At 58.8% G+C, this 455,407-nt stretch carries 447 protein-coding genes, 8 tRNA genes and 1 pseudogene (1 of these 456 running past the window's edge); 205 read left to right on the top strand and 251 right to left on the bottom strand.

Annotation, left to right across the window (positions count from 1 at the left end; all coding sequences use genetic code 11):
- On the bottom strand, window positions 1-674 hold the 5' portion of the coding sequence (lpxD, locus tag GOW09_RS04220; protein ID WP_171115887.1) for a UDP-3-O-(3-hydroxymyristoyl)glucosamine N-acyltransferase. It extends 418 nt beyond the left edge of the window; 674 of the gene's 1,092 nt are visible here — the first part of the coding sequence; the start codon lies at window positions 672-674; the stop codon falls past the left edge of the window.
- A gap of 34 nt (window positions 675-708) precedes the next feature.
- The gene (locus tag GOW09_RS04215; protein ID WP_171115885.1) at window positions 709-2,316 is read right to left on the bottom strand and encodes a L,D-transpeptidase family protein; all 1,608 of its coding nucleotides are present in this window, start codon (window positions 2,314-2,316) and stop codon (window positions 709-711) included.
- A 351-nt stretch (window positions 2,317-2,667) separates the two neighbouring features.
- On the opposite strand from GOW09_RS04215, the gene GOW09_RS04210 reads away from it, so the two are divergent.
- Window positions 2,668-3,237: a DUF882 domain-containing protein gene (locus GOW09_RS04210; protein WP_152458006.1), complete on the top strand. Its 570-nt coding sequence runs from the start codon at window positions 2,668-2,670 to the stop codon at window positions 3,235-3,237.
- A 55-nt stretch (window positions 3,238-3,292) separates the two neighbouring features.
- On the opposite strand, the gene GOW09_RS04205 is transcribed toward GOW09_RS04210, so the two are convergent.
- The 11 genes from GOW09_RS04205 to GOW09_RS04155 form a co-directional block, all read right to left on the bottom strand.
- Window positions 3,293-3,625: a hypothetical protein gene (locus tag GOW09_RS04205; RefSeq protein ID WP_171115883.1), complete on the bottom strand. Its 333-nt coding sequence runs from the start codon at window positions 3,623-3,625 to the stop codon at window positions 3,293-3,295.
- Between the two features lie 465 nt (window positions 3,626-4,090).
- Window positions 4,091-4,167 (bottom strand) — tRNA-Arg (locus tag GOW09_RS04200).
- A gap of 77 nt (window positions 4,168-4,244) precedes the next feature.
- Window positions 4,245-5,465 carry a cysteine desulfurase gene (locus GOW09_RS04195; protein WP_152458008.1) on the bottom strand — a complete coding sequence of 407 codons (1,221 nt, stop codon included), beginning with the start codon at window positions 5,463-5,465 and terminating at the stop codon, window positions 4,245-4,247.
- Window positions 5,466-5,477: 12 nt separating this feature from the next.
- Complete coding sequence (locus GOW09_RS04190; RefSeq protein WP_171115881.1) at window positions 5,478-6,044, bottom strand: YIP1 family protein; 567 nt, start codon at window positions 6,042-6,044, stop codon at window positions 5,478-5,480.
- Window positions 6,041-6,526, bottom strand: a complete 486-nt coding sequence (locus GOW09_RS04185) for a YIP1 family protein (RefSeq protein WP_171115879.1) — start codon at window positions 6,524-6,526, stop codon at window positions 6,041-6,043. The genes GOW09_RS04190 and GOW09_RS04185 overlap by 4 nt, the downstream gene beginning before the upstream one ends.
- Window positions 6,526-7,806, bottom strand: a complete 1,281-nt coding sequence (locus tag GOW09_RS04180; protein WP_171115877.1) for a SufD family Fe-S cluster assembly protein — start codon at window positions 7,804-7,806, stop codon at window positions 6,526-6,528. The genes GOW09_RS04185 and GOW09_RS04180 overlap by 1 nt, the downstream gene beginning before the upstream one ends.
- Window positions 7,806-8,561: a Fe-S cluster assembly ATPase SufC gene (sufC, locus tag GOW09_RS04175; protein ID WP_152458012.1), complete on the bottom strand. Its 756-nt coding sequence runs from the start codon at window positions 8,559-8,561 to the stop codon at window positions 7,806-7,808. Before sufC ends, GOW09_RS04180 begins: the two co-directional genes overlap by 1 nt.
- A gap of 50 nt (window positions 8,562-8,611) precedes the next feature.
- On the bottom strand, window positions 8,612-8,815 hold the full coding sequence (locus GOW09_RS04170; protein WP_171115875.1) for a hypothetical protein: 204 nt from the start codon (window positions 8,813-8,815) through the stop codon (window positions 8,612-8,614).
- The gene (gene sufB / locus GOW09_RS04165; protein ID WP_171115873.1) at window positions 8,815-10,335 is read right to left on the bottom strand and encodes a Fe-S cluster assembly protein SufB; all 1,521 of its coding nucleotides are present in this window, start codon (window positions 10,333-10,335) and stop codon (window positions 8,815-8,817) included. The genes GOW09_RS04170 and sufB overlap by 1 nt, the downstream gene beginning before the upstream one ends.
- A gap of 18 nt (window positions 10,336-10,353) precedes the next feature.
- A complete protein-coding gene (locus tag GOW09_RS04160) occupies window positions 10,354-11,397 on the bottom strand; it encodes a cysteine desulfurase family protein (protein ID WP_171115870.1) in 1,044 nt (347 codons plus the stop codon).
- Between the two features lie 50 nt (window positions 11,398-11,447).
- On the bottom strand, window positions 11,448-11,906 hold the full coding sequence (locus tag GOW09_RS04155; RefSeq protein WP_171115867.1) for an Rrf2 family transcriptional regulator: 459 nt from the start codon (window positions 11,904-11,906) through the stop codon (window positions 11,448-11,450).
- A gap of 181 nt (window positions 11,907-12,087) precedes the next feature.
- Between GOW09_RS04155 and GOW09_RS04150 the strand changes: the two genes are divergently transcribed.
- The 6 genes from GOW09_RS04150 (at window position 12,088) to GOW09_RS22280 (ending at window position 17,809) form a co-directional block, all read left to right on the top strand.
- On the top strand, window positions 12,088-12,741 hold the full coding sequence (locus GOW09_RS04150) for an alpha/beta hydrolase (RefSeq protein ID WP_152458017.1): 654 nt from the start codon (window positions 12,088-12,090) through the stop codon (window positions 12,739-12,741).
- The gene (locus tag GOW09_RS04145) at window positions 12,741-12,986 is read left to right on the top strand and encodes a hypothetical protein (protein WP_152458018.1); all 246 of its coding nucleotides are present in this window, start codon (window positions 12,741-12,743) and stop codon (window positions 12,984-12,986) included. Before GOW09_RS04150 ends, GOW09_RS04145 begins: the two co-directional genes overlap by 1 nt.
- A complete protein-coding gene (locus GOW09_RS04140; RefSeq protein WP_171115865.1) occupies window positions 12,983-14,146 on the top strand; it encodes an HD domain-containing protein in 1,164 nt (387 codons plus the stop codon). Before GOW09_RS04145 ends, GOW09_RS04140 begins: the two co-directional genes overlap by 4 nt.
- 379 nt (window positions 14,147-14,525) lie before the next feature.
- Complete coding sequence (locus GOW09_RS04135) at window positions 14,526-14,861, top strand: multidrug efflux SMR transporter (protein ID WP_152458020.1); 336 nt, start codon at window positions 14,526-14,528, stop codon at window positions 14,859-14,861.
- A gap of 76 nt (window positions 14,862-14,937) precedes the next feature.
- Entirely contained in the window at window positions 14,938-16,755 is a 1,818-nt protein-coding gene (gene typA / locus GOW09_RS04130; protein ID WP_152458021.1) for a translational GTPase TypA, read from the top strand.
- A gap of 298 nt (window positions 16,756-17,053) precedes the next feature.
- Window positions 17,054-17,809, top strand: coding sequence for a hypothetical protein (locus GOW09_RS22280; protein ID WP_217360253.1), 756 nt, complete (start codon window positions 17,054-17,056; stop codon window positions 17,807-17,809).
- Window positions 17,810-17,883: 74 nt separating this feature from the next.
- Here GOW09_RS22280 and GOW09_RS04120 read toward each other — a convergent pair whose 3' ends face one another.
- The 4 genes from GOW09_RS04120 to recA form a co-directional block, all read right to left on the bottom strand.
- Window positions 17,884-18,507: a transglutaminase-like cysteine peptidase gene (locus GOW09_RS04120; RefSeq protein ID WP_253283441.1), complete on the bottom strand. Its 624-nt coding sequence runs from the start codon at window positions 18,505-18,507 to the stop codon at window positions 17,884-17,886.
- A gap of 371 nt (window positions 18,508-18,878) precedes the next feature.
- Complete coding sequence (locus GOW09_RS04115; protein ID WP_171115863.1) at window positions 18,879-19,166, bottom strand: DUF1330 domain-containing protein; 288 nt, start codon at window positions 19,164-19,166, stop codon at window positions 18,879-18,881.
- Window position 19,167: 1 nt separating this feature from the next.
- The gene (alaS, locus tag GOW09_RS04110; RefSeq protein WP_171115861.1) at window positions 19,168-21,840 is read right to left on the bottom strand and encodes an alanine--tRNA ligase; all 2,673 of its coding nucleotides are present in this window, start codon (window positions 21,838-21,840) and stop codon (window positions 19,168-19,170) included.
- Window positions 21,841-22,015: 175 nt separating this feature from the next.
- Window positions 22,016-23,083 carry a recombinase RecA gene (recA, locus tag GOW09_RS04105; RefSeq protein WP_152458025.1) on the bottom strand — a complete coding sequence of 356 codons (1,068 nt, stop codon included), beginning with the start codon at window positions 23,081-23,083 and terminating at the stop codon, window positions 22,016-22,018.
- A 192-nt stretch (window positions 23,084-23,275) separates the two neighbouring features.
- On the opposite strand from recA, the gene GOW09_RS04100 reads away from it, so the two are divergent.
- A complete protein-coding gene (locus GOW09_RS04100) occupies window positions 23,276-23,869 on the top strand; it encodes a sulfotransferase family 2 domain-containing protein (protein WP_171115859.1) in 594 nt (197 codons plus the stop codon).
- Between the two features lie 5 nt (window positions 23,870-23,874).
- Here the strand turns inward: GOW09_RS04100 and GOW09_RS04095 are convergent, their stop codons facing one another.
- The 3 genes from GOW09_RS04095 to guaB form a co-directional block, all read right to left on the bottom strand.
- Window positions 23,875-26,166: an ATP-binding protein gene (locus GOW09_RS04095; RefSeq protein WP_171115856.1), complete on the bottom strand. Its 2,292-nt coding sequence runs from the start codon at window positions 26,164-26,166 to the stop codon at window positions 23,875-23,877.
- A gap of 109 nt (window positions 26,167-26,275) precedes the next feature.
- A complete protein-coding gene (locus tag GOW09_RS04090; protein ID WP_171115855.1) occupies window positions 26,276-27,433 on the bottom strand; it encodes an RsmB/NOP family class I SAM-dependent RNA methyltransferase in 1,158 nt (385 codons plus the stop codon).
- A 92-nt stretch (window positions 27,434-27,525) separates the two neighbouring features.
- Window positions 27,526-28,974, bottom strand: coding sequence for an IMP dehydrogenase (guaB, locus tag GOW09_RS04085; RefSeq protein ID WP_170344221.1), 1,449 nt, complete (start codon window positions 28,972-28,974; stop codon window positions 27,526-27,528).
- Between the two features lie 216 nt (window positions 28,975-29,190).
- Here guaB and GOW09_RS04080 point away from each other — a divergent pair, with 216 nt between their 5' ends.
- On the top strand, window positions 29,191-31,236 hold the full coding sequence (locus tag GOW09_RS04080; RefSeq protein ID WP_171116544.1) for an ASKHA domain-containing protein: 2,046 nt from the start codon (window positions 29,191-29,193) through the stop codon (window positions 31,234-31,236).
- A 52-nt stretch (window positions 31,237-31,288) separates the two neighbouring features.
- Here GOW09_RS04080 and GOW09_RS04075 read toward each other — a convergent pair whose 3' ends face one another.
- The 11 genes from GOW09_RS04075 to GOW09_RS04025 all read right to left on the bottom strand — a co-directional run bounded on the left by GOW09_RS04075 (window position 31,289) and on the right by GOW09_RS04025 (window position 40,305).
- The gene (locus GOW09_RS04075) at window positions 31,289-32,395 is read right to left on the bottom strand and encodes an alpha-hydroxy acid oxidase (protein WP_171115853.1); all 1,107 of its coding nucleotides are present in this window, start codon (window positions 32,393-32,395) and stop codon (window positions 31,289-31,291) included.
- Entirely contained in the window at window positions 32,395-32,949 is a 555-nt protein-coding gene (gene comE, locus GOW09_RS04070; protein WP_171115851.1) for a sulfopyruvate decarboxylase subunit beta, read from the bottom strand. Before comE ends, GOW09_RS04075 begins: the two co-directional genes overlap by 1 nt.
- A complete protein-coding gene (comD, locus tag GOW09_RS04065) occupies window positions 32,946-33,452 on the bottom strand; it encodes a sulfopyruvate decarboxylase subunit alpha (protein ID WP_152458032.1) in 507 nt (168 codons plus the stop codon). The genes comE and comD overlap by 4 nt, the downstream gene beginning before the upstream one ends.
- 49 nt (window positions 33,453-33,501) lie before the next feature.
- Window positions 33,502-33,912 (bottom strand): universal stress protein, encoded by a 411-nt coding sequence (locus tag GOW09_RS04060; protein ID WP_171115849.1) that lies wholly within the window; start codon window positions 33,910-33,912, stop codon window positions 33,502-33,504.
- A gap of 23 nt (window positions 33,913-33,935) precedes the next feature.
- Window positions 33,936-34,916, bottom strand: a complete 981-nt coding sequence (locus GOW09_RS04055; protein ID WP_171115847.1) for a zinc-binding dehydrogenase — start codon at window positions 34,914-34,916, stop codon at window positions 33,936-33,938.
- Window positions 34,913-35,674 carry an SDR family NAD(P)-dependent oxidoreductase gene (locus GOW09_RS04050; protein ID WP_171115845.1) on the bottom strand — a complete coding sequence of 254 codons (762 nt, stop codon included), beginning with the start codon at window positions 35,672-35,674 and terminating at the stop codon, window positions 34,913-34,915. Before GOW09_RS04050 ends, GOW09_RS04055 begins: the two co-directional genes overlap by 4 nt.
- On the bottom strand, window positions 35,667-36,974 hold the full coding sequence (hisD, locus tag GOW09_RS04045) for a histidinol dehydrogenase (protein WP_171115843.1): 1,308 nt from the start codon (window positions 36,972-36,974) through the stop codon (window positions 35,667-35,669). Before hisD ends, GOW09_RS04050 begins: the two co-directional genes overlap by 8 nt.
- A 12-nt stretch (window positions 36,975-36,986) precedes the next feature.
- Entirely contained in the window at window positions 36,987-38,315 is a 1,329-nt protein-coding gene (locus GOW09_RS04040; protein WP_171115842.1) for a TRAP transporter large permease, read from the bottom strand.
- Window positions 38,316-38,326: 11 nt separating this feature from the next.
- A complete protein-coding gene (locus tag GOW09_RS04035; RefSeq protein WP_171115839.1) occupies window positions 38,327-38,839 on the bottom strand; it encodes a TRAP transporter small permease in 513 nt (170 codons plus the stop codon).
- Window positions 38,840-38,950: 111 nt separating this feature from the next.
- Window positions 38,951-40,096, bottom strand: coding sequence for a TRAP transporter substrate-binding protein (locus tag GOW09_RS04030; RefSeq protein ID WP_171115837.1), 1,146 nt, complete (start codon window positions 40,094-40,096; stop codon window positions 38,951-38,953).
- A 23-nt stretch (window positions 40,097-40,119) separates the two neighbouring features.
- On the bottom strand, window positions 40,120-40,305 hold the full coding sequence (locus GOW09_RS04025) for a hypothetical protein (protein ID WP_171115836.1): 186 nt from the start codon (window positions 40,303-40,305) through the stop codon (window positions 40,120-40,122).
- Between the two features lie 134 nt (window positions 40,306-40,439).
- Here GOW09_RS04025 and GOW09_RS04020 point away from each other — a divergent pair, with 134 nt between their 5' ends.
- Complete coding sequence (locus tag GOW09_RS04020) at window positions 40,440-41,462, top strand: LacI family DNA-binding transcriptional regulator (protein WP_171115834.1); 1,023 nt, start codon at window positions 40,440-40,442, stop codon at window positions 41,460-41,462.
- A 125-nt stretch (window positions 41,463-41,587) separates the two neighbouring features.
- On the opposite strand, the gene GOW09_RS04015 is transcribed toward GOW09_RS04020, so the two are convergent.
- From GOW09_RS04015 to GOW09_RS03990, 6 genes are all read right to left on the bottom strand, one after another.
- A tRNA-Gly gene (locus tag GOW09_RS04015) sits at window positions 41,588-41,661 on the bottom strand.
- A 70-nt stretch (window positions 41,662-41,731) separates the two neighbouring features.
- Window positions 41,732-42,559: a polyphosphate kinase 2 family protein gene (locus tag GOW09_RS04010; protein WP_171115832.1), complete on the bottom strand. Its 828-nt coding sequence runs from the start codon at window positions 42,557-42,559 to the stop codon at window positions 41,732-41,734.
- A gap of 126 nt (window positions 42,560-42,685) precedes the next feature.
- A complete protein-coding gene (locus tag GOW09_RS04005; protein WP_152458043.1) occupies window positions 42,686-43,747 on the bottom strand; it encodes a methyltetrahydrofolate cobalamin methyltransferase in 1,062 nt (353 codons plus the stop codon).
- A gap of 9 nt (window positions 43,748-43,756) precedes the next feature.
- A complete protein-coding gene (locus GOW09_RS04000) occupies window positions 43,757-44,683 on the bottom strand; it encodes a methylenetetrahydrofolate reductase (protein WP_171115830.1) in 927 nt (308 codons plus the stop codon).
- Window positions 44,684-44,708: 25 nt separating this feature from the next.
- Window positions 44,709-45,005, bottom strand: coding sequence for a virulence factor (locus GOW09_RS03995; protein ID WP_117868895.1), 297 nt, complete (start codon window positions 45,003-45,005; stop codon window positions 44,709-44,711).
- Window positions 45,006-45,252: 247 nt separating this feature from the next.
- A complete protein-coding gene (locus tag GOW09_RS03990) occupies window positions 45,253-47,139 on the bottom strand; it encodes a PhoX family phosphatase (RefSeq protein ID WP_171115828.1) in 1,887 nt (628 codons plus the stop codon).
- A gap of 180 nt (window positions 47,140-47,319) precedes the next feature.
- Between GOW09_RS03990 and GOW09_RS03985 the strand changes: the two genes are divergently transcribed.
- A complete protein-coding gene (locus tag GOW09_RS03985; protein WP_171115826.1) occupies window positions 47,320-48,432 on the top strand; it encodes a Ppx/GppA phosphatase family protein in 1,113 nt (370 codons plus the stop codon).
- The gene (locus GOW09_RS03980; protein ID WP_152458047.1) at window positions 48,432-49,154 is read left to right on the top strand and encodes an RlmE family RNA methyltransferase; all 723 of its coding nucleotides are present in this window, start codon (window positions 48,432-48,434) and stop codon (window positions 49,152-49,154) included. Before GOW09_RS03985 ends, GOW09_RS03980 begins: the two co-directional genes overlap by 1 nt.
- Here the strand turns inward: GOW09_RS03980 and GOW09_RS03975 are convergent.
- The 3 genes from GOW09_RS03975 to GOW09_RS03965 all read right to left on the bottom strand — a co-directional run bounded on the left by GOW09_RS03975 (window position 49,151) and on the right by GOW09_RS03965 (window position 52,194).
- Window positions 49,151-49,342 (bottom strand): hypothetical protein, encoded by a 192-nt coding sequence (locus tag GOW09_RS03975; protein ID WP_152458048.1) that lies wholly within the window; start codon window positions 49,340-49,342, stop codon window positions 49,151-49,153. The genes GOW09_RS03980 and GOW09_RS03975 overlap by 4 nt on opposite strands.
- Before the next feature lie 87 nt (window positions 49,343-49,429).
- The gene (locus tag GOW09_RS03970) at window positions 49,430-51,331 is read right to left on the bottom strand and encodes a cytochrome c3 family protein (protein ID WP_171115824.1); all 1,902 of its coding nucleotides are present in this window, start codon (window positions 51,329-51,331) and stop codon (window positions 49,430-49,432) included.
- On the bottom strand, window positions 51,328-52,194 hold the full coding sequence (locus GOW09_RS03965; protein ID WP_171115822.1) for a YihY/virulence factor BrkB family protein: 867 nt from the start codon (window positions 52,192-52,194) through the stop codon (window positions 51,328-51,330). The genes GOW09_RS03970 and GOW09_RS03965 overlap by 4 nt, the downstream gene beginning before the upstream one ends.
- Window positions 52,195-52,364: 170 nt before the next feature.
- Here GOW09_RS03965 and GOW09_RS03960 point away from each other — a divergent pair, with 170 nt between their 5' ends.
- The 8 genes from GOW09_RS03960 (at window position 52,365) to GOW09_RS03925 (ending at window position 60,803) form a co-directional block, all read left to right on the top strand.
- Window positions 52,365-53,450 carry an AI-2E family transporter gene (locus GOW09_RS03960; protein WP_171115819.1) on the top strand — a complete coding sequence of 362 codons (1,086 nt, stop codon included), beginning with the start codon at window positions 52,365-52,367 and terminating at the stop codon, window positions 53,448-53,450.
- Between the two features lie 3 nt (window positions 53,451-53,453).
- A complete protein-coding gene (locus GOW09_RS03955) occupies window positions 53,454-54,566 on the top strand; it encodes an acetoin utilization protein AcuC (RefSeq protein WP_171115817.1) in 1,113 nt (370 codons plus the stop codon).
- A 116-nt stretch (window positions 54,567-54,682) separates the two neighbouring features.
- The gene (locus GOW09_RS03950; RefSeq protein WP_171115815.1) at window positions 54,683-55,660 is read left to right on the top strand and encodes a MoxR family ATPase; all 978 of its coding nucleotides are present in this window, start codon (window positions 54,683-54,685) and stop codon (window positions 55,658-55,660) included.
- A 17-nt stretch (window positions 55,661-55,677) separates the two neighbouring features.
- Window positions 55,678-56,625 (top strand): DUF58 domain-containing protein, encoded by a 948-nt coding sequence (locus GOW09_RS03945; protein ID WP_171115813.1) that lies wholly within the window; start codon window positions 55,678-55,680, stop codon window positions 56,623-56,625.
- Complete coding sequence (locus GOW09_RS03940; RefSeq protein ID WP_171115811.1) at window positions 56,622-57,095, top strand: DUF4381 domain-containing protein; 474 nt, start codon at window positions 56,622-56,624, stop codon at window positions 57,093-57,095. Before GOW09_RS03945 ends, GOW09_RS03940 begins: the two co-directional genes overlap by 4 nt.
- Window positions 57,095-58,078, top strand: coding sequence for a VWA domain-containing protein (locus GOW09_RS03935; RefSeq protein ID WP_171115809.1), 984 nt, complete (start codon window positions 57,095-57,097; stop codon window positions 58,076-58,078). Before GOW09_RS03940 ends, GOW09_RS03935 begins: the two co-directional genes overlap by 1 nt.
- Before the next feature lie 2 nt (window positions 58,079-58,080).
- Window positions 58,081-59,577: a VWA domain-containing protein gene (locus GOW09_RS03930; protein WP_171115807.1), complete on the top strand. Its 1,497-nt coding sequence runs from the start codon at window positions 58,081-58,083 to the stop codon at window positions 59,575-59,577.
- Window positions 59,574-60,803 (top strand): BatD family protein, encoded by a 1,230-nt coding sequence (locus GOW09_RS03925; RefSeq protein WP_171115805.1) that lies wholly within the window; start codon window positions 59,574-59,576, stop codon window positions 60,801-60,803. The genes GOW09_RS03930 and GOW09_RS03925 overlap by 4 nt, the downstream gene beginning before the upstream one ends.
- 3 nt (window positions 60,804-60,806) lie before the next feature.
- On the opposite strand, the gene GOW09_RS03920 is transcribed toward GOW09_RS03925, so the two are convergent.
- Window positions 60,807-61,487 carry a Crp/Fnr family transcriptional regulator gene (locus tag GOW09_RS03920; RefSeq protein WP_171115803.1) on the bottom strand — a complete coding sequence of 227 codons (681 nt, stop codon included), beginning with the start codon at window positions 61,485-61,487 and terminating at the stop codon, window positions 60,807-60,809.
- 198 nt (window positions 61,488-61,685) lie between these two features.
- Between GOW09_RS03920 and GOW09_RS03915 the strand changes: the two genes are divergently transcribed.
- The 3 genes from GOW09_RS03915 to cls all read left to right on the top strand — a co-directional run bounded on the left by GOW09_RS03915 (window position 61,686) and on the right by cls (window position 65,782).
- Entirely contained in the window at window positions 61,686-63,296 is a 1,611-nt protein-coding gene (locus tag GOW09_RS03915; RefSeq protein WP_152458060.1) for an arylsulfatase, read from the top strand.
- A gap of 75 nt (window positions 63,297-63,371) precedes the next feature.
- On the top strand, window positions 63,372-64,346 hold the full coding sequence (locus GOW09_RS03910) for an HAD family phosphatase (RefSeq protein WP_171115801.1): 975 nt from the start codon (window positions 63,372-63,374) through the stop codon (window positions 64,344-64,346).
- A gap of 23 nt (window positions 64,347-64,369) precedes the next feature.
- On the top strand, window positions 64,370-65,782 hold the full coding sequence (gene cls, locus GOW09_RS03905) for a cardiolipin synthase (RefSeq protein WP_171115799.1): 1,413 nt from the start codon (window positions 64,370-64,372) through the stop codon (window positions 65,780-65,782).
- Here cls and GOW09_RS03900 read toward each other — a convergent pair.
- Window positions 65,779-66,213 carry an ion channel gene (locus GOW09_RS03900; RefSeq protein ID WP_171115798.1) on the bottom strand — a complete coding sequence of 145 codons (435 nt, stop codon included), beginning with the start codon at window positions 66,211-66,213 and terminating at the stop codon, window positions 65,779-65,781. The genes cls and GOW09_RS03900 overlap by 4 nt on opposite strands.
- A gap of 173 nt (window positions 66,214-66,386) precedes the next feature.
- Between GOW09_RS03900 and GOW09_RS03895 the strand changes: the two genes are divergently transcribed.
- Genes GOW09_RS03895 through GOW09_RS03885 form a run of 3 tightly spaced genes read left to right on the top strand, consistent with a single transcriptional unit; the run spans window position 66,387 to window position 70,475 of the window.
- Window positions 66,387-67,034, top strand: coding sequence for an ABC transporter ATP-binding protein (locus GOW09_RS03895; protein ID WP_171115796.1), 648 nt, complete (start codon window positions 66,387-66,389; stop codon window positions 67,032-67,034).
- On the top strand, window positions 67,031-69,445 hold the full coding sequence (locus GOW09_RS03890; RefSeq protein ID WP_171115794.1) for an FtsX-like permease family protein: 2,415 nt from the start codon (window positions 67,031-67,033) through the stop codon (window positions 69,443-69,445). The genes GOW09_RS03895 and GOW09_RS03890 overlap by 4 nt, the downstream gene beginning before the upstream one ends.
- Complete coding sequence (locus tag GOW09_RS03885; protein ID WP_171115792.1) at window positions 69,435-70,475, top strand: lipocalin-like domain-containing protein; 1,041 nt, start codon at window positions 69,435-69,437, stop codon at window positions 70,473-70,475. Before GOW09_RS03890 ends, GOW09_RS03885 begins: the two co-directional genes overlap by 11 nt.
- 78 nt (window positions 70,476-70,553) lie before the next feature.
- Here the strand turns inward: GOW09_RS03885 and GOW09_RS03880 are convergent, their stop codons facing one another.
- The 4 genes from GOW09_RS03880 to GOW09_RS03865 form a co-directional block, all read right to left on the bottom strand.
- Complete coding sequence (locus GOW09_RS03880) at window positions 70,554-70,985, bottom strand: universal stress protein (RefSeq protein ID WP_171115790.1); 432 nt, start codon at window positions 70,983-70,985, stop codon at window positions 70,554-70,556.
- Window positions 70,982-73,591, bottom strand: a complete 2,610-nt coding sequence (locus GOW09_RS03875; RefSeq protein ID WP_171115788.1) for a TRAP transporter permease — start codon at window positions 73,589-73,591, stop codon at window positions 70,982-70,984. The genes GOW09_RS03880 and GOW09_RS03875 overlap by 4 nt, the downstream gene beginning before the upstream one ends.
- A gap of 99 nt (window positions 73,592-73,690) precedes the next feature.
- Window positions 73,691-74,659, bottom strand: coding sequence for a TAXI family TRAP transporter solute-binding subunit (locus tag GOW09_RS03870; protein WP_171115786.1), 969 nt, complete (start codon window positions 74,657-74,659; stop codon window positions 73,691-73,693).
- A gap of 616 nt (window positions 74,660-75,275) precedes the next feature.
- Window positions 75,276-75,361: transfer RNA gene (locus GOW09_RS03865), tRNA-Leu, on the bottom strand.
- Between the two features lie 147 nt (window positions 75,362-75,508).
- Between GOW09_RS03865 and GOW09_RS03860 the strand changes: the two genes are divergently transcribed.
- Both GOW09_RS03860 and GOW09_RS03855 read left to right on the top strand, forming a co-directional pair.
- Entirely contained in the window at window positions 75,509-76,087 is a 579-nt protein-coding gene (locus GOW09_RS03860) for a YqaA family protein (protein WP_152458071.1), read from the top strand.
- Window positions 76,084-76,554 carry a disulfide bond formation protein B gene (locus tag GOW09_RS03855; protein WP_171115783.1) on the top strand — a complete coding sequence of 157 codons (471 nt, stop codon included), beginning with the start codon at window positions 76,084-76,086 and terminating at the stop codon, window positions 76,552-76,554. The genes GOW09_RS03860 and GOW09_RS03855 overlap by 4 nt, the downstream gene beginning before the upstream one ends.
- Here GOW09_RS03855 and GOW09_RS03850 read toward each other — a convergent pair.
- On the bottom strand, window positions 76,551-77,138 hold the full coding sequence (locus GOW09_RS03850; protein ID WP_170344171.1) for an HNH endonuclease: 588 nt from the start codon (window positions 77,136-77,138) through the stop codon (window positions 76,551-76,553). The genes GOW09_RS03855 and GOW09_RS03850 overlap by 4 nt on opposite strands.
- Before the next feature lie 213 nt (window positions 77,139-77,351).
- On the opposite strand from GOW09_RS03850, the gene GOW09_RS03845 reads away from it, so the two are divergent.
- A complete protein-coding gene (locus tag GOW09_RS03845; RefSeq protein ID WP_171116540.1) occupies window positions 77,352-77,957 on the top strand; it encodes an rRNA large subunit pseudouridine synthase E in 606 nt (201 codons plus the stop codon).
- A gap of 32 nt (window positions 77,958-77,989) precedes the next feature.
- Window positions 77,990-78,415 carry a VOC family protein gene (locus tag GOW09_RS03840; RefSeq protein WP_171115781.1) on the top strand — a complete coding sequence of 142 codons (426 nt, stop codon included), beginning with the start codon at window positions 77,990-77,992 and terminating at the stop codon, window positions 78,413-78,415.
- A gap of 40 nt (window positions 78,416-78,455) precedes the next feature.
- Here GOW09_RS03840 and GOW09_RS03835 read toward each other — a convergent pair whose 3' ends face one another.
- The gene (locus GOW09_RS03835; RefSeq protein ID WP_171115779.1) at window positions 78,456-79,121 is read right to left on the bottom strand and encodes an alpha/beta hydrolase; all 666 of its coding nucleotides are present in this window, start codon (window positions 79,119-79,121) and stop codon (window positions 78,456-78,458) included.
- On the bottom strand, window positions 79,118-79,750 hold the full coding sequence (locus GOW09_RS03830) for a DNA-3-methyladenine glycosylase (RefSeq protein WP_171115777.1): 633 nt from the start codon (window positions 79,748-79,750) through the stop codon (window positions 79,118-79,120). The genes GOW09_RS03835 and GOW09_RS03830 overlap by 4 nt, the downstream gene beginning before the upstream one ends.
- A 97-nt stretch (window positions 79,751-79,847) precedes the next feature.
- On the opposite strand from GOW09_RS03830, the gene GOW09_RS03825 reads away from it, so the two are divergent.
- A complete protein-coding gene (locus GOW09_RS03825; protein WP_171115775.1) occupies window positions 79,848-81,074 on the top strand; it encodes an MFS transporter in 1,227 nt (408 codons plus the stop codon).
- Here GOW09_RS03825 and GOW09_RS03820 read toward each other — a convergent pair whose 3' ends face one another.
- Genes GOW09_RS03820 through GOW09_RS22275 form a run of 4 tightly spaced genes read right to left on the bottom strand, consistent with a single transcriptional unit; the run spans window position 81,075 to window position 85,105 of the window.
- Window positions 81,075-81,851, bottom strand: coding sequence for a squalene/phytoene synthase family protein (locus GOW09_RS03820; protein ID WP_171116538.1), 777 nt, complete (start codon window positions 81,849-81,851; stop codon window positions 81,075-81,077).
- Between the two features lie 2 nt (window positions 81,852-81,853).
- Window positions 81,854-83,488, bottom strand: coding sequence for a citramalate synthase (gene cimA / locus GOW09_RS03815; protein ID WP_171115773.1), 1,635 nt, complete (start codon window positions 83,486-83,488; stop codon window positions 81,854-81,856).
- Entirely contained in the window at window positions 83,488-84,885 is a 1,398-nt protein-coding gene (gene cysS, locus GOW09_RS03810; RefSeq protein ID WP_171115771.1) for a cysteine--tRNA ligase, read from the bottom strand. Before cysS ends, cimA begins: the two co-directional genes overlap by 1 nt.
- Window positions 84,818-85,105 carry a hypothetical protein gene (locus GOW09_RS22275; RefSeq protein ID WP_171204815.1) on the bottom strand — a complete coding sequence of 96 codons (288 nt, stop codon included), beginning with the start codon at window positions 85,103-85,105 and terminating at the stop codon, window positions 84,818-84,820. Before GOW09_RS22275 ends, cysS begins: the two co-directional genes overlap by 68 nt.
- On the opposite strand from GOW09_RS22275, the gene GOW09_RS03805 reads away from it, so the two are divergent.
- Together GOW09_RS03805 and GOW09_RS03800 are read left to right on the top strand one after the other, a co-directional pair.
- Window positions 85,104-85,448, top strand: a complete 345-nt coding sequence (locus GOW09_RS03805; protein WP_171115769.1) for an MmcQ/YjbR family DNA-binding protein — start codon at window positions 85,104-85,106, stop codon at window positions 85,446-85,448. The genes GOW09_RS22275 and GOW09_RS03805 overlap by 2 nt on opposite strands.
- Window positions 85,449-85,504: 56 nt before the next feature.
- Entirely contained in the window at window positions 85,505-86,692 is a 1,188-nt protein-coding gene (locus GOW09_RS03800) for a pyridoxal phosphate-dependent aminotransferase (RefSeq protein WP_171115767.1), read from the top strand.
- Window positions 86,693-86,700: 8 nt separating this feature from the next.
- Here GOW09_RS03800 and GOW09_RS03795 read toward each other — a convergent pair whose 3' ends face one another.
- Window positions 86,701-87,231: an outer membrane protein gene (locus GOW09_RS03795; RefSeq protein ID WP_253284168.1), complete on the bottom strand. Its 531-nt coding sequence runs from the start codon at window positions 87,229-87,231 to the stop codon at window positions 86,701-86,703.
- Between the two features lie 401 nt (window positions 87,232-87,632).
- Between GOW09_RS03795 and GOW09_RS03790 the strand changes: the two genes are divergently transcribed.
- Entirely contained in the window at window positions 87,633-89,177 is a 1,545-nt protein-coding gene (locus tag GOW09_RS03790; RefSeq protein ID WP_171115764.1) for a trimethylamine methyltransferase family protein, read from the top strand.
- Between the two features lie 45 nt (window positions 89,178-89,222).
- Here the strand turns inward: GOW09_RS03790 and GOW09_RS03785 are convergent, their stop codons facing one another.
- A complete protein-coding gene (locus GOW09_RS03785) occupies window positions 89,223-89,468 on the bottom strand; it encodes a hypothetical protein (protein WP_117868858.1) in 246 nt (81 codons plus the stop codon).
- A gap of 540 nt (window positions 89,469-90,008) precedes the next feature.
- A complete protein-coding gene (locus GOW09_RS03780; RefSeq protein WP_171115762.1) occupies window positions 90,009-93,629 on the bottom strand; it encodes a vitamin B12-dependent ribonucleotide reductase in 3,621 nt (1,206 codons plus the stop codon).
- Between the two features lie 446 nt (window positions 93,630-94,075).
- Here GOW09_RS03780 and GOW09_RS03775 point away from each other — a divergent pair, with 446 nt between their 5' ends.
- A complete protein-coding gene (locus GOW09_RS03775) occupies window positions 94,076-94,606 on the top strand; it encodes a hypothetical protein (RefSeq protein ID WP_254442691.1) in 531 nt (176 codons plus the stop codon).
- A gap of 11 nt (window positions 94,607-94,617) precedes the next feature.
- Here GOW09_RS03775 and GOW09_RS03770 read toward each other — a convergent pair.
- From GOW09_RS03770 to pdxH, 4 genes are all read right to left on the bottom strand, one after another.
- Window positions 94,618-94,694 (bottom strand) — tRNA-Pro (locus tag GOW09_RS03770).
- A 43-nt stretch (window positions 94,695-94,737) separates the two neighbouring features.
- Window positions 94,738-95,205 (bottom strand): DUF192 domain-containing protein, encoded by a 468-nt coding sequence (locus GOW09_RS03765; protein WP_152458086.1) that lies wholly within the window; start codon window positions 95,203-95,205, stop codon window positions 94,738-94,740.
- A gap of 5 nt (window positions 95,206-95,210) precedes the next feature.
- Window positions 95,211-95,717, bottom strand: a complete 507-nt coding sequence (locus tag GOW09_RS03760) for a cold-shock protein (RefSeq protein ID WP_174829352.1) — start codon at window positions 95,715-95,717, stop codon at window positions 95,211-95,213.
- A 142-nt stretch (window positions 95,718-95,859) separates the two neighbouring features.
- A complete protein-coding gene (pdxH, locus tag GOW09_RS03755) occupies window positions 95,860-96,465 on the bottom strand; it encodes a pyridoxamine 5'-phosphate oxidase (protein ID WP_171116534.1) in 606 nt (201 codons plus the stop codon).
- Window positions 96,466-96,600: 135 nt separating this feature from the next.
- On the opposite strand from pdxH, the gene fabI reads away from it, so the two are divergent.
- From fabI to trpE, 5 genes are all read left to right on the top strand, one after another.
- Window positions 96,601-97,407 (top strand): enoyl-ACP reductase FabI, encoded by an 807-nt coding sequence (gene fabI / locus GOW09_RS03750; protein ID WP_171115757.1) that lies wholly within the window; start codon window positions 96,601-96,603, stop codon window positions 97,405-97,407.
- 4 nt (window positions 97,408-97,411) lie between these two features.
- Window positions 97,412-97,921, top strand: coding sequence for a xanthine phosphoribosyltransferase (gpt, locus tag GOW09_RS03745; protein ID WP_152458089.1), 510 nt, complete (start codon window positions 97,412-97,414; stop codon window positions 97,919-97,921).
- A gap of 21 nt (window positions 97,922-97,942) precedes the next feature.
- A complete protein-coding gene (locus GOW09_RS03740; protein WP_171115755.1) occupies window positions 97,943-99,118 on the top strand; it encodes an aminotransferase in 1,176 nt (391 codons plus the stop codon).
- An 80-nt stretch (window positions 99,119-99,198) separates the two neighbouring features.
- Complete coding sequence (locus GOW09_RS03735) at window positions 99,199-101,040, top strand: peptidylprolyl isomerase (protein WP_171115753.1); 1,842 nt, start codon at window positions 99,199-99,201, stop codon at window positions 101,038-101,040.
- A gap of 11 nt (window positions 101,041-101,051) precedes the next feature.
- On the top strand, window positions 101,052-102,563 hold the full coding sequence (trpE, locus tag GOW09_RS03730) for an anthranilate synthase component I (RefSeq protein WP_171115751.1): 1,512 nt from the start codon (window positions 101,052-101,054) through the stop codon (window positions 102,561-102,563).
- Window positions 102,564-102,621: 58 nt separating this feature from the next.
- Here trpE and GOW09_RS03725 read toward each other — a convergent pair whose 3' ends face one another.
- Window positions 102,622-104,055 carry a polysaccharide deacteylase family 2 protein gene (locus GOW09_RS03725; RefSeq protein WP_171115749.1) on the bottom strand — a complete coding sequence of 478 codons (1,434 nt, stop codon included), beginning with the start codon at window positions 104,053-104,055 and terminating at the stop codon, window positions 102,622-102,624.
- 198 nt (window positions 104,056-104,253) lie between these two features.
- Between GOW09_RS03725 and GOW09_RS03720 the strand changes: the two genes are divergently transcribed.
- From GOW09_RS03720 to lexA, 6 genes are all read left to right on the top strand, one after another.
- Window positions 104,254-104,835 (top strand): aminodeoxychorismate/anthranilate synthase component II, encoded by a 582-nt coding sequence (locus GOW09_RS03720; protein WP_171115746.1) that lies wholly within the window; start codon window positions 104,254-104,256, stop codon window positions 104,833-104,835.
- Window positions 104,832-105,851, top strand: a complete 1,020-nt coding sequence (gene trpD / locus GOW09_RS03715; protein ID WP_171115744.1) for an anthranilate phosphoribosyltransferase — start codon at window positions 104,832-104,834, stop codon at window positions 105,849-105,851. Before GOW09_RS03720 ends, trpD begins: the two co-directional genes overlap by 4 nt.
- Window positions 105,848-106,660, top strand: coding sequence for an indole-3-glycerol phosphate synthase TrpC (trpC, locus tag GOW09_RS03710; protein ID WP_152458096.1), 813 nt, complete (start codon window positions 105,848-105,850; stop codon window positions 106,658-106,660). Before trpD ends, trpC begins: the two co-directional genes overlap by 4 nt.
- A complete protein-coding gene (gene moaC / locus GOW09_RS03705) occupies window positions 106,660-107,133 on the top strand; it encodes a cyclic pyranopterin monophosphate synthase MoaC (protein ID WP_152458097.1) in 474 nt (157 codons plus the stop codon). The genes trpC and moaC overlap by 1 nt, the downstream gene beginning before the upstream one ends.
- Window positions 107,130-108,302 (top strand): gephyrin-like molybdotransferase Glp, encoded by a 1,173-nt coding sequence (gene glp, locus GOW09_RS03700; RefSeq protein ID WP_171115742.1) that lies wholly within the window; start codon window positions 107,130-107,132, stop codon window positions 108,300-108,302. Before moaC ends, glp begins: the two co-directional genes overlap by 4 nt.
- 78 nt (window positions 108,303-108,380) lie before the next feature.
- Entirely contained in the window at window positions 108,381-109,079 is a 699-nt protein-coding gene (gene lexA, locus GOW09_RS03695; protein WP_171115739.1) for a transcriptional repressor LexA, read from the top strand.
- Here the strand turns inward: lexA and GOW09_RS03690 are convergent.
- Window positions 109,073-111,121, bottom strand: a complete 2,049-nt coding sequence (locus tag GOW09_RS03690; RefSeq protein WP_171115737.1) for a ComEC/Rec2 family competence protein — start codon at window positions 111,119-111,121, stop codon at window positions 109,073-109,075. The genes lexA and GOW09_RS03690 overlap by 7 nt on opposite strands.
- Before the next feature lie 78 nt (window positions 111,122-111,199).
- Here GOW09_RS03690 and gltX point away from each other — a divergent pair, with 78 nt between their 5' ends.
- Complete coding sequence (gltX, locus tag GOW09_RS03685) at window positions 111,200-112,600, top strand: glutamate--tRNA ligase (RefSeq protein WP_171115736.1); 1,401 nt, start codon at window positions 111,200-111,202, stop codon at window positions 112,598-112,600.
- A 121-nt stretch (window positions 112,601-112,721) separates the two neighbouring features.
- Window positions 112,722-114,017, top strand: a complete 1,296-nt coding sequence (gltA, locus tag GOW09_RS03680; protein WP_171115733.1) for a citrate synthase — start codon at window positions 112,722-112,724, stop codon at window positions 114,015-114,017.
- A gap of 135 nt (window positions 114,018-114,152) precedes the next feature.
- On the opposite strand, the gene GOW09_RS03675 is transcribed toward gltA, so the two are convergent.
- A complete protein-coding gene (locus tag GOW09_RS03675; RefSeq protein ID WP_171115731.1) occupies window positions 114,153-115,220 on the bottom strand; it encodes a PA0069 family radical SAM protein in 1,068 nt (355 codons plus the stop codon).
- Between the two features lie 270 nt (window positions 115,221-115,490).
- On the opposite strand from GOW09_RS03675, the gene GOW09_RS03670 reads away from it, so the two are divergent.
- The 3 genes from GOW09_RS03670 (at window position 115,491) to GOW09_RS03660 (ending at window position 118,125) form a co-directional block, all read left to right on the top strand.
- A complete protein-coding gene (locus GOW09_RS03670; RefSeq protein WP_152458104.1) occupies window positions 115,491-116,189 on the top strand; it encodes a B12-binding domain-containing protein in 699 nt (232 codons plus the stop codon).
- A 161-nt stretch (window positions 116,190-116,350) separates the two neighbouring features.
- On the top strand, window positions 116,351-117,388 hold the full coding sequence (locus GOW09_RS22515; RefSeq protein ID WP_171115729.1) for a Hint domain-containing protein: 1,038 nt from the start codon (window positions 116,351-116,353) through the stop codon (window positions 117,386-117,388).
- 77 nt (window positions 117,389-117,465) lie between these two features.
- The gene (locus GOW09_RS03660; protein WP_171115727.1) at window positions 117,466-118,125 is read left to right on the top strand and encodes a DUF1638 domain-containing protein; all 660 of its coding nucleotides are present in this window, start codon (window positions 117,466-117,468) and stop codon (window positions 118,123-118,125) included.
- Between the two features lie 2 nt (window positions 118,126-118,127).
- Here GOW09_RS03660 and GOW09_RS03655 read toward each other — a convergent pair whose 3' ends face one another.
- The gene (locus tag GOW09_RS03655; protein ID WP_117868838.1) at window positions 118,128-118,538 is read right to left on the bottom strand and encodes a SufE family protein; all 411 of its coding nucleotides are present in this window, start codon (window positions 118,536-118,538) and stop codon (window positions 118,128-118,130) included.
- A 139-nt stretch (window positions 118,539-118,677) separates the two neighbouring features.
- On the opposite strand from GOW09_RS03655, the gene GOW09_RS03650 reads away from it, so the two are divergent.
- Window positions 118,678-119,208, top strand: a complete 531-nt coding sequence (locus GOW09_RS03650; protein WP_171115725.1) for a hypothetical protein — start codon at window positions 118,678-118,680, stop codon at window positions 119,206-119,208.
- 6 nt (window positions 119,209-119,214) lie between these two features.
- Here the strand turns inward: GOW09_RS03650 and rnd are convergent, their stop codons facing one another.
- The 3 genes from rnd to purM form a co-directional block, all read right to left on the bottom strand.
- Window positions 119,215-120,372, bottom strand: coding sequence for a ribonuclease D (gene rnd / locus GOW09_RS03645; RefSeq protein WP_171115723.1), 1,158 nt, complete (start codon window positions 120,370-120,372; stop codon window positions 119,215-119,217).
- Between the two features lie 114 nt (window positions 120,373-120,486).
- Entirely contained in the window at window positions 120,487-121,083 is a 597-nt protein-coding gene (purN, locus tag GOW09_RS03640) for a phosphoribosylglycinamide formyltransferase (protein ID WP_171115721.1), read from the bottom strand.
- Window positions 121,080-122,126, bottom strand: a complete 1,047-nt coding sequence (purM, locus tag GOW09_RS03635; protein WP_171115719.1) for a phosphoribosylformylglycinamidine cyclo-ligase — start codon at window positions 122,124-122,126, stop codon at window positions 121,080-121,082. Before purM ends, purN begins: the two co-directional genes overlap by 4 nt.
- A 106-nt stretch (window positions 122,127-122,232) precedes the next feature.
- Here purM and GOW09_RS03630 point away from each other — a divergent pair.
- Window positions 122,233-122,309: transfer RNA gene (locus tag GOW09_RS03630), tRNA-Ile, on the top strand.
- Window positions 122,310-122,362: 53 nt separating this feature from the next.
- Here the strand turns inward: GOW09_RS03630 and GOW09_RS03625 are convergent.
- Window positions 122,363-122,902: a hypothetical protein gene (locus tag GOW09_RS03625; protein ID WP_171665438.1), complete on the bottom strand. Its 540-nt coding sequence runs from the start codon at window positions 122,900-122,902 to the stop codon at window positions 122,363-122,365.
- A gap of 116 nt (window positions 122,903-123,018) precedes the next feature.
- Window positions 123,019-124,338, bottom strand: coding sequence for an ATP-binding protein (locus tag GOW09_RS03620; protein ID WP_171115715.1), 1,320 nt, complete (start codon window positions 124,336-124,338; stop codon window positions 123,019-123,021).
- A gap of 44 nt (window positions 124,339-124,382) precedes the next feature.
- Between GOW09_RS03620 and GOW09_RS03615 the strand changes: the two genes are divergently transcribed.
- The 3 genes from GOW09_RS03615 to GOW09_RS03605 all read left to right on the top strand — a co-directional run bounded on the left by GOW09_RS03615 (window position 124,383) and on the right by GOW09_RS03605 (window position 125,651).
- On the top strand, window positions 124,383-125,297 hold the full coding sequence (locus GOW09_RS03615) for an MBL fold metallo-hydrolase (protein WP_171115713.1): 915 nt from the start codon (window positions 124,383-124,385) through the stop codon (window positions 125,295-125,297).
- 76 nt (window positions 125,298-125,373) lie between these two features.
- A tRNA-Asn gene (locus GOW09_RS03610) sits at window positions 125,374-125,448 on the top strand.
- Window positions 125,449-125,576: 128 nt separating this feature from the next.
- Window positions 125,577-125,651, top strand: a tRNA-Asn gene (locus GOW09_RS03605).
- A 21-nt stretch (window positions 125,652-125,672) separates the two neighbouring features.
- Here the strand turns inward: GOW09_RS03605 and GOW09_RS03600 are convergent.
- The 4 genes from GOW09_RS03600 to zwf all read right to left on the bottom strand — a co-directional run bounded on the left by GOW09_RS03600 (window position 125,673) and on the right by zwf (window position 131,209).
- Window positions 125,673-127,292, bottom strand: a complete 1,620-nt coding sequence (locus GOW09_RS03600) for a long-chain-fatty-acid--CoA ligase (protein ID WP_171115711.1) — start codon at window positions 127,290-127,292, stop codon at window positions 125,673-125,675.
- A 185-nt stretch (window positions 127,293-127,477) separates the two neighbouring features.
- Window positions 127,478-129,082, bottom strand: a complete 1,605-nt coding sequence (gene pgi, locus GOW09_RS03595) for a glucose-6-phosphate isomerase (RefSeq protein ID WP_171115709.1) — start codon at window positions 129,080-129,082, stop codon at window positions 127,478-127,480.
- A 4-nt stretch (window positions 129,083-129,086) separates the two neighbouring features.
- On the bottom strand, window positions 129,087-129,758 hold the full coding sequence (gene pgl / locus GOW09_RS03590) for a 6-phosphogluconolactonase (protein ID WP_171115707.1): 672 nt from the start codon (window positions 129,756-129,758) through the stop codon (window positions 129,087-129,089).
- On the bottom strand, window positions 129,755-131,209 hold the full coding sequence (gene zwf, locus GOW09_RS03585) for a glucose-6-phosphate dehydrogenase (protein WP_171115705.1): 1,455 nt from the start codon (window positions 131,207-131,209) through the stop codon (window positions 129,755-129,757). The genes pgl and zwf overlap by 4 nt, the downstream gene beginning before the upstream one ends.
- Before the next feature lie 163 nt (window positions 131,210-131,372).
- On the opposite strand from zwf, the gene GOW09_RS03580 reads away from it, so the two are divergent.
- Window positions 131,373-132,326: a radical SAM protein gene (locus GOW09_RS03580; RefSeq protein ID WP_171115702.1), complete on the top strand. Its 954-nt coding sequence runs from the start codon at window positions 131,373-131,375 to the stop codon at window positions 132,324-132,326.
- Here GOW09_RS03580 and GOW09_RS03575 read toward each other — a convergent pair whose 3' ends face one another.
- Window positions 132,327-132,989 carry a hypothetical protein gene (locus tag GOW09_RS03575; protein ID WP_216603509.1) on the bottom strand — a complete coding sequence of 221 codons (663 nt, stop codon included), beginning with the start codon at window positions 132,987-132,989 and terminating at the stop codon, window positions 132,327-132,329.
- Between the two features lie 99 nt (window positions 132,990-133,088).
- On the bottom strand, window positions 133,089-133,358 hold the full coding sequence (locus tag GOW09_RS03570; RefSeq protein ID WP_152458119.1) for an usg protein: 270 nt from the start codon (window positions 133,356-133,358) through the stop codon (window positions 133,089-133,091).
- Between the two features lie 193 nt (window positions 133,359-133,551).
- Here GOW09_RS03570 and gyrA point away from each other — a divergent pair, with 193 nt between their 5' ends.
- On the top strand, window positions 133,552-136,278 hold the full coding sequence (gyrA, locus tag GOW09_RS03565; RefSeq protein ID WP_171115700.1) for a DNA gyrase subunit A: 2,727 nt from the start codon (window positions 133,552-133,554) through the stop codon (window positions 136,276-136,278).
- A gap of 131 nt (window positions 136,279-136,409) precedes the next feature.
- On the top strand, window positions 136,410-137,072 hold the full coding sequence (locus GOW09_RS03560) for a hemolysin III family protein (RefSeq protein ID WP_171115698.1): 663 nt from the start codon (window positions 136,410-136,412) through the stop codon (window positions 137,070-137,072).
- 127 nt (window positions 137,073-137,199) lie between these two features.
- Here GOW09_RS03560 and GOW09_RS22760 read toward each other — a convergent pair whose 3' ends face one another.
- From GOW09_RS22760 to GOW09_RS03545, 4 genes are all read right to left on the bottom strand, one after another.
- A complete protein-coding gene (locus tag GOW09_RS22760) occupies window positions 137,200-137,331 on the bottom strand; it encodes a hypothetical protein (RefSeq protein WP_256368121.1) in 132 nt (43 codons plus the stop codon).
- Between the two features lie 703 nt (window positions 137,332-138,034).
- On the bottom strand, window positions 138,035-139,504 hold the full coding sequence (locus tag GOW09_RS03555; RefSeq protein WP_171115696.1) for a carboxypeptidase M32: 1,470 nt from the start codon (window positions 139,502-139,504) through the stop codon (window positions 138,035-138,037).
- Window position 139,505: 1 nt separating this feature from the next.
- Window positions 139,506-140,654, bottom strand: coding sequence for a heme A synthase (gene ctaA, locus GOW09_RS03550; RefSeq protein WP_171115694.1), 1,149 nt, complete (start codon window positions 140,652-140,654; stop codon window positions 139,506-139,508).
- 59 nt (window positions 140,655-140,713) lie between these two features.
- Window positions 140,714-141,457, bottom strand: a complete 744-nt coding sequence (locus tag GOW09_RS03545; protein ID WP_170344120.1) for an RNA methyltransferase — start codon at window positions 141,455-141,457, stop codon at window positions 140,714-140,716.
- 155 nt (window positions 141,458-141,612) lie between these two features.
- Here GOW09_RS03545 and GOW09_RS03540 point away from each other — a divergent pair, with 155 nt between their 5' ends.
- Window positions 141,613-142,233 (top strand): thiamine phosphate synthase, encoded by a 621-nt coding sequence (locus GOW09_RS03540; protein WP_171115692.1) that lies wholly within the window; start codon window positions 141,613-141,615, stop codon window positions 142,231-142,233.
- Here GOW09_RS03540 and GOW09_RS03535 read toward each other — a convergent pair.
- Complete coding sequence (locus GOW09_RS03535) at window positions 142,230-143,372, bottom strand: HupE/UreJ family protein (RefSeq protein ID WP_171115690.1); 1,143 nt, start codon at window positions 143,370-143,372, stop codon at window positions 142,230-142,232. The two genes, GOW09_RS03540 and GOW09_RS03535, sit on opposite strands and share 4 nt — an antisense overlap.
- A gap of 171 nt (window positions 143,373-143,543) precedes the next feature.
- On the opposite strand from GOW09_RS03535, the gene GOW09_RS03530 reads away from it, so the two are divergent.
- The 3 genes from GOW09_RS03530 to GOW09_RS03520 all read left to right on the top strand — a co-directional run bounded on the left by GOW09_RS03530 (window position 143,544) and on the right by GOW09_RS03520 (window position 146,087).
- Window positions 143,544-144,437, top strand: a complete 894-nt coding sequence (locus tag GOW09_RS03530) for a PfkB family carbohydrate kinase (protein WP_171115688.1) — start codon at window positions 143,544-143,546, stop codon at window positions 144,435-144,437.
- Window positions 144,434-145,345 (top strand): pseudouridine-5'-phosphate glycosidase, encoded by a 912-nt coding sequence (locus tag GOW09_RS03525; protein ID WP_171115686.1) that lies wholly within the window; start codon window positions 144,434-144,436, stop codon window positions 145,343-145,345. Before GOW09_RS03530 ends, GOW09_RS03525 begins: the two co-directional genes overlap by 4 nt.
- Window positions 145,346-145,409: 64 nt before the next feature.
- On the top strand, window positions 145,410-146,087 hold the full coding sequence (locus tag GOW09_RS03520; RefSeq protein WP_152458130.1) for a DUF502 domain-containing protein: 678 nt from the start codon (window positions 145,410-145,412) through the stop codon (window positions 146,085-146,087).
- Here the strand turns inward: GOW09_RS03520 and GOW09_RS03515 are convergent, their stop codons facing one another.
- From GOW09_RS03515 to GOW09_RS22270, 3 genes are all read right to left on the bottom strand, one after another.
- Window positions 146,088-147,113 (bottom strand): patatin-like phospholipase family protein, encoded by a 1,026-nt coding sequence (locus GOW09_RS03515; protein ID WP_171115684.1) that lies wholly within the window; start codon window positions 147,111-147,113, stop codon window positions 146,088-146,090.
- 64 nt (window positions 147,114-147,177) lie between these two features.
- On the bottom strand, window positions 147,178-147,951 hold the full coding sequence (locus tag GOW09_RS03510) for a 3-hydroxybutyrate dehydrogenase (RefSeq protein WP_171115682.1): 774 nt from the start codon (window positions 147,949-147,951) through the stop codon (window positions 147,178-147,180).
- 134 nt (window positions 147,952-148,085) lie between these two features.
- Window positions 148,086-148,304 (bottom strand): hypothetical protein, encoded by a 219-nt coding sequence (locus GOW09_RS22270; RefSeq protein WP_217360255.1) that lies wholly within the window; start codon window positions 148,302-148,304, stop codon window positions 148,086-148,088.
- Between GOW09_RS22270 and GOW09_RS03505 the strand changes: the two genes are divergently transcribed.
- Window positions 148,249-150,066 (top strand): extracellular solute-binding protein, encoded by a 1,818-nt coding sequence (locus tag GOW09_RS03505; protein ID WP_171115680.1) that lies wholly within the window; start codon window positions 148,249-148,251, stop codon window positions 150,064-150,066. The two genes, GOW09_RS22270 and GOW09_RS03505, sit on opposite strands and share 56 nt — an antisense overlap.
- 559 nt (window positions 150,067-150,625) lie before the next feature.
- On the top strand, window positions 150,626-150,865 hold the full coding sequence (locus GOW09_RS03500) for a hypothetical protein (protein ID WP_171115678.1): 240 nt from the start codon (window positions 150,626-150,628) through the stop codon (window positions 150,863-150,865).
- On the opposite strand, the gene GOW09_RS03495 is transcribed toward GOW09_RS03500, so the two are convergent.
- Window positions 150,854-151,477 carry a helix-turn-helix domain-containing protein gene (locus GOW09_RS03495; protein WP_171115677.1) on the bottom strand — a complete coding sequence of 208 codons (624 nt, stop codon included), beginning with the start codon at window positions 151,475-151,477 and terminating at the stop codon, window positions 150,854-150,856. The two genes, GOW09_RS03500 and GOW09_RS03495, sit on opposite strands and share 12 nt — an antisense overlap.
- Window positions 151,478-151,541: 64 nt before the next feature.
- Between GOW09_RS03495 and GOW09_RS03490 the strand changes: the two genes are divergently transcribed.
- The 4 genes from GOW09_RS03490 (at window position 151,542) to GOW09_RS03475 (ending at window position 156,717) form a co-directional block, all read left to right on the top strand.
- Window positions 151,542-153,059 (top strand): class I adenylate-forming enzyme family protein, encoded by a 1,518-nt coding sequence (locus GOW09_RS03490; protein WP_171115675.1) that lies wholly within the window; start codon window positions 151,542-151,544, stop codon window positions 153,057-153,059.
- Window positions 153,056-153,715, top strand: a complete 660-nt coding sequence (locus GOW09_RS03485) for a DsbA family oxidoreductase (RefSeq protein ID WP_171115673.1) — start codon at window positions 153,056-153,058, stop codon at window positions 153,713-153,715. The genes GOW09_RS03490 and GOW09_RS03485 overlap by 4 nt, the downstream gene beginning before the upstream one ends.
- 76 nt (window positions 153,716-153,791) lie before the next feature.
- Window positions 153,792-155,000 carry a multidrug effflux MFS transporter gene (locus tag GOW09_RS03480; RefSeq protein WP_171115671.1) on the top strand — a complete coding sequence of 403 codons (1,209 nt, stop codon included), beginning with the start codon at window positions 153,792-153,794 and terminating at the stop codon, window positions 154,998-155,000.
- Between the two features lie 58 nt (window positions 155,001-155,058).
- Complete coding sequence (locus GOW09_RS03475; protein ID WP_171115669.1) at window positions 155,059-156,717, top strand: tetratricopeptide repeat protein; 1,659 nt, start codon at window positions 155,059-155,061, stop codon at window positions 156,715-156,717.
- A 141-nt stretch (window positions 156,718-156,858) separates the two neighbouring features.
- On the opposite strand, the gene mfd is transcribed toward GOW09_RS03475, so the two are convergent.
- Both mfd and GOW09_RS03465 read right to left on the bottom strand, forming a co-directional pair.
- Window positions 156,859-160,317, bottom strand: a complete 3,459-nt coding sequence (gene mfd / locus GOW09_RS03470; protein ID WP_171115666.1) for a transcription-repair coupling factor — start codon at window positions 160,315-160,317, stop codon at window positions 156,859-156,861.
- A 21-nt stretch (window positions 160,318-160,338) separates the two neighbouring features.
- Complete coding sequence (locus tag GOW09_RS03465; protein WP_152458141.1) at window positions 160,339-160,863, bottom strand: component of SufBCD complex; 525 nt, start codon at window positions 160,861-160,863, stop codon at window positions 160,339-160,341.
- 120 nt (window positions 160,864-160,983) lie between these two features.
- Here GOW09_RS03465 and hemB point away from each other — a divergent pair, with 120 nt between their 5' ends.
- The 4 genes from hemB to GOW09_RS03445 all read left to right on the top strand — a co-directional run bounded on the left by hemB (window position 160,984) and on the right by GOW09_RS03445 (window position 165,836).
- Window positions 160,984-161,982: a porphobilinogen synthase gene (gene hemB, locus GOW09_RS03460; RefSeq protein WP_171115665.1), complete on the top strand. Its 999-nt coding sequence runs from the start codon at window positions 160,984-160,986 to the stop codon at window positions 161,980-161,982.
- A gap of 142 nt (window positions 161,983-162,124) precedes the next feature.
- On the top strand, window positions 162,125-162,700 hold the full coding sequence (locus GOW09_RS03455; RefSeq protein ID WP_171115663.1) for a YSC84-related protein: 576 nt from the start codon (window positions 162,125-162,127) through the stop codon (window positions 162,698-162,700).
- 168 nt (window positions 162,701-162,868) lie between these two features.
- Entirely contained in the window at window positions 162,869-165,331 is a 2,463-nt protein-coding gene (locus GOW09_RS03450) for a penicillin acylase family protein (RefSeq protein ID WP_171115661.1), read from the top strand.
- Window positions 165,332-165,440: 109 nt separating this feature from the next.
- Window positions 165,441-165,836, top strand: coding sequence for a nuclear transport factor 2 family protein (locus tag GOW09_RS03445; RefSeq protein WP_171115659.1), 396 nt, complete (start codon window positions 165,441-165,443; stop codon window positions 165,834-165,836).
- A 1-nt stretch (window position 165,837) separates the two neighbouring features.
- Here GOW09_RS03445 and GOW09_RS03440 read toward each other — a convergent pair whose 3' ends face one another.
- The 5 genes from GOW09_RS03440 to trkA all read right to left on the bottom strand — a co-directional run bounded on the left by GOW09_RS03440 (window position 165,838) and on the right by trkA (window position 170,721).
- Window positions 165,838-166,143 carry a putative quinol monooxygenase gene (locus GOW09_RS03440; protein WP_152458146.1) on the bottom strand — a complete coding sequence of 102 codons (306 nt, stop codon included), beginning with the start codon at window positions 166,141-166,143 and terminating at the stop codon, window positions 165,838-165,840.
- A 20-nt stretch (window positions 166,144-166,163) separates the two neighbouring features.
- Window positions 166,164-167,435, bottom strand: a complete 1,272-nt coding sequence (hflX, locus tag GOW09_RS03435; protein WP_171115657.1) for a GTPase HflX — start codon at window positions 167,433-167,435, stop codon at window positions 166,164-166,166.
- Window positions 167,435-167,674 carry an RNA chaperone Hfq gene (gene hfq / locus GOW09_RS03430; protein ID WP_005982826.1) on the bottom strand — a complete coding sequence of 80 codons (240 nt, stop codon included), beginning with the start codon at window positions 167,672-167,674 and terminating at the stop codon, window positions 167,435-167,437. Before hfq ends, hflX begins: the two co-directional genes overlap by 1 nt.
- A gap of 132 nt (window positions 167,675-167,806) precedes the next feature.
- Entirely contained in the window at window positions 167,807-169,345 is a 1,539-nt protein-coding gene (locus GOW09_RS03425; protein ID WP_171115655.1) for a TrkH family potassium uptake protein, read from the bottom strand.
- Complete coding sequence (trkA, locus tag GOW09_RS03420; protein ID WP_152458149.1) at window positions 169,345-170,721, bottom strand: Trk system potassium transporter TrkA; 1,377 nt, start codon at window positions 170,719-170,721, stop codon at window positions 169,345-169,347. The genes GOW09_RS03425 and trkA overlap by 1 nt, the downstream gene beginning before the upstream one ends.
- 96 nt (window positions 170,722-170,817) lie before the next feature.
- On the opposite strand from trkA, the gene GOW09_RS03415 reads away from it, so the two are divergent.
- Complete coding sequence (locus GOW09_RS03415) at window positions 170,818-171,297, top strand: hypothetical protein (protein WP_171115653.1); 480 nt, start codon at window positions 170,818-170,820, stop codon at window positions 171,295-171,297.
- Window positions 171,298-171,315: 18 nt separating this feature from the next.
- Here the strand turns inward: GOW09_RS03415 and GOW09_RS03410 are convergent, their stop codons facing one another.
- The 5 genes from GOW09_RS03410 to dusB form a co-directional block, all read right to left on the bottom strand.
- Complete coding sequence (locus GOW09_RS03410; RefSeq protein ID WP_171115651.1) at window positions 171,316-172,725, bottom strand: sigma-54 dependent transcriptional regulator; 1,410 nt, start codon at window positions 172,723-172,725, stop codon at window positions 171,316-171,318.
- A complete protein-coding gene (locus GOW09_RS03405; RefSeq protein WP_171116529.1) occupies window positions 172,722-174,986 on the bottom strand; it encodes a PAS domain-containing sensor histidine kinase in 2,265 nt (754 codons plus the stop codon). The genes GOW09_RS03410 and GOW09_RS03405 overlap by 4 nt, the downstream gene beginning before the upstream one ends.
- A gap of 123 nt (window positions 174,987-175,109) precedes the next feature.
- Entirely contained in the window at window positions 175,110-176,477 is a 1,368-nt protein-coding gene (locus tag GOW09_RS03400) for a response regulator (protein ID WP_171115649.1), read from the bottom strand.
- The gene (locus GOW09_RS03395; protein WP_152458153.1) at window positions 176,477-177,565 is read right to left on the bottom strand and encodes a nitrogen regulation protein NR(II); all 1,089 of its coding nucleotides are present in this window, start codon (window positions 177,563-177,565) and stop codon (window positions 176,477-176,479) included. Before GOW09_RS03395 ends, GOW09_RS03400 begins: the two co-directional genes overlap by 1 nt.
- Window positions 177,562-178,545, bottom strand: a complete 984-nt coding sequence (gene dusB, locus GOW09_RS03390) for a tRNA dihydrouridine synthase DusB (RefSeq protein ID WP_256368119.1) — start codon at window positions 178,543-178,545, stop codon at window positions 177,562-177,564. The genes GOW09_RS03395 and dusB overlap by 4 nt, the downstream gene beginning before the upstream one ends.
- 182 nt (window positions 178,546-178,727) lie before the next feature.
- Between dusB and GOW09_RS03385 the strand changes: the two genes are divergently transcribed.
- The 7 genes from GOW09_RS03385 (at window position 178,728) to GOW09_RS03355 (ending at window position 185,912) form a co-directional block, all read left to right on the top strand.
- Window positions 178,728-179,858: a bifunctional 2-C-methyl-D-erythritol 4-phosphate cytidylyltransferase/2-C-methyl-D-erythritol 2,4-cyclodiphosphate synthase gene (locus tag GOW09_RS03385; protein ID WP_171115645.1), complete on the top strand. Its 1,131-nt coding sequence runs from the start codon at window positions 178,728-178,730 to the stop codon at window positions 179,856-179,858.
- Complete coding sequence (locus GOW09_RS03380; protein WP_171115643.1) at window positions 179,855-180,352, top strand: phosphatidylglycerophosphatase A; 498 nt, start codon at window positions 179,855-179,857, stop codon at window positions 180,350-180,352. The genes GOW09_RS03385 and GOW09_RS03380 overlap by 4 nt, the downstream gene beginning before the upstream one ends.
- Entirely contained in the window at window positions 180,349-180,825 is a 477-nt protein-coding gene (locus tag GOW09_RS03375) for a CinA family protein (protein ID WP_171115641.1), read from the top strand. Before GOW09_RS03380 ends, GOW09_RS03375 begins: the two co-directional genes overlap by 4 nt.
- 197 nt (window positions 180,826-181,022) lie before the next feature.
- A complete protein-coding gene (locus GOW09_RS03370; protein WP_171115639.1) occupies window positions 181,023-182,204 on the top strand; it encodes an ammonium transporter in 1,182 nt (393 codons plus the stop codon).
- Between the two features lie 142 nt (window positions 182,205-182,346).
- On the top strand, window positions 182,347-183,027 hold the full coding sequence (locus GOW09_RS03365; RefSeq protein WP_171115637.1) for an orotate phosphoribosyltransferase: 681 nt from the start codon (window positions 182,347-182,349) through the stop codon (window positions 183,025-183,027).
- Between the two features lie 225 nt (window positions 183,028-183,252).
- Entirely contained in the window at window positions 183,253-184,743 is a 1,491-nt protein-coding gene (locus tag GOW09_RS03360; protein ID WP_171115634.1) for a replicative DNA helicase, read from the top strand.
- Between the two features lie 122 nt (window positions 184,744-184,865).
- Window positions 184,866-185,912 carry a Hint domain-containing protein gene (locus GOW09_RS03355; protein WP_171115632.1) on the top strand — a complete coding sequence of 349 codons (1,047 nt, stop codon included), beginning with the start codon at window positions 184,866-184,868 and terminating at the stop codon, window positions 185,910-185,912.
- 46 nt (window positions 185,913-185,958) lie between these two features.
- On the opposite strand, the gene GOW09_RS03350 is transcribed toward GOW09_RS03355, so the two are convergent.
- Window positions 185,959-186,498 (bottom strand): GNAT family N-acetyltransferase, encoded by a 540-nt coding sequence (locus tag GOW09_RS03350; protein ID WP_171115630.1) that lies wholly within the window; start codon window positions 186,496-186,498, stop codon window positions 185,959-185,961.
- Window positions 186,499-186,738: 240 nt separating this feature from the next.
- Between GOW09_RS03350 and alr the strand changes: the two genes are divergently transcribed.
- The 3 genes from alr to GOW09_RS03335 are packed head-to-tail and all read left to right on the top strand — an operon-like array spanning window position 186,739 to window position 189,295.
- Entirely contained in the window at window positions 186,739-187,773 is a 1,035-nt protein-coding gene (gene alr, locus GOW09_RS03345) for an alanine racemase (RefSeq protein ID WP_171115628.1), read from the top strand.
- Entirely contained in the window at window positions 187,770-188,552 is a 783-nt protein-coding gene (locus GOW09_RS03340) for an ABC transporter permease (protein WP_171115626.1), read from the top strand. Before alr ends, GOW09_RS03340 begins: the two co-directional genes overlap by 4 nt.
- Window positions 188,549-189,295 (top strand): ABC transporter ATP-binding protein, encoded by a 747-nt coding sequence (locus GOW09_RS03335; RefSeq protein ID WP_171115625.1) that lies wholly within the window; start codon window positions 188,549-188,551, stop codon window positions 189,293-189,295. Before GOW09_RS03340 ends, GOW09_RS03335 begins: the two co-directional genes overlap by 4 nt.
- Here the strand turns inward: GOW09_RS03335 and GOW09_RS03330 are convergent.
- The gene (locus GOW09_RS03330; RefSeq protein WP_217360252.1) at window positions 189,292-189,708 is read right to left on the bottom strand and encodes a thioesterase family protein; all 417 of its coding nucleotides are present in this window, start codon (window positions 189,706-189,708) and stop codon (window positions 189,292-189,294) included. The genes GOW09_RS03335 and GOW09_RS03330 overlap by 4 nt on opposite strands.
- A 114-nt stretch (window positions 189,709-189,822) precedes the next feature.
- Between GOW09_RS03330 and GOW09_RS03325 the strand changes: the two genes are divergently transcribed.
- Complete coding sequence (locus tag GOW09_RS03325; RefSeq protein ID WP_171115621.1) at window positions 189,823-190,275, top strand: paraquat-inducible protein A; 453 nt, start codon at window positions 189,823-189,825, stop codon at window positions 190,273-190,275.
- Between the two features lie 181 nt (window positions 190,276-190,456).
- Here GOW09_RS03325 and GOW09_RS22510 read toward each other — a convergent pair whose 3' ends face one another.
- Window positions 190,457-190,606, bottom strand: coding sequence for a hypothetical protein (locus tag GOW09_RS22510; RefSeq protein ID WP_253284166.1), 150 nt, complete (start codon window positions 190,604-190,606; stop codon window positions 190,457-190,459).
- Between GOW09_RS22510 and GOW09_RS03320 the strand changes: the two genes are divergently transcribed.
- From GOW09_RS03320 to GOW09_RS03295, 6 genes are all read left to right on the top strand, one after another.
- The gene (locus GOW09_RS03320) at window positions 190,605-191,207 is read left to right on the top strand and encodes a DNA repair protein (RefSeq protein ID WP_253284165.1); all 603 of its coding nucleotides are present in this window, start codon (window positions 190,605-190,607) and stop codon (window positions 191,205-191,207) included. The two genes, GOW09_RS22510 and GOW09_RS03320, sit on opposite strands and share 2 nt — an antisense overlap.
- Window positions 191,208-191,328: 121 nt before the next feature.
- Complete coding sequence (gene radA, locus GOW09_RS03315) at window positions 191,329-192,693, top strand: DNA repair protein RadA (protein WP_171115616.1); 1,365 nt, start codon at window positions 191,329-191,331, stop codon at window positions 192,691-192,693.
- 40 nt (window positions 192,694-192,733) lie between these two features.
- Window positions 192,734-193,327: a CvpA family protein gene (locus GOW09_RS03310; protein ID WP_152458169.1), complete on the top strand. Its 594-nt coding sequence runs from the start codon at window positions 192,734-192,736 to the stop codon at window positions 193,325-193,327.
- 642 nt (window positions 193,328-193,969) lie between these two features.
- A complete protein-coding gene (gene purF, locus GOW09_RS03305; RefSeq protein WP_171115614.1) occupies window positions 193,970-195,493 on the top strand; it encodes an amidophosphoribosyltransferase in 1,524 nt (507 codons plus the stop codon).
- A 298-nt stretch (window positions 195,494-195,791) separates the two neighbouring features.
- Window positions 195,792-196,040: a hypothetical protein gene (locus GOW09_RS03300; protein ID WP_171115613.1), complete on the top strand. Its 249-nt coding sequence runs from the start codon at window positions 195,792-195,794 to the stop codon at window positions 196,038-196,040.
- A 42-nt stretch (window positions 196,041-196,082) separates the two neighbouring features.
- A complete protein-coding gene (locus GOW09_RS03295) occupies window positions 196,083-196,727 on the top strand; it encodes an SDR family oxidoreductase (protein WP_171115611.1) in 645 nt (214 codons plus the stop codon).
- A 60-nt stretch (window positions 196,728-196,787) separates the two neighbouring features.
- Here GOW09_RS03295 and GOW09_RS03290 read toward each other — a convergent pair whose 3' ends face one another.
- From GOW09_RS03290 to GOW09_RS03275, 4 genes are all read right to left on the bottom strand, one after another.
- On the bottom strand, window positions 196,788-197,630 hold the full coding sequence (locus GOW09_RS03290) for an ATP-binding protein (protein WP_170344072.1): 843 nt from the start codon (window positions 197,628-197,630) through the stop codon (window positions 196,788-196,790).
- A gap of 116 nt (window positions 197,631-197,746) precedes the next feature.
- Entirely contained in the window at window positions 197,747-198,628 is an 882-nt protein-coding gene (tatC, locus tag GOW09_RS03285; RefSeq protein ID WP_170344071.1) for a twin-arginine translocase subunit TatC, read from the bottom strand.
- The gene (gene tatB, locus GOW09_RS03280) at window positions 198,625-199,083 is read right to left on the bottom strand and encodes a Sec-independent protein translocase protein TatB (protein ID WP_152458175.1); all 459 of its coding nucleotides are present in this window, start codon (window positions 199,081-199,083) and stop codon (window positions 198,625-198,627) included. Before tatB ends, tatC begins: the two co-directional genes overlap by 4 nt.
- 6 nt (window positions 199,084-199,089) lie before the next feature.
- On the bottom strand, window positions 199,090-199,305 hold the full coding sequence (locus GOW09_RS03275; protein WP_152458176.1) for a twin-arginine translocase TatA/TatE family subunit: 216 nt from the start codon (window positions 199,303-199,305) through the stop codon (window positions 199,090-199,092).
- Between the two features lie 222 nt (window positions 199,306-199,527).
- On the opposite strand from GOW09_RS03275, the gene GOW09_RS03270 reads away from it, so the two are divergent.
- A complete protein-coding gene (locus GOW09_RS03270; protein WP_171115609.1) occupies window positions 199,528-199,833 on the top strand; it encodes a hypothetical protein in 306 nt (101 codons plus the stop codon).
- Window positions 199,834-199,854: 21 nt separating this feature from the next.
- Entirely contained in the window at window positions 199,855-200,526 is a 672-nt protein-coding gene (locus tag GOW09_RS03265; RefSeq protein WP_171115608.1) for a YafY family protein, read from the top strand.
- 63 nt (window positions 200,527-200,589) lie between these two features.
- Here the strand turns inward: GOW09_RS03265 and GOW09_RS03260 are convergent, their stop codons facing one another.
- From GOW09_RS03260 to GOW09_RS03225, 8 genes are all read right to left on the bottom strand, one after another.
- A complete protein-coding gene (locus GOW09_RS03260; protein WP_152458179.1) occupies window positions 200,590-201,756 on the bottom strand; it encodes a peptidoglycan DD-metalloendopeptidase family protein in 1,167 nt (388 codons plus the stop codon).
- 62 nt (window positions 201,757-201,818) lie between these two features.
- Window positions 201,819-202,469, bottom strand: a complete 651-nt coding sequence (locus tag GOW09_RS03255) for a protein-L-isoaspartate(D-aspartate) O-methyltransferase (protein WP_171115606.1) — start codon at window positions 202,467-202,469, stop codon at window positions 201,819-201,821.
- On the bottom strand, window positions 202,466-203,248 hold the full coding sequence (gene surE / locus GOW09_RS03250; RefSeq protein WP_171115604.1) for a 5'/3'-nucleotidase SurE: 783 nt from the start codon (window positions 203,246-203,248) through the stop codon (window positions 202,466-202,468). The genes GOW09_RS03255 and surE overlap by 4 nt, the downstream gene beginning before the upstream one ends.
- A gap of 114 nt (window positions 203,249-203,362) precedes the next feature.
- Window positions 203,363-204,457, bottom strand: coding sequence for an ABC transporter ATP-binding protein (locus GOW09_RS03245; RefSeq protein ID WP_171115602.1), 1,095 nt, complete (start codon window positions 204,455-204,457; stop codon window positions 203,363-203,365).
- 80 nt (window positions 204,458-204,537) lie between these two features.
- The gene (locus GOW09_RS03240) at window positions 204,538-205,587 is read right to left on the bottom strand and encodes a methyltransferase domain-containing protein (protein ID WP_171115600.1); all 1,050 of its coding nucleotides are present in this window, start codon (window positions 205,585-205,587) and stop codon (window positions 204,538-204,540) included.
- A gap of 106 nt (window positions 205,588-205,693) precedes the next feature.
- Window positions 205,694-206,806, bottom strand: a complete 1,113-nt coding sequence (locus tag GOW09_RS03235; RefSeq protein ID WP_171115598.1) for a hypothetical protein — start codon at window positions 206,804-206,806, stop codon at window positions 205,694-205,696.
- Between the two features lie 2 nt (window positions 206,807-206,808).
- Window positions 206,809-207,588 carry an SDR family oxidoreductase gene (locus GOW09_RS03230; RefSeq protein WP_171115596.1) on the bottom strand — a complete coding sequence of 260 codons (780 nt, stop codon included), beginning with the start codon at window positions 207,586-207,588 and terminating at the stop codon, window positions 206,809-206,811.
- 73 nt (window positions 207,589-207,661) lie between these two features.
- A complete protein-coding gene (locus GOW09_RS03225) occupies window positions 207,662-208,024 on the bottom strand; it encodes a nuclear transport factor 2 family protein (protein WP_171115594.1) in 363 nt (120 codons plus the stop codon).
- A 109-nt stretch (window positions 208,025-208,133) separates the two neighbouring features.
- Between GOW09_RS03225 and GOW09_RS03220 the strand changes: the two genes are divergently transcribed.
- The 4 genes from GOW09_RS03220 to GOW09_RS03205 all read left to right on the top strand — a co-directional run bounded on the left by GOW09_RS03220 (window position 208,134) and on the right by GOW09_RS03205 (window position 212,989).
- A complete protein-coding gene (locus GOW09_RS03220) occupies window positions 208,134-209,738 on the top strand; it encodes a peptide chain release factor 3 (RefSeq protein WP_171115592.1) in 1,605 nt (534 codons plus the stop codon).
- Window positions 209,739-209,787: 49 nt separating this feature from the next.
- Entirely contained in the window at window positions 209,788-210,531 is a 744-nt protein-coding gene (locus GOW09_RS03215; RefSeq protein ID WP_171115590.1) for a hypothetical protein, read from the top strand.
- Window positions 210,528-211,457 (top strand): glycosyltransferase family 2 protein, encoded by a 930-nt coding sequence (locus GOW09_RS03210; RefSeq protein ID WP_254442690.1) that lies wholly within the window; start codon window positions 210,528-210,530, stop codon window positions 211,455-211,457. Before GOW09_RS03215 ends, GOW09_RS03210 begins: the two co-directional genes overlap by 4 nt.
- A 185-nt stretch (window positions 211,458-211,642) precedes the next feature.
- On the top strand, window positions 211,643-212,989 hold the full coding sequence (locus tag GOW09_RS03205; RefSeq protein ID WP_152458188.1) for a DEAD/DEAH box helicase: 1,347 nt from the start codon (window positions 211,643-211,645) through the stop codon (window positions 212,987-212,989).
- Here GOW09_RS03205 and GOW09_RS03200 read toward each other — a convergent pair.
- Genes GOW09_RS03200 through GOW09_RS03190 form a run of 3 tightly spaced genes read right to left on the bottom strand, consistent with a single transcriptional unit; the run spans window position 212,986 to window position 215,008 of the window.
- Window positions 212,986-213,888, bottom strand: coding sequence for an EamA family transporter (locus GOW09_RS03200; RefSeq protein ID WP_152458189.1), 903 nt, complete (start codon window positions 213,886-213,888; stop codon window positions 212,986-212,988). The genes GOW09_RS03205 and GOW09_RS03200 overlap by 4 nt on opposite strands.
- Before the next feature lie 21 nt (window positions 213,889-213,909).
- Window positions 213,910-214,812, bottom strand: coding sequence for a fatty acid desaturase (locus tag GOW09_RS03195; RefSeq protein ID WP_171115586.1), 903 nt, complete (start codon window positions 214,810-214,812; stop codon window positions 213,910-213,912).
- The gene (locus tag GOW09_RS03190; protein ID WP_152458191.1) at window positions 214,805-215,008 is read right to left on the bottom strand and encodes a DUF2061 domain-containing protein; all 204 of its coding nucleotides are present in this window, start codon (window positions 215,006-215,008) and stop codon (window positions 214,805-214,807) included. Before GOW09_RS03190 ends, GOW09_RS03195 begins: the two co-directional genes overlap by 8 nt.
- Window positions 215,009-215,116: 108 nt before the next feature.
- Here GOW09_RS03190 and GOW09_RS03185 point away from each other — a divergent pair, with 108 nt between their 5' ends.
- Both GOW09_RS03185 and GOW09_RS03180 read left to right on the top strand, forming a co-directional pair.
- Complete coding sequence (locus tag GOW09_RS03185; protein ID WP_152458192.1) at window positions 215,117-215,986, top strand: helix-turn-helix domain-containing protein; 870 nt, start codon at window positions 215,117-215,119, stop codon at window positions 215,984-215,986.
- A 79-nt stretch (window positions 215,987-216,065) separates the two neighbouring features.
- Window positions 216,066-216,248: a hypothetical protein gene (locus GOW09_RS03180; RefSeq protein WP_117868740.1), complete on the top strand. Its 183-nt coding sequence runs from the start codon at window positions 216,066-216,068 to the stop codon at window positions 216,246-216,248.
- 1 nt (window position 216,249) lies between these two features.
- Here GOW09_RS03180 and GOW09_RS03175 read toward each other — a convergent pair whose 3' ends face one another.
- The 4 genes from GOW09_RS03175 to GOW09_RS03160 form a co-directional block, all read right to left on the bottom strand.
- Window positions 216,250-217,008, bottom strand: a complete 759-nt coding sequence (locus tag GOW09_RS03175) for an SDR family oxidoreductase (protein WP_171115584.1) — start codon at window positions 217,006-217,008, stop codon at window positions 216,250-216,252.
- Window positions 217,005-218,471, bottom strand: coding sequence for a carnitine 3-dehydrogenase (locus GOW09_RS03170; protein WP_171115582.1), 1,467 nt, complete (start codon window positions 218,469-218,471; stop codon window positions 217,005-217,007). The genes GOW09_RS03175 and GOW09_RS03170 overlap by 4 nt, the downstream gene beginning before the upstream one ends.
- A gap of 8 nt (window positions 218,472-218,479) precedes the next feature.
- On the bottom strand, window positions 218,480-218,797 hold the full coding sequence (locus GOW09_RS03165; protein WP_171115581.1) for a hypothetical protein: 318 nt from the start codon (window positions 218,795-218,797) through the stop codon (window positions 218,480-218,482).
- Between the two features lie 61 nt (window positions 218,798-218,858).
- A complete protein-coding gene (locus tag GOW09_RS03160; protein ID WP_171115578.1) occupies window positions 218,859-219,773 on the bottom strand; it encodes a 3-keto-5-aminohexanoate cleavage protein in 915 nt (304 codons plus the stop codon).
- A gap of 133 nt (window positions 219,774-219,906) precedes the next feature.
- Here GOW09_RS03160 and GOW09_RS03155 point away from each other — a divergent pair, with 133 nt between their 5' ends.
- A complete protein-coding gene (locus tag GOW09_RS03155) occupies window positions 219,907-220,893 on the top strand; it encodes a GlxA family transcriptional regulator (protein WP_171116527.1) in 987 nt (328 codons plus the stop codon).
- 76 nt (window positions 220,894-220,969) lie between these two features.
- Here the strand turns inward: GOW09_RS03155 and GOW09_RS03150 are convergent, their stop codons facing one another.
- From GOW09_RS03150 to GOW09_RS03140, 3 genes are read right to left on the bottom strand one after another with little or no spacing between them, the layout of a single operon-like run.
- On the bottom strand, window positions 220,970-222,016 hold the full coding sequence (locus tag GOW09_RS03150; RefSeq protein ID WP_171115576.1) for an aldo/keto reductase: 1,047 nt from the start codon (window positions 222,014-222,016) through the stop codon (window positions 220,970-220,972).
- Window positions 222,017-222,047: 31 nt separating this feature from the next.
- Window positions 222,048-222,506 carry a DNA polymerase III subunit chi gene (locus tag GOW09_RS03145; RefSeq protein ID WP_171115574.1) on the bottom strand — a complete coding sequence of 153 codons (459 nt, stop codon included), beginning with the start codon at window positions 222,504-222,506 and terminating at the stop codon, window positions 222,048-222,050.
- A gap of 4 nt (window positions 222,507-222,510) precedes the next feature.
- A complete protein-coding gene (locus GOW09_RS03140; protein WP_171115572.1) occupies window positions 222,511-223,977 on the bottom strand; it encodes a leucyl aminopeptidase in 1,467 nt (488 codons plus the stop codon).
- Window positions 223,978-224,206: 229 nt separating this feature from the next.
- Between GOW09_RS03140 and lptG the strand changes: the two genes are divergently transcribed.
- The 5 genes from lptG (at window position 224,207) to rsmA (ending at window position 230,602) form a co-directional block, all read left to right on the top strand.
- Window positions 224,207-225,307, top strand: a complete 1,101-nt coding sequence (lptG, locus tag GOW09_RS03135) for an LPS export ABC transporter permease LptG (RefSeq protein WP_171116526.1) — start codon at window positions 224,207-224,209, stop codon at window positions 225,305-225,307.
- Window positions 225,307-227,469: an LPS-assembly protein LptD gene (locus GOW09_RS03130; protein WP_171115570.1), complete on the top strand. Its 2,163-nt coding sequence runs from the start codon at window positions 225,307-225,309 to the stop codon at window positions 227,467-227,469. The genes lptG and GOW09_RS03130 overlap by 1 nt, the downstream gene beginning before the upstream one ends.
- Window positions 227,460-228,713 (top strand): peptidylprolyl isomerase, encoded by a 1,254-nt coding sequence (locus tag GOW09_RS03125; RefSeq protein WP_171115568.1) that lies wholly within the window; start codon window positions 227,460-227,462, stop codon window positions 228,711-228,713. Before GOW09_RS03130 ends, GOW09_RS03125 begins: the two co-directional genes overlap by 10 nt.
- Window positions 228,710-229,675, top strand: coding sequence for a 4-hydroxythreonine-4-phosphate dehydrogenase PdxA (gene pdxA, locus GOW09_RS03120; RefSeq protein WP_171115566.1), 966 nt, complete (start codon window positions 228,710-228,712; stop codon window positions 229,673-229,675). Before GOW09_RS03125 ends, pdxA begins: the two co-directional genes overlap by 4 nt.
- Before the next feature lie 84 nt (window positions 229,676-229,759).
- Entirely contained in the window at window positions 229,760-230,602 is an 843-nt protein-coding gene (gene rsmA / locus GOW09_RS03115) for a 16S rRNA (adenine(1518)-N(6)/adenine(1519)-N(6))-dimethyltransferase RsmA (RefSeq protein WP_171115563.1), read from the top strand.
- Between the two features lie 54 nt (window positions 230,603-230,656).
- On the opposite strand, the gene GOW09_RS03110 is transcribed toward rsmA, so the two are convergent.
- From GOW09_RS03110 to prfA, 3 genes are all read right to left on the bottom strand, one after another.
- Window positions 230,657-231,235 (bottom strand): DUF4167 domain-containing protein, encoded by a 579-nt coding sequence (locus tag GOW09_RS03110; protein ID WP_171115561.1) that lies wholly within the window; start codon window positions 231,233-231,235, stop codon window positions 230,657-230,659.
- 241 nt (window positions 231,236-231,476) lie between these two features.
- The gene (gene prmC, locus GOW09_RS03105; protein ID WP_171115559.1) at window positions 231,477-232,322 is read right to left on the bottom strand and encodes a peptide chain release factor N(5)-glutamine methyltransferase; all 846 of its coding nucleotides are present in this window, start codon (window positions 232,320-232,322) and stop codon (window positions 231,477-231,479) included.
- Window positions 232,319-233,374, bottom strand: a complete 1,056-nt coding sequence (gene prfA, locus GOW09_RS03100; RefSeq protein WP_171116524.1) for a peptide chain release factor 1 — start codon at window positions 233,372-233,374, stop codon at window positions 232,319-232,321. The genes prmC and prfA overlap by 4 nt, the downstream gene beginning before the upstream one ends.
- 62 nt (window positions 233,375-233,436) lie before the next feature.
- On the opposite strand from prfA, the gene GOW09_RS03095 reads away from it, so the two are divergent.
- Complete coding sequence (locus GOW09_RS03095) at window positions 233,437-233,718, top strand: hypothetical protein (RefSeq protein ID WP_171115557.1); 282 nt, start codon at window positions 233,437-233,439, stop codon at window positions 233,716-233,718.
- A gap of 15 nt (window positions 233,719-233,733) precedes the next feature.
- Here the strand turns inward: GOW09_RS03095 and GOW09_RS03090 are convergent, their stop codons facing one another.
- From GOW09_RS03090 to GOW09_RS03075, 4 genes are all read right to left on the bottom strand, one after another.
- A complete protein-coding gene (locus GOW09_RS03090; RefSeq protein WP_171115555.1) occupies window positions 233,734-234,135 on the bottom strand; it encodes a DUF1499 domain-containing protein in 402 nt (133 codons plus the stop codon).
- A 66-nt stretch (window positions 234,136-234,201) separates the two neighbouring features.
- Window positions 234,202-235,149, bottom strand: coding sequence for an agmatinase (gene speB, locus GOW09_RS03085; RefSeq protein WP_171115553.1), 948 nt, complete (start codon window positions 235,147-235,149; stop codon window positions 234,202-234,204).
- Between the two features lie 87 nt (window positions 235,150-235,236).
- Entirely contained in the window at window positions 235,237-236,205 is a 969-nt protein-coding gene (gene speB / locus GOW09_RS03080; protein ID WP_171115551.1) for an agmatinase, read from the bottom strand.
- Between the two features lie 12 nt (window positions 236,206-236,217).
- On the bottom strand, window positions 236,218-237,381 hold the full coding sequence (locus tag GOW09_RS03075; RefSeq protein ID WP_171115548.1) for a M20 aminoacylase family protein: 1,164 nt from the start codon (window positions 237,379-237,381) through the stop codon (window positions 236,218-236,220).
- Between the two features lie 66 nt (window positions 237,382-237,447).
- On the opposite strand from GOW09_RS03075, the gene mazG reads away from it, so the two are divergent.
- Genes mazG through GOW09_RS03060 form a run of 3 tightly spaced genes read left to right on the top strand, consistent with a single transcriptional unit; the run spans window position 237,448 to window position 239,756 of the window.
- The gene (gene mazG, locus GOW09_RS03070) at window positions 237,448-238,314 is read left to right on the top strand and encodes a nucleoside triphosphate pyrophosphohydrolase (RefSeq protein WP_171116523.1); all 867 of its coding nucleotides are present in this window, start codon (window positions 237,448-237,450) and stop codon (window positions 238,312-238,314) included.
- A gap of 54 nt (window positions 238,315-238,368) precedes the next feature.
- Window positions 238,369-239,310 (top strand): nucleoside hydrolase, encoded by a 942-nt coding sequence (locus GOW09_RS03065; protein WP_171115546.1) that lies wholly within the window; start codon window positions 238,369-238,371, stop codon window positions 239,308-239,310.
- Complete coding sequence (locus GOW09_RS03060; RefSeq protein WP_152458213.1) at window positions 239,307-239,756, top strand: N-acetyltransferase; 450 nt, start codon at window positions 239,307-239,309, stop codon at window positions 239,754-239,756. Before GOW09_RS03065 ends, GOW09_RS03060 begins: the two co-directional genes overlap by 4 nt.
- Here the strand turns inward: GOW09_RS03060 and GOW09_RS03055 are convergent.
- The 5 genes from GOW09_RS03055 to GOW09_RS03035 form a co-directional block, all read right to left on the bottom strand.
- A complete protein-coding gene (locus GOW09_RS03055; RefSeq protein ID WP_171115544.1) occupies window positions 239,753-239,917 on the bottom strand; it encodes a hypothetical protein in 165 nt (54 codons plus the stop codon). The two genes, GOW09_RS03060 and GOW09_RS03055, sit on opposite strands and share 4 nt — an antisense overlap.
- Window positions 239,918-240,417: 500 nt before the next feature.
- A complete protein-coding gene (gene eno / locus GOW09_RS03050) occupies window positions 240,418-241,692 on the bottom strand; it encodes a phosphopyruvate hydratase (RefSeq protein ID WP_171115541.1) in 1,275 nt (424 codons plus the stop codon).
- 136 nt (window positions 241,693-241,828) lie between these two features.
- Complete coding sequence (locus GOW09_RS03045; protein ID WP_171115539.1) at window positions 241,829-242,707, bottom strand: DMT family transporter; 879 nt, start codon at window positions 242,705-242,707, stop codon at window positions 241,829-241,831.
- Window positions 242,708-242,840: 133 nt separating this feature from the next.
- Window positions 242,841-243,254, bottom strand: coding sequence for a Fur family transcriptional regulator (locus GOW09_RS03040; protein ID WP_152458216.1), 414 nt, complete (start codon window positions 243,252-243,254; stop codon window positions 242,841-242,843).
- Between the two features lie 65 nt (window positions 243,255-243,319).
- Complete coding sequence (locus GOW09_RS03035; RefSeq protein ID WP_152458217.1) at window positions 243,320-244,042, bottom strand: endonuclease/exonuclease/phosphatase family protein; 723 nt, start codon at window positions 244,040-244,042, stop codon at window positions 243,320-243,322.
- A 166-nt stretch (window positions 244,043-244,208) separates the two neighbouring features.
- On the opposite strand from GOW09_RS03035, the gene GOW09_RS03030 reads away from it, so the two are divergent.
- Window positions 244,209-245,168, top strand: coding sequence for a DMT family transporter (locus tag GOW09_RS03030; protein ID WP_171115537.1), 960 nt, complete (start codon window positions 244,209-244,211; stop codon window positions 245,166-245,168).
- Window positions 245,169-245,182: 14 nt separating this feature from the next.
- Here the strand turns inward: GOW09_RS03030 and GOW09_RS03025 are convergent, their stop codons facing one another.
- Complete coding sequence (locus tag GOW09_RS03025; RefSeq protein WP_171116515.1) at window positions 245,183-246,601, bottom strand: YdiU family protein; 1,419 nt, start codon at window positions 246,599-246,601, stop codon at window positions 245,183-245,185.
- A gap of 85 nt (window positions 246,602-246,686) precedes the next feature.
- Between GOW09_RS03025 and GOW09_RS03020 the strand changes: the two genes are divergently transcribed.
- Window positions 246,687-247,106: a cupin domain-containing protein gene (locus tag GOW09_RS03020; protein ID WP_171115536.1), complete on the top strand. Its 420-nt coding sequence runs from the start codon at window positions 246,687-246,689 to the stop codon at window positions 247,104-247,106.
- Between the two features lie 97 nt (window positions 247,107-247,203).
- Window positions 247,204-247,971 (top strand): extensin family protein, encoded by a 768-nt coding sequence (locus GOW09_RS03015; protein ID WP_171115534.1) that lies wholly within the window; start codon window positions 247,204-247,206, stop codon window positions 247,969-247,971.
- A gap of 17 nt (window positions 247,972-247,988) precedes the next feature.
- On the opposite strand, the gene GOW09_RS03010 is transcribed toward GOW09_RS03015, so the two are convergent.
- Genes GOW09_RS03010 through GOW09_RS03000 form a run of 3 tightly spaced genes read right to left on the bottom strand, consistent with a single transcriptional unit; the run spans window position 247,989 to window position 249,903 of the window.
- On the bottom strand, window positions 247,989-248,450 hold the full coding sequence (locus GOW09_RS03010) for a hypothetical protein (protein WP_171115532.1): 462 nt from the start codon (window positions 248,448-248,450) through the stop codon (window positions 247,989-247,991).
- A 10-nt stretch (window positions 248,451-248,460) separates the two neighbouring features.
- The gene (locus GOW09_RS03005; protein WP_217360251.1) at window positions 248,461-248,793 is read right to left on the bottom strand and encodes a hypothetical protein; all 333 of its coding nucleotides are present in this window, start codon (window positions 248,791-248,793) and stop codon (window positions 248,461-248,463) included.
- A 36-nt stretch (window positions 248,794-248,829) separates the two neighbouring features.
- Window positions 248,830-249,903, bottom strand: coding sequence for an anhydro-N-acetylmuramic acid kinase (locus GOW09_RS03000; RefSeq protein WP_371808023.1), 1,074 nt, complete (start codon window positions 249,901-249,903; stop codon window positions 248,830-248,832).
- Window positions 249,904-250,208: 305 nt separating this feature from the next.
- Here GOW09_RS03000 and tyrS point away from each other — a divergent pair, with 305 nt between their 5' ends.
- On the top strand, window positions 250,209-251,462 hold the full coding sequence (gene tyrS, locus GOW09_RS02995; protein WP_171115528.1) for a tyrosine--tRNA ligase: 1,254 nt from the start codon (window positions 250,209-250,211) through the stop codon (window positions 251,460-251,462).
- A 75-nt stretch (window positions 251,463-251,537) separates the two neighbouring features.
- On the opposite strand, the gene GOW09_RS02990 is transcribed toward tyrS, so the two are convergent.
- Window positions 251,538-252,257 (bottom strand): hypothetical protein, encoded by a 720-nt coding sequence (locus GOW09_RS02990; RefSeq protein WP_171115526.1) that lies wholly within the window; start codon window positions 252,255-252,257, stop codon window positions 251,538-251,540.
- A 222-nt stretch (window positions 252,258-252,479) separates the two neighbouring features.
- Between GOW09_RS02990 and GOW09_RS02985 the strand changes: the two genes are divergently transcribed.
- Window positions 252,480-253,235: a 3-hydroxyacyl-CoA dehydrogenase gene (locus GOW09_RS02985; RefSeq protein ID WP_171115523.1), complete on the top strand. Its 756-nt coding sequence runs from the start codon at window positions 252,480-252,482 to the stop codon at window positions 253,233-253,235.
- Window positions 253,236-253,245: 10 nt separating this feature from the next.
- Window positions 253,246-253,800 carry a sugar O-acetyltransferase gene (locus tag GOW09_RS02980; RefSeq protein WP_171115520.1) on the top strand — a complete coding sequence of 185 codons (555 nt, stop codon included), beginning with the start codon at window positions 253,246-253,248 and terminating at the stop codon, window positions 253,798-253,800.
- 437 nt (window positions 253,801-254,237) lie between these two features.
- On the opposite strand, the gene GOW09_RS02975 is transcribed toward GOW09_RS02980, so the two are convergent.
- From GOW09_RS02975 to GOW09_RS02965, 3 genes are all read right to left on the bottom strand, one after another.
- Window positions 254,238-256,046 (bottom strand): ABC-F family ATP-binding cassette domain-containing protein, encoded by a 1,809-nt coding sequence (locus GOW09_RS02975; RefSeq protein ID WP_254442689.1) that lies wholly within the window; start codon window positions 256,044-256,046, stop codon window positions 254,238-254,240.
- Window positions 256,047-256,114: 68 nt separating this feature from the next.
- Window positions 256,115-256,870 (bottom strand): GNAT family N-acetyltransferase, encoded by a 756-nt coding sequence (locus tag GOW09_RS02970; RefSeq protein WP_171115518.1) that lies wholly within the window; start codon window positions 256,868-256,870, stop codon window positions 256,115-256,117.
- 84 nt (window positions 256,871-256,954) lie between these two features.
- A complete protein-coding gene (locus GOW09_RS02965; protein ID WP_152458230.1) occupies window positions 256,955-257,428 on the bottom strand; it encodes an outer membrane protein assembly factor BamE in 474 nt (157 codons plus the stop codon).
- An 85-nt stretch (window positions 257,429-257,513) separates the two neighbouring features.
- Between GOW09_RS02965 and GOW09_RS02960 the strand changes: the two genes are divergently transcribed.
- From GOW09_RS02960 to GOW09_RS02925, 8 genes are all read left to right on the top strand, one after another.
- Window positions 257,514-258,050, top strand: coding sequence for a DUF177 domain-containing protein (locus tag GOW09_RS02960; protein ID WP_171115516.1), 537 nt, complete (start codon window positions 257,514-257,516; stop codon window positions 258,048-258,050).
- A 205-nt stretch (window positions 258,051-258,255) separates the two neighbouring features.
- Window positions 258,256-258,462, top strand: coding sequence for a 50S ribosomal protein L32 (rpmF, locus tag GOW09_RS02955; RefSeq protein ID WP_008756996.1), 207 nt, complete (start codon window positions 258,256-258,258; stop codon window positions 258,460-258,462).
- Between the two features lie 24 nt (window positions 258,463-258,486).
- On the top strand, window positions 258,487-259,575 hold the full coding sequence (plsX, locus tag GOW09_RS02950; RefSeq protein WP_152458232.1) for a phosphate acyltransferase PlsX: 1,089 nt from the start codon (window positions 258,487-258,489) through the stop codon (window positions 259,573-259,575).
- A 21-nt stretch (window positions 259,576-259,596) separates the two neighbouring features.
- Complete coding sequence (locus GOW09_RS02945) at window positions 259,597-260,568, top strand: beta-ketoacyl-ACP synthase III (RefSeq protein WP_171115514.1); 972 nt, start codon at window positions 259,597-259,599, stop codon at window positions 260,566-260,568.
- A 96-nt stretch (window positions 260,569-260,664) separates the two neighbouring features.
- A complete protein-coding gene (gene ihfA, locus GOW09_RS02940; RefSeq protein WP_152458234.1) occupies window positions 260,665-260,967 on the top strand; it encodes an integration host factor subunit alpha in 303 nt (100 codons plus the stop codon).
- An 18-nt stretch (window positions 260,968-260,985) separates the two neighbouring features.
- On the top strand, window positions 260,986-261,591 hold the full coding sequence (locus tag GOW09_RS02935; RefSeq protein ID WP_171115513.1) for a MerR family transcriptional regulator: 606 nt from the start codon (window positions 260,986-260,988) through the stop codon (window positions 261,589-261,591).
- Window positions 261,592-261,652: 61 nt separating this feature from the next.
- A tRNA-Pro gene (locus GOW09_RS02930) sits at window positions 261,653-261,729 on the top strand.
- A 61-nt stretch (window positions 261,730-261,790) separates the two neighbouring features.
- A complete protein-coding gene (locus GOW09_RS02925) occupies window positions 261,791-262,870 on the top strand; it encodes a 2'-deoxycytidine 5'-triphosphate deaminase (protein ID WP_171115511.1) in 1,080 nt (359 codons plus the stop codon).
- Window positions 262,871-262,873: 3 nt separating this feature from the next.
- Here the strand turns inward: GOW09_RS02925 and GOW09_RS02920 are convergent, their stop codons facing one another.
- The 6 genes from GOW09_RS02920 to argS all read right to left on the bottom strand — a co-directional run bounded on the left by GOW09_RS02920 (window position 262,874) and on the right by argS (window position 268,484).
- Complete coding sequence (locus tag GOW09_RS02920; RefSeq protein ID WP_171115509.1) at window positions 262,874-263,089, bottom strand: hypothetical protein; 216 nt, start codon at window positions 263,087-263,089, stop codon at window positions 262,874-262,876.
- Between the two features lie 65 nt (window positions 263,090-263,154).
- Entirely contained in the window at window positions 263,155-263,805 is a 651-nt protein-coding gene (gene scpB / locus GOW09_RS02915; RefSeq protein ID WP_152458238.1) for an SMC-Scp complex subunit ScpB, read from the bottom strand.
- Window positions 263,798-264,592, bottom strand: a complete 795-nt coding sequence (locus tag GOW09_RS02910) for a ScpA family protein (RefSeq protein WP_152458239.1) — start codon at window positions 264,590-264,592, stop codon at window positions 263,798-263,800. The genes scpB and GOW09_RS02910 overlap by 8 nt, the downstream gene beginning before the upstream one ends.
- A complete protein-coding gene (gene nagZ, locus GOW09_RS02905; protein ID WP_171115507.1) occupies window positions 264,582-265,589 on the bottom strand; it encodes a beta-N-acetylhexosaminidase in 1,008 nt (335 codons plus the stop codon). Before nagZ ends, GOW09_RS02910 begins: the two co-directional genes overlap by 11 nt.
- Complete coding sequence (locus tag GOW09_RS02900; protein ID WP_171115505.1) at window positions 265,586-266,650, bottom strand: SPOR domain-containing protein; 1,065 nt, start codon at window positions 266,648-266,650, stop codon at window positions 265,586-265,588. Before GOW09_RS02900 ends, nagZ begins: the two co-directional genes overlap by 4 nt.
- An 88-nt stretch (window positions 266,651-266,738) precedes the next feature.
- Window positions 266,739-268,484, bottom strand: coding sequence for an arginine--tRNA ligase (gene argS / locus GOW09_RS02895; RefSeq protein ID WP_171115503.1), 1,746 nt, complete (start codon window positions 268,482-268,484; stop codon window positions 266,739-266,741).
- 133 nt (window positions 268,485-268,617) lie between these two features.
- Between argS and GOW09_RS02890 the strand changes: the two genes are divergently transcribed.
- Window positions 268,618-269,169, top strand: a complete 552-nt coding sequence (locus tag GOW09_RS02890; RefSeq protein ID WP_171115501.1) for a hypothetical protein — start codon at window positions 268,618-268,620, stop codon at window positions 269,167-269,169.
- On the opposite strand, the gene GOW09_RS02885 is transcribed toward GOW09_RS02890, so the two are convergent.
- Window positions 269,170-270,309 carry a deoxyguanosinetriphosphate triphosphohydrolase gene (locus tag GOW09_RS02885; protein WP_171115499.1) on the bottom strand — a complete coding sequence of 380 codons (1,140 nt, stop codon included), beginning with the start codon at window positions 270,307-270,309 and terminating at the stop codon, window positions 269,170-269,172.
- A 76-nt stretch (window positions 270,310-270,385) separates the two neighbouring features.
- Between GOW09_RS02885 and GOW09_RS02880 the strand changes: the two genes are divergently transcribed.
- Window positions 270,386-270,709, top strand: a complete 324-nt coding sequence (locus tag GOW09_RS02880) for an iron-sulfur cluster assembly accessory protein (protein WP_152458245.1) — start codon at window positions 270,386-270,388, stop codon at window positions 270,707-270,709.
- A gap of 278 nt (window positions 270,710-270,987) precedes the next feature.
- Complete coding sequence (xth, locus tag GOW09_RS02875; protein ID WP_171115497.1) at window positions 270,988-271,767, top strand: exodeoxyribonuclease III; 780 nt, start codon at window positions 270,988-270,990, stop codon at window positions 271,765-271,767.
- A gap of 4 nt (window positions 271,768-271,771) precedes the next feature.
- Here the strand turns inward: xth and GOW09_RS02870 are convergent, their stop codons facing one another.
- Together GOW09_RS02870 and dksA are read right to left on the bottom strand one after the other, a co-directional pair.
- Window positions 271,772-272,950: an FAD-dependent monooxygenase gene (locus GOW09_RS02870; RefSeq protein ID WP_371808016.1), complete on the bottom strand. Its 1,179-nt coding sequence runs from the start codon at window positions 272,948-272,950 to the stop codon at window positions 271,772-271,774.
- 39 nt (window positions 272,951-272,989) lie between these two features.
- Entirely contained in the window at window positions 272,990-273,412 is a 423-nt protein-coding gene (gene dksA, locus GOW09_RS02865; protein ID WP_170344000.1) for an RNA polymerase-binding protein DksA, read from the bottom strand.
- A 382-nt stretch (window positions 273,413-273,794) separates the two neighbouring features.
- Between dksA and GOW09_RS02860 the strand changes: the two genes are divergently transcribed.
- The 5 genes from GOW09_RS02860 to GOW09_RS02840 all read left to right on the top strand — a co-directional run bounded on the left by GOW09_RS02860 (window position 273,795) and on the right by GOW09_RS02840 (window position 277,931).
- Entirely contained in the window at window positions 273,795-274,640 is an 846-nt protein-coding gene (locus tag GOW09_RS02860; protein WP_152458249.1) for a MoxR family ATPase, read from the top strand.
- Between the two features lie 170 nt (window positions 274,641-274,810).
- Window positions 274,811-275,200, top strand: a complete 390-nt coding sequence (locus GOW09_RS02855) for an N-acetyltransferase family protein (RefSeq protein ID WP_371808022.1) — start codon at window positions 274,811-274,813, stop codon at window positions 275,198-275,200.
- Window positions 275,197-276,564: a DUF2927 domain-containing protein gene (locus GOW09_RS02850; protein WP_171115493.1), complete on the top strand. Its 1,368-nt coding sequence runs from the start codon at window positions 275,197-275,199 to the stop codon at window positions 276,562-276,564. The genes GOW09_RS02855 and GOW09_RS02850 overlap by 4 nt, the downstream gene beginning before the upstream one ends.
- A complete protein-coding gene (locus GOW09_RS02845; RefSeq protein WP_171114672.1) occupies window positions 276,545-276,742 on the top strand; it encodes a hypothetical protein in 198 nt (65 codons plus the stop codon). Before GOW09_RS02850 ends, GOW09_RS02845 begins: the two co-directional genes overlap by 20 nt.
- A gap of 4 nt (window positions 276,743-276,746) precedes the next feature.
- Complete coding sequence (locus GOW09_RS02840) at window positions 276,747-277,931, top strand: VWA domain-containing protein (RefSeq protein ID WP_171115491.1); 1,185 nt, start codon at window positions 276,747-276,749, stop codon at window positions 277,929-277,931.
- Between the two features lie 15 nt (window positions 277,932-277,946).
- Here GOW09_RS02840 and GOW09_RS02835 read toward each other — a convergent pair whose 3' ends face one another.
- A complete protein-coding gene (locus tag GOW09_RS02835; RefSeq protein WP_171115489.1) occupies window positions 277,947-279,431 on the bottom strand; it encodes an inorganic phosphate transporter in 1,485 nt (494 codons plus the stop codon).
- A gap of 209 nt (window positions 279,432-279,640) precedes the next feature.
- On the opposite strand from GOW09_RS02835, the gene GOW09_RS02830 reads away from it, so the two are divergent.
- Window positions 279,641-280,327 (top strand): M48 family metallopeptidase, encoded by a 687-nt coding sequence (locus GOW09_RS02830; RefSeq protein WP_152458255.1) that lies wholly within the window; start codon window positions 279,641-279,643, stop codon window positions 280,325-280,327.
- Between the two features lie 70 nt (window positions 280,328-280,397).
- On the opposite strand, the gene GOW09_RS02825 is transcribed toward GOW09_RS02830, so the two are convergent.
- Genes GOW09_RS02825 through GOW09_RS02805 form a run of 5 tightly spaced genes read right to left on the bottom strand, consistent with a single transcriptional unit; the run spans window position 280,398 to window position 285,662 of the window.
- Window positions 280,398-280,940 (bottom strand): RSP_2648 family PIN domain-containing protein, encoded by a 543-nt coding sequence (locus GOW09_RS02825; RefSeq protein WP_171115487.1) that lies wholly within the window; start codon window positions 280,938-280,940, stop codon window positions 280,398-280,400.
- Window positions 280,937-282,139, bottom strand: a complete 1,203-nt coding sequence (locus GOW09_RS02820; RefSeq protein ID WP_171115485.1) for an RSP_2647 family RNA methyltransferase — start codon at window positions 282,137-282,139, stop codon at window positions 280,937-280,939. The genes GOW09_RS02825 and GOW09_RS02820 overlap by 4 nt, the downstream gene beginning before the upstream one ends.
- 38 nt (window positions 282,140-282,177) lie before the next feature.
- Window positions 282,178-282,450, bottom strand: a complete 273-nt coding sequence (locus GOW09_RS02815; protein ID WP_152458258.1) for a hypothetical protein — start codon at window positions 282,448-282,450, stop codon at window positions 282,178-282,180.
- Entirely contained in the window at window positions 282,434-285,229 is a 2,796-nt protein-coding gene (locus tag GOW09_RS02810; protein WP_171115484.1) for a glutamine-synthetase adenylyltransferase, read from the bottom strand. Before GOW09_RS02810 ends, GOW09_RS02815 begins: the two co-directional genes overlap by 17 nt.
- Window positions 285,230-285,278: 49 nt before the next feature.
- Entirely contained in the window at window positions 285,279-285,662 is a 384-nt protein-coding gene (locus GOW09_RS02805) for a nuclear transport factor 2 family protein (protein ID WP_253284162.1), read from the bottom strand.
- Between the two features lie 148 nt (window positions 285,663-285,810).
- Here GOW09_RS02805 and GOW09_RS02800 point away from each other — a divergent pair, with 148 nt between their 5' ends.
- From GOW09_RS02800 to GOW09_RS02785, 4 genes are all read left to right on the top strand, one after another.
- Complete coding sequence (locus GOW09_RS02800) at window positions 285,811-286,233, top strand: DUF2852 domain-containing protein (RefSeq protein WP_171115479.1); 423 nt, start codon at window positions 285,811-285,813, stop codon at window positions 286,231-286,233.
- Window positions 286,234-286,298: 65 nt separating this feature from the next.
- Entirely contained in the window at window positions 286,299-286,730 is a 432-nt protein-coding gene (locus GOW09_RS02795; protein WP_171115477.1) for an RDD family protein, read from the top strand.
- A 75-nt stretch (window positions 286,731-286,805) separates the two neighbouring features.
- Complete coding sequence (locus GOW09_RS02790) at window positions 286,806-287,630, top strand: arginyltransferase (protein ID WP_171115475.1); 825 nt, start codon at window positions 286,806-286,808, stop codon at window positions 287,628-287,630.
- A 7-nt stretch (window positions 287,631-287,637) separates the two neighbouring features.
- Window positions 287,638-288,027 (top strand): VOC family protein, encoded by a 390-nt coding sequence (locus tag GOW09_RS02785; RefSeq protein ID WP_171115473.1) that lies wholly within the window; start codon window positions 287,638-287,640, stop codon window positions 288,025-288,027.
- Between the two features lie 132 nt (window positions 288,028-288,159).
- Here GOW09_RS02785 and GOW09_RS02780 read toward each other — a convergent pair whose 3' ends face one another.
- The 3 genes from GOW09_RS02780 to GOW09_RS02770 all read right to left on the bottom strand — a co-directional run bounded on the left by GOW09_RS02780 (window position 288,160) and on the right by GOW09_RS02770 (window position 292,661).
- Entirely contained in the window at window positions 288,160-290,514 is a 2,355-nt protein-coding gene (locus tag GOW09_RS02780) for a TRAP transporter large permease subunit (RefSeq protein WP_171115471.1), read from the bottom strand.
- Window positions 290,515-290,531: 17 nt separating this feature from the next.
- A complete protein-coding gene (locus GOW09_RS02775; RefSeq protein ID WP_152458266.1) occupies window positions 290,532-291,458 on the bottom strand; it encodes a TRAP transporter small permease subunit in 927 nt (308 codons plus the stop codon).
- Between the two features lie 120 nt (window positions 291,459-291,578).
- Window positions 291,579-292,661, bottom strand: coding sequence for a TRAP transporter substrate-binding protein (locus GOW09_RS02770; RefSeq protein WP_117868673.1), 1,083 nt, complete (start codon window positions 292,659-292,661; stop codon window positions 291,579-291,581).
- Between the two features lie 245 nt (window positions 292,662-292,906).
- Between GOW09_RS02770 and GOW09_RS02765 the strand changes: the two genes are divergently transcribed.
- A complete protein-coding gene (locus GOW09_RS02765; RefSeq protein ID WP_171115469.1) occupies window positions 292,907-294,340 on the top strand; it encodes a cache domain-containing protein in 1,434 nt (477 codons plus the stop codon).
- Window positions 294,337-294,984: a response regulator transcription factor gene (locus GOW09_RS02760; protein WP_171115467.1), complete on the top strand. Its 648-nt coding sequence runs from the start codon at window positions 294,337-294,339 to the stop codon at window positions 294,982-294,984. The genes GOW09_RS02765 and GOW09_RS02760 overlap by 4 nt, the downstream gene beginning before the upstream one ends.
- An 88-nt stretch (window positions 294,985-295,072) precedes the next feature.
- Here GOW09_RS02760 and GOW09_RS02755 read toward each other — a convergent pair whose 3' ends face one another.
- Complete coding sequence (locus GOW09_RS02755) at window positions 295,073-295,444, bottom strand: VOC family protein (RefSeq protein WP_152458269.1); 372 nt, start codon at window positions 295,442-295,444, stop codon at window positions 295,073-295,075.
- Window positions 295,445-295,491: 47 nt separating this feature from the next.
- Complete coding sequence (locus tag GOW09_RS02750; RefSeq protein ID WP_171115464.1) at window positions 295,492-296,337, bottom strand: 2OG-Fe(II) oxygenase; 846 nt, start codon at window positions 296,335-296,337, stop codon at window positions 295,492-295,494.
- A 422-nt stretch (window positions 296,338-296,759) separates the two neighbouring features.
- Between GOW09_RS02750 and GOW09_RS02745 the strand changes: the two genes are divergently transcribed.
- The 3 genes from GOW09_RS02745 (at window position 296,760) to GOW09_RS02735 (ending at window position 300,175) form a co-directional block, all read left to right on the top strand.
- Window positions 296,760-298,511, top strand: a complete 1,752-nt coding sequence (locus GOW09_RS02745) for an acetolactate synthase 3 large subunit (RefSeq protein WP_171115462.1) — start codon at window positions 296,760-296,762, stop codon at window positions 298,509-298,511.
- Between the two features lie 69 nt (window positions 298,512-298,580).
- On the top strand, window positions 298,581-299,141 hold the full coding sequence (ilvN, locus tag GOW09_RS02740) for an acetolactate synthase small subunit (RefSeq protein WP_117868667.1): 561 nt from the start codon (window positions 298,581-298,583) through the stop codon (window positions 299,139-299,141).
- A 314-nt stretch (window positions 299,142-299,455) separates the two neighbouring features.
- Complete coding sequence (locus GOW09_RS02735) at window positions 299,456-300,175, top strand: helix-turn-helix domain-containing protein (RefSeq protein ID WP_171115460.1); 720 nt, start codon at window positions 299,456-299,458, stop codon at window positions 300,173-300,175.
- A 9-nt stretch (window positions 300,176-300,184) separates the two neighbouring features.
- Here the strand turns inward: GOW09_RS02735 and GOW09_RS02730 are convergent, their stop codons facing one another.
- The 4 genes from GOW09_RS02730 to prfB all read right to left on the bottom strand — a co-directional run bounded on the left by GOW09_RS02730 (window position 300,185) and on the right by prfB (window position 304,334).
- Window positions 300,185-300,970, bottom strand: a complete 786-nt coding sequence (locus tag GOW09_RS02730; protein ID WP_171115458.1) for a DUF2189 domain-containing protein — start codon at window positions 300,968-300,970, stop codon at window positions 300,185-300,187.
- A gap of 26 nt (window positions 300,971-300,996) precedes the next feature.
- Window positions 300,997-302,397: an amidase gene (locus GOW09_RS02725; protein WP_171116511.1), complete on the bottom strand. Its 1,401-nt coding sequence runs from the start codon at window positions 302,395-302,397 to the stop codon at window positions 300,997-300,999.
- Window positions 302,398-302,500: 103 nt separating this feature from the next.
- A complete protein-coding gene (locus GOW09_RS02720) occupies window positions 302,501-303,205 on the bottom strand; it encodes a M50 family metallopeptidase (RefSeq protein ID WP_371808015.1) in 705 nt (234 codons plus the stop codon).
- Between the two features lies 1 nt (window position 303,206).
- Window positions 303,207-304,334 (bottom strand): peptide chain release factor 2, encoded by a 1,128-nt coding sequence (gene prfB / locus GOW09_RS02715; protein ID WP_152458274.1) that lies wholly within the window; start codon window positions 304,332-304,334, stop codon window positions 303,207-303,209.
- A gap of 77 nt (window positions 304,335-304,411) precedes the next feature.
- Between prfB and GOW09_RS02710 the strand changes: the two genes are divergently transcribed.
- Window positions 304,412-305,242 (top strand): aminoglycoside phosphotransferase family protein, encoded by an 831-nt coding sequence (locus GOW09_RS02710; RefSeq protein ID WP_171115456.1) that lies wholly within the window; start codon window positions 304,412-304,414, stop codon window positions 305,240-305,242.
- On the opposite strand, the gene GOW09_RS02705 is transcribed toward GOW09_RS02710, so the two are convergent.
- The 3 genes from GOW09_RS02705 to GOW09_RS02695 form a co-directional block, all read right to left on the bottom strand.
- Window positions 305,236-307,725, bottom strand: a complete 2,490-nt coding sequence (locus GOW09_RS02705; RefSeq protein ID WP_171115454.1) for a PBP1A family penicillin-binding protein — start codon at window positions 307,723-307,725, stop codon at window positions 305,236-305,238. The two genes, GOW09_RS02710 and GOW09_RS02705, sit on opposite strands and share 7 nt — an antisense overlap.
- Window positions 307,726-307,819: 94 nt before the next feature.
- Window positions 307,820-309,040, bottom strand: a complete 1,221-nt coding sequence (locus tag GOW09_RS02700; protein WP_171115451.1) for an N-acetylmuramoyl-L-alanine amidase — start codon at window positions 309,038-309,040, stop codon at window positions 307,820-307,822.
- A gap of 66 nt (window positions 309,041-309,106) precedes the next feature.
- Entirely contained in the window at window positions 309,107-310,270 is a 1,164-nt protein-coding gene (locus tag GOW09_RS02695; RefSeq protein WP_171115449.1) for a pyridoxal phosphate-dependent aminotransferase, read from the bottom strand.
- Here GOW09_RS02695 and GOW09_RS02690 point away from each other — a divergent pair.
- Genes GOW09_RS02690 through GOW09_RS02680 form a run of 3 tightly spaced genes read left to right on the top strand, consistent with a single transcriptional unit; the run spans window position 310,269 to window position 313,510 of the window.
- A complete protein-coding gene (locus tag GOW09_RS02690; RefSeq protein WP_171115447.1) occupies window positions 310,269-311,651 on the top strand; it encodes a M48 family metalloprotease in 1,383 nt (460 codons plus the stop codon). The genes GOW09_RS02695 and GOW09_RS02690 overlap by 2 nt on opposite strands.
- Window positions 311,648-312,406 carry a DsbA family protein gene (locus tag GOW09_RS02685; protein WP_152458280.1) on the top strand — a complete coding sequence of 253 codons (759 nt, stop codon included), beginning with the start codon at window positions 311,648-311,650 and terminating at the stop codon, window positions 312,404-312,406. The genes GOW09_RS02690 and GOW09_RS02685 overlap by 4 nt, the downstream gene beginning before the upstream one ends.
- A gap of 24 nt (window positions 312,407-312,430) precedes the next feature.
- A complete protein-coding gene (locus GOW09_RS02680; protein WP_171115445.1) occupies window positions 312,431-313,510 on the top strand; it encodes an agmatine deiminase family protein in 1,080 nt (359 codons plus the stop codon).
- Window positions 313,511-313,519: 9 nt separating this feature from the next.
- On the opposite strand, the gene ispG is transcribed toward GOW09_RS02680, so the two are convergent.
- The 3 genes from ispG to hemA all read right to left on the bottom strand — a co-directional run bounded on the left by ispG (window position 313,520) and on the right by hemA (window position 317,271).
- Window positions 313,520-314,641, bottom strand: a complete 1,122-nt coding sequence (gene ispG, locus GOW09_RS02675) for a flavodoxin-dependent (E)-4-hydroxy-3-methylbut-2-enyl-diphosphate synthase (protein ID WP_171115443.1) — start codon at window positions 314,639-314,641, stop codon at window positions 313,520-313,522.
- A 71-nt stretch (window positions 314,642-314,712) separates the two neighbouring features.
- Complete coding sequence (locus tag GOW09_RS02670; protein WP_152458283.1) at window positions 314,713-315,918, bottom strand: helix-turn-helix domain-containing protein; 1,206 nt, start codon at window positions 315,916-315,918, stop codon at window positions 314,713-314,715.
- A 129-nt stretch (window positions 315,919-316,047) separates the two neighbouring features.
- Window positions 316,048-317,271 carry a 5-aminolevulinate synthase gene (gene hemA / locus GOW09_RS02665; RefSeq protein WP_152458284.1) on the bottom strand — a complete coding sequence of 408 codons (1,224 nt, stop codon included), beginning with the start codon at window positions 317,269-317,271 and terminating at the stop codon, window positions 316,048-316,050.
- 325 nt (window positions 317,272-317,596) lie between these two features.
- Here hemA and GOW09_RS02660 point away from each other — a divergent pair, with 325 nt between their 5' ends.
- Window positions 317,597-318,982 carry a dipeptidase gene (locus GOW09_RS02660; protein ID WP_171115441.1) on the top strand — a complete coding sequence of 462 codons (1,386 nt, stop codon included), beginning with the start codon at window positions 317,597-317,599 and terminating at the stop codon, window positions 318,980-318,982.
- 153 nt (window positions 318,983-319,135) lie between these two features.
- Here the strand turns inward: GOW09_RS02660 and lpdA are convergent, their stop codons facing one another.
- Window positions 319,136-320,530: a dihydrolipoyl dehydrogenase gene (gene lpdA, locus GOW09_RS02655; RefSeq protein ID WP_171115439.1), complete on the bottom strand. Its 1,395-nt coding sequence runs from the start codon at window positions 320,528-320,530 to the stop codon at window positions 319,136-319,138.
- Window positions 320,531-320,743: 213 nt separating this feature from the next.
- Between lpdA and GOW09_RS02650 the strand changes: the two genes are divergently transcribed.
- On the top strand, window positions 320,744-321,178 hold the full coding sequence (locus GOW09_RS02650; RefSeq protein WP_171115437.1) for a hypothetical protein: 435 nt from the start codon (window positions 320,744-320,746) through the stop codon (window positions 321,176-321,178).
- A 43-nt stretch (window positions 321,179-321,221) separates the two neighbouring features.
- On the opposite strand, the gene GOW09_RS02645 is transcribed toward GOW09_RS02650, so the two are convergent.
- The 4 genes from GOW09_RS02645 to GOW09_RS02630 all read right to left on the bottom strand — a co-directional run bounded on the left by GOW09_RS02645 (window position 321,222) and on the right by GOW09_RS02630 (window position 327,765).
- A complete protein-coding gene (locus GOW09_RS02645; protein ID WP_152458288.1) occupies window positions 321,222-321,797 on the bottom strand; it encodes a DUF924 family protein in 576 nt (191 codons plus the stop codon).
- 109 nt (window positions 321,798-321,906) lie between these two features.
- Window positions 321,907-323,178, bottom strand: coding sequence for an MFS transporter (locus tag GOW09_RS02640; protein ID WP_171115435.1), 1,272 nt, complete (start codon window positions 323,176-323,178; stop codon window positions 321,907-321,909).
- A gap of 111 nt (window positions 323,179-323,289) precedes the next feature.
- A complete protein-coding gene (queA, locus tag GOW09_RS02635; protein ID WP_171115433.1) occupies window positions 323,290-324,336 on the bottom strand; it encodes a tRNA preQ1(34) S-adenosylmethionine ribosyltransferase-isomerase QueA in 1,047 nt (348 codons plus the stop codon).
- 42 nt (window positions 324,337-324,378) lie between these two features.
- Window positions 324,379-327,765: a DUF3971 domain-containing protein gene (locus GOW09_RS02630; RefSeq protein WP_371808014.1), complete on the bottom strand. Its 3,387-nt coding sequence runs from the start codon at window positions 327,763-327,765 to the stop codon at window positions 324,379-324,381.
- Window positions 327,766-327,833: 68 nt separating this feature from the next.
- Here GOW09_RS02630 and GOW09_RS02625 point away from each other — a divergent pair, with 68 nt between their 5' ends.
- The 6 genes from GOW09_RS02625 to aqpZ all read left to right on the top strand — a co-directional run bounded on the left by GOW09_RS02625 (window position 327,834) and on the right by aqpZ (window position 332,928).
- Window positions 327,834-328,295, top strand: a complete 462-nt coding sequence (locus tag GOW09_RS02625; RefSeq protein WP_171115431.1) for a peroxiredoxin — start codon at window positions 327,834-327,836, stop codon at window positions 328,293-328,295.
- A gap of 84 nt (window positions 328,296-328,379) precedes the next feature.
- Entirely contained in the window at window positions 328,380-329,198 is an 819-nt protein-coding gene (locus tag GOW09_RS02620) for a ferritin-like domain-containing protein (protein WP_371808021.1), read from the top strand.
- Window positions 329,199-329,372: 174 nt separating this feature from the next.
- On the top strand, window positions 329,373-330,704 hold the full coding sequence (locus GOW09_RS02615; protein ID WP_171115427.1) for a M23 family metallopeptidase: 1,332 nt from the start codon (window positions 329,373-329,375) through the stop codon (window positions 330,702-330,704).
- Complete coding sequence (locus GOW09_RS02610) at window positions 330,694-331,194, top strand: polymer-forming cytoskeletal protein (RefSeq protein ID WP_117868644.1); 501 nt, start codon at window positions 330,694-330,696, stop codon at window positions 331,192-331,194. The genes GOW09_RS02615 and GOW09_RS02610 overlap by 11 nt, the downstream gene beginning before the upstream one ends.
- 121 nt (window positions 331,195-331,315) lie before the next feature.
- Window positions 331,316-332,125, top strand: a complete 810-nt coding sequence (locus GOW09_RS02605; RefSeq protein WP_171115425.1) for a zinc-dependent peptidase — start codon at window positions 331,316-331,318, stop codon at window positions 332,123-332,125.
- Between the two features lie 113 nt (window positions 332,126-332,238).
- Complete coding sequence (aqpZ, locus tag GOW09_RS02600; protein ID WP_152458296.1) at window positions 332,239-332,928, top strand: aquaporin Z; 690 nt, start codon at window positions 332,239-332,241, stop codon at window positions 332,926-332,928.
- A 62-nt stretch (window positions 332,929-332,990) separates the two neighbouring features.
- On the opposite strand, the gene GOW09_RS02595 is transcribed toward aqpZ, so the two are convergent.
- Window positions 332,991-333,548 (bottom strand): peptidylprolyl isomerase, encoded by a 558-nt coding sequence (locus tag GOW09_RS02595; RefSeq protein ID WP_152458297.1) that lies wholly within the window; start codon window positions 333,546-333,548, stop codon window positions 332,991-332,993.
- A complete protein-coding gene (locus tag GOW09_RS02590) occupies window positions 333,541-334,047 on the bottom strand; it encodes a peptidylprolyl isomerase (RefSeq protein ID WP_152458298.1) in 507 nt (168 codons plus the stop codon). The genes GOW09_RS02595 and GOW09_RS02590 overlap by 8 nt, the downstream gene beginning before the upstream one ends.
- Window positions 334,048-334,180: 133 nt before the next feature.
- Here GOW09_RS02590 and pgk point away from each other — a divergent pair, with 133 nt between their 5' ends.
- The 7 genes from pgk (at window position 334,181) to GOW09_RS02555 (ending at window position 340,503) form a co-directional block, all read left to right on the top strand.
- Complete coding sequence (pgk, locus tag GOW09_RS02585; protein WP_171115424.1) at window positions 334,181-335,371, top strand: phosphoglycerate kinase; 1,191 nt, start codon at window positions 334,181-334,183, stop codon at window positions 335,369-335,371.
- 101 nt (window positions 335,372-335,472) lie between these two features.
- Window positions 335,473-335,787: a lysozyme inhibitor LprI family protein gene (locus GOW09_RS02580; protein WP_171167667.1), complete on the top strand. Its 315-nt coding sequence runs from the start codon at window positions 335,473-335,475 to the stop codon at window positions 335,785-335,787.
- A 140-nt stretch (window positions 335,788-335,927) separates the two neighbouring features.
- A complete protein-coding gene (locus GOW09_RS02575) occupies window positions 335,928-336,227 on the top strand; it encodes a septum formation initiator family protein (RefSeq protein WP_171115419.1) in 300 nt (99 codons plus the stop codon).
- 170 nt (window positions 336,228-336,397) lie between these two features.
- Window positions 336,398-337,387, top strand: coding sequence for a pyruvate dehydrogenase (acetyl-transferring) E1 component subunit alpha (gene pdhA / locus GOW09_RS02570; protein ID WP_171115415.1), 990 nt, complete (start codon window positions 336,398-336,400; stop codon window positions 337,385-337,387).
- A 15-nt stretch (window positions 337,388-337,402) separates the two neighbouring features.
- Window positions 337,403-338,779 carry a pyruvate dehydrogenase complex E1 component subunit beta gene (locus GOW09_RS02565; RefSeq protein WP_171115413.1) on the top strand — a complete coding sequence of 459 codons (1,377 nt, stop codon included), beginning with the start codon at window positions 337,403-337,405 and terminating at the stop codon, window positions 338,777-338,779.
- A gap of 14 nt (window positions 338,780-338,793) precedes the next feature.
- The gene (locus GOW09_RS02560; protein ID WP_171115411.1) at window positions 338,794-340,107 is read left to right on the top strand and encodes a pyruvate dehydrogenase complex dihydrolipoamide acetyltransferase; all 1,314 of its coding nucleotides are present in this window, start codon (window positions 338,794-338,796) and stop codon (window positions 340,105-340,107) included.
- Window positions 340,108-340,332: 225 nt separating this feature from the next.
- Window positions 340,333-340,503 carry a hypothetical protein gene (locus GOW09_RS02555; RefSeq protein WP_171115409.1) on the top strand — a complete coding sequence of 57 codons (171 nt, stop codon included), beginning with the start codon at window positions 340,333-340,335 and terminating at the stop codon, window positions 340,501-340,503.
- 4 nt (window positions 340,504-340,507) lie between these two features.
- On the opposite strand, the gene cysE is transcribed toward GOW09_RS02555, so the two are convergent.
- Window positions 340,508-341,317 carry a serine O-acetyltransferase gene (gene cysE / locus GOW09_RS02550; protein ID WP_171115408.1) on the bottom strand — a complete coding sequence of 270 codons (810 nt, stop codon included), beginning with the start codon at window positions 341,315-341,317 and terminating at the stop codon, window positions 340,508-340,510.
- A gap of 83 nt (window positions 341,318-341,400) precedes the next feature.
- On the opposite strand from cysE, the gene GOW09_RS02545 reads away from it, so the two are divergent.
- Window positions 341,401-341,739 carry a TraR/DksA C4-type zinc finger protein gene (locus tag GOW09_RS02545; RefSeq protein WP_171115407.1) on the top strand — a complete coding sequence of 113 codons (339 nt, stop codon included), beginning with the start codon at window positions 341,401-341,403 and terminating at the stop codon, window positions 341,737-341,739.
- Between the two features lie 136 nt (window positions 341,740-341,875).
- On the opposite strand, the gene GOW09_RS22505 is transcribed toward GOW09_RS02545, so the two are convergent.
- From GOW09_RS22505 to GOW09_RS02460, 16 genes are all read right to left on the bottom strand, one after another.
- Complete coding sequence (locus GOW09_RS22505; protein ID WP_253284160.1) at window positions 341,876-342,016, bottom strand: hypothetical protein; 141 nt, start codon at window positions 342,014-342,016, stop codon at window positions 341,876-341,878.
- Window positions 342,016-346,131 carry a glycoside hydrolase/phage tail family protein gene (locus GOW09_RS22500; RefSeq protein WP_254442687.1) on the bottom strand — a complete coding sequence of 1,372 codons (4,116 nt, stop codon included), beginning with the start codon at window positions 346,129-346,131 and terminating at the stop codon, window positions 342,016-342,018. The genes GOW09_RS22505 and GOW09_RS22500 overlap by 1 nt, the downstream gene beginning before the upstream one ends.
- Window positions 346,131-346,577 (bottom strand): NlpC/P60 family protein, encoded by a 447-nt coding sequence (locus tag GOW09_RS02525; RefSeq protein ID WP_171115406.1) that lies wholly within the window; start codon window positions 346,575-346,577, stop codon window positions 346,131-346,133. The genes GOW09_RS22500 and GOW09_RS02525 overlap by 1 nt, the downstream gene beginning before the upstream one ends.
- On the bottom strand, window positions 346,574-347,461 hold the full coding sequence (locus GOW09_RS02520; protein WP_171115405.1) for a DUF2163 domain-containing protein: 888 nt from the start codon (window positions 347,459-347,461) through the stop codon (window positions 346,574-346,576). Before GOW09_RS02520 ends, GOW09_RS02525 begins: the two co-directional genes overlap by 4 nt.
- Window positions 347,461-348,093, bottom strand: coding sequence for a DUF2460 domain-containing protein (locus GOW09_RS02515; protein ID WP_171115404.1), 633 nt, complete (start codon window positions 348,091-348,093; stop codon window positions 347,461-347,463). The genes GOW09_RS02520 and GOW09_RS02515 overlap by 1 nt, the downstream gene beginning before the upstream one ends.
- Before the next feature lie 15 nt (window positions 348,094-348,108).
- A complete protein-coding gene (locus GOW09_RS02510) occupies window positions 348,109-348,771 on the bottom strand; it encodes a phage tail tape measure protein (RefSeq protein WP_171115403.1) in 663 nt (220 codons plus the stop codon).
- Window positions 348,758-348,967: a rcc01693 family protein gene (locus GOW09_RS02505; RefSeq protein WP_171115402.1), complete on the bottom strand. Its 210-nt coding sequence runs from the start codon at window positions 348,965-348,967 to the stop codon at window positions 348,758-348,760. The genes GOW09_RS02510 and GOW09_RS02505 overlap by 14 nt, the downstream gene beginning before the upstream one ends.
- Window positions 348,964-349,284 (bottom strand): gene transfer agent family protein, encoded by a 321-nt coding sequence (locus GOW09_RS02500; RefSeq protein ID WP_171115401.1) that lies wholly within the window; start codon window positions 349,282-349,284, stop codon window positions 348,964-348,966. The genes GOW09_RS02505 and GOW09_RS02500 overlap by 4 nt, the downstream gene beginning before the upstream one ends.
- Window positions 349,285-349,288: 4 nt before the next feature.
- Complete coding sequence (locus GOW09_RS02495) at window positions 349,289-349,702, bottom strand: phage major tail protein, TP901-1 family (RefSeq protein WP_170343937.1); 414 nt, start codon at window positions 349,700-349,702, stop codon at window positions 349,289-349,291.
- Between the two features lie 20 nt (window positions 349,703-349,722).
- Window positions 349,723-350,136: a DUF3168 domain-containing protein gene (locus GOW09_RS02490; RefSeq protein ID WP_171115399.1), complete on the bottom strand. Its 414-nt coding sequence runs from the start codon at window positions 350,134-350,136 to the stop codon at window positions 349,723-349,725.
- Window positions 350,133-350,471, bottom strand: a complete 339-nt coding sequence (locus GOW09_RS02485) for a phage head closure protein (RefSeq protein WP_171115397.1) — start codon at window positions 350,469-350,471, stop codon at window positions 350,133-350,135. The genes GOW09_RS02490 and GOW09_RS02485 overlap by 4 nt, the downstream gene beginning before the upstream one ends.
- Window positions 350,468-351,067 (bottom strand): head-tail connector protein, encoded by a 600-nt coding sequence (locus tag GOW09_RS02480; RefSeq protein ID WP_171115395.1) that lies wholly within the window; start codon window positions 351,065-351,067, stop codon window positions 350,468-350,470. The genes GOW09_RS02485 and GOW09_RS02480 overlap by 4 nt, the downstream gene beginning before the upstream one ends.
- Window positions 351,068-351,237: 170 nt before the next feature.
- The gene (locus GOW09_RS02475; protein WP_171115393.1) at window positions 351,238-352,416 is read right to left on the bottom strand and encodes a phage major capsid protein; all 1,179 of its coding nucleotides are present in this window, start codon (window positions 352,414-352,416) and stop codon (window positions 351,238-351,240) included.
- A gap of 34 nt (window positions 352,417-352,450) precedes the next feature.
- Complete coding sequence (locus GOW09_RS02470; protein WP_171115391.1) at window positions 352,451-352,996, bottom strand: HK97 family phage prohead protease; 546 nt, start codon at window positions 352,994-352,996, stop codon at window positions 352,451-352,453.
- A gap of 26 nt (window positions 352,997-353,022) precedes the next feature.
- Window positions 353,023-353,241 carry a hypothetical protein gene (locus GOW09_RS02465; RefSeq protein WP_152458319.1) on the bottom strand — a complete coding sequence of 73 codons (219 nt, stop codon included), beginning with the start codon at window positions 353,239-353,241 and terminating at the stop codon, window positions 353,023-353,025.
- Complete coding sequence (locus tag GOW09_RS02460) at window positions 353,234-354,394, bottom strand: phage portal protein (RefSeq protein ID WP_171115389.1); 1,161 nt, start codon at window positions 354,392-354,394, stop codon at window positions 353,234-353,236. The genes GOW09_RS02465 and GOW09_RS02460 overlap by 8 nt, the downstream gene beginning before the upstream one ends.
- A gap of 239 nt (window positions 354,395-354,633) precedes the next feature.
- Between GOW09_RS02460 and GOW09_RS02455 the strand changes: the two genes are divergently transcribed.
- On the top strand, window positions 354,634-355,179 hold the full coding sequence (locus tag GOW09_RS02455) for a hypothetical protein (protein ID WP_171115387.1): 546 nt from the start codon (window positions 354,634-354,636) through the stop codon (window positions 355,177-355,179).
- 63 nt (window positions 355,180-355,242) lie between these two features.
- On the opposite strand, the gene GOW09_RS02450 is transcribed toward GOW09_RS02455, so the two are convergent.
- Together GOW09_RS02450 and GOW09_RS02445 are read right to left on the bottom strand one after the other, a co-directional pair.
- Window positions 355,243-356,469 (bottom strand): DNA-packaging protein, encoded by a 1,227-nt coding sequence (locus GOW09_RS02450; protein WP_171116502.1) that lies wholly within the window; start codon window positions 356,467-356,469, stop codon window positions 355,243-355,245.
- 596 nt (window positions 356,470-357,065) lie between these two features.
- A complete protein-coding gene (locus GOW09_RS02445) occupies window positions 357,066-357,443 on the bottom strand; it encodes a VOC family protein (RefSeq protein WP_171115385.1) in 378 nt (125 codons plus the stop codon).
- A 40-nt stretch (window positions 357,444-357,483) separates the two neighbouring features.
- On the opposite strand from GOW09_RS02445, the gene GOW09_RS02440 reads away from it, so the two are divergent.
- Both GOW09_RS02440 and GOW09_RS02435 read left to right on the top strand, forming a co-directional pair.
- The gene (locus GOW09_RS02440) at window positions 357,484-358,020 is read left to right on the top strand and encodes a winged helix-turn-helix transcriptional regulator (protein WP_171115383.1); all 537 of its coding nucleotides are present in this window, start codon (window positions 357,484-357,486) and stop codon (window positions 358,018-358,020) included.
- A 326-nt stretch (window positions 358,021-358,346) separates the two neighbouring features.
- A complete protein-coding gene (locus tag GOW09_RS02435; protein WP_171115381.1) occupies window positions 358,347-359,612 on the top strand; it encodes a DEAD/DEAH box helicase in 1,266 nt (421 codons plus the stop codon).
- Window positions 359,613-359,693: 81 nt separating this feature from the next.
- Here the strand turns inward: GOW09_RS02435 and mltG are convergent, their stop codons facing one another.
- The 7 genes from mltG to fabD all read right to left on the bottom strand — a co-directional run bounded on the left by mltG (window position 359,694) and on the right by fabD (window position 366,004).
- Window positions 359,694-360,851, bottom strand: a complete 1,158-nt coding sequence (mltG, locus tag GOW09_RS02430; RefSeq protein WP_171115379.1) for an endolytic transglycosylase MltG — start codon at window positions 360,849-360,851, stop codon at window positions 359,694-359,696.
- A complete protein-coding gene (gene fabF / locus GOW09_RS02425; RefSeq protein WP_171115377.1) occupies window positions 360,852-362,117 on the bottom strand; it encodes a beta-ketoacyl-ACP synthase II in 1,266 nt (421 codons plus the stop codon). It lies immediately after the preceding gene.
- Window positions 362,118-362,300: 183 nt separating this feature from the next.
- Complete coding sequence (locus tag GOW09_RS02420; RefSeq protein WP_152458328.1) at window positions 362,301-363,044, bottom strand: HisA/HisF-related TIM barrel protein; 744 nt, start codon at window positions 363,042-363,044, stop codon at window positions 362,301-362,303.
- Window positions 363,045-363,167: 123 nt separating this feature from the next.
- On the bottom strand, window positions 363,168-363,707 hold the full coding sequence (locus tag GOW09_RS02415) for a GNAT family N-acetyltransferase (RefSeq protein WP_171115375.1): 540 nt from the start codon (window positions 363,705-363,707) through the stop codon (window positions 363,168-363,170).
- A gap of 138 nt (window positions 363,708-363,845) precedes the next feature.
- Entirely contained in the window at window positions 363,846-364,079 is a 234-nt protein-coding gene (locus tag GOW09_RS02410) for an acyl carrier protein (RefSeq protein ID WP_008756330.1), read from the bottom strand.
- Between the two features lie 206 nt (window positions 364,080-364,285).
- On the bottom strand, window positions 364,286-365,023 hold the full coding sequence (fabG, locus tag GOW09_RS02405) for a 3-oxoacyl-[acyl-carrier-protein] reductase (RefSeq protein WP_171115373.1): 738 nt from the start codon (window positions 365,021-365,023) through the stop codon (window positions 364,286-364,288).
- A gap of 42 nt (window positions 365,024-365,065) precedes the next feature.
- Window positions 365,066-366,004 (bottom strand): ACP S-malonyltransferase, encoded by a 939-nt coding sequence (fabD, locus tag GOW09_RS02400; protein WP_171115371.1) that lies wholly within the window; start codon window positions 366,002-366,004, stop codon window positions 365,066-365,068.
- A 174-nt stretch (window positions 366,005-366,178) separates the two neighbouring features.
- Between fabD and GOW09_RS02395 the strand changes: the two genes are divergently transcribed.
- Entirely contained in the window at window positions 366,179-367,405 is a 1,227-nt protein-coding gene (locus tag GOW09_RS02395; RefSeq protein ID WP_171115368.1) for a cytochrome b/b6 domain-containing protein, read from the top strand.
- 60 nt (window positions 367,406-367,465) lie between these two features.
- On the opposite strand, the gene GOW09_RS02390 is transcribed toward GOW09_RS02395, so the two are convergent.
- Together GOW09_RS02390 and GOW09_RS02385 are read right to left on the bottom strand one after the other, a co-directional pair.
- Window positions 367,466-368,038, bottom strand: coding sequence for a YceI family protein (locus tag GOW09_RS02390; protein ID WP_171115366.1), 573 nt, complete (start codon window positions 368,036-368,038; stop codon window positions 367,466-367,468).
- 125 nt (window positions 368,039-368,163) lie between these two features.
- Window positions 368,164-368,682, bottom strand: a complete 519-nt coding sequence (locus tag GOW09_RS02385) for a hypothetical protein (protein ID WP_171115365.1) — start codon at window positions 368,680-368,682, stop codon at window positions 368,164-368,166.
- A 283-nt stretch (window positions 368,683-368,965) separates the two neighbouring features.
- Here GOW09_RS02385 and rpsF point away from each other — a divergent pair, with 283 nt between their 5' ends.
- The 6 genes from rpsF to GOW09_RS02355 all read left to right on the top strand — a co-directional run bounded on the left by rpsF (window position 368,966) and on the right by GOW09_RS02355 (window position 372,747).
- Entirely contained in the window at window positions 368,966-369,319 is a 354-nt protein-coding gene (gene rpsF, locus GOW09_RS02380; protein WP_152458335.1) for a 30S ribosomal protein S6, read from the top strand.
- Window positions 369,320-369,347: 28 nt separating this feature from the next.
- Complete coding sequence (gene rpsR, locus GOW09_RS02375; RefSeq protein WP_005608650.1) at window positions 369,348-369,575, top strand: 30S ribosomal protein S18; 228 nt, start codon at window positions 369,348-369,350, stop codon at window positions 369,573-369,575.
- A gap of 12 nt (window positions 369,576-369,587) precedes the next feature.
- Window positions 369,588-370,208 (top strand): 50S ribosomal protein L9, encoded by a 621-nt coding sequence (gene rplI / locus GOW09_RS02370; protein WP_171115363.1) that lies wholly within the window; start codon window positions 369,588-369,590, stop codon window positions 370,206-370,208.
- Window positions 370,209-370,361: 153 nt separating this feature from the next.
- Entirely contained in the window at window positions 370,362-370,847 is a 486-nt protein-coding gene (locus tag GOW09_RS02365; protein ID WP_171115361.1) for a lytic transglycosylase domain-containing protein, read from the top strand.
- Window positions 370,848-371,083: 236 nt separating this feature from the next.
- Complete coding sequence (locus GOW09_RS02360) at window positions 371,084-371,785, top strand: autoinducer binding domain-containing protein (protein ID WP_152458337.1); 702 nt, start codon at window positions 371,084-371,086, stop codon at window positions 371,783-371,785.
- Between the two features lie 107 nt (window positions 371,786-371,892).
- Window positions 371,893-372,747, top strand: a complete 855-nt coding sequence (locus GOW09_RS02355; protein ID WP_171115359.1) for an acyl-homoserine-lactone synthase — start codon at window positions 371,893-371,895, stop codon at window positions 372,745-372,747.
- Between the two features lie 100 nt (window positions 372,748-372,847).
- Here GOW09_RS02355 and tig read toward each other — a convergent pair whose 3' ends face one another.
- The 3 genes from tig to GOW09_RS02340 all read right to left on the bottom strand — a co-directional run bounded on the left by tig (window position 372,848) and on the right by GOW09_RS02340 (window position 377,397).
- The gene (tig, locus tag GOW09_RS02350) at window positions 372,848-374,179 is read right to left on the bottom strand and encodes a trigger factor (protein WP_171115357.1); all 1,332 of its coding nucleotides are present in this window, start codon (window positions 374,177-374,179) and stop codon (window positions 372,848-372,850) included.
- Window positions 374,180-374,363: 184 nt separating this feature from the next.
- Window positions 374,364-375,488: a porin gene (locus GOW09_RS02345; RefSeq protein WP_171115355.1), complete on the bottom strand. Its 1,125-nt coding sequence runs from the start codon at window positions 375,486-375,488 to the stop codon at window positions 374,364-374,366.
- A 307-nt stretch (window positions 375,489-375,795) separates the two neighbouring features.
- Window positions 375,796-377,397 carry an NAD(P)H-hydrate dehydratase gene (locus tag GOW09_RS02340; protein ID WP_171115354.1) on the bottom strand — a complete coding sequence of 534 codons (1,602 nt, stop codon included), beginning with the start codon at window positions 377,395-377,397 and terminating at the stop codon, window positions 375,796-375,798.
- A gap of 171 nt (window positions 377,398-377,568) precedes the next feature.
- Between GOW09_RS02340 and GOW09_RS02335 the strand changes: the two genes are divergently transcribed.
- The 5 genes from GOW09_RS02335 to GOW09_RS02315 all read left to right on the top strand — a co-directional run bounded on the left by GOW09_RS02335 (window position 377,569) and on the right by GOW09_RS02315 (window position 382,093).
- The gene (locus GOW09_RS02335) at window positions 377,569-377,907 is read left to right on the top strand and encodes a P-II family nitrogen regulator (protein WP_152458342.1); all 339 of its coding nucleotides are present in this window, start codon (window positions 377,569-377,571) and stop codon (window positions 377,905-377,907) included.
- 41 nt (window positions 377,908-377,948) lie between these two features.
- Window positions 377,949-379,355 carry a type I glutamate--ammonia ligase gene (glnA, locus tag GOW09_RS02330; protein ID WP_152458343.1) on the top strand — a complete coding sequence of 469 codons (1,407 nt, stop codon included), beginning with the start codon at window positions 377,949-377,951 and terminating at the stop codon, window positions 379,353-379,355.
- A gap of 126 nt (window positions 379,356-379,481) precedes the next feature.
- Window positions 379,482-380,129, top strand: a complete 648-nt coding sequence (locus GOW09_RS02325; protein ID WP_171115351.1) for an MSMEG_1061 family FMN-dependent PPOX-type flavoprotein — start codon at window positions 379,482-379,484, stop codon at window positions 380,127-380,129.
- A 66-nt stretch (window positions 380,130-380,195) separates the two neighbouring features.
- Entirely contained in the window at window positions 380,196-380,984 is a 789-nt protein-coding gene (locus GOW09_RS02320) for a lytic transglycosylase domain-containing protein (protein ID WP_171115349.1), read from the top strand.
- Between the two features lie 197 nt (window positions 380,985-381,181).
- Window positions 381,182-382,093 carry a hypothetical protein gene (locus tag GOW09_RS02315; RefSeq protein ID WP_171115347.1) on the top strand — a complete coding sequence of 304 codons (912 nt, stop codon included), beginning with the start codon at window positions 381,182-381,184 and terminating at the stop codon, window positions 382,091-382,093.
- A gap of 36 nt (window positions 382,094-382,129) precedes the next feature.
- On the opposite strand, the gene GOW09_RS02310 is transcribed toward GOW09_RS02315, so the two are convergent.
- Window positions 382,130-382,873 (bottom strand): DUF3445 domain-containing protein, encoded by a 744-nt coding sequence (locus GOW09_RS02310; protein ID WP_171115344.1) that lies wholly within the window; start codon window positions 382,871-382,873, stop codon window positions 382,130-382,132.
- 123 nt (window positions 382,874-382,996) lie between these two features.
- On the opposite strand from GOW09_RS02310, the gene dddP reads away from it, so the two are divergent.
- Window positions 382,997-384,340 carry a dimethylsulfonioproprionate lyase DddP gene (gene dddP / locus GOW09_RS02305; protein ID WP_171115342.1) on the top strand — a complete coding sequence of 448 codons (1,344 nt, stop codon included), beginning with the start codon at window positions 382,997-382,999 and terminating at the stop codon, window positions 384,338-384,340.
- 10 nt (window positions 384,341-384,350) lie between these two features.
- Here the strand turns inward: dddP and GOW09_RS02300 are convergent, their stop codons facing one another.
- Entirely contained in the window at window positions 384,351-384,545 is a 195-nt protein-coding gene (locus tag GOW09_RS02300) for a hypothetical protein (RefSeq protein ID WP_171115340.1), read from the bottom strand.
- Window positions 384,546-384,819: 274 nt separating this feature from the next.
- On the opposite strand from GOW09_RS02300, the gene GOW09_RS02295 reads away from it, so the two are divergent.
- Window positions 384,820-386,034, top strand: a complete 1,215-nt coding sequence (locus GOW09_RS02295) for a bifunctional alpha/beta hydrolase/OsmC family protein (protein ID WP_171115338.1) — start codon at window positions 384,820-384,822, stop codon at window positions 386,032-386,034.
- Between the two features lie 30 nt (window positions 386,035-386,064).
- Here GOW09_RS02295 and GOW09_RS02290 read toward each other — a convergent pair whose 3' ends face one another.
- The 3 genes from GOW09_RS02290 to GOW09_RS02280 all read right to left on the bottom strand — a co-directional run bounded on the left by GOW09_RS02290 (window position 386,065) and on the right by GOW09_RS02280 (window position 387,472).
- A complete protein-coding gene (locus tag GOW09_RS02290; protein WP_171115336.1) occupies window positions 386,065-386,394 on the bottom strand; it encodes a hypothetical protein in 330 nt (109 codons plus the stop codon).
- A gap of 10 nt (window positions 386,395-386,404) precedes the next feature.
- Window positions 386,405-386,965, bottom strand: a complete 561-nt coding sequence (locus GOW09_RS02285; protein ID WP_171115334.1) for a hypothetical protein — start codon at window positions 386,963-386,965, stop codon at window positions 386,405-386,407.
- 174 nt (window positions 386,966-387,139) lie between these two features.
- Window positions 387,140-387,472 (bottom strand): hypothetical protein, encoded by a 333-nt coding sequence (locus tag GOW09_RS02280; RefSeq protein ID WP_171115332.1) that lies wholly within the window; start codon window positions 387,470-387,472, stop codon window positions 387,140-387,142.
- A gap of 87 nt (window positions 387,473-387,559) precedes the next feature.
- Between GOW09_RS02280 and purB the strand changes: the two genes are divergently transcribed.
- The 4 genes from purB (at window position 387,560) to GOW09_RS02260 (ending at window position 392,013) form a co-directional block, all read left to right on the top strand.
- Window positions 387,560-388,864, top strand: a complete 1,305-nt coding sequence (purB, locus tag GOW09_RS02275; RefSeq protein WP_171115329.1) for an adenylosuccinate lyase — start codon at window positions 387,560-387,562, stop codon at window positions 388,862-388,864.
- A gap of 374 nt (window positions 388,865-389,238) precedes the next feature.
- Window positions 389,239-389,781 (top strand): tetratricopeptide repeat protein, encoded by a 543-nt coding sequence (locus GOW09_RS02270; protein ID WP_171115327.1) that lies wholly within the window; start codon window positions 389,239-389,241, stop codon window positions 389,779-389,781.
- A gap of 96 nt (window positions 389,782-389,877) precedes the next feature.
- Window positions 389,878-390,951, top strand: coding sequence for a flagellar motor switch protein FliG (locus GOW09_RS02265; protein WP_371808020.1), 1,074 nt, complete (start codon window positions 389,878-389,880; stop codon window positions 390,949-390,951).
- Between the two features lie 138 nt (window positions 390,952-391,089).
- Window positions 391,090-392,013: a lysophospholipid acyltransferase family protein gene (locus GOW09_RS02260; RefSeq protein ID WP_171115324.1), complete on the top strand. Its 924-nt coding sequence runs from the start codon at window positions 391,090-391,092 to the stop codon at window positions 392,011-392,013.
- Here the strand turns inward: GOW09_RS02260 and GOW09_RS02255 are convergent, their stop codons facing one another.
- A complete protein-coding gene (locus GOW09_RS02255) occupies window positions 392,014-392,715 on the bottom strand; it encodes a thioredoxin family protein (protein ID WP_171115322.1) in 702 nt (233 codons plus the stop codon).
- A gap of 224 nt (window positions 392,716-392,939) precedes the next feature.
- Here GOW09_RS02255 and acnA point away from each other — a divergent pair, with 224 nt between their 5' ends.
- The 3 genes from acnA (at window position 392,940) to GOW09_RS02240 (ending at window position 398,094) form a co-directional block, all read left to right on the top strand.
- Complete coding sequence (acnA, locus tag GOW09_RS02250) at window positions 392,940-395,630, top strand: aconitate hydratase AcnA (protein ID WP_171115320.1); 2,691 nt, start codon at window positions 392,940-392,942, stop codon at window positions 395,628-395,630.
- Window positions 395,631-395,750: 120 nt separating this feature from the next.
- Window positions 395,751-397,253, top strand: a complete 1,503-nt coding sequence (locus GOW09_RS02245; protein ID WP_171115318.1) for a BCCT family transporter — start codon at window positions 395,751-395,753, stop codon at window positions 397,251-397,253.
- A gap of 139 nt (window positions 397,254-397,392) precedes the next feature.
- Complete coding sequence (locus GOW09_RS02240; RefSeq protein ID WP_171115317.1) at window positions 397,393-398,094, top strand: SDR family NAD(P)-dependent oxidoreductase; 702 nt, start codon at window positions 397,393-397,395, stop codon at window positions 398,092-398,094.
- A gap of 29 nt (window positions 398,095-398,123) precedes the next feature.
- Here GOW09_RS02240 and GOW09_RS02235 read toward each other — a convergent pair whose 3' ends face one another.
- From GOW09_RS02235 to yajC, 10 genes are all read right to left on the bottom strand, one after another.
- The gene (locus GOW09_RS02235) at window positions 398,124-398,663 is read right to left on the bottom strand and encodes a DsbE family thiol:disulfide interchange protein (protein ID WP_171115314.1); all 540 of its coding nucleotides are present in this window, start codon (window positions 398,661-398,663) and stop codon (window positions 398,124-398,126) included.
- Complete coding sequence (gene ccmD, locus GOW09_RS02230; protein WP_171115312.1) at window positions 398,656-398,814, bottom strand: heme exporter protein CcmD; 159 nt, start codon at window positions 398,812-398,814, stop codon at window positions 398,656-398,658. Before ccmD ends, GOW09_RS02235 begins: the two co-directional genes overlap by 8 nt.
- Window positions 398,811-399,584: a heme ABC transporter permease gene (locus GOW09_RS02225; protein WP_171115310.1), complete on the bottom strand. Its 774-nt coding sequence runs from the start codon at window positions 399,582-399,584 to the stop codon at window positions 398,811-398,813. Before GOW09_RS02225 ends, ccmD begins: the two co-directional genes overlap by 4 nt.
- 61 nt (window positions 399,585-399,645) lie before the next feature.
- Window positions 399,646-400,302 (bottom strand): heme exporter protein CcmB, encoded by a 657-nt coding sequence (gene ccmB, locus GOW09_RS02220; RefSeq protein WP_171115308.1) that lies wholly within the window; start codon window positions 400,300-400,302, stop codon window positions 399,646-399,648.
- A complete protein-coding gene (ccmA, locus tag GOW09_RS02215) occupies window positions 400,299-400,913 on the bottom strand; it encodes a heme ABC exporter ATP-binding protein CcmA (RefSeq protein WP_152458363.1) in 615 nt (204 codons plus the stop codon). The genes ccmB and ccmA overlap by 4 nt, the downstream gene beginning before the upstream one ends.
- A 144-nt stretch (window positions 400,914-401,057) precedes the next feature.
- Window positions 401,058-401,411: an Mth938-like domain-containing protein gene (locus GOW09_RS02210; RefSeq protein WP_152458364.1), complete on the bottom strand. Its 354-nt coding sequence runs from the start codon at window positions 401,409-401,411 to the stop codon at window positions 401,058-401,060.
- 12 nt (window positions 401,412-401,423) lie between these two features.
- Window positions 401,424-402,176: a sulfite exporter TauE/SafE family protein gene (locus GOW09_RS02205; protein WP_171116500.1), complete on the bottom strand. Its 753-nt coding sequence runs from the start codon at window positions 402,174-402,176 to the stop codon at window positions 401,424-401,426.
- Entirely contained in the window at window positions 402,169-403,137 is a 969-nt protein-coding gene (gene secF, locus GOW09_RS02200; protein ID WP_171115306.1) for a protein translocase subunit SecF, read from the bottom strand. Before secF ends, GOW09_RS02205 begins: the two co-directional genes overlap by 8 nt.
- Before the next feature lies 1 nt (window position 403,138).
- Window positions 403,139-404,800, bottom strand: coding sequence for a protein translocase subunit SecD (secD, locus tag GOW09_RS02195; protein ID WP_171115304.1), 1,662 nt, complete (start codon window positions 404,798-404,800; stop codon window positions 403,139-403,141).
- 33 nt (window positions 404,801-404,833) lie between these two features.
- Entirely contained in the window at window positions 404,834-405,121 is a 288-nt protein-coding gene (gene yajC / locus GOW09_RS02190) for a preprotein translocase subunit YajC (RefSeq protein ID WP_152458368.1), read from the bottom strand.
- Between the two features lie 201 nt (window positions 405,122-405,322).
- On the opposite strand from yajC, the gene GOW09_RS02185 reads away from it, so the two are divergent.
- Complete coding sequence (locus tag GOW09_RS02185) at window positions 405,323-406,987, top strand: mechanosensitive ion channel family protein (RefSeq protein WP_171115303.1); 1,665 nt, start codon at window positions 405,323-405,325, stop codon at window positions 406,985-406,987.
- Window positions 406,988-407,059: 72 nt separating this feature from the next.
- Window positions 407,060-408,352: a serine--tRNA ligase gene (gene serS, locus GOW09_RS02180; protein ID WP_171115301.1), complete on the top strand. Its 1,293-nt coding sequence runs from the start codon at window positions 407,060-407,062 to the stop codon at window positions 408,350-408,352.
- A gap of 57 nt (window positions 408,353-408,409) precedes the next feature.
- Here serS and GOW09_RS02175 read toward each other — a convergent pair whose 3' ends face one another.
- On the bottom strand, window positions 408,410-409,051 hold the full coding sequence (locus tag GOW09_RS02175) for a helix-hairpin-helix domain-containing protein (protein WP_171115299.1): 642 nt from the start codon (window positions 409,049-409,051) through the stop codon (window positions 408,410-408,412).
- 93 nt (window positions 409,052-409,144) lie between these two features.
- On the bottom strand, window positions 409,145-410,128 hold the full coding sequence (locus GOW09_RS02170) for a fatty acid desaturase (protein ID WP_171115297.1): 984 nt from the start codon (window positions 410,126-410,128) through the stop codon (window positions 409,145-409,147).
- Window positions 410,129-410,585: 457 nt separating this feature from the next.
- Here GOW09_RS02170 and GOW09_RS02165 point away from each other — a divergent pair, with 457 nt between their 5' ends.
- Window positions 410,586-411,008, top strand: coding sequence for a hypothetical protein (locus GOW09_RS02165; protein WP_171614420.1), 423 nt, complete (start codon window positions 410,586-410,588; stop codon window positions 411,006-411,008).
- Window positions 411,009-411,052: 44 nt separating this feature from the next.
- On the opposite strand, the gene der is transcribed toward GOW09_RS02165, so the two are convergent.
- Genes der through GOW09_RS02150 form a run of 3 tightly spaced genes read right to left on the bottom strand, consistent with a single transcriptional unit; the run spans window position 411,053 to window position 414,604 of the window.
- Window positions 411,053-412,516, bottom strand: coding sequence for a ribosome biogenesis GTPase Der (der, locus tag GOW09_RS02160; protein ID WP_171115293.1), 1,464 nt, complete (start codon window positions 412,514-412,516; stop codon window positions 411,053-411,055).
- 49 nt (window positions 412,517-412,565) lie between these two features.
- On the bottom strand, window positions 412,566-413,888 hold the full coding sequence (locus GOW09_RS02155) for a PQQ-like beta-propeller repeat protein (RefSeq protein WP_171115291.1): 1,323 nt from the start codon (window positions 413,886-413,888) through the stop codon (window positions 412,566-412,568).
- Window positions 413,889-413,932: 44 nt separating this feature from the next.
- A complete protein-coding gene (locus tag GOW09_RS02150; protein ID WP_171115289.1) occupies window positions 413,933-414,604 on the bottom strand; it encodes a hypothetical protein in 672 nt (223 codons plus the stop codon).
- Between the two features lie 225 nt (window positions 414,605-414,829).
- On the opposite strand from GOW09_RS02150, the gene GOW09_RS02145 reads away from it, so the two are divergent.
- Together GOW09_RS02145 and GOW09_RS02140 are read left to right on the top strand one after the other, a co-directional pair.
- Window positions 414,830-416,056 carry an efflux RND transporter periplasmic adaptor subunit gene (locus GOW09_RS02145; RefSeq protein ID WP_171115286.1) on the top strand — a complete coding sequence of 409 codons (1,227 nt, stop codon included), beginning with the start codon at window positions 414,830-414,832 and terminating at the stop codon, window positions 416,054-416,056.
- The gene (locus tag GOW09_RS02140; protein WP_171115284.1) at window positions 416,053-419,841 is read left to right on the top strand and encodes an efflux RND transporter permease subunit; all 3,789 of its coding nucleotides are present in this window, start codon (window positions 416,053-416,055) and stop codon (window positions 419,839-419,841) included. Before GOW09_RS02145 ends, GOW09_RS02140 begins: the two co-directional genes overlap by 4 nt.
- A gap of 45 nt (window positions 419,842-419,886) precedes the next feature.
- Here the strand turns inward: GOW09_RS02140 and GOW09_RS02135 are convergent, their stop codons facing one another.
- The 3 genes from GOW09_RS02135 to GOW09_RS02125 form a co-directional block, all read right to left on the bottom strand.
- Window positions 419,887-420,285 (bottom strand): DUF2147 domain-containing protein, encoded by a 399-nt coding sequence (locus GOW09_RS02135; protein ID WP_171115282.1) that lies wholly within the window; start codon window positions 420,283-420,285, stop codon window positions 419,887-419,889.
- Window positions 420,286-420,342: 57 nt separating this feature from the next.
- A complete protein-coding gene (locus tag GOW09_RS02130; RefSeq protein ID WP_171115279.1) occupies window positions 420,343-422,148 on the bottom strand; it encodes an ABC transporter ATP-binding protein/permease in 1,806 nt (601 codons plus the stop codon).
- Between the two features lie 76 nt (window positions 422,149-422,224).
- Window positions 422,225-423,598, bottom strand: a complete 1,374-nt coding sequence (locus GOW09_RS02125; RefSeq protein ID WP_171115277.1) for a LysM peptidoglycan-binding domain-containing protein — start codon at window positions 423,596-423,598, stop codon at window positions 422,225-422,227.
- 127 nt (window positions 423,599-423,725) lie between these two features.
- Between GOW09_RS02125 and GOW09_RS02120 the strand changes: the two genes are divergently transcribed.
- Window positions 423,726-424,277 carry a TIGR00730 family Rossman fold protein gene (locus GOW09_RS02120; protein ID WP_171115275.1) on the top strand — a complete coding sequence of 184 codons (552 nt, stop codon included), beginning with the start codon at window positions 423,726-423,728 and terminating at the stop codon, window positions 424,275-424,277.
- Window positions 424,278-424,320: 43 nt separating this feature from the next.
- On the opposite strand, the gene GOW09_RS02115 is transcribed toward GOW09_RS02120, so the two are convergent.
- From GOW09_RS02115 to GOW09_RS02105, 3 genes are all read right to left on the bottom strand, one after another.
- Entirely contained in the window at window positions 424,321-424,782 is a 462-nt protein-coding gene (locus GOW09_RS02115; protein ID WP_152458383.1) for a host attachment protein, read from the bottom strand.
- Between the two features lie 218 nt (window positions 424,783-425,000).
- Window positions 425,001-425,843 carry a metallophosphoesterase gene (locus GOW09_RS02110; protein WP_371808013.1) on the bottom strand — a complete coding sequence of 281 codons (843 nt, stop codon included), beginning with the start codon at window positions 425,841-425,843 and terminating at the stop codon, window positions 425,001-425,003.
- 40 nt (window positions 425,844-425,883) lie between these two features.
- The gene (locus GOW09_RS02105; protein WP_171115270.1) at window positions 425,884-426,483 is read right to left on the bottom strand and encodes a superoxide dismutase; all 600 of its coding nucleotides are present in this window, start codon (window positions 426,481-426,483) and stop codon (window positions 425,884-425,886) included.
- A gap of 100 nt (window positions 426,484-426,583) precedes the next feature.
- On the opposite strand from GOW09_RS02105, the gene GOW09_RS02100 reads away from it, so the two are divergent.
- Complete coding sequence (locus tag GOW09_RS02100) at window positions 426,584-427,345, top strand: FkbM family methyltransferase (protein WP_171115268.1); 762 nt, start codon at window positions 426,584-426,586, stop codon at window positions 427,343-427,345.
- A 63-nt stretch (window positions 427,346-427,408) separates the two neighbouring features.
- Window positions 427,409-427,840 (top strand): hypothetical protein, encoded by a 432-nt coding sequence (locus GOW09_RS02095; protein ID WP_171115267.1) that lies wholly within the window; start codon window positions 427,409-427,411, stop codon window positions 427,838-427,840.
- A 33-nt stretch (window positions 427,841-427,873) separates the two neighbouring features.
- Here the strand turns inward: GOW09_RS02095 and GOW09_RS02090 are convergent, their stop codons facing one another.
- The 4 genes from GOW09_RS02090 to GOW09_RS02075 form a co-directional block, all read right to left on the bottom strand.
- Window positions 427,874-428,440: a sarcosine oxidase subunit gamma gene (locus GOW09_RS02090; protein WP_171115265.1), complete on the bottom strand. Its 567-nt coding sequence runs from the start codon at window positions 428,438-428,440 to the stop codon at window positions 427,874-427,876.
- Entirely contained in the window at window positions 428,433-431,447 is a 3,015-nt protein-coding gene (locus GOW09_RS02085) for a sarcosine oxidase subunit alpha family protein (RefSeq protein WP_171115262.1), read from the bottom strand. The genes GOW09_RS02090 and GOW09_RS02085 overlap by 8 nt, the downstream gene beginning before the upstream one ends.
- A gap of 67 nt (window positions 431,448-431,514) precedes the next feature.
- A complete protein-coding gene (locus GOW09_RS02080) occupies window positions 431,515-431,844 on the bottom strand; it encodes a sarcosine oxidase subunit delta (protein WP_152458389.1) in 330 nt (109 codons plus the stop codon).
- Between the two features lie 75 nt (window positions 431,845-431,919).
- On the bottom strand, window positions 431,920-433,164 hold the full coding sequence (locus GOW09_RS02075; RefSeq protein ID WP_152458390.1) for a sarcosine oxidase subunit beta family protein: 1,245 nt from the start codon (window positions 433,162-433,164) through the stop codon (window positions 431,920-431,922).
- Window positions 433,165-433,340: 176 nt separating this feature from the next.
- On the opposite strand from GOW09_RS02075, the gene ccmI reads away from it, so the two are divergent.
- Genes ccmI through GOW09_RS02060 form a run of 3 tightly spaced genes read left to right on the top strand, consistent with a single transcriptional unit; the run spans window position 433,341 to window position 435,273 of the window.
- Window positions 433,341-434,561: a c-type cytochrome biogenesis protein CcmI gene (gene ccmI, locus GOW09_RS02070; RefSeq protein WP_171115260.1), complete on the top strand. Its 1,221-nt coding sequence runs from the start codon at window positions 433,341-433,343 to the stop codon at window positions 434,559-434,561.
- Window positions 434,558-435,022 carry a Holliday junction resolvase RuvX gene (ruvX, locus tag GOW09_RS02065; protein ID WP_171115259.1) on the top strand — a complete coding sequence of 155 codons (465 nt, stop codon included), beginning with the start codon at window positions 434,558-434,560 and terminating at the stop codon, window positions 435,020-435,022. The genes ccmI and ruvX overlap by 4 nt, the downstream gene beginning before the upstream one ends.
- A 17-nt stretch (window positions 435,023-435,039) precedes the next feature.
- Window positions 435,040-435,273, top strand: a complete 234-nt coding sequence (locus GOW09_RS02060) for a DUF1289 domain-containing protein (protein WP_152458393.1) — start codon at window positions 435,040-435,042, stop codon at window positions 435,271-435,273.
- A gap of 653 nt (window positions 435,274-435,926) precedes the next feature.
- Here GOW09_RS02060 and GOW09_RS02055 read toward each other — a convergent pair.
- The 4 genes from GOW09_RS02055 to dusA are packed head-to-tail and all read right to left on the bottom strand — an operon-like array spanning window position 435,927 to window position 439,324.
- Window positions 435,927-436,655 (bottom strand): STAS/SEC14 domain-containing protein, encoded by a 729-nt coding sequence (locus GOW09_RS02055; protein WP_170343859.1) that lies wholly within the window; start codon window positions 436,653-436,655, stop codon window positions 435,927-435,929.
- A 36-nt stretch (window positions 436,656-436,691) separates the two neighbouring features.
- Window positions 436,692-437,447, bottom strand: coding sequence for a hypothetical protein (locus GOW09_RS02050; RefSeq protein ID WP_371808012.1), 756 nt, complete (start codon window positions 437,445-437,447; stop codon window positions 436,692-436,694).
- Window positions 437,448-437,470: 23 nt separating this feature from the next.
- On the bottom strand, window positions 437,471-438,295 hold the full coding sequence (locus GOW09_RS02045; protein WP_171115257.1) for a sulfite exporter TauE/SafE family protein: 825 nt from the start codon (window positions 438,293-438,295) through the stop codon (window positions 437,471-437,473).
- 15 nt (window positions 438,296-438,310) lie between these two features.
- Complete coding sequence (dusA, locus tag GOW09_RS02040) at window positions 438,311-439,324, bottom strand: tRNA dihydrouridine(20/20a) synthase DusA (protein WP_171115255.1); 1,014 nt, start codon at window positions 439,322-439,324, stop codon at window positions 438,311-438,313.
- Window positions 439,325-439,582: 258 nt separating this feature from the next.
- Between dusA and GOW09_RS02035 the strand changes: the two genes are divergently transcribed.
- On the top strand, window positions 439,583-440,845 hold the full coding sequence (locus tag GOW09_RS02035) for a site-specific integrase (RefSeq protein WP_253284156.1): 1,263 nt from the start codon (window positions 439,583-439,585) through the stop codon (window positions 440,843-440,845).
- Between the two features lie 109 nt (window positions 440,846-440,954).
- Window positions 440,955-441,116 carry a hypothetical protein gene (locus tag GOW09_RS02030; RefSeq protein WP_171115254.1) on the top strand — a complete coding sequence of 54 codons (162 nt, stop codon included), beginning with the start codon at window positions 440,955-440,957 and terminating at the stop codon, window positions 441,114-441,116.
- 39 nt (window positions 441,117-441,155) lie between these two features.
- Here the strand turns inward: GOW09_RS02030 and GOW09_RS02025 are convergent, their stop codons facing one another.
- Together GOW09_RS02025 and GOW09_RS02020 are read right to left on the bottom strand one after the other, a co-directional pair.
- On the bottom strand, window positions 441,156-441,968 hold the full coding sequence (locus GOW09_RS02025; protein WP_253282413.1) for a methyltransferase domain-containing protein: 813 nt from the start codon (window positions 441,966-441,968) through the stop codon (window positions 441,156-441,158).
- A 14-nt stretch (window positions 441,969-441,982) separates the two neighbouring features.
- Window positions 441,983-442,444 (bottom strand): annotated as a pseudogene (locus tag GOW09_RS02020) (integrase); the annotation flags it as partial.
- Between the two features lie 370 nt (window positions 442,445-442,814).
- Between GOW09_RS02020 and GOW09_RS22495 the strand changes: the two are divergent.
- The 5 genes from GOW09_RS22495 (at window position 442,815) to GOW09_RS02000 (ending at window position 446,733) form a co-directional block, all read left to right on the top strand.
- Window positions 442,815-443,117, top strand: a complete 303-nt coding sequence (locus GOW09_RS22495; protein ID WP_254442686.1) for an ATP-binding cassette domain-containing protein — start codon at window positions 442,815-442,817, stop codon at window positions 443,115-443,117.
- Between the two features lie 3 nt (window positions 443,118-443,120).
- Window positions 443,121-444,329: an ATP-binding cassette domain-containing protein gene (locus GOW09_RS02015; protein WP_371808011.1), complete on the top strand. Its 1,209-nt coding sequence runs from the start codon at window positions 443,121-443,123 to the stop codon at window positions 444,327-444,329.
- A 238-nt stretch (window positions 444,330-444,567) separates the two neighbouring features.
- Window positions 444,568-445,062: a carboxymuconolactone decarboxylase family protein gene (locus GOW09_RS02010; RefSeq protein ID WP_217360250.1), complete on the top strand. Its 495-nt coding sequence runs from the start codon at window positions 444,568-444,570 to the stop codon at window positions 445,060-445,062.
- A gap of 378 nt (window positions 445,063-445,440) precedes the next feature.
- Window positions 445,441-445,647 (top strand): cold-shock protein, encoded by a 207-nt coding sequence (locus GOW09_RS02005; protein WP_171115248.1) that lies wholly within the window; start codon window positions 445,441-445,443, stop codon window positions 445,645-445,647.
- Window positions 445,648-445,719: 72 nt separating this feature from the next.
- Window positions 445,720-446,733 carry a fatty acid desaturase gene (locus GOW09_RS02000; RefSeq protein WP_171115246.1) on the top strand — a complete coding sequence of 338 codons (1,014 nt, stop codon included), beginning with the start codon at window positions 445,720-445,722 and terminating at the stop codon, window positions 446,731-446,733.
- Here the strand turns inward: GOW09_RS02000 and GOW09_RS01995 are convergent.
- The 5 genes from GOW09_RS01995 to GOW09_RS01975 all read right to left on the bottom strand — a co-directional run bounded on the left by GOW09_RS01995 (window position 446,725) and on the right by GOW09_RS01975 (window position 452,526).
- Window positions 446,725-446,973, bottom strand: a complete 249-nt coding sequence (locus tag GOW09_RS01995) for a ParB N-terminal domain-containing protein (protein WP_039524390.1) — start codon at window positions 446,971-446,973, stop codon at window positions 446,725-446,727. The genes GOW09_RS02000 and GOW09_RS01995 overlap by 9 nt on opposite strands.
- A 74-nt stretch (window positions 446,974-447,047) precedes the next feature.
- Complete coding sequence (locus tag GOW09_RS01990; protein ID WP_171115244.1) at window positions 447,048-447,737, bottom strand: hypothetical protein; 690 nt, start codon at window positions 447,735-447,737, stop codon at window positions 447,048-447,050.
- A gap of 1,549 nt (window positions 447,738-449,286) precedes the next feature.
- Window positions 449,287-449,496 (bottom strand): cold-shock protein, encoded by a 210-nt coding sequence (locus tag GOW09_RS01985; protein WP_170329064.1) that lies wholly within the window; start codon window positions 449,494-449,496, stop codon window positions 449,287-449,289.
- A gap of 58 nt (window positions 449,497-449,554) precedes the next feature.
- On the bottom strand, window positions 449,555-450,907 hold the full coding sequence (locus GOW09_RS01980) for a DEAD/DEAH box helicase (protein WP_216603815.1): 1,353 nt from the start codon (window positions 450,905-450,907) through the stop codon (window positions 449,555-449,557).
- A 1,016-nt stretch (window positions 450,908-451,923) separates the two neighbouring features.
- Window positions 451,924-452,526 carry a TetR/AcrR family transcriptional regulator gene (locus GOW09_RS01975; protein WP_171115242.1) on the bottom strand — a complete coding sequence of 201 codons (603 nt, stop codon included), beginning with the start codon at window positions 452,524-452,526 and terminating at the stop codon, window positions 451,924-451,926.
- Window positions 452,527-452,667: 141 nt separating this feature from the next.
- Here GOW09_RS01975 and GOW09_RS01970 point away from each other — a divergent pair, with 141 nt between their 5' ends.
- Entirely contained in the window at window positions 452,668-453,132 is a 465-nt protein-coding gene (locus GOW09_RS01970) for a (2Fe-2S)-binding protein (RefSeq protein ID WP_152458467.1), read from the top strand.
- 3 nt (window positions 453,133-453,135) lie between these two features.
- Window positions 453,136-455,322, top strand: coding sequence for a xanthine dehydrogenase family protein molybdopterin-binding subunit (locus GOW09_RS01965; protein WP_171115240.1), 2,187 nt, complete (start codon window positions 453,136-453,138; stop codon window positions 455,320-455,322).
- The last annotated feature ends 85 nt before the right edge of the window (window positions 455,323-455,407 follow it).

Genomic DNA, 455,407 nt, shown 5'->3' with positions numbered 1-455,407 from the left:
TCACCGATCTCAACCGCGCCCAAAGAGTGAATACGAAGCCAGCTTTGCGCCTTGGCGTCCCCTTGATCACCCAACGTTTCGCGGGCGCGCTCAGCGCCCGAAACCTCGGGCGTTACGAAACTGAACCCGTCGCCGCCAATCCTTGCACCGGGTTGCGCGATGAACCGATCCCCGATTTGTGCGCGCGCGCCAATACTAACCATTTCGCGCAACAGGGCCTGTTCGCCAAGAATAGCGTCCATTCCCACCACGCAGAGTGCACCGATGACCGAGCCCGAACCTATTCGCGTCCGAGCACCAACAACAGTCAGAGGTCCTATTGCCACATCTGGTCCAATTTCGGCCGTTGGATCGATCACTGCGGAAGGGTGAATGCCCGGTTCAATCCCTTGCCCGCGATCCAGCATTGCGGTGATCCCCGCCATCGCCATGCGCGGACGCTTCACGAAAATGGCCGCTCGCAACCCCATTGCCTGCCAATCCGCGCCTTCCCACAGAACGGCGGCGCGCGCTTCCCCTTTCGAAAGCGCTTCGGCGTATTTCGGTGACATGGCCATGGCCAGATCTGTTGGTCCGGCATCGCCCGGCTCGGCCGCCCGCACGATCGTCAGGCCACCATCGCCTTGGCATTCGGCACCCAAAGCGTCGGCGATTTGCTGAATGGTAAACTGCATCTCGGGCTTCCTTTTGGCAGGATTTGCCCTGTGCTTAACCCTGAACGTCCGGCAGGGCCACCCCTGCCTTTTGCAGGGCCTCCCAAATCTTGCGGTCCCGGCCATAGACATCGCGGCGATACTGCACCTCGCCTTTTGGCCCGACATATGCCGTTCTATAGATCAGATGAACCGGAACTCTTTGTTCCAAATCGACCTTGGTTTCCTTTCCCGTGTTCAGAACACGATGGAAGAATGCCTTGGGATCCTCTTCCTGTTTGGCCAGCAATGCATAGGCAAATTCGAAAGGCTGTGCCAGTCGGATGCAGCCGTGCGAGAACGCCCGAACCTCACGCGCGAACAGGCTTTTCTGAGGCGTATCATGCAGATAGATATTGTACTTGTTGGGGAACATGAACTTGACCAGCCCCAAAGCATTGCTTTTGCTGGGCGGCTGGCGCATCGCAAAAGGAAAGCTTCGCGCGGTGAACTGATTGAAATCAACCGCCCCGCGATTGACCTGCCGCCCCCTGCTGTCCGTGATCTGGATATGACCGACCGCGTTGGGGTTCGCTTTCAGCTTCGGAAGGTATTCCTTGGTGATGATCGAGCGCGGAACATACCAGCTGGGGTTTATCACCATATGTTCCATCACATCCGAGAACTCCGGGCTGCGGCGATCATGCGTGTTCTTGCCGATCACCGCACGGGTTTCAAACGTGACTTGCCCGTCATCCACGATCTTTGCCGAAAAATCTGTCTGGTTGACAAGAATATGACGTGCGCCGCGATCCCGAGGCAACCAGCGCTCTCGTTCCAGAGCAACATAAACAGCCTTGAGCCGGTCCACGGCGGGGCGATTCAACTCGGCAATCGTGCCCTTGCCTGCAACACCATCGGGTTCCAATCCATGCGCGATTTGAAAGGCCCTGATCCCTTCCAGCAGCGCGGCGTCGAAAGACGGGCTGGCCGATGGTTTCATGTAGCCCATCAACACCAGCCGATTGCGAAGCTTCACGACATTGGGCCCGGTATCTCCGTATTCCAGCTTGGTTTCCGGGACAGTCGCCCCCCAACCGCCTTGATCTACCAAATCCTGAAGCGCCAGTTTCTGCTTCATCAGAGCCCGGTACTGACGGGTTTGAGGAGCCAATTGCGCAAGATACGCGGCGCCATGTGTGTTCAGGGCGTTCAGATGCTCGGCCGCGCTACGACGATCCACCGACCGAACAAGCCCGTCGTCGATGTTTCCGGGCCGAAGAAAACCCGAGTACAATGCGTCGGCAAATTCTACGAAAACCCTGCTCAGTTCAGCCTCAACGGCGCCAAGGTCGCGTGTCGAGCGTGCATCCTGCATTTTCTGAATCAAGGATGAAACAGTGGCATCAGCCTGCGGCAGACCATGCAGATGCGCATGTGACAGTGCCTGGATCAATGCGGCCCGGCGTTGCATATGCTCATCGGATTCACCCACCCAAATCGGCGAAAACCCGTTTGTCCGGTAAAACTCTGCGATCTGCGATTCCCGCGGGGTATGTTCTGCAACTGCCATCTGAAACGCCGTGTTGTGCGCAGGTTCAGAAGTGGTGTTTGCCATACTGGCAGTGGCCGCAAAACAGGCGGCAAGCAGGATACTGGTACGGGTTCGGAAAACAGAAAGCATTGGATGGCCTTAGAATCAATGGCTTGGTTGGTGATACGTGCGTCGAACAACTATGAGTTTGACTGCGCAGACTTGTCTATTCACAAATTCCTTACCGAATTGCTTCTATTGTCGCCTGATGCGCGTTTGCATCGGCCCGGTGATGCGTAGCCCACACTTGCAAATATTCTGCGCTCGGCTGTGACATTTGCGCAAAAATCTGCCGAAAATTCCCCCTTGAAAAGGTGACTATGAAACACTTCTTGGCCGTCGAATCCGATTGTGTCATAAATTCCGCATCTGGGATGGGAAAAAATTAAGACAGCGCGCGTAACATCGTGCGCAGGCAGGAACAGTACGGGACGAACCAAAATGACCAAGAGCAGTTCCTCGGGCTTGACCCGACGTGCCCTATTGGGTGCGTTTGCAGCAACAGCAGTCGCAGCAGCACCCACCTACTCCAAAGCAGCAGGCTTTTTGCGCGGCGGCGGCGATATCCGTCGCATTCGCATGTATTCCGGTCGCACGGGCGAACGGTTGGACATGATTTATTGGGTCGATGGTAAATATATCAAGGACGCTGTCAAAGAAGTGAACCATTTCATGCGCGATTGGCGTACGGATCACGTAAAATCCATTGATTTACGCACGATTGATATCATGGCGGCATCACACAACCTTTTGGATGTCAACGAACCTTACATGTTGCTGTCGGGCTATCGCTCCCCCCAGACCAACGCCATGCTCCGCGCCCGCTCTCGCGGCGTCGCCCGGAAATCGCTTCACATGAAGGGACAAGCGGCAGACCTGCGCCTGTCTTCCCGCTCCGTCTCGCAGATGGCTAAGGCTGCTATGTCATGCCGGGCCGGCGGTGTAGGTCAATATTACGGGTCCAATTTCGTGCATATGGACTGCGGTGTCGTCCGCACCTGGCGCGGCTAAGACAGCGACTTTACGATCTCGGCTTATATGACAGGGGTTTGACTGGGGCGGCCAGTTACATCCCCGCGTCTCCCCCTCCGCCGCCGGCATCACCGCCTCCGGTGTCATTGCTGGATGCTGTCGCCGCAGTGGAATTGCTGGTCTCACGAGACTTTTCATCACCGACGTCAGTGGGAACACTGGAACCGGAAGCATTGTCGCTTTCTGAATCATCATCGCTTTCGGGTTCTTCATCATCGGTCAGCTTTCCAAGGATAAACGCCAGAATTACGGCGACCACGATCCATCCTAAAACGCTTGAAGCTGAAACCCCGGTAATCGCGCTACCCAATAGTGCTACAATCACGACAACGATTATCAGCTTCTTATTTGAAGAGATGACTTTCACATTCCTTCCTCCATTTGAGCTGACGCGCGCCAGCCTCGTTCGGAAAGTGTACATCAAAAAAACCACTGCTTGAGGGGGTAAGCCTCAAAATGATTGTCAGGATTGTTAGAGTGGTGGCAAGCGGGCGAAAAACGAAGGCGTGCAGACACTATCCATGGCCCGAAAAGGTATTCGCGTTGAAAATATCCCGAGAGGGGATCAGCCAGGACACCTTTCGTAGTTTCAACAGCAGATGCGGCTTGGAACTGTTGGAAGCAAAGATGCTTCGGGCGCTGGAAACCGAGAACGCGAAAGCAGAAGAATTCCTGGCCGGTCAGATGTTGAATGACGCTATTCTGCGGCATATCCTCGGACCAGCGCAGGACCCTTGTCCTTCATTAGCGACGGCCATGTGGCCTGCGAACTTCTGCCAATTCGGCGCAGAAGTTCCTGTTTTGCCAAAAAGCCTTAGAAATATGGCGATGGTGGCGCACCTGAGAGGATTCGAACCTCTGGCCTCTGCCTTCGGAGGGCAGCGCTCTATCCAGCTGAGCTACAGGTGCCTTGGCCGTTAGCTAACCTTGTTCCAATCCGGGTGCAACTGAAAATCGTGATTGTTGCACCCTCTTTGAAACCAAAATCAGGCGAAAAGATCATGCGCCAATTCAAGCGCTTCGATCAGTGTGTCGACCTCATCCGTCGTGTTATATAGACCAAAGCTGGCACGGCAGGTCGCCGTGACGCCCAGGTGATCCATAAGCGGGCCCGCACAGTGATGCCCGGCGCGGACGGCAACCCCTTTTTTGTCCAGAATCGTGGATACATCATGGGCATGGCCGGCCCCGTCCAGCGTAAAGCTGAAGATGGCTGCCTTGTCTGGCCGCGTGCCCTGAACCTGAAGCCAGTTGAGACCGTTCAGGCGCTGCATGGCATAGTCCCGCAGGCCGGATTCATGGGCGGCAATGTTGTCCATTCCCAAATCCATCATGTATTCCAGCGCAACGCCCAGGCCAATTGTTTGGACAATGCCGGGTGTTCCGGCCTCGAACTTCATTGGCGGGTCGTTGTAGATCACCTGATCCTTGCTGACCTCTTTGATCATGTCACCGCCACCGACAAAGGGGCGCATCTCGGCCATGCGTTCGGACTTGATGTAGATCGCACCCGACCCCGACGGGCCATACAGCTTGTGGCCGGTGATGGCGTAAAAGTCGCAACCGATGTCCTGCACGTTCACCGGCATATGCACCGCGCCCTGACTGCCATCGACCAGCACCGGTACGCCCCTGGCATGTGCACCTTCGGTGATGGCTTTGACATCCACGACGGTACCCAGAACATTGGAACATTGCGTCACGGCCACAAGTTTGGTTTTCGGGCCGATCGCATCGATCACCGCCTGCGGATCCAGCCCTCCGTCCGCGTCCACATCCACCCACTTCAGAACAACGCCCTGCCGTTCCCGCAGGAAATGCCAGGGCACGATGTTGGCGTGATGCTCCATGACGCTCAGGACGATCTCATCCCCGGCTTCCAGGCGCGGCATGGCCCAGCCATAGGCAACAAGATTGATTCCTTCGGTCGTTCCGGAATTCAGAACGATCTCATCCTCGTTCGATGCCCCCAGGAAACGGGCGATGATGCCGCGAACAGCTTCGTATTTCTCGGTCGACAGATTGGACAGATAGTGCAATCCACGGTGAACATTCGAATACTCTTCGGAATAGGCACGGGTCACCGCATCGATGACGACCTGAGGCTTTTGAGCAGACGCACCGTTGTCCAGATAGGTCAACGGCTTGCCATTCACCTGACGTGACAGGATCGGAAAGTCAGAGCGAATTTTCTGCACATCATACATGATACGGTTTTCCTAGACAGGCGCGGCCGGTGTTAAATACAGGACGAAGGGAACCGCAATCAGGGCTGACAACAGAATTACGGCGATAGACTTCCAAAGGGATCCGAATTGATGCGCTTCGTTCAGGAAATGAAGCGTGATGTAAAGGCTCAGGATCGCCGTCGCGAACAGCATCATCATCATCAGAAACGGCATCGTCAGGCTTAGAATAAGGGTCATGACCAGGGCGACGATTTGCAGGAACTGCAACCACACCGTCAGGACCATCAGATCTTCAAAGCTTGCTTTGCCGCCTATCGCTTTTCCAACGACGAAGAACGCGAGGATGCTCAGCAGCATTGCTCCGGCGGATCGCAGCAAAACAACGGGGATGCTTTCGGGAGGCGGTGCGATTTGACCTTGCGGCTCGGGCACCGACAAATCGATTCCCAACTGCACGAGACAGTTCAAAACCACTGCCAGCGCAAAGGCCAGCCACAACCCTTCCCGCCCCGGTTTCAGGGACAACAGCTGGCGGGCGGCTTGGTCGGGGCTTCTGATCGTCAGAACCGCCAGAGCGCCGAGGGAATTGATAGTCATGCAGCGGACCTTTGTACTTGTCTCAGACCGGATAACCAGAACCAGACAAAAACAGCAACCCAGACGACACCCACAATTGTCAAAGCGGGCCCGGGCCCGATGAACCCGGCAACCAGACCATTGAACAAGACCAGGGGGGCGGATGCCAACAACGCCCAGAACAGGGCCAGTCGTGCGCCATAAGCAGTGCCCTGCCCGCCCGTCATCCGCGCCGCCCAATACGAAATCAGCGCCAGCGTGTAGAAAAACAACGGCAGTATGAACACCGACCCCAGCAAAGCGCCGCCCAAAAGCATGTTCAGCTCGACGCCTTCAAGATGCGCTTTGCGGGCAAGGCTGGGCATTTGCGCGACAAAAGCCACCAAGCAAAACGCCATGACAAACACCAGCGCCCTGTCTTCCCGCTGACCCATTTCAAGAAGCCGGCGCACCACGCGCCCCGGCCCCCGGTATGTAGCCAATATGTCAGACGAGACGGCCATCAGCTACGACGCGCCAGCCACCCTTCCAGACGGCTTACGATCTCTTCCGCCAAGGCGCTGTCGTCGATCTCATCCACCGCTTCGGCAAGAAAGGCCAAAGTCAGCATGTTGGTTGCGTCCTTGACCGGCACGCCACGGGACCGCAGATAAAACAGCGCGGTTTCGTCGATCGCACCCGAGGTCGAGCCGTGCGAACACGCCACGTCATCGGCATAGATCTCAAGCTCGGGCTTGGCGAGGAATTGGCTGTCATCATCCAGAAGCAGCGATTGGCTGATCTGGTAACCGTCGGTCTTCTGGGCGCCTTCCTTCACGAGGATCTTGCCCTGAAACACGCCCGTCGCCCCGTTGCGCAGCACTTTCTTGAACACCTGACGGCTTTCGCAGTTTACCGCGTCATGGGTGATGAAAACCGTGTCATCATGATGGAAGTCTCCATCGCCAACACAGGCCCCGGCCACATGGGCGACCGCGTCATCGCCTGTCAGCTCAACGACCTGCTCATTGCGGGTCAGCACGCCATTCACTGTCAAAGTGAAGGATTTATAGACAGACTCCGTACCCAGACGGGTGAACATATGGGTCGCGGCCCGGCGTTCATGGTCCCTGCCCTGCGCGCGCACATGGTGCAGCGTGCCCTTGTCGGCGATGTCGATCTCCATGCATTTGTTGAAGCGTGACGCAGCCGGGCCGGTTTCCAGTATGGTGGCCTCGGCCCCGCTTTCCACGCGAATGACGTGGTGCAGGATCGCATCCGAGGTCGGCGACGCATGGCGATAGATCAGGTTGATCGGTTTGGACGGTTTGCCGGTGACATGAATGGCCACACCATCCGACGCAAAAGCCGTGTTCAGCGCCGCCAGCGGACGCTGGACCGGAGACTGACCGCGCGTCTCTAGCACGCCATACAGGTCTTTCGCCCAATGAATGTCCTTGCAGCAGATATCCTCGAGCCGGTCGATGGTCACGCCTTCCAGCGTCAGGTCGTCCGACTCTTCGGCGCTGAATTCACCGTCCACGAAGACGATGTTCAGCCGGTCGAGTCCGCTGAACATCAACGGCTCGTCATCGGCAAACACCGCAGCCGGAGGCGCGTCTGGCGAGACCAGAGTGTCCGGTTGAGTGTATTTCCAATATTCGTCACGCCGTCCGGGCAGACCAGTTTCCAGAACACGGGCCAGCGCGTCTTCGCGCGCGGCGCGGGTGCATCCCGCGTCGGGCATGGTCAAGGCAGACAGCCGGGCCTCGGTCGCGGTTTGTTTGACTTCGGGCAAGGCCATCAGTTCACCTCGGCAAGAATGTCGGCATAACCGTTGTTTTCAACCTCAAGCGCCAGATCTGGGCCTCCGGTTTTGACAATGCGGCCATCGGCCATGATGTGCACGACGTCGGGTTTGATGTGATCCAGCAGGCGCTGGTAATGGGTGATGACCAGGAACCCGCGACCTTCATCGCGCAGCGCATTCACACCTTCGGCGACCAATTTCATCGCATCCACATCCAGACCCGAGTCGGTTTCGTCCATGATGCACATCTTGGGTTCCAGCATGGCCATTTGCAGGATTTCATTGCGCTTTTTTTCACCGCCCGAGAAGCCTACATTGACCGGACGCTTGAGCATATCCGCGTCGATCTTCAGCGTCTTGGCCTTGGCACGCACTTCCTTGAGGAAATCCGCGGCGGACAGCTCGTCCTCACCCCGCGCCTTGCGCTGTGCATTCACGGCGGTGCGCAGAAAGGTCATGTTGCCCACGCCCGGAATTTCGACCGGGTATTGGAAGGCCAGAAACACGCCGGCAGCGGCGCGCTCTTCCGGTTCCATCTCCAGCAGATCCTCGCCATCCAGCGTGGCGGAACCCTCGGTCACTTCGTACCCGTCGCGGCCCGACAGCACGTAGCTGAGTGTTGACTTGCCTGACCCGTTCGGCCCCATGATCGCGTGTACCTTGCCGGCTTCAACCGTCAGGTCCACACCCTTTAGGATCTGCTTGTCTTCTTCTTCAAGCTTCACGTGCAGATTCTTGATTTCCAGCATTTTTTATCCTTTTGCGTATCGCAGGGGGGCACCGTGGCCCCGAAACCTTTTTATCCCAGCAACTTGCGGATCAGACGCGCGACGATCCAGCCCAGGATCGCCCCTCCGCCAACCGCCCAAACCGGGTTGATGAATTCCATGTGGTTGATGTTGACGTAAGCCATACCCACCAGACCGCCAAGAACCGGAAACGCGTAACCCAGCCAGGTCAGCACGTCTTCTTTCCGGATGCCGCTTCGTGACGCCCGCGTCATCAGCCAACCGACCCTTCCAGCGAGATTGCCACCAGTTGCTGCGCTTCCATGGCGAACTCCATCGGCAGTGCTTGCAGAACGTCCTTGCAGAACCCGTTGACCACCAAAGCCACGGCCTCTTCTTCATCCATGCCGCGCTGACGGCAATAGAACAGCTGATCGTCATCCACCTTGGATGTCGTCGCCTCATGCTCAACGCGGGAGGAGTTGTTCTTGACCTCGATATACGGAACTGTATGCGCGCCGCATTTGTCGCCGATCAGCAAGCTGTCGCACTGGGTATAGTTGCGGCTGTCCTTGGCCTTCGGGTGCATCGAGACCAGACCGCGATAGGTGTTCTGCGCCTTGCCCGCACTGATGCCCTTGGACACGATGCGCGACTTTGTGTTCTTGCCCAGATGAACCATCTTGGTGCCGGTATCGGCCTGCTGATAGTTGTTGGCAATCGCGATCGAATAGAACTCACCCTGACTTTCGTTGCCGCGCAGGATGCAGGACGGGTATTTCCACGTCACGGCCGAGCCGGTTTCGACCTGCGTCCACATCACCTTGGACCGGTCGCCCCGGCAATCGGCGCGCTTGGTCACGAAGTTGTAGATCCCGCCCTTGCCGTTCTCATCCCCGGGGAACCAGTTCTGAACGGTCGAGTATTTCACTTCGGCGTCTTCTTCGACAATGATCTCGACCACGGCCGCGTGCAGCTGCGCGGTGTCGCGCTGGGGCGCGGTGCAGCCTTCCAGATAGGACACGTACGAGCCTTTGTCGGCGATGATCAGCGTGCGCTCGAACTGGCCAGTGTTTTCGGCGTTGATGCGGAAATAGGTGCTCAGCTCCATCGGGCAGCGGACACCGGGCGGAATGTAGACGAAGGACCCATCCGAAAACACGGCCGAGTTCAAAGTTGCATAAAAGTTGTCCGACACCGGAACCACAGTGCCCAGATACTTTTTGACCAGCTCAGGATGTTCCTTGATCGCTTCGGAAATCGAACAGAAAATCACACCGGCCTTTTTCAGTTCGGCCTGAAAGGTCGTGCCGACGGACACCGAGTCAAACACCGCGTCCACAGCAACCTTGCGCCCCTCGGCCGGCGCATCCTCAGCACCTTCGACGCCGGCCAGAATCATCTGTTCTTTCAGAGGGATACCAAGCTTTTCGTAAGTGGCCAGCAGCTTGGGGTCGACATCGTCCAACGATTTGGGTTTCTCTTCCATCGATTTCGGACGCGCATAGTAATACTGATCCTGAAAATCGATCTTCGGATATGTGACCATGGCCCATTTCGGTTCTTCCATCTTGGTCCAGCGTTCAAACGCGGCCAGACGCCACTCGGTCATCCATTCCGGTTCTTCATTCTTTTCCGAGATCAGACGAACGATGTCCGGGTTCACACCTTTCGGCGCGTAATCCATTTCAATGTCCGTGTCCCAGCCGTATTTATAGGTTCCGACCTCGCGCACCGCATCCACGGTTTCCTGATCGACACCCTCTTTCACCTGGGTCTGGTCCAAAGCGGCCATAACTTACCCTCCGTCAGATCACGCGGCGCGCGCGCGATGCTTTTTCTCTTTCTCAAGCCACGTTTCGGCGAAACGCAGCACATCTTCTTCCGTTGTCCGAGGTCCCAGCGATACGCGGATTGCGCTGCTGGCCGTTTCCTCGTCAAATCCCATGGCGGTAAGCACCGCGCTGGAACGAACCTTGCCGCTGGAACAGGCAGAGCCCGCACTGACCGCAAATCCCGACAGGTCCATTTGCATGACCTGGGTTTCGCCCTTCCACCCGGGCGCAGCAAAACACAGGGTGTTCGGCAGGCGTTGCCGCCCTTTCCCGACAAAAATAGGTGATTTTACAGCGGCCTCAAGAGCGTTTTCTAGAATATTTCTAAATTCTTCGATCTGCTCCCAAACGCCATTGGCCAGATCCCGCATCGCAGCTTCAGCTGCGGCCCCGAACCCCACGATACCAATGACATTTTCGGTTCCTGACCTGCGGCCCATTTCCTGGCCGCCCCCCTTGATCTGTGCTGCCAGATCGGTTCCGCGCTGCATCACAACGGCCCCGACACCCTTTGGACCGCCCAGTTTATGCGCCGAGACCAGGGCCATCTGTGCATTCATCCAGTTGAACGCGACGGGCAGCTTGCCAAAAGCCTGTGTGGCGTCTGTCACGGCTAGGCCGGACGGCAGTGTTTGAACAATCCCCGTCTCTGAGTTTGCCAATTGCAATGTCGACATTTCGGGCGCGATTACCTGCACGTCTCCGGCCTCGGAAACCGTAAGATCCTCTTTGATCCAAGCTCTTACCGCGTCATGTTCAATCGCCGCGCCGTGCAATTGGCGCCCCGACAAGGCCAGCGCCGAACCTTCGGTTGACCCAGATGTAAAGACGATATCCGCTCCATCCGCCCCAAAGGCCGATGCAACCTGGGCCCGGGCGCGCTCGATCAGAGCTTTGGCGGCCCGACCTTCCGCATGAACCGACGAGGGATTGCCGCAGACATCCATCGCCGCAATCATCGCGTCCCTCGCTTCGGGGCGCAGCGGCGTTGTTGCATTGTGATCCAGATAAACACGTTTCATGGATACATCTTTTCGCCGACAGGCTTCATTTCATATCCCGCCCGTTCAGATCATTCATCTACAACGGAAAACAGGCTCGGAACGGCCGGGCACGGGGCGAGGTCGTTCTTGATCACATCTGACAAACGGGTTTGATGCAGGAACACATAGACATGCGCACTGAGACTTTCCCAAAGCCGATTGGTCAATGATTGAGCGCGGCTGCCGGACGAGGCCCCGGACGCTCCTGCCCCTTTTTGCAGCGCATCAACGGTTTCGTCCACGGCCGCCAGAATTTCGACGACACGAATTTCGGATGCCGGGCGTGCCAGTCGATACCCGCCGCCGGGCCCCCGCACGGAAGACACCATGTCCGCCCGGCGCAGTTTGACAAAGAGCTGCTCGAGATATGGTAACGAAATGTCCTGCCTTTCGGAGATTTCCCCAAGCGTCACCAGTCGTTCCGTCGGCTGGAGCGCAATATCCGCCAGGGCGACCATTGCGTAACGCCCTTTGGTCGACAGCTTCATTCCATGCCCCCTTTCAGCAGGATTTGCGCGAAATCATTGACGCCGACGTTGCCAGTGCGTATCTCCGACTGACAGCGCTGGTATGCGCCAAGCAACATAATTAGAACCGTTCTAAGGTGCCCGACGATTATCGTCAAGTATATCCGGGCATCGGCACGAAAAAGACAGGACCAAAGCACACATGCCCGAGGTGATTTTTCCCGGACCCGAAGGCCGCCTGGAAGGCCGCTACCACCCGCAAAAGGAAAAAGACGCACCGATCGCCATCGTGCTTCACCCGCACCCTCAGTTCGGCGGGACCATGAACAACAAGGTGGTCTACAATCTGCACTATGCCTTCTACAACATGGGCTTCACCGTGTTGCGCTTTAACTTCCGCGGCGTCGGTCGCAGCCAGGGCGAGTATGATCAGGGCGTGGGCGAGCTGAGCGATGCGGCGTCGGCGCTGGACTACCTGCAGTCGATGAACAACAATTCGAAACACTGCTGGGTCGCAGGTTTCTCGTTCGGTGCGTGGATCGGTATGCAACTGCTGATGCGCCGCCCTGAAATCACGGGGTTCATCAGTGTATCGCCCCCTGCAAACATGTATGACTTTTCGTTCCTTGCCCCCTGCCCGTCTTCCGGCCTGATCATCAACGGCACCGCTGACAGGGTGGCGCCACCGGCTGACACGACCTCGCTGGTGAACAAGCTGCACGAGCAGAAGGGAATCACCATCACGCACACCGAAGTGGAAGGTGCAGATCACTTCTTTCAGGATCGTCACATGGACACGCTGATCACCAATGTCAGCGACTATGTGAAACGCCGCCTGACCGAGAACACCCGCTGATGTCCGACACCATCACATCTCTTGCCGCCAAACTGGCCGAAGATACGATGAAGGTTATGGATGAGACGGGCGAAGACAGGTTCTTTGTCGAAGTTGGTGAAGTGCTCGGGGCCGCGTCTCAGTCTCTGGAAGAGGCGTTTCTGACGGAAATTCGTGTTCGGTTGGCTGAAAGGAAAGCCAGGCAGTTCGTGATCAAACGCTTGTCTGCGCATCGTGCAAAGCAGAAGGCGATCGAAAAGCAATGACCGACCGTTTGTCGGCGCAAATCGCATTTCTGAAACGGGCCGACGAACTGAAAATGGTCGAGCGGGCAAATGTCCTGCTTGACCAGTCCAGACCCGAAAATTCGGCAGAACACAGCTGGCATCTGGCCTTGTGGGCCCTTGTCATGGCCCCGTTGGCAGGGCCGGATGTCTCGATTGATCGGGTCATACGCATGCTGTTGCTGCATGACCTTGTTGAAATCGTTGTCGGCGACCACCCAATTCACCTTGAGACTGATTGGAACTTGGTTGCCAAGGCCGAGCAAGCTGCAGCCAAAGAGCTGTTTGGGCTTTTGCCAAAGGATCAGGCCGATGCGTTTCACGCTGTCTGGCGTGAATTTGAAGAGGATCAGACCGCCGACGCCCGGTTTGCAAAGGTTCTGGATCGTTGTCAGCCTCTGTTTCAGGTTCTGTGTGCACCGAACCCCAATCCGGATCACGTGGACATAGCGCGTTCAAATCTCGAAGGCGGTCGCGCCGCCTATCTGGAACAGGTTTTTCCACTGGCCTACGAGCACGCCGCAAACCTGCTGGCTGGTGCAGATACGCAGGCCAACGCGTTTACGACACGGCTGGCGTTTCTGACCGAAGCTGATCAGCTGAAGTCTGTTCTCCGTGCCTCGCGGCTGATGGCGGGTGATCGTTTCGAAAACTCGGCAGAACACTCATGGCACATCATGCTCTACGCCTGGGTCCTGGCTGAAAATGCGCCCACAGGGATCAGTGTTGATCGGGTCCTTCAAATGCTTTTGCTGCACGATATCGTTGAAATCGACGCTGGCGACAATCCGATCCACGGGCAGGTCGATCACGCAGCGCAAGCAGCCAAGGAACAAGCGGCCGCCAAGCGCTTGTTCGGGTTGCTGCCCGACACGCAATGCAACACCTTCACGACATTGTGGCACGAGTTTGAGGCGGCAGACAGCCCCGACGCCAGGTTCGCCAAAGCTGTTGATCGTTTTCAGACACCTGTCGCGAATCTGGAAACCGGTGGCGGATCGTGGGTCGATTACAAGGTAACATATGCCCAGCTTGAGGCGCGCGTTCAGCCTGCGATTGCAGCAGGTTCTCCTGGCCTGTGGGATTGGCTGCAACCGCAACTGGCAGCACACTTCCAAAGCGCCGAGGCTGTACACCACTAGGCAGAAAAGAAAAAAGGAGCCCGACGGCTCCTTTTTCCCTGCTAAGCTCTACGTGGCGCTTAAAAAACACTACTACCATCAAACTGTTCAACCATGTTGGCTGCTTCAACTTCGACGGACCCCCCGTCAGCAAGCCACCCAATCGCCACTATCAGACCCGCAGCAAATATTACGGATTTCGAAAATGTCGTCATAACTCAAAACTCAATAACAAATCATAAAATACGTTGAGAAGACTACACCAATTCGATTCTCTGAATAGTCAGGTATACCTGACCTCAGATGGTATTCTCATATCCTCAGACCCAAAAAATCGCCTTGCCCACCCCTTCGGTTTCATGCTCAACGCGAGGGTATCTTTCCTGTTTCGAGGATCAAAATGCCCCAAGCGTATCTGTATCTGATGCTGGCTGTTGTTGCGGAAACCATTGGCACCACGGCCTTGCAGGCCAGTCAACAATTCACGCGGTTCTGGCCGTCCGTCCTTGTGGTCGTGGGGTACGGACTCGCGTTTTACCTCATGGCGCTGACGCTGAAATACATGCCTGTCGGTATCGTTTATGCGATCTGGTCCGGTCTGGGCATCTTTCTGATCGCCGTGATCGGATTCATCGTGTTCGGCCAAAGGCTGGATTGGCCTGCGATCCTAGGGTTGACGTTGATCTTGTCCGGAATCCTGATCATTCACCTCTTTTCCAAGACTGCCGGTCACTGATCCACGGTTAGGGCTGGTATATTTTGTCGCGCCGCGCTATGCGCGCGGCAACTTCCCGTTCAAAGGCTGACCTCTCATGGACCTGCGCAACATCGCAATCATCGCTCACGTGGACCACGGCAAGACGACCCTGGTGGATGAGCTGCTCAAACAATCCGGCGCGTTCCGGGAAAACCAGGCCGTGGCGGAACGCGCCATGGACAGCAACGATCTGGAGCGCGAGCGTGGCATCACCATTCTGGCCAAGGCAACTTCGGTCGAATGGAAAGACACACGCATCAACATCGTCGACACCCCCGGCCACGCCGATTTCGGTGGTGAGGTCGAGCGTATCCTCAGCATGGTCGATGGCGTTGTCCTGCTGGTTGACGCCGCCGAAGGCCCGATGCCGCAGACCAAATTCGTGACGTCGAAGGCGTTGGCGCTGGGCCTGCGCCCGATCGTGGTTCTGAACAAGGTCGACAAACCGGATGCGGAACCTGACCGCGCACTGGACGAATGCTTTGACCTGTTCGCAAACCTCGGTGCCGATGATGATCAGTTGGACTTCCCGGCCATGTATGCCTCAGGCCGTTCCGGCTGGGCGGATATGGAGCTGGACGGCCCGCGCAAGGACCTGAGCGCACTGTTTGATCTGATCGTCGATCACGTTCCTGCCCCGAAACAGATCGCGCATAAGGGCGAGCCGTTCCGGATGCTGGCCACCACTTTGGGCAGCGATCCATTCATCGGCCGCATTCTGACGGGTCGTGTGGAAAGCGGCACATTGAAAGCTGGCGACAGCCTGAAAGCCCTGAGCCGTGACGGATCGTTGATCGAAAACTTTCGCGCCTCAAAAATATTGGCATTCCGCGGGCTGGCTCAGCAACCTATCGATGTGGCCGAAGCCGGTGACATCGTCACCATCGCCGGCATGAGCAAAGCCACCGTGGCGGATTCTCTGGTTGCTCCGCAGGTCGAAGAAGCCCTGCCTGCACAGCCCATCGACCCGCCGACGATCACCGTAACTTTTGGTATCAATGATTCCCCGTTGGCCGGTCGTGACGGCAAGAAAGTTCAGTCGCGCGTCATCCGTGATCGCCTGATGAAAGAAGCCGAATCCAATGTCGCGATTCGCGTCACCGACACACCCGGCGGCGAGGCATTCGAGGTTGCGGGCCGCGGCGAATTGCAGATGGGTGTTCTGATCGAGAACATGCGCCGTGAAGGGTTCGAACTCAGCATCTCGCGCCCGCAGGTTCTGTTCCGCGAGGAAAACGGCCAGCGGCTGGAACCGATCGAGGAAGTCACCATTGACGTTGACGATGAATACTCGGGCGCCGTGATCGAAAAGATCACCGGAGCCCGCAAAGGTGAGTTGGTCGAGATGCGCCCGGCAGGTGCAGGCAAGACCCGCATCATTGCCCATGTACCGTCCCGTGGCCTGATTGGCTATCACGGCGAATTCCTGACTGACACCCGCGGCACAGGCGTTCTGAACCGCGTGTTCCATGGCTGGGCGCCGCACAAAGGCCCGATCCCGGGCCGCCGGGCGGGTGTTCTGATCTCGATGGAGAATGGCCAAGCCGTGGCCTATGCCCTGTGGAACCTGGAGGAGCGTGGCCGGATGTTTGTCGGTCCTCAAACGGATGTCTATCAAGGCATGGTGATTGGCGAGCATTCTCGTGACAATGATCTGGAAGTGAACCCGCTGAAAGGCAAGAAGCTGACAAACGTACGCGCCAGTGGCTCGGACGATGCGGTTCGTCTAACGCCGCATATTCAGTTCTCGTTGGAAGAGGCAATTGCCTATATTGACGACGATGAACTGGTCGAAGTCACCCCGAATGCGGTGCGCTTGCGCAAGCGTTATCTTGACCCGCACGAGCGCAAGCGGATGGCCAAGTCGGCCTGAATTACCCGGCGGACCGCTGCCGCAATCGGAAACAATTGCCCAAGTGTGGCAATTTTGCGTCCAAACGGACAAAAGATAAAAAACGGACAACCGGGCACTACGCCCGGTTTTCAATTGAAAAGATTAATATTTCTTCTTTAGGTGGCATTAATTCTCCATCACTCCCCCAATCCACATATTGTGATTGAGACCCGTTTAAGGTGAAAATGTGCCAGTTGTGTGACGTCGTTCATAAACACACTCGCTTCGGTGGTTCATATGAACACGTAGTAAAGTATCGAGTTTCGAGGAGTTCCACATGAGTATCCGGTCCCGCAATATCCCGCTGTATTTTGTTGCTACGACGTTTTTGTTTTCGCCCGCGGGCGAAGCTTTCGCAGCCGGAACATGTACCGTTCAAACAGCCAGACAATCCGCAGCATCCGCACAGGTGTTATGTGAGTGCGACGCTGTGACATCGGGTATGATCCGATACATTCAACGCCGGCACGATTTCGATCAAATTCTGGCGCGTGTCGGAGCTGAATGTACACCACTTGCAGACTTGCTTTCTGATTTTCCCACGGCCTCGATCGGCGCAAGTGATCAGCGATCCGGAGATGGTCCGTCCGATGAGACAGTCGACAGCAGCCCGGATTTCGGAGGAGGCGGCGGTTCAAGCGGTGGATCTGGCGGCATAAGCGGTGAAAACGGCGGCACCGGCGGCGGTGGCACTGGCCGAGGGGGCGAAGGCAGCGGCTCTGGCGGCGGCGGCGAAAACGAAGGTGGCGGCGAAAACGAAGGCGGCGGCGAAAACGAAGGCGGCGGTGAAAACGAAGGCGGCGGTGAAAACGAAGGCGGCGGCGAAAACGAAGGCGGCGGCGAAAACGAAGGCGGCGGCGAAAACGAAGGCGGCGGCGAAAACGAAGGCGGCGGCGAAAACGAAGGCGGCGGCGAAAACGAAGGCGGCGGCGAAAACGAAGGCGGCGGCGAAAACGAAGGCGGCGGTGAAAACGAAGGTGGCGGCGAAAACGAAGGTGGCGGCGAAAACGAAGGTGGCGGCGAAACGTTCTAATTGGGAAGCAATATTACCGGTGCAAGACACGATTGCACCGGTATTCAGTTTGTCAAAAAGACTTTCAGGTTTCCTCAGCTATGGCCGTACACACCAACCCAACGTCCGGGCCGGTTCGGGTCTTGCATACGAAGAAACAGATACCGCGTCGCTGTCCAGGGTTTGATACGGTTTGTGAGGTTGTCCAAAACCAAATCACCGTTTGAAGAGCGGTACACCAGCACCGCATGAGGCACCCGACGCGTGTCCAGAACCGTAGCGATTAACAGTTTACTTGGATCGACGCCGGCATGGATCAAATCCCTTTTCTTCAACAGCGCGAAGTCTTCGCAATCGCCACCCCTGGCTGTCGGAAGCGCCCAACGCTCAGTCATCTTGTACTGAGATTGATCAGTGACTTCTCGCGTCGATCTGTTCACGCGCCGATTTACCTGTTCGACAACCTTCAGTTCTTGCTGGCTGGACATGGATACGGATCGTTTTCCTGCGCAGGCCCATTTGTACTGAGCACACAGGTCGATGGCTCCTGACGGAGGCGGCGAGGACGCGACACTTGGGATAAACCCGTTCCCGGACGCATGTGCGACAGGGGCCATGGCGATGGTGCAAACGGCCAAACAACTGATGCTGAAAGCCCGCACTGAAACCGGCAGAAGTCTTGCACCAAACCGCTTGGCCAGATTTGTGAAGTGTTTCATGCCTGTACCCCAATCCGATGTTCTTCGTACGATTGCACGTCAAACAGGGTCGCATTCCGATTCGTGAAACTATCCGCGAACAACCCTGCCCAGGCAATCACCAAAAAAGTTGAAGGGGAAAAAGGGCGGAAATTCGTCCGTCAATCTGACCATTTTGCGCAAGAATTTAGGTGACGCAGCCACAATTCGGGCGCCGATCGCGCAAATCCGCGACAGCGTGGCCTGACAAGTGATTGAAATAATGAAAAAATAAACCCAGCCCCCTGTTGACGGGCTGAGTTCCCTTGGCCGTGTGGTGGTATAAGCCAATGATTGCCTATTGGCTGCCCGTTTACTTCGCAAACCGCGCTACACTTCGTGAACGCAGACGTTCACTCCGTGATTTCAACCACAACCAATTCACGTTCACTAGCGTCGCGCGCATGACTCAATGCTTCTTGATACTCAACCGAGTTGTAGCATTCCACAGCCGCTTCAAGCGACGGGAAACGGGCAACAACGTTGCGTGGCCGTTCCTTGCCTTCCAACTGAACGTAACGCGACGCACGGGCGATGAAAGTGCCCCCGTGCTTGGCAATGGCCGGCCCGGCCAATTCGGCATATTTTCCATACGCCTCAGCATCGGTCACCGTCACATGTGCAATCCAAAGTGCAGCCAACTTACCCTCCCAAAACCTGTTCTGCGGCCTTGATCGCCGAATCCGCGTTCGACGCATCCCGACCACCGCCCTGGGCCATGTCCGGGCGACCGCCGCCGCCCTTGCCGCCCAATTCCACCACGGCGGCCTTGACCAGATCGACCGCCGAAACGGTTCCTGTCAGGTCTTCGGTGACGCCAGCCGCAACCGCGGCCTTGCCGCCGGTATCCGCGATGAGCAACACCGCCCCCGACCCAAGACGCGCCTTGTGTTCGTCGATCAATGCCGGAAGATCCTTGCCGGACACCCCGCTGAGGGCCTGCGCTATGAACTTCACGCCGTTCACATCACGCGCTTCGGCACCACCGCCCTGCCCGTTCCCGCCGGCCATCGCCAGATCTCGACGCAGTTGCGCCACTTCGTTCTGCAATGACTTGCGTTCCTCCAGCAGGCTTTTCACGCGGGCCACCACATCATCCGGCTGCGCCTTCAGTTCCGACGCCACCTGCGCAAGACGATGATCCTGTGCCGAAAGGTAACGGAACGCCTCATCTCCGGTCAGTGCCTCGATGCGGCGCACGCCGGCACTGCTTGCGCTGTCGCCCAGGATAACAAAGGTGCCGATGTCACCCGTCTGGCGCACGTGGGTGCCGCCGCACAGTTCGATCGACCAGGTTTCGCCATCATGGCCCTTGCCCGTAGGTGCCTTGCCCATCGAAACAACACGCACCTCGTCACCGTATTTCTCGCCGAACAGTGCCTGCGCGCCCAGTTTGCGCGCGTCATCCGGTGTCATGACCCGTGTCTCGACAGCCGAGTTCTGGCGGACGAAATCGTTCACCTCACGTTCGATCTTCTGGATTTCCTCCAGGCTCAGCGCTTTGGAATGGCTGAAGTCGAACCGCAGACGATCCGCCGCATTCAGCGAGCCGCGTTGCGCCACATGGTCGCCCAGCGTTTCCCGCAGCGCTTCATGCAGCAAGTGCGTGGCCGAATGGTTGGCCCGGATTGCCGTGCGGCGCGCATGATCGACTTCCAGTTCGACAGAATCGCCTTTTGACACGGCACCGCTGAAGACCGTCACCTTATGTGCATAGACCTTCCCATCGGCGAATTTTCTGGTGTCCTCCACCCGGCTGAGGTGATCGCGATCTTCAAGACGCCGCAACTCGCCGGTGTCGCCCACCTGGCCACCAGCTTCGCCATAAAACGGCGTCTGGTTCACCACGACCCAGCCGCTGTTGCCCGCTTCGATCTTGTCAACCAAGGCACCGTCGACAACCAGTGCCATAACCTGAGCTTCGGCTTTCTCGGTGTCATAGCCAAGGAAGTCGGTCGCCCCGGCGCTGTCCAGAACATCGAACCATACCGCCTGATCCGCGGCTTCACCGGACCCGGCCCAGGCAGCCCGCGCTTTGGCCTTTTGTTCGGCCATCGCCGTTTCAAAGCCTTCGGTGTCAACTGTCCGGCCTTTTTCACGCAGAGCATCCTGTGTCAGGTCCAGTGGGAAACCGTAGGTGTCATACAGTTTGAATGCCGCTTCACCGGACAAAGGCGCCCCCTCGGAAAGGCCGGACACCTCATCGTCCAGCAGCCTCAACCCCCGGTCCAGCGTCTGCTTGAAACGCGTTTCTTCAAGCAACAAGGTCTCTTCGATCAATGGCTGTGCCTGGGTCAACTCGGCATAGTGACCGCCCATCTGTTGGACCAATGCCGGGACAAGCCGGTGCATGACCGGATCCTTGGCACCCAACAGATGCGCATGACGCATGGCACGACGCATGATGCGGCGAAGAACATAGCCGCGGCCGTCATTGCTGGGCATCACGCCATCAGCAATCAGGAACGAAGTCGAACGCAGGTGGTCCGCGATCACGCGGTGGTGCACGTTCTGATCCCCGTAAGGATCCACGCCAGTTGCATCGGCCGATGCCTCGATCAGTGCCTTGAACAGATCGGTGTCATAATTGTCATGGCTGCCCTGCAACAATGCACCGATCCGCTCGAGCCCCATGCCCGTATCAATCGACTGCATGTCGAGCTCGACCATCGAGCCGTCTTCGAACTGCTCGTTTTGCATGAAGACGACGTTCCAGATTTCAATGAACCGATCGCCGTCCTCTTCGGCAGAGCCCGGAGGACCACCCCAGATGTGGTCTCCGTGGTCGTAGAAGATCTCGGTACACGGGCCGCAGGGGCCGGTCGGGCCCATCTGCCAGAAATTGTCGCTGGTGGCGATGCGGATGATCCGGTCTTCGGGTACACCGACCTTTTTCCAGATTTCAAACGCCTCGTCATCGGTATGATAGACCGTTGTCAGCAGGCGGTTCTTGTCGATCCCAAATTCCCTGGTGATCAGCTCCCACGCGAATGGGATCGCTTCGTGTTTGAAGTAATCACCAAACGAGAAGTTCCCCAACATCTCGAAGAATGTATGGTGGCGCGCCGTGTAACCCACATTGTCGAGATCGTTGTGCTTGCCGCCGGCACGCACGCATTTCTGCGCCGTGGTGGCGCGCTTGTAGTCACGTGTTTCCAATCCGGTGAACAGGTTCTTGAACTGCACCATGCCCGAATTGACGAACATCAGCGTCGGGTCGTTGCGCGGCACCAGCGGGCTGGACGCCACGACCTCATGCCCCTGTTTTTCAAAGTAGTTCAGAAAGGTCGATCGGATGTCGTTCAGGGTTGGCATAGGGCTCTCTCGGCGCACAAAAAAATTGGTCCCCGCAGGTTTATCCCCCTGTCAAACGAGTGTCCACAGCAGAGGCGCGTCCGAACGAAACAAGGCGGTCCGGGGACCGCCTTGTTCATGGTGTTTTCAACACAACATGTCGGGTCGGGAACGTACCGCACCCCGTCAGCGATCGTCAGGCTTCAAGGATGTCATCATCCTCGGCTGCGCCCGGAGGCATGTCGAAATCCAGCCCGTGAGCCGCCCGAATCTTGTCTTCGATCTCAAAGGCAATGCGGCTGTTGTCGCGCAGATATTGTTTGGCATTCTCACGCCCCTGCCCGATCCGTTCGTCGCCATAGCTGAACCATGACCCTGACTTTTCGACCACACCGGCTTTGACACCCAGATCCAGCAGTTCGCCCATCTTGCTGATGCCTTCGCCGTACATGATGTCGAATTCCACCTGCTTGAAGGGGGGTGCAACCTTGTTCTTGACGACCTTGACGCGCGTCTGGTTGCCAACAACTTCGTCCCGGTCCTTGATCGCGCCGATGCGCCGGATATCCAGACGGACCGAGCTGTAGAATTTCAGTGCATTTCCGCCGGTGGTGGTTTCGGGGCTGCCGAACATCACGCCGATTTTCATCCTGATCTGGTTGATGAAGATCACCATGCAGTTCGAGCGGCTGATCGAGCCCGTCAGTTTCCGCATCGCCTGGCTCATCAGTCGGGCCTGAACGCCGACATTGCTATCACCCATGTCGCCTTCCAGTTCGGATTTCGGCGTCAGCGCCGCAACCGAATCGACCACGACCATGTTGACCGCGCCCGAGCGCACCAGCGTATCGGTGATCTCCAGCGCCTGCTCACCGGTATCGGGCTGCGAGATCAGAAGCTCATCCAGATCAACGCCCAGCTTTCGCGCATATTGCGGGTCCAGCGCGTGCTCGGCGTCAACAAAGGCGCAGACGCCGCCGCGTTTCTGCTGTTCTGCAATGCAATGCAGCGTCAGCGTCGTCTTCCCCGAGCTTTCGGGGCCGTAAATCTCAACAATGCGCCCCATGGGCAGACCGCCGATTCCCAACGCAATATCCAGCCCGAGCGAGCCTGTCGAACTTGCGTCGATGTCCTGTTTGGCGCCTTCGCCAAGCTTCATGATGGAGCCTTTGCCGAACTGCCGTTCGATCTGGGCCAGCGCGCTGTCGAGCGCCTTTTGCTTGTCTGCGTTTTTCTTGTCGCTCATTGTCAGAAGATCCGCCATTGTCCTGTCGCCTTCCCTTTTGTCACACCCTTGATCGGGCGGCAATCGCTGCTTTGTTCGCCTCTTGTTCCTTATGGGACCAAAAGAAGAACATTTCAATAAAAACTTACGGGATTTAGTCTTCAGCAATTGTATTAAGAAGTCCTTTACGACAATCTGCGCGCATAGCCGGATGACAATTGGAGCAATTAAATGCTTGTTTTCTATGAGGAACGCCTTGCCTTCCTTGCCGTTCCGAAAACCGGCAGCACGGCTTATCACACGGCGTTGCGGGATAGCGCTGATATCGTTGTCACTCATCCGCCCGAGCTCAAACATGCTCCGGTGCGCAGGTATGATCGGTTTTTCCAGAACGTTTTTCGGAAGATGTACGATACCGAGATGGAGATCCTGGCAGTTGTTCGCGAACCCGTTGACTGGCTGGGCAGCTGGTATCGATTTCGCAGCCGCGCCGATCTGGTCGGCCACGTCCATTCGACCCGAGACATGAGTTTCGATGCGTTTGTGCAAGCCTATATGACAAACCCGCGCCCGGATTTTGCCGATGTTGGCAGCCAAAGCCAGTTTTTCCGTACCCGCAGCAATGGTCGCGGCGCCACGCATATTTTCAAATACGAAAACCAGGACAAAATTCTCGACTTCCTGCAAGCGCGACTGAATATGCAGATCGACCTGCCGCAAGAGAATGTATCACCACCGGGTGATCTGACGCTGACGCCCGACACACGGCAGAAATTTCGCAAAAGACACGCAGAGGAATTCGCGCTCCACGATGCAGCCTTGTAGGGTACTCAGTTCAGCTGTTGGAAAACCGCCTCGGTCAACTGGGTGAGGGAAAACGGCTTGGGCAGGAAGGTTGAATTGGCGATCTCCGGTTCTGAATCGCCAAAGGCACCTTCCGTGTAACCCGATACGAAGACCACGCGGGCATCCGGGCGTGTTTCCCGAGCTTTGCGCACCCACGTCGGCCCATCCATGCCGGGCATGACCACATCCGTTACGAATACGTCCACGTTCAAAGACGGATCCTCCAGAAGCCGCAGGGCTTCCTCGGCCGAATCCGCTTCCAGCACGGTATAGCCCTTGAGCCGCAGGGCCCGGGTTGCAAAGGCGCGCACCGGCGCTTCGTCTTCAACCAAAAGCACGACGCCCTCTCCTTGCCGGGCGCTTTGAGCTTCGGGCTGGGCTGGAGTGTCCTGTTCAGCCACTGCCACCGTGGCGCAAACCGGTAGAAAGACGGTGAATTCGGTGCCTCGACCCACCGTACTGTCGACAAAGATGAAACCGCCCGTCTGCTTGACGATACCATACGCTGTTGAAAGCCCAAGCCCTGTCCCCTCGCCCGTACGCTTTGTCGTATAGAACGGCTCGAAAACCTTTTGCAGTTTGTCGGCAGGAATTCCCACACCGCTGTCCATGACCCTGACCGTAACGTATTCGCCGGGCTGGACGGTCGCCCTGTCCCTGCTGAGCGGTTGCGACAGGTTCAACACCTCGGTCTCGATACGGATCTCGCCCCCGTCAGGCATGGCATCGCGCGCGTTGACGACAAGGTTCATCAACACCTGTTCCAACTGCCGTTTGTCCGCCCGAACCGGCTTTAACACCGGATCATGGCTGAGGGTCAGCAGAACTTTCTCGCCCACAAGGCGGTTCAACAAGTGAATGAGATCCGAGATCGTGTCGCGCAAATCCAAGACTTCGGGCCTGAGAGTCTGTTTGCGCGAGAATGCCAGAAGCTGGCTGACCAGCGCAGCGGCCCGGTTGGCGTTCTGATTGATCTGAACCAGATCCCCATAATCCGGGTCATTCTGATCGTGACGCAACAACAGCAGATCGCAGTGCCCGGAAATGGCCGTCAGCAGGTTGTTGAAATCATGTGCGACCCCGCCGGCCAATTGACCCACAGCTTGCATTTTCTGCCCTTGGACGAATTGAGCCTCCAAAGTCTTCAACTCGGTCGCATCATTCAGAACCGCGATCAGACAGATCTTACCATCGACAACGACACGGCTCAGCGTGACCTGTACGAAGACTTCCTTGTCTTTTCGGGTCAACTGAAGAAACTCGGATCGTTGCGCGTCTTCTTGCGCGGCCGTCCGCGCCAGCCAATCCAGAATGGGGTGCCCCATACCCCGCATGATGTCGGCTATGTTCGTGCCTTCCAGGTTTTCATTTCCCAGCAGCTTATTCGCCAGCCTGTTGGCATTCAGAATGGCCCCCGCCGGAGACAGGGTGAGAACCGGAACCGGAAGATCTGCAAAAGACGTGCTGGCCCCGGGCGCCTGAGTTTCAATGAGCGGCACCAACCCAAGGCTTCGTTCCTTGCTGGATCGGGAAAGTTCCGTCACAGCGACCGAAATCATTCCGTCCTGTGACTTGATGATGTTTGAGGCTCCGATCCGGGGGTCAGCATCACCGAAGATGTCGCGAACCCGACCGGGACGCGGCCCAAGCAACTTTTTCGCCGCCGGAATCGGGCGCACCACGTCATCCGCGCATCCGATGGTCAGAACCGGCAGGTTGAAAGACTGCCAGCTTTCCTGTTCTGACTGTTGAAACCGCCAGCAAAAAATGTCGGGAGCCAATAGAAACACGGTTACACTGCTTGTGTTTCCCCCGATCACGCAGTCTTCGCGGGCCCGACCGAATGATCGGGCCTGAGATTGCAACCTCAACAAAATCACCTGAGGGGTCGAGAACGTCGAACTGAGGCAGTTTTCAAGGCTGGCTCCTTTCGCCGCACCGAACTGTTCCCGCGCTGATGCGTTGGACGCCAGAACGTCGCCATAGGTGTTTGCGATCAGGAAAGGTGACTCTTCCTGTTCTGCAAACGCGGCCATGACGGCAGTGGCTTGTTGCGCATGTCTGGCGTGGACCTGGCCCTTGATCACGACGCATAGTGCAACGATCAAAAGTGAAGTTCCCGCGACCATCATGCCCATGGTCCAATTCGGTGGCAGCAACCCGACCATGGGGGCAATGCTGATCAACAATGCCACCGCCACCAACGACCATAGACGAGATGCGGAAGGCGTGTGGACAAGAGATGGGTCGCTGAAAAATTCTGCTGTGTCAGACATAAACGGCTCGGGCGCAAAGGTATCGGCTATAACGGCCAAAATTGGTTAATTCCCGCTTAACGGCGTTCGGAAAGCAGCGATCTACCCAAGGTTGTTATTTGCCAAAAACTCAGCGCGTCAAGTGCGACGTAAAGAACCCGTCAGATTCGTGTGTAACGTGCCACGTTTTCCGGAAGGTTTCCCGCCACTGGGAAAACTGATCCAGAAAATCGTCTATGATCTTGCCGTTTTCATCGTTCAGAACCGAACAGGTTGCGTAAGCCAGCAGGCCGCCCGGATGCACCAAAGGCGCAATGTCCGATAGAATACCGGCCTGAATGGCGGTGAGGTCCCGCAAGCGATCCTCGGTCAAGGCCCATTTCCCGGCCGGCGCCCTTCGCCACGATCCGCTGCCAGAGCACGGCGCATCAACCAAAACCACATCAAACGGATCAACACCTGTAAGGTCATCGGAGTTGAGGATGGTTATCTTTGCACCTGCTCGTTCCGCCCGGGTCGGAATATCCTTCATGCGACCGGCATTCACATCATGTGCAAACACGTCGACGCCCTCGTGCGCAGCAAGCGCCAGCGCCTTGCCGCCACCACCCGCGCAATAATCCAGAACACGCATCCCCGGCCGCAGATCCAGCGCGGCCACGACCGCCTGGCTTGCAGCGTCCTGAAGCTCGACCAGACCCCGGGCATAGGCCTGGCTTTGGGCAATGCGCCGGGCCCCCTCTGTCACCTCGAGCGCGGTTTGGCATACCTGAACCGGATGGGCGATCACGCCCTCGGACTTCAAGGCATCGATGGCCCCGCCAAGATCGGTTATTCGCAAGTTGACCCGCAGTTGAACGGGCGCCCGGTTCTGCAATGACATCACGCAAGGAACCAAGGCATCCTTCAGAGAGTCAACGAACCGAGGCCACAGCCACTCCGGAATGTCATATCTTTCGGCCTCGGACGCGAAATCTCGCGCCGTTTCCGTTTCCTCAACCGGCATCGGAGCGTGACGGTCGCCGGTGAACAGGTCGGCCAGATCCCAGCCTGACGCACGGGTCGCACCGATCATCAAACCGCGCCCGGTGTCGGACCCTCCCAACGCAGCGTACGAGCGCTTACGTCGTAGCGCGTCGAATACGTGATCGCGAATGGCCGCGCGATCCTTGGATCCAGCAAAGCGACTGCGCCGCGCCCAGCCGGTGAGTGCTTTTTCGACCGGCGCGCCAGCCAGAATATCATCCAGAATTTCGATCGAGGCCTGAACACGGGCGGCGGGTGTCATGGTGGAATACCTCGGAGGAAATGGGCCCGGCTGGCCGATCCAATTGGTAAAATGGCACCCGCTCGCGAGTGCCTTGTGTCTTGCTGGATGGCTTACATGACCCGGTAGTTCGGGCTTTCGCGGGTGATCTGAACATCGTGCACGTGGCTCTCCTTCAGACCGGCGCCGGTAATTTTCACGAAATTGCAGTTCTTGCGCATCTCTTCGATGGTGGCGCAGCCGGTATACCCCATCGCCGCACGCAAGCCGCCAACCAACTGGTGGATTACGGCACTGGCCGAGCCTTTGTAGGGCACCTGCCCTTCGATGCCTTCGGGCACCAGTTTGTCATTGGCTGCATCTTTCTGGAAATAGCGGTCGGCTGATCCGCGCGCCATTGCACCCAGGCTGCCCATCCCGCGATAGGATTTGAACGAACGGCCCTGATACAGGATCACCTCGCCCGGGCTTTCGTCGGTGCCCGCAATCATCGACCCGACCATGGCACAGGATGCCCCGGCGGCAATCGCCTTTGCAAAGTCACCCGAGAACTTGATACCGCCATCCGCGATGACCGGAACGTCGCCCGCTGCTGCCGCACAATCGCTGATCGCGGTCAACTGAGGAACACCAACCCCCGCCACCATCCGTGTGGTACAGATCGACCCCGGGCCAATACCCACCTTGATCGCGTCGGCACCAGCATCGATCAGCGCTTTGGTCGCCTCGCCGGTTGCAACGTTGCCGGCAATGATTTGAACCTCGTTCGACAGGGTCTTGACCCGCCTCACAGCGTCCAGCACGCCCTGAGAATGACCATGCGCCGTATCGACGACGATGATGTCGACACCCGAATCCACCAATTGCTCGGACCGTTCGAATCCGGCATCCCCGACCGACGTCGCCGCAGCGACCCGCAGGCGACCCAGGCGGTCCTTGCAAGCGGTTGGGTTCAAAACGGCCTGTTCCGTATCCTTCAGCGTCAGAAGACCGGTCAGCTTGCCTTCACCATCCACGACCAGCAGCTTTTCGATACGGCGCGCCCGCATCAGGCTTTTGGCTTCTTCCAGATCGGCCGGTTCCTGTAGCATCGCCAGGTTTTCCGAAGTCATCATCGCGTGTACCGGCGTATCGTCCGAGTTCGCAAAGCGCATGTCGCGGTTGGTCAGGATACCCACCACGCGGCCCTGCTCGTCGACGACCGGAAAACCGGTGAAGTTGTAGCGCTGTACCAGCGCATTGGCGTCGGCCAATGTCTGATCCACCCGCAATGTCACCGGGTTATAGACAATACCGGATTCAAACCGCTTGACCCGGCGGACTTCGCGGGCCTGTTCTTCCACCGAAAGGTTCTTGTGAACCACACCGATGCCGCCCGCCTGAGCCATGGCAATGGCCATGCGCGCCTCGGTCACGGTGTCCATGGCCGAACTCAGCAATGGGATATTCATGGTGATTTCGCGCGTCACACGCGTGGTCGTATCCGCCGTTGCCGGCAGCACGGAAGATGCGCCCGGAACCAGGAGAACGTCGTCAAAGGTAAGTGCCTCACGAATCTGCATCTGAATACCCCATGCAAAAGCCCGTTTGGCGGTGACCCTATTACATGGATTGAACCAAAGGAAAAGCCCTTGGGGGCAACTCTTTGGCTCTGGTTGTCGATGCAGTGGAAGAAAACGACGCTCGTTGTGCAGATCGTGCCGCTGATGGCCTTTCCCTTTTCGCGCAAACCCATATCTTGCACGGCATACGCGCGAATATGAAAAGGTATGTCACTGATGACCACCGACCCTCTTGTCGTCTTTACCCCGTCCGGCAAACGCGGGCACTTCCCCGTCGGCACCCCAATTCTGACGGCGGCCCGTCAATTGGGGGTGGATCTGGATTCGGTCTGCGGGGGCCGCGGCATCTGTTCAAAGTGCCAGATCACACCCAGCTATGGCGAATTTCCCAAGCACGGCGTCACGGTGTCAGAGGATGCGTTGAGCGAATGGAACGCCGTCGAACAGCGTTATGACGACAAGCGCGGTCTGAAACCGGGCCGCCGTCTGGGCTGTCAGGCCTCGGTTCAGGGCAATGTGGTGATCGACGTACCGCCCGAAAGCCAGGTGCACCGGCAGGTCGTGCGCAAGGCGGCAGCCGCGCGTGCCATCACGATGGACCCGGCCACGCGCCTTTACTTCGTTGTGGTGGAAGAACCCGACATGCATTCGCCCACCGGTGATCTGGAACGGCTTGAGCGCGCGTTGCGCGAACAGTGGGACATCGAAGCCGTCACGGCGGACCTGACGCTGATGTCCAAACTTCAACCGGTTCTGCGCAAGGGCAAATGGGAAGTCACCGTGGCGCTCCACAAAGGTCACAAGGACAGCGTGGCGCGTATCGTCGAAATCTGGCCCGGCCTGCATGAAGGCGGGCTGTATGGTCTGGCCATCGACCTCGGCTCGACCACCATCGCCGCGCATCTGACCGATCTGGAAACCGGCGAGGTCAAGGCATCCTCTGGCCTCATGAATCCCCAGATCCGGTTCGGCGAAGACCTGATGAGCCGTGTTTCGTATTCCATGATGAACCCCGGCGGTGATCAGGAGATGACTAAGGCAGTGCGCGAGGCAATCAATGACCTGGTCACGTCGATTGCCGAAGAGGCAGGCATCGATGCCTCTTTGATCGTGGAAACTGTGTTCGTCTGCAACCCGGTCATGCATCACTTGCTGCTGGGTCTGGACCCGGTGGAACTGGGTCAGGCCCCGTTTGCGCTGGCAACGTCGGAAAGCATGTCCCTGCCCGCCCGCGAGATGGATCTGACAACCATGAACCCACGCGCGCAGGTCTATATCCTGCCCTGTATCGCGGGCCATGTGGGCGCGGACTGCGCGGCGGTGGCCCTGTCCGAAGAACCCGGAAAGTCGCAGGATCTGGTTCTGATCGTCGACGTGGGCACCAACGCCGAAATCCTGCTTGGCAATACCAGCCGCGTGCTCGCCTGCTCCTCGCCCACCGGGCCTGCCTTTGAAGGCGCTCAGATCAGTTCAGGCCAGCGCGCCGCACCCGGGGCGATCGAGAGAATCGAGATCGACCCTGTCACCAAGGAACCCCGGTTCCGCGTTATCGGGTCGGATAAATGGTCCGACGAAGACGGCTTTGATCAGGAAATCGCCACGACCGGGATCACAGGCATCTGCGGATCCGGTATCATCGAGGCAGTGGCCGAGATGCGTATCGCAGGCCTGCTGGACGAAGGCGGCCTGATCGGATCGGCGGAACAGACCGGCACTGCCCGCTGCGTGCCCGAAGGTCGCACACATGCCTATCTGATCCACGATGCCAGCGCCGAGGGTGGCCCCCGCATCACGGTCACGCAGGGTGACATCCGTGCCATCCAGCTTGCGAAATCAGCATTGTACGCAGGTGCACGCCTGCTGATGGACGAAATGAATGTCGAAAAGGTGGATCGCGTGGTTCTGGCCGGTGCGTTCGGCGCGCATATCTCGACCAAACACGCCATGGTGCTGGGAATGATACCCGACGCGCCACTGGATAAAGTCTCCAGCGCGGGCAACGCCGCAGGCACCGGCGCACGTATCGCGCTGTGCAATATCGGATCGCGCGCCGAGATCGAGCGCGTCGTGCGCGAGATCACCAAGATCGAAACCGCCATTGAGCCGAAGTTTCAGGATCATTTCGTGGCCGCCAATGCGATCCCGCACAAGACCGACCCGTTCCCGGAACTGGCCCAGGTTGTCACGCTGCCCAACCCAAGCTTCAACACCGGCGGCGAGACCGAAGCAGGTGGCGGACGTCGTCGCAGGCGCCGCGGTTAAACCGACAGTTCAGTGACCCGTGGGAAACCTCGGGTCATTGTCCTCACCCATATCAGGCGTTGCGTCGGACCTCGTCCAGCGACGTGACGCCTAGTTGGGCCATGGCGATGCTCATTTCTTCGCTGAGTACCGACCATAGCTGTTCAAGGCCCGCTTCGCCTTCGGCCGCTATTGCAAATTGAAGGATGCGACCGAAAAAGGCAAAGTCCGCCCCGTTCGCAAGTGCCTTGAGGACGTCTTCACCAGAACGCAGCCCGCTGTCGTAGAAAAGCGAAAAATCCGGACCGACGGCCTTGCGTATCTCGGGCAGAACCGTGATTGGCGCGGGCGCACTTTCCAACTGGCGTGCACCATGGCTTGAGACCTGAATGGCGTCCACGCCCGCTGACTTGAGCCTTTTCGCGTCGTCTGCGTCCAATACGCCTTTGACCACCAGATTTCCGGTCCACTGGTCGCGCAGACGGGCCAATGTCTCCCACGTGGCCTTGGCGCGGCTTTCAGTGCGGTCGAAATCGTAGCCATCCATCCGGAAATTCGCCATTTCCGGCTTGCCTTTCAGCAGGACCGGCAAGGACCACCGGGGGTGCAAGGCAAAATCCATCACCTGCTTTGGCCCCATTTTGAAGGGCATTTTGAACCCATGACGCAACTCGCGCGGGCGTCGGCCAACCTCGGGCACATCCACGGTCAGCACCAGTGTCTCGTACCCCGCCGCCTTGGCGCGATCGACCAGCTTGAATGTGTCGCTGCCATCGCCGCTGAAATACAGCTGGAACCAGGCATGGCCTTCCGCTTCGACGATCAGATCCTCCATCGCGGTCGAGGCCACAGTCGAAACCCCAAGTGGCACCTCGTGGCGTGCCGCGATGCGGGCCAGCATCAAGTCGGCCCCCGGCGCGGACAAATTGCACATGCCCATCGGCGCGATACCAAACGGGCGTTTCGCGGGCCGGTCGAACAGCGAACTTGCCAGAGATCTTTCACTGACGTCGCGCAGGATACGCGGGCGCAAGATCATTGCATCCAAAGCGGACCGATTGCGACCGGCACCCATCTCGGCCCCGGCGGCACCATCAATATAGTCGAACACCATCCACGGAAGACGCCGCCGCGCCAGGCGGCGGGCGTCCTCGGCGCTGTGGATGGCGCTTGCGCCCATCAGGCCTGAACGGCCTTCATGAAGCGGTCGCGGATGACCACCGGATCCATCGTGATCGGCGGCATCTTGGCATTGCCGCTTTCGCATTTGCTGACGATGATGGTCATCTGTTTGACATCCAGCGCCTCTTGCAGCACACGCCCGGTGTCTTCGGCGGCACATTCGATCACGCGCTCACACCCGGCGGCCTCGGCCATTTTGGCCAGCGAGGTCTTTTGCCCCGCATAGGTCGGCTGATCGCCGGTCGAGCCGTACGAGCCATTGTCCACGATCAGCAGGATGTAATTGTCCGCCACGTTGTTGGCGATCGTTGGCAGGGTGCCCAGATTGGTCAGGATCGAGCCGTCGCCGTCGATCACGATCACCGGCTTCGGCTGCGACAGCGCCAGCCCCAGACCGATCGAGGACGCAAGCCCCATGGTGCCAAGCATGTAGAAGTTGGTGGGCTGGTCGTCGATGGCATGCAGTTCCTGGCTGGGAATGCCGATGTTGCAGACAACCAGTTGATCACGCAGGATCGGGGCGATTTCCTTCAGAATTTCAGAACGGATCATTGGTCGCCATAGCCTCCCCAGAAATTGGCGTCGGTCAGGATGGCGACCGGCTTGTTGCACATGAATGTGTATTTCAGGATCGCGTCGAGCTCTTCGACATCGGCCTGATGGTGGAAGTGGTAGGTGGGGATGTTCAGCTGAGCCAGCAGCGCCTTGGTGTGAACCGCCATTTCAACCTGGCAGGCAATGGGTTCGCGCAATTCCCCCCGGTACGATATCAGCATCGGCAGCGGCATCCGGTAATACTGGATCAGCGTGGCCAGCGTATTGATCGTTACGCCAATGGCTGTGTTCTGCATGATGATCGCGGGCCGCTTGCCGCCCATCCAAGCCCCTGCACACAGGCCCATCCCTTCGTCTTCCTTGTTGGACGGGATGTGATAGATGCCTTCGCGCTCGTCGATTTCCGCGATGACACCTGCCAATTGCTTGCACGGGACAGTGGTGACAAACGAGATATCGTTGGCCACCAGATCGTCGGTGATCTTTTTGTCTATGTTCATGATCCAGCTTTTGGTCCTGTTTGGGGCGCTAGACGCGCGATTGAGGAATTCAGGCCCTTCGGTGCACGTGTACGGCACAGGGGGCATGGCGGACGACGCGCGAAGCGGTCGATCCAAGGAAGTAGTCGCTCAGGTCCGGCTTGTGCGAGCCGATTACGATACAGTCGACATCCTTGCTGCTGGCATAGTCGATGATGGACCGCGCGGTATGGCCTTTGACGATTTCGGCCGTCACTCCTTCAAGCCCTTCGACTTTTTGCAACAGTTGCAAACGGGCCCGTTCGAACCCTTCGGCGACAACCGATTTGTCCAGATAGGCGCTGACCGATCCCTGAGGCATCTCGTAGACATGCAGCGCAATTATTTCTGCGCCCTCTCCTGACAAGGCCCGTGCGATTTCCAGTGTGTGTTGCGATATGCCGTGATCCAAAGCTAACGGGACCAGTATTTTTGTGTACATGAAGGTCTCCAGTTCTGTCAGTTCTATCCCCAGGGTCTCAGGATAATCTTCGGTGCGGCCACGGCGCCAGACCGGATATCGCAAAACGCTTGCGCGCCGTCGGCCAGAGCGCGTTCTTCTATCCAGTCCAGAGCCCCCAGCCGCCCGTCAAAGATCGCCTGAGCCGTCTGGCGAAAGTCTTTGGCGGTGTATGTGTAAGTCCCTATGAATGTGATTTCCTGCAAGGTCATCCGGCGAACATCCAGACCACCGGTATCCTCACCCAAACCCACATGCGCGATCACGCCGCCCGGTTCGGCCATGGCCGAGGCAACCGACCGCGTCGCAGCGTACCCCACGGCATCTATGACCAACGGGTAAGTCCCTTTGGCTGACTCCACCAGCGCAAAGCTTTCGATTTTCGCCAGGTAGTTGCGACGCAGCTGGTTTGGTTCCGCGATGGTCACATCGTCAACGCCCATTGCCCGCAAGGCCAACGCCGCCGCAAGGCCTATGGCCCCACCGCCGATCACCAGTGCGCGACGGTCCATCGCAGGATGCAGAGCCTCGATCCCCAACCGGACCGTATGCCAGCTGACGGCAAGCGGTTCCGCCAGCGCGGCTTTGGCAAACGAAACATCCTCCGGGACCTCAACAAGATTGCTGGCAGGCATGGTGACGTATTGAGCAAACGCCCCTTCGCGCGGCGGCATCGAGATGATCTGGCGATCCGGGCACAGGTTTTCACGACCAGCAAGGCAGGCCGCGCATTTCCCGCAGCTTACCAGCGGATTGATCGTGACACGATCACCGGCTCGTATACCGTCAACAATCACACCGGCCGCCTCGTGCCCCAGAATCAGCGGAGCCGGACGGCGGGCATCATGGCCCAGATAGGCGTGCATGTCCGAGCCGCAGATGCCAACCGCCTCGATCCGGATCAAATGCTCGGACGGACCGGCCTCGGCATCCGGCACATCACCGAACACCATCTGTTCCACACCTTGGTAAACCAGTGCCTTCATTTGGCTGTGAACCCTCCATCAACCATAAGAACCTGCCCCGTGACATAGCCGGACGCGTTCGAGCACAAAAACAGGATCGGCCCGTCGATATCCTGCATCCGCCCATTGCGCCCTATGCAGGTTTGAGCGGCGTTGCGTTCCGCGCGCTGGGGGTCGTCAAACACGGCCTGAGTCAGCTCGGTCGGAAAGAACCCCGGACCGATTGCGTTGGCGGTAATGCCAAAGGGCGACCAGGCTTCGGCCATGGCACGGGTCAATTGCGCGATCCCCGCCTTGGTCGCGCCATAGGCAACGCCGCCCGGAAAGGCCCGCGTCGTTTGCAGCGAGGCGAAATTGACGATGCGCCCCCACCCCTTCTTTTTCATTTCGGGCACCATCGCCTGGCTGAGGAAAAACGGCGCGCTGAGGTTCAGGGCAAGCGTGGCATCCCAGCCACCAGGTGTCACTTCGTCGGCGACCTCACGCGTGTTGACCCCGGCCGCATGCACCAGAATATCCGGTGCGCCGTACTTGGAATTGATCACCTGCACCAGCCCGCCGATTCCGGCACGATCCGCAACATCAGCAACGACGGCTTCTGCATCTTCGCCGATATCGGTCTGCATCTGCGCCAACGCGTCGCTGCGACGCGCCACGCCGACAACACGCGCGCCGGCCGCGGCAAGCGTTCGCGCTACCTGCCGCCCCAGCCCCGAACTGGCGCCGGTGATGCAGGCCACCCGGCCCGTCAGGTCAAACAATGTGCGCGGGTCATCCATCAGCGGTCAGATCGAACTGCTCATCCGGGAAATACTTGGCCAGACGCACATCCGCTGCGCGAGCGTGACCTTCCATACCTTCCAGTCGGGAAATCCGTGCGGTGGCTTCGGCGATCGATTTCGATCCTTCACGTGTGGCCCGCTGCCAGGTGACGATCTTCATGTATTTGTGTACACTCAAACCGCCGGTGTAACTGGCCGCACCCGAAGTCGGCAGAACATGGTTCGTTCCGGTTGCCTTGTCCCCGTAGGACACGGTGGTTTCCTCACCCAGGAACAGCGAACCATAGCAGGTCAGGCGATCCAGCCACCAATCCAGATCCTCGGCCTGAACCGTAAGGTGCTCGGGCGCATATTCATCGGAACAGGCTGCCATCTCTTCGCGGTCGGAACAAACAATGACTTCGGCATAGTCGCGCCACGCGGCCGAGGCATTTTCGCGGTTCAGCTCTGGCAGATCGTCGATCAAAACCGGAACCAGCTCCATGACTTTCTGCGCAAGGTCGCGATCATCCGTTACCAGCCAGACGGGCGAATTGTACCCGTGCTCTGCCTGACTGACCAGATCGGTTGCCACCACGTGGGCGTCCGCGGAACTGTCGGCAAGGATCAGGCTGTCGGTCGGACCCGCGATCATGTCGATGCCAACCTTGCCGTACAGGATGCGCTTGGCTTCGGCCACGAACTGGTTGCCCGGCCCCACAAGGATATTGGCGCGCGGCAAACCGAACAAACCATAGGTCATGGCAGCCACGCCCTGTACACCGCCCATGGCCAGAATGCTGTCGGCTCCGCAGATATGCGCGGCATAGACAATCGCGGGCGCAACACCTTCGCCCGGTCGCGGAGGAGAACAGGCGGTGATATGACGGCACCCGGCGACCTTGGCCGTTGTCACCGTCATGATCGCGCTGGCGATATGGCTGTAGCGCCCACCGGGAACATAGCATCCTGCCGCATCCACCGGGATCGCCTTTTGCCCCGCAACGAAACCGGGAACGATCTCCATCTGTACGTCCGACACGGTGGCCTTCTGCGTCTCGGCAAAGCGTCGGACGTTGTCATGGGCAAAGCGTATATCGGCCTTCAGTTTTTCCGGCACCAGCGCGATGGCGGCATCAATCTCGTCCTGCGTCATCAGGACATTTCCTTCGAACTTGTCGAACTTGACGGCGTATTCCAGCGCCTTGGCATCGCCACCAGCCTCGATGTCGGCAAGGATGGTCTTGACCGTATCATGCACCTCTGAGGCATGTGATTGAGCGGTTAAAGTCGCCTTTTTCAAATATTCACGAGGCATGTTCAGCAGGTCCTATTGGTAGATTTCAGGAAGCAGTGTGGTCGACACAGCAGGCACGTAGGCGATCAGGATCACCACGATCAGCATGGTCAGTACGAAAGGAATGGCCCGGGCGGCAATCTTCAGAATGGACTCACCGGTAATGCCAGATACGACGAACAGGTTCAGACCCAGCGGCGGTGTGATGAAGCCTACACCCAACGCGGTGATCATCATGATGCAGAACTGGATTTCATTCATGCCGATATTGTCGGCCAGCGGTTTCAGGATCGGTGCCAGGATCACGATGTTCGGCGTTGTCTCCATCACGCAGCCCGCTGCGATCAGGATGCCGATCATCAGCAAGATCAACAGATACGGATCATCGGTAAGCGACGTGACCGAGGCCACGAAGCCCTGTGGCACGCCCATGATCGCCAGTGCTTCGGCCAAGGGTGCCGAGAAGGCGATGATCGGCAGGATGACTCCGTTCACCTTGGCCGAACTGACCAGCATCGATGGAAAGTCCGCCAGCGTCAGTGTGCGCAGGATGAAGCCCATGATGATGGTGACGACGACGGCGGTTGCGCCGGCTTCGGTCGGGGTCAGGCGACCTGAGAAGATGCCGTAGAAAATGATCCCCGGCACGATGAAGGCGTACCAGCCCGATTTCAGCGCCTTGCCCAGATTGGCCAGCCATTCACCCATGGTCATCATGCCGCCGCCCTCATAGGCATAAAGGCGGTTCATGATGATGTTGGTGATCAGGATCGACACTAGGATGGCCAGACCCGGGATCAAGGCTGCAAGAAACAGGGTCGAGGCGGAAATACCCAGCACGAGGCCGATGATGATATAGGCGATCGAAGGCGGGATCAGGATGCCGGTACAAGCACCAGCCGCAACCAGAGCACAGGCATAGGGGCGCGGATACCCGCTTTCCACCAACCGGCTGATGGTCATCCGACCAACCGCCGCCGCCCCGGCAGCATCCGACCCTGAAATCGCGGCAAACATACCGCAGACCAGAACCGTGGCCGACCCGAACCCGCCCTTGGCAAAGCATGTCAGCGCCTCGGCTACGTCCAGGAATTTGCGCGACAGACCGGTCCGCACCAGAACGTCTCCGGTCAGAATGAACAACGGAACAGCGGTCAGGGCGAATGCGTCGATACCTGTGAACAGGCTTTCTCCGACCAGGCTGAGAGGCAGATCACCGGACATGATCAGCATCACGATCGCCGCTGTGCCAATGGCGGCCCAAACGGGCACGGCCAAGGCGATCAGGCCTACGAACAGGATCACCGGCAGGTAAAAATCCCAGCCCAGTTCAACGGTTTGATTGAGGGAATTCCAAAGCATTCGTTTTCTCCTCAGTCAAACAGCTTGTCGCCTTCGAAGACGGGGGTGCCGTCACGAAGTGATTTCACGTCACGCAGGAAAGATTGGATCAGCCGCCATATCATCAAGGCGAATCCGGCGGGCACCGCCATAAGGAACCAGACTTTCGAGACCCGAAGCCCATCCGTGACCGAGCCGAACTTGGCCGAGACATGAACCGCCTCATACGACCAGTAGAGCGCGATGATCGCCACGCCGAACATCACGAGATCGCCGAAAATATACAGCACCGCCTTGGGGCGTGGTCCGATGTAATGCATGATCACATCGATCCGGATATGCGCCCGCTCTTTCACCGCAGCCGCGGCACCGATCCAGGCCAGGTAGATGAAGGAATACCGAACGATTTCCTCGCCCCAGATCGACGAATAAGCAAAAATCTCGCGCCGCAGCACTTCGATGGCCATGGTAATCACCAGCATCACGTAGAACACCAGCAGCAACCAGCGCTCTGCGTTCCGGTCTATGTTTTGAAGAATGGTCATCTGATCCTCCGGCGCAGATACAGCCTGACCCACGCCTAGCTTGGCGGGATGTTGTCGGGCTGACTGAATGTAAAGTTCGTGGACGCCTGTCAGGCGTCCACGGCTTGGGCCTTAGGCGTCGTGGACGTAATATTTGCCTTGAGTACCGGCGGCTTCGACCAGCTTTTCGAAGTTTTCCATCGATCCGGCCAGTTCCATCTTGAACGGATCCCAATCGGCGTTCTGATACCCGCCTGCATCCTGCCATTCCGCCAGTTGATCGTCACTGAGCGAATGGAACTGCACCCCGGCCTTGTTCAGCTCGGCCATGGCATAGGCGCGGGCCGACGGAACCTTGGACAGGTTCTGATGGCTGGTCATTTCCGACCCCCACATGATGCCTTCCTGCACATCAGCCGGCATCGAGTTGAACCATTCCAGATTACAGGAATAAACTTGGCTGTCCGGCACCGCCTGCGTGAAGGTCACATGGCTGAGGATGTCCTTGAAGCCGAAGACATAGAGTGCGCCAACCGAAGGATCGAGCGCATCCGCAACGCCCTGCTTGATGGCCGAGGGGGTCTCGCCCCAGGCAACGGGCGTCGGGTTGGCGCCGACCATCCGGTAGTATTGTTGCAGCATCTTGGATCCCGGCACGCGGAACTTGATCCCGCTCATATCACCGGGTGTGAGCACGGCATTGCCGCCCTGACGAACCGCAACGACGCGCGGGTCGATGTTCACATAGAACAGAGCCTTGAACCCTGCCGCTTCGACCTTGGGGTGAACCTCACTTTTCCACGTGTCCGAATGGACAAGGTTCGTGAAACGCTGGTTCGAGCCGCACAGGTACGGCATGTTGATCAGGTCGACTGTCGACGCGAACGGCGCGAAATTCGACAGCGAATGCTGCGCGGCCTGAATGGTGCCGCCCTGCACCTTCTGGACCAGTGCGCCACCCGCACCAAGCTGACCGCCGGGGGCCAGTTTGACATAGACCTTGCCGTTTGTGGCGTTCTGGATGTTCTCTTTCAGATCCAGTTGCATGATGGGGTAGCTGCGCGATGCGCCCAGCACGTAAGCTGTGGCTACTGTCATTACATGGTCAGCGGCCTTTTCACGCTCGCTTTCTTCCTTCGCGGTCTGCGCGGCGGCCTCGGAAGACCACAAAACGCCCCCTGCCCCAGCGACCAATGCGGCCGTAAACGCGCCACTGGCGCTCAGTTTCAGAAAATTGCGGCGCTCGGCCGATGCCATTTCGGTCTTGTCGGTTTTCATCAATTGCCCTCCCAAGCAAAAGTTCAGCTGCCGTCTTGTGCGTCCCGGTCAGCTTCCTTTTTCAGAATTGCGACAACGAACAGGATCGAAGCCGCGAACAGAACCAACATCTCTCCAACGTCGCCAAGAAACGCGCTGCTCGCAAAAGCACCCAAAGCGACATTTGCGAAATAGATCGCAAAAACGATGACTGATGCAGCGAGATACATTTCCGGGACTCCCTTCAGAATCGGCTCAAATACATTTGTAAGCGCTTACATCATAAATGCAAGCGCTTACATAAACGCTTTCATCCTTGGAAAAATGCGACTAACTTAGGCGAACCGGAATTGAGAGTTCGAGAATGTCAAAACATCGGTCCGCACCGACGCTGGATGACGTTGCCAAGGCAGCAGGCGTTTCAACTGCCACCGTGTCACGGTGCCTGAACACCCCGCAACAGGTGGTCGAGGCAACGCGGAAACGTGTTCTGTCTGCCGTAGACACCCTTGGCTACACGCCGAACTTTGCAGCCCGAGTGATGGCTGCACGGCGTTCTTTCACGATCGGCGCGATAATTCCGACGATGGAAAATGCAATCTTTGCAAGGGGGTTGCAGGCGTTCCAAGAAGAGATCCACAAACAGGGCTACACCTTGCTGGTCTCCAGCTCGGCCTATCAACCGGCCGCAGAAGAAGAACAGATCCGAACTCTGGTTGCGCGGGGCGCCGACGGGCTGTTGCTGATCGGGCATGACCGTGACGCGCAAATCTACGACTATCTCGAAAGGCGTAAAGTGCCGGCCCTTGTCGCGTGGTCCTTCCTGCCAGACGAACCAATACCGTCCGTCGGGTTTGACAACAGACGGGCGATGAAGGCTTTGACAAGCAAGATCATCGAATTAGGCCATACGCGGTTGGCAACGATTTCAGGCATCAGCAAGGGCAACGACCGTGCGCGTCTGAGGATCCAGGGGATAAAAGACGCGATGTCCCGACATGGACTGTCGCAGGACGACCTGTCGGTGATCGAAACCTCGTACGAGATTGAAAACGGCGCCGATGCGTTCAAGCATCTCATGTCGAATGACAACCCGCCGACCGCGGTGTTGTGCGGCAACGACGTTCTGGCCGTCGGTGCGGTACGCCAAGCTCAGCAGATGGGACTGCGGGTGCCCGAAGATGTATCGATCACCGGATTTGATGATATCGAGCTTGCGCGCATTGTCGCCCCTGCCCTGACAACTGTCCATGTTCCTCATCGTGACATGGGGCGCAAGGCTGCCCAGGCGTTGATTCAGATGATCGAATCCAATGCACCGGGCAAATCTGTTGAACTGCCGACGCACATCGTTGGCAGAGAGTCCTTGCTTGGCCTCAACAGCTAGAACCGGCTATACAAGCCCTTTGATCAAATCCGTGGAAACACGTGCCGATTAGATCTGCGAAGGTGGTGGCAAAGCCACGCAGCGTCACCTTTTTCAATGAAATAACAGCGCCTTGCAGTCCGATTTGGAGCGGGTAGCGGGAATCGAACCCGCGCGTTCAGCTTGGGAAGCTGACAGGCTACCATTACATCATACCCGCCTTGTCAGATGAAATAACACCAGAACATCCAGACGTTCAACCCGGATCGCAACCAACCTTTTTCGGGGTCTTACTCGGTTCGGGCTCGCAGGCTGTCGATCAGGGACTGGTCGACTGCCAAGGTCTTGCCTGCCGCTTCCAAGGTACGGCGATCCAGATGTTGGGGGTTCAGATCAACCCCTTCCGAAAACGCCTCGACAATGGCCTTCATGGCCGTAATCCTGGCATATTTCTTGTTGTTGGACGGGATCACGTGCCAAGGGGCAACTTCCGTGGACGTCCGTGCCAGCATTTCATCCACGGCCACCTCTGCGACATCCCATTTTTCGCGGTTTCTGAAATCTTCATAAGTCAGCTTCCAGCGTTTCATCGGGTTGGTCAGCCGCTCAGTAAATCGGCGCATCTGCTCTTCCTGTGAAATGTGGAAGAACAGTTTCACGATTCGAGTCCCGTCATCGACCAGCATTCGTTCGAAATCATTGATTTCCTGATACGCGGCCCGCCAGCGTGTTTCCGGGGTCAGCTTTTCGATCCGCTCAACCAAAACCCGGCCATACCAGCTGCGGTCGAAAGCGGAAATCGCACCCGAAGGCGGCAGGCGTTCCCAGAAACGCAACAGATAATGCCGGTTGAGATAGTAGTTCCGGGGTGCACCGATCGGCCAGACCTTGAAGCTGCGCGGGTCCAGGGCCTGACTGATCCGGCGAATAGTCCCCCCTTTTCCGGCAGCGTCCCACCCTTCGAAAACCAACACGCCCTTGAGCCCATGAAACAGATAAGCTTGCTGAATTCCGGCCAATCGTGTCTGCAATTCGATCAGCTGATCGAAGTAGACCTTTTTGTTCAGTTTCCGGGTCAGATCCGCATCCGAGAGTTTTGGGGGGTGATGTTTACTCATGCTGCTACCTGGTCAATGCATCCTGGATCAGGGTATTCTGAAGCCTTCTGCAAATTCGACATTGATCAGGGTCAAATGCAAAAGGCCGGGCGCTGAGCCCGGCCTTTGCAGTCTGTGTCGTTCAGATCAGGCGCGGCGCCGACGGCCACCACCGCGACGTCCACCTACGGGTCCTGCGGCACCCGCTTCGTCCGGTGCTTTGTTGAACCGGATCCACTCACCGCCATGTGGGTCGTTGTTGGTCAGCAGGTTTGCCGCGCGGATGGCTTCCATTTCCTTGCCGGCGCGCGGCTTGGTCGATCCCAGACCGAACATCTGCACGAAGGTTTCATCGTCCATGCCTTCAGGCAGGATGATACCGGCTGCCGCCACGGCCTCTTTTTTCTCGGCGATCTTCTTCTGCGTCACGGGCAACGCCACCGGGTTCATGATGGCCGAGGTCATGCCCGCACCCATCGCCATCGGCAGGAACGCGTTGTTGATGCCGTGACGGTTCGGCAGACCGAACGAGATGTTGGACGCACCGCAGGTGGTGTTCACACCCAGTTCTTCGCGCAGACGACGGACCAGCGCGAACACTTGCTGACCGGCGGTCGCCATCGCACCGATGGGCATGACCAGCGGGTCAACCACGATGTCATGTGCAGGGATGCCGAAATCGGCAGCGCGCTCGACGATCTTCTTGGCGACGTCAAAGCGCACATCGGGGTCTTCCGAAATGCCAGTGTCATCGTTCGAGATAGCCACGACCGGTACGTTGTACTTTTTGACCAGCGGCAGAACCAGTTCCAGACGTTCTTCTTCGCCGGTGACCGAGTTCAGCAGTGGGCGGCCTTCTGCGGCCTCAAGGCCGGCTTCCAGCGCGCCCGGAACCGACGAGTCGATACACAGCGGCACGTCAACCAGACCCTGCACCAGCTCGACGATCTTTCGCATCAGCGGTGGTTCGGTCTCGTTCGGGTTGGGGTTCGAGTTGTAGACAACGCCCGCATTGATATCCAGAACGGTCGCGCCAGCCGCCACCTGAGCCAAGGCGTCCTTTTCAACGGTCGAAAAGTCGCCCGCTTCCAGCTCGGCGGCCAGTTTCTTACGGCCGGTCGGGTTGATCCGCTCACCGATCACGCAGAACGGTTCGTCAAAGCCCAGGACGGCTGTTTTTGTTTTTGATTCTACGACTGTTCGGGTCATGTCCGTTCCTTAGGAGTTAACAGGCTTTGCCGAAGCGCCGCCGTTATTGATCGCCCAGTTGGCGTTGGTCTTGATCCCGCCCAGCGGGAAGAAGTGCACGTTGGTGATGTTGAAATCCGGGTTGGCCGCCTTGTGGTTGGCCAGTTCGGTCACGACATCGGTCGGCTCGTAGGGCAGCAACAGCTTGGAGACATCCATGGCGCGCTTTTGCAGAACCTTCAGAGACGGCCCAACGCCACACGCGATGGCGAATTTGATCAGGGTTTGCAGCTTGGCCGGACCCGCGATTCCGATATGGATCGGCAGATCGATGCTCGCTTCCTTCAGGCTGTCGGCCCAGGCGATGATCGGCTTGGTGTCAAAGGCGAACTGTGTTGCCAGCGCCATTTCGGCATCCGTGGTCTCGTTGAACTTCTGCTTCCAGCGCAACGCGTCATCGACGTTCTTGGTCGAACCGTCGGGGTCGATGTCCTTGTTGCCTTCGGGGTGGCCCGCCACGTGCAGGCGCTTGAAGCCCGCCTTGTCAAACAGACCGGTTTCCAGCAGCTGCATCGAGCTGTCGAACTCGCCGTGCGGGTTGGCGACACCGCCCGCCAGCAACAACGCCTGTTCAACGCCTGCTTCGCCCTGATACATGGCGATCCAGTTTTCCAACGTCGCCGCATCCTTGACGATACGTGCCGGAAAATGCGGCATGACAGGGTAACCTTCCGCCGCAATTCGCTTGGCGGTCTTGACCATGTCTTCGATGGGCGTGCCCTCGATATGGGCGATGTAAACGCGTGTCCCCTCGGGCAGCAGCGCGCGGAAATCGTCGACCTTTTCGGCGGTACGCGGCATGACCTCGATCGAATAGCCTTGCAAAAAGGCTTCGACGGTCGGATTTACTGGGCCGCTTTCGACCGCATCACGTTTCTTGAAGTTCAGCAAAGCCATTTCGGCCTCCCATAAAGTCTGGGGCTCATGCCCAACCGTCATTTGCGATCAGCGCTTTGACGCGGTCCTGATCGTATTCCGTTTCCAGACGCACAGCCTCGGCTTCGGCAATCTCGGCAGGATCGCCTTCAACCGCGAAAGGTTCGGCTTTGCGCCATTCGGCCAGATAGGCATCACTGTCCTTGGCGTTCACCTTCATTGCGGCACGGTCGATTGCTTGTTCAAACCGTTCTTCCAACTGCCGCTTTGCGCCACGACGGCCTTTGCCGACGATGACCTGAGCGGGAATGTCGCGCCAATATACGATGGTGACGTCAGGCATTGCTGTGATTCCTCCTAACCCGATGGGCCGGTTCTAAACTTCAATGTAGGCCTGCGTCGGTCGATTTTCGACACACGACGCTTTCCAAACGACGTTTTGCGCCCACTGCTGTGTAGTGGCTTTTACCCAGTTTCCGGGAAAACGCGCATATCATAATTCTCATCGTCTCTATGAAAGCGCTGCATGAAAAAGAAAAACCCCGGACGGGAAAAACCGTCCGAGGCAAGAATTGATGGGGCAAATGGCCTTAGCCGACCAAACCGCCATCTTCGCGCGTAATGGCGATAATGGCCGAGCGTGGCACCGAGTCCCCGCCTTCAGGCCAATGGCTGTTGCCATCTTCGCCCGGGTGCTGAATGCCGACAAACATCGTGCGACGGTCCGGCGACCAGCTGAGACCGGTGACCTCGCATTCGTTGGGGCCAACCAGAAAACGGCGGATTTCGCCGGTGACAGGGTCGCCTGCCAGCATCTGGTTGTTGCCCTGCCCGGCGAAGTCACCTTCGTTGCCATAATTGCCATCGGTCTGAATCCACAGCAAGCCGTTGCTGTCGAACTTCAATCCATCGGGTGAGTTGAACATATTGTCGGCGTTCACGTTCTCGGATCCGGCATAGGCGTCTTGGTGGACAGTGGGATTGCCTGCCAGAACGTACAGATCCCAGCCAAAGCCAGCCGCAGCATGATCGCCGCCATCCGGGCGCCAGCGAACGATCTGACCGTAGTTGTTCTTGTCCCTCGGGTTCGGGCCGTTGACCGAGGTATCGTCGCCCCCTGCATTCGGCTTGACGCCACGGTTCTTGTTGTTGGTCAAGCAACAGTAAACCTCGGGCGCGTTTGGATTAGCCGCAACCCACTCGGGACGATCCATGGTGGTTGCTCCAACCGCCGAACCAGCCTGACGGGTGTGGATGCTGATCTCGGCCTGCGAGGCCATGCCAGTGCTTTCCGGCGTCAGATCAAGCCACTCACCGGTTCCATCGTCGTTGAACTTGGCAACCGAAAGTGTGCCTTGTTCCAACAGTGCGTTTGTGTCCACACCAGCGGCATAAACACCTTCCGAGACAAAGCGGTAAAGAAACTCGCCGCGTTCATCATCGCCCATGTAAACGACGACGCGACCGTCATTGTTTACTATGACTTCGGCGTTTTCGTGCTTGAAGCGTCCCAGAGCGGTCAGTTTTCGCGGAGTCGAGGTTGGGTCAGTCGGATCGATCTCAACCACAAAACCAGCACGGTTCGGTTCGTTTGGGTTTTTCGAGACGTCGAACCGGTCATCAATTTTGGCCCAACCGTAACCCCAGTCTTTTGACGATACGCCATAACGTTTCAGATCAGCATTGACCTCGTGGTTTTCGTCTTCGGCCGAGAAGTAGCCATTGAAGTTTTCTTCACAAGCCAGGTAAGTGCCCCACGGCGTCACGCCATTTCCGCAATTGTTCCATGTTCCCTTGCACGTCGTTCCGGACGGATCGGCGGCCGTTTTCATCAAGTCATGACCGGCGGCCGGACCCGTAATGGACATTTCGGTCTGCGGTGTAACGCGGCGGTTATAGGGGCTGTCCTTCACGATGCCCCACTTGCCATCGGTGCTCGCGATTTCCACGATCGTGACACCATGCGCCATCATGCCCTTTGCGATGTCGTCATCGGATGCTGGCTTGGCGTCCGGATTGTTGCCCCACAGGATGTCACGATTGGTATATTCGTTGTTTACAACCAGCAGAACGTGACCGTCATGCAAGAAAATGTCCTGACCATCGGTATTGTCACCAAAGGCGCGTTCCTGGCTGGCAGCCGTACCACGGGTCGCGTGATCGAACTCTGGCGCGTCCGACCAAAGCGGATCGCCCCAGCGCACCATAACATCCGCCTTGTATCCAGCGGGAACAATGACCTCGTCCGCAGTCGACACGGGAATCGCCTCAAACGCGAAGCGGTTGGAAACCGCGTGAGCCCCTGAAGGAATCAGCGAGCCACCAACAGCTGTGAAACTACCCATCGCCAAAACGCCGCCCAAAAAACCGCGACGGGACAATGCGCGTTCGACAACGCGATGAAATTCACATTCTTCTGGGCGCGGATTTACGACTTCATCGAATTCGTCGAAGGAAAGGATGCGCTCATCTTTCATTGCGGTCTCCGTATCTGGCTGAGAGCTAATAGATAAACCCGAACGTGGGTTCGCCCATGGAGATCGCATCATTTTGTGAACGGCATGTGACACGCGCGTTAATTTCAAAATTGAAATCACTTGCACGTCAGCAATCCCCCGCCTAGGGTCGGGGTAACTCGAAAATCGGAGGGCGTAAAGATGGCGCCCAAGCGTCCCAAAGGTGCGGGCGCGTTCCCGAAAGCGGTCGAAAGCCCCGCGCCGGCAAGACCCGATCCGGATGCTCTTTATGCGGCACTGGATCTGGGGACAAATAGTTGCCGCATGTTGATAGCCCAACCCAAGGGAAGTGGGTTCCATGTGGTCGACAGTTTCTCCAAATCCGTGCAGTTGGGCGCGGGTCTGGAACGCACCGGACGACTGTCGCGGGCGTCGATGTCGCGTACCGTTCAGGCATTGCGAATCTGTCAGCAAAAGCTGAAACGCAACAAGGTCAAACGGATGCGTCTGATCGCGACCGAGGCGTGCCGCCGCGCCAAGAACTCGCGCGAATTCATCCGGCAGGTGAAGCGCGAAACCGGCCTTACGCTCGAGATCATTCAGCCCGAGGAAGAAGCCCGTCTGGCGGTGATTTCCTGTGCCCCACTGGTTTCGACCAAGACCGAGCAGTTGCTGGTCGTCGATATCGGAGGCGGCTCGACCGAATTGGTCTGGATCGACATCTCGTCCGTTCCACGCCGCGACCGACCTGCGGCCATCATGCGGCTGCATCACGGGTTTCACACTGTCGACAGCCCTTTTCCAGCGGCCAAGGTCGTTGACTGGATCAGCGTACCCTTGGGCGTCGCCACGCTGCGGGACCAGTTCAATGATGTCGAGGATGACGCGGCCCGTTTTGCGTTGATGAGTTGGTTTTTCGAGGAAAACCTTGCCGACTTTGCCCCCTACAAGGACGAACAGGCGCGCGAAGGGTTTCAGATCGTCGGCACCAGCGGCACGGTCACCACTGTTGCGGCCTCGCACCTGGGCCTCAAGCGCTACGACCGGACCAAAGTGGACGGGCTGCGCATGACCAGCGATCAGATTGACAAAGTCATACGCGGGTATTTAGAACTCGGCCCTCATGGGCGGCGCCGGGACCCTCGCATTGGTGAAGACCGGCAAGCCCTGATCATGTCCGGCTCGGCTATATTGCAGGCATTGCTCCGTTGCTGGCCCACTGACCGCCTTTCGGTGGCGGACCGGGGGCTGCGCGAAGGTCTGCTTTATGCACAGATGAGCGCGGACGGTGTATTGGAAGACGGACCGTTCTGATGGCGAAAACACCAAGTGGAAAAAACAACTCGGGCCGCGGGCAACGCGACCTGAAGGTCAAGGTCAAGACAGCACGCGGGCGCAAGCTCAGCTCGACCCGCTGGCTCGAGCGGCAACTGAACGATCCCTATGTCAAGCGTGCGCAATCCGAAGGCTATCGGGGGCGCGCAGCTTACAAGATTTTGGAACTGGACGACAAATTCCGCTTTCTCGTGCCCGGGGCGCGGGTTGTGGATCTGGGCTGTGCGCCCGGCGGCTGGTGTCAGGTGGCGGTCAAACGCGTGAACGCGCTGGGCGAAAAGTCAGGCAAACGGATCGGAACCGTGCTGGGCATCGACCTGCAAGAGGTCGAACCAATTGCCGGAGCCGAAATCCACGTACTGGATTTCATGGAAGATGACGCCGACCAGAAGGTCAAAAGCTGGCTGGGCGGCAAGGCAGACGTCGTGATGTCGGATATGGCCGCAGCATCCTCGGGGCACAAGCAGACCGATCACCTGCGCATCATGGCACTGTGCGAAACCGCCGCCTATTTCGCCTTTGACGTTCTGGAAGAAGGCGGCACTTTTGTTGCCAAGGTTCTGGCTGGGGGGGCTGAGGGCGATCTGCAAAAGTTGCTCAAGCAGAAATTCCAGAAAGTCGCCAACGTCAAACCGCCGGCGTCTCGCTCGGACAGTTCGGAAAAATTCGTTGTGGCAACCGGGTTTCGAGGCGGCTCTTAATCATCTAGCCGGATAAGATTTCCGCTCAGACGCTGTTCACGCAAGGACGTGGCAGCCATTCCCTGCAACATCAGCGTATCTCCGTGCGTCACGTATGATGGTTCCCGGTTACGCAGGTCTTCGATCCGCTGGGCTAGTGAAACCGAGCTTGAACCCGGCATCTTCCGCATTGTTGCTTCGTTGGACATGGCTCACCTCGGATCAGCACTTTGTTCTTGGCTGTAACAAGGAATTCTGCCGTCAAAATGAAAGAATTCGGGCACGGATGTGCCGGATCAACGCCCGAACTGTTGCGACAATTGCAGCAGGTTCGGATCATCAGGCAACCTGTCCAGCGCCTCTTGCAGCACTACGCGCGCAGCTTCCGGGCCACGATTGATCTGCGCCAATTGCACCAGCATCGGCCACGCCTCTGCCCTCTGCGGGTCCAGCGTCACGACCTCTCTGAACGCCTGTTCCGCCGCCTGCGCGTTGCGAAGCGTCAAAGCCATGCCCCCCAGAACAAGATGGGTTTCCGGGGCGTCCAACCTGTTCGAAATGACCTGCTGCCATTCCGACATGCCCTGCCCAAGCTTGGCCCGCTGCTCAGCCGTCAAGCCCTGCGGCGGTATGCTCAGGAACTCTTTGGCGGCGGTGATGCGCACGTTTCGCAGAGGATCAGACAGCAACGGCTCGAGCATGCGCACCTGATCTGCCGGGCTGGCCTGACGTTGCAGCGCCGCTGCATTTGCTCGTATCAGCGGGTCAACGTCCTGCAAAAGCGGCGCTGTGTCAGCGGCGATCTGTGGCGACCCAAACGGTTGCAATAGATACGCGGCGGTCGCTCTGACGATGCCCGGCTGCGACGCATCCATTGCGACCGCAAGCAAACCTTCGGGCGTGTCGAGCTGCCCTTCGGCCGCGGCTTTGAAAACTGTCCCATAATGCGGGCGTCGATTTGGCGATCCCGGAAACCAGTCCTCTATCTGGCTTGCGGCCCAGGCCTGATCCTGGTCTTGATGGCAGTCCGTGCAGGTATCAACGCCCAGCCCAAGATCCGGTCGCGGTATGCGAAAACTGTGATCGCGTCGACCGTCGACACCCATGTAGGTCCGCTCGATCATGTGGCAGCTTTTGCACTGGGCGCCTTCGCTGTCTTCCGGGTGATTGTGATGCGCAGGCGTGTCATAGTCCTTTGCGGAAAGGGTTGCGAATTCCGGATTTCCGGCAGGCGAATGGCACTGTGTGCAAACCCCGTTTCCTTCGGCTTTCAATTCTGCGCTGTGCGGTTCGTGGCAGTTCATGCATCCGACGCCCTGTGCATACATCCGGGATTGCAGGAACGAGCCGTAGACGTAGACCTCATCCAGAATTTGCCCGTCGGGATGATAGGAACCGGGGCGCAGCACGGCCAGATTATAGGCATCATGGTACGGGGTTCCCGGAACCGGGTTTCCGTTGCCATGCGCCTCGCGCCGGGAATGACATCCGGCGCATTGCTGTATTTCTTGTTCGGTCCGCCCCTTGCCCCAACTCAACAGAAAGCCGGCATTGGCCAGGCCATCTGAAGAACGCTTTTCCCGGACCCAGTCGATATGTGCGGACCCCGGCCCATGGCAGGCCTCGCACCCGACCCCGATTTCGACCTGTTGTGACGTGTAGCTTCTGGTTTGAGGGTCGTAGTTCTTCTCAAAACCCGTGGCATGACATTCGGCGCAGCGCGCGTTCCAGTTCTTGTAAGGGCCGGTCCAATGCAACCCGTCATCAGGCGGCAGGTCCTGATCAGGGTACAGGTGATACCAGCGCTTTTGTTCTGTGTCCCAAACAACGTCGAAACTTTGCAACCGTCCCGGTTCGGTCTCGAAAAGGTATTGCTGCAAGGGTTCGATTCCAACGACGGAATGTACGTCATATTCCGTCGTTGCACCGTCTTTTTCCGTTACGCGGGCGGTGAACCTACCCGCCTCATTTTTGAATTGGACGGACATGCCGTCATGATCGAACCGGGTACCGTTGAAATCCGCCACAACAGCGCCGTCAGCGGGGTCTGTCCAGGCCAGCGCATGGTGTGACGCGGCCCAGGCTTCGGCTTCTTGCTGATGACAGTCGGTACACTGGTCTGAACCCACATACTCTGCCGTCTGCGCCTGAACTTCACCAGCAATTGCAAGGCAGGCCAGTATCAGGGCAAATCTCATGCCGTATCTCCTTGGGTGGCTTTTTGCAGATCAATCAATGCACCGTTGTATTCGGCACCCAAGATCAGGATCGCCGAATAGAGATACAGGAAAATCAATGCCGCCATGGCCCCCGCCAATCCAGCATAGGTGGCGCTGTAGGTGGCGAACTGGCTGATATAAATTGAAAACGCCCACCCACCAGCCGCCCACAAGACCAAAGTCAACAAGACGCCAGGCAAAATTTGCATCAGGCTGTGCCTGCGAGTCGGCAGCACAAGATGCGCCAGAAGAACGGTGCCCGCAGGAACCGCCACGGTGAACGTCCAGCGCAGGCGATCCACGGAAAACCAGTTGGCCACGGCAACTTCCGTGTGTTCAGCCACCAGTTTCGTATAGACCGGCAAAACCACCTCGACCGCTGCAATGATCAGAATGGCCGACCCGCCCAGAATGACCAGCACCAGACAGAGCAGTCGGGTTTTCCAGAAAGGCCAACTGTCTTCGTCGTGGTAGGCTTGGTTCATGGCTGCACGTACGGCAGCCACGCCGTTGGAGGCAAAGTAAATCGCCAGAAGCCCGCCCAAGGTGATGACACCCGAGCCGGATCCTGCCAGAACGGCCCGCAGTTCGGCCACGATCGGATCTGCGACGTCCTTGGGCCACGCGCCGAAAATCAGGTCAATCAACTCATCTGTGACATAGCCTTGAGATAACGCCCCTGCCAGCGCCACGGTGAACAGCACAAAGGGAAACAGCGCCATCATCAGCGACATGGCCACGTGGCTGCTCATGACGAAACCGTTCTTTCTGCTGAATCGGCGGATCGACAGCCAAAGTGCCTGAACAGGTCGGCCAAACAAGGGATTCGCGGCAGTGTACATGCTGCAACCCTAACCTGCCGAAATAGAACACAGAACCCGTCGTGAAAATCTATTTGTAGAATGAGGGCCAACAAACGCCTGAACGCATTGCATAAACAAGACCTCGCGTGCAGGATTGGGTCACGCAGGATGGGAAATGGGCACTGCTTGTGCCGGACACAGGATACCGAATGACCCCGGATCAAAAAGACATCACGGTTAGACCCAGGCTTCGACTGTCCGTTGTCCGGGATACATGCATCATCGCGACCCTGATCGTGCTGGGTCTCTATGCCGGTGCGAACTTCCTGATCCCGCTTGCCATGGCGCTGCTGGTCAATGTTCTGATCATCGCGCTGAGCGATCGCGTCGTCGCCCTGACCCGCGCTCCGGTCTGGCTGGCCAATGTCGCCGGTGTGACAGTCGTACTGGCGGGTTTGTTCATGATCATGTACGTGCTGGGCAGTCAGGCGACGCAGTTTGCACGCTCCATCAGCACCTATGAAAACCAGTTTGACGGTGCGGTCGAGCGTGTAACGGGGCTGGTCGGCAACGACGTGACCACCTTCATTCGTGACAATCTGGTCAGTATCGACATGTCCTATGTCGCACGCGTGTTGCTGGGCAGCGCCACTTCATTGTTGAACCAGTTCTTCCTGATCAGCCTTTATGTCGCCTTTCTGATGGCCGAACGACTGGCCTTTCGGAAAAAGATCCAACTGGCCGCCGGAGATCCTGTCGCCGCAGCCGAGTTTTCCGCCATGCTCGATTCGATTTCGGTCAGCTTGCAGCGCTATGTCGGCGTCAAAACCCTGATCAGCCTGATAACGGCAACCATCAGCTATACGGTTTTCCGCTCGCTTGGTCTGGAATACGCGGAAACATGGGCCGTACTGACCTTTGCCCTGAACTTCATCCCCTCGATCGGTTCGATCATAGCGGTGTTTTTTCCGGCCATGATCGCGCTTGTTCAATTCGAAACGATCCTTCCCTTCCTGGTGATCGTGCTGGGATGTGGAACGATCCAATTCCTGATCGGCAATTTCCTTGATCCGGCCATGCTTGGCCGATCCCTGAACATGTCGACCTTTCTTGTCATTCTGGCCCTGACCTTCTGGACAACGGTCTGGGGCCTGATCGGAGCGTTTCTGAGTGTGCCTCTGACCGTATGCATCCTGATCGTTTTCAGCCACATCCCTGCACTTCGGCCGGTCGCTATACTGATGTCTCTGGATGGCAGGTTGGGCGAGGATAACAGTCGGGCCACAGCAAGCTAGGCCATGAAGCGCCCCCTGTTCATCGGATCGGATATCTACCGCAACTCGACCTACGGTTCAAAGCACCCGCTGGCCATCCCGCGGGTTTCAACTGTCATCGATCTGTGTCGCGAACTGGGATGGTTGACCTCCGAGAACTACCGCGTCAGCCCCTGCGCAAAACCCGGAGTACTGGAGACGTTTCATACGCCGGACTATATCGCCGCCCTGCAAAAGGCGGAAGCGGACCAGCATGTCACGGACGAAACACGGAAAAGATACGGTTTGGGGACGCTGTCGAACCCGGTCTTTGCCGAGATGTATCGCCGGCCGGCAACCGCCGCAGGTGGTTCCATGCTGGCCGCCGAACTGATCCGGGATGGAGGGATCGTTTTCAACCCTGCGGGCGGTACGCATCACGGCCTTGCGGACCGGGCTAACGGGTTTTGCTATCTGAACGATCCGGTTCTGGCGATACAGACCCTTTTGAACACTGGCTTGGATCGCGTGGTCTATGTCGACATCGACGCCCATCATTGCGATGGGGTTGAACTTGCCTTTCGCGGGTCGGACAGAGTTCGGATGATCTCGGTCCATGAAACGCGGCGATGGCCTTTCACGGGCCAACTTGAGGAAGACGCCGGTGGCGCGGCCTTCAACCTGCCTGTTCCAAGGCATCTGAACGACGACGAATTCACCGCCATTCTGGATCAATTGATCCTGCCAGCGACCGAGGCGTTCAAACCGCAAGCGATTGTCCTGCAATGCGGGGCAGACGCCGTGGCCGAGGACCCGCTTTCGCGTTTGACCCTGTCCAACAACGCGCATTGGCGAACGGTGGCGGCGCTGAAGCCTCTTTCGCCTCGTTTTCTGGTTCTGGGTGGCGGCGGATACAATCCCTGGTCCGTAGGGCGCTTGTGGAGCGGCGTCTGGGCCACTCTGAATGATTTCGAAATTCCTGACACACTTGACGTCGGTGCCCAGAAAATCCTGCGGGATCTGACCTGGAGCAGGGCCGCAGGACAGGCGCCTCCCCCTCACTGGCTGGACAGTTTGCGCGACGCGCCCAACACCGGGCCCATACGACAGGAACTGAGGAACGATTTACGCCACCTCACCGCCAGGCATTCACGGTAGATCGGTCCGCCAAAGCCTGTTAGCATTCCGATATTTCGGGATATTCCTGACCGGCCTACCCCCTGTTCCGTTATCAATTCGTTTCTTCCAGCTTGGCACCGATTGGACCACTACCCATGAATGCACTTAATCAGATACTTGATCTCAAAACCCGCATGGGCCAGTCCATCATCGGGCAAACCGAGGTCATCGACCGACTGCTGATCGGGATGCTGGCCAACGGAAACCTTCTGATCGAAGGTCTGCCCGGATTGGCCAAAACACGTGCAGTCAAGGCGATGGCGCGCAATCTGGATGCAGACTTCAGCAGGATCCAGTTCACACCTGACCTGCTGCCTTCAGACGTGACGGGAACCGAGGTGTTTCAACAAACAGATGAGGGCGGCACCTTTCGGTTCGAACCCGGGCCGATCTTTGCCAATATCGTTCTCGCTGACGAAATCAACAGGGCACCGGCCAAGGTTCAGGCCGCATTGCTGGAGGCGATGGAAGAACGGCAGGTCACGGTTTCCGGGACCACCCACAAGATGGAGCCGCTGTTCATCGTGATGGCAACCCAGAACCCCATTGAACAAGAAGGCACCTATCCCCTGCCCGAAGCGCAGATGGACCGGTTCCTGATGCATGTTCAGATCACCTATCCGCCGGTCGAGGACGAGGTTGAAGTGATCCGGCTGGTGCGGGGCGAAGAGATCGCCGCCGGGAAAGGCGCATCAAGCGAGCCACCACCGACAATCCCGCAGGACGCCGTTTTTGCAGCGCGTTCGGAAATTGGGCAGATCCATGTTTCGGATGCAATGGATCGCTATATGGCCGATCTGGTTCAGGCGACCCGGACGCCTGCGGCGCTCAGCGAAGAACTGGCCAACTGGATCGAAATCGGCGCCAGCCCGCGTGCCTCATTGGCATTGGACAAATGCGGTCGGACGCATGCGTGGATGAACCAGCGTGACTATGTGGACCCCGCGGATATTCGAGCCATTGCACATGACGTGTTCCGTCACCGCATCACGCTGAGCTTCGAGGCGCAGGGGAACGCCAAAACGGCAGATGACGTGATCGCGGAAATCCTGCGTCTCGTCGCGCTGCCCTGACGGTTCGGGTTGGCCGGGTGCAGCGATCCTCAGCATATCCCGATGATCCCCGCATTCACGTCAATGCGGATCACCTGTTGCGTCTGGAACTGCATTCCCGTGCCCTGAGCTTTTTGCCACGTCAGCCTGCCCGGTCGATCCTGAATGGCAGACACGCATCGCGCCTGCGCGGACGCGGCCTGAATTTCGAGGAATTACGCAACTACCAACCGGGCGACGACATCCGAACAATTGACTGGAAAGTCACGGCGCGAACCGGTGAACCCCATGTTAGGGTCTATACCGAGGAACGAGACCGCCCTGCCCTGTTGCTGGTCGATCAGCGCGTTTCGATGTTTTTCGGAACCGAAGTTTACATGAAATCGGTCATCGCCGCCGAAGCTGCTGCAATCACCGCACATCGCGTTCTTGGTCAGGGCGATCGTGTCGGTGGTCTGGTATTCAACGACACAAGCGTTGCTGAACACAGGCCGCAGCGCCGCGCGGCGGCGCTCATGCGGTTTCTGTCTTCCATCGGCGCTGCCAATTCGGCCTTGCATGCTGCCTTGAACCCGCAACCCACCGTAACTCTGAATGACATGTTGTCGGAAGCCGCGCGTATGCTCCAAACCAACGGGCTGGTTTGCCTGTTTTCCGACTGCGACGGGCTTGACGAAAGATCGGAATCCCTGCTGCGCCGTATTGCGGTCTCAAACGATATGATCGTGTTCAATATTGCTGACAAGACAGCAAAGGGGCTGGCGCCTGATCTGAAACTCACGGTCTCGGACGGGCGCGACCAGATCGAAATCGACAGCGCCGACCCCGAATTGTCCGGCAAAATTCGCAAGTCCATGGAAGACAGGTTGAACCACCTGCACTCATGGTCTCGTCGATACGGTTTTCCGGTTGTTCCATTGACGACCGCGGAACCTGCCCTGGATCAGTTGCTGTATCTGTTCGGACATCGCAGGGGGCAGAAATGAGCATCGACACGACAGGGAAATCTCTGGTTGATCTGCTGAATATGCTCGAGCCGGCACCGGAACCCACGCCTGTTTCGATGTTTCCGCAGACATGGGGGTGGTTGGCGCTGGCCATCATACTGCTTGGCCTTGCCGTACTGGTCAGTGTTCTTTTCGTCCGGCGAAGTCGGGCGAACGCGTATCGCCGCCATGCGCTGGCCGAGCTGGCAGACCCGGATATCACGTCGGCAAAAGTTGCCGAAATCCTTCGCCGCACCGCGTTGGTCGCGTATCCGCGCAGGCAGGTTGCAGGGATTCACGGGGATGACTGGTTGAATTTCCTTTCGCAAATCTCTGATGACAAGTCCTTTTTATCAAACATTGGGCAAACGCTGATCGACGCGCCGTACAAGGACCTGCCGCCAAACCGCGCCTTGACCCAGCTTGCTAGGCATTGGGTCAAGTCCCATAAACGGTATCGGGGAACGTGATGTTTTCCTTCTCTGCGCCCTGGGTGTTTCTACTTTTGCCGCTGCCGCTGCTGGTGTACGCAATTGCTCCGCCCCGGCGGGAAACAACCGTGTCCATTCGCATTCCGTTTTTTCGCCGAGTGGCCCAGGCGGCGGGCGTCGAGCCGCAATCCGGGTCAATGATCCGAACCCGGGCCCGGCTGCAAACAGTCAGCGCCGGCTTGATCTGGATACTTCTAGTTCTGGTGCTGGCGCGTCCGGAACGTCTGGGCGACCCCGTGGTGATGGAAAAATCTGCACGCGATGTGGTTTTGGCGCTGGATATCTCTGGCTCGATGGATCAGCGCGACTTCCAGACCGGATCCGGTGCCCCGATGCAACGGTTGGAGGCGGTCAAAGAGGTTCTCAAGCAGTTCATCTCTGAAAGAGATGGTGACAGGATGGCGCTGATCATCTTTGGAACACGCGCGTTCATTCAAGCGCCCTTCACGGAAGATCTGAACAGTTTGAATGGGTTCCTGGACCAAACTCAAGTTGGCATGGCGGGTCCGAACACGGCTTTGGGCGATGCGATCGGGCTTGGCATTCGAACTTTTGAATCCAGCGAGGTTGACCAGCGCCTGATGATCGTTCTCAGCGATGGCGCCGATACGTCCAGTCGCATGACACCCGTCAATGCCTCGGCCATTGCTGCGGAAAAGAACGTGGTTGTCTATACGATTGGTGTTGGAGACCCGAATGCCACGGGCGAAGACCGTGTCGATCTTCAGGCACTAAAGGACATAGCCGATCGCACGGGCGGAGAATATTTCTTTGCCGACGATGCAACGGCCCTTGAACAGACCTATGCACGCATTGATTCACTGAACCCCAGAATGGTGGAAACGCAAAGCTATCGCCCCAAGCAAAGCCTTGCCCATATTCCGTTACTCATCGCGTTGATCGTCATTTTGGTCAGCATGACCTGGTTCCATTTTTCACTGCGACACCAGGGGGCCGTCTGACAATGGATCTGGCTGATTTCCATTTTATCCGAGGCTATTACCTGCTGCTTCTCATTCCCATCCTTGTGTTGTGGTGGCGGATCAGACCCAGACCGATGGCAGACACCAAACTGCCATCAGGGATCGCCCCGCACCTTGCAGAGGCCTTGCTGCTGGGCAAGGAAGAAAACAGGCGCATCCAGCCCATTGATGTTGCGCTGATCATTGCGGCGCTTGTCACATTGGCGGCCTCGGGTCCGACATGGTCGCGCGCGCCCAACCCGTTGATCGCAGACACGGCCCCGTTGGTGATCGCTCTCAAAGTCACCGACAGCATGGAAAGCTCGGATCTTGCGCCATCGCGGCTGGATCGGGCACGGTTCAAGATTTCCGACCTGATCACCGAACGTGCCGGCGCACGAACCGCTTTGATCGCCTATGCAGGAACGCCGCACCGAGTTGCGCCTTTGACCGAAGACGCGAACATACTTCGTCCGTTGCTTGAGGGGTTGACGCCTGCGGTGATGCCGAAGGATGGCGATGCGGCAGCCGATGCGCTTGCGTTGGCTCAGTCCATTCTGGACGACAGCGACAGCCCGGGGGCGATTCTGTTTGTATTGGACGACCTTGATCCATCTCAGGTAATGGGGCTAAGCTCCTCTTCTTCTGATATTTTCTTTCTCACCATGCTGCCGGATGGTGGTCGTATCGCGCAGCTGGACAACATCCCAAACGCCTCAGTGGTCGCGTTTTCGGACGACGACAGGGACATCAATCAACTGATGCGCCGCATTCAATCGGCCTATACTGCCGCCCTGGATGACGATGATCGTCTGGACTGGCAGGACAAGGGCTGGATCCTGGCCTGGCCTGCTGCGGTGTTGTCTCTGCTGTGGTTCCGCAAGGGCTGGGTAATTCGTTGGGCGGTTCTGGTTTTGATTGCGTTGCCTTCATCCGGCGCGCGGGCAGAAGGATGGCGAGACTGGTTTTTCACCCCCGACCAACAAGGCCAGATCGCGATGAACCAAAAACGATTTGGCGACGCGGCCGAGATGTTCGAAGACCCATATCACAAGGGATATGCCTATCTCAGGGATGGTCAATATGAAAAGGCGTCGTCCGTGTTTTCCACACTGGACACACCGGAAGCTGCGTTTGCCGAAGGTATGGCCCGCATAAAAAACCGCGAGTATCGCCCAGCCATATCGGCGTTCGAGACCGCCTTGGAACGTCGCCCCGACTGGCCCGAAGCCCAGCATAATCTCGACCTGTCCAAGGCCATCCTGGACTATGTCGAAACGACGCGTGAACAGTCTGACACAGGGGAGGAGGCTGGCATCGGTGCCGATGATACGGTGTTTGACAACGATGCAGCACGTGGCAGTGACACCACGGTTCAAGCCCCCAAAGACGGGCCACAGTCACTGTCCGCCGACCAGTGGATCAGCATGATCGACACCGATATGCAGGATTTTCTGAGAAACCGTTTCCTTTTGGAAATTCAGGAGCAAACAGAATGAGATACCTTGCTGTCTTCATCCTGTTGTTGCCGTTATCCGTGTCCGCACAGGAAAACTCAGCCTATCAACCTCGGGTGTCAGTGGACGTCCCGAACGAGGCCGTCATCGTCGGCCAACCCGCCATCGTCCGCATCAAGGTTCTGGTACCGACCTTCATGCCGCAGCCGCCCGTATTCCCATCATTGGAGCAACAAAATGTCCTTGTTCGCCTGCCTGAGAGGGCTTCTGGTCCGATAAGCGAAACGGTAGACGGAGAAACGTGGTCCGGAGTACAGCGCAGTTATCGCCTGTATCCGCTGACATCAGGGCCGGTCGCGTATGATGCGCAAGAGGTTGTCGTGACATTTGCCGACCCGCAGTCCAATGACCCGGTTCAGGTTTCGGTGACGCTTCCTTCCATACAGCTGAACGCAGAGATCCCAGAGGGCGCTCAAGGTCTTGACCCGCTGATCATCGCAAGTGGTTTCTCTCTTGATCAGAATCTGGACGGTCCGACCGATATGCAGGCCGGTGATTCCATCACGCGCGAGATAAGCGCGCAGATCGCTGGCACCACGGCCCTGACAATCCCGGCGCTGACGCCGCAGGATCAAAGCCAACTGCTTCGCGCCTATCCAAAGGAGCCCCGCTTTTCGGAAACAGAGGAACGGGGCATCTTGTCCGGGCAGCGGGTCGAAGAAACCGTGTACATCGCCCAAGATGGTGGCGAAACACAGTTGTCGGCCGTTTCCATCGACTGGTTCAATCTGGACACCGGTCAGATCGAAACGGCATCACTTCCCTCGACCAAGCTGACACTGGCACCACCCAGGCGACAGCCGCCTGACGCGCAAACCATCATCAAATCAGTTCTTTACCTTGTCATTGTTGTATTCGCATTGTGGACATTGGGAAGGTTTCTGCGCCCGCGCTACTCAACCTGGAAAACGGAACGGCGCCGCAGATATCTGGCATCCGAGAAATATGCCGTCGATGCCTTGCGATCCGCTTTAATATCACGGGATTTGCCCGCGGTTTATCAGGCATTGGGTCTTTGGAAATCGCGAAGCGCGCATCCAGAGCGTTCTTTGGATCTTGAGAAGAGCCTTATGAATATCGGTGCGGCGCGGTATTCAGCGACGGCTTGCAACAGCCCGGAAGACTGGGAAGCGGCCGTGCAACACCTAGGCGCACTGAAAAGCGCAACAGAACGAAAGAGCGGGTCTTTGCCCCCGCTCAACCCTTAGACTTCAACTTTGACAGTTGCTGATCAGCTTGCGCCGGTCGATCAACCGCAGCCGGCCATACCCCAATTCCACAAGGCCCAGATCCGCCAGATGATGCAGATGTCGATGCAAGGTCGGCTGAGATACCGCAACCATTTCAGCAAGTTCTTCCTGAGACACAACAATCCATCCGTCCGAACTCAAGGCGCCTTCGTCAAGATGCAGCAGACGCAGCACAAGGCGCTTTTCAGACCCCGTAACCGCAAGATTGGCCATGATGCGCAGAGCAGTCTTCATGTTTTCATGCGTCAACGCATAGAAATCACGGATGTATTCCGGGTTCTTCTGAACCAGGCGTTCTACCCGCGAGCCGGGAAAATACAAGGTGCGGGTCTTTTGCGTTGCCACGACGCTGACCAGGCGTTTGGCTTCGGCAAACAGCGCGAGATCCCCGATCCAGAATCCTGATCCATCCTGATGCAATACGAATTCCTGTCCATCATCGGCAGGTGCCGTGATCTGAAGCGCGCCTGCGAGCACCGCATGAATACCGTTGGCGCGGTCACCGTGGTGGTACAGGGTTTCTCCGGAATCGAAGGTTCTTTGAATTGCGCACGTCATAAGATCGCTCTGAAACTTTGAATCGCGCGTGCCAAACCAGTCGGTCTTGGCCAGAATCCGCATATCGTCATCAGAATCTAACATTTGTATCTTTCAAAGTGATCATATGATAAGTTTTCGATACGTTTCATCGCGTAAAATAGCTGTGTTCACTGCTCGAACAAGAAGTTGTTTTTATTCGGGCAATCAAGAACTTGCTTGCAGCTTCAAGTTATGAGCTAGCGGCTTAAATTAAATTTCAATTTTCCGGGTCATTAAGGCTCGACTGATCAGGAGCACTTCATGTCTTCTCCACGAATGATTGCAGATAATTGGCGTAGAACACTGCGCCGGTTCGCGGTGGCGACCGTAACTGTCGCCCTTGCCGTGCCCGCCTGGGCGCAAGATCAAAAGCCCAATATTCTTGTGATATGGGGCGACGATATCGGTCAATCCAACATCTCGGCCTATACAATGGGTCTCATGGGATATCAAACACCCAATATCGACAGGGTTGCCAAAGAAGGCATGATCTTTACCGATTACTACGGTGAACAATCCTGTACCGCCGGCCGTTCGTCATACATCATGGGGCAATCCGTGTTCCGCACCGGTCTTTCCAAAGTCGGCCTGCCTGGGGCAGATCTTGGAATGCAGGTTGAAGACCCAACTATCCCGGGGCTTCTTAAAGACCACGGCTATGTGACCGGTCAATTCGGCAAAAACCACCTTGGTGACAAAGACGAACATCTTCCGACAAACCACGGTTTTGATGAGTTTTTTGGCAATCTTTACCACCTGAATGCCGAAGAAGAGCCGGAAAACGAAGACTATCCGGGTGATCGCGTTCTGGCGGATGGGCGCACCTTCCGCGAGGCCTATGGCCCGCGCGGCGTCATCAAGTCCAAAGCGGATGGCACGATCGAAGACACCGGACCCTTGACCCGCAAGCGCATGGAAACGGTAGATGACGAAACCGTGGCCGCGGCCATCGACTTCATCAAGCGGGCGCATGAGCAAGGTCAGCCCTTCTATGTCTGGTGGAACGGTACCCGCATGCACTTCCGCACCCACGTCAAAGACGAGATGCGCGCCAAGGCCAATGAGTTGTCGGGGCGGGTCGCTGATGAATACACCGCCGGTATGATCGAACACGATATGCATGTAGGTCAGCTGCTGGATCTGCTGGACGAGCTTGGCATCGCCGACAACACGATCGTCCACTATTCCACTGACAACGGTCCCCACATGAACACCTGGCCGGATGCGGCTGCCACGCCGTTCTGGGGCGAGAAGAATACCAACTGGGAAGGTGGATGGCGCGTTCCGTCGATGGTACGCTGGCCGGGCAAGATCGAGGCCGGTTCGGTCACCAACGAGATCGTGCATCACATGGACTGGCTGCCCACTTACCTCGCCGTGGCCGGCGATCCGGACATCAAGGAAAAACTGAAGGCCGGCTACAGCTCATCGGGCATGGGTCGCGACTATAAGGTGCACCTTGATGGCTACAATATTCTGCCACTGCTGACTGGTGAGACTGCCGCAAGCCCCAGGAAAGAAATCTTCTATTTCTCGGATGATGGTGACCTCACGGCGCTGCGCTTCGAAGACTGGAAGCTCATCTTCCTCGAGCAGAAAGCCTGGGCCACGTTGCGTGCCTGGATCGAGCCATGGACCGAACTGCGCATCCCGCTGATCGTCAACCTGCGCCGCGATCCGTATGAACGCGCGTACCGCACGTCCAACACTTATTACGATTGGCTGTTGGACCGGGCCTATTTCCTTGTGCCCGCCCAGCAATACGTTGGCAATTTCCTCAGTACGTTCCAGGAGTTCCCGCCACGTCAGAAAGCAGCAAGCTTCAACCTGGATCAGGTCATGGAGAAGCTGACAACGCCGACCAACAACTAGGCCCGGCGGCCCCACGCTGTAGGCCGCCCTGCGCAGGGCGGCCCTTTTTTCAACACAACAGTTATCGAGATCTTCATGAAACACGTTCTTTTAGGTGCCTTTCTGACCTGTGTTCCCGTATCCCTGCTCGCTGATCCGCTGCCCAGTTGGAACGCCACAGCGGCAAAAGAGGCGATCCTTGAATTCGTGTCCAGTGTTACCGACGCGGAAGGACCCGACTATGTCACGCCTTCAGATCGGATCGCGGTATTTGACAATGACGGCACACTCTGGGCCGAACAGCCGGTTTATTTCCAGTTTATCTTTGCCATGGATCGGCTTTCTGAACTGGCTGAACAAGATCCTTCGATCCTGTCCACACCCGCTTTGAAAGCCGCTGCCGAAGGTGATCTTGCGACGGTTCTTCAAGGGGGCCACGATGCGTTGATCGAAGTTGTCAACGAGTCACATTCCGGAACCAGCGTAGAGGCGTTTCAAGCCCAAGTTGCGCAGTGGCTGGCCGAGGCCCGACACCCGGACACCGGATTGCCCTATGACCAGATGACCTATCAGCCCATGGTCGAGCTGTTGCGCTATCTTCGGGACGAAGGGTTCAAGACCTATATTGTCTCGGGCGGCGGCATTCACTTCATGCGGGTCTTCGCGGAACAGGCCTATGGCATTCCGCCGGAACAGGTTCTGGGCACCTATGGAAACTCGACATTCGAAGATGTCGATGGCGTTCCGACTGTCATCAAGGCCCCCGGCATTGCCTTCATCGACGACAAGGAAGGCAAACCCATCAACATCGAACGCACGATCGGCAAACGCCCCATTCTGGCCGGAGGAAACTCAGACGGCGATTTCGCCATGCTGGATTGGACAACCTCGGGTAACGGACCACGGCTGGGTGTTCTGATCCACCATACGGATGCCGAACGTGAATGGGCCTATGATCGGGAAAGTCCGATTGGGCGGTTGGTTGACGGTCTGGATCAGGGGCCGGACAAAGGCTGGATCATCGTCGATATGGCGAAAGACTGGTCGCGGGTCTACACTGGAGGAAACTGAACGACCCGAAAGACTTAACGCCCATGTGGACATTGCTTGTATCCATCTTTGTTTTTGCGTTGTACGCAACCGCAGTTGTGTTTTCGGTGCGCGCGGCACAAACCGCGCGCACACCGCAAGGAGCCGTTGGCTGGGTGGTCTTTTTGGTATCGGCGCCAATCTTTGCGGTGCCGATGTACCTGTTTCTGGGGCACCACAGGTTTCGCGGCTACCGCATCTCGCGCCAACAAAGCGAACGGGTCGTCGAAGGCATCAAGACCTTTGCTGACTACTCCAGACCTGACCCATCCACGATGTCGGTCAATCCACGACCATTCGAATTTCTGGCTCATCTTCCGGTATCCAGTGGCAATGGCGCTCAGCTTCTGATCGATGGCCAGGCAACGTTTGACGCCATTTTCCAGGCGATAGACGAGGCCAGCAACTACATCCTGATCCAATTCTATATCGTCAGAGACGATACATTGGGCCGACAGCTTCAGACCAAGCTGATCGAGGCTGCGAAACGCGGGGTGCATGTCCGTTTCATGACCGATGCCGTCGGCAGCTATGGATTGGCAAACACCTATCTGGACACAATGCGCGAGGCCGGAATTGACGTGGCCGACCCGCGTGAACAACGCGGGCCGAATTTCAGGTTTCAGCTGAATTACCGGAACCATCGTAAAACCGTCATCATCGACGGTGAAACAGGCTTTATCGGCGGTCACAACGTGGGTGTTGAATATCTGGGCGAAGACCCGCATTTCGGCCATTGGCGCGACACGCATATCAAGATGACCGGCCACATCGTCCGGCAATTGCAGCTCATCTTCACCGAAGACTGGCACTGGGCCCGCGATGAAGACCTGATTGACGACCTCGACTGGGCAGGCAGCGAGGCCGAGCAAGACATGAATGCCCTATTGGTGGCCACCGGACCCGGAGACGAAACCGAAACCGGCGCCATGATGTTCTTTTCGGCCATCGCCGAGGCGAAAGAAAGACTGTGGATTGCCTCGCCCTATTTTGTGCCCGACATCGACGTCATGACCGCTCTGCAACATGCAGCGATGCGCGGTGTGGACGTGCGCATCCTTGTCCCGGATATGATTGATCATCGGCTGCCGTGGCTGGCTGCTTTTGCCTATTTCGACGAAATCCGCGATTGCGGCGTACGCGTGTTCCGATACACGGACGGTTTCATGCACCAGAAGGTTTTCGTGGTAGACGACACGCTGGCTGCGGTCGGCACGACCAATCTGGACAACCGGTCCTTCCGGCTGAACTTCGAGGCGATGGCCCTGTTTTTCGATGCCCGCGCAGCCCTGGCTGTTGATCACATGCTACGCGCGGATTTCGAGGCAAGCTATGAATTGACGCGCAGTCTGGCCCAGCAACCCGCGCATATCCGGTTTGGCGCCCCATTGGCGCGGTTGTTTGCGCCTATCCTCTAGGTAAAGAACTTCTCTTGAAAGACGCGCGTCATCATCGCCACCAGATAAGCGGTCGACAGACCAAAGGCCAGAAGACCAGCAACCGCGGCAAAAGACCCAAAGATGCGCAACCCTTCGCCCAAAACGATATCGCCATATCCCAGGGTCGTGAACGTCACCAATGAGAAATAGATGGCCGAGTTCCAATCCGGCAGAACCTCAAGCAACACCCAGACGATGGCCCAAACCCAGACCTGAATCGTGTGCGTCGCGACAATAAAGGCCAAAGATACCGCGATTGGTGTTGCCGTGCCAAAGAACACCCCCTTGGCCGACCATTTTTCATCCCACTTGATGATCGTGACGGTACACCAGGTCAACAAAAGAATCTCGACCAAGAAGCAGAGCGCCAGAAATGTACTGCCCCAAACGATCTGATGCAGCAACGTCATGTTTTTCATCCCGATTTACGACAGTGTAACGTCCGGGCAGAATGACCCTTTGAGGTACAGGGCACAACCCCGGCGATCGTGAGGAACGCCTGCGGCGAATGGAACCGAGTGCGGGTCCGCACTGGACAGTTTGGAATTCCGTCGCACATCCTTGGAAGAAAAAAGGCCAGACCATGCTGTTGACCATCGACCGTGTTCAGAAAACCTATCCCGGCGGACGCCCGGTTCTGCGCGACGTGTCGCTGACATTGGATGAAGGGCAGACACTGGCCCTGACCGGCGAAAGCGGCAGTGGCAAAAGCACTCTGCTGAACCTTGCCGCAGCGCTTGATTGTTTCGACAGCGGTGAAATCATCTTGAACCGAACGCCTCTGTCCCGTCTGGACGATGCCGGGCGGGCCGAATTGCGGCGCAGTCAGCTTTCGTTGGTGTTTCAGCAGTTCAATCTGATCCCTTCGCTGACCGTTGCGCAGAACCTTTCCTTTCACGCCCGCCTTGCCGACGCTGAGGATGCCGATTGGACCGCGCATCTGACGGAACGCTTGGGCCTGTCCGATCTTTTGGACCGATATCCCGAAAACCTGTCCGGCGGGCAACAGCAGCGGGTCGCGATTGGTCGTGCCATGGCTGCGCGTCCGAAACTGCTGCTGGCGGATGAGCCCACGGGCAATCTGGATGAAACCGCCAGCGCAAGGGTTCTGGATCTGATGTTGGCCTTGGTGGCTGATACCGGCGCAGCGCTTCTGTTGGTCACGCATTCCCAACAGATTGCGGCCCGACTGGATCGAACCGTCCAGCTCTGCGGTGGTCGTATCCAATGACACGCGCCGTCATTCAGGCTTTGATGTCCCACTGGCGGGTGCACTGGTTGCAACTGGCGACGCTTTTGACAGGAATCGCGTTGGCCACCGGTCTCTGGTCCGCGGTTCAGGCCATCAATGCCGAAGCGCGCGCCAGCTATGCCCGGGCCAACGCGCAGCTTGCCCTTGGGCAGTTCGACGAGCTGCGCGATCCTTCCGGTCTGATCCCGGTTTCTCGTTACGTCGATCTGCGTCGTGCTGGCTGGCAGGTGGCGGCCGTTCTGGAGGGCCCCTATCGAATCCGGGGCCGCACATTGCGCCTGATGGGTGTGGACATGGTCGCCTACCCGGCCCTGCCAGCCGTCACCGAAGCCGGCCAAAGCGCCGCGCCGACTGAGCCGGCGGACATGCTGACCGCTCCGGGGCGACTTCTGGTCGCGGCAGAGCTGGAGCCGCTGTTGCGCGACCAGAACAACCTTCCGCCGGTTTCGTTCACCACGGCGCTGCCACCAGACGTAATTCTGACGGATATCGGCACAGCCGAAGCCCTGCTGAACCAAACCGGTTTCATCTCGCGCCTCATTGTGTTGCCGGATCAGCCGCGTGATCGGCCACCTTTGGCCGAAGTCGCGCCCGAACTGGAGCGCGCCAGCCCATCCTCGCAAGTCGATACTGCTCGGCTGACTGACAGTTTTCACCTGAACCTGTCGGCTTTTGGCCTGCTGTCCTTTGCCGTTGGCCTGTTCATCGTGAACGGCACCGTCGGGCTGGCTTTTGCCCAACGCCGAGGCATGATCCGCACCCTGCGTGCACTGGGCGTTTCGATGCGGCGGCTGGTCTTCCTAATCCTGACCGAACTGACGGGGCTGGCCCTGATCGGTGGAACCTTGGGTCTGCTTCTTGGGTTCTTTCTGGCCGGAGCGTTGTTGCCCGATGTCGCAGCAACCCTTCGCGGCCTGTATGGTGCGCCCGTGACCGGACAGCTGACATTGCACCCCCATTGGGTGTTTGCCGGGATGGCGATGGCTGTCTGCGGCACCTTGTTTGCCAGTGGCCATGCGCTGTGGCGACTGTCTCGTATGCCCCTGCTGGCGGGGCCCGGTGTGCAAGCCTGGCAGGGCAATGCCGGCACACGTCTTGTGACAGGTTTGCTCGGCTTGTCCCTGATCGTCGGCGGTGTCATCGCCTATCTCGGCATCGGTGGTCTGGTTGCCGGTTTCGTGCTGTTGGCCGGATTGCTGACGGGTGCCGCGCTTTTGTTGCCGGCGCTTCTGACCTTTGCGCTTTCCGTCTTTGGCAACAGGTCCCGTGGCGCCGTCGCGCAGTGGGTCTGGGCCGACATGCGCGCCCAATTGCCCGGGCTGTCGCTTGCCCTGATGGCCCTGTTGCTTGCGCTTGCGGCAAATATCGGTGTGGGCACAATGGTTTCAAGTTTCCGGCTGACATTTGTCGGCTGGCTCGACCAGCGCCTGACCTCAGAGCTGTATCTGACCGTCCGTGACGAAGAACAGGGTCGCGAGATCACGGATTGGCTGCGGCCACAGGTCGACGCCATCCTTCCAATTCGCAACATGGAACTGTCGCACGAGACGGGCCCCCTGTTTCTGTACGGGGTCATTGACGATCCGGTCTATCGGCAGCACTGGCCGTTGATATCGGCAAACTCGACCGTATGGGACGACGTCATGGCCGGAGACGCGGTGCTGATCAACGAACAACTGGCACGGCGCGCGAACCTCTGGCCCGGAGATACGCTGACGCTGTCCCCGGATCGAACGCTGACCATCGCCGGGGTTTATTCGGATTATGGAAATCCAACCGGGCAAGCCATTGTGTCGATGAGCCAACTTGACCGGATCGCACCAGGGGCCGAAACCCGACGGTTTGGCGTCCGTTTGAACCCCGAACAGGCGACTGAAATGGCGCAAGCCTTGCGCGAGCGGTTTGCCCTGCCGCGTCAGGCCGTGGTCCAGCAGGCCGCCATGAAGGCGCAATCATTAGCAGTCTTCGAAAAGACCTTTGTCGTGACATCGGCGCTCAATGTTCTGACCCTCGGCGTGGCGGGATTTGCCATACTCACCAGCCTGCTGACCCTGTGGACCCAGCGCTTGCCTCAGATTGCTCCGGTATGGGCGCTGGGACTGAACCGGGCGCAACTGGCGCGGCTGGAGCTTTTGCGCAGCGTACTGCTCGCGGCTCTGACCGCGTGCCTGGCGTTGCCGCTTGGTCTGATCCTCGCCTGGGTTCTGTTGGCAGTGATCAATGTGCAAGCCTTTGGCTGGCGGTTGCCGATGTTCGTTTTTCCCTGGGATTGGTTGTGGCTGTTCTTGTTGACCCTGCTGGCCGCCCTGGTTGCAGCGGCCCTGCCCGCGCTGCGCATGTTGCGTCTGCCCCCTGCCGATTTGCTGAAGGTGTTCGCCAATGAACGTTAAAACCCTTTGGGCCGTTCTCGTGATTTTGTGCCCATCGCCTCTTTGGGCGCAGGGCTATGCAGGTCTTGGAGGGTCGGCGGAAGGCTTCGAGGTTCCGCAGGCGGGCTTTGAATTCGACTTTCCCAAAGACCACGGACCTCACCCCGCCTATCGGATCGAATGGTGGTATCTGACGGCCAACCTCAAAGGCGAGGACGGGCGTGATTATGGCATCCAATGGACCCTTTTCCGGTCGGCCCTGAAACCGTTTGAAACAGATGGATGGCACAGCCCGCAGATCTGGATGGGCCATGCGGCTGTCACCACGCCTGACACCCACTATTTTGCCGAACGCCTGTCGCGTGGGGGGATTGGGCAGGCAGGTGTTGCGGTGCAACCGTTCGAGGCCTGGATCGACGAATGGCGCATGGCCGGACCGGATATGGACACCCTGACCCTGACGGCAAACGGGGCTGATTTCGGGTACGATCTTGCGCTGAGCGCACAAGGCCCGTTGGTGTTTCATGGCCAAGCGGGCTATTCCGTGAAATCCGCCGACGGACAAGCCAGCTATTACTATTCGCAACCCTTCTATTCAGTCGAAGGCGTACTGCACCTGCCGGATGGCGATATGCGCGTCACCGGTCAGGGCTGGCTGGACCGGGAATGGTCTTCGCAACCCCTGGCCGAGGATCAAACCGGCTGGGATTGGTTTTCGCTCAGCTTCGAGGGCGGAGACAAACTGATGGCCTTTCGCCTGCGCGGTGGTCGCGGCGATTTCACGTCGGCCACATGGATCAATTCAGACGGCAGCACCGATGCCATCCCCGACGGATCCGTCAGGCTTGAGCCGCTTGCGACCGATCAGGTGGCAGGGCGCGACGTCCCGACGCAATGGCGCATCGTGCTTGCGGACCGAGGCATCGACGTCAAGGTATCCGCCCTGACGCCGGACGCCTGGATGGGGACACGTTTTGAATATTGGGAAGGTCCGGTCACGGTCACCGGCAGCCACGAGGGCGTCGGGTATCTCGAGATGACGGGCTACTGACCTGGCTGCGGGAGCCCGAACGGCGGCAGGCGACCGTCGGGGCTCCGGCAACTCTGTGCACGGCATCTGCTTTTCGCGTCAGCGCACCACGTAAACCGAGACGTTGGAATGTCGCACCACGCGTGCCGCATTCGGGCCCAGCAGGTAGTCCTTGAAATCCGGCTTGTGGGCTCCGATTACGATCAAATCAGAGCCGGCACTTTCGGCCGTCTTCAAAATCTCCTGATAAGCTGTTCCTGTCGCAACCACATGGCGGATGGTTTCGTTGCGCTCGGCCCCCAGGGCCGATACGCAAAGCGCCGTCAGCTTGGCCTGCGCTTCCTCCAACGCCTTGTCATGAAAACCGGATTCAAAAAACCCCGACACCCAGCTTTCCCCGAAATCGGGCAGCACTGTTACCACGTCAAGTTGCGCCCCTTCCATATCCGCCAGAGCGGCTGCTTTTTGCAGCACCGGTGCATCAATCTCGCCATTGCTGATATCAACGGCACACAGAACGGAACGTGTCATACGAGCACCTCTTGTCTGGCGGCACGGCCGCGTTGCAGGAAAGCGATCAGACCCAGAAGGATCAGCGCCGGGATATAGACCAGTTGCTTCGGAGGCTGGCTGGACGGCAGGCTGACCGAGCTCAGACGCACGGCCTCGTCACCGTAATAGTCAAAGTTGGCCAGATCTTCGGCAACCGGTGATCCAAACATCGGCTCGTCAAGTTTGACAAGGCCATCCTCTTCCAGCAACAGCAGCCCCATGGCATCGACGCGCGCTTCACCGCCCTCTTCGGATCCGACTGGCACCACAATCGTGGTGTCCACCATCTTGCCGGTATCAAAATCCGGCCCGCTGATCACCATGCGAACCTCGGTTCCGGGAGGAGTCTGGCCAATGGTTTCGACAAACGCTGCAGGCTCGACCGAAGTGTATGGAGGCGCGATGCGATCCATGAAGAAATCCGGCCTGAACAGGGCGAAGGCAACGGCGATCAGAGCGATACTTTCGTAGATGCGGCTGTGGGTCAGGAAGTACCCCATGGTGCCTGCCGTGAAGACAAGGATCGCTATCGTCGCAAAAATCGCCACTATGATCCCTTCGACCCATGTCACATCGATCAGCAGAAGATCGGTGTTGAAAATGAACACGAAGGGCAGCGCCACGGTACGCAGGCTGTAGAAGAACGCCGTGAAACCGGTTTTGATCGCATCACCGCCCGACACAGCCGCAGCAGCAAAACTGGCCAGCCCGACCGGAGGTGTCACGTCGGCCATGATCCCGAAATAGAACACGAACAGGTGGACAGCGATCAATGGAACAATCAGCCCGCTTTGGGCGCCCAACTCAACAACCACCCCGGCCATCAACGAGCTGACAACGATATAGTTCGCGGTTGTTGGCAGACCCATGCCCAGGATCAGGCTGAGTAGCCCGACCATGACCAGCATCAGGATCAGATTGCCGCCCGACAGGAACTCGACCAGATCGGCCATCACCTGACCAACACCCGTCAACGTGACGGTTCCCACGATCACGCCCGCGGTTGCCGTGGCAAGCGCGATGCCGATCATATTGCGTGCCCCGTCGATCAGACCTTGCCACAGGTCGGCAACACCATCGATGAAAGTGTTGTACAGGTTGCTCTGCCCGCGGAACATCGCTTTCAGCGGCTTCTGCGTCAGCAGGATGACAAACAGCAGCGATGTGGCCCAGAAGGCGGACAGGCCCGGTGACTTCTGTTCGATCATCAGGAAATAGACCAGAACGATGATCGGCAGCAGGTAATGCAGGCCAGCTTTGTAGATATCGGCGATGACCGGAAGCGTAACCTCTTTTGCGTTAGGGTCGTCCGGTTCCAGGTCAGGCACCTGTGCCGCCAGATAAAGCAGTGCGACATATACCGCGCAGATAATCAGGCTGAGCACGATCCCAGCGGCCGACGGCACCCAGCTTGTCACGGCATTCACCGGGAATTGTGACCCATAGCAAAGACCTGCGAACACCAGGAAAAAGCCGAGCATCCCCACTACGGTCCGCGCCAGATGCACATCGCGGTCGCCCAGCGTGGGCATGTTCCGCTTCACGGCCTCGAGGTGCACGATGTAAACCAGTGCGATGTAGGAAATCGCTGCTGGCAGGAAGGCATGGGTGATCACCTCGACATATGAGATGCCCACATATTCCACCATCAGGAATGCAGCGGCCCCCATCACCGGCGGCATGATCTGCCCGTTGACCGAACTGGCAACCTCGACCGAGCCCGCTTGTTCACTGCTGAACCCGACGCGCTTCATCAGCGGGATGGTGAAGGTACCGGTGGTAACAACATTGGCAATCGACGAGCCCGAGATCAGGCCGGTCGCAGCCGAGCCCACAACCGCCGCCTTGGCCGGACCACCACGCAGGTGGCCCAGGGCCCCAAAGGCCATCTTGATAAAGTAGTTCCCTGCCCCGGCTTTATCCAGCAATGCGCCAAACAGAACGAACAGGAAAACGAATTTCGTGGAAACACCCAGAGCGATACCAAACACGCCCTCGGACGTGATCCACATGTGACTCATCGCCTTTTTCAGGCTCGCGCCCTTCCAGCGGATAACTTCGGGCACCCATTCCGAGGCACCGAAGAAGACATAGGCCAAAAATATGGTCGCGATAATTGCCATGGCCGGGCCAAGCGCACGGCGCGCGGCCTCGAACAACAGCACCAGGCCAAGCAACGCAACCCATTTGTCGGTGTCGTCGGCCAAACCGCCCGCATTGACGATCTTGTCATAGAAGAAATAGCCGTACAGCGCGACGAACGCGCCCACCAATCCCATGATCCAATCCTGAACCGGAATATAGTTCCGAGGGCTGGATTTGAGTGCCGGATAAGCCGCAAAGGCCAGAAACAAAGCAAAAGCCAGATGGAATTGCCGTGCATTGTTCACGACGCTTCCGGGCAAGACATAATTCGCCAGGGGCGAGGCCAGAACAACTTGAAATATCGACCAGATCGCGGCCACGACCGCCAGGAAAACGCCCACGTTCCCGACCGGATTGCGCCCTCCTGCGTCAGAAGATGCAACCAGATCCTGAAGCTCTTCTTCGGAAAGCGGACGATTGGATTGAGTGTCGGAATTCATCAAATGTCTCCCCGTCGCGGCCATTGTTCGGCCTTCTGAAATCCCGTTTCACACGGGTTGTGTGCAGGGCGCCCTTGGGCACCCTGCGTCAGGTCTGGTTTACTGAATCCAGCCTTTTTCTTTGTAGTACTTCTCGGCACCCGGATGCAGCGGAGCCGACAGGCCATCCGCAATCATCTCTTCTGGCTTCAGGTTCGCAAACGCGGGGTGCAGCTTTTTGAAGTCATCGAAGTTTTCGAAGACCGAGCTTACAACCGCATAAACCGCGTCATCCGACACGTCTGCCGAGGTTACGAAAGTCGCGCCAACACCAAAGGTCGAGGTGTCTTCGTCAGATCCACGGTACATGCCACCGGGAATGGTTGCCTTGCGGTAGAACGAGTTTTCGTTGACCAGCTTGTCCACGGCCTCACCGCTGACGTTCACCAGAACCGAGTCACACGCGGTGGTGGCTTCCTGAATCGAACCCGAGGGGTGGCCAACGGTGTACACCATCGCGTCGATCTGGTTGTCGCACAAGGCTGCCGACTGTTCAGCCGCTTTCAGCTCGGTCGCCAGTTCGAAATCATCTGTGGTCCAGCCCATTTCGCCCAGCAGGACTTCCATGGTGCCGCGCTGACCGGAACCCGGGTTGCCGATGTTGACGCGCTTACCCTTCAGGTCTTCGAAGTTTGTGATGCCGGAATCGGCGCGGGCCACAACGGTGAAGGGTTCGGGGTGCACCGAGAACACGGCGCGCAGGCCTTCGAACGGGCCGGCTTCTTCGAATTTCGAGGTGCCGTTATAGGCGTGGTACTGCCAGTCGGACTGGGCCACACCAAACTCTAGCTCGCCTTCGCGGATGGTGTTGATGTTGTAGACTGAACCACCGGTCGATTCGACCGAGCAGCGCACGCCGTGCTCTTTCCGGCCTTTGTTGACCAGACGACAGATCGCGCCGCCGGTCGGATAGTAAACGCCGGTGACACCACCGGTACCAATCGTAATGAACTCTTCGGCATATGCCGCCGGAGCCAGAAGGGCTGCGGTGACGAAGGCGCCGACGCTCAGTTTGCTGCTGTTTTTCATCTGTTAACTCCCACTTTTTTTGTTTGGCAGTTGGAAATCAAGTTTGATCACCTGCTCAGGGAAGCGTGCCGATAATACAAAGCGGCCCGCATCGCAACGGCTACAAATCTTTGAATTTCCCAATTTCTCCCAACCCTTTCGAGGTTTCATTCAGATACCCACAATGTCAAGGCCGGCACCGGTCGGACCTGCGCCAATTCGCATATATGAGCACAAATCACGAACTTTCCCCATCAGTTCACAGCGAACAGTCTGGGGTCACACGATCAATCGAAGCCCAACACTCCGTTTCATCCTCGATGCAATGAACCGGCACGAGTCGGCGCGAAAAAGAGCGATCCGCGTTTTCGAACATGGACGCAGGGCATGTCACGTTTTTGCGTTCGGGCGAATCTGACAAAAGCCCCCCAATACCAACCCGGTTCACGATTCACACCGCCGGGGACCTGATGACCTGACTGCTTATGCAGGCCCGGAACGTTGTGGCATTTGCGGCCCGCTACAGAAGGCCTCTAACAAGACATGAAGACCAAGGTTGCGGGTCAGCACCTTGATCACGGCACCAGCACGGAACCCCGCCATAAGGACGGACGGAATTCTGAATTCGTCGGGATTGTGGTGCCCAAGGAGAGACTCGAACTCTCACGCCCGTGAAGGCGGGGGATTTTGAATCCCCTGCGTCTACCATTCCGCCACTTGGGCCACGAACACTGGATTAGCGCCCATCCGAGCGAAGGTCCAGAGGCAAAAACCATCCAATAATCCATTTGTTTCGCCCTCGGCTGTTGACGGTCCGTCAGGCGCATGGTTTGGCTTGGCTTCAGACCGGAAACTGGATTTGAGTGCTTTATGTTACGATCGCTTTATGACTGGACCATTCGTCTGGCCGAACACCCTCACGCGCTGTGGGCGCTGGCCATCGTGGCTTTCATCGAAAGTTCGTTCTTCCCGATTCCCCCCGATGTGTTGATGATTCCGATGATTCTGGCCCGCCCGTCCCGGGCATGGCTGATCGCAACCGTGGCACTGGTGGCTTCGGTTCTGGGGGGCATGTTGGGCTATGCGATTGGTGCGTTTTTCTATGAAAGCATCGGGCAGCCCATTCTGGAATCCATGGGGAAAGCCCATGCCATGGAAGAATTCAATACCCGTTTCAACGACTTCGGATTCTGGGCCGTTCTGGCCGCTGGTGTGACCCCCTTCCCTTACAAGGTCATCACTATTATGTCCGGCTGGACCGGCATGCCGCTTGGAACCTTCATTGCCACCTCGATTCTGGCTCGCGCCTTGAGGTTCTTCCTGGTGGCAGGTCTGCTCTGGGGATTCGGTGAGCCGATCCGCGACTTCATCGAAAAGCGCCTGGGGCTAATGTTCACTTTGTTCATCATCCTCCTGTTTGGCGGTTTCCTGGTGGTGAAATACTTATGACGAGACGTTCGCAACTTGTCGCGGTGGCAAGTCTAGGATCACTGGCCCTTCTTCTGGCCGCTTTTGGCTTTCAGCATCTCGGCGGGCTTGCGCCATGCAAGATGTGCATCTGGCAGCGCTATCCACATGCAGTGGCCATCGCGATCGGCGCCGTGGCTCTGGCTTTACCGAGGCTGACCTTTCTTCCTTTGCTGGGCGCAGCGGCGGCCGCGACGACTTCGGCGGTGGGTGCATTTCACGCCGGCGTTGAAAAAGGCTGGTGGGAAGGCCCAAGCAGCTGCACATCCGGCAGCATCAGCGGTCTGTCCGCAGACGATCTGTTCGATCAAATCATGTCCGCGCCTTTGGTGCGGTGCGATGATATCCCTTGGGAGATGTTCGGCATCTCGATGGCAGGCTGGAACGCTATTGCTTCTGCTGTGCTGGTCCTGATCTGGCTGGCCGCATGGAAATCCCGCGCGGCTTAGAACTGATCCAGCTCTGCATCCCAGTACAGGAAATCGATCCAGCTTTCATGCAGGTGGTTCGGCGGAAACTTCCGTCCAATATTGCGCAACGCTTCGGCATCGGGCTGACGTGGCGGCTTGCGCAAGGTCATCCGAGCCTGGCGCAGCGATTTCGACCCTTTGCGCAGATTGCACGGGCTGCACGCGGCCACCACGTTCTGCCAGCTGGTCACACCACCGGCGGCCCGCGGCACCACATGATCAAAGGTCAGGTTGTCACGGCTGCCGCAATACTGGCAGCGGAATTCATCCCGCAGAAATAAATTAAAGCGCGTGAAGGCCACGCGCTTTCTGGGTTTTACATAGTCTTTCAAAACAACGACCGAAGGTATTCGGATCTCGGTGCTCGGGCTGCGGACGACCTCGTCATATTCAGCCACGATATCGACCCGATCCAGCCAGGCGGCCTTGATCGCTTCTTGCCAGGGCCACAGTGACAGCGGGTAATAGGACAAGGGGCGATAATCGGCGTTCAAAACCAGGGCCGGGTGTTGTTTGAGCGCACCCGGCTCCCTTACAAATTCGGTCCTGAAGTCTCCGTCCATCACAGAATCGCTCCTCGCTCTCAGCTGCCCGTTTGTGACACCAGAGCGGGGAGCACCCGCCCCGGTCTTTTGATAACTATATATCGTGTTAAAACTCTGACAAGCCCTGAGTTTCCACAATATGTCGCAGACGAGGTAACGCGAATCGGTAACAGGCACGTGACAGTTATCCACAGCTTGCACCGGGGGCGCCGTTCGGGCTATGCGCAGGTCATGTCCTGGTTCATCCGCTTCAACAAACCTTATGATGTTCTGCCGCAGTTCACCGACCGCGCCAACGCGGACAGCCCACGCAGCACGCTGTCTGATTTCATTGATCTGCCCGGCGTCTATCCGGCAGGCAGGCTGGACCGTGACAGTGAAGGTTTGATGCTGCTGACGGATCATGGAAAGCTGCAATCCCAGATCTCTGACCCAAAGCACAAGATGGCCAAAACCTATTGGGTTCAAGTCGAAGGCACCCCCGACGAGGCTGCCCTGAAAACGCTTCGCAACGGGGTAGAATTGAAGGATGGTCTGACCCGCCCCGCCAAGGCCCGCCAGATCAACGAGCCCGAGGCGCTCTGGCCCCGAACCCCACCGATCCGCGAACGCAAGTCAGTCCCGGACAGTTGGCTTGAACTGACCATCCGCGAAGGCAAAAACCGGCAAGTGCGGCGGATGACGGCGGCAGTTGGCCTGCCGACCCTGCGCCTGATCCGGTACCGCATCGGAGACTGGACCCTGGATGATCTTGAGCCCGGGCACTGGGACAGTCTGCCAATGCCGACACTGAACGCGTCCCCCCAACGCAAGCGCGACCGTCGCCCGCGACGGTGACAGACCCTGCCCCGATCTGCTAAACTGGCGTCATGAAGAAAACGCCTGACATCCCGGCCCCTTCGGCCATTCTGGAAGCGGCGCTCTATGTTGATGACCTGGACGCGGCAGAACAGTTTTACGGCGAAGTTCTTGGGCTCGAACGCATACAACGTGTCGCTGACCGCCATGTTTTCTATCGCATCGGCGGATCGGTCCTGCTGATTTTCAATCCCGACCAGACCGAACAACCGCCGCTTGACCCCGACATGCCGGTTCCGCCCCACGGCGCGCGCGGCCCCGGACATGTGTGTCTTGTGCTGTCACGAGAGGACATCGCGGCGATGCGCAAACACCTTCTGGACTGGAATATTCCGGTAGATGCCGAGTTTGACTGGCCCGGAGGCGCACGGTCTTTGTATGTGCGCGACCCGGCCGGAAACTCGGTCGAGTTCGCCGAAGGTCACTTGTGGGATTGAACCGGTGCGGAACGCATGGGCGCTCCGCAGGTTCCAAACACTAAAGACTCAGCTTGTCGCGCATGAAGGCCAGCGCAACGCTCAGCCCATCCGGGGCGATACCGTGCCCGGTGCCTTTCATGACATGGGCATAGACCTCTTTGAAACCGGCAGCTTGCAATGCTTCGGCCGCTTCCGGCAGGGATTGTGGCGGGACAACGTCATCAGCGTCGCCATGCACCAGCAAGACAGGCATCCGGCTGACGGTTTCATCCGCCAGCAGATCGGGCTCCAGCAAACGGCCCGAAAAGGCTACGATCCCGGCCACGGGATCTTCCCGGCGTGGTGCGACATGCAAGCTCATCATCGTGCCCTGGCTGAAACCAAACAGAACAACCTGTTCGGGCAGAACATCTTCGTCCACCATCAGCGCGTCCAGAAAGGCGTTGAAGTCCTCGACAGCCATTTCCATGCCCCGGCGGGCTTCTTCTTCGGTAGATCCATCGATCCACGGAATCGGGAACCACTGATACCCGTTGGGCATTCCGGGGATCTGCTCGGGGGCGTCGGGGGCCACGAACAACGTGTCCGGCAGGTGTTCGCCCAGCGGATCGGCCAATCCCAGCAGATCGGCACCGTTTGCACCATAGCCATGCACGAACACCACGACCGAGCGCGTGTCGCCCGAAACAGGCTCTTTCCGGAGCGAATTCAAAACCCGTGTCATCTGATCCCTTCTCTTTGTTTTGCAACCCGGTAATAGGCCCACAGCACCCGTGCCGCAACCGAACGCCAGGGCGACCAGGCCTCGGCCATTTTGCGCAGCTCCTTGTCCGTTGGACGTTCAGGCAAGTCATAGAGGATGCGCGCCGCCTCTTGCAGGGCCAGATCACCGGGTGCGATGACATCTGCGCGACCCAGTGAGAACATGGCATAGATTTCGGCTGTCCAGACACCGATACCCGGAACTTGCGTCAATATGGCGACGACATCGGCGTCAGTTGCATCGCGCAGTGCCTTATAGTCGATACGTGCCTCGGCCAGTGCCCGCGCATATCGGATCTTCTGTCGGCTCAGCCCAACTGCCCGCAGATCATCATCCGTTGCCCACAGGATCTTGCGCGGGCCGGTCAACCTTGCATCCTGAAGCCGTTTCCAGATCGCATTGGCCGAAGCCACGCTGACTTGCTGACTGACAATTGCACTCAATAATTGCGCAAACCCATCGGGGCGGCGGCGCAGCGGCAAGGGGCCGGTCTGATCCATCGCATACGCCATGCGCGGACAGGTTTTGGCCAGCCACTCGGCCCCTTCGGCCACACAGTCCGATGTTTCGATGATGCGGCCCGCGGGCATGCGGCCTCCCTGCTCTTTTGTTTCGGGCAGGTTAGGCGCATGTGACGCAGATGCAACCCGCTTGTGCCGCAAACACTTAGCCGATAACCATTCGCCCATGACGATGATTTCAACCCTTCCGGACGACCGGCAGGCCAAACGCAATGTGGCCGTACTGGTGGCTGCCCAAGCCATTCTGGGCGCGCAGATGCCGATGATGTTCATCGTCGGCGGGCTTGCAGGTCAGTCGCTGGCCTCGAACCCCTGCCTAGCGACGCTGCCGATATCCCTGATCGTTCTGGGATCGATGCTGGCAGCCACGCCGATCTCGGCCATCATGCAAAAATGGGGCCGTCGCGTGGGGTTCCTTGTCGGGGCAACGGCCGGTGCACTGGGCGGGTTGATCGGGGCCTATGGTCTGTTTCTGGGCTCGTTCCCCACCTTTCTTGTCGGCAGCCTGCTGACCGGCATCTACATGAGCGCACACGGGTTCTATCGCTTTGCGGCAGCAGACACCGCGTCAGACGATTACCGCCCAAAAGCGATTTCATACGTGATGGCCGGCGGGCTGGCGGCCGCCATCATCGGGCCTCAGATCGTGAAGCTTACGTCTGAAGCATACGTCATCCCTTTTCTGGGAACATATATGGCCGTAATCGGCATCAACGTTCTGGGCTCGGCGCTGTTCTTCTTTCTCGACATTCCGACACCTGCGAAACCTGCGGCCGATGAACCCAAGGGGCGGTCACGGATCGAGTTGCTGAAAACACCCCGCATCGCCGTCGCGATCATCTGTGCCATGGTGTCTTATGCGTTGATGAATCTGGTCATGACCTCGACGCCGCTTGCCGTTGTCGGATGTGGATTTTCTGCCAATGACGCGGCGGATATCGTGACAAGTCACGTGCTGGCAATGTATGTCCCCAGCTTCTTTACCGGGCACCTGATCGCCCGGTTTGGCGTTGAAAAGATCGTCGCTCTGGGCTTGGCCATACTTGCCGCATCAGGGGTGGTTGCGCTGCAAGGCGTCGAATTGGGGAACTTTTTTGTCGCCCTTGTTCTTCTGGGCATTGGTTGGAATTTCGGCTTCATCGGCGCGACCACGATGCTGGCCGCGTCGCATGAACCGCAAGAGCGCGGACGGATGCAGGGCCTCAATGACCTGTTGGTGTTTGGCGGTGTGACATTGGCATCTCTGGCCTCGGGCGGGTTGATGAACTGCTCGGGCGGATCCGCGATCGAGGGGTGGAACGCCGTTAACCTTGCCATGATCCCCTTACTGACACTGGCAGGTGGCGCATTGCTGTGGCTGGTTCTGCGCCCGGCCGATCCCGAAAGGGTCTGATCACCAGCGCCCGCTGCCGACGGTCCACATCAGCGACAGTCGCTGACGCATTTCGCCTGGCTCAAGCGTTCCTGCCGCCACCCGCTCGGGTTGGGCGATGGCCTGCTTCAGAACTCGTTCCGCCAGCCAACCCGCATACAGCGCGGGACGCGCCTCAGGTGCGATGTCGCCCCGCTTTGATCGCGCCTTGCGCAATCGGTCCAAAGCGGATTGGGCCAATTGCTGAACGCCGCCCTTCGTACCATCAAGCAAAGGTACGCGACCCCGCTTTTCCAGTTCGGGAATGGCGCGGAACCAATTTGCCACACCGACCCCGTACCCGAAATCGCGCAACACGCTTTCATCCGCCACACCCAGCGCCTGCGCCGAGGCGACGAATAGAGATCCGGAACTGTGGTTGATATAGGCGTCAAAGTGCTCCTGATCCTCGAACGGATCCCGGTATATATCCCAACGTCTTACGGCAACAAATTCATCCAGTACGCCTGCCAGATGCGGCGACAGGACCCGCGACAGAGGCGTCACCACCTCGTGCCGCCGAACCGCGGACCCTTCTGCAATCTCCTGCAACGCGTCGCGCCACCATTGCAGCCGCATTTCGGCAATCATGGCCTCTTGCGTCACCCATGGCGCGCGGGCGACTTCAACATTCAACGCATAGATCGGAAACAAAACCACGCGGGCCGCGACCGGAGCAGCCATCGTCGCGCGGAACCGGTCAGGATCCGCTCGCTGAACCAGCGCGGCGCAGGCTTTGACATCATCGTCGAAGGTCACACTCACTCGGCCGCTGCCTTTTGCGGATCCCAATCACGGACCAGTTTCCACTGGATCGCATCCAGTAGCGCCTCAAAAGACGCATCAACTATGTTCGCGCTTACGCCAACGGTCGACCAGCGCCGCCCCTGGCCGTCTTCGCTGTCGATGATGACGCGGGTCACCGCTTCGGTCCCGCCCTGGGTGATACGAACCTTGAAATCGACAAGGCGCATGTCTGACAAAACCTGCGAGTATTGGCCCAAATCCTTCGCCAGCGCCTTGGCCAGCGCGTTCACAGGCCCCCTGTCATTGCCAGACTCGTCCATGGACTCGCTGACCGACAGTTTCTTTTCACCGTCCACTTTGACCACGACGACAGCCTCGGACAGGCTGACCATCTTGTTGTATTTGTTCTTCCGACGCTCAACAGTGACCTTGTAGCGCTTGACCTCGAAGAATTCAGGCAGTTGTCCCAGTTCATCCCGCGCCAACAGTTCGAAACTGGCCTGCGCGGTGTCGTAGGAATACCCTTCCGCTTCACGATCCTTGATCCGCTCTAGGATGCGGCCCAATGCGGGATCACCGGCTTTGACGCTCAGCCCCGCCTCGGTCAGGCGTTTGCGCAGGTTCGACTGACCCGCCTGGTTCGACATCGGAATGATACGTTCATTGCCTATGCTTGCCGGGTCCACATGTTCGTAAGTCGATGGGTCCTTCAGGATCGCGCTGGCGTGCAACCCCGCCTTGTGCGCAAAAGCCGACGCGCCCACGTAAGCCGCCTGCTTGCTGGGCACCCGGTTCAGGACATCGTCCAACATGCGGCTGGTTCGGGTCAGCCCGGCCAACGCATCAAGGCTGACGCCTGTTGCAAACTGCGAGGCGTAGGGTTCTTTCAGCAGCAATGTCGGGATCAGCGCCGTCAGGTTTGCGTTGCCACAACGTTCACCCAGACCATTCAGCGTTCCCTGAATTTGCCGCGCACCTGCTTCGACAGCCGCCAGAGAACAGGCTACTGCGTTCTCGGTGTCGTTATGGGTGTGGATACCCAACCGTTCACCCGGCAGGCCTGCCGCGATCACTTCGGACACGATCCGCCCGACCTCGGACGGCAACGCGCCACCGTTGGTGTCACACAGCACAACCCATCGCGCGCCCGCCTCCAGCGCGGCCCGGCAAACTTCCGTCGCGTACTCGCCGTTGTCCTTGTACCCGTCAAAGAAATGTTCGGCATCGAACAACGCCTCGCGCCCTTGCGCCACGATATGCGCCACCGAAGCACGAACGTTTTCCGTGTTCTCTTCAAGCGAAATGCCAAGCGCGTGGGTCACGTGATAATCATGCGACTTGCCAACCAGACAGACGGCCTGCGTACCCGCATTCATCACCGCAGCCAGCACATCGTCATTCTCGGCCGAGCGCCCTGCCCGTTTGGTCATGCCAAAGGCCGTCAACCGGGCCGCGGTCTTTGGCGCCGCCTCGAAAAACGCGCTGTCGGTCGGGTTCGCTCCGGGCCAGCCGCCTTCGATGTAATCCACCCCCAATGCGTCCAGCGCCCGTGCGATCTGCACTTTTTCAGCGGTCGAAAACTGCACACCCTGGGTCTGCTGCCCGTCACGCAGCGTCGTGTCGTAAAGATAGAGGCGTTCTCTGGTCATCAGACCTCCTCCAGCTTGGCGGCATCAAAACCGGCGCCCGGCACCAGTTCAACACCTTCCTTGCTCATTCGAACCTCAAGCCCTGCCGCAACATACGCCGCCTTGAGGCGGTCGACCTCCGAGAAATCCTTGTTTTCCATTGCAGATACGCGCGCCTTCGCCAAGCGATCTGCATGCGCACTCAAGTCTACGGACGCCGTGTCAGCCCACGACGGGACATCTTTGCCCAACAAGCCCAAAAATTGCAGAGAATGTCTCAACCCCACGACATCGTCAGCGATGGATAACTGGTGGAGTTCGGCGATAGCACCGGCTGTGTTCAGGTCGTCGGCCAAAAAGTTAACGATTTGAGGATGCGGCTCGCCATAACCAACCCCTTGCGCGGCCTGCGCGTAGAATTTGCGCAAGGTTCGCTCCGCCTCACGGGCTTTCTTCTCAGTCCAGTCCATCGGCTTGCGATAATGCGTCTGCAAAAAGACAAAGCGGATCACTTCGCCCGGAACGCCCTGCTCCAGAAGATCATGCACGGTAAAGAAATTGCCCAGCGATTTGGACATCTTCTTGCCTTCGACCTGCAACATCTCGTTGTGCAGCCAGACCCGCGCGAATTCACCGTGCGGGTGTGCGCATTTGCTCTGGGCGATCTCGTTCTCGTGGTGCGGGAACATCAGGTCGTTGCCGCCACCATGGATATCAAAACTCTCACCCAGCAACTCATAGCTCATGGCCGAGCATTCGATGTGCCAGCCCGGACGTCCCCGCCCCCATGGGCTGTCCCAGCCCGGCAGTTCATCGGTCGAGGGTTTCCACAAGACAAAATCCATCGGGTTCTTCTTGTAGGGCGCCACCTCGACCCGCGCGCCGGCGATCATGTCATCCACCGAGCGCCCCGACAGCTTACCGTAGCTCTCTTTCCAGCTATCCACCGCGAACAGAACATGGCCTTCGGCGGCATAGGCATGACCCTTGGCGATCAGGTCTTCGATCATCGCGATCATCTGCGCGATGAACTGGGTCGCGCGCGGCATCTCGTTCGGCTCCAACGTGCCCAAAGCGCACATATCATGCAGGTACCAGCCGATGGTCTCATCCGACCGTTCCTGCACCAATTGCTCCAGCGTGCCTTCCGCGCCCGCCTGTTTGCGGGCCAGCGCCGTGGCGTTGATCTTGTCGTCCACGTCGGTGAAATTGCGCACATAGGTCACGTGCTCTGCGCCATAGACATGGCGCAACAGACGATAAAGAACGTCGAACACGACCACCGGGCGGGCATTGCCCAGATGGGCGCGGTCATAGACCGTCGGACCACAGACATACATCCGCACGTTATCAGGGTCGATCGGTACAAAATCTTCCTTCGTCCGCGTCCGCGTGTTGTGCAGCTTGATCGTCGTCATCGGTCGGGCTCCTAGAAAACAGCAAAGGCTTGCGCGTTGGCGCGGGCTTAGCAACTTGTCTCAGGGATGAAAACGAAAGAAACCGGCCCGCTTGATAAATCAGCAGGTAATGCAGCAGATAATGATGCAGGTCACCGGGTTCATGCCCCTCGGTTAGCATGGGAACCCCGCCAAGCCAAGCGTTGAGTTTGTTCACCGGGTCCGGCAGAGTGCCCGTCATGGACCGAGACTTCATTAATTCCATCTGCAAGGAATTTCCCGGTGCAGAACTGTCAGACCCATGGGGCGGCGGTCATGACGCGTGGAAAGTAGGCGGCAAGATGTTTGCCTGTATCGGAATTGCAAATGACGGTGTTTCCGTCAAAACACCCGATGCGGAGACGGCTCAGATGCTGATTGATGCCGGTGTCGCGGTGAAAGCCCCTTATTTTCACCGCAGCTGGGTCCGCCTGCCGTTTGATGCCGAGACCGAGGAGCTGCGCCATCGTTTGACGGTTTCCTATGACCTCGTACGCGCATCGCTGACAAAAAAGCTTCAGGCGACGCTGGCGCCGCGAAGCTGATTGACAAACGGCCACTGCTCTGCCCCATTCAGCGCAAAGCAACCAGTGGCGATTTCATGAGATTGTCTGAACGCATCACGCAGATCACCGGCGGCGGCGGCGATGGCTGGGACGTGTTCTATCGCGCGCGCCGGATGTTGAGTGAAGGACAAGCCGTAACCGAACTGACGATCGGTGAACATGACACCCGAACCGACCCTTCGATTCTTCGGGCGATGGAGCTGTCGGCCCGCAACGGCCATACAGGTTACGCGATGGTGCCCGGCACGGACCTGTTGCGCGACACGGTCGCCGCACGAGTTCAGACCCGCACTGGCGTTCCGACCTTTCGGAACAACGTTCTGATCACCCCCGGCGGGCAAGCCGCCCTGTTCGCGGCACATATGGCCGTTTGCGATCCCGGTGATGTCGGATTGTATCTCGACCCGTACTACGCCACCTATCCAGGCACGATTCGGGGTGTTGGCGCCGTGGCCCGTGCGGTTCAAACCCCGGCCGATGACGCTTTCCAACCCCAGGCCGAGCGGATCGATACCGCTGCTGAAGGCGCGGTTTCGCTTTTGATCAACACGCCGAACAATCCGACCGGCGTGGTCTATTCCCGCCAATCGCTGGAGGCGGTCGCTGACGTGTGCAAACGGCGCGATCTCTGGCTGATCTCGGATGAGGTATACGACACGCAGGTCTGGGACGGTGAACATCTTTCTCCGCGTGCGCTGCCCGACATGGCAGAGCGAACGCTTGTGGTTGGATCCATGTCCAAGTCCCACGCCATGACGGGGTCGCGTTGTGGATGGGTCGTCGGCCCACAGGAGGTCATCGCCCATCTGATCAATCTGGCAACCCACACCACCTACGGCGTTCCCGGGTTCGTACAGGACGCGTCGAGTTTTGCGCTGACCGCGGGTGTTGAACTTGAAGAAAAAATCGCCGCCCCGTTCCGCCGCCGCCGATCCTTGGCCATGGATATTCTGGCGTCGCAAAACATCGTCGGCCTCGTCCCCGCGCAGGGCGCCATGTATCTGATGCTGGATATCCGCGCGACCGGGATGTCGGGCGACGCGTTTGCCAACGCGCTGCTGGACGCACACAAGATTGCCGTCATGCCCGGCGAAAGCTTCGGCAAGGCCGCTGCCGGGCACATACGGGTGGCCATGACCGTGGCCGATGAACGCTTTGCGGTTGCGCTGAAAACGCTGTGCGAATTCGCGTCGCATCTTGCGAGGAAGCACGCAGCTGAATAAGCCTGTTGTCAGAAACGAAACGTTGTACGCAGGTTGAAGACGTTGGAATCCAGACCACCGGTGGATCGGGTGACATCATCGAAGTCTTGCCGCAGCGCCTCGCCACTGATGACAAAATTGTCGCCAATCGGATAAGCGATGCCGATCCCGTAAACAGCGGCGGTATCGCTGTCGACGGATGTTTCGGCCCGTGCCGCACCAACGACGACATACCCCAGCGCGCTGCCGAAATCGTACCCACCACGCAGTTTCAATCGGGTCATGCTGTCCAGACTGCCCTGAGACTGGCTGAGGTTCAGGGAAAGGCGGTTGTATTCAAGTTCACCGCCCAGAACGAAAGCGCCGAAATCCTGATCATAGCCTACATGCGCACCAAAGGCGGTGTCGTCCCCGCTTGATCCGCCCGGTCCATCCGCATCCGCGTACCCAAAGCTGAGCCCAACGTACCCCCCTGTCCAATCCTCTGCCAAAACCGGGCTGGCGCTGGCCGTCAGAGCCACGACAATCAGGACAGAAAAAAGTTCAAAAGTCTGTTTCAAGGCGATTTCACTCGGGCTTCAGATCATATGTTAACTTATGATTCAACTGGGATCGCTTTTGTCAGAGTTCAATTCCTTGCACGCAAAGCTCAAGAGTAAGTGAATGCAGTATAACAGATTTCTGTCCTCGGGGGAGAAAATCTGCCTCAGAATTCTGCCAGAGGTTTGTTGGGCAGATATTTGCTGAAGTAAATTCCGTTGAGGTCGCAAACAGAACAGATTGCGTCGCCGTGTTTTGGAATTGTTGCGCCAAACGTTGAGAGGCGGAATGACTGACCACGACTGGAAAATCAGCCTGATCAGCCGCACCATTGGTGCGGACCGGGGGCGTGCAGCGAGAGGACGGCCGTAAGCGGCCATTTGCCAGTTCCCCAAACATCTCTCACAGATCGGAAAAAGAAATGAACGACCAATCCCGCAACACATCGCGCAGCGGCGGTCGCGCTGCGCGTCGCGCTGCCCGCGCAACCGCATTGCCTGAACATCTGCGTCCCGTGCGCCCCGGTATGGAAGGCGGTGTCCTGAATGTTCTGACCCAGGCACAGATCGAACGTATCCACGAGGCCGCCCTGACCGCATTGGAAACCATTGGTCTGGCGGACGCGCCGCAAAGCGGGATCGACTATCTGGTTGGTGCAGGCTGCACATTGGGCGACGATGGCCGCATCCGCTTTCCCCGTGTGCTTGTCGAAGACACGATCGCAAAGGCGAACCGCAATGTCACTTTGTACAGCCGTGACGGAAAAACCGATCTGGACCTTACAGGTACAAAAGTACATTACGGCACGGCTGGTGCAGCCGTTTCCATGGTCGACGTGCATGGTCGCGAGTATCGCGATTCAACCGTTCAGGATTTGCACGATGCCGCACGTATCTGCCAACAGCTTGACAATATTCACTTTGTTCAGCGCCCCATGGTCTGTCGCGACATTGCGGACAACCTGGAAATGGACCTGAACACGATCTACGCCAGCTGTTCAGGAACATTCAAACACGTCGGCACATCCTTCACGGAACCCAGCCACGTCGCCCCCGCGATGGAGATGATCTACATGATCGCGGGCGGCGAAGACAAATATCGCGAGCGGCCTTTCGTGTCGAACTCGAACTGCTTCGTCGTCCCACCGATGAAATTCGCCACTGAAAGCTGCGAAGTGATGGAGGAATGCATCAAGGCCGGAATGCCGGTTCTGTTGCTGTCAGCCGGAATGGCCGGCGCCACCGCGCCATCAACCATCGCCGGAGCAATCACCCAGGCCACGGCGGAATGCCTTGCGGGATTGATTTATGTAAACGCCGTAAGTCCCGGCGCGCCCGCAGTTTTCGGCACCTGGCCCTTTGGTCTTGATCTGCGGACCGGCGCAATGTCCATCGGTTCCGGAGAACAAGCTCTGCTGACGGCAGGCTGCGCTCAGATGCACCGTTTCTACGACTTGCCGGGGGGCTCGGCGGCCGGTGCATCAGATTCGAAGCTGCCCGACATGCAGGCCGGGTGGGAACAGATGTGCTCGAACGTGATGGCCGGGCTGTCCGGGCTGAACATGGTTTATGAAGCCGCTGGCATGCACGCTTCGCTGCTGGGGTTCTGCTTTGAAAGTCTTATCCTCAGCGACGACCTGATCGGTCAGGCGCAGCGCTGTGTGCGCGGGATCGAAGTGACCGATGAAACTCTGGCATTGGATCAGATCGCATCCGTATGCATGGGCGGCCCCGGTCATTATCTGGGCACCGATGCGACCCTCAGCCGGATGCAGGCCGACTATGTCTATCCGACCTTTGGTGACCGCTCGTCCCCCAAGGAATGGGTGGAGCTTGGCAAGCCGGATCTGGTTGAAAAGGCAGTGGCCCGAAAGAATGAGATCCTGTCCACCCCGTCGGCGGCCCGGTTCGACCCGCTTCTAGATGCTGAGATTCGGGAAAAGTTCAACATTCACTTGCCGTTATAGCATCTGAAAAAGCGGCCCGATGAGTGTCGGGCCGCCCTTTCTTCTTTACCCGTTGCTGGGTGGAAGCAAACCTGCCTCTTGTGCAACGGCCACCTCATCAGCATCCAGCGCCCCGTCGCCATTTGCGTCCATCGCCGAAAATGTATCGGCGTCAACATCGGGCAACACGGCCTGAATTTCTTCGATGGTCAGAACGCCATCGCCATTGGCGTCGGTTGAGGACTGCGCCGAGAGCACTCCCGGCAAGGTCAGTGCAGCAATGGAAATCCCAATCAAGTACTGCGGTTTCATTTTCGTGCCTCCTGGATAAGTTGATTATGTCTTCGTCCGGACAGGCCCCAGAAACACCGGATTAGCCGCAGGCGTCACCCGTTTTGCGTGATTTCCGGGAAGTCGCGCCAATCTTTGCGTGTTTGCCCGAGTCGGTGTTGCGACACACCGCCGGGCAAAACCTTGCCAGACCCGTTTCGGCAAAACTTGCCCGACAGGCATGGCCCGATCCGGCAAGACCGCGCTCATCCGGGCAACCAGTCGCAAAAAAGAAAGGGGGCCGAAGCCCCCTGTCAGTTTCGCCATCCAGGCTCATTTCGTTGACCGCCCGGTGTTTTTTTGCCTGCGGCCTGGACGTCGCATGGAACGAGCGCACCCGTTCCGTGAAAGAGTGGGAGGGAGCAAATATTCCGCCCCACCCTGTTCCCGGCCAACACGGGCATGTCGGCCGAGTGAAGAAAGGACATCTGGTAAGTCTTGTGTCCTTTCTCCGAATTCGTCGGGGTCGGTTACCTAGGGCAGCGTCCGACCCCTACGCCCCGGGTTGCCGGGGCGCTTTCCTTAGCTACACCCGCTTGTCGCGCCACAGGTGTTGCATTTCATGCAGGTGCCGTTGCGCACCAGTGTGTAGTTTCCGCATTCGCCGCAGGGATCGCCCTCGTACCCCTGCATCTTGGCCTTTGTGCGGGCGTCCATGCTTGTGGCCACCGCCGTTTCGGCTGCCGGTGCTTCAAAGGAAGCCGCCGGTTCAGCCATGCCGTTCACCTCGACCTGACCCGCGTTGAACACAGCCAGATCTTGCGGCAAACGCTTGCGCAGATAACCGGTAGAGCTGATTTGTTTCAGCACTTCCAACGACTTGGACGCGGCTGTATCGCTGATTTCCGAAACATTCGAGACACCCTCGTCCTCGCCCCGACCCAAATCGTCAAAGGTTGCGCCTTCGGGTTTCACGTGGGCCAGATCGGTACGGTCCAGATAAGACACGGCCAGTTCGCGAAAGATATAATCCAGGATTGACGTTGCGTTCTTGATCGAGTCGTTGCCCTGCACCATCCCCGCGGGTTCGAACTTGGTGAAGGTGAAGGCGTCCACGAATTCTTCCAGCGGCACACCGTATTGCAGACCAACCGACACGGCGATGGCAAAGTTGTTCATCATCGCACGGAAGCCGGCGCCTTCCTTGTGCATGTCGATGAAAATCTCGCCCAGCTGGCCGTCTTCGAACTCACCGGTGCGCAGATAGACCTTGTGGCCACCAACGATTGCCTTCTGGGTATAGCCTTTGCGGCGATGCGGCAGTTTTTCACGATGGCTGCGGATGATTTCCTTGACCACAACCTTCTCGATCACCTTTTCGGCCAGAACGACGGCCTTTTCCTGCGCCGAGCCGCTCTCCAGCACCTCTGCTGCCTCGTCGTCATCCTCGACCAGTGCTGCCGCCAGCGGTTGCGACAGTTTCGAACCGTCACGATAAAGCGCGTTGGCCTTCACACCCAGCGACCAGCTGAGTTCATAGGCTTTCTGGCAATCCTCGATCGTCGCGTCATTCGGCATATTGATCGTCTTCGAGATCGCGCCCGAGATGAAGCTCTGTGCCGCCGCCATCATGGTGATATGGCTTTCAACTCCAAGGAAACGCTTGCCTTTTTTTCCGCACGGGTTGGCGCAATCAAAAATCGAATAATGCTCTTCCTTCAGATGCGGCGCACCTTCCAGCGTCATGGTTCCGCAGACATGGTCGTTGGCCGCCTCGATATCCGCACGGGAAAAACCAAGATGGCGCAGCAGATCGAATGTCGGGTCATTCAGCTTGGTCGCCGGGATGCCCAGAACACCGGTGCAGAAATCCTCGCCGAGTGTCCACTGGTTAAAGACGAACCGGATGTCGAAGGCGCTTTCCAGCGCGGCGTCCACCTTGGCCAGTTCATTCGGGCCAAAGCCATGACCGGTCAGCGAGGTGTGGTTGATCCCTGGCGCATTGCCGATGGTGCCGTGACCAACTGCGTAGGATACGATCTCTTCGATCTGCGACGAGGAATAGCCCAGCTTTTCCAGCGCCGATGGCACCGAGCGGTTGATGATCTTGAAATACCCGCCACCGGCCAGCTTCTTGAACTTCACCAGCGCAAAGTCAGGCTCGATCCCGGTGGTGTCGCAATCCATCACCAGACCGATGGTGCCGGTGGGCGCGATCACGGTGGCCTGCGCGTTGCGATAGCCGTTCTTCTCACCAAGGCTCAGCGCCTCATCCCAGGCGGACATGGCCAGATCGACCAGGCGCTTGTCCGGGCAGTTGCCGTGATCCAGTGGCACCGGTTTGACGGCTAGTTTCTCGTAGCCTTCCGTCACACCCTGCGCCGCGCGGCGGTGGTTGCGGATGACACGCAGCATATGCTCGGCGTTGCGCTCATAACCTTTGAACGGGCCAAGCTCTCCGGCAATTTCAGCCGAAGTCGCATAGGCCACACCGGTCATGATCGCGGTCAGCGCACCGCAGATCGCCCGGCCTTCGTCCGAGTCATAGCTGTAGCCCATGTTCATCAGCAGACCGCCGATATTGGCATAACCCAGACCCAGTGTGCGGAAGTCATAAGACAGCTGCGCGATTTCCTTCGACGGGAACTGCGCCATGGTCACCGAGATTTCCAGCGTCAGGCTCCACAGGCGCGAGGCGTGCATGTAATCCGCTGCCTGGAACTCACCATCCTTGAGGAAGGTCAGCAGGTTCATCGAAGCCAGGTTACAGGCCGTGTCATCCAGGAACATGTATTCCGAGCACGGGTTCGAACCGCGGATCTCACCATCTTCGGGGCATGTGTGCCACTCGTTGACCGTGTCATGGAACTGGATGCCCGGATCGGCACAGGCCCAGGCCGCATGGCCGACCTTTTCCCACAAATCCCGCGCCTTGACCACCTTGGCCACCTTGCCGTCGGTGCGGTTGATCAGCTCCCAATCGGCATCCTTTTCAACCGCCTTGAGGAACGCATTGGTCACGCGGATGGAATTGTTCGAGTTCTGGCCCGAAACCGAGCTGTACGCCTCCGAATCCCAGTCTGTATCATAGGTCGGGAACTCGATGCTGTCGTGGCCCTGCTTAGCATAATCCAAGACACGCTTGATGTAAGTTTCTGGTATTGCGACCTTTTTCGCTTCACGAACCGCCTTTTTCAGCGCGTCGTTCTTGTTCGGATCATAGGCGTCATCGGCAGATCCATCCCAAGACCGGATGGCCTCGAAAATGCCGTTCAGCATCTTCTCGTGCATCTTCGATCCGGCAACGATCGAGGCCACCTTCTGTTCTTCGATCACCTTCCATTCGATGAATTGCTCGATGTCCGGGTGATCTGCATCGACGATCACCATCTTTGCTGCCCGACGGGTTGTTCCGCCTGATTTGATCGCGCCAGCGGCGCGGTCGCCGATCTTGAGAAAGCCCATGAGGCCCGAGGATTTGCCGCCGCCCGACAGCGCCTCGCCTTCTGCACGTAGATGGCTGAAGTTGGTGCCTGTGCCGCTCCCGTATTTGAACAGGCGCGCCTCGCGCACCCACAGGTCCATGATGCCGCCTTCGTTCACCAGATCATCATCGACCGACTGGATGAAGCACGCGTGCGGCTGAGGATGTTCATAGGCCGATTTCGACTTGGTCAGCTTGCCGGTCTTGTAGTCGACATAGTGGTGCCCCTGCGCCGGGCCATCGATTCCATAGGCCCAGTGCAGGCCGGTGTTGAACCACTGCGGCGAGTTTGGCGCCGCACGCTGGGTCGCCAGCATATAGCGCATCTCGTCGAAATAGGCGCGCGCGTCTTCCTCGGTCGAGAAATAGCCGCCCTTCCAACCCCAATAGGCCCAGGCACCGGCCAGACGGTCGAACACTTGCTTCGACGATGTTTCTCCTTCGAACTCTGCACCTTCCGCGGGAACCGATCGCCACAGAAATTCAGGAACATCCTTTTCTTTCACCTTCTTGAGCTTGGTGGGCACCCCCGCCTTGCGGAAGTATTTCTGCGCAATCACATCACTTGCAACCTGCGACCAACTGGAAGGGACTTCGATGTCATCAAGACGAAAGACAATTGTACCGTCCGGATTTCGGATTTCAGATGTTGCGGACACAAAATTCAGTTCCGCATAGGCGTCCTGATCCGGTTTGGTGAATTTTCTTTCAATCTTCATGTCCGCAGCCCTGGTTTATTCAGCTCAATTTCAGATTCCCGACACCAAATCTTGTGTTGCAGGGTGTCGCCCACAACGCCCTGAGAAGCGTGCAAAAAGGTACTGTTCGCTGCCTTGGACAGCGCAATGCCGCTAATGCGGCCGCACGTTAATCGTTTGTGCTTATCCGACCCTCGCCCGCTGCCTTTTCTGGGATATACACCAGATGTTGTGGCAATCTCGTTGGCTCATACAATTTGACGTATGTTCCCATAGTAGGTCAACGCCCTTTTTCGGTCATTTCCCAAATCTTTTTTATTGACCTGATGGTTGCATGAGGCCTTCTGCGTGCAGGCCGCGATTCCTCCACAGCTTCATCCACGGCGAATTTCCGCCGACGTTTTGCGCTCTCAAAATGAATTCCCGTTTTTACCAGCATAGTTACCTGGATTTGATCAACCAATGGCATGCTGGTTACCTTGAAAGGGAATCAATACCGTCCGGGCAAACAGACCTGCGCCATGTGCCGAACGGTTTACCCAAGAGCGAGGGAGTTCAAACGAATGAAGTTGTTTCATTTTTTCCCGGCCATGGCCTGCATCGTTGCATGCGCACCACAAGATGTGCCCATCCCGTCACGCAGCGCACAGTTTGAGTCCTTCCCGAAACGGCTGTTCGATACGTTTGAAACCAGTTGCTCGGGCCCTGGCGAGTCTTTCAAAAAAACCGGGAACGAAGTTTTTGAATGCAGTGAGTTCCTGCCCCCGAAGGCGACAGCTTTTCTGATTCTGAACTATGACGGCCATCCGCAGGAACTGCCCCAAAGCGTCATGCGTCTTACGTCAACAAAAACAAACGCAGGGTATCGCGTGGACGCGCGTGTTTTCTTCCACGTCCCGCAAAAAAACGGTGCGGCAATTGAAGTTCCGGTTGAAAGTAAGGTTTTAAATCAAGCCATCAGCGAGCTCTACCAGACAATGGGTGGCTCACCGAATTAGCTTTATGGAAGTGGTCGGGGCGGCAGGATTCGAACCTACGACCCCCTGTACCCAAAACAGGTGCGCTACCAGACTGCGCCACGCCCCGGACCGTGCGCATTCCTAACGACGCCGATCTGATTTGAAAAGCCCTAACAGGGCCAAATTGCAGGTCCTTGCGAAAAAATTTCGTGCTTCATCTGTGTCCCGGGCCCGATGGAGTAGCGCGCGGACAATCCTGCATTGATTTCCAGCACCGCATATACGGAATCGCCCCCTTCAATCGGCGTAAGATCACCCGGAATCGCCCCTTCATGCACACGCGTCACCAAACCGGTGCGATCCAGAAAAACCATATCGAGCGGGATCAGTGTGTTCTTCATCCAGAAAGCAACGGGTTGCGGCGGATCAAAGACGAACAGCATACCGGATCGAGCCGGCAACGATTCGCGAAACATCAAACCGCGGGATCGCTCTTGCGGAGTGACGGCGACTTCCACATTAAATTGCACCGTCGCACTGTCATTTCTGAGTGTGACACGATCCGATCTGCACGCAGCAGCGGCAACTCCTGCCCACAACGTTACGAATATGGTCAAGAGTATCCGAAGCCGTTTCATCCGGTTCAGCTATCCAAAGCCGCTTCCCAGGCCAGAACCTGCGCGGCCATCCGACCACGCTTGCCGTCGATCACCCTCATGGCCAGAGCTTCACCTGGTTGCAGATCGGCAAGACCCGACCGGCGCAATACCTCGATATGAAGGAATACGTCTTCATTTCGCCCAAAGACATTGGCAAATCCAAAACCCTTGCCTTTGTCGAACCATTTCACCCGTGCGGCTTCCAGCGGCGCCTTTGCGATAGCCTCCGGATCCAGCTCAGCGAAATCGGCAAGCATCATCGAGTCGGTCCGCGCCGGCGGATCAATCGCAACGACCTCGACCGCTTGAACCCCTCGGTCCGTGCGGTGAGTCATGATTTCAATGCTGGCGCCATCCGCAACCGAACTCTGGCCGTAATTGCGCAGAACATTCACGTGCAACAGAATATCCGGGCCGCCCTCTTCGGATACAACAAAGCCATAACCCTTGGCAGGGTCGAACCATTTTACGTGTCCACGGACGCGGTACATGTTGTTCAGGTCTTCTGGCACGGTTTTCCCATCGCGAATTTCAACAGTTCGTTAAGGGTTTGTTGTTTATGGGAATGGCAGGCAAATTCAAGCTGAAAAAATCGTTTATTTTCTGCCTGTTGCATTTCACGACACGTGAACGTCATGGATTCAACCTTTCAACATGCCATGCCGATCCCGGCTCAATTCGTTGCCATCTGAACCGGTCATGCAAGCGGAATGCTCCATCGGCCCAGAACTCAATCTCGGTGGGCGTCAATCTGTACCCGCCCCAAAACGGCGGACGCGGTGGATTTGGCCCAAGTTTCGCCGTCACTTTCGCGACCTCTGCCATCAAAGCTGCCCGGCTTGAAAGCGGTTGCGACTGCTTTGAAGCCCACGCGCCCAGTCGGCTTTTCAATGACCTTGATGCATAATACTCATCTGCCTGGGGCCCATTTTCACGACGTATTGTACCACGAACACGAAGTTGACGCCGCAAAGATTTCCAATGCATCACAAATGCAGCTTTTCCTGCGGTATCCAGTTCCTTGGCCTTGGCGCTTTCGTAGTTCGTATAAAAAACAAACGAGTCCGCTTCGATTTCCTTGAGCAACACCATGCGTGCATTTGGCAAGCCATCCGGATCAACGGTTGCTAGCGCAATCGCATTCGGGTCGTTCAATTCGGTTTCTTCAGCCTCGGCAAGCCACCGGGCCGCTATTTCAAACGGATCGGAGCCAGCAAAGATGCCATCACGCTCGGTCATTTCCATCCCCTGGAAAGTATTAACGTCGAACCTAAGGCGAGAACTCGCTGCGGGCAAGAGCGCACGGCCTTGATGCAACGCAACCAATGGCATAAACCAACTCAACATAACGCGAAGACAGGCGGAGAACCGAACATGTCAAATCAGTTGATGGCCGGCAAACGCGGCCTCATCATGGGACTGGCCAATGACAAATCAATCGCATGGGGAATCGCCCGCGCCTTGTCGAATGCCGGGGCCGAGCTGGCCTTTTCCTATCAGGGCGAGGCTTTGAAAAAGCGCGTCGATCCGCTGGCGGCACAATTGGGCAGCGAAATCGTTCTGCCCTGCGACGTCAGTGACGAAGCATCCATCGACGCGCTCTTTGCAGCTCTGGAAGAGAAATGGGGCAAGCTGGACTTCATCGTCCACGCCATCGGCTTTTCTGACAAGAACGAGTTGCGCGGTCGCTATGTCGACACCAGCCGCGCAAACTTCAAACTGACGATGGATGTGTCGGTATATTCCTTCACAGCCGTGATGCAGCGTGCAGAAAAGATGATGTCCGAGGGCGGCAGCGGTGTGACCCTGACCTACTACGGCGCCGAGCAGGTCATGCCGCATTATAATGTCATGGGCGTCGCCAAGGCCGCGCTGGAGGCGTCGGTCAAATACCTGGCTGAGGATCTGGGCAAGGATGGCATCCGCGTAAACTCGATCTCGGCCGGCCCGATCAAGACGCTGGCCGCCAGCGGCATCGGCGATTTCCGCTATATCATGAAGTGGAACGAATATAACTCGCCCCTGCGCCGCAACGTGACGATCGATGACGTCGGCAACTCGGCGCTGTACCTGTTGTCGGATCTGTCCAGCGGTGTCACAGGTGAGAATCTGCATGTGGATTCGGGGTATCACATTGTCGGCATGAAGGCAGTTGACGCCCCGGACGTGGAAAAAGGTTAAGAACATGAGCGCCAAGGACCGCCTGCCCCACGAAAAAGGCTTTCATATCAGCTGGGACCAGATTCATCGCGATTCGCGTGCACTGGCCTGGCGTCTTGACGGGCAAGGTCCCGATGATGGCAACTGGCGGGGTGTAGTCGCGATCACGCGCGGCGGCATGGCGCCTGCGATGATCGTCAGCCGAGAACTGGACATCCGTACGGTCGATACGATCAGCGTGCGTTCATACCACCACCAGGAACAGGGTGAAGCAGAGGTGTTGAAATCTCCGGACGCCGACCTGATGGGTGACGGAACCGGTATTCTGATCATCGACGACCTGGTCGACAGCGGAAAGACGTTGGAACTGGTTCGGGACATGTACCCAAACGCGCATTTCGCGACGGTTTACGCCAAACCCAAGGGCCGCCCGATGGTGGATACCTTCATCACCGAAGTCAGCCAGGACACATGGATCTTCTTCCCATGGGATATGGCCCTTCAATATGTCGAGCCGTATCGCGGCACCGATTGATTTCTGAACAGTAGACCGCACATGACGCTCAGCCGCACCGCCGCAACATTCGCACCTCCGGTGATGGAGGCGCGCCGATGGGTCGAGGGCATTGCCTTCCCATCCGACCGCCCGTTGATCAACGTAAGTCAGGCGGCCCCGGTCGATCCGCCGCCGCTGGCCTTGCGGCAGGCTATGGCCGAGTTTGCTGTGCGCGAAGACAGCGCGCATCTTTACGGCCCGGTATTGGGCAATGACGATCTCCGCACCGAACTGGCGGCGCAGATCAGTTCTCACTATGCGGCGCAGGTAGACGCACCTCGGATCGCCATCACCTCGGGCTGCAATCAGGCGTTTTCGGCCGTGATATCGGCGATCACCGGCGAATCGGATGAGGTCATTCTGCCAACCCCATGGTATTTCAACCACAAAATGTGGCTGGATATGGCCGGAGTACGGTCCGTGGACCTGCCGACCGGCGATGATCTTTTGCCCGATCCAGAGCGTGCGCGCGGATTGATTACCGACAAGACACGCGCCATTGCGCTGGTCACGCCCAACAATCCGGGCGGTGTCGAATACCCTGCCGAACTTGTCAGAGCCTTTTATAACCTGGCCCGTGAAACCGGGATCCGCCTGATCGTCGATGAAACCTATCGCGATTTCGACAGCCGCAGCGGCCCCCCGCATGATCTGTTTCAGCAACCCGGGTGGGACGAAACGCTTATCCATCTTTACTCTTTCTCCAAGGCTTATCGTCTGACGGGTCACAGGGTGGGTGCCATCGCAACAAGCCCGGCCTTGTTGGCCGAGGTCGAGAAATTTCTGGATACGGTCGCCATTTGCCCGGGCCAGATCGGCCAGTTCGCAGCGTTGTGGGGTATGCAAAACCTGTCGCAATGGCTGGCCGGCGAGCGTGACGAAATTCTTGACCGCCGCGCAGCCATTGCAGAAGGGATGCCGGCGCTTGAAGCACGGGGGTGGCGGCTTTTGGGGCTTGGCGCCTATTTTGCCTATCTCGAACATCCGTTCGACATGCCGTCCGACGAGCTGGCGCGCCGTCTGGTCAAGGAAGCTGGCGTGCTGCTGTTGCCCGGAACCATGTTCATGCCGGATCATGACCCGGCTGGAAAACGGCAGGTGCGCATTGCTTTTGCCAATCTGGATCGGGCCGGGCTGGGCCAATTGTTCGACCGGTTGCAGGCCCTGTCCTTCTAAGCTTGCCCCTCGGCGGTGTGCGTCGTATTCAGGGCCGCAACCGACAGGGCAGAACTCTGCCGAAAAAACAAGAGGGCATCATGGCCGCAGGCGCTAAAAGTCTTTCGAAAACCTTTGTCTGGATTCTGATGGGCCTGCTGATGCTGGGCCTTGCGGGATTTGGCGCGGTCAACCTCAGCGGTACGATCCGCACAGTTGCGACAGTCGGCGACGAAAGCATCTCGGTCGATGAGTACGTGCGCGAATTGCAGCGTGAGATCCGAGCGGTAGAGGCACAGTCTGGGCAACCTTTGCAGATGTCGCAAGCCCGCGACCTGGGTCTGGACCGAAACGCCCTTGCCCGCCTGACCGCTTTGGCGGCGCTGGACAACGAGGTCGGTCAGCTTGCGATTTCCATCGGCGATGAGAACCTTCAGCAAGAGATCATCTCGATCCCGGCATTTCAGGGTGTCAACGGAACTTTTGACCGTGAATCCTATCGCTTTCAGCTGGAACAGGTCGGCATGACCGATTCCGAATTCGAATCCGATCTGCGTAAGGAATCCGCCAGAACCATCGTACAGGGCGCAATCATGGGCGGCGTGAAAATGCCGGCCACGCTGACGGACACGATGATCGATTATATCGGCGCACGGCGCAGCTTTACGGTTGCAACTGTTGGAACGGAAGCGCTGGAAACACCTGTGGCCGAACCAACGGACGCGCAGATCCAGGCATTCTATGATGACAATGGGGAACAGTTCATGCTGCCCCGCACCAAGCAGCTGACTTACGCGATTCTGTCGCCAGCAATGTTGGTGGACACGGTCGACATCGACGAAGACGCGCTGCGCAAGCTTTATGAAGAACGAAACGACGAATACAACCAGCCCGAACGCCGTCTGGTTGAACGTCTGAACTTCCCAAGCGAACAGGCCGCCAAGGACGCTTTGGCGCAGCTCGAGGTTGGCGGCACGACCTTTGAACAGTTGGTTCGGGATCGCGATCTGGAACTGAACGACATTGATCTGGGCGACCTGACGCGTGAGGATCTGGGCGAAGCTGCGGACGCCGTTTTTGCGGCCGAGCTTGACGCTGTCGTGGGCCCGTTGCCTTCGGTGTTCGGTCCGGCCCTGTTCCGTGTCAACGGATCACTGGCCGCGAACAGTGTTCCATATGACGAGGCCGAGCCGGCACTTCGGGAAGAGTTGGCGACTGAACGCGCCCGCCGCCTGATCGAGGCGCAATCCGAAGATATCAACGACATGCTGGCGGGCGGTGCCACTCTGGAAGAACTGGCGGAAGAAACCGAAATGGAACTGGGTCAGATCGACTGGACCCGTGACAGCGACGAAGGCGTAGCGGCCTATGACGGGTTCCGAGCGGCCGCAGAAGCCGTGCAGGAAGGGGATTTCCCTGAAATCGCCTTCCTCGAAGACGGGTCGATTTTTGCCCTGCGCCTGGACGAGGTTCTGCCGCGCCGCCCGGAACCGCTGGAGAGCGCGCGCGACCGTGTCGCCGCGGCCTGGCAACAGGCCGAGACCAACAAAGCGCTGCGCGAAAAGGCGGATGCCATTCTGAACCAACTGGCCACTGACGGTGATTTTGCCGCGACCGGTCTGCCCTTCCGCGTCGAAAACGCCCTGACCCGCACCGCGTTTCTGGATGACGTTCCGGCCAATTTCATGAACGAAGTTTTCGCAATGGAACCGGGCGAGCTGCGCGTTGTTTCGGGCAATGGTGCGGCTTGGATAGTGCGTCTGGATGAAACCCTGCCGCCGGCGGATACGGATGAACTGCGTCAGTTGCGTGATGCCCTGAGCTCGCAGATGGATCAGGCTTTGGCACAAAATATCTTTAACGCCTACGTACGTGACGCCCAGACCCGGGCGCGCCCCGTGGTGGATCAACAGGCGTTGAACGCCGTGCAGGCGAGCTTTTAAACGAGACCGATATGGCCCTGACACCCGATTTCGAAACCTTCGCGCGCGCCTATGATGCGGGCGAAAACCAGGTTGTATATACGCGTCTGGCCGCCGATCTGGACACACCTGTTTCACTGATGCTCAAGCTGACGGGCGCGCAGAAAGATGCGTTCATGCTGGAATCGGTGACAGGCGGTGAGGTTCGCGGCCGCTATTCGATCATCGGCATGAAACCTGATCTGGTTTGGCGCTGTCACGGGGAAACCTCGGAACTGAACCGTTCGGCCCGTTTCGATGCCGAGGCGTTCTCGCCCCAAGATGGCAACCCGATGGACAACCTGCGGGCGCTTCTTGCCGAAAGCCGCATGGAATTGCCCGATGACCTGCCACAGGCCGCTGCCGGGCTGTTCGGGTATCTGGGTTATGACATGGTTCGGCTGGTGGAACACCTTCCGGATGTGAACCCTGATCCACTGGGTTTGCCCGATGCGATCATGCTGCGCCCGTCTGTCATCGCGGTACTGGATGGTGTCAAGGGTGAGGTGACGGTGGTTTCACCTGTCTGGGCCAGCGACGGTCAATCGGCCAAGGCGGCCTATGCCCAGGCGGCTGAGCGTGTGATGGATGCGGTCCGCGACCTGGAACGTGCCATGCCCGCGGAAACCCGCGATCTGGGCGACGCGCGCGAGGTCGCCCCGCCGGTGTCGAACTTCACCAAATCCGGCTATATGGAGGCGGTTGAAAAGGCCAAGGAATACATCCGCGCGGGTGACATCTTTCAGGTTGTCCCGGCACAGCGCTGGACGCAGGATTTTCCGCTGCCGCCTTTTGCTCTCTACCGATCCTTGCGGCGCACGAATCCGTCACCCTTCATGTTCTACTTCAACTTCGGCGGTTTTCAGGTGGTGGGCGCAAGCCCCGAAATCCTGGTGCGTGTGTTTGGCAACGAAGTCACCATACGCCCCATCGCAGGCACGCGCCCACGCGGCGCGACGCCCCAAGAAGACAAGGCGAACGAGCTGGACCTGCTGGCCGACAAGAAAGAACTGGCCGAACATCTGATGCTGCTGGATCTGGGTCGCAACGATACCGGTCGCGTGTCAAAGATCGGAACCGTGCGTCCGACCGAAGAGTTCATCATCGAACGATACAGCCACGTGATGCACATCGTATCAAACGTTGTAGGCGAACTGGCCGAAGACAAAGACGCGTTGGATGCCTTTTTTGCGGGTATGCCGGCAGGAACGGTTTCGGGCGCACCCAAAGTGCGCGCGATGGAGATCATCGACGAGCTGGAGCCTGAAAAGCGCGGCGTTTACGGTGGCGGCGTCGGCTATTTCAGCGCGGGCGGAGACATGGACATGTGTATTGCCCTGCGTACCGCCATCGTGAAAGATCAGAAACTCTATATCCAAGCTGGGGGTGGTGTTGTTTACGACAGCGACCCCGAAGCCGAGTTCATGGAAACCGTTCATAAATCCAACGCCATACGGCGCGCGGCAGCTGACGCCGCGCGGTTTACCGGCAACGGAAACGGCTAAAAAAACAGGGGCGCCCGATCAGATGATCACCGCCCCTTTTCTTTGCATTCTGCGCAGGTCACTGCACCTGTTTCATCATGACGGCCGAAATCGGAGCCATTGCCACGCGGTTGCCCCGATCTTCCAGCCCCCACAGCAACAGGGCTGAAATCGTCTCGGGACGCACGCGTCCCAGCATGACCACTGTCCCTTCCTGACCCGCACGGAACGCGGCCTGATCCAGGAATCTGCGCATTATTTTGGGATCCTGCCGTGCGCCGTCGATATCGCGGAAAACGACACTGGACGGAATTCCGTTTCGCGCCGCCAGCTTCTGCACGGTGTTGAGCCCATTGTCCTGCGTAATCAGCCCACGACCGGTTCCCGCAGCAATCGCGGCGACCTGATCGGCCAGTTTGCGATTGCCCTGAATCCCGCTGTTCACACCTTCCAGAATACCAACCGTTTCCGGCAGGGTATCCAGCCACACCGACAGCGACACCTCGGCGTCCTGTGCACTTGCCGCCTCGGGCAGATCCGCCAGTGCCAGCACCTCGAACCCGGCCTTGCGATGACGTGCCATCTTTTCTGCCGCATCAGGGTCCGATGGGTTCACGGCGAAGCTGATCGGATACGGAAAGTCCTGCAACGCTTCGGACCCGAATGAACCCTCGTCATCAATCAGAATGATCGACATCAACGGTTTGGCTTCGGGGTTTTCGAACTTTGCCCCAAAACGCTCGATCGGCTTGGTCGATTTCGGCTGTTCAGCCGAGGCCTGTTCCACGACCGGCTCATCATCCCGTTCCGTCAGCGGAACGACGCGTTTTCCGATGATCGAGCTGGCACTTGCTTTTTGCTCACCCCCGATCTGGGGCAGCGCAGCGATGCGCGGAAGTTCGCGAGGCATGGTGTCTTCATCCCCTTCCACGGCAATCGGGCTGTTTTCAAAGGGGTTCTGTTCTTCGGCCTCTGTCGACTCTGGCTCCGGCTCTGGCGCTGCCCGTGGCAGAGGGTCTGGCTCGGGTGCAAGCGCGGCCACCTCGGTGTTCTCGGGCTCTGCCGGCGGGGCCGGTGTTTCATCAATTACGGCAGGCAGCGCATCGTCTGGCTGAATCGCGGGAACCTGACTTGGCTCTGGCAAGGCGGCGGGTGCTTCGATCACGAATGACACTTCATTTGCACCTGCCGCTTCCGGTTGGTTCAGCGCATCCGTTGCCGCACCGACAACCGGCTGGGAATCGATTGACGTTTCCAGCCCCGACAGATCGGCCAGATCCTCGCCTTCGTCATCGGCGGCTTCTGGCGCACGCGGGGCAAGTTCCACCAGATCGGCGTCAGATCCGGCGTCCGCCACTTCAGCTGGAGCCTCGGGAGTTTCAGAAATCGTCGGCGCCGGTGCTTCGGTTGCAACAACCGGGGTATTCACCATCGGCGTCTTGAGTGACACAACCGCACCCAAGATCAAAACAACGATCGCGCCCGCGACCATTCCTCCGAAAAATCCGCCCATTTTCCTGCCTTTCGCCTCTTTCCTCTGCCTCGTCCAGCTCTGCGCCATCTGGTGTGGCACTCGGCCAATTGAACGCGCCAGAAACGGTATGTCCTCTTGACGCTGCCGCTCAAGCCTGAGCATGTATGTGCGGACATTATACCGTGGCCCGGGGCTGCATCGCCAGCCCGAAATGCCCAAGCGAAGATAAGTGCCCAAATGCTGCTGCTGATCGACAACTACGACTCGTTTACCTACAATTTGGTACATTATTTAGGCGAACTTGGTGCCGAAATGGTCATTCGCCGAAATGATGCGCTGGATGTGCAGGAAGCGATGGCCATGAACCCTGCCGGCATTCTGCTGAGCCCCGGCCCTTGCGATCCGGATCAGGCGGGGATTTGCCTGGCACTGACGAAAGCGGCCGCTGAAACCAAAACGCCGCTATTGGGGGTTTGCCTGGGCCATCAGACCATAGGCCAGGTGTTTGGCGGCAAGGTGGTTCGATGCCACGAGATCGTTCATGGCAAGATGGGCACGGTGAAGCACACCGGCAAGGGGTTGTTTGCCGGTCTGCCCTCACCCTTTGAGGCAACGCGCTACCATTCGCTGGTGGTCGAGCGCGAGACCCTGCCCGATTGCCTGGAGATCACGGCCGAGCTGGACGACGGCACGATCATGGGATTGCAGCACAAGGAATTGCCGATCCACGGTGTGCAGTTCCACCCGGAATCCATCGCATCCGAGCACGGTCACGCCCTACTCAAAAACTTCCTGCAAGAACTGAAAGTCCCGGCATGAGCGACGCGCTTAAACCGCTGATCGGAGCCGCTGCCGATCGTCCTTTGACACGTGCCGAGGCCGAAAAAGCCTTTGCCATACTGTTCGATGGCGAAGCCACGCCCAGCCAGATCGGCGGATTGCTGATGGCCATGCGGACACGCGGTGAGACGGTGGATGAATACGCCGCGGCAGCCGCCGTGATGCGTTCGAAATGCAATGCCGTAAACGCACCCGAGGGGGCGATGGATATCGTCGGCACCGGCGGCGACGGCAAAGGCACCCTGAACATCTCGACCGCGACCGCTTTTGTCGTGGCCGGTGCCGGAGTCACGGTCGCGAAACACGGCAATCGCAACCTGAGCTCGAAATCCGGCGCGGCAGACGCATTGAGCCAGATGGGTATCAACGTCATGGTTGGCCCGCAAGTCGTTGAAAATGCGCTGAAAGACGTTGGAATCGGCTTCATGATGGCGCCCATGCACCACCCTGCCATCGCCCATGTGATGCCGTCCCGGCAAGAACTGGGAACACGCACGATCTTCAATATTCTCGGCCCACTGACCAACCCTGCCGGCGTCAAACGGCAATTGACCGGTGCCTTCAGCCGCGACCTGATCCGTCCGATGGCCGAAACGCTTGGCCTGCTGGGCTCGGACCGGGCCTGGTTGGTGCATGGTTCGGACGGGACCGACGAGCTTACAATCACCGGCATCAGCTGGGTCGCCGCTCTGGAAGACGGGATTGTGAAAGAGGTCGAACTGCACCCCGAAGACGCAGGTCTTCCGGTGCATCCGTTCGAGGACATCATCGGTGGCTCGCCCGAGGAAAACGCCGTTGCGTTTCGGGCTTTGCTGGATGGTGCCCCGTCCGCGTATCGCGACGCGGTGTTGCTGAATTCGGCCGCCGCTCTGGTCGTCGCCGAAGCGGCAAATGATCTGCGCGAAGGCGTGGCCATGGCTGCTGAAAGCATCGACAGTGGCAATGCCAAAAACAAAATCACGGCCTTGGCCGCCAAGACACAGGAAGCCGCATGACCGAAACCGTTCTGGACAGAATCAAAGCCTACAAACTGGAAGAAGTCGCGGCGGACAAAGCGCAGAAATCCCTGGAGACACTGGAAAGTGAGGCCCGGTCCGCCTCGGAACCCCGTGGCTTTGCCAATGCGCTGCAACACGCCTCGCGGCAAGGCTATGGCCTGATCGCCGAGGTCAAGAAGGCCAGCCCGTCCAAAGGACTGATCCGGCCGGATTTCGACCCGCCCGTTCTTGCAAAGGCTTATGAAGATGGTGGCGCGACATGTTTGTCCGTCCTGACCGACACCCCCAGCTTTCAGGGCAAGAAAGAGTATCTGACGCAGGCGCGCGAGGCGACGTCCCTGCCCGCCTTGCGCAAGGATTTCATGTACGACCCGTATCAGGTGGTCGAAGCACGCGCCCTGGGGGCGGATTGCATTCTGATCATCATGGCCTCGGTCAGTGATGATCAGGCGGCTGAACTGGAAGACACTGCATTCGATTGGGGAATGGATGTTCTGATCGAAGTACACGACGAGGCAGAGCTTGAACGCGCGGCACAGCTGAAAAGCCCGCTGATCGGTATCAACAACCGCAATCTGAAGACATTCGAGACAACGCTCGACACGACGCGCCGCCTGTCCAAGCTGGTGCCCGCCGATCGCACCATCGTGTGCGAAAGCGGCCTGGGTACACCAGACGATCTGAAGGACATTGCACGCTACGGGGCCCGCTGCTTCTTGATCGGAGAAAGCCTGATGCGCCAGGACGATGTTGAAGCGGCAACGCGCCATATCCTGTCAAACCCGCTTATCCCCGGAGTGATGTGATGCCACTGACCCATTTCGATGCCCAAGGTCAGGCACATATGGTCGATGTCTCGGACAAGGAGGTGACAGATCGCGTCGCCGTTGCCGAAGGTCACATCAGGATGGCGCCGGAAACCTTTGAAATCATTTCCGAAGGTCGCGCCAAGAAAGGCGATGTTCTGGGCATTGCCCGTTTGGCCGGCATCATGGGCGCAAAGAAAACGCCGGACCTCATTCCGCTGTGTCATCCTTTGCCGGTGACCAAAGTGGCCGTCGAGCTGACTCTTGACCCGGACCTGCCAGGTGTTCGGATCCAGGCCACCGTCAAGACCTCGGGCCAGACCGGGGTTGAGATGGAAGCGCTGACCGCCGTATCGACAGCCGCCTTGACCGTATACGACATGACCAAGGCCGTCGATAAGGCGATGGAGATAGGCGGCATTCGCGTTCTGCTCAAAGATGGCGGTAAATCAGGGCGTTACGAGGCGAAATGATTACTGTCGAAGAGGCGCGCGCCCTGTTGTTCGATCTTGTGGGGCCATTGCCGACAGAAGAAGTCCCACTGGCCCAGTCCGCAGGGCGCGTTCTGTCGCGGGACGTCACGGCCACGCGGGATCAGCCGCCTTTTGCCGCCTCTTCCATGGATGGCTATGCAGTCAAATCTGACGAGGTCGAACTGCACGCCATGTTCAAAGTCGTGGGCGAGTCAGCCGCCGGGCGTCGTTTTGAGGGCGCTGTAGGCCCCGGACAGGCCGTTCGCATCTATACCGGCGCCCCTGTGCCCGACGGCGCGGATTTCGTTGTGATTCAAGAGGATACGGACCGCCGCGGTGATCTTCTGACGATCACGGACGCACCCGGCGCCAAAACGAACATCCGACCCGCTGGCGTGGATTTCAAGGCTGGCACGTCCATATCGGCCCCGCGTTTGATCCGCGCTGAAGATGTGGCCTTGATGGCCGCGATGAACATCCCTCGCGTTCCGGTTTCGCGCAAACCCGTGATCGCCCTCATCTCGACTGGTGATGAGTTGGTCATGCCCGGGGAAGAACCCGGCCCGGATCAGATCATTGCATCGAACACATTTGGCCTGAAGGCAATGCTCGAAGGATTGGGGGCTGTGGTGCGCGTGCTTCCGATCGCACGGGACACCGTATCGTCGCTTGAAACGGCCTTTGGTCTTGCGCAGGGGGCGGATCTGGTCGTGACGATCGGCGGGGCGTCGGTTGGCGATTATGACCTCGTGTCGGACGTCTCGCAGGGGTTGGGGATGAAGCAATCCTTCTACAAGATCCGAATGCGCCCTGGAAAACCCCTGATGGCCGGTCGTATCGGCAACGCGGCGATGGTCGGGTTGCCGGGCAATCCGGTCAGCGCCATGGTCTGCGGCTATCTGTTTCTGGCCCCGATGGTGCGCCGGATGCTGGGGCTTGAACAGGTGCTGCCACCCTTCCGCACGGCCCGGCTGAGTGGTCCTTTGCCCGAGAACGGGCCGCGCGAGCATTATATGCGCGCCGTGGTGACGGATGCCGGTATCGAAGCTTGCGCAGATCAGGACAGTTCCCTTCTCAGCGTATTGGCTCAGTCCAACGCGCTATTGGTCCGCGCCCCACACGATCCGGCGCGCGACATCGGGGAAATGGTCGAATACCTGCCGATCTGACCTGCCCTCAAATTCGTTGACACAAAACGTGAACATGCGTAGAACAAAAGAAAACGCATGAGCGACGAGGTGTGAGCGATGCTGACCAAGAAGCAATTGGATTTGCTGGAATTCATCCACAAACGCGTGCAGGCGGACGGTGTTCCGCCCAGTTTTGATGAAATGAAGGCTGCTCTCGACCTGCGGTCGAAATCCGGCATTCACCGGTTGATCACCGCATTGGAAGAACGTGGGTTTATCCGCCGCCTTGCCCATCGCGCTCGGGCCATTGAGATCGTGAAATTGCCCGAAAGCCTTGGCGGTGAGCCGACAGCTGGATTTACGCCACGTGTGATCGAAGGCGACCGGCCCAAGGCCCCCCGCCCTGCGAATGTGGAGCCTGTATCGGTGGACGCGCTCGAGCTGCCAGTCATGGGCCGGATCGCAGCCGGTGTTCCCATCGAAGCAATCAGCCATGTATCGCATCACGTGGCCGTCCCCGGCCCCATGGTTTCGGGACAGGGTCAGCACTATGCATTGGAAGTTCGCGGCGACTCGATGATCGACGCTGGCATCAATGACGGTGACGTGGTCGTCATCCGGGAAACCTCGGCCGCGGATAACGGCGACATCGTGGTTGCCTTGGTCGAGGATCAGGAAGCGACCCTCAAGCGGTACTTCCGCCGCGGCAACGCAATCGCGCTTGAGGCTGCAAACCCGGCTTATGAAACGCGCGTCCTGCCCGAAGAAAAGGTCAAGGTTCAGGGCCGGTTGGTCGGACTGATCCGCACCTATTGAGCCTGATTGGAATGACGGTCCCCGGCAGGTTTCGGGGACCAAAGCCGATGACCTGTCATGTCCGCGCTCGAGGTCAGCTTTCCGTTCGAAACCGACAGGCTGCCGGTTTCGTACAACCGTTCCGGATCGAACACCCCGCACGAACCGTGCAGGGCAAGCGCAACAGCAGAGATGATGATCTGGTTTTCCTGACATTCGTCAAACGCCCGCGCCGCCCGTTTTCCGGTGATATGGATGATCTCAAAACCCTTCAGCGGGTATCGTTGCACGATGTCGCTGTCCGGCCATCTGAGCGCCGCCTCGATCTGATCAACGCCGTCTCCGTCATTTTCAAGCCAGACACCGGCGACAAACCCGCTGCCTTTGTTTTTGCTGAGGGCCCGCCCCTTGTCGGTCATGACCCCTACCAATCCGCCGTTTTCAGCGATCAGGACATCCGGTCTGTGACCCGAGTTCCAAAGCAGAAATGCCAGGACAACAGGCACTGCTCCGGCCCACCGTGCATGTCCCTGCCACAAGGCCATCCACAAGGCGCCGAATGCGACCAGGGGCAGGATGTACCAAGGCGGGCTGACCACAAAACCCTGCGCGCCATCAAGGTGCGATACCCAGTCGGAAACCGTAAGAATCCAATGCAACGCCCACCCCATGACGGTCAGGGCAATTGCCTCCAGTCCAAACGGGGCCAGAAGCGCCGCAACGACGGCGGAGGGCACGACAAAAAGACCCATGAAAGGAACGGAAAGCAGGTTGGCCAGCAGACCGTAGTGGGACATCGTATTGAAATGCGCTGCACCTATGGGGGCTGTTGCAAGGCCTGCAATTGCCGATGACATCACCACGCCGGCGACGGGCTTCAGCCAGTTTGGGCCGGGCATCGGGCGCATCTCTCGCAACGCTCCGAAGACGGCGACCAAGGCTGTGGTTGCGGCGAAGGACATTTGAAATCCGGGGCTCAGCAGCGACTCGGGCCGAAGAACCAGCACGATTACGGCGGCAACAGCAACCGCGCGCAGTGAAATCGCGCGTCGGTCGATCAATACGGCCCCCAGCATGACGCTGACCATGACAAAGGCCCGTTCGGTTGCAACGTTGCCCCCGGACAGCAACAAATAAAGGGTTGCGGCACAAAGCGCGAGAACAGCAGCCACCTTCCGAACCGGAAGTCGCAACGCCACGGGGGGGCACAACGACAGCCCCAACCGACACGCGACGAATACGAAGCCTGTCAGAAGCCCCATATGAAGCCCGGAAATGGCCAGCAGATGGGCCAGATTGGACGCCCGCAAGGATGATAGCGTCTCCTGCCCCATACCGCTGCGATCTCCGGTGGTGACGGCGGCGGCAAATCCACCGATTTCACCGGGCAGAATCTGCCTGACCCGCTGCGAAATGGCCATGCGGATCGCAGTGACCCGAATGCCGTCGATCCCCTCGGTCGCTGGCGCGATGGTCATGATCGGGACGCGGGTATAGCCGACCGCGCCCAATCGTTGAAACCAGGCATGTCGGCGAAAGTCGAAACCTCCGGGCTCGACCGGGCCCTGCGGCGGCGAAAGATGACCTGTGGTCATAATACGCTGCCCCGGTGCGATTGCGCCCGTTGGAACATGAACGGAAAGACGGATGCGCTGCGGCCTGCGCTCCTGAGGTACATCCCCTATGCGTACCTGATCAAGCGTCAACCGCAACGCATCCGAGGCAGACCGATCCATGGCGACGACCCTCCCCTCGACAGGGCCATAATATCGCCACGACAGTACCGGTTCTGCCACCATATGGGCGCGAACGCCTGCCAGAATGAAACCGGCAGCGATCAGCACCCCCCCGATTGCCAACGTTCCCAACCCCGGTGGCAGCCGGCGGCGCAAGGCGACAAGAGCGATTCCAAGACAGACAAGACCGGCATAAACTGACCAATCCGGTTCGACGCGGACGCCGAAATAAAGACCAATCCCCGTCGCCAGAAAAACCGGCGTCCAAGAGAAAAGGTAGCCTGTCTGGCGCAGCAGCGCGGCCTCGACCCGTGCAAGAACACGCATGGTTGCCCCCGTCCTTCGGGCTCGTTAGACAGGCTTCAAACTATGCCAGATACGGTTACCAAAAGGTTAATCCTCACCATGACTGAACAGGTCGTCACTCGTTTTGCCCCCTCGCCCACCGGTTTCCTGCATATCGGCGGCGCGCGCACTGCATTGTTCAATTGGCTGTATGCGCGTGGTCGGGGCGGCAAATTCCTGCTGCGGATCGAAGACACCGATCGCGAACGTTCGACACCCGAGGCGACCGCCGCGATCCTTCAGGGCATGGCCTGGCTTGGCCTTGATCACGACGGTGACGTGATCAGCCAGTTCGAAGGGGCCGCCCGTCACGCCGAGGTCGCGCATCAGTTGCTGGCCGAGGGCAAGGCCTACAAGTGTTTCTCGACCCAGGAAGAAATCGCGGCTTTCCGGGACCAGGCGCGCAGCGAAGGGAAATCAACCCTGTTCCGCAGCCCATGGCGTGACGCCGATCCTGCTACACATCCGGATGCACCTTTTGCCATACGCATCAAGGCGCCTCAGGACGGGGTGACCGTGATCCACGATCAGGTTCAGGGCGATGTGAGCATCCGCAATGACCAGTTGGACGACATGATTCTTCTGCGCTCGGACGGAACACCCGTCTACATGCTGGCAGTCGTTGTCGACGATCACGACATGGGTGTCACCCATGTCATTCGCGGCGACGATCACCTCAACAATGCCGCGCGGCAAATGATGATCTACGAAGCCATGGGCTGGGACGTTCCGGTCTGGGCGCATATCCCGCTGATTCACGGGCCGGATGGCAAGAAGCTGTCCAAGCGCCATGGTGCTCTTGGGGCGCAGGAGTATCAGGCCATGGGCTATCCCGCAGCCGGGATGCGCAATTACCTGACCCGGCTGGGCTGGAGTCATGGCGACGATGAGTTTTTCACGGATGCGCAGGCAAAGGACTGGTTCGATCTGGACGGGATCGGCAAAAGCCCTGCACGGTTTGATCTGAAAAAGCTTGAAAACCTGTGTGGACAGCATATCGCAATCTCGGATGATGCTGCACTGCGGCAAGAGATCGAAGCATATCTGGCCGCAGCAGACCTTCCGCCCCTTACCGAAACACAATCCAGTGATCTGGAACGTGCGATGTATTGCCTCAAGGACCGGGCGCGCACTTTCCCGGAACTGCTTGAAAAGGCTCATTTTGCACTGACAAACCGCCCGATCGTTCCGGATGAAAAGGCGGCAAAGGCACTGGCAACTGTATCCGATGGTATACTGACGGAATTGACGCCGCATCTGCAAAATGTTAGCTGGTCGCGGAACGAACTGGAGGAGGCACTGAATTCCTTTGCCGAGTCAAAGGAGCTCAAATTCGGCAAGCTGGCCGGTCCGCTGAGGGCCGCCCTGGCGGGTCGGGCCGTTACGCCTTCGGTTTTTGACATGATGCTTGTGCTGGGACGGGAAGAAACCCTGGCGCGGCTTTCTGAAGCAGCGAAATAACCCAAGCTTCATAAAGGGGTAACGCTGCTCCGCTAACACCCGGACTGCGCGTCCACGCGCAGTCATTGCCCGTATCACCGGAGGTATCTCTGGCGTGCGCATGAATGAAGAAGGGACAACCATGACCGAAAGCAACAAAACAGCCACTCTGACCGTTCACGGCAAAGAGTATGAGTTGCCTGTTCATTCTCCGACCGCTGGTCCGGATGTCATTGATATCCGCAAGCTTTATGGTCAGGCCGGCGTCTTCACCTACGATCCCGGGTTCACTTCGACCGCAAGCTGCGACAGCACCATCACCTATATCGACGGCGAAAAAGGCGAACTGCTGCACCGGGGCTATCCGATCGACCAACTAGCCGAGAAATCGCATTTTCTCGAAGTCTGCTATCTTCTGCTGTACGGAGAACTGCCGGCGGCAAAGGATCTTGAGAAATTCGAGACCACGATCACACGCCACACCATGCTGCACGAGCAGATGCAGTATTTCTATCGCGGTTTCCGCCGCGACGCGCACCCGATGGCCATCATGGTCGGCGTTGTCGGCGCGATGTCGGCCTTCTATCACGATTCAACGGATATCTCGGACCCGCAGCAGCGTGAAATCGCATCGCATCGTCTGATCGCCAAGATGCCGACTATTGCTGCATGGGCCTACAAGTATCACACTGGTCAGCCTTTCGTGTATCCGCGCAACGATCTGGACTATGCCTCGAACTTCCTGCGCATGTGTTTCAGCGTTCCTGCCGAGGAATACGAGGTCAACCCGATCCTCAGCCGCGCCATGGACCGCATCTTTACGCTGCATGCGGATCACGAACAGAATGCCTCGACATCGACCGTGCGTCTGGCGTCGTCCTCGGGGGCAAACCCGTTTGCCTGTATCGCCGCCGGCATCGCTTGCCTTTGGGGTCCGGCACATGGTGGCGCAAATCAGGCCTGCCTGGAGATGCTGGAAGAGATCGGCACCGTTGATCGCATCCCCGAGTTTATTGCCCGCGCCAAAGACAAGAACGATCCGTTCCGCCTGATGGGCTTTGGTCACCGCGTTTACAAGAATTTCGACCCGCGCGCCAAAGTGATGAAGCAATCGGCTGACGAAGTTCTTGATCTGCTGGGCGTTGAAGACAACCCGAAATTGCAGGTTGCCAAGGAACTGGAACGCGAAGCGCTGGAAGACCCGTACTTCGCCGACAAAAAGCTGTTCCCAAATGTCGACTTCTACTCGGGCATCATTCTCGAAGCGATGGGTTTCCCGACCTCGATGTTCACGCCGATCTTCGCCCTGTCACGCACTGTTGGCTGGGTCAGCCAGTGGAAAGAGATGATCGCCGATCCGCAAAACAAAATCGGCCGCCCGCGTCAGCTGTACCTAGGCGAAACGCTGCGCGACTACGTGGATATCGAAAATCGCTGATACGCGCCTCACGTCAATCTGTTTCGAAGGCCCCGGTACTGCCGGGGTCTTTTTGTTTGGGCTGAAGCAATGAGAGCGCGAAGACCCGGTGTTTTCCCGCGCAAGACAGCACCGGGCAAGCCGGGGCGCAAGACCTCAGAACAGGCTCAGCTGATCCCCGGGCTGCTGCGGCACCGCAAACAAGTCGCAACGCAACGGGGCCGATTTTATGGACAGCCCCAGACGTTTGCAGGTCTTCACGAACCTTTGAGCGATAATCCCGGCATACTCACCCTCGCCCCGCATTCTGTGCCCCCAACGCGGATCGTAGTCCCGCCCTCCATGCATTTCCCGCAGTTTGGACATGACCTTTTCCGCCCGCGACGGCTCATGATCGGCAAGCCAGCCCTGCCAAAGCTGCGATACTTCGCGCGGCAGGCGCAACATGATCCAGCTTGCGGCATCCGCACCAGCCTCTTTCCCGGCTTCCAGAAGGCTTTCCAGTTCATGATCCGTCAGCCCCGGCACGATGGGCGACGTCATGACACGCACCGGAACGCCCGCTTCCGTCAGCGTTCGGATCACGCGCAACCGCCGAAGGGGCGACGGCGCCCGTGGTTCCATCCGGCGGGACAATTCCGCATCCAACGTTGTCAGCGAAATACCAACCCGCACCAGCCCCCGGCCTGCCATGTCGGCAAGCAACTCCAGATCCCGCTCTATCAGGGTACCCTTGGTGACGATTGCGACCGGGTGGTTGAACTCACTCAAAACCTCAAGACATGATTTTGTAATCATGTGCTTTTTCTCAATCGGCTGATACGGGTCCGTGTTCGTACCAATTGCAATCGGCGCGACTTTGTAGGATCTGGCGGACAATTCCTTGCGCAGAACACGCCCCATGTTGGGTCGAGCGATCAGGCGGGTTTCGAAATCCAATCCTGCCGATAGCCCAAGATACGCGTGGCTGGGCCGCGCAAAACAGTAAACGCAGCCATGTTCACATCCCCGGTACGAGTTGATCGACCGATCGAAAGGCAAGTCAGGGGATCGGTTATAAGTAATAGCGCTGCGCGCAACCTCTTCGCTTGTCTCGGTACGCAGCGGCGGCAATTCTTCCTCTATGTCCCACCCGTCTTCGGCGGGCGTGGTGGCAAAGCGTTCAAACCGACCAGCTTCGTTCGTCGTTGTTCCTCTTGCCTTGATCGTCCGCGCGATGTTCATGTCAGTATGTTCTTCTTTTGTTCTAGCGCAAACATAGGCCTGTCGCCGATTTGACGCAACCCCCGCCAAATCTTCGTTGGATTGAAGTTAGTTGAAGAGTCTGCAGGATAATCTTGCAGACTTTTCTATCGAGCCCCCCCATTTTTTGGCTTATAGGTCGGTCCCGAAACGACCGACGTCGCAATCGTCACAGTCACGATGCGACGTTTTGGCCAAAACGGAAAAAATGCCACCACGGGTCGATGGCCCGCCCAGCACAGGGAATACCCCATGTCCGACGAAGAAGACATCGTCCTGTCCGAACTGAATGACGACGAACTGGTCGAGCAGATGTTCGACGATCTCTACGATGGCCTGAAGGAAGAGATCGAAGAAGGTACCAACATCCTGCTGGAACGCGGATGGACACCTTATGACATCCTGACCAAGGCTCTGGTTGGCGGTATGACCATCGTGGGCCATGACTTCCGCGACGGCATCCTGTTCGTCCCCGAGGTTCTGCTGGCCGCAAACGCCATGAAAGGCGGCATGTCCATTCTCAAACCGCTGCTGGCCGAAACCGGTGCACCGCGCGTCGGCAAGATGGTCATCGGCACCGTGAAGGGCGACATCCATGACATCGGCAAGAACCTTGTTTCGATGATGATGGAAGGCGCTGGCTTCGAAGTTGTCGATCTGGGCATAAACAACCCGGTCGAAAACTACTTGGAAGCGCTGGAAAACGAACAACCCGACATTCTGGGCATGTCAGCCCTGCTGACCACTACGATGCCTTACATGAAAGTGGTCATCGACACGATGGTCGAACAGGGCGTTCGCGACGATTACATCGTTCTGGTCGGCGGCGCGCCCCTGAATGAAGAGTTCGGCAAAGCCATCGGCGCGGATGCCTATTGCCGCGACGCAGCTGTTGCAGTGGAAACCGCCAAGGAATTCGTGGGCCGCAAGCACAATCAACTGGCTGGCTAACAACTGGCTGGCTAAGACCCGAACAATACTGATTGAAAGGCCGTCCGATCCGGGCGGCCTTTTTGATTCTGAAGCGCCTCGTCACCGGAGGATCCGGATTATCCAATATTAAACCAAAGCAGGTCTAAAAGAACGAGGCATCCACATCCTCAGGGGGTCTCGTGCCGACTACATTCACGGCCATCTCGCTCGGCAAACTTGTCGATATCGACAGTTTCGAAGGCAACAACACAGCTGAAAACGCTTCGGCGCTTGTGGGGAAAACCTTTGGCGGGTCCGACGATCCGCTGGCTCACAACAGCGTCACCTGGAGCGCGGTCGGCAATCCGGGTTCGTACTACAACATGAACAACATGTCGGCCAATGATCGGTTTTCGATCGATGGCGGGCCGCCTCAGACATTCGATGGCACTTCGGTCTACAACGCCACGATCACCTATTTTGACGGATCAACTGCCAGGATTTCCGCAGTTGTGGCGCAGGATGTGGATGGCAACACCTATCTGATGCCGGAATTCTCGGACAATTCGGACCAATCCGCCTTGGAGGCTGGCCCTGTCCGCTCGATCACGCTCAACAGCCTTGCCGGAAACCGGTATTCAGGCCTGACATCCCGCCGTGAAGATTGGGATCTGGTGCCCTGCTTTACCCCCGGAACGATGATCCGCACCGAGCAAGGCGCGCGACCGATTGAAACCCTGTCCGTCGGCGACCGGATTGAAACCCATGATCATGGGCTGCAACCCCTGCGTTGGATGGGGCGGCGAACCGTCAAGGCAACGGGTCCGCATGCGCCTGTTCTTTTCAAAGCGGGCGCCATCAGAAACACGCGCGACCTTATGGTGTCACAACAGCACCGCATGCTGATTGGGGATTGGCGTCTCGAGCTGCACACCGGACATTGCGAAGCCCTGACGCCTGCCAAACATCTCGTGAACGGGTCCGACATCATAATGCGGCCCGGAGGGGTGGTGACCTACATCCACTTGCTGTTCGACCGGCATGAGCTGCTCTGGGCCGAAGATTGCCTGAGCGAGAGCTTTCATCCCGGCGCGCATATCTGGGACAGTCTCGGGTCTGCCGCACGGCAAGAAATCCTGTCGCTGTTTCCGGAACTGTCGGTGAACGGTGTTGCCGCGTACGGCCCGCTGGCCCGGCCCCTACTGACTGCGTTTGAAGCGCATGCGTCGGCGGCCTGACATGAGATGTCGGATCGGGGCTTGCCCAACGGCCTCAATCATCCTCCTATGGCTAAAGCTCCGGAGGATGCCAAGTGATGTCAAACGAATCCCTGCCAGATGATGCAAGCCTGACCTCGAAGGGCTATGACGATACAGGCAAGGGAAGCATCCTGTTGATTGCCTGTGGCGCTCTTGCGCGCGAAATACTGGACATCAAAACACGGAATGGCTGGGATCACATGGCTTTGACCTGCCTGCCGGCGATCCTGCACGTTCACCCGGAACGGATCACCCAGGCCGTGGAAGACGCCGTCGCCAAGCATCAAGGCGATTTTGACAAGATCTACATCGTCTACGCCGATTGCGGCACCGGGGGTCTGCTTCAGGCCGCCTGCGAGAAACTTGGGGTCGAAATGGTGAAGGGGCCCCATTGCTATTCCTTTTTCGAAGGAAATCAGGCCTTTCAGGACCGCGGAGAAGACGAAACAACCGCGTTCTATCTGACAGATTTCCTGGCCCGGCAATTCGACGCCTTTGTCTGGAAACCACTGGGCCTGGACCGCCACCCGGAACTGCGTGACATGTATTTCGGCAATTACACCAAACTTGTCTATCAGGCCCAGATCGACAGCCCAGAGCTGACGGAACGCGCGCGCGAATGTGCAGACCGAATGGGCCTTGAATTCGAACGCCGGTTCACCGGTTACGGCGATCTGGAAAACACGCTGTCGGACTGGGCAAACCGCCCAAGATGAGGTCAGGCGTTTTCCTGTGCGACCTGCCGGATGCGTTCGATCATCGACCGCAGGCCGTTCGAGCGCTGAGCGGACAGGTGGTCGTTCAGGCCAAGGCGTGCCAGTTCCGCCCCCGCATCGACTTTGGGAACTTCGGCCACGGGCAAACCGTTGTACAAGGACCGAAGAACAGCGATCAGCCCACGCACGATCAGTGCATCGCTGTCACCATCGAACTTGAAGACGCCGGATTCAATCATCGGATGCAGCCAGACCTGACTGGCGCATCCATGCACTTTTGTCGCCGGAACCTTGAATGCGTCGTCCAACGGCTCCATCGCCTTGCCCTGCTCGATGACATGGCGATACCGGTCTTCCCAATCCTCGAGAAACTCGAAATCCTCGACAATCTCTTCAAAGGCGGGCGTGGCCATGATGCGGTGATCCTTTGGTTGCATTCACAATTGTGACCTAAGCCGGTGACCCGCCACTGTCCAGCCCCCGCGGTGGCTTTTCAACGCGAAGAATATGCGCTAACCCATTGCCTGAACTCGTGTGAAAGTCTGTGGGTCCATGCAAAAATCTCTGTCCGTTCTCATCATCGCCACGCTGGCCCTGACTGCATGCAGCAGCTGGCGTGACTCTCGGGTGAACCCTTCAAACTGGTTCGGATCCAGCAGATCTGTCGAAGCCGAAACACCGCCCGACCCAAATGCCGCCGACGCACTGGTTCCGAAGCAAGGCGGAGGAACCGGCCTGTTTTCCCGCCCCGATGCCGAAGACACCAGCATTCCAATTGGTCAGATCGACGAGTTGCGCATCGACCCAACCCCCACCGGCGCGATCATCTATGCGTCTGGCACGGCTGTACGACAGGGGGCATTCAACGCGCGTCTGGTTCCTGTTGAAAAGGAAGAAAACCAGAAGAACGGAACTTTGGAATTCGTGTTCCGTGTGAACTACCCCAGCTATGAGACGCCGCAAGGGTCGGAACGTACCCGGATGGTATCGGACGCCATCAATGTCTCGAAGCAGGAACTGGAAGGTATTCGGCTGGTCCGCGTGGTCGGACAACAGAACGCATTGGAATCACGGCGCCGGTAAGCGCCGTTACAGGGACACGACCTTGACCGACTGCCCTTTGGCCGCCAGGGCGATCTTTCCTTCGCACAACTTGAGAGCATCCTCGCCAAAGACCTCGAACCGCCATCCCGACAAGGCTGGAACATCCCGCTCACCGGCCGCAATCTGATCCAGGTCCGCACTTGTGGCGATCAATTTCGCCGCCACACCTGAACTTTCGGTTTTGGACTTCAGCAGAACCCTCAGCAGGTCAGCCAGCGCCGGATTGACCTTGAGCTTGTCGCGCGAAGTGTCGACCTTGGGCAATTTGTCGGGCGGGCAATTCACGCCACGCTTGACCGCTGCCAGAATACCTTCGGCGATCGCCCCTTTGCGGGCTTCGCGCAGCAACAGGCGGGATCCGCCCAAATCCGAATGTGTTTTGGGTTTGGTCGATGCCAGCTCGATCAGCGCGTCGTCTTTGAATACGCGGTTCCGGGGCACGTTGTTTTCCTGCGCATAAGACTCGCGAAACTGCGCCAATTCCCGCACCACGGCCAGAAACTTGGCCGAGTTCGTGCGCGTCTTTACCCGCTTCCATGCATCTTCAGGGCGGATGTCATATGTGGCAGGCTGTGTCAGCGTCCGCAATTCTTCGGCAACCCAGTGGCTGCGCTGCGTCTTTTCAAGTTCTGCGGCCAGACGCTCGTAGATCCCGCGCAGATGCGTCACGTCTGCCAGAGCATAGTTTTTTTGAGCATCGGTCAACGGGCGCCGGGACCAGTCGGTGAACCGAGAAGTCTTATCAACGCCTTGTTTGCAGATTTTCCGGACCAGAGTTTCATAGCCGACCTGTTCGCCAAACCCGCACACCATCGCTGCGACCTGTGTGTCGAACAGCGGCTTGGGAAAAACGCCGGCTTCGACCCAGAAGATCTCAAGGTCCTGGCGGGCAGCATGGAACACTTTGACCACGCTTTCATTCCGGAAAAGATCGTAAAGCGGGTCAAGCGACAAACCATCGGCAAGCGGATCGACCAGAACCGCGCTGTCTTCATCCTCGGACGGGACAGCCAATTGCACCAGGCACAGCTTGGAGTAATACGTCCGCTCGCGCAGAAATTCGGTGTCGACCGTGATATAGGGATAGCCTTCGGCGGCCTTGCAGAAATCGGCCAGCTCTTGCGTCGTCGTCAGGGTTTTCATGCGCCGTACTAGTATCGCTCTTGTTTTTGTGCCTGCCCGTTTTTGTCCTCGTCCCGAGCGTTGTCGACGACCATAGGCCGATTATTGCACGGGTGTAAATCACCCACCGAGCGTTCACGGCAACAGGACGGGCGACCTGTTGCCTTCTGCAAAGCGCCGCAGCACTTCGGGGTAGAGTTTGTGTTCCCACACCAGCACCCGCGCAGCCAGCGATTCCGGTGTATCATCGCCTTGGATCGGCACCCGTGCCTGGCCCAGAATCGGGCCGTCATCCAGTGCCGCCGTCACCTCATGCACCGAGCAGCCGTGTTCGGAATCTCCGGCTTGAATCGCGCGGGCATGGGTGTGTAACCCTTTGTATTTTGGCAATAATGAAGGGTGGATATTCAGCATTCGTCCTTGAAACCGAGACACGAAATCCGCTGTCAGAACCCGCATGAAGCCAGCCAGACAGACAATGTCGGGGCGCGCCTCTCGCAGGGGTTTCAAAAGCTCGGCTTCAAAGGCGCTGCGGTCCCCCTTGAAAGGGCGATGATCAACCACTGCGGTCGGAATGCCACGGTCCGCAGCTTTTTTCAGCCCGCCTGCCTGCGCGTCATTGGACAACACCAAACAGGGCCGCGCCGGATGATCTTTGGTCATGCTGTCAACAAGCGACACCATGTTCGACCCGCCCCCGGAGATCAGGATCGCGACGCGCTTCTGGCTCACAGCAGTTTGCCCGAATAGGCAACGCCGGGCGTTTCCGTGACGGTACCGATCCGAGCGACGGTTTCACCGGCATCCGCCAGCAGGGCCGACAGCTCATCCGCCTTGTCCGCGGTGCACACGACAATAAGGCCGATGCCGCAATTGAAGGTCTTGAGCATTTCCGACTCAACGATACTGCCGGTCTTCGCCATCCAGCCGAAGACAGGGGGCAGTTGCCAACTGTCCAGATCGATCTGGGCCCCCAGCCCTTGGGGCAGCACGCGCGGAAGATTTTCGGTCAACCCGCCGCCGGTGATATGCGCCAGCGCGTGCACACCACCCGCACGAACCGCAGCCAAAGCCGGTTTTACGTAAAGGCGTGTGGGCGTCAGAAGTGCCTCACCCAGGTTGCCCTCTCCGAAGGGCGACGGCGAATCCCAGCCCAGACCGGACAGTTCGACCAGCTTGCGCACAAGCGAATAGCCGTTGGAATGCACCCCGTTCGAGGCCAGACCCAAAAGGACGTCGCCGGCTTGAACGCCCGCGGGCAGATCTGCGCCGCGTTCCATCGCACCGACCGCAAACCCGGCTAGATCAAAATCGCCATCGGGATACATTCCCGGCATCTCGGCGGTTTCACCACCGATCAGGGCACAGCCAGACTGCGCACAGCCTTCGGCAATCCCTTCGATGATCCGCGCCGCCGTATCGGTATCCAGCCTGCCGGTCGCGAAATAGTCGAGGAAGAACAGCGGCTCGGCCCCCTGACAGATCAGGTCATTCACGCACATGGCCACCAGATCGACGCCGACCCCGTCCACGACGCCGGTATCAATCGCAATCCGCAGCTTGGTGCCCACGCCATCCGTCGCACCGACCAGGATCGGGTCCTGGTATCCGGCAGCCTTCAGATCGAACAGCGCGCCAAATCCACCCAGGCCGCTCATCACACCGGGGCGGTCGGTCCGCTTGGCGGCGGGTTTGATCCGATCGACCAGGGCGTTGCCCGCGTCGATATCAACACCTGCATCGGCATAGGTGATTCCGTTTTTACCCGCTGTCATGTCCGGTCCCTCAAGAAAGCTTTGCGGGCGGGTTAGTCTATTGTGGCGTTTGTTGCAACGGTCAGGCTTGACGCGGCTGTTCACCGTGATACCCAAGCGCCTAGGCGGGCCTGTAGCTCAATTGGTTAGAGCAGAGCGCTCATAACGCTTTGGTTGGGGGTTCGAGTCCCTCCGGGCCTACCATTTCGCCGAAACATCCGGGTGGGTTGTTGACGTCTGGACTTTGATGCGCTGGCTTATCCGTCCGAATCTTCGAACCCAAAATAGGCGTCAAGCTCCTCTTGGGTTACTTGCCATTCATAGGAATAACCGTCGCGCCCACCAAAGCTGTAATCCTCGTGACTGCCGGACAGGCTCGGATCTTGATGCACCGCCTCCAAATAGGTCTCGAATTCATCAGGATCGACCCAGAACGACGCATCCATGATCATCATGTAATAATCATAGGCAAGAGGCTCATCGAACTTGCCGAAGTCATTCTGCAAATAGTCCAGCATTTCAGCGCAAAATATCGCCATATTGGCACGCACCTGAACCGGAAGAGGCGCCAGATCCTCGTCGCCATCCACCACGTCCTGCTGCGACGCATGCCACAACTCGGATGCCAACGACTCGATCAGGTCGGACCGCAACCATTTCAGACATGTATCGCCTGCCCCGATAAAACCGGTCAGACGTTCCACCCGCCTTTCATCGGTTTCGTCATACCACTGCCAAAGAGGCAGCAGGGCCGCAAGTGTCGCGCACCCGACAAACCCCTTTTCGGCTAATTTCACGAATCCTGCGATAACCATCCTATGCGCCCCCAAAAAAGCAAAAAACTATGGGGACAGGATGCCATGGCCAGACAAATTAACAAAATTGAACCCCAGGCGCAGACATAACAGGGGGTCTATCGCCCGATAATAATGTCCGCGCAGAGCCCTCCGAGACGTTCACTTTTCGACAGACGCAAAGCTCCACCATGCGCGCGCGCGACATCCGCCACAATCGCAAGACCAAGGCCAACGCCACTGCCCTGATTCTGATTGCGAGCCGGGTCGAGCCGCGTGAAAGGCTTTACCGCCTCTGTACGTTGGTCCGCAGGTATACCGGGGCCGTCATCCTCAACGCGGATGCGCATCGATTTTGCGTTCAGAAACAGGCTGAGCTCGGCCCGGCTGCCATAGCGCATGGAATTTCCAATTAGGTTTTCCACCGCCCGGCGTACAGCCATGGGGCGTATCATGACCGTCCCCTGCCCCTCGACCGCGATCAGCTCTGCCTGATGACCGGCCCGTTTTGCATCATCCACGATCTGGCGGAGGAATTCATCCGGTTGGACCTCTTCCGTCGATCCCTCGGCAGCCCCACGCGAAAAATCCAGAAACGCATCCAGCAAGGACTGCATTTCCGTGACATCCTTTTGCAACGGTGCGGCCTCGTCTTCCGGCAACATCGACAGTCCAAGCTTCAGACGCGTCAACGGGGTGCGCAGATCGTGGCTGACACCCGACAGCATCAACGTCCTTTGTTCGATCTGGCGTTCGAGCCGCGACCGCATATCCAGAAACGCATTTCCCGCCGCGCGCACCTCGATGGCCCCACCGGGTGAATACGGAACGATTCGCCCCCGCCCGAAGGCCTGCGCCGCATCAGCGAGGCGCGTAATGGGACGCAATTGATTCCGCATGTAAAGAAACGAGATCGTCGTCATGATGACCGCAAAGAACACCATGGTGACGATCAATTGATGCGGGGCCGCGGGCGACAACCTGCGCCGATCGAACGTCAATTGCAGCAGTCCCAGATGCGTCTTCAGATAAACCCGCGCCTCTTTGCTGCTGGGTAAAGCCACGGCGTCAAGATTGGGCAACCTGGCATACAGTTCGGATTCGACCTGCGGTGCGATGAAATCGTACCATCGCCGCGCGCCAATCTCAGGCTGTTCGTTGACGCCCAGAAACCTGGCCTTCATCTCAAGGGCCTGCAAATCGGGACGAATCGACGCCAGCGCCTGTTGTTGTGTTTCCGCGTCCTCAATCATTGTCGAAATCAGCATCACCTCGCGGGATGCCGCGCGCGTCATCTGGCCGGTGACATCCTCAAGATGCTTTTGAAGGAACGCGATTCCCACGACCAGCAACAGCACGATCACAGGTAAAACCAGGATCAGCGCTGCCCGGGCGTAAAGACTGCGAGGCATATAAGGTTTGAGCCAGTGCGAAGACATGCGCTAAACCTAACGGGCTGCCCGGACAAGAGAAAGAGCACAGAATGCAGGCACCAGATGATTTCGATCCGCCCGTCGGCCAGCCAGAGGAACTGCATCCGGGTTTGCGGCGTATTCTGGCCCCGAATCCTTCTCCGATGACCTATCGTGGCACCAACACGTATCTGTTGGGTGAACGCGACATTGCCGTCATCGATCCAGGCCCCGCAAGCGAGGCACATCTGGGCGCAATTCTGGATTCCTTGGCGCCGGATCAAAGGATCAGCCATATCATTGTCACACATACGCATGTGGACCATTCACCCCTGGCCGCTCCGCTGGCGGCGCGCACAGGGGCGACGATTTATGCTTATGGCGGGCCCGAGGCAGGACGCAGCGCCGTCATGACCGATCTTGCAGCGCAGGGGCTGACCGGCGGCGGCGAAGGCATCGACACCAAGTTTCGCCCTGATGTCGAAGTGGCGGATGGTGAGACCATCAATGGCGACGGGTGGCAGCTTGAGGTCATTCACACGCCGGGCCATCTGGGCAATCACATTGCTCTGGCCTGGCAGAACATCTGCTTCACGGCGGATCATGTCATGGGGTGGGCCAGCTCGTTGGTGTCCCCTCCGGATGGTGACCTGACCGACTTCATGACTGCCTGCCATCGGCTGCGCGCGCGCGACTGGTCGGTTTTCCATGCAGGCCATGGCGCACCGATCACCAGCCCTGCCGAACGTTTGGACTGGCTGATTACACATCGCCAGACCCGCGAGGCCCAGATTCTGAGCGCATTGGAAGAAGAAGACGGGACAGCGCGGCATCTGGCCGAGCGCATCTATACGGATACGCCAGCGGCATTGCTGCCCGCAGCCGAGCGCAACGTTTTCGCTCATCTCATTGATCTGACTGGAAAAAACAGAGTGACGCCCATTGGCCCACTGTCAGTTTCATCTGTTTTTCGGCGGGTTCGCTAAAACAGCAAAATTTTTTGATGGTTCTCGTACTTAACCTCTGGACGTCCGGAATCGGGGTTGCTATATGCGCCTCAGTTCCGGCGTAGCTCAGCGGTAGAGCAGTTGACTGTTAATCAATTGGTCGTAGGTTCGATCCCTACCGCCGGAGCCAAAATCCCCCCTTCGTTCAGACCTGCATTGCCGTCAAAAATCACATCGATTTATGCCGGTTTTTTTCGTCGAAAAACACACGCACCCTCTGGACGTCGGGAAACCGGATTGCTATACGGCGCGAACCGTTCCGGCGTAGCTCAGCGGTAGAGCAGTTGACTGTTAATCAATTGGTCGTAGGTTCGATCCCTACCGCCGGAGCCAATTCCCCAAAACACAGCAGACCTACCCTGTCAGGGCGTCGCCGAACTCGGCCCGAAGCTTGCGTTTCAATACCTTTCCGGTCGCGCTCAGCGGCAATGCGTCGACAAAGACAACCTTGTCCGGAATCTGCCACTTGGCGATGTTGCCTTCGAAAAAGGCAAGCAAATCCTCTTCGCTGGGCTCTTCACCATCGGCTTTCACGGCAACCAGCAAGGGGCGTTCATCCCATTTCGGATGCGGAACACCAACCACGGCGGCCGTTGCAAGCTGGGGGTGGGCCACGGCGATGTTTTCAAGCTCGACCGAACTGATCCATTCCCCACCGGATTTGATGATGTCCTTGGATCTGTCGCGAATGGTCATGTAGCCATCCGGGTCCAAAGTGGCCACATCCCCGGTAGCGAACCAGCCATCCTGTAAAAGTTCCTGATCCTGCAACTGGAAGTAGCTGTCCAGAACCCAGTGACCTCGCACCATCAAATCGCCTTGGGTTTCGCCGTCATGCGGCAGATCATTCCCATCTTCGTCCACGATTTTCAATTCGACCCCAAAGGGTGGTCTGCCCTGACTCAGGCGGATCTTGTGCTGTTCTTCCGGCGGCAGCTTCAGATGTTTGGCCAATGGATAATTCGTCGTGCCCAGCGGGCTCATCTCGCTCATGCCCCAGGCGTGGACCGTGTCAACGCCATAGGTTTCGCGGAACGTTTCGATCATCGACGGAGGGCACGCGGCGCCGCCGATAACCGTGCGTTCAAGGCTTTTGAGTTCGGTTCCGCATGCCGCGGCATAGGCCAGCAAGCCCTGCCAGATGGTCGGCACGCCCATGGCCAAGGTCACGCCATAGGTGTCGATCAGATTGACCAGCGCCTCGCCGTGCAAATCCGGCCCAGGCAACACAAGCCGCGATCCCGACATGGCGCAGGCGTAGGGCGACCCCCAGGCGTTGACATGGAACATCGGCACAACCGGCATGACAACATCCATCGCTGAATACCCGATCACATCCCGTGTGTTCGATGCAAAGCTGTGCAGCAGTGTTGACCGATGGGAATACAACACGCCCTTTGGGTTGCCCGTGGTTCCCGACGTATAGCACAGACCGCAGGCCGTCTTTTCATCCAGGTCGGGCCATTGGAAACCTGCATCCCCGGTCTCCAGCAACTCGTCATAGAATTTCAGATCAGGAACCTGAGCCGCAGCCTCTTCATTGCGAGGCCCCATGAGGACAAAATGCCGAACTTCGGACAGGGCATCATGCAAGGCAGCCACCAGCGGAACAAAAGTCGCATCAAAGAACAGAACCCTGTCCTGGGCATGGTTGATGATAAAGGTCAGCTGCTCGGGGAACAGGCGGGGATTGACCGTGTGACAGACATAGCCCGCGCCCGACGTGGCAAAATAGATCTCGAGATGCCGCCGATTGTTCCAGGCCAGTGTCCCGATCCTGTCCTGCGGTTCCAGCCCCAGATTGGTCAAGGCCGACGCCATCCGTCGGGCATTCACCGCAATCTCGGACCAGTTGGTTTCAGTGACCGTTCCATCCGTTTCAACCGAAACAATCTCGGTCTGACCGTGATAGCGGTCTGCGTGATCGATCAGCGACGAAACCAGCAAGGGCTGCGTCATCATCTGTCCTAGCATGGACATCCTCCCGTCCTTGGCGAGACCTTGGATGGCCTCTGCCTTATCCATCTGGCATTGACGGCTTGGGGCGTGACCCGATGCGTCAATACAGTCGTTTCCTACGGAGGAACCCTGCCAATCATTTAATTGTCTGACAATAAAAGAATGCAGCCCAACACGGCCGTGGGCGGCATTTTTCGCTCTTAGTTTCGGTGTTTCAGCGCGTAGGCGACCAATGCGGCGGTTGATCCGTCCTTACCGTCAGCACTGGCGACACCATCCACGACAGGTCCAAGCGAGTTGGCAAGCTCTTTGCCCAATTCCACACCCCACTGATCAAAGGAATTGATGCCCAGCAGAACACCTTCAACGAACACACGATGTTCGTACAGCGCGATAATCTGCCCCAGAACGAACGGCGTAAGCTTCGGATAGATCAGCGTTGTGGAAGGGCGGTTGCCCGGAAACACGCGGTGTCGCGCCTGCCGATCAAGTTCGTCGCCATCAAGGCCTTTTTCTGCCATGAGTTCACGGGCTTCATCCAAAGACCGGCCACGCATCAAAGCCTCTGACTGGGCCAGACAGTTGGCCAAAAGCAGGTGGTGATGGTGGGTCAACTCGGGTTCGTGCCCTTCGGCGGCGACCATGAATTCACAGGGAATGACATCCGTCCCCTGATGGATCAGCTGATAGAACGCATGCTGGCCATTGGTACCCGGCTCACCCCAGACCACCGGCCCGGAGGGGACAGCCAGCGAAGATCCGTCCATCGCGACAGATTTGCCATTCGATTCCATTTCCAACTGCTGGAGATAGGCTGGCAGGCGCAGCAGCCGCTGATCATAGGGCAGCACAGCGCGGCTGGTGCAACCCAGAACCTGACGGTGCCAGATGCCGACCAGCGCCAGCATCACAGGCATGTTTTCCACCCAATCCGCCGAGCGGAAATGCAGATCCATCGCCTGCCCGCCCCGCAGAAACGCATCAAATGCATTTGAACCGACGGCAATCATGACCGGCAATCCGACCGGCCCCCAGACCGAATAACGCCCGCCCACCCAATCGGCGAAACCGAATACATGCGCCTCGGGGATGCCGAAAGCCTGCGTCTTGTCCAGCGCGCTGGATACGGCGGCAAACTGGCGGGACGGATCACCTCCGCCCTCGGACATCCAGGCGCGGGCCGTGCGCGCATTGGTCATCGTTTCGATCGTGGTGAATGTCTTGGACGCGACAATCACAAGCGTCCGCGCCGGATCCAACGGGCGCAACGTGTCCGCGATGTGGGCCCCATCCACGTTCGAGACGTAATGCACCCGCGGGCCATCGTGATAAGGGGCCAGTGCGTGCGTGGCCATCACCGGGCCCAGGTCGGACCCCCCGATGCCGATATTCACCACATCGGTGAAACTGCCCCCTGCCCCCGCAATGGCGCCGCCGCGCACTTCCTCGGCAAAAACACGCATCCGATGCAGCGTGTCCAGAACCCCGGGCATGACGTCCTGACCGTCCACGTCAACCGGCCCACCATCAAGGTTGCGCAGGGCGGTGTGCAGCACTGCGCGCCCTTCGGTTTCGTTGATCTTCTTCCCGGCAAACATGGCGTCGCGCCGCGTCGCAAGCCCGGCATCTTCGCACAATTGCAACAAAGCAGCGCGCACGTCTTCATCGATCTGCGTTTTTGAATAATCGAACAGCAAATCCCCGGTCGAGGCTGAAAACGACCCGGCCCGGGTTGCATCCTTTGCAAACAGGTCGACGATACGGCGGTCAGCTGCTGCAAGCGCCTTCAAAGCATCCAACTGCATTGCCTCACTCCGCCCAATGAACCGTCATGCCGCTGAGGACCGCGGCGATCGGTGCCTCTTCCGGTGGCATCGACATGGCTTTGTCCAATACGTCTCGTTTTGCCTGCCCGTAGATGATCAGATGTTTCGACAAGGCCCCGTCCAGAACAGGGGCCGTCAAAGAAATCCGGGGCTCTGGCTGCACATCGGTCCGGGCGACGATCAAGGTCGGCGCCTGGCTGTCGAGGGCCTTGTCCAGCCCGTCCATTCCCGGGAACAGCGAGGCCGTGTGCATGTCTTCCCCCATCCCGAGGACAAGAACCGACAAAGGCAGTACCGGCGCGATCAGCGATTCAACTTCCGGCAACGCCGCTTCAGGCTCTGCGCCCGGAACATAAAGTGGAAGATACTGCGCCACTGATGCCCGGTTTGTCAGCAGTCTTTCCCGGATCAGACGTTCGTTCGAACGTTCGTGATCAGCCGACACGCAGCGTTCGTCCGTAGGCAGAACACGCACACGGTCCCACTCGAGATCGGCGGCACACAGGCTGTCAAAAACCGGCCCCGGTGTTGTCCCGCCGGGGACGGCCAATGCAACGGTGTCATTATGCAACAAAGCGGCCTCAAGCTCACCCGCCAACGCGTTTGCCACATCGATGGCCAGCATTTCCCGGTCGGCATATTCCTGAATGTTCATGGCTTTATTCCCTGCCAGCGGCGACCGTCACGTTTCATCAGCAGCTCGGCGTCGCCCGGCCCTGTGCTGCCGCTGTCATAAGGTTTCGGCACGTCCCCGCGCGCCAGCCATCCGGCGATGATCGGATCGGTCCAGGCCCAGGCGGCCTCGACCTCGTCCCCACGCATGAACAGCGTCTGGTTGCCCCGTATCACGTCCATGACGAGGCGCTCGTAAGCATCTGGCGGGTCTTGATTCTCAGGCCCCAGCGCTTCGGCGAAACTCATGTCCAATGGCACGTCGATCAGCCGCATCCCGCCCGGTCCCGGCTCCTTGATCGTCACTTTCAGCGTGATCCCTTCGTTGGGTTGCAACCGGATCGACAACGCATTGGCGTGACGCCCGGCCTCTTCCCCGAAAATCGAATGCGGCGCGTCCTTGAACATCACATTGATAACCGACGAGCGCGCCACCAGCCGTTTGCCCGTACGCAGATAAAACGGCGTGCCCGCCCATCGCCAATTGCTGACATGCGCCTTCAGCGCCACATAGCTTTCAGTGGTCGAGCGTGGATTGCCGACACATTCGCGGTATCCCACCCCTTCCGGCCCTGCCGAAAACTGGCCGCGCACGATGTGATGCGGCTCCACCGGATCAAGCGCCCGGATCACCTTGAGCTTTTCATCCCGCACCGCGTCCGGATCGAACTTCGCCGGGGGTTCCATGGCAATCAGGCACAGCAGCTGCATCAGGTGGTTTTGCACCATGTCCCGCATCGCGCCGGCGCGTTCATAGTATTCTTCGCGCCCATCGATGCCCACGGTTTCGGCAACGGTGATCTGGATGTGGTCGACATACTGGCTGTTCCACAACGGTTCGAACAGCATATTGCCAAACCGTACGGCCATCAGGTTCTGGACGGTTTCCTTGCCCAGATAATGATCGATTCGGTAGATCTGGCTTTCATCAAAATGCGCCGCCAGCGTGGCATTCAGCTCTCGCGCGCTGCCAAGATCATGCCCGAACGGCTTTTCCACCACGATGCGCGTATCTTCGGTCGCCAGATCATAGGCCCGGACCCGCTCGGCCAAGGGGCCGAACAGGCTGGGACCGACCGAGAAATAGAACGCGCGCACGCGGTTGGGTGACAGTTTTTCACCCAGAAGGTCCCATCCTTCGGCTGATACTGCATCCAGCGGGACATAATCGACCCGCTGTAGAAAACGAGACACTCTCTGGGACTCCGAAGCGCGGATCGCAGCATGCCGATGAAGCGATTCTGCGACCATCTGTCGGAAATCTTCTGCGGAATGGCCCGCACGCGCTGCCGCGATAATCCTGGCATCCTCGTGCCATTGCCCGGCGCAAAACCGACGGTAAAGCGCGGGCAGAATCTTGCGCTGCGCCAGATCGCCGGTGCCGCCGAAAATGATCAGATCAAAGGGATCAACAGGTATGACGCGTGAAACCATGAATTGTCCTTACCTCGCCCCTTCCGGCATGTCCAATGTTAGCGCAACCATTCGGCAAAAAATCACTCTGTTCAAAACTCTGTCAGAACCGCTGCGTCACCCTTACCAAATCCGCGACAAAGGGCTAGATCAGATCGATGACCTTTAAGAACCGGATGCGGGAATGAAAGACAACGCCCCTCAGCTCGCCAATATCGGCAAGTTTCAAAACAAATCGGTGACAGCTGACGGCCAGACCCGCGCAAAGGTTTCCCTGACACGGCCCGAGACCCTTTGGTTCAATACGGGCACTTTGTGCAATATCGAATGCGTGAACTGCTATATCGCCAGCAGCCCGACCAATGACGCTTTGGTTTACATCACGGCTGACGAGGTTCGTGATTTCCTGGATCAAATCGAAGCCCGCAATTGGCCCGTGCGCGAGATCGGGTTCACAGGTGGTGAGCCGTTCATGAACCCGGAAATGATCGACATGACACGCGCCGCGCTGGAACGAGGATACGAGGTTCTGATCCTGACCAACGCAATGGCTCCGATGATACGCCGCAAAATGCGCGAAGGCTTGCTGGGGTTGCAAAAGGAATTCAACCACATGTTGACTCTGCGCATTTCGGTCGACCACTTCCGCCCGGCCCTGCACGATGAAGAGCGCGGCGTAGGCAGTTTCGACAAAACCCTGGCCGGTATGGAATGGTTGCGCGACCACGGTTTCAACATGGCCATCGCCGGGCGTACGGTCTGGGGGGAGTCAGACGCGGAAAGCCGTGCTGGCTATGCTAGGTTCTTTGCCAGGCACGGATTTGATATTGACCCGCAGAACCCGGCTCAGACCGTTCTGTTTCCCGAAATGGACGAAACTGTCGAGGTTCCAGAAATCACCACCGCGTGCTGGGGAATTCTTGACAAATCCCCCAACGACGTCATGTGCGCCAGCGCCCGTATGGTGGTCAAACGCAAGGGGGCCGAAAAACCTGCTGTCCTGGCCTGCACCCTGCTGCCCTATGAGCCCGAGTTCGAGATGGGTCATACCCTGGCCGAGGCCGAGGCGGACGTGCATCTGAACCACCCTCATTGCGCCAAATTCTGCGTTTTGGGCGGGGCCAGCTGTTCTGGCTGATCAGTTCAGCTCGGGCGATTTCCAGAACTTGGTGCCAGACGCGCCGGCCGATACGCGCCAGCCCTTTTTGTTGAGAACAAAGAACGAGCGGCCATCAGTAAAACGCAGGGTTTCGCCCGTTTTGTCCTCGCCATACATGGCCCCCGTTTCTGCGGTCGCGTCATAGCCTTGGTTTATGAACTTATCCAGATCAGCGGGAGTTTCGAACAGGATCACGAATTTGGTCTCGAACCCACCGATGCCGATGGCGCCGCCAACCCCGCCCGTTCCCATGTTCATGTATGTGTGTTGCCCGGTGTCTTTCGACACCGCCACGCCCCGGCCATAGCCCGCCGACACAGGAAATACTGTAACCTTACGAGAGTCGAACACCGCATACCCGGCACTGACGTCATAAAGTGGCCGCGCATCGGGGTTTTCCGCCAAAAGCTGATCCAAAATCTCGCCTGCCATCGCGTCAAGCTTTGCGCGCGTTTCTTCAGGTGTTGCCTCGTTGGACAGCAGCTCAGAGGTGGACGTGATCGTATCGTCAACCGCTTCGGCACCTTTGTCGATCGTCTTCCCGACGCTCTCGGCACCTTTCTTGATCTTGTCCAGAACACCCTCGGCAAAAACGGGGCTGGTCATGCAAAGCGCTGCAACAAAGAGAACGGCTCTGATCATTGTTTTTTCCTGTGACGCCATCAGATTGGCAGTCACCATACGCGACTTGCCTCAAATGAGAACAGGAATTCCGACGCACAGGCGAACCTGGCCGATCACTCAGTTCACGCGAAACTCGCCAACCATGTTGCGCCACTCGCCCGGTGCGATCATCTTGCGGTGCGTGAATTTCACGGAATGCAGCGGCCCTTCTATTTCTCGTTGCCAAAACTCGATGAATTCGAAGAGTTTCGGATGATCCGGCGCAAGGTCATATTCCTGCCAGATGAAGGTATTCAGGACGTGGACGTAATCGGGCATATGATAGAAAAATTCGGCCGTTGTCAGGCCATAGCCCTTAAGCATCAATTCGGTTTCACTTGTCTTCATGCAGACCTCCGGTTTGTTGCACGATATTCTCAGGCTAGCACGAAAACCCCCTAATACTTAGATAACAATATGTTACTTGGGTGTTACCGAGGATTCGAACCTTGGGGAGCGCTGCTTGCTTGCACCTTATGTGCCGGGTCTGATAAGGTGCATCCACAAGATATAGACCCAGCACAAAATACGGGCAGTTTACGTGAGCGATACGCCAGAAATCCCCGAAAACATGGATGAAACCCCGCCCGAGCGCCCTGTCTATGACGGCCCGACGGTCTCGATCGAATCCGAGATGCGCACGTCCTATCTGGACTATGCGATGTCGGTCATCGTCAGCCGCGCGATCCCCGATCTGCGCGACGGTTTGAAACCGGTGCATCGGCGCATCCTCTATGCGATGCACGAGACCGGTAATACCCATGACAAGGCCTATCGCAAATCGGCCCGTCCGGTGGGTGACGTGATGGGTAAGTATCACCCCCACGGAGACAGCGCGATCTATGATGCGCTGGTGCGGATGGCACAGGATTTCTCGATGTCGTTGCCGCTGCTGGATGGTCAGGGCAACTTCGGCTCGATGGACGGCGACAACCCGGCGGCAATGCGGTATACCGAGGTCCGCATGGACAAGCCCGCCGCCGCCCTACTGGCGGATATCGAGAAAGAGACAGTCGATTTCCAGGACAACTACGACGGCAAGGACAAGGAACCCACCGTCCTGCCCGCGCGGTTCCCCAACATGCTGGTCAACGGCGCCGGCGGTATCGCGGTGGGCATGGCCACCAACATCCCGCCGCACAACCTGGGCGAAGTGGTTAACGCGACGCTGGCCCTGATCGACGACCCGGACCTGACGTCCGAGCAGTTGATCGAATACGTCCCCGGCCCCGATTTCCCCACCGGCGGCGTGATGCTGGGCCGTTCCGGCGCGCGCAAGGCCTATCTGGAAGGCCGCGGCAGCGTCATCATCCGCGCCAAGACCCGCGTCGAGGAGTTGCGCAAGGATCGCTATGCCATCATCGTGGATGAAATCCCCTATCAGGTGAACAAGGCTTCGATGATCGAAAAGATCGCCGAAGCCGTGCGTGAAAAGCGCATCGAAGGTGTCAGCCACGTTCAGGACGAATCCGACCGCAACGGCGTGCGGGTGGTGGTCGAGCTGAAACGCGACGCAACGCCCGAGGTGGTGCTGAACCAACTGTACCGGTTCACGCCTATGCAAACCTCGTTCGGCTGCAACATGCTTGCACTGAACGGCGGCCGCCCCGAGCAGCTGACCCTGCGCCGTTTCCTGACCAGCTTCATCGATTTCCGCGAAGATGTCGTTGCCCGCCGCACCGCCTTTGACCTGCGCAAGGCACGGGAACGCAGCCATGTCCTGTGCGGTCTGGCCGTTGCGGTCTCGAACGTGGACGAGGTCGTAGCCACGATCCGGTCCTCGGCCGACGCGGCCGAGGCGCGCGAAAAGCTGATGACCCGCCGCTGGCCGGCCGCCGACATCGCGGATTATCTGCGCCTGATCGACGATCCGCTGTCCAAGATGAACGACGACGGCACCTACAACCTGACCGAGGTTCAGGCCCGTGCCATCCTTGACCTGCGCCTGCAACGCCTGACGCAACTGGGCGTCAAAGAGGTCACGGACGAGTTGGAAGAGCTGGCCGCCAAGATCAAGGAATACTTGGATATCCTGTCCTCGCGCGAACGCATAATGGGCATCATCGCTGATGAACTGCGCAGCGTCCGCGAACAATTCGCGGTACCGCGCCGCACCGAGATCGTCGACTGGTCGGGTGACATGGAAGACGAGGACCTGATCGAGCGCGAAGACATGGTCGTGACCGTGACTTCGGGCGGCTATATCAAGCGCACGCCGCTGGCCGATTTCCGCGCGCAAAAGCGGGGTGGCAAGGGGCTGTCGGGCATGCAGACCAAGGAAGAGGACGTGGTCACCACCCTCTTCGTGGCCAATACGCACACCCAGCTTCTGTTCTTCACCACCGACGGGATGGTCTACAAACTCAAGACCTGGCGCCTGCCCCAGTCGGGGCGCACCGGCAAGGGCAAGGCGATCGTCAACATCCTGCCGATTCCCACCGGCGTTTCCATTGCGGCGATCATGCCGGTCGATGTGCCGGATGAAGAATGGGAAAACCTTCAGATCGTCTTCGCCACCAGCGCCGGCGACGTGCGCCGCAACGCGCTGAGCGACTTCACCAACGTCAAGCGCAACGGCAAGATCGCGATGGACCTGCCCGAGGGCGTGGAACTGGTCAACGCGCGAATCTGCTCGGACGATGACGATGTGATGCTGGTCACCAATTCCGGCCGAGCGATCCGCTTCTCCACAACCGGCGTGCGGGTGTTCAAGGGGCGCAAATCGACCGGCGTGCGGGGCATCCGGCTGAACGCGGGCGACCGCGTGGTCTCTATGTCGGTGATCCGTCATTTCGAGGCCACCCCGGACGAGCGCGCCGCCTATCTGAAAATGCGCCGCCTGATGGCCGGCGTGACCGACGATACCGAAGCCGACGAGGATGGCGGCAATGCCGACAGCATCCTGCCGCAGGAACGTTATGCCGAGATGTCGGCGGCCGAGAACCTGATCCTGACCATCACGGCCAAGGGGTCCGGCAAGCTCAGCTCGTCGCATGACTATCCGGTGCGCGGCCGTGGTGGCATGGGCGTGATGGCGATGGACAAGGCGATGCGGAGCGGCCCGCTGGTGGCCTCGTTCCCGGTCGAAATCGACGATCAGATCATGCTGGCCACCTCCAAAGGACAGTCGATCCGGGTTCCGGTCGACGGCATCTCGTTCCGGTCCCGCAGCGCCGGCGGGGTCAAAGTTTTCAACACCGGTAAGGGCGAAGAGGTCGTCAGCGTCGCCCGGATCGCCGATCAGGGTGATGAGGAAACCGAAGAATAATCCTCACGCTTAATTACGGATATGAAACAAAACGCTCGCTCTGCGGGCGTTTTGTCATTCTGGATCACGATATCGATAGCTCTCGGGATGATCCGCTTGCCCGAAGCCATTCTGCCGCCTAGCCTTTTCATATGTGGTCTTTTGCGCATATCCGACCAGCTTACAGTCGCACGGAACGGATCAGCGACGGTGTGGTCCATGTGCTCGGTGTCTCAAGTGCGTTGGTTGCCGTACCCCTGCTGATCACAATGACCATCTATTACCGGTATGATCAATCTGCGGTTCTGGGTGCCTCGGTTTACGGGGTGACGCTGATACTCATGCTCACGTTTTCCGCCTTGTACAACATGGTCGAAAACGAGGAATGGCGCGGGTTCCTGCAGCGCCTCGATCATTCCGGCATCTACGTCAAGATCGCAGGGACGTATACGCCGTTTCTACTGTTGTCCGGTGCTCAGCCCCCCGGGCTGCTACTCGGATTGTGGTCTTCGGCGACGCTTGGGTCGGTTCTCAAGATGCTGGACCCAAACCGGTTCCGTTGGTTCGGGCTTGCGTTATACCTATTGATGGGTTGGGCGGTGGTCTGGGCCGGGCAATCCATGTTGGCTGACCTGTCCCCCACAATCGTCACGCTGATGATTGCCGGAGGGCTCGTGTACACGGCCGGGGTCGCCTTCTACCTGCTGGATTGGCTGCCGTTCCACAATACGATCTGGCACGTATTTGTGTTGGTCGGCAGCGTTTTGTTCTTTGCAGCCGTCGCGACCCGGATTGAACTGGTGCCAGTGGTTTAGGTCAATCTGTGCATGTTTGTTCGGCAAGTGTTTGGGCAGAATGAAAGGACGCGCCACCCAAAATCAGCGTTCAGTGTGAAATCAAAAAACAATCTGACTTTCATATATCGCAGGCTCCTATCGATCTTCACGTGATCGGATTTGTGCTAGCAGCGCTCTGGCCCAAAGCATTCACCGCTTCAAACCAGTCAAGCATCACATCGCTGCAGCCATTTGGAACACCATGCCCGATTTCATAGCCGATAACCGAAATATTCAAACCGGCCTCACAGTCCCTAGGAATGCGCTGATCATAGCCTTCTTGCTCAAAAAACTTGGTCCTCTTGAAAACTCGCAGAAGCCCTGAACTTTAGCGTGGCTTCCACGGCGCCTATAAATCCTGGATCAGACCAATCAGAACCGGGTATGGCGAAGGGAACCTCTGCTGTCGTAGCCATGGCGGCAATACATGTCGAAATCTGTTGATGCGCACTTTTCCGGTTCGCCGCGGGAATGGCCGGTGGTTACGATCTGTGCCAGATCAATGGGGAATCGTGCCAACACCTCCTCAAGCGTATTTGGCAATGAATTCAGAAACATCGCGCCTATCGTGAGAGTCACTCCAAACCCAGCCTGTGCCCCGGCCATTCTGGTGCTCAATTTCCAGCGTGGTCGGAACGACGCTGGCCTACCGGCGTTCAAGTACCGGTGTGACAGGAAACACACTCTGAAGCACCCGTTGCGCCGTTCCGCGAGATCCATGAAGAAAAATCACGGTTGAACATGGTCATTCGCCCTTCGGACGCAAGACATTGGGTTGTCACCCAGAAACCATACATGAAATACCCGCGCGCCCGAATTCCTGTGCTTGTTACAGGTGTGAAAACTTTTTGCACGTCGCGCTGGTTTGAGTATTCAAGCCAAAGCCAATGTTGCAGCGTATATGGCAAGAAACCTTACCAATCGGCTACCGATTCATGACGTCACAGCCCGTACAATCCGCTGAACTTCTGTTCTAGATAGTCCAGCAAAGGTTCGGGCCCCGGCTCTACTCCACTCGCCCTCTGGATAATCTCGCGTGGCGCATAAAGCCCGCCATGTTGCTGGACGTGTTCGCGCAGCCAAGCGGTTGCGCCTGTTGTGTCACCTTCTGCCAGTTGCTCATCCAGTTCAGGAACTGCGCCGCGCAGTGCCTGATACAGACATCCTGCATAGACATTGCCCAGCGAATAGGTCGGGAAGTAACCGAACAGTCCAACCGACCAGTGCACATCCTGCAAACAGCCGTTCGACGGTTTGTCGACCGCATAACCGAAGTCGGCCTTGAACCGGTCATTCCACGCCGCTTCCAGCTCGCTGACCTGCAAGTCCCCGGCCATCAAAGCGCGCTCTAGATCGAACCGAAGCATGATGTGCAGATTATATTGCACTTCATCAGCTTCGGTGCGGATATAGCCGTTGTGAACCCGGTTGACGGTAGCGTAGAAAGCATCTGCATCGGCAATTCCGAAATCGCCGAATGCGTCTTTCATCTGATCGAACAACCATCCCGTAAACGCACGCGAACGGCCAAGCTGGTTTTCATAGATCCGGCTTTGGCTTTCATGCACACCCATGGACACGCCGCGCCCCAGCGGCGTCAGCAGGTAGTCGCGGTCGATCCCCTGTTCGTAAGCCGCGTGGCCGACCTCGTGAATGGTGGAATAAAAGCAGTTGAACGGGTCCGTTTCGCTGGTTCGCGTTGTGATACGCACATCCAGGCCCGAACCCGAGCTGAACGGGTGAACCGCCTTGTCGACACGGCCGTTGTTGAGGTCATAGCCGAAGGCGACCGCCAGTTTTTGCGTAAGCTGCATCTGGGTCAGCTCGTCAAAGCTTCCGGTCAGCGCGGCAGGTTCAGGGCGTTCCAGAACGGCCGCGCGCAAGGCCACAAGACGTGGGCGCATCTCATCGAAAATGGCCGCGATCTGAGCGCCAGTCGTACAGGGTTCATAATCCTCGACCATGGCGTCATAGACGTCTCCGCCCTGTGCCAGCACCTCGCCTTCCTGACGCTTCAGCGATACGACCTCTTCCAGTACAGGAAGGAAGGCCGAGACATCTTCGTCCGCGCGCGCCTGTGCCCATGTTCCCTGTGCGGCGGACGTGGTCCGGGCAATCGCCGTGGCCAGATCAGCGGGCACCTTGACCGCCCGATCATAGGCGCGCCGGATTTCCCGCAGCTGCGCCTTTCCGACTTCATCCTGAGGCGCGGCCTGATCCAGCCACTCTGCCACGCGCGGATCCGATCGGCGCGCGTGCAGGACGGCCTCGATCGCCGCCATTTCCTCGGCGCGTTGAGGCGAGGCCCCGCGCGGCATGACGGTTTCCTGATCCCAACCCAATCGCCCAGCGATTTGGCCCAGTGCCGAGGTTTCACGCTGAAAAGCCATCAGTTCGTCGAAAGCGGTCATGTTATTTTACTCCGCGCACAGATGTTGCGATTGGATATGCAGTCAGGAACCGCGCGCGCAGGATAAGGGTCCAGACGACGACGGCCATAAACTGGTGGAAGATGGCGATCTGCCAGGGCGCTCCGTAGACGACGGTCACAATGCCGACGACAACTTGCAACGACAGGGCCGCGAAAGCCGCGTTGAAGGCGAAGCGCGTCTGAGGATGCGCGCTGGCGCTGCCGCGGCGCCAGACGACAATAGCAAAGATGAACAACAGGTAACCTGCGCAGCGGTGAATAAACTGCACAAGCCCCGGGCTTTCGAAGAAGTTGCGCCACATCGGCTCCAACGCGGTGGCGTCCGGCGGCAGCAGCTGCCCGCCGATCAGCGGCCAATCGGTATAAGACCGTCCGGCGTCGATCCCGGCGACAAGCGCGCCAATGAGTATTTGCAAAAAGGCGAAATGCATCAGGCCGGTGGACAACGAGAACAGTTTCGCTTCCTTCATGCGACGCGCCTGCATCAGGTCACGTTCTTCCCGGCCAAGCTCGAAAATATACCAGGCGAGGAATCCGAGAATTACGAATGCCAGCCCCAGATGGGTGGCCAGGCGATAGCTGGCGACGGCGGTCATCCCCTCGCCCTGCGTCACACCCGATGCGACCATCCACCAGCCGACAGCACCCTGCACACCGCCCAAAAGGCCGGGGATCAGCAGCTTGCCGGTCCAACCCGTGGGTATCTTGCGGGCCACGAGGAAGCCCAGGAAACCGATGGCCCAGACCAGCCCTATCACGCGGCCCAGTTGGCGATGCCCCCATTCCCACCAATAGATGGTTTTGAAGTCGCTCAGCTGCATCCACTGGTTCTGAATGCGCCACTGGTCAATCTGCTTGTACTTGTCGAACTCGGCCTGCCAGTCTGCCTCGCTCAACGGTGGAACGGCTCCGGTGATTGGGCGCCATTCAGTAATCGACAGCCCGCTGTCAGTCAGCCGCGTCAGACCGCCGACAGCGATCATCACCACGACCAAAGCGAACAGGATCATCAGCCAGGCACGGATTGCCTTGCGCGCACCGCCACGCCCCCGGTCGATCATACCGGGTTGAACAGCCTGTTGTTTTTCGGTGTCCGAGACCTCTTCGAAGATGCTGCGCTTACCGCTCATGCTGTCCTCATGTCCTGATTTCGTCGCAAGCTAGGGCTTGGTGGAAGATAGGTCCAGCCTCAGCCTTTGTCTTTCCAGCGGACCATCTGCCGCATGATCCCGTGCAGCATCTGCACGTCGGCCCGCGTCATCCGCATCCGCGACCACAGGTTGCGCAGGTTGATCTTCATACCCTCGGCCTTTTCGGGAGGATAGAAGAACCCGGCCTCTTCCAGCCGGTCCTCGTAGTGTTCGACCAGTTTCTCGACCTCGATCCCCGTGGCCCAGTCCCCCTTGCCCAGATCGGTGGATTCATGAACCACGTCGCCGGTCTGGCGCATCCACTCATAAGCGGTCAGCAAGACGCATTGGCCCAGGTTCAGCGACGCGTATTCCGGGTTCACGGGCACCGAGATGATTGCGTTTGCCTTGGCGATGTCTTCGTTCTCCAACCCTGCGCGTTCGGGGCCGAACAGAACCGCAACCTTTTCACCCGCCGCGACCTTTTCGGCGGCGATCTGCATGGCACGCTCGGGGCTGTAGACGGGTTTGGTCAACCCGCGTTGCCGAGCAGTGGTGGCGAAGACAAAGGTGCTGTCGGCCAGCGATCCGGCCAGATCGTCAAACAGCTGCGCTTCGTCCAGCAACCGGCCCGCACCGCTGGACATGGCCACCGCCTTGGGGTTTGGCCAGCCGTCGCGGGGCGCCACGATGCGCATCCGGTCCAGTCCAAAGTTCCACATCGCCCGGGCCGCGGCACCGATATTCTCACCCATCTGCGGGCGAACAAGCACGAAGGAAGGCTGGGATTTGTCGCTGGGCATGGTTCACCTTGTAAAAACTTGGCCTGCTGTAATCGGCAGGCTCTTGCAGGGCAAGGCGCTGGGGCTGGAATTTGCATGGTCTCGGCCATAAAAGTTTGCTTCCCCGCCGCAATCCGCTAAACCGCGCCAAAGACCAAAAGCCGAAGGACGCGCCCATGGACACCCCCGAGCAGCCGCAGATTTACCTGATCACGCCTCCGACCATCGAGCTGAGCACGTTCCCCGCCAAACTGGCATCGGTTCTGGACGGGGCCGAGATCGCCTGCATCCGCCTGGCGCTGGCTGGCAACGACGAAGACAGCATCGCCCGTGCTGCTGATGCCTGCCGCGAGGTTGCCCACGCCCGCGAAGTGGCCATCGTTATCTCGAACCACGTGCTGCTGGCGCAACGTCTGGGGCTGGACGGGGTGCACCTGGATGACGGCGCACGTTCGGTCCGTGCCGCGCGCAAGGAGCTGGGCGCGGACGCGATCGTCGGAAGCTTCTGCGGCGCGTCCAGCCATGATGGCATGACGGCGGGCGAACATGGCGCGGATTATGTGGCCTTCGGCCCCGTAGGCACCGCCACGTTGGGCGACGGAACCCGCGCCGAAAAGGATCTGTTCCAATGGTGGTCCGAGATGATCGAAGTTCCGGTCGTGGCCGAAGGCGGCCTGACGCCCGAACTGATCGGCGATCTGGCCCCCTGCACCGATTTCTTCGGCATCGGGGACGAGATCTGGGGCGATGACGACCCGCTGGGTGCGCTGAACAGGCTGAGGGCGGCAATGTCTTAAGCCAGCAACCAGGGTTCAGCCATCCAATACACGCCGATCCCGGCGATCAGCATCGAGGCCAGAACCGAAATCCGGCCTCGTTTTCTGTGTGACCCGCCTGCAACCAAAAGCGCGCAGGCAAAGGCCACAACAGCCACAAAGACGACAGGCAGTAGATTTCCGACGCCAAACCCCAAAACAGCCGGGGCCAGATGATCGGGCGGCACCCCGATCTTTGTCAAATCCGAAGCCAGCGCCAATCCGTAAACACAGCCTGCGGCAAACACGGCCAGCAGGCGCCAGACCTGCAAGTGCCGGGCCACCAGGTTCCATAGCGCCAGAATGATGATCGAAGCCACCAAGGCCTGATCCTGCAAGCTTTCCGGCAGGTCCAACACGCCGTACATGTCCAACCCGAGCCCGACAAAACCCCCTGCTGCCAAAAACGCCACCTGAGACATCACAGGCCGCAGGCTCAGCGTCAGCATCACGAGCGTCAGAACAACGATGGTTGGCTTGAGGGGGCTTTGAACAAACCGGCTGATCCCCTGTGCCAAAAACGTCTGCAATGTCTGCTCGGTCGTCAACGACGCCCCGCCCCGCAACGGGATCAACGGGCTGATTTCTCCGGCCGCCAGAAAGCCAGTATACGGGGCCACAACCTTTTGCTGGCGAAGCACGACCGACCCGCCTTGCAACGGCCAGGTCAGGCGCAGGTTCGATGCCTGATCCGACAAATGTGCGGTCAACAACAATTTGGAAACACGCACTTTTTCCACATCCCCCACAACGGGAATGCGCACACCTTCATAAGACAGGTCTAGGCGTTCAGGCGCTTCGACCACAAGGTTCTGCTTCCAGACCTGAACGAAATTTCTGATCTGCGGTTCCAGTTCCGATGACACCATTCGCCGCAGAGATCGGTACTTTGAATTGCCGGAATAAGCGTCGGGTTGTGTCGGATCGGTACCGACCAGCATGGCCTCGGCGTTCAGTTTCACCTCGAGAAACAGAGTGTCATCCTTGACCCAGAAATCAATGACCGTCGGCGGGGCCGTTTGCGCCTTTACGGATCCCGGATGCAAGGTCAGAAGAACGATAAAACTCAGGGCGCAGGTATTGAGGGCTCGGAGGATGGCACGGAAGACAGGGCCATTCATACGAAACGCTCCAACAGGAAAATATAATCACCAATCATTGCTTTTGATTGTTCCCGCGAAGACCACGGATCGCAAGCCCAAAGGCGATATCGACCCAGGCCGGTCGGGAATCTCTTGTTGCGATGACGTTCCGGCTTGCACGGGCAACACCGCTGCGGCATGACGTCCCCTATGACTCAGAACACCAATATCCTGTGCATCGGCTCGGTCCTGTGGGACGTGATCGGCCGATCGGCCAGCGCCATGCGACAGGGCTCGGACGTGCCGGGCCGGATCACCCGCCTGCCCGGCGGCGTTGCGATGAACATTGCCATGACACTGGTTCGTTTCGGCATGACACCCACCCTGCTGACCGCCATTGGCCGCGATCCCGAAGGCGACGAACTTGTCCATGCCTGTTCGCGCCTCGGCATGGTGACGGATCACATCTATCGGTCGCAGGATTTGCCGACTGACCGCTATATGGCCGTCGAAGGTGCGAACGGGTTGATCGCGGCGATTGCCGACGCGCATTCGCTGGAGGCCGCAGGCGCTAAAATACTGCATCCGTTGATGCACGGGCCTCTGGGCTATGAGAACGCACCATTTGAGGGCCCGATCGCACTGGATGGCAATCTGACACTGGACCTGCTGGAAGAAATTGCCCAAAGCCCTGCTTTTGCGCGTGCGGATCTGCGCGTGGCCCCGGCATCGCCGGGCAAGGCCGAACGACTGCTGCCGTTCCTGAAACATGCCCGCGCCACGCTGTACGTGAACCTCGAAGAGGCCGGTATCCTGTGCCAGCGCGAGTTCACCGATTCCGAATCCGCGGCCAAAGGCCTTCTGGATCGCGGCGCGCTGCGTGTGCTGGTCACCGACGGCGGCAATTCGGCAACCATCGGCAGCTCGACAGAAATCCTGACGCAAACACCCCCTGCCGTTCTGGTCACCCGCGTGACCGGTGCCGGGGATACCTTCATGGCGGCCCATATCGCCTCAGAATCCGGCGTTGCATCCAGTGACGAGGCTCTGACCCGCGCTCTGCACGCCGCTGCAACCTACGTTTCCGGAGAAACCCCACTGTGATCGACATCCAATATTCTGCCGAGGTCCGTACCGCCAAAGATGCGGGCCTGCCCATCGTCGCGCTGGAAAGCACCATCATCACCCATGGGATGCCCTATCCGCAGAACATCGAAGTCGCGGTACAGGTCGAACAGGACGTCCGCGATGCGGGTGCGGTTCCTGCAACCATGGCCGTGATCGAAGGCAAATTGCATGTCGGGCTAGAGCAGGATCAGCTGCAATGGCTGGGTCAGGCCCAAGGCGTTGCCAAGATCTCGCGCGCGGACATGGCGGCGTGCATCTCGACCGGTGGCACCGGGGCCACCACCGTTGCCGCCACGATGATCGCCGCGCACTATGCCGGGATCGAGGTTTTTGCCACCGGCGGTATCGGCGGCGTGCATCAGGGGGCCGAGACCACCTTCGACATCTCTGCCGATCTGCACGAGCTTGGGCATACGCCCGTGACCGTCGTCGCAGCCGGGGCGAAGGCCATCCTGGACCTCGCCAAAACGCTTGAGGTTCTGGAAACCCTGGGCGTGCCTGTGATCGCACATGGCCAGGACGAGTTTCCTGCGTTCTGGTCGGCAAAGTCGCCCTTAAACGCGCCCCTGCGCATGGACAGTGCCGATGCCATCGCCAAAGCCCACACGACCCGCCGCGCGCTGGGTCTGCCCGGCGGGCAGTTGGTGGCGAACCCGATTCCAGCCGCCGATCAAATCCCGGCCGAGGAATTGGCCCCCATCATCGCCGAAGCCCAGTCAGATGCAGATGCCCATCGCATCACCGGCAAAGCCGTGACCCCCTATCTGCTGCAACGTATCTTTGAAAAGACCGAAGGCCGGTCATTGGTCGCCAACATCGCCCTTGTTCGAAACAATGCGCGTTTGGCGGCCAAGATCGCGCAAGCGCTCGTCAAACAGAGGTGACGTTAACCTATTGTACCAAGGCCGTGGATTGACTACCTAAATCCGGAAACCATTCGGAACCGCAATGAATACACCCTTCGACGAAGAGCCTCACCGCCGCCCGGGCATGCTTTCACGGCTGCGCGCGTCCTTTTTGACGGGCATCGTGGTCATTGCGCCTGTCTGGTTGACGGTCTGGCTGATCTGGTCGGTGGTCGGCTGGATAGACAGCGCGGTCCTGCCGCTGGTGCCCCAACAGTTCCAGCCCGAACAATACGTGGGCATCAACCTGCGCGGTGTGGGTGTGGTGATCTTCCTGATCTTCACCGTTCTGGTCGGCTGGATCGCCAAGGGCATTCTGGGCCGTTCCCTGATCCACTTCGCCGAAAGCGTTGTTGATCGGATGCCCGTCGTGCGCTCGGTCTATTCCGGGATCAAGCAAATCTCGGAAACGGTGTTTGCCCAGACCGAGCGTTCTTTTGAAAAAGCCTGCCTGATCCAGTACCCGCGTCGCGGGATCTGGGCCATCGGCTTTGTCTCGACCAGCGCCAAGGGTGAGGTCAGCCAACGCGCCGAAACCGGAGGCGAGCTGTTGAGCGTGTTCGTACCCACAACACCTAACCCGACATCTGGGTTTCTGCTGTTCTTCCCCGCAGAAGACGTGATCCTGCTGGACATGAGCATCGAAGACGCCGCCAAACTGGTGATTTCGGCGGGGCTTGTATACCCGAATGGAAAAGACCCGACACAGCCGCCCGAGTGATCAGCTGAACATCGCAGGCAGATCAATTGTGCTGGTCTGACCCAAATCGTCCTTATGGTTGGCAAGAAAACCGTCTGCGGCGTTCCGTCCGGCCTGTTTCAACTTATGCAGAATGACCGGATTGGGCACGGTTTTGGTGGCAACAGACAGGCTGTTCATCAACTCGTTATCTGCAATCATGTGAACCAGCACGCGGCTCATCTCTCCGGCCGTCAGCTTGCCCTCTTTCAGCAACCGTTGGACAAAGCTGATCGCCCGCAACTCGCGAAACAGGGATGAGTTGAAGCTGATCTCGTTGATCCGGTTCTGAATTTGCTGCGGTGTGACCGGAACTTCGTCGCGCTCCAGCGGATTGATGTTCACGATCACCACGTCATCCGGCAAATCATCGTTGAACAGCGGATAGAGAGCCGGATTGCCGGTATACCCTCCGTCCCAATAGGCTTCGGTCCGGTTTGTCTTCGGATCGAAAATCTCAACCGCCTTGAACAGGGTCGGCAAACAGGCCGAGGCCAGGATGGCGTCGGTGCTGATTTCGTCGCCGGTAAAGACGCGGATCTTGCCGCTGCGTACGCAAGTGGCACACACAAACAGGCGCGGGCCTTCATCTGCGCACACCTCGTCGAAATTGAACCTGTCCACCACCGGCTTCAAAGGGTTGCTGTAGAACGGCCCGTACGCATAGGGCGACACCATCCGCGACCAGGCATCCCCAATCGAAAACGGCACCGAATATTCCATCGCCTGCGCAATGGCCGCCGGTTCAAGGCCGCGAAACCAGTTAGCAAAGCGCATGTCGCCAATAGCGCCCATGCGCTTCCACAACCCGTCCAGGCGCGCCCGCGCGCCTTCGCGCCCGGAATGAACCATTCCAGACTTGTAGGCCGCACCGTTCAGCGCCCCTGCGGAAGTTCCGGTAATGGCAGCGACCTCGATGTCTTCCTCGTCCAAAAGACGGTCGAGCACACCCCAGGTGAACGCCCCATGCGCCCCACCCCCCTGCAAAGCCAGATTGATCCGCTTCATACCGCAACCCCTTCATTTTTTCCAAAATACTCTGGGGGTGTGGGGGCAGCGCCCCCGCAAAACCTCAAAGCGCGGTCCAGCCACCATCGACGGAAATTGTGGTTCCGGTGATCTGAGCGGCCGCGTCCGAACACAGGAAGATAGTCGTTCCACCCAGTTGCTCGACCGTGGCGAATTCCTTGGACGGTTGCCGTTCCAAAAGAACGTTCTTCACAACGTCCTCACGGCTCATGTTGTATTCTTTCATCGTGTCGGGAATCTGGGACTCGACCAGCGGCGTCAGCACATATCCCGGGCAGATGGCGTTGCAGGTGATCGGCTCCTGCGCTGTTTCCAGCGCTACGGTCTTGGTCATTCCCACCACACCGTGTTTGGCTGCAACATATGCCGCCTTGAAAGGGGATGCCGTCAGACCGTGGGCCGAGGCGATGTTAACTACACGTCCCCAACCCGCCTTGCGCATCATCGGCAACGCGGCCGCCGTGGTGTGAAAGGCCGAGCTCATGTTGATTGCGATAATTGCATCCCATTTATCAACCGGGAATTTGTCGATCGGTGAGACATGCTGAATCCCGGCATTGTTCACCAGAATGTCACAAGACCCCGCCTGTTCGATCAAGGATCGGCATTCCTCGCCCTTGGACATGTCGGCCTTGATGTAGCGGGCATTGGTTCCGGTCTCTTTCGCAATTTCGGCGGCCAGCGCGTGATCTTCATCGCGATCGGTAAAGGAATTCAAAACCACATCGGCACCGGCCCTGGCCAGCTCGCGCGCGACGCCGAGCCCGATGCCCGAATTTGATCCCGTGATGATTGCCGTTTTGCCGGACAGGCTCATGTCCATTCTCCCTCAAGCGTTGATCAGGCGCACCATGCCATGCTGCACCTGCAAAGAAAACGGGGAAACATGTGGGATTGGAATACCGGCCTGAGACTTCCACAGGCAAAAAAAACGCCCGCACGAAGCGGGCGTTAAGTTATTGAGGCAGGTTTCATACAGGCAAGAAACCTATCGAGCAGTGCAACCTTTATAAGCAATTCTGCGCCTTGGTCCAAGCTAAAAGTTTGATAATAAGAAAAATCATCACTACGGTGAATACCAACAAAATAAGGCCAGAGCAGGATTGTTTCCAAAATGAGCCCGGATTTTCTCCGTCCGTTTCGATCACTTGTGGCGGGAATCGCCAGCATTTTCGTGACCTCTGTCGCCCATGCAGAATCGTCTCATGGCATAGCTATGTATGGGGACCCGGCCCTACCACCGGATTTTGTGTCACTCCCATACGCCAACCCGGATGCACCCAAAGGCGGCAAAGCCGTGTTCGGAAACACGGGCGGCTTTAACAGCCTGAACCCGTTTTTGCAAAAAGGCACCTCGCCATGGCAATTGCCTTTCTGGACCCATGAAAGCCTGATGGGGCGGTCATGGGACGAACCTTTCACACTTTACGGGCTGTTAGCCGAATCAGTTGAGACCGATCCAGACCGGTCCTGGGTCGAATTCACCCTGCGGGAGGAGGCGCGGTTTTCCGACGGCAGTCCGGTCACGATCGATGATGTTATCTGGTCTTACGAAACGTTGGGCACGCAGGGGCATCTGCGCTATCGCGGTCTTTGGGGCAAGATCGACAGTATCGAACAAACCGGCCCGCGTTCGGTGCGGATCACGTTCAATGAACCCGACCGAGAGCTTGCGCTGCTGGCCGGGATGCGCCCGATCCTGAAAAAGGCGCAATGGGAGGGCAAGGATTTCGCGGATGCACAACTGCATGATGTGCCGATTGGAACCGGCCCCTATGTGATCGAAAGCTATGAAGCGGGACGCTTTGTGAATCTGCGACGCAATCCGGACTATTGGGGGAACGACATCCCGTTTCGCCGCGGCACCATGAACCTTGATGAGCTGCGGATCGAATTCTACGGCGACGGCAGCGTCTTGTTCGAAGCTTTCAAGGCCGGAGAGCTGTCAGCCGTGCGTGAATTCAACGCCGACAAATGGGACACGCAATACAACTTTCCCGCCGTGCAGCGCGGCGATGTCATCAAGACCGAAATTCCGCATGGAAAACCTTCGGGAATGACCGGATTCGTGATGAACACACGAAAGGCTCCGTTCGACGACTGGCGCGTGCGCGAAGCGCTGATGCTCGCGTTCAACTTCGATTTCATCAACGATACGGTAACCGGTGGTGCGCAACCAAGGATCACGTCTTATTTCTCGGGCTCCGACCTTGCGATGCAGCCCGGCCCGGCCCAGGGGCAGGTAAAAGACCTGTTGCTTCCTTTCGCTGACATCCTGTTGCCCGGCACGCTGGAAGGGTATGAACTGCCGAAAGGCGACGGGTCGGCCCGGAACCGGGCAAACCTCCGCAAGGCCGCCGGACTATTGGCCGAGGCGGGATGGACCGTTCAGGATGGCGTGCTGCGCAATGCAAATGGTGATGCCTTTCAGATGACTTTCCTGCTTCAACAGGGTGACAGCGAGATGGCAACCGTGGTCGAGATCTATTCCCGTGCGCTGGAACGTCTTGGCATCCGGGTCACGACGGAACAGGTCGACAATGCCCAATATGTCGGGCGCACGTCTGAACTGGACTTTGACGTCACGACGTTCCGCCGGGCGCTTTCCCTGTCTCCCGGCAATGAGCAGCGTCTTTATTGGGGCAGCGAAACTGCCGATGCCCCCGGCACTCGTAACCTGATGGGCGTATCTTCGCCCACGGTTGATGCCATGATCGATGCCATGCTGGCCTCAAAAACCCGCGAGGACTTTACCTCGGCCACCCGCGCGCTGGACCGGGTATTGACGGCAGGCCGCTATGTCATCCCGATCTGGAGCTTCGACATCGGGCGCATTGCTCATGTCAAAGACCTTAAGCACCCGGAAATTCTGCCCATCTATGGCGACGGTCCGCAGTACATGCCCGAAGTCTGGTGGTACGACGCCCGGTAAAAAGGCGCAAACCCAAGACCAGGCGTTGTACATGTGAATTCGGCTGGTCTTTCCAATTGAAGTTTCCGAAAGACGGAAGCTTGAAGTTCCAGCTGTTTCATACAAACAGAGCTCAGGAAATTTCCACCAATCGGCAAATTTCAGCACATTACCATCCCACACAAGATATCGTTTGGCCGCATTGGAAGCATCGTAATCAGCGACCAACATCGTCACATGCAAGCGATCCAGAAAGAAACACCCACAAACAGTTTTACTTATCCGGAAAATATGCATATATATTGCGCATTTAGGCTTAGTAACGAGCTGGCGATGACCTCGCCTCTCTGCCTGCCGGGACAATCTGGCGCTGCGGATTACAGAACAACCGGGCCCGCCACCACTCACACCAAATGTAGGCCCGCCGGCCCGTTGCGGAAACTTCGCAGCGGGCACTTTTCCCCCTCAAGAAGGCGAGATCCAGCGCTGCGACATTTTGTCATGTCTTACGTCACGGCACCCTATCCGTACTGTGAAGCGGGGGAGAGCAGTCCTAATCGTTGCTAAGGGAAGCTCATTGATGATAAACTGGACCGATCTTACGAACGACTGGAATGCGGCATGCGAACGCGCAAAGCGGCGTTTTCCGAACCTGCGTGACAAGGACATGATGCGCGTATTGAAGGATCGAAAAGGGTTTGAAGCCTATTTGGCCGAACGTCACCAACTTACGATGAATGAGGCGCATGAAGAGGTCGAAGACTTCCTGTTCACCGAAGGGCTGAACCGGGAATACAGCAGAACCGCTTTAGGCAAGTGATGTAACCCAAAGGATCGTCGCGTCTTCATCACTGACGGAAATCACGTTGTGGCCCATGCTGCCGTCGTAATACGCGCTGTCCCCTCTGCGCATCTCAACCGGCTCGTAAAACTCGGTGTAAAGCTTGACGACACCGGTCAGCACATACATGAATTCTTCGCCGTCATGGCGCACCCAGCCGTCAAATTCATCCATTGATCTTGCGCGGACCCGCGCACGATAGGGCAGCATCTGTTTCTTGGTCAGGGTTTCGGCTAGCAGCTCATGCTCATAGGTTGTGGTGGCATGAGCTGTGCCGTCGCCCACACGGGTGATCGCCATGCGTCCGATCACCTGTTCGCGCTGGGGCGGCGTAAACAGTTGCGGAACAGAAATCTCCAGCCCGGTCGCAAGCTTCTTGAGCGCGTCGTAAGTCGGCGACATCTGCCCGTTTTCAATCTTGCTGAGGGTCGAGCGTGCCAATCCGGCCTGACTGGCGGCCTGTTCCAATGTCCATTCCCGCGCTTTGCGCAGCTCTCGCACACGTGCGCCAAGGTCCAGCGGTTCGACTTCGGTATGGTCGCCAGAGTCGCGGGCAATTCGGATCAGAGATTTGGGGTCTTGAGTGCTCATGACCCTTCTATAGGCCCGGCCAGCCACGCTTGCAACGCGGCAGGCGGCGCGATAGCCAGAGGCCATGTTGTCAATCTTCGATCAGGGGTCGCCCGCACCCTGCCCCACGCCATTCAATCTGGCGGCCCATGTTCTGGGCCGTGCCGATCACGCGCAGGATAAAGTGGCTTTGTCGATATTGCGCCCGAACGGCGCGCAGGACTGGACCTATCGCGATCTGAAAGCGGCTGTGCTGGGCACAGGCACGGGATTGCTGCGGGCCGGGTTGAAACCCGGTGATATCGCGCTGATGCGGCTGGGAAACACGGTGGATTTCCCGATTGCTTATCTGGGGGCAATTGCCGTGGGCATCGTACCGGTGCCGACATCGTCACAACTGACGGAACCCGAAACCGCCAAAATGATCGACGAGCTTTCTCCGGCGGTGATTCTGCGTGATCCGGGCGTTGCCTGCGCCTCGCATTCCAAGCAGATCGGGCTGGACGCGCTGAAAGCGATGCGATGCCTGCCCCCGGCAGAATTTGACATGGGCGATCCGGAACGTATGGCCTATGCCGTCTATACCTCTGGAACCTCGGGCAAGCCTCGTGCCGTGGCCCATGCCCACCGGGCAATCTGGGCGCGGCAGATGATGGTTGATGGCTGGTATGGTCTGCGCGAGACCGACCGGCTTTGTCACGCCGGAGCATTCAACTGGACCTATACGCTGGGCACCGGCCTGATGGATCCATGGACCATGGGCGCAACTGCCCTGATCCCCATGCCCGGCACCGAAATCACGGCCCTGCCTGCCCTGCTGCGCCAGCATGGCGCAACGATCTTTGCAGCGGCCCCCGGGGTCTTTCGCAAGATGGTGCAAGGGCGCGATCAGATGGAGCTACCAGACCTGCGCCACGGCTTGTGCGCGGGTGAGAAACTGTCGCGCGCGCTGCACGAACAATGGCGAAAGGCCACCGGCACCGAGTTGTTCGAAGCCTATGGCATGTCCGAATGCTCTACCTTCATTTCTTCCAGCCCGGATCACCCCGCGCGCAGCGACGCATTAGGACAACCGCAACCGGGGCGTCGTGTGGCGATCCTTGGTCCGGACGGTCCGGTGCCGAAGGGGCAAGAAGGCACCATTGCCGTTCACCGCACTGACCCCGGCTTGATGCTGACCTATCTCAACGCACCCGATGAGGTTGAAACGCGGATACAGGGAGAGTGGTTTTTGACCGGCGATCAGGGCGCCATGGCCGTGGATGGTCAGATCAGCTATCTGGGCCGCGACGACGATATGATGAACGCGGGTGGCTATCGCGTGTCCCCGGTCGAGGTCGAAGCCGCCCTGTCCCGCTTTCCGGGCATCACTCAGGTCGGCGCCGCCGCGGTCGAGGTCAAACCGGACACATTTGTGATAGCGGCCTTCTATACGGGCCCGGAAAAGCTGGACGATGCGGCCTTGCGCACCTATGTCGAAGCCAACCTGGCGCGTTACAAACAACCACGCGCCTTCATCCATCTGCCCGCCCTGCCGACCGGCGGAAATGGCAAACTCCTGCGCCGGGCGCTGCCGGCCTATTTCGAGGCACCAACAAAATGACCCAGACCGTCAAGCTCGACATCCTGTCCGATCCGATCTGCCCGTGGTGCTATATCGGCAAGACTCAACTGGACAAGGCGCTGGCCAACGTACCCGACCACCCCTTTGTCATTGAATGGCATCCGTTCCAGTTGAATCCTGACATGCCGGATGCAGGAATGGATCGGCGCGATTATCTCGAGCGCAAGTTCGGCGGCAAGGACGGCGCGGTTCGCGCCTATGCGCCGGTGGTGGAACATGCCGAAAAGGCCGGTCTGAACATCAACTTCGAGGCTATGAAACGTACCCCCAACACGCTGGATGCGCATCGCCTGATCCATTGGGCTGGCATCGAAGGCAAGCAGAATGCCGTCGTCGACGCGCTGTTCGACGCCTATTTCGTGCAGGGTCGCGACATCGGCGACCACGAAGTCTTGGCCGATATCGCGGACAGCGCCGGAATGGACGCCGCCGTGGTCATGAAGCTGCTGAAATCAGACGCCGACCGCGAGGATATCCGCAGCCGCGATGCTCATTCCCGCAAAATGGGTGTGAGCTCGGTCCCGACCTTCATTGTCGCCAATCAACACGCAGTTCCCGGTGCCCAACCTCCTGAAATGTGGGAGAAAGTGATCGCTGAAATCATATCTCAACTTGAGGCTTCCCCTGCAGAATAGCACAGAGGTCTGTGCAAATTTCCAGTCTGGCCTATGCCGACCCGCCGTGATAGCGCGAACGGGTTAGGAGGTCTTCATGGCCAATCGCATGTCGAAGGCGGAATTCATTGCACTGATTGCAATGATGTTCGCCACCATAGCCTTTTCGATCGATTCAATGCTGCCTGCGCTGCCCGAGATCGGCGCGCAGCTCAGCCCCGATGACGTTAACCGTGCCCAACTGATCCTGACGTCATTTGTGTTGGGCATGGGGATCGGCACGTTTTTCACAGGCCCGCTTTCGGATGCGCTGGGACGCAAGCCGGTCATTTACGGCGGCGCGGCTTTGTACATTGCGGCGTCTGCTGTCGCATGGGCCAGTTCTTCACTGGAACTGGTCTTGATTGCACGTGTGGTTCAGGGCCTGGGCGCCGCAGGTCCGCGCGTGGTGGCCATGGCGATCATTCGCGACTTGTATTCAGGCCGCGAAATGGCGCGTATCATCTCAATCGCGATGATGATTTTCACACTGGTACCCGCAGCGGCACCGATGCTGGGCGCCGGTGTGATCGCTTTGTTCGGATGGCGCGGGATCTTTGTGTCTTTCATTCTGTTTGCGTTGATCATCATTTCCTGGATGGGCATTCGGTTGCCGGAATCTCTGGCCCGTGAAAACCGTCGTCCCTTCCGCATTCCGTTGATGTTCTCGGCCACGAAGGAAATGTTCTCGCATCCGACCGTGCGCCTTTCGATCATAGTTCAGACCCTGTGCATGGGGGTGCTGTTCACCATGCTGACAATGGTTCAGCCCGTTTATGACGTTATCCATGACCGCGCCGAAAGCTTTCCGTTCTGGTTCGGGTTCGTGGCGCTGATGTCCGGGTCGGCCAGTTTGCTGAACGCGGCATTAGTGGTGCGTGTGGGCATGCGCCGGATGGTGACATGGGCGCTGGGGGGGCAAATCCTGATTACCACCTTTGTCATGACCCTGAACGCCGCGCATCTTTCACCAGAAGCCTCATTCGCGCTGTTCGTGTTCTGGCAAACCATGGTGTTTTTCATGGCCGGCGTGACGCTGGGCAACCTGAACGCCATCGCGATGGAGCCGATGGGGCATATTGCCGGAATGGCAGCCTCGGTCATCGGATCGATATCGACGGTGCTGGCCGCTGCCATCGCCGCCCCGATCGGGTTGTTGTTCGACGGTTCGATCGCGCCTTTGACCTTCGGCATCCTGAGCATGTGCATTCTGGCCTTCGGGCTTATGCTGCACATGGGCCGCGTTGAAGAACGTCTGCCAGCCTGATCTGTGCGACTCGTCAGAAACACGCTACCCTCGACCTGAACCAAGCGGAGGGCTTCTGATGCGCGAATACTATGATCTGGGCAGCTATTCATGTCCGGTAACGACCTCCGTTCCCGAGGCTCAGCTGTGGTTCGACCGCGGCCTGAACTGGACCTATGGGTACAATCACGAAGAAGCCGTGGTTTGTTTCCAGCGCGCAGCCGAACATGACCCCCAATGCGCCATGGCATATTGGGGCGTCGCCTACGCGGCGGGACCGAATTACAACCTGCCATGGGACTTGCAGGACGAGCGGGGACGCCGCAAGGCGCTGGCGCTGGCTTATGATGCCATGCAAAACGCCCTTCGATTGGCAGACGGCTGTACCCCCGTCGAGCAAGCTCTGATCCGAGCCCTCCCTGCGCGCTATCCGCAACGAGAGCCGGCAGAGGACATGCACCGGTGGGACCAAGATTTTGCCGAAGCGATGCGCGCGGCCTTCGCCGCGCACCGCGATCATGCGGACCTGCGCACGATCTACGTCGAGGCGCTATTGAACCTGACGCCCTGGAAAATGTGGGACCTGCAAACAGGTCAACCGGCAGAAGGCGCTGCAACGCTTGAAGCACAAGAGGCGTTGGAATGGGCCATGGCCAACGATCCGGCCGCCATGTCACATCCCGGCCTGCTGCATCTTTATGTTCACCTGATGGAGATGTCGCCCACGCCGGAAAAAGCTCTGAAAGCCGGTGATGTCCTGCGCACATTGGTGCCCGATGCGGGGCACCTGGTGCATATGCCAACACATATTGACGTGCTGTGCGGCCATTATCACAATGTGGTGCAGTGGAACGAAAAAGCCTCGGATGCGGATCTGAAGTATTACGAACGCGAAGGCGCGTTCAATATCTACACCGGATACCGCCAACACAACTATCACTTCGCCATCTACGGCGCGCTGTTTCTGGGTCAGATCGAACCTGCCCTGCGCGCCAATCAGGGTTTGTGGGATACAACGCCAGAGGAGATGCTACGCATCGAAAGCCCCCCAATGGCGGACTACTTCGAAAGCTACATGTCCATGGGACCGCACATCCTGATCCGCTTTGGCCGCTGGGAAGAGGCCAAGGCGCTGGAGCTGCCCTCCGATCCGGATCTCTACCGCACCCTGACGGCCACGACCCATTACGCCCGCGCCATCGCACATGCCGCAACCGGTGACGTTGTCCATGCCGAAGCGGAAGAGAACCTGTTTCTGGCAGCCAGGGAATGCGTTCCGGAAACACGCCGGTTGCACAACAATCGTGTGATCGACCTGCTGGAAATCGCGGGGGAGATGCTGCGCGGTGAGATCGAATACCGAAAGGGCAATTTCGAGATCGCCTTTGCCCATCTGCGCCGCTCGGTCCAATTGGACGACACCTTGCCCTATGACGAGCCCTGGGGCTGGATGCAGCCCACCCGCCACGCGCTTGGCGCATTGCTGTTCGAACAAGGTCATGCGGCAGAAGCAGAGGCCGTCTATCGCGAAGATCTTGGCCTAGGCGGCTCGCTCAGCCGCGCTTCGATCCATCTCGACAACGTCTGGAGCCTGAAGGGGCTGTACGATTGTCTCAAAGCCCGCGGGGAAGATGTTGAAATCCGACAGATCAAACAACGCCTCGACTTGGCTTTGGCCCGCGCTGATCGGGCGGTTGCAGCGTCTTGCTTCTGCGCGCAGGCTGCAATGCGTGTATAGGCGGGATCGCGCTGCCGCGCGATGCCTCCGGCGGGGATATTTTCAGCCAGATGAAGCTGGGATCCGTGACTTCATCTGGCCGTAAATATCCCGGGGGAGATGCGCCGAACGCGCAGCGGGGGCAGAGCCCCATCCTGCCTATCAACCAGCCTTGGTCTTCTTCTTTTCCGCGACCACTTTTTCAGCAAGGTCGCGGGCAATCGCAAAGGCCCCTTTGATCTTGTCGCTGTCTTTCTTCCAATCCCGGCGCACGACGATCTTGTTATCCTTGACCTTGGCCATGCCGCGCTGGTTCTGAATGAATTCGACCAATCCCTGAGGGGATGCGAACTTGTCATTATGGAACTGGATCGTCGCGCCTTTCGGGCCTCCGTCCAGCTTGGCGATGCCCGCCCTTTTGCACATGGCCTTGATGCGCACGACCAGCATCAGGGTATTCACCTCTTTCGGCAATTTGCCGAAACGGTCGATCAACTCTGCGGCAAAGCCTTCCAATTCGACCTTGGTCGACAGCGACGACAAGCGGCGGTAGAGGCCGAGACGAACATCCAGATCGGGCACGTAATCATCGGGTATCAGAACCGGCACGCCCAGATTGATCTGTGGGGCCCATTGGTCGTCGGCATCTGACAGGCCCTCCATCTCGCCGGCCTTGATCTTGGCAATCGCTTCTTCCAGCATGGATTGATAAAGTTCGTAGCCCACATCGCGCATCTGGCCAGACTGCTCTTCGCCCAGCAGATTGCCAGCGCCCCGAATGTCGAGGTCCTGGCTGGCCAGAGTGAACCCGGCGCCCAGCGTATCCAGCGAGCCCAGAACCCGCAGGCGTTTCTCGGCCGTAGCCGTCAGTTTCTGCCGTGGCTTGGTGGTCAGATAGGCATAGGCACGGGTTTTGGATCGCCCCACCCGGCCCCGGATCTGGTAGAGCTGCGCAAGACCGAACATATCGGCGCGGTGCACGACCATCGTGTTCGCCGTTGGAATGTCCAAACCGCTTTCCACAATTGTCGTCGCCAGCAGCACATCATACTTACCGTCATAAAACGCGTTCATTCGGTCATCGAGTTCACCCGCCGCCATCTGGCCATGTGCAACCACATAGGTCAGTTCCGGCAGCTGGCTTTTCAGGAACTCCTCGATCTCGGGCAGGTCCGAGATGCGCGGAACCACGTAGAAACTTTGCCCGCCGCGATAGTGTTCGCGCAGCAGCGCCTCGCGGATCGTGACCGCGTCGAATTCGCTGACATAGGTTCTGATCGCCAAGCGGTCGATGGGCGGTGTGCCGATGATCGACAGATCGCGCACCCCGGTCAGCGACAATTGCAAGGTTCGCGGAATCGGGGTTGCGGTCAGAGTGAGAACATGGATGTCACTGCGCAGTTGCTTCAGCCGTTCCTTGTGTCCCACGCCGAAATGTTGTTCTTCGTCGATGACCAGTAGACCCAGATTGTGAAACCGTATGTTCTTGGCCAACAGCGCATGGGTCCCGATCACGATATCGACCGTGCCCTTGGCCAGCCCCTCACGTGTCTGCTGCGCCTCTTTGGCCGAGACGAAGCGCGACAATTGCCGCACTTCCAGAGGGAAGCCGCGAAACCGTTCCCTGAAGCTTGCCGCATGCTGTCGGGCAAGCAGTGTTGTCGGTGCCACGACCGCAACCTGCACGCCGGACATGGCGGCGACAAAGGCGGCGCGCATCGCCACCTCGGTCTTGCCAAAACCGACGTCGCCGCAGATCAGGCGATCCATGGGGGCACCAGAATGCATGTCTTCCATCACATCCGAGATGGCGCGCAACTGGTCATCGGTTTCCTGATAGGGGAAACGCGCGCTGAACTCCTCCCACGCGTGCGGCGGAGGGTCCATAACGGGGGCTTTACGCAAAGCACGTTCCGCCGCGATGCGGATCAGCTTGTCCGCCATCTCGCGAATGCGCTCTTTCAGCTTGGCCTTCTTGGCCTGCCAGGCGCCACCGCCGAGTCGATCCAAGAGCCCTTCGTCATGGCCGTATTTCGACAGCAGTTCGATGTTTTCGACCGGTAGGTACAACTTTGCCTGCTCGGCATATTCCAGCAGCAGGCATTCATGGGCGGCACCGGCGGCCGTGACGACCTCCATCCCCATGTATCGACCAATGCCGTGATCCACATGCACCACCAGATCACCGGGGCTGAGGGATTGGGTCTCGGTCAGGAAATTCTCGGCCTTGCGGCGCTTTTTGGGTTGGCGGATCAGCCTGTCGCCCAGAACATCCTGTTCGGCGATCACCGTCAGGTCGGGGGTCTCGAAACCATGTTCCAGCGCCCAGACGGCAAGGTGCAGGCCGCGCTTTCCGATGCGCGTTCCATTGGCAATGGGAATCGCCTCGGCCAGACCTTCATCCTCGATCAGGCCGGTCAGACGTTCGCGCGCACCTTCTGAATAGGACGCAATCAGCACCGGACCTTTGTCAAGCTTGGCGGTGATGTGGCTGGCCAGAGCACCGAACAGGCTGATGCTTTCCTGCTGACGTTCCGGAGCAAAGTTGCGCCCGATCCGCCCGCCCGCATCGATGACACCGGGACCCGAGGCCTGCGGCAAAGGACTGAACTGCATGACGCGCCGATCCGCAACAGCCGCCTCCCACGCGGCATCATCCAGATACAGCAGCCCCGGAGGTGTGGGTTTATAGACCGTATCCATGCGGGATCGGTTTTCCAGCGCTAGACGCCGGGTTTCGTATTGATCGGCAATCGTCTCCCATCGGGCCAATCTGGCCGGTGTAACCTGATCATCGACGGTGATCGTGGCATCCGGCAGATAATCAAACAGTGTTTCAAGCTTCTCGTGGAAGAAGGGCAGCCAATGTTCGATACCCTGATGCTTGCGACCGGCGCTTACCGCTTCGTAGAGCGGATCATCCGTACCCGCGGCACCGAATTCGATCCGATAATTCTGGCGGAACCGCGTGATGGCCGCATCATCCAGAATGACCTCGGACACCGGCGCAAGTTCAACCACGTCCAGCTTTTCGGTCGTGCGCTGAGACACGGGATCAAAACGGCGCGCGCCGTCCAGTACGTCTCCGAACAGGTCCAGACGGACGGGGCCCGATTCACCCGGCGGGAAGATGTCGATGATACCGCCGCGAATGGCGTAATCGCCCGGCTCCATCACGGTGGGGCTTTGCGTGAAGCCCATGCGCACCAGGAAGTTGCGTAGCGCGGCCTCATCTATGCGCTGATCGACACGGGCGGTGAACGCCGCTTCGCGCAGCACGTCTCGCGCCGGGACGCGTTGGGTTGCCGCATTCAATGTCGTCAACAACACGAATTTCTGCGGCATCTGGTGAACCAGCGCCGCCAGCGTGGCAACACGGGCCGCTGAAATGTCGGCATTGGGGGACACCCTGTCATAGGGCAGACAATCCCAGCCCGGAAACACGAAGACCGGCATGTCGGGGGCAAAGAAGGCCAGTGCCGCGCGCATCGCCTCCATCCGCTTGTCGTCACGTGCGACATGGGCCACCGGCCCGTTGCTGCGGGCGATTTCGTTCAGCACAAGCTGCGCGTCAAACCCTTCGGGGGCGCCGCCAACTGTCACGTGGTTCGGAGCCTTCATCGCCTCGCCTTTCAGATTTTGCTATCCCAGAACGCCAATCGAGATGTTCTGATACATGCCCCAGAACGAAGTGACCAGTATCGAGATCATGCCTATGATCTGGGTATAGAGCCGGCAGCGCGCAATGGTTTTCGAAACGGACTCGAGCGTCAGTTCCTGCCGCCGCAATCGTCGCGCGTGCACGATGTTCACCACCAGAACAAGCGTCAGTGGAAACAGAAGAAGGAACACGGCCTGCGCGAATTCGACGCCGTAATAGAACCCAAGCGTGGCCAGCCCGGTGAACAGAAAACACCCGAATGCCAACAGGATGGTGCCTGACATGTCGACGATCAACAGGATCCGGTTGGTGTGTATGCGAACGATGTCCAGTAGGTCGATCTCGACCTGCCCGCCAATGCGTCGGGCACGCACCACCAGATCGTAGGGAATGCCCATTACCCAGTGACTCGCCGAAGACCAGACAACCGCCAGCACGATCCAGAACCAGAGATTCGAAAAGCTGCGCATGTCGATGACTTCAAAGATCGAAGAGTACCAGTCCAAACCCAACCCTTTATTCAAACCACTCAGGGAGGATTGGCCACGCTGCCGCGTCCATTGATACCCTTGAGACCTTTGTGAATTCATGCCACCCAATGCACGAATGTTCAAGGAGAACGCGCCATGAAACCGACCATTGCCCCCTATCCCATGACCCGCTTTCGGCGTGCCCGTCAATCCCGGGCAATCCGCGGACTTGTGCGCGAGAACACCTTGACCACGGACGACCTGATCTGGCCCGTTTTCGTCCGCGACGGCGAAGGGGTTGAAGAACCTGTTCCCTCGATGCCGGGAGTGGTGCGCCGGTCGGTGGATCTGATTGCAAAAGCGGCCGTCGAAGCGCAAGCGCTTGGAATCCCGGCGATATGCATCTTTCCCTACACGGATTCCGCGCTCAAGACCGAAGACTGCGCCGAGGCCTGGAACCCCGACAACCTGTCGAACCGGGCGATCCGGGCGATCAAGGCGGCAGCCCCTGACATTGCGGTGATGACGGACGTGGCGCTGGACCCGTACAATATCAATGGTCATGACGGTTATGTCGTCGACGGCGAGATCGTGAATGATCAGACCATCGAAGCGTTGGTCAAGATGACCCTTGCCCAGGCCGATGCCGGCGCCGACATCATCGGACCGTCGGACATGATGGACGGCCGGATCGGGGAAATGCGCCGCGCATTGGAAGGTGCCGGGCATCGCAACGTGATGATCCTCAGCTATGCCGCGAAATACGCCAGCGCTTTTTATGGGCCCTTCCGCGACGCCGTGGGTGCCTCGGGCGCGCTGACCGGTGACAAGAAAACCTATCAGATGGACCCGGCCAACTCGAACGAAGCCCTGCGCCTGATCGAACGCGATCTGACCGAAGGCGCGGACATGGTGATGATCAAACCCGGAATGCCCTATTTGGATATCTGCCGTCGTGTGAAAGACAGCTTTGGTGCACCCACCTATGCCTACCAAGTCTCGGGCGAATACGCGATGATCCAGGCAGCCGCCCAGAATGGCTGGATCGACGCAGAAAAGGCGATGCTGGAAAGCCTGCTGGCCTTCAAGCGCGCCGGGTGCGACGGTATTCTGACCTATTTTTCGCCTCAGGTTGCCCGCATCCTGCAGGGCTAAAACCCCGAAGAGTCGCAATTTTTCGCCGACAAGCCCCCTTGAGCGGGCAGCTTTCCCGTGACACATCGCCCTAATCGGCGTATCCTTGCCGGCAAGATCGGGATGACCCGACACATCAGGCACAGTTACAGAGAAAAAAACCATGAGCAGTTCCAACTCCCCCCGACTGAACCGTCGCGGCTTTGCCTTGGGCATGGCATGCCTGTCCCTGACCGCCGCCTGCGGCAACGGCGTCGGCAATTCAAACTCGGCCATGATCGACGCCCGCGTCGATGCCACGCTGACCGAAATGTACAGCCGGTATCCCAACACCGTGGAAATCGCGAACAAAGCCAACGGCATGTTGGTTATGCCCCTGATCACCGACGCCGGATTGATCTTCTTTGGCGGTGCCTACGGCCAAGGCGCGCTGCGCATCAACGGCGCAACGGTCGATTACTATTCTGCAATTTCAGGAACCGCGGGTCTGCAAATCGGTGCGCAGCAATATGCGCATATCCTGTTCTTCATGACCGAAGATGCGCTGAACGATTTCCGCCGTTCCAGCGGATGGACAGCCGGTGCCGATATTGGATATGTAGTTGACGCAACTGGGAATTCCTTGTCCACGGACACGACAACACTGCGTTCGCCGGTGCTGGCGGTGGTCTTTGGCCAGGCCGGTCTAAAATTCGGCGCGACCGTCGAAGGTACGAAATACACCCGCATCATCCCATAACCCGGATTACCACTTCCCCCACACACGGCCCCGTCGCAGCACAACACTGCGGCGGGGCATTTGATTTCACCCCTTCCCGCGCAGGTTCTTGCCGCGTTCCTCTTTCGGTCGGACCGACCATCCTCTAGTCTCTGCGCAACATTTATCTGAACAAGAATAGGGGCAGTAATGGGTCTTGTTTTCCGCTGGCTGGTGCGCATCGCGTCGGGTTTGATCATCCTGATCCTCGCCGCCATGGGCCTTGTCTATTTTCTGGCCAGCCAATCCCTGCCGGACTATGACCAAACGCTTGAGGTCGAAGGTCTGACCGCCCCGGTCGAGATCGTACGCGACACCGCCAACGTACCGCATATTCTGGGCCAGACCGATCCCGATGTGTTCTTTGGATTGGGATATGCCCACGCACAGGATCGACTGTGGCAGATGACGGTCATGCGCCGTACCGCGCAAGGTCGTCTGTCCGAGGTCTTTGGCCCGCGCACGCTTCACATCGACAAGCTGCTGCGCAGGTTGGACCTTTACGGGCTGGCCCACCGATCAGTCGAGGTGCAGGACGATTATACCAAGGCCGCCTTGCGTGCCTATTCCGCCGGGGTCAATGCCCGCCTGACCGAGATCAACGAAGAGGCGCTGGGTCGCGGCGCACCCGAGATGTTCCTGTTCAACGCTCCGGTCTCGCCCTGGCAACCGGGTGACAGTATCGCAATAATCAAGCTGATGGCGCTGCAACTGTCAGGCCACCTGACCGATGAAGTTCTGCGCGCGCGCACGTCCTTGATGCTGAACAACCCAGAACGTCTGGCCGACATCCTGCCCGACGTTCCCGGACCCGGCATTGCCGCGCTGCCCGAATATGCCACCCTGTTCCCAGATCTTCCGCGTTATGCGGCGGGAACGGACATTCCCGAAACACCTCTTTCACCCCTTCCCAAACGTGGTCTGGCCGGAGCTTCAAACGCCTGGACCGCCGCGCCGTCACGTTCTGCAAGTGGCGGAACCCTGTTGGCCAACGACCCTCATTTGGGTTTCACTGCGCCCGGGATTTGGTACCTGGCACATCTCGGCCTAGAAAAAGGCGGTGTCATCGGGGCTTCGATCCCCGGTGTGCCCGCCATCATGACCGGACGCAGCGACCGGCTGGGATGGGGGCTGACATCCTCGTATCTTGACGATCAGGACGTTCATATCGAGCAGTTGAATCCTGACAATCCCGAGGAATACCTGACCCCGACCGGCTTCAAGGAATTCCAGACCCGCCCTTCGATCATCGAGATCAAGGGGGAAGCTCCGGTAACGCTGACCCTGCGCTGGACGGACAATGGGCCGGTGCTGCCGGGCACGGATTACAAGCTGGAAACCATCACGCCGCCGGGCCATGTGGCATCGCTGTCCTGGACGGCGCTCAGCCCGCAGGACACGTCGATGTCGGCGTCCATGGCGCTGATGAACGCCGACAACGTGGAGCAGGCCATCGCGGTCGGTGAGCAGTTCATCGCGCCTTCTCAGAACCTGTCGCTGGTCGACAAGACGACCATCGGGATGAAGCTGATCGGCGCCATGCCTCGGCGTGATCTGCTAAATCAAAGTAGGGGGCGCATCCCCTCGCCCGGCTGGATCGAGGCCAATCGCTGGCAAGGCCGCCTGCCCTATGCCGACAACCCGGAATTTGTGGCCCCCGTCGGCGGCGTTCTGGGCAACACGAACAACAAGATCATCGACCGCCCCTTCCCGGATCACGTCTCGTATGAATGGGGCGATACGCAGCGCGTGCATCGTTGGGAACGCCTGATGCAATCGCGCGAGGTGCATACCCGCGACAGCTTTATCGAGGCACAGCTGGACACGGTCAGCTTTACCGCGCGGTCCCTGCTGCCGCTGATCGGTGCCGATCTGTGGTTCACCGGGGCTTCGGCCCCGGAAGGAACGCCGGAACGCCAGCGCCAGATCGCACTGTCGCTGCTGGCGGACTGGAACGGTGAGATGAACGAACACCTGCCCGAGCCGTTGATCTATGCGGCCTGGCTGCGTGCGCTGCAAATCCGGCTGATCTCGGACGAGCTTGGGCCTCTGGCCAGCGAATACAAACATGTCGAACCGCTGTTCATCGAACGGGTCTATCGCGACATTGACGGCGCGGGTGTCTGGTGCGACGTGATCCAAAGCGCACCGGTCGAGACATGCACCGAGATGGCGCGGCTTGCGCTGGACGACGCGCTGATCTGGATCTCTGAACGATATGGCAGCGCGCTTGAATCCCTTCGTTGGGGCGACGCGCATCAGGCAACGCATGATCACCCCGTGCTGGGCTCTGTCCCAATATTGCGGTTTTTTGTGAACATTCGCCAATCGACCAGCGGCGGCGACAACACATTGCTGCGTGGCCGAACATCGGGGGAAGGGCCTGATCCGTTCCAGAATGTGCACGGCGCCGGGTATCGCGGGGTTTATGACTTTGCCGACCCCAACAGCTCGGTCTTCATTACTGCGACTGGGCAATCGGGTCATTTCCTGTCGCGTTACTATGACGATCAGGCGCAGCTGTGGCGGCGTGGCGAATACATACCCATGTCACTGGATCTTGATCTGGCCCGCGCCGCGGCTGTCGGGGTAACCAATCTGATCCCGCGATAATCCGCCTATTCGGCAAGTCCCCGCCCTGTTCGCGGGGGCATCGTGGCACCCACAGCTTTATTCGCCTAACATAACGGCACCGATCATGTGGGACCAAAAGGGGGCGAGTATGGCCAGCATTCGGGATACTCTGAATAACCTCGCGCGAGACTACGCAATAGCCTGGAGCTCAGGTGACCCCGACGCGGTTGCCGGCTTCTTCGCGTCAAACGGGCAGGTCACCATCAACCGGGGCGACCCGATCGAGGGGCGCGCGGCGATCGCCGACATGGCCCGGGGTTTTTACGCGGATTTTCCGGATCTCGAGCTGCGTTGCGACATGATGCGATGGGCCGGATCTCATGCCATATTCGTCTGGACCCGCGAAGGGCACCATTCCGTAACCGGCAATCACGTCATAGCGCGCGGCTGGGAAGAATGGGAACTGACGTCAGATTACCTTGTACAATCATCATCGGGCTGGTTCGACGCGGACGACCATCAACGGCAGATAGACGGGGCCTGACTCACCGTCCGCTGGATGCGCGTTCCATCCTGTAGTCCCGCGGTATCCCCTGAGTGACCCGCGACCAGTCAAACGCCCGTGTCCGGGCCTGATGTGCATCGAAAGCTTGCTGATCTGTAAACACTTCTGACACGTTGAACCGACCTGGACGGGTCTGATCCTCGATCACGTCGAAGGATATGCAGCCCTGTTCCGCCCGGGTCAGTTTCACATGGTCCGGCAACGCCGCGCGCACCTCTTCCAGCCGGTCCACGGGCACATCGATATGGCCGGTCAGGAACACTCTTTGGTCCGGCTTGTCAGACATGGACAGCGCTGTCCCCAAATCTACAACGAGTCAAACTGAGCCGCCTGTTTATCGGTCCACAATACCGTGATGCGGAAACCGTCATCGGTCTGTTCTTCTGTACGCACCACATCCTGGCGGAACAACCAGGCCCGCTTGTCCCCGTCAGAGAAAGACAGATCCAATACCACCTCACGCCGTGCACCTTGCAGATGCATCGCAATCTCGGACAGCAACGGCGCGATGCCTTCCCCGGTTACAGCCGAAATCGCGAATATCTCAGGATCTCGGTCCGCCCGCGCCAGCGTTGCCTCGCGCTCATCGGCGCTCAGCAGGTCTATCTTGTTCCAGACCTCAAGCCGGGGCCTCTCTTCGCCGACGCCCAGCGAGGTCAGGATCGCCTCGACATCCTGCGCCTGCGCCTCGGTTTCCTCGTGGCTGATATCACGCACGTGGACGATCAGGTCGGCACCCAGGACTTCTTCCAGCGTGGCCCGGAAAGCCGCCACAAGCTCGGTAGGGAGGTTCGAGATAAAGCCCACCGTGTCCGACAGGATCACTTCGGGGCCATCGGGCAACTGTACGCGGCGCATGGTCGGATCCAGCGTGGCGAACAGCATGTCCTTGGCCATCACTTCGGCCCCGGTCAGGTGATTGAACAGCGTCGATTTCCCTGCGTTCGTATACCCGACGAGTGCGACGATTGGATAAGGCACCTTGGCCCGGGCGGCCCGGTGCAGTGTCCGGGTCTTGACCACCTTCTGCAACTGCCGCCGCAAGCGTACCAGTTGCTCGTCAATGGCGCGGCGGTCGGCTTCGATCTGGGTTTCGCCGGGTCCGCCGACAAATCCCAAACCACCGCGCTGACGTTCAAGGTGTGTCCACGCCCGTACCAGCCGCGTCCGCTGATAGCTGAGCGCGGCCATCTCGACCTGCAACACACCTTCCCGCGTGCGGGCGCGATCGCTGAAAATCTCAAGGATCAACCCGGTCCGATCGAGGATCTTGACCTTCCACGCCTTTTCCAGATTGCGCTGCTGCACCGGGGTCACCGGCCCGTCGATCAGAACCAGTTCAACCTCGTTGTCGCGAAAACGCTCGCCAAGTTCTTCAATCTTGCCGCTGCCGAACAAATACCCGGCCTGCGCGCGTTGAAGTCGCACGACTTCTGACCCGATCACGTCCAGATCGGGCAATGCGGCGGCCAGTGCCACCGCCTCTTCCAGCGCCGGTTCGGGGACACGGCGCTGTTCGTCTGATTTGATTTCGGGATGCAGCACCCAGGCCCGGGTGCGCGCCCGCTCATGTTCCATCAAGAGGCGTCTTCGCCCTCATACAGGTTGATCGGCTGTGACGGCATGATGGTCGAAATCGCGTGTTTGTAGACCAGCTGCGACTGTCCGTCGCGGCGCAACAATACGCAGAAATTGTCGAACCAGGTGATGACACCCTGCAATTTCACACCGTTGATCAGGAAAATCGTGACCGGAACCTTAGCTTTCCGTACATTGTTCAGGAAGGCATCCTGAAGATTCTGTCTGTCCGAAGCCATATTTTTATAATCTCGCCATTGTTCTTGCTACGCGCTGCGGACCAACGCGCTCCCTCCGGCAGAGTATGGAGTGCTACGCACAGATATTCCAGATGAAAAATCAGGCGTTAGCCGCCGCATGATGTGCCCGGCTCAATCCCGCCAAAGCGACGGGGTGATCAGGGCAATGATCGCCAGCGTTTCCAGACGCCCGATGACCATGGCCGCGCACAGCGTCAGCTTGGCGCTGGCAGAAAGGTCGATCAGGCGAATTGGAACGTCGGTGGCCAACTCGATCAACGGCCCCGTCGTGCTGAGTGTGGCCACGCTCAGCACCATGGCCTGTTCGAATCCGGACCCCATCGCCGCAAGCAATAGGTTGAATACCGCAAGGGTCAGCGCAAAAAGCATCAGAAAGATCCAGGCGATGAACGCACCATCGCTTTGAATGCGGCGATTGCCCCCCCCTGCACCGCTGACGGACGAGGGATAGATCAGGCGGTCGATCTCTCGTGCGCCATTCAGATATAGCGCGAAGACCCGCAACAGCTTGACCCCTCCGGCCGTCGTCGCGACCCCGCCGCCGATCAATGCCAGCCCCATCAACAGCAAACCGGGCGTTCCCAAACCCGACAGTTGCTGTGCGTCGTTCCAGTTCGCGCTTTCGAATCCGGCCGTCGTCAGGAAAGCCAGAACGGTGAACAGCATCCCCCAGATGACCTGCAAGGCCTGCATTGGTTCCATTTGACCACCGATTTCCGTCACGCCCGCGACAACCCGGAAGAACAACAGGATTGCGACAGCCAGGACAATCATCAGACCGATGCGAAACTCTGGGTCCGTATCCAGACGGGAATAGCCTGTTGTCGCGGTATCCTTCGAAAAAGTCAGACGCGAGAGAGCAAAGAACAGAAACAGAAACAGGATGGCTTCGCCCGTAAACCCGGCCTGCGCCCCTTCCATACCCCCGACCGGAGAGATTCCGGACGTGGCCATCACTGCCATCGCATGGCACACGGCCGTCAGACCGACTTCACCGGCGATCAACAGAAGAACCCAGATCACGGTCGTCAGCCCGACATAGACTGGCGTCAGGGTCCTGGCGACACGGATCAGACGGCCTCGCGGGTCCACGCGCTCGCTCTGTGCCACCCCTGACACCGGGCGCCCCGGCTGGCCTTTGGCAGTGACCTCGAACCCGCCAAGCGACAGCGGCGCAAGGATCGCCGCAGCGGCGATCCACATAAGCAGGCCGCCCATCCAACCGACCATGGCGCGCCACAAATGCAACGGGGCCGTCAGGCGGGCCGGATCCGGAAACAGGTCCGCCCCCGTGGTCGTCAGAGAACTGACCATATCGAAATAGGCGTTCAGAAAGGTGGTCGTTCCAAGCGCGTCGTGAAATGGGATCGCCAGAAAGATGGGTAGCAGCGTGAAACAGGCCAGCATCACCGCCAGCTGCCCCAACGTGCCGCGCCGGGGTATGCGGTTGGAGGACGCCATCGCGATGGTGGCAACCAGAAACAAGCCCAAGATCCCGGAATACAGAAAGGATCGTGACGTGTCGTGATCGTCCAGAGCCAACGCATAGATCGCTGGAATCCACATGGTCAGGGATGCAATGCCCCAGATCAGCAGGAACAACGGCAACCGCCGCAACAATCCAACCTGTTGTGTCCCTGCATGCGCCATCAGAAGAAATCGATTGAAACCTGCATCAGGCGTTCAACCTCTGGTACGTCCTTGGCCATGGCAAAGATTGCGACCACATCTTTTTCATCGATCCGCAGGCTGCCTGTCGGTCGCAAAACCTCGTCTCCCTTGCGGACCGCGCCCACAAGCACCCCCTCGGGAAAGTCGATATCGCGCAGACGTTGCCCGGCCATAGGCGAGGTTGACAGAACCTCGGCCTCGATCACCTCGGCCTCGGCGTCCCCTATGGAATAGACCTGACGCACCCGTCCATGCCGGATGTGCCGCAGGATCGAACTGACGGTCGTGGCTCGCGGGTTGATATAAGCATCGATCCCCAAGGGCCCCATCAGGGCCACCATGCTGGGATCGTTGATCAATGCAATAGCCAGAGCGCAGCCTTCGGCCTTGGCACGCACCGCAGCCAGCATGTTCGTACGGTCGTCATCCGTAACTGCCAGCATCGCATCGGCCCGCTCGATCCCCGCTTCGCTCAGTAACCCGGCATCCAGCCCGTCGCCATGCAGCACGATCGTCCGTTCCAGAGCTTCGGCGGCAAGTTCAGCGCAATGGCGGTCGCGTTCGATGATCTTGGCCCGCACGCGGCTTTCGCGTTCTTCCAGCGTTCTGGCCACTTCCAGCCCGACATTTCCGCCGCCCACGATCACCACGCGATCCTGCCGCTTCTGCGCCTTGCCGAACACCTCCATGGTGCGATCCACGTCCTTGACGTTGGTGAAGACATAGCATTCATCGCCCACGAACAGCTGATCCTCGGATTCGGGAGCGAACAGCGTGCCTTCGCGCCGCACCCCAACCACGATGGAACTGAGGGTCGAGAACAGATCCGTCAGCTGCCGCAACGGTGTATTCACGATCGGGCAATCCTCTTCCACCCGCACCCCAAGAAGCTGCGCCTTGCCGTCCATGAAAATCTCGGTGTCAAAGGCGGATGGGGCGGACAGGCGGCGCATGGCGGCGGCGGCAACTTCGCGTTCGGGGCTGATCACCACATCAATCGGCAGATGATCACGACGGTACAGATCCGAGTGGATCGCCTCGAGGTAGGATTTCGACCGCAGGCGCGCGATCTTGCGCTGGATCGAAAAGACCGAATGCGCCATCTGGCAGGTGACCATGTTCACCTCATCCGAATGGGTGGCGGCAATGATCATGTCAGCGTCACGGGCCCCTGCCCGTTCCAGCACGTCCGGATAACTTGCAAACCCGGCGATCCCCTGCACATCAAGCGTTTCAGTCGCCCGCCTTACCAGGTCGGGATTGTTGTCCACGACGGTAACATCGTTCAGCTCGCCCGAAAGATGCCGCGCGATCTGCCAGCCGACCTGACCCGCACCGCAAATAATGACCTTCATGCTTCTGGCCCTTCTGCCTGAAAGGATTGAATGACAGATGCCCCCAGAGCGGTCAATTGAATTGTCATCGCAGCCCGGCTGCGGCAAGATAAGCACATGAAAACGCTGTTTCCCATGCTGTTACCTTTGATGGTGCTGACTTCTTGCGGACCACTTTCGCTTTACTACCGCGAAGGTGAAAGCGTATCGCGCCTGCAAAAAGAGACCACTCAGTGCCAGCTGAAGGCGGTTAAAGAGGTGCCGGTAGCCAATCAGATCCGCCAAAGCCCGCCAACCTATTGGCCGGGGCGCACATATTGCGATGGCAGGGGTCGTTGCTATCGATCACCCGGCTGGTGGCAGCCCGGCCGTGTTTATACCGTGGATGTAAATCAGGGCCTGCGCAACACGGTCGAAGCGCAATGCATGGCCCAGAAAGGGTTTCGACCCGTAAGCCTGCCGCCGTGCAAGCAGAACGTCAAATCACGCGTGCCCGCAACGCGAACAACCACTTTGCCACCGCTCAACAGCGCGTCGTGCTTTGTAAAATTCGATGACGGCTCATTTCAGATCATAACGCCTGGCCAGGCCGGCTGAGGCCGTGCGACCGGCAGATTATTCTGCCGGTTCGGGTTCATCGATTTGCGCCACGCGCGCACCGGATTTGTTCGAAGTCACCACGCCCAGCGATTTCAACTTCCGATGCAGGGCACTGCGTTCCATGCCTACAAAGCTGGCCGTGCGGCTGATATTGCCGCCAAACCGGTTGATCTGTGTCAGCAGATACTCTCGCTCGAACGCCTCGCGGGCTTCGCGCAACGGCAAGGTGGCCAATGCGCCAGACAACACGACACGACCTGAATCTTCTGCCTTTTCTTCCTCGTCGGGCAACTCACGCGCCTCAATCGGGCCGGAGCCATCGCCAAGGATCAGAACCCGCTCGATCAGGTTTTTGAGCTGGCGCACGTTGCCGGGCCAGGTCATCGTCTGCAACAGCGCGACAGCCTCTTCCGAAAGTTCCCTGATCGGCAAACCCTGAGTTTCGTTGCACATCTCAATAAAGTGCTGCGCCAGAACCGGGATATCTTCACGCCGATCTTCCAGTGACGGCACGGCAATCGGCACGACGTTCAGACGGTGGTACAGCTCTTCGCGGAACCGTTCAGCCGCGATTTCTTCGTCAAGATCCTTGCTTGTTGACGAGATCACGCGAAGGTCCACGCGCACCTTGTCACTGCCACCGACACGCTGGAACTGCTGATCCACCAGCACCCGCAGGATTTTTGATTGTGTCCCAAGGGGCATGTCGGCAACTTCGTCAAAATAGACCACGCCTCCATGCGCCTCTTCCAGCAAACCCGATTCCACGCCGCGTTCTGCCGATTCCCGGCCAAACAGCACCTCTTCCACACGTTCGGGTTCGATCCCGGCGCAGTTTACCGTGACAAATGGCGCGTTGGCGCGATTTGAATGGGCATGGATGTACCGTGCTGCAATCTCTTTGCCGGACCCAGCAGGGCCGCTGAGCATCACGCGGCCATTCGACTTGGTCACCTTGTCCAACTGCCCCTGCATGGCGCGGAACGCGGCGGATTTGCCGATCATGTCGGAATTGTTGACTTCTTTCCGCTTCAGAGACGCATTCTCGCGACGCAGGCGAGAGGTTTCCATCGCGCGGCGGATCACCACCATCAACTGGTCTATGTTGAACGGCTTTTCGATAAAATCATAGGCGCCCTGCTTGATTGCGGCGACGGCGATTTCAATGTTGCCGTGGCCCGAAATGATCACCACCGGCACATCCGGGTTGTCGCGTTTCACCGCTTTCAGGATGTCGATGCCATCCATTCGGCTGTCTTTCAGCCAGATATCCAGGATCAACAACCCCGGCGGTTCAGAGTTGATCGACGCCATGCACTCGTCCGAGTTGGCCGCCAGCCGGGTTGAATAGCCTTCGTCCTCCAGAATGTCGGACACCAGCTCGCGAATATCGCGTTCATCATCTACGATCAGAATGTCACTCATCTTTGGCCTGCTTTCAGTTTGTTGGTTCTAATTGCCTGCTTCTGTGGCGCTGCCGTTTGGGACACAGTAACCCCCGGCAATCGGATCACGGCCATCGCGCCAAAATGGTCCTGTCCGTCAAATACGGGCGCATCCTCGAGGGTCAGCGCGCCGCCATGCTCTTCAATGATCTTCTTGACGATGGGCAGGCCCAGCCCGGTCCCTTCGTCACGTGTTGTTACATAGGGCTCAAACAGCCGTGCCCGATCCTCGGGCAGGCCGATCCCGTTGTCTGCAATGGTTATGACCGTACCCGCATCATCATTGGTAACCGCCACTTTGATCTGTGGCTGAAGGTTGTCGGGCGCCCCTTTTTCCTTAAGGGTTACAATTGCTTCCCCGGCATTCTTGATGAGGTTGGTAAGCGCCTGGTTCAGCATGGTTGCATCCACATCGGCCATGATGGGCTGTTGCGGCAGATCGGCATCAATGTGCACATCCGGCTGCCCGGCCTGTTGCAGCAGGACCGCCTCATGCACCAGATCAACAAGGTTTTCTTCCCTGCGTTCAGGTTCAGGCATCCGTGCAAATTTCGAGAATTCATCCACGATGCGACGCAGGTCGTTGGTCTGCCGCACAATCACGTTCGTCATCGAATCCAGGCTGCTGCTGTCTTCCTCATCCAGTTTGCGCGAGAACTTGCGCTTGATCCGTTCCGCGCTCAGCTGGATCGGGGTCAGAGGGTTCTTGATCTCATGCGCGATGCGGCGGGCCACGTCACCCCAGGCCGCCATCCGTTGGGCGCTGACCAGATCGGTGACGTCATCGAAGGCAACCACATAACCTTCCAGGCCGCCATCTTCTCCGCGACGGATGGCCATGCGGACCAACAGGTTCTCGAGCCGCCCCTTGCGGGTCACTTTGATTTCGCCCTGAACGGCCTCTTGCCCGCTGTCCTTCAGACTTTCGAACAGGGGCAGAAATTCCGGCACCGCAATGCCGATGGCCAGATGCTGCTCGCCCCCGGTCCAATCCAGCAACCGCTCGGCCGAACGGTTCACGAATGTAATGCATCCTTCCGGGTCCACCCCAACGACACCCGAAGTGACCGAGCTGAGCACCGAATCGAACAGACGGCGCCGGCTTTCAATTTGCCGCGTGTTCTCCAACAGCGTATCGCGCTGTCCTTTCAACTGCCGGGTCATCTGGTTGAAATACCGGCCCAGCATCGCGATTTCGTCGTCGCTGGCCTCTTCAATCACCTGGACGCTCAGATCACCGGCACCAACCCGCTGCGCCGCGGTGGTCAACCGCCCCACGGGACGCGACAGCCGTTCGGCAAACCACATGCCCAGGGACATTGCCGCAAGGATCAGGATCAACGCAAAGCCCAGATACAACAGGCCGAACTCGAACAGCACCCTGCCCCGTTCGCTTTCCAGTTGCTGATAGAACTGTGCCGTTTCCTTGGTATCGTCCAGCAGCGTCAACAACTGCCCATCCACCTCGCGGCTGACATAGAGATAGCGATCCAGATAAGCCTTCAGAGGAACCAGCGCGCGGAACTCGTTGTTGGGCCAGTCGGCGATGATCAGCAGGCCCTTGTCGGTGGCTTCTGCAATCTGCTCGGGGGTTGGGGCTTCGTAGTTGAACAGGTAGGACCGGTCCCCGCGCGATTTGATTTCGCCACCACCGTCGATGACATAGGCTTCGCGCAGCCCCCGTTGAATCTGAGCTTGCCCCTGCGCCAGAACTTCGCGCAGTTCAGCGTCCGAGATATAAAAGTCCAGCGATCGGGCGTTGTCCAGATATCGCGCAAGAACAGACGCGTCTTGCGTTAACCCTCGGCGGTGTTCCTGTTCATACGCTTCTGCCGCCGTCAGCGAAGATCCCACAACCTGGCGAACGCGGTCGGAAAACCAGCCCTCAAGCCCGATATTGACGGTCAATCCGGCGAAAATCGCCACGGTCACGGTTGGAACCAGCGCCAGCAGAGTAAACGCCCCGATCAGGCGCAAATGCAGGCGCGAACCCGCCGACTTGGCCCGACGTGCGGCAATCAAGCTGCCAACCTGCCCAAGCACAAGTGCAGCAACAACCAGAACGTATACGAGATCGGCCAACAGAATCAGCCGCAAGGTCGGTGCAGTGGCGCCAAGATCGAAAGGACCGATGACAAGGTAAGTGGCCAGCGCCAGAACAGGCCCCATGAGAACCAGGCCAAACGTGCCAAAGTTGCGCAGTTTCCGTGATTTACGCCATCGACTGATCGATGGGATCATCCCGCTCTGTGCTCGGGTTGCCACTGTCTGCCCTCATCCTGATGTGCCGCTTGCGCGGCTTACCGCCATATATCGTGATCTTTTCCCAACAGATGCCGGGATGCCACGGTTTGTGTGGCGATATTACATCAGTTTGCGTCGACGTGTCACCTGAATATCGAGATCCGTAATCTTTTTTCGCAACGTATTTCGGTTGATTCCCAGCAAATCGGCACATTTCGCCTGATTTCCGCCAGTTGCATCCAGCGCGATTTCGATCAGTGGGGCCTCAACTTCCCGCAATATGCGTTGATACAGGCCCGGGGGCGGCAGAATGTTGCCGTGCAGGTCAAAATACCTCCGCAGATGCCGCTCGACCGAGGTCGAAAGCTTTTCGCGCTCACCGCCGCTCAGGACCGGTTCCGCCTCTGGCTGGCTGCCCAGCACCGTTTCCACTTCGGCTTTGGTGATTTCATCAGCACGGCTGGTCAGACCCAACCGGCGCACGGCATTTTCCAGTTGCCGCACGTTCCCGGGCCAGGAATAGCGCCGCACCAGTTCCACCGCCTCGGGGCTGAGCCAGCGTTTAGTGCCGTTTTCCCGCTCTTCCCGAGCCAGAAAGTGCTCGGCCAGCAGCGGAATGTCATCCACCCTTTCACGCAGTGATGGAACGTGGATCGTCGCCCCGCACAAGCGATAAAAAAGGTCCTGACGGATGCGCCCGTTCTCCATCCCTTCGGTCAGGTCTGATTGGCTGGTGGCCATGAAACGGGGAACGTGATCGCCCGGTGTATCCATCATGCGGACGATGCGCGCCTGAACCTCATCTTCGATATCTGCGATTTCGTCTATCAACAGCGTGCCGCCGCGAACCCGCGCCATCACACGGGCCGGGCCTTCCAGATCGCGCAGTTCGGCAGCGGTGACAGTGACAAAAGGCAAGGTTCGACGGTCGGAAAAATCGTGAATGGCTCGCGCAATCAGTGACTTGCCCGTGCCGCTTTCCCCGGAAATCATGACCGAGAGATCCGTGTTCATCACCCGGGCGACCAACCGGTAAAGGGCCTGCATCACCGGTGTTCGCCCGACCAGTGGCAGCTCTTCTGGGCGCTCGCTTGTGCCCACGGCCGGCTCTGGCTGGGCGCGTTGCTTCTGATCCAGCGCCCGCGCCGTCCGTTTCATCAGATCCGGCAGGTCGAAGGGTTTTGGCAGATAATCGTACGCATCCGCCTCTGTCGCCTGAATCGCCGTCATGATGGTGTTTTGTGCGGAAATCACGATCACCGGCAAACCGGGGCGGTCTTCGGCAATCTTCGGCAGCATCTCAAGACCGTTTCCATCAGGCATGACCACGTCGGAAATCACCACGTCCCCTTTCCCCTCGCCGACCCAGCGCATCAACGTGGTCAGTGATGAGGTCGCATGCACCTTGCACCCGGCACGCGTGAGGGCCTGTGTCAGAACAGTGCGGATCGTGCGATCGTCGTCCGCGACCAATACGGTGCCATCCATCAGGTGCTCTCCTTCTTGTCCTCGATTGCGTCTCGCGGCGCGCGGCGCAGCGACAGTTTGAATACCGTTCGCCCGGGCACGGATTCGGCCGAAATCCAGCCGTCATGGTCCGAGATGATCTTGCTGACCAGCGCCAGCCCCAGGCCGGTGCCGTTTTCCTTGCCGGATACGAAGGGATCAAAAATGTCGCCGCGGATGTCTTCTGGCAGGCCCGGACCATCATCGATGATCTCGATCTGCAAAGGCAGCGAATGCCCAGATCCGTCACTGCGACGCAACCGGAAGGAATGTTCGAAATAGGTCCGCAGGCGGATCGTTCCACCCTGCGGTCCTGCGGCTTCGGACGCATTCCTGAGCAGATTCAGGATCACCTGCAGAATCTGATCCGGGTCTCCGTAAGCCAGCGGCAGCGACGGGTCATAGTCTTCGACGATCGTCATATCAGCGCCAAATCCCAACAATGCCGACCGTCTTGCGCGATCCAGCACATCGTGGATGTTGACCGGCTTGAAGTCAGGTTTCTGAAGATTCCCGAATTGCTCGACCTGTTCCAGCAACTTCACGATCCGGCGGCTTTCGGCAACAATAAGGTCTGTCAGTTCAAGATCTTGCGGCGGTATATTCATGCTGAGCAACTGCGCCGCACCGGTGATCCCGGCCAGCGGGTTCTTGATCTCGTGCGCCAGCATTTCTGCCATACCGATGGCGGATTGTGCCGCGGATTTGACGGTATTCCCGCGCGTCATCCGACCTGCCAGTTCACGAGGCGATATGATCATGATCATAGAGCCCGGATGCCCGACCAAAGGCGCAATCTGCAACGCGCATTGCAGCGGCGCTCGGCTACCCGACCCCACATCCACATCATTCACGAACAATGGCGTGCCCTGCCAGCGGGCGCGCTCGAACGCCTCTTCCAACGGCGCGTCCACGGCGATCTGATCCCACACCGGATGGCCGATCACCGATTTGCGCGACGCGTTCAGAAACCCCTCACCCGCAGCATTCACATCGGATATCCGGTCCTGTTCATCAATAATGAACGCCGGAACCGGCAGCGAGTTCCAGATGCTGGCATCGGAATTCATGCCGCCACCTCGTCCGTGTCGCTGAGCGCATCTGCCAACAGACGCAGAACTTCCGCCGGATCACGTGACGTCAGGACCGCCCGGCGCAAGGGCGCAGGCGTTGCGGCTTCGTCCATGTACCATCCCAAGTGCTTGCGGGCGACACGCAGACCCAGATCAGCGCCATAGAAATCCAGCATCGACTGATAATGCGCGCAAACCATATCAACCAGATCATGACCGGTCGGAATCTCGGGCGCCTCGGCCCCGTACAGGTCGTGACAGATTTGCGCCAACACCCAGGGCTTGCCCTGGGCGCCACGACCGACCATCACCCCATCCGCGCCGGATTGGCGCAACGCGGTTCGGGCGGCGTCAGTGTCCACGATGTCTCCGTTCGCGATGACCGGGATCGATACGGCCTCTTTCACCGCCCGGATCGCCTGCCAATCGGCGTGACCCTTGTAGAACTGACAGCGTGTGCGGCCATGGATCGTGACCATCTGAATACCCGCGTCCTGAGCGCGGCGTGCCACGTCGGGCGCGTTCAACAGACTATCGTCCCATCCCAGCCGGGTTTTCAGCGTCACCGGCAGATCGACCGCGCCCACAACGGCCTCGATCAGTGCCAGCGCGTGGTCCGGCGTTTTCAGTAGGGCCGAGCCGGAATAACCGTTTGTTACCTTCTTGGCGGGGCACCCCATGTTGATGTCGATCACCCGCGCGCCACGGTCGGCCAACTGACGGGCCGCCTCGGCCATCCAATGGGCCTCGCGCCCGGCCAGTTGCACGGCGGTGTTTTCCACATCCGCGGACAGTTCCGCCCGTTCCCGCACGCCGGGCTTGGCCTGTACCATCTCTTGACTGGCGACCATTTCACTGACGACCATACCCGCACCGAAACGCATCACCAGATCGCGAAACGGGCGGTCGGTGATTCCGGCCATGGGGGCCAGCAAAACAGGCGGTGCTATTTCCTTGTCGGCAAGGTGCAATGTCAACGTGCTTAATCCTTGGGCAGTTGTGGTTTTGATATCGGTTTCTGCGCATATGAACAACAAAACGGCACGCGACAAGCCCGCAAAATCATCATTTGCCTAATTATTAATCACATGACCATGGGTGATTGCCTCTGCATTCACCGCCGCCTAAACAATGCCCATCACGAGGAGAGCGCGCACATATGACAACTGCCGCCATCATAGTTGCCGCCGGTCGCGGGTCGCGCGCCGGGGGTGGCGTGCCAAAACAATGGCGCAGCCTTGCGGGCCGGCGGGTGGCCGATTGGACGATCGAGCGCTTTCGCGGACAGGTGGATCACATTGTTCTGGTGTTGTCCGACGAAGACAGCGCCGCATGGGAAGAATTCCGTGAAACCGACCTGATCCTGGCTGCGGGCGGAACGGATCGCGCGGGATCGGTGCGCAATGGATTGGCTGCACTGGCCGACCGGAACGTACAGCGCGTTTTGATCCACGACGTTGCAAGGCCTTGCGTCACACCCCGCATCATCACCGACGTTCTGAACGCCCTGGAAACATGTCCGGCGGCGGCGCCCGGGCTGGCGGTGACCGATGCGCTGTGGGTTGGGCATGAACAGGCCGTGACTGGAACGCAGGATCGCAGCAACCTGTTCGCCGCGCAAACTCCGCAGGGGTTTCACTATAACGCCATCACCGCCGCCCACGCCGCCCATCCGGGCGGCGCTGCGGATGATGTCGAGGTGGCCCGCGCCGCCGGGCTTGATGTCTGCATCGTACCGGGCGATGCGGACAATCTGAAAATCACCCGACCCGAGGATTTTGCCCGGGCGGAACGCATAATGGGAACGGAAATGGATGTAAGGCTGGGCAACGGGTACGATGTGCACCGTTTTGGCGATGGGGATCATGTGACCCTTTGCGGTGTGAAAGTGCCGCATGACCGCGGACTGCAAGGCCATTCGGATGCCGATGTCGGAATGCACGCGGTCACCGATGCGATCTATGGCGCACTGGCGCAGGGGGATATCGGGCAACATTTCCCACCTTCGGATCCGCAATGGAAAGGCGCCGCCAGCGAGATTTTCCTGCGCCACGCGGTCGAGCTGGCGGGGCAGATGGGATACCGTATCTCGAACGTCGATTGCACGCTGGTCTGCGAATATCCAAAGATTGGCCCTCATGCACCAGCCATGCGAGAAAAAATATCTGAAATCATGGACCTGCGTGCAGATCAGGTTTCGGTCAAGGCGACAACGTCCGAGCGTCTGGGCTTCACCGGCCGCAGCGAGGGCATCGCCTCTTTGGCCACGGCATGTCTGGTTAAAGCATGAACGCGGCACAGATGATCGGGACTGTTGGCGGCGTCGGCTATTTGCGCCCTGCCCCGGGCACCTGGGGATCGCTGGTGGCCCTGCCAATGGCCTGGGTATTGCACATGCTGGGTGGTTTCCCGTTGCTGGCCCTCGCAACGGTTGCGGTTTTTGTCGGCGGCCTGTGGGCCACACGCGTGATGACCGAAGGTCAGGATGACCACGACCCATCTGAAATCGTCATTGATGAGGTCGCAGGCCAGTTCATTGCGCTTTGGGCAATTTCCTATCCGTCCTGGGCGCATGGAATCGACATTACCGCGCTCTGGCCCGGCTGGGTTGCTGGGTTCATCCTGTTTCGTCTGTTCGACATCACCAAACCCGGCCCTGTCGGCTGGGCTGATCGCCGCGGCGATCCGATGGGCGTGATGATGGATGACGTGATTGCGGGTATATTTGCAGCCATCGGAGTGATGGTTCTGGCAGGTATCGCACACGGAGTTCTGGGGTTATGAACGTGACAGACCTGCTGGACCGCGCCAAGGCGCAGGGCGTGATGATCGCCACCGCCGAAAGCTGCACAGGCGGCATGGTCGCTGCGGCCCTGACCGATATTCCCGGCAGCTCTGCGGTCGTGGATCGGGGTTTTGTCACCTACACCAACGAGGCCAAACAGGACATGCTGGGCGTTCAGGCCGAAACGCTGAACGCGCATGGTGCGGTTTCCGAACAGGTGGCCCGTGAAATGGCAGATGGCGCACTGCGCAACTCGCTGGCGCAACTTGCCGTCTCGATCACGGGAATTGCCGGGCCGGGCGGGTCCGAATTCAAACCCGAAGGGCGCGTGTGTTTCGGCTTGGCCGTCAAGGGACAGCCGACGCATGTCGAAACCGTCGAATTCGGCGCACCCGGTCGCGATGCCGTGCGGCGCGCGGCGCGTGACCACGCCTTGACCCTGCTGTACACGGCCCTTTCCGCAGGCGCCTAAACTTTCAGCACATGGCCAAAAAAACCGCTTCTTTTGAAGTCAGTTGAAAAAAGGCTGCCAAAACAGGCACTTTTTTTCGCTTTGCCTCTTTTTTCTCCAACCGACGGTGGCTTGAAACAGCCCACACCGCTCACGCAGCGCCGATCCGTGCCAAGTTTCCAAGGATCCGCGCACTCATTCGGAAGGGAGAATGGCCCATGAACGGAGCCGATACAGCCTGGATCATCGTAGCAACCGCGTTGGTCCTTTTCATGACATTGCCAGGCCTCGCCCTGTTCTATGGCGGGCTCGTGCGTGCCCGAAATGTCCTCAGCGTTTTCATGCATTGCTTTGCTATTGCCTGTTTGATGAGCGTCCTGTGGCTGGTCGCAGGGTATTCCATCGCGTTCGGACCCGGTGAAAGCGGGCTTTGGGGTGGTTTGGGCAAGGCCTTCCTCAACGGAGTCGACGTGGACAGCCTTGCAGGAACCCTGCCCGAGATCCTGTTCTTCGCCTTCCAGATGACCTTTGCCATCATCACCCCGGCGTTGATCGTGGGCGCCTATGTCGAACGTGTGGGCTTTGGCTTTGTCCTGACTTTCTCGGCGCTGTGGATGCTGCTGTGCTATGCGCCCGTGGTGCACTGGATCTGGGGTGGCGGGATGCTGGCTGATGGCGGCATTCTGGGCGAGATCGGTGTGCGAGACTTTGCTGGTGGCATCGTGGTGCATGAAACCGCTGGTCTGGCAGCACTGATTGTCGCGGTCATCCTCGGGCCGCGTCGCAACCGCACCACTCCGCCGCACAACCCCGGTTATGTCATGGTCGGCGCCGCAATGCTGTGGGTCGGCTGGTTCGGTTTCAACGGTGGTTCGCAACTGGCCGCCGATGGCGGAGCGGCGATGGCGCTGACCGTCACGCACCTGTCCGCGGCTACGGCATCGCTAAGCTGGGCCCTGTGGGAGCGTATCCGCTTTGGCAAGGCCTCGATGGTCGGTCTGGTCACCGGCACAATCGCGGGTCTGGCCTCGATCACGCCCGCATCGGGTTTCGTCGGTCCGGTTCAGGCCCTGATCATTGGCGCGGTGGCCGGTGTTCTGTGTCAGGAAGCCGTCAGCATCGTGCGTAACAAGCTGAATATCGACGACACGCTGGATGTCTTCGCCGTGCATGGTGTCGGCGGTATCTTCGGCACACTCATGATCGCCCTGTTTGGCCTTGGAACCTGGACCGCTCAGTTGGGCGGGCTCGTTATCGTGGGTTCCTTTACGGCAGTTGTCACGTTTGTGTTGGTCAAACTGGTTGCACAGATCACGCCACTTCGCGTAGACGCCGAGACCGAGACAAATGGCCTCGACCTCTCGGTACATGGCGAGCGGGCCTATGACATGAGCAGTTAAGCCCACCTTGGCTGCCCATCGCCCGTATGGGCAAAAGCGGACCTCTTGGGGGTCCGCTTTTCTTTTGTCCAATCCCTCTCGACTCCGGCCCAAGGGTCGGGCTATCAGCCCGCAACGTGTTTTCAGCCCCGAGGTTTGCGCCATGATCCCCAGTTCTTTTCCCGACAGCACCGAAATCGCCCGCCTGACTGCACGGATGCTGCTGGAGATCAAGGCCGTGCATTTCAACTCGCGGGAACCGTTCACGCTGGCCAGCGGGCTGCCCAGCCCGACCTATATCGACTGCCGCAAACTGATCTCGTACCCGCGCATCCGCTCGACCCTGATGGATTTCCTGACCGTCACGGTAATGCGGGAGGCTGGCTTTGAGGCATTCGACAACATCGCAGGCGGGGAAACGGCGGGCATCCCCTTTGCCGCCATGGTCGCCGAGCGCATGGCTCTGCCCATGACCTACGTGCGCAAGAAACCCAAGGGCTATGGCCGCAACGCCCGAATCGAGGGGGCGATGAGCGAAGGTGAGCGTGTGTTGCTGGTTGAAGACCTGACCACTGATGGCGGCTCGAAACTGTCCTTTGTCGATGCGATCCGCGAAACCGGTGCCACCTGCGGGCACACAGCCGTCATCTTCTACTACGGCATCTTCCCCGAGACCGAGAAAACGCTGGGTGATCATGGCGTCAAGCTCCACTCGCTCTGCACATGGTGGGATGTTCTGGCCGAGGCCAAGGCACAGAAAGCCTTTGATCAGGAAACACTTGAGGGTGTCGAAGCTTTCCTGAACGACCCGCGCGGATGGCAAGAGGCCAATAAACCAGCGTAAACCTATTGTGGAAGGATTGGGGATAAACCCGAAAGAATCGGGCAGGTCGCCACGATATGTAGTGACTTTTCCGACAATTCCTACATAATAAGCGATGCATATGCAGGCATCCAAGCGGTCTGGAAAGTTATCCCTAGGCTTTACCCCAAGTTAGTCACAGGTATTTCCAGATAGCTTGCGGTGACGTTTCGCGTGTAGAACCTCGGAACGGGCAGCGGGGACAAAATGAACGAGATCAGCAGTATCGAGCAGGCAGCGGCACGGATTCAGAACGCCGAAACCATGCCGCATTCCATTGAGGCCGAACAACAGCTTCTGGGTGCGATCCTGACCAATAACGACCTGTACGACCGGGTCGCCTCGATCATCGGGGCTGAACATTTCTATGATCCGGTCCATGCCCGTATCTACGAGGTGGCCTCGGCCCGTATTGCAAAGAATGCGCTCGCCTCGCCCGTGACGCTCAAATCATTCATGGCCGAGGATGAGGGCCTGAAGGAACTGGGCGGTCCCGCTTATCTGGTCAAACTGGCTGGCGCTTCGATCAGCGCATTCGCGGTGCACGACTATGCCCAGATGATCTATGACCTTGCCATCCGGCGCGAGCTGATCCGGCTGGGCCGCGACATCTCGGACAAAGCGGCGCGGGTCGATGTCTCGAGCGAGCCGAAAGAACAGATCGTCGAGGCCGAGCAGCAGCTGTATCAGTTGTCCGAGCAGGGCCAGACCGAGCAAGGCTTCCAATCCTTCCTCAAGGCTGTCACCGAAGCCGTCAACGTCACCAACGAGGCCTACCAGCGCGGCGGCGGCATGGCCGGGATTTCCACCGGCCTGGCCGATCTGGACAAGCAATTGGGTGGCTTGCACCCGTCCGACCTGATCATTCTGGCCGGGCGGCCATCCATGGGTAAAACCTCGCTGGCGACCAACATCGCCTTCAACGTTGCCAAGGCCTACAAGCGTGGCACAAAGCCCGACGGCAGCGAAGGCGCGGTCGATGGCGGTGTTGTTGGCTTCTTCTCACTCGAGATGAGTGCGGAACAGCTTGCGGGCCGGGTTCTGGCGGAAGCCTCGGAGATCTCCAGCCACAAAATCCGTCAGGGCGACATGACCGAGGCCGAGTTCCGTCGTTTTGTGGATGCGGCGAAAGAGCTGGAAGCCTGTCCTCTGTTTATTGACGACACCCCTGCCTTGCCGATCTCGCAACTCGCCGCCCGGGCACGACGGTTGAAACGGACCCACGGGCTGGACTTGCTGGTCATCGACTATCTACAGCTCTGCCGCGGCATGGCCGACAACCGGGTGAACGAAATCGCCGAGATTTCGATGGGCATGAAAGCCATCGCCAAGGAACTGAACATCCCGGTCATTGCTCTTTCACAGCTGTCGCGCCAGGTGGAAAACCGCGACGACAAGCGCCCGCAGCTGTCCGACCTGCGCGAATCCGGCTCGATCGAGCAGGACGCCGACGTTGTGATGTTTGTCTTCCGCGAGGAATACTACAAAGAGCGCGAAAAGCCCGGTGATCACGAACTGGAAAAGATGGAAGAGTGGAAGCAGGCGATGGAACGTCTGCACGGCAAGGCTGAAGTCATTGTCGGCAAACAGCGTCACGGACCCATCGGTACGGTCGAGTTGTCGTTCGAAGCCCAATTCACCCGCTTTGGCAATCTGGTCAAGCCCTGGCAACAGGGTGGTGAAATCGAGGGTTATTGATCGCGGACAGAACACCTGCCCCAGATATGAAACGCCAAGCCCTTTGGTGTTTTTCCTGCCCGGTGTTAACGTGACGGTGACGTTCAACCCAACGCGCCAAACCCGCCCGGAGACCCACTGATTTGCCCGCGATCATATCGGAAATAAGATATCGCAACGGCCCGAACTTTGCTCCGGACGGAGATTTCATTGAAATCCGGGTTCCGACCGGAACCGACGTCACCGGCTTGCAGGTCGATGTTTACAACCCCAATGGCTCGGTGCGCAGTTCGACGGATGTCGACAACGGAACGATGACCACCGTGGGCGGGTTCGACTATTACGTGATTTCGGCGCGCATCAACCGGTTTGGGGCGGTCTCACTTTCGGACAATGGTTCGGTCCTCAGCTTTGTATCCTTCGACTCGCAGGTAACTGCGACACAGGGGCCGGCCAGTGGCCAGACCTCGACCCAGATCGGCAGCAACGGCACGGACGATACCGCGTCTCTGTCATCGAAGGACGGGGTCAACTTTGTTGAAGATCCCAATCCCAGCCCCGGCGCCCCCTGTTTCGTTTCGGACACCCTGATCCTGACGGACCGTGGCGAAATCAGCGTTCAGGATATCCGCCCCGGTGACAAAGTGATGACGACCGAAGGCAGCGCGGCCACCGTGCGGCTTGTTCTATCCCGGTCCCTGCGCCAGGCCGATCTGTTGAAATCACCCGAACTGCGCCCAGTCCGCATTACGGCCGGCGCCCTGGGGCACGGCCTGCCCCGCCGAGACCTGACGGTTTCGCGACAGCACAGAATGCTGGTCCGATCGGACATCGCGCAGCGCATGTTCGACACAAGAGACGTTTTGGTCTCGGCCATCCGGTTGACAGACCTGCCGGGCGTTTACGTGGATTACGATGCGACGCAGGTGGTTTATCATCACGTTGTCTGTGACCGTCATGTGGTTCTTTTTGCCGAAGGCGCGCCAAGTGAAAGCCTGTTCACCGGCCCCGAAGCCCTCAAATCCCTTCCGCCCGAAGCGTTGCACGAGCTGTTGCAGATTTTTCCGGGTCTCGACTGCAATAAGGATATGGACCCTGCCTTTTATATCCCCAGCGGAAGGCGACAGAAAAAGCTGGTGGCCCGACATGTCCGGAACAGCAAGGCGATCATAGATGAGGCTCTGTTCTAGGCTCTAGATCCGAGGCCATCGACCAAAGCGAAAAAACCGATCCCGCCTACCACAGCAATGGATTGTTCAGCGCGGAAACGCATCGCGACGGGCCTTTCAGCGGTTTCAGGTCAAAACCGTCCAGCGCCTGTCCCAACCAGCCGTGCGGATGGCTGAGTTTCAGCGGTGGCTGGGCAGTATCCTCGGTGATCTGCACAAAACCCGTTTTGCAATAATAGGCCGGGTCGCCATAGGTCAGTGCCACGTCCACACCTGCGGCCCGCAAGCGATCCAGACCATAGGAAATCAGCGCTTGTCCAATACCTGTTTTTTGCCTGCCCGTCTGCACGGCCATCGGCGACAGGATGAACACGTTGCGCGTATCCTGCGAAAACGTCATCCGGGAAAAGATGGCACAGCCAAGCAGCTCGTGATCGTGTTGAGCCGTGCACACCAGGATATCTTCAGGCGGCGTGCTGTTGAGCAATTCACGTGCGAATGCACCTATTGCCGCCCCTTCCTCTGGCCCTTCCGATGCGGAAAAAACGTCTGCAAAAAGACGGATGATCTCTGACGGGTCACGGGTCAAACCGGTAGAAAAATCCATGGCTCCCTCATGAGTTGACGCTGCGCCCGGTCTTTGCCGGAACCGAACGATCCGGTTCCCAGGATCGCTTTAACGTTGATGTGAAGACAATCCCCAAAACCTGCAACCATGGCGGAATGCTGCCATTTCCTCCGGTTTTATGGCGTTTTCCGTAACAACAGACCAAACACCAACATAAACCGACAGGTAAATGCGCCATTCCCTCTTGACCTTGGACGGCGCAATGTCATGAACAGTGCCATGAGTACTGCACGTTTGACGATCAATCTTCAGGCGCTCGCCAGGAATTGGCGGGCGCTCGACGCGAAAACCGGGGTCGAAACCGGCGCCGTGGTCAAGGCCGATGCCTATGGGCTGGGTGCCGGGCCCGTCAGCGATACACTGGCCGAGGAAGGCGTTCGCAAGTTTTTTGTGGCGGCCGCAGAAGAAGGCGCCGCTGTCCGCAAGGCGGTCGGCCCCGGCCCGATGATCTTTGTCTTTTCCGGCCATATGGAGGGCGACACAGACCTTCTGCGCGCCAACGACCTGACCCCGCTGATCAATTCGGGCGAGCAGTATCAGCGCCATATGGAGGCCCTGCCCGACCATCCCTTTGGGATTCAGCTGGACAGTGGCATGAACCGGCTGGGTCTGGAACCCGCCGACTGGGCCGAACTGCGCCCAAGGGCTGAGGCCCTGAACCCAGCCGTTGTCATGTCTCATCTGGCCTGCTCGGACGAGCCGGACCATCCGATGAACCGGCATCAGCTGAAAACCTTCCGCGAGATGACCGACGGTATCGCCGCGCCGCGTTCTCTGGCTGCGACCGGCGGTTTGCTTTTGGGGCCCGAGTTCCATTTCGATTTCTGCCGCCCGGGCATCGGCCTGTATGGCGGCCTGCCCTTTGCGGATGCCAAACCCGTTGTCACCGTCGATCTGCCTGTCATTCAGGTGCGCAGATTGGCCGTGGGCGAAACCGTTGGTTACGGCAACAGTTGGGTGGCGCGCCGGCCGTCCCGTATCGCCACCGTCGCGGCCGGGTATGCGGACGGCCTGCATCGCGCCATCGGGGGCGGCATCGACGCCTTCGCAGGCAATCAGCCCTGCCCGGTTGTTGGCCGTATCTCGATGGACCTGATCACGGTGGACGTAACAGACCTGCCCAAAGACCCGGAACGCCTGCGTATCCTGAATGGCCATCAGACCGTCGATGACCTGGCCGAAGCTGCCGGGACAATTGGCTATGAAATCCTCACATCAATGGGCAATCGCTATTCGCGGGGCTATGTGGAATGAACCCGCTCACCGCGCTCGGAGGTCTGGGCCGCACAGTTCTTAGCCTGCTTGCGGCCTTTGGCCGGGTGGCATTGTTCGCGCTTGATGCGATTTCGCACATTCTGCGCCCCCCCTTCTATCCGCGCGAATTTGGCATGGCCCTGCTGAACATCGGCTGGCTGTCTCTGCCGGTCGTCGGCCTGACCGCGATTTTCACCGGCGGTGCGCTGGCGTTGCAGATCTACGCTGGCGGCGCGCGTTTCAACGCCGAAGCGGTGGTGCCCCAGATCGTCGCCATCGGCATGGTGCGAGAGCTCGGCCCGGTTCTGGTCGGCCTTATGATTGCTGCGCGCGTGACCTCATCCATCGCGGCCGAAATCGCCACGATGAAAGTGACCGAACAGATCGACGCGCTGGTCACGCTGTCCACGCATCCGATGAAATACCTCACCGTCCCGCGCGTTCTGGCCGCCCTGATCACGGTGCCGGCTTTGGTGGCAGTGGGTGACATCATCGGAATTGCCGGGGGTTACACCGTCGCCACGCAAAATCTGGGCTTCAACCCGGCCGCCTATCTGAAAAACACGATCGATTTCCTTGAAGCCCGCGACATCGTCTCGTCGCTGGTCAAAGGCGCGGCCTTTGGCCTGATCGCGGCCATCATGGGCTGTTACTACGGCATGAATTCCGGGCGTGGTGCACAGGGCGTGGGACGCGCCACCAAGGGTTCGGTCGAGGCCGCGGCGGTGCTGATCCTGGCCGCAAACTTCGTTCTCACAGGGGTATTCTTCTCGCTATGATCCGGATGGAGAACGTACATAAGGCCTTTGGCGACAACCACGTGCTGCAAGGCATGAACCTTGAGATCCCCAAGGGCACCTCGATGGTCATCATCGGCGGTTCGGGCACCGGAAAATCGGTCGCGTTGAAATGCATTCTGGGCCTGATCAAGCCCGACAGCGGCATGATCTATGTGGACGGCAAAGACGCCAGCAAAGGCGACCGAGATGCCTTTCTGGCACGGTTCGGGATGCTGTTTCAGGGCGCGGCCCTGTTTGATTCACTGACCGTCTGGCAGAACGTCGCCTTCCGCCTGCTGCGTGGTTCTCTGAAACGTCCAACCGAGGAAGCCCGCGAACTCGCCATCGACAAACTGCGCCGCGTAGGTCTGAAATCCGACGTGGCCGACCGCTTTCCGGCGGAACTGTCAGGCGGCATGCAAAAACGCGTGGGCCTTGCCCGCGCCATCGCCGCCGAGCCCGAAATCATCTTTTTCGACGAACCCACCACCGGCCTCGACCCGATCATGTCCGGCGTCATCAATGACCTGATCCGCGAAATCGTGACCGAGATGGGCGCCACCGCGATGACCATCACCCACGACATGAGCTCGGTCCGCGCGATTGCCGACAACGTTGCCATGCTGCACGGAGGGGTTATTCAATGGACCGGTCCGGTGGGCCAGATGGATGCCTCGGGTGATCCTTATGTGGAGCAGTTCATCAGCGGCAGTGCAGAGGGGCCGATTGAGGCGGTGCGTTAATCTTCGCTCTTTGCCAGCCACTTTGCCGAGCGTTCGATAACGTCCTGAGGAATAGCTTCGGCGCGCCTTGTCTGCAGGTTGAGCAAGACGCATTTGAAAACCGTCGAAAATGTCGTTTCACCGTCCATCACTCGAACTAATTTGTGGCTGAAAGTCATGGACTTCGTTCCTACTTTCAGGATTTCGCTTTCCATTTGGATCGCCTCGCCGGCACTCAATTCCGCAAGGAAATTGCTTTCTGCATAGACCACCGCAAAGGATAGCTTTCTTCCCGACCGCATGTCTTCGGACGTCAGCCCCAACTCTGCCTGCAATGCAAAAACGGAATCCGAACATGCCGCAAAATACTTGGACACGTTCATATGCCCCAGAAAATCACAGTCCGATGGATCGACAATTGACTTGAAGGCCACAAAACCCGACATCATTCCTCCCCGTCTAAAAATAACTCAGTGGCGAGTGCTGGTTTAAGGTAACCATATCAAATCATCGCCGCAAATTTCGAAATCTTACCTAGACGCCCAGTCATGCCCCTCCGCCTCGCCACCCTCTCCCTCCTGATCCTTTACCCCATCGCGTGGTTCGCCCCGCTGATGCGCGCGGGGTTTCTGCCGATCTTCGGCCTCAGCGAAATCAGTGTCATCACCGGGCTGAAATCCTTGTGGAAATCCGACGTCTTCCTTGCGCTGATCGTCACCATCTTCGCCCTCTTCGCGCCCTACATCAAAACCATCGGCACCGCGCTGATCCAATGGAACCTGTTGGATGCCCGCGTCCAACCTGCGCTCAACATCCTCGGCAAGCTGGCCATGGCCGACATTTTCCTGATCGCGCTTTACATCACTTTGGCCAAGGGCATCTCATACGCCACCGTTGAGACCGCATGGGGTCTCTACCTGTTCACGGCCTGCATTTTGGCGTCGATCGTGCTTGGCCATATTACAGAGATGACATCCACTTCACGAAAAGCTCAGACCTAATTGAATGAAAACACAAATCTAAGTATCATCTTTATATTTCGAGCAGCAGTGTTTTGTAGTTTTCGGGTCCGCAGCGGATCGTACGCAATCGTTTGACTACCTTCCGCTTTGGCCCGGTGTGTACCGGTTTGAGAAGGAGTTCGACGATCATGGCCGCCCTCCACAGTATTACATTGCAATTTCAGAATGCCTTTTTAAGACTGACTTTTTTCCTGATCTGTTTGGCGGCCTTGTCAGCCGTTTCAGCCACACTGTTATCCGCTTTTGGCGTATTGCCTTGGCTCTCGATGCAGGCCGGATTTGGCGAGGCGCCGGCAAAGGATGCCGGCATGTTAATCCAGATTGGCCTGACAGCGCTGATTCTCATGCTGGCGTTTTACCTGCCGGCAAATGCCCGAATGATGGCGCTGGAAAACAACCACCGCAATTTTGCCCTCAATATGCATGACATCGCGGACGCGTATCAAATGGCACATGCCGCCGATCGCGGCGGGCTGTTCATGATGTCGTCCGAGTTTGACGCCGTCAAGGAACGTATGGGGTTTCTGCGCCAGCACCCCGACCTGCAATCGCTCGAGCCCGAGATCCTGGAACTGGCCGCGCAGATGAGCCAGATCAGTCAGGAACTGGCCCGGACCTATGGCGATGCGCAGGTCGAACGCGCGCGGATGTTCCTGCAACAGCGACAGGAAGAGATCGAACTGTTTCAACAACGTCTGGAAGAGGCGCAGGTCATCCAGAACGAATTGCGTCAATGGACGCGGGATGTGGAAATGGAAGAGACGATCGCCAGGTCGCAACTTACCCGCCTGCGGGATGAGTTGTTCGAGCTTCTGCCCGAATTGTCGACCCAACTGCACACACCGCGCAACATCGGCTCCTCAAAGGCGTCCAGCGTGGTTGCATTGTCGCCCCTTCGACCGGCGGAATAGGCGCGCCAGCGCCCGCTTCGGGCGATGGCCCAACCGGGCCTGAGGCCGCAGCGCGCCATCGGCGGTGAGGAAAGCCCGCAAGGGCTTGAAGAACCGCCCAAGCTCGGGCACCAAGTGCGTCATGGCAAAGACGACATCCTTCTCCTGCTCGGCCTGCGGTGCGACGCATACACGATGGTCCGGACGCTGCGACGGTTGCGGCGAATGGAACACCATTGTTCAGGACGCGCCCATATCGACTGGCCCGGCCAGAAAATCCCTCGGCGGCAAACGCGGCCAGTCCATCGCACTCACGGATTTGTCCACCGAGGAAACACCGCCGCCCCGCACCCTCTGCGGGGTCGAGGAGCTGGACCGCGTCTTGGGCGGCGGGCTGGTCCCGGCCTCCGCCCTTTTGGTGGGCGGAGACCCCGGCATCGGGAAATCCACCCTGCTGCTGCAAGCCGCAGCGCGTTTCGCGCGTGCGGGCGTGAAGACCATCTATGTCTCGGGCGAAGAAGCCAGCGCACAGGTTCGTATGCGCGCACGCCGTCTTGGGCTTGAGGACGCCCCCGTTCAACTCGCCGCCGAAACCAACCTGCGCGATATCCTCACGACGCTGGAAGCCGAAAAACCGGGCCTGGCCATCATCGATTCGATTCAGACGATGTGGGCAGACAATGTCGACAGCGCACCCGGTTCCGTATCACAAGTCCGGGCCGCAGCCCATGAACTGACCACGTTTGCGAAACGGCACGGTGTTTCGATCATCATGGTTGGCCACGTCACCAAGGAAGGCCAGATCGCGGGCCCTCGTGTGGTCGAGCACATGGTTGATACCGTCCTTTATTTCGAGGGCGAGCGCGGCCACCAGTTCCGCATCCTGCGCGCGGTCAAGAACCGCTTTGGGCCAGCGGACGAAATCGGCGTGTTCGAGATGACCGGCAAGGGTCTGGCGCAAGTGACCAACCCCTCGGCCCTGTTCCTGTCCGAACGTGGCACGCCAAGCCCCGGCTCTGCTGTTTTTGCTGGCATTGAAGGCACTCGTCCCGTGCTGGTCGAATTGCAGGCTCTGGTCGCACCCTCGCCCCATTCACAGCCCCGCCGCACCGTTGTTGGTTGGGACAGCGGGCGGTTGGCGATGATCCTTGCGGTGCTCGAGGCCCGCTGCGGCATTCCTTTTGCCGGGCTCGACGTCTATCTCAACGTTGCCGGAGGTCTGAAGGTCAGCGAACCCGCCGCCGATCTGGCTGTGGCCGCCGCCCTTCTGAGTGCCCGCGAAGACACAGCATTGCCCGCCGACACGGTCGTATTCGGAGAAATCTCGCTGTCCGGCGCACTTAGACCGGCCCCACAGACCGAAAACAGGTTGAAAGAAGCGCAAAAACTTGGTTTCACGGCGGCAATTGCTCCGGCTGGTGGTAAAACCGGCACTGTGGCAGGTCTGACACTCACCCGACCCTCTGATTTGGTGGGGTTTGTTGGCGAAACCTTCGGAGCAGGTTAAAGTCGCGCCTTAAGGGGCAGAAAAAGAACAGGCGAGGGCCATGGAAGGTTTTACAATAATTGACGGGGTCGTCGCCCTGATCATCGTGCTGTCGGGCTTGCTGGCCTACTCACGTGGCTTCATGCGCGAAGTTCTGGCCATTGCAGGCTGGGTCGCGGCGGCCGTTCTGGCATTCATCTTTGCCCCACAGGCTGTACCGCTGGTCAAAGAAATCCCGGTGGTTGGGGATTTCCTGCGCGACAGCTGTGAACTTTCGGTGATCACCGGCTTTGCAGCCGTCTTTGCCTTGGCTTTGATTGTGGTCAGCATCTTCACACCGCTGTTTTCATCGCTGGTGCAGCGCTCGGCTTTGGGTGGCCTGGATCAGGCGCTGGGGCTGTTCTTCGGCATCGCGCGCGGTATTCTGCTGGTTGCAATCGCCTTCTTTGTCTATGACACGGTCATGACCGGCCAGTCCTATACAATCGTGGACGAAAGCCGCTCGGCCAAGGTGTTCGAGCAGTTCAGCAGCCAGATTGAAGAGCAAAACCCCGAAGCCGCTCTGGGTTGGGTGACTGCACAATACGAGGAACTGGTTGCCAGCTGCACGGCAGGAAACGAACAACCCGAAACCACGGCACCAGCTGACGGGTAAACTCAGGGTGCATTGCGTGATGAAAGCCCGGCACTGTCCGGGCTTTTTCTATTCAAATATAACCTTCCCCGCCACAAATCGTGCAGCGGATCGTTTTCAGCCCGAAACACCCGTCGCACCGGCTGGAGATCGGTTTTCCAAGAATATCCCGGCTTTTGACAACTTCGCCCGCCCCGTTGCAGATCTGACAGGGCGCCCGGCCCATTCCCCGGCACCTGTGGCACCGTTGTTTGATCCGCTCCTGCTTCTTTTGAGGTTTATGTTGCCACATTCCGGCCCTTTGCGTGCTTCACCCATCCTGATTTGCACATATTAATTGGCATGACAGCACATATGATTGCACATGTCATCTCCTTCGTGAACTTGCCCCGATCTGCGAAATCCTGACCTGCGGCAATAGGTGAGTGTGATCCTTTGATGACAGCCACGCCATTAGGCATTATGTGGAGGCCAACCCGCCACGGAATCGGAGCCACCGATCTTGTTCTTTCTGTTCGAATGCGCGCTGGTCGTTGTGATGGTCGCCCTATTGGCGTCGTTGTCGCCTGCCACCAAACTGACAGCACGCGCCTTGCAGAGGATCCGAAGCCGAACGGCGGTCAACCCTCAGGTCAAATCGTCATAGAAGTTGGAGCCCCGTAAATGTGTGGGATTTTGGGAATCGCAAGCCGGACACATGATGTGTTTGCCGAAATCTATGACGGGCTGCTGATGTTGCAGCACCGGGGTCAGGATGCCTCAGGGATCGTGACCTATAACGGCGAATTCTTCCGCGAAAAGAAGGCCAACGGACTGGTCAAGGATGTGTTCAACGCCCAGGATGCAGAAACCCTGTTGGGTCGTGTGGGCATGGGGCATGTGCGCTATCCGACGGCGGGGTCCCTCAGCGCGGCCGAAGCGCAACCCTTTTTCGTGAACGCCCCTTACGGCATCTATCTGGTTCACAACGGCAACATCACCAACACCGCTGAGCAGCGCGAAAAGGTTACCGGCAAATACAGCCGGCACCTGCGCACCACGTCAGACTCTGAAATCCTTCTGAACGTCCTGGCCGACAAAGTGGCGGACGCGATCAAGGTGAATGGCAACGGCGAACCCATCCGCAATCTGTTTGCCGGTGTGAAGATGACGATGGAACGCGTTCAGGGCGCCTATTCCGTGATCTGTCTGGTCGCGGGTGTCGGTATGCTGGCCTTCCGCGATCCGTTTGGCATTCGCCCACTTTCGGTCGCCAAACGCGAAGTGGACGGAGACGGTGATGATTATGCCTTTGCCTCGGAAGACGTGGCCTTTGGCATCAACGGCTTTGAAAAGCTGCGTGATCTTCGCCCGGGTGAGGCGATCCTGATCGATCTGGACGGCAACATGCACGAGTATCAGGCGGTCGAAGGCAAGCTGACGCCCTGCATATTCGAGTATGTCTACCTAGCGCGCCCGGATTCTTTGCTGGACGGCGTTTCGGTTTACAAAACGCAGATGCGCATGGGCCAGACGCTGGCGAAACAGATTCAAGACTCGGGGTTGGAAATCGATCGGATCATACCGGTGCCCGACAGCGCCCGCCCCGTGGCCCTGGAAGCCGCAAAGATCACCGGCATCCCCTATCGCGAAGGGCTGGTGAAAAACCGCTATGTCGGGCGTACGTTCATCATGCCGGGTCAGGCGGAACGGCAGAAATCCGTCCGCCGCAAGCTGAATGCCGTGCCGCTGGAATTCGACGGCCACAGTGTTCTGCTGATCGACGATTCCATAGTACGGGGCAACACCATCAAGAAGATCGTTCAGATGTGCCGCGATGCCGGGGCCAAGAAGGTCTATGTCGCCAGCGCCTCGCCGCCGGTGAAATACCCCAATGTCTACGGTATAGACATGCCTACCAAGGCCGAGCTGATCGCGAACGGCAAGGAAGTCGAAGAGATCCGCGAAGAACTGGGTGCCGACGCCCTGTTCTATCAGCACTTGGAAGATCTGATCTGGGCCGCCAAAGAGGGCAATCCCGAGATCGAAGCCTTCGACTGTTCCTGTTTTGACGGCAAATACATCACGGGCAGCGTCAGCGAAGACTATCTGGATAATCTGGAACACAGCAGCCGTGTCAGCCAGAAGCGCGCCGACATGCAGGTTCCGGGCGGGTCCTGGAACGCGGCGAAACTGGCCTCGGGCTGAGCGGACGAAACGGGACTGACACGGTCGGTTTTCCGTTCTGAAAAGCGAATCAAAACGGCGGATCATCCCGGCCAGCCGATAGCAGTCGACCGGCCTGATTGCTGTCATGGGATGTGGATGAGTGGAAACTTGCCACAACCAGTCGGCGAATTCCACGCAATCACAAGGGCTTTTTTCAAGGGCGCCAAATCGTGATGACACCTGTCCGTGCAGCGCTTTTGTTCGCTTGAGCGTTTTGCTATCTGGCCGCGACCACTCACTCAAAAAGGGGTCCGGGCCACGCCCCGGACCGCGGATCATGTCAAACGCCAAAGTCCAAAGCGCGGCCACACAGCGGGGCGCGCTGAAGAAGAATTCCGTCTCGGTTCTGGGCGTATTCGGGCCGAAAGCGGATATGCGCGCCCTGATGCGACTGTCATCAGGCCGCGTGAAAGAAGTAAAACCCGGAAGCCGCGTTGCCTCGGGCACAGTTGTCGCGATTGATGAGCATGGCATAATGCTGCGACAAAGCGGCCAGACCAGACGTATCGCCATCCCCGGCGGCTGATCACATCTTGACGCCCCGCGCGCGGGGGTTCAAACCGCAGGCATGACCGATACGACCAAAATCGCCCTGATAACCGGGGCCTCGCGCGGGCTGGGCGCTGCCCTGGCCGAAGCGCTGGCGCCCGAATACCACATCGTCGCCGTCGCCCGGACCACTGGCGGGCTGGAAGAACTGGATGATCGCATCAAGGCCAAGGGTGGCTCTGCCACGCTGGCACCGATGGACATCACTGATCCGAACGCGATGGCAACCCTGTGCCGCGGGATCCATGACCGTTGGGGCAAGGTGGATTTGTGGCTGCATACGGCCATTCACACCTCGGCGCTGACGCCGGTACATTTCGTTGACCCCAAGGAATGGACCAAGGCAGCCAACACGAATGCAAACGCAACCTCGGTTCTGATCCCATATGTCTCGCCGCTGCTGGGTGAAAACGGCCACGCGGTATTCTTCGATGACCCGAAAGCCGGACAGAAGTTCTATGGCATCTATGGGGCCACCAAGGCCGCGCAAATGGCGCTGGCCCGCAGTTGGGCGGCCGAGACCGAACGAACCGGTCCGCGCGTTTCGATCGTGGAACCAGCACCGATGCCGACCGCCGTGCGTGCCCGGTTCCACCCGGGCGAAGATCGCGATGCACTGACGAGCACGGCTGATGAGGCCGCCCGGATACTGGCGCTGCTTTAGGAAATGGCCCTGACGGGCCATGCCTCCGGCGGGGATGTTTTTGGCCAGATGAAGCTGGAATCAGGCGATATGAACGCCGTTGCGCCCGGCCAGATCGACGAAGAACTGCCACGCGACACGGCCTGAACGCGATCCGCGCGTGGCCTGCCATTCAATTGCTTCGGCGCGCAGGATTTCGGCATCGACCGAAACGCCATAGGCGGCACAATAGCGGTCGATCATGGCAAGATATTCGTCTTGATCGCAGGGGTGGAATCCCAGCCACAGACCGAAGCGGTCGGACAGTGATACCTTTTCCTCGACCGCCTCTGACGGGTTGATGGCGCTGGAACGTTCGTTTTCAATCATGTCCCGCGGCATCAGGTGACGGCGGTTCGAGGTCGCGTAGAACACCACGTTTTCCGGGCGACCTTCGATACCGCCATCCAGAACGGCCTTGAGCGATTTGTAATGCTGGTCATCGTGACTGAACGAGAGGTCGTCGCAAAACAGGATGAACCGATAAGGCGCCGCGCGCAGGTGGTTCAGCAAACGCGCGACCGAGCCCATATCCTCGCGCTGTAGCTCCACAAGCTTCAGGTCAGGATGATCTGCGCTCAGTGTGCCGTGGACAGCCTTTACAAGGCTGGATTTGCCCATCCCACGCGCGCCCCATAAAAGTGCATTGTTTGCCTTGTAGCCGGCCGCGAAGCGGCGGGTGTTGTCAAGTAACGTGTCGCGCGACCGATTGATGCCGACCAGCAGATCCAGATCGACGCGATTGACCTGTTCAACCGGCTCCAAGCGTTCCGGTTCCACATGCCAGACAAAGGCCGGGGCCGCATTGAAATCCGGTGTGGCCAAAGGCGCCGGCGCCATGCGCTCCAACGCGGCAGCAATACGGTTCAGGGCTTGGTCGTCCATCGGCTCCTCCGGTCAGATACGGATCGGTTCAAAGCATGTTCTGATTGGCGCAACAAGGCCCGCGAACGAGAAAGGCGCGCCCGAACGGGGCGCGCCTCGGCTGTTGTTTCAGCAGTTTACTTGTCGTCTTCGAATTCCCGCATCAGATCTTCGTCTGCTTCGGCTTCTTCATCGTCATAGTAGCCGTCGGCACGCAACTGCTCTTCCCGTTTCCTTTCAACCCGGGCCACCAGGAAGATCGAGATCTCGTAGAGGCCATAGACCACAACAAAGAGAATAATCTGCGTGATCACGTCCGGAGGCGTCACGATCGCCGCCAGCACCAGAATGCCAACCACCGCATATTTGCGCATGGCCCCCAGACCTTCGGCGCTGACCAGCCCTGCCTTGCCCATCAGGGTCAGAAGAACCGGCAATTGGAAGCACAGCCCAAAGGCCACGATGAACTTGATCGTCAGGTTCAGGTATTCCTGCGCCGAGCCCTGAAACACCACGCTCAGCGGCGCTGTAGTTACTCCATCGGCCACGGCTTCACCTTCAGCCCCGAACTGCTGGAACCCAAGGAAGAAGTCATAGGCCAACGGCGTGACGACGTAGAAAGCAAAGCTTGCGCCCAGAAGGAACATGAAGGGCGAGGCTAGCATGAAAGGCAGAAACGCATTCTTTTCCGACTTGTAGAGGCCCGGAGCCACAAAGCGCCACATCTGCATCCCGATATAGGGAAACGCCAGAATGAACCCGCCAAGCAGCGAGACCTTGATCGCGACAAAGAACCCTTCCTGTGGCGATATGAAGATCAGGCCGCAATCCTGTCCACGCTCATTCAGAACCTCACACAGGGGATTGGTCAGAAAGTTAAAGAGCGGCGTGGCCACCGTAAAGCAGATGATCATCCCGACCAGAAAGGCCACGACGCAGTGGATCAACCGCGTGCGCAGCTCGGCCAGATGCTCGATCAATGGGGCCGAGGTATCTTCGATCTCGTCGGTCTTGGTCATGTTTCGCCTTCAGTCTTCAGCGCCGCTTCGGCTTCTTCTGCCTTTGCCAGGGCCTCGGCAGCTTCCTTGGCTTTGCGCTCGGCGGCAGCGCGGGCCGTTGAGGCCTGAATTTTCTTGGCCTGTTCGGCTCGCTCGGCTGCCAGTTTACCGGTTTCGCTGTCAGGATCGAACTTGGTGGGATCCATGCTTTTCGCCATATCCTGCGCGGCTTGTTTCACGCCATCCATGGCCGAGCCAACCGGGTTCGCGGCGGCGTTGAGACCTTTCTTGATCTCGTTCACACCGGCCTGATCGGCCGCCTCGTTCATGGCGCTGCTGAATTCGCGTGCCATGCCACGGGCCTTGCCGACAAATCGCCCCACATTGCGGAACAAAACCGGCAGGTCCTTCGGCCCGACGACGATCAGGGCGACAATGCCGATGACCAAAAGTTCGGTCCAGCCCAAGTCAAACATCCGCGCTTACGCCTTGTCTTTCTCGGTTTCAGGCGTGACGTCCTTGGCCAGTTCCGACGCGTCCTGTTCCAGTTCTTCCGAACCGTCTTTGACGCCCTTCTTGAACGCGGTGATGCCTTTGCCGACTTCGCCCATCAGCGAGCTGATCTTGCCGCGGCCAAACAGAACCAGAACCACGACGGCGATCAGCAGAAGACCGGGAAGGCCGATATTGTTGAGCATGTCTCTTCTCCTTTTTCATCGACGCATATGCGCGCCGGGAATATGAACTGGGACCGTGTTTACGCCTCCAGGCCCTGTCCCAAAAGGGATACGGCACAGATTGAGGGCGAAAATTGACCTCATCTGCAAAAAACTAAGGGCTCGCGTTTTCCAACTGACAGGTTTATGTCAGTTGAACGTCGTTAAGAGGACGGTATCGAAACCTGGTCAACGGAGACTCACATGACCCATGTTGCTGAAATCGTCACCTTCACTCTTGCCAACGGCACCACCCCTGAAGAGTTCGTAAAGCTCAGCAAGGCATCCGAAGCCTTTGTTCGCAGCACGCCCGGCTTTGCCCATCGGCAGCTCAGCCAGGGCGCAGACGGCCGCTGGACCGACTATGTCGTCTGGACGGACATGAAGGCCGCGCAGGACGCTGCGGCGCAGTTCCCGCAACAGGAATGTGCAGCAAGCATGATGGCGGCCATCAACCCTGAAAGCGTTCAGATGCGCCATGAGGCCGTATTGTGGAACATGACTGCCTAGGCGCGGTCCGGACGGCGTGTCATGCGCCGAACTGACCGCCTGTTCGATATCATCCAGATCCTGCGCGACGGCAAACTGCACCGCGCGCAGGACATCGCGGACCGGCTGGAAGTGTCGGTCCGTACCATCTATCGCGACATGGACACGCTGGTCGCCTCGGGTGTTCCGGTCGAAGGAGAGCGCGGCGTGGGTTACATGGTGCGCGAGCAGATCACCCTGCCGCCGCTGAATCTGACCCCGGCCGAGCTTGAGGCCCTGAACCTCGGCATGGCGATCGTGGCCGAGGCCGCAGATCCAGACCTGAAAGCCGCCGCGAACTCTCTGGCAGACAAGATCGATGCCGTTCTGCCCACACAGGTTGTGGCCGAAGCCGATAGCTGGAAATTCGCGGTCTACCCTTTTGCAGATGCAGCCCGCGGGCTTGCACATATGGCTCCGATCCGCGCGGCCATCAAATCACGCCAAAAGCTTCGGCTGTCCTACCGCCGCATTGACGGCGTTCTGACTGAACGCACAATCCGTCCGCTTCACATGGAGTACTGGGGCCGCGTCTGGACGCTCACAGCATGGTGCGAACTGCGCAACGGCTTCCGCGTCTTCCGCATCGACCTGATCGAATCCGTCTCGCCGCTGCCAGAGATCTTCGCAGACGAGCCCGGCAAACGCCTGAGCGACTACGACCCAAACGATTGACACACTTCATCTTTTCAAAAAATACTCCCGCCGGGGGCATGGCCCGAAACGGGCCATACACCCTCATTTCAGGTAGGGGTCCGGATCCACCGATTCAAACCCTTTGCGCACCTCGAAATGCACATAGGCATCGTCACCGCCCCTCAACTGCGCCAGCTTTTGTCCACGGCGCACACGATCCCCTTTCTTGACGGTGATGTCATCAACATTGGCATAGACCGTCAGAAGATCGTTTTTGTGTTTGACCACGATGATCGGAACCTGATCCGCGTCCGCGGTGATTGCCGCTACGGTTCCCGCCTCAGCCGCAGTGACGGCTGTGCCGGGGGCCGCAGCGATGTCGATACCTTCGTTCTTGCCCTTTTTGTAGCCGCGGATGATGGTGCCGCTGACCGGCAGGGACAGGGCCGTAGATCGCGTGTTTGTCGGGGCTTCGGCAGTCACATCAGGGGCTTCAGCGCGCGGCGCGACCTTTTCGTCGGGCAAGGGCTGCGTGGCACTTGGAGGCGTCGGCGTCGGCGACCCCTGCCCCGGCTCCGTTACCTCGGTGGCCGCAACCGGTGCCGCTGCAGCAGCGCTTTGACGTGGCGCGGACTGGTTCTTGACCGGGATCAACAGAAACTGACCTTCACGCACGGTGAAGTCGGACCCCAGGCCGTTCCATTCCGCCAGCGATTCCACCGGCACCTGATAGAGGCGCGAAATCGTGTAAGCCGTTTCGCCGCGCTTGACCTTGTGGCGGACAGGTTCCGGCCCGCTTGCGACGGGCGCCGGGGCTGGCTTGGCAGGCTCCAGCGTCGTTGTCCGGACGCCCCCCGTTTCAGGGGCCTGATCAATGGCGGCTCCGGCAACTGATGCGATATCTACGCCACTGCCTGCACCTACCGAACGCGGCAAGGCGAGAACTTCGCCCTCTCGCAGGGTGTCGGTTGTCTGAAGGCCGTTGAACCGAGACAGCTCACCCTCGGGCAGGCCGACACGCGCGGCCACATCGCGCACCGTGTCGCCCCGTCGGGCCACGACAACCTGGTAGTTCGGATAGGTTATCACCCCCCGGCTGTCGGGCGACGGGCGCGACGTTGTTGCCGACTGCACTGCATCAGTGGTCGAAAATCCGCCGACCTGACCGCGCAGGTCGTAATCCAGTGGCCCCTCACACCCGGCCAGAATGGCCAGAGCGGCCACTCCGGTCGCGCAGCGACGCATAGCTGATTTGGATACTGCACTCATAATTCTGTCCTCAACGCCTGCCCCTGTTGTCCGGGGTTTCGACGACCAATTTATCAAGCCTGTTACGCATCGTCCTTGCCAAGCCCCTCAAGCAGAGGCACGAAACGGACCGACGTCAATTCTTCATAGTCCAGACCGGCCTCAGTGCGCGTTACTTTGATCAACTGCTGCACCGTGTCCGACTGACCCACGGGTAAAACCATAATACCCCCGATTTTCAGCTGCGCCAAGAGCGGTCCCGGAGGGTCTTCGGCCGCGGCCGTCACGATGATCCGATCAAACGGAGCCTGTTCCGGCAAGCCAAAGGATCCATCCGACAACATGGCCGTGATATTCGTAAGCCCCAAATCGGCAAAAAGCTTCCCTGTCTCGCTGACCAGCCGCCGATGGCGTTCGACCGTATAGACCCTGCGCGCCAGTTTCGACAGAATTGCGGCCTGGTAACCTGACCCGGTTCCGATCTCGAGCACGGTATCGCGCGGCCGAACGTCCAGCGCCTGCGTCATGAGACCAACGACCGACGGCTGACTGATCGTCTGACCGCAGGAGATCGGCAATGGCATGTCCTCGTAAGCGCGATCTGCGAACAGGCCGGTGACAAAGCGGCCCCGATCAACCTGTTCCATTGCCTCCAGAACGCGCGCATCCGTGACCCCCCGTTTGCGCAGGGCAAACAGGAACTGCATCACGGTTTCCGGGTCCAGTCCGCTCATTCGACCGCCTTCAATGCCTCCAGCATGTCATATGCGGTCAAGTCGGCGCGCATCGGTGTGACCGAGATATAGCCTTCCAGATTGACCGCAGCATCCGTTCCCGGCGCTGTCGGGTTATGCTGATAGCCACCCTTGATCCACAGGAACCGCCGCCCCGAGGGCGAGCTGTGCGGTTCGACCGAAAAATGCGTGTCGCGCCGGAAACCCTGCGCGGCGACGCGCGTACCGCGCACCTCATCTGCCGGAACAGGTGGAAAATTCACGTTGTAAAACAGGCGGTAATCACCCTGCTCCGCCGGATTTGCATCCAGAATGCGCCGGACCAGATCGGCCCCGAACCGAGCGGCAGCTTCGAACGGGTCGTCCAACCCCAGATTTCGCGGGCCGAAATACTGTGACAAGGCAATCGCTAGAATACCTTGCAGGGCCGCTTCCATCGCGCCGCCAATAGTGCCCGAATAAAGCGTGTTCTCGGCCGAGTTGTTGCCCCGGTTCACGCCGGACAGGACCAGATCCGGTGGGCAGTCCGACATCACGTCATGCAACCCCGCCAATACGCAATCCGCGGGCGACCCTTCCGCCGCATAACGCCGTTCGCTCAGCTTGGCGATCATTGTGGGGTGGGTGTAACTGATGCAATGCCCGACGCCGGATTGCTCGAAGGCAGGTGCGACAACCCAAACCTCGCCATCAGGCCCTGCCAGTTCGGCAGCGATCGCCTCCAGCGTGATCAAGCCCGGAGCGTTGATCCCGTCGTCATTGGTCAGAAGAATACGCATGTGCCCGATTTACCCCCGCGTTTGGCCCTTGATAGACCCAGCCCCGCGATGCGGCAAGCGACGCGACCCTGCAATCTGAGGCTTTCGCGCACCACTTGCACGGAAATCGCGAGGTTAACTCTGCGCCTCGGGGAAAACGAAACATTTGTCACGGCGAATGGTCAGCCACATGACACGGCCCGGATTGGGCACAAAGACATTGGGGACCGTCGCCCTGAGGATCGAGCCGTCGTAGTCCATGCGAAACTCGACCAGGCTTTCGTTTCCCAGAAAACGCGCACGCTCGACCACGCCCCGCGCGGCAACGCCATCGGTCGCGGTCGGCAGCGGGCCCTTGCCGTTGCGATCGAAATCCAGTTTGACATGCTGGGGGCGAAATACGATTTCGACATCCGTTCCATCCGGAATACCCGGCGCCAGAAACTGGCCGAACGGCGTGTCTGCCAGCGCTCCGTTCACCTGCGCCCGCAACACGTTGACATCACTGAAAAAGGCCACGGCCGCCTTGTCCGCCGGCCGGGTATAGACATTGTATGGCGCGCCCTGCTGGACGATCTTGCCGCGCCGCATCAGCGCGATCTCATCCGCCATCCGCATCGCCTCTTCCGGTTCATGTGTAACCAGCAGAACGGCCGCATCCTCTTCCTTGAGAATGGACAGCGTCTCATCCCGAATACCGTCGCGCAGACGGTTGTCGAGGCCCGAAAAGGGCTCGTCCATCAGCATGATCCGGGGCCGTGGCGCCAAAGCGCGGGCCAGGGCCACACGTTGTTGCTCGCCGCCCGACAACTGATGTGGGAACCCGTCGATGAACCGCATCAGGTCCACTTTGCGCAAAAGCTCTTCGACCCGGGCTCGTTTCTCGTCCTTGCTGCCTTTCAGGCCAAAGGCCACGTTGTTGGCCACGCTCAGATGCGGAAACAGCGCAAAGTCCTGAAACATCAACCCGATCTCGCGCCGTTCCGGGGGCACCCGAAACACGGTGTCGCAGATCAGTTTGCCATCGACGTAGATCTCGCCCGAGTCCTGCATCTCGACCCCGGCGATCATGCGCAGGGTGGTGGATTTCCCGCAGCCAGACGGCCCCAACAAACAGGTCACCTTGCCGGCCTGCACGGTCAATGACACGTCATCCACAACGACCCGCCCTTCGAACCGGCGAACAATGTTGCGAATTTCCAGACGCGGAGGAGTTGCGTTACCTGTCACCGATGGACCCCATTGCCTTTCCCGATCAAATCCATCGGGCTTGGGCGGGGATAGCAACCCCGCCCTTCAGGTGCAAGAGATCAGCAGCAACCGCCAGATGATGCGTTTTCACCTGTTGCCTCGAACGGGCTTTCGCCGCCGCAGCCTTCAAAAATGCCGAAATGGGTGGAAAAATCACCGATAAAGTCGAAATGGCGGGCAAACCGCGTGTCCCGCAGCATCATCCAGGTATTGCCGCAGACCGGAAAGACCTTGCCGGTTTCGATGACATGGTGATCGTCCAGTACAAACGCATGCGGCGCGGTGGGAACAGTGCCTTTGTAGATCACCGCCTGGCCGTAATCCTCGCAGGCCGGTTCCAGCGCCGGCAGCTTGAACAGACGGTAGGTCGCCGACAGGAATCTGAGCGGGGCAACACGTTCTTCCAGCGCAGGATTCTCGATGGTCAGCGCGCGGTGCGTCACCCGGCGCGGATCACCGAAACCTGCCTTGCGCGCCATCGACAGGAAATCATTCCAGTACAATGCACCCGACAGGCATTCGCCATACAGAACCTCATCCTCGGCCATCGCCTGCGGGACACGGCGGTCGGCATAGACGTCCGAGAAATACATCTCTCCGCCTTCTTTCAGCAACCGATGCGCGCCGCGCAGCACGGCATCCTTGTCGGTCGCCAGGTTAATGACGCAGTTCGAGACGATGATGTCGAACGATCCGGGTTCCAGATCCAGTTCCTCCAGCTTCTCGATATAGCCGTGATGGACTTCAACGTTGCTTTTGGCGTGCCCAAACGCCTTGGCGTGATATTCCTGATGCGCGCGGGCAACGTCCAGTTGTTCGGGTGTCATGTCCACACCGACGACCCGGCCTTTTTCCCCAACCATGGCAGACAGCGCATAGACGTCGCGCCCCGCCCCACAGCCAAGATCCAGAATCGACATGCCCTCGAGATCCTGAGGCGCGATCAGACCGCACCCGTAATATCGGGTCAGCACATCGTCATGAATTCTGGACAGAATCCGCTTGAGATGATCCGGCATGTCGTCAGGCGTACAACAGGCGTTGGTCTGCAAGTCCGCACTGCTTTGCAGGACTTCACCATAATAATTCCGTACCGAATCGTGTTTCATCGCTGCTTCCCCGTCATGCTTGCCTGTACGCAGCTAGTGCAATGGCCTTGCATTCGCAATCTGGCCACGGTCGTTCTGACGAAAGCGTGAGTGTTCCTGCGCCCAACTACTCCAGCAACTCAAAGTCCACACCGGCACGGATAACGCCGTTCACCTGAACCTCAAGCCGATGCGCGCCGGGGATTAGCCTGAAGGTAGAGGCATCACCCTTCAGCCTGTGACGCTTGGCCAACGTGAGCCTGCCGTTGTTCAAAGCCGCCTGTTTCAGCTTGTACACCTTAGGTGATGTTTTTCCCGCAGGGCGCTGAAAAAAAATAATATAATCCACCAGAACCGGTTGTTTCCCTACCCCGGTCAGATCAACGGAAAACTCCAGCGCTTCGCCGATACGGGCCTCGGAACTCAGATCAATTGTCACGGCGATATCCGCATCTGGGTCATATCCCAGCATCTTCATCGCCTCTGGGTGCCCGGCCTTGACTAAACCGCGCAACGTATGAGAGGTCATCCACTCCAGCTCTGCCGCGGTCTGTCGCGCCTCGGTGCGCCACTTGTCCAGACGCCCAAGCACCAGGCCCGGGTCTTTCTTGGCAATATCATTCAAATGGTTGGCCACCGACCGCGTGACATACCGGGTCGGATCGCCGTGCAACCTGTCCAACAGCGGCAACGGGTCCGTCAGACCCAGACCGATGCCCTGCCCCCATGGCAGACGGGGCCGCGTTCCCTCGCTGACCAATCGGCGCACGTGATAGCTGCCGTGGGTGCACCAGTCCTGCATCCGCCCAAGCACCTTGTCCGGGGCATGGTTCAGAAAAGGCCGAATGGCCCATTCCATCGAAAACCGCTGCGTCAGCTCCTCCAACACATCCAGAGACAGATCAACGTGATCCAGCCCGATGGCCACGACCCATTCACCCAGCGGCGCGAAAATGAAATCGCCGAAATCATCATCCGATCTGGCAGGGTCCAGCGGAGGCGGCAAAGACCGCAAAATCACCGGGGCGACTGTCGGCAAGTCGCCCGGCACGGCCTGTTGCAGGCATGTCGCGATCCAGCTCATACGCTGCTTCAGTTCCAGTTCAGGCAGACGTGACATGACCTGTGCCTGAAACGCAGAGGCGTCGAAACCCAGTTCAGCATCCAAGAACAAGTTGCTGAGAAAGCGGACTTTCTCAGCGTTGAACAACTGATCTTTCAACGAAAACCCCTGCGCCATGATCACATCGTCAGGTTGGTCGCACCGCCGTCCAGCAGGATATTCTGGCCAACGATGAAGCCCGCATGTTGCGAACACAGAAACGCGCAGGTCGCACCAAACTCCTGCCGTGAACCATAGCGTCTGACCGGGATCGTCGCCGCACGGTTGGCACGCGCTTCGTCAATCGAAATACCCAGTTGCGCCGCCACACCGCTGTCCAGAGAATCCGCCCGATCCGTGGCATGGATGCCCGGAAGCAGGTTGTTGATGGTCACCCCGTGAGGCGCCACCTGACGCGAGGTTCCGGCCACATAGCCCGTCAGACCTGTACGCGCCGCGTTTGACAGGCCCAGAACCGCAATCGGCGCACGCACGGATTGCGAGGTGATATTCACCACCCGGCCCCAACCCTTTTCCATCATTCCGGGAATCAGGGCCTTCATGAATGCAATCGGCGTCAACATGTTGGCATCCAGCGCCTTGATGAAATCATCACGCTCCCAGTCCGACCACGATCCGGGTGGCGGTCCGCCGGCATTTGTCACAAGAATATCAACGCCCTGCGCGGCCTCGATCACCTGCGCCTGACCGTCGGGCGTGGTCACGTCGCAAGCCACCGTCTGCACCTCGACGCCGTGTTCTGACCGAAGGCGTGCGGCTTCAGCCTCCAACACCTCGGGGCCGCGTGCGTTCATCACCAGATTCACGCCAGCCGCGGCAAGCGCCTCGGCGCAGCCAAGACCCAATCCTTTGCTGCTGGCACAGACCAGCGCGCGTTTTCCTTGAATTCCCAGATCCATCGGATCCTCCCTGTCAGTCATCGCCGCATGTCTAGCACCGGCCAGACAGGGAAGACCAGAAACGGATCGTCGATCAATAGAAGAACTCTTCCCGTATGATCTTGCCATCGGCGACGTGATAGACACCAACCTCGCGCATATCGAACGCTTCGCCGGTTTCCTTCACCTTGCCCTGCACTTCGAAAATCACGGCAAAACGGTCTTCGCCATGAGGAAGCGGATCGCTGACAGACGCACCAGACACTTCATGAGCGCTTTCCCACCACTCATGCTTGCCACGGATGGCGTCGATCCCTTTGGTTTCCCGACCCATTCCCTGAAAATCCTGCCCTTCAACCGACACCGCATCCTGCGCATACAGCTTGGACAGGTTTTCCTTGGCCCGGTCTTCCCGGCAACCAGCCACGAGTTCATCGGCAATCTCTTTCAAATTCATTGATCCACTCCATCATTTGTTCACTATATGTTCTTTCTGCCACAGACCCATGATTCGTACCAGACCCTTTGTCTTGCTTCGGCAAGATTCCCCGCATATACGCGCGCTCATGCTTGATACCTCGAACCAACCCACCCTGCCGCCCGAGATCGCCCGGCGCCGGACATTCGCCATCATCTCGCACCCGGATGCGGGAAAGACCACGCTGACGGAAAAGTTCCTGCTGTACGGGGGCGCGATCCAGATGGCCGGTCAGGTGCGTGCCAAGGGCGAGGCGCGGCGGACCCGGTCGGACTTCATGCAGATGGAAAAGGATCGCGGCATCTCGGTCTCGGCCTCGGCGATGTCGTTCGACTATGGGAACTTCCGGTTCAACCTGGTGGATACACCCGGCCACAGCGATTTCTCGGAAGACACCTATCGCACGCTGACAGCCGTGGACGCGGCCGTCATGGTGATCGACGGGGCCAAGGGCGTGGAAAGCCAGACGCAGAAACTGTTCGAGGTCTGCCGCCTGCGCGATCTGCCCATCCTGACCTTCTGCAACAAGATGGACCGCGAAAGCCGCGACACGTTCGAGATCATCGACGAAATTCAGGAAATGCTGGCCATCGACGTCACGCCCGCCGCCTGGCCCATCGGCGTGGGGCGCGACTTCATAGGCTGCTATGACATGCTGCGCGACCGGCTAGAACTGATGGACCGCGCCGACCGCAACAAGGTGGCCGAAAGCATCGAGATCAACGGGCTGGACGATCCCAAACTGGCCGAGCATGTGCCTGCCGAATTGCTGGACAAACTGCTGGAAGAGGTCGAGATGGCGCGCGAATTGCTGCCCGCGCTTGACCCGCAGGCGGTACTGGAAGGCCACATGACACCGATCTGGTTCGGTTCGGCCATCAACTCGTTCGGCGTCAAAGAACTGATGGAAGGCATCGGCGCCTATGGCCCGCAGCCACAGGTTCAATCCGCTGAACCCCGCCAGATTTCCCCGGATGAAAAGAAAGTTGCAGGCTTTGTGTTCAAGGTTCAGGCCAACATGGACCCAAAGCATCGCGACCGGGTGGCTTTTGTCCGTATGGCCAGCGGTCACTTCAAGCGTGGCATGAAGTTGACCCATGTGCGCAGCAAGAAACCGATGGCGATCTCGAACCCCGTATTGTTCCTGGCCTCTGACCGCGAGTTGGCAGAAGAGGCCTGGGCCGGTGACATCATCGGCATTCCCAACCACGGGCAGCTGCGCATTGGCGATACGCTGACCGAAGGCGAAGCGCTGCGGGTGACCGGCATCCCGTCGTTCGCGCCGGAACTGCTGCAAGGCGTCCGCGCGGGCGACCCGATGAAAGCCAAGCATCTGGAAAAAGCCCTGATGCAATTCGCCGAGGAAGGTGCGGCCAAGGTGTTCAAGCCTTCGATCGGCTCGGGCTTTGTCGTGGGGGTCGTGGGTGCATTGCAGTTCGAAGTGCTCGCCAGCCGGATCGAAATGGAATACGGCCTGCCGGTACGGTTCGAAGCATCGCAGTTCACCTCGGCCCGCTGGGTCAGCGGTGACAAGGCCGAAGTCGAGAAATTCGTGGCCGCCAACAAGCAGCACATCGCGCATGATCATGACGGCGACATCGTCTATCTGACCCGCCTGCAATGGGATATCGATCGGGTGGTCCGTGACTATCCCGCGCTGAACCTGACCGCGACAAAAGAGATGATGACCTGAGGCAACTGTCTGATTGCACAGGCAGGTTTGGCTGTGCAATCCTGCGCGCATGAGTGACGACGAACTGACCTATCCCGGTGGCCTGCCCGACATGCTGGACAGCTATGAGAACCGGCGCAGCCCGTTTCAGTTCGGCACCCTGACCCTGCCCGAGCTTGACGTCGATCTGGATGATCTGGCCAAACGCATCGTACCTGACTCCGCCACCGAATTACCGCCCGGGCGCAGCACCACCTGGGATCGCAAACGCGTTCAGATCGCGCGGGAATTCGTCGGAAAGTCAGAGCTTGCCTTCCTGAACGCCCAGCTGATCTCGAATCTCAGAAAACGCTCCTTTCCGCGTCAGGCCCCTGCGCTGTTCTGCCGGTTGTGGGACGAACATTCCGACCATCTTCTTTCCGCCCTAGACCTGCGTTGGCTGGTATCGTCTGTTCAGACTTTTGCGGATCACGGTCAAACGCCGACACAGCGCGAGGTCGGACATGCCTTGCGCGTGTTCTTCAGCATGATGAAGCTGTATGAGTTCGAGCGGCTCTTCTCGGGGCTGGCCCCCGAAACGCCGTTTCAGTTCAAGGACAGGAACCACGTCCCGCTGCCCTATCAGATGAAAGGCTTTTCCTTTGAAAAAGGCGGGCTTGACGTCAATCTCATCGCTCCGATCTGGACCAAGGCGATGAACGATCCCACGATTGCGCCGCTGGTGGATCACCTGATGATCCAATTGAACAAGGACCCAGGTGGAATTTTTCGACGCCTGAAACGCATGCGCGACGCCCGCGCACCGCGCAAATGACCACCTGGGGCATTGTTTCCATGGTCCGGGGACCAACCGAAGACGTCCTTCGGTTCGTGGCCCATCACCTCGAACTGGGGGCGGATTTCATGTATATCTACATGGACGAACCCAACCGCCGCACGTTCAGGGCACTGAGAATGCATCCCAAGGTCCGGGTCCGTAACTGTGATGACACCTTTTGGGAAAAACGCGGACGCGCACGACCGGAAAAGCATCAGGTGCGCCAGTCGGTTCACGCCACTTTTGCCTATCGAAACACTCGGCTGGATTGGTTGACACATATCGATGTGGATGAGTTTCTTTGGCCGGCGGCCCCCATTTCCGATGTCCTGCGCGATGTTCCAGACACGGTTCCCGCGGTGCGTGTCCGCCCGTTGGAGGCCTTGGCCGGGGGCGATGACCTGTTCAAAGCTCATATCCCGCATGGCCCGAACCGCGAAGCGCTGGTCGAGACCATTTACCCGAATTACGGCGCCTTCGTCATGGGCGGTTTCCTGAGTCACGTGCAGGGAAAGCTGTTCGTGCGCACCGGCTTGAAAAACCTGAGCATCCGCATCCACAACCTTTTTCAGAACAAGGTGCTGCTGCCTTGCAAATACGAGCTTCCCCAGATCGATCTGTGCCATCGTCATGCGCCGGACTGGGATCACTGGATAGCGCACTACCAGTTCCGCATGGATCGTGGCTCGTACCAGGCCGGCATGGCTCCGAATGTTCCGCGCGAACAGGGCGGGCTGAGCAAGAACGAACTGCTCAACTGGATCGAGGCCGAACAGGGCATGGACGGGCTGCGTGCGTTCTACAATGAAATGAGCGGCGCGGACGCAGAGGTGCGCGCCAACCTGGAACGCCACGGCCTGCTGCGCCACCGCCCTTTGAACCTGGACGAAAAACTACAGAAACACTTCCCCGGAAGTTGCTGAATTGTTGCTGAAATTCACCGCAGGCAACAGGCAGGGTCAGGTGAAATTCTCTTCATTTGACCCCGATCAACGTTTTTGTTATGTCCGCGTACAAGCCGAAATGTCGCATTACGCGCATGGCCATCCGGGCCCGGCACATCTTTGACGCGCGGGCCAGGTCAAGTGTCCGCAAAAACCGGACATACATGACAAAATTCAACGAACTGAACCTGAACCCGAAGGTCCTCAAAGCCATTGAAGAGGCCGGATACGAATCCCCCACTCCGATCCAGGAAGGCGCGATTCCGCCCGCTCTGGAAGGCCGTGATGTCTTGGGGATTGCCCAGACCGGCACTGGCAAGACCGCCAGCTTCACACTGCCGATGATCACCCTGCTGGCCCGGGGCCGCGCCCGCGCGCGCATGCCGCGCTCGCTGGTGCTGTGTCCGACGCGGGAACTGGCCGCCCAGGTGGCCGAGAATTTCGACACCTATACCAAACACCTGAAACTGACCAAGGCGCTGTTGATCGGTGGCGTCAGCTTCAAAGAGCAAGAGGCCCTGATCGATCGCGGCGTCGACGTTCTGATCGCCACTCCGGGCCGCCTGCTAGACCATTTCGAACGTGGCAAGCTGCTGCTGACCGGTGTTCAGATCATGGTGGTGGACGAAGCCGATCGGATGCTGGATATGGGCTTTATTCCTGATATCGAACGCATCTTCTCGCTGACGCCGTTCACGCGGCAGACATTGTTCTTCTCGGCGACCATGGCTTCCGAGATCGAGCGCATCACGGATACTTTCCTGTCCGCCCCTGCCCGGGTTGAAGTCGCCCGGCAAGCGACCGCATCCGAGACGATCGAACAGGGCGTTGTCATGTTCAAAGGCGGCCGTCGGGACCGTGAAGCAAGCCAGAAACGCAACGTGCTGCGCGCCTTGATCGACGCAGAGGGCGAAAAGTGCACCAACGCAATCATCTTCTGCAACCGCAAGACAGATGTCGATATCTGCGCGAAATCGCTGAAGAAATACGGCTATGACGCCGCTGCGATCCATGGCGATCTGGACCAATCGCAACGGATGAAGACGCTGGACGGGTTCCGCGACGGATCATTGCGTCTGCTGGTTGCGTCCGACGTCGCTGCGCGCGGTCTGGATGTTCCAGCCGTCAGCCACGTGTTCAATTTCGACGTCCCCGGCCACCCCGAGGATTACGTGCACCGTATCGGCCGCACCGGTCGCGCCGGGCGCGAAGGCAAGGCCATCACGATCTGCTCGGTCCGCGATGAAAAAGCCCTGGCTGCGATCGAAAAGCTGATCCAGAAGGACATCCCGCGCATCGACAATCCGGTCAAGGAAGAGCCCAAGCCTGAAAAGCCGAAGCCCGAGAAAAAAGCCCGGGACTCCGAAGCCAAGAAAGACACCCGGAAAGAGCGAGAGCCCAAAGGGCGTGGCCGCGGGCGCAAGGAAGACAATGGCCGGGCCGTGGTGGGTATGGGCGATCACCTGCCCAGCTTCATTGCCCTGAGCTTTGACGAGCGTCGTGCCGGCTAAATCGCCAGCACCAAGGCCAGTATCGAGACACCCAACAGCAACATCCCGGCGATTTCTCGCCGGGTGATCGTCTCGCGGAAAAACAGGATCGAGGCCATCAGGCTGAAGATCAGCTCTACCTGCCCCAGCGCTTTGACATAGGCTGCGTTTTGCAGGGTGAAGGCCCAGAACCAACAAAACGAACCGCCCAGACTGGTCAGGCCGACAAACACGCCGGTGGATCGGGTCTGCCACACCGCGCGCAGTTCGGCCCGGTCGCGCCACAACAGCCACAGGCCCATGCTGACAAACTGAAACGTCACGACGGCGGCCAGGGTGATCAGTGCCCGGAACCAGGCGTCGGCATCACCCAATTGCAACGATGCCCCGCGATAGCTGACGGCGGAGAACGCAAACAAAACCCCTGATCCAAGCCCCAGTTGGGACGCGCGGTTGGTCAGATGCCGCCACCAGGCGCCGCCTCCTCCGGGGGTTTTCGACAGCAAAAGCACCGCCATCAACCCCAACAGGATCGCAACCAGCGCGCCGCTGGAAACGCTGTCGCCCAAAACCAGAAAGCCGACGATCGCGGTCTGAATGACTTCGGTTTTCTTGAAGGTGATCCCGACCGCAAAGTTTCGTTGTTTGAACAACGCCACAACACAGATCGTCGCCAGGATTTGCGCCGTGCCTCCGATGACAGCGTACAGCCAGAACACTCCACCAATCGGAGGCAAGCTGGCGCCCGTTGTCAGCATCGCCACAAACAGCCCAGCAACGGCCAGCGGCATGGAATACGCAAATCGCGCAAAGGTCGCGCCGGCGGCAGACAGTTTCACGCTGCTCAAGGATTTTTGCAGCATGAACCGCACGGTCTGAAAACTGGCGGCGGCGATGGTGACAGGGATCCAGAGACTCATGTCACCCGTTGTGTCGCCAAATCAGTGCTTTGGCCAGAGCGGATGCGGAACCGGGTCCTTGGCGCGCAGCAGATACTGCCGGAAGATCTGTGCATAGGAGCGGTAAACATACGCCTCGTTGCAGGCCAGATACCTGTCTTTGCCATCCCGATACAACGACGGCAGCCGATACCATGGCGCGGCGGGATTCATGTGATGAACAACATGCAGGTTGTTGTTCAGAAACAGAAACGCCAACGGCCCGCTGTCTTCGATAATCACGGTCCGCGCGCGAGACTTCTCGTGCGCGCGGTGTTCCAGAAACGTGCGGATTTTCAGCAACGCCAGCCCGATATAGGCCGAAATCAGATAGGCCCAGATCGGCATGGCCGACTGTGCAACGATCCACAGTACTGCAACCGCGCCGGGGATATGCAATGCCCAGGCCAGCAGGATCGCCCTGTCGCCGCGCCGCAGCCCTCGCCATTCGTCGCGCAGAAACAGCACCTGCCCTATGGCCGGACCCAGAACCATCCGCCCCAGAAGCGTGTTGTTCAGGGCCAGCAAAGCCCGCACGCCACCCGGCAGGTCCGCCCAGACGTTGGGATCCAGATAGTTGGACTCGGGGTCGTCATACGGGTCGGTCAAAGTGGCATCCTGATGATGCGCCAAATGCAGATCGCGAAAACGGTTATACGGAATGGCCAAGGTCAGCGGCAGCGCCATCAGCGCCTCATTCAGCCATTTGGCTCGGAACGGGTGCCCGTGCAGGACTTCGTGCGTCAAAGACGAATGCAGGGCGGCAACAAAGCCCAAAACCAGCACCGTCAACCACAGCGAAACATCCGCCAACCAGAACAGCCCGACCAGCCATGCGGCATAGCAGCCGACGATCAGGGCAAATGTACCCCATTCGGGCGACTTGGGTGTTGAGGGCTCAGCCATTGCGCCCCCACGAAACTCCGGCCCAAATTCTTTCATAGACAATGTAAAGCGCCAGGCCGATGGCGGTATTCACCAGCGCCAATGCCCCGCCGACGGCGGCCGAGCCTGTGGCGATCAGGCCCACCAGCGTCATGGTGGCCAGCCCCATGACATTCCATACGATTGCTTTCACGACAGATCTTCGCCGCGTTTCCATTCCGAACCCCATTCTTTTTGCTTTTACAAAGGGGGTACCGTTCAGTGCACGCGCTGAAAATTCTGAATATGATTAACAAAATTCATCAATTGTGATACTTTTCACCTAATGCAGGAAAATATCGACAAACGCGACCGCGCCGCTCAATTCCGCCAACGCCTTGCCCGCGCGATGGAGGACCGTCACGTCAGCCAAAGCGCGCTTGCGCGCCATATCGGCGTGGACCGTTCAACCGTATCTCAGTTGTTGACCGATCATGGCGCGCGTCTTCCCAATGCGCATGTTGTGGGTGGCTGCGCCGCGGCACTGGGCGTTTCGGCCGACTGGTTGCTGGGCCTGTCCGACAGGCCGGAAAGCGCGGCAGAGATTTTGGCCAGTTCCTTGTCCATTACCGAAGCGCCCCGCGCCCTGGTCGATGAGCGGATTTTCGACTGGCACAAAGAAGCCGCCGGGTACAAGATCCGCTATGTTCCGGCCGCCCTGCCTGACATGCTCAAGACGCGCGCGGTGCTGGAGTGGGAATATGCCCCCCATCTGGGGCGCACGGCGGATCAGGCCATCGGTGCGTCCGAAGACAGGTTGGCGTGGATGCGCAGTGCGCAGTCTGATTACGAAATTGCAATGCCATTGTTCGAGATCGAAAGCTTTGCAAGCGGCACGGGGTATTACCATGGCCTTTGCCCAAAAATTCGTCAGGAGCAGATCGATCATCTGCTGGAGCTGTGTGAACAGCTTTATCCCCGAATGCGTATCTATCTGTTCGATGCCAAACGGCTTTATTCAGCCCCTGTAACGATTTTCGGGCCGCTGCTGTGCGTCTTTTACGCAGGCAGTCACTATATGGCGTTCCGAGACCGGGACCGGATCGAGACATTTTCACGGCACTTCGACACACTTGTGCGCGAGGCCGATGTGGCCGCTCGCGATTTCCCGGACCACTTGCGACAACTCAGAACGGCTGTATCCGGCAAGAATTGATGCAGCGGCGCAAAACCTGTGCTATCGTCCCTTGGCGCGAACCAACGGGCATTCCGATCACAAACGGAGGACCACAGGAATGGACGCAATTCAAACCGCTCAATACGCGCGCGCGCTGTATGCCGCGCACGGAGACCGGGCCGAGGCGGAAGCCGCGCAGAAAATGCGTGAATGCGAAGCCGCCGGAAACCAGAAAGAGGCGCAGGATTGGCAGGCGGTCCGTCAGACCATCCGCCAGATCCGGGGACCAAATCAGGGCTGACCTACAGTTTTGGGTCGGGGTTGACCGTGTGCCCATCCACCGCAATCACCTGCCCAGACACCAGCCGTGCTGCGTCTGAAGCAAGAAAGACGGCCATATTGGCGATATCCTGCGCTTCCACAAAGCGCCCCATAGAGGTGCCCGAGGCATAGCCCTGATAGACCTCATCGCGGGTCATGCCTTTCGCAGCTGCCTCTCGGGCCAAGACACCTTCCATACGCGGGCCTTCCACGGCACCCGGGCAAATGGCGTTTGCGCGAATGCCCATCGGCCCAAGTTCCATCGCCAGCGTTTTCATCAACCCTATGACCGCCCATTTGGCCGAGGCATAGGGCGCTCGGAACGGATAGCCGTACTGACCAGCTGTCGAAGAGGTCAAAATGATGCTGCCCGCCCGCGCCGATTTCATCATAGGGGCCGCGTGCTTGGCGGCCAGAAAGGCCCCGTCCAGATTGACCGCGACGCAGGCGCGCCATGCATCCAGATCGATATCCTCGATCGCGTTGGTCGGCCCGGCGACTCCGGCATTTGCGCACAGAACATCCAGCCCGCCTGCGGCCCCGACAGCCTGAAACACCGCGCTCATGTCGGCCTCATTTGTCACATCAGCCCTGTGCGCCACCCAATGGTCGGGCAAGATATCCAGGGCTGACTGGTCAATATCCGTTACCCAGACATCATAACCAGCAGCGTCAAACGCCGCGGCCATGGCATGACCGACACCCGATGCCCCGGCCGTTACCAATACGCGCCTGGTCACGATGGCTTCCGAATGGCGGCACCCGCCCCTTCAGGGTAAGGCAAACCGGCCTGTGCCTCGGCAATCCGCGCCATCGCTGCTTCGATCTTGGGCGACGGCGGGCTGGGACGGCGGGTTTCAAGACTGACATGCAGCAGAAAGCTCTCGCCCGTGGCCAACAGCTTGTCGCCTTCATACATGCTGTGAAAGACATGCAGCTTCTTGCCCTGCCCCAACAGCATCTGCGTGCGCACGTCGATCTTCGCCCCTGCATGGACCTCGTCGATGTAACGGATGTGGTTCTCGGCGGTGAAATAGCTGCCACCCGACGCGATATACTCCATATCGCAACCGATGATCTCCATGAAACGGTCCGTGGCGGCCGCAAAGGCTTCCAGATACTTGGCTTCGTTCATATGGCCGTTGTAATCCGTCCAGTCCAACGGAACGGCGCGGGACAGGGTCAGGATCGGCTGGCTCAGATCCGCCTGATCCAGCGACGGCAGGGCACCCGGTTTCAACAGCGCATCATGCTGGTTCAGCACCGCCCCAGCGCCATAATTCTGCGCCTTGAGGGCCCGCATCATGCCAACAAGATTGTTGTCGCGAATGCGCTCCAGTTCCCGGATCGAATGCATTCCGGATTGCGCGTCTGACTGATCGGCGATCAGGTCGACCAGTTCATCGGTGAATTCCGGCACGTCCATCAGCTTGGTCCAGGGCCATTTCAAGGCTGGCCCGAACTGAGCCATGAAATGCCGCATCCCCGCTTCACCTCCGGCCACGCGGTAGGTTTCGAACAATCCCATCTGCGCCCAGCGGATGCCAAAGCCCATCCGGATCGCCTCGTCGATTTCTTCGGTGGTTGCAATGCCATCCTTGACCAGCCAGAGCGCCTCGCGCCAGACGGCTTCCAGAAAGCGGTCGGCGATATGCGCGTCGATCTCTTTCTTGACATGCAGCGGAAAGAATCCAACCGAGGTCAGCAATTCCCTGGCCCTTTCAATCAACTGCTGTGGGTTTTTGTCGGTCGGCACCAGCTCGATCAGCGGCAGCAGATAGACTGGATTGAACGGGTGCGTCACGACGATCTGTTCGGGCCGCAAAGCACCTTCCTGAAGCTCGGATGGTTTGAACCCGCTGGTCGATGACCCGATGATCGCATCTGGATCACAAGCCTCCTGCAAGCCCTTGTAAACCTTCAGCTTCAAGTCCAGCCGCTCTGGCACGCTTTCCTGGACCCACGTCGCGCCCTGTACGGCGTCGGCCATGTCGTCATGAAAGCTCAGCGCGCCCTCGGCCGGTAACGGAACGTCACTCAGCCCCGGCAGGGATCGCCGTGCGTTGTCCAGTACTTCGCCTATTTTGCGTTCTGCTTCGGGGTCCGGGTCGAACACCCGAACGTCCCAGCCATTGAGCAGGAACCGTGCGGCCCATCCGCCGCCGATGACACCGCCCCCGATAATTGCTGCCGTCTTTGTCATGCTGTCCTCTAATCGATACAGATTACCTGCGCGCGCGCCGTCTCATCCAAATGCGGAATGCATCCGAATTTCGGCGTCACCGCGCTGCATTGTTTGGTGTCCGACAGGCAGAACCCTGCGCAGTCAGAGGCTTTTTCACAGGAGTTTCCAGCGTCGGGCAATGGTTCAAAGCAGATAAACTGCCGTATCCGCCCGCCCATCTCATAGCTTCCCCCTTTGGCTTCGCAGTCCTCGCGGGCCAAAGGATCTTCCGCGGTCTGTGCCACCCCGACCCGGGGCAGACATACGGCCAAGACCGTCGCGCAGATTACAAGCACCGATCGCATTGCTCACTTCCTTTTGCTGGCGCCCCCGCACTTACCGGTCATGGCAAGGGACGCAAGCAGGTCAACCTTTGGGCGCCCGTTTGACCAGCCCCAGCTTCTCGCGCACCTCGGCCGGGCCGATCACCCGCGCGCCCATGTTCTCGATGATGGTGCCTGCGCGTTCGACCAATTGCCAGTTTTCGGCCAGCACACCCTTGTCCAGCCACAGGTTGTCCTCGAGCCCCACGCGCACATTGCCGCCCGCCAGCACCGAGGCCGCCACATAGGCCATCTGATGCCGCCCCAGCGAGAACGCGCTGAAGGTCCAGTCATCGGGCACGTTGTTTACCATCGCCATGAAGGTGTTCAGATCATCCGGCGCGCCCCACGGCACGCCCATGCACAGTTGAACCAGGGCGTTGGGTTCCAGAATTCCCTCTTTCACCAGTTGCTTGGCAAACCACAGATGGCCAGTGTCAAAGGCCTCGATCTCGGGTTTCACGCCCAGATCGGTCATCATCTGCCCCATAGCCCGCAACGCGCCGGGCGTATTGGTCATGACGTAATCCGCCTCGGCAAAGTTCATCGTCCCGCAATCCAGCGTGCAGATTTCGGGCAGACATTCGGCCACATGCGCCACACGCTCGGTCGCACCAACCAGATCGGTTCCAGCCTCGGCCAATGGCAACGGGTTTTCGATACCGCCGAACACCATGTCTCCGCCCATGCCAGCCGTAAGGTTCAGCACTGCGTCCACCTCGGCATCCCGAATCCGATCGGTCACCTCACGATACAGCGCCAGATCGCGCGACGGGGCACCTGTTTCGGGGTCGCGCACATGGCAGTGCACCACGGCCGCACCCGCCTTCGCGGCGGCAATCGCACTGTCGGCAATTTGCTTCGGTGAACGTGGCACATGCGGGCTGCGATCCTGCGTCCCGCCCGAGCCGGTCACGGCGCAGGTGATGAAGACTTCGCGGTTCATTTCCAGAGGCATGGCGTTTTCCCCAAGTTATACCCGGTTTTGCCTTGGGTTTTCCCCAGGCTTCTCCACGGATTCCGATTTGCGTTCTGGCCCGACTCTGGCGCAGCCTTGGGAAAACCACTTGGCAGAATGCGAATCGAACTTGATGCAATCCGCAAAAAACATACTGCAACCCGAACATCGGGCCCTGAAAACCGCCGTTCTGGTGCTGGATGAATGCAACACGCTCAGCTTCGCCTCGGCGGTCGATCCGATGCGCGCGGCCAACCGTCTGGCGGACCGGCCCGCATTTGACTGGGACTATGTGACCGCCACAGCCGAACCCGCGATGCTGACCAGCGCGTTGCAAGTGCCCGGCATCCCGCTCGCTCGCCTGCAAGGTTGCGACCTCATGATTGTCGTCGCGGGCTTCCAACTGGCCCGCCACGCCACCCCCAGCCTGCTGGCCGGGCTGCGCCGCATTGCCGGTACCGGGGCGACGATGGCCGGGATTGACGGCGGCCCCTGGTTGCTGGCCGAGGCCGGGCTGCTGGACGGCCACCCCGCGACAACCCACTGGGAAGACCTGGAAAGCTTCGCTTCCCGCTTCCCCGACGTCGAAGTGCGCCCCGACCGTTTCACCGTCTCGGACGGTCGCCTGACCTCGGGCGGCGCGATTCCCGCTGTCGAGATGATGCTGCACATCATCGCCGCCCGTCATGGCGCGGGTTTCGCCTCCCGTGTCTCGGGCCTGTTCCTCTATGATGGCGCGCCGGACCCGGGCAAACCGCAAAGCCGCACCGGCGTTCCACATCGCCACACCGCGCTGACGGCAAAGGCGAATTCGCTGATGCAGGCATCCCTGGATGACCCCCTGCCACTGGCCCATATCGCAGACCAGCTGGGCACCAGCCCGCGCACCCTGCAACAACAGTTCCGCCTGCGCCTGAACACCACGCCGCAGGATCATTATCTGCAACTGCGCCTGGCCGAGGCCCGCCGTCTGGTCACAGACACCGACCTTCCACTGATGGATGTCGCGCTGGCCACCGGTTTTGCCTCGCAATCCAGCTTCGCCCGCGCTTTCCGCACCGCGCATGGCCAATCTGCCCGCGACCTCAGGCAAGAGCGCGCGCACCCCACCCATCACTGACCGGATCCAACTTCATCTGGCCAGAAATATCCCGGGGGAGGCACGCGCAGCGTGCCGGGGGCAGAGCCCCCTCGCCTCAGTACGGCATCGGGTGCGCCTTGTGGACAGCGTCCAGCTCGGCCAACACCTCCTTTGACAACGTCAAATCCGCACCGGCCAATACGTGTTCAAGCTGCGCGACCGTGGTCGCGCCAAAAATCGCCGACATCATGAATGGTCGCGAGCGGCACCAGGCCAACGCCATATGGGTCGGATCCAGGCCATGTCGCGCGGCAACATCCAGATAGGCCGCGACCGCATCAAACACCCGGTCAGACTTGCGCCCGCCCAATTGAGGCGAAAGCGACATACGAGAGCCGTCCGGCACGGCCCCGCCCTGGTATTTCCCGGTCAGCAGCCCGGTACCCAGGGGTGAAAACGCCATCAGGCCGACATCTTCATGTACGCTCAGCTCGGCCATGTCGGTATCGAACAGACGGCACAGCAACGAATACTCATTCTGCACGGACGCCGCACGCGGTGTGCCCGTCTGTTCGGCCAGTCTCAGCCACTGCGCCGTACCCCATGCGCTTTCATTCGACAGACCAAAAGCACAGATGTTGCCTTTGTCCACCTGAACCTGCAAGGCCTCCAGACACTCCTGCATGTTTTCCAGAACGTCCGCGGTATTGTGGCCCGAAGGCGCATAATCCCAGTTTTGACGGAACATATAGCTGCCGCGATTGGGCCAGTGGAACTGGTAGAGATCGATGTAATCCGTCTGCAAACGCCGCAAGGACCCTTCGATGGCCTCGGGAATGGTCTTGGCAGTGATCGGCGCACCGTCGCGAACATATGACAGCCCCTCACCCGAATGCTTGGTCGCCAGTACGAAATCCACCCGGCGCGACGAATTTGCAGCGTTCCAGTTTCCAAGAATTTCTTCGGTACGACCAATTGTCTCTTTGGCGACAGGATTCACCGGATACATCTCGGCGGCATCCACAAAGTTGATCCCCGCGTCCAGCGCCATGTCCATCTGCCGGTGCGCATCCGATTCCGAGGTCTGCGACCCGAACGTCATCGTCCCGAGGCAAAGATCGCTCACGACAATCCCGGTGCGGCCCAGAGGCTTCATCTGCATCCTCAAATCTCCTGATAAATGGCACGGCCCGTCAGGCTTCGGCCTTCTTTTCCCACCGCCCGGTTTCTTCCGACCAGTATTGCGCGGCGCATCCGGCGCCGGTCAGCGTCTTCCACTGCCCCCGCGCGTGCTGCACGGCCATGTCATCATTGCCGTCGAACAGAATGCAAACCCGCTTCAGGGCCGACACCTCTTCGGGTTCGACCGGCGCGCTGTCCACCGCCATGACACACACCGCGCCGTTAGGGGCCTCGGCGCTGGTGGTCAGAAGGATCGGCTGCTCGGCATCATGCGGGCCGCCTTCGCGACCATGCGGCAGGAACCCGTCCTCGGGGCCCAGCCACAGCTTTTCATCCAGCCAGTCCATCCGTGCGGGATCGGTGCCCCGCACGGCAATCTTCCACCCGGCCTGCCGCGCCTTGTCCAGCAGCACAGGCAAGGTGTGCTCCAGCGGCTGGCGGGTCAGATGGTAGAAATAGACAGCACCCATTCGCTTACTCGAAATTGTCCTGCACGAACCGGCTCAGCGCGCGCACACCCCAGCCCGTGGCACCTTTGGGCGCATAGGATGTCTCGGACGACACCGAAGCCACACCCGCGATATCCAGATGAATCCATGGTGTATCCTCTTTCACGAAACGTTGCAGAAACTGCGCCGCCGTGATCGAGCCCGCCGGACGGCCACCGACGTTCTTCATGTCGGCGATGCGCGATTTGAGCAGCTTGTCATAGGCATCGCCCAACGGCATCCGCCACGCGCCTTCATCCTCGGCCCGGGCCGATTTCAGGAAGGCGTCACAGAATGTGTCATTGTTGGAAAACACACCTGCATTCTCATGACCCAGCCCGATGATGATCGCCCCGGTCAGGGTGGCCAGATCGATCATGCCCACCGGATTGAACCGCTCCTGTGCGTACCACATCACGTCGCACAGAACCAAACGGCCTTCGGCATCCGTGTTGATGATCTCGACCGTGTCGCCCTTCATCGACTTGACCACATCGCCCGGACGGGTGGCATTGCCCGAAGGCATGTTCTCGACAAGCCCGACAAGGCCCACCACATTGGCCTTGGCCTTGCGCTTGGCCAACGCGCGCATCGTGCCCGCGACAACACCGGCACCGCCCATGTCCATGGTCATGTCTTCCATGCCACCGGCCGGTTTCAGCGAAATGCCACCTGTGTCGAAAACCACCCCCTTGCCCACCAGAGCCAAGGGCGCATCGTCCTTGTCGCCGCCATTCCAGTGCATCACAACGACTTTGGACGGGCTGGCAGAGCCCTGCCCGACGCTCAGCAAAGTGCGCATGCCCAGTTCAGCCAGCTTGTCCTCTTCCAGAACTTCGACTTCCAGGCCCAGCTCCTGCATCTCGACAAGACGATCGGCAAATTCCGTGGTGGTCAGAACATTTGCAGGTTCGTTGGTCAGATCACGGGTCATCCGCACGCCGTCGGCGATCGCGTATAGCGGTGCAAACTCTGCTTCGGCTTCCTTGGGTTTTGAATGTCCGATCGTAATTGAACCGCTGCCTTCGCTGTCCTTGGTTTTGTGCGCGTTGAAATCATAACTGCGCAGCACCATGCCAAGGGCCAGATTTTCGGTATGCGCCTGATTGCCGACCATCACCAGCATGTCCTTGCAACCTGCGGATTTGGCCAACGCGGCACCAGCCTTGCGGGCCTCGTCGGCTTCCGGGCGGCGCGGCAGCACGACGACGTCCAGCGCTTCGGCCGCCATCCCAGCCGGCCAGGCCATCGAGATAACATCGCCGGTCTTGGACTTTCCGAATTTCTCACTTTCGACAAGCCGCGCCACAGCGCCTTTCGTCAGACGATTGGCCCGACGCGCCGCAGGGTTCATTTTTCCGTCCGACGGAATGATGATGGCCACCCGCCCTTCGGCCTGCGCCATCGCATCCAAGTCAAACTCCTGAAAGCGGACCGGTATCAGACTGCTCATTGCAAACTCCTCGAATTCTGTTCCCCAAGACCTAGCCCGCGCCGCCCGACTTGACCAGATAGCAGTTTTCCCCGCGTTTCAATTGCAGTAAGGTCCCGAAAAAATAACCGGCAGGCTCGGGGGAGAAAGACGTGACACGAGAGGGCAGGCATACGCCGTCGCGCAGGAAGACATGCACGCGCGATTTCGGCCCGTTTTCCGGCGCAAAAGGCTTGGCGGGGGCAGTCTTGTGATCCTCGACCGCTATTTCGCCCGCCGCTTTCTACAGAGCTTTCTGGTCATCGGCGGTATTTTTCTGACCTTGATGATTCTCATCGATCTGATCGAACAGATCCGCCGATTTGACGACGTCGACCTGTCCTTCGGCCAATTGTTGCACCTGACGCTTCTGAACACACCGGCCGCCATTAGTGAAATGCTGCCCCTGCTGGTCATTCTGTCCACCATTGCCTTGTTCGTCGGGCTGGCGCGGACCTCTGAACTCGTGGTGACCCGCGCCACGGGTCGCTCGGGTATCCGCGCACTGGTCGCGCCAGCGGCGCTGGCCCTGATCATCGGTGCGCTTGCGGTGGCATTGCTGAACCCCATCTCTGCGGCCACATCCCAAGAATTCCAACGCCTGTCTGATTCCTATCGAAACAACGGCAGTTCAGCGCTTTCGATCAGCAGCGAAGGCCTTTGGCTGCGTCAATCCGCGGAAAACGGTCAGGCCGTCATCCATGCCCGGGGCACCTCGAACGGGGATACGCTTGGCCTGGACGACGTAACCATCATCACCTTTGCGCGCGATGGCAAACCCACCCAGCAGATCGTCGCCGACAGGGCCGTGCTGGAAGACGGAAACTGGGTCCTGTCGCGGGCCAAGATCTGGAATTTGCAGAATGGGCAGAACCCCGAAACCAGTTCGGTGGAGCATGAACGGCTGGAGTTGCCGACCTCGCTGACCCGGCAGCGGATTCTGGACACTCTGGGGCAACAGGATTCAGTGTCGGTTTTTGACCTGCCGCAACTGATCAAGGATCTGCGCGAAGCCGGGTTTTCGACCAAGCAATATGAAGTCTGGTTGCAGGTGCAGCTGGCCCGGCCGTTCTTTCTGGTCTCGATGGTGCTGATCGGGGCTGCTTTCACCATGCGCCACGTTCGGTTCGGCGGTACCGGAATAGCAGTTTTGACGGCCGTACTGCTTGGCTTTGCCATCTATTTCGTCCGCAATTTTGCGCAAATCCTCGGGGAAAACGGACAATTGCCCGTCTATATCGCGGCCTGGGCGCCGCCCTTCGCCGCCATCTTGTTGTCCCTTGGCCTGCTTCTACACGCGGAGGACGGCTGATGCGGAGCATGATTTCCCTGCTGCTGACCAGCGCAATCGCGTTGTCGGCACCGACCGTTCTGGCGGCGCAAACCACGTCGGCCGAGCCTGACCCGCAAGCTGCGCAGTCACAGGCCGAACCCGCCCTTTTGGTTGCCGACAAAGTCTTTATTACACCCGACAGAAAACTGGTGGCCGAAGGCAATGTCGAAGCCTTTCAGGGCGATACCAAGCTGTCAGCCCAACGTGTCACCTATGACCGGGAAACGGGTGAGCTGACGCTCGAGGGACCTATTCGCATTGATCAGGGGGGCCAGTCGACCCTTCTGGCCGATTCCGGACAGCTGGACAGCGGTATCCAAAACGGTCTGCTGATCGGTGCTCGGATGGTTTTCGATCAGCAGATCCAGATTGCCTCGGTTCAGGCGAAACGGGCAGCGGGCCGCTATACGCAATTCAGCAAGGTCTCGGCCACTTCCTGCCATGTCTGCACCAATGGTAAGCCACCCCTTTGGCAGATCCGCGCCCGCAAGGTCACACATGACCAGTTGGAGCGGCAATTGTACTTTGAAGGCGCGCAGCTTCGCGTGCTTGATTATCCGGTATTCTATTTCCCGTATCTGCGCTTGCCGGATCCGACATTGGAGCGCGCAACCGGCTTTCTTGTGCCGTCGATCCGCAGCACCTCACAACTGGGAACGGGGGTTCAGGTTCCCTATTTCTTCAAGCTGGGGGACCACAAGGATCTGACCTTGACGCCGTACTTGTCGGGCAAGACCACGACGCTGGGGTATCGATATCGCCAGGCGTTCGTGAACGGGCGCATTCAGCTTGAAGGGGCCTATACCCGTGATGATGTCCAGCCCGATCAGGATCGCGGTTATCTGTTCGCCAGCGGTTGGTTCAACCTGAAGAACGATTTCCGGCTGACATTCGCTCTGCAAACCACCTCGGACGACGCCTATCTGGCGGACTACGGGCTGCCGGGCCTGGATCGTTTGCGCAGCGAGATAGCGCTGGAACGGATCAAACGCGACACCGCGTTCAAAACAAGCCTGATCCATTACAAAACACTGCGTGACAGTGAAAATCAGGACGAAATCCCATCCCGCGTCTTCGACCTGAATTATGAAAAGCGATTCTTCCCCGGCGCACTTGGCGGCGAGGTTCGGCTGGCTTTCATCGGTCATGCACATGAACGCACCAGCGACGCCGATATCGTTGGCCGTGACCTAGCAAGGGCAACTGTTGATGCCGAATGGTTGCGAAGCTGGACATTTGCATCGGGCCTGCGCGCGGACGCGACGCTGGGCGCATCGGTGGATACGTTCAATATTCGCCATGACAGCAACTTTCCCAGCAATGTGACCCGCTCGACGCCGCGCGCGGCGTTGACGCTTCGCTATCCGATGACCCGTCGTGAAAAGACCGGCGCGGTTCAGCTTCTGGAACCGATCGCACAGTTGGGATGGACCCATGTCTCGGACACTGATGTGCCAGATGATGAAAGCACGTTTCAGGAATTCGATCAGGGTAACCTGCTGGCCCTGTCCCGATTCCCTGCGGAAGATCAGCGCGAAGACGGTGCCACCGGGGTCATCGGCCTGAACTGGGCCCGCTATGGTGCAGACGGACAGCAGGCGCTTGTAACGTTGGGTCAGGTGTTTCGGGCGGATGCCGACCCGAATTTCACCCTGACGTCCGGGTTGCAGGGCACCACGTCCGACTTGCTGGTGGCGGGGCAAATCACCACGGCCAACGGTTGGTCACTCGGCGGGCGCGGTCTGATAGACAGCGATTTCAGTTTCGTCAAAGCTGAATTGCGCGGCGCCTGGGCATCCGAGTTTGCCGGCCTGTCCGGAAGTTATATCTGGCAGGAAGAGGATCCGGCGGAAAACATTGCGGATGAAATCTCGGAAATCTGGCTTCTGGGCCGCTATCAAGTCGACCAGAACTGGCTTACGAATGCCGAGGCACGCTATGATCTGAACCAGTCAGAGCCAATCCGGTTGGGGCTTGGTGTAACCTACCAGAACGAATGTGTTCAGGTTAACATGTCCGTAAGCAGACGCTTTACTTCAACATCCACTATTGAGCCTTCGACAGAATTCGGCTTTACCCTATCGCTGACAGGATACGCCCTTGAAGGCGGTGGTAACACATACAAGAGAAAATGCAGTTGATATCAGGTTTCTCCAGGTTTCTTCGTTCCGGTTGGCACAAACCGGTCACGCCGGCACTGGCCGCCGTTTTCCTCGCTTTTTCAGCACCGCAGGTCAGCGCCCAGAGCCTGTTCTCGCCAGCGATCCGCGTGAATCAGGATATCGTCACCTGGTACGAACTGGAACAGCGCCTGCAATTCCTGAATGTTCTGGGCCTGCCCGGCGGCAATGAAGCTGACGTCAGAGAAGCCCTGATCGAAGAAAAATTGCGCAAGCAGGCCATGCGTGAAGCAGGCGTGGAAGCTGCGCCGGAAGCCGTACAACTGGGTATCGACGAGTTCGCCTCGCGCGGGCAATTGTCCACCGAACAGTTCCTGCAACTTTTGGGTGAGGCAGGCGTCGACCCGGAAACTGTCCGTGATTATGTTGCAGATCAGCTGGCCTGGCGCGACTATATCAGCTCGCGCTATCTGTCGCAGGCCCGTCCGACCGAAGACGAGATTGATCGCGCGCTGGGACAAACCGGTGGCGGCGGCCTTCAGGTTTTGCTGTCCGAGATCATCATCCCGGTGAACCCACAAACCGTTGCACAGACCGAATTGCTGGCGGAAGAAATCTCGCGACTTGAAACTATCGAAGCGTTTTCAGCCGCAGCGGCGCAATATTCCGGAGCGGCAACCCGCAACGAAGGCGGACGTCTGGACTGGCTGAATATCTCCAACCTGCCTCCTGCCTTGCAGCCGGTTATTCTTGGGCTTCAGAACGGTGAGATCACCGATCCCATCAGTTTGCCAAACGCCGTCGCCCTGTTTCAGTTGCGCGGATTGCGCGAGGTGGCAACCGCAGCGCCGCGTATTTCCAAGCTAGATTATGCTGCCTATTACCTGCCGGGTGGTCGCAGCGCCGAGACCCTGGCCCGGGCTGCCGCCCTGCGGGAGGAGATCGACACCTGCGATGACTTGTATGGAATCGCCAAGGATCAACCCGTCGAAGTCCTGGACCGTATCGAAGCCAGCCCTTCAGAAGTACCACGCGATTTCGCCGTAGAGCTGGCCAAGCTGGATCGCTTCGAGGTGTCAACAAACCTGACCCGAAACAACGGGCAGACGCTGGTGTTCTTGATGCTGTGCAACCGAGTCCGCGACCTGGGCGAAGACACCTCGCGGGCGGATGTCGCGAATGCACTGGCGCAGCAGCGGCTACAGGCCTTTGCGTCCAGCCTGGTTGAGCAGCTGCGGGCTGACGCCACCATTGTTCAGGAATGACACGCCCGATTGCGCTCAGCTGCGGTGAACCGGCCGGGATCGGCCCTGAAATCGCGGCCAAAGCATGGGCCGAGCTGCGCCAAACCTGCCCGTTTTTCTTTATCGGCGACGCCAACCACCTGCCCGCTGGCACGCCCATTGCGAAAATCCAAACCCCTTCGGATGCTGTTGCAGTCAGTGATCAGGCCTTGCCCGTGCTGCAACTGAACTTCCCTGCTGCAAACATGCCCGGTCAGCCAGACCCGGCCAATGCCCCATCGGTGATCGATGCCATCGAAACCGGCGTCGATCTTGTGAAAGCCGGGGCAGCGGCCGCTCTTTGCACCGCGCCCATTCACAAGAAGGCCCTGATCGACGGGGCCGGGTTTACCTATCCCGGCCATACCGAGTTTCTGGCTGCGCTGTCGGGCACCCGCCGGGTTGTCATGATGCTGGCCAGCGACCAGTTGCGGGTTGTCCCGGCGACAATCCACATTCCCTTGGCGCAGGTTCCCGCCGCGCTAACGCCCGACCTGCTGCGCGAGACGATCGAAATCACCGCGCGCGGCCTGCGCGACCAGTTTGGCATACAGCACCCCCGTATCGCCATAGCCGGCCTGAACCCCCATGCCGGCGAAGGCGGCAAAATGGGCAGCGAGGAGCTTGACTGGATCGCCCCAATGCTGGCCCGTCTGAACCCGGAAGATGCGAGCCTGACGGGCCCGCACCCTGCGGATACGCTGTTCCACGCCGCTGCCCGCGCCCGCTATGACGCGGCGATCGCAATGTATCATGATCAGGCCCTGATCCCGATCAAGACACTGGATTTCGACCGGGGCGTTAACGTCACCCTTGGCCTGCCCTTCATCCGCACGTCGCCAGATCATGGCACTGCACTGGATATCGCCGGGAAAGGCATCGCCAATCCTACCAGCCTGATCGAAGCTCTGAAGCTTGCCCAACGCATGGCACAAGGCTCTTGATCCTTCATCTGGCTGAAAATATCCCCGCCGGAGGCATAAAATTTCTGGCGCTGCCCCTGCGGCCTGCGTCACGGTAATCGGATCATGAGTGCTATCGACAATCTCCCCCCTCTGCGCGAGGTCATCGCCACACATCAACTCTCGGCGCGCAAATCCTTGGGTCAGAACTTCCTGCTGGACCTCAACCTGACCGCCAAAATCGCCCGTCAGGCTGGCGATCTTGCAGACTGCGACGTACTGGAAATCGGCCCCGGTCCTGGTGGCCTCACCCGAGGGCTTCTGTCCGAAGGCGCGCGCAAGGTCGTGGCGGTCGAAAAAGACACCCGTTGCATCGCCGCCCTGAACGATATCGCCGCCGCCTATCCCGGAAGGCTGGAGGTCATCAATGGTGACGCGCTCGAGATCAACCCGCTCGAACACCTGACCCCGCCAATCCGAATCGCGGCCAACCTTCCATACAACGTCGGCACCGAACTGCTGGTACGCTGGCTGACACCCCCGGAATGGCCCCCCTTCTGGCAGAGCCTGACGCTGATGTTCCAACGCGAAGTGGCCAAACGCATCGTGGCCCGGCCGGGCAGCAAGGCGTATGGCCGTCTCGCCATCCTTGCCCAATGGCGGGCCGAGGCGCGCATCGCCATGTCCCTTCCCCCCGGCGCCTTCACCCCTCCGCCCAAAGTCTCCAGCGCGGTGGTCCACCTGACCGCCCTGCCCGAACCGCGCTATCCTGCTGACGCCGCGACCCTGTCGCGACTGGTGGCCTCTGCCTTCAATCAACGCCGCAAAATGCTGCGCGCCTCGCTCAAAGGCGTTGCCCCGGATATCGAGGATCGCCTGCGGGCCGCAGGTATCCAGCCCACAGAACGGGCCGAGCAGGTTCCGCTTGAAGCGTTCTGTGCCTTGGCGCGCGAAATCCAGAAGCACTGATCACAAAAAAGCACCGAGGCTTGACCTCGGGGCTTTGCAAATTCTGATGCCGGCTTATTCAGCCGCTTCCGGTGCGTCGCCATCCGTTTTGGGCGCATCTTCAGCCGCTGGCGCCGGCTTTGGTTTGCGTGCCCGCGGTTTGCGCGCAGGCTTTTCCTTCTTCTCAGCTGCCGAGGTTTCGGCCCCTTTGCTTTCCGGTGTCTCGACCAGACCGCTTTCCGGAGCAGCGTCCGGTACCGCGAAATCCATTACGTCCGGCTGCGGCGCTTCGGCGGGATCGGCCTGTCGGGCCGCTTCACGTTCCTGGCGCTCTGCGCGCTCACGATCACGCTCGGCCTGGCGTTCGCGGTTCTGGCGTTCCTGCTCTTCGCGGCGCGCTTCAATCTCGCGCTGCGCCTCACTCAGCATGCGCAGATAATGTTCTGCGTGCTGCTGGAAGTTTTCCGCCGCAACGCGGTCGTTTGACAGCTGAGCGTCACGCGCCAGCTGATTGTACTTATCAATGATTTGCTGCGGCGTGCCACGCACCTTGCCTTCAGGGCCCGAGCTGTCAAATACCCGGTTTACGACGTTACCGCCGGAAGGACGATTGCGGTTGTTCTTGGCCCGCGAGCGGGATTTGGAAGATCTCATTTTACTTCACGTCAGCCTTATCAATGCGCTGTCGCTCAACCCGTGTTTTGCACTGCTCAGAGGCGTTTGCCGTGACGGGATGTCGACTTTTTTGGGCTTGGCGTCAGGGGTGCGCTGCAACAGCGTCAACCTCGCCGACTAATCCTGAGTAAACATGTCCTGACCGTGCAGACAAGAGGAATCTCGAATTTTCACACGCTTTTTTACTCGGGGCAGCATTTTTTGGCCTCAGACAACAGTTTCAACCCGGCATCTTCGCGCCGACAACCCGGTCACGCCCGTCCAGATCGGGGATTACGCGAATATCCGCCAAACCCGCCGCATCAAACAAGGCAGACACCAGATTTGCCTGTGTCGGGCCAATTTCCACAAGTATTCGCCCGCCTGGCAGCAGGTAATCCGGGGCCGAGGCCGCAATCTGCCGATACGCGCCCAGCCCGTCCCCTTCATCGGTCAGCGCCATGCGCGGCTCGTGCTCCCGCACTTCGGGCGAAAGATCCTCCATTTCGGTTACGGAAATATAAGGCGGGTTGGAAACAATCAGGTCAAACTGGCCTTCAATGTCTTCAAACCAGTTTGACTGCGCAATCTCGGCTCGTCCTTGCACCTTGTGGAGCACGGCATTGGCGCTGGCCTGAAGACAGGCGGCTTCACTCAGGTCGACCCCAAGGCCCGAAGCGCTGGTGCGCTCCGCAAGCAGTGTGACCAGAATACAGCCCGACCCGACGCCGAGGTCCAAAACATGGTCGAAAGGTTCGCTCAGCGCGGCCTCGATCAGGGTTTCAGTCTCGGGGCGTGGATCCAGAACATCGGAGCTGACACGAAACCTGCGCCCATAGAACTCGCGCTCCCCCAGCAGATGAGACACCGGCACCCGAATGGCACGCAAAGAAACCAACTGGTCATAGCGTTCAGCGATCTCGGGCTGCAACTCTTCCGGGGCAATCAGCGTCACTCGGCTGGCTTCTATCCGTGCGGCATGGGCCAACAACAGGCGCGCATCCCGCGCCGGGTCATCCACGCCCGCGGCCCTCAGACGCGCGGTTGCGGCCACCATGGCCTGCGCTGCTGTTTGCAGCCCCATCATTGCGCCATCTCGGCCAACAACCGGGCCTGATCATCCGCCGTCAGAGCGTCAATCACTTCGTCAAGATCCCCCTGCATCACCTGATCCAGTTTATAGAGCGTCAGGTTGATCCGGTGATCCGTCATCCGCCCCTGTGGGAAATTATAGGTGCGAATGCGTTCCGAACGATCCCCTGACCCCACCTGGCTGGCCCGGTCGGCGGAACGTTCGCTGTCGATCCGCTGCCGCTCGAGGTCATAAAGCCGCGTCTTCAGCACCTGCATGGCGATCTCGCGGTTGCGATGCTGGGACTTCTCGGAACTTGTGACCACCAAGCCCGTCGGAATATGGGTGATCCGCACCGCCGAGTCGGTGGTGTTCACGTGCTGCCCGCCCGCGCCGGAACTGCGCATCGTGTCGATACGGATGTCATTGGCGTCTATCTGGATGTCGACATCCTCGGCCTCGGGCAGTACCGCCACCGTCGCCGCCGAGGTGTGGATGCGCCCGCCGCTTTCGGTTTCGGGCACGCGCTGCACGCGGTGCACGCCGGATTCGTATTTCAGCCGGGCAAAGACGTTGTCGCCCTTGATATGGGCCACCACCTCTTTGATCCCGCCCAGATCAGAAGCCTGTTCTTCGATGATCTCGAACTGCCACCCGTGGGCCTCGGCATAGCGTTGATACATACGTAACAGATCGCCCGCGAACAAAGCGGCCTCGTCCCCGCCGGTACCGGGGCGAATTTCCAGCATCGCCGGCCGCGCATCCGCCGCATCCTTGGGCAACAGCGCCAGTTGCAGCGCGTGTTCCGCCTCGGGGATGCGCGATTGCAGGTCCGGAATTTCCTCTTCGGCCAACTCCTTCATATCCGGGTCGGCCAGCATCGCCTCGGCCTCAGTCAGATCTGCCACCAGCTGGCGCCAGGCCATGATCTGATCGACCACGGGCTTGAGGTCGGAATATTCCTTGGCCAACGCCGCAATATCGCCGCCCGATGCGCCATCCGCCATGGCAGCTTCGAGGTATTGGAATCGCTGGGTGATCTGTTCAAGACGTTCTTCGGGGATCATCCCGGCGGTGTCTATCATCCGGGGGCTTTGGTCAAGGGCCACGTCGTGCTAAGCTTGCTGTCATGAAACGGATTTTGCTTGCCCTTTTGCTGACGTCCACGCCGGTTTTCGCCGATTACGTCGGCCCCGACGGCAAGACCCGCGATTGCTATTGCACCGACACGTCCGGGTCCCGCATTGAACTGGGTGAGATGATCTGCCTACAAGTCGACGGCCGCATGTTCACGGCACAATGCCAGATGTCCCTGAACGTGCCCATGTGGCGCGAGGTGCAGGAAGGGTGTTTATCGTCCGGGTTGCAAAGCGATCCAGTTGATCACTTTGAACAGGATGAGGCGTCCTGAGCGCCGGTAGAGCAGTTACATCTGCTTCAACCACCCATCAACCCGTGCCTTGTTCACCCCGAAATCCCTGCGCCCGAACCGCAAACGGCCATGGATGCGCAGCGTGTCGCCGTCCTGCTGAACAGTGGTATAGTCGGGAAAACCGATCCATTTCGTGCGGGTGACATAGGTGATCATGCCCTCATCGACCGAACCTGCCAAAACCGAGGTGCGCGGCGTGGCGCGGGCGATCCGATCGAGCTTTTGCAAACCTTCCGGGCCGGTTGCAACAACGCGCAGAACGCCACCCGGCAAGTCCTGATCAACCTCTGCAATCGGTGCAATATGCCATTGGGCCGGCGCAGATGGGGCCAGCCGGATGTAAGCGCCCAGCCCAAGCACCAGCGCGATCACCGCCCAAAGAACCATTCTTTTCATCCCGCTTTACCCTCTTGCAGAAACCCTATGCGGATCACGCGCCGGGGCAAGCCGTTCCGGGCCGGTTTACCGTGACGTCACACCCGGCAGGATGCATAGCATCTCGTAGATTAGGTTGGCTGCCGTCAGGGCCGTGTTGCCGGACGGGTCATACGGAGGTGAAACCTCGACCAGATCACACCCCACTACATTCACACCCTGCAACGCGTGGATCAGTTGCAGCGCCTGCGGCGTAGTCAGCCCGGCAATCTCTGGCGTACCCGTGCCCGGTGCAAAGGCCGGGTCCAGGCTGTCGATGTCATAGGTGACATAGACCGGATGATCCCCGATGATCTTGCGGATCTGAGAACCGATCTGCGTCAGATTCTGCTGCCACAACTCCCAGGCCGGGAACTGGCGGAAGCCCCAATCCTTGGCTTCGATGAAATCCGAAGCCGCGTAGCCCGATCCGCGAATGCCGATCTGAAAGGTCTTGTCGGGGACAATCAGCCCCTCTTCATAGGCGCGGCGGAAGACGGTTCCGTGGGTCTCCTTCTCGCCGAACATCTCGTCATTCACATCCGCATGGGCATCCACATGCACCAGAGCCACCGGCCCATGCTTTGCCGCAATGGCCCGCAGGATCGGCAGGGTGATCGAATGATCGCCCCCCATCGCCACCGGGGTCACGTTCTTTGCCAGGATTGCATCATAGCTTTCCTTGATGATCCTCAGGCTGTCCGCAAGCGAAAAGGTGTTGATCGCCAGATCCCCGATGTCGGAGATTTGCAAGCTGTCGAACGGAGCCGCCGAGGTGGCCATGTTGTAGGGCCTTATCATCGCGCTTTCGCTGCGGATCTGTTTGGGTCCGAACCGGGTGCCCGATCGCCACGAGGTGCCGATATCCATCGGAATCCCCAGAACCGCCACATCCAGCCCCGCCAACGAGGCAGCCTGGGGCAGGCGCATAAACGTATTCGGCCCCGAGAACCGCGCCAGATCATTGCCGCTGACCGGTTGATTGAATTCAGTCATGCGCGTTGTATCCCCATCCCTTCAACTTTCTTTACCCAGCACATACCGGAAGTATGGCTAACCAATGGTTAATACGCATCCAAACGGTTATGTTTTTGCCAGCTTGTTCCACCCCAACAGGCAGACGATCTGCGTCGCCACATGCGCCCCCGCAATCGCCGTGGCGCCGGATGTATCGAACGGCGGAGACACCTCGACAACGTCGCCGCCCTTGATGTTGATCCCGGCGATGTCGCGCAGGATGATCTGCGCCTGAATGGAGCTCAAACCACCCCAGACCGGTGTCCCCGTGCCCGGTGCAAAGGCCGGGTCCAGACCGTCGATGTCAAAGCTCAGGTAGACCGGGCTGTCGCGCAGAATGCCTTTGATCTTCTGCGCCACGGCAGCGGGGCCGGATTCGTAGACCTCGCGCGCGTCGATGATGTTGACGCCCAGCGTGTCCTCGTTGGTGGTGCGGATCCCCACCTGGACCGAGCGTTTCGGATCCACGATCCCCGACTTCACCGCCTTGTAGAACATGGTGCCGTGGTCCACCCGGCTCATGTCGTCGTCGGCCCAGGTGTCGGTATGGGCATCGAACTGCAACAGCGACATCGGCCCGTATTTCTCGGCATAGGCCTTGAGGATCGGAAAGCTGATATAGTGATCGCCCCCCAGCGTAACCGAGGCCACATCCGCCGCCAGAATGGTGCGGATATGGTCGGTCAGCGTGTCTGGAAAGGCGGGAATGCTGGCATAGTCATAGGCCATGTCGCCGTAGTCGATGATCGCCAGCTCGCTCAGCGCATCGAAGGGCCAGCCATAAGGCGCATCGGGAGATTGCAGCGCGCTGGCCTCGCGGATCGCACGCGGACCAAGACGGGTGCCCGGGCGGTTGGTCACCGCCTGATCAAACGGCACGCCGGTCACGGCGATGTCGGCGCCGGTCAGGTCCTTGGTGTACAGTCGGCGCAGAAACGAGGTCGCCCCGCCAAAGGTGTTTTCATAGGACAGTCCTTTGAGGTCCGGATTGGTGAATGCCTCATCCACCTGGTTTTTCGCGTCTTCCAGTGCCATTTCGCTCTCCCATCAGCCCAACGGCTGCGCCTTTTCCACGATCCGAGCGAAGAACGATGCCCCCACCGGCGCGATATCATCATTGAAGTTGTATTTCGGATGATGCAGCCCGGCACCCTCACCCTGCCCCAGGAACAGATAGGCCCCCGGCCGCGACTGCAACATGTATGAAAAATCCTCGGCCCCCATGTCGCGTCCCATAGTGTCGATCACCCGCTCAGGCCCTGACACTTCGCGCGCGACGGCCGCGGCAAAGGCAGCCTTTTCAGCATCGTTGATCGTCGCCGGATATCCCACCTGATATTCCAGCCGTGCCTCGACACCGTAAGACGCGGCCTGCCCCTGCACGATCTGCTCCATCCGCTCCATCACCATCTTCTGTACAGAAGGATCAAAGGTCCGCACGGTTCCGTTCAAATAGGCAGTATCAGGGATCACGTTGTTCACCGTTCCGGCGTGGATCTGGGTGACCGAAACAACCAGGTCTTCCACCGCATAGTGGTTGCGGCTTACAATGGTCTGGATTGCCTGCGCAATGCCGCAGGCCGCCATGACCGGGTCGCGGGTCTGATGCGGCATGGCGCCATGGCCGCCGACCCCTTGAATATGAATCTCGAACGTATCCACCGCCGCCATGATCGGTCCCGGCGTGGTATGGAACGTACCTTCCGGGTTTCCCGGATCATTGTGTATTCCATAGACCTCAGAGATATCGAACCGCTCCATGATGCCTTCTTCGACCATCACGCCCGCGCCGCCGCCTTCTTCCTCGGCCGGTTGAAAGATCAGGGCCACGCGGCCGCGGAAATTCCGCGTTTCGGCCAGATACCGCGCCGCACCCAGCAGCATTGTGGTGTGCCCGTCATGCCCGCAGGCATGCATCTTTCCGGGATTCTTCGATGCATAATCGACGCCTGTTTCTTCGGTAATCGGCAATGCATCCATATCGGCACGCAGGCCAATGGTCGGGCCGTCGCCCTGCCCGTTGATGATCGCGACCATCCCGGTCTTTGCGATCCCTTCATGCAATTCATCAACCCCGAATTCACGCAGACGCTCGGCCACAAACGCGGCAGTCTCAAAGCACTCAAACTCCAACTCGGGTATCGTATGCAGATATTGGCGCCATCTGGTCATATCGGCAGAGAAATCGGCAATTCGGTTGACGACGGGCATCTGGGCTGGACTCCTGATCGGGACTGCGGGATGGATGCATCTGACACCGGAATGAAAGGGTTCGCAATGGCCGAAAATCCTCTGATCCATGACAGCGACGCTGGTATCGAGCGTCTGCTGGAAATCATGCGCCGCCTGCGTGATCCGCAAACCGGTTGCCCGTGGGATATCGAACAGGATTTCGCAACCATCGCGCCCTATACGATAGAAGAGGCTTATGAGGTCGCCGACGCGATCGAGCGCGAGGCCTGGGACGAGTTGAAGGGAGAGCTGGGCGATCTGCTGTTCCAGTCGGTCTTTCACGCACAAATGGCTGAAGAGGCTGGGCATTTCACCTTTCAGGACGTAGTGCGCACCATGTCAGACAAGATGGTCAACCGCCACCCGCATGTTTTTGGCGACGAATCCCGCGACAAGTCCGCCGATCAGCAGACCCGGGATTGGGAAACGATCAAGGCGGCCGAACGTGCGGGCAAGGAACAGAAAGGCGCGCTGGACGGGGTGGCCGCCAACCTGCCTGCCCTTCTACGGGCCCATAAGTTGCAAAAACGGGCCGCGCGCGTGGGGTTCGACTGGCCCGATGCAAGCCACGTGCTGGCCAAGATCACCGAAGAAGCCGCCGAACTGGAAGAGGCGCGTGACAAGATGGACGCGGATGCGCTTGAGGATGAGTTCGGCGATCTGCTGTTCGTGATGGTCAATCTGGGCCGCCACCTGGGTATCGAACCCGAAGCCGCCCTGCGCCGCACCAATGCCAAGTTCACCCGTCGCTTTGAACAGATCGAAGCCCGGCTGGCCGAACGGGGAAAGACCCCCTCGCAAAGCGACCTGACCGAGATGGATGCGCTCTGGGACGAGGTCAAAACCGAAGAGCATCGCGCCAACGGCAAACTCCCGCCGGTTGATGTTTTGGCCGCACCCAGAAACGGGTAGACAAGGCACCCGACACTTGCGAGTGTCCCACCTTCACGACCACCGGAGACACCCATGCCCCCTCGCAAGATCATCATCGACACCGATCCCGGACAGGACGACGCCGTCGCCATCCTGCTGGCGCTGGCCAGCCCGGAGGACATCGAGGTACTTGGCATCACGGCGGTCGCAGGCAACGTGCCCCTGGAATTGACCGCCAAGAACGCTCGGATCGTGTGCGAACTGGCGGGCCGGACCGACATACCTGTTTATGCGGGCTGCGACAGACCGTTGAACCGCCCGCTGGTCACGGCCGAGCATGTGCATGGCAAGACAGGTCTGGATGGCCCGGACCTGCCCGATCCGCAGATGCCGCTGGCCGAGGGGCACGCGGTGGATTTCATCATCGACACCCTGCGCGCTGAAGAACCGGACACGGTAACCCTTTGCCCGCTGGGGCCACTGACAAATATCGCGACTGCGTTCAGCAAGGCTCCGGACATAGTGGACCGGGTACAGGAAATCGTTCTGATGGGCGGAGCGTATTTCGAGGTCGGCAACATCACCCCGACAGCTGAATTCAACATTCACGTCGATCCAGAAGCCGCTGATATCGTTTTCAAATCCGGCAGACCTATCGTGGTCATGCCGCTGGATGTCACGCATAAGGCGCTGGTCACCCAACCCCGCAATGATGCGTTCCGTGCGCTGGGAAACAAAGTCGGAATCGCTGTCGCCGAGATGACCGATTTTTTTGAGAGGTTCGACAAGGAAAAATACGGCAGCGCGGGTGCGCCTTTGCACGACCCTTGCGTGACCGCCTATCTGATCCGGCCCGAGCTGTTTTCAGGCCGTCATGTGAATGTCGAGATTGAAACCCAGTCCGAGCTGACAATGGGCATGACCGTCGCCGATTGGTGGGGCGTAACCGACCGCGCGCCCAATGCGCTGTTCATTGGGGAAATCGACGCCGACGGCTTCTTCAATCTTTTGACGGAAAGGCTGGCCAGATTATGAGCGCCGCCCTGCGCCTGGCGCGCCCCGAAGACCTGGATCGTCTGATGGCACTGGTCACCGCCTTCCATACCGAGGCCGGATTGACGCAAGACCCGGACCAGACCCGAAATGCTCTGACACCCCTGCTCGAGGGTATTCCCCATGGCTGTGTCTATCTGATCGGCCCCGGACGGGCGCCGTTGGGCTACATCATTTTGACCTTCGGCTGGTCCGTCGAATTCGGCGGGATGGACGGTTTCGTGGACGAAATCTATATCCGACCCGCTGTTCGCGGCCGCGGCATCGCGACCGAAGTTCTGCTGGCACTGCCCAAAGCTTTGTCCGAAGCCGGGCTGACTGCCCTTCATCTGGAAGTCGACCGACACAACGAAGCCGCTCAGAAAATCTATCTGCGCACCGGGTTCAAACCACGCGACAGATATATGCTGATGAGCAAGTTGCTTTAACGAGACTCGCCGCGGAAGATATTGGCCGGGTTCATGTCCTGTACCGGGTCATTCGCCGAGACCGGATCTCCGGTAATTGGGTAGGTTCCCGGACCCGCGCAGGCGGAAAGAACTGTGACGGAAGCTGCTGCGATTACCAGAAGGAATTTGGATACAGACATCGTGGTCTCCTTTCTGCAATGCATCCAGATTAGATCACGTGCCTGTGATTTACTTAGTAACAAGTTCACACATAATGTGATTTTTGCATTCTTTTTTGATACAAAAGGGCCAATGCAATACGCCTGCGAAACAAAAACCATTGAAATGATTGCGTAATCCGGATCACGCCTTTTTCGCGAAAAGATCGAAGATTTCTCGAAAAATTTCAACTTCAACTACAAGCAGGCCCGGCAATCTTAAACCCAAAGAAGGATCAAACCAGAGAGGTTCAATCAAGGGTGGATATTAGCTGAAGTCGTGTTTCCCGCCGCAACTTTCACCGGGATCGTCCGGAAGATGCTGGTTCAAGGCCCATGAAACGCTTGAATCCAAGAGGTGCGAAGGGTCAACAACACCAATTGATCAATCACAGGGGTTACGGCGCGGGCGGCGGAACGACCGCTTGACGGATCAGAGACCGGACTTTGAAAAATGGGGGCCGTTTGCCCCCAATCCATGCTTATTTCAGGATCGACGCGCCGGCGTATTCGGCCACTTCCCCCAGCGACTCCTCGATGCGGATCAGCTGGTTGTATTTCGCCAACCGGTCCGATCGTGCAAGCGATCCGGTTTTGATCTGACCACAATTGGTGGCAACCGCCAGATCGGCAATGGTCGCGTCCTCGGTCTCGCCCGAACGGTGCGACATCACGTTGGTGTAGCGCGCGCGGTGCGCCATATCGACGGCACGCAGGGTTTCCGTCAGCGAGCCGATCTGGTTCACCTTGACCAGCATCGAGTTCGCACAGCCACGTTCGATCCCTTCGGCCAGACGTTCCGGGTTGGTCACGAACAGATCATCACCAACCAGTTGCACCTTGTCGCCGATGGCATCGGTCAGGGCCTTCCAGCCATCCCAGTCATCTTCGGACATGCCGTCTTCGATCGAGATGATCGGATAGTCATTGACCAGCGCCGCCAGATAGGCCGCGTTTTCCTCGGATGTCAGGGTCGTGCCCTCACCCGACAGAACATATTTTCCGTCTTTGTAATACTCGGTCGCCGCGCAATCGAGCGCCAGATGGATTTCCTCACCCGGCTTGTAGCCCGCCTTTTCGATGGATTTCAGAATGAAATCCAATGCTTCACGGGTCGAGGCAATGTTGGGGGCAAAACCGCCCTCGTCGCCCACACCGGTCGCCAGACCTGCGCCTGACAGTTCCTTTTTCAGCGTGTGGAACACCTCGGACCCCATGCGCACCGCTTCGCGAATGTTCGCGGCGGCGGTCGGCATGATCATGAATTCCTGAATGTCGATCGGGTTGTCGGCATGTTCGCCACCATTGATGATGTTCATCATCGGAACCGGCAGAACCCGCGCCGAGGTGCCGCCCACATAGCGATAGAGCGGCTGGGTGGTGAAATCCGCCGCTGCCTTCGCCGTGGCCAGCGAGACACCCAGAATAGCGTTTGCACCCAAACGGCCCTTGTTCTCGGTGCCGTCCAGCTCGATCATGGCCTGGTCAATGGCCACCTGCTCGGTCGCGTCAAAGCCCACCAGTTCTTCGGCAATCTCGCCGTTCACGGCGGCGACGGCTTCCAGAACGCCTTTGCCCATATAGCGCGCCTTGTCGCCATCGCGTTTTTCAACCGCCTCATAGGCACCGGTGGACGCGCCCGAGGGCACGGCAGCGCGGCCCATGGTGCCGTCTTCCAGAATCACGTCAACTTCGACTGTCGGATTGCCCCGGCTGTCCAGAATTTCGCGTGCGTGGATGTCGATGATGGTGCTCATGAAGCCTGTCCCTGTGACTGCGGTCGGTTGCACGCGTCATAGCAGCAACCGGCCAAAAGTAAACCGGTTCCGTTAACGCTAACACACATATTCCCGGACATTTAGGGCTAACAATTCGTTGTTTGCGCCAACAGGGTCAGGCGGGTGCCAGTTCCCGCGCCAGACGCCGTTCGCGGACAAAGGTATAAAGACCCGAACCGATGATCAGGGTCGCCCCCGCCATTGTCAGCGCATCAGGGCGTTCACCGAACACCAGCATTCCAGCAAGGATCGAAAACACCAGACGCGTGTACCGGAACGGCATCAGGGCGGAGGCTTCGCCCACCCTCATCGCAGTGACAATGCCGTAATAGCCCAGCACGCCAAATCCGATCGCCCCAGCATAAGGGCCCGTTTGACCGGCTTGAACCGGCACGAAGGATGCCCCGGACATGACCATCAGAAGCAGGCCGGCCAAAGCCACCGCAATATAGGCCTGCATCGCAACGACGGATGAAGGCACGCGTGGGTCCAGCTTGCGGGTAATCAGATCGCGCGCCGCAATTGCGACCACGGACAACACCACAAACAGGGATTCGGGCCGAAAGCCCTCCATCCCCGGGCGGATGATCATCAAAACACCGACAAAGCCGACGCCGATCGCGCTCCAGCGACGCCACCCGACCTGCTCTCCAAGAAACAGGGCCGCCCCCATGGTGACGACCAGCGGCATGGCCTGAAACACGGCCGCAACGGTGGACAGGTCGATCAGAGACAACGCCGTCACGAACGCCACCGCGCCAAAGCCTTCGGTCGCAGCGCGGATCAATGGCAGGGTTTTCCATGCCACGGGGTCAAGGATCCGCTTGCGGGTGACCACTGACATCGTGGCAAACACGAGCCCGCAAAACACACCCAGAAACACCATGATCTGCCCTGTCGGCACAGAGCCGGACAGGAGCTTGATGAACATGTCCTCAAGTGCAAAGGCCGCCATCGACCCGATGAGCAGCAGGATGCCGTTTACGTTGTTCATTTGCGCGTCCGTTGGAAAGGGCACATCTGGTGCCTGTAGATGCACAACAACCTCAACCAACGGCATCTGGCAAGACAATTCCCGTCACGCCTGATGAATTAAAGTGAGGGCATCAATCGCGTTTCGTGATGGGTCAGTCCTTTTCCAGCGGGACGCCATACAGCTCCAACCGGTGCCCCTTCAGCTTGTACCCAAGCTTCGCGGCGATTCTTTCCTGCAGGGCTTCGATCTCGGGGTCGACGAATTCAATTACCTCTCCTGACTGCATGTCGATCAGGTGGTCGTGATGATCGCGCTCGGCATCCTCGTACCGGGCCCGTCCGTCGCCGAACTCAAGGCGTTCCAGAATACCAGCCTCTTCGAACAGTTTGACCGTGCGATAGACCGTTGCAATGGAAATGCCTTTATCCACGGCAGACGCCCGCGCATAGAGTTCCTCGACATCCGGGTGGTCGTCGCTCTGTTCCAGCACCTGCGCGATGACCCTTCTTTGACCGGTCATGCGCAGCCCCTTGGCTTCACAACGCCCAATAATCGTTTCCGACATGATGCCCCTCAGACTTGCTCGGGTGTCTGTCTTAATATGTCTGCGCAGGTTTCGCTACAGGGATTTCACCTTTTGCGACCTTCTGATCTGGCGCGCGTCAGATCGGCCCAGACCGGCAGGTGATCAGATGCGATATGCGCGGGACGTGTGTCGTGAACACCGTGCGCCACGGCCTGTATTCCGCTGCCCAGCGCGATCCGATCCAGCGCGCCCAGGGGCTGCGCGGCGGGAAAACTTGGTCTGGGGGGCAGAAACCGCATTTCGGGGACCAGATGATCCAGAACTGGCTGACGTGACCACTCGTTGAAGTCACCGGCCCAAACAGTCGGCATCTGGTCCATGTCCCAATCGTTCCGCCGAATGTGTAAAATCTGCTGTCGCCGCGACGCTGGCAGCAGTCCCAGATGCATACCCATCACGCGCAAGGGCCCGATATGGGTGTCGAACTCGACCCGAACCGCCCCGCGCGGCTCCAGCCCCGGCAACTCGTGATGCCCTTTTCGGCGGACCGAGATCCCCTCTCCGCGCCAGATCACCGCGTTGCCGTGCCAGCCCAGACTTCCCGCGCCGCCCAGATCGACGATCTGCCATCCCGCCTCGTCCAACATGAAATGCGGCAGCGCGGCCGGACGGGGCGGCAGGCGTTTGTCGGCCTCCTGCAACACCACGATATCCGCTTTCATGTTTTCGATGACTTGCAGAATACGCTGGGGCTGACGCCGGAAATCCAACCCGACGCATTTCTGAATGTTGTAGCTTGCGATACGCAGCGTGGACGAAGTTGGCATGAGGGCTTGACCAAATGAATTGATCCTAAAGTGCCATGCCTGACGTGAGGCGCAACCCCTGTGCTCGGTTTCCTGCTGCGACAATTCCGATACGACACCCGCCCCCGGCAATCTGCCTGCTATTTCGGCGATTGAAACGTGGCTGACATCAAAGCGAAGGTTCCGCTTGATCCCCGGCCCTGCAACGCTCTATCCCGATGCGGTGACGACAACGCATCGCAGCCAAAGCGGGGCCCGCATGAGCCTGAGCCAGACCCAACCCGACAACAGCACCCGGGCCAGTATGGTTTTGGTGACAGGCGGCGCGCTGTGGGGCCTTTATTGGATTCCGGTGCGGTTTTTCTACGATCAGGGCCTGACCGGCCCGTGGTCAGGGATCGCGATGTACTGCGCGGCCCTGATTGCGTTGATCCCCTTTGTCTGGCCCGACAGACGCATGCTGGCCCGGCAATGGCGCGATCTGATGCTCAGCGGAATGTTCACAGGGGCTGCATTCAGCCTGTATTCGATCAGCCTTGTTTACACCGACGTCGTCCGCTCGATCCTGTTGTTCTATCTCACTCCGATCTGGGGCACGATTCTGGGCGTCGTATTTCTGAAAGAACGCCTGAGCCTGATGCGCCTAGCGGGCCTGATCTGCGGGCTTGGCGGGCTGTTTGTCGTGCTCGGAGGCGCCGGATTCGTGCCATGGCCGCAGAACTTGGGCGACTGGCTGGCGCTGGCATCGGGCATGTGCTGGGCATTGGGCACACTGGGCCTGTACAAGGCTGGCAGCATGACCATCTCGGGTCAGGTCTTTGCCTTTGTGATTGGCGCGTTGTTGCTGTCGCTTGTCAGCCTGCTGATGCTTGGGGGCCAAACCCTGCCGAACATCACAAGCGAAGAGTCGATCCGCATAGCGGGATACGCGCTGCTGTCGGCCTTTTATGTCCTGCCCATGATCTACATGACCATCTGGCCAGCAACCAAGCTGTCCCCCGCAAAGGTCGGTCTGCTGCTGATGAGCGAGGTTGTCGTTGGCATCGCGTCGGCCGCAGCCCTGTCAGGAGAACCATTTGGCCTGCGAGAATTTCTGGGCGCCACCCTGATCGTCAGCGCTGCGGTGTTGGAAATCCTGCGGAAATAGACGCGGGCTGCGCGTTATGTCCCGCAGAATGTCGCATGAACCACCTCATTTTCGGCCGGAGGACGCCTCAGGTCTTCCGCATCCCCCTGATCCTCGTACGGTCGTGCCAACACAGCGTTCAACCGGTCGAAGGGCGCATAGTCGCCCTGCACCGCCGCCTGGATCATCTGTTCGATCCGGTGATTGCGCGGAATGAATGCAGGGTTTGCGGCGGCCATCACCTCCTGTGGCGTCGCTTCGTGCGCCAACCGCGCGCGCCAGTCTTTTTCCCAGGTGTCAAACGCTGCCGGGTCAAGGAACTGATCCCGCGCCGTGCCGCCGCCCAGCGCCCGGAAGGTATTGGTGAAATCCGCCTGCCCCTCGGCCATGCGCTTCAGAAGATCGGTGATCAGTTCCTGATCGCCCTCGTCCGCGGTTGCCAGTCCGATCTTCGCCCGGAACCGGGACAACCAATTCTGTTGCAGCAGGTCCGGCATCGCGTGGACGATCTCGGTCGCCTCTTCCACAGCGGCCTCTTTGTCGTCCATCTGCTGGATCAAGGACGTTGCCAACTGCGCGAGGTTCCACACCGCGATATCGGGCTGGTTCGAATAGGCATAACGACCCATCCGGTCGATCGAGCTGTAAACGGTGTTGGGGTGATACGTATCCATGAACGCACATGGGCCGTAGTCAATGGTCTCGCCCGCGATCGAGCAGTTGTCGGTATTCATCACGCCATGGATGAACCCCACGCTCATCCACCGTGCAATCAAACCGGCCTGCGCATCGCGCACCGAACGTAACAGGCCCATCGGCCCTTCTGCCTTGGGATAATGCCGCGCAATGGCATAGTCCGTCAGGCGCTTCAGGCTGTCCATCTGCCCACGCGCGGCAAAAACCTGAAATGTCCCCACCCGCAGATGACTGGATGCAACCCGGGTCAGAACCGCTCCGGGCATCGGGCCCTCGCGAAAGACGGTCTCGCCGGTTTCCACCGCTGCCAAGGCACGTGTGGTCGGAATGCCCAGGGCATGCATCGCCTCGGATACCACATATTCCCGCAGCACCGGCCCCAGCCAGGCCCGGCCATCGCCCCGGCGAGAAAACGGCGTAGGACCCGAACCTTTCAGCTGGATGTCCCGGCGCACCCCGTCCGTTCCGACCGTCTCGCCCAGCAACACCGCACGTCCGTCGCCCAACTGCGGGTTGTACTGCCCGAACTGATGCCCGGAATAAAGCTGTGCGATGGGCTCGGCACCTTCGGGAATACTGTTTCCCGCAAAGGCTTCGGCCATGTCCTCGACGTCTCCGGGCGATATCCGCAGCAATTTGGCCAGATCATCGTTGAACGCAATCATCCTTGGCGCGCGCACGGGAACCGGTGACTGCCGTGCAAAGAACGCATCCGGCAGACGGGCATAGGAGTTATCGAAGGGGATTTTCAGGGTCATGTCGTAAACATATCCCTCGGACGCATGAATACCATAGCGGATCACACCGGCCCGTGCATAATCGCACCCAAACACGAGGAACCACATGACCGCACAAGAGATTATCGACCGCTTGAACCTGCAACGCCATCCTGAAGGTGGTTGGTACGCCGAGACATGGCGCGCAGAAAACGAAGGTCGCCCCACCGGCACCTGCATCTACTTCCTGTTGCAGAAAGGCGAAAGCAGCCACTGGCACCGTGTTGATGCGACCGAGATCTGGCTGTACCATGCCGGCGCACCGCTTGTCCTGTCGCTCAGCGCAATGGACCAAGGCCCCGCCACCGAACATGTGCTGACCCCCGATCTTTCCTCTGGCGCACCACAATTGATCGTCCCGGAAGGCCATTGGCAAGCCGCCCGCAGCACGGGTGATTACACGCTGGTCAGTTGCACGGTCTCGCCCGGTTTCCAGTTCGAGGGGTTCGAACTTGCTGCACCGGGCTTCGATATCCCCAAGGCGTGAATGTTTACATAACGATCCCTGAAAAGGTCAGTTTACAGACGGTTGCCCATTGATCATTCTGTACACGCAGCCACAGGCGACGGAGTAACGAGTAAGAATGAAGCAGGTCCTGCTGACTGTCTTGTTCTTGTGTCAAAGCGCGGCATTCGCCAGCGCAGAGCCCACTTGCGCCGAGGCCCGTCTTGCATCCGATCTGACTGCGCCTGAGCTGATCGGGGAAGAAACGGCTGAAGATGCTGACGCGACCGTGACAGTCGAACCTGCGGTGCTGGTTTCCAGGCGTCCTGCCCTGCGACCCTGCAAGTTTCGGCAATTCGAAGTGGGCCGTGAACGAATGCAGGAACGGGGCGCCGTGTGCGGCGACTGGACCATTCTGGGTGAAACACGCAAGCCCGTCGCGGGAAAGGCTCGCGGATGCGGGATCACGAACCCAGTTCGGGTTTACAAAATATCTGATATCGCACTCAGCCAATTCTCATTGATGGACTGCCAGACAGCGGTCACGCTGAAAACGTGGATCGAAAACACGGCCAAGCCAGCCTTTGCCGATATGGGCGGCGGGCTGAAGGGGATGCGGATCGTTGGCCACTATGCCTGCAAGACCCAGAACAACCAGCCGCGCTCACGCATCTCGGAACATGCGCGCGGAAGGGCGATCGACATATCGACCTTCGTTCTAAAGGACGGAACACAGATCACGGTCCGGGACGGATGGAACAACGCGCAAGGCGCTGTTTTGCGAAAGCTGCACGATGGCGCCTGCGGCATATTCGGAACCGTGCTTGGCCCGGACGCCGACCGCTATCACGTCGGGCATTTCCATTTTGACACGGCCCGCCGCAAGGGCGCTCCGGTGTGTCGATGAACCTTCGGGTTGCGCCTCTATTTGTCGCTTCGGCTTTTGATCAACAAATTGATCAGCGGCACCAGCAGCGTCGCTGCCGATCCCAAAGGGTTCGATCCAATGCTCTTGACCGCCTGCACGACCTCTTTGGCCTCTGTGGTCATTTCCTCCAATTCGTCTTCAATATCTGCTATGGCCATATCGCGCACCTCGACGGCCGGTGCGACTTCGTCGTCGATATTTCGGCGTCTTGCAATCAGCACCATAAGCCCGGCGAAAACGATGTTTCCAAAGGCCAACAGCGCCGCCGCCGATGCTGGTGACATCGAGCTTTGAAGCGCCAAGAACATGGAAACATTCAAAAGCACCACCGCCGACAATGCCGCGATGCCCGCGATGCCCATCAGTATGGTCTGTTGCTGCACCACCCCAAGACGGCGGCGCGCAATCAAACGTTCGGTCCGATAGATCGTAACCAGGTTCTTGCTCAGTCTGCTCATAACCTGCCTCCTAGCCCTGCGCGCGCCCAACGACATACCCAAGCGAAAAGGCAATCAGCAACGCCGTGATCGGATAGTCTTTCTGTAGCCGACCGAACTCCTCGACAACGTCATGCCCCAAGGACTGAACCTGGCTCAGGTCGATCCCGTGGTCTTCCAGCAGCTGCCGGATTTCATCCGACGATTTGGTGCCCTCAGGCGGATCTTCGGAACCCGCTTCCTTTTCGGCCTGCGCCTCCAACGTCGCATTCCGCTTCCGCAACTTCTCCAACTCGGCCTCAAGCTCTGCCTTGGTCGCCATACTGCCATGCCCCTGATCCATCGGTCCGGGCAATCGTCGCACAAAGAGTTGTTTTTTTGAACTGTTTTCCGGATCGGGTTATTCGACCGGGTCCATCGACACCGTACTGACGACCCCGCCACCGACAAGCGCCTGAACGCCGGTGGTTCCAGGACAAGAGGTCGGCAATCCCCGCGCGACGCGCACCGCCAGATAGGCAAACGCCTGCGCCTCAAGCATGTCGCCGTCCAGCCCCACCGCCTCAACCGGTTCGACCGGGCAATCCAGCGACACGCGCAACATCTCCATCAGCACCGGGTTGCGTCTGCCGCCCCCTGTGACCAACACACAGGACGGAGGTTTCGGACAGTGCTCCATCCCCTGCACCACAGCTGCGGCGCACATACCTGTCAGAGTCGCCACCGCGTCAGCGTCATTGAGTTCCTTGACCAAACCGATCATTTCCGAAAAATCGTTCCGGTCCAGGGATTTCGGCGGCATGCGAGAAAAATACGGCTCGGCCAGAAACAGCTCCAGCGCGCCCATTTCCACCGTTCCATCGCGCGCAAGCGCCCCGTCACGGTCCATCGGAAGCCCCAGCCGGGCCTGCATCAGATCATCGACCGGCGCATTGGCCGGGCCTGTATCAAAGGCCAGCAACGCACCGGGCGCTTCGGGGCCCTCGAACGCCGGATCCACATAGGTCAGGTTGCCGACCCCGCCCAGGTTCAGGAAACACAGCGGCCGGTCCGCACCGAACCATTTGGCACAGGCGAAATGAAAGAAGGGCGCAAGCGGAGCCCCCTCGCCCCCCATCGCCACATCGTCGCTGCGGAAATCCCAGACCACCGGGCGCCCAAGGGCCTGCGCCAGCCCCAGCCCGTCACCGACCTGCAAGGTCCCGCGCCCGCGCGGCTCATGCGCCAGCGTCTGCCCGTGAAAGCCGATCAGATCCACATCCTCGAACTCGGACAGTGCTTCGGCATGGGCGATTGTCACCATCTCTGCCGCCGCATCGACCTGGGGTCCGTGCCACTGGCCCAGCGCAGCGCGCAACACGTCGCGTTCGGCATCTGAATACGCGCGGTATCCACTGTCCCCAAACCCGTAAATCGAATGCCCGTCGGTTTCCACCAACGCGGCATCAACCCCGTCCATGGATGTGCCGGACATTGCGCCCAAAGCCCGGAGCTTTCCGTATTTCGCGATGGTCTGGCCCAAGCCTGCCTCCTGAATTGGCTGTGTCTTTCGCCGCCTCCGGGTCCGGGATTTCACCTTTGGGTTGCAGCCCGGTCAACGTGCCTTCTGTTGGGGCGAAAAGGCAAGCGTTCCGGACCGGCCCGGCAATTTTTTTCTCAGCGCGCGTGTCTGGATCGACACCCTCGACCGCACCCCGCGCCCGCGGTGAAAAGGTGGCTTTTCCTCCCACGCGCTGCCGCCTATACAGTGCCCCGCAACATTAACCCAAAGGGCACGATATGACCTACCACCCCAAATCGGATTTCATCGCCACGATGATCGAGCGCGGCTTTCTCGCCGACTGCACCGATTATCAGGGCCTTGACGACGCGCTGATCAGTGGGTGCAAACCGGCCTATATCGGCTTTGATGCTACGGCCAAGTCGTTGCATGTGGGCAGCCTGATCCAGATCATGATGTTGCGCTGGTTCCAGAAAACCGGTCACCAGCCGATAACCCTGATGGGCGGCGGAACCACAAAGGTTGGCGACCCTTCGTTCCGCGCGGATGAACGCCCCCTGCTGGGGCCCGAACAGATCGACGAAAACATCGCGGGCATCAAAAAGGTGTTCTCGGCTTATATCGACTATGACACAGAGGCCGAGAACAAAGCGTTGATGCTGAACAATGCCGAGTGGCTGGACGACCTGAACTACCTCGATTTCCTGCGCGACATCGGGCGTCATTTCTCGGTCAACCGGATGCTGAGCTTTGAATCGGTGAAATCCCGACTGGACCGTGAACAATCACTGTCCTTTCTCGAATTCAACTACATGATCCTACAGGCCTATGACTTCCTGGAACTGAACCGCCGCTATGGTTGCTTGCTTCAGATGGGCGGCAGCGACCAGTGGGGCAATATCGTCAACGGGATCGACCTGACCCGCCGCGTGCTGGATCACGAGATCTACGGCCTGACCTCACCCCTGCTGACCACCAGCGACGGCAAGAAAATGGGGAAATCTCAGGATGGCGCGGTCTGGCTGAACGCTGACATGCGTTCGCCCTACGAGTTCTGGCAATTCTGGCGCAACACGACCGACGCGGATGTCGGGCGGTTCCTGAAGCTATACACCGAAATGCCGGTGGACGAGTGCGATCGTCTGGGCGCGCTGCAAGGGTCCGAGATCAACGAGGCCAAGATCCGTCTTGCCAACGAGGTGACAACTCTGGCCCATGGTGCGCAGGCCGCGGCGAACGCCGAAGCCACCGCGCGCGAAGTCTTCGAAAAGGGTGGCGTGGGCGGGGATCTTCCGACTCTGACCCTAAGCGAGGCCGAACTGGGTGACGGCATGTCCATCGTGCAGATCATCGTCAAATCCGGCCTCGCCAAATCCGGCAAAGAGGCCAAGCGCCTGATCGCCGAAAACGGTGCCAAGCTGGACGACGCGCCACTGACCGATGCCGGGCTGATGATTGACGCAAATGCCCTGTCTTCGCCGATCAAGCTGAGCGCAGGCAAAAAGCGCCACGCGCTGGTTCAACTGGGCTGACCAGGCAAGGCTGAAAGACACGAAACTGCAACGGCCACCCAAACGGGTGGCCGTTTTTCATTCAGTAAGCCGTGCTTATCTGCGTTCTTTTCCGCCGCCACGACCGGGCCGGTCGCCACTTTCGTCGTTGTTGGCGTTATGACCGCGGCCCGGGCTGCTGCCTTCACCGCCATTGCCATGGCCGTTGTTGCCCTTACCACCACCTTTACCCTTGCCGCCTTTACCTTCGCCTTTGCCTTCACCACCGCCGGATTCGCCACCGCCACCGGATTCGCCACCGCCACCGGATTCACCTCCACCGCCGGAGTCACCTCCACCGCCAGATTCACTTCCGCCGCCGGATTCACTTCCTCCACCGCCGGACTGGCCACCTCCATTGTTTTCGCTTTCTTCAGACGCGCCGCTGGGGCCACTTTCACCGCCTCCGACAGTTCCACCAGCATCGGCGAATCCAGACCCACCGGGTTCAGAGCCGCGGCTTTCACCCCGATTTTCTGCGGAACCAGACAGGCTTGCCGTCGGCAAATCCGTCAGCAACGCGGCCAGCCCCGGGCATTGCGCCCCGGCTACACTCAAAGTTGTTTCAAAGTCGGCCCGCTTTTGAAGCCTGTCCAGAAAACTCGGGGTTACCTGCACACAATCGCACAACCCGGCATAGTCCCCCGCGTTGGCAAGAGTCCGAGCCGTTTTCCAGTTGCAGGTTTCCGGTGCAGCAGCAGCATCGCCAACCATCACCATTCCAAAAACGGGCACAGCGACAACTGCACCCAGTATGTGTTTCGTACTTATTACCATAACAGATCCTCCTGGCGGAAAAACACACAAAGGCGCCGAGTTCTTCGCTCACGAACAGGCGCGTTTTCGTGAAGTCGGCATTAAGTCTTGTTGAGGATCGGCCGAAACATCGGGGCCAAGGACCCTACCCGCCAACCAGGATCCTGCTTTCTCAAATTTGTGGACACTGACCCCAAAGTGCAGTTATTGAACAAGTGTTCATATCCTTGGGAGAAGTTCACCATGCACCTGTCCACCACTGCCGCCCTCATCACCGGAGGCGCGTCCGGTCTGGGCGAAGCCACGGCACGCCACTTCGCCTCGGAAGGCGCGCAGGTCACCATTCTGGATCGTGATGCAGATCGCGGCACACAGGTCGCCGCCGAGATTGGCGGGCATTTCGTGCAAACGGATGTGACCGACCAAGAGTCGGTGGCCGAAGCCGTGCGCCATTGCATGGACAAGATGGGCAAGATCACGGCCACGGTGAATTGCGCAGGTATCGCCTATGGTATCAAGACTGTCGGCAAGGATGGCCCTCACCCTCTGGATGCATTCCAGCGTACGATCGACATCAATCTGGTTGGCACCTTCAACGTGTCCCGGCTGGCCGCTGTCGAAATGGCAAAGAATGAACCCGAACCAGATGGGGCACGTGGGGTGATCATCAACACCGCTTCGATCGCTGCGTTTGACGGGCAAAAGGGTCAGGCGGCCTATGCGGCCTCGAAAGGCGGTGTCGTGGGCATGACGCTGCCGATGGCCCGCGACTTGGCCTCGACCGGCATTCGCGTCATGACCATCGCGCCGGGCATTTTCATGACCCCGATGCTGGCGGGCCTGCCCGAAGAGGTGCAACAACAGCTTGCCGCCGACGTCCCGAACCCTGCCCGCCTTGGCGATCCGCAGGAATACGGAAGACTGGCCGGCTTCATCGTCGAGATGGGCTATCTGAACGGTGAGGTCATCCGCATCGACGGTGCCCTGCGTATGCGCTAAACCGGGGCTCATGACCGAGCGGCAGAAAATGGAAGCGGGTGAATGGTATTGCTGCCTTGACCCGGAACTGGATGCGCTTCGCGCCGAAGCGCGCCGGGCCGTTCATGCCCATAACATATGCCCGCCGGATGCCCGTGGGGCCATCGCGCCGGAACTGGCAGCCCTGTTCGCAGTAGTTGGACGGGATTGCTTTCTCGAGGCTCCGTTTCACTGTGCCTACGGAATAAACCTGTCGTTGGGAGACCGTGTGTTTTTCAACGCAGGCTGTGTCGTGCTCGACACCGCGCCGGTGACGATTGGGAATGACACGATGCTTGGGCCTGCGGTGCAGATCTATTGCGCCGAACACGCGAAAGATCCTGCGTTGCGGGCTCGGGGGCTCGAAATCGCCCACCCGGTCAGGATCGGCGAAAACGTCTGGATCGGCGGGGCCGCGATCATCATGCCGGGCGTTACGATCGGTAACAATGCCATCATCGGAGCGGGCAGTGTGGTGACAAAAGACGTTCCCGCCGGCGAGACCGTCGCTGGAAACCCTGCCCGGCCTGTACGCGCCCACCGATAACCCTGCTTTTCCCCCAATCCGCCAGGGCCTTGATCACAAGGCGCAGCGCCTGTTTTTTTTCAGGCAGCGCAGGGTAAACGTGTCCCCAAGGGGGCGCGCGCCCGGGCAAGGGTGGATTTTGACCGCGCCGAACTCAAAAGTGTCATCGCCTGCACCGAAGAAGAATGCACCCAAAACGACCCCAATGTGGTTGCGACACATCCCGGTGTCGTTGCCTTCCATGCAATTGGGAACAGCCGCGAACCGTCGCAGACGCATTTGAACGCGCTTCACCTCACCACTTGAATAAATATGCTCGACGGGGTCGCAGCCGAAGCAAGCTGAACGAATTGACGCGGATCGGCTGGTCCGGTCCCAGGCAAAACCGAAGCAGCAGGCGAACTCCGGTCTTGAGCAGCTTTTTCCACGCTGTCTGATAAGGCGCGCGCAGTTGGCGTCTACTCAGCCTGGGCTTTCTCTTCCAGTGTCAGCCATTCCTCTTCGGCCGCCGACAACTTGTCTTGCCGTTCGACAAGCGCCTCGGACGCTTTCTGGAACTTGACCGGCTCGCGGGTAAACAGCTCGGGGTCGGACATCAATTCTTCGAGCTTTGCAATCTCGGCCTCCAGCCGTTCAATCTCGGCCGGCAGCTTTTCCAGCCGGTGCTTTTCGGAAAAGGACAATCCCGACCTGGCTTTTGCTTCCTGCTTCACCTTCGGCTTGGAAGACTTTGTTTTGTTGTCTTTTTTCTCGGAAACTTCACCCCGCTGCGCAATATAGTCGGACCAGCCGCCGGCATAGACGGTCGCCCGCCCGTTGCCTTCCATCGCGATGGTCGTCATTGCAACGCGGTCCAGAAAATCCCGGTCGTGGCTGACCAGCAGAACCGTTCCATCGTAGTCGTCCAACAGCTCCTGCAACAGATCCAGCGTTTCGACATCCAGATCGTTGGTCGGTTCGTCCAGCACCAGAAGGTTGGAAGATTTCGCCATCAACTTGGCCAGCAGCAACCGTGCCTTTTCCCCACCCGACAAGGATTTGACAGCCGCCCTTGCCTGCCGCTCGTCAAACAGGAATTCCTTGAGATAGCCCACGACATGTTTGGGCTGCCCGCCAACCATCACCTGATCGGCCTTGCCGGAAACCCGCATGTCCGGGTCGCCGGTCAGGCTGTCCCACAAGCTCATCTCGGGGTCCAGTTGCGCACGGGTCTGATCGAACACCGCGACCTCAAGATTGGTACCCAGCGACACCGAACCTTCGTCCGGCGCCACCTGCCCAAGAAGCATCTTCAGCAAGGTCGTCTTGCCAACCCCGTTCGGTCCGACAAAGGCCACACGATCACCGCGCTGCACCAGCAGATCAAAATTCCGAACGATCTGCTTGTCGCCGAACCCTTTGGCCAGCCCTTTGGCCTCGATCACCTTGCGGCCCGATTTTGGCCCGGCCTCCAACGTCATCGCAGCGGAACCCTGACGCTTGATCTGTGCCGCCTTTTCGGCCCGCAGCGCCTGTAGGGCCCGCACCCGGCCTTGATTGCGTTTGCGCCGCGCGCTGATACCCTCGACCGCCCATTTGGCCTCGGACTTGATCAGACGGTTCAGCTTGTGACGCTGCTGGTCTTCTTCTTCCCAGATCTTGTCCCGCCAGGCTTCGAACGCGTCAAACCCTTGCTCCTGCCGTCGAACCGCGCCCCGATCAATCCACAGTGTCGCCCGCGTCAGTGCCCGCAAAAAGGCCCGGTCGTGCGAGATCAGCACAAACGCCGCTCGTGTCGACCCAAGCTCGCGCTCCAGCCACGCGATGGCTTCGATATCCAGATGGTTGGTCGGTTCGTCCAACAGCATCAGGTCCGGTGCCTCGGCCATCAGTTTGGCCAATGCCGCCCGCCGCCGCTCACCACCCGAAGCAGTCTCAACCGGGCGCGCAGGATCGAATTTCAGCCCCGCACCCGCCCGTTCAACCTTGTAGAGCTCACCCGGCTCCAACCCGCTCGACGCATAGTCTCCCAGGGTGGCAAAGCCCTCCATCGTCGGGTCCTGCTCCATATAGCCCACGGATTTTCCGGGCGGCACGACAATTTCACCGCGGTCAGCCTCGACCAGGCCGGCCATCACTTTCATCAGTGTGGATTTGCCCGACCCGTTGCGCCCAACCAGCACCACGCGGTCACCGGGCTGTACCACCAGATCCAGTTCGGAAAACACCGGTTCGCCCCCGAAAGTCAGGGATATGCCGGACATCTGCAACAAAGGAATTCTCGCCATGCCCGCCAGCTAAACCGGCGGCCACACTGCGTCAACGCCCTGTCTTCACCTTTTCGGAAATACTCATCTCAACCGGCCAATGCCCGCAACAGGCGTTTTCGGGCCGGAGGGATCGCCCCGATTTCAAGCCCGGTAAACACATGCAACGTGTTCATGTGGCGATCCACAACCGCGTGATCACTCACCCACCCTCCCATCATCAGATAGGTCCGCAACAGGGGCGGCATGCGCGACATTGCCTTTTTCGCGTCCGGCCGGCGCCGCAGACGTGCGGCAAAACGGAACACGTCCGGAGCCTTGACCCGCGGCAACCACCGTTTCGGGGCCAGGTGGCGATGTTTGAGCATTGCAAAGGCATCAAGGTATCGCCCGGTTTCGGTCCCGGCAAAGGACGAACATCCAAACAGCATCTGGACATTGTATTGATCGACATGGGACGTCATTGCACCCCAGGCGGCACGCAGAATGCCGGGATCGTTCAGACCCGGATGAACGCAAAACCTGCCCATCTCGACCATGCGGCCACTGAACTCTTCCAACGAGCTCAGGTCGTAGAACTGTGCTGAATAGCTGCGTCCGATTTCACCGCCATGTTCCATTGTCAGCATCCGAAAGCAGCAGACCAACTGCCCGGCGGATCGCATATCTTCAATCAGGACATGGCTGCATTGCGTGTCGAAACCGTCAATGTCCGGTTGCCGGGTGCCGAATGCCAATGTCCGCAGGCTTTGTGCGGCCCTGATATCCTCGGCCGATTCCGCCATTCGGGCGCGATAGCGCCCCTTTCTCAACATAACTGCCGCCGACACGGTCGCGTCCTCCATGGGTGCCGACCCACGAGTGTCGGCACGACACCGTTAACACAAGACATGTGACCGCCTTGTGACCAACGCAAGGTTCCGGCGCGATCAGTTGGAGCCAGGAATATTGGCCGGGTTGAAGTTGCCGATATTGCCCAAAAGCTGACGCAGGAAGCCTTTGTCCTGAACGTTGGAATCGGTCACACGGCGTTCCAGCGGAACCACGATGCCGTCTTCCAGGCCAAAACGCTCGATGTTTCTGACGACCCCACGCTGATCAAAGCTGATGGCGACCAGTTCGCGCGCCACCACTTCGGGCCGTTTCGGGCCGTAATGGCGCACCCGCGAGCGGACATAGTAATAGCCCGAATCCCGCACGACCCCGGACGCACCCGGTGCGCCAATGGCTTCTTCCACGCTGTCGCGCGTATCGACGCCCACTTTGATTTCGGCCAGTTCCTCGGCCGGAGGCACATAGCCGTGATTCTTGTAGATCGGCGTACAGGCCCCGGCCGCAGCCAGACAGGCAACAAACACAAGCGATTTCGTCGCTGGTTTCAACCGGTTCACTACCTTCAACATGCACACCCTCTTGCCTTGGCCTCTTACGGCTTCTATCCGATTACAGAAACCGCTGCCACGGTTCAACACATAGAAAGGCTCACGAATGGGCAACGTTACATCATTTCGGGTGGCTGACCTGCCCCAGAACGCCCCGACACCCTTTGAACTGCGTCCCGCAAACGCCGCATTGGATGAGATCAGGCAGGATCTGGGGCTGCTGGGGCTGCGCAAACTCAGCTTTTCCGGCGAGCTTCGCGCACAAGGCAAGCGCGACTGGGTTCTCAACGGCAAACTCGGTGCAACCGTGATCCAACCCTGTGTCGTGACGCTCGAGCCGGTCACGACCCGGATCGACATTCCCGTGCACCGCACCTTTCTGGCCGATTGGACCGACCCGGATGAACCCGAGTTCGAAATTCCCCAGGATGACGAATCCGAGCCCTTGGGCCCGGAAATCGACCCCGCATTGGTGATGGTCGAGGCGCTGTCGCTGGCCCTGCCGCAATATCCGCGCAAGGAGGGTGCGGAACTGGGTCAAGCAGACCATACCGAACCCGGAAAACAGGCGATGACCGACGAAGACGCCAAACCTTTCGCCGGATTGGCGGGGTTGCGCGATGCGCTCAAAAAAGACGAGTGACAGAGCGCAGATTTCCTGTCATAGCAGGCGGTCAGAAAAATCGCTTGAACATACCGAGAATCGCAGTATTTTCGCGCGCTCATCGGATTTTGGGTTGGACATTGCGGGGCCCGTCGCCTAAACGCGCGTCAAACCACGATAAACGAACTACGAAACCCGGGTCGGCAGCGATTCTGCGACCCCTAGTCAGACAAAGGTTGAGACCATGGCCGTCCAACAGAACAAAGTTTCCAAGTCGCGTCGCAACAACCGCCGCGCACACGACGCTCTGGTTGCTGCAAACCCGAACGAATGCCCGAACTGCGGCGAGCTGAAGCGCCCGCACCACGTTTGCGCATCCTGCGGCCACTATGATGATCGCGAAGTCGTCGCTCAGGCCGATGAAATCGATCTGGACGAAGACGCAGCCTAAGCCTGATCGAGCGCAGACCAAGGCATGACTGAACAGCCCACGCACGCCGGACGGATAACCATCTCGGTCGACGCTATGGGTGGGGACGCAGGTCCCTCGGTCGTTGTTGCCGGTCTTGCGAAATCGGCCGACAAGAACCCGGATATCAGGTTCTTGCTGCACGGGCCCGAACAGGTATTGCGCAAGCTTGTCGCCAAACGGCGTGTCCTTGAGGGGCGCGTCGTTTTTCGTGATTGCTCGGGCGTGGTCACGATGGAGGACAAGCCCAGTCAGGTCGTGCGCAACGGCAAAGAGACCTCGATGTGGTCCACGCTGGAAGCGGTACGCCAGGGCGAAGCCCATGGCGCGGTGTCCTGCGGCAATACCGGCGCGCTGATGGCCCTGTCGATGATGCGCCTGCGCAAACTGCCGGGCGTGAACCGGCCTGCCATCGCGATACTGTGGCCCTCGCGCAACCCTCAGGGGTTCAACGTGATGCTGGATGTCGGCGCAGATGTGCGCGCCGACGCCAAGGATTTGCTGCAATACGCCCTGATGGGCGCCTCTTATGCGCGCAACGGTTTGGCCCTGAGCCGCCCTCGGATCGGGCTTCTGAATGTCGGCACCGAAGAACACAAGGGACGCGCCGAACTGAAAGAGGCGCACTCGATGATCGCGGGCTTCGCGGAACAGGCGAATTTCGATTTCGTGGGTTTCGTCGAAGGCAGCGACATCCCCGGTGACAAGGCGGATGTCATTGTAACCGATGGCTTTACCGGCAACGTCGCGATCAAGACCGGCGAAGGCACGGCAAGCCTGATCGGTGACCTGCTGCGGCAGGCGTTCAAATACTCCCCGCTATCCCGATTGGCCTCGATTCTGGCTATCACGTCACTGAACCGTTTGAAGAAACGGATCGACCCGCGACGCGTGAATGGTGGCGTGTTTCTGGGGCTGAACGGCACCGTGGTGAAATCCCACGGCGGCGCTGACGCAACAGGCGTGTCAGCTGCGATCAAACTGGCCTTCACCCTGGCGCAGTCCGGCTTTTCCGAAAAATTGGCTGCGCGGGTTGCATCCACTGCCCAGCTTGCACAAGATGCCGCGCAATCAGCGCCGCAAACAGATAAATAACAAAAAAGGCAGTACCGGAAAATGGCAGGCCGTTCAGTTGTAGTAGGTGTCGGGCATTATTTGCCTGAACGCGTTGTTCCCAATTCCGAGTTTGAAAAAACCCTGGACACGACCGACGAATGGATAAAGACCCGCTCGGGGATCGAACGCCGCCATTTTGCCGCCGAGGACGAGACGACATCCGATCTGGCCACCAACGCCGCCCAGGCCGCGCTGGCCGACGCGGGCCTGACGGCGGATGATATTGACGCAATCGTACTGGCGACATCAACTGCGGATCTGACCTTTCCTTCGGCCGCCACCATGGTTCAGGCACGGCTGGGCATGACCAAGGGTTTTGCCTTTGACGTGCAAGCTGTTTGCGCCGGATTCGTTTTTGCACTGTCCAACGCAAATGCGCTGATTGTTTCCGGTCAGGCCAAACGCGTGCTGGTGATCGGGGCCGAGACTTTCTCACGGATCATGGATTGGACCGATCGGTCCACCTGCGTTCTTTTCGGCGATGGCGCCGGTGCAGTGGTACTGGAGGCCCAAAAGGGCACAGGCACCGCCGAGGACCGCGGAATTCTGGCAACCGACCTGAATTCGGACGGGCGCTACAAGGATCTTCTCTATGTCGATGGCGGTGTTTCGACCCAATCCACCGGGCATCTACGTATGCAGGGCAATCAGGTTTTCCGTCATGCCGTTGAAAAGCTTACAAAAACAGCGGAAACAGCGTTGGAACGAGCGGGGCTGAGCAGTTCGGACGTTGATTGGATCGTGCCGCATCAGGCCAACATCCGCATCATTCAGGGCACCGCCAAGAAAATGAACCTGCCGATGAAAAACGTGGTTGTGACCGTTCAGGATCACGGAAACACGTCGGCCGCATCCATCCCATTGGCCCTGTCCGTGGGCAAGCAGCGCGGACAGATCAAGCCGGGTGATCTGATCGTGACCGAAGCCATTGGCGGCGGTCTGGCCTGGGGCGCAGTGGTTCTGCGCTGGTAACCGGCGCAAACCGGCTTACACAGCCGCCCGCAATTCATTGATATTGACAGCGAATTTGCCATACCCATATGCTTCGATAGCAACAGGGGAATTAGCATGGGCGACAAAACACTGACTCGAATGGACCTGAGCGAAGCTGTCTTTCGTGAGGTAGGTCTGTCACGAAACGAAAGTGCGCAGCTGGTTGAAAGCGTTCTGAACCACATGTCCGACGCCTTGGTGCGTGGTGAACAGGTGAAGATCTCGTCTTTCGGTACATTCAGTGTTCGCGACAAGACCGCCCGTGTCGGTCGCAACCCCAAAACCGGCGAAGAAGTCCCGATTCAGCCGCGCCGTGTGCTGACTTTCCGCCCGTCGCATCTGATGAAAGATCGCGTCGCAGCCGGGAACCGCAAGTAAGTTCAGGACGTCCAGGTTATGAGTAAGTCCCCCGATGCCTTTCGCACCATAAGCGAAGTTGCGGACTGGCTCGGTGTTCAGGCTCATGTTCTGCGATTCTGGGAAAGCCGGTTCACGCAGGTAAAGCCCGTCAAACGCGCAGGTGGACGCAGGTATTATCGCCCAAATGACATGCGTCTTTTGGGAGGGATCAAGAAACTGCTGCACGAAGACGGAATCACGATCAAAGGTGTCCAGCGTATCCTGCGCGAACAAGGCGTCGCACATGTCGCGGCGCTGTCCCCTTCCCTGGACGATCCCAGCCCAGCCACAATTGCGCCCGTCCAGGACACCGTGGTGCCGTTCGAACCAAAGCCTGCCCCCGCAACGGAACAGATTCGCATGGATCTGCGCGAACCGATCCAGCCAACCGGCAAGGACGATGCGCAGACAAACGCACGCGCCTCTGACGCATCACAGCCGGAGCCAGAGCCCGAACTGGACGCCGCGCCCTTGATGGGGGGAATCGCGTCGCTTGCGTGGAATCAGACAGATTTTGATGACGACCTGCTGCGGCGCATCGCTCCGATTGCAAAAGATCTGCGGCGCTGGCTGGACCGTGTCGAAACACAGGCGACGGGTTAGGACAAAAGGCATTGATTTCCTCTTGCCCCTGCCGGGAAAATCTTTATGAACACCCCAACGTCGGGCTATGGCGCAGCCTGGTAGCGCGTCCGTCTGGGGGACGGAAGGTCGCAGGTTCGAGTCCTGCTAGCCCGACCAAATTACACCGACGTTTATGGCATACAGGCCAGATCCCGCTCTGGCACCAGGGGGGATCGAGATGACAGGTGTTTGCCCGAACCAACAGCTAGAGGCGATGATCGCGCGCGGTGAGATCACCGCCGAACCCGAGGTTCTGCCTGCCCAGATTCAACCTGCCAGCCTTGATTTGCGACTGGGAACAGTGGCTTACCGTGTGCGCGCCTCATTTCTTGCGGGCGAAGGCCGGACCGTTACGGATCGCTTGACCGAGTTTGAGATGCACCGCATCGATATCTCGGATGGCGCGGTTCTGGAAAAGGGCTGCGTCTATCTGGTGCCCCTGATGGAATCGCTTGCGCTGCCCGACAGCATGAGCGCCGTGGCCAACGCCAAAAGCTCGACCGGGCGACTGGACCTTCTGACGCGGACGATCACCGATGGCGGTACCGAGTTCGACCGGGTGCCCGCAGGTTACACAGGCCCGCTTTTTGCCGAAATCTGCCCGCGCTCGTTCTCGGTTCTGGTTCGTCCCGGGATGCGTTTGAACCAGATCCGTTTCCGCCAGGGTCAGGCCGTGTTGTCCGATGTGGAACTGAGGTCCTTGCATGCCGAATCTCCGCTTGTGGACGGACCTGCTGTCATTCAGGACGGTCTGGGCTTTTCGGTCGACCTGCAACTGCCCGATACCGATCTTGTGGGCTATCGCGCCAAACCTCATACCGGGGTGATCGATCTGGATCGAATCGGTGAATACGATCCGCAGGACTATTGGGAAGAAGTGCGCACCAAGGATGGTTGCATCATCCTGGACCCCGGTGCGTTCTATATCCTTGTCAGCTGCGAGGCGGTGCATATTCCACCGATGTACGCGGCTGAAATGGCACCCTATCTGGCGATGGTTGGTGAGTTCAGAGTGCATTATGCAGGCTTCTTTGATCCCGGTTTTGGCCATGCCGCTGCCGGGGGGGCCGGTTCCCGCGGCGTGCTTGAAGTGCGCTGCCACGAAGCGCCCTTCGTGCTGGAACACGGACAGGTCGTCGGACGTCTGGTCTATGAAAAAATGTCTGAAATGCCGACCCAGCTTTATGGTGCGGGCATTGCCTCGAACTATCAGGGTCAGGGCCTGAAACTGTCAAAGCACTTCAAAGCCGCAAGCTGACCCCTAGAACTTCATGAACCGGCGCATTTGACGGGTCACGCGCTGTGCCTGCCTGAGGTTCTGCGCATGTCTCGGTGCGCTGGTTTTTCCGGGCCCATTCGATGTGCCGGGTCCGCCGCCCTTTCGGCTGGCCAGATCGATACCCTTGTTCACACCTTTGTTGACCAGACGGCGCATGACCTGACGCACAATCATGTCGATGATCCGGTTTGCATTCATCGCTCAACTCCGTGTCCTCACGCACAAAGATAGACGCTTTATGCGGCAACAAAAGGGCTGTTCGATCACTCTTCTTCGAACAACTCGCTCTGGTCTTCGTCAACTTCGTCCTCGCGCCCTTCCCCCAAAGGGATCGCACCCGGCGGAGGCCGATTTTCCAACAATCCCGCGGCGCGCAGCTCTTTCAGGCCCGGCAGGTCGCGCGCGTTTTCCAGACCAAAATGATCCAGAAACTCAGGCGTCACCACAAACGTCACCGGACGACCCGGCGTCATGCGGCGGCGGCCCAGCTTGATCCACTCCATCTCAAGCAACTGATCGATGGTCCCGCGCGAAACCGACACACCCCGGATTTCCTCGATCTCGGCCCGCGTGCAGGGCTGATGATAAGCCACGATGGCCAGAGTTTCGATCGCGGCGCGGCTGAGCTTGCGGGTCTCGACCGTTTCCTTCTGCATCAGAAAACCCAGATCAGGGGCCGTGCGGATGGCCCAGGCATCCCCCACGCGCACCACGCGCACGCCACGCCCCTCGTAACGTTTCTGAAGCAATTCAACCGCTTGCGCCGCGTCGCTGCCATGGGGCATCCGCGCCTCAAGATCCGCAATCGTCACCGGCTCGGCGCTGGCGAAAAGAACGGCTTCGACCATACGCTCCTGCTCTGCCAGTGGAGGCGCCTCGAACAGCGTACCGGTCTCTTCTGGGGCATCAGTCACGTGTTTCGGTCCTCTTGCGCAATTGGATCGGAGCGAATGTCTCGCTCTGCTTGATTTCCATATGTCCTTCTTTCACCAGTTCCAGCGAGGCCGCAAAGGTCGCCGCCGTTGCCGACCTGCGCCGTACCGGGTCGGAATCCCAGCCATCGGGCAGGTAAGTTTCCATGTCGGTCCATGTCCCGGCAAACCCGATCAGCGGTCGCATCCGTTCCAGTGCCTGTTCCATGGTGAATACCGAATCGCGGTCCATCACAAACGGGCGGAATTCATCACGGGTGCGGATGCGGGCATAGCCCTGCATCAGATCCAGTAGCGTGGCGGAATAGGTGACGGTGCGGATCCGGGTGATATCTTCGCCCTGCCCGCGTTTGAAGAAATCTCGCCCCAGCTGATCGCGCGCCATCAATCGTGCCGCAGCGTCGCGCATCGCCTGCAAGCGTTCCAATTGAAACGCCAGATGTGCAGCCAGTTCTTCGCCCGAAGGTCCCTCGTCTTCGGGGTCTGGCGGCAACAGCAGGCGGGACTTGAGAAACGCCAGCCAGGCCGCCATCACAAGATAGTCGGCGGCCAGTTCGATCCGCAGCGCCCGCGCCTTTTCGACAAAGGCAAGGTATTGCTGCGCCAGCGCGAGTACGGAAATTTTCCTCAGATCAACCTTCTGCGTGCGCGACAGGGTCAAAAGAACGTCCAGCGGGCCTTCGAACCCATCGACATCAACAATCAGCGCTTCGGCCGCAAGACGATCCGCGACCGAGACAGGATCTTCGCTGAAAAGATTATCGTTCATATACCTGCCCGCCCATTAGGGCAGATAGTTCCGCCTCGGCGGCAGGGATGTCAAGTTCCTGCGGAGCTTTGCGCATCGCCAGCGCCCGTTCTGCGCGGGCCTGTGCCACATCGGACATCTCCCCGGCAGCTTCCAGCACCTCGGCGCGCTCGGCAAAGCTTCCGTTGCAGTGCAGAACGACGTCACAGCCCGCGCTTATGGCTTGCCGCGATACCTCAGCAGGCGTTCCGCTGAGCGCCTTCATCCCGATGTCATCGGTCATGATCAGCCCGCCGAAGCCAATCCTGTCGCGGATCACATCCATCATGGTTGCCGAGATGGTGGCAGGCTGCGGGTCAATCCGGTCATAGACCAAATGCGCAGTCATCCCCATCGGCAGGTCGTTCAAGGCCCGGAACGGCACGAAATCGCTGCGCTCAAGCTCATCCAGGGGCAGATCCACATGCGGCAAGTCATGGTGGCTGTCCAGCGTGGCACGTCCATGGCCCGGAATATGCTTGAGCACCGGCAGCACTCCGCCATCCAAATGGCCCCGCGCCACGGCTTTGCCAATTCTGGAAACGCGTTCAGGATCAGAGTCATAACAGCGGTTCTTCAGGAACTTGTGCGTCTCGGGGCGCGCGACATCCACCATGGGCGCACAGTTGCTGTCGATGCCCAGACCAAACAATTCATCGGCAATCAGGCGGTACCTCAGATACATGGCGCGCTCGGCCTGCTCGGCGGCATTGGCCACGTGACCCAACGGAGGCAGCCATTCGCGAGCCAGCGGCGCCCGCAGGCGCTGCACGCGGCCACCTTCCTGATCGATGGTGATCGGGCAATTACGCCCGACTGCCTCGCGGAAATCATCACACAAGGCGCGCGCCTGATCCGCGTGTTCGATGTTGCGGGCGAACAGAATGAACCCGAACGGGTTCATCTGCCGAAACAAGTCTTTTTCCTGTTGCGTCAGGCGCAGGCCCTCTGCATCGGTGATCGTGGCACCGTACTTCACCTGACGGCCACCGGGATACAATCAGCCCCTTGCGCAACAAGCGCGGCACAAAACTGGCGCGAGTCGCTCAGGTCTTCAAAGCCCAGCACGCGCAGGCGATAAAAGGTGCGCCCACCGCTTGAGGTTTTCTGGATAACGCGCTGTTTTCCGGCCATATATTCGCCGAACTTCCCGATCAGGCGATCCCATTCCGTTTGCGCCACCTGAACGCTGTCATAGGCTCCAAGCTGCGCCAGACGCGTGCCTTTTGCCAGCGTATCAGGATCAACATCCAACCCAACCGCAGCCTTGACCGCGGCATTGATAGCGTCTTCGGAATTCTCGCTTGGCGACACCCGGCTGCGTGAGGTGCGTGCCGGGCGGGTCAAGGGGCGCAAGGACCGGCGCACACCCGGCAGCGCGGCAATGGCCGGGTCCGGCAAAGCGGCTGCGAAATCGGCCGGGTCAATTGCGGGTTCTTCCTCGGGGGTGGTCAGCGATGCCAGCTGCACACCATCCTCGGCGTTTTGCTGCGTTTTGGCTGCTTCACCAGCCAATTCCGCAACCAGCGCATCCACTGCGTTCTGGCGCAATCGGGCGGCTTCCTGGGTTGAAATCGGTTTTTCCACCACATGCAGCGCCGGTGTCGGCTTCAGATCAGCGGCGGGTACGTCTTCATCCGTCAACGAGACCGGCCGCGGCGCAAGAATCAGACGATCCGCCGGGGCGGCAGCACTGCCCTTGGCTGCCACGGCATTGACGGCCAAGCCCTGATGATCGGCTGGTGTTCCGCCCGGGTTTTCGGGCTGCACCCGCATCGGCCCTTCGGCTGCCCGCACGACCGGCACGCCGCTGACATCCCGCATGACAAGCTTGTATCCCCAGATTCCGACGCCGGCGACCAGTGCCAACGATGCGACAGCCCCCAGGAAATTGACGGCCCGCCCCAGTCCGAACGCGCCGCGCGGCGCGTCGTAATCCTGCATCTCGTCGGGATAGTCATACGCATCCTCGAAATGCGCTTGATTCGGGTAATCATTCTGCCCGGGGCTTTGGTGCCCCGAGTAATCGTAACTCGCCATGTCCGCCTCACTGCCCGCTTCGCGCCCGAAAATAAGGCGCGCGGGTCATTTCTTGCCTACCTCGTACCGGCGGTTCGGGCGATATTTGTTACCGCATCTCCTGCGCCGGGGTGACGCCAAGAATACCCAAGCCCGCTGAAATCACAACAGAAACGGCCCGGGCCAGCGCAATTTTCGACTGACTTGTGACAACATCGCCATCCTGAATGAAACGCAGCTGGGTTTCGTCATTGCCCTTGTTCCACAAAGCGTGAAAATCCCCTGCAAGTTCATACAGATAGAAGGCGACACGGTGCGGTTCGTTGGTCCGCGCGGCGATCTCGACCAGACGTGGCCATTCCGCCAGCTTCTTGGCAACCGTCAGTTCGGCGGGGTGGTCCAGCGACGCCAGATCGGCCCCGCGTAACGTGTCGTCGGTGGCGTCGATCCCCGCCTCGGCGGCACGGCGCAGCACGCTCATCACCCGGGCATGGGCGTATTGCACGTAGAACACGGGGTTCTCGCGGCTCTGTTCCAGCACTTTGTCGAAATCGAAATCCAGCGGCGCGTCGTTCTTGCGGGTCAGCATCACGAAACGCGTCACATCCGGGCCAACCTGATCGACCACATCCCGCAGGGTGACAAAGTTCCCGGCCCGTTTCGACATCTTGAACGGCTCGCCATTTTTCCACAGTTTCACCAGCTGCGTCAGCTTGATATCCAGCGGCACCTTGCCATCGGACAGGGCCGACACGGCCGCCTTCATCCGCTTGACATAGCCGCCATGATCCGCCCCGAACACGTCGATCAGCGCGTCAAAGCCACGGCTCACCTTGTCATAATGATAGGCGATATCGGGGGCGAAATAGGTCCAGCTGCCGTCCGACTTCTTGACCGGGCGGTCGACGTCATCGCCATGTTCGGTGGATTTGAACAAGGTCTGTTCGCGCGGCTCCCAGTCTTCGGGCTTTTTGCCTTTTGGCGGCTCCAGCACGCCTTCATAGATCAGGCCCTTTTCAGTCAGCGATTGCAGCGCGGCCTCGATCCGGCCTGTGCCATAGAGCGATTTTTCCGAGAAGAACACATCCATCTCTACGCCCAGCGCCTTCAGGTCGGCGCGGATCAGGTCCATCATCGCGTCGGTCGAAAACTCGCGCAGCTCTTCCAGCCATTCGCTTTCCGGTTTGTCGATCAGGCTGTCGCCATATTTCTCTTTCAGCGCCTCGCCAATCGGGATCAGATAATCGCCGGGATACAGTCCTTCGGCAATCTCGGGGCTGAGGCCATTGGCCTCGCGATAGCGTTCATAGGCCGACCGCGCCAGCACATCCACCTGCGCGCCGCCGTCGTTGATATAGTATTCGCGGGTTACGTCATGGCCCGAATAGGCCAGCAGGCTTGCCAACGCATCCCCAAACACCGCGCCGCGTGTGTGCCCGACATGCAGCGGACCGGTCGGGTTGGCAGAAACATATTCAACATTGACCTTCTGCCCCTGCCCCATGGTCGAGCGCCCGAAATCGGTGCCTTTTTCCAGCACAGCCGCCAACACGCCTTGCCAGACGGACGGCGCAAGACGCAGGTTCAGGAAACCGGGCCCTGCCACTTCTGCGCTTGTGATCCGGTCATCCGCTGCCAGTTTCCCGGCCAGAACATCCGCAATGTCGCGCGGCTTCATCCTGGCAGGTTTCGCCAGCACCATCGCGGCGTTGGTTGCCATGTCCCCATGCGCCGCGTCGCGCGGAGGCTCGACCGCCACGTTGTCAAAGCCCAGCCCCTCGGGCAATGCGCCTTCGGACTGCATCTGCGCCAGCGCGTCCAGTACAAGGCCGCGGATCTCGGAAAACAGGTTCATTTCGGATGTCCTTTTGCTTGTCGCGGGGTTTACCACGCAATGCGGCAAGGTCAATGGACGCCTAATGTTTAAGCTTGGTTTGGCGAAACATCTCGCTAATCTCAGGCCTGTACACAGCTACCGGAGACCGTTGATGCACCGCACCTTGTCTTTTGCCTTGCTTTTGTCCGCCGCCCTGCCTGCGCTGGCCGACCTGCCACAGCCGCAAGGCCACGTGCTGCTGACGCTGGGCGGCGCGGTCAGCGAAACAAACCTGCCCGCGCGGGGTCAGAATGACGGCGGTCTGCTGGGCTATCTGGAGGTCACGCATGGCGGCGCGGCTGGGTTTGATGCTGCTATGCTGGACGGGCTGGAGCAGTTCGAGATCACTATCCCCTATGGTCCTCCGGGCAATGAGCGGGATTACAGGTTTTCAGGCCCGCTTTTGGCAGAGGTCATGACATTGGCAGGGGCCGAGGGGAAAACCGCTCTTCCCATGGCGCTGGATGGGTATCAGGCTGAAATCGAGTGGGACAGTATCGCCACGCACAAACCGATCGTTGCAACGCATGCTGATGGCGCACCGATGGGGATCGGAGGTTACGGCCCGACGATGATCGTGTTCCCACCAACGAAGAACGCCGAACAGTCCGCTAAACAAGCCGCTCAGCAAGTCTGGGCCATCGCTTACATAGCCGTGGAGTGATCAGCCCGTCAGCCGCGCATGGTCCTGCAAGGCAAATCGGTCGGTCATGCCCGCAATGTAATCGGAAACGATGCGGGCCAAGGCTGTGTCGTCCCTGGCAGCTTCAATGTCATCGTGCCAGCGCACAGGCATTTGCCTGGGATCGTTCATGTAGATCGGAAACAGATCTTCCACGATCTTTGCCACCTCTGCCCGCACTGACATCACCCTGGGTGCGCGATACATCCGTGTGAACAGAAACGACCTGATTTCACGCAGTTGCGCCCAAACTTCATCCGAGAACTGGATGACAGGATACCCAAGATGTCGGATTTCTTCGACGGACTGCGCGCCAGACACAGCAATGAGATCGTTCGAAGTGTTGATGACATCCGCCACCATGACCCCGAAAACCCGCCTGAGCGCTTCGTGACGCCGGCGATAGGAATCCAGCCCGGGGTATCTGGCATCCACCTCGGCGTAACAGACCCCGACAATCGGCAGGTCCTGCAAATCGTCGTCCGAGAACAACCCCGCGCGCAACCCGTCCAGAAGATCGTGATTGTTGTATGCTATGTCATCGGAAAGGGCCGCAACCTGGGCTTCCGCGCTGGCATGGGTGTGCAGTTCAAGATCGAAATCCTGATTGCACTCGGCCAATGCCCAGGGCAGATCGCCATCAACCGGCCCGTTGTGCTTGGCAATCCCTTCCAGGCATTCCCAAGTCAGGTTGCACCCGTCGAATTCCGCATAGTGGCGCTCCAGCTTTGTGACGATCCGAATGGCCTGTGCGTTGTGATCAAAACCACCAAAGGGCTTCATCAACGCGTGCAGCGCGTCCTCGCCGGTATGTCCAAAGGGCGTGTGCCCCAGATCATGCGCCAGGGCCACGGCTTCGGTCAGCTCTGGGTTCAGACTCAGGGCGCCGGCAATGGTCCGCGCCACCTGCGCCACCTCGATGGAATGGGTCAGGCGGGTGCGGTAGCTATCGCCCTCATGTTCAACGAACACTTGCGTCTTGTGCTTGAGGCGCCGAAAGGCACTGGCGTGAATGATCCTGTCCCGGTCGCGCTGAAAGCATGATCGGAAACTGCTTTCCTCCTCGGGCACATGCCGCCCCCTGGTGCGGTCCGGATCCGAGGCAAAACTAGCTCTGTCCAAATGGCCTGTCCTTGTCGCCTGTCCTTGCGCTTTCTATATTGTATGGCGTAACGGAAGGAAACCATTGGAGACCGGCATGAATCTGCCCCCAACAGTCACGGATCGCGCTTTCGAACGCCTTGCTGAAATCGGCGCGGCGGATCAGGGTCAGGCACTGCGCGTCGCAGTGGAAGGCGGCGGTTGCTCGGGTTTTCAATACGAAATCGCTTTGGACACGCCAAAAGAAGATGATCTGGTCCTTGAAGGTAAAGGGCAAAAAGTCATTGTTGACGCGATCTCGCTGCCCTTCCTGGAAAACGCGGTCATCGACTTCACCCAGGAACTGATCGGTGCGCGATTTGTGATCGACAACCCCAACGCCACCTCTTCCTGCGGTTGTGGCACATCTTTTTCGATGTAACCGTGGGGGCTTTGCCCCCACACCCCCAGGATATTTTCAGCCAGATGAAGCAGGGGTCCGCCCTCTGACCGTAAGACCAGAGGACTTCACCTGGCGCGGTCATCGGCGTCCCCGCCTGTACCGCCACCCCAATTTGAAGAAATTCAGTTAATATTCCGTTTCTTCATCTGGCCCAAAATATCCCGGAGCGCGGGGCAGAGCCTCGCAAATCCGATCTCCGCCTTGCCGTTGGACCCGTTCTGAGCGATAGGTTGCACCAAGTCTTCGGAGGATCGCGCATGAAAATCGCCACGTTCAACATCAATGGCATCAAGGCGCGGGTCGAAGCCCTGCCCCGTTGGCTGGATGAAGCGCAGCCGGACGTTGTGCTTTTGCAAGAGATCAAATCGGTCGACGAAAACTTCCCGCGCGAGATATTCGAAGAGCGTGGATTCAACGTGGAAACTCACGGGCAAAAAAGCTTCAACGGCGTTGCAATATTGTCCAAGCTTCCCCTCGAGGATGTATCCCGCGGCCTTCCCGGCGATGACGCGGATGAACAGGCCCGTTGGATAGAAGCCACCGTCGTTGGTAAAAAGGCTCTTCGGATCTGTGGATTGTACCTGCCCAATGGCAATCCCGCACCCGGCCCGAAATACGATTACAAACTGGCATGGATGAAACGGCTGTATGACCGTGCCCGTGATTTGCTGGCAACCGAAGAGCCTGCGTTGATGGCGGGGGATTACAACATCATCCCGCAGGCGGAGGACGCCAAACGCCCCGAAGCATGGCGCAAAGACGCATTGTTTCGCCCTGAAAGCCGCGCCGCATTTCGCAAGATCCTGAATCTGGGCTTCACCGAAGCGTTCCGGGCCACCACCCAAAGCGCGGGGCACTATTCATTCTGGGACTACCAGGCCGGGGCCTGGAACCGGAACGACGGAATTCGGATCGATCACTTTCTGCTGACCCCACAAGCGGCGGATCTAATGCGGGATTGCCAGATTGATGCAGCCGTGCGCGGGCATGAAAAACCTTCGGATCACGTGCCTGTCTGGGTCGATCTGGATATCTAGCGTTTCAGGCCGTGACGTCGTAGCTGTAGATCCATTCGTAACGGCGTGACAGTTTCCCTCCGATGGCCATAAGCGCACATTGGGCCGCCAGACGTGCGGGGCCTGACAGGTGGAAATTGCGTGCGTTCGACCCGGCAGCGGCAACCACGCTTTCTGCCCTTGGCCGGCGCATTTTCTCGTAGGCTGCAAGCGCGCTGGTGACACCCGAGTGTTCGTCGAATGATCGTGCAAGCGTCCAGGCATCTTCCAGCGCCAGGCAAGCGCCTTGCGCCATGAACGGCAAGGTCGGATGCGCCGCGTCCCCCAGCAATGCCAGACGACCGTTTTGCCACTTTTCTGCGACCGGGCGCAGGAACAGGGCCCACAGATTCACATCCGAAACCTTTGACAGAATCTCACCGACCGGACCGCCGAACCCTGAAAAACGTGCGCGCAGCTCGTCCGGGTCACCGTTCAGCTTCCATCCCTCTTCCCGCCAGTCCGAGCGTTCCTCGACCGCAACGATGTTCATCATGCTTTGATCGCGCAATGGATAGGTTACGACATGCCGACCCGGCCCCATGGACAGGGATGCCGTCACCACGTCTGAATCCGGTCGCCAGGGAATGGTGGCGCGCCAGGCGACCTGGTGCGTGAACTCGGGTGTCTCGGGCCCGTTCAGAGCCGGGCGAATCGTGCTTCGGCCACCGTCGGCGGCGATGACGCATTCGGCGCGCAGCCGCTCGCCGCTCGCCAACAGAATTTCGGCTTCGTTGGGGTGTTTTTGCACGTTGGAAACCTTGGCCCCCAGACGGACATCCACACCGGCCTTGCGGGCCGCAGAATGCAGCAGATTCAACAAATCGGCACGGTGAAAATAATAGGTCGGGCCAGCCGAAGGCCCGGGCAGCCGACTGACAACGCGCCCTTTGCGGTAATCGCGCAAGATCGTACCATACGATTTCTGGCCCGCAGACAGATCCGCCACCCCAAGCGCACGCAACACGCACATCCCATTTTCACTGATCTGAAGACCTGCGCCAACCTCGGTCAATGCCGGGGCTTGCTCCAGCAGGGTGACTTGCGCCCCGTGTTGCCGCAGCGCCAACGCAGCCGCCAGACCGCCGATGCCGCCGCCAATTACACAGAAATTCAACCGATTGATCTTCATGCCCCCCGCATAGCGCAAAAACGCCGGAGCCACAGGCCCCGGCGTTCGAAATTTTCCAGTTTCACCCGGCGATCAATCGTCGCGGTGGACCTTTTCGCGGCGCTCGTGGCGCTCTTGCGCCTCCAGCGTCATGGTCGCAATCGGACGTGCATCCAGACGTTTCAGCGAAATCGGATCGCCGGTCTTTTCGCAATACCCGTATTCACCTTCTTCGATCCTGCGTAGGGCTGCGTCGATTTTGGCAACCAGCTTGCGCTGACGATCACGTGTTCGCAGTTCCAGAGCGCGATCGGTCTCCTCGCTCGCGCGGTCTGCGACATCCGGAATGTTTCGGGTGTTGTCCTGCAGCCCTTCGATCGTATCGCGGCTGCCCGCCAAAAGCTCGTTCTTCCAATCCAACAGCTTGCGGCGGAAATATTCAAGCTGACGGTCATTCATGAAAGGTTCATCTTCGGCCGGGCGGTAATCCTCCGGCAGAAAAACTTCCTGTTTCATATTTGCTCCCTCGGTATGGCCAGAAACGTCGGTCGCGGATGTTTCACCTGACATTTGGCACCCCCTTCTGCGCAGCGTTTAGCCGACGGGCGTGGGATTGTCACTACACAAACGTTGCTTCAGCCCGCCCTCGTGCTGTTTTGTCTAAATATGAGACAAACAACAACAAAACCCTGTTTTTCTATGAAATTTAGCAGGCCTTTTTGAGGCAGGTGTCAATTGGCAGGGTATATTCGCGCACACGAATCAACCAAAAGGGCTTGGAGTTCCTGCAAAAATCGCCTCAACCGACGCAGGGACGCGGGTTGTCAAAAACGTTGACCGTCTGTAACCCGGACAACACAACCTGCCCACGGATCACGAAAAACCACACGAGAGGCCCATGACCGCACGCTTTCAAGGTACAGCCGAATATGTCGCCACTGACGATCTGACGATTGCCGTGAACGCCGCCGTCACACTTGAACGCCCATTGCTGGTCAAGGGCGAGCCCGGCACCGGCAAGACAGAGCTGGCCAAACAGGTGGCCGGCGCACTGGGGCTGAGGATGATTGAGTGGAATGTGAAATCCACCACCCGCGCGCAGCAGGGCCTGTATGAATATGACGCGGTCAGCCGCCTGCGGGACAGCCAGTTGGGTGAGGAACGCGTGCATGACGTGTCGAACTATATACGCAAGGGCAAGCTGTGGCAGGCCTTCGAGGCCGACGAAAAGGTCGTTCTGCTGATCGACGAGATCGACAAGGCGGATATCGAGTTTCCAAACGACCTTTTGCAGGAACTCGACAAGATGGAGTTCCATGTCTACGAGACAGGGGAAACGATCCGGGCCAAAAACCGCCCTATCGTCATCATCACCTCGAACAATGAAAAGGAATTGCCGGACGCGTTTCTGCGCCGCTGTTTCTTTCACTACATCCGCTTCCCGGACGAGGCCACGATGCGCCGCATCGTCGAGGTTCATCACCCCGGCATCAAGGATGCGCTGCTGACCACCGCCCTGACCCAGTTCTATGAAATCCGCGAGACGCAGGGGCTCAAGAAAAAGCCGTCAACATCGGAAGTGCTGGATTGGCTGAAGCTGCTGCTGGCCGAGGACCTGAGTGCCGAAGACCTCAAGCGCGGCGGCGCAGATGCGCTTCCGAAACTGCATGGCGCGCTGCTGAAGAATGAACAGGACGTGCATCTGTTCGAACGTCTGGCCTTTATGGCGCGCGGCAAACGATAGCCAGAGGGGGACCGGTCGGTGATCATGGCTTGCCTTGGGACGGCCCGGATGCCAGCATCGGCCCATCTGGCGAAACAGAGCTTCGCCGCCCACAGAATTGGATGAATCGCGTGGCGAACGCACTGACAATCCGCACCCTGCGTGCCGAGGACAAAAGCCAATGGGCCGACATGTGGCGGGACTATCTGGCATTTTATGAAACTGCCCTGCCCGATGATGTATACGAAACAACCTTTTCCAGACTGCTGGGCGACGACCCGCAGGATTTTTCCTGCTTCGTTGCCGAGCAGAATGGCGCCCTGGTCGGACTGACACATTATCTGTTTCATCGCCACGCTTGGAAGGTGGAAAAGGTCTGTTACCTGCAAGACCTGTTCGCGCGACCCGAGGCACGGGGGGCAGGCGTTGGCCGGGCCTTGATCCAGGCGGTCTATGATGAGGCAGATCGTCAGGGCGCGCCGTCGGTCTATTGGCTGACCCAGGAATTCAACCACACTGCGCGGAAACTGTATGATCGCATCGGCACACTGACACCGTTCATCAAGTACGCCCGCTCATGAAGCGATTGAGTGCCCTTTTTCTGGCACTGGTTGTTGCCGGCTGCGCGACGGTTGAAACGATCGAACTGCCCGATCAGGTCGCGCCCATCGAAGCAAGCCTGCCGCCTGAAAAGTCTTTTTCAACGGCGCGCCCTTCGCCGCCTGCTCGGTCCAACAAGAACATCGCCTCTGACTTCCTGTCCCTGCATTTCGAACTGGAAAGCGGCGCCGCCCTGCCCGTTTTCACGCGTTTTGAGACCCCGGTCACTGTCCGTCTGACCGGATCGCCGACCGCAAGCATGCAGCAGGATCTGACCCGGTTGCTAAACCGTCTGAAGCGCGAGGCCGGGATCAACATCCGACAGATCGACGAAGGACAGGCCAATATCACCATCGAAGCCGTCAGCCAGAAAGACATTCTGCGCATTCTGCCCAATGCGGCCTGTTTCGTCGTCCCCAACTCCTCGAGCCTTGAAGAATATCGCCGTGACCGCCGAAAAATCAAAAGCAGCTGGACTGAACTGCGCAAACGCGAACGGCTTGGGATTTTCATCCCATACGACGTCAGTCCGCAGGAAATACGTGATTGCCTGCATGAAGAACTGGCACAAGCGCTTGGTCCGCTGAACGATCTGTATCACCTGCCGGATTCGGTGTTCAACGACGACAATATCCATACGGTTCTGACCGGGTTTGACATGTTGATCCTGCGGGCTGCCTATGCGCCGGAACTGCGCACCGGCATGACCCGCGATCAGGTCGCCGCGGTCATCCCGGGGGTTCTCAGCCGGATGAACCCGCGCGGGGACAGGGTGCCCGTTCAACCCTTTACGGATACGCCGCGCGAATGGATTGACGCGATTCAGAAATCACTGGGACCGGGCGCAGGGTCGCCCAGACAGCTGCGCGCTGCCCGAAAGGCGGCGCGGATCGGTCAACAACAGGGATGGACGGATCACCGCCGCGCCTATCCTCATTACCTGATAGGCCGGATGGAACAATTCCGGGACCCCAACGAAGCTCAACGCCAGTTTCAGATTGCGCAGCAATTTCTGAAGGCCACGCCAGGCACAGAGGTGCATCAGGCCTATGTCACCACGCAAACCGCGGCATTTGCGCTGGCACAGGAAAAGGGACCCAGTGTGCTGCCCGAGCTGAACAGGGCCATCGATGTCATGACACGGGCTGAAAATGCGTCTTTGCTGGCCACGTTGTTGTTGCTGAAATCAGAAGCGCTGAAGCAGGCGGGGCAGATACAGCAGGCACGTGCCGTCAGGCTGGACAGCTTGGGATGGGCGCGGTACGGGTTTGGCTCGGATCTGGTGGCCCAGTCGTTGTCGCGGGGCAATGGCCGAAGAAACACGGATGGCACGAAAGACGGATGACGCACATATGTTGGTAGTTCTGGGAATGGCGGCACTGGGTGCGACCTTAGGCGCACTGGCCGCGAAAAAGCGCAGCGGCAATCGGGCCGACATGGCGCAATATGCCGCCGGATACGGCATTGCCTTTGCGCTGGTGGGTCTGGTGATCTCGTTGATTCTGGTGCGTTTGGTGGCCTGACACGATGTTCCTGCCCTTTTTCGAAAACCTTCGCAAAGCTGGCATCCCGGTATCGCTGCGGGAGTATCTGACTTTTCTGGAAGGCATGAAAAAGGGTCTGGCCACCTATGATGTCGAGGCGTTCTACTATCTCGCCCGCGTGTCGATGGTGAAGGACGAACGCAACATTGACAAGTTCGACCGCGCCTTTGCCGCCAGTTTCGAAGGGCTGTACGAGATCAGCTTTGACCAAGTTCTGGAAGCCGTTGACATCCCCGGCGACTGGTTGGCCAAAATGGCCGAAAAACACTTGTCAGACGAGGAAAAAGCCGAGATCGAGGCGCTTGGCGGTTTCGACAAGCTGATGGACACGCTGCGCGAGCGTCTCAAGGAACAACAAGGCCGCCATCAGGGCGGCAACAAGTGGATCGGCACGGCCGGGACCTCTCCTTTCGGGGCCTATGGCTACAACCCCGAAGGCGTGCGCATCGGCCAAAAGGAAAGCCGCCACCAGCGCGCGGTCAAGGTTTGGGACAAGCGCGAATTCAGGAACCTAGACGACACGGTTGAACTGGGCACGCGCAACATCAAGGTTGCCCTGAAACGCCTGCGCCGCTGGGCGCGCGAAGGTGCTGCGGAAGAACTGGATCTGGACGGCACCATTCGCGCCACGGCCGAACACGGCTATCTGGACGTCAAGACCCGCCCCGAACGTCACAACGCGGTCAAGGTCCTGCTGTTCCTGGATGTTGGCGGTTCAATGGACCCGCATATCAAAGTGGTGGAAGAGCTGTTTTCAGCCGCACGGTCCGAGTTCAAGCATCTGGAATATTATTATTTCCACAATTGCCTTTACGAAGGCGTCTGGCGTGACAATCGCCGCCGCTGGGACCAGCAGACGCCCACGCATGAAGTGTTGCGCACCTATGGGCCCGACTACAAATGCATCTTCGTCGGCGACGCCTCGATGAGCCCATATGAGATCGCCTATCCCGGCGGCGCCAACGAGCATTGGAACGCCGAGGCCGGGCAAGTCTGGCTGCATCGGGCGCGGGATCAATGGGCGTCGAACCTGTGGATCAATCCCGTGCCCGAGAAATATTGGGAATACACCCATTCCATCGGCATGATTCAGGAAATCTTCGAAGGCCACATGGTGCCGATGACCCTGGCAGGGCTGGAACAGGGAATGAAAGCGCTGACCCGTTGAGGTCAGCGCCAGAGTTTACCCGGCAATCACCTGAATCCCAAGAAACAGGATCGCTGCCAGCATTGCGGCTGCGGGAACAGTGATAACCCACGCGGCAACGATGGTCAGGAAATGCGACCGGCGAACCAGCTTGCGGCGGCGGCGTTCTTCCGGCGCGACGCGGGGGCGTTCGGGAAAGGCCAGCCTTGCGCGTTTCAGCCTCCGCTCGGCATCCCATTCCCGGAAGAACCCGACCCCGAAGACAGCGCCAACCGCGATATGGGTGGAACTGACAGGCAGGCCCAGCCAGCTTGCAACGATCACCGTGATCGCGGCCGACAGGGCGACGCAATAGGCCCGCATCGGGTTGAGCTTGGTGATCTGGCTGCCGACCATGCGGATCAGTTTCGGACCAAACAGGAACAGGCCGAACGATATCCCGAACGCACCGATGACCATGACCCAATGGGGAATGCTGACGGCATGAGTGAAATCGCCCGAGGCAGAAGCCTGCACAATCGCGGCCAACGGCCCCACCGCGTTGGCAACGTCATTTGCGCCATGCGCAAAGCTCAGCAGCGCTGCAGAGACGATCAGTGGAATTCCAAACAGAATCTTCAGCGATTTGTTGCGGTTCTCAAGCCCTTCGGACTGGCGGCGGATCACCGGGATCATCACTGCCCAGATCAGCCCTCCACACGCCGCACCGATCAGCAACGCCGTCCCGAGATCGATCTTGATGATTTTCTTGAGGCCCTTGAGCGCCAGATAAGATGCAAAGGCGCCCGCCATGATCCCGACCAGCATCGGCACCCATTTGCGGGCCGCGGCGATCTTGTCTTCCTGATAGATGATCCTGGCCTTGATGAACCACAGGAAACCGGCTGCGACCAAGCCTCCCAGAAGTGGCGAGATCACCCAACTGGCGGCGATTTTGCTCATGGTACCCCAGCTTACGGCGCCGAACCCAGCCGCGGCGATCCCTGCCCCCATGACGCCGCCCACAACCGAATGCGTGGTGGAAACCGGCGCGCCGACCCATGTGGCCAGATTGACCCAAAGCGCCGAGGACAGCAGCGCCGCCATCATCGCCCAAATGAAGACGTTGGCCGTTCCCATGCTTTCCGGCGCAATAATTCCCTTGGCGATGGTCGACACGACATCGCCCCCGGCAATGAGCGCCCCGGCGCTTTCAAAAATGGCGGCAATCGCGATGGCACCGCCCATGGTCAGCGCATTCGCCCCCACCGCAGGGGCCATGTTGTTGGCGACGTCATTGGCCCCGATATTCAGCGCCATATAGGCCCCGAACATCGCCGCGATCACGACGACAAGCGCGTTGTTGCCCTGCCCGAACAGAAAAGCGGCCACAAGGCCTGCGGTGACAATGAATGCCAGGGCAATCCCTGAGCCCACAAAGGGCCGTCCAGCCTGTGCGGTCGCCATTTCTAGGCGTGAAAAGCGCCGCAAATCCCGGTCGAGTGTTTCCAGGTGACGCGCTTCATAGTTCTTGTCGGTCATGGGTCCCCCATCGATAGCGCCCCGTCGGTTAAGTGGGATCGTTGAAATAATCAACAGCTCATATCGCAAGATCACAACTTATCGAAGGTTGTGCCTGTTTCGGCGCACGAGGAGGGTTTTGCCGATTTCGGCACACGAACATGCGGGTCCCGACGAACATCCCGCAGGTGTGACTTGCGCAATGCCCATGTTCGGACCATATCTTTGACATGCTTCGATTGACCCCGATCCTGCTGGCAATTGGCTACGCCATCGTGATGTACCGTATTTCGGTCTGGCGCACCCATCGTGAGCTGGACGCAAAATCGACCGAACTGGCCGACCCGGTGCTGAAACGGATGACGGACCGGCTGGCCGCAGCTTTGGAAATCGATCGGGTCCCCGTCTATATCTACGAGATCGACCCGGTGAACGGGCTGGCTGCTCCGGACGGTCGGATTTTCATCACGCGCGGGTTTTACCGAAAATTCCGCAACGGAGAGGTTTCGGCCGAGGAGATGGCCAGCGTGATCGCACATGAGTTGGGGCACGTTGCCTTGGGTCATGCAAAGCGACGGATGATTGATTTTTCAGGTCAAAACGCAATGCGGACGGCGCTGATCATGGTGCTGAACCGGTTTATTCCGTTCATCGGAGCGATGATTGCGAATGCCTTGACGTCATTGCTGGCCTCGCGCCTGTCACGACAGGATGAGTATGAGGCAGACGAATATGCCGCCGCCTTGCTGACCAAGGCCGGAATCGGGATCGGGCCGCAGAAATCCTTGTTTCACAAGCTGGAAGACCTGACGCAGCAACGGGCGGGCGTTGCCCCGGCATGGTTGATGAGCCACCCGAAAACGGGTGAGCGCATTGCGGCACTGGAGGCCCTTGAGCAGCGTTGGGCGCGTGGCTGAGGGTGCGCAGCGAGAGGCCAGCCTCTCGCGCTCTCCGGGATATTTTTAGCCAGATGAAGGGGCATCCAGCCTATTGGGTGAGCGCCTTGCCAAGGCGTGGAAGGCGGGCCTTTTTCATCAGCGCGCGCAAGGTCCATTGGTGGCCGGAGAGGCGGATGGCTTCACTCAAAACGCGATCGGCGGTGGTCGCCAGGCCGTCAGGATCCGATAGCCAGAGACCATGCAGCAAGCCGTCGGGATCTCGGCGGTCGAGCCCCTCCTCTGCCAGGATATTTCTGGGGAAATCCTTGGCGTTGACGGTGACGATGACGTCAGCCGAGGCCGTGATGGCCGTCGCCAGGACGTGGATATCGGCTGCGTCGGGCAGCCAGAGGCGCTGCTCCAACCCCGGGACCGGCGCGCGTTCGGCCTGCGGCCACTGCGCCTGCGCCAAGGCAATTTCGGCGCGGGCTTGCGCCTCGCCCGTCGGGCCCAGCTTGCGCGCGGCGCGGGCCCATTCTTCGAGGATGCGGGCAGACCAGATCGGAGTGAAATGGCCAAGGCGGGCCGCGCCCAGCAGCATCTCGCGCATCACCGTGGGATAGATGACGCAGGTGTCGAGAACGGCCTTCACAGGCGGTAGAACACTGCTTTGAGGTAGCCGCTTTCCGCCAGTTGCGGCAGTTGCGGGTGATCCGGACCCGCAAACCCGGTGTGGATCAGTTGCGCCTGACGCCCGGCGCGCCCGATCCCACGGGAGGACGCATCGCGGAACCGGCTCAGGTCAGCCGCGTGCGAACATGAACACAGCCCCAGATAACCACCGGGTTTGACCAGAGGCGCCGCCAGTCGTGCGATACGTTCATAGGCGCGCAGCCCCGCATCCAGCGCTTGTCTGGACGGTGCAAACGCGGGCGGATCGCAGATCACCACGTCAAATCGCGCGCCTTCTTCGCCCAATTGAGTCAGAACCTCGAACGCGTCGCCCTGTCGGGTCTGGAACTTTTCAGCAAGGCCCGACGCCTCGGCCCCTTGTTTCGCGAGGTCGAGCGCGGCGGCTGAGCCATCGACGGACAATGCCTGCCCCGCTCCACCTGCAAGCATCGCCAGACCGAAGCCGCCCACATGGCTGAACACGTCCAGCACCTGCGCATCGGGATGAACCAGGCGCGCGGCAAAGGCGTGGTTGGGGCGCTGGTCGTAAAACAGCCCGGTCTTCTGACCGCCTGTCAGATCCGCCATGTAGGTGGCGCCATTCATCGGCACAGGCAGGGGCGCATCGGGCGCGGATCCGCGCAATACTTGGTTGACGTCGTCCAACCCCTCCAGCCCGCGTGTACGGCCCGAGGCGTTCTTCAGCACCGTGGTCACGCCAGTGACTTTGACCAGAGCTTGGGTCAGCAGGCCCAGATGCGCCTCAGCCCAGGCCGCGTTGGGCTGAATGACGCAGGCCTCGCCAAAGCGGTCGATGATGACGCCGGGGAAGCCGTCCGCTTCGGCATGGATCAGGCGATAATACGGGGCGTCAAACAGGCTTTCTCGCAGATCGAGGGCGCGCTGCAAACGGTTCTCGAACCATGTCGCGTCAAGCTGCGCATCGATGTCACGGTCCAGCACCCGGCACATGATGTTGGACGCGGGGTTGACCGCGACCAGCGCGACGGGCGCCCGTTTGTCATCTTCGAGCACGGCCAGAGCGCCCGCCGGAATTTTTCGGGTACGGCGGTCGGTGACGATGTCATTGGCGTAGACCCAGGGGAAACCATGGCGCAGGCCGCGCGCATTGGCTTTGGGTTTCAGGCGGATACGGGGACGGTCGGCAGATTGGGTCATGGCGCCCTCATAGTCCTGAACGCGCCGGTGGGAAAGCCCTAGCGGTTACGGGATCGCCAACCGCCGCGGCGTTTTGGGGCCTTTGCCGTCTGAAGGCCTTCCGTCAGAACCTGTGTCATCGGATGATCGGGGTTCTGCTCGGCATAGCCCGCGTGCAGCTCGGCCAGCGCCGTGTTCTGGTCGCGATCCGCAGGAAGGCTCAGCGCCCAGTCCAAAAAGATGCTGCGGCACTCTGGCAGGGTGATGCCGTCGATTCGATAGGCTTCGCGGATCAGACCTTTGTGGTCGTTGGGATCACTGCTGCGCGCCATCTTCTTCCCCCTTTATCACGCCGCCGATCAGATCGGCCGCGGTCGTGTAACATTCCTGCAATGCCGCCTGCAACGCCTCGACCTGTTCGAACCCGGTGGCGCGGCACAAAAATGCAGTACCGCCTTCGCCGATCTTGTCGGCTTCGATTGTCTTGCCCGACAGCAACCGCGCGGCGCATTGCACCGACCAGAATAGGTCATAGCAGTCTTTCAGAGATTGCGCCTGCGCGACATCCAGCAACCCGGCTGCGACGGCACCATCCAGACCCGACGCGACATCGCGCTGCGCGGACCCTACCAGCAAAGCACCGGTTTCGGCCATCAATTCGATATCCATCAGCCGGCCGGGGCCGTTCTTGGCGTCCCAGATGCCGGCGGGCGCCTTGGCCGCGGCCAGGCGTGACCGCATCTCGGCCACTTCGCGCAGAACATTCCCCTGCTCTCGCGGGTGCGACAGAAACTCGGTGCGGAAGGCTTCGATTTCCTCGGCCAGTCCGGCATCCCCGGCAACAACATGCGCGCGGGTCAGGGCCAGATGCTCCCACACCCAGGCTTCGTTCCGCTGGTAATTGACAAAGCTGGCCCAACTGGTCGCGACCGGCCCCTGATTGCCCGAGGGACGCAATCGCATATCGACCTCATACAAGCGTCCTTGCGACATCGGCGCGGACAATGCCGTGATCAGGGCCTGCGTGAACCGCGCATAATACGTGCGCGTGGCCAGAGGGCGCGGACCGTCAGACATGTCCTGATCCAGAGGATCGTAGATGACGATCATGTCCAGATCGGATTGCGAGTTGATCCGGCCTGCCCCCAGCGACCCCATCCCAAGCACGGCAGCGCCGCGCCCTGGTGCAGGGCCGTGTTTGCGGGCGAAATTTTCGGTGACATGCGGCAGGATCGCCGCGATAACCGACTGCGCAAGCTCGGCATATTGCCGACCTGCCTTTTTTCCGTCAATCAGGCCGCGAAGGTGATGCACGCCGACCCGGAAGTGCCATTCCTTGCACCAGCGCCGGGCAAGATCAAGCTGGGTTTCATAATCCGTTTCTTCCGACAAAGCCTGCGTCAATTCCGCTTGCAACGCCTTTTGCCCGGGCCAATCCGCAAAGAAACTGCCCCCGATCACCGCATCAAACACCGACGCGTTGCGGGACAGGTGCGAAGCCAGAGCATGCGAGGTTCCGACGATATCGATCAGCAAGTCGATCAGTTGCGGATTCGCCTCGAACAGCGAAAACAGCTGCACCCCGGCGGGCAGGCCCGCCAGGAACCCGTCCAAGGCCATCAATGCTTCGTCGGGCTTGGCGGTTTTGGCCAGACGTGACAGCAACTCGGGGCGCAGACGTTCGAAAATCCGCGCGCCGCGCTGGGACCTGAGGGCCGGATATGTCGTCCATCGGGCCAGAACGTTCTTGTCGAACTCCACATCCTGTACATGGGCGGGCGCCGCACCAGGTCCGGGGGCAAAGAACCCTTCGGTCAGCTCATGCACTTCGGTCAGGCGGTTTTTCAGGTCCTGCGTCAACTCGGCACTGCTGATCCCCATCAGGCAGGCGACGCGTTCGATCCCGTCGGGTGAGTTCGGCACCTTGTGGGTCTGCGCATCATGAATCATCTGGATGCGATGTTCGACTTCGCGGTGCGCGCGGTAATGATCGGTCAGCTTGTCCGCCACATCCTGTGGCACCCAGCCTTTTGCCGCCAGCGCCGCCAGCCCGGGAACCGTGCCTCGTACCCGCAGGTCAGCGTCCCGCCCGCCCGCGATCAATTGGCGGGTTTGCGTGAAAAACTCGATCTCGCGGATACCGCCCTGCCCCAGTTTCATGTCGTGACCGGGGATCGACAAAGACCCGCCCGTCCCTTTGTTTTCCCGGATGCGCAGGCGCATGTCATGGGCATCCTGAATGGCAGCAAAGTCCAGATGGCGGCGCCAGACAAAGGGGCGCAAGCCGTCAAGGAAACGCTGCCCCGCATCCAGATCCCCGGCGCAGGGCCGCGCCTTGATGTAAGCCGCGCGCTCCCACGTACGACCGAGGCTTTCGTAATACCGCTCGGCGGCCTCCATCGCCATGCAAACCGGTGTCACGGCCGGGTCGGGGCGCAGCCTCAGATCCGTTCGGAACACATAGCCATCCGCCGTCTTCTCGCTCAACGTCGCACAGAAGTTGCGCGTGGCCCGAACCATGCCCTGCCGGGCCTCGTAAAAGTCATCGGGGTCAAAGCGCGTCTCATCAAACAGGACGATCAGATCGATATCCGAGCTGTAGTTCAGCTCATGCGCGCCCATCTTGCCCATCGCCAGTATGACCAGGCCGGCTGCGGTTTCGACATCATCCTCGGTCATGCCCGGCAGCTTCTTGCGCCGGATCAGTGTCGCGATCTCGGCCTTGGCGGCAACATCCGCGGCCAGCGAACCGAAATCGGTCAGGGCCGCCGTGACCTTCTCCAATGGCCATGCACCTGCAATATCGGCCAACGCCGTAAGCAGAGCCATTCGCCGCTTGGCCTGCCGCAATCCGGGTTTCAACTGATCCGGCGGCAGATCACGCGCAGCAGCCATGACGTCAGCCAATGCCTGATCTGGGTGCATCAGGGCCTCGGGCAGCCAGCCCTTCTCTTGTTCGATCAGACTTTTTAGATAGGGGCTGGAACCGGCGGTGCCCGCCACCAATTCCGCCATCTCGGCCGGCAAATCAGGCATCAGGGCCCGCGCTTCGGCCCCCAGGGATGGATCGAAAGCGCGCGGAAGTCTTGAAATGGCTAAAACGTCTGTCATGGGCGCAAACTGCGCATCGCGGCGCGTGATCGTCAATGGGGCATTCTGATCAGGTGTTCTGAACCGGCGTGTCCTGACTGAAACTGTTGACCCAAACGTCGTTTCTGCGTTCCCACAAAGAAGAAATCAGCATCGCCTCGCGCGTTGTCGCACCCGGGCGCAGGTAATCGGCCTTGTAGGACAGCAAGACGATATCCGGTGTCAGAACACGCAATCTCTCGTCGCTCAGTTCGAACTCGGCCATCGTCGGAGCATCTGCAAATTGGCCGACATGATCGTCACGATTGGCAAATCCTGTCGGATAGACCCCAAGAAAATCCGCGCTCAGCAATGCCCGGTCCGCGCTTGCGTTGCCCTCGACCAGCGCCATCCAGACCTGCTTTTCCAAATTCAGAATTTCATTCAGCGCAGGTGCCGTTTTGTGTTCTGTCATATCCATTTCCGCAACCTGCGGCTGATGGCGCTCACCGTCAACCGAATTGCTGAATGTAAATCTTTTTTACATTGAGCCCTTGCAACCCTCGTCCACGACCCCATCTAAGCAATGTGAAAAGAGTTTACATCAACCCTGGAGAGCTCAAATGACCGCATTGTCCGACCCCGCCGTCCCCGCGAATCCGGGATGGCTTTACCGAATCGAGGCCTGGCTGGATGACAAAGGCAAAGGGGCCTGGATCGCCGCCATGGTCCTTGGTTTCATCTTTTTCTGGCCGGTTGGCCTGGCCCTTCTGGCTTACATGATCTGGAGCAAACGCATGTTCAGCAAATCCTGCAGCCGCCGCAAATCCTGGCACAGCCACATGAGCGCAATGAAACCATCCGGCAACAGCGCATTTGACGCTTACAAGGCAGATACACTGGCCCGCCTTGAACGCGAACAGCAGGACTTCGAGGCATTCCTGCGCCGCCTGCGCGAGGCCAAGGACAAGGCCGAATTCGACGAGTTCATGGACGAACGCGCTCGCGAGAACCATGAAGACGACGGAAATGCCAAGCCCGCCTAATTGACCTTGCCCTGTCCCGGCATTCCGGGACAGGGTACCCTGAACCATTTTTTCGGACCTGACGAATGAACCACCTGCCTGACCCGGATACCCAACCAGAATTCTACAACTCGGTGACAAGCAAACGCTTTGTCGCGTGGTTGTTTGATATCGCCTTCATCTCGCTGCTCTGCACGGTGGCGATCCTGTTGAGCGCAGGCCTCGGTCTGTTTTTCCTGGCAGTGATCTATGCCGTGATCAGCTTTGTCTATCGCGTAGTAACCATCACCAACGGCTCGGCTACACTGGGCATGCGGTTCATGGGAATCGAATTGCGCGACGCATTCGGAGAACGAATGGATATGGGCAAGGCCATCGCCCACACTGCCGGCTATTTCGTCAGCATGGCGTTTGCGGTGATCCAGATCATCTCGGTGATCATGATGTTGACCAGCGCCCGCGGCCAGGGTCTGACCGACAGTTTTCTGGGCACGGTCATGATCAATCGACGGGCCTGACACGCGGTTGCGCGAAACACTTGGCGGCCTCGGGAACGGTTGCTATCATCCCTCCCGAGGCTATCTGGGAACTTCATGCGACACACGCTGCCAATTGCGCCACAATTCTATGTCACGGCCCCGCAACCCTGCCCCTATCTCGATGGCAGGATGGAGCGTAAGCTGTTCACCGCGCTCCAAGGCGAAGGTGCGGAACAGTTGAACAATTCCCTGTCGCAGCAGGGGTTTCGCCGGTCGCAGAATGTACTCTACCGCCCTTCCTGCACAGATTGCGCGGCCTGCCTGTCCGCCCGGATCGACGTTTCGGCGTTCCGCCCGACAAAAAGCCAGAAACGCGCGGTGAAACGCAACGGATTTCTGCAACGCCGCGCCACATCGCCCTGGGCCACGGACGAGCAGTATGAGCTGTTCCGCCGCTATCTTGACACCCGGCACGCCGATGGCGGCATGGCCGACATGGACGTGTTCGAATTTGCGGCAATGATCGAGGAAACCCCGATTCGAAGCCGGGTGGTGGAATATGCAGATCCTGAGACCGGCGACCTGATCGCTGTCAGCCTGACCGATGTGCTCGATGATGGGCTGAGCATGGTCTACTCTTTCTACGATCCGAAGCAGCCTCAGAATTCTCTGGGCACCTATATGATCCTGGACCATATCGAGATCGCGCGCGAAGCTGGCCTGCCCTATATCTACTTGGGCTATTGGGTCCCCGGCAGCCCCAAGATGGGCTACAAGGCAAAATTCTCTGGGCTTGAGGCCTATGTTCAGGGCGAATGGCAAAAGATCACAGATCCAAATACCTTCTGCTCTTCCTCACGGCACCCCCTGTCCACCGCTCCGATTGCCGAGCAAGTGGCCAATATCCAGCTTCCCGACCGCCACCCCACCAAGGGCTGACCATCCGATGAAACAGAACCTGCACGCCGTCACCCTCGTGGTGCCGGATTACGATGACGCACTTGCGTTTTATACGGAAAGACTTGGCTTCCAGCTCTTGAAGGACATCGATCTCGGGGGCGGAAAACGCTGGGTCCTGATCACACCGCCGGGTTCAAGCGGCGGCGGCCTTCTTTTGGCCAAAGCCGACGGGCCCGAACAACGCGCCGCCATCGGCAACCAGACCGGCGGCCGTGTGGGCTTTTTCCTTCAAACCGATGATTTCCAACGCGACTACACACAGATGCGTGCCAACGGGGTCCATTTCGAAGAAACTCCCCGCTTCGAATCCTATGGCACAGTCGCCGTCTGGCGCGATCCTTATGGCAACCGCTGGGATCTGATCCAATTCACCTGATCCGCTTTTTCATCTGGCCCCAAATATCCCGGGGATGAATTGGCCGCAGGGCAAGAAGGGGCTGGCCCCTTCCCTGCAACAAACAAGAAAAAGAGGGCCGACAGGCCCCCTTTTGCATTTTGATGATCCGGATCAGTTCGGGATCAGGTCCGGTACGATCGTGACAATCGCCGGGAAGAACCACAGAATTGCGATCCCTACCACCTGGATCAAAACAAATGGAATGATCCCGCGATAGATATGGCCCGTCGTCACTTCCTTCGGTGCAACCCCTCGCAAGTAGAACAACGCGAACCCGAACGGTGGTGTCAGGAAGGATGTTTGCAGGTTCACCGCCACCATGATCGTCACCCATTTCGGGTCGAACGACCCGCCATAGATCACCGGCCCCACGATCGGGATCACGATGTAGATGATCTCGAGGAAATCCAGCACGAAGCCCAGAATGAACAACACCAGCATCACGATCAGGAAGACCGTGAACTCGTTGTCAAAACTCTTCAGGAATTGCTGGATATAGTGCTCCCCTCCGAACGAGATCACCACCAGGTTCAGCAATTGCGATCCGATCAGGATGGTAAACACCATCGAGGTCACCTTGGCCGTCTCACGCACCACCGGGGTCAGAACTCCGCTGGAGTACAGCACCCAGCAGCCGAACAGCAGACCGAACAAGGCATACAGATAGGCCGCATACGCGATGATGAAGGCGATCCAGGTCTCCAACGTCACATTGCCCTGATTGACCCGCAGGTCGAAGTTCACCCCCATCAGCAAGGCGATGATCACGGCAAAGGTCGACCAGATGATCACCTTGCCCGATCGCCCCTGATCCTGAAGCTTGCGATAGGCCGCCAGCATGATCGCGCCACCCGCACCCAGCGCGGCCGCCGGCGTCGGGTTGGTCACACCACCCAGGATCGATCCCAGAACCGCGATGATCAGAACCAGTGGCGGGAAGACCACGCGGATCAGGTCATTGGTCGCACATCGCGCTGCGGCTTCCTTGCAACCATACATGGCCAGCGCAAATGGCAACGCGAGCAACAGGAACGTCGCCCCTGAAGTTGTTGTGGGCGAAATCAGCAAAATATCGACCAACACCATAAGCAGCAGACCAATCGCACCAACGATAAGCGGCTGTGGCGCACGCGAGGGGGCGATGCCACGGCCCAGAACCAGAGTGAGGCCCAACAGCACGACGGTGATCGCGACACCCGTGCCAATTGGTGCGGCTGATGCAATCATTTCCTGTTGTGCGGCGGCCAGTTCTTCTTCGGTCAGGCGCTGAGACTCAGCTGCACCGCCAGCGGCATCAATGGCTTCCTGCTCGGCGACGGCCTGATCCCAGGCGGCCTGACCATGCAGATCGATCATCGATACCTTGCATTCTTCCGACACGTTGGTACGCAACGATGCGCCCTGTCCGATGTCCGAGAAAGCCGAGACCGAAATGTTCTGGCTGCCGATCAGGCCGACATTGCCCAGCAACACGGTGCCGACAATCAGCGCAACCGGTGCGCCCAGCAGCCAAGTCAGACCTTCGGACCGGGTGATCGGCTCACCCGACCCGCCTGACAGCGCCACGGCAGGTGCCTTATGGGGATTCAGCAATGCATAACCAAACGCATACAACGCATAAAGCAGGGCCAGAAGAATCCCCGGCAAAAGAGCCGCCTGGAACAAGGTTCCGACCGAGACAACCGCCGGCTCTCCCAAATAGGTCAGCGCATCGGTACATCCCGCCTCAACTGCCCGCGTCTCCTGCGCTGTCGAGTACAAATCGCCCGCCAATGTGCCAAGCAGAACGATCACGATCGAGGGCGGAATAATCTGCCCCAGCGTACCCGAGGCCGCGATCACACCCGTTGCGAGTTCCGGCGAGTAATTGTTCCGCAACATGGTTGGCAGCGCCAGCAGGCCCATGGTCACCACGGTCGCGCCAACGATGCCGGTAGAGGCCGCAAGAAATGCCCCCACAACCACGATGGACACGGCCAGACCACCCGGCAGCGGTCCAAAGACGCGCGCCATCGTCGTCAGCAGGTCGTTCGCGATTTTCGAGCGTTCCAGCGTGATCCCCATCAGAACGAACATCAGCACGGCCAACAGGGTCTCAATGGATTGCCCTGCCAGTACGCGCTCGTTCATGCGGTTCACGATGAACGACACGTTGCGGTCCAGCGCGGTTTCCCAGCCAGAGACAAAGACCGGCTCGGCTATTCTTGGCAAATCCGGGTATCGGAATACCGATATGACATCAGGTTTTACCCCGGAATTTACAATATCCCGATAGGCTTGTGAGCCTGTGTCGATTGCCTGGTGGATCAACAGCCCGGCACTGTCCAGTGCCGCGATGATCCCAAAGGAAATCACTCCGGCGCCGCCGATGGCAAAGGCCACCGGGAAGCCGGAAAGGATGCCTCCGAAGAGGCAGAAGAATACGATAATGAGGCCTATCTCGACGCCATCAAGTCCGAACAACATAGTCTGGGTCTCCGTCCCTAATGTGCGCCTTCATAGGCTTCTTCACCCTCACCAAGGCTGTCCTTGTCGAGGTATTTTCCGGTGCTTTCCGGCCCTTCCACGTATTCCAGATACGACCGGTACAGGAATGCGATTGCGTGCAGGAACACCATGGCTGCAAAGGCCACCAGCAAGATCTTGAACAGGAAGTAGGCGTTGAATCCGTTGGGGCTGAACCCAATGGTTTCCACGTTCCAGCGCAGGGCGCGGGACTTGGCCACCAGCCGGTCCAGCGTGTCACTGGCCGAAGGTTTCGGCACGATCAGGTGCCGCCACATGAAGTACCAGCCATACATCCAAGTTAACACCGCCATGGGCATCATGAACAAAACCGCACCGCACATATCAACCACCCGTTTGGCACGGTGGCTGATGCCGGCATAGATGAGGTCAACGCGCACATGCCCACCCTGCACGAATGTGTAGGTACAGCACAGGCACACGACCATCGCATTATACAGCTTCAGTTCTTCCGCGAACCAACTGATATCCATCTGGAACGGGATACCCAAACCAAAAGACATATCGGGTCGTGTAAAGACCCGCTGCATGAAAACGATCACGATCTGCTGGATCACCATCAAAAGGCCCGCCCAGGCAAAGAAGCGCCCGGTGGTGTTGGCGAACCCCTCAAGGCCCCGCACGATGGCCCACATGAAGTTCCGGTAGTACAGCCCGATGGCCGTCAGAACCAGAAAGAACGTGAACACCACAAAGAAGAACTCGACCGAACCGCCGTAATAGACAAAGCGCATGATCGACGCCTTGTCGGACCAGTCCAGCCAGAGTTGCGGATGCGTGATGGCGTATCCGAAATTATAGAAGGCTTCGGCAATGTTCTGAATGAACCAGACCAGTCCATTCCACAGGGCGCCGAAGAACGAGATACCGTTTTCGTCCTGCATGTTGTCCCCAGGTCGTCTCAGTTGTGCATGGGATTATTGTTGCTTGCCCAAACCCCTTAGCGCAACGGGAAAGGCTCCCCCGCCACGCGGGGGAACCGGTTTTTCTTGGATCAGAATGGCTTAGCCGCGAACACGGTCGCGCTGAGCGGTGTAAACACCCGATGACAGGTTGTTCCAAGCAGACGATGCCGCCATCGACGTCATCGCGCTGTCGTGGATCTTCTTGAACAGCTCATCGCCCATGTTCTCGTCCAGAACTTCCTGGCTGGCCTGACCAAACGCGTCCCAGACACTGTCCGGGAATTCCAGAACCTTGACGCCACCCGCCTGCAGGCGCTGCAGCGCTGCGCCGTTGTTGGCCAGGAACTGTGCCAGGTTCCACTGGTGCGCTTCGGCAGCAGCGATCTCGATGATCTTCTGCTGTGCCGGGGTCAGTTCATTGAACACGTCGCGGTTGGTTGCCAGCGACAGACCTGCGCCCGGCTCGTGGAAGCCCGCAGTGTAGTAGGTCTTGGTGATTTCCTGGAAGCCGGCCTTTTCGTCGGCCCATGGACCGATCCACTCGGTACCGTCGATCGCGCCGGACGACAGCGCCTGATACACTTCCGACCCCGGAATGTTTTGGACCGATGCGCCCAGTTTACCCAGCGCCTTGCCGCCCAGACCCGGCATACGGAACTTCAGACCGTTGAAGTCTTCGGGGCTGTTGATCTCTTTCGAGTACCAGCCACCCGCCTGCGCACCGGTGTTGCCGGCCAGGAAGGACTTCAGGCCAAAGATTTCGCCCAGCTCGTCATGCAGCTCCATACCGCCGTCATGATAGTACCAGTTCACTAGTTCCTGTGCAGTCATGCCGAAAGGAACGGCCGTGAAGAACGCATAACCCGGGTGCTGACCCACAAAGTAATAGTCAGCGGCATGATACATGTCCGCCTGACCCGACGACACCGCGTCAAATACTTCGAAGGCGCCAACCAGTTCGCCTGCCGCCTTGATTTCAACATTCAGGCTGCCATCCGACATGGCGTTGATGCTGTCGGCACAACGCTGCGCGCTGTCAAACACGCCCGCCAGACCACGACCCCACGAGGTCACCATGGTCAGGGTACGCTGGCCCTGAGCATAAGCCGGTGCCGCCAATGCGGTCGCTGCAGCAGCCGAACCGCCCAGCGCGGATTTTTTCAGAAATGAACGACGATCCATATGAGTGTTCCTCCCCTTCATAGTCACGGCCCGGCAGAACCGGACCTGTCGCATTCAGTGCGCGTCAGCCTAATGTGACCGAACTGAAAGGGAATACCTACTACTGCGTAGAGAATCGGATTCTTTGCGATTTCCAGCAAGAAATCAGACCGTAAAGCACGTCTTCCCCGACGATAATCTCTGTATTCCCCGAACAAAGCCCAATCTTTTTGCATTTTCGCCGCCGCTTGCGTATCGATTCGTCCATGCAAAGACTCCGACATCTGGTCTCGCTGACCTATGCGCAGAAATTGTCACTGGTTGCCGCAATCCCGCTGGTCGTGGCCGTGGCGGCAATTGCCGTGCTTGTGGCATACGAGGCGCGCGCGACCGCCGAGCGTGAGATCGAAGCGCTGGAACGCAGCCTGGTCGAAGCCAAGAAGGAAGAGTTGCGCAACTACGTGACACAGGCGCGCAACGGGTTCGCCTATATCTACGGCCGGGCCGAGCCTGATGACGAGGTCGCGAAAAACCTCGTGACCCAAATCCTGTCGGCAATGATCTATGGCCAGGATGGGTTCTTCTTTGTCTACGATTATGACGGCAACAATCTGGTCAGCCCCCGCCAGACGCAGTTCATCAACCGAAACTGGGAAGGGCTGACGGACAGCGATGGCACTCCGATCGTTGACGAGTTCATCCGCCTCGCCCGCCAGGGGGCCGGTTGGCACAGCTTCATGTGGCAAAAGCCCTCGACCGGAGAGGAAGCGCAGATGATCGCCTATGTCGTCGGGCTTCAGGACTGGCGCTGGGTCGTGGGAACCGGAGTCTTCATCGACGACATCGTTGCAACGGTCGCCAACGCCAGGGCCGAGGTCGAGGCCCGCGTTCAGCGCACCTTCATGTATATCGGCGCGATCGTTGTGGCGGCGGTGCTCATCGTCTTTGCATCCGGCATGTTGCTGAACATCCGCGAGCGCAGACTTGCGGACGCCAAGCTGAAGGAACTGACCCAGCGCGTCTTCGATGCCCAGGAAGAGGAACGAGGCCGCGTTGCCCGCGAACTGCATGACGGCATAAGCCAGATTCTGGTCGGTGTACGCTATGCGCTGGACAACGCGCGGCGGCGCCTGTCCCGCGGCGATGATGCGGGCGCACGCGATCCGCTGGACAAAGGGATTGACCATCTTGGCACCGCCATCACCGAGGTCCGCCGCATCAGTCGCGACCTGCGCCCCGGCGTACTGGACGATCTGGGCCTTGGGCCAGCGCTGAAAGCTCTGACCGACGATTTCCGGGACCGCACCGGGATCGAGACGGAATTCTCGACCGTGGTGTTCCGCAACCGGCTGGATCAGGACAGCAAGATTGCCCTGTATCGCATCGCGCAAGAGGCGCTGACCAATATCGAGCGCCACTCTGGCGCCACGCATGTTACGATAGACCTGCGCGGGCACAAGAAAGGTGCAACCATGCGGATCACTGACAATGGCCGGGGCATGCGGACCGATCCCAGCACCCCCAGCACCGGGATCGGGTTGCGCAACATGCAAGAGCGCATCGAACAGCTTGACGGGTCCCTGCGCATTCTGTCATCACGCGGACCGCGCGGCGGCACTGTCATCGAGGTCAGCCTGCCGCTGAGCCACCTTCTGCCGCCGCAGGAAGACGCAACTCCGAACCGAAAGGCCGGCACATGAGCGCCGAAAGCATCCGAGTTCTTATCGTCGACGACCATCCAATGGTGGCCGAGGGCATCCAGTCCATCCTTGAAAGCTATGATGAGATCCAAGTTGTCGGTACGCTTGGCAGCGGACAGGCGGCAGTGGATCAGGCTGTTGACCTTGCCCCGGATGTGATCCTGATGGATCTGAACATGCCCGGCCTCGGCGGTCTCAGCGCCACGGAAATCATCCTGGAGCGATTGCCGGAAACGCGCATCCTGATCCTGTCGATGCATGACAGCCCGGAATATATCTCGACCGCGCTCAGCCACGGTGCCAAAGGTTACGTGCTCAAGGATGTGCCCACGGAAGAGATCAAGCAGGCCATTGATGCGGTGATGCGGGGTGAACAGTATCTGTGCACCGGCGCCAGCGGATCGCTCAAGCCCAAGGGCAACAACGTGCGCGAAGCGCTGACCGGACGTGAACAGACCATTCTGCTGGAACTGGCGCAGGGCAAATCCAACAAGGAAGTTGCGCAAACGCTGGATATTTCCGTGCGGACGGTCGAAACGCACCGCAAGAATATCAAACGCAAACTCGGCATATCCTCAACCGCCGGGCTGACACGCTACGCTCTGGAACATGGCGTGCTGCAAGGGACTGGTGTCGGTTTCTGATCTGCACGCGCGCGCAGCGCTGCCCGGCCCAACCATAGGATAGGCGCCGCAAGCGTGTTGACGATGGGCGGGAGCGCTACCCGCCGGGTCAAAGACCTTCTCCGAAAAAAACCAATGTCCCGTCTTCATCCAGAACGTGGAATTCACGCTGATTATAGGGCTGATTGAACGGCGGCCTGACACGGCCTTCGGGCAGATCGGCCAATCGGTCGCGCAGGCTGTCATAAAGCCCATCAATGTCTTCAACATCGATATAGAAGGAGTGTTCATCACCCAATGGCTTGCCGTCATCCCGCGGCGGGCACTCCAAAAGGCGGATCGCAACAGGACCACGTTTCAAAAAGGCATAATTGTCTTGCGTGAACCCACAGGTGAACCCAAGGCGATCACAATAGAAGTCGATCTGGTCCTTCAGGGACGAGCACAACACAAATGGTGTAAGCTGCAAAATCTTGGGCATCTGACTCTCCGGACAGGAAACAGATGCATTGTACCGAGGTTGACCACTCAATCCAGCAATTGATCCTTTCGCAGCCCCGCGCGCTTGTAGTGATGCGGCAAAACGCGGCCATACAATTGCTGCGTCCGTTCCACACCGCCACACATGCCTTCAGCCTCGACAAAGGAAAAGATGCCGACATAACGACGGCGCTTGCCTCTAACCGGAGCGACCCGGTGCAGTGAATACCGGCCCTTGAAAATCTGTAAATCCCCCGGCCGCAGCTCCAGCCGGCGAACCCGCCCCATGTTCCCATCGAGAACCGAGGCCACCAGATCAAAGTTTTCATTTTCCGCCGTCCGCAGGTTGGGCACATACTCGAACGCGCCGCCCGTCTCTCCGTTCTGGATGGCCAGCGTCACGGTGTAGTTGTTGGTGTCGAAATGCCAGGGAAAGCCCTGCCCTTCTTCCACGACATTGATGATCACGTCCGCCAATGGGTCATCGTAGCGGAAAAAGCGGTCTTCGGGTTCATTCAGGGCATCGCGGACAAAGGGAAGAAAGCCGTCGAACTCGTAAATGCGCCGCAGCGGGCCGGATTTCGAAAGATTGTCGGCCGGAACAAAGGCGTTCGAACGATCATAGAACCGGCGGATCGGATGGGCGATGCCAAGCCTTGGGTCGTCCTTCGTGAAATAGGCGTTGGTTCTGTTGAAGGACCGGTGCGCCTTGGGCGCCACCCCCTCGGCTTCTTGCACCAGAAGCTTGACCCCTGCTTCGTGCACGAAACCCGGCAGAACAGCACATCCATCCTGTTCCAACTCGCGTCTCAAATCCTCGATCAGCCGATCATAAGCCGGTGAATCCGGACAATCGATTGGATAGCGGCCAAGATCAACCAGGTCCTGCAACATTTCAAGCCTCCGGGTTTTGCCCCCTGCACGTTGAGCGTGGCGCAGAAAAAAGTAATGATCATGCCCGTTTCGGACATCGGCCTGACGCTTTCAGACCGCCTTATCCGCGTACAAAACGGCCAATTTTCACGCCAAATTCCCGGTAATTCCCGACATACGGCAATCTGCGCAATAAAATGTCGCAAAATACCGCCGCTGAGATAGAAAATTGGTGCAATTGCCTGTTGACGCCCCTTCCCCCCGACCATAATGTCGCCTCCAAGCAAAAAGGAGCCTCTGGCGATGAGAACGCTAGTCGTAATCGTAGGAACCACGCGCATGGGCCGGTAACGGTAAACCATAATCGAACCCATGCGCCTCCGAAAAATCGGGGGCTTTTTTTTGTCGAACGCAAGACACATGTCGCGAACGGAGCAAAGCAGATGACACGTGAGATGACCGGCGCAAAGATGGTGGTTCAGGCCCTCAAGGATCAGGGCGTGGACACGGTATTCGGATACCCCGGTGGCGCCGTGCTACCGATCTATGATGAGATCTTTCTGCAAAACGACATTCGCCACATTCTGGTGCGTCACGAACAGGGCGCGATCCACGCGGCCGAAGGCTATGCCCGATCGACGGGAAAACCGGGCGTCGCGCTTGTCACGTCAGGCCCCGGTGCCACCAATGCTGTCACCGGTCTGACCGATGCGTTGCTGGATTCGATCCCGATCGTCGTTCTGACCGGGCAAGTCCCGACCTTCATGATCGGATCGGATGCGTTTCAAGAGGCCGACACCGTAGGCATCACCCGCCCCTGCACCAAGCATAACTGGCTGGTGAAGGACACGGACTCGCTGGCTGAAACCCTGCACGAGGCATTCCATGTCGCCACCTCGGGCCGCCCCGGCCCGGTGCTGATCGACATCCCGAAGGATGTGCAGTTCGCGTCGGGCGAATATGCCAGCCCGAAACCTTCGACGTCGCATTACCAACCCGCGATGAAAGGAGATCTGGAAGAGATCACCGAACTGGTTGCCGCGATGGAAACAGCAAAGAAACCGATCTTCTACACCGGCGGTGGCGTTGTCAATTCCGGCCTCGCGGCAAGCCAGTTGCTGCGTGAACTGGTGAATGCAACGGGCTTTCCGATCACCTCAACCCTGATGGGTCTGGGCGCCTATCCCGCCTCGGGCGAGAACTGGCTGGGGATGCTCGGCATGCATGGCCTTTATGAGGCCAATATGGCGATGCATGATTGCGATCTGATGATCAATATCGGTGCGCGGTTCGATGACCGGATCACCGGGCGCATCGATGCGTTTTCGCCGAACTCGAAAAAAGCGCATATCGACATCGACCCGTCCTCGATCAACAAGGTCATCCGGGTGGACATCCCGATCGTCGGCGATGTGGCGCATGTGCTCGAGGATATTCTGAAGATCTGGAAGTCGCGCGGCCGCAAGACGGACGCCGCGAATGTCAAACAATGGCAGAACCAGATCGCCGAGTGGCGCAAGATCAACTGCCTGGCCTTCACCAACAGCGAAAAGTCGATCAAACCGCAATACGCGCTGCAACGCCTTGAAGAACTGACAAAAAAGCATGATCGCTACATCACCACCGAGGTGGGTCAGCACCAGATGTGGGCGGCGCAGTACCTTGGGTTCGAAGACCCCAACCGCTGGATGACATCGGGTGGTCTGGGCACGATGGGTTATGGGTTCCCCGCCTCGATCGGCGTGCAGATGGCGCATCCGGATGCTCTGGTGATCAATGTCGCCGGCGAGGCCAGCTGGCTGATGAACATGCAGGAAATGGGCACCGCCGTTCAGTACCGCCTGCCGGTGAAACAGTTCATCCTGAACAACGAACGCCTCGGCATGGTCCGTCAGTGGCAGGAGCTGCTGCATGGCGAGCGCTATTCACATTCCTGGTCCGAGGCCCTGCCCGATTTCGTAAAACTGGCTGAGGCCTTTGGCGCCAAAGGTATCCTGTGTTCCGACCCCGCCGATCTGGATGACGCGATCATGGAGATGATCAATTACGACGGTCCGGTGATCTTTGATTGTCTGGTCGAAAAGCACGAGAACTGCTTCCCCATGATCCCGTCGGGCAAGGCCCATAACGAGATGCTATTGGGCGAGGCGGAAACACAGGGCGTGATCGATAGCAAAGGCTCGGTTCTGGTTTAACAAAATTCGACGGATTTGGTTGAGCGCCGCGCTGCGCCCGACCTGTCAAGGATGATGAAAGGGACGTAAATGTCTGCCCTACATATCAAAAAAGGCTCTACCCGCCATTCGGCCTATAACCTACGGCCCACCTTCTCGGACGTTCAGGAACGCCATACCATCGCGGTTCTGGTCGAAAACGAGCCCGGAGTGCTGGCCCGTGTCATCGGCCTTTTCTCGGGTCGTGGTTACAACATCGAAAGCCTTACGGTGGCCGAGGTTGATCATACCGGCCACCTGAGCCGCATCACCATCGTCACCACCGGCACGCCCCAAGTCATCGAACAGATCAAGGCGCAGCTTGGCAGGATTGTCTCGGTGCGTGATGTGCATGATCTGACGGTCGAGGGCGCCTCGGTCGAGCGTGAACTGGCGATCATCAAGGTTGTCGGCGAAGGCGACAAGCGGGTCGAAGCCCTGCGACTGGCCGATATCTTCCGCGCCAATGTTGTCGACAGCACACTCAATTCCTTCATCTTCGAAATCACCGGTGCGCCCGACAAGATCGACGCATTTGCCGACCTGATGCGCCCGCTGGGCCTGATGGAAATCGCGCGTACCGGCGTGGCGGCCCTGCTGCGCGGCGATTGATCGAACTGTCCCGCCTTGGCACTTGTCTTGCAGCCAAGGCGGGAACACTTTTTAGGGTGGCTGGTCCTTTCAAATTCAACTCTTGCGATCTGAATGCGCTATAATTGCCATAAGGTCGGCTTTTCCCGAAAAAGATCAGGCATTTTCAGATAAAGCCTATTGCCTTTACACATGAGGGCGTTAGCCTCGAAGCTGCAACGCGACGTGGGGATACGTTGCTTGGGGTCATTCTGTACGATTTTTAAAAATGCACAGGGCTTCGGCTTCAGTGCAACGATGGTTTCTTCCGGAAACTAAGCAAGACGTGGGCACCCATGACTGACGATATTCGTAGTCCGGCTGAGATTCGCGCAATGTTTGGTGCGAACCTTCGGCAATTGGCAAAGCGATATCGCTCGATCTCGGCACTGTGCCGACAACTTGGCGTAAACCGTACCCAGTTTAACAGATATCTTTCCGGTGAAAGCGTACCCAGACCGGATGTGCTGGACCGTATATGCAGGTTTTTCGATGTCGATGCCCGCATTCTTCTGAAACCGCTGGACGAGATCGAAAAGATCGAAGAACACCCTGCAACTCCGGCCCTGACAGAGTTTCTGGGCTCGGGTGCGGATGCGATCGAGAAATCCCCGTTTTCCCCCGGGTTCTACGCGGTGATCGAAAGCCTGTCGGCTGAACACCGGATGACCCTGCTGCACGCCCGACCCCTGGCCCAATGTACGTTGATCCGTGGTTACGTGTCGCGTGCGGCAATGCCCGAAGCACCCCCGAAGGCGCGGGAGATACAGGGGATAGCGGCCGCAAGCGGTGACACTGTCTATATGCTCACCTCCCAGCGGGAAGGTCACAACAGCCGGGTCTATCTGATCTCTCCGGACCCTACGGGAACGGCAGTTCATTGGCGTGGGTCGGTCATCAGCCCGACAAATGCGACAACGCCCGAACCCGTTGTGCTGAAATACCTTGGGCACGACTCGACGGCCATCTTTGCTGCTGCGCGATTGTCGACGAACAACGTGGCTCAGAACCTGTAACCTACCGTCTCAGGTAGGTGTTTTCCCTTCATCATTCTGCGTGATCTGCCGGTACAGATGCCAACTGGCATGTCCCAGCAAAGGCAGTACCACCAGCAGCCCCAGAAACCAGGGCACCATCGCCAGAAATGTCAGCACCGCAATGAAAGCACCCCAGGCCAGCATCACCGGAAAGTTCTCTGACACGTAGGTAAAGCTGGTGATCATGGCCGTTACGAAATCCAGCTCGCGGTCCAGCAGCAGAGGGATCGACAGAACGGTGATCATGTACAGAACGGTCGCAAAAACCGCCCCGACGGCGGTGCCGACGGCCAGCATTGTCAGGCCATTCAGTGTTAGAAACACCTCAAGCGAGGTCGACACGTTGGTCATCGTCGCCAAACCCATGAACAGGGCAAAAATCATGTGCCCCAGAAAAAACCAGAAAAGAAACACGACAACTATGATCGCGCAGATCGAGGGCAATTGTCTGCGGCTTTGCTGCATCACGACCCCGAAGATCGCGCCAAAATCGAGCGGCTCGCCTTGTTCCAGCCTGTGCGATACCTCGTACAGACCAACGGCGGCAAACGGGCCGATCAGCGGAAACCCGATGGCCGCCAGCACCAGCCAAAAGGTTGTTCCGGTCTGAATTGTCACCCATGCCATCGCCCACCCGGACAGTACGTAAAACCCCGCAAAAATAAGTCCGAACAGCGGTGCGCGGCGAAAGTCGGCCCAGGCGCGCTGCAATGCCGTACGCAGCATGGCGGTATCGACCGGTCGCATATCCGGAACACCAAAGGGTTTGTCCATTTTGTCTTCCTCCTCCCTGACCGGCGCTATGGCATCGCCGGCCGCTTGTTCGGCCAATTGGTTTCGGCGTGGTAAGCCGCACCGACTGACAATAGTTTCCGATCCGATCCTCTGGGCCCGAACAATTGAAACCCCATCGGCAGCCCCTGCGTGCCAAACCCCGCGGGCGCAGCAAGACATGGCAGGCCGATCAGGCTGACCGGTATCGTGACATGCATCCATCGGTGATAGGTATCCATGGCCCGGCCCGCTATCTCTGTCGGGTAAGGCAAATCAACCGAAAACGGCCAGATCTGAGCAGACGGCAGAACCAACGCGTCAAACTGTTCGAACAGGTTCGCCGCGCAACGGAACCATTCCGAGCGGATGACACTGGCGTGGTGCACCTCCATTGCACTCATTGCCAAACCCCGATCCAGTTCCCATTGTGCCGAGTCTTTCAAATCTTCCTTTTGCGACGCCAAGGGTTCCAGCCCGGCGGCCACGCTGAACGACCGCAGGGTGATCCAGCTGGTCCAGAGTTTTTCGGCATCGAAAGGCGGGGCGACGTCCTCAACCCGCGCGCCACGTGTTTCGAACACGTCCATCGCGTCTTTACAGATGTCAAGAATACCGGGCTCGGTCGGAAAAGCGCCGCCCCAGTCGCCAAGCCACCCGATCCGCAGCCCTTGCAGATCTGTGGCGGTCACCGGCGACACCGGCGCACTTTCAACGGCCAGCGGCAAGCGCGGGTCCGGACCCGAGATGACATCAAGCAGAACACCCAGATCTTCGGGGCAGCGCGCCATGGGGCCCAGTGTCGACAACTGGTGCAAAAAGCTGTCCCCTACGGGATCGGAAGGCACCCTGCCCCAGCTTGGCCGAAAGCCATAAACGTTGTTCCAGGCGGCAGGGTTGCGCAAGCTGCCCATCATGTCCGAGCCATCGGCCAGCGCAACCATGCCCGTCGCCAAAGCAACCGCCGCCCCGCCGGATGAGCCACCGCAGGTACGGTCGGCATCATAAGGGTTGCGCGTCGCCCCATAGACCGGATTGAACGTGTGCGATCCCAGCCCAAATTCCGGCGTATTGGTCTTTCCGACCAGGATGGCACCGGCTTGCCGCATCCGCGCGGCGATCAGATCGTCACTGGCTGGTACGTGGCCTTGAAAAACTGGTGATCCTTGCGACGAGACGACACCCGCCACGTTCACAAGATCCTTGACTGCGATTGGAAGACCGTGCAGCGGGCCGGTGATCGAGCCGTCGTCACGGGCCTTCGCCTCGGCCATCAAACCATCTGAATCCCTCAGCGCCACGATGGCATTCACCTCACCATTGACCTTGGCGATGCGATCCAGCGTGGCCTGCATCACGTCCGAGGCTGAAACCTGCCGGTTGGCCAACTGTTTCAAAAGGTCTGTAGCCGATATCCGGGTCAGGTCCATGACGCGCCAATCCATTGTCGTTTCCGGCAGCCTAGCGGGCAGCTCGGATCATTTAAACCCACTGTTTAAATGTATCTTTTCAGTGAAGTCCCGGACGGCAATGTCAGCGCGCTGATCCGCGAAAATGCAGGTTGCTGTCGGCCCCAAGCCAATAGCGCAGGCAAAGAGCAATCGCCATGCAGCTGAGCACCAGCCAGATCCCGCCCCACAACATGGTGGAGCCACCGAATTCCTCGGCCAGCATGAATGCATCCGAACGCGCGCCGGACCGTCGGATCGTGTCGTCGAAGATGTCGAAAGGGACATAGATCATGCTGGTCAATCCGATCACGCGCAGCACCAGATCGCTTACATCGGGGCGCAGATACCACGCCGCAGCAATCATCGCAGCCCCGGTTCCGATGCTGAAAACAAGGGCGAACGGGTCGCGGATATACAGCACCGCCACCAGACACATGACACCGCCAAAACCCGCCAGAACGGCGCGGTCGGCCTTTGTTCGCAGGGCAAGGATCAAAAGGGCCATGCCAAGCGCCAGTGAACCAAGATACCCGGCAGACAGGCTGAGAAAGCGATTGCCGCCCCGGCCGACGACAACGCCGCCCTGTTGTGATGAGATCGAAAAGCTCTCGACCGAGCCGCCCGTCATCAGGATCGTCACCGCATGAGACAGCTCATGCAGAAAGACGACCAGTATCTTCAGTGGAACCGCAACCAGTGTATTCCAAAGCAGAAACACCAGGGCCGTGATGAGGATAAGCTGCCAATGCCCTTTCAGAACGTTCAGGAAAGGGCTGTTACGCTTCACCTCAGATGTCGCCCTGGGCCTCGGAGCGGCTCTTGCCCGCCACGTTCAGGGCCAGTGTGGCCGCCATGAAGCCGTCCAGATCGCCGTCCAGAACACCCTTGGTATCCGAGGTCTCGTAATTGGTCCGCAGGTCTTTGACCATCTGGTAGGGCTGCAAAACATATGACCGGATCTGGTTGCCCCAGCCCGCATCCCCCTTGGCCTCGTGTGCCGCGTTGATGTCGGCGTTCCGGCGGTCCAGCTCCAGTTGATACAAGCGCGATTTCAGAGCCTTCATGGCGATATCGCGGTTCTGGTGCTGCGACTTCTCGGACGAGGTCACGACAATCCCGGTTGGAATGTGCGTGATCCGCACGGCCGAGTCCGTGGTGTTCACGTGCTGACCACCGGCACCCGATGACCGGTAGGTGTCGATGCGGATATCGGCGGGGTTCACCTCGATCTCGATATTGTCGTCGACCACGGGATAGACCCAGACCGAACAGAACGAGGTGTGCCGCTTGGCCGCCGAGTCAAAAGGCGAAATCCGCACCAGCCGGTGCACGCCGCTTTCGGATTTCAGCCAGCCATAAGCGTTGTGCCCCGAAATCTTGTACGCAGCGGATTTGATCCCTGCCTCTTCGCCCGGGGTTTCGGACTGAAGCTCGACCGTATAGCCTTTTTTCTCGGCCCAGCGCACATACATCCGCGCCAGCATCGAGGCCCAGTCGCAGCTTTCGGTTCCGCCCGCGCCCGAGTTGATCTCGAGGAAGGTGTCGTTGCTGTCGGCCTCACCGTCAAGCAGGGCCTCAAGCTCTTTCTTCGCGGCCTTGGCCTGAAGCGCCTTGATCGCGGCTTCGGCGTCCTGGACAACTTCTTCGTCTTCTTCCATTTCGCCCAGCTCAATCAGTTCGATATTGTCGCTGAGATCGGTTTTGATGGACTCGTAGGTCTCGATCGCGTCGACCAGCATCTGCCGCTCGCGCATCAGTTTCTGCGCCTTTTCCGGATTGTCCCACAGGTTGGGATCTTCGACACGCGCATTGAATTCCTCAAGGCGATGCGGCGCGGTCTCATAGTCCATGCGCTGCGCCAGCAGCTCCAGCGACTTTTCGATTTCCGCCACAGTGTTCTGGGTTTCGGCGCGCATGGTCTTGTCCCAACTTGCTCAATCAGGCCTGCGTGATAGCAAGAGGTGCGAGACACCACAAGACGGGCTGAGCGTGAATGCAAGGCACATTCAAAGAGTTTCTGGACCGATGGGAATTGCATCAACCGGAACTGGTTGCCGAGACGGCCCAGGCGCGGGTGTGGAAGGTACGGTCGGAACACGGGCCCGCCGCCCTGAAACTCTATCGCGGACCGGATCGCGGCAACGAAGAACCCGGGACCGCTTTGTTGAAGGCCTGGCATGACCGGGGCGCGGTTCGGGTTCTCAACGAGGAACGGAATGCCGTTCTGATGGAATGGCTGGAAGGCCCGTCTTTGGGGGACATTGCACGGGCAGGACGCCCTGAAGACTCTGTTGCGATCCTTGCAGAAACGGCGGCGCGCCTGCATGGGAAGGCCACCGCAGACGTCGATGGCTTGAAACCCCTGAACCAGGTGGTCGCCCCTTTGTTCGGGTGCACCTTTGCTCCGGCCTGCCCAACCCTTCTGCGCAAGGACGTGCTGTCTGCCACGAATCTGGGTCAGCACCTGTTGATCAGCCAGCCCATGCCGGTGCCCCTGCACGGGGATCTTCACCCGGACAACATTATTCTGACCCACAATGGACCGCGGGTTTTCGATGCCAAAGGATATGCAGGAGATCCGGCCTTTGAACTGGCAAATGCACTGCGGCACCCAAAAGGCATGACCGAATTGGTGCGCGATCCCCGGCAGATCGAAACCTGCCTGTCGCTCTATTCCGAAGCCATGAATGTTTCAGAGAAACGGCTGGCCCAATGGGCAGCCGTCAAATGCGCCTTGTCCATCTGCTGGCGATCCGAAGGTGCCATCGAAAACGACCCGGAAGCCGACCTTTTGCGCCTTTTTCTGGACGTGGCCGATCAGTAAAGACCGCCGGTACTCAGATCGCCTTGCGTGGCCTTGGGGCCGACCGTGATGGTTTGACCGGTGGAGGTTTGAACCTGCACACCTGCGCGCTGTACTTCCTCGAACAAAGGCAGGTCCGAACCAATTGCAAAACCACCGTCATAGACACGGTCGATAAACCCATCGACGCCGTCGCGGAAGAATTCGGCCACGACATAGTCGCCGGTGGCGTCATCCGGCAGGCGGGCGCCGCTGAAACGGTCGATTTTGATGAAATGACCACCTTCTGGAACCTTGAATGGCCCACCGCCATACTTTTCGACGGCTTTTTCCATGAAGCTCTGGAACACCGGGCCGCACAAGGTACCACCATAAGCCCCCCGTCCCATCGGGCGCGGGCGGTCGTAACCGATATAGCAGCCAGCCACGATGTTCGAGGTAAACCCGATAAACCACGCATCCTTGGATTCGTTGGTGGTTCCGGTCTTGCCGGCCGTCGGCACCGGCAGGTTCACATAGCGCGAGGCGGTGCCGCGATCCACCACGCCTTTCATCATGGACGTCAGCTGATAGGCCGTGATGGCATCCATGACCTGCGCGCGGTCCGTGACAAGGGTTGGGGCCTCGTCGGGCTCGAGCCAGGTCGAGTTGCAATTCAGGCATTGACGATCATCATGACGATAGATGGTCTTGCCGAACCGGTCCTGAATACGGTCGACCAGTGTGGGTTCAACCCGCTGACCCCCGTTCGCGAACATCGCATAAGCCGCGACCATCTTGTACAGCGTCGTTTCTTCGGACCCCAGCGAGTTTGCAAGGAACGCGCCCATCCGGTCATAGACGCCAAAGCGTTCGGCGTAGCCTGCAACCACCGGCATCGTGACCTCTTGGGCCAGACGGATGGTCATCAGGTTCCGCGACTGCTCGATCCCGGTGCGCAAGGGCGTTGGCCCGTAGAACTTGTTCGACGAGTTCTTGGGCCGCCACAAGCCCTGTGGCGTGTTCACCTCGATCGGTGCGTCCACAACGATGGTTGCCGGGCTGTATCCGCTGTCCAGCGCGGCGGCATAGACAAAGGGTTTGAAGCTGGACCCCGGCTGGCGCTGTGCCTGCGTGGCGCGGTTGAAAACGGTATCCTGATAAGAAAACCCGCCCTGCATCGCCAGAACTCGGCCCGAGTTCACATCCATCGCCACAAAGGCGCCCTGAACTTCGGGCACCTGACGGGCAGACCACTGCCCCTCTTCGCCCTCGACAACGAGGATCACATCACCGCGCTTGAAGTTCGCCGCAAAATCACCCTGCATCCACTTGATATCGGACCGCGGAATGGTGCCATCCGCAGGGCCGTCTTCGATCCCGACGGTAAGTTGCTGATCCGAGACATTCAGAACCACGGCGGGATACCAGCGCGTCGGCAGCACCACATCGCGCGGGATTTCCAGAAGCGACAGCGCCTCGCGCCACTGCGCTTCATCCGCCAGTTTTTCTTCCGAGATCACTTCGCCGGTGCCGCGCCATTTCCCGCGCGACCGGTCATATTTTTGCAACGCCGTGCGCAGGGCCTTTGCGGCCTCGACCTGCATTTCCTCGTCCACCGACGCACGAACCGTGAAGCCGCCGGTAAAGAACTCACCTTCACCAAAGTCCTCGCTCAGTTGGCGACGGATTTCATCGGTGAAGTAGTCGCGCGGCGGCAATGCGGTGCGGAAGCTTTCGAAATCGCCGTTCTGAACCGAGCGCAGCGGCATCTCGACCTCGGACTCATAGGTCGCCTGATCGATGTAACCGTTCTGGTACATCTCGCGCAACACATAGTTTCGGCGGGCCAGTAGGCGTTCCTTTTCCCGAACCGGGTGGTAATCCGACGGCGCCTTGGGCATCGCGGCCAGCATCGCGGCCTCGTGCGGGGCCAGTTCCTGCAAGGTCTTGTTGAAATAGGTCTGCGCGGCGGCCGTCACGCCGTACGAGTTCTGACCCAGAAAGATCTCGTTCAGGTACAGCTCAAGGATCTGCTCCTTGTCCAGGGTATCCTCGAGCCGGGTGGCCAGGATGATTTCCTTGATCTTGCGTTCCGCCCGGCGGTCGCCCGACAACAGGAAGTTCTTCATCACCTGCTGCGTAATGGTCGACGCACCGCGCACGGTACCGCCTTTGGTGCGCACCGCTTCGACACCTGCCGCGACGATGCCGCGTGGGTCGTAACCCTGATGGGTATAGAAATTCTTGTCTTCCGCCGAAATAAACGCCTGCTTCACCAGATCGGGAATTTCCGCGGACGGCGTGAACAGGCGGCGTTCCTGCGCAAATTCGTCGATCAACTGACCTTCGCCCGAATAGATCCGGCTGATCGTCGGGGGCTTGTACTGGGCCAGGGATTCGTGGCTGGGCAGGTCCCGGCCATACATCCAGAAGACCGCACCGATCACCAGTGCGACCATGAAAATACCCAAGGTAACGATACTGAAGATCGCCCCGAAAAACGAAAGAATGAACCGGATCACGTTACTGCCTTTTTCTCGCGGTGGTGCCTATATAGTGTTGCACCGCCCAAGGGTCAAAACACCAAGCGTATTCTAGCCGTTTTGCGTCGCAAGGTCACTGGCCAATCAGGGATTTGCGGATCACATCCTTCTGGCGCCAGTCTTCGATCCCCTGAAATATCCCCAAGGCCATTTTCGCCCGCCACTCCGAATCCCTGAGGTTTTCCCGATCTCTGGGGCTGGACAGAAATCCAAGTTCGACCAAAACAGACGGAATATCGGCCGCCTTGAGCACCGAGAACGAAGCGGTCCGCAGCGGTTTGCGGTTCATCGGCCCGCCTTGCTGGGCCATCCCGTTGGCGATCGCGCTGGCCAAGGACCTGGTCCGCGGCATCGTTTCCTGGCGCGCCAGATCAAGTAGAACATCAGCCACCTGATCATCGGCACCATTCAGATCGATGCCCGAGATCAAATCCCCCCGGTCATGTCGTTCAGCCAGTTTTGAACTGGCCACATCCGAAGCATCGGCAGACAGGGTATAGACGGCCGCCCCATGGGCTTGCCCTTCCGACAGGGAATCCGCGTGCAGCGAAATGAACAGATCCGCGCCAGCCCGATGCGCCAGGGCAATCCGACGTTCCAACGAGACGAACTGATCATCAACGCGGGTCAGGACCACCTCGTAACCTCCTGATCGCAATAGCACTTCGCGCAGTTCGCGGGCAAAGGTCAGCATCAGGGTTTTTTCATCAACGTCATCGGTTTCGGCGCCCGGATCGATCCCGCCATGCCCCGGATCGAGCATTACGCGCAACGGCCGGTCCGCGGAACGCGAAGGTGCCTGCGGCAGGTCAGCCGGTTCCGGCAAGTCCCAACCCGGATTGCGCGGCGCACCTGCGGTTGCGTTGAACGTGTCAAAATCCGTGCCCTTGAGGTTCAGAGACAGCAGCGCCGCCCCCGAATCCTCGGCCACCGACAGCTCGGCTGTGTCTACGGCCATCGGTGCGCCCAGTTCCAACACCAGCCGCGACCAACCCGGAACATAGGCTCCGAATTGCACGCCGCTGACGCGTTCGGATTGCAGGAAATCCGTTCGGTTCAGCCCGGTCCAATCCACTTCGTTGAAGTCCAGAACCATCCGGTACGGATCCTGCAAGGTGAAGATCCGGTACGGCACCCCCTGGCTCAGGCCGATATCCACGCGAACGCCAGTTCGCCCCACATCCGTGATGCGGCTTTGGTCGGGCTGAACGCGTGCCAGCGCGCTGAAATCCTGCGCGACGGCACTGCCGCACAGCGCCCAGATCAGGGCGATGCAAATGAAGATCCTGCTCATGGCCTCAAGTTTTCCCGAGATCGTTTGCCGGGCAGCCTATACCACAAGGGCTGATTTGTGAACGGCTCAGGCAGGTTCCCCGATCACCTTCCGCTGGGTCATGAAAACGCGCAACCGTTCCAGCCCGTCCTGAATGTCGGCCGTCGAACGCGCATAGGAAAAACGCAACGTCGTATGGCCGCGCTGCGGATCGAAATCCAGACCCGGCGTGACCGCGACCCCGGCCTTTTCCAGAATCTCGGCCGCAAATGCGCGGCTGTCATCGGTCAGGTCAGACACGTCGGCATATACATAGAAAGCCCCGTCCGGAGGCGCGATTTTCGTAAAGCCCGCCTTGGGCAGCCCGTCCAGCATCAGGGCGCGGTTTCGGCGGTACACGTCCAGATTGGCTTGCAGCTCGTCCTCGCAATCCATCGCGGCCAGTGCGGCAACCTGACTGGCATGCGGCGCGCAGATGAACATGTTCTGGGCTATCCGCTCGACCACGCGCACCTGATCCTCAGGCACGACCATCCAGCCCACGCGCCAACCGGTCATCGAGAAATACTTGGAAAACGAGTTGATCACATAGCACTCATCCGTCAGTTCCAGCGCGGTCACGGCCTTGGCCTCGTATTCCAGACCATGATAGATTTCGTCGCTGATGAAGGATGCCCCCTGCCCGTGTGCGGCTTCGATCAGCGACCCCATGGCGGCGTGATCCAGCATCGTGCCGGTAGGATTCGCCGGTGACGCCACCATCAGCCCCTTCAGGCCCATTCCCTGAATATCCGCTGCCACGGGTTGCAGACGGTTTTCAGGCGCGGTCGGCAGATCGACCGGCACCAATCCAAGTGCCCTGAGAATCTGGCGATAAGACGGATACCCCGGCGCACCGATTCCGACGCGATCCCCGCTGTCGAACAATGCCGTGAAAGCCAGCAGAAACCCGCCGGACGATCCGGGCGTGATGACCACGCGCCCCGGGTTCAGGTCCACATCGTACCACTCACCATAAAGCTGCGCGACACGCTTTCGCAGTGCAGGCAAACCCAGAGACACCGTATAGCCCAACGGGCTTTGATCCATCGCCTTGGCCAGCGCCTCGGTCGCGCCCTTGGGGGCGCCGGTTCCGGGCTGGCCAACTTCCATGTGAATCACATGGCGGCCCGCTTCTTCCGCACGGCGCGCGGCCTCCATCACGTCCATCACGATGAAGGGATCGACCCCGGACCGGGTTGAGTTTCTCATGCCCATCTCCCATGTTGCAGCCATGGCTTTTGAACGCGTATCCCTGCTGACGTCAATCCCGGCTCTGATCCTGTCGGTTGGTGTCTGGCTGGCGGCGGCAACGCAATCCCATGGGCAAAGCCTGATCCGCGACCCCGATATCGAGCGTGGCCTGCGCGAGCTGGCCTTTCCGGTTCTGCGTGCCGCCGGTCTGAACACCAATCGGGTTCAAATCCTTGTGGTCAATGACAACACGTTCAATGCATTCGTCATCGACTACAACGCCATCTATTTGAATTACGGGCTGATCCTTACGGTCGAAAGCCCCGAAATGCTGCAAGCGGTGATCGCGCATGAGGCCGCGCATATCGCGAACGGCCACCTGGCCCGCCGCGCCGAAAACCTGAAGGCGGCGCGGCGCAATGCGGGCCTTGGTACCGCTTTGGCCCTGCTTGCGGCTGCGGCCGGAGGGGGTGAAGCCGCCATTGGCATCGCCGCAGGCACCCAAGGCGCCGCAATCCGCAGCTTTCTGGGCCATACCCGCGCCGAAGAGGCCTCGGCCGACCGAAGCGCCGCAAGCTATCTGCGATGGGCACAGATTTCCCCCAGCGGCATGGTCGAGCTGCACAGAAAATTCGCGGGTCAGGAATTGTTGAGCGTCGCTAATCAGGACCCGTACATGCGGTCGCATCCCACCAGTCGTGAACGATTGCGCGCCGCCGAAGCGTTTCTGGATGAGTTCGGCGACAAGGCCGTTCCGAATGCCAATGCCGATTACTGGTTTGCCCGCGTCAAAGGCAAACTGTCGGCCTTCTTACGCTCACCCAGTTGGACATTACGGCGCGCCAAAGAAGAAACCGCTCAGGACATCCGCCTGATGCGCGAGGCTTCGGCCCATCATCAGAACCGTGATTTGGATCGCGCGCGCCGTGCCATCGACGAGGCACTGGCGCTGCGCCCGAACGACCCCTACTATTATGACCTGAAAGGGCAAATTCTGCTGGAAAACAGGCAAATAGGCGCGGCTGTTGAAGCGTATGGGAACGCTGTTGAAATGGCTCCGAACGATGCGCTTATCCTGGCTGGATACGGGCGGGCGTTGCTGGCGCAGGGTCAAACCAAACAGGCCCTGAGCGTGCTGGAAAAAGCCCGCGCCCGGGACTACCGGAACGCCAGGCTGTTGCAGGATCTGGGTGTGGCCTATGCTCAGGTTGGCAATGATGGTATGGCATCCACCGTGACGGCAGAGCGGTATGCGCTGCAAGGGCGGTTGAAAGATGCCGGAATTCACGCGAAACGCGCCGTGGCACGACTGCCCGAAGGTTCACCGGGTTGGCAAAGGGCACAAGACGTGTTGATTGCGGCGGAACGACTCGACAAAGACAAAAGGAAACGGAAATGATCCTCAGACATGCTGCACCCGCCCTTCTGGGGCTTTCCATGGCGGCGACCTCGGCGCAGGCGCTGGACTTGAATGCGATGAACGATGCCGAGAAGGCGGAATTTGGTGCCCAGGTGCGCGAATACCTGCTGGAAAACCCCGAAGTGATCATCGAAGCCATCAACATTCTGGAAGAGCGCAATGCCGTCGCCGAAGCCGCGGCGGACAAAGAACTGGTCGCCGCCAATGCGGATGAACTGTTCGATGATGGGTACAGCTGGGTTGGCGGCAACCCGGATGGCGACATCACGCTGGTCGAGTTCATGGACTACCGGTGTGGCTATTGCCGCCGTGCCGTTCCCGAAGTTACCAGCCTGCTGGCGGAAGACGGCAACATCCGCCTTGTGATCAAGGAATTCCCCATTCTGGGTGATGCGTCTGTGCTGTCCTCACGTTTTGCCGTGGCCACCAAACACGTGGCGGGCGACGACGCATACAAGCAGGTCCATGATGCCCTGCTGGAATTCACCGGCGAGCCAACCGAAGTTGCCCTGCGCCGCATCTCGGACGGTTTGGGGCTGAACAGCGACGAGATCATCGCGGCGATGGACAGCGATCGCGTTACGGATGAGATTGCGCGCACCCGTGCTCTGGCCCAGCGGATGCAGATCTCGGGCACGCCTTCGTTCGTGTTGGGCACAGAGATGCTGCGTGGCTATTTGCCAGCCGATCAGATGCAGCAGATCGTTAACGGTATACGTGCCGAACGCGGCTAAGGCCGGATCTGTCGGCGACGTGCCATGAAACGGCGGGAATTTCTGGTGGCCGGAGGAGCGTTGGGTATGACGGGTTTCTCTGGCCAGTCTATTGCGCAGTCCGCGACCGGCTTCCACGTGCCGGCCGAAGACGCCCAGCATGAACGCACTTTCATGCAATGGCCGGTAAGCCGCACCGTCTATCGCGATCCCGTTTTTCTGGAAATGGTAAAGGGGACCATTGCGGAAATCGCAAACACGATCTCTGCTTTTGAACCCGTCACAATGCTCGCCGGAGCGGAACATCACGCAGACATCAGCAAACGGCTTTCTGCGGCGGTCGAGATCTGGGATGTCCCGACCGAAGATCTGTGGTGCCGGGACGCAGGCCCGGTCTTTGCGATCAACGACCGTGGCGCGCTTGCGGTCCAACAGATCCAGTTCAATGGGTGGGGAAGAAAACAGGTTCACGCACATGATGCGAAAATTGCCGGCAGAGTGGCCGAAAGGCTGGGTCTGCCCCTGTTGCCGACCGGGCTGATCGGCGAAGCCGGTGGCGTCGAGCAGGATGGGCATGGGACACTTATGGCGCATGAAAGCTCGTGGGTGAATGACAACCGCAATCCCGGCCTCACTCGGGACGAGATCGAAGCCCGGTTGTTGGCGGCCTATGGGGCCAAACGCATGATCTGGTCCGAAGGTGTCTGGGGCGAAGACATCACCGACTATCACATTGACAGTCTGGCCCGCTTTACCGGCCCCGGTCGCGGCATCATCAACTTGCCGGATGAACCGGACAAAGATGATCCTTTCCAAATGGCCGCGCTGGACACCCATGATCGTCTCATTGCCGCGGGCATCGACATGGACGTGATACCCGAGCCGCATTTCCGCCGTGTCGAAAACCTGGATTTCGTGGCCTCTTATGCCAATTACTACGTCTGCAATGGCGGTGTGATTGCGGCCCGGTTCGGAGACTCGGAAACTGACAGGATCGCGTCGGAAACACTTGCAAGGCACCACCCTGGGCGTGAAGTCGTGACGCTTGACGCGGATGTGCTGGGAGAGCTTGGCGGCGGCATCCATTGCGCCACACAACAGATGCCGTTTTTTCAGATGTCGTGAAGAAACAGGCTATTCAGCCGCTTCAGCCGCCGCATCCAGTTCAGCCGCCTTTTTCTCGACCTCTTCCACGATGTGATCGATCATCTGGTCGTTCGACATCTTGTGGCTGGCTTTACCGGCCAGATAGACCATGCCGGCCCCTGCCCCGCCGCCGGTGAAACCAACATCGGTCATCAGCGCTTCACCCGGCCCGTTGACCACGCAGCCGATGATCGACAGGGACATCGGCGTCTTGATGTGTTCAAGGCGATGTTCCAGCGCCTCGACGGTTTTGATGACATCAAAACCCTGCCGCGCGCAGGATGGGCACGAGATAATATTGACGCCCCGATGGCGCAGGCCAAGGGATTTGAGGATTTCAAACCCGACCTTGACCTCTTCCACCGGATCAGCAGACAGGCTGACGCGGATCGTGTCGCCGATCCCCATCCACAGCAGGCTGCCCAGCCCGATGGCCGATTTGATCGTGCCGCTGACCAGCCCTCCGGCCTCGGTAATGCCCAGATGGATGGGGGCATCCGTCGCCTCGGCAATGCCCTGATAGGCCGCGGCCGACAGGAACACATCACTGGCCTTTACGCTGATCTTGAACTCGTGAAAATCATTGTCCTGAAGGATGCGGATATGTTCCAGCCCGCTTTCTACCATCGCCTCGGGGCACGGCTCGCCATATTTTTCAAGCAGGTGCTTTTCCAGGCTGCCCGCGTTCACGCCGATGCGGATCGAGCAGTTGTGGTCGCGCGCCGCCTGGATGACTTCTTTTACGCGGGTTTCGTCGCCGATATTGCCGGGGTTGATGCGCAGACAGGCAGCGCCCGCTTCGGCGGCCTCGATCCCGCGCCGATAGTGGAAATGAATGTCCGCCACGATGGGCACCGGGCTTTCCCGAACGATCTGTTTCAGCGCCTTGGACGACGCTTCGTCAGGAACCGATACGCGAACGATGTCAGCGCCGGCCTCTGCCGCGGCCTGTACCTGCGCCACGGTCGCCGCCACATCGGTGGTCAGCGTGTTGGTCATGGTTTGAACGGCAATGGGTGCATCGCCACCAACGGGGACGTTGCCGACCATGATTTGACGGGATTTACGACGATAGATGTCGCGCCATGGGCGCACGTGATTTAGGGACATAAGGACGGATCCGCGTCTGCCTGAGTTGCGATTGTAGATAGTTCGGCAACGGGGTTATCGCAATGGCTAGATCACTCGGCGGGCGTTTCTGTCGCCTCGGTTTGCAGTTCCGCCACCAGTTGCTTGAGCGCACTGTTCTGTTCCGCCTCCAGATCGGCGACGGCATAGGCCTCGGACACGGCGTCTTTCGACAGAACAACACCCTTGGCGACCGTGCCCGGAGCACCCGCCGGGCCGTAATGTTCACCGTTCATCGCGAAATATACCGATCCCGACGCGCCCGCACGCAATGTCGGCGGTTCTTCTGTCAGGGGCACTTCGAATACGCTGCCTTGCTCGACGGTTCCCAGCGTACCTTCGAAAATGACGCTGCCATCCGCAGCCGTCACACGCATCCAGGCGGGATCAACTGCCACGATCTTTAGCGTGGTATCGATCTGTTCGACCACTTGCGGCAGGGCCGGTTTTTCGACCGTGTGCAGTTCAGCCACTTCGAACTGCGGCAATTCGGGCGGGCGGAAGGTTCCAACCTCGCGCGGATCAAGCGTTGAGATCGGAGCATCCCGCGAGACCAGCACCGGGACATCCAGCGCCTGCGGACGATAGAGACGGTCCAGTGCTTCGGCACTTGCCACTTCCGTAACATCATCTGACACGTTGCTGCGCGCCGCATCCAGCGGATCCAGATCAGACAGAACCACCGGTGCCTGTTCAACCGGGCTGACCTGTACTTGCTGAATCTTGTTCAAAACAGCCCAACCGCCATAGCCAATGCCACCGATCACCGCGAGCAAAACCAGCGACGAGCCGATTGCGCGAGGTTCAATCTGACTGACCAGAGACTCCTTGCCCGGAATATAGGGCGTATTGGGCGAAATGAACGGATCCCGCCCCATCGGACCGCGCGCAGGCAGAGCCCCCGAAGGTTTCCGCACCACCGAGGCCTCTGCGGACATGCCATGCGCGACCTCAAATCCGCTTTCCTCACAGAAAGTCGCGAAGGTCTCATCGGGGTTCATACCCAGATAGCGCGCATAGGAACGCACATACCCGGCGATAAAGCCGGGTGTATCAAACGCATCTGGGTCGGCGTTTTCAATTGCAGCGATATAGTTGGCTTTGATCCGCAGCTCGCGCTGAACATCCAGAAGAGATTTGCCCATCGTTGCGCGTTCACCGCGCATCTTGTCGCCTAGGCGAACTTCGTAGTCGTCAAACCCTTTTGGTCTGACATCTACGTCCTCTTCGGATTCGCGCTGAGATCTGCGCCCAATCATCCCTGCTGCCCCATTCTGCCTGTCGCGTATTTCGCGTAAGTGGCGAATCATTCCCAGAATGATTCGTCTACTCGTTTTGTTAGCGTAAGCTTAACACGCGGCAAACTCGTTGCACACTTTGGCGTTAGGTTATCCGGCAAGTTCGGCGCGATTTAGCGCACAATGTGACCAAAGTTCGTCCATCGCTTGCACCAGACGGTTCATTTCGTCGGGTCCATGCACCGGAGACGGGGTAAAACGCAGACGCTCGGTTCCGCGCGGGACGGTCGGGAAATTGATCGGTTGCACGTAAATGCCATAATCGTCCAGCAGCATATCGCTGAGCTTTTTGGTGTGCACCGGATTGCCGACGATCACTGGCACGATATGGCTGCCGTGGTCGATCAGCGGAAGGCCCATTCCCTTCAGCCGCAGCTTGAGGATCTTCGCCTGGGTCTGGTGCTGCTCGCGCAGCTCAGACGCGGTTTTCAGGTGCGCAACGGATGCAGCAGCCCCTGCGGCAACTGCCGGCGGCAACGATGTCGTAAAGATAAAGCCCGGCGCATAAGACCGCACGGCATCGCACATCTTTGCGCTGGCGGCGATATAGCCCCCCATGACGCCATATGCCTTGGCCAGAGTGCCATTGATGATGTCGATCCGATGTGCCAGCCGGTCACGCTCGGTCACGCCGCCGCCGCGCGGGCCATACATGCCCACCGCGTGCACTTCGTCGATATAGGTCAGCGCGCCGAATTCATCTGCGAGATCGCAGATTTCTTCGATCGGACCAAAATCGCCATCCATCGAGTAGACGGACTCGAACGCGATCAGCTTGGGTGCGGCGGGATCGTCCGCCTCGAGCAATTCGCGCAGATGCGCCACGTCGTTATGACGGAAGATGCGCTTGGCCCCGCCGTTTCGGCGCACCCCTTCTATCATCGAAGCATGGTTCAGCGCGTCAGAATAGATGATCAGCCCCGGAAACAGCTTGGGCAGCGTGCTGAGCGTGGCGTCGTTGGCAATATACGCGCTGGTGAACAAAAGCGCGGCTTCCTTGCCATGCAGATCTGCCAGCTCGGCCTCGAGCCGTTTGTGATAGACCGTTGTCCCCGAGATGTTGCGCGTCCCGCCCGATCCTGCACCTGCGGCTTCGACCGCCTCGTGCATTGCGTTCAGAACAACAGGGTGCTGGCCCATGCCCAGATAGTCATTGCCGCACCATACGGTGATGTTCTGCTGCGAGCCGTCCGGGCGCGTGCGTACCGCGTGCGGAAAGTGTCCGTTGCGACGTTCGATATCGATAAAGGTCCGGTAACGTCCTTCGTCATGCAGCCTGGCAATCGCTGAATCGAGCTGAGCAGTATAGTCCAACGGACCCTCCTTGAATGCCCGTTTCCGGTTTCCCTTGGGCAATTAGTCTGCCACATCCAACAGCTTAACCTGTATCAGCAGCTTTGTGTTACTTTATTCAGCTGGTTACAGCCGAACAGGTGAACCCAACTTTGATTTGCATCAAATATAAGTTTGCAATGCTCACGGCAAGTATAGTTCCGGCTATCGGACGCGTGGAAACGACGCAGCCCGCGCAACGTCATTCGCGGGCTTGTGATTGCATGAACAATTCAGATCAACCGCTCTGGACGGCGCCGTCAACGCTGCTAGGGTTCGCGCGAACACAGACAAGCAGGAGATCCCCATGTCGCTAGACACCGTGCTGAACCGGATTGACGAAGATCTGCAAACCTCGATCGACCGCCTGATGGAGCTGCTGCGCATCCCTTCGATCTCAACCGATCCCGCGTACAAGGCCGACGTCAGCCGTGCGGCCGACTGGCTGGTTGCCGACCTCAACAGTATCGGAATTGCAGCAGAAAAACGGGAAACCCCGGGACACCCGATGGTCGTAGGCCATGTGGGCGAGGACTCGGATGCACCCCATATCCTGTTTTATGGCCATTATGATGTGCAACCCGTCGATCCGTTGAACCTTTGGACGCGCGACCCGTTTGACCCCGCCATCGAAGATACCGAGCACGGCCACGTCATCCGCGGGCGCGGGGCATCGGACGACAAAGGTCAATTGATGACATTCGTCGAAGCCTGCCGCGCATGGAAAGCGGTGCACGGATCCCTGCCCTGCCGCATCACCTTCTTCTTTGAAGGCGAAGAGGAATCCGGCTCACCCTCGCTGGTCCCCTTCCTCGAAGAAAACGCGGCCGAACTCAAAGCGGATCTGGCGCTGGTTTGCGATACATCCATGGTGTCGCGAGGTGTTCCGTCGATTGCCGCGCAGCTTCGCGGCATGCTGAAGGACGAGTTCACGATCATCGGGCCCCGCATCGATCTGCACTCCGGCCATTACGGTGGCCCGGGGCTGAACCCGCTGCGCGAGCTGTCGAAGATCGTTGCCTCATTCTATGATGACGAAACCGGGCGTGTCGCGGTCGATGGTTTCTATAAAGGCGTTCATGAAGTGCCCCAGGACCAGCTGCGCCAGTGGCAGAATTGCGGTTTCGATGAAGCGGATTATCTGAATTCGGTCGGCTATACCCAGCCGCACGGCGAAAAAGCCTATTCGACGCTCGAACAGCAATGGGCGCGCCCGACACTTGAGGTGAACGGGCTGTGGGGCGGATACAATGGCGCAGGCTCGAAAACCGTTATCCCTTCGGAAGCGCATTGTAAAATCACGTGCCGACTGGTCGGCGACATGGACCCCGACGCGCTGCGCAACAAGATCCGCAAACATGTCGAGGATCGCCTGTCCCCGGATGCAAAAGTTGTCTGGGACAACGATCTGGAAGGTTCGCCCGCTTCGGTCATGAATATCGATCGCCCGGAATTCGAAGCCGCGCGCAAAGCGCTGTCGGACGAGTGGGACCGCGAAGCGGTGTTTACCGGCATGGGCGGCTCGATCCCCGTCGTCGGGTATTTCAATACCGTTCTGGGGCTGGATTCGATGCTGGTCGGCTATGCCAACGAGGACGACGCCATCCATTCGCCGAATGAGAAATACGACGTCAAAAGCTTTCACAAGGGCATCCGTTCGTGGGCCCGCATTCTGGATGCTTTGAACAAGTAACGGATTTCAGCGAGGCTCTGCCTCGCGCTCCGGGATATTTGCCGCCAGATGAATAAAAGATCCCTTGTTCATCGGGCCCAAAATATCCCGGGGGAGCCGCGCGCAGCAAGGCGGGGGCAGAGCCCCCTGTCCGATCGCAACACGCGTATGACGTTACATGTGGATCACGCGGCCATAAGCGTCCAACACGCTTTCATGCATCATTTCTGACAGAGTCGGGTGCGGGAAGACCGTGTTCATCAGGTCTTCTTCGGTCGTCTCCAGCTGCCGCCCAACCACATAGCCCTGAATCAGTTCCGTGACTTCCGCGCCGACCATATGGGCCCCCAGCAATTCGCCTGTCTTGGCGTCGAACACGGTTTTGATCAGACCTTCCGGTTCGCCCAGAGCAATGGCCTTGCCGTTGCCGATGAAGGGGAAGCGACCGACTTTGATGTCATAGCCCAGCTCTTTGGCCTTGGCTTCGGTATATCCCACCGAGGCCACTTGCGGCTGACAATAGGTACATCCGGCGATGCTTTCGGGCTTGACCGGATGCGCATGCTGGCCCGCGATCAGATCGGCAACCATGACACCTTCGTGGCTGGCTTTATGTGCAAGCCAGGGCGCGCCCGCGATGTCACCGATCGCATAAAGGCCATCGACGCCGGTGCGGCAATATTCATCCGTCACCACATGCGTGCGGTCGATCTTGACGCCCAGCGCCTCGAGCCCGAGGTTTTCGACATTCCCAACAATCCCGACAGCCGAGATAACGGTGTCGAACTCGTGCTTTTCAACCTTGCCCTTGACCTCGATATGAGCGGTGACCTTGCCCTTGCCGCGATCCAACTGCTTGACCATGGCTTTTTCCATGATGGTCATGCCTTGCTTGGTGAAGGCTTTCTTGGCCAAGGCACTGATTTCCGCATCTTCCACGGGCAACACGCGGTCCATCACCTCGACCACCGTCGTGTCGGCCCCCAGCGTGTTGTAGAAACTGGCAAATTCGATTCCGATCGCGCCCGAGCCGATGACCAGCAGCTTCTTTGGCATCCGGGGCGGTTGCAGCGCGTGCTTGTACGTCCAGACCAGATCGCCATCAGCCTCGAGACCGGGCAGTTCGCGGGCCCGTGCGCCGGTTGCAAGAATGATGTTCTTGGCCGTCAGTTCTTCGGTGCCCTTATCGGTCTTGACGCTGACCTTGCCTTTTGCGGGGATCGTCGCCTCCCCCATCACCACGGCGACCTTGTTCTTTTTCAGCAGATGGCCGATGCCGCCCGAAAGCTGCCCGGCAACACCACGGGATCTTTTGACGACCGCGTCCAGATCGTAACCGATCTTGTCGGCCTTCAATCCGAAATCCTTGGCGCGTGCCATCAGATGGAACACTTCGGAGGACCGCAGCAATGCCTTGGTCGGAATGCACCCCCAGTTCAGGCAGATGCCACCAAGGTGCTCGCGCTCGACCACGACGGTTTTCAGACCAAGCTGGGCCGCACGGATGGCGGCGACATAGCCACCGGGGCCAGCCCCGATTACGATCAGATCATAGGATTGTGCAGCCATGTGTTCCTCTCGGCGCAGGTGGTGAAAATTTAGTTTACCATTAAACTATTTTCAGAAACGCATCAACACGCGTTCCCGCGACAAATGAGACACAGGGTAAACCTTACCTGAATATGCGGATTTCAGCCTATACGCAGGCCCATGCTATGGCTAGAACAGAAACGCCGACGCCGCTCGGACATTTGTGAACACATTGAATTCAAGGGGTTTACCATGGCCAAAACACTAAAAGATCTGGCGCTTGCTCTGCTAAACGCAACTTTGATACTTGTGGCGCTGTGCTTGTTTTTAGGCTGGAAGCTGGCATCGAAAGTCGAAAGCGTCTCGGCGGAATTCTCAGAGACAGTGCAAGTTCTTGCCCCTATTCGGGATGAAGCGAAGGGCATTCGGGACGAGCTTTCCGCGTTGCGCGGTGATTTGACGACGCTGATGAGGGAAAACCAAGTTACGGACAGTCAAACCGCTCAAAATATCCAGGCAACATTGCGCCGCCTGAACGCGGTTGAACAAAAGCTACAAACTGCGCAGGAGCGTTTCACAGAACTTGCAGAGACACCAGAGGTTTTGATCGCCCAGGCCATACAGACCGGAGCAGACGTCGCGTCCGAACGCGTCTTGTCGTTCAAAGGATGCGAGCCGGGAGCCTGAAGCCACCGCACTAACAACAGAGGCGCAAAACCTTTGTACAATCTCAGGCCATTGCTTGCAGCTCTCGCACAGTGCTGCCATAGCCGCCCATGTCGACGTAAGCCTCTTCATGGGGGGTCGAGCTGCGCGACAGTGCTTTGTTCCGGTAAGGGAAACGACCGAACTTGCGGATCACTTCACGATGCGCACGGGCGTGCAGCAGATTGCTTGTATCGCCGCTTAGGTTCTGACAGATCAGACGCACGCAGCGTTCCTGATCACACAGATTTTCCGAATGCATCATCGGCAGGTAAAAGAACTGCCGGGCCGGTTCATCGATCTTCTTGTCCCAACCTCTGTCCACCGCGCATTTCGCAGCCGCCAAGGCCGCTCGGTCCGTCGCGAAAGCACGCGCTTGCCCGCGGAACATGTTGCGTGGAAACTGGTCCGTCAAAATTATGTAAGCCAGTGACCCGCTGGGATAAGTCAGCCAGAGCGAAAACTTGCCCTCGGCCGCAGCCTCCCACGTTGATTGAAAACGTGCGCGGATTTCTGAATCCAGCGCTTCATCCTCTATGTACCAGCCCTTTGGACCCACCTCATCTAACCAAAAACTCAATACTTCTTCAGGCGTTACCATTGCCTTAAACTCCGTCTTGTGCCCGTAGTTTGGACGTAACGTCATTTAAGGCCGTTTTACAGAACTGTTACAGTAACATATTGCAACACTTGCGACATAATCCTGTGTCCTAGGCATCTTCCTGCTCAGCCTGTTCGGCCTCGGCGGCTTCGATGGCGACTTCCTGTGCCACTTCAAACGCAACTGGCGAGGCCGTTGGATACAGCGTCGACATTGTGCCGGTTTCGTCCACGGGTATCGATGCCCGCTGCGTCGTCCGATACAGGGCGTAAAGTGCCATTGCGAGTAACAGTGCCGCAATAAAGAGAAAAAAGCCCGGTGGCCCGAATACGGCATCCCCCATCAGCCAGCCGGTGATCACCGGCCCGGCAATCGCGCCCAGACCGTTGATGAATACCAACCCACCGGATGCGGCCGCCATGTCCTCGTGATCCAGAAAGTCATTCGCATGCGCGATCAGCAGTGAATATAGCGGGTTGGACATACCGCCGATCAGGAAAGCCGAAGCAAGCAGAATTGGAAACGATCCGCCCATCATCATAGCGATCGTTGCGCCACCGGCACCGGCGAGCGCCACAAGCAGGATCAGAAAGCGGCGATCCATTCGGTCGGAGAACCAGCCCAAAGGGTATTGCAGGACCACTGCGCCGATATAAAACGCCGCAACGAAGGTCGAAATTTCAACAAGCGACAGCCCTGCCCGGGCGCCATACACCGCCGCCATGCCGAACTGCGCGGAAAACACACCCCCCAGAAGAAACATGCCCACGCAGCCCAGAGGCGAGGTTTCCAGTAGTTTCTTCAAGGTCATCGGTTTGGTGGTATCAAAGGCCGGTGTCGGCGAGATCGACAGCAAAATCGGTGCGAAGGACACTGAAACCAGGATCGAGGCGATCACAAACGTCTCGTAACCGGCGGGGTCGCCGACAAGAACAAGCGCCTGCGCACTGATGATCCCCGTCATCTGTACGATCATATAGAGCGACAGCGCCTGCCCGCGATTTTCATTGCTGGCCGCATTGTTGAGCCAGCTTTCGGCAGTGACATAGACGCCAGAAAAACAGAACCCGATCACCACCCGGCCCAAAGCCCACGCGATCGGGTTGGTCAGCATGGGATACATGATCATCACGGCCGAAATAAATGACGCAAGGGCCGCAAAGACCCGCACGTGGCCAACGCGCCGGATCATCTCGGGCGCAAGGCGTGAGCCGCCCAGAAAGCCCAGAAAATAGGCCGACATGACAAAAGACATCTCAAGGGTCGAAAAGCCTTCGATCTCACCCCGCACACCCAGAATCGTGCCCTGAAGGCCGTTTCCGACCATCAGCAACCCCATGCCGAGCAGCAGCGCCCATGCGCTGGAAAGGACCTGAATCATTGGGGCCTCCGACTAGTGCCAACCTGATTTTAGTGTCGTTCTGCGATCAAAGACCGCCTACGTCGCGCTTGTCTACGACATTCCCGATCCGCGATGCTGTTTCCGCGCCTCTCAAGGGATCAAAAGCGACGCGTCGCCATAGGAAAAGAACCGGTATTTCCGGGCGATGGCATGCGCGTAGACATCGCGCATCCGATCCTGCCCCATCAGCGCCGAAACCAGCATGAGCAACGTGGATTTCGGCAGGTGAAAATTGGTCATCAATGCGTCAGTGACGTGGAATTCAAAACCGGGATAGATGAAGATATCCGTTTCGCCTTCCCAGGGTTCGATCTGTCCTGACCGTGCCGCACTTTCGATCAGGCGCAAAGCCGTTGTCCCCACCGGGATCACCCGCCCGCCGGCGACCTTGGTTGCCTGTATCTCAGCGGCGGCGTCGGGGCTTACCTGCCCCCATTCAGCATGCATCTTGTGTGTTGTGACATCCTCAACCTTGACCGGAAGAAAAGTCCCTGCCCCGACATGAAGCGTCACATGCGTGAAGCTTACCCCCCGTTTTGCCAGCGCCTTCATCAGCGCCTCATCGAAATGCAATGATGCCGTCGGGGCGGCCACGGCACCGGAATGATTTGCCCAGATGGTCTGATAGTCCGTCTTGTCCCGTTCATCAGCCGGACGTTTGGTTGCGATGTAGGGCGGCAGAGGCATTGCTCCGGCCTGATCCAGCGCCGCGTCGAAATCCTCGCCGCTGAGATTGAAGCGCAGATAAGCCTGGCCATCCGCAACCCTGTCCAGCGTGGCGCTGAGATCATCCGAGAAGACAATCTCTTCCCCAAGCTTCACCTTCTTGAGCGGCTTGATCAACGCAGACCACGTGCCATCGGCCTGTGGATCAAGCAAAGTGGCCTCGATCCCTGCGGAAACCGGCCCCTGCGCGCTGTCCCGGTGGCGTCGGCCGTTCAGTCGCGCCGGAATGACCCGTGTGTCATTCAACACCAGCCGGTCACCCGGCCGCAGGAAATCGGGCAGGTCGAAAACATGGCTGTCCGTGATTGCATCCCCCTGCGCCACCAGCAAGCGCGCAGAGGAACGCGGGCTGGCCGGCCGCGTGGCGATCAGGTCTTCGGGCAGATGGAAATCAAAATCGCTAAGTTTCATGCCCGCGCCTTACAACCCTGCATCAGATTCGGCCATATCCTGTCAGCGGTCACTTGGGGATGAGCCAAATGTGCGTTTGGGTTCATCCGGTTTCTGCGGCACTGCGTTCGGACCATCCTGAACTTTGGGTGCCGGGGCACGCATCAGGTCGCGCAGGAACAGAGGTGCGAGACCGGACAACGGATTTACCGAAACTTTGGGCGAGGCAAGCGGGCCGGTCAGAGTGTAGTTGAAGCCAAAGACGCCCTCGCCCTTGCGCGTAAACACGCTGCCAACTGCGTTGAGGAGGTATATGGGCGAGATCGCACCGCGCAGGTTCAGCAAGCCGTTCACCGTATCGATGGTGCCATCAAAAGACAGGCCCATCGACGGGCCGACGGCACTGCCGCTTAGCACTTTGATGTCTGTGGGGGTGACACGCATCCGGCTGTCGATTGCTGCAAAAAAGATACCCTGCCCCGCCATTTCATCCAACAGGCCCACAAGGCTGATGGCATTCAGCAAGGCCGCCATGGCCGGGGCGTCGGTAATCCGTGTGTTGGTGATTTTCAGTATCACGTCATAGCTGCCCGGTGCCGTCACAGGTTCGAGCTTGAGATTCATTTCTCCGCCCCGCGCCTGTGTCAGTACTCCGGCCGATCGCAGCGCGGACCCCGCATCTTGCGACGTAAGGTCAACAGCACTTCGGTTCCCTCTGGGGCTGACCTGCCCCCTGACCGGCGCGCCGCCATTGACCTGCGCGGTGAAGTTCCCTTGTATTCCGCCGGTCGTCTGAAATGCGCCCCGGAACCCGGTCAGCGCGACGGTTTCCGTAACCTGTAGGCGATCCAGAGCCACGTCCAGTTTAGGCCCGGCGCCGCCCCCGCCGCCCGATCCGCCGCTTTCGCCGAAATTCGCGCGACCCATATCAAGGACGCCGCCAAGCACACGGATATCCGGCATGGCGTTTCCGCGCCCGATCAGCTCTGCCGGGACCGCCAGCCAGTCGCCGAGGTCAAAAGAGGTGAAGCGAACCCGGTCATATTCGCCGTTTTCGCGAAACGTAATGGAGGCTGATGTACGCAATCCGGCTGCATTTATGCGCAGGCTATCCACCTTCAACTGCGATCCCAAAGTCGCTTCGGCCGTCAGAGAGCCGGTCGAATTGGCCCCCTTTCTCCAACCAAGTTCGGGTATGGCCAGCGCGACCCCCTGCAAATCGGATGTGACGGATAATTTCGGGGCAACCCCGGCGCCGAGCCCCAACGTGATATCTGCAATCCCTTTGCCGGTCAGCATCCCCGGAGGCAGGCCGGCGCCGATCTCATCCATCAATCGCGGCGACAGCTCGATCTGACCGGTCAGGGTGCTTCGCTGATCCGACTTGCCGCCTATAGGCTGCCGCCAGAGCGCCGTCAGCGGTACATCCCCGAACTGCCCCTGCCCCTGAATCTGAACGCCGGACTGATCACCAGAAAGGTCCAGAAGATCAGCACTAACGTCAAATCCGGGCACCAAGCGGTCACTGAACACGTTGGCCAACCTTCCGTCGAAATGGAACTCGGTCTCGTCAAACTTGAGACCCTTTTTCAAAGGCAAGGAAAGGGTTCCCGCCAGCGACACCGTTCCTTTCGCTACGTCAACGGGCAACCCCGCCTTGCTGAGCAATTCCAGCGGAGGCCTGTCCAACAACGACAACGCGGCCGTCACGCTGCCTTTGGCCTGAATGCGCGCAATCGCAGGCGCGGATTTCTTGATATCCGTGTCGGGTATGATGAAGGACGTCCCCGACGCATCAACAGCACCGCCGTCATCCGCAATCACAACACCCTGCTGTGCAGTGACCGTGAACCTGCTGTTGATCAGGCTGGCCTGACCCTGCGCCTTTTCGATCGGCGGCAGCGTTTTGACAAACCGAATCTTCGCCTTTTCAAATCCGAAATCCAGATATAGATCCGGTTTCGATCCGGGCAGCAGGCGCAGGGCAAAGTCCATATCCGACAGAACCCCTTCGTACAGGTTTTCGGTCACCCACTCTCGCGGTTTCGGGGCCAGACGTTCGGGCCAGTATCCCAGAACCTTGTCCGACGTCATTTGATCCAAGTGTGCGTCCAGCTTGACGGCCCAGCCATCCGGCCGCCCGGTCAGGACGCCAAAGGCACGCACCGTGTGACCCGGATCTTCAATGGTCATCTGACCCAGATGCAGCTGGAACGGGTTGAGGACCATCTTGAAATCCAGGCTGGCCCGCGAAAGCTGAATAGGTTGCGGGAACAGGTTTGCCGGGTTCACGTTGATACCGGACAGCCGCAACTGTGCAGACAGGCTGTCCAGCACGCCATCTTCTGCACCTTCCAGATACGCCTTTCCGTCAGCCTGAACCTCACCCCAGGCCGAGACCACCGAAACTTCGTTGAAATCCAGAATCTGACCTTTGGGATCATAGGTGAAATAGGTGCGCGCGGATTCGAAGGGAACCGGGCGTGTTTCCGGGTTTGGCTGCACCGCCCCGGCCCCCAGATTCAGCGTGGCGTACAAAGTTCCGATCGCTCCGTTTTCGTCGACACCACCGCGCAAGGCACCCGAGATCGGGGCCCGCAGAACCTGCAACCAGGCAAGGGCAGGCGTTTGGCCCGCGATGTCCTCGGCCGGAAGATCGGTGACCGAGATTCCGAATTGTGCGGCAGGTGTGCCCAGAACGCTTGTATAATTGGCCTCGATGTCACTGACATAGTCACGCCCCGCCAGAACCGAAAACCCGGTTGCCAAGCGCACTTCGTTGCCGCTTCGGTTGGCTTGAATATGCCCACCGTCCAGAATCCAGGACCGCCCCTGCCGAAGATCGCGATAATCCAGTGTGATCGCATCAAGCTCGACCGAGGTCAGCGCCGATAGCGCAGGAGACAGGAAAACCTGATCCGAAGCCTCGATAAGCTGTGCCAGGTTCGGGGCCTCCTGCACCGGTGCGCTGCCGGACCCGACCGTAAGGCTCAGCGCCCCGTCCTTGTCCCGGGTCACGGCGATCTGCGCACCCCTCAGAATTATCCTTTTGGGGCGGACGTGCCCCCGCAACAAGGGGCGCATGGCCAGGCTGGCGCGCATGTCGGACACCTGCGCAATTTGCCGACCCTCAGCGTCGCTGATGGCCACATCGGTCAAACGCAGACGGGGTCGCCATCCCTCGTGAATGATGAAACTCACATCGCCAAACCGGATTTGCAGCCCGCCCAAAGCCTGCTCAAGCCGCGCCTCGACCCTGTCCCGCAGCCAGACGGGGGCGTGCATTCGTTGTCCGACAACCATGAAACCGGTGAACAGCGCCAGAAGTACCAGCACGAAAGTGCCACGCATGGCCCACAGACCAGCGGCCCGGCGGCGAGACCGACGGCGCGCGGGCTTATCCGGCTGTGCTCCGTCACCGTCTTCGTGCTGCTTCAAATTGCTATCCACGCCTTCCAACCCGCACGCGTTGCCCTATGATATCAGGCAGCCTTTAAAAACCTTTAGCGGAGTTTCCAATGCCCGACGTTTCAGACATCGCCCCTGACTTCACTTTGCCGCGCGACGGCGGCGGCGAGGTGACGCTTTCGGCGTTGCGCGGTAGCACCGTGGTTCTGTTTTTCTACCCCCGCGATGATACGCCGGGCTGCACCAAGGAATCCATCGGTTTCTCGGAACAACTTCAGGCCTTTGCCGATGCGGGCGCTCAAGTTTTCGGCATCTCGCGCGACAGCGTCGCCAAACATGACAAATTCGTCGCCAAGCATGGGCTGACCACACCGCTGTTGTCGGATGAGAGCTCGACCGTCTGTGAAGACTACGGCGTGTGGGTCGAAAAGAACATGTATGGGCGCAAGTCGATGGGGATTGAGCGTTCGACTTTCATCATCGATCCCGAAGGCAAAATTGCCCGCGTTTGGCGCAAGGTCAAAGTTCCCGGTCACGTAGACGAGGTGCTGGAAGCCGTGCGCGCGCTGTAACGCCCTCGACCACGGTCGCCATCCGGTTTAAGAGCCACAGGATCAACCAGGCGGAGAATAATGGTGTCCAAATCGCTGACTCAGATGGCGACCGAAGTTCTTGCAACGGCGGAAGGTCGGGAAAAGACCGCCCTGTCCAAACAGCACGCCGCCGCGTGGTTTGCGTCGCGCAAGGGCGACGCGCCCCCGATCGAGATCGGGACGGCGTCACCCCCGCTGCGACCCGCGCGCCCGGAACGGCCAGAACTCCTGTCTCCGCGCGAGGTACCAAAGCGCAAACCGGGCACCGAGGCGGGCCGCATCGCCCTTTTGCACGCCGTGGCGCATATCGAACTGAACGCCGTCGATCTGCATTGGGATATCATTGCCCGCTTTGGCCATGTGCCGATGCCGATCGGGTTTTATGACGATTGGGTAAAATGCGCCGAAGAGGAATCGCGCCATTTCGAAATGGTCTGCGATTGTCTGGAGCAGATGGGCAGCCACTATGGCGCCTTGCCCGCCCATGCCGGAATGTGGCGCGCGGCCGAAGACACAGCAGACGACCTGATGGGACGGCTTGCGGTCGTGCCGATGGTGCTCGAAGCGCGTGGTCTGGATGTGACCCCCGGCATGATCGAGATTTTCCGCAAGGCCAAGGCCGAGCAGGCCATTGCCGCGCTTGAGGTGATCTATGCCGAAGAAGTCGGCCATGTCGCTTATGGGTCCAAGTGGTTTCACTTCCTGTGCGGCCGGGAAAACACGGACCCCAAGGATGTGTTTCACGCATTGGTACGCCGGTATTTCCACGGCGTCCTCAAACCACCCTTCAACGAGGAAAAACGGGCTGAGGCCGGGTTGCCGCCCGATTTCTACTGGCCGCTGACCGAAGACCTACCCGCGCCCGGCGATATCACCAACTGACGCCTCAACATGCTTTTCGGCAATTTCCCGCCGATCTTTGGGGGGATTTCTACGCAGTTGGCGCCAGACTGATCAACAAACTTGCCCGAACGCTGCCTGCCCTTTATGCAGTCGGCCCAAGGAGCGGCCGGCACTCACAACCGGTCCCGATCTTGGGGATGAGAGGTAGGACGCGTGCGAACACGTCTGGCAATAAAAATACACTCCGCATTTGAACGGTACTTTCCGGAACGCCGGGTTTTTCTGAAGTCTGACAAAGATACACGTTTTATCCGTCTCAGCTCGGAAACGCAGGTGGTCGCGGTGGCCGGTGTTGCCGTCATGGTCGGATGGACCGCTGTCGCAACTGCCATTCTGCTGATGGACAGCATCGGTTCGGGCAACTTCCGGGAACAGGCGAAACGCGACCAGGCAACCTATCAGGAACGATTGAATGTCCTGTCCGCAGAACGCGACGCCCGTGCGCAGGAAGCCCTCGCCGCTCAGGATCGTTTCAACGCCGCACTGGAACAGATATCCGCCATGCAGTCCGAACTGCTGGCCTCGGAAAACCGCCGTCGCGAACTTGAGACGGGGATCGAAGTCATTCAGACCACGCTGCGCACAACCATGAAACAGCGGGAAGATGCGCGGAAGGAACTGGCGGCGCTGAAGCAGGAAAACAGCAACGCTGACATGTACGTAACGGCCTCCAGCGCGCCGGTTCAGATGGCCTTCATGACAGACGCTCTGGCGCGTACGGCCGAGGAACGCGATCAGATCGCCGCCGACGCCCGGCAAGCACTGGACCAGCGCGATGATCTTGAGCTGGAAATTCGCCTTATGCAGGAACGCAGCGACGAGATTTTCCGGCAGCTGGAAGAGGCCATGGTGATCTCGGTCGAGCCGCTGGACAAGATGTTCCGTCAGGCGGGAATGCCAACAGACCGTATCATCGAAGAGGTCCGGCGCGGATATAGCGGTATGGGCGGTCCGCTGACCCCTTTATCCCTTAGCACGCGCGGTGAGGTGGACGAGTTGTCCGCCGAGGAAGCCCGCGCGAATACATTGCTGAAACAGATGGATCAGCTGAACCTTTACCGACTTGCGGCGGAAAAGGCCCCCTTTGCCAATCCTGTACATTCGGCCGTGCGTTTCACCAGCGGCTATGGCAGCCGGCGCGACCCCAAAACCGGTGGTCGCCGGATGCATAACGGGGTCGATTTCGCAGGGCCGCAAGGCACGGATATCTTTGCGACAGCAGACGGCGTCGTTACCCATGCAGGCTGGCAATCCGGTTTCGGACGGCTTGTGAAAATCAAGCACGCATTCGGAATTGAGACACTTTACGCTCATAACACCAAGATCAACGTGAAGGTTGGTCAAAGGGTCTCGCGCGGGGATCATATTGCTGATATGGGTAGCACCGGACGGTCGACCGGCACGCATCTGCACTATGAGGTGCGCGTGAACGGAAAACCCGTAAACCCAATGACTTACATCAAGGCTGCGAGAAATGTTTTCTAAAAGCAAAATCAACGAGCCCGCATCCAAGGCACCCGAGGCGGCCAAACCAGCCGCTCCGGCGACCCCAGCGGCCCCTGCACCGACCGAGTCGAAACCTGCCACTGCACCCAAGCCCAAGCCACCTGCGTCGGTTTTGTCTTCGGATCTGCACATCACTGGCAATATCAAAACCTCTGGTGACATTCAGGTGGAAGGCACAGTCGAAGGCGACATCCGCGCTCACCTTCTGACCATTGGTGAATCGGCAACGATCAAAGGTGAAGTCACCGCAGATGACGTCGTGATCAACGGACGTATCGTGGGTCGCGTACGTGGCCTCAAGGTGCGTCTGACATCGACCGCACGTGTCGAAGGCGACATCATCCACAAGACCATCGCCATCGAAAGCGGAGCGCATTTCGAAGGGTCTGTACAGCGCCAGGACGATCCGCTGAATCCGGGCCGCAGCGCCAAAGCCGGATCGAACCCGGCAGCAGACGTCAAACAGTAATTCGACCCATCAGGTCAGATCGGAAACGCCGCTGGGAGACCAGCGGCGTTTCTTTTTTGCACCGCAGCCTATACCCGGGAAACTTGTTTTGATCCCGCCGGGAACACGTTAGGGTCGGGCCATGTTGATTTTTCTGACACTTATTGCGGTGATCGCCGCAGGTCTGGCCTTATATTTCTGGTCCAAACGACAGGCGCGCCACGCCCTGTTGGCCGCTCCGTTGACCGACAAACAACGGCAGCTTGTCGACACTCAGGTCCCGATCTTGCGGAAACTGCCGCACGGCCTGCGCGCAAAGCTGGAGGGCAAGATCAACCTGTTCCTTGATCAGGTTGAATTCATCGGGTGTGACGGCCTGGACGTTACCGAAGACATGCAACTGTCCATCGCCGCGCAAGCCTGTCTGCTGGTTGTGAATACCGATCTCTGGTATGATAACCTGACTACCATTCTGATCTATCCCAGCGCATTCAAATCCAGGCAGAGCCGTCACAGCGGCTATGTCGTCACCGAGAAGGAAATCGTGCGCACAGGGGAAAGCTGGAACCGCGGCCCGGTGATCCTGTCCTGGGCGCATAGCCAGCGCGGGGCCATGAACGATCATGACGGCCAAAATGTTGTGTTTCACGAATTTGCCCATCAGATCGACGATCTGACAGGGTCGGCCAACGGAGTGCCCGTACTTAGCGACGACCAAAGCTTTTCAGAATGGGAATCCGCATTCCTGACAGCCTATGACGCGCATGTCCGCGCCGTCGAATCCGGGCAGCCAACCGTAATCGACCCCTATGGCGCGGAAGGGCACGAGGAGTTTTTCGCCGTTTCGGTTGAAGTGTTCTTTGAGCGACCAAAGGCCCTGCGCAGGTCGGACTCGGAGGTTTACAAGCAACTCTCCAAGCTGTTTCACCTGGATCCTGCTCAATGGCACTAAGGGCTTTGCGACCCCTGGTGCGAGGGTGCCGGGAAAATTCCCCGTTCTGCACAATTTAACAAAAGTTAATTTATGAACTACACTTAAGCTCATTGCATTGTGGAGGAAATTTCATGTCATCAAAACTACTGGCCGAGTTCTTCGGCACCTTCTGGCTGGTTCTCGGAGGTTGCGGCAGTGCCGTATTGGCAGCGGGCGTTGCAGATGTCGGCATTGGGTGGCTTGGCGTTTCCTTCGCCTTCGGCCTGACGGTTCTGACAATGGCTTACACGGTTGGCCATATCTCGGGCGGGCACTTCAATCCGGCGGTCAGCCTGGGCCTTATGATCGGCGGGCGGTTTCCGGCAAAGGATCTGCTGCCCTACTGGATCGCTCAGGTCATCGGCGCCATCGCCGCCGCAGTGGTTCTGTATCTGATCGTCAGCGGTGCGCCCGACTTCGCCGGCGTCGGGGGATTTGCGTCCAACGGATATGGTGAGGCCTCGCCCGGCGGGTATTCTTTGATGTCCGCTCTGGTGATCGAGATCGTGATGACCGCTTTCTTCATCCTGATCATCCTGGGTGCAACCTCGGACAAGGCACCGGCCGGTTTCGCCCCCATCGCAATTGGTCTGGCCTTGACCCTGATCCACCTGGTATCAATTCCGGTCACCAACACTTCGGTCAACCCGGCCCGGTCCACAGGCGTCGCCCTGTTTGCCGACGGCCCTGCCCTGTCACAGCTGTGGCTGTTCTGGGTGGCCCCGCTGATCGGCGGCGCGATCGGTGCTGTCATCTGGAAAGCGATGTCAAAAGACGATTGAGTTTCGTTCAATCAACCATAAGGAACAGCCCGGCGCTCGTTGTAACGCCGGGCTGTTTCGGTTCATTCGGTGACGGTGACTTTTTTCATCACGTCGGGCTGTCCCGTAACCGCTCCGGTCTGGGAATGCCCCCGTTTGATTGCATCCACCACGTCCATCCCGTCGGTCACCTGACCGACCACGGTGTACTGGCCATCCAGAAACGGGCCGGGTTCGAACATGATAAAGAACTGCGAATTGGCTGAATCCGGGTTCTGCGACCGGGCCATGCCGACCACGCCACGATCAAAGGTCAGATCAGAAAACTCAGCCGGCAGATCCGGGCGGTCTGACCCACCACGCCCGGCATACCGCATGTCAAAGCCGTTCGCGGTGGAATTGCCGTATTGAACATCGCCGGTCTGGGCCATGAAACCTTCGATCACGCGGTGGAACACCACACCATCATACTTGCCGTCCGCAGCCAGTACCGTGATCTGTTCCACGTGCTTCGGCGCGACATCTTCGAACAGATCGATGGAGATCGTGCCATTGGCCCCTTCCCCTTCGACCTCGATCTGCAAACCGCTGGCCAGCGCCGGGCTTGCCAGCAAGGCAAAGGTGGCGGCAAGCTTATACATCTGCGGCCACCTTGACGCTGATCATGCGGTCGGGGTTCGCAGGCGGCTCGCCACGAACGATCGCGTCCACATGCTCCATGCCTTCGATGACGCGGCCATAAACGGTGTACTGACCGTTCAGGAAGTGGTTGTCCTTGAAGTTGATGAAGAACTGAGAGTTGGCCGAATCCGGGTTCTGCGACCGGGCCGCGCCCAGCGTACCGCGATCATGGGGCAGCTTGGAGAACTCTGCCGGTACGTTCGGCAGCGACGAACCGCCGGTCCCCGCCATACGCAGGTTGAACCCATCTTCCATGTCGCCATGCTGCACGTCACCGGTTTGGGCCATAAAGCCGTCGATCACTCGGTGAAAGGCCACGTTGTCGTATTCTCCGCTGCGGGCCAGTTCTTTCATCCGCGCGCTGTGCAAAGGCGCCACATCCGGCAGCAGCTCGATGACGACATTGCCGTCTTTCAGCTCGATGATGATCGTGTTTTCGGGATCCTTGATCTCGGCCATGAGGCCCTCCTGTCGTTTATCTTGCGCAAATACCTATGACGCACGCGTACGAATGCCAAGTGACGCATTGACCTGAGGGCAAATTGCAGGAAAAGAACCGCCTAAATCATTTGCCAATGACAAGGATCGCACAATGGGCTGGAAAACACTGGACGATATGGACCTGAACGGCAAACGCGTACTTGTGCGTGTGGATATCAACGTGCCCGTGGTTGACGGTGTTGTGACCGACGCCACCCGCATCCAGAGAATCGTGCCGACGGTGCGCGATATTCTGGCCGCAGGCGGCAAACCGATCCTTCTGGCCCATTTCGGTCGCCCCGGAGGAGAGCGGCGCGAGAACCTGTCGCTCAAGCAACTGGTTCCGACCCTCGAAAGCGCTTTTGACGCCAAAGTCCTGTTTGCCGCCGACTGTGTCGGAACCGAGGCCGAACTGGCGGCACAGGCGTTGCAGCCCGGCCAGGTTCTGTTGCTCGAGAACACGCGTTTTCACGCGGCCGAAACCAAGAACGATGCTGATCTGGCCGCAGGTATGGCCAGGCTGGGTGACGTGTACTGCAACGACGCGTTTTCAGCGGCGCACCGGGCCCACAGCTCGACCGAGGCCATCGCGCGCCTGCTGCCCGCCTGTGCCGGTCGTTTGATGCAGGCCGAGTTGCAGGCACTGGAAAGCGCGTTGGGCGCGCCCGAACGCCCCGTAACAGCGGTTGTGGGCGGGGCCAAGGTTTCGACCAAGCTGGAACTGCTGGGCAATCTGATCGACAAGGTCGATTATCTGGTGATCGGTGGCGGCATGGCCAATACGTTCCTTGTCGCGCAAGGTGTCAGTGTCGGAAAATCGCTGGCCGAAACTGCGATGAAAGACACCGCAGCCGAAATTCTGGCCAAGGCCGAAAGCACCGGCTGTCGGATCGTTCTGCCGCGTGACGTCGTGGTGGCCGAAACGTTTGAAGCCAATGCCCCGCATCAAGTTTTGCCCGCGGATCAATGCCCCGACGATGGCATGATCCTGGACGCTGGCCCCGAAAGCGTGGCCGCGATCATTGAGATATTCGAAAAAAGCAAAACCCTGATCTGGAACGGACCGCTGGGCGCATTCGAACTGGAACCGTTCGACGCCGCCACCAATGCCGCCGCCTTGAAGGCGGCCGCGCTCAGCCGTTCGGGCCAGCTGATCTCGGTCGCCGGAGGTGGAGACACGGTTGCTGCCCTGAACGCCTCGGGTGCCGCCAAGGACTTCACCTATATCTCGACCGCGGGTGGCGCGTTTCTGGAATGGATGGAAGGCAAAACGCTGCCCGGTGTCGCAGCGCTGGATCAGTAAGCACCACTTGCCGCCTTTGATCGCCTGACATGGTCCATGGTAGTATCCCCTTTTGAACGGGGGATATTGCCGTGAAGCCAATTTACCTTCTTGTCCTAATTATGCTGCCCTGCTCTGCCGCAGCTCAATCCAGTTGCGGCGGCCAAACCCAGCTTGACGCCAATTTCTGCGCCAAGGAACAATGGGAGGCCGCAGATCGCGAACTCAACCGGCTGTGGGCTCAGATCAAGCCCGCAGCCGATGCACGCGGCGACGGTGATGCCCTTCTGACCGAACAACGCGCCTGGCTGAAGGCCCGAGACGTAACCTGTGACAAGGAATTGTCGGGCGGCGGCAGCGCTGCGCCGATGTTCTACTGGACCTGCATGAAAGAACAAACCGTCGCGCGAAATCAGGCGCTGGAATCATGGCGCTGACGCGGATCAGGACGCGCTTAAATTACTGATGAAAAAATCGAAACAGGGGATTCACAACCCGAATCACCTGTGACATAGTGTGTCCAGATGCTCGCAAAGGGCACGTTTTTGAGGCTAGTTTTCATACGGCGGTAAACAGAGTGTCCCGTTCCCATCGGCCCGGTTTGGGCTCAATCATCTTCTTCTCGGTGGCTTTCATGCTTGGTGTGTATTTCACCTTTGCCGCCGTACAAGGTGACTATGGCCTGTTTCGGCGGGTCGAAATTGCTGCGGAACGGGACGCCCTGTCACAGGACCTGGAAAAGCTGAATGCCCAAATCGCCGAATTGGAAAACCTGACTCGGCGCCTGTCCGACACCTATCTGGATCTTGACCTGCTCGATCAGCAGGCGCGTTCGGTTCTTGGCATGATCCGGGCGGATGAGATCGTGATCCGCTGATCCTTTTTAGGCCGCCGGACATCTTCGAACCATCGTCGCACCGCTTTGTTTGTCGGCTGCGCCGCGCCTGCGCGGACGCTGCGTCACATTTCCCCTCGCCAGAAAGCCACAAATGCTTTATGAGATAGTTTAACGCTAAACTATCTTGCCGAAAGGGGGAGATCGCCACTATGGCTGCGCGAAAAACCACAAAGAAACCAAATGTTTCTGCGGAAGAACTCAAGACATACTACCGCGAGATGCTTCTGATCCGTCGATTCGAAGAAAAGGCGGGTCAGCTTTATGGCATGGGCCTGATCGGCGGGTTCTGCCACCTGTACATCGGTCAAGAGGCGGTTGTTGTCGGGCTCGAAGCGGCAGCACAGGACGGCGACAAGCGGATCACCTCGTATCGTGACCACGGCCATATGCTGGCCTGTGGCATGGACCCGGGCGGCGTGATGGCAGAACTGACCGGGCGCGAAGGCGGCCTGTCCAAGGGCAAGGGCGGCTCGATGCACATGTTCTCGAAAGAAAAGCACTTCTATGGGGGCCATGGCATCGTCGGCGCGCAGGTTCCGCTGGGTGCAGGTCTGGCCTTTGCCGACAAGTACAAGGAAAATGGCGGCGTGACCTTTACCTATTTCGGCGACGGTGCCGCAAACCAGGGTCAGGTCTATGAGACGTTCAACATGGCCGCCCTGTGGGATCTTCCCGTGGTTTTCGTGATCGAGAACAACCAATACGCCATGGGCACAGCGCAGGCGCGTTCGACCTCGTCACCCGATATCTATGTGCGCGGCGAAGCCTTCGGCATCCCCGGCGAGATCGTCAACGGAATGGATGTGCTGGCCGTCAAAGCCGCTGGTGAAAAGGCCGTTGCCCACTGCCGCGCCGGCAAGGGCCCTTACATTCTTGAGGTAAAGACCTACCGCTATCGCGGCCACTCGATGTCTGACCCGGCCAAGTACCGCACCCGCGAAGAGGTTCAGAAAGTCCGCGAACAAAGCGACCCGATCGAACATGTGCGCGAGTTGCTGCTGACCGGCAAACACGCGACCGAGGATGACCTGAAGGCGATCGACAAGGAAATCAAAGAGATCGTGAACCAAGCCGCCGAATTCTCGAAAGAAAGCCCCGAGCCCGCCGTTGAAGAGCTCTGGACCGACATTTACGCCTGAGAGGACGAATAAGACATGGCAACCGAAATTTTCATGCCCGCCCTTTCGCCCACGATGGAAGAGGGCACGCTGGCCAAATGGCTGGTCAAGGAAGGCGACACCGTATCAAGCGGTGACATCCTGGCCGAAATCGAGACCGACAAGGCGACAATGGAATTTGAAGCTGTCGACGAGGGCATCGTCGGCAAGATCCTGATCGCCGAAGGCACCGAAGGGGTCAAAGTGAACACCCCGATTGCGGTTCTGGTCGAGGAAGGCGAAGACGCCTCGGCCGTGACCGCGGCTGCACCGGCAGCCGCAGCGGTGGCCGAAGCCGCCCCGGCGGCGGTCGAGGCCCCGGCTCCTACTGCTGCTGCGGCCCCCGCTGCGCCGGTGGTCGACCTGTCGCCCGACTGGCCGGCAGATGCCGAGATGAAATCCGAAACCGTTCGCGAAGCTCTGCGCGACGCGATGGCCGAAGAAATGCGCAACGACGAAGACGTCTATCTGATGGGCGAGGAAGTCGCGGAGTATCAGGGCGCATACAAGATTTCCCAGGGTCTGCTGGACGAATTCGGCCCCAAGCGCGTGATCGATACACCAATCACCGAACATGGTTTCGCCGGTATCGCCGTCGGGTCGGCCTTTGGCGGGCTGAAACCGATCGTCGAGTTCATGACGTTCAACTTCGCGATGCAGGCGATCGACCAGATCATCAACTCGGCCGCCAAAACGCTGTACATGTCTGGCGGTCAGATGGGTTGTCCGATCGTGTTCCGCGGCCCCAACGGCGCCGCCGCGCGCGTGGCTGCCCAGCACAGCCAGGACTATGCCGCCTGGTACATGCAGATCCCCGGCCTGAAGGTGGTGATGCCCTATTCCGCAGCCGATGCCAAAGGTCTGCTGAAATCGGCCATCCGCGACCCCAACCCGGTGATCTTCCTGGAAAACGAAATCCTCTATGGTCGCACTTTCGACATGCCGCAGGTCGATGACCTGACCGTGCCGCTGGGCAAGGCGCGCATCTGGCGCGAAGGCTCGGACGTGACCATCGTCAGCTTCGGCATCGGCATGCAATACGCGCTGGAAGCCGCCGACAGGCTGGCCGAAGACGGCATCAGCGCCGAGGTGATTGACCTGCGCACCATCCGTCCGATGGATACCGGTGCGATCATCAACTCAGTGATGAAAACCAACCGTCTGGTGACCGTGGAAGAAGGCTGGCCGCAAGGTTCGGTCGGCAGTTACATCTCATCCGTCGTGATGCAGGAAGCATTCGATTATCTCGACGCGCCGGTCATCAACTGCACCGGCAAGGATGTTCCGATGCCCTACGCCGCGAACCTCGAAAAGCTGGCCCTGATCACTACGGACGAGGTGATCGAAGCCGTGAAACAAGTGACCTACCGGTAAGGAGCGACAGACAGATGCCCACCGAAATTCTGATGCCCGCCCTTTCACCGACCATGGAGGAAGGCACGCTTGCAAAATGGCTGGTCAAGGAAGGCGACACCGTCTCCTCCGGCGATTTGCTAGCCGAGATCGAAACCGACAAGGCCACGATGGAGTTCGAAGCCGTCGATGAAGGCATCGTCGGCAAAATCCTGATCCCCGAAGGCACCGAAGGGGTCAAAGTCAATACCGCCATCGCGATTTTGCTGGAAGATGGCGAAAGCGCCGATGACATCGCCGCGGCCCCGGCCAAGACCCCGGAGGCTGCCCCCGCAGCCGACGCGGGCAACGAGGCCGCCGCCCCTGCGGCGTCCGAGGCGCCCGCCCCTGCCCCTGCGCCGGCCGCTCCGGTCAAGGCGGATGGCGGTCGTATCTTTGCTTCCCCTCTAGCCCGACGAATCGCTGCGCAGAAAGGCCTAGATCTGGCACAGATCACAGGCTCTGGCCCGCATGGCCGCATCGTCAAGGCGGATGTCGAGGGCGCGACGGCCACTGCGACGCCCACTGCCCCGGCAGCCGCCGCGGCCGCGCCTGCGACCGCACCGGCGGCGGCCTCTGGACCGTCCGCCGATATGGTCGCGCGGATGTATGAGGGCCGCGAGTACGAAGAAATTCAGCTCGACGGGATGCGCAAAACCATCGCTGCGCGACTGGGCGAGGCCAAACAGACCATCCCGCATTTCTACCTGCGCCGTGACATCAAGCTGGATGCGCTGCTGAAGTTCCGCAGCCAGTTGAACAAGCAGTTGGAAGGCCGTGGCGTGAAGTTGAGCGTGAACGACTTCATCATCAAGGCCGTCGCCAACGCGCTTCAGCAGGTTCCGGCCTGCAACGCCGTCTGGGCGGGTGACCGCGTGTTGCAACTCAAGCCGTCGGACGTGGCCGTAGCGGTCGCGATCGAGGGCGGGTTGTTCACCCCGGTTCTTCAGGACGCCGACATGAAATCTCTGTCGGCGCTTTCGACCGAGATGAAGGATCTCGCCGCTCGTGCCCGCGAGCGCAAGTTGGCACCGCACGAGTATCAGGGTGGCACGTTTGCCATCTCGAACCTCGGCATGTTCGGCATCGACAATTTCGACGCCATCGTGAACCCGCCTCATGCCGGTATTCTGGCGGTGGGCACCGGCGTGAAAAAGCCCGTTGTCGGGGATGATGGAGAACTGACGGTGGCGACCGTAATGTCTGTTACCATGTCCGTCGATCACCGCGTCATCGACGGCGCGCTGGGGGCAGAACTGCTCAAGGCTATTGTCGACAACCTGGAAAACCCGATGGTCATGCTGGCCTGACGACCCGAATGATGCCCGTGCCCCGGACAGCCGGAGCGCGGGCAGCCTCAAGTGTTTGCACTGAATTGAACTTGCGTGATCGGGGCACCGATTGCCCGATGTATCCAAGCGCCCCATTTCCTTCCTTTAGAAGCAGACGGAAGGCAGGTGCGCGATGCTCTCAAGAAATCTCATTCTCGGCCTACTGTTTTGGCGATACCCGCAGCCACGGCACCTGAATGTGCCATGGCAAAGCCCAACGGCTATACGGGTGAGCATTCAAAGTTCAAGCCAAACGATCCGGCCGCGATTGCCCGGCAGAAAGCCGCACAGGACAGACGGCAGGAGCTTCGCAAACAAAAAAGGGAAGAACGGCGGCGCAAGCGGTTGGACAAACGCGCCAACCGCTCTCGCTGAACTGTTACTGATCCTTGCCCAGCATATGATCCATCGAGATCGAAGGCTGGTCGCACCCGGCTTCCCCCACGATCTTGGCGGGGATACCGGCGACCGTCTTGCAGGGCGGCACCTCTTGCAGCACCACCGAACCGGCGGCGATGCGGCTGCAATGGCCAATGGTGATATTGCCCAGCACCTTGGCCCCGGCCCCGATCAGAACACCGTCTCCGATTTTTGGATGACGGTCTTCTTCTTCCTTGCCGGTTCCGCCCAGCGTCACCGAGTGCAGCATCGACACGTTGTCGCCCACCACTGCCGTCTCGCCAATCACGATGGAATGGGCATGGTCGATCATGATGCCCTTGCCGATTTTGGCTGCCGGGTGAATGTCGATCCCGAAAATCTCGGATGAGCGCATCTGGAAGAAATAGGCCAGATCATAGCGCCCCTTGCGCCACAACCAATGGGCCACGCGATAGGCCTGCATGGCCTGGTACCCTTTGAAATACAGGATCGGCTGCAATAGCCGATGACAGGCCGGGTCACGTTCGTAAACGGCCATAAGGTCCGCCCGAGCAGCTTCGAGCAAATCCGGATCGTCGGCATATACCTCATCCACGATTTCACGCAGAACCATCATCGACATTTCGTTCGAGCACAGCTTGGCCGCCACCCGATATGAAAGCGCGCGTTCAAGGCTGCGGTGATGCAGGATACAGGCGTGCACGAGCCCCCCCATGAGGGGCTCTTTCTCGACGGCCGCATGGGCCTCGGATGTGATACGGGTCCAGACCGGATCAACCGGTGTCACATGGCTGCGCTTTTCGAACATGGCTTTGATCCTTTGCTGCGCCTAGAATGCCATTTAGTGGCAAAAAGACCAAACGCAAACCCATGATCGGTCATGTAACGAAAATGAATGAGTCAGAGCGCACCCATTTCGAAACACGAATTCGCGAGCGATTGGCGGAATTGCAGCAGATGTCAGCGTCGGGGCAGCAGGCTCAGGCTGTTGTCGAGCTGGATCAACAGGCCGTTGGACGGCTGAGCCGCATGGATGCGCTGCAAAATCAGGCCATGGCCAAGGCACAGCAGGCCAATCGCGATGTGGAAACACGCCGGCTTCTGGCCGCGTTGGAACGGCTTGAAGCGGGCGAGTTCGGGTATTGCGAAGACTGCGGAGAGCGCATTCCGGATGGGCGGCTGAATCTGGATCTGGCTGCCAGCAAATGCGTCAGCTGCGCGTCCGGCTAGCCTGAAATCTGGCAAGCTGGTGCAGAACCATCTCAAAACACTGGCAATATTGCAGATCGTCAAACCCGGGTTCATCGGCCAGGGCCCTGTTTCGCGCAACGGCCATGAGAGAACCATTGCCGTAGACCGGGTGGAGCTAGCCCGTGCGCTCCAAATGCCTGTCGGCCAATTCCGCCTCGTGGATCATCCGCACACACAAAGCCCCCCTGTCCGGCTGCGCCACGGCCAGCAAGGCGCGCGCCGCAGCACTGACATCCCCATGCAGAACCGGCCGCATCAGGCAGCTTGCCCAACCGCAAGACGCGACCAAGCACCCGGTCCGAATACAGCAGATACCTGGGCCACTTCGACCTCATAGACCCCGGACTGACCATCCGCCGCTTTCATGGCTGTCGAATAGGTCCACCTTGGTTCGGATGTCAGTTCTTCACGCAGAACGGTTCCACCCGCAATGACACGGACCAGGTAGGATTCGTTTTCTTCGCCCAGGGGAATCTCCAGCCCCGACCAGTCATCCGCATCCGTTCGGGCACGTCGGATCCACGCAAGCTCATCCCCGGCGGCACCAGACCGAACCCGCATGTGCACAGGCGCATAGGGGCGCAATCCGTTGCCTGCAAACGAGGCAATCAGGTGTTGATAGGACGGGTCATCATAGCCGCGGGTCGCAGGCCCAATACGATAATGTTTGGCAAGACGCCTTTCGTTTCGCAGCAAGCTGATCTGTTGCACCCTTTCATTCAACAGAACGAATACTGATCCATCCGGCCAGACATCAGGCATCAAGGCGTCTGTTCCCAGTTGACCCCTGAGCCGCCCGGACAACGCGTATACATCCGGGGCCTCGAGCGCCGCGTCAGCGAACTGAAAAACCTCCCAGTTACCGGGTGTTCCGTCACCGATTGCAGCCAGATTGACGCCATTCAGCACCGAGCTGCGCGGGCGGGATTCCAACTGACCTGCAAGCAGTTTGACCTTCAAGGCAGGGCCCTCATCCCAGACACCGGCACTGGCGCGCCTCAGCGGTGTTTCGGTCACGCCGACCACGGCCCGCTGGGCAATGACGTCGCTCAGGCGATAGCTATCGTCGCTGGACGAGGAATAGACCGCTGCCGCCCCGGGCCACGGATCTCCGGTAACGGCCAGATAGGGCGCATGAGGGGCCTCGGCCCCCGTGATCAAGGGCAGATCCAGAAAAACCGGCAGCACGGGGACCGGCGCCGCATATGGTTTGACCGTTGCCGGGTCGTCGTTCAATTCGGACGCTTTGTACACGCCCTGTTCGATCCGGACCGCTTCAACCAGTTGCAGGTCGGCGGATTCCAACCGGTCGATCCGGTACACCGGCCCGGTTTCAGCATCTGTCAAACGAACCAGATCCCCTGCCCCCAGGTGCATTTGAGACGGCGGAAGCGCAAACCGAACCGTATCACGGGAAACTCTGGCTTCGCTCAACCAGCGTTCGGCCGTTTGCCGCCCTTCGGTACGGGTCATGGACAGAGGCATCTCATTCACAGATACGGAATGGGTGCGATCATCGGGCAAAACCGCCTCTTCCGCGACGACATCATGATCCGCGTCCGACTGAACAAAGCGCAGACGAACGCGCCCGGTCATTTCGGCCTCGGCCTCACGCCGGTGTTCAACCGTGCCCTCAAGATCACTGCTGATCGCCAGATGGTCGGGGTTCAAGGCAACCGCGCCGTACCCGTCGCGCATCTGGAACTTCAACACTCCATCCCTTTCGATCGCATCAAACCCATAGCGCAGCATCAGCGGCTGCAAGGCGGAACGAGCGTTCGTCACGTCTTCGATGACATACCCGCGGACCACACCGTACAGACCAGAGACGTCTATATCCGTGACACCTGCACCGTGGCAGATTTCGGTCACCACGGAGGCCAACGTGCGAGACCCGGACCGACCGTTAAGCCAGTGCCCTCTGGGATAGTTCTCGCCATCGTCCCACTGGCTTTTCAGGTTCGGAAAGGTCGGAAACGGACGGGTATCCCATGCCCAGACATACGCGTTTGCCATGTCCACCATCGGCGCGCCGTTGATGTCCGAGATCGGATTGACCTTCGGATCGCTCCAATAGCCAAGCATCGCCGTCAGATACTGAACCTGAATGAAGTCGTCGCGCAGCCCGTTTGAATACGCGGGCAACAACGATTCCGATGACTTCGGGTCCAGGAATTTGTTCGGCTGGTTCGTGCCCTTGTCGATTGCCGCACACCCCAACTCGGTGAACCAGATCGGTTTCGATCCGGGCACCCAATCGGTCGGGTTGGGTTGACGCACACCTCCGATCCGTTCGTGATGCGGATTCGACCACCAGCTGCGCAGGTCCTTGTATCTCCAGATCCACGGCTCGTCATGCCCCTGATCTTCGATCGGATTCCTGATCTGCGCTTCCGCCTCTTCCGGAGAGGCGTAGTACCAGTCATACCCTTCACCGCCTTCGATATTGCTGCGAAGATACCCAAGGTCGTAAATCGAAGGCGCGCCGGCCTCGGCGTCCAGATGATGTTCACCGTCACGCCAATCGGACAACGGCATGTAGTTGTCGATGCCGATGAAATCGATGTTGTCGTCCGCCCAAAGAGGGTCGAGGTGAAAATACCTGTCGCTGGTGCCCTTTGGCTGGTATCCGAAATACTCGCTCCAATCCGCTGCATAGCCGATTTTCGTGTCCGGCCCCAGAATCTGACGCACCTCGGCCGCCAAGGCGCGAAGCTGCGCAACGGCCGGAAAGCCCGAAGCCCCCCTGATCTGCGTCAGGCCACGCATCTCGGACGAGATGCAGAACGACGAAACGCCGCCGGCAGCCTTGCACAGCATGGCATAGTGCAGAATGAAACGCCGCAGGCTCCATTCCTGAGGGCCGGAATATGTGATGATTTCTTTGGCCGTGACACCGCTATCCCCCAGCAGCCCGCCAAAGGTACCGCCCCCGGAGACCCAAGTTAAACCGGTATCCCCTCTATCGTCAGGCCGACCACCCGGTCTGGGCCTGACCAGACCACCCGAGCCACTGCCGGTGCCGCCCGATCCGTTCGTATCCTGGTTGATCGCAAAATCTTGCGCACGTGCTGTTCCGAAGAACGCGGCGACTTGTGCATCGGCCGATGCCGTCTGGTCCACGGAACCCGGACGTCCCGGTGCCACATCCAGGGTGATCCGCCCACGCCATGGCAGGTGATGCTGACTTGACGCATCCGACCAGGGATCAGGCAGCCCGTTCCCCGGCAATTGCTCCATCAGGATGAATGGGTAAAGCATCACCCGTTTGCCGGATTGGTTCAGATGCCGGATCGCCTCGACCACGGCCGCATCGGCCGGAGTCCCCCCATAGACCGGGCGGCCGTTCTGTCGCACCACAAGCCCGGCGTCACTTCGGGCCTGATCAGATACGATCCAGGGCATATCGCTGCTGTCGTTCTCGCGCTGTTCGATCTTTGGCCGGATCTTGCAATGTCCGCATCTCAGGTCATCGCCGAACCACGACACCACCAATGATGCAGCATCGCAATTGGGCAACTCGCTTTCCAGCGCTCGGGTCGAGGAGACAAGATCCGAGGTGCCTGACGCGGAATGTGCGTTTGCAGGCCAGCTCTTGCCAGATTGTGAATAATTCACCTGAGAGCTGGCCAGAGCGTATTCTCCGGTCCCCGGTATCATGGCGACCCCGCGCACGATCTGAGGCAATGCACTGTCGTGATCGGGCATGTCCCGCTGCGTGGGGCGCACAACTTCAAATGAAAACTGCGGCACCCGGTTGCCGAAAGCGCCGAGCGGGAAGTCCTCGATCACGACATAGGCGGTTCCGCGATATGCTGGAACCGTTCCAGCGCCTTCAATCGCCTCGATCAGAGGATCCGGCAACTGATCCCACGTGCCATGGTAAACCCGCATGTTGAGGCTGGATCGATCTTGTTCTTCTCCATCCGCCCAAATCCGCGCGACATCGGCAATCTCACCGGCGCCAACCGCAATCGCCAGCGAAATCGAGTAACTGTACGTGACGGTAGTCACCTCAGGGGTCTTGGGTTTCCCCTTGCCCCCGCCGCCGCCACCCTCTGTGGTGGTCGTCTGGGTCTCCAGAAAATCCGAAGCCCAAATGACCTGACCACCCACACGCATACGGCCAAACACGGTGGTCACCGGCGCACCTTCGCCAGTTTCCGTCAACCGAAACCGATCCATGCGGCCGGTTTCGACGACCTCACTGCCGCTGCCCATAACGGACTGGTTAAAGAACTTCTGATCAAGGACTCGCCCGACCGTCGCACCGACGGCCCGACCGATAATCGCGGTTGAAAGGCCCGCAACCGTGCCCCCGATCGAACCGCCCAGCGCGGCCCCGGCTGCAGAAAGAAGAATAGTGGCCATCAATGCATCTCCATCGGGAATTCGAAACAGGAAACGATACGGCGGTACCAAGGCCTGCTCAGTGCGTTTTCCACCACGCCGTGGCCGGAATACGCGTGAATAAAGCGGGGCTCGGGGTGCGTGGTACTGACGATGCCCAGATGCTTGGCGACGCTTGCGTCGCGCATCCGAAACAGCAGAACATCCCCCGATGCCATTTTGCCTATTGGTTTTTCGACCAGATGCCGCCTGGCAGCCACCCACATCCGTTCCTCACCCTGCGGTTCGGACCAGTCCATGCTGTAGGCCGTAACAGATTCAGGTTCCCGCCCGATCACGGCGCGCCAAACGCCGCGCAACAGGCCCAGACAATCCGCACCGGCACCTTTGACCGAGGCCTGATGCATATAAGGCGTTCCAAGCCAATTGCGCGCCTCTGTCACAATATCCTCGCTACGTATCGTCACCGTAAGCTGCCTCCGCTATTGGCTTTGCTTTTCTTGGGAACAGCCATGACCCAGTCTTCGCCCGGAAGATCTGGAAACCCTTGAAAATTCAGAAAGTTGTTGAACTTGAACTGGCAGGTTTCCATGCGCTTGTCGCATCCTGCCCGCAGTTTCACACCGTCACCAATCGCCAGGCTGGCCCCGAAACCGGACCAAAGCGTGATCTCGCGCCCGGTTGCCGTCTGCCTGTCGTTCTTGATCGAAGACCACAACCCCTTGGCAGAACCGGACAAAACATCCACGCGCCCCCGTTCGAACCAGCCTTCTTCAATGGTCTGGCCTCCTGCAACATGCAAAAGGGTGCCGCCATCGAAACCCGAGATCACACCGTCGAACCAATACCCCGGCGTGTCGGTGTTGAACCGGCAGGCCCGATCCCCCAACACAGCCGTGCAAGGCTTTTGGTAAACGCGCCCCAAGGGGCGGTTCAGCAAGTCGGTCAGGCCACGCAATTCCGCATGGAACGCGCCGCCAGAGCGGCGCAACTCACCGATTGAACCACGGAACTGAAGGACGCGCTTATCCAGATCTGCCCAATTGACCAACCAGGCCCGCACTTCGGCCCCGTCAAAACGCCCCGCTTCGATATCCTCGTCGCGAATGGCCGCGTCAGACAGGGCGCCCATCGCTTCCGTGTTGTCGATGGACAGGCCGGTGGCCTGCTCGATGGCGGCGGCCGTCAGGCCGGTGCTGGCCTTGAAGGTCAACCCGTCAAAACTCAGCTCCATGTCGTGGTCGGTGAAACCGTATTCCTGCCCGTCCGTGCGTTTGATCGCCCAACAGCGGCAGACCGTTGTCAACCCGCTTTGCAGATGCGCGTGCAGACCCTCAATATCTTCAGCCATCAGATGCGCACCTCGACCACTGGAACATTCGGTACGTCTCCGGCCTGAAAACTGGCAACACTGGTCTGGATTTTGTCGGTGTCAAAACGCACCGGCACATCAAACTCAAAACCCGCAGTGATATCGACCTCTTCCGGCGGCGGGTCCGCAAACGTGACCCTGCCCGTCGTCAGATCAACGTCAAAATCCACGCCCTCGCGGACCTCATCCTGATCCAGCCCCAGGCGCACCGTCCCCAATACCGGTTTCACGATGGGGCGCGCATAGCTTGCTCCGCCCGAATGGTAGGTCTTGATCAACTGGAATTCGGTGCGTGTTCCGTCGCCTTTCGCGATCACCTGATCTCCGAAATTGGTATCCGCCGTGGCCTTGCCGGATTTGAAATCCGACCAGTCTTTCCAGCGAAAGCCGAACATCTGGCCCTGCCGCGCTTCGAAGAACGAAATCAGTGTCTCGATATCGTCCAGCGAACGCATCCCTAACCCCGCGTCATATCGGCGACGCGAATGGGCCCAGGGCGTGTTGCGCTCTTCAAAACCATTGGCCAGCGTCACGATGTCCGTGCGCCGTTCCGGCCCCCCGACCGAGCCAAAGCTCAGGCTGGCGGGAAATCTCACCTCGTGGAAATTCATCAGCTGCTCCCTGATTTACCTGTTGCGATTGCCGCGCCCCAGCGCGCGGCTCATCTGGGCCGCAATCTGCCCCTGAGAGCGGCGGAACCCCTGCACGTCAGGTGTCGAAATGTTCATCACGACATTCACGGCACGCCCGGCGCCCTGCGTCCGCACGCCCAGCTTGCCATCGGCCCCGCGCGCAAGCGGCATGATCGCCTCTGGCCCGGCTTCTCCCATCAGCCCGGTGCCGCCGCGCATGGGAAACATGGTCGGGCCGCTGACCACACCGCCATTGGCGAAGGGCATCACCCGGCCCTGGCTGAAGCTGCCGCCATCAGCAAAGGGCAGAATTCCCTTCACCAACCCGCCGACCGTGTTGGCCAGCATGCCGCCAAAGTGGTCCGTCACCGGCTTGATCGCAGCCGCATAAGCCGTTTGGATCAACGAGTTCCTCAGGATATCCAACGCACCGGAAAGGCTCATCCCATCCAGAACGACACCATCGAAGGCCTTGCGCAATCCACTGGACATGCCGCGCTCCAGCGTGGCGACATCCTTGCCGGTCTCTTCAAATGCGGCGCTGATGCGCTTCATCTGGCTGTCAAACGCCGCCGCCATAGTCGCAGCATCGCCGAGGGAATCGCCCAGCGCTTCGCCTCGTTCTTGCAGGTCATCAAACCCGTCATGATCTGTCATCACGCTCTCCTTGTGTCTTGTCCGGATAGGCCGCCAGCAAAGCGTCCAACCCCGCCCGGTTCATTGCGGGCGCTCCGGAACCCTGCCCCAGCATCAGCCGCAGCTCTGCCGGGGTCAGACGCCAGAATTGATCCGGCGTCAGTCGCAGCCCCAGAAATCCGGCCCGCATCAGGGCAGGCCAGTCGAACCCGTTCATGCGCCCTCCGGCACCATGAAGGCGCGCGCCAACAATTCGGCTGCGGTTCTGGCGGCAGCCATGGGGCCGCCTTCGATCTCGGCATGCATCAGGTCGGCCCGGGCAATGTTCAAGCCACCGCCCCGCAAACCGGCACCGATCAGCGCCAGAACATCTGCACTGGAATACGCACCGCCCTCAAACCGTTGCACCAGCTCAACCAGCGACCCAGCATTCAGCTCCTGCTCCAGCTCCGCCAAAGCACCAAGCGTCAGTTTGAGCACACGCTGCTCGCCATCGATGGTCAGCGCCACCTCGCCTGTCCACGGATTGGCCATCGGATCAAAGCGCCGTAAAGGTCAGAGCACCGGCACTGGCCATGCTCATCTCATAGGTCGCCTCACCGTTGTGCGAGCCCGCATATTCGATGCTGGTCACCTGGAACGGGCCTTCTACAATCCCGAAATCAGGGATGATGACCTGAAAGGCCGGAGTTTCGCCATCAAAGAACAACTGCCGCGCGCGTTCATCCGTGCCAGCATCCTTAAACACGCCAGAGCCAGAGATCGAAGCCGATTTGACCCCCGCCCCGGACAAAAGCTCGCGCCATCCACCCTGGCTTTCCAGACTGGTGACATCCACACTTTCAGCATTGAAACTTATGCGCGTGGCTCGCAGCCCCGCGATGGTCTGGAACAGGCCGGTACCGTTCATATCCATTTTGACCAACAGGTCTTTTCCGTTCTGGGCAGCCATGTGCTCTCTCCGTTGATTGCTTAGTCATCTTCCACGCTGGCGCGGAACTTCAGGTCGATCTGGCGGATGGTGCCGCCGGTCCCGGTGCGCCGGGCCGAGGCCCGCTCGAACCACAGCCCCACCAAACGCCCGCGAACCAGGTTGAGTGGCGCATTTTCCAGCGCGTCACACACCGCGCCCGCCAGTGTTTTGGCAGCACCGAACCCTGCCTCCTGGGACACCACCGAAACGGTGAAGCGGTGTATCGCGCCCGCGCCTGTTTGGTCCGACGCGCCCCGCACCTCTTCGGGGCCCAGCGTCACATAGGTCTGCGGCACGGTTCCCGCGGGTACGGCATCATAGATCGCGCCCCCCGATTGGCTGCTGACTGCTGCGTCCGCTGAAAGCTGTTGATACACGGCCGCCTGCAAAGCGGCGGAAACGCCATAGCTCATGCCGCCACCTCTTCATCTGCGAAACAGGTCAGGAACTTGCCGCGCGGGTCATGCTCGGCCACGGCCCGGATTACGAAACAGCGATTTCCCTCGCGAAACCGCTGATCTGGCGCGGGGCGCACCGAAGATCCCATGGGCGCTCCGCGTACCACGATGCGGTACCCGACACGCGAAACGGACGCTCCGGCGATCTGCCGTTCGGCCCCACTGCGCGCCGTCACCTCGGCCCATAGCGTCCCCATCGCGGCCCATGTTTCGGTATAGCCCCCCGACCCATCAGCACTTCGCATCGGCGCCTCCAGCACCAATTTACGGTTCAGATGCGGCGTATTCATTGCGATACCCCCGCCCCGAAACGCACCATGCGATAGCGCTGGATCAGGCTGGTGACACCAAAGGGCATACATCCAGCGCCCAATGAGGTTTCATCCCGGTATTCATAGTAATGCGCCGCCAGCAGCAGCACGGCTTGCCCAAGATCGGCAGGCAACCCGCCCCAATCCTGCGCCATCCCCGCGACAAACGAAATCTTTACGGAACCACCCGTTTCGATGGCAGGCAGGCTGGATCCCAATGGGCGGATCCGGGGCCGCTGACTATCATGCTCCAGGCGATAGGTCGCGGCGTCCGCAACTGTTTCGGCTCCTTGCTTGTCAGTCAGCGTCACGGCCTGCACTGAAACCACCGGGGCCACAGGCAGCACTTCGCCCGACGGGTCGCGCCACCTGTTCAAACTCCACGAGAAATCCCGTGTGATCAGAACCGTGCCAGTGCGCGCCTCGATCGCCGCAATGGCGGCCCGCAGGAACCCCTTCAACACTTCATTCTGCACATCATCCTCGGCAAAGCCCGTGCCCAACCTCAGATGCGCCTTGAACTGATCCACCGGCAGCGCCGCATCCGCGATGGCGGTCTCTTCGATCAACATCATCCACTCACTCCGCAATCTCGGACCCCTCCAGGGCCCCATCCTTGGAAAATGGCGGGCACGCGCCGCCCCACGTTGCTCGGACGGAGGGGAGCAGCTAGACAACGCAGAGGATCTCACTCCGGCCCGCGCCCGCCGTCCGAGGGGCTAGGGCCCCCCGGATTCAGCCCGCGTTACGCGGTGCCGAATTTCACCAGCTTGATCGCAGCAAAATCGCTGACATCGCCGCCGACGCGCTTGGTCGCGTAGAACAGGACATGTGGCTTGGCGCTGAACGGGTCGCGCAGCACGCGCAGATCAGGACGCTCGGCAATGGTGTAACCAGCCTGGAAGTCACCAAAGGCAATTGAGAAACTGTCGGTTGCCACATCCGGCATGTCCTCGGCGATCAGAACCGGATACCCCATCAGACGCGCCGGCTCACCTGCGGCCAAACCATCGGACCACAGGAAGCGGCCATCGCTGTCCTTCAGCTTGCGGATCACACCTGCGGTCTTCGAATTCATCACGAAGGTCCCGTTGACCCGGTACTGCGCGCCCAGCGCATAAACCACATCGACAATCGCATCCGCATCAATACCCGCATCAATACCGGTCGCGACATAGCCAAGGCTGCCCCAGGACCAGCCATCATTCGGAACCGCTCGGTGGATCATCAACCCCTTGGGCTTGTCGACGCCATCGCCGTTGATGAATGCGGCCGCCTCGGCGCGTGCAAACTTGTCGGCAATGCGCCCGGCCAGCCAGCCCTCGACGTCGAAGGCGCTGTCATCCAACAGACGCTGCGACGCTTTGGGCAGCGCGCTCAGCTCGTGCAGCGGGATCGAGATGCGATCGATCGACGATGTTCCGGTTTCCGCTGTGGCCGAGTTTTCGTCAGCCCAGCCCGCACCTACATCGGTGTGATCGATCAGCACGTCGAACGAATTTGCCTCGACATTCACGACCGATGCAATCGAACGGATCGAGGCGGTCGAGTTCAAAACCGACTTGATCGTCTCGGCAGTCTGCGGATCAACCAGATAGCCACCATCGCTGTTGACCGCTGTTGACAGGGACTTGGCCTCCATCTCGAGGCCACGCAGCCCGTCATCTTCGCCGGACCGCACATAGGCGTCAAATGCCTTCTGATGCGGGGCTCCGTCTTCGATCGAAGCGGCAAGATGCGGGCGTGCCGCGATGGTTGATTTACGATCCAGCATGGTCAGTCGCTCTTCTGTTTGTTGCAGTTTGGTGTTAACTTCGGCTTTCAGGCCCTTGAATTCATTCACGAAGCCAGCCATCGCCTGCTTCACCTCATGAACCAGGGGCGCACCCTCTCCGGTCAAGGCCGGGGTTTCGGTCTTGCTCATCAGCATGTCCTGTTCTGAGTGGTTTTGAGGCGCGCTAGTTCCGCGCCAGCTCCTGCCGGGCATCGTTGAATACGTCGGCAATACAGCGCAGGGCCTCCTCGGCGTCAGGTGTCCTTCCCTTCGCCGCCACCCGCGCACTGGGCAGCATCGGGAAGGTCACCAATGACACCTCCCACAGCTCCAGTTCGGTCAGGACCCGCTGGCCCCTGTCATTCTTCACGGCCCGTTTGGTGCGGTAGCCGATCGACAGACCATCCATCGCACCTGCCCGGATCAATTCTGCCGCCTCGCGGCCCTTCTGCGTGCTCTCCAGCAGACGCCCCTTGACCCACAGGCCCTTGTCGTCCTCGCGTACTTCGTCCCACACGCCGATGGGCTGCGCCGGATCATGCTGCCACAGCATCTTGACGCGCTGCCCCGCCCTGGCCAACCTGTCAAGCGAACCGCGATAGGCGCCACGCTGCACCACGTCACTGCCCTGATCGACCTGCCCAAACAGGCTGGCATAGCCCTCGATTACCGCATCATCCGTAACCGACAAACCGTCGCCGAACCGTGCGAACTTATGTTCCAAATCCATGAACTTCTCCACGTAACCCATTGAACTCATGGCGCTACCACCAAGAGAGATTGAAACGCCTGTGCCAGAATCACCGCCGCCACGCCATAAACCGTCAGCCACAGCCGGCGCTCCAGCCGCTCCATCATCTCTTCGATCTGATCCAGACGCCGACACAGATGTGCATGCTGGATCTCGGCCACCCGCTCATGCGCGGCCAGACGCAGACCCGGCGCGCACTCGAACGAGGGATACCCCTCACCCATCCGCACGCTCCGGCAGGCCCAGCAAGGCACGCTTCTCGGCGTTGGTCAGGAAGTCGGCCCCGTTGACCCGCGCCCATTGCGCATCCCGTTCTGCGGACAGCGCAGGCACCTGATCCAGATCGGGCTTCAGCATCAAATCCTCACCGGTAAAGCCCACCAGCCACTCCGACACCGCCGCCGCCACCCGCGTCACCAGGGGCAACACGGTCAGGCGATAAAACGCCCGGTTGGCCTCCTGATAGTTCGAATAGGTCGCATCGCCCTGGATCCCCAGCAGCATCGGCGGGACCCCAAAGGCCAGCGCGATCTCACGGGCGGCGGCTTCCTTGGTCTTTTGAAACTCCATATCGGACGGAGAGAACCCCATCGGCTTCCAATCCAGCCCCCCTTCCAAAACCATCGGACGGCCTGCATTGCGCGCCCCGCGATAGTTCGCCTCGATCTCGTCTGACAGACGCCGGAACTGATCTTCGCCCATCACCCCGTGGCCATCACCCTTCCAGACCAAAGCCCCCGAAGGCCGCGCCGCATTGTCCAGCAGCGACTTCGACCATCGCGACGCGCTGTTATGTACATCAATCGCCATCGCAGCCGCCTGCATGGGCGAGAACCCATAGTGGTCATCCTGAGGGTGGAACGATTTGATATGGCAGATGGCTTCCGCCGCAAACCGATGCTTCTTGCCACCAACCGCATAGTCATACGCCTTGGGCCATCCATCCGCCCCCGGCACGACGCTCATCCGGTCCGAGCGCAACACATGCAGCTCGACCGGCAGGCCTTCCTCTGCCTGAACCGCCTCGACATAGGCATTGCCCGACAGCAGCAACTGCCCGAACAGAGCCTCCATCAACTCCGCTTGCCCCTGCGCCGCATTCGGACGACGCATCAGGGACAGGATCGGATGGGTATCAAACCGCTGCGCCTGATCCTGCAACACCAACGGCAAAGCCGCCGCCGCCTCGGCAATCAGCTTGACGGAACGAAACCCCACCGGGTTCCCTGAAAACCCCGTCCGCGTCAGCGACACCGCGTCCCTGGGGCTCCAGGCTACGCGCCCGCCCGTCTGCCACGCCACCACCGGCCCAGCCGCGCTTGCTTTTGCCTCGGGCGCCGCTTCAGCCGATCCACGACGCAAGAAATCGAATACCATCTGTGCTCCTTTCTGCCGCCGCTCTGCCCGGCTTGTTGAAAGGAGTTATGAGGGAAAGACGTTTAAGCCTCGGGAATGGAGCGTACGGGGGGTGGGCAACGGTTGGAAACAGCTAAATCCACACTTGGTAACGCGTAGCCCAATCAAAACTTAACGACTGGTTCTAAAATTTCGGTTGTGATCATTCTATCTCGCTTCGCGCTCCTTTATAGAAGAAGAAACATAAAGTCGGGAAACCTATGAGAAACATAGTATTTTCAAGCCTATTGGTATTCACTCCCCTTGAAATTTCACTAGCGCAAGACGCCCAATCATCGCTTGCTCAAGAAATAGAGAAATCTTCCGAGACCCGACGGATCGAGGGAGGAAACAAGATTGGCAGTCGTGAATACTTCCCTGAAATACGTTTTCGAAACTATATTGATGTGCGCGGCTGCAATCTGACTGCCGTGGCTGAAGAAACGACAGCTCAAGGCATACGAACTCTCGGCATCACTTTTGATCTCGCGAGAACTGACCTACCCGACCCCAATGATCCCAACAGCTCGGATTGGGGTGTTGTCAGCCTGGCGGAGCATATTCAGTTCGGGGAGATAGCGTTTAGATTTATCGAACCGTATAGTCCTACTCCGTATGGAACAGGCGACCTTTACGGTTCCATGGAGTTTTCTCCCGAAAAATCTTACTGGTTCGGGATGAACGAATTGCAAGACGCTGAACAGCCTCATCGGCTGTTAAGTCTGCTTCACCAATATCAAGCCCAGTATTGCGCCTTATCGGGATAGAACGATCATAACTGTTGACTTCGCTTCATTGGTACGGCGCGCTGAGAAGTTAGTGAATGAACTTCACAACCTCCGCACCCTCGGCCGCCGATACGCCCCCGCGGGCCCTACAACCAACTCATGCAGCGCCCAGACCAGCGCGTCGACGCGGTCGGGCGAGCCCTGCCCCTCGAACCCGCGCGCGGTCATCTGGCACATCTGTTCCTCCAGCGCGTCCAGCCCGGCCACATGGAGCACCCTCCCCTGTTCGTACAGCGCCGCCACCGGCTCGGCCCGTGCGACCTTGCCACGTGAGGCCCGCACCGCCCGGAACGGGACCAGAGGGTCCACCTGCCGCACCACCTCTTCCACCAGCTGCCCGCCCTGATTGACCTCGGCCACCAGCCGTTCTGCGCCAAACTCGTCCATCGCGTCAATTGCCGCCTGCGCCCAGCCCGCCGGGCCAACGCACTGCACCGTCCGATCAGCCAGCACATAGGCGCGCCAGTCCTCGGGCGGGCCTTGCAATTGCGCGCCCACCACCACGATCCCGCAGGCATCGGCGCTTGATCCCGCCGTCACCGCCGGGTCCAGCGCAACGACGATGCGATCCAGCTCGGGCACTGCCTCGACCCGCGCCGCATCCAGCATCGAGCCTGTCCACAACGCCCCTTCGGCATCGGCCAGCAGCACCCCGTCCAGCTCCTGCCGCCCCAGCCGCGTGCCCGCATAACGCGCGCGCACCTCGTCCAGAAATAAAGCCGCCAGGTTGGCCCGGTTCGCCTCGGTCGGAGCATGGGTCTGAACCGTGGACGGCGAGGCCAGCAGATCCTTCAGCACTTTCACGTTGCGCGGCGTCGTGGTCACGCAGACCCGAGGCTGATCCCCCAACCGCAGCGCAAATTGAAGCATGTCCCAGGTCTCGCCGGCCTTCTTCCACTTGGCCAACTCATCCACCCATGCCGCATCGAATTGCGGGCCGCGCAGCCCCTCGGGATCATGCGCCGAAAACGCCTGCGCCTCGGCCCCGTTGGGCCAGATCAGTTTGCGCTCGGATGCCTTCCACACCGGCCGACGATCCGGCGGCGAGCATTGCAAAATCCCGCTATCGCCAAAAATCATCACATCGCGTACCTGATCGAAGGTCTCACCAACCAAAGCCACCCGACAGGCCTGGCCCTTATCCAATGGCAAAGACCCCTCGACCATCGACCGCACCCACTCGGCCCCGGCGCGTGTCTTGCCCGCACCGCGTCCGCCCATGATCACCCAGGACCGCCAGTCGCCCTCGGGTGGCAGCTGATGCGGCAGCGCCCAGAATTCGAACAGGAAAGGGAGGGCACACAGCCCTCCCTCCCCGATCTCACTCAGAAATCTGTTCTGCACCGCAACAGGCGCGGAGGCGAGCCAGCCTGCACCCGACTTCAAACCGAGCTCGGTCAAGATCGAGCGCGTACCCTCCTTGGGCAATTCCGGCTTGTCTGTGATGTTGTTCGACAAAGCTTGTCTCCACTTTCTGACAACTTCGGATCAGCCCCTCTAACTGCCCGAGTTGCTTGGCTGAACCAGCAAGATCTGCATCCTCCCCGGCTCCGATCTGTTTGCGCAGGTCTTCCGCCGCTTGCCGCAGATCGCGAATGGACCTCTCAAGCGACTGCAACAATTCAGCCGTCTGGGAAATCCGCTCTTCCGGGGTAATCAAAGTCATGTTTGCCTGTGACCTCATGCGTGAGTTTTCTCCGCACGAGAGAAGCAAAAAACGGCCACCGGGTCGCCCCGGGGCCGTTGCCCACTTCCTCTAGCATGTCACAAGCTATACGGTATTAAGTGCGCAAAGTCAATGAGTTGCGCAACGTCGACGCAACACGCAGCGGTCGCTGTGTTGAGTTTTCCTTTACCTCTTACTCTCAGCTCTGGCCTGTCAAATCCTGCGCCAGCATCAGCGCATTCCTATCCGGATCATAAAACGTTGCCGTGCTGACCATACCCACAATCGTGTCCGTTTCACCGTCAAATTCCACCCCCGCAAGTTCCAACTTTCCGCGCGCCTCCGCGATATCCGCGACTTCGAAAACAGGCACGCAATTCCCCGGAGAGGCTTCGGCTTGTTCGCCCAGTCCCAAAGTGACACGGTCGACATTGGTTCGCAATTCGCTCCATCCCGCTTCATCAATGTGGTGGATAAGCTCAAATCCCAGCTTGGCGGCGTACCATTCCGCACTGGCATGTCGATCCCGAACGGACATCGCAAGTGTGATGGTGTTTTTCAATGAAACGAGCGACATAAGGCTTTTCCTTTTTTGAAAAATATATTTACTATACTTTATGGACATAAATACACTTGTCAAGCTGACGTCGCGGGCTTGGTCCCTGAAAATTCTTGCTCTGCTGCACGCCAAAGTTCCGGGCCGGCAAGCCCCGCTTTTGGCAGCGACCGACGCAAGCCGAACGGCCTTTGCAGCCAGCCTTTCTCATCTTATTGAACTTGGAATGATCGAAAGAAACCCCGGCCATGGGCACCCTTTACGTCCAGAATTTCGACTTACGCCATTCGGAACCCAGGCCGCCACGGTCGCCAGCAAGATAATTACTACCGCCCGCTCTGAGGATGAAATCAAACTTCTACGAAAATCATGGACTGTGCCAGTTCTGGCGTTGGCAGGCACCCCGCATCGTTTCTCGGCCATCAAATCAGGTCTTGCGGTTATTACAGATCGGGCGCTGTCCTCATCCCTTCACCAGTTGGAAGCACAAAACTGGATCCGACGCGACATTTACACAGCCGAGAGGATGCCATTTCCAACCTATCAAGCCGTGAATACTGGAATGGCGATCAACAGGGCCGTTGGTTTAACGCACTAATTCAATGGCAGTCCGGTGCCGCGAACAGTGCCTCTTTCAACTCAGAAGACCACCAGAAGACTTACCAGTGCTTGACATTCCATTGCGAAACCCTCATGTCCGCCACATCACAGCGCTGATGCGTGAGCCCGAGCGGACCTCGTCCGCCCCACAGCGCCAACTCATCATTCCAGTTCCCCATCACGCAGGGTTCTTGACGCGACGGCCGGATGGCGCAGGATGCACCTGCTCGTTCCGAGGTCTCGCACAACCCCTGCCGGTCGCCAACGCGCGACCCTTCATGACCTGTCCGCGGGCCAACGCTCCGGGCTGTAAAGGATAGTTATTTGTTCGACTTTGATATGCTGGGCCTTGCCCCGGCACTGAACGAGGCACTCAAACGCGCCAATTTCACTCAACCCACACCGATCCAGAACCAGGCGATTCCGCTTGCTCTGAATGGTCACGACATTCTGGGACTGGCGCAAACCGGCACCGGAAAGACATTGGCTTTCGGCCTGCCTCTGATCGATCACCTTCTGGCCCAACCCGGCAAGCCCGACCCGAAAACCGCCAAGGCACTGATCCTGGCGCCCACCCGCGAACTCGTGAACCAGATCGCCGACAGCCTGCGCACCCTGACGAAGGGCACCAAGCTGCGCGTGGCCACCGTTGTCGGTGGCCAATCGATCAACAAGCAGATAATGTTCCTTTCCCGTGGCACCGATATTCTGGTCGCCACACCGGGCCGCCTGATAGATCTGATGGAGCGGGGCGCGGTAAACCTCGGAGCGGTACGCCATCTGGTGCTGGACGAAGCAGACCAGATGCTTGACCTGGGCTTTATCCATGCACTGCGAAAAATCGCTCCTGCCCTGGGCACCCCACGCCAAACCATGTTGTTTTCGGCCACCATGCCGAAGCAGATGGAAGAGCTCAGCCGCGCTTACCTGACCAACCCGCAGCGGGTGCAGGTCTCGCCTCCGGGCAAAGCCGCAGACAAGATTACGCAATCTCTGCACTTCGTCTCCAAACCCGGGAAACCAGCCAAGCTGCGTGACATCCTGTCGAAGGACATGGATGCCCTGACACTGGTCTTTACCCGCACCAAACATGGCGCGGAACGGCTGATGAAAGGGCTTGTGGCCGATGGCTACAACGCCGCATCCATCCACGGCAACAAAAGCCAGGGTCAGCGTGATCGCGCGATCAAGGCGTTCCGCGCGGGTGACATCAACATTCTGGTGGCCACCGACGTTGCCGCCCGAGGCATCGACATCCCGGGCGTCGCCTACGTGATCAACTTCGACCTGCCCGAGGTACCTGACAACTACGTCCACCGTATCGGCCGCACTGCCCGCGCAGGGCGCGAGGGCGAAGCCATCGCCTTCTGTTCCGCGGAAGAAGTTGATCTGCTGCGCCAGATTCAAAAGCTAATGAAGATCGAGATTCCAGTTGCCAGTGGCGCGATGCCCGAAGCTGTGCAACCTGAAAAACCGGCGCGCCGCCCGAACAACCGTCGCCGGGGGTTCAAACCCAAATCCGCCGACGCGGGGTCAAAACCCGCAGCAAACAAACGGCGTCGCCCACGCGGCAAACGTCCGGCGGCCTAAGATCGGAACACAAAAAAGCCAACGCCGGTTCAATGACCGGCGTTGGCGCAACACGATGAACGAAACCATTTTTCGTTCAGATCAATTCCCCGAATTCTGCTCTGCCTCAATCTCGCGCCATTTGGCGACATTGCGATTATGCTCCTGCAAGGTTTCGGCAAATGCATGGCCGCCCGTGCCATCGGCAACGAAGAACACGAAATCCGTGTCATCCGGCGCAACAGCAGCTTCAAGGCTGGCCAAGCCCGGATTGGCAATCGGCGTCGGCGGCAAACCGTCTATCTGATAGGTGTTCCACGGGGTTGGTCGGTTCAGCTCGCTGCGGCGCAGCCCGCGCCCCAACGTGCCTTGCCCTTTGGTGACGCCATAGATGACGGTCGGGTCCGTCTGCAACCGCATCCCCTGTTTCAGCCGGTTCACAAAAACACTGGCCACTTGCCCGCGCTCTTCCGGAACTCCGGTTTCCTTTTCGATGATCGACGCAAGGATCAGCATTTCTTCGGGACTTTGCAGCGGCAACCCGTCCTGACGGCTCTCCCAAACGGCATTGATCCGCAATTGTTGCTTGTCCTGCATCGCCTGCAAAATGTCGGTACGGTCCTGGCCCGCCACAACATCGTAACTGTCAGGCGCCAGCATCCCTTCGGCCGGGATCTCGGTCACCTCACCTGTCAAAGCGTCGAACGCCTTCAACGCCTGGACCACCTGCCACGAGGTCGCACCTTCGGCCAGCGACACGCGGTAGCGGGTGTCCGCCTCGTTGCGTTTCTCGGTATAGGCCTCAGGCACCTCGTCTTCCGAGGGATCAAACGACGCGATTTCGACGAAATCCAGGGTCGCCGGGTTCAACTCGCGCACACGGGTCTGAGCACGCGTCACACCGATACGATACTCAATCTCGGATCCGCAGGTGCTGGCACCGCTGCTGGTAATTTCGTCGATGATCTGCTCCATCGACGCGCCTTCCCGCACCAGGAAGCTGCCGGCTTTCAACTGCTGTGCCCGATCCGTGTAATCGGCGGCCATCCGAAAGATCGTGGCACTGCGGATGGCGCCCTGCTCTTCCAGTTCCTGACTGACACGTGTCATGTTCGATCCGCTTCTGACCTGAAGGCAGATCGCGGTTTCAAGCGGGCCTTCGGCCTTGTACTGGGTCTGCCCCCAAAGGATCAGTCCACCCATCAGGAACAGGCCGACCACCAGAATGGTCAGCGCGTTCGAAGCAATGGCCCGCCACATTTAGTTGGCCTTTCCAAAGATCACGCTGGCATTGGTGCCGCCAAACCCGAACGAGTTCGACAGGGCCACGTTGATCTCTCGCTCACGCTTGGCGTTCGGGGCCAGATCAATCGGTGTCTCCACCGCGGGGTTGTCCAGGTTGATCGTCGGAGGTGCGACCTGATCGCGGATCGCCAGAATCGAGAAGATTGCCTCGATCGCCCCCGCTGCACCCAAAAGGTGACCGGTTGCCGATTTGGTCGACGTCATGGTGGCGTTCGCGGCGTGGTCTCCCAGCAGACGTTCGACCGCACCCAGTTCGATCGTATCCGCCATGGTCGAAGTGCCATGGGCGTTGATGTAGTCCAAGTCCTTCGGCTCCAGCCCGGCGCTGCGCAACGCGGCTTTCATCGAACGTTCTGCCCCGTCACCATCCTCGGACGGTGCCGTGATGTGATATGCGTCGCCCGACATGCCATAGCCCAGCACCTCGGCGTAGATCTTCGCACCGCGGGCCTTTGCGTGTTCATACTCTTCCAGGATGACGATGCCCGCACCTTCGCCCATGACGAATCCGTCGCGATCAACGTCATAGGGTCGGCTGGCCGCCTTCGGGTTGTCTGCATATTTGGTCGACAACGCCTTGCATGCGTTGAACCCGGCGATGCCGATTTCGCAGATGCAGCCTTCGCCGCCACCTGCAACCATGACGTCTGCGTCACCTGCCCGAATGATACGGCTGGCGTCACCGATTGCATGGGCACCGGTGGAACACGCCGTCACGACCGAATGGTTCGGCCCCTTGAAGCCGTGCCGGATCGACACCTGACCTGATGCCAGGTTGATCAGAGCGCCCGGAATAAAGAACGGTGAAACCCGGCGCGGGCCCTTGTCGCGGATCAGATTGGCTGTATTCGCGATCGAACCCAACCCCCCGATGCCAGAACCGATCAGAACACCTGTTCGCAGGCGGTCCTCTTCATCTTCCGGCAACCAGTTCGCATCCTTGCAGGCCATTTCTGCGGCTGCGATGGAATACAGGATAAAGTCCTCAATCTTGCGCTGCTCTTTCGGCGGCATCCAGTCATCGGGATTGAAGGTCCCGTCGGTTCCATCCCCGCGGGGCACCTCACAAGCGTAGGTCGTGGCGACACCACTGCCTTCCGCATCAAAATGCGTGATGGGACCAGCGCCGGACTCTCCGTCCAGCAGCCGCGACCAGGTTTCCTCGACCCCGCTGGCCAAAGGAGTGACCAATCCAAGACCGGTTACAACGACTCTGCGCATGAAGTGCCTCTTGCCTGCTTCCTGTTATGAGAACCGCTCTTACCCCGGCCCGGGGTGCGGGGGCAAGAGCAACGGCGATTTCAGGCGGGCTTCCCGCCGCCGGGCAACCGAAGCAGTACCGCTGTGGGTTACGGAAATCGGTGCCCGCCCTTTCACGGATCTAGTTGAAAGGGCGAAGCGTGTTTATTGGAACTGTGCCACCGGCTCATGCGCCGATTTTGCCATTTCCAGTGCATCCGTCAGGTCAAGTGTCTTTCGAAACAGTGCACGTCCCACGATTGCACCCGAGATATTGGGAATATAGGCCAGCCGCGAGATGTCATCCGCGGTACGTACAACCCCGCTCGCTATCACAGGGGTGCGCGAATGGCTGGCAAGCCCCGAGATCAGGCCAAGCTGAGCCTCGACGTCCTCCATATCGCTGTCGATATCCGTCACCACGATAGCAGCAAATGGCGCTCCTTCGAATGCGTCGATAAACGCTTCGGGCGTGAATACGCTTTGGCTGCGCCAGCCATCCGTCATTACATAACCTTGCCAGACATCGACCGACAGCACGATTTGATCCGGGTAGAGCGTGGCCAATTCCTTGACCAGTTTCGGTTCGCGCGCTGCCAGCGTCCCGATCACGACGCGACCGACGCCCTTGTCGATCCAGCGTTCGACCTGTTCGCGGGTCCGCATACCCCCCGCCAACTGAACCGGGATTTCGGCCGCGCGGATAATCTCTTCAATCAATTCGACGTTGGTATCCTTGCCTTCGATCGCGTCGAAATCGGTCAGATGCATCCATTCGGCACCCGCTTCGGCCCAGCTTCGCGCTGTTTCGACTGGGTTTACATGCCAAATCATAGCGTTGTCCAAACGACCTTTGTCTAACGTGACACACCGGCCGTTCTGCAATTCCATAGTGGGGTATATCCTCATGAGCTCGGTCCTCCGCTCAATCGCTCTGAAAATCCCCGGAAGCATACACCTTGAACGCCCTCCCAATATCACCGGGATCGGCACAGTTTGGCCATTTTGCGGCATAGTGTTAAGTTGGCGGATTTACGCGAGCGCAGGTGGGCCGTTGCGCCGAAGCAAATGCACCGGGGTTTGATTATACACCCCTTCCCGCATCAATACATAGCCCAGCTTTTTGGCAAGCTTCTGCGACGAGGCGTTGGACGCATTCACCATCGCAACCAAAGGCCCGGGAATCACCCGGTCAAACCAGTCATGCGCTGCCTTGGCCGCCTCATACCCCAGGCCCTGCCCCTGCGCCTCGGGCGCCAGAACCCAGCCCGCCTCGGGAAAGCCGTCGAAATCATCGCCCATCTGACGGTTTCCGTAAAAGAAACCGGCCTGTCCGATCAGCTTTCGATTCGATTGTTGCAGCACACCCCATTGTCCAAACCCGGCCATGTGCCAATGCCCGGCATTGCGCAAAAAGGAATCCCATGCCTCTCCGCGCGATCGGGGTGAGCCGCCAATATGCTGAACGACGCACGGATCTCTCCAGATCTCGGCGAACCGGTCAAAGTCCTCCGGGCGCATGGCACACAGCGTCAAACGCGCGGTATTTATCATGGGAGTGGATCTTATCATGCCCTGTCCACTTTGAATTTTGCCTCAATGGAAACAGTGCGCATCCGAAAATGCACGCGCAAGCATGAATTTTGAGCGGGCATAAAAAAACGGCGCCTCCGTTGCCCGGAAGCGCCGCTTTTGATCAGAAGGAAACGCTTAGGACGCTTCGCTGATGAATTTGACCGCGTCGCCGAAGGTCTGGATGGTCTCGGCTGCGTCATCGGGGATTTCGATGCCGAACTCTTCTTCGAAGGCCATGACCAGTTCAACGGTGTCCAGGCTGTCTGCGCCCAGATCATCGATGAAAGACGCGTTTTCCGCGACTTTATCTTCTTCAACACCCAGGTGCTCAACAACGATCTTCTTAACGCGATCTGCGACGTCGCTCATGTCTATTCCTCATTCCTTTACAGGGCGGTCTGCCCGATTCTGCCCTTGCCCGCACGGGTTGGCTTTGATTTGCCCGTTTCGGGCGGTTTGGGTCCCGGCGAACCGGGAAGTCGAAGGCCGACCTGAACAACCGGCCCCGCATAGATGCGCCGCCTATAGCATAGTCGACGCAAGAGGCAAACGCTTTCGCGCTGCCCCTGTGGCGATCACAACATGGCCATACCACCGTTCACATGCAAGGTGCTTCCGGTAACATAACCCGCTTCGGGGCTGGCAAGATACAGAACAGCCGCTGCAATTTCTTCGGGTTCACCCATGCGGCCCGCCGGAACCTTGAGCAACAGACCCTTTTTCTGCTCCTCGGTCAGCTTCTCGGTCATTGCAGTCGTTATAAAACCCGGTGCCACGGCATTAACGGTAATTCCGCGCGTTGCCACTTCGTGAGCCAAAGCCTTGGAAAACCCTATTATCCCGGCTTTTGACGCAGCATAGTTGGCCTGCCCCGGGTTGCCAATTGCGGCCACCACGGACGAGACATTCACGATCCGGCCCCAGCGTGACTTCATCATGCCGCGGATCACACCTTTGCATAGTTTCATCGTCGAGGTCATGTTCACGTCTATCACGCTCTGCCATTCCTCGTCGGACATGCGCATGAACAGGTTGTCGCGCGTGATACCCGCATTGTTCACCAGGATATCCACCGATCCCATCGCCTCGACCGCTTGCTTTGGCAACGCTTCTACGGCTTCCGGATCGCTCAGATTGCAAGGCAGCACATGCGCGCGTTCGCCCAGTTCGTCTGCCAGAGCCTGCAATGGTTCGACTCGTGTACCGGACAATCCGACCGCTGCGCCAGCACCGTGCAACGCACGTGCAATGTCGCCTCCGATACCGCCCGAAGCACCGGTGATCAGCGCATTTTTACCTGTCAAATCAAACATTCGGTTTTCCTCTTGGTGCGTCGGCCACGACGCTTTTTGAGCTTACGATTCGGCCTGAATGGCCTTTTGAACATCTTCCGGTGTGCCCACAGCCTTGCCTGCAATGGCACGATCGATCTTGCGGATCATGCCGGACAAGGCTTTGCCAGCACCGATTTCCCACGTTTCAGTCACGCCCTGCGCGGCCATGAACTGAACGCTTTCACGCCAGCGAACCGACCCCGTCACCTGTTCCACCAGCAACTGACGTATCAGATCCGGATCACTGACGGCTTCGGCGCGCACATTGGCCACCAAAGGCACGGAAGGCGCCTTAATCTCGACGGCAGCAAGCGCTTCCGCCATGACATCTGCCGCAGGCTGCATCAGCGCACAGTGAAATGGAGCACTTACAGGCAACATAACAGCACGTTTTGCGCCTTTTTCTTTGGCAATCTCGGCGGCACGCTCGACAGCAGCCTTGGAACCGGACACAACGACCTGGGTTGGATCGTTGTCATTGGCAGCCTGACAGACCTGCCCCTGCGCGGCTTCTTCAGCAACGGCGCGCACCGCCTCCAGATCCAATCCAAGAATGGCCGCCATTGCGCCCTCGCCGACCGGTACGGCACTTTGCATCGCCAGACCGCGGGTGCGCAGCAGGCGCGCGGTGTCCGCAACCGACAAAGCCCCCGCAGCTGCAAGGGCCGAGTATTCACCCAAGGAATGACCTGCCACGAAAGCCGCCTGACCAACCGAAACGCCTTCGGCTTCCAGCGCACGCATTGCCGCCATGGATGTCGCCATAAGAGCCGGCTGGGCATTCTGAGTCAGCGTCAAGTCGGCGATGTCGCCTTCCCAGATCACGTGGCTCAGCTTCTCTCCCAGCGCCTCGTCCACCTCATCGAAGACGGCCTGCGCCGCCGGATAGGCATCGGCCAGTGCTTTGCCCATACCGATGGTCTGGGCGCCCTGCCCCGGAAAAACGAACGCGAGTGTCATTGCAACCTCATGGATGATGTCAGGTTGCGGCGGGGTGTAAACTGACTGATCGTCTGGCACAAGCTCTGCCTGTGTTCTGCATTCTGGCACCTTGGCTGTGCACAAGCGCTTACTTGTGTCGACCTCCGATAACCTTAACTTGAGCGCAGCACAGAATCCCGGAGCGTTGCACCCATGGCCTCGACCAATTCCTTCTCAAGCTACGGAAGTGTCGCAAAGACGTTTCACTGGCTCACCGCGTTGCTGATTTTCACGGCCCTGCCGCTCGGCTGGATCGCGGACAATCTGGCCCACGCCGTATTGCATGCCTCCACAGCCCCAAGCGAGGCCGAAATCGCACGCGCGGCGCGCATGTTCTCATTGCACAAAACCGTAGGCGTCACCGTGTTCTTCGTTGCTTTGGCTCGGATAATGTGGGCCTTCACGCAAACCAAGCCCGGCCTGCTGAATGCCGACAACAAGCCCGAGGCTTTTGCCGCCGAAACTGTCCACTGGCTTCTTTATGGGTCACTGGTGCTTGTGCCACTGACCGGTTGGGTGCACCACGCCGCAACCGAAGGGTTTGCTCCAATCCTCTGGCCCTTCGGCCAAAATCTGCCTTTTGTACCGAAATCAACCATTGTGGCCGAGGTGACAGGCGTTCTGCATTGGCTGTTCATGTGGACGCTCGTCGGCGCGCTGGTCCTGCATGTTGCCGGAGCGTTGAAGCATCACGTCATAGACAAAGACAGCACGTTGCGCAGGATGTTGCCGGGTGGGTCGGACGCACCGGAGCCTCCACACCAGCATCGTTCCCTTGTGCCCGCCGTCGCCGCGGTGGCCGTTTGGGCGCTTGTCCTCACCGGTGGCTGGGTCTCTGGCGAATTTGCGCGTGAGGCCGACGATGATGACGCCGACGTCCAACTGGCCGAGGTGCAATCAGACTGGCAGGTTCAGAACGGCACCTTGTCCATTACGATCTCGCAATTGGGCAGCCCGGTCACCGGCTCGTTTTCCGACTGGACAGCCGCAATTGCTTTTGACGACCCGGCCGAGCCTGGCCCGGCCGGGTCCGTCGAGGTCACGATCGCAATAGGTTCTCTCAGCCTCGGAACCGTAACCGAACAGGCCATGGGTGCGGATTTCTTCAACAACGCCCAGTTTCCGACGGCCCAGTTCGCGGCTGACCTTTTCAAAACCGAAAGCGGATATGAGGCACGCGGACCACTGACAATCCGCGACAAGACGATCGATATCATACTACCGTTTTCACTTGACCTTCAGGACGACACCGCGACCATGACAGGCTCGGTTGATCTGAACAGGTTGGATTTCGGCATCGGCGCATCGCAGCCCACCGAAGATTCTCTCGGCTTCACCGTCACCGTCACTGTGGAACTCGCCGCGTCCCGCAGTCAGTGATGCCAAAAAATACCGCCGGCGATAGGATCACCGGCGGTTTTCGTGTTCGTTGCCTCGCGCTTATTCGGCTTTTTGCGCTTCCACCGAGATCTGCACCTGCACTTCGTCACTGACAAACGGTGCGAACTGGCCCAGATCAAATTCACTGCGGACAAGGGTCGTGGTGGCGTCGAAACCGGCCCATGGCTTGTTCGCCATTGGATGGGTATCAACCTTGTTCAGTTTGGCATCCAGAACAACGGATTTGGTCACGCCGTTCATGGTGAGGTCGCCGGTGATCTTGGCAGTGTCTTCACCGGTCACTTCGATACCCGTCGAGGTAAAGGTGATCAGATCGCCCTCGGTCGCACCAAAGAAATCCTCGGTCATGAAGTGATCTTCACGCGGCTTCCAACCGGTGAACATCTCCAATACCGGCATCGACACGCTCACGCTGGAAGCGGCGGGATTTTCCTGATCAAACATGATCTCGCCCTCAAAGCCCGAGAACATGCCGGTTGTGGTTGAAAAGCCCAAGTGATCATAACTGAAGACAACCTGGCTGTGGCTCGGGTCCAGCACGTATTTCTCGGCGCTGGCGAATGCCGTGGTCGCCGATACGGCCAGTGCAGCAGCAAGAAGGGTGGATTTCATAACAATCTCCGCGTTTTTGTGAATGCAACCCGGCAGGGTTGCTCACAAACAAAATGTGCCGCCTGTCGGCGGCACACAACCTTTTTCGAGTCACAACATCTGTTCCTTTTTGAACAGAATAAAGTTCAGCCGAAAATTGTTACGCTCTTGCTCAGTTGCCCTTTCAACGCTCGGCTGACATCCGCCGATTCAAGGGGCAGCTTCATCAAAAGGCTCCCATCTACATCAAACAAGTGGACTTCGTTTTCTTCAAAACGTGCACCACCCAGCGATTCATAGCTGCGGCGCAGCACCGTCTGAGGGCGTCCGTCTTCGTTCTTTTGCAGAACACGGACTTCGCGGCGGATCGGGTCGAAATAGGCATCCGGGCGCTGATCAAGAACTTCAATTGTCAGCAAACTGACACCGACGATCAGAAACAGCATGGATGCCACCATCTTGATCGGCCAGACATCTGCGCCAACGATCGAACCCGGCATCAGCCACATCGAAAACGCCGAAAAGATCAGAAACGCTCCGGCCAACCGCGCCAGGATCAAACGGGCCTTCCAGTTTGGCGCGAAGGCAATCATTACCGGCACCGAATGCTCAAAGCGCGAGCCTGCCGCCTCTTCCCGGTATGTGTTTGTATTGGTCGCGGTCATAACACTTCACCTTTTATCAGGTTACTGTCGAATTTCTGTTTGGTCCGGGTAACGTCCGGTATGCAAAACAACTTTGAGCCGAAAAGCGTCAGCATTTGGGCGGCCCAAAGGAAATTGGGCGGCGTCTCAAAGGCATATGTGGCGGGGCTTGCTCCTGCGGTTCAAACGTGTATACGGAGCCATCCTTCGCAATCAGATGAATCGCGCAGCCTCTCGTGGCAGGGTCGCGGAGGACCGAATGGCCCCGCCTATGAAATGCGCCTTGACATAAACAGGAGTGCACATGCCACTGTATGAGCATGTAATGATCGCGCGTCAGGATCTGTCCAACGCGCAGGCGGAAAGCCTCGTCGAACATTTCGGCACCGTTCTGGCTGACAACGGCGGCAAGCTGGTTGATAGCGAGTACTGGGGCGTCAAGACGATGGCCTACAAGATCAACAAGAACCGCAAGGGCCACTACGCCTTCCTGAAAACCGATGCGCCCTCGGGTGCGGTTCAGGAAATGGAACGCCTGATGCGCCTGCATGATGACGTCATGCGCGTTCTGACCATCAAGGTCGACGGTCACGAAGACGGCCCGTCGGTTCAGATGCAGAAGCGTGACGAACGTGGCGACCGCCGCGAGCGTCGTTGATCACTGCCTGAGGAAAGGACACTAAACCATGGCCGCAAAACCATTTTTCCGCCGCCGCAAGGTCTGCCCGTTCTCGGGTGAGAACGCGCCGAAAATCGACTACAAAGACACTCGTCTGCTGCAACGCTACATCTCTGAGCGTGGCAAGATCGTACCTTCGCGCATCACCGCCGTTTCGGCGAAAAAGCAGCGTGAACTGGCCCGTGCTATCAAGCGCGCCCGCTTCCTCGCCCTGCTGCCCTACGCAGTGAAGTAAGGAGAGACTGATATGCAAGTTATCCTGCTGGAACGCGTTGCGAAACTGGGTCAAATGGGCGACGTCGTTGACGTCAAGCCCGGCTACGCCCGCAACTTCCTGCTGCCTCAGGGCAAAGCTCTGAGCGCCTCGGACGCCAACATCGCGTCGTTCGAAGCCCAGAAAGCGCAGCTTGAGGCACGCAACCTGGAAACCAAGAAAGAGGCTGAAGCACTGGCTGAAAAGCTGGACGGACAGCAGTTCATCGTGATTCGCTCGGCATCGGATGCTGGCGCTCTGTACGGCTCGGTCACCCCGCGTGACGCCGCAGAGGCTGCAACCGAAGCTGGTTTCACCGTCGACAAAAAGCAGGTTGTTCTGGTCAATCCGATCAAGGAACTGGGTCTGCACTCGGTTGCAGTCAAGCTGCACCCCGAAGTCGAAGTTGAAATCAAGATGAACGTGGCGCGTTCGGAAGAAGAAGCCGAACTTCAGGCCTCGGGCAAATCGATCCAGGAACTGGCCGCCGAAGAAGAAGCAGCCGCTGAATTCGAGATCGCCGAACTGTTCGACGACATCGGCTCGGCTGCATCCGAGGACGAAGAGCTGGCTCCGGAAGCCGCTCCTGCCGAGGAAGACGAAGCCAAAGCCTGATCCGGCAAGGTTTCGAACACAACAAAGGCCGTGCTTCAGCGCGGCCTTTTTTGTCTCCGAGCCAAACCAGCAAATTTTAGCCCAACTCCATCCATAATCTTGCAGCCAAATACTCAGGCCATATCATTGCCACTCGAAACCCCGGAGAAACGTATGCCCCTGTTCACCCGTCGCAATCTCATGGCACTCTTACTGACAGCCCCGTTGGTTGCCTGCGGTGCAGGAGAAGTATCCAAGGCGGAAACACCGCAATTCAATCCTCCGCTCTATCCAAACGAAACGCCAGAACTTCGCGCGTCGATCAACAAATGGGCGGACCACTACGAGCTTCCGCGAGAGCTTGTTCACAAGCTTGCTATTCGTGAAAGCACGCATCGCCCCTGGGCGGTCAACCGGCCCTATTATGGGTTGTTGCAAATCCTTCCGGCCACCGCACGATCCATGGGATACACCGGAAACGCCAAAGGCTTGTTGGACGCGGACACCAACCTTGAGTTCGCCGGGAAATACCTTCGGGGTGCCTGGCTTTTGTCTGATGGCAACCAGGATCGGGCCATATTTCTTTATGCCAAGGGCTTTTACCCCGAAGCCAAAGCGCGCGGATTGTTGGTGAAAACTGGGCTGAAACCCGCCAACTGACGGTGATTAGCGTCAGAAAGCCGCGTGAAATTAGCACTTTTTGCCGAATAGTGACAAAAATGTTCTATTGAATGTCTCATTATTTGGAATTGCGCAGACAATTAGTACCTCGCCTTGTCATGTTTCGGAAAGTATGGTGTTCTGGCTCGGTGAGGTAAACGGGTTCCACTCTGTGTTATATGCATGCTCGACGACACCATCGGGCTGTAAGATGGGCCGCAGCTGGTAGGCACCACATGGAAATTGTCGATCTGAGCACTCTGCCGGATTCAGAAGTTCGATACACCGAATTTCTAAGGCAAATCTGTGAGAAGCATGATATGGATCATGCTGCTTATGCTGGCATGAACCCTGCTGCCGGCACGGTTGCCGGCTTTGTTACCTATGACGACGCATGGAATGAGCACTACCAAAACCAGGGTCTGATCATGATTGATCCGACCATCCATATGGCCCGCCGCAGCATCGCGCCAGTGGATTGGAGCCGACTTGAGCGCAGCCCCGACTTCCAACGTGTATTCCGGGATGCCCATGATTTTGGATTGCCAAACCAAGGCGTTACAATTCCCGTGCGCGGTCCCTACGGAGATATCGGCCTGCTGAGCGCAACGCGCAATTGCAGCAAAGAGGAATGGCGCAAGCTATACACGCATGTCATCAGTGACTTGCAATCGATGGCAGTGCACATCCATGACAATGTGGTTTCCTCAGACGAATTGACCAGCGCGCTGTATCATCCAACACTTTCCAGACGTGAGACAGAGATCTTGCAGTGGGTTGCGGCAGGGAAATCGCAACAGGACATCGGCGATATTTTGTCCATTTCACACCGAACCGTAGAAGTGCACTTGCGTTCCAGTCGAGAAAAGCTTAGTGCGCTGACCACCCCTCAGGCCGTTGGCCGGGCGATTGCAATTGGGCTTATTACCCCAAGTTAAACAAAAAAAACGCAAAATTTCGCCAAAATACGGGAAACCCCCAATAGAAAAATCCCCTGTGTCCGGTAACGTCTAAGTTACCGAACAACCACTCGAAGGGGGAAGAAATGATCATCGTGGTAGATGGCCTGAACAGACATATGTTCAGTGAAGTTCTTGATGAAATGTTCGAGTTGAGAGCAAGAGTTTTTGGCGAACGCCTGGGATGGGACGTCAACATTGAAGATGGCAAAGAGATCGACGAGTTCGATCATCTGGACCCGGCCTATGTAATCGGACTCGACGATGAGGGGAATGTCGTCGCAGCCGTGCGTGCCCTCCAGACCACTGGACCACACATGTTGTCGGACGTCTTCTCGGCGATCCTTTGCGGCGAAGCACCACTTCGCAGTGCGACCATGTGGGAATCAACCCGTTTCTGCGTCGACACGCAACGGCTCACGCGTGGCAAAGAAAAGAACTCGGTCTCCTACGCGACTTGCGAGTTGATGATCGGATCTTTGGAATATGCGAAAAATGCAGGTATTCAGGACATCATCACCGTGATTGATCCGGTTATGGATAGGGTGTTGAAGCGTTCGAATTGCGCGCCTTACGACTATGTCGGTAAGACAGTTCCAATGGGTAAGGTTCACGCATTGGCCGCTCTGCTGGACTGCACCGAAGAACGCATCGCCGGCCTGCGTGAATTTGCGGGCATTCACGACGACGTCTTTATGGACGAAGAAGAAGCGTTAGCTCTGTTCGCCGCTAAGAAAGCCGCAGCACAGAACCCCGCGAACCAGGATCACAAACCACTCACCGATCTCGAGAAATATTTTGTGGAACAGATGAGCGCCGCAAAAACAGAAGCTGAACGGCAGGATGTCCTCAAGCTGATCGAAGCGCTCACGGATACGTTCACGCCAGAGCAAAGAACCGCTCTTTTGGAAACCCCCCGTGCTTTTGCTCATGAGGCCTGACCCCCTCACCTCATAGATACAAAAGCCACCCATGCGGAGCCGTCTGATTGCAGGCGGCTCCGTTTTTTGTCCCTTCTTCTGACGAAGGGAAGGAAGAGGATTACTCCTCTTCCAGTGCCTCAACGGCTTTCTTAAGGTCATCTTTGCTGACTTCCTTGTCAGTGACCTGAGCCAGCTCCAACACGTAGTCCACTACTTTGTCTTCAAAGATCGGGGCACGCAGCTGCTGTTGCATCTGTGCATTCTGTTGAACGAACTCGAAGAACTGACGTTCCTGACCCGGGTACTGACGTGCCTGGTTCATGATCGCCTGCGTCATCTCGGCGTCGGTAACTTCAACCTCGGCCTTCTGGCCCAGTTCAGCCAGCAACAGGCCCAGACGCACGCGACGCTCGGCCAGCTTGGTGTGCTCGTCCGTGGGCTCGATCGGGTCATGGTCGTGGCCTTCGACTTCTGGGTTTTCTTCGTGCCACAGTTGATGCGCAATCTGCTTGGCTTCGGCTTCAACCAGCGACGGCGGCAGATCGAACGACACCTTCTCGTCCAGCGCATCCAGCAAAGCGCGCTTGATCACGGCGCGCGATGCACCTGCATATTCAGCTTCCAGGCGCTCTGCGATCTGGCTTTTCAGGGCTTCAAGATCTTCGGCACCGAATTTTTTAGCCAGTTCGTCGTTCACTTCCGCAGCAACCGGTTCTTTGACTTCCTTGATGGTGCAGGTGAAAACAGCGTCTTTGCCCGCCAGATGCTCGGCGCCGTACTCTTCAGGGAACGTGACGTTGACGTCTTTTACTTCTTCGGCTTTCACGCCAACCAGCTGCTCTTCAAAGCCGGGGATGAAGCTGTTCGAGCCCAGAACCAGCGGGTAATCCTCGGCCGAACCACCTTCGAATTCCTCGCCGTCAACCTTACCGACGAAATCGAACACGATCTGGTCGCCGTCCTTGGCTTTTGACCCCTTGCGGCGCGCTTTGAAATCCTGAGCGGTTTCCGCCAGATTGTTAAGAGCTTCCTCGACGGCTGCTTCATCAGCCTTGACGATCAGCTTTTCCAACTCGACCGATTTCAGATCAACTTCCGGGATCGCTGGCAGCGCCTCGTAAGACATGGCGACTTCTACGTCATCGCCTTCTTTCCAGTCCTCATTGGTCATCTTGACCTCGGGCTGAAGCGCGGGGCGATCACCGCTGTCTTCAAAATGCTTGTTCATGGCGCCGTCGATGGTTTCCTGCATCGCCTCGCCCAACAGGCGCTGGCCGAACTGCTTTTTCAGCAGCGCCATCGGCACCTTGCCTTTGCGGAAACCTTTCATTTCGATTTCCGGCTGCGCTTCGGTCAGCTTTTCATTGACCTTCTCGTCCAGCTCGGCTGCTGACACAACGATGTTGTAGCCACGTTTCAGACCTTCGTTCAGCGTCTCGGTAACCTGCATTATGGTAGTCCCCATAGGATTCGGGGCGCGCAAAAAGGGCGCGCCGGGCAAATTTGAAGCCTTCTATTTGCCCTGCCGCCCGCGTGCAAGGGGCAAAGGCTGAATCCAGTGGTATTTGATCGCCAAAACCGCAAAAAAGAACGCCCCGGAAACCGGGGCGTTCGCGCTTGTTCCAGCCAGACAATCAGAACTTCCAGCGTGCGCCCAGAACCCATGCTTCGTTGTTGTCAAAGGATGTGCCGTCATCGAAATCGTGGTTGCGGTATTTCAGATAAACATCCGTGTTGATCGGCTCGACTTTCTGCACGACCGCGATACCCCATGCTTTGGTGTCAGAACCGTTGCTCTGGAAATCCGAGCCATCATAATAGTCGATACCGACGCCGGTCTTGCCCCAGGACACCCAGTTGCCTTCGTACGAGATCTTACCATACCAATAGTTCGGATCCGTGGCACCGGCCAGATCATCGTCGCGCGTACCGCCCGCAATCGTAAAGCCCAGGCCGCTGGGAAGCAGGACAGAAGCAGAACCGATCGTATCTTTGCGATCCCCCGAATTGTTATCCCGGTCTCTTACCGAATAGGCAACGGCTGCAGCGAATTCCACACCACCGGCAAAGGTGTTTTCATAAAACAGGCCGACGTCATAATAGTCGTCGTCGTCGCTGCTGGACAAAATGTTCTGACCATATGCGAATCCGGCGGAAAACCCGTTGAACGACGGCGTATCATACCGCACACGACCACGCCGCGCGCCGTCAAAGTTGCTGGAACTGTCACCAACCGTAATACCGCTCAGCATACCGGTCGTGTCCCGATAGAAGAACCCTGCATTTTCATCGTTGGTAAACGAATACAGCGCGGTTCCGACATATGACAGATCAACTTCTGCGGCGCCATCAGCGACCATGCTGCCCTGACCTGCCGAAAACTTGCCGTAGCCACCTTTCAGCGAAAAATCCACGTGGCGAATGTCTTCGCGATTCCAACCATCTGCGTTGGTTCCGAATTGATCGGCAGACGCCGAACCCGGCAGGCCAAGGCCTGATTCAAACCAAAATTGGAATTCGTTGCTTCCATATGGCTGCACAAGACGCAGGCCAACACGGCTGTTCGACAGATCGTTGTCGAGAACACGGGTCTCGGTATCCTGTCCGTCATCCACCGAGATCAAGGCGGGGTGCAGTTGTCCATACAGCAGCACATATCCGCCACTATTGTTTTCGTATTTCATTTCCGCCACAGCCGGGATGGCGGTCGTCGCAGTCAGAACAGCGGCTACTGATATCGGTTTGATGTTAAGGGTCATTTCACTCACCATGAAAGGTTCGGGGTTCAGGTACTGTCCAATTGTTTACGAACTGCGCGCGTTCCAGTGGTCCGCATTCACTCCCTCGCAAGAATTGCAAATTCGCAACATGGCATATCGAAAAATTGGTTATTTTTCATTTATTTCATACAGTTACGAATCCATTCGAAGATCCAAAGCACAGTGTGCAAATAAATTGTGACGTCCAGCCATGCATCTGGCAAACATTCGGTCTGCACTGATGTGAACCTGGACGGCGGATTTCCGCCGACTCACCGGAAATTGAGCCGTTCCACGCCCAACAAACTCAAATATTCAACTTTCTGAAAACCTCCGGCACCTGTTCCGGCAAATCTTCCGCGATCAAACCCGGCCCGAACTGGCGCGCACACTCCACATGCAGCCACGCCGCAGTTTCCGCCGCCTGCATCGGTGCCAAACCTCGCGCCAACAAACCTGCGATGAACCCGGCCAGCACATCGCCAGACCCGGCCGTCGCCAACCATGGGGCCGCTCTTTCGTATACGGCCGAGTTGACCACGCACCGTCCATTCGGCGCAGCGATCACCGTGTCCGGGCCCTTGAAAAGAACCACGCACCCAGCCCGCTTTGCGGCAGCACGCGTCGCATCCACCTTGGAAAACGCCGGGCCTTTGGCCGGTTGCGCGTTCATCTGCGCGGCGATGTCCGGGAATACCCGAGCAAATTCCCCGCCATGCGGCGTCAGTACGCATTTGTCGTGCAATCGCGCGATCAGGGCGCCGGGATCCTCTGCAAAAGCTGACAAAGCATCCGCATCCAACACGGTCGCCCGCCGTGCAGCTAGGACAATCGGCACCAGCGCCCGCGCCCGCTCGAATCCCAGCGCAGGCCCAAGGCAGAGTGCATTCAGGCGCGTATCCTCAAGTGTTTCAGACAATCCATCAGCCCCATCAACCCGCTGCAACATGAGGGCCGTGATCTGACTGGCCACCTCCATCTGCGCAGACGGCGGCACGCCCAGCGTCACCAGCCCCGCTCCAACCCGCAAAGCCCCCCGCGCCGCCAAACGCGCGGCCCCTGTTTTGCCCGCCCCCCCAGACAGGATCAAAGCATGACCATGTGAGTATTTGTGGCCAACCGAAACTTTCGAAAGCTTCACCCCGTCAGCCTCGGTCGTGTGAACGATCTGACCGTCTTCCAGTGTTTCAAGCCCGATCGACTTGGTTCGGACCGTCCCGCAGGTCACCGGACCATCGCACAGAACATGCCCAAGCTTCTTGCTGTGAAACGTCACCGTCATATCCGCAACAATCGCCTGACCAAGAATGCGACCACTGTCGGCGCACAAGCCGCTTGGCGCGTCAATTGAAACGACCTTTACGCCTCGATCTCGCAGCAGGTCTCTGACCGGCGCATTGGCCAACATGGAAAACGCCCCTGCAAATGGCCGGGTGAGACCCGTGCCAAAAACCCCGTCGACAACCAGATCAATGCTCTTTGGAAACCCAAGAAAATCATCCGCCAACGGGGCGGAGTCGACAGCGAAGACGCGAACCTCGTTCTTTGCCCCCCATCTCTCATAATTCACCCGCGCATCCGGAGGCAGCTTTTCCGGGTCTCCATAAAGGAACACCTCAACCGCCCACCCCTGCTTCTGCAAAAGCCGCGCCACGACAAACCCGTCACCCCCATTGTTGCCCGGTCCGCACAGCACCACTGCGCGCAGCGGATCCTCTTCATCTGGCCCTAAATATCCCGGGGAGCGCGAGGGGCTGGCCCCTCGCCTGTCCAACACGGGCCATTCTTCGAAAACCGCGTCAACAACACCCCGCCCGGCCCGCTCCATCAGCTCCAGACCGGTCACGTCACCAGACTTGATGGCGGCCTGCTCAATGGCCCGCATCTGTGCCGCCGTCAGCAATTCCATCCTTTCACCCCTTGCTCGATTCAATTTTGATTACTTTTTGTGCAAGTCGCTCAAAAAATAGCATACAGCCGTTTTTCAAAGCACCCCGACCCGCACGATATCGCAATCACATTGCCGCCCGATCTTAGACGTGATCACTGCCCCTGAGACAACCATTCAAGGTGAGCCGGGATGAAAAAGATCGAAGCGATCATCAAGCCGTTCAAACTGGACGAAGTGAAAGAGGCATTGCAGGATGTGGGCGTCCAGGGCCTCAGCGTCATCGAGGTCAAGGGTTTCGGTCGTCAGAAAGGCCATACCGAATTGTATCGCGGCGCGGAATATGTCGTCGATTTTCTACCCAAGGTAAAGGTCGAGGTCGTATTGGACGACGACCAGGTCGACGCCGCGATCGAAGCCATCGTATCGGCCGCCAAAACCGACAAGATCGGAGACGGCAAGATTTTCGTCTCGCCCGTCGACCAAGCCATTCGCATCCGGACCGGCGAGACCGGCTCGGAAGCACTCTAACTCACAACATTACTGACACATCTATCAGAAGGACCAAGGGAATGAGCGCAGACGCAGTTCTCAATACAATCCGCGAAGAAGACGTCGCATATGTCGACATCCGCTTCACCGACGTGCGCGGCAAACTACAGCACGTCACGGTGGACGTCGATCTGGTCGACGAAGACTTCCTGGAAGAAGGCTTCATGTTTGACGGCTCGTCCATTGCAGGCTGGAAATCGATCGAAAACTCGGACATGAAACTGATCGCCGACACGACTTCGGCTTACATCGACCCGTTCTATGCGGAGAAGACACTGTGTCTGCACTGCTCGATCGTTGAGCCCGACACCGGTGAAGCCTATGGTCGCGACCCGCGCGGAACCGCGCAGAAAGCCGAAGCCTACCTGAAGTCCAGCGGTATCGGTGACGTTGCCTATATGGGTCCCGAAGCTGAATTCTTCCTGTTCGATGACGTTCGTTTTTCCAACAGCATCAATAAAGTATCTTTCGAAGTTGATGCAACGGATGCGTCGTGGAACACCGACACCGAATACGAGATGGGCAACATGGGCCACCGTCCGGGCGTCAAGGGCGGCTACTTCCCTGTCAACCCCATCGACGAAGCGCAGGACCTGCGTTCGGAAATGCTGTCGACCATGAAACGTCTGGGCATGAAGGTCGACAAGCACCACCACGAAGTGGCCTCGTGCCAGCACGAGCTGGGTCTTGTCTTTGACAGCCTGACCAAGCAGGCCGATGAGCTGCAAAAATACAAGTACGTCATCCACAACGTAGCACACGCCTACGGCAAATCGGCCACTTTCATGCCCAAGCCGGTCGCAGGTGACAACGGCACCGGCATGCACGTGAACATGTCGATCTGGAAAGATGGCAAGCCGCTGTTCGCTGGCGACAAATATGCCGACCTTTCGGACGAGGCGCTGTACTTCATCGGCGGCATCCTGAAACACGCCAAGACCCTGAACGCCTTCACCAACCCGTCGACCAACAGCTACAAGCGCTTGATCCCCGGGTTTGAAGCCCCCGTTCTGCGAGCCTATTCGGCACGTAACCGTTCGGGTTGTGTGCGTATCCCATGGACTGAAAGCCCCAAAGCCAAACGTGTCGAGGCGCGGTTCCCCGATCCGTCATCCAACCCCTATCTGGCGTTTGCCGCCCTGCTTATGGCTGGCCTGGACGGTATCAAGAACAAGATCAACCCCGGCGAGGCGATGGACAAGAACCTGTACGACTTGCCCGCCGAGGAACTGGCCGACATCCCGACCGTCTGCGGCAGCCTGCGTGAGGCTCTGGAAGCTCTGGCATCCGATCACGACTTCCTACTTCAGGGCGATGTGTTCACCAAAGACCAGATCGACGGTTACATCGCACTTAAGATGGAAGAGGTGGAAACCTACGAGCACACGCCGCACCCGGTGGAGTACGGCATGTACTACAGCTGCTAAGCTGAGTACGGAAACGATTTGGCAGGGCGCCCCTTCGGGCGCCCTTGTCATTTCTGCCCACACGGTTTGACGCGCCGCCGTTGATCCAACAAACTGGTGAGAACACTCCCGACCGGAGACGACAGCATGCCTTGCGATACCTCACCTTTCTCGAAATTCACAAACCTTGTGGCATCCGAACAGGAGCTGAGGAGGATCTCTGGCCATCCGCTGCCACAGATCACTGCCAAGGAGGTGTCCTCCCTCGATCAGATGTGTCGCGATTTCATAGCGACCTCGCCCTTTTGCCTTATCGCTTCGGCCAACACGGATGGGCATCTTGATGTTTCACCCCGTGGTGACCCGCCCGGCTTTGTTCAGGTGCTGTCCGATACCCTGATCGCGATCCCGGATCGGCCGGGAAACAAACGCGTGGATACGTTTCACAATGTTCTCAAGGATCCGCGCGTCAGCGTCCTGTTCTTTGTTCCGGGTAAGATGGAAACGCTCCGCATTCGTGGCACGGCCCGCATCTGTGCTGACCCCCGTTTGCTTGAAACCATGGCCATTGACGGGCACCCACCCAAACTGGCGCTGCTCATCCATGTCGAGACAGCATTTGCACACTGTCCCAAATGTGTAATCCGCGCACATCTGTGGCAACCCGAAGACTGGCCGGATTCGACCCATCTGCCAAATATGAATGCGATGATGGTGAAACACGCCCGCATCAATGCCACGCCTGAGGAATGGTTCGAAACGCTCAGGAAAAAGGGCGAGTTGGACCTTTATTAACCGCTTTGCCCAAGACGCAGCCCACGCTAGGCTAACCGCAGATTTCAATTCCATCGGATTACGCCCATGTTTCGCCTTGCCACCATTCTTGCCCTTTCCCTGACGTCCCCGGTTCTGGCCGCACCCTGTGGCAACACCAGCGCTGGATTTGAGGCATGGAAGGCCGATTTTGCCAAACAGGCACGCAAGGCGGGAGTGAAAAAGAAAGGTCTGCAAGCGCTGTCCCAGACACAATATGCCACGCGCACCATCGCTGCGGACCGCAATCAAAAAAGCTTCAAATACTCGCTGGACAAATTCATGCGTGTCCGAGGGGCCGATACTATTGTCGCACAGGGGCGCAAACGCAAAGCCGCCAACCCGAACTATTATGCCGCCTTTGAGCGGCAATATGGTGTTCCTGCGGGCGTTCTGATCGCCATTCACGGCATGGAAACCGGCTTTGGCAATTTCATGGGCGACAGTCAGGTTGTTTCCGCAATCACAACACTGGCCTATGATTGTCGCCGGTCAGAGTTCTTTATTCCCCACGCAATTGGGGCACTGAAACTGGTCGACACGGGCAGTATCACAATGGCGACAAAAGGGGCAAAACATGGCGAACTGGGCCACACGCAATTCCTGCCCGGCAACGCCCTGACCTATGGTGTCGATGCTACGGGCGACCGGCGCGTGGACTTCTACAACATGACGGATGCACTGGCCTCAACCGCCAATTTTCTTCGCAAGAAGGGGTGGAAACCGGGGCGCGGTTATCAACCCGGAGAACCAAATTTTCGCGTCTTGCAGCAGTGGAATGCTGCCTCGGTCTATCAGCAATCCATCGCAATAATGGCTGCCCGAATCGACAATTAGCCCCGCCGCACCGGCACCACGCGCCGCACCTGATTTCGCCACATTTCCGCCACAGTGACAAACAAAAGCCTTTAGTTGCTTGGTTTCCAAAGCGTAACCAATCGCTAGGAAATTTCACTTTTTTGCATTTTTCGCCAAATTCTCTCCAAGATGGGGTGCTAGTCTTTGAATAACAGAACGCAGAAAAGGACGGGGCAGTGGCTCGGAAGCACAGCTACCATGGCGGCCTGCAATTTGATGGCGACGCAACCGGCGCAATAGAGCGCTTTGGATCCATCGTTGCCACGACGCTGGAAGACTACGGTCATCTGGTCGAGCGCAAGGCCCTGCTCAGCGCGACCGAGGCCAGCATCGTCTCGAGCCAGTATCTTGTGCGGATGACTCTGGATACAGGCGCCTCCGGGCAGCAGGACCGCTACGAGCGCATGGATCGCGCCGCAGGGTTGAAAACCATAACAAAGCCCCGCGTGTCGCATCCCCAAAACAGGTTGGTGCTGACAATTACGCCAGTCTCGCCACTTTTGGACGACGCCGAGATTTCGGAACTGATGCTGGTGGTCACTCTGTATCGCATGGTCGATATCTGTTCGACCCGACGGGTTGAATGGTTGTCGCCGCACACGGTTCTTACAGTCGAGCACTTCATGAGCGCCTTTGACACCCTGACACCAAGCCGAACAACGCGGGATCGAAAGCAGATCTTTCAATCACTGACCGGACAGTTCGCCGGGATGCAGCAGTCTGAACAGGATGACACGATCACTGCCCTACACTCTCCTGCCGCGCGTCCAATTCAACTGACCGACGAACAATTGCTCAGCATCGCGTTCCGAAGCGACGAGGCAGACCTGCCCACCCAGATGGACGCAGGTGCGGCCATCGCGGATGATGATGACAAGCCAAGCGACATCCTGCGCCTTAGTAGTTGGTGCATGACCGGAGTTTTGGCCAGCATTTCAGCGCCAATTGCCGTATCGATGGCCGCAGTCAACCTGATCCGGGGCGAGGATTTCCGCCTGAACACACAGGTGCTTGTGCTCACATTCGCCATTGTCGCGCTGAACGCCAGCAACGCGTTGGCTGATGTTGCGGGTGCCTTGGGCATGTAAAAGAATTATCGAAGACCCTCCTAGGAGGCCCCGCCATCAGGCGGGGTTTTCCGTTTTTGGGATCGCGTTTGCGGCCAGAACGTATGTGTGGATGGAAAACACGACCGCGTTGGTTTTCGGCAAACGCAACAACGTCTGCCGCTCGCTTCGCAGATAAGACGCCTGACGCCGGTCCCGTATTTCGCGCGGCTCACTGGCACTGCGAGGTTGGAACAACTCCGGGTCTTCGTACCACAGGGCGTTGAAGCGCCACAGCGGGCGACCGGGTTGAATACCGTCAAACAGCCTCTGTACCCGTTTCGCGACATTGGCGTCATAGCTTTCCACGGGCACGTGGATATCAATCAGCGGCCGCATGAATTTCTCGGACAAGCGCCAACTGGCAGGAAAACACAGAATGGCACCCGTCAGAACATGCTCATTTCCCCGTTTCTGAAGAATGCAGAAGTCCTCCTGCACCAGCCTGCACAGCGTATCAAGCGGTCGGTCGCGGTCGATCGCGACGGATATGCCATCCGGCCTTGCGGCCTCTGCCCCGGCCGTGGGATATGTCTGCATCAGCACCAGATCCAGCAACTCCACCGCGGCAGGTTTGGCCCCAGGATCAAGCGCAAGAACATCGTCGCGCCGCTCAGACAGAATTTCTTCGCGGCGCCGCATCTGGTCGGCAAAAGCCTCATCCTGATGCAGCCAGTTTTCCATGGTTGCCGGTTGAATACCCGGCAAAGCGCGTGGGTTTTCGACATCATACGGGATCTTGTTTTGCAGAATACGAGTCATGCCGGGGGCTTAGCATGCGCAGCTTTTCTTGTCGGTCGAAAACGACAACCTCGCCGTCGCATTTTTCTCAGACGATTGGTTGTGGCGGATGAATTGTAATTGGAACAAGCAACGAGGCCAGCCATGAACCAGCACTACCGAGACGCGCGCAAGATTGACCCCAGCCGTGGCACGACATTGGGCGATGGTACGCCAAACGAAAATGACCGGATCGAGATTGGTCCGACGCAGCTTGCGTTTGACGAGTGGGCCGCTGCGGGGCTGGAACTTCCCAATCTGGCACGGATGCGGGAACACCGCTGGAAGAGGCTGACACAGGCCATCGTGGACCGCGGCTATGGCGGCTTGCTGATTTTTGATCCGCTGAATATCCGCTATGCCACCGACAGCACGAATATGCAGCTGTGGAACACCCACAATCCGTTTCGGGCGGTTTTGCTGTGTGCAGATGGCTATATGGTGATCTGGGATTACAAGAACTCCCCCTTCCTCAGCACCTTCAACCCACTTGTGCGCGAGCAGCGCTCGGGCGCCGACCTGTTTTACTTCGACCGGGGCGACAAGGTTGACGTTGCCGCAGATGTGTTCTCGAACGAAGTACGCGTACTGATCGAAGAACACGGCGGCGGCAATATGCGCCTGGCGGTCGACAAGATCATGCTGCACGGATTGCGCGCGCTCGAGGCGCAGGGGTTCGACATCATGGAAGGCGAAGAACTGACCGAGAAGACCCGCGCCATCAAAGGGCCTGACGAAATCCTGGCCATGCGCTGCGCCAGCCATGCCTGCGAAACTGCGGTTGCCGAAATGGAACGGTTTGCCCGTGCCAATGTCGGCGACGGCAAGACCTCGGAAGATGATATCTGGGCTGTTCTTCACGCCGAAAACATCAGGCGTGGCGGTGAGTGGATCGAAACCCGTCTGCTGGCTTCGGGCCAGCGGACCAACCCGTGGTTTCAGGAATGCGGCCCGCGGATCACCCAGCAGAACGAGATCATCTCGTTCGACACCGACCTGATTGGATCTTACGGGATTTGCATCGATATTTCCCGCAGTTGGTGGATCGGCGATCAGAAGCCACGCGAGGACATGATCTATGCCATGCAGCACGCCCATGAACACATCATGACCAATATGGAGATGCTCAAGCCCGGCGTTATGATCCCGGAACTGACCGCAAATTCCCACAGGCTGGACGAGAAGTTCCAGGCGCAGAAATATGGCTGTCTGATGCACGGCGTCGGGCTTTGCGATGAATGGCCGCTGGTTGCTTATCCGGACAAGGCGGTTGAAGGGGCCTACGATTATCCGCTGGAACCCGGAATGGTCTTGTGTGTCGAAGCCTGCGTGGGCGAAGTGGGTGGCGATTTCAGCATCAAGCTGGAGGATCAGGTTCTCATAACCGAAGACGGATATGAGAACCTGACGAAATACCCCTTCGATGCCCGGTTGATGGGGCTCGAGTGAGGCCGGCGCCTCATTCTGACCAATGTGACCGGCGCACGTTGCCGTGCCAGTCTTCGACAGTTGGACTTACCTGAGCGTGCGGCCCGCTGAAAACTGCGGGCCGGGATTGCCCGACGGCAAAACCCACGAGGCCAGCCAGAACAATCGCCATGACTGTACTGGGAAGTATCTTTGGAAGGTGTGCGGCAGCGTCTGCATGTGCCATCTGCGTCTCCTTTATCAATTGCTGTAGGCCGTAGATGGGCCTGATTGCGACATAAGTGAAACGAATGTTTGTTCGGTTTTGCATCACACACATTGATGGAGCGCCAAACACCTCCAATTAGCGGCCACGCCTGTCACCGCCCGTGGCATCTTTCGGATTGCAAGACGCTCGCTTGGTTCTCACCTTCCCGTGACGCGTTTGACATAAGGGTTGTGACCCGGCGGGCTTGACCACAGTATTGGGGATGTTTCCCCGAACCGTTCAAGGAGCCGACATGCCCACGGAACGCATCACTTTTGCCGGACATGACGGCAGCCAATTGGCCGCGCGGCTGGATTTGCCGGATGGTCCGGTCCTTGCGACGGCCCTGTTTGCCCATTGCTTCACCTGTTCCAAGGACATACCTGCGGCCCGGCGCATTTCGGCCCGCCTGGCGGCCATGGGAATTGCAGTGCTTCGGTTCGACTTTACCGGCCTGGGTCATTCCGAAGGAGAATTCGCCAACACGACTTTCACGTCGAATGTCGAGGACCTGATCTCGGCCGCGCAATATCTGGCCGGACGAAACATGGCCCCTGCGCTTCTGATCGGTCACTCGCTTGGCGGCGCAGCGGTTTTGCGGGCGCGTGCCGGAATTCCGACGGTCAAGGCCGTGGTCACCTTGGGCGCACCGGCGGATCCCGGCCACGTGTCCCATCATTTCGAGGAAGCCCTGCCCCAGATCGAACAGGAGGGCAGCGCCGAGGTCACCTTGGGCGGGCGCCCGTTTCGAATTGGCAAAGCGTTTGTGGATGACATTGCGGGATCGGCCCTGTCTGCCTCGATCGCTGATCTCAAGGCCGCTTTGCTGATCCTGCACGCCCCTCGGGACGAAACGGTCAGTATCGACAACGCAAGCACCATCTTTCTGGCTGCAAAGCATCCAAAAAGCTTCGTCACCCTCGACGATGCCGATCACTTGATCACACGGACGTCTGATGCTGAATATGCCGCGGATGTCATCTCGGCTTGGGTCTCGCGCTATCTGAAACTTTGCCCCCCCGCGCCACCCCCGGGTGCGCCGGAAGGTGTCGTTCGCGTGACAGAGGCGGATCCGAATGGCTTCATGCAGGATATTCAGGCCGGCCCGCACCATCATGCGGTTGCGGATGAGCCTGCCTCTTATGGCGGCACGGATAAGGGCATGTCGCCTTATGGCTTTGTCTCATCCGGCCTCGGCGCCTGCACGTCCATGACGATAAGGATGTATGCGCGCCGCAAAAAATGGCCGCTGACCAGTGTTAACGTCGATGTCTGCCATGACAAAGTTCATGCTCAAGATGCCGGTTTGGCAAATGAGGGTAAAGTGGATCAGTTCCGCCGCAAAATCCGCCTGAACGGCCCGCTTGATCAGGAACAAAAACAGCGCCTGCTGGAAATCGCAGACAAATGCCCGGTTCACCGGACACTTGAAGGCTCGGCGCATATCACGACCGAACTTCTTACCTGAGAAAAGGCCGCCGGACAGGCGGCCTTTTGATTATCTGCGGCGTGGTGCCGGGCGATGGATCGGTGGCCGCGCGGCAGGTGGCCGGGCCACCGGGGGCTGCGGCCGCGCAGGCGGTTTGGCAACCGGTGGATTCGGACGCTCGGGACGCACGGGCCGATCAGGTCGATCTGGGCGGTCCGGGCGGTCGATATCAACATTCACATCGACATCGCGATAGTAGTCGTTCCACAGCATCGAGTCATAGAACGGGTCATACCCGTATCCGACGCCGACCGTTACGCCGTCACAGGCCGACAACGTCAAAGTCGCGGCCCCCAGCCCCAATGCGAGGGAAATCCGTTTGATCAGTCCAATGCGCATCTTGCCCCCCTCACAGAAGCGACCGGAACGACGCGAAAACGGCGTTCAAATCTTCGGCGAAATCCGGGTCTGCCCCGTCCCGCAGGATGGCAACAGCTATGGCGACACGGTTGCGCGGCAAATCAATGACAGTGGCCGTGAAGTTCACCCCCTTGCCATCGCGGCGCCCCGTCCCCCGAAAGACACGGGCGGGCAACCCGCCGATACGGGTGTCGCTGGTGCTGGTAAGGGTCGGGTCTTTGACCAGAAACTTGTCGATGTCCTGCAAGTAGCGGACCCCATCCTGAATGGTTGCAACCCCTGAAGGTGAAACAAACCCCATCCAGACGTTGTCGTCCGTTACGGGGCGCAGCCCCATGACCCGAGCCACCGCACGCGGATCATCCAACCCGGTGTCTTCGATCTCACGCGGGCCGCCAGTGCGCAACACCCAGAAATCTGGCACGTCGAACCGAAACAGGGCGCGACCATCCTCGATATATGTCACCGGAGTGTCGGCCAGTGCTGATCCTGCCCCACCCAGCCAGACAGCGGCGCAAGCGGCAAGAATTGGAGATGATAATAAACGCATATCTCAATAACCTGATGATTTCTTCGCCCTCAGCTTGACCGCTCAAGGCGCGACTTGTCCAGCACTGCGCTGCGAAGACCCAGGAAAACCGCGTTCAGGTATTTCCTTTCCCCACACATGTTGCCAGACTCTTTCAAGCATCACGCCCCAATTTTTCAGACAAAGACATGAGTTCTATTTCGCATAGACCCCGACGGTCTGGCCGCCCGCATCATCAACGAAACGGATCGCGTCCCTGTTTTGCCAGACGTCATAGCAGGCCCACAAATCGGCAGGTGGCCAAGTCGAGCAGTATTGATCCCCTCTCACCGCCCAGCGCCCGACACTGGGCCCGCCCGAGAAATACTGCGTGGTCATGCTGGCTTCGAAAACCTGCCAAACACCCGCGCCGTATTCCAGCTTCTTGCCCGCCAAGGTTGACAGGATTTCCTCTCCGGACAGTTTCTGGAAGTCTCCGGCCACTAAAACACCCGGCCAAAGGGCGAAAATCAGGGCAAACCGTCTCATACCTGTTCTCACATCTTGTTCCCTTGCGCACAGGCGGCTAAACCCCGCGCCAACGCCTCATCCAATCACATAAAGGTGCTGCCGCCAATGATTCCCCGTTATTCCCGCCCTGACATGGTTGCCATCTGGTCGCCCGAAACGAAGTTTCGCATCTGGTACGAAATCGAGGCGCATGCCTGCGATGCCATGGCCGATCTGGGCGTGATCCCGCGCGAGAATGCAGAAGCCGTCTGGAAAGCCAAGGACGTGGAATTCGACGTCGCCCGCATCGACGAGATCGAAGCCGTCACCAAGCATGACGTCATCGCATTCCTGACCCATCTCGCCGAACATGTCGGTAGTGAAGAGGCCCGGTTCGTGCACCAGGGCATGACCAGTTCGGACGTGTTGGACACCTGCTTCAACGTCCAGCTGACGCGCGCGGCGGACCTTTTGATCGCCGATCTCGAAGGGCTTTTGGCAGCGCTCAAGCGCCGTGCGTTTGAACACAAGGACACGGTTCGCATCGGCCGCAGCCACGGCATCCACGCAGAGCCCACGACAATGGGCCTGACCTTTGCCCGGTTCTATGCCGAGATGGACCGCAACCTGTCCCGTATGCGCGACGCCCGTGCGGAAATCGCAACCGGGGCCATCAGCGGCGCCGTCGGCACATTCGCCAATATCGATCCCGCCGTCGAGGAACATGTCTGTGACAAACTGGGCCTTGTGCCCGAACCGATCAGCACCCAAGTGATCCCGCGTGATCGCCATGCGGCCTTCTTTGCGACGCTTGGCGTCATCGCCAGCAGCATCGAAAACATCGCCATCGAAATCCGCCACATGCAGCGGACCGAGGTTTTGGAGGGCGCAGAATTCTTCTCGATGGGCCAGAAAGGCTCGTCTGCCATGCCGCACAAGAAAAACCCGGTACTGACCGAGAACCTGACCGGGCTGGCCCGCATGGTACGCGCGGCAGTGATCCCGGCAATGGAGAATGTCGCGCTCTGGCATGAACGCGACATCTCGCATTCCTCGGTCGAGCGCATGATCGGTCCGGATGCCACGATTACACTGGATTTTGCGCTGGCCCGTCTGACCGGCGTGATCGACAAGATGCTGATCTTCCCCGAAAACATGCTGGAAAACATGAACAAATTCCCCGGTCTTGTCATGAGCCAGCGTGTTCTGCTGGCCCTGACCCAGGCAGGGGTCAGCCGTGAGGACGCCTATGCCATGGTCCAGCGCAACGCGTTGAAGGTTTGGGAACACCGCACCGATTTCAAACAGGAACTGCTGGCGGACGCCGATGTAACTGCCGCGCTCAGCCCCGGAGAAATCGAAGAGAAATTCGACCTCGGCTATCACACCAAACACGTTGATACGATCTTCGCCCGGGTATTCGGCGAATAACGTAGGTCTCGACGCCGCCTTCCCACGGCCCGGTCTGCATTTCACAGGCCGGGCCTTGTTTTTTGCCAGACCGCCCGAAATCGGTTATTCTGTGGATGATTTTTTGGGGAGAGGCACCATGATCCGTACCGTTCTTTGCTCACTTGCACTTGTTTGTGTGGCATCTGCCAGCTTTGCGTGCAGCGGGCATTCCAAACAGACGCAATCCTGCGCGCCCGGCACAACCTGGGACACTGAAACGCAAAGCTGCGCGAAATCCGTCAACAGCTGACGAATTTCTGTCCGACTTGTGAATAAAAGCAACCGTTCCACTGTTAGCTTTTTTGTAGATCGCACTATGATTTTGTGAGCAGCCCCGAGAACGGAGTAAGAATATGCGCCTTTTGTTAGCTTCAGCCCTCGCTTTGCAGGCCTTCGCCTTTGCCCCGGTGGTCCACGCCGCAGGCGGCGACAGCAGCAGCCCGCCGAAACCGACGAATACGACCAAGAAATGTTTGTTCGGTCGGGTCTATGACGAAGCCAGAGGCCGGTGCGTCAAACCCAACAAAACCAACCTGTCGGAAGATCAGCTTTACGACGCCGTCCGCGAACTGGCCTATGACGGGCAATACGGGCACGCGCAGGATATCCTGCGGATCATGGATCAGGACGACGACCGTGTGCAGACCTATTGGGGCTTTACCTACCGCAAGATGGGCGAGCTGGAGCTGGCGAACGTCTTTTACCAGAATGCCATCAATGCCAATCCCGACAATCTTCTGGCGCGCAGCTACATGGCGCAAGGCTTTGTAACCGAAGGCAAAACCGATCTGGCAATCGAGCAATGGCGCGAGATCAAGGCCCGCGGCGGCGAAGGGACCTGGGCCGAGACATCTCTGCGCGAGGCCATCCGGACAGGGTTGACCTACAGCTACTGAGCTTCAGGGTTATTTAACCCAACTCCCGTTAATCTGCCCGTGGTTCGGGAAATTTGGCACTACGGGCAGATGCAGGACACAAACGCTTTGATACAAATGGCAAATGGGGGATCTGCCCCACTTGCCGCAGGGGATGAACACGCGCCGCAAGTTGTTCCGCGCACATTGACCGGTCGGCAAAAAGCGGCCGTTGTCGTGCGCCTTCTGTTGAACGAAGGCGCCGATGTTCCACTTGAGGAATTGCCAGACGACCTGCAAGAGACATTGACCCATCAACTTGGTCAAATGGGCCTTGTCGATCGCGTCACTCTAGGCGTGGTGGCCCAGGAATTCAGCGACGCTCTGGACAATGTCGGGCTTGCTTTTCCACATGGGCTTGCAGGTGCACTGGATGCGATGAACGGAAAGATCGCACCATCGACGGCCGCGCGCCTGCGCAAGCTTGCCGGGGTGCGCCAAATCGGCGACCCTTGGCAACGCCTGCGTGACGTACCCGTTGAGGATCTTGCCAAAATGGCTCAGTCGGAAAGCATCGAGGTGGCGGCCGTCATGCTTTCAAAGATGGATACCGCACAGGCGGCGCAGATGCTGGCCCATATGCCGGGCCCGGTTGCGCGGCGCATTACCTATGCCATCTCGAAAACAACAAATGTCACCCCCGAAGCGGTTGAACGTATTGGCTGGTCGCTGGCCGCGCAACTGGATCAGCGGCCTGCTCAGGCTTTCGACAATGGTCCCGACGCACGCGTGGGCGCGATCCTGAACCAGTCGGCGGCCGCAACACGCGACGACTTGTTGAACGCATTGGACGAGGACGATGCCGAATTTGCGGATCTGGTACGCCAATCGATCTTCACTTTTGCCCATATCCCAAGCCGTATCGCGGCCCGCGACGTTCCCGCCATCCTGCGTGAAGTGGAACAGCCGGTTCTTGTCACCGCATTGGCAGGTGCCGCCGCAGATGATGACAAGGCATCCGTTGAATTCATTCTGTCAAACATTTCGTCCCGCATGGCCGATAATCTGCGCGAGGAAATGGCCGAACGTGGGCGCGTCAAACAATCGGAAGCCGAAGATGCCATGACACAGGTCGTGGCCGCCGTTCGCGTTCTGGTCGATGCCGGGTCCATTGTTCTGATCGAAAACGATGACGAGGAAGATGCAGCCTGACCCCGCGAACCCACGGGTATTGCGCGATCCGGCCACCTGCTGCGGGTTCAGGTTTTCCGCCCGTCTGGGCGCTTGAGCTTGCAGGCATCGGGCTGTATGTCTTTCTCAGCAATTCGCAACACGCGGTGAGACACCTCCATGCCCGTTGAAAAGTCGGAGCTCAGCCGGTTTGAGCTTGGGAAATACTATGTCGCCAACCTGTTTCTGCAGGGGGTCATCCGCGTTATGCGCATGCTTCCGTATGAGCGGCGTATTGCAACGATGGGGGCCATCGTGCGGTTTCTGGCACCTGTTGTCGGGTTTCGCAAACGTGTTCGTCGGAATCTGAAGCTTACTTGCCCGGACTTGCCTGAAGCCGAAGTCAGGCAGATCTGCCGCGATGTGCCGGACAATGCCGGTCGTGCGATCATGGAACATTTTTCTCCGGAAGACTTTATCGAACGGCAGAGCAAGGCCAAGATTTCTGGGCCAGGTATCACTGCATTAGACGCGGCTGTTGCCGAGGGGCGTCCGGTCATGATGATTACGGCGCATTTCGGTCACTACCTGGCAGCGCGCATCGCCTTGCAGACATACAGCGGTCAGCCCATCGGCTGCCTGTATCGGCGGATGGCCAACCCGTATTTCAACGACGCTTATGTCGAAGCCTTCTACAAGACAGGCGCCCCGATGTTCGAACAGGGGCGGCGCGGAATGGTCGAGATGGTACGCTCGTTGAAAAAGGGCGGGATCATTGCCATCGTTTCCGATCTTCATGCAATGGGCGGTGAGGAACTGATGTTCTTCGGCAAACCCGCCGTGACATCCGTGCTGAACGCCGAGTTGGCCATCAAATACAATGCCGAGCTGATTCCGTGTTACGCGGTGCGTCAGCCCAACGGTATCGATTTTGAGATCGTTCTGCACGAACCGGTTCCGCACACGGACCCTAAAACCATGACCCAGTTCACCAATGACGATCTGGAAAAGATGGTGCGGCAGCATATGGGGCAATGGTTCTGGATTCACCGTCGCTGGAAACATTGGAACGGGTTGGGCATCAAACCGGAAGAAATGCCCTGATCACTTGACCCGGGTGGCGGCAACAATCGGCCCTTCCCCGGCCCTTTGAACCAGAACGACTGCCGGCAGGTCCAAACCAAGCTGAACCGTGAATGATTGCGGTGCAGTTCCATCCCATTGCCCCGCAATCTGCCAGGCCTCAACGACATTGGCATAGTCCAGCTCGTGCCCGGCCAGCTCTCCACGACGGATCGAAGCGTGACGCATGGGAGAATACTGAACCACATGCACGTCATAGGTATCGCCTTTCGGCAACTCGACGGGCGTCACATCCACTGTCACTTCATCGGCTGAGCGCACGGCCGTCACAAGCGCTTCGGGCGCTGCTTTCAGATGCGCTTCGATCAATCGATCAAGTTCACGGGATTGCGCCCCGACGATGTCGTGCTGCCCGTTGATCACCATCTGCGGGGTATAGATCATGGAACGCCCCCCCTCGCGGGCATAAGCCCGCTGCCGAAGCGTATGATCGGGGTTCGCATATTCGTCCTTCCACCCGATATAGTCCCAGTAGTCGACATGCAAAGCCAGCCCTATGACGTCGTCGCGCTTGGCCAAATCATGCATGATCCGATCCGCCGGCGGGCAGGATGAACACCCCTGAGACGTGAACAGCTCGACCACAACCGGGTCTTCCTCGGCCGCGACCTGTACCGCCACAAGGCAGGAAAACACGGTGGTCAAGGCAATGGATCTGAACATGTGAACTCTCGGGTTGAGCGGTTGGATCTCAGGGATAGCTGCTTTGACACTCAACAGCCAATCAAGGTTTCTTGAGGCTTTGATACATTCCCTCCGCGAAAAAGTGTACAATAGTATACAAAATTGCCTCTCATTGCGTGTTCAGCCTTGAACACGGGGGCTTGGTGATGCAGATAACACTCAGCAAATCCTAATATCCAAGTCATTTGAGAGGGAGGCCACAGATGCCCATCAAAGTCGGACAGGATACCGCCAAAACGCGCCACAGTCTGAGCGTGAATGGTAAATCCATTTCCTATTATTCGATCCCCGCCGCGCAAGAGGCCGGTCTGGGCGATTTCTCGAAACTGCCTGCCGCACTCAAGGTGGTGCTGGAAAACATGTTGCGGTTCGAGGATGACGGGTTCTCGGTCTCGGTCGATGACATCAAAGCTTTTGCCGAATGGGGGGCCAACGGTGGCAAAAACCCTCGTGAAATCGCCTATCGCCCTGCCCGCGTACTGATGCAGGATTTCACCGGCGTTCCGGCCGTGGTGGATCTGGCCGCGATGCGTGATGGCATCAAGGCGCTGGGCGGCGACGCGCAAAAGATCAACCCGCTGAACCCGGTCGATCTGGTCATCGACCATTCCGTCATGATCGACGAATTCGGCAACCCGCGTGCGTTCCAGATGAATGTGGACCGTGAATATGAACGCAATATGGAACGGTATCAGTTCCTGAAATGGGGTCAGGGTGCATTCAACAACTTCCGCGTTGTTCCCCCCGGCACAGGTATCTGCCACCAGGTGAACCTTGAATATCTGGCCCAGACCGTCTGGACGGACACCGACCAGAACGGTGAAGAAGTCGCCTATCCCGACACGCTGGTCGGCACCGACAGCCACACCACCATGGTCAACGGCATGGCCGTGCTGGGCTGGGGTGTCGGCGGGATCGAGGCCGAGGCCGCGATGCTGGGTCAACCGATCTCGATGCTGATCCCCGAGGTCGTGGGCTTTGAGCTGACCGGTGATCTGGTCGAAGGCACAACCGGCACCGACCTGGTTCTGAAGGTCGTGGAGATGCTGCGCGAAAAAGGCGTGGTGGGCAAGTTCGTCGAATTTTACGGCGAAGGCCTGGATCGTCTGCCGCTGGCCGACCGTGCGACCATCGCCAACATGGCCCCTGAATACGGCGCGACATGCGGCTTTTTCCCGATTGACGGCGAAACGCTGCGCTACATGCGCAACACCGGCCGCGACGAGGATCGCATCGCGCTGGTTGAAGCCTACGCCAAGGAAAACGGTTTCTGGCGCGATGAAAACTATGCGCCGATCTACACCGATACCCTGTCGCTGGATATGGGCACGATTGTTCCGGCAATCTCGGGGCCCAAACGCCCGCAAGATTATGTTGCGCTGACTGACGCCAAAGCCGCTTTCGCCAAGGAAATGGCCGAGACCTTCAAGCGCCCGATGGGCAAACAGGTCGAGGTCAAAGGCGAAAACTATGGCATGGAATCGGGTAAGGTCGTGATCGCCTCGATCACGTCCTGCACCAACACGTCGAACCCTTACGTGATGATCGGAGCGGGCCTCGTGGCGCGTAAGGCAGCCGCGCTGGGGCTGGATCGCAAGCCTTGGGTCAAAACCTCACTGGCACCGGGGTCGCAGGTTGTGTCCGCTTACCTCGAGGCCGCAGGCCTTCAAGAGGATCTGGACAAGATCGGCTTCAACCTTGTCGGATACGGCTGCACCACATGTATCGGCAACTCGGGGCCGATCCAGAAAGAAATCTCGGAGGCCATTGCGGAAGGCGATCTGGTCGCCACTTCGGTCTTGTCCGGCAACCGCAACTTCGAAGGCCGCATCTCGCCTGACGTGCGCGCAAACTATCTGGCTTCGCCGCCTCTGGTCGTCGTGTACGCCCTGGCAGGCACCATGGACATCGACCTGACATCCGAACCGATCGGTCAGGACAAGGACGGCAACGACGTCTATATGAAAGACCTCTGGCCGACGCAGCAGGAGGTTGCGGAACTGGTCGAACAGACCGTCACGCGCGAAGCGTTCCAATCGAAATACGCCGACGTCTTCAAAGGGGACGAGAAATGGCAGTCGGTCGAAACCACCGATGCGGAAACCTATGACTGGCCGCCGACATCGACCTATATCCAGAACCCGCCCTATTTCCAAGGCATGGGCCCCGAACCGGGCACGATTTCCAACATCGAAGGCGCCAAGGTTCTGGCCATTCTGGGTGACATGGTCACGACCGACCACATCTCGCCCGCGGGGTCATTCGCGACGACCTCGCCCGCAGGCCAGTACCTGATCGAACGTCAGGTTCAGCCGCGTGAATTCAATTCATATGGTTCACGTCGCGGCAACCACGAGGTGATGATGCGCGGCACTTTCGCCAACATCCGCATCAAGAACGAAATGCTGGACGGCGTCGAAGGCGGTTACACCAAAGGCCCGGACGGTGAACAGACGTCAATTTATGACGCCTCGATGGCCTATCAGGCGAACGGCACCCCGCTTGTGGTATTCGGTGGCGAGCAATATGGCGCGGGCTCAAGCCGCGACTGGGCGGCCAAGGGCACGGCGCTGCTGGGCGTCAAGGCCGTAATCGCCGAGAGCTTTGAGCGAATCCACCGTTCAAACCTTGTTGGCATGGGGGTCATTCCGTTCGAGTTTACAGGTGGCGACACCCGCAAAACCCTGGGGCTGAAAGGGGATGAAACCGTTTCGATTCACGGGCTGGATACGATCGAGCCGCTACAGGAAGTCCCCTGCACGATCGTTTATGGCGATGGAACCGAAAAGACCATCACCCTGAAATGCCGCATCGATACCGCGCCCGAGATTGAATACATCGAAAACGGAGGCGTGTTGCATTACGTCCTGCGCAATCTTGCGAAGGCATCATAACCGATAGCAAAGCGTGCAATTCAAACCCCCGGCCACCCGCCGGGGGTTTTTTTGTATTCTGGTCATTTATTCGAAAACCTGAAACTGTTGGGCAAGGTCATCAACGGAAAACCAAACGCCATGAAGAAACCCAACGCCCTGCTGGTATGTTCGCTCAGCGTAATTGCCGTGGTCGGGATATGGGGTGTCGTGGACATTCAAAGCCTGGTGACCTGGGCAAGCGGCATCGTCCAGCAGACCTTCCACAGCCGCGGCTGGTTCGTGATGCTCGCCGCTTCGGGCATGTTGATCGGATGCCTGTTTCTGGCATTTTCACCCTATGGAAACATTCGCCTCGGCCGGGATGACGAGGAGCCAGAGTTTTCCACCGCCACATGGATTTCAATGTTGTTCTCCGCCGGTATGGGCGTCGGCCTGCTGTTTTGGGCGGTGGCGGAACCGCTGACCCATTTCAACTTCATCTCCGGCATGGCACCGGATTTCATCGCGGCGCAGCAGGCGATGCTGGCGACAAATTTCCATTGGGGGCTGCATGCCTGGGCGATTTATGGCTCCACCGCGCTGACAATTGCCTATTTCAGTTTTCGGCGTGGTACGGGGATGATGGTCAGTGCGCCGATCAAGAACCTGTTTCCCGGTGAACGCTGGGCGGAACGCGTCGGGTGGCTTTCGGACTTCATGGCGATCATCGCCATTGCCATTGGTGTCGGTGGCTCCATGGCCATGGGCGTGTTTCAGGTGGCAGACGGCATCGCAGTGCTGGGCGGTCGGGAAACGGTCGGCGCCCTTTTGATTGGTGTCGTGTTTCTGGCAATGGTTGCTGCGTATATCCCGGCACTCATGATCGATCTGGGCCAGGGCATGGCGCGCCTGTCCAATGCCGCCATGCTGATCGCAATCGGCCTTGTTGCCTACACGGTGGTCCTTGGCCCCACCGAATACCTTCTGAATACCATCGTTCAGGGGTTCGGCGACTATGTCACCGATGTCATTCCCAGGGGATTTCAGACCTTTACGTTCTTCAGCGATGACGTCACCAGATGGTTCAGCGACTGGACCCTGACCTACATGGTCTGGTGGATTGCCTGGGGCCCGTTCGTGGGCGTCTTTGTCGCCCGCATCTCTCGCGGTCGCACGATACGGGAATTCGTGATCGGCGTCCTGTTCGCCCCCACGCTGTTTTCAATCCTCTGGTTCGGTGCCTTTGGTGGCATTGGCCTGTTCGAGGCACTCAATGGTGCGGGCGAACTGCTGGCCTATACACAGACAAACATCGAACGCGTGACCTTCGCCCTGCTCGACCGACTTCCACTTTCCGTGATCACCACGCTTGCAACGGTACTGGCCGCCTTTCTATTCATCGTGACCAGCGTCGTAAGCGCGGCATTTGTTCTGGGCACCTTCTCGACGGGCGGGGACGAGAATCCCCCGCCGCGTGTGCGTCTGATCTGGGGGGGATTGCTGGGACTGCTGAGCGTTGCAATGATCCTTTCGGGATCCGTGGACTCGGTGAAGATCCTCATCTCGCTTGGCGCATTGCCCTTTGTCTTCATTTCGGTCCTGCTGATGGTTTGCTTGTTCCGCGGGCTCAGAGAGGAGGGCCAACGCAATGCTGATCGGTGATCTCACGGACACATTGATGAACCTTGTCACCTTCGCTTTCATCGCGGCAATGCTCTGGATATTGCTGCGCAAGTGACAGCAATCCGGCAGCGCAAAAAACAACGTTGAATCCTGGGCGCTTTGCCGGTCATCTGAGTTCATGGAAAAAGTTGCACTGATAACCGGTGGCGCACGTGGAATTGGGCGGGCAATAGTCGAAGACCTGCGCGGTGATCACCATGTCGCCTTCACCTGGTTGGCCAGCCACCCCGATTCAGAATTACTGAAAGGTGACGTTCTGGCGGTTCAGTCTGACCTTACAAAAGACAACCAACCCAACCGGGTGGTCGAAAAGGTCATTGATCACTTCGGGCGACTGGACGTGATCGTGAACAACGCTGGTCTTGTTCGCTCCACTCCGAAACAAGAGTTTCAGGCCGCGGACCATCGCGCCATTCTTGACCTCAACGTGCTGGCCCCCGCCGCGTTGCTTGCTGCGGCGTTGCCGCATCTGAAACGCGGCGCTTCGATCGTCAGCATCTCATCGATGAACGCAACATTGCCACCGCGCGACGCCGCGACCTATGGGGCAAGCAAGGCCGCGCTGAACCTCTGGACGCGCGCCATGGCGAAAGAGCTTGGCCCGGACGGAATCCGCGTCAACGCGGTTGCGCCGGGTGCCATCAACATCCCCGAAGACCCCCGTCCTGACGATCTGACATCGCTATTCGTCAAGGAAACGGCGCTGGGCCGGATCGGAACTCCGGAAGACATTGCCAGGGTCGTTCGGTTTCTGGCCTCGGACGCGGCGGGATTCGTAACCGGAGAGGTTCTGGGCGTGACCGGAGGCTATCGCTTGTAAGATAGCTTAAACCTCGTTTTTCAAATTGCTCAACCGCCCGCAGCCTTTTCCAACGCCGGACGCAGAGTGTTTTCAATGACACGCTGCGTAATCGGGCCGGCAAAGCGCAGAATGATCGTGCCGTCGCCATCAACCACATAGGTTTCGGGAACGCCGTAAAGGCCCCAATCCAATGCCATGCGACCCTTCTCATCACGTCCAATCGCGGCGTAGGGATCGCCAAGCTCGGTCAAAAAGGCTTGGGCGTTGTCCAGCTGGTCTTTGTAGTTGATGCCATAGACCGGGATGCCTTCGGCGGCCAGGGCCTCCAGATTGGGATGCTCGGCGCGGCATGGTGCGCACCAGCTGGCCCAGTAGTTGACCAGCTTGACCTCTCCATCCCGCAGCGAGGCGTCATCAAACAGCTTCTTTTCCGGGAACTCGCTCAGAACCACGGGCGGAGCCGGTTGGCCTTCGCGGGCAGAGGGCAACGCGTTGGGGTCTTCCCGGAACATACCGATCCCGGCCAATACGGCGAACGCGCCAAAAATCAAAGGCGGCGCGATCATCAGGGGCGATATCTTAGCCATTTCGCGAAATCCTTTGTTCGATCTTTTCCATTTCAGTGCGTACCTTGCGCCCTCGCATCACGCTGAACACAATCAATGCCACCAGCAGCACGATGGACACGGCATAAGACGACAAAACCGCGTCAGCATATTTTCCAAGATCGGGGATCATCCGCCTACCCTTTCCCGCGCCTGCAACGCCTTGATGCGCCGCGCGCGGATTTCAGTTCCGGTGCGGTACAGCACCAAAGCGATGAACAGCAGCACAAATCCGATAATGCACAGCAACAGCGGATAGAAGTAGATATTGCTGACTTTTTCTTCCGTATCGGCCCCGGTCACGGCTGCCGCGCGCATGACTGATGCGCCCTGATGCAGGCCCTGGTTCCAGAAGTTGACCGCATATCGGCTGAGCAGCGCGAACACGGATCCGACCAGACACAGAACCGAAGTCAGGTCCGCCGCAGTGTCCGGATCCTCGATGGCTTCCCACAACGCGACATAGCCAAGATAGAACAGGAACAGGATCAGAAACGACGTCAGGCGCGGATCCCACGCCCACCAGGTGCCCCACATGGGCTGTGCCCAGATCGCCCCGGTCAGCAACGCAATCAGGGTCATCACGATCCCGATCGGCGCAGCCGCCCGTGCCGCCAGCGCGCTGACATGATGACGCCGCACCAGCCAGACCAGAGAAGTTGCCAACATCATCAGCCAGCAATTGATCGCCATCAGTGCCGCCGGGACGTGCAGATAGATGATCTTGACCGTCGACCCTTGTTTGTAGTCGTCCGGCGTGAAGAAGAACCCCCAGACCAGCCCGACGACGATGCAGAAGATCGAGACGATCCAGAAAAACGGCAGGACACGTTCACTGGTCGCAAGAAACTTGCGCGGGTTGGCGTATTCCCAGAGGGCATTGGCTTTGGCTGCTATCGACATGGGCCCTATCTAGTCCGAGTTGGGGGTTTTCTCAATTGACATCAGTCAAAGTTGGGACGGTTCACCGCAGATTGATGCGTAACACAGCCGCGCTGGCAAAGGGCAACAACGCGATGGTGGCCGCCGTGATCCCCGCCAGCATCAACAACGGCGTCTGCACGTCCATCCCCGTTGCCCCACGCCGGGCGACCTCGGCCCCGAAAATCAGGGTGGGGACGTAAAGCGGCAACACCAGAAGCGACAACAGCAACCCGCCGCGCTTGAGACCGACGGTCAAGGCAGCGCCGAATGTTCCGATCACGCTCATGGCCGGGGTGCCGATCAGCAGCGAGATGACAAGCCAGAAGAACCCTTGCGCAGGCAGGTTCAGCAAGACCCCCAGAAAAGGTGCGGCCAGAACCAAAGGCAGGCCTGTGGTCAGCCAGTGGGCCATCGCCTTGATGGTCACGACTGATTCCAGTGGCAGCGGCGCCGTGGCCAGCAGGTCCAGTGACCCGTCCTCCCAGTCCAGCGCCAGAAGACGGTCAAGAGACAGCAGGCAAGCCAGCAACGCCCCCAGCCAGAGCACACCGGGGGCAATGGTGGACAGCAGTGACGATTGTGGCCCCACTGCAAACGGCACCATCACGGTCACGATCAGGAAAAAGGCCAATCCCAAACCAAACCCGCCGCCCGCACGGAAGGCCAGTTTCAGGTCGCGCAGCAGAAGGGCGATCACAGGAAGCCTCCGTCGAAATCGTCAATGGGTTTGGGTTTGGCCTTGTTCGGGCCGACGTCCAGAACCTCACCATCGAGGCCAAGGTCGATATGGGTCGCGATCAGGGCTGACCCACCCTGCCCCAGATGCGCGCGGACTGCATCGGCGAACATCTGCACCGCATTTCTGTCCAGAGAAACGGTCGGCTCGTCCAGCATCCAGATCGGCCGCCCGGTGACCAGCATGCGTGCCAGCCCCAGCCGCCGTTTCTGACCTGCCGACAGGTTCCCTGCATGGCGATCCGCCAGCTCGTTCAACTGGAACGCGTCCAACGCCGTCTGGATGCCGTTGGTTCCAAAAACAGAAGCCCAGAACGTCAGGTTCTCGGATACAGTCAGCGTCGGTTTCAGCCCGTCCGAATGGGACGCATATGCAATCTGATCTTCCGCGCCCTGAATCTGACCCTTCAGCGGCGGCTGCAACCCGGCCAATGTGCGCAGAAGGGTCGTTTTGCCGATCCCGTTCGGCCCACGCAGAATCAGCGCTTTGCCAGGAGGCAGCTGAAAGCTGAGATGCTCCAGGACGGGAATGCCACCACGGGTGATCGACAGGTCGGTTACAATCAGAGTCATGAGACCCGCTTATCGGAATGTCATCAGAGGCAAAAGGTGGGATTTGCCGCAGTTCGGTTGTGGGAGCTCTGAGCAGAGAGGTCCGAGTGAGGGGCCAGCCCCTCACAAACCCCGGGATATTTTCAGCCAGATGAAGTGATCCCGTCAGACCGGGATCAGAGCAAGCGCTATTCGGCGACCTTCAGAGAGCAAGACATTGTAGGTGCGGCACGCAGCCGGAGAATTCATGATTTCGACGCCGACACCGGCACTCTCCAGCTGGGTGCGCAAAGACTGGGGAATGTGGGCCATGTCTTTGCCCGTACCGACAAGCAGAACGTCAATTCCATCGGCCAGCTCCAGAAGTGGCTGCGCATCTTCATAACCGCCCCAGGTGGCAGGTCCTGCGGGGCCCGTCAGAACGGCGCCTTCGAACACATCACCGCCAATGCGAAAAAAACCGGGGCCATAGCCATCAACCGGTTTGGCATCTGAAAACGTAACTTGGTTCAGGCGCATTTCTTCCCTCCTTCAATCCAGGATCGGCAAGCCGGACACGACTGCTATCAGAATGACCGAATAAGCCGCAGCGCGATAGATCCGTTCGAGCTTTGGATCGAACAGAGCCTTGCCGATCAGTGTCGTGGTCAGATAGGGCAAGCCCAGCAGCAGGACAATCCAAAGGATCGACAGATCCGCAGCGCCTCCGATCAGGATGCTGAAGACGATGGCCACGTCCAGCAAAGCCAGAAAGATGATCGTGTTGGCACGAATCTTGCGTACGTCTGAAGAGCTGGCCAGATAGAATACGATAACGACCGGGCCGGTCAGTCCGGTCATGCCGCCGATCACGCCTGCGCTGCCTCCGATGGCCAGCCGTCCGGGTACACCCAGTCGCCCCTGCCAGCGCCAGCCAGTGACGATCGCCAACAGGGTCACGCCGGTGATACCGCAGGCGATCCAGCGCAGAACGACCGTGTCGGCCTGTGCCATGACCCAAAGGCCAAGCGGCACGGTTAATGCCGCTGCAACGCCCAAAGTGCTGATTTCGGTCTTGTCGCATTCACGCCATGCCTGCGGCGCCAGCGCAAAGGTCGATACGATCCCGGTGGCTGCCATCAGAAAGACGACATCGGCAATCGGCAGAAATTGAGTGGCCACCGGAACAAAGATCATCGCGGTGCCAAAACCAGTGAAGCCGCGGACAAGTCCCGCGGCTCCGATGGTAAGAACCAACCAACCCAGCCCCGGCAGGGACAAGGCCTGTTGCAACGCCTCAGGCATCAATATTGGCAAACTGGTTGCCCGCCGTGTTCGACGGCTTGGACCAGTCGCGCTTGACCCCCAGCCACAACAGGATGGTCGAGGCGACGAAGACCGATGAATAGGTGCCCACGATCACGCCCCAGATCATCGCGAATACGAAGCCGCGGATCACATCGCCACCCAGAACATAAAGTGAGATCAACGCCAGCAACGTGGTGACCGAGGTCATCACCGTCCGGCTGAGCGTCTCGTTGATCGAAATGTTCAGCACCTCTTTGAGGTCTTTCTTTTTGTACTTCCGCAGATTCTCTCGCACCCGGTCGAAAACGACCACGGTATCGTTCAGCGAATAACCGACGATGGTCAGAAGGGCCGCGATAATGGCCAGGTCAAACCGGATTTGCAGTTCCGAGAAGATGCCGATGGTCAGGATCACATCGTGAACCAGTGCCGCCACGGCCCCCAGCGCGAACTGCCATTCGAACCGTAGCCAGATATAGACAAGCACCGCGCCAATCGCCAAAGCCACCGCGATGACGGCGGTCTGGATCAACTCGCCCGAGACCTTGGGGCCCACGGATTCTACGGAGACGAACTGAATATCAGGTATTACCTGCTGCAACGCGTCCTCTACGGCGGTGATGGTCGCTGCTTCGACAGCCTCGGCATCTTCCTGCGCCTGGATGCGGATCATCGCAACGTTTTCGTCATCCGCAAAGGTTGGATCGAAAATCTCGGTGATGGTCACATCGCCCAGTTCCAGTGGGGCGATGGCATCTCGGTATGTGCCCACATCGATCTCGACCGCGCTTTGCGTCCGGATCGTCGTGCCACCCCGGAAATCAATACCGAAATTCAGCCCTTGCAGCATGAACGAGGTGAAGGCAATCACCATCATCAGGCCGGAAATGCCCAACCAGACCTTCCAGCGGTTGAAGAAATCGAACGAGGTGTTCTGGGGTACGAGTTTCAGTCTCATGTCAAACCTCGATCGTTTTCGGACGGCGGCGTTCGAACCACATCACGACCATCAGGCGCGTCACGAAGATCGCGGTGAAGACCGAGGTCAGAATGCCGAGGCCCAGAGTGATTGCAAAGCCGCGCACAGGGCCACTGCCCATGGCAAACAGGATCACGGCGGTGATGAATGTGGTCACGTTCGCGTCCAGAATGGCAGACAGCGCCTTTTCATAGCCCAGTTCGATTGCGCGCGCCGGACCTTTGGCGGATTTCAATTCCTCGCGGATACGTTCAAAGATCAGCACGTTGGCGTCCACCGCCATACCGACAGTCAATACGATCCCCGCGATACCCGGCAGGGTCAAGGTTGCTCCGATCATGGACAGCAGACCGAACAACAGGCCCACATTGATGATCAGCGCGATGTTGGCGAAGATCCCGAACAGACCATAGCTGAGCGCCATGAAAACCAGTACTGCCACAAAGGCCACGATTGTGGCGACTTTACCCGCGTCGATACTGTCCTGCCCCAACTCGGGTCCGATGGTACGTTCTTCGAGGAATTCCAAACCGGCAGGCAGTGCGCCCGCTCGCAGCAAGACGGCCAGGTTGGTGCTTTCCTCAACCGTAAAGTTGCCGGTGATGATGCCCGAGCCGCCCGGAATATGACTTTGGATCACGGGGGCTGAAATCACTTCATCGTCCAGAACGATGGCAAAGGGGGCTCCGATATTGTCGCGGGTGTAATCCCCGAATTTGCGCGCACCAGACGTGTTGAACCGGAAGTTGACCGCAGGGCGGCCGTTTTGGTCGAATGCGGGCTGCGCATCGACCAGTTCCTCTCCGGTAACGACCGGAGCGGACTCAATTGTGTAGTAAACACCGCTTTCGTCAATCGACGGCACGATTTCCTCGCCGATGCCTGCAACGGCATCCGGATCGGTGCCGCGTCCGGCAACCGGGTTAAAGGTCAGTTGCGCCGTCGTGCCGATGATCTCTTTCAACTCACCCGCGCTGCCGATGCCAGGCACCTGAATCAGGATACGATCAGCACCCTGACGCTGAATGGTCGGCTCTCGGGTTCCCACTTCGTCGATCCGGCGGCGGATGATTTCCAACGATTGACGCACTGTGCGGTCGTCTGAGGCTAGTTTTTCTGCCTCGGACAACTGAACGACAATCGTGTCGCCTTCGGCACGTGCCTCGATATCCGTTGCCCCGACACCAGTCAGGGTCTGCACTTGACGGGCAAGACCGCGCACGACCTCCAGTGCCCGCGCCATGCCCTCAGGCTGGCTGATGCGCACGCGAATCTCATCTGGGGCCGATTCCTGACGGCGGACCGTCCCAACGGTCGAGCGCTCATCGCGCAGGGCGTCACGGATATCTGGCCACATCGCCTCCATCCGGGATTCGTAGACTTCCTGCACCTGAACTTCGGCCAACAGATGTGCACCGCCGCGCAGGTCAAGGCCCAGATTGACCAGTGACGAGGGCAGCCAGTTCGGCCATTGCCCCGCCTCGGCCTGCAACTCGGGCGTGTCCACGCCCAGCTCGATCGCAGCTTTGGCGTCGTTTGATTGCTCGACCCGTGTGTAAAACGCATTTGGCAGGGCCATGATCAGGCCAGTCACGCAGACCAGCCAGATCAGAACCCGCTTCCAGGTATCAATGTGCAGCATTACCCTGCCTTTTCAAGGATTTGTAAGGTGGTGTTATTTCGCGGGTTCGGTTTTGTTCAGAACCTGAGCGATGGTCGATTTGACGACACGCACTTTGACACCTTCGGCGATCTCGACTTCGATCTCGTTTTCGCCTTCCTTGACCTTCGACACTTTGCCGATCAGCCCGCCCTGGGTGACAACCTGATCCCCCCGACGCACGGCATCGACCATGGCCTGATGTTCCTTCATTTTCTTCTGCTGCGGACGGATCAGCAGGAAATACATGATCGCAAAGATCAGGATAAGCGGGAGAAACTGGGCGATTGCGCCACCTTCCATGGGATATTCCTTTGTTCAGATCTTGCGGCACCGTTCCGCAAATTTTGCCGGAACCTATGCTTTGAAATGCGTGTTTGCAAGCAAAGGTGGTCATGTGATTGGCCGCAACCTGACAAAGGTGCCACATGAACCGGTCAATCGTTGCAGATATGTCCTATGCAGATATCTCAATTTGGCTATAGTCGAACATCAGGGGGGGCAATGAGAGCTAGATACAAACCATTCCAATCGTTGACGCTTTTGCTGTCTGTGCTGACCTTGCTCCTGTGTCTGGCCGCACCGGTGAAGGCCCAGGAATTGCCTGCCGAAGCCACCGAACCCGAGGCGGAAGAAACCGAAAGTTTCAAGGCACCCGTCATCGTGGACGGCGACATGTTGTTCTTCCTGCGCGGCTCCAGCGCCCTGCCCGCGCCGGAACGTGCCGAAAGCGTGCAGAACAAGATCATTGAGGTGGCCGAAGCCTCGGAAAGCCCCACGGTCGACATCACCTTTGAAGAAACCGACCTGGGTATACGCATTCGCGCCGACGGTGAAATCGTATCGATCGTAACGGTTGCGGACGCCGAACTGGACCAGATGGAGCTGGACGTCCTCGGCTTCTTGCATGGTCAGGCCATCGAAGAGGCCATCCTTTCCTACCGCTCCAACCGTACAGATCAAGCCCGGGTATCCGGAGCGATTGAAGCCGCCGGATGGACCTCAGGCTTTGTCGTCTTCGTGCTGGTTATCCTTTGGCTGCACCGGCGGATCAGGCGGCGCACTCTGAAACTGGTAAAGCGTTATTTGAAGGATGTCGAAACGGCGACGGCCAAAAGCGTTCAGGCCGAAGCAATCGCAGCCCTGATCCGATACGGGTTGAATTTTGCCCTGTTGGTCATCTTCTTTCTCGGCTTCTACTATTACCTGTCCTTCGTTCTACTGGCCTTTGCGGAAACACGCTATTTCGCGCAACTGCTGCTTACCTATCTGACAGAACCGGTACTGCTGATATTCAAGGGAATACTCAGCTATATCCCAAACCTGATTATGCTCAGCCTGATCGCATGGGTCACGTTGTACATCATCAAGGGCATGCGCGTGTTCTTCGACGCGGTCGAAGCCGGTTCGTTCGAAATGGGCGATTTTGAAAAACACTGGGTCAATCCGACGTTCAACATCGCTCGGGTTATCGTGATTCTGATCGCGCTCGTCTTTGCCGTTCCCTACATTCCCGGTTCGGATTCGGCCGCCTTCCAGGGTCTGACCATTCTGGTCGGCGCCATGCTGTCGCTGGGTGCCAACTCGGTCGTGTCCAACATGCTGGCGGGGCTTTTCGTGATCTATCGCCGTTCCACGTCAATTGGCGACCGTATTCAGATCGGAGAGCATATCGGCGACGTGGTTCAAATCAAACTGATGGAGACGCATCTGAAATCCATCAAGAACGAGCTGATTTCGATCCCGAACGCCCAATTGATGAATTCAGACGTCGTGAATTTCTCGAAGAAAACCGATGGCAGTGGGTTGCTGCTGCACACGACGGTTGGCATCGGATATGAAGAACCGCCCGAAAAGGTCGAAGCAATGCTGATCGAGGCGGCCAACCGCACCAAGGGGATCAAGGCCAAACCTGAACCTTTCGTGTTGTGGACGGCGCTGGCCGACTACGCCATCAATTATCAGATCAACGGTTACACCACCCGCGGCAGCATCATTCCCAAAATCCGCTCGGACCTGCATCGCAACATTGTCGCCGTTTTCAATGAGAACAAAGTGCAGATCATGACGCCATCTTACATGGCTGATCCGCCAGAACCAAAAATCCCGGCGGATGAATGGGATGGTCATCTGGCACATGAATCGCACGAGGAAGCGGATAAGTCGTAACCGGCGCTACACCCTGCCCCACAGATGGTGCATAAGCGGTTTCAGTGATTCACGCATTCAAGGATCTGAGACATGCACGACATCCGCGCCATTCGCGAAAACCCTGCCGCTTTCGACGCCGCTTTAGCGCGCCGTGGGGACGCGCCGGTGTCGTCAGATTTGCTCAGGCTGGACGAAAGCCGTCGCGCCAAGATTCTGGCGGCCGAAACAGCGCAAGCCGAACAGAACAAGGCGTCCAAGGAAGTCGGGGCTGCCAAGGCTCGAGGCGACGAAGCCGAATTCGAACGCCTGCGCGCGCTGGTCGCCGAGAAAAAGGCCGAAATCGCGCGCATGCAGACCGAGGCCAAGGATCTGGATGCCCTGCTGACGGATCAGTTGATCCGGATCGCAAATCTGCCCGCCGAGGATGTGCCGGATGGCGTGGATGAAAACGACAACGTCGAGATCAGCCGCTGGGGCACACCGCGTGAACTGGATTTTGCGCCCAAGGAACACTTCGAGATCGAAGCCGTTCAGCAAGGCATGGATTTCGAAACCGCGGCCAAACTCTCGGGTTCGCGATTTGTGCTGTTGTCCGGTGGAGTCGCCCGTATTCATCGCGCTTTGGCGCAGTTCATGCTGGATACGCATATCACCGAAAACGGGCTGACCGAGGTGAATGGCCCGGTTCTGGTTCTGTCCGAGATGATGCAGGGCACCGGCCAATTGCCGAAATTTGGCGAAGACAGCTATCAGACCCGCGAAGGCTGGTGGCTTATCCCGACCTCCGAAGTGTCGCTGACCAATATCGTAAACGACAGTTTGATCGAGGAAAGCTATCTGCCCCGCCGCTACACCGCGCATTCCCTGTGCTTCCGGTCCGAGGCCGGATCCGCGGGCAAAGACACCCGCGGGATGTTGCGGCAACACCAGTTCGAAAAGGTCGAGATGGTTTCGATCACGCATCCGGACAAATCGGATGAAGAACAGAAGCGCATGCTGCACTGCGCCGAGGGCATTCTGGAAAAGCTGGGCATTCCTTACCGCACTGTCATCCTGTGTACCGGTGACATGGGCTTTGGCGCCCGCCGCACCTATGATATCGAGGCCTGGTTGCCCGGTCAGGACACCTATCGCGAGATCAGCTCGGTTTCGACATGCGGTGATTTTCAGGCCCGCCGCATGAACGCAAGGTTCCGCCCCGACGGTGGCGGCAAGCCGGAATACGTCCATACGCTGAACGGTTCGGGTTTGGCTGTTGGGCGTTGCCTGATTGCAGTGCTGGAAAATGGCCAGAACTCGGACGGCACCGTGACCCTGCCCGAAGTCCTGAGCCCCTATCTGGGCGGCAAACTGACCCTGCAACTGGACGGCACACTGGCCTAAAAAACGAAACCGGCACCACCGGGCGCCGGTTCACAATGCAAGACAGGGCGAAGGAATTTATTTCTTCGCCCTTTTCTTGTCCTTATTGCTATCTTTCTTCTTGTCACTTTTTTTCTTGCCCTTCTCGGCGTCTTTTTTGCTCTTCTTGGCGTCTTTTTTCTTTTCGTTCTTTTTCGATTTTTTGTCCTTCTTGGACTTTGCCTTCACCTTATCCTTGGCCTTGGAAAACGCGGCTTCCATTTCTTTGCGTTTCTTGGCGGCTTTTTCAGCTTTCGCCTTGGCCTTGGCCTTTTTCTTGGCTGCGGCTTCGGCTTTTTCGGCCGCCGCTTGTTCTTCTGCCGCTTTGCGTGCAGCTTCTTCCGCCCGTTTTTCTGCCGCTACAGCGGCCACGGTCTTGCGCGGGGCGGCTTTTCGTGTCGCCGGCTTTCGGGCGGCTGGTTTTGCGGCTGCTGGCTTCCGTGCCGCTGGCTTTCGTGCCGGCGCCTTGCGCGCGCCAGGCTTCCCGGCAGTGGGTGTTGCGGCTATTGCGGCTTTTGCGGCTTCGATCAATACGGCGGCTCGGCTCTCACCAACCCGAGGAACCTTGACCAGATCTGCCGGTGACGCCTTCGCTATCGCTTCTGCGGTCTTAAAGCCATTGGCTGCTAGGGCTTTTTCCAGCGCCTCTCCCACACCTTTTACGTCGGTCACTGCAGTCATCTAAGGGTCCTTTCTCTATCGCCCTGCCTCATCGCGTATACATTGGAAATGCATGTCCGCCAGTTCAGCGCTTGCCTTCTCAGAGCCAATGGATCAGCTATGCGCCAACCCAGCGGTTCGGTCATTTTTCGGGAATGGCACGAGGCGTTTCGCATCCTCATCCCAAAGCTTGAGGTTCAAAGCCGCTACTGCCTCGGGGAACTTGATCCGACGAGGCGTGAATTCAGGCGGCAGGTTATAGTGGCAGGCCCGCAACCGGTACGACGGGATACGTGCGTTGTAATGATGGATGTCATGTAGCGTGATGCAGGCGACGGCAGTATCGAACCACCATCCGAAATCCAGTGCAGAAGATCCATGCAACGCTGCAGTCTGCGGGTTCAGATCAGGACGGCGATCCCAATAGGTATCTTCAAAATTGTGTTGCAGATACACGAGAAACACACCCAGCATTCCGCCCAGAAAAGAAAACACCAGCCAGACCAGAATTCCGGTCATGCCCGCCACCAGGTACAACAGGCCCAAAAATACGATGATCGAGGCATTGTGCAGCAAGACGCCTTTGACACCGAAACGAACAGTGTTCTTGGGCCAGCGATAGCGAATGAAATATGTGAACAGCGCACCGACCGGCACCAGGATGAAAGGGTTTCGATACAGCCTGTAAAACAAACGAGTTTTCCAGTCCGCGTCCTGCCATTCCCGCAATGTCATGGTGTGAATTTCGCCGGTCTCACGATGCTCAAGGTTTCCGATCCCCGCGTGGTGCAGATTGTGGTTCTGTTTCATCACCTCGAACGGTGCAAAGGTGAATGGCGAAAGACCATGCCCTGCCCATTCGTTCTGCATTCGCGTTTCAAACAGCGAATGGTGCCCGCAATCATGTTGCAGCACATAAAGGCGTACCGCCGAAAAGGCGAAAACGATCCCGGCCGGGATCATGATGTACCAGCGATCCACGAATACGATCGCCAGAGACAACGATGCGAAATACACCGCAAACGTGCCGAAATAGCTCAGTGCAGCCAATCTGTTGTCCTGAACTGCGTAGTGTCTTGTGTATTCCCTCAGATCCATCCAGTCCGCTCCCCACGATGGTCCTGTATTAATCTGTTAAAAATCCAGGCGCGGCTTGACCGCGTGCAGGCAATGCATGTGCTGACAGATGCACACACATGAATGCTAACGCGCAGAACAGGGACTGTCACGCCCTCAGAGCGAAAACGCTGAAAATTGGCGCAGTTACGCGCTGGCGTCAGGATCACCGGCACTGAAAAACGCGAGCCTCTCAAACGAAGGAAGCGCCCGAGAAATACTGCCCTGAAGTGTCTCGAAAAGCTTCAACCGCATTCGCATGCCCCTCTGAGTTGACGCGTGGAGGCTACCGATCAGAAAAACAAACAGTTTTTTCAGGCCTGTTGATTGACTTTATCGAGAAATTTTTTGCCATTTGCGCCATTCATCTGCGTCTCGCTTGCGGGGTGCTCTTTTAACGGCTTCGGCACCTCATCCTCTGCCGCCATCTTGACTGGCAATGCAGTCCTGCACGAGTTGCGCGGTCGCGGGCTGCACCTCAATTCAGGATCGCAGTTTGGTCTATGGGGAACGCAGCGGCGTAAACATCGCCTTGCGCTCTGATCCTGCCAAGGCACTGCCTGTCGAGGTCAACGCAGGTGTACAGCGCCGCATAACAACGCTGGTTCCGCCCATATCGCGCAATCAAAACAAACGACCCAATGATGAGGCGGTCAGTTTGGTTTCGACATTTGACCTGACCTATGACAATGCCGACGCTTCCAAAGGTCTTTTCGGAGGTCGAACGCGAATTGCATCGATCTTCACGACAGGTTCAGCCGCGACCGAACTGGCGACGGCCATAGAACAGGGCAATGGGACGTCGGAGGGTATCGCCAATGCCGCAGAAGCGAACCGCGCATTCGTCCTTGGGAACGATTGAGACAACCTGCCTGTGTCATCAAAGCCCTGATTCTGGTGCGCAGCTTACCCGCGTCCCTTCAGATGCTTGGCCAATGCGCCCGCGTTTTTCTTGCGCCGACCCTTGTAGGGGTTCTTGTCCCCCTGCCCGCGCAGCGTCAGGCGGATCGGTGTTCCGGGCATGTCGAAATCCTGCCGTAAACCGTTCACCAAATAACGGGTATAGCTTTCAGGCATTTTGTCGGGATGCGAACACATCACCACAAACCCCGGAGGTCGGGTCTTGGCCTGCGTCATGTAGCGCAGTTTGATCCGGCGTCCCTGTGGGGCTGGCGGCGGGTGTTGTTCCAGCATCGCGGTCAGCCAGCGATTCAAGGCGGCAGTCGGCACCCGGCGGTTCCAGACGTCATGGGCGCGCAGGATCGCGGCGCGCAAACGCTCCAGTCCCCGGCCCGTCTTGGCGGAAACCGTGATCAGCGGCGCGCCGCGAAGTTGCGGCAGCAGACGGTCAAACGACTCCTTCAACTCGCGCAGCTTTTCCTGCTTGTTGTCTTCTATGTCCCACTTGTTGACGGCGACGACAACGGCCCGGCCTTCGCGCTCGGCCAAATCGGCAATCCGCAGATCCTGCTGTTCAAACGAGATCGCGGCGTCCAGCAACACAACGACGACCTCGGCAAATTTTACCGCGCGCAGGCCGTCGGACACGGAAAGCTTTTCCAGCTTTTCCTGTACTTTTGCTTTCTTGCGCATCCCTGCGGTGTCAAAGATCCGCATCGGCGTGCTTTGGCCGTCCGGGTCAGCCCAGTCGATTCGCAAACTGATTGCGTCACGCGTGATCCCGGCTTCTGGCCCGGTCAACAGACGGTCTTCGCCGATGATCTTGTTGATCAAGGTGGATTTGCCCGAATTCGGACGCCCCACCACCGCAACCTGCAAGGGCTTGGCCGCGGTGATCAGCGGCGTCTCACCCTCACCGTCTTCGTCCAGTTCAATGTCCGTTTGCGGGGCTTCCTCGACCTGTTTTTCCTCTGCCGCATCCGCCAGAGGCATCAGCTGCGCATAGAGGTCCGTCATCCCTTCACCGTGTTCGCCCGACAAGCGGACCGGTTCACCCAGACCAAGGTTGTAAGCTTCCAGAACACCCGCATCCGCAGCATTGCCTTCGGCCTTGTTGGCCGCAAGGATCACGTGCTTGGACCGTTTGCGCAGGATCTCTGCGAACATTTCATCCGTAGGTGTCACACCCACGCGCGCGTCGATCATGAACAGGCAAACATCAGCCATGTCCACGGCACGTTCCGTCAGACGGCGCATCCGCCCCTGAAGGCTGTCATCCGTCGCGTCCTCAAGACCCGCCGTATCAATCACTGTAAAGCGCAGATCGCCCAGACGCCCTTCGCCTTCGCGCAGGTCACGCGTCACGCCGGGCTGGTCGTCGACAAGGGCCAGACGTTTGCCCACAAGGCGGTTGAACAGGGTGGATTTGCCCACATTCGGGCGCCCCACGATGGCGAGGGTCAGCGACATGATACTCAACTTTCAAGACTCAAGAAGCGCCCTTTAGCGCATCTTGCCGTCAACGGAAAGCGTGTAGATCCCCCTTGGAGGAAACGACATACAGCGTTTGCCCGGCGACAACCGGAGCCGTAGTTGCACCTCCGGGAACTTCGACCTGGTGAACCAGTGCCCCGTTAACCGGATTGAAGAAGCGCAGATAACCATCATTGGATGCAATCACAATACGGCCTCCGGCCAGGATCGGACCGTAATGTGCAAAGATCGGTCCACGGCGGCCTCGCTTGTCCTTGACAAAGCTTGGCAGATCCTGCGCCCAGATGATCGAGCCATCGGCCGCATTCAAGCGCACCAGCTGACTGCGGTCACTGATCAGGAAGATGCTGTTGCCTGCGGGCCAGACAGTATCAACCGCTCCTTCATCGGCGGTCCAGCGGCGTTCACCGGTGGCAGCGTCAAAGGCAACGGTCCGGCCAGAATGGTTGCCGATATAGATTGTGTTTCCGACAACCATCGGACTGCCGGTCACGTCAACGATCTGCGCAGCGGCCCGTCCCCGCCGCCCGCCTGCGACGGACGCATTCCAGCGACGGATGCCCCCACGGCGGAAGGTGGCCGCAACATCGCCGGACCCGAATGCAAACACAGCCAGGTCCGAGGCAATCACCGGTGCCGGTGCGCCCAGAACGTTGCCGACGCTGGGCGTGCCTTCGATTTGCCAGGCGATACGCCCATCCTTGGTGTTGATGGTCCACCCGGTTTCGTCCCCCGCAACCAGGTACAACAACCCGTCATTGACCATCGGAGAGCCGCTTCCGGTTGCGTCCAATCGCTTCTGCCACCGCACGGCGCCCGTTTTTGCATCCAATGCGGTCAGTCGCCCGAACCCGGAGGACACATAGAGAACGCCGTTCGAATACGCCATGCCGCCACCGGTGGCGTCTGCATCACCGTCGCTTGGCGGAACCAGATCGGTATCCCAGGCCAACTGGCCCTGCGGCGTGACCGCTGACACCGTCGCCCCCGCATCCAGTGTATAGATCAACCCGCCCGCAACCACCGGTTCGGCGGTGATACGTTGCTTGCGCGAGTCGCCCTGCCCGATCGACACAGACCAGACCCGCTGTGGCGTGCCACGCAGTGCTGCGTTCGAGGTTCGGTAAGCAGCCGTACCAGGGCTTTGCGGCCAGCTGGCATTCGCTTTTTGAGCTGGCAGGCTGATGGGCTGAGAGCCGCTTTTTTCCACTGTTTCCAGATCAGACGCCGGACGGATGTCTTCACGTTCTCCGGGCAAAATCGCTTCGGGAGGTTCACAGGCGGTCAATGCGGTCAAAGCCAGTGCCGCAACCGGCAATCCCGCGCGGGAAATTAGTCTTGTTACCATGGTGTTCCGAACTCGCCTGTCATTAAGTCTTTTGTCCCGCCTGGTCAGCCCTGTTGCGCCACCAATGGCTCGGGTTCGCCGCCCAACGCAACTATCAGCTGGGCCGCACGCTGTTGCAGATCAATACCGACCTCGGCGTCCTGACGCAGCGCCTGCAAGCGGTCCAGTGCCGCATCGACATTGCCCTCGGACACGTCGATCAGGGCCAGTTGCTCTTCGGCCAGCAGTCGAAGGGGCGCACCCGGCGCTGCCAGCGCTTCGAACTGCTGCCGACGGTCGGCGGCGGGCAAGGTGTCGCTTTGCAACAAAAGCGCCTTGAAGCTTGCGATCGCACGATAGATCTCGGGCAAATCCCCCTGCACGGCAACCGCGTTCAGACTGTTGACTGCCTCTTCGCGCGATCCCGCTTCAAGCTGGGACGCAGACAGCAGCATGTTCAGAACAGCATTCCCGCCCGGCGACTGCGCCTCGATTTCCCGCAAACCGGCTGCCCGTGCATCAGAATCGTTTTCCGACAGGGCCGCAAGAATCGAGTCACCCAGATCCTGCGCCTGCGCCGTATCGCGGGATTTGCGGTATTCATTGAACGCCGCCCCGCCAACAATCAGCGCGACCGCCGCCACACCAACCCAGCCCCAACGGCGCAGCAGCAGATACATCCGGTCACGGCGTACCTCTTCCGTGACCTCATCAATGAAACTGTCGGTGTCGCTCATTCCTGCCCCCTGGGCTGTGTGTCTTGTATAAGTGCGCCATGTCATACCCCGGCACCAACGCCAAGCCAAGGGTCCGATTTTGCGCATTTTCACCGCTTGGCTTCTCTCTTGCGAAAAAAACTAAACCGAACTATTCAGTTTAGTGTAGAAATTACACAGCCGACGCCCCATTTCATACCAAGACGGCCCGCTTTCGTTGGCACCGAATTCTAGGAGAAACACTGAATGCGTTTGATTTCTTTCATCAACGCCCTTCTGGTTATTATTGCGTTGTATTTTCTTGTTTTTGAGCGCGACTCTTTGTTTGCTTTCGCCGGGCGTGGCGAAGCGGAAGAAGCGGCGCAGACCGAAGCCGCCGAATCCGACGAGACCGATATTGATGCCGTTGGCGTAGTCGCCCTGCGTTCGCAGGCGCGCGAAATTGACAGTGCGGTTCTGCTGCGCGGACAAACCAAGGCGAACCGGCAGGTCGAGGTTCTGTCTGAAACCACATCCACGGTCATCTCGGAACCCAAGCGCAAAGGTGCCTTTGTCGAGGCCGGGGATGTTCTGTGTGAACTCGACCCCGGCACGCGCCCGGCGCAACTGGCCGAGGCGCTGGCCGGCAAACTCGAAGCCGAAAGCCGCATTCCCGAGGCTGAAGCCCGCTTGCAAGAGGCGCATGCCCGTGTGGCCGAGGCCGAAATCAATCTGACGGCTTCGCGCAAACTGGCGGAAACCGGGTTTGCTTCGGAAACCCGCCGGATTTCCAGCGAGGCTGCGATGAGCGCCGCCAAAGCAGGTGTAAAATCCGCCGAAGCCGAGTTGGAGGCGACCCGGGCCGGAATCGAAGCAGCCACAGCCGCAGTTGAAGCCGCGCAACGAGAGGTCGGACGCCTGACCATCAAAGCCCCGTTCAAGGGCCTGCTGGAAAGCGACACCGCAGAACTGGGCAGCCTGATGCAGCCCGGGTCCCTGTGCGCGACTGTAATTCAGCTCGATCCGATCAAACTGGTCGGGTATGTTCCGGAAACCGAGGTCAACCGTGTTCAGGTGGGGTCCGAGGCGTCGGCAACACTGGTCACCGGTCGGCAGCTTGGCGGCCGTGTCACCTTTCTTAGCCGCTCGGCGGATGAGACAACACGCACCTTCGAAGTTGAAATCACGGTTCCGAACCCGGATCTGACCATTCGCGACGGTCAGACCGCGACCATTCGCATCGCGGCAGAGGGCACCAAGGCGCACCTGCTGCCTCAATCCGCACTGACCCTGAGCAACGAAGGTCAATTGGGTGTCCGTACGGTCGGTACCGGCAATGTCGTCGATTTCATGCCCGTCCGCATTCTGCGTGACACGACAGAGGGCGTGTGGATCGACGGCCTTCCCGAAACGACGGATATTATTGTTGTCGGTCAGGAATTCGTGACACGCGGTGTAACTGTTGCGCCGACCTATCGGGAAGCATCCCAATGACCGGCGTTGTCGCATGGGCTGCTGATCGGGCCCGAATGGTATTGGCATTTATCGCCATCTCGCTCGTTATAGGCGGGTTTGCCTATGTCTCGCTTCCAAAAGAAGGCGAGCCGGATATCGAAATCCCCGCCCTGTTTGTATCAGTGCAGTTTCCCGGAATTTCCGCGGAGGATTCTGAAAACCTGCTGATCAAGCCGATGGAGACCGAACTGGCGGATCTCGACGGGCTCAAGGAAATGACCTCTACTGCTGCCGAAAACTATGCAGGGGTCGCGCTGGAATTTGACTTCGGTTGGGATAAAACCGCGATCATGGCGGACGTGCGTGACGCGATGAACACAGCTCAGGCGGACTTCCCCGAAGGCGCAGAACAATATTCCCTGACTGAGATCAACTTTTCCGAATTCCCGATCGTCATCGTGAACCTGACTGGTTCCGTTCCCGAACGCACGATGGCCCGTGTCGCCAAGGATCTGCAGGACGATCTTGAGGCTCTGGATTCCGTTCTCGAAGCCGGCATCGCGGGCAATCGCGACGAGATGCTCGAGGTTGTGATCGACCCGCTGCGGCTTGAGGCGTACAACGTGACGGCGGACGAGCTGATCAACGTGGTGCGAAACAACAACCAGTTGATTGCGGCCGGTGAAGTTGAAACCGCGCAAGGCACCTTCTCGGTCAAGTTACCGTCGTCGTTTAAAACCGCACAGGATGTTTACGGCCTGCCCATCAAGGTCAACGGGGATCGGGTCGTAACCTTGGGGGAACTGGCGCAGATCAATTACACTTTTGAAGACCGTGAAGGCACGGCCCGTTTCAACGGTGAATCGACCGTTGCGCTGCAGGTGGTCAAACGCAAGGGATATAACCTGATCGACACTGTCGCTCAGGTGAAGGAGACCATCGCCCATGCAAAGACCAAATGGCCGCCCGAGCTTCAGGCGGCGGTTGACCTGGGTACATCGAACGACCAGAGCCGCATCGTCGGCTCGATGGTCAGCCAGCTTGAAGGCTCGGTTCTGACTGCAATCGCGCTGGTGATGATCGTGGTTCTTGCCTCGCTGGGCACGCGGGCCGCCCTGCTGGTCGGATTTGCGATCCCGACCTCGTTCCTGCTGTGTTTTGCGTTTCTTGCCGTCATGGGCATCAGCATTTCCAACATCGTGATGTTCGGCCTCATCCTCGCTGTGGGGATGCTGGTGGATGGCGCCATCGTGGTTGTGGAATACGCCGACAAACGTATCAAGGAAGGCGTCGGCCCGATGCATGCTTATGTCGAGGCCGCCCAGCGCATGTTCTGGCCCATCGTGTCCTCGACCGCAACGACACTCTGTGCGTTCCTGCCCATGTTGTTCTGGCCCGGTATTCCTGGTGAGTTCATGGGAATGCTGCCGGTCACGCTGATCTTCGTTCTGTCGGCTTCACTGATCGTGGCGCTGATCTATCTGCCTGTCATGGGCGGTGTTTCCGGTCGGCTAAGCCGCATCTTCGACCGGTCCTCGACCTGGTTGCGGGCCCGCACGCCATGGTGGGTACGGGTGTTGATGGTGCCGCCGTCGCTGTACATGATCTTTCTGGGCGCGATGCAGGTCCTGAACCCAAACTACCTGCTGCCCGGTGGCTCGATCGCTGGCGCACTGTTGTTCCTGTTCGGGGCGTTTGCCGGGTCCGTAACCCTGAGCGCGGCGAAAATTGAACGCGGCGAAGAGGGCCATGTTCACACTGCAGACGAACACACTCCGTTTGGCCATGTGATCCGGTTCCTGGTCGGCAACCCGATCATGCCTATTGTCTCTCTGTTGGTCGTTTTCTCTGCGGTGTATTTCGTGACATTCGTCTGGTTCCCCCAGGAATCCCGTGGCGTTGAATTCTTCGTGGAAAGCGAACCTGAACAGGCCACCGCATATGTGCGTGCCCGCGGGAACCTGTCCTTGGCGGAAAAAGACGCGATGGTTCTTCAGGCCGAAGAGATCATCGGATCTCATCCCGCGGTCATAAATGTCTTTGCCTTTGCCGGCGAAGGTGGCCTGAACCAGAATAACGGTGGCGCTCAGGCGCCGGCCGATACAGTGGGCCGGGTTCAGTTCGAAATCATCCCGTGGGAAGATCGTCCCAACATCTCGGAATCCGCTCTGTGGGGCCTGTTCGAGCGGCACTTCGTGGCGCCCGAATATGACGGCGACTTCGTGATTGATGAACTGAATGCCCAACTTGCAACGATCCCCGGTATCATCGTCGAGATTCTGCCCTTGGAGCAAGGCCCTGCTTCAGCCAAACCTGTGCATCTGCGCATCAAGGGTGACGGGTGGGAAGACCTGACCTCGGCAGCGATCACCGCCCGCGAGGTTTTCGACACCACGCCGGGCCTGATCAAGACCGAAGACACCCTGCCCCTGCCCGGCATCGACTGGCAGATTGACGTGGATGTCGCCAAGGCCGGTCGGTTCGGAGCCGACGTGGCAACCGTCGGCGCCATGGTCCAGTTGGTCACGCGCGGCATATTGCTGGGCGAGATGCGCCCGGACAGCAATGATGAAGAGATCGAAATTCGCGTTCGCCTGCCCGAAGAAGACCGCGTTTTGTCGACACTGGATACACTCAAGGTTCGTACCCCGGACGGTTTGGTGCCGTTGTCGAACTTCGTAACACGCAAACCCGTGGCCAAGCTGGCCGAAATCAACCGCGTCGACCAGCAGCGATACTACGACGTCAAAGCGGATGTCGAACCGGGGCTGAGCAAGGTCGTGACCGAAGGCCCCGATGGAAAACAGGTGCGGCTGGCCGTCATGCGTGAAGTGACGGAAGGCTACACACCGACCGGCACCGTTCTGAATGGTACGGGTGGAAAGTCATATGAACTGGTGCAACTGACCGGCGCAGAAAGTGTCGACCAGCTGCGCAGCGCAATCGAAGACGGGGACGCGCAGTTTGCGCTGATCAACCCGAACGAGCGAATTGCGGTGCTGACGGAATGGCTGGAAACCGGCCCGTTCGCCAACGCGATCAGCTGGGAATGGACCGGTGATCAGGAAGAACAGGAAGAATCCGGCGCCTTCCTGGTGAACGCGTTCATGGGCGCCTTGGGGCTGATGTTCGTGATCCTGCTGGCGCAGTTCAACTCGTTCTACAATTCGGTGCTCGTGCTGCTGGCAGTGGTTCTGTCCACCACCGGGGTTCTGATCGGCATGATCGTGATGGAACAGCCCTTCTCGATCATCATGACCGGGACCGGCATCGTGGCCCTGGCCGGTATCGTGGTGAACAACAATATCGTTCTGATCGACACCTATCAGGAATACAGCAGCTATATGCCGAGGATCGAGGCGATCATCCGCACTGCGGAGTCCCGTATCCGCCCTGTGCTGCTGACCACGCTGACAACGATGGCCGGTCTGACGCCGATGATGTTCGGCCTATCGCTGGACTTCATCAATGGCGGCTATTCCATCGACAGCCCCACCGCACTGTGGTGGAAACAGCTGGCCACGGCGGTGGTGTTTGGCCTGGGCATTGCAACTGTCCTGACGCTGATCGTGACGCCATCGCTTCTGGCCTTGCGGGTCTGGGTGACAACCTATGCGATTTGGCTCAGCCGAGTTCTGGCCCGTGTAACGGCAGGCCGGTCCAGCCAGATCGCGCAGGACATGGCGATAGGGCGCTCTGCCCGGCAGATGCAGGCCACTGAAATTGTGTGGGAGGACGACTCGCGTTTTGAAGGATCAGAACAGGACAGTCGATCAGATCAGTCTGGTCGCCCCTCTGGCCCGCCGCTGAAAGCTGCTGAATAAAGGAAAAAGGACCGGTATTCCCGGTCCTTTTTCATTTGGCCATCATCACAACCGGGACCACGTCTGATGCGCGCAAATCGCATGTTCGCATCCTTTGACCAGCAGCTTGTCCCCCTGCAACGTCATCTGTGGCACCGCATCCACGTTGATCAGCGGGACCCAGAATTCGCCGCCGCCGTATTTTCCACCGCCTTCACCGACCACGTCCCAGAACAGTTTTTTGCCGATATTCGGTGTTTGGACTTCCTTGCCTGAAGCGTCATAGGCCGAAAGGATCCGACCGCAGAACTTATCTCCACACGCCGTGATTTTGATGTGCGAAATCAGGTTCTTGCGGTCAGGTTCAGTCTTCCAGACACCCACGATGGGATCGGCCGCCACAATGACGGGCAGACAAATCGCTATCACAATAGACGATAGTCGTGATTTCAGTCGCTTCATCATGACAGGCACCCTCCTGGTTTGGTGTATCCTACTCTGTTTCGCTCCAAGTTTGGATCTTCAGGCCGCCTCCCCGTCCGATTGCTGCCGGTTCCACAATTGGGCATACCGCCCCGACCGCGCCAGCAACTCGTCATGCGTGCCCTGTTCGATGACCTCGCCTGCTTCCAGAACCACGATCCGGTCCGCTTCGGCAATGGTGCTGAGGCGGTGGGCAATAGTGATAACCGTACGACCCTCTCCCGCGCGCGCCAGCGCATCCTTGATGTCCTGCTCGGTATCCGTGTCCAGGGCCGAGGTCGCCTCGTCCAGCAACAGGATCGGCGGGTTCTTGAGCAAAGTCCGCGCGATGCCGACCCTTTGTTTTTCACCACCTGACAGTTTGAGCCCGCGTTCACCGACCATAGTGTCATAGCCTTCGGGCAGCGAGGTGATGAAATCGTGAATTTGCGCAGCTCGGGCCGCGGCCTCGACCTCCTCCGGGGTGGCGTCGTCACGGCCATAGGCAATGTTGTACCGGATGCTGTCGTTGAACAATACCGTGTCCTGCGGCACAACGCCGATGGCCGCGTGCAGGCTGGACTGCGTCACATCCCGCACATCCTGTCCATCGATCTTCAAGGCTCCTTTGGTCACATCGTAGAACCGGAACAGCAGCCGCCCGATGGTTGATTTGCCAGACCCCGTGGCCCCCACGATGGCCACGGTCTGCCCGGCAGGAACGGTCAACGAAACACCTTTGAGGATCTCTCTTTCAGGGTCATAGCCGAAATGCACGTCGTCCAGCGTGACTTCGCCGCCATTCACCTTGAGGTTGGGCGCACAGGGTTTGTCGGTGACTTCGGCGGGCTGTTCAAGCAGATCGAACATCTGGCCCATATCGACCAACGATTGCCGGATTTCCCGATAGACCGTCCCCAGAAAATTCAGGGGTACAGTGATCTGGATCATGTAGGCGTTGACCATGACAAAGTCGCCCACTGTCAGGTTCCCGCTCTGAACCCCGATTGCAGCCAGAACCATCACACCGATCAAACCACAAGTGATCAGGAATGACTGGCCAAAATTCAGAAATGCCAGCGAATAAGCCGTTTTCAACGCCGCCCCGGCATAGGCTTTCATCGACACATCATATCGTTCAGCTTCGCGGGCTTCGGCATTGAAATACTTGACGGTTTCGAAATTCAGCAGGCTGTCGATGGCGCGCTGATTGGCTTCGGTGTCCTGATCGTTCATCTCGCGCCGAAGCTTCACCCGCCATTCGGTCACGGCAAATGTAAACCAGATATACAGGCCGATTGTGACAGCGACGACCACCAGATACCAGACATCGAACAGCCACATCAGGATGATCGCCACCAGCAGCAGTTCCAGGATCAGCGGCCCGATCGAGAACAGCAGAAAGCGCAACAGGAACTCGACGCCCTTGACACCCCGTTCGATGATGCGGCTCAGCCCTCCGGTACGGCGGGACACGTGGTAACGCATCGAGAGGTTGTGAATATGCTGAAAGGTCTCGAGCGCCAACGCCCGCAAAGCCCTTTGCCCCACGGGCGCAAAGGCCGCATCTCTCAGTTGTTGGAAACCCACGGTCAGCATCCGGGCCACGCCATAGGCAACCGTCAGCCCGACCGCGCCCAGCGCCACCGGCGGCACGCCCTCACCTGCCAGGGCGTCAACGGCACCTTTGTAAAGGATTGGCGTATAGACCGCGATCAGCTTGGCCAGAACCAGCATGACCATGGCAATCACCACGCGGCGCTTTACCCATGGCTCATCCTGTGGCCAAAGATAGGGTGCCACTTTGCGGATCGTGCGCCAGCCCGAGCTTCGTTCGTCGCGCGGCGCCGTATCGTCCGGGGTCATAGTAGGTGTTCGTCTCATCACGTACCTTAACTGCGGTCAGAGATTGACCCCGGCCCGCTTGGGCCAAAGGCGATGCTTATTCAGGTATGGTGAAGACCTGCCCCGGATAGATCAGATCCGGATCGCGGATCAGGTCGCGATTGGCCTCGAACAGCCGTACATACAGGACCCCGTCGCCAAACCGGTCGCGCGAGATGGCCCACAGCGTGTCGCCCCGTTGAACCGTAACCGAACGGATTGCAGCTGCTTCGCCCTGCGCGTTGGCCTGGCTGGCCGCCACGGCGGCATCCAGCACTTCAACCGGCTCTCGCTTGAACGGCGTTTCGACCCGGCTCAGCACCGTCCCGTCCGTATTCACCGCGTCCACGCGCAGCGTGTAGACACCCGGATCAATCCCCTCCAGATCGCTGCGCCAGGATCCATCCTCTTTCGGGTCGAGATCGGCGATCAGGCGATTGTTCAGGTACAGTCGAACGGCTGCACCGTCCTGCACACGTCCTGTCAACTGAACATTGCCGGTATCAGAATATCCGATTGTATCCAGTGCGATCTGATCGGGGGGCGTATCCCGCACCACAGGCGGCTGCACCAGTTCAACCCCTTCTTCGCCGGACCGCAGCACCGCAATCTGCTGATCCGGTTCGGGTGTCTGCGGCGGCAAGTCGGCGGTTTGCGTTTCCTCGGCCTCCGGCACGGTGGTTTCGGTTCCGGTCACGTCAGTTTCTGGCGCTGGAACTTCGGTCGCCGTTTCGGGCTCAACTTCTGCATCGGCTGTCGCGATTGTGGCGTCTTCGGCATCGGCCGTCGTGTCCGGATCGGATGCCGGCGATTCTTCAGTTACAGGCGCTTCTTCGACCGGCTTTGGCAATGCCGCAATTAGATAGTCGTCGGACTGTGTGATCCGTTCGCCATCCTTGCTTTGCAGGACCAACCCCTGAGCCGCATCGCTGAACGGGATCGAAACGAATTCGGCAAACTGGCCGCTGCCGTCCACGGTAAAGCTGTGCAGGGGTTCGCCGTTCAGCAGCACCTCGATCCGGCTGCCGGGCTCGGCATCGCCGGACAACAGCGCCGTGCCATCTGGCTCAACAAATATCTGATCCAGCGCCGGAGGGGCCGCTGGCTGGGGCGCGGTATCATCCGTCTTGGCAACGGCAGTATCTGCGTCAGAGGCGTCGGCCGTTTCACTTGTGTCCTCGGCAGGCTCGGTCGAGGGCCCTTCATCCGCAGGAGCCGCCTGTTCAGCCACTTCCGGTTTCGAAACCTGCGCATCCTGCCCTACAGGTTCCGGGGCTACGGCAGAGGCGGTTTCCTGCGGAGTGCTCGGCTCGGGCGTTTTGGTGAAGACGCCGGACAGATACAATCCACCCGCGCCCAATATCGCAACAAGACCCGCAATCACCCCCCAGATGAAATTGCCCGAGCTTCCGTTTCCCGATTTGGCGTCCATTATTTTCCTTTCACTCCGACGGGCAAAAGCTTTGCGTTGAAAAGCTTTCCGACGGACAGTTGAGCCAATCTATCAATCCCGCTATCACGGGTCAAAACCCCTGACACAACCCCGGAGCCCCTCTTTGATGTCTCAGAAATCAGTCTGTGTGTACTGCGGGTCACGCAATGGAGCCGAGAAGGCTTATTCTGAAACTGCACGGCAGTTCGGCAGCCTGCTGGCGCAGGAAGGCTGGCGGCTGGTCTACGGAGCCGGAGATGTCGGTTTGATGGGTGAAGTGGCCCGCGCCGCGCAGAATGCCGGTGGTGAAACTTTCGGCGTCATTCCGGTGCATCTGGTCAAGCGCGAGGTCGGAAAAACGGATCTGACCCATTTCGTGATCACCGAGACAATGCACGAGCGCAAGAAGGTCATGATCATGAACGCCGACGCCGTCGTGGTTCTGCCAGGCGGTCCGGGGTCGCTGGACGAGCTGTTCGAAGCGCTGACATGGCGCCAGCTTGGCCTGCATGACAAGCCAATCGTCGTGGTCAATGTGAACGGCTATTGGGACGCGTTGCACACATTGTTGGATCAGGTGATCGGGCAAGGCTTTGCCGACACGTCTTTGGCGGATTTCATCACCTGGGTCGAAGACGCCGATACTGCCATGATCGCCCTGCGTGACACGCTGACCTGAGGATGGGAAACCGTGCGGGCGGTTGAACCGCCCGCCGTATTGATCAGGCCAGTCTGGCTTTGGGTTGCAGACTGTGGCGCACCACCTGTTCGACCTTGTGCAAAGGATGATTGGTCAGGGTCTTGTTGACCTCGGCCACGACCTTTCCCAGCACCTCGCTGTGCAACCGACGCCGCAACAGGCCCAGAACATGAGGGCTGGCCACCAGAACCAGCCTGTCATAGGCGCCTTTCAGCCCCTTGCGATTCAACAGGTTCGCCAGATCCTGCACGAACAGAGATTTTGCGTGCGCCTTCCACGTGGGTTCTTCAATTGCCGATTTCTGTTTTGGTCCGCCGTCGTTGCGACGACCTGCGCGGTCCGTCGGTTTTCCGGTCGGGCCGTCTTGTTCTTCGACAGCGACGACGACAAGGTTGGGATCGTCGGCGTCGGTGATATTCTCCATCACCAGCGCTTTCTCTCCATCTGCAACAATAACCCAAGTTCCCTGTGTAAGTGCGACCATTGCGATCTCCTGATTAGGTTGTGTTCTGGGTATCCCTCGACCTGCCGGACATGCGGGGTTGTTGACGCACGAACAGTGCGCAGCCCGATCATGGTTTGAATTGATATGCAGTTTCTCCCTCCGCCCTACAGAGATGTGTACTGGAAAACAGCAAACAAGATACCGTCATGCGGAAAGGGCGCGTATCGGCGGGTTTTCACCGGCTGGTCATCAACCCTTTAGGCGGACATCTCGACAACCGTGATTTCGGGCGTCACGCCCAGACGAACCGGCAGGATCGAACAGCCGATACCGCCCGAAACGACCAGATCGCGCCCATTTTCGCGTACATGGCCATAGGCATAGCGATTGCCGAATTTCGATGGCACCACAGGCGACCAGCCGAACAGGCGCACCTGGCCACCATGTGTGTGCCCTGAAAGCGTCAAGGCCACCCGCCCGGGCACTGTGGGAAACACATCGGGCTCATGCGCCATCATCACAACCGGAGCGTCATCGGTGATCTGCGCCAGAGTACCTTCCAGATCGTCCAATCCTTGCGGCTTGCCGTTGCGCCAGATCGCCAGCTGATCCTCGAGCCCGGCCAGCCAGATGCCCTGAGCTTCGAGTTTGATCGCGGCATTGGACAACACCGAAATGCCGTTCTGTTCCAGAATTTCGGCATAGCGATTGGGCCCGGACCCGCGCCGCTGAGCCGACCTGTCATCCCACCAGTCGTGATTGCCCAGAACGGCAAAGACACCATTCTTCGCCTCAAGCCCAGCAAGCACAGGGGCCAGGTCCTGCATCTTGACCGTGTCCGAGACACCTTTGTGGCTTGCAAAGAAATCACCCAACAGCAGGATCACGTCCGGAGCCAGCGCATTGGTTCTGCGGACCACCTGCTTTACGCGGTTCAGGCCGACATAGGGCTCGCCCACATGCATATCGGACAGTACGGCGATTCTGAGCGGCGGCGCTGTCCAGTCGTCCCGCTGAATGCGCCATTTGCGCACGCGCAACCGAACCGCGGGTTCAATGATGAACCCGTAGGCGGCCGTGACAAGGCCTGCCAGCGTCACCGCAAGCAGGCCCTTTATAAACCGACGTCGGTTCAATACGTTACATCCGCGATGCGACGTTTTCCCAGTTCACCAGATTGTCGAGGAAGTTCGACAGGTAGGCCGGGCGCTTGTTGCGGAAATCGATGTAGTAGGAGTGCTCCCAAACGTCGCAACCCAGCAGCGCGGTTTGACCAAAGCACAGTGGGTTCACGCCATTCTCGGTCTTGGTGACGGCCAGCGAGCCATCGGCGTTCTTGACCAGCCACGCCCAGCCCGAACCGAACTGACCCGCACCGGCGGCACTGAATTGCGACTTGAATTCATCTACCGAACCGAAGCTTTCGGTCAGCGCCTTTTCCAGCTCGCCCGGCAACTTGGACTCGCCCGGCCCCATCATTTCCCAGAACTGGTTGTGGTTCCACAACTGGCTGATGTTGTTGAAGATACCGTTTTGTGCCACGGCGTTTGCGTCGTAAGTACCAACGATGATCTCTTCCAGCGACTTGCCGTCCCATTCGGTGCCGGCGATCAGCTTGTTGCCGTTGTCGACATAGGCCTTGTGGTGCAGGTCGTGGTGATATTCCAACGTTTCCGCGGACATACCCTTGGCTGCCAGCGCGTCATGTGCATAAGGAAGATCAGGAAGTTCAAAAGCCATGTCGGCCCCCTGTTTAAATGTAAGTTGCGGTTCCCAAGGTTAAATGCTTTGGCAACCGCCGCAGGTCAAGGGGCGTGGCAAGAAAACCCGGAGGCAGGCGATGCTGACACAGGCGCGCAAGATGTTCTATCGCGCCCGCGGATATTATGCGGGCAATCTGAACGGCGAGCCCTTTCGTCTGGACCCGTACCATTCGAAATTCTGGCGCAAAGCCACTGCGGGCGCTTGGGAACCTGAAACATTTGCGGTTCTTGACAGGTTCCTGTCCCCGCAAAGCGACTATCTGGACATCGGCGCGTGGATTGGCCCGACGGTGCTGTACGGTGCGCGAAGGGCACGGCATGTCTGGTGTTTTGAGCCTGACCCGACCGCGTTTCGGCATCTGGCATGGAACCTTGATCTGAACGGCATTCAGAACGTTTCGGCATTCGGGGTCGCCCTGTCAGATCGATTTGGCGTGGCACGCATGGCCTCTGTGCGCGGTGAACCCGGGGATTCCACCAGTTCGCTTCTGCACGACGGGGCGCATGGGTCTGACACGCTGACGATCGCCTGGGACCAATTCGAAAAAACAAACGACCTGTCACGGGTTTCGCTGGTCAAAATGGACATCGAGGGTGCGGAATTCATTGTTGCCCCCACTTTGTCCGCGTGGCTGAAGGAACGCCGCCCCGCCCTTCTTCTGTCTCTTCACGCACCTCTGCTTCCGGAAGACCAAAGGCACGAACGTGTCAGTGCGCTGATGGATGAACTGGGTTATTACGCAAAGCTGTCGGATGACAAGGCGCAGCCTGTAAAGACTTCGGACTTGCTGACCGAAGACGGCCTGAACCGTTTTCACACCGTTCTCTTGCATGGGTAGAACGTCTGGCGTTTTTTTCTTCGTTCACGCGAGGTCCCGCTTGCGGCATTGAGGTGTATCAGTTTGAGTGCACACACCAAGAATCATACCCAAGTGGATAAAATGAAAAGACTTTTACCGATTGCAGTCGCCGCATTGCTTGCACAAACCGCTGCGGCAGAAACGGTTACCTATCATTGCAAGATGACCAAACAGGACGCCCATGGCTGGATTGCGCCAGAGTATGCGTTCCGGATCGACCCCGCCGCAGCTTCGGCGATGGCCGCAACGTCGTACCAAGATTGGGCCAAGACAAAATTCAAAGACCGCGGCGCCAAGGGATACCGTATTATCTGGAACCTCGATCAAAAAATGGTTGCCGGCGGCAATGTCCGCGTTCGATATCAGGCGAACCTGAAAACAACCGACAACACTGTCGCCGTCCGCATGGCATTCGTTCAGGGAAATTTCGCGAACAAACCTTTCGGAGTCGGGACCTGTTCGACAGTCAAGTAAGAAAAAGCCCCGGATGAACCGGGGCTTTTTTGTTCAGTAGACCCCGACTTCACTGCCGGGCTGTGCTGCCACCTTGAGCAGTTTGAACACGTAATCCGCAGCGGAACGGAAGCAGACCACGCGGAAGGTCTGTTCTTCATCCATCCAGAAAGCACCGGCCACCTGCGCCAGACGCGTGCGGCGGATTTGGCCAGGCTGGAATGCATCCGCCGACAGATCGACAGGTGCGACCTTGCCCAGCACCTCTCTTGCGCTGGCACCAGAGACGCTGAAGACGGCGCGGGCATCCGAGACGTTGACCGCCAAAGCATGGGTGCCGCTCAGGGCACCGACCATGTTGGCCAGTTTGGCTTCGACCTCGGCATAAGGCACCAGAACCAGCAACTCGTCCGTCGACATCCAAGCCACGCCGGTATCGCCAGTCACAAGCACCTGGCGCTGACCCGGCACTTTCTGACCGGTTGCATCCTTGACGGCCTTGGCCAGCACCTTGTCGGACAGGTCGCCGCGCAGGGTTATCATACCTTGCAGGCCGCATTCCTGGACCTTGGCGATGCCGTCATAGCCGGCGTGGTTCAATGCGCTGATGGGTTCAGACATTCTGCTTCTCCCCGTCCTTGTCATAAAAGATCGGGTCCACGATCTTGGCTTTGTAGGCTTTGCCGTCCGTGCCCGGGAACTCGACGATCTCGCCCATGCGGTCGGGGCCGTGTTTGATCAGCCCCATGGCGATGCCTTTGCCCAGATTGGCCGAGTAATATGTCGACGTCACACGGCCGATCATGTTGCGTTGACCGTTGGCATTGACGCCCTCGCCCACCGCGTAAGCACCATCCGGCAGAACCGATCCGTCCACAGTCTCGAGACCGACCAGTTTCCAGCGTTCGGGATCCGCCATGTGTGTCCGCGAATGGGCGCGTTTGCCCAGATAATCCTCTTTCTTCTTGGACAGCGCCCAGTGCAGCCCCAGATCCTGCGGGATCACGGTGCCGTCGGTCTCGTCCCCGATCATGATAAAGCCCTTCTCGGCCCGCAGGATGTGCAGACATTCGGTTCCGTAAGGCATCACGCCGAACTCTTTGCCTGCCTCCATCAAGGCATCCCAGAACGCCTGACCCTGGCTCGCCGGAACGGCGATTTCATAAGACAGCTCGCCCGAGAACGAAATGCGGTAGGCCCGGCAATCGAAGCCTCCGATCTTGCCATCGCGCCATTCCATGAAGGGCAGCGCCTCTTTGCTGACATCCATGCCGCCCAGCTTTTCAAGCACCTTGCGGGCGTTTGGGCCGACTACGGCGACCTGCGCGTATTGCTCGGTCACGTTGGCGACATAGACTTTCCAGTCCCACCATTCGGTCTGAAGCCATTCTTCCATGTGACCATGGATACGCTCGGCCCCGCCGGTGGTGGTGTGGCACAGCCATGTGTCCTCGTCGATGCGGGCGACAACGCCGTCGTCGATCAGGAAGCCGTTTTCCGAACACATCAGGCCATAGCGGCATTTGCCGACCTTCAGCGTGGACATCATGTTGGTGTACATCATGTCCAGGAACTTGCCGGCGTCCGGGCCTTTGACGATCAGCTTGCCCAGCGTCGAGGCATCCAGCAGGCCAAGGTTCTCGCGGGTGTTCTTGACCTCGCGATTGACCGCGTCATGCACGGATTCGCCGGGGCGGACATAGGCATAGGCCCGGCGCCAGTGACCGACCGGCTCCCAGTCGGCGCCGTTCCTGTCGTGCCAGTTGTGCATCGGTGTCCGACGGATCGGCTGAAAGACCTCACCGCGGGCCTCACCGCCGATCGCACCCATCGAGATAGGTGTATAGGGCGGGCGGAAGGTGGTTGTGCCAACCTTGGGAATTTCGGATTCCAGCGCATCAGCAAGGATCGCCAATCCGTTGATGTTGCTCAACTTACCCTGATCGGTCGCCATGCCCAGCGTGGTATAGCGCTTGGTGTGTTCGACGCTTTCATACCCTTCGCGCGCGGCCAGTTGGACGTCAGAAACCTTGACGTCGTTCTGGAAATCCAGCCAGGATTTCATGCGCAATTGGACTTCTGCATTTGCCGGCATCAGCCAGACTGCTTCCATCGGCGCTTCGGCGGTTGTTTCCCCTGCGGGCGCCTTGGTGTTCTTGGGCTTGAAGCCAGCCGCCTTGGCGGCCGCCTTACCGGCCGCATGGGCGTCTGTCAGAACATCTTGCAACGCCAGAGGACCGTTGGACGCGCCAGCAGCAACAACGAACCCTTTGCCGTCGGCCCCCAGCGGCGGACGCTGAGGATCCGGCCGGAAATGCGCGTTCGCCTCATCCCAGATCAGCTTGCCCCCGCAATGGGACCACATGTGCACGACCGGAGACCAGCCGCCGGACATGGCGACTGCATCCGCCTCAACCTCTTCACGCGCGCCACCAACGCCTTCCTGGTTGCAGATGGCGACTTTCTTGACGCGCTTGCCGCCCTTGACCTTGGCAATGGCCTTGCCCGGATCAACGCGGATACCCAACTGGCGAGCTTCCTCTGCCAAAGGTCCGGCCGTTGCGCGTGCGTCAACAATGCGCAAAACATCCACACCTGCCTGTTTCAGGATAATCGCGGTGCGGTAAGCGTCATCATTGTTGGTGGCGACGATGACCCGATCGCCCGGAGTAACCCCCCAGTTCACGACATAGTCGCGCATGGCCGATGCCAGCATCACACCTGGAACATCGTTGCCAGCAAAGGACAATGGTCTTTCAATTGCACCCGTTGCAGTTACAATTTGCTTGGCGCGAATACGCCACAAACGGTGGCGCGGGCCCTGCACGCCCGGCGTGTGGTCCGTCAGGCGTTCGTATCCCAACACATAACCATGGTCGTAAACACCCGCTCCCATGCAGCGCGAGCGCATGATGACGTTGTCCATTGTTTCGAGTTCGGAAACCAATTGTTCCACGAACTTATCCACAGGCTCACCATCCACAGTACCGCCGTCAACCGGAGCGCGACCGCCCCAATGCGCGGTCTGCTCGATCAGCAGGACCTTGGCACCGGATTGTGCCGCCGCCTTGGCCGCCTGCAAACCAGCCACACCACCGCCGATCACCAGAACATCGGTAAAGGCGTAGAAGTGCTCATAAGTGTCGGCATCCCGGTTGTCCTTGTCGGGCGCCTTACCCAATCCCGCCGACTGCCGGATGAAAGGTTCGTAGACGTGTTTCCAGAAAGGTTTGGGGTGGATGAACGTCTTGTAGTAGAAGCCGGCCGGCAGAAACCGGGCAAAGGCCGTGTTCACCGCACCGATGTCATATTCAAGACTTGGCCAATGGTTCTGTGAAATCGCGGTCAAGCCGTTGAACACCTCGGTCGTCGTGGCACGCTGGTTCGGCTCGAACCGGTTGCCCTGCCCCAGGCCGACAAGCGCGTTTGGCTCTTCCGCGCCGCTGGCGACAACGCCGCGGGGACGGTGGTATTTGAACGACCGGCCAACCATCATCTGGTCATTGGCCAGCAGAGCCGAGGCAAGCGTATCCCCCTCATATGCCTGCATCGAGGTTCCGTTGAATGTGAATGTGACCTTTTTCGACCGGTCAATCAGCCGGCCTTGTTTTGCGAGACGGGTGCTCATTGTGCGGGCCTTTCGCATGTGGAGGCGTCAAAGCCTCCGGCGGGAGTATTTTTGAAAAGATGAAGCATCAAGAGAACTCTCTCCACGTCCAGCCGGGTCGTTTGGCAGTGATGGCATCCTTGATGTCTTGCGGCGGCTCGGTGACCTGCGCAGAATAGGTGCCGAACACTTCGAGTGTCTGCGTGCAGCGCGCGGCGTGGAACCACTTGCCGCAGCCATTGGCGTGCCGCCAGCGCTCGAAATGAACACCTTTCGGGTTTTCACGCATGAACAGATAGTCGTGGAATTCATCATCGGACGAGCCCGGACCGAAACGCTTCAGATGCGCTTCGCCGCCGGCGGCCAGTTCGGTTTCTTCGGCGTCTACGCCGCAATAAGGGCAATTCAGGATTAGCATGTTGTCATCCTTTTGGCGGTCAGTCGGCGCGGGGGCCGACCTGAATTCTGTTTTCTGGCACCTTCGGGAATCCCCCTAGTGCGCCACCCCGGCGGCGACGCTTTCGTCGATGAAGCGGCCTTCCTTGAAGCGGTCCATCGAGAAGGCTTCGGTCAGCGGTGAATGGCCTGTCGCCATCAGCTGCGCCATCCCCCAGCCGGAACCCGGAATCGCCTTGAAACCACCTGTGCCCCAGCCTCCATTAATAAAGCAGCCCTGCAACGGTGTTTTCGACAGGATGGGCGAGCGGTCACCTGTCATGTCCACGATCCCGCCCCACTGGCGCAGCATCTTCAGGCGCGAAATCATCGGGAAGGTTTCGACCAGCGCCCGCACTGTTTCCTCGATATGATGGAAAGACCCGCGCTGAGTGAAGTTGTTGAACCCGTCGGTGCCCCCGCCGATCACCATTTCGCCCTTGTCGGATTGCGACATGTAGCCGTGCACGGTGTTGGCCATCACGACAACATCCATGCAGGGTTTGATGGGCTCGGACACCAGCGCCTGCAAAGCAACGGCTTCCAGCGGCAGGCGGAAGCCCGCCATCTCGGCCAACTGACCCGAATGGCCCGCGACGACGATGCCCAGCTTGTCACAATCGATGGCACCCTTGGTGGTATCGACCCCGACAACGCGACCGTTTTCCGAGCGCACACCGGTGACTTCGCATTGCTGGATGATATCCATCCCCATCGCCGAACAGGCACGCGCATAGCCCCACGCCACCGCATCATGGCGCGCAGTGCCCCCGCGTTCCTGCCAAAGGCCGCCCAGAACCGGATACCGGGGGCCGTCCAGATTGATGATTGGCACCAGTTGCTTGACGCGCTCGGGGCCGATCCATTCCGTCTTAACCCCTTGCAGCGCGTTGGCATGGGCCGTGCGCTGGTAGCCGCGGATCTCGTGCTGGGTCTGCGCCAGCATGATGACACCGCGCGGGCTGAACATGATGTTGTAGTTCAGTTCCTGGCTCAGGTCCTCGTAAAGGCTGCGCGCTTTCTCGTAGATCGCAGCAGATGGGTCTTGCAGATAGTTCGAACGGATAATCGTCGTGTTGCGACCAGTATTGCCGCCGCCCAGCCAGCCTTTTTCGATAACCGCGACATTCTGGATGCCATAGTTCTTGCCAAGGTAATACGCGGTCGCCAGACCATGACCGCCAGCACCAACGATGATGACGTCATAACGCTTCTTGGGTTCGGGTGAGCGCCAGGCGCGCTCCCATCCGGTGTGATAGCGCAGAGCTTCCCGCGCCACAGCAAAGGCTGAATAGTGTTTCATGTGCGAATCCATCCGGTTCGGTGATTGGGCGCAGATATGCCGTGTGACGGCATTTTAACCCTGCCGTGCAACGCCGCAATATCGCACTATTGCGACATGTCGCTCATTCGCGGCCATTTGTCCCTTTTGTCGGACGCCTCACAGGTCTAAGTCAGGGCAGCATCCTCGGAGGGACCATGACGTTCTGGGTTCTGATTTTTCTTGTCGCGCTGCTGATCGCAGCTTTTCTCTGCTTTACCCTGCTGCGCAAACGCCGTGGGGATGAACCCGCGGCGGCATACGATCTGCGGGTTTATCGCGAACAGTTGGCCGGTGTGGACCGGGATCTGGCGCGCGGGGTCATTGGCGAGGCCGACGCTGAACGGGTGCGCACGGAAATTTCCCGTCGCATTCTGGCCGCAGATGACCAAATGAAGAAAGAGGGTGCCGGCGCCGGGCCATCTCGTGCGGTTTCGGTGTTGTCGATCCTGGCAATCTCGTTGCTTCTGATCGGTGGAGCGTTGGCGATGTATCATCGCACCGGGGCCGTTGGTTTGCCTGACATGCCGCTGACCGCACGGCTTGAACTGGCCAAGGAAGTGCGCGCCAACCGGCCATCCCAAAGCGCCGCGGAAGAACTGGCGACCCCACCTCGACCTGCGCAGCTGGAAGAAAGCTATGCCAACCTGCTGAAGCAGTTGCGGGAAACCGTTGCGAGCCGGCCGGACGATTTGCAGGGTCAGATGTTGCTGGCGCAGCACGAGACGAATGCGGGCAACTTCAAGGATGGGTACACCGCGCAGCAAAAGGTGATCGAGCTGTCCGGCGACAGCGCCACGGCTGATACCTATGCGGACCTGGCTGAAATGATGATTCTGGCAGCAGGGGGGTATGTCTCACCCGAAGCGGAAAAGGCGCTGATCGAAGCGCTGAACCGTGACCCCCGTCACGGCCCGGCGCGCTATTATTGGGGGCAGATGCTGGCACAGATCGGGCGGCCGGACCTTGCCTATCGCATGTGGGTCGAAACGTTGCAGGATTCCCCCGCGGGTGCGCCCTGGGCCGAAGCAATTCGGGCTCAGATCGACGAACTCGCCTTTCGGGCCGGCGTTTTCAATGCACCGGATCTGAGCACAGCACCCGGCCCCAGCCAGGAAGACATGGCCGCCGCCGCAGAGCTGAGCCCCGAAGAACGGCAGCAGATGATTCAGGGTATGGTGGACCAGCTGTCTGATCGGCTGGCGACAGAAGGCGGATCCCCCGAGGAATGGGCCCGCCTGATCGCCGCCTTGGGCGTTCTTGGCCAGGGCCAGCGTGCCATCGATATCCGCGATGAGGCCATGGAAGTCTTTGCCGGCAATTCAGAGGCGTTGCAAATCATCGATGCGGCGGCCCTTCAAGCCGGGATCGCTCAATGATCCATGACGCTTTCGAAGAATTTGCAGCCGCGCTGCAACCGATGAGTGCCCTGATGGGGCTGGACCTTGGGGAAAAGACAATCGGCGTCGCCGTGTCCGACCGGATGCGCGGTGTCGCCAGCCCGCTGGAAACCGTGCGACGCAAGAAATTCACGCTCGATTCCGCGCGCCTGATCGAAATTGTCACCGATCGCGAGATCGGGGGCATCTTGCTGGGCCTGCCCAAGAACATGGATGGCAGCGAAGGGCCAAGATGCCAGTCAACGCGGGCATTTGCGCGCAATTTGTCCCGCCTGACCGATTTGCCCATCGGATTTTGGGACGAGCGGCTCAGCACGGTTGCGGCAGAAAAAGCACTACTTGAGGCGGATACGACACGAAAACGTCGCGGACAGGTTATTGATCACGTTGCGGCCAGCTATATCTTGCAAGGGGCGTTGGACAGGCTGCGCTTTTTGTAACGGGTCGGAGACCAGTGATGACGAATATGGTTTGGAAAAGGAATGAGGTCGAAAGCCCTTGTGTCCAGATCTGTGTCGTTCACCCGACTGAACGCATCTGTACCGGCTGCTATCGCACGATTGACGAAATCACCCGCTGGTCCAAGATGGACAGCAGCGAACGCGCCGAAATCATGGAAGATCTACCAACCAGAAAGCCGCGCCTCAGCAAACGTCGTGGCGGGCGTGCAGCGCGCATAAACGGTTCCTGAAGTCAGCCAGCCTGCTTTGGGGACGTATCCCTGTGGTCATTGGATTCATCGCGGGCCGACCTGTTTGTGTCTTGCCCGCGCAGCTCTGACTCGAACAGAGCTGCGATTTCGGATCTGCTTGTTTTTGCAGTCCCGTATTTTTTCGCTGCACGTCGGACATGCTTCGTGCCGGTCTTGTCCGCCTTGAATACTGGCGTTTTGCGTACCGCAAATCTTTCCATCAATAACCTGAGTGTCATCGCAAACTTCCCGCTTCCAATAACTGTGCCGCCGCGGGCCGAGTTCGAGCTCCTTAAAGGGGCCAGCTCATGAACGCATCTGTTCAACGTGAGTGGAGGCCCGCAGCGACACGGCGTAGGTAAGGACATTTCCGGTCAAATTTAGGGGGAAAACACAGGGTTTTTGGTCCGTGTTGACCTTAAGGTCAGAAATTCCACGGAAAAACCCACCAGTTCCCTTACGTCACAATTCTTGACCGGCACGGGATCAAGACCGGTTTCAAGACATGTGGCGCGTGTCGTTCCGCGAAAAAAGCCAATCAGATTTGGTCAATTCGCGCTCAAGGGTGCATTGTTCTGACCAGAGAACAAAGCACGCAAGCCGCCTGTTGGCTGCAATATCACAGGATGTAGGTTGAGGCGCAGAGCAGGGCCTTACCCGGCGGCCAGCCAGGTTTTGGCGTTTTCGATTTCCTCGGACGGAAAGAACTGAGTCCGTGTGCCCAATACATGACTGGCGACACGTTGTGCCATGTGCTGCCAGCTTTTGTCCCCGACGATGGCCGCGCGATCCAGTTGTCCGATGTGGCGACTGGCCAGACGAAAATGCGCTGCAAGAGCGGACAACCCCTGCCAGCCATCAAATTCCCGCAGGTCGATCAGCAACCGAAACCCGGACCGGTCATGCAACAAAGCGTCCAGGTCGCGCTCGGCCTGCTTGTACTCCTCCGGGTCCAGTTTTCCCAAAAGGCTGATCTGCACGCATGGGCCCTCAAGATCGGTCACGTGAATGGACCCCAGCGACTCGCGCATCCAGCGGCGCGCGGCCTCAAGCTCGGCCAATTCAAAGACCTGAACCGGGCACGGCAGGATCGGGGCCGCCAGTCGGATGCTGGTTTGCACCCAGCCCTGATCGGCAACAACCGCGATCCGGTCGAACCCCCGCCAGTGGCTGAGCCCCAGCTTGGTGTCGGACCAGGCCGCACCCAAATCATACCCCTTGAACTCCGGCTGCACGATAGCCAGCAGCCGAACGGAATCGTGTTCGGTGAGCGCCGCTTCGATCGCAGGAACCAAGATGTCCGCGTAGTCGGCGCTGGTGACCTGCCCCGACAACTCGACTTCAATCAACGCACCATCAGAATTCGTATGGACCGTAATCATCGGTCAAAACCTCCAAAGCCAAACAATGACAGGAGGTTAAGAGGATTCGATCCATTCCGCCACACCCCCGGCGCATTCCGGGCGGAAATAGGCGATCATCCGTCCATCCGGCCCAGCGTTTGCCGTGTCTGCCCAAGGGGCAACCCCGTGCAGGCAATGGCGGTGCAGCACGTAAGCCTCGCCCGGTTTTGCAGGCAGTTCGATTCGCGGGCAGGTTTCGAAAACCTCGCGACGGGCGGATTGGTAGATATCCGTTATATCGATTTCATGCAGACGCTCTTGTGGCGTCCCCGCAAGGGCGCGTCTGAACGCCGCGCCCAGGATATGATGGCTGCCCTCCCACAACACCATGGGCGAGGCATCCGGGCTGGCCTCGGTCAGCGGTATGCCCAAAATCCAGGCATGCGGTTCATCGACCCGGCGGCGGCGATCCGGCCCCATTGGGCGCAAGCCATCCACATGGGCCGCGTCCCGATTTCTGCGATACCGCGCGGCGGCTTCGTTTTCCCCCCGACGCGGGCGTGGATATCCCGGATGCATGACCGAGACTTGGCCTTTGTGAAGCGGCAACTGCCCATAACGCCCAGCAATGAATGACATGGCGGTTCCTGCCAAAGGCCCCGAACGGCCAACCCTGCCCTGCGCGTCATTGGGCAACGCGTCAACACCGATGAACCACGTCCCGTCACAATCCAGCCAGTCAGCATGGGCCGGGTCCGTTACCGAGGCCCGTGCGGCAGGCAGCGCATGGCCCACCCAGGCCGCAAGCACTGGATCATAGGGGAATTTCACCCACCCCCTGACGTCAAAATCCTTCACAAACCCACCGCCTTGCGCAGCATATTGAGCGCCACCAGCGTAAGGAACACGGCGAACACGCGCTTCAAGGGTTTCGGATCCATCGCATGGGCCAGCTTCACCCCCCAGGGCGCGGTGATCATCGTCATTGCCACGACGATACCGAAGGCCACCAGATTGACCGCCCCAATGGTCAGCGGAGGCCGGTGTTCCGGTGCGATATCCAGAAACAAAAAACCGATGACCGAGGGGACGGCGATGATCACACCAAATCCGGCCGCGGTTGCCACGGCACGGTGGATCGGCGTGTTGTAGAGGCTCATCAGCGGTACACCAAAACTGCCGCCGCCGATTCCCATCAGAACTGAAAGAAACCCGACCGCAGGGGACAGGATGGCCCGCTTTGTCCCACCGGGCATGACATCACCCAGCCGCCATTCCGAACGACCCAGCCCCAGATAGGCCCCGATCACCATTCCCAATATGCCGAACAGCGCCTGCAAGGCTTCGGTCCGCAGGGCCGATGCAACCAGAACTCCGATGATCGCACCGACGACGATCCCCGGCCCCCAGCCGCGCAGGATATCCCAATCCACCGCACCCTTTTTATTGTGCGCAAGAACGGATCGGACCGATGTCACGATGATCGTGGCCAGCGACGTGGCCAGACACAGTTGCATCAACTGCGGGCCGCCATAGCCAAGAGTTTGAAACGCATAGAAAAAGGCAGGCACCAAGACGATTCCACCGCCGACCCCCAGCAATCCGGCAAGCACGCCGGCCAGCGCTCCGATCGCAAGCAAAAGGCCCAGCATCTGGGCCAGCAACATCGTCTCGGGCATCGTTCCCCCTGCCGCTTAAACTTCTGCCATGGGCGCCACATGATCCAGCGCCCGCAGCATCACTTCGGGTCCGGCCCCATCCCGCACAGCCCCTTCAGACAAGGCGCGCCGCCATGCGCGGGCTCCGGGACGACCTGCGAAAAGGCCCAACATATGACGCGTGATCTGGTGCAAACGCCCGCCATTGGCAAGGTGCCGTTCCACATAAGGCACCATATGTTGAACGATCGCGAATGGATCACGCGTCGTTTCGGTACCAAAGATGCGTCGGTCAGCATCCGACAGGACATCGCCCGGCTGATGATACGCGGCCCGGCCGATCATCACCCCATCCAGACCTGCTTCCAGATGTGCGGCTGCCTCGTCCAGCGTGTTGATGCCGCCATTGATCGATATGTGAAGATCCGAAAACTCAACCTTCATCCGATGCACAAGGTCATAGTCCAAAGGCGGGATATCCCGGTTTTCCTTGGGGCTCAGCCCTTGCAGCCACGCCTTGCGGGCATGGATTGTCACCCTTTGGCAACCTGCCGCGCTGATGTGCTCAAGAAACGCGGGCAATACATCTTCGGGCTCCTGGTCATCGACTCCTATGCGGCATTTCACGGTGACATCCACATTCACCGCTTCGCGCATGGCAGTCACGCAGTCGGCAACGCGGGCCGGGTCTTTCATCAAGACCGCGCCGAAAGTGCCGGATTGCACCCGATCCGACGGGCAGCCGCAGTTCAGATTGATCTCATCATACCCGGCCTCAGCCCCCAGTCTCGCGGCCTGCGCCAATTCTTCCGGGTCAGAGCCGCCGAGTTGCAAAGCAACCGGGTGTTCCTCGGGAGAGTAGTCCAACAGATGCAACGCCCCGCCCCGCACGAGCGCCGGCGCCGTCACCATTTCGGTATACAGCAATGTTTCCGCGCTGAGCAGCCGATGGAAATAGCGGCAGTGGCGGTCGGTCCAGTCCATCATGGGTGCCACGCTTAAACGCGCTGCTTTTTGTGCGTTATTTTTCAAAGCGTTAACTCCATTCATCTCCAAACTTCGCGAAGCACGATTTCTCCTGATTTCACCGTATTCCCGGGGGTTTTCGGAGGTTCTCGATTCGAGCGTGCTACGGTGTAGCACATCCAAAGCATACAAACAGCGGCCCAAATGCAGCTGATTTCTGGCCCGGGCGCCGCCGGTTCCATCTTCTGTGTTTCCCTCGGAATTCGGCTATCAAACCTCGGAATCTTTTTCGTGTGACCGAACCGAATTCCTTATCATCGAAAGCAAGATGGGACGAATTCCATGACCACTATCAACAAAAGCACGACGGATGTGCTCGCAGCGATTACTGCCCAGAACCTCTTCCACCGCTCCCCTTCTCAAGCAACCGCTGTGACTGCTGCCGGGGTTGCAGAAAGCACCATGCCGGTTTCGTCGGCCGAGCAGAAAGAAAAGAAACCTCGCAAGGAGATCCTAGGAAAAAAATTCGAGGAACAGAACATCACTCGGTTTGAAGGCAAGAATGGAAAGTGCTCTTACCGGGTACAAATCCGAAAGCGTGTGAATGGCAAACAGCACAGCCTCACGAAAACCTCTAAGCACCTGCCAAACGCAAAAAAGTGGCAGAACAACCAACTCCGAGAAATCGAAGCAAACGGGTTTCCAATTCAAATCGTAACGGAGACAACGATCTCAGATGTCATCGACGACCGTTTGAAGCGAGGGAAAACCCTCGGCCGATCGGCTCTTCAAGTTCTGACCTTCATCAAAGCCGACGAGTTCGGAAAGACCAAGGTCTCAACGCTGACGCAGCAACAGTTATATGACTATGCAGACCTGTTGTCGGCTGGTGAAAGAATGCTACAGACAGTCGCGAGCTACATGACTCGCCTGGCGAGAACGCTCTCTTGGTCCAAGGACCGGGGTGCTTTGATCCCCATCGAAGTGGTCAACCTCGCCATGCGAACTCTTTGGGAGGATGAAGTCCTGGCTCGATCGGAAGAGCGAGATCGCCGACCGGAACTCTGTGAGCTAAACAAAATTCTGACTGCAATCTCGGAAAATACCCGGCAGAAGATCCCGGTCGCAATCCTGGTCGTCTTTGCGATTTATTCCGCGCGTCGTCTGAGTGAAATCTGCAATCTGAGGTGGGATGATCTGCGCGAAAATAGTGGCAGAATCCTCGTGCGCAATATGAAACACCCCAGGCAAAAGAAGGGAAACAACGTTTGGTGTACGCTACCGTGCCAAGCGTTGGAGATCATTTTGGCGATGCCCAAGACGTCAGAGTTCATCTTCCCTTACAATCCGCGCTCGTTTGGGACAGCGTACCGTCGCCACCGGGACAAGGTCGGAGTCGTCGACCTGCGCTTCCATGACCTTCGGCACGAAGCAATCAGTCGGCTTTTCGAGATGGGTAAGTCTGCCTCGTTCGTCAGAAAGATCTCAGGTCACAAGAATGGTGGATGCCTTTACCGCTACGAACACGTCGAAGAAGAAGGTGACAAATTCGCCAACTGGGACTGGCATCAGCTGATCCTGGAGAAATGCAAGGCACTTCACTGAGAACCCCGATGGCCGAGCTAAATGCATCGGCCATCAAACTCCTATCAAACCAGTTTTCCGCCTTTTGAAGCCGAAACGCATTTCCTCTCCACAAGCAAAGGAGGCCAAGATGAAAACCATCGACATGCTGCTCGCCCACTTCGGTGGAAACGTACGAAATCTTCTGAAACACTGCGGGCGGTACCGCTTGAATGATCCTGAACTCGTGAAACAGTTCAGGGACACCGCGCCGGATCATCGATTGGAAGACTTGTATGCAAGCAAAAAGTGAGCACCCACACTTTAGTTCGCAAAAAACTCTTCGCGTCCATCAGTCACTTCTGGGTTTGTGCCCGATTTGGCTGATGTATGAAATATTGCAAAACAAACAGTGCGCTAAGGCGCGTACACGTGCCTCCGCTTTAATGGCTATGGCAGTTTCGCGAAGCAACCTACCTTGTGCAACGAATTGATCTGCTCCGGCTTCAATGATTGTCAGAAAAAAATTCGCGTCATGCTCAGATACTGGTTTGTGTAAGGTCTGATGCCCGAGCTTGAAGCCTGTCTCGGTGAGGACTTCTGGCAACTGACGCATGACCCAAAGGTTCGTTACGTTACTTGTCAAAATCCGGAGAATGAGCTGGTCCAAAAGGTCGTAGTCAGAGATTGGCGCACTCATGTTGTCGAACTCGCCATCACAAATTGCCAGGACGCCTCCCGGTTTCAGAAGACGATGTGCTTCGCGAACTACATTCTGAAAATCATGCACGTGACACAAAACAGAGTGCAGCAGGATCAAGTCGCAGGACTGACTCTCTAAACCGGTTTTTCTGGCATCTCCGACTTCGAAGCTGAGGTGGGGATTGGGCGAAAAAGCCTCTGTCGCCTTCGCCACTAAAAGCGGAGAAGCCTCAATACCATGCGCACGTGTTGCTCCTGCGGTTTCAATCAGATCCAAGGTAACGTGACCGGTGCCGGATCCAAGTTCCAGCGCTGTTGCGTGCGGTGGGAGGTTCAGGTCTTTCAAGAAGGCTTTGCGCATCTCTTTGTGCGCCGGGTCTTGACCGCGCGCAGTCAGGATGTCTGCGACTCTTTCTTGAAGAGCAATGTCAAGGGACGCCACGTCTGCGTAAGGATCAATCATTTTTGCCCCCCTTAAGCACTCGCCTCGAGACCGATCGACGTAACCCAGTCGCGGACAATCCTTGCATACTGCCGGGTTGAGATGTGCAGGCGCTCATGGAACCGACCCGGCCACAGGTACTCTGAGCCGACCATGAGTTCATCTTCCATCCATTTCTCAACCGAGGCGCGTGTGCCTTCAGAAATTACGAAGCGCACCGGCTTCTGCGTTTTGCTTTGTAAGACCGACGCCCTTTCTTTGATCTGACCGGACGCCATGACGTCGACGACTTTCATCTTCACGAGGTCACAGCCCCGCAATTTGCTGTCAATGGCCATATTGAATAGCGCGAGATCACGGTGGTTCTCGGCCAGTTCAAGTCGTACCCGGATTGCCCAGACATGCTTTGGTTTCAATGGTCGCTTCTGACCGACGATGTGTCCTTTGTTCCAGGCTGGCCGAAGCGCACGAATGGCAGGTAAGTTTGGTGTTTCCATGGCTGATCCTCCGATCCGCCATGCCCTCCCAAAACGACAACCTGACGTTGACCAGAGTATCCTATCACAACATGCCGCGCCGTATCCGATGTTGGATCAAGAGCCCAAACCGGTTTTTTTGCAATCCGGCAAAGGTCTGCTTTTCTTGTCGAGCCGCTTGATGAGACGGGAATTGTTTTTTAAGGTCTGAGCACATAGTCACAATCTACAACGGGAGGGCACAAGCTGAACATGCGTATCACCCGCCGACTTCAGCATGGTCCCCGTTTCGCCCTGTAAATGCGTTTGCAGGGCGGGCCCGAGAAACAACCTTTCTATCGGTCTGCCCAAAGCCGCACTGCGGCACCCCTTTCTATGAGCAGAGACTCTGATGACTGTGATGAACATCAACGCTTTAAGCGTAATCCGTGGCGACCTCCTTCTCGATGAACTGAACCTGACAATTTCCAAGGGTGATCGTATTGGATTGGTTGCCGCAAATGGGCGCGGCAAGACAACACTTTTGGAATGCATGGCCGGCCAATCTGAACCGACCAACGGGAGTATCGTCCGGGCGCGCGGTTTGCGAGCGGGATATGTAACCCAATACGTGCCGGAACGCGCCTATGCCAAAACGCTCTATGAGTGGGTGCTGGGTGCCCTTCCTGCCGAGCAGGCAGAATACGAAAGCTAGCGTGTGGATGTCGTGCTTGGTGATCTGAGTGTTCCGCTCGAGTTGCAGCATCGCCTGCTCAACGAATTGAGCGGTGGGTGGCAGCGGATTGCATTGTTGGCTGCCGCGTGGATTCAGGAGCCAGATATCCTATTGCTGGATGAACCAACCAATCATTTAGATTTGCATCGTATGGGCTTGCTCCAGAACTGGTTGTCCGCCTTGCCACGTGAGGTGCCCATTGTAGTTACGTCGCATGATCGCGCATTTCTTGATGCGACCACCAACAAAACGCTGTTTTTGCGCGCGAAAAAGTCACGTGTATTTTCACTCCCATTTTCGGCAGCACGAGCAGCGCTTGATGAAGCGGATGCTGCTGACCAACGGCGGTTCGCCAATGACTTGAACAAAGCGCAGCAGCTACGCAAGCAGGCGGCGAAGCTGAAGAACATCGGCATCAATTCTGGGTCTGATCTTCTGGTGAACAAGACCAAACAGCTAAATGATCGCGCGGCGCAGATTGAAGCATCTGCCAAAGCTGCCCACTACGAACGCAGCGCTGGTGATATCAGACTGGTCAACAGCGGAACTCATGCCAGAGCTCTGATCACATTGGATGACGCACGGGTTGAGACGCCTGACGGTCGCTTGTTGTACAAGACCGGGCGGAAATGGATTTTGCCAGGAGATCGCATCGTGCTTCTGGGGGCCAATGGCACCGGCAAAACCCGATTGATAAAGATGGTGCAAAGTGCACTTTCAGGGAATAGTGGGGTGGTCAAATGTGCCCCTTCGGTAGTGCCAGCCTATTCAGACCAGCATCTGAGCCAGCTTTCGGACAGCGACACACCGATGGTCGCTGTTACGGGGCAGTTTGACATTGGTGATCAACGCGCACGTGGCGTTTTGGCGGGCGCCGGTGTGAACATACAGATGCAAGGCACCAAAATCGGTGCACTGTCTGGGGGGCAAAAGGCGCGCTTGGCGATGCTGATACTGCGGCTCAAAAATCCGAATTTCTATTTGCTTGATGAGCCGACGAACCATCTCGACATTGAAGGACAAGAGGCTCTCGAGGGTGAATTGATCACACACGGCGCTTCATGTTTGCTTGTTAGTCACGACCGCAGCTTTTTGCGAAATGTTGGCAATCGGTTTTGGCTTGTCACAGATAAAGGTCTGGAAGAAACGGGCAGCCCCGAGCCGTTTTTGGCAAGTGAGATGGGTTCGTAGTGATAATTTTGTTCCAACATTTTGTGCAGTGCGGAAGGCATCGAAACGGACTTTCGTGTGATTTAAGCCAAAGCTCACTTTGTTTCGCGTCTGGCCGAAAGATGACTCGCACGCGATCCGTGGTATGTTCAAAAACCCAAACAATTGAGTTCGAAGAATGCCGCGATTGCCTTCTCTGCCAGAAGGCGCTCACCTTCGAGACCTTTTGGCACGCTTTCCCAAGAATATTGAACCCTTGATGACTTTTGTGAACTCAGTCCTTCGGTCTAACGGAGAACTGACCATCGGAGAACGGGAGCTCATTGCAGCGTTTGTATCAGGGCTCAATTCCTGCCGATTTTGTTATGGTTCGCACGTGATCCATGCTGAAACGTTAGGCATTGATCCCGGTCTTATTAAACAGCTTTTGGAAGACATCGAGGCTTCGGATGTTTCAGAGAAGATGAAACCGATGCTGCGTTATGTCGAGAAGCTCAACACCTTGCCAAACAAACTCGTTCAGGCCGATGTCGATGCCGTTCTTGAACAGGGGTGGGTTGAGGAAGCGCTGTTCGAAGCAATTGAGGTAACCGGGCTTTTTAACATGATGAGCCGCATCGTCGAAGGCGGCGGCGTCACCTTTGACTATGGTGGGCGTACTCAGGGTCACACCTTGCAGAAAGCTGGCCCAGACGCGGCTAAGGACTCCTACTTGGTTTTCTTAGAGATGATAAAGCAGCAAGCCTCTGCGTAGAGTCAGGTGGCGCCTGACGACAAAACTCATACTTTCCTGTCACAGACAATTACCACCGTTTTGCGCCGCGTCCATTCTTCGAAAACGGACTTAGGCACAAGTGCAGCGTATTGGCGCTTCGTCCCGCTCCAGTCACGTATTCGAAAGACAGCGAACAGCGACACCTTACCTAAGTTTTGCTAGGCAGGCAGGATCTCTCTGTTGTCCTCCACCGCATCAATGCTTGTATTGTGGGTACTCGAAGTCCATATACATAAAGCTTACGTTTTTCTTTTTCGACCTGCTGTCTCCTCAATTCGGCGTTCAGTCTTTCGATTTAGACCGACCACGCCGGGTCGCCGCATTGATGCGGGCGACACGCAATTGGAGACTTCCACCATGGCAAATGGCACAGTAAAATGGTTCAACTCGACCAAAGGTTTTGGCTTTATCGAGCCTGAAGACGGCAAGCGCGATGTGTTCGTGCATGTATCCGCTCTTGAACGTTCCGGCATCAGCGAATTGAAAGACGGCCAAAAGGTTACTTTTGACGTCGAAGCTGGTCGTGACGGACGCGACAGCGCTTCCAACCTGGCACTCGCATAGCCTGCTACGGGCATCCTTCTGGGGTGCCCGGTTGCTCAGAGGGTTCCCAAGAGCCGTTGGAGAACAAGTCAGGTGCAACAGCAGGAATTGACCCGGGCGCTCGTTCAATACCGCGTACCCGATACGAAGCGTAGTGTTTTTGAACTGACAATTACTGTTATCCCTTTTTTCGCGCTATGGGGCGCAGCGTGGTTTGCGCTTTCCCTTGGTGTCTGGGTCGCTATTCCACTGGCAATCCTTAACGCTGCATTTCTGGTGCGTCTCTTCATCATCATGCATGATTGTGGTCACGGATCATTTTTTAAAAACCGTACCGTTTGCAATTGGACAGGCCGGGTCTTGGGTGTTCTCGCCCTCACACCTTATGACGTCTGGCGGCAAAGCCATGCGATTCACCACGCCTCAACCGGCAACCTTGATCGGCGCGGGATGGGCGATATCCCTACATTAACTGTAGAGGAATATCTGAAGCGAAAGTGGGTCGGGCGTGCCGCTTACAGGTTAATCCGGAACCCCTTCTTCCTGTTCTGTATCGTGCCTGTCTACACGTTCTTTCTGCAAAATCGCTTACCCTTTGGTTTCATGCGGTCAGGCTGGCTGTATTGGGCAAGCGCAATGGGAACAAACGCCGCGATTGCGGTGGTCCTGGCCCTGATTTTTTGGACCGGAGGCCTGGATGTGCTGGTTTATGTATTCCTGCCAACCATGATCGTCGCCGCCTCGATTGGTATTTGGCTTTTCTATATTCAACACCAGTTTGAACACACGACATGGGAACGGGAAGAAGGGTGGAATCTTCAGAACGCCGCATTCTATGGAAGTTCTCACTATGCCCTGCCCGGCATCCTGCGCTGGTTCTCTGCCAATATTGGTGTGCACCATGTTCACCACCTTGCCAGTCGCATACCGTTCTATCGGCTAAACGAGGTTTTGCGCGACCATTCGGAGTTGGAAAATTGCCAGCGTATTACTCTATATGAGAGCTTTCATTGTGCACGATTGCATCTTTGGGATGAAAGAAGTCAACGTCTGCTAACATTTTCCGAGGCTTTGTCGAACGCCAATCCCAACAAGAATTTAGTGTAATCTGGCGCGCACCAAGTAGGCTTCGACAGTATCTCCCCCGAGGGCGCGAATGGCCTCTAGTCGGTGAAGGCCTTCAATCAGCACGAACCTCTTGTTGTCCGAGCGTATCTGGATCGGGGTCTTCTGGCCGTTCTTCAGGATATCTTCGGCCAGCGTCAGAACTTTTTGTTGATCAAGCGTTTTCGCCCGTTTCACAGGAACATAGATCAGGTCGAGCGGATATGGTCTTTTCTCCAACATTAGCTACGTGAGCAACCTTTCGTGCATTTGTTCCGGTTCAGAGCTCGCTTCAAAAGCGGGGGCTGGAACGTACGTCATAGAACCGAACGAACAGCGTCGCGCAGTTCCTGATGCATAATCCAAGTTGCTGGCTCATCGTCACTTTCGATGTGAGAAAATGCCAGGACCTGAGCGGCGCCATCATTCTGTACCGATCCGGCTTCGGGTAGGTCCAGTTCCAGATATTCTGCGATCAATAGTCCGATTTTCTTGAAAACCTTGATGGAGGCCTCGCGCGATTTGTAACCAGCTGCCTGAGACAAGTGACCAATAGTCAGACCTTCCTTGCCTGCGATTGTGAGTGCTTTGAGCAATGTGACCTGCGCGGGGGTGAGCCTGATCTGGCGCAATGCCTCGGCATATTCTCTTTCACTGGGAACTAGGGTGCCGGAGTTTCCTTCCAAACGGCGTTGACCGCTACGCTTCCTGTCTCGTTCTTCGAGAATTTCTTTTAAGGCTTCAATGGCCAATACTGGTGTTTCTCCAACTGCATCGGCAATCATTGCCTGCGTTTTAGCCGGCGGCTTGGGAAATGCCCGTGCAACACTATTGCCGCTCAGAACGCCAGCCTTAATCAAGTACTTTCCAAATTCTTCCTCAATCACTCCTGATACGTCAGCGTTCCGCGACTTACGAACACTGCGGTCCTGAAACGCTCTTTGTTCCAAACCATGAGCTGACATCTTTGAACCGGGAAGGGTTACTTGAGGGGCATTTTTTCGCATCAGAGAAACACCACTACAATTATCGCTGCAACGCACACTGCTGACGCAATAGATATCTTAATCCCATAGGACCGGCGACGCGCCTTTTCGGCTTTGAGACTTTTACCCAGGTTTTCGTCAATCGAGTTATGGTTCACGGCGTAGTCCTTCCGGATTTGTCAGGCGGCTTTGGTTTCCACCAACTTATTGTCGCGCCACATTTTCGGTGCACTTGTCGTTCTGTCTCGTGAACGGCCGATTACATTCCCAACCATCACCTCTTCGATTCAAATGCGCGTTTGAAGGGACAAGGATCGCAACGCACCTGTCTCGGTTTGCGCGAAAACCACGTTCGCACTTCCATCCGGAATAAGTTTCAGGTGCAAGATATGCATGCTGTGGAACAGCCACAGGCTCACAGCCGCTCTCCGCTGCCCTGTAACCTCTGAGGCATACCCAACCATCCGAGCTTCCTCTGTCGCTCAGACGACCGTTTTCTGGGACCTCTATTGCAACACAATCCTGGTTCTCCTTACGAAATCCCCAGTTGCAGTGTATTTCCTGCACGCCAAACCGAGTTTCGACGTACCCATTTTGGGGCGAAATCACTTCTTCACACTCTTCTCCGGCACGCTGGAACAGCCGATTGCACGCCCACTGATCTCCGGTTGATGCCAGGTAGGCATTTTCAGGAACTCTTATTTTCTCACAGAGTTCTCCGACATTCTGAAAACCGTGATTGCATTCCCACCCGCGGCCATAGGAGCTACCCGTTAAATATGCGTTTTGGGGTACGTCTGGACTTTGGCAGGATCCGTTTCTGTTTTCGAAACCTTCGTCACAAACCGTTGCACTGGCATTGCCTGCGACTTGGGCAGCAAGCTGCGTTCCTGAGAGCGACACCAAAAGTGTCGAGATCAAACAAAGTATGCAGCGCGTAAACCCAATGAGTGACTGATCCAAACGGAGCCAGAGACCTGATCTATCGGGCATCAAACACGCAATTCATGTGCCAAGTGCTGTTCATGCGGCGCCTTCTTTCCTTGGTCACGCGATGACAGGTGCATGTCCGGTGACAGTTGCAAATGCTTGCGAGGAACGAGCTCATAGCGAAGACCCCAGCGAAACCCGTTCCTATGCTGGGGCACATGCTACAGTTAGTCTGAAGGCCATTGGATTTGCGAAGCCGGCAGCATCGCGGCATCGAGTAATTTTTACCAATACACTCTTGTGGTTCTTAGCCAGCATAGAGTCAAGGCCGCACCGTCGTCACGAAGCCTGTGCTACGGAGATATCTCATTTTTGAGACCGGTGTTTGACCAGGTGGCTTAGAGAATAATTGAGAGACAAAATTCAGCGTGACATCACCTTTGAAACGTGGCCGTTGACGAACTAACAGGGACCGAGCTCTGCTAAGGGCTGGCAGAAGCTCGAAGCTATTAATACGCCACCAATAGGTGACCGCTTACATATTGTGTCTCAATCCCAATCCGAACCGATCAACCAGTCTTTGGCTGTGCTTCCAGACAGCGGCAATAGCAACCGCTATCTGGCATCGTTTGTGAATTGCCTACTGCAATTGCAGGTTCTCGGCGGAGGTCTTGCCGCGCATCCGGTCTTCTTTCAGATCGAAGCCGACCTTTGCGCCTTCTTTCAGGCTATCGAGGCCAGAGCGCTGAACGGCGCTGATGTGCACGAATGCGTCGCCGCTGCCGTTGTCCAGTTCGATGAAGCCGTAGCCTTTAGTTTCGTTGAACCATTTAACTGTTCCGGTCGTCATGAGGTTATCCTTTCAATGACATGTGCGCCCGCCGGGATTGGCCGGGCTGCTTGCTGCGTTAGGCAGCAGGTTGAGTGAACTCACCAATATTGGAGAGCATTCGCATAAGACCGTCCTGCGCTTGGGCGGGGTCGATCTTGTGTTGTTGGTGTCCGTTCCGCTGACGCGTTGCGTGACGAACCGCTAGCGATTTTGGCGACGGTTCAATTTTGGCAGCACAGGGCTTTTGCAGTTGTGCAACCCGACCGCGTTTCACAGGCACGTCTTGCGCTTCTGAGCCGCTTGGCAGCCTGTTGCCGATCAGCTTTTCGATATCCCGCAGGAGGGACATCTCTTCGCGATCACACAGTGAAATTGCGGTGCCGGTTCTGCCTGCGCGGGCGGTCCTGCCGATGCGATGCACATAGGATTCCGGCACATTCGGAAGCTCGTAATTCACCACATGGGATACATCATCGATGTCGATCCCCCGTGCCGCAATATCGGTGGCCACAAGGACAGTGGTTGCCCCTGACCGGAATCCTGCCATGGCGCGTTCGCGCTGTGGCTGGCTTTTGTTCCCGTGAATAGCGGCGGAGTTGATCCCGGCAGCAATCAGGTGCTTGCAGACGTTATCCGCTCCGCGTTTGGTGCGCGTGAAGACAACGGCGCGATGCACGTCCTTGTCCGACAGAATATCTGCCAGAACACGGCGTTTGTCCTGCTTGGCCACATGCCGGACGCTCTGCGCGATCCGTTCAATCGGCGTTGAAACAGCAGCCACCTGAACCTCTGCCGGATCGTTCAGGAAGTCATCAGCGAGTATTCTGATCTGCCCCGGCATTGTTGCCGAAAGCAGTGCCGTCAGGCGAGCCTCGGGCAGTTTTGCTATGATCTTGCGAATGCTGGGCAGAAAGCCCAGATCCAGCATCTGATCAGCCTCATCCACCACAATGGCTTTGGTTGCGGACAGGTTGATAACGCCAGTGCCAAGGTGGTCGAGCAGGCGTCCGGGTGTTGCCACCACAATGTCCACACCGCCGCTGAGAGCCTTGATCTGCCCGCCGGGGCGTACGCCACCGACGACAAGTGTCGCCGTGATCTGGCTGAACTTGCTGTAAGCGCGGATGTTGTCCACGATCTGCGCCGCAAGCTCGCGCGTCGGCGTCAGGATCAATGTCGTGCACTGTTTCGGAGCGGGTTTTGATCTCTCACGCTCAATCCGATGCAACAGGGGCAATACAAATGAGGCGGTTTTTCCTGTGCCGGTCTGGGCAATGCCGATCACGTCGCGCTCAGATTGCAGCAGCGGAATGACCTTGGCCTGAATGGGCGTAGGGGTCGAATATCCTTGAGCCTTGATGGCCTTCAGGATGGGCTCGGCAAGGCCGAGGGTGTCAAATGTCGTCAAAAGCGTTTGGTCTCGTGCCATAAACGCGGTTCACCGCTATCGGCACTTGGTCTCTCTAATCTACTGGGAAGCTCGTATGAAATAGCCGCCGTCGTTTCGTTGCTCTCAAGGAGCTATTCAAGACAACGATCTGGGGATCACGGGCGAGAATACTTTGCCGCTGATTTGGTCATCCACACGCGGCGTTGCGCTTCTCCTACAGGGCAAAGGTTAAGAAAGCAACAACTCATTTGAGAGCAAATATTTGCCCAAGGTTGGGTTTGCCCGCGTCTTGCGCGTCCATGAACCATGCGGCGAAAGCGCGGTTTTGGGTAGGTTTATCATGTGCGGTTTGAATGTCCGCAAAGCGGGTGCAACTGCAGCATCAAGATAGCGGGTTGGATGTCGGCTCTGGGCCGGAATTCCCCTGACCTATCCCCGTGCCATGAGAGACCGAAGTCAGATGTAGTCACGAGGACGCTGGAAAACCCTTGTTCTCTTCTCGAATTCCGATTGAACGTTGAAGAAGTGAAATCAGGCGCGACTTGCGGTATCAGGTTTTTTCTCCTGGACTTCTTCATGAACCCCGAAGAAACACTCGCCCCCGCAGTGAGGCGAAAGACGCCGGCCCTCGGCTGAGCAGCCAGAGCGTTTCAACAAGGTACTTCATTCTCAGAGTTCCCACCAAAGAAGAGGCCCGGCGTTCTCCTCTACGTTCGCTTGCCGAAAAACCGAGAATGCTGCATCATCAATCGAGTGAAGCACGGCTTCAACATCAGGTAGGGCCTGTCGCTACATATGTGCTACGCGCCAAATTCACCCCAAATAAACACATATAAAACAATACGCTACGATCAGTCGCACAAATCCATCATGGGTGCCACGCTTAAACGCGCAGCTTGTGTTGCCTTGCCTGTCACAGCAACGCCTCCGTCCTGCTATGCTTCGAAGTCCGATGGCCTGTCAGCGGCCTTGCCCATCCGAATCAAGTCGAAAAGCCCTGACGCATTCCTCTGACGACGTCCCGACGGCGACCATTATCAGTGAGTTGCTTCCGATCAGACGCCATATCGACTCATCACCATCTGGACACTGCTTTCGATCGTTTCCGTCATCTCGGCTTCGCTGAGCACCCCACCCGTAAACAGCAGCGGCCAGAAGGCGCGCGCCTTGATCAGGCCAATGAATTCGCGCCCGGCCCGTTCCGGATCATCGATCCGAAGCTGCCCATCCTCGGCCGCATCTTTGAGCATGGCAATGAATGTCGCCGTCTTGTCCAGCTTGCCCTGCGCTTCCGCCGCAAGCGTCGGGTTGCGCAAGGTTTCGCTGATCACCATCCGGGCCATTGCGATAACATCGGGCCGCATCAGAATGCGCCCTTCGGCCCAGGCCAGTTCAGTCAGTTGCGTACGAGTATCGCGACCTTTTTCATACCGAATTTCCAGCACTTCAGCAAAGCGGCTGGACAATTCGACCACGATGGAGCGGAATAGGTTTTCTTTACTTTCAAAGTACTTGTACAACGTACGCTTGGACACTTCGGCCCTTGCTGAAATGCGATCCATACTGGCCGCGGCAAAGCCCTTTTCCTGGAACTCGGCCACGGCAGCTTCGATGATCTGTGCGCTCTTGGACGCATTCTGTGCGCTGCATTCGTTCATGTCAGAGCTATAGACCTATTGACGTGCCCCGGTCAAATACTAGGTAAACGCAGGAGTTTACAAGGGCAAAATTGTATGCCATGAGTAAACCCGCGAGTTTACCAATTGCGGAAACCAGCACCAACAGGAGACCCCCTCATCATGGCTCTTAAATTGAACCTGAACGGCACGACCCACGAGGTTGATGCCGAACCCGGAACGCCTCTTCTCTGGGTGATCCGAGACGAACTGAAACTGACCGGCACAAAATTCGGCTGCGGCGTGGCATCCTGCGGGGCCTGCACCGTGCACGTGAATGGTGAGCCCGTCCGTTCCTGTCAGACATTCATTGAAGACGTCGAAGACGCCGAAGTCACGACCATCGAAGCTGTCGGTGACGACAAGATCGGCGCCGCCGTACAACAGGCCTGGGTCGAACTGGATGTCGTCCAGTGCGGCTATTGCCAGTCGGGTCAGGTGATGTCGGCTGTCGGGCTGTTGTCCGAGAACCCGAAACCGTCAGTCCAGGAGATTGACGAGTACATGTCCGGCAATGCCTGCCGCTGCGCCACCTATCAACGCATTCGCGCCGGCATCCAGCGCGCGTCTGAAATTCTGGAGGCCTGATCCATGACCATCAACACTTCTCGCCGTGGGTTTCTGAAAAGCGCCGCCGCTGCCGGTGCCGTCCTTCTGGTCGGCACCCGTCCGGACGGTGCGCTGGCCGCGGCCTCGTCCGAGACCGCGCAGTTCAATCCATTTGTGAAGATCGATGCCGATGGCACCGTGACCGCCATCGTCAAACATCTTGAAAAAGGTCAGGGCCCGGCGACCGGACTGCCGACGCTGATTGCCGAAGAAATCGGCCTGACCATGGACCAGATCGAATACGAGTTCGCCCCCTCGGATCCGAATGTCTACAACAACCTGCTGTTCGGCCCGTTCCAGGGCACCGGCGGTTCGACCGCGATGGCGAATTCGTGGCTGCAATACCGTCAGGCCGGTGCTGCCGCGCGCGAGATGCTGATCAACGCTGCCGCGCAAAGCTGGGGCGTGGATGCATCCGGCATCACCATCGAAGACGGCATTGTGAAGGCAGGCGACAAGTCGGCTCCGATCGCTGAATTCGTGTCCGCTGCGTCGCAACGGGACGCTCCGGCAGAGCCACGCCTGAAGGACCCGTCCGAATTCCGTCTGATCGGAAATGAAACGGTGCGCCGCAAGGATACGGCCATCAAAAGCAACGGCCAGGCGATGTTTGCCATGGACGTTCACCTGCCCAACCAGATGATCGCCATGATCAAACGCCCCGAAGCGAAGGGCGGCGTCGCGCTGGGCTTTGATGACAGCGCATCGAAAGAGGTCAAAGGCTATATCAGCGCCGCGGTTCTGCCCAATCAGGCGGGCGTCGCGGTGTACGCCGAGAACACCTGGGCCGCGATTCAGGCACGCGATGCGCTTGAGGTCGAATGGGACATGTCCGGCGCGGAAACCCGCAACTCGGACCAGATCAAGGCCGAGATCATGGCCGCGCTGGAGGCTGAGCCCACGTATAACGTCAACAAGGCGGATTTTGCCGCTGTGGCAGCCGCCATCGACGGCGCGGACAAGGTCGTCGAAAAAACGTTCTACTTCCCACTGCTGGCCCATGCCCCGATGGAACCGTTGAACTGCACCATCGAGCAGACCGCAGACGGAGACATCGTTCTGCATGACGGGGCACAGATGCCGACGGGTCCTCATATGGCCTACCAGCAGATCTTTGGCCTGCCGGCCGAGAAGATCCACATCAAAACCATGCTGGCAGGCGGGTCTTTCGGGCGCCGCGCCACCCCGGATGCGGATTATCAGGTCGAGGCCGCCCTGGCCTTTGTCGTCACTGACCGCTCGCGCCCGGTGAAACTGGTCTGGACGCGCGAAGACGACATTCGCAGCGGGTATTACCGACCGGCTTTTGGCCACAAGGTTCGTGTGGGTCTGGACGCCGAAGGCAACATCGTCGGGTGGCAGCACCAGATTGCCGGTCAATCCGTGATCAAGGGCACCCCGTTCGAGGCTGTTCTGGTTCATGACGGCATCGACCACAGCTCGGTCGAAGGCGTTTCGGACAGCCCCTACAGCATCCCCGGCATGGCGGTGGGTCTGACCGACACGCCAAAGGCGACGACGGTTCTGTGGTGGCGCTCGGTCGGGCACACCCACACCGCCTATACGATGGAAACCATGATGGATCTGGTGGCCGAGGCCGCCGGTCGTGATCCGGTGGAGTTCCGTCTGGCCCATCTGTCCGACAGCGGCAACCCGGACCAGCAACGCAAGGCAGCTGTTTTGAAGCTGGCGGCCGAAAAGGCAAACTGGGGCAATGCGCCAGAAGGCCGGTCGCAGGGGATTGCCGTTCACAAGTCCTTTGGGTCTTACGCGGCTGAAGTGGTCGAAATCTCGGGCGATCCGGAAAGTGGCATCAGGATTGAAAAGGTCACCTGTGCCGTGGATTGCGGTATCGCCGTGAACCCCGATATCGTGCGGGCCCAGATGGAAGGCGGCATCGGCTATGGCATTGGCCATGTGATGCGTGACCAGATCACTCTGACAAGCGGGGCCGTTGATCAATACAACTTCCCGGATTACGAACCGCTGCGCATCGGGGATATTGCTGCAATCGACGTGCACATCGTGCCATCGGCCGAAGCGCCGACCGGCGTCGGAGAACCCGGCACGCCACCGTCGGCACCGGCTTTGGCCAATGCGATCAAGGCCCTGTCAGGTTTGCATGTGGCGCAATTGCCCATGGAAGAACATGGCGTAAGCTTTGCCTGAAAACAGCTCTCCGCGCCGGTCAATACCGGCGCGGGCGTTCCTTGAATACCCAAGTCAGAATTTGATCAAATTTGGTGACAAAGCA

The organism is Ruegeria sp. HKCCA5463 (assembly GCF_013034175.1).
Taxonomy (GTDB): Bacteria; Pseudomonadota; Alphaproteobacteria; order Rhodobacterales; family Rhodobacteraceae; genus Ruegeria.
The sequence above is the reverse complement of the archived record's forward strand: the minus strand, read 5'-3'. Positions and strand labels throughout refer to the sequence as shown.

Coding starts and splice junctions, on each gene's coding strand:
- GOW09_RS02900 (WP_171115505.1), bottom strand. CDS start 266,650: ATGGCGAGTTACGATTACTCGGGGCACCAAAGCCCCGGGCAGAATGAT.
- GOW09_RS02890 (WP_171115501.1), top strand. CDS start 268,618: ATGCACCGCACCTTGTCTTTTGCCTTGCTTTTGTCCGCCGCCCTGCCT.
- GOW09_RS02625 (WP_171115431.1), top strand. CDS start 327,834: ATGCCCGACGTTTCAGACATCGCCCCTGACTTCACTTTGCCGCGCGAC.
- purM (WP_171115719.1), bottom strand. CDS start 122,126: ATGACAGCGGGTAAAAACGGAATCACCTATGCCGATGCAGGTGTTGAT.
- cls (WP_171115799.1), top strand. CDS start 64,370: ATGTGGACATTGCTTGTATCCATCTTTGTTTTTGCGTTGTACGCAACC.
- GOW09_RS04140 (WP_171115865.1), top strand. CDS start 12,983: ATGACCGACCGTTTGTCGGCGCAAATCGCATTTCTGAAACGGGCCGAC.
- rpmF (WP_008756996.1), top strand. CDS start 258,256: ATGGCCGTCCAACAGAACAAAGTTTCCAAGTCGCGTCGCAACAACCGC.
- pdhA (WP_171115415.1), top strand. CDS start 336,398: ATGGCTGCGCGAAAAACCACAAAGAAACCAAATGTTTCTGCGGAAGAA.
- GOW09_RS03845 (WP_171116540.1), top strand. CDS start 77,352: ATGTCCTGGTTCATCCGCTTCAACAAACCTTATGATGTTCTGCCGCAG.
- GOW09_RS02120 (WP_171115275.1), top strand. CDS start 423,726: ATGTCTCAGAAATCAGTCTGTGTGTACTGCGGGTCACGCAATGGAGCC.
- fabF (WP_171115377.1), bottom strand. CDS start 362,117: ATGCGCAGAGTCGTTGTAACCGGTCTTGGATTGGTCACTCCTTTGGCC.
- GOW09_RS02780 (WP_171115471.1), bottom strand. CDS start 290,514: ATGTTGTTCGGACTTGATGGCGTCGAGATAGGCCTCATTATCGTATTC.
- surE (WP_171115604.1), bottom strand. CDS start 203,248: ATGCGTATTCTTCTGACCAATGACGACGGGATCAACGCTCCGGGCTTG.
- GOW09_RS02175 (WP_171115299.1), bottom strand. CDS start 409,051: ATGACTGCAGTGACCGACGTAAAAGGTGTGGGAGAGGCGCTGGAAAAA.
- GOW09_RS03045 (WP_171115539.1), bottom strand. CDS start 242,707: ATGAACAACGTAAACGGCATCCTGCTGCTCATCGGGTCGATGGCGGCC.
- GOW09_RS02410 (WP_008756330.1), bottom strand. CDS start 364,079: ATGAGCGACGTCGCAGATCGCGTTAAGAAGATCGTTGTTGAGCACCTG.
- GOW09_RS02800 (WP_171115479.1), top strand. CDS start 285,811: ATGACCGCATTGTCCGACCCCGCCGTCCCCGCGAATCCGGGATGGCTT.
- GOW09_RS03965 (WP_171115822.1), bottom strand. CDS start 52,194: ATGTACACTGCCGCGAATCCCTTGTTTGGCCGACCTGTTCAGGCACTT.
- GOW09_RS04215 (WP_171115885.1), bottom strand. CDS start 2,316: ATGCTTTCTGTTTTCCGAACCCGTACCAGTATCCTGCTTGCCGCCTGT.
- mazG (WP_171116523.1), top strand. CDS start 237,448: ATGGCCGAAAATCCTCTGATCCATGACAGCGACGCTGGTATCGAGCGT.
- GOW09_RS03000 (WP_371808023.1), bottom strand. CDS start 249,903: ATGTCCGGCACATCCATGGACGGGGTTGATGCCGCGTTGGTGGAAACC.
- sufB (WP_171115873.1), bottom strand. CDS start 10,335: ATGGCCGCTTTGGACCAGACCCAGGTGAAAGAGGGTGTCGATCAGGAA.
- GOW09_RS02280 (WP_171115332.1), bottom strand. CDS start 387,472: ATGAGACGGTTTGCCCTGATTTTCGCCCTTTGGCCGGGTGTTTTAGTG.
- GOW09_RS03240 (WP_171115600.1), bottom strand. CDS start 205,587: ATGAAACACGATTCGGTACGGAATTATTATGGTGAAGTCCTGCAAAGC.
- alr (WP_171115628.1), top strand. CDS start 186,739: ATGAGTACTGCACGTTTGACGATCAATCTTCAGGCGCTCGCCAGGAAT.
- GOW09_RS02945 (WP_171115514.1), top strand. CDS start 259,597: ATGGCAGGCCGTTCAGTTGTAGTAGGTGTCGGGCATTATTTGCCTGAA.
- GOW09_RS03405 (WP_171116529.1), bottom strand. CDS start 174,986: ATGATCCCATCGATCAGTCGATGGCGTAAATCACGGAAACTGCGCAAC.
- GOW09_RS03300 (WP_171115613.1), top strand. CDS start 195,792: ATGTCAAACGCCAAAGTCCAAAGCGCGGCCACACAGCGGGGCGCGCTG.
- rpsR (WP_005608650.1), top strand. CDS start 369,348: ATGGCCGCAAAACCATTTTTCCGCCGCCGCAAGGTCTGCCCGTTCTCG.
- GOW09_RS02025 (WP_253282413.1), bottom strand. CDS start 441,968: ATGATTGATCCTTACGCAGACGTGGCGTCCCTTGACATTGCTCTTCAA.
- GOW09_RS02690 (WP_171115447.1), top strand. CDS start 310,269: ATGCCCATCTCCCATGTTGCAGCCATGGCTTTTGAACGCGTATCCCTG.
- GOW09_RS02045 (WP_171115257.1), bottom strand. CDS start 438,295: ATGCCCGAGACGATGTTGCTGGCCCAGATGCTGGGCCTTTTGCTTGCG.
- fabI (WP_171115757.1), top strand. CDS start 96,601: ATGTCAAATCAGTTGATGGCCGGCAAACGCGGCCTCATCATGGGACTG.
- GOW09_RS02240 (WP_171115317.1), top strand. CDS start 397,393: ATGGAAAAAGTTGCACTGATAACCGGTGGCGCACGTGGAATTGGGCGG.
- GOW09_RS02325 (WP_171115351.1), top strand. CDS start 379,482: ATGCCTTGCGATACCTCACCTTTCTCGAAATTCACAAACCTTGTGGCA.
- gltX (WP_171115736.1), top strand. CDS start 111,200: ATGACTGAACAGGTCGTCACTCGTTTTGCCCCCTCGCCCACCGGTTTC.
- GOW09_RS04100 (WP_171115859.1), top strand. CDS start 23,276: ATGCTTGTTTTCTATGAGGAACGCCTTGCCTTCCTTGCCGTTCCGAAA.
- der (WP_171115293.1), bottom strand. CDS start 412,516: ATGTCGCTGACCCTCGCCATCGTGGGGCGCCCGAATGTGGGCAAATCC.
- GOW09_RS03455 (WP_171115663.1), top strand. CDS start 162,125: ATGAGCAGTTCCAACTCCCCCCGACTGAACCGTCGCGGCTTTGCCTTG.
- GOW09_RS03520 (WP_152458130.1), top strand. CDS start 145,410: ATGAATACACCCTTCGACGAAGAGCCTCACCGCCGCCCGGGCATGCTT.
- GOW09_RS02730 (WP_171115458.1), bottom strand. CDS start 300,970: ATGGACAAACCCTTTGGTGTTCCGGATATGCGACCGGTCGATACCGCC.
- trpE (WP_171115751.1), top strand. CDS start 101,052: ATGGCCCTGACACCCGATTTCGAAACCTTCGCGCGCGCCTATGATGCG.
- tatC (WP_170344071.1), bottom strand. CDS start 198,628: ATGACCAAGACCGACGAGATCGAAGATACCTCGGCCCCATTGATCGAG.
- GOW09_RS03990 (WP_171115828.1), bottom strand. CDS start 47,139: ATGAAAGATGAGCGCATCCTTTCCTTCGACGAATTCGATGAAGTCGTA.
- GOW09_RS03365 (WP_171115637.1), top strand. CDS start 182,347: ATGATCCCCAGTTCTTTTCCCGACAGCACCGAAATCGCCCGCCTGACT.
- GOW09_RS02060 (WP_152458393.1), top strand. CDS start 435,040: ATGACGAATATGGTTTGGAAAAGGAATGAGGTCGAAAGCCCTTGTGTC.
- GOW09_RS03970 (WP_171115824.1), bottom strand. CDS start 51,331: ATGAGATTTGCCCTGATACTGGCCTGCCTTGCAATTGCTGGTGAAGTT.
- GOW09_RS02595 (WP_152458297.1), bottom strand. CDS start 333,548: ATGTATAAGCTTGCCGCCACCTTTGCCTTGCTGGCAAGCCCGGCGCTG.
- GOW09_RS03130 (WP_171115570.1), top strand. CDS start 225,307: ATGCGGAGCATGATTTCCCTGCTGCTGACCAGCGCAATCGCGTTGTCG.
- GOW09_RS04090 (WP_171115855.1), bottom strand. CDS start 27,433: ATGACACCCGCCGCCCGTGTTCAGGCCTCGATCGAAATTCTGGATGAT.
- mltG (WP_171115379.1), bottom strand. CDS start 360,851: ATGTGGCGGGCCATTGCTTCGAACGCGCTGACCATTCTGGTGGTCGGC.
- GOW09_RS03425 (WP_171115655.1), bottom strand. CDS start 169,345: ATGGCGCATGCAGGGACACAACAGGTTGGATTGTTGCGGCGGTTGCCG.
- GOW09_RS02650 (WP_171115437.1), top strand. CDS start 320,744: ATGGCCAAAACACTAAAAGATCTGGCGCTTGCTCTGCTAAACGCAACT.
- pdxA (WP_171115566.1), top strand. CDS start 228,710: ATGACACGCCCGATTGCGCTCAGCTGCGGTGAACCGGCCGGGATCGGC.
- GOW09_RS03655 (WP_117868838.1), bottom strand. CDS start 118,538: ATGGCCACGCCCGCCTTTGAAGAGATTGTCGAGGATTTCGAGTTTCTC.
- GOW09_RS02320 (WP_171115349.1), top strand. CDS start 380,196: ATGTTTCGCCTTGCCACCATTCTTGCCCTTTCCCTGACGTCCCCGGTT.
- GOW09_RS03485 (WP_171115673.1), top strand. CDS start 153,056: ATGACCCAGACCGTCAAGCTCGACATCCTGTCCGATCCGATCTGCCCG.
- ispG (WP_171115443.1), bottom strand. CDS start 314,641: ATGTCCCTAAATCACGTGCGCCCATGGCGCGACATCTATCGTCGTAAA.
- tig (WP_171115357.1), bottom strand. CDS start 374,179: ATGCAGGTTACCGAGACGCTGAACGAAGGTCTGAAACGTGGCTACAAC.
- GOW09_RS03855 (WP_171115783.1), top strand. CDS start 76,084: ATGACGAGACGTTCGCAACTTGTCGCGGTGGCAAGTCTAGGATCACTG.
- GOW09_RS02155 (WP_171115291.1), bottom strand. CDS start 413,888: ATGGTAACAAGACTAATTTCCCGCGCGGGATTGCCGGTTGCGGCACTG.
- GOW09_RS02055 (WP_170343859.1), bottom strand. CDS start 436,655: ATGATTACGGTCCATACGAATTCTGATGGTGCGTTGATTGAAGTCGAG.
- fabD (WP_171115371.1), bottom strand. CDS start 366,004: ATGACACTCGCGTTCGTTTTTCCGGGGCAGGGCGCCCAGACCATCGGT.
- GOW09_RS02935 (WP_171115513.1), top strand. CDS start 260,986: ATGAGTAAGTCCCCCGATGCCTTTCGCACCATAAGCGAAGTTGCGGAC.
- GOW09_RS03090 (WP_171115555.1), bottom strand. CDS start 234,135: ATGAAAAGAATGGTTCTTTGGGCGGTGATCGCGCTGGTGCTTGGGCTG.
- GOW09_RS03475 (WP_171115669.1), top strand. CDS start 155,059: ATGCGCGAATACTATGATCTGGGCAGCTATTCATGTCCGGTAACGACC.
- serS (WP_171115301.1), top strand. CDS start 407,060: ATGCACGACATCCGCGCCATTCGCGAAAACCCTGCCGCTTTCGACGCC.
- GOW09_RS03055 (WP_171115544.1), bottom strand. CDS start 239,917: ATGTCTGTATCCAAATTCCTTCTGGTAATCGCAGCAGCTTCCGTCACA.
- pgi (WP_171115709.1), bottom strand. CDS start 129,082: ATGCAGTTGGATGCTTTGAAGGCGCTTGCAGCAGCTGACCGCCGTATC.
- GOW09_RS04075 (WP_171115853.1), bottom strand. CDS start 32,395: ATGGGCGCAAGCGCCATCCACAGCGCCGAGGACGCCCGCCGCCTGGCG.
- GOW09_RS03830 (WP_171115777.1), bottom strand. CDS start 79,750: ATGCCCGCGGGCCGCATCATCGAAACATCGGACTGTGTGGCCGAAGGG.
- GOW09_RS02165 (WP_171614420.1), top strand. CDS start 410,586: ATGCAGTCCTGCACGAGTTGCGCGGTCGCGGGCTGCACCTCAATTCAG.
- GOW09_RS03010 (WP_171115532.1), bottom strand. CDS start 248,450: ATGAGCAGACTGAGCAAGAACCTGGTTACGATCTATCGGACCGAACGT.
- GOW09_RS03850 (WP_170344171.1), bottom strand. CDS start 77,138: ATGGACGGAGACTTCAGGACCGAATTTGTAAGGGAGCCGGGTGCGCTC.
- GOW09_RS22495 (WP_254442686.1), top strand. CDS start 442,815: ATGACTGTGATGAACATCAACGCTTTAAGCGTAATCCGTGGCGACCTC.
- GOW09_RS02075 (WP_152458390.1), bottom strand. CDS start 433,164: ATGAAACACTATTCAGCCTTTGCTGTGGCGCGGGAAGCTCTGCGCTAT.
- GOW09_RS03505 (WP_171115680.1), top strand. CDS start 148,249: ATGAGCCCGGATTTTCTCCGTCCGTTTCGATCACTTGTGGCGGGAATC.
- GOW09_RS02960 (WP_171115516.1), top strand. CDS start 257,514: ATGGGCAACGTTACATCATTTCGGGTGGCTGACCTGCCCCAGAACGCC.
- GOW09_RS03275 (WP_152458176.1), bottom strand. CDS start 199,305: ATGCTCAACAATATCGGCCTTCCCGGTCTTCTGCTGATCGCCGTCGTG.
- GOW09_RS04095 (WP_171115856.1), bottom strand. CDS start 26,166: ATGTCTGACACAGCAGAATTTTTCAGCGACCCATCTCTTGTCCACACG.
- GOW09_RS02840 (WP_171115491.1), top strand. CDS start 276,747: ATGTTCCTGCCCTTTTTCGAAAACCTTCGCAAAGCTGGCATCCCGGTA.
- GOW09_RS02145 (WP_171115286.1), top strand. CDS start 414,830: ATGCGTTTGATTTCTTTCATCAACGCCCTTCTGGTTATTATTGCGTTG.
- GOW09_RS02260 (WP_171115324.1), top strand. CDS start 391,090: ATGCCCGTTGAAAAGTCGGAGCTCAGCCGGTTTGAGCTTGGGAAATAC.
- GOW09_RS02975 (WP_254442689.1), bottom strand. CDS start 256,046: ATGGCGAGAATTCCTTTGTTGCAGATGTCCGGCATATCCCTGACTTTC.
- GOW09_RS04010 (WP_171115832.1), bottom strand. CDS start 42,559: ATGAGTAAACATCACCCCCCAAAACTCTCGGATGCGGATCTGACCCGG.
- GOW09_RS02470 (WP_171115391.1), bottom strand. CDS start 352,996: ATGGATTTGGAACATAAGTTCGCACGGTTCGGCGACGGTTTGTCGGTT.
- GOW09_RS02085 (WP_171115262.1), bottom strand. CDS start 431,447: ATGAGCACCCGTCTCGCAAAACAAGGCCGGCTGATTGACCGGTCGAAA.
- GOW09_RS03535 (WP_171115690.1), bottom strand. CDS start 143,372: ATGAATGGCCCTGTCTTCCGTGCCATCCTCCGAGCCCTCAATACCTGC.
- typA (WP_152458021.1), top strand. CDS start 14,938: ATGGACCTGCGCAACATCGCAATCATCGCTCACGTGGACCACGGCAAG.
- GOW09_RS03620 (WP_171115715.1), bottom strand. CDS start 124,338: ATGTCTTCGCACTGGCTCAAACCTTATATGCCTCGCAGTCTTTACGCC.
- GOW09_RS03200 (WP_152458189.1), bottom strand. CDS start 213,888: ATGAGTCTCTGGATCCCTGTCACCATCGCCGCCGCCAGTTTTCAGACC.
- GOW09_RS03260 (WP_152458179.1), bottom strand. CDS start 201,756: ATGAGTGCAGTATCCAAATCAGCTATGCGTCGCTGCGCGACCGGAGTG.
- GOW09_RS03530 (WP_171115688.1), top strand. CDS start 143,544: ATGACTCAGAACACCAATATCCTGTGCATCGGCTCGGTCCTGTGGGAC.
- GOW09_RS03490 (WP_171115675.1), top strand. CDS start 151,542: ATGTTGTCAATCTTCGATCAGGGGTCGCCCGCACCCTGCCCCACGCCA.
- GOW09_RS03155 (WP_171116527.1), top strand. CDS start 219,907: ATGCAATCCGCAAAAAACATACTGCAACCCGAACATCGGGCCCTGAAA.
- GOW09_RS03395 (WP_152458153.1), bottom strand. CDS start 177,565: ATGAATTCCGATGCCAGCATCTGGAACTCGCTGCCGGTTCCGGCGTTC.
- GOW09_RS02265 (WP_371808020.1), top strand. CDS start 389,878: ATGGCAAATGGGGGATCTGCCCCACTTGCCGCAGGGGATGAACACGCG.
- GOW09_RS01975 (WP_171115242.1), bottom strand. CDS start 452,526: ATGAACGAATGCAGCGCACAGAATGCGTCCAAGAGCGCACAGATCATC.
- dddP (WP_171115342.1), top strand. CDS start 382,997: ATGAACCAGCACTACCGAGACGCGCGCAAGATTGACCCCAGCCGTGGC.
- GOW09_RS02855 (WP_371808022.1), top strand. CDS start 274,811: ATGTGGCGGGACTATCTGGCATTTTATGAAACTGCCCTGCCCGATGAT.
- GOW09_RS03560 (WP_171115698.1), top strand. CDS start 136,410: ATGTGGTCTTTTGCGCATATCCGACCAGCTTACAGTCGCACGGAACGG.
- GOW09_RS03960 (WP_171115819.1), top strand. CDS start 52,365: ATGACCCCGGATCAAAAAGACATCACGGTTAGACCCAGGCTTCGACTG.
- GOW09_RS03295 (WP_171115611.1), top strand. CDS start 196,083: ATGACCGATACGACCAAAATCGCCCTGATAACCGGGGCCTCGCGCGGG.
- GOW09_RS02440 (WP_171115383.1), top strand. CDS start 357,484: ATGGACATAAATACACTTGTCAAGCTGACGTCGCGGGCTTGGTCCCTG.
- GOW09_RS02805 (WP_253284162.1), bottom strand. CDS start 285,662: ATGACAGAACACAAAACGGCACCTGCGCTGAATGAAATTCTGAATTTG.
- GOW09_RS22275 (WP_171204815.1), bottom strand. CDS start 85,105: ATGACGGGCACTCTGCCGGACCCGGTGAACAAACTCAACGCTTGGCTT.
- GOW09_RS02415 (WP_171115375.1), bottom strand. CDS start 363,707: ATGATAAGATCCACTCCCATGATAAATACCGCGCGTTTGACGCTGTGT.
- GOW09_RS02725 (WP_171116511.1), bottom strand. CDS start 302,397: ATGGACCTGACCCGGATATCGGCTACAGACCTTTTGAAACAGTTGGCC.
- GOW09_RS03935 (WP_171115809.1), top strand. CDS start 57,095: ATGTTTTCCTTCTCTGCGCCCTGGGTGTTTCTACTTTTGCCGCTGCCG.
- GOW09_RS03380 (WP_171115643.1), top strand. CDS start 179,855: ATGAACGCGGCACAGATGATCGGGACTGTTGGCGGCGTCGGCTATTTG.
- GOW09_RS03205 (WP_152458188.1), top strand. CDS start 211,643: ATGACAAAATTCAACGAACTGAACCTGAACCCGAAGGTCCTCAAAGCC.
- GOW09_RS01985 (WP_170329064.1), bottom strand. CDS start 449,496: ATGACGACCGGAACAGTTAAATGGTTCAACGAAACTAAAGGCTACGGC.
- GOW09_RS04185 (WP_171115879.1), bottom strand. CDS start 6,526: ATGGCCGTCTCGTCTGACATATTGGCTACATACCGGGGGCCGGGGCGC.
- GOW09_RS03445 (WP_171115659.1), top strand. CDS start 165,441: ATGGCCAGCATTCGGGATACTCTGAATAACCTCGCGCGAGACTACGCA.
- GOW09_RS02030 (WP_171115254.1), top strand. CDS start 440,955: ATGAAAACCATCGACATGCTGCTCGCCCACTTCGGTGGAAACGTACGA.
- GOW09_RS03515 (WP_171115684.1), bottom strand. CDS start 147,113: ATGAAGCGGATCAATCTGGCTTTGCAGGGGGGTGGGGCGCATGGGGCG.
- glnA (WP_152458343.1), top strand. CDS start 377,949: ATGAGCGCAGACGCAGTTCTCAATACAATCCGCGAAGAAGACGTCGCA.
- GOW09_RS02490 (WP_171115399.1), bottom strand. CDS start 350,136: ATGAGCTATGGCGTTTCCGCCGCTTTGCAGGCGGCCGTGTATCAACAG.
- GOW09_RS03915 (WP_152458060.1), top strand. CDS start 61,686: ATGTCTTCTCCACGAATGATTGCAGATAATTGGCGTAGAACACTGCGC.
- GOW09_RS02620 (WP_371808021.1), top strand. CDS start 328,380: ATGGCGACCGAAGTTCTTGCAACGGCGGAAGGTCGGGAAAAGACCGCC.
- glp (WP_171115742.1), top strand. CDS start 107,130: ATGATTACTGTCGAAGAGGCGCGCGCCCTGTTGTTCGATCTTGTGGGG.
- GOW09_RS03950 (WP_171115815.1), top strand. CDS start 54,683: ATGAATGCACTTAATCAGATACTTGATCTCAAAACCCGCATGGGCCAG.
- dusA (WP_171115255.1), bottom strand. CDS start 439,324: ATGAATGGAGTTAACGCTTTGAAAAATAACGCACAAAAAGCAGCGCGT.
- GOW09_RS02255 (WP_171115322.1), bottom strand. CDS start 392,715: ATGTTCAGATCCATTGCCTTGACCACCGTGTTTTCCTGCCTTGTGGCG.
- GOW09_RS04050 (WP_171115845.1), bottom strand. CDS start 35,674: ATGGATGACCCGCGCACATTGTTTGACCTGACGGGCCGGGTGGCCTGC.
- GOW09_RS03095 (WP_171115557.1), top strand. CDS start 233,437: ATGAAACGGATTTTGCTTGCCCTTTTGCTGACGTCCACGCCGGTTTTC.
- GOW09_RS02670 (WP_152458283.1), bottom strand. CDS start 315,918: ATGATTGGGCGCAGATCTCAGCGCGAATCCGAAGAGGACGTAGATGTC.
- GOW09_RS04180 (WP_171115877.1), bottom strand. CDS start 7,806: ATGGCCTTGCCCGAAGTCAAACAAACCGCGACCGAGGCCCGGCTGTCT.
- GOW09_RS02605 (WP_171115425.1), top strand. CDS start 331,316: ATGTTGATTTTTCTGACACTTATTGCGGTGATCGCCGCAGGTCTGGCC.
- GOW09_RS03920 (WP_171115803.1), bottom strand. CDS start 61,487: ATGTTAGATTCTGATGACGATATGCGGATTCTGGCCAAGACCGACTGG.
- GOW09_RS02360 (WP_152458337.1), top strand. CDS start 371,084: ATGGAAATTGTCGATCTGAGCACTCTGCCGGATTCAGAAGTTCGATAC.
- GOW09_RS04190 (WP_171115881.1), bottom strand. CDS start 6,044: ATGACTATCAATTCCCTCGGCGCTCTGGCGGTTCTGACGATCAGAAGC.
- GOW09_RS02505 (WP_171115402.1), bottom strand. CDS start 348,967: ATGAACGGGTTCGACTGGCCTGCCCTGATGCGGGCCGGATTTCTGGGG.
- GOW09_RS02140 (WP_171115284.1), top strand. CDS start 416,053: ATGACCGGCGTTGTCGCATGGGCTGCTGATCGGGCCCGAATGGTATTG.
- GOW09_RS01990 (WP_171115244.1), bottom strand. CDS start 447,737: ATGCGAAAAAATGCCCCTCAAGTAACCCTTCCCGGTTCAAAGATGTCA.
- GOW09_RS03895 (WP_171115796.1), top strand. CDS start 66,387: ATGCTGTTGACCATCGACCGTGTTCAGAAAACCTATCCCGGCGGACGC.
- GOW09_RS03270 (WP_171115609.1), top strand. CDS start 199,528: ATGACCCATGTTGCTGAAATCGTCACCTTCACTCTTGCCAACGGCACC.
- GOW09_RS02590 (WP_152458298.1), bottom strand. CDS start 334,047: ATGGCCGAGATCAAGGATCCCGAAAACACGATCATCATCGAGCTGAAA.
- GOW09_RS03885 (WP_171115792.1), top strand. CDS start 69,435: ATGAACGTTAAAACCCTTTGGGCCGTTCTCGTGATTTTGTGCCCATCG.
- pgl (WP_171115707.1), bottom strand. CDS start 129,758: ATGAACATTCAGGAATATGCCGACCGGGAAATGCTGGCCATCGATGTG.
- GOW09_RS02135 (WP_171115282.1), bottom strand. CDS start 420,285: ATGATGAAGCGACTGAAATCACGACTATCGTCTATTGTGATAGCGATT.
- GOW09_RS02710 (WP_171115456.1), top strand. CDS start 304,412: ATGCAAGGCACATTCAAAGAGTTTCTGGACCGATGGGAATTGCATCAA.
- GOW09_RS04160 (WP_171115870.1), bottom strand. CDS start 11,397: ATGAAACGTGTTTATCTGGATCACAATGCAACAACGCCGCTGCGCCCC.
- GOW09_RS02225 (WP_171115310.1), bottom strand. CDS start 399,584: ATGTCGATAGCAGCCAAAGCCAATGCCCTCTGGGAATACGCCAACCCG.
- GOW09_RS02345 (WP_171115355.1), bottom strand. CDS start 375,488: ATGACCCTTAACATCAAACCGATATCAGTAGCCGCTGTTCTGACTGCG.
- GOW09_RS03975 (WP_152458048.1), bottom strand. CDS start 49,342: ATGTCCAACGAAGCAACAATGCGGAAGATGCCGGGTTCAAGCTCGGTT.
- GOW09_RS02185 (WP_171115303.1), top strand. CDS start 405,323: ATGAGAGCTAGATACAAACCATTCCAATCGTTGACGCTTTTGCTGTCT.
- GOW09_RS03065 (WP_171115546.1), top strand. CDS start 238,369: ATGCCCCCTCGCAAGATCATCATCGACACCGATCCCGGACAGGACGAC.
- GOW09_RS02355 (WP_171115359.1), top strand. CDS start 371,893: ATGATCATCGTGGTAGATGGCCTGAACAGACATATGTTCAGTGAAGTT.
- GOW09_RS02785 (WP_171115473.1), top strand. CDS start 287,638: ATGAAACAGAACCTGCACGCCGTCACCCTCGTGGTGCCGGATTACGAT.
- GOW09_RS02485 (WP_171115397.1), bottom strand. CDS start 350,471: ATGAATACGCCGCATCTGAACCGTAAATTGGTGCTGGAGGCGCCGATG.
- GOW09_RS03170 (WP_171115582.1), bottom strand. CDS start 218,471: ATGACAAAGACGGCAGCAATTATCGGGGGCGGTGTCATCGGCGGCGGA.
- GOW09_RS02100 (WP_171115268.1), top strand. CDS start 426,584: ATGCTGACACAGGCGCGCAAGATGTTCTATCGCGCCCGCGGATATTAT.
- GOW09_RS03110 (WP_171115561.1), bottom strand. CDS start 231,235: ATGAGATCTTCCAAATCCCGCTCGCGGGCCAAGAACAACCGCAATCGT.
- GOW09_RS03600 (WP_171115711.1), bottom strand. CDS start 127,292: ATGCTAGGACAGATGATGACGCAGCCCTTGCTGGTTTCGTCGCTGATC.
- GOW09_RS03825 (WP_171115775.1), top strand. CDS start 79,848: ATGACGATGATTTCAACCCTTCCGGACGACCGGCAGGCCAAACGCAAT.
- GOW09_RS02205 (WP_171116500.1), bottom strand. CDS start 402,176: ATGCCTGAGGCGTTGCAACAGGCCTTGTCCCTGCCGGGGCTGGGTTGG.
- ruvX (WP_171115259.1), top strand. CDS start 434,558: ATGATCCATGACGCTTTCGAAGAATTTGCAGCCGCGCTGCAACCGATG.
- GOW09_RS02455 (WP_171115387.1), top strand. CDS start 354,634: ATGAGAAACATAGTATTTTCAAGCCTATTGGTATTCACTCCCCTTGAA.
- GOW09_RS02680 (WP_171115445.1), top strand. CDS start 312,431: ATGAAACGGCGGGAATTTCTGGTGGCCGGAGGAGCGTTGGGTATGACG.
- GOW09_RS04170 (WP_171115875.1), bottom strand. CDS start 8,815: ATGACGCGGGCGTCACGAAGCGGCATCCGGAAAGAAGACGTGCTGACC.
- GOW09_RS02210 (WP_152458364.1), bottom strand. CDS start 401,411: ATGCGCCTGAACCAAGTTACGTTTTCAGATGCCAAACCGGTTGATGGC.
- GOW09_RS02290 (WP_171115336.1), bottom strand. CDS start 386,394: ATGCGCATTGGACTGATCAAACGGATTTCCCTCGCATTGGGGCTGGGG.
- GOW09_RS04025 (WP_171115836.1), bottom strand. CDS start 40,305: ATGTATCTCGCTGCATCAGTCATCGTTTTTGCGATCTATTTCGCAAAT.
- GOW09_RS03225 (WP_171115594.1), bottom strand. CDS start 208,024: ATGAATTTGAAAGAGATTGCCGATGAACTCGTGGCTGGTTGCCGGGAA.
- GOW09_RS01995 (WP_039524390.1), bottom strand. CDS start 446,973: ATGTTGGAGAAAAGACCATATCCGCTCGACCTGATCTATGTTCCTGTG.
- GOW09_RS02990 (WP_171115526.1), bottom strand. CDS start 252,257: ATGGTAATAAGTACGAAACACATACTGGGTGCAGTTGTCGCTGTGCCC.
- pdxH (WP_171116534.1), bottom strand. CDS start 96,465: ATGACCGAGCGTGATGGCATCTTTGCTGGCTCCGATCCGTTTGAAATA.
- GOW09_RS02300 (WP_171115340.1), bottom strand. CDS start 384,545: ATGGCACATGCAGACGCTGCCGCACACCTTCCAAAGATACTTCCCAGT.
- GOW09_RS03690 (WP_171115737.1), bottom strand. CDS start 111,121: ATGCGTGTTCTTGCACGGGTCGAGGCCGCGCTGCTGCGCCAGACAGGC.
- gpt (WP_152458089.1), top strand. CDS start 97,412: ATGAGCGCCAAGGACCGCCTGCCCCACGAAAAAGGCTTTCATATCAGC.
- fabG (WP_171115373.1), bottom strand. CDS start 365,023: ATGTTTGATTTGACAGGTAAAAATGCGCTGATCACCGGTGCTTCGGGC.
- GOW09_RS22280 (WP_217360253.1), top strand. CDS start 17,054: ATGAGTATCCGGTCCCGCAATATCCCGCTGTATTTTGTTGCTACGACG.
- GOW09_RS02500 (WP_171115401.1), bottom strand. CDS start 349,284: ATGGCCAATCCGTGGACAGGCGAGGTGGCGCTGACCATCGATGGCGAG.
- GOW09_RS03870 (WP_171115786.1), bottom strand. CDS start 74,659: ATGAAAAACAGCAGCAAACTGAGCGTCGGCGCCTTCGTCACCGCAGCC.
- GOW09_RS02390 (WP_171115366.1), bottom strand. CDS start 368,038: ATGAAATCCACCCTTCTTGCTGCTGCACTGGCCGTATCGGCGACCACG.
- GOW09_RS03040 (WP_152458216.1), bottom strand. CDS start 243,254: ATGTCGGAAACGATTATTGGGCGTTGTGAAGCCAAGGGGCTGCGCATG.
- GOW09_RS03255 (WP_171115606.1), bottom strand. CDS start 202,469: ATGAGCGGACTGGACCCGGAAACCGTGATGCAGTTCCTGTTTGCCCTG.
- GOW09_RS02465 (WP_152458319.1), bottom strand. CDS start 353,241: ATGGGTGAGGGGTATCCCTCGTTCGAGTGCGCGCCGGGTCTGCGTCTG.
- GOW09_RS02125 (WP_171115277.1), bottom strand. CDS start 423,598: ATGGACGCCAAATCGGGAAACGGAAGCTCGGGCAATTTCATCTGGGGG.
- GOW09_RS02035 (WP_253284156.1), top strand. CDS start 439,583: ATGACCACTATCAACAAAAGCACGACGGATGTGCTCGCAGCGATTACT.
- GOW09_RS02735 (WP_171115460.1), top strand. CDS start 299,456: ATGACTGACGATATTCGTAGTCCGGCTGAGATTCGCGCAATGTTTGGT.
- acnA (WP_171115320.1), top strand. CDS start 392,940: ATGCCCATCAAAGTCGGACAGGATACCGCCAAAACGCGCCACAGTCTG.
- GOW09_RS03790 (WP_171115764.1), top strand. CDS start 87,633: ATGAACGACCAATCCCGCAACACATCGCGCAGCGGCGGTCGCGCTGCG.
- GOW09_RS03900 (WP_171115798.1), bottom strand. CDS start 66,213: ATGACGTTGCTGCATCAGATCGTTTGGGGCAGTACATTTCTGGCGCTC.
- GOW09_RS02700 (WP_171115451.1), bottom strand. CDS start 309,040: ATGAGCAGGATCTTCATTTGCATCGCCCTGATCTGGGCGCTGTGCGGC.
- GOW09_RS02565 (WP_171115413.1), top strand. CDS start 337,403: ATGGCAACCGAAATTTTCATGCCCGCCCTTTCGCCCACGATGGAAGAG.
- GOW09_RS02385 (WP_171115365.1), bottom strand. CDS start 368,682: ATGACCGCGACCAATACAAACACATACCGGGAAGAGGCGGCAGGCTCG.
- cysS (WP_171115771.1), bottom strand. CDS start 84,885: ATGACGACGATCAAGCTGCACAACACGCGGACGCGGACGAAGGAAGAT.
- GOW09_RS03335 (WP_171115625.1), top strand. CDS start 188,549: ATGATCCGGATGGAGAACGTACATAAGGCCTTTGGCGACAACCACGTG.
- GOW09_RS02005 (WP_171115248.1), top strand. CDS start 445,441: ATGGCAAATGGCACAGTAAAATGGTTCAACTCGACCAAAGGTTTTGGC.
- GOW09_RS04020 (WP_171115834.1), top strand. CDS start 40,440: ATGTCAAAACATCGGTCCGCACCGACGCTGGATGACGTTGCCAAGGCA.
- GOW09_RS02830 (WP_152458255.1), top strand. CDS start 279,641: ATGCTTCGATTGACCCCGATCCTGCTGGCAATTGGCTACGCCATCGTG.
- GOW09_RS02495 (WP_170343937.1), bottom strand. CDS start 349,702: ATGGCTGCCCAGAACGGAAAAGACCTGTTGGTCAAAATGGATATGAAC.
- GOW09_RS03125 (WP_171115568.1), top strand. CDS start 227,460: ATGCAGTTGATATCAGGTTTCTCCAGGTTTCTTCGTTCCGGTTGGCAC.
- GOW09_RS02790 (WP_171115475.1), top strand. CDS start 286,806: ATGCGACACACGCTGCCAATTGCGCCACAATTCTATGTCACGGCCCCG.
- GOW09_RS03150 (WP_171115576.1), bottom strand. CDS start 222,016: ATGCAGATGAAGCCTCTGGGCCGCACCGGGATTGTCGTGAGCGATCTT.
- trpC (WP_152458096.1), top strand. CDS start 105,848: ATGACCGAAACCGTTCTGGACAGAATCAAAGCCTACAAACTGGAAGAA.
- GOW09_RS03210 (WP_254442690.1), top strand. CDS start 210,528: ATGACCACCTGGGGCATTGTTTCCATGGTCCGGGGACCAACCGAAGAC.
- GOW09_RS03495 (WP_171115677.1), bottom strand. CDS start 151,477: ATGAGCACTCAAGACCCCAAATCTCTGATCCGAATTGCCCGCGACTCT.
- GOW09_RS03615 (WP_171115713.1), top strand. CDS start 124,383: ATGCAGGCACCAGATGATTTCGATCCGCCCGTCGGCCAGCCAGAGGAA.
- aqpZ (WP_152458296.1), top strand. CDS start 332,239: ATGTCATCAAAACTACTGGCCGAGTTCTTCGGCACCTTCTGGCTGGTT.
- GOW09_RS03290 (WP_170344072.1), bottom strand. CDS start 197,630: ATGGACGACCAAGCCCTGAACCGTATTGCTGCCGCGTTGGAGCGCATG.
- GOW09_RS04210 (WP_152458006.1), top strand. CDS start 2,668: ATGACCAAGAGCAGTTCCTCGGGCTTGACCCGACGTGCCCTATTGGGT.
- GOW09_RS03805 (WP_171115769.1), top strand. CDS start 85,104: ATGGACCGAGACTTCATTAATTCCATCTGCAAGGAATTTCCCGGTGCA.
- GOW09_RS03985 (WP_171115826.1), top strand. CDS start 47,320: ATGGCGCCCAAGCGTCCCAAAGGTGCGGGCGCGTTCCCGAAAGCGGTC.
- GOW09_RS04150 (WP_152458017.1), top strand. CDS start 12,088: ATGCCCGAGGTGATTTTTCCCGGACCCGAAGGCCGCCTGGAAGGCCGC.
- GOW09_RS03140 (WP_171115572.1), bottom strand. CDS start 223,977: ATGAGCAGTCTGATACCGGTCCGCTTTCAGGAGTTTGACTTGGATGCG.
- GOW09_RS02310 (WP_171115344.1), bottom strand. CDS start 382,873: ATGACTCGTATTCTGCAAAACAAGATCCCGTATGATGTCGAAAACCCA.
- GOW09_RS02580 (WP_171167667.1), top strand. CDS start 335,473: ATGCTGCCCTGCTCTGCCGCAGCTCAATCCAGTTGCGGCGGCCAAACC.
- GOW09_RS03670 (WP_152458104.1), top strand. CDS start 115,491: ATGTCCGACGAAGAAGACATCGTCCTGTCCGAACTGAATGACGACGAA.
- tatB (WP_152458175.1), bottom strand. CDS start 199,083: ATGTTTGACTTGGGCTGGACCGAACTTTTGGTCATCGGCATTGTCGCC.
- GOW09_RS02685 (WP_152458280.1), top strand. CDS start 311,648: ATGATCCTCAGACATGCTGCACCCGCCCTTCTGGGGCTTTCCATGGCG.
- GOW09_RS03035 (WP_152458217.1), bottom strand. CDS start 244,042: ATGCCAACTTCGTCCACGCTGCGTATCGCAAGCTACAACATTCAGAAA.
- GOW09_RS04055 (WP_171115847.1), bottom strand. CDS start 34,916: ATGAAGGCACTGGTTTACCAAGGTGTGGAACAGATGGTGTTCGGTGAT.
- GOW09_RS03350 (WP_171115630.1), bottom strand. CDS start 186,498: ATGGATTTTTCTACCGGTTTGACCCGTGACCCGTCAGAGATCATCCGT.
- GOW09_RS03400 (WP_171115649.1), bottom strand. CDS start 176,477: ATGGATGGCACCGTATTGGTCGCGGACGACGATCGCACGATCCGCACT.
- hisD (WP_171115843.1), bottom strand. CDS start 36,974: ATGCCTCGTGAATATTTGAAAAAGGCGACTTTAACCGCTCAATCACAT.
- GOW09_RS03015 (WP_171115534.1), top strand. CDS start 247,204: ATGAAGCAGGTCCTGCTGACTGTCTTGTTCTTGTGTCAAAGCGCGGCA.
- GOW09_RS02170 (WP_171115297.1), bottom strand. CDS start 410,128: ATGGATCTGAGGGAATACACAAGACACTACGCAGTTCAGGACAACAGA.
- GOW09_RS04030 (WP_171115837.1), bottom strand. CDS start 40,096: ATGAAAACCGACAAGACCGAAATGGCATCGGCCGAGCGCCGCAATTTT.
- GOW09_RS02920 (WP_171115509.1), bottom strand. CDS start 263,089: ATGAATGCAAACCGGATCATCGACATGATTGTGCGTCAGGTCATGCGC.
- GOW09_RS02270 (WP_171115327.1), top strand. CDS start 389,239: ATGCGCCTTTTGTTAGCTTCAGCCCTCGCTTTGCAGGCCTTCGCCTTT.
- GOW09_RS03555 (WP_171115696.1), bottom strand. CDS start 139,504: ATGACCGCTTTCGACGAACTGATGGCTTTTCAGCGTGAAACCTCGGCA.
- dksA (WP_170344000.1), bottom strand. CDS start 273,412: ATGAAACAGGAAGTTTTTCTGCCGGAGGATTACCGCCCGGCCGAAGAT.
- lpdA (WP_171115439.1), bottom strand. CDS start 320,530: ATGGCTGCACAATCCTATGATCTGATCGTAATCGGGGCTGGCCCCGGT.
- GOW09_RS03835 (WP_171115779.1), bottom strand. CDS start 79,121: ATGACACGGGTTTTGAATTCGCTCCGGAAAGAGCCTGTTTCGGGCGAC.
- rplI (WP_171115363.1), top strand. CDS start 369,588: ATGCAAGTTATCCTGCTGGAACGCGTTGCGAAACTGGGTCAAATGGGC.
- GOW09_RS22270 (WP_217360255.1), bottom strand. CDS start 148,304: ATGCTGGCGATTCCCGCCACAAGTGATCGAAACGGACGGAGAAAATCC.
- GOW09_RS02010 (WP_217360250.1), top strand. CDS start 444,568: ATGACTTTTGTGAACTCAGTCCTTCGGTCTAACGGAGAACTGACCATC.
- GOW09_RS03760 (WP_174829352.1), bottom strand. CDS start 95,717: ATGTACCGCGTCCGTGGACACGTAAAATGGTTCGACCCTGCCAAGGGT.
- GOW09_RS02080 (WP_152458389.1), bottom strand. CDS start 431,844: ATGCTAATCCTGAATTGCCCTTATTGCGGCGTAGACGCCGAAGAAACC.
- GOW09_RS03500 (WP_171115678.1), top strand. CDS start 150,626: ATGATAAACTGGACCGATCTTACGAACGACTGGAATGCGGCATGCGAA.
- GOW09_RS03725 (WP_171115749.1), bottom strand. CDS start 104,055: ATGGGCGGATTTTTCGGAGGAATGGTCGCGGGCGCGATCGTTGTTTTG.
- GOW09_RS03800 (WP_171115767.1), top strand. CDS start 85,505: ATGAGATTGTCTGAACGCATCACGCAGATCACCGGCGGCGGCGGCGAT.
- GOW09_RS02295 (WP_171115338.1), top strand. CDS start 384,820: ATGCCCACGGAACGCATCACTTTTGCCGGACATGACGGCAGCCAATTG.
- GOW09_RS03940 (WP_171115811.1), top strand. CDS start 56,622: ATGAGCATCGACACGACAGGGAAATCTCTGGTTGATCTGCTGAATATG.
- GOW09_RS02755 (WP_152458269.1), bottom strand. CDS start 295,444: ATGCCCAAGATTTTGCAGCTTACACCATTTGTGTTGTGCTCGTCCCTG.
- GOW09_RS02510 (WP_171115403.1), bottom strand. CDS start 348,771: ATGACAGATCATGACGGGTTTGATGACCTGCAAGAACGAGGCGAAGCG.
- GOW09_RS04000 (WP_171115830.1), bottom strand. CDS start 44,683: ATGGCTTTGCTGAACTTCAAGAAACGTGATGCGGTCGAAAGCGGCCCA.
- guaB (WP_170344221.1), bottom strand. CDS start 28,974: ATGCAGATTCGTGAGGCACTTACCTTTGACGACGTTCTCCTGGTTCCG.
- GOW09_RS22500 (WP_254442687.1), bottom strand. CDS start 346,131: ATGGCCACTATTCTTCTTTCTGCAGCCGGGGCCGCGCTGGGCGGTTCG.
- GOW09_RS02815 (WP_152458258.1), bottom strand. CDS start 282,450: ATGGCGCGCAGCAGTGATCCCAACGACCACAAAGGTCTGATCCGCGAA.
- secF (WP_171115306.1), bottom strand. CDS start 403,137: ATGAGACTGAAACTCGTACCCCAGAACACCTCGTTCGATTTCTTCAAC.
- GOW09_RS01965 (WP_171115240.1), top strand. CDS start 453,136: ATGACCATCAACACTTCTCGCCGTGGGTTTCTGAAAAGCGCCGCCGCT.
- GOW09_RS02770 (WP_117868673.1), bottom strand. CDS start 292,661: ATGGATCGTCGTTCATTTCTGAAAAAATCCGCGCTGGGCGGTTCGGCT.
- hfq (WP_005982826.1), bottom strand. CDS start 167,674: ATGGCTTCGGACAGACAGAATCTTCAGGATGCCTTCCTGAACAATGTA.
- GOW09_RS02610 (WP_117868644.1), top strand. CDS start 330,694: ATGTTTTCTAAAAGCAAAATCAACGAGCCCGCATCCAAGGCACCCGAG.
- GOW09_RS02910 (WP_152458239.1), bottom strand. CDS start 264,592: ATGAACGATAATCTTTTCAGCGAAGATCCTGTCTCGGTCGCGGATCGT.
- gltA (WP_171115733.1), top strand. CDS start 112,722: ATGACCGAAAGCAACAAAACAGCCACTCTGACCGTTCACGGCAAAGAG.
- GOW09_RS02335 (WP_152458342.1), top strand. CDS start 377,569: ATGAAAAAGATCGAAGCGATCATCAAGCCGTTCAAACTGGACGAAGTG.
- GOW09_RS02645 (WP_152458288.1), bottom strand. CDS start 321,797: ATGGTAACGCCTGAAGAAGTATTGAGTTTTTGGTTAGATGAGGTGGGT.
- GOW09_RS02775 (WP_152458266.1), bottom strand. CDS start 291,458: ATGCAGGACGAAAACGGTATCTCGTTCTTCGGCGCCCTGTGGAATGGA.
- GOW09_RS02925 (WP_171115511.1), top strand. CDS start 261,791: ATGACAGGTGTTTGCCCGAACCAACAGCTAGAGGCGATGATCGCGCGC.
- comE (WP_171115851.1), bottom strand. CDS start 32,949: ATGATCCGTTCTGAAATTCTGAAGGAAATCGCCCCGATCCTGCGTGAT.
- GOW09_RS02420 (WP_152458328.1), bottom strand. CDS start 363,044: ATGAGGATATACCCCACTATGGAATTGCAGAACGGCCGGTGTGTCACG.
- GOW09_RS03440 (WP_152458146.1), bottom strand. CDS start 166,143: ATGTCTGACAAGCCGGACCAAAGAGTGTTCCTGACCGGCCATATCGAT.
- GOW09_RS03195 (WP_171115586.1), bottom strand. CDS start 214,812: ATGGCTGAGCCCTCAACACCCAAGTCGCCCGAATGGGGTACATTTGCC.
- GOW09_RS02820 (WP_171115485.1), bottom strand. CDS start 282,139: ATGACCCAATCTGCCGACCGTCCCCGTATCCGCCTGAAACCCAAAGCC.
- GOW09_RS03880 (WP_171115790.1), bottom strand. CDS start 70,985: ATGACACGTTCCGTTCTGTGTGCCGTTGATATCAGCAATGGCGAGATT.
- ihfA (WP_152458234.1), top strand. CDS start 260,665: ATGGGCGACAAAACACTGACTCGAATGGACCTGAGCGAAGCTGTCTTT.
- GOW09_RS02520 (WP_171115405.1), bottom strand. CDS start 347,461: ATGGCTGAAGATATTGAGGGTCTGCACGCGCATCTGCAAAGCGGGTTG.
- GOW09_RS03580 (WP_171115702.1), top strand. CDS start 131,373: ATGAAAGACAACGCCCCTCAGCTCGCCAATATCGGCAAGTTTCAAAAC.
- GOW09_RS04135 (WP_152458020.1), top strand. CDS start 14,526: ATGCCCCAAGCGTATCTGTATCTGATGCTGGCTGTTGTTGCGGAAACC.
- GOW09_RS02750 (WP_171115464.1), bottom strand. CDS start 296,337: ATGTTGCAGGACCTGGTTGATCTTGGCCGCTATCCAATCGATTGTCCG.
- ctaA (WP_171115694.1), bottom strand. CDS start 140,654: ATGAGCGGTAAGCGCAGCATCTTCGAAGAGGTCTCGGACACCGAAAAA.
- GOW09_RS02795 (WP_171115477.1), top strand. CDS start 286,299: ATGAACCACCTGCCTGACCCGGATACCCAACCAGAATTCTACAACTCG.
- moaC (WP_152458097.1), top strand. CDS start 106,660: ATGCCACTGACCCATTTCGATGCCCAAGGTCAGGCACATATGGTCGAT.
- prmC (WP_171115559.1), bottom strand. CDS start 232,322: ATGATGGGGCTGCAAACAGCAGCGCAGGCCATGGTGGCCGCAACCGCG.
- GOW09_RS03360 (WP_171115634.1), top strand. CDS start 183,253: ATGAACGAGATCAGCAGTATCGAGCAGGCAGCGGCACGGATTCAGAAC.
- GOW09_RS04080 (WP_171116544.1), top strand. CDS start 29,191: ATGACCACCGACCCTCTTGTCGTCTTTACCCCGTCCGGCAAACGCGGG.
- GOW09_RS03765 (WP_152458086.1), bottom strand. CDS start 95,205: ATGAAACGGCTTCGGATACTCTTGACCATATTCGTAACGTTGTGGGCA.
- GOW09_RS03995 (WP_117868895.1), bottom strand. CDS start 45,005: ATGCCTGACGTCACCATCGTATATTGGCGCGACATTCCCGCTCAGGTC.
- GOW09_RS03930 (WP_171115807.1), top strand. CDS start 58,081: ATGGATCTGGCTGATTTCCATTTTATCCGAGGCTATTACCTGCTGCTT.
- GOW09_RS03320 (WP_253284165.1), top strand. CDS start 190,605: ATGTTAATCCAGATTGGCCTGACAGCGCTGATTCTCATGCTGGCGTTT.
- hemB (WP_171115665.1), top strand. CDS start 160,984: ATGAAACCGACCATTGCCCCCTATCCCATGACCCGCTTTCGGCGTGCC.
- GOW09_RS02985 (WP_171115523.1), top strand. CDS start 252,480: ATGCACCTGTCCACCACTGCCGCCCTCATCACCGGAGGCGCGTCCGGT.
- GOW09_RS02235 (WP_171115314.1), bottom strand. CDS start 398,663: ATGGCTAAGATATCGCCCCTGATGATCGCGCCGCCTTTGATTTTTGGC.
- GOW09_RS03540 (WP_171115692.1), top strand. CDS start 141,613: ATGGACACCCCCGAGCAGCCGCAGATTTACCTGATCACGCCTCCGACC.
- GOW09_RS03740 (WP_171115755.1), top strand. CDS start 97,943: ATGACGCTCAGCCGCACCGCCGCAACATTCGCACCTCCGGTGATGGAG.
- radA (WP_171115616.1), top strand. CDS start 191,329: ATGGCAAAGACGACATCCTTCTCCTGCTCGGCCTGCGGTGCGACGCAT.
- GOW09_RS04145 (WP_152458018.1), top strand. CDS start 12,741: ATGTCCGACACCATCACATCTCTTGCCGCCAAACTGGCCGAAGATACG.
- sufC (WP_152458012.1), bottom strand. CDS start 8,561: ATGCTGGAAATCAAGAATCTGCACGTGAAGCTTGAAGAAGAAGACAAG.
- comD (WP_152458032.1), bottom strand. CDS start 33,452: ATGAACATAGACAAAAAGATCACCGACGATCTGGTGGCCAACGATATC.
- GOW09_RS02660 (WP_171115441.1), top strand. CDS start 317,597: ATGTCGCTAGACACCGTGCTGAACCGGATTGACGAAGATCTGCAAACC.
- rpsF (WP_152458335.1), top strand. CDS start 368,966: ATGCCACTGTATGAGCATGTAATGATCGCGCGTCAGGATCTGTCCAAC.
- GOW09_RS03875 (WP_171115788.1), bottom strand. CDS start 73,591: ATGAATTCCGACACTCAATCCAATCGTCCGCTTTCCGAAGAAGAGCTT.
- GOW09_RS03145 (WP_171115574.1), bottom strand. CDS start 222,506: ATGGGTGCTGTCTATTTCTACCATCTGACCCGCCAGCCGCTGGAGCAC.
- GOW09_RS03955 (WP_171115817.1), top strand. CDS start 53,454: ATGAAGCGCCCCCTGTTCATCGGATCGGATATCTACCGCAACTCGACC.
- GOW09_RS03780 (WP_171115762.1), bottom strand. CDS start 93,629: ATGAAGATTGAAAGAAAATTCACCAAACCGGATCAGGACGCCTATGCG.
- GOW09_RS02460 (WP_171115389.1), bottom strand. CDS start 354,394: ATGGTATTCGATTTCTTGCGTCGTGGATCGGCTGAAGCGGCGCCCGAG.
- GOW09_RS03450 (WP_171115661.1), top strand. CDS start 162,869: ATGGGTCTTGTTTTCCGCTGGCTGGTGCGCATCGCGTCGGGTTTGATC.
- GOW09_RS02980 (WP_171115520.1), top strand. CDS start 253,246: ATGACCGAGCGGCAGAAAATGGAAGCGGGTGAATGGTATTGCTGCCTT.
- GOW09_RS03410 (WP_171115651.1), bottom strand. CDS start 172,725: ATGAGTGACATTCTGATCGTAGATGATGAACGCGATATTCGCGAGCTG.
- GOW09_RS04040 (WP_171115842.1), bottom strand. CDS start 38,315: ATGCTTTGGAATTCCCTCAATCAAACCGTTGAACTGGGCTGGGATTTT.
- GOW09_RS02545 (WP_171115407.1), top strand. CDS start 341,401: ATGAATGAGTCAGAGCGCACCCATTTCGAAACACGAATTCGCGAGCGA.
- rnd (WP_171115723.1), bottom strand. CDS start 120,372: ATGAAAACCCTGACGACGACGCAAGAGCTGGCCGATTTCTGCAAGGCC.
- trpD (WP_171115744.1), top strand. CDS start 104,832: ATGAGCGACGCGCTTAAACCGCTGATCGGAGCCGCTGCCGATCGTCCT.
- zwf (WP_171115705.1), bottom strand. CDS start 131,209: ATGGTTTCACGCGTCATACCTGTTGATCCCTTTGATCTGATCATTTTC.
- plsX (WP_152458232.1), top strand. CDS start 258,487: ATGACTGAACAGCCCACGCACGCCGGACGGATAACCATCTCGGTCGAC.
- GOW09_RS03570 (WP_152458119.1), bottom strand. CDS start 133,358: ATGAAGACAAGTGAAACCGAATTGATGCTTAAGGGCTATGGCCTGACA.
- GOW09_RS03310 (WP_152458169.1), top strand. CDS start 192,734: ATGGAAGGTTTTACAATAATTGACGGGGTCGTCGCCCTGATCATCGTG.
- GOW09_RS03180 (WP_117868740.1), top strand. CDS start 216,066: ATGGACGCAATTCAAACCGCTCAATACGCGCGCGCGCTGTATGCCGCG.
- GOW09_RS03060 (WP_152458213.1), top strand. CDS start 239,307: ATGAGCGCCGCCCTGCGCCTGGCGCGCCCCGAAGACCTGGATCGTCTG.
- GOW09_RS02810 (WP_171115484.1), bottom strand. CDS start 285,229: ATGACAGACGTTTTAGCCATTTCAAGACTTCCGCGCGCTTTCGATCCA.
- GOW09_RS03510 (WP_171115682.1), bottom strand. CDS start 147,951: ATGAGCCTGTCCGGCAAAACGGCAATCATCACGGGATCAAATTCGGGC.
- hflX (WP_171115657.1), bottom strand. CDS start 167,435: ATGGAACATGAGCGGGCGCGCACCCGGGCCTGGGTGCTGCATCCCGAA.
- cysE (WP_171115408.1), bottom strand. CDS start 341,317: ATGTTCGAAAAGCGCAGCCATGTGACACCGGTTGATCCGGTCTGGACC.
- GOW09_RS03890 (WP_171115794.1), top strand. CDS start 67,031: ATGACACGCGCCGTCATTCAGGCTTTGATGTCCCACTGGCGGGTGCAC.
- ilvN (WP_117868667.1), top strand. CDS start 298,581: ATGTCTGCCCTACATATCAAAAAAGGCTCTACCCGCCATTCGGCCTAT.
- tyrS (WP_171115528.1), top strand. CDS start 250,209: ATGACCTACCACCCCAAATCGGATTTCATCGCCACGATGATCGAGCGC.
- mfd (WP_171115666.1), bottom strand. CDS start 160,317: ATGAAGGCTCCGAACCACGTGACAGTTGGCGGCGCCCCCGAAGGGTTT.
- eno (WP_171115541.1), bottom strand. CDS start 241,692: ATGAGCACCATCATCGACATCCACGCACGCGAAATTCTGGACAGCCGG.
- GOW09_RS04120 (WP_253283441.1), bottom strand. CDS start 18,507: ATGAAACACTTCACAAATCTGGCCAAGCGGTTTGGTGCAAGACTTCTG.
- GOW09_RS03415 (WP_171115653.1), top strand. CDS start 170,818: ATGAAAACGCTGTTTCCCATGCTGTTACCTTTGATGGTGCTGACTTCT.
- ccmA (WP_152458363.1), bottom strand. CDS start 400,913: ATGACTCTGATTGTAACCGACCTGTCGATCACCCGTGGTGGCATTCCC.
- GOW09_RS03160 (WP_171115578.1), bottom strand. CDS start 219,773: ATGCCTCTGGAAATGAACCGCGAAGTCTTCATCACCTGCGCCGTGACC.
- GOW09_RS02150 (WP_171115289.1), bottom strand. CDS start 414,604: ATGAGCGACACCGACAGTTTCATTGATGAGGTCACGGAAGAGGTACGC.
- GOW09_RS03220 (WP_171115592.1), top strand. CDS start 208,134: ATGCTTGATACCTCGAACCAACCCACCCTGCCGCCCGAGATCGCCCGG.
- GOW09_RS02765 (WP_171115469.1), top strand. CDS start 292,907: ATGCAAAGACTCCGACATCTGGTCTCGCTGACCTATGCGCAGAAATTG.
- GOW09_RS03265 (WP_171115608.1), top strand. CDS start 199,855: ATGCGCCGAACTGACCGCCTGTTCGATATCATCCAGATCCTGCGCGAC.
- GOW09_RS03215 (WP_171115590.1), top strand. CDS start 209,788: ATGAGTGACGACGAACTGACCTATCCCGGTGGCCTGCCCGACATGCTG.
- GOW09_RS02555 (WP_171115409.1), top strand. CDS start 340,333: ATGGCAAAGCCCAACGGCTATACGGGTGAGCATTCAAAGTTCAAGCCA.
- GOW09_RS02640 (WP_171115435.1), bottom strand. CDS start 323,178: ATGATTCAGGTCCTTTCCAGCGCATGGGCGCTGCTGCTCGGCATGGGG.
- GOW09_RS02695 (WP_171115449.1), bottom strand. CDS start 310,270: ATGAGAAACTCAACCCGGTCCGGGGTCGATCCCTTCATCGTGATGGAC.
- GOW09_RS02090 (WP_171115265.1), bottom strand. CDS start 428,440: ATGTCTGAACCCATCAGCGCATTGAACCACGCCGGCTATGACGGCATC.
- GOW09_RS03025 (WP_171116515.1), bottom strand. CDS start 246,601: ATGACCCTGAAAATCCCCTTCGATAACTCCTATGCCCGTCTGCCGGAT.
- GOW09_RS02745 (WP_171115462.1), top strand. CDS start 296,760: ATGACACGTGAGATGACCGGCGCAAAGATGGTGGTTCAGGCCCTCAAG.
- GOW09_RS03910 (WP_171115801.1), top strand. CDS start 63,372: ATGAAACACGTTCTTTTAGGTGCCTTTCTGACCTGTGTTCCCGTATCC.
- prfB (WP_152458274.1), bottom strand. CDS start 304,334: ATGCGCGCCGAAACCCAGAACACTGTGGCGGAAATCGAAAAGTCGCTG.
- GOW09_RS02365 (WP_171115361.1), top strand. CDS start 370,362: ATGCCCCTGTTCACCCGTCGCAATCTCATGGCACTCTTACTGACAGCC.
- argS (WP_171115503.1), bottom strand. CDS start 268,484: ATGAACCTGTTTTCCGAGATCCGCGGCCTTGTACTGGACGCGCTGGCG.
- purB (WP_171115329.1), top strand. CDS start 387,560: ATGATTCCCCGTTATTCCCGCCCTGACATGGTTGCCATCTGGTCGCCC.
- GOW09_RS03660 (WP_171115727.1), top strand. CDS start 117,466: ATGTCAAACGAATCCCTGCCAGATGATGCAAGCCTGACCTCGAAGGGC.
- yajC (WP_152458368.1), bottom strand. CDS start 405,121: ATGGAAGGTGGCGCAATCGCCCAGTTTCTCCCGCTTATCCTGATCTTT.
- GOW09_RS03165 (WP_171115581.1), bottom strand. CDS start 218,797: ATGCGATCGGTGCTTGTAATCTGCGCGACGGTCTTGGCCGTATGTCTG.
- GOW09_RS04035 (WP_171115839.1), bottom strand. CDS start 38,839: ATGACCATTCTTCAAAACATAGACCGGAACGCAGAGCGCTGGTTGCTG.
- GOW09_RS03340 (WP_171115626.1), top strand. CDS start 187,770: ATGAACCCGCTCACCGCGCTCGGAGGTCTGGGCCGCACAGTTCTTAGC.
- GOW09_RS02560 (WP_171115411.1), top strand. CDS start 338,794: ATGCCCACCGAAATTCTGATGCCCGCCCTTTCACCGACCATGGAGGAA.
- GOW09_RS22510 (WP_253284166.1), bottom strand. CDS start 190,606: ATGCCGGCATCCTTTGCCGGCGCCTCGCCAAATCCGGCCTGCATCGAG.
- GOW09_RS01980 (WP_216603815.1), bottom strand. CDS start 450,907: ATGGCACGAGACCAAACGCTTTTGACGACATTTGACACCCTCGGCCTT.
- GOW09_RS04195 (WP_152458008.1), bottom strand. CDS start 5,465: ATGTATGATGTGCAGAAAATTCGCTCTGACTTTCCGATCCTGTCACGT.
- GOW09_RS02105 (WP_171115270.1), bottom strand. CDS start 426,483: ATGGCTTTTGAACTTCCTGATCTTCCTTATGCACATGACGCGCTGGCA.
- GOW09_RS03775 (WP_254442691.1), top strand. CDS start 94,076: ATGCTGGTTACCTTGAAAGGGAATCAATACCGTCCGGGCAAACAGACC.
- GOW09_RS03185 (WP_152458192.1), top strand. CDS start 215,117: ATGCAGGAAAATATCGACAAACGCGACCGCGCCGCTCAATTCCGCCAA.
- GOW09_RS03020 (WP_171115536.1), top strand. CDS start 246,687: ATGACCGCACAAGAGATTATCGACCGCTTGAACCTGCAACGCCATCCT.
- GOW09_RS02850 (WP_171115493.1), top strand. CDS start 275,197: ATGAAGCGATTGAGTGCCCTTTTTCTGGCACTGGTTGTTGCCGGCTGC.
- GOW09_RS04155 (WP_171115867.1), bottom strand. CDS start 11,906: ATGAAGCTGTCGACCAAAGGGCGTTACGCAATGGTCGCCCTGGCGGAT.
- GOW09_RS01970 (WP_152458467.1), top strand. CDS start 452,668: ATGGCTCTTAAATTGAACCTGAACGGCACGACCCACGAGGTTGATGCC.
- GOW09_RS03735 (WP_171115753.1), top strand. CDS start 99,199: ATGGCCGCAGGCGCTAAAAGTCTTTCGAAAACCTTTGTCTGGATTCTG.
- purF (WP_171115614.1), top strand. CDS start 193,970: ATGTGTGGGATTTTGGGAATCGCAAGCCGGACACATGATGTGTTTGCC.
- GOW09_RS02445 (WP_171115385.1), bottom strand. CDS start 357,443: ATGTCGCTCGTTTCATTGAAAAACACCATCACACTTGCGATGTCCGTT.
- GOW09_RS02760 (WP_171115467.1), top strand. CDS start 294,337: ATGAGCGCCGAAAGCATCCGAGTTCTTATCGTCGACGACCATCCAATG.
- GOW09_RS03860 (WP_152458071.1), top strand. CDS start 75,509: ATGTTACGATCGCTTTATGACTGGACCATTCGTCTGGCCGAACACCCT.
- GOW09_RS03925 (WP_171115805.1), top strand. CDS start 59,574: ATGAGATACCTTGCTGTCTTCATCCTGTTGTTGCCGTTATCCGTGTCC.
- lexA (WP_171115739.1), top strand. CDS start 108,381: ATGCTGACCAAGAAGCAATTGGATTTGCTGGAATTCATCCACAAACGC.
- GOW09_RS02480 (WP_171115395.1), bottom strand. CDS start 351,067: ATGATGTTGATCGAAGAGACCGCCATCGCGGATGCGGCGCTGCCGGTG.
- GOW09_RS02340 (WP_171115354.1), bottom strand. CDS start 377,397: ATGGAATTGCTGACGGCGGCACAGATGCGGGCCATTGAGCAGGCCGCC.
- GOW09_RS03190 (WP_152458191.1), bottom strand. CDS start 215,008: ATGGAAACGCGGCGAAGATCTGTCGTGAAAGCAATCGTATGGAATGTC.
- alaS (WP_171115861.1), bottom strand. CDS start 21,840: ATGCCAACCCTGAACGACATCCGATCGACCTTTCTGAACTACTTTGAA.
- GOW09_RS04060 (WP_171115849.1), bottom strand. CDS start 33,912: ATGTACACAAAAATACTGGTCCCGTTAGCTTTGGATCACGGCATATCG.
- ccmI (WP_171115260.1), top strand. CDS start 433,341: ATGACGTTCTGGGTTCTGATTTTTCTTGTCGCGCTGCTGATCGCAGCT.
- ccmD (WP_171115312.1), bottom strand. CDS start 398,814: ATGATCCCCGATCTTGGAAAATATGCTGACGCGGTTTTGTCGTCTTAT.
- GOW09_RS02115 (WP_152458383.1), bottom strand. CDS start 424,782: ATGGTCGCACTTACACAGGGAACTTGGGTTATTGTTGCAGATGGAGAG.
- GOW09_RS03235 (WP_171115598.1), bottom strand. CDS start 206,806: ATGGCGCAGGGGTTTTCGTTGAAAGATCAGTTGTTCAACGCTGAGAAA.
- GOW09_RS02860 (WP_152458249.1), top strand. CDS start 273,795: ATGACCGCACGCTTTCAAGGTACAGCCGAATATGTCGCCACTGACGAT.
- GOW09_RS03545 (WP_170344120.1), bottom strand. CDS start 141,457: ATGCCCAGCGACAAATCCCAGCCTTCCTTCGTGCTTGTTCGCCCGCAG.
- GOW09_RS03650 (WP_171115725.1), top strand. CDS start 118,678: ATGCAAAAATCTCTGTCCGTTCTCATCATCGCCACGCTGGCCCTGACT.
- GOW09_RS02245 (WP_171115318.1), top strand. CDS start 395,751: ATGAAGAAACCCAACGCCCTGCTGGTATGTTCGCTCAGCGTAATTGCC.
- speB (WP_171115551.1), bottom strand. CDS start 236,205: ATGGCACTGGAAGACGCGAAAAACCAGGTGGATGAGGCATTCACCAAT.
- GOW09_RS02475 (WP_171115393.1), bottom strand. CDS start 352,416: ATGAGCAAGACCGAAACCCCGGCCTTGACCGGAGAGGGTGCGCCCCTG.
- GOW09_RS03720 (WP_171115746.1), top strand. CDS start 104,254: ATGCTGCTGCTGATCGACAACTACGACTCGTTTACCTACAATTTGGTA.
- GOW09_RS02970 (WP_171115518.1), bottom strand. CDS start 256,870: ATGGAGGACGCGACCGTGTCGGCGGCAGTTATGTTGAGAAAGGGGCGC.
- cimA (WP_171115773.1), bottom strand. CDS start 83,488: ATGACCAGAGAACGCCTCTATCTTTACGACACGACGCTGCGTGACGGG.
- GOW09_RS03325 (WP_171115621.1), top strand. CDS start 189,823: ATGCCCCTCCGCCTCGCCACCCTCTCCCTCCTGATCCTTTACCCCATC.
- pgk (WP_171115424.1), top strand. CDS start 334,181: ATGGGCTGGAAAACACTGGACGATATGGACCTGAACGGCAAACGCGTA.
- secD (WP_171115304.1), bottom strand. CDS start 404,800: ATGCTGCACATTGATACCTGGAAGCGGGTTCTGATCTGGCTGGTCTGC.
- GOW09_RS03370 (WP_171115639.1), top strand. CDS start 181,023: ATGAACGGAGCCGATACAGCCTGGATCATCGTAGCAACCGCGTTGGTC.
- GOW09_RS02965 (WP_152458230.1), bottom strand. CDS start 257,428: ATGTTGAAGGTAGTGAACCGGTTGAAACCAGCGACGAAATCGCTTGTG.
- GOW09_RS03675 (WP_171115731.1), bottom strand. CDS start 115,220: ATGAACATCGCGCGGACGATCAAGGCAAGAGGAACAACGACGAACGAA.
- trkA (WP_152458149.1), bottom strand. CDS start 170,721: ATGAAGGTCATTATTTGCGGTGCGGGTCAGGTCGGCTGGCAGATCGCG.
- GOW09_RS02130 (WP_171115279.1), bottom strand. CDS start 422,148: ATGACCCCGGACGATACGGCGCCGCGCGACGAACGAAGCTCGGGCTGG.
- GOW09_RS03980 (WP_152458047.1), top strand. CDS start 48,432: ATGGCGAAAACACCAAGTGGAAAAAACAACTCGGGCCGCGGGCAACGC.
- GOW09_RS03375 (WP_171115641.1), top strand. CDS start 180,349: ATGAACGTGACAGACCTGCTGGACCGCGCCAAGGCGCAGGGCGTGATG.
- GOW09_RS02515 (WP_171115404.1), bottom strand. CDS start 348,093: ATGAATTTCCACGAGGTGAGATTTCCCGCCAGCCTGAGCTTTGGCTCG.
- GOW09_RS02845 (WP_171114672.1), top strand. CDS start 276,545: ATGGCACGAAAGACGGATGACGCACATATGTTGGTAGTTCTGGGAATG.
- GOW09_RS03230 (WP_171115596.1), bottom strand. CDS start 207,588: ATGGATCTGGGAATTCAAGGAAAACGCGCGCTGGTCTGTGCCAGCAGC.
- GOW09_RS03840 (WP_171115781.1), top strand. CDS start 77,990: ATGAAGAAAACGCCTGACATCCCGGCCCCTTCGGCCATTCTGGAAGCG.
- GOW09_RS02880 (WP_152458245.1), top strand. CDS start 270,386: ATGAATCTGCCCCCAACAGTCACGGATCGCGCTTTCGAACGCCTTGCT.
- GOW09_RS03385 (WP_171115645.1), top strand. CDS start 178,728: ATGACAACTGCCGCCATCATAGTTGCCGCCGGTCGCGGGTCGCGCGCC.
- GOW09_RS02395 (WP_171115368.1), top strand. CDS start 366,179: ATGGCCTCGACCAATTCCTTCTCAAGCTACGGAAGTGTCGCAAAGACG.
- recA (WP_152458025.1), bottom strand. CDS start 23,083: ATGGCGGATCTTCTGACAATGAGCGACAAGAAAAACGCAGACAAGCAA.
- GOW09_RS03075 (WP_171115548.1), bottom strand. CDS start 237,381: ATGCCCGTCGTCAACCGAATTGCCGATTTCTCTGCCGATATGACCAGA.
- rsmA (WP_171115563.1), top strand. CDS start 229,760: ATGAGTGCTATCGACAATCTCCCCCCTCTGCGCGAGGTCATCGCCACA.
- GOW09_RS03575 (WP_216603509.1), bottom strand. CDS start 132,989: ATGATCAGAGCCGTTCTCTTTGTTGCAGCGCTTTGCATGACCAGCCCC.
- speB (WP_171115553.1), bottom strand. CDS start 235,149: ATGACTGAATTCAATCAACCGGTCAGCGGCAATGATCTGGCGCGGTTC.
- GOW09_RS03785 (WP_117868858.1), bottom strand. CDS start 89,468: ATGAAACCGCAGTACTTGATTGGGATTTCCATTGCTGCACTGACCTTG.
- GOW09_RS02285 (WP_171115334.1), bottom strand. CDS start 386,965: ATGCGTTTATTATCATCTCCAATTCTTGCCGCTTGCGCCGCTGTCTGG.
- GOW09_RS22505 (WP_253284160.1), bottom strand. CDS start 342,016: ATGCGGCCGGTTCTGCATGGGGATGTCAGTGCTGCGGCGCGCGCCTTG.
- prfA (WP_171116524.1), bottom strand. CDS start 233,374: ATGATCCCCGAAGAACGTCTTGAACAGATCACCCAGCGATTCCAATAC.
- queA (WP_171115433.1), bottom strand. CDS start 324,336: ATGAAACTTAGCGATTTTGATTTCCATCTGCCCGAAGACCTGATCGCC.
- GOW09_RS02835 (WP_171115489.1), bottom strand. CDS start 279,431: ATGACCGACAAGAACTATGAAGCGCGTCACCTGGAAACACTCGACCGG.
- GOW09_RS03480 (WP_171115671.1), top strand. CDS start 153,792: ATGGCCAATCGCATGTCGAAGGCGGAATTCATTGCACTGATTGCAATG.
- xth (WP_171115497.1), top strand. CDS start 270,988: ATGAAAATCGCCACGTTCAACATCAATGGCATCAAGGCGCGGGTCGAA.
- GOW09_RS04005 (WP_152458043.1), bottom strand. CDS start 43,747: ATGACCCGAACAGTCGTAGAATCAAAAACAAAAACAGCCGTCCTGGGC.